Here is a 461,373-nt window from a genome sequence, read left to right as displayed (position 1 = left end):
AAGGCGGCGACAAAGATGCAAAAGCCGAACTGGCTGCGCTGGAAAAATGTCTGCCACAGCTTTCCGAAGCGGGCATGCTGCGTGCGCTGGACCTGACTGAGGAAGACAAAGCGGCCATCCGTTACCTGAGCTTCCTGACGCTGAAACCAACCATGTATATCGCTAACGTCAACGAAGACGGTTTCGAGAACAACCCGTACCTCGACATCGTGCGTAAAATTGCCGAAGCCGAAGGCTCCGTCGTCGTGGCCGTCTGTGCCGCTGTAGAATCTGACATCGCAGAGCTTGACGACGCCGACCGCGAAGAGTTCATGCAAGAACTTGGCTTAGAAGAGCCGGGCCTGAACCGCGTGATCCGCGCCGGTTACGAGCTGCTGAATCTGCAAACTTACTTCACCGCTGGCGTGAAAGAAGTCCGCGCCTGGACTATCCCTGTCGGCGCAACTGCGCCACAAGCAGCAGGTAAAATCCACACCGATTTCGAAAAAGGCTTCATCCGCGCACAAACCATCGCGTTCGAAGACTTCATCACCTACAAAGGTGAACAAGGCGCGAAAGAAGCCGGCAAAATGCGTTCAGAAGGCAAAGAGTACGTTGTGAAAGATGGCGACGTGATGAACTTCCTGTTTAACGTCTAAATAGCTTCTGTTGTCTCATGAGGTTTCAGCAAGCCTCATGAAGACTGACAAACACTATAAAATCCACGCAGTTGCGTGGATTTTTCATTTCATAATGTCTTAACTCGTCTCATAAAAGCGCAGTCATAAATGAGTACATAGATGAGTGCAATATTCTTCCATCTTCATTTCAAGTGAGTACAACAACGATATAATAAATAAACAAGGCCCCGTTATGCTCACCGATACGCAATGCCGCACTGCCAAGCCGAAAGAAAAACTCTATCGGCTCAATGATTTCAATGGTCTCTACCTCGAAGTGAAACCTAATGGCAAAAAAGCATGGCGCTATCGGTTTAAACTCAACGGTAAATCCAGCATGTTTGCGCTAGGTGAGTACCCGACGGTCAAACTTGCCGAAGCTCGCGAAAAATGCGAGCAAGCGCGAAAGCAGGTCGCGGATGGAGTTAGCCCAACACAAGCTCGTCAGTTAGATAAGATTCGCAAGGTCAATGATGCATCCAACACCTTTGAGCTAATCGCCAAAGAGTGGTTGCAGATGAAAGACTGGGCCGAAATCACCAAAACGCGGCGACTGGATATGCTTGAACGAGTGGTTTTCCCCGCAATCGGTAAGCTCCCGGTCAGAGAGATCACCCCACACCACATTCTTAAAATTCTTCAGGAAACTGCTAAACGAGGAGCACCGACAGTTGCCGCTGAAGCCCGTCGAACCATTTCATCAGTTTTCGAGTTGGCAGTAGCGACACTTAGAGCTGATAGTGATCCTGTCTGGCCCGTGCGCAAAGCTCTTCCGGCCAATAAGACACAGCACAAACAAGCACTGAATCCTCAGCAAATCGGAAAGTTATTAAGCTGTTTTGACAATAGTCGTGGCTCGTATCAGGTTAACTATTGCATGTGGCTTATGTGGTGGACATTGTCGCGTCCTGCAGAAGCCACCGAAGCAGAATGGACAGAATTCGATCTTGATAACGCCCTATGGACTATTCCGGCAGCGCGAATGAAAGCTCGCAGAGAACATGCGATTCCCCTACCCACTCAAGCTGTAAAAATGCTAAGAACACTCCATGGATTAACCGGACATCGGCAGCATCTATTTCCGGGGCGGGATAACCCACGCGGCCCTATGACATCACACTCTCTGCGCCAGCTTCTCAAAAGCCTTGGCTGGAGCGGTACCTATAGTCCACATGCGACCAGAACCACAGGTAGCACGCGTTTAAACGAGATGGGATATCGGCCTGATGCTATAGAGGCTCAACTTGCGCACGCTGATACCAACAATGTTCGCCGCACGTACAACCATGCGACTTATCTCGATGAGCGGAAAGTGATGATGCAGGAATGGGCGGATAAGATTGATGGGTGGGTACGCACTCACATTAGTGTTGATGCTTCGTAAACAATGATGCATTGGTGTGTTTATGCTGATAAATAAAGATTATTTAGATAAAATTAATAAAACCTACGCTTTAACCTACACTTACATAACCAGTTGATTTATTTGTTGTTAATACCCTGCTGTACTTTAGCTGATTAGTACGTGAAGTTTACAAAAAAACGTATAGTGACACCAATGGTGTATGTACAGATAAAATTCTAAACTACTTTATCCACTCGGCAAGAACAGCCTCAAGCTTCGCCAACGCCTGAATATGCTTATCTTTTGGTATGCGCCCGATATTTTGCAACTTCCACTTAACCGCTGGTAAATGCTGAATCTGATCTTCAGGAGCCAGACTCCATTCCGGTTGACCACTTTTGAAAGATATCAAAAAATCATAATCCCGCTGCGTGAATTGTGCTTTGAGAGCAGTAACCATTAAGTTGGGTATCGCATTGAGTTCTTCAAGAGAGACCGCATCGAATGTCATTCCATTAAATTCATTTGCGTATGGCAGAGAAATATCTTTCCAATGAGGATCTAAAATTTCTGATAACGGGCGCTTATGTCCCAATAGATAGGTGATGAAACCATTAAATATCTGGCGATCAATACCCTGCGTTTCAAGCAGCATTTTGACGTCATAAAAATCACGGGGATGTTGCCTATCCAGCGCAGCACAAAGCTTTCCACCATAGAGATCGGCAAGCGATACAACCTGAATAGCAGCGAAACCGAACTCATCTTCTACAGCTTCAACAACATCACGTTCTTCTGGGGGATACAGCGTACCTCGCGCAACAGGCGAAACTTCTATCTTTATCTGTGCCTCCTGAGAAGAAACAATAATGCGCATTTCATCAGGATTATTCGTTTGTAGTACCGCCGAAATGCCAGCCTGTTGTTGCAGTATTTCAGCAATACGCGTCAAAGCAGCCCGAACATTTGGCAATGCCTCATCTCTGCTTTCCAGCAGAATATAAGCCAAATCGATATCAACCGATAGACGTGGAAAATCACGGACAAATAAGTTTATTGCCGTCCCACCTTTTAGCCCAAAGCATCGCTCTGATGCCACAACAGGTAATGCACTAAGCAGCAACGCAACTTGCCGATAATAAGGTGATTGCTTATCCATGTGAGATCCCTTTGCTAACAAAACTCTCTGGAACAGTGATCTGATATTTTTGATCCAGCTTGCCACCAGATACGATCTGTCGTTTCCCGGCCCCCAAATCAATGCTGGTTTTATCTATTCGCTTAACCCATGCATGAGCATAGTGATCGGCCAGAAACAGGTAAAGGCGGTTAGTTTTCACTGCTCGACTGGATTGCAACAACACTTCGACTTTACGTGGACTCAGATTTACCAACCCCTGAAACAGCTCCGCAGCGTGCTCAAATGAAAGCGAACCAGGCACTGCATTAGCAATCTCGTAAGCAGCTAATTCCGGTACACTCGCTCTCAACCGCTCTCCCTTAATTTCTACCTCTGTCAGATACTTTTCGTCATGCATATTGAGCTTCTGATTAGAAAGTAAAAGCCAATCCACATTGGGAAATTCTTTGAACCACTTTGGAAATGAAACTTTATCTTCTACGCAAAGCCAAATTGCCTGACGCGTTAAGTGAAGATAATGAGAGCGTCCCTGCCAGGTCAGGCTAGTAAGCCCCGCCAGATGCACAGAAATCCCCAACTGATTTTGCAAGCATAAGACGGCATCGCTCCACTGAGGTTCACGCCCACTCCGCACGTATACACCGGCACGTAATTTTTGTAACCAGTCACTATGCATATACTTATTGGCTAAAGAAGGGCTAATACCATTTTTTGTCAGCCAGGACTGTAGTACCAAGGAACCCGGCGCAGTGTTCTGCAAAAGCCAGTTTAGTTTTGATGACATAGATTCACCCTTGGTTTAACAAAACAATAAATAGTAAACTATTGAGTGTGTAAGATGTCAATAGTGAGAGACATCCGTCCAATTACACTAAGGGATATGACTGAGCAGGTACTGGCCAAGGGATCCAAAAAGTGGCTAAACTGCCAGACGAAGATATGCAAACTTCTCACGCAGAGTTTTAAGCGAGGCTTTGATTGTATCCGGTGACTGGCCTGTTGCAATTGCTGTTGAAGTCACAACGGAATGAACAATCATTTCACGAGAGGGTCTGGTATAAAAGCACTCCCGCTTTTCTCACATAACGCATTCTAAGCTCCCACCGATATAGACATTTGACATAGCCACAATTTAAGCCAGGACTGTTGCTAACAGTTTTATGTTCGGCTGGCGATATTCAAGGCTTATTGATCATCAAACTCAACGAATCACTTTCTACTCTGTTGATAGCGACTAAGGTCAATCACATTACCCTGGGCACTATCAGGGTCAATAATACCAGCTTCATTACGCAGTGGATCAGTTGCTGACATCCCGGCTAAGCGCATATCCCATTGATCTTGTTCTACGTGCTTTATCCGTGCCATTGCATCATTAATACACTGCGGGGTAAAGCGCAGATACTCCGTCAGCCAGAATTGAATCATCTTTTCATTTGCCCGTAAACCGTATTTCTCACCCTTCCGAGTACGCCAGGTTTGATTAAGTCTGATATCAAAATCTACTGCGGTTTCCTCATCGGGTGGGAAGCAACCTGTATTATGGTAAACGTCACCGTATTCCACCGCAGCCTGGCTGATATGGGCCATAACACTGGCGTCGGTACGCTGATAAAAACGAATATTTTTATGCTGGGAAAAGTAGCGTCCGATCCCTTGTTCCATTTCTGCCGTATCAAACAGTGAATAGTCTTGCCCCTGCCATTCCAGGCTATTCATCAGACGATCTTGCAGACGGCTAAAGAAATCCTGCATATCACCGTTCCTGACCTGATGGATCACATGGCAATAGCGGGTGTTATATTCCATCGCAATCAGGCAGGTTGAGCGCCCAAACTTGACAGCATGTACTACCCACTGAAAGCAGAGCCCTTGCCCTTGTTGCTCTTGTGTTTCAGCCAGACTTTGTGATGTCGCCGGTTCAAAAAATCCCTCATCAATGCCTTTTTTGAATCCCTTGTACAAATGCTCTGCCGCCAGACGCGAACAGTTGATTGTTATCATCTATCAAAGTCCTTCCATGTCATCAACTAAGGAAAGTAATCGCATCAGCTATTACCTTTACCACGTTTAACGGGTTTATTTTTTAAACGTTCTTGTTTAATTCTTACTAACAACGCTTCAGCGCTGTTCCCTCCGTTGATCAAATCTGGGTTTTCAGCACGCCACTGTGCCGTTAGTTCACCACGAAACGCTTTAGCCAAAATCGACTGGGTCAGGTTGTTGACTCGCAGTAAAGCGCTTTGCACCTGTTTTTCGATGGTATCAGCATAGGTGAAGAGTTGTTCGACACGGCGGACAATTTCAAGGATTTCTATTTCTGAAGGTAGCCCAATGGGAAGTACGTTCAACGCTCCTTGAGTTAATTTCGCTCGACCTGTTGTACCAGTTAACCACGGAATAACATCGTAATACATTAAGGTGTAACACAAAAAATCATTTGCTTCCTTCGTTTGAGCACTCAATACATGAGCATGATTATTAACCCAACATTTGCCACTATGGACTGACCCCACCCCGGTAGACGATCCTGCCCTATAGTTGGACTGACCCCACCCCGGTAGACGATCCTGCCCTATAGTTGGAGCATAGGAGGAACGTATGGGAACACCACGATTTACACCTGAATTTAAGGAAGAAGCCGTCCGTCAGATAACGGAGCGCGGCTATTCCGTAGCTGAAGTTTCTGATCGGCTGGGCGTTTCTGCACACAGTCTCTACAAGTGGTTACGGGCGATTAAACCCGATAACAGCGAGCAGCATGCCCGTGATTTACTGGAAGCAAAAAGTGAGATCCTGAAGCTTAGAGCGCAGCTAAAGCGCACTGAAGAAGAACGGGATATTCTGAAAAAGGCCGCGCGGTACTTTGCAAGGGAGCCCGACTGAAGTACCGCTTTATCAATGAACACCGCTCTGTATGGGGTGTCATGACGATGTGTCGGGTACTGTGTGTCGCCCGGGCCGGGTTCTATGCGTGGCTGCATAACCCGGTCTCTGCGCGGGATAAAGATAATCAGCGCCTGCTGGCTCTCATCCGTGACTCTTATTCACTGAGCGGGGGCGTGTACGGCTATCGCCGGGTTCATGGCGATCTGAATGAAATCGGGGAGCCATGCGGTAAAAACCGGGTTAGCCGTATTATGCAGTTGAACCGGATCAAAGCCGTGCGCGGCTATAAAGCGCCACGTCGTATCGCTGGCAGACCTTCAGTCGTTGCCCCGAATCGCGTGCAGCGGCAGTTTACCGTCGTGCGGGCCAATCAGGTTTGGGTCACCGATATTACCTATATTCGTACCTGGCAGGGCTGGCTTTATCTGGCGGTGGTTATAGATTTGTTCGCACGTAACGTAGTGGACTGGTCGATGAAACCGACACTCTCACGTGAGCTGGCGCTGGATGCGCTGATGATGGCCGTCTGGCGGCGAAAACCGGAAGGCGAAGTCATTGTGCATTCGGATCAGGGCAGTCAGTACGGCAGTGACGACTGGCAGCGCTTCTGCCGGGCCAATAACCTGGCCCCGAGTATGAGCCGGCGTGGCAACTGCTGGGATAATGCGGTGGCCGAATCGTTCTTCAGTTCGCTGAAAAAAGAGCGTATCAGAAAACGTATCTATAAAACCCGGGATCTGGCCCGGGCGGATATCTTCGATTACATTGAAGTCTTCTATAACCGGTCCCGGCGCCACAGTCATCTCGGTGGCGTCAGTCCGGAGGCCTTTGAACAGGCCTCGTCGTGAGGACAGGATTTGTCTACTGATGTGGGGTCAGTCCATCCCACTCCTCCTGGCCCTTTAGCTCAGTGCAGATGTCGCCTACAAATAACTCGAAAATATCATCTGAAAATGTGATATCGGATATTGCCCACCATACAGTGTCAACAGCGGCGCTTTTGACATCGCTATTTCCTTTTGCAGGCCGGTAATTAATGCTTTACGTTCTTCCTCAGTTTCAGGGCGGTTTGGGCGTCTTTCCTTTGACATCTGCTTGTCATCCTGTTGTGGTATCAACACTTTTTCACGACATCATATAAGGAATGATAAGATCCCACAATTTTTGTCAGGCCATAAATTGTGACCCGGCACATAATGCGATACAAAAAAAGGCCACATTCACCTATGTGCTGACATAACATCACGGCACGTATTGAGTGTCTGTGTTTTCCCAGGTAACCCTACGGGCTGGTTGCGTTTGAATGTGTGGCGGTACATATCAGGTAAATGGCCCCGGCGACACAGTCATCTCGGCGATATTAGTCCAAAAAGGATAAACAGGGTTGTGGAAGCTAGCCTTAGATGAAAGCATAAGTCAAAGTGAGTACGTTAATGAGTATAAAAACAAAACAGAAATACAAATACATTATTTATCAAAGCATTAAACAATAACTCACAACTCAACGTCTAAGTTTCGATTCAGCTCGCACAGAGCTGAATGCTCTCTAAAAATCCACGCCACGGCGTGGATTTTTGTTTTAACAGCCCTTGTGAAAGTCGCACTCTGCCCCCTCTTTCATTTCTCGTTCTGCCCGGTTACGGGATATATTGGTTCACTATCGTAAAATTTTCTCTTTGTAACAGGTAACATCGTCATGGCACTGATCCCAAAAAACTACCAGCGTCTGGAAAGCGGCTATCGTGAGAAAGCGCTAAAAATCTATCCATGGGTATGCGGACGCTGCACGCGGGAGTTTGTGTATTCAAACCTGCGCGAACTCACGGTTCACCATATCGACCACGACCATACCAATAACCCGGAAGATGGCAGTAACTGGGAGCTATTGTGTCTGTATTGCCATGACCATGAACACTCCAAATACACAGAGGCTGACCAGTACGGCACCCGCGTTGTGGCAGGAGAGGACGCGCAAGATGATGTTGAAGCAGCCACCTATAACCCCTTTGCGGATTTAAAGTCGTTGCTGAATAAGAAGAAGTAAGTGCAGAAATTGAAATGCAACGTCGGTGATGTTGCATTTCAGAATACTATGCGTTTTTGCCCCTTTACGTCGCAGCCTCAGGGCTCAAATTCACAAAACCTCCCCCCAAAGATCATGCGATCATTCCCCGCTGTTGAGAAAAATGATCCCAAAAAGACAAGCGCACCGCTTCACACTTAATCCTTCAGGAAAACAAGATGACGACCTTAAACGAAAGACTGGCATGGCGCTACGCGACCAAAAAATTCGATGCAACGAAAACCCTGTCTGCTGAAAAACTCGAACGTATCGTAGAGGCTGTGCGTCTGGCACCCACGTCGAGCGGGCTCCAGCCATTCGAACTCTTTGTGGTAACCAATCCTGATGTCCGCGCAAAAATCAGAACGGTGTCCTGGGATCAGGCGCAGGTAACCGACTGTTCTCACCTGCTGGTCTTTGCCGCATGGGACGACATCACCGCAGACCGCGTTAATATGATGTTTGATCTGACTAACGACGTGCGGGGTTTTAAAAACGAAGGATGGGAAAACTATCGTCAGATGCTGTTGGGCATCGTCGCCGATCGCGGAACCGAAGCAAATTATCAGGCCGCTGCCCGTCAGGCGTATATCGGCCTTGGCGCTGCGCTGATCGCAGCAGCGTTTGAAGAAGTGGATGCAACGCCGATGGAAGGTTTTGATCCGGCGGCGGTTGATGAAATTCTCGATCTGAAATCAAAGAACTTACGCAGCGTCGTGATGCTCCCGCTGGGTTATCGTGCCACCGAAGGTGACTGGCTGGTAAATCTGAAGAAAGTGCGCCGCAGCCGCGAAAACTTTGTGACTGAAATTAAATAAACCGGGTTTCTTGTCGGTAATCAAAAATAATGATGACACCTTATCCAAAAGATAAGGTGTCAAGCTAACTATATTATTGCTGTGTTTTTATGCAGTGCGGAAATCAATGGATTGCCCTGCGGCAAAGGCCTGTTGTACTGCTTCAGCACCTCTTGTCCCATTATAATTAAAATCAAACTCTAAACCCGTTGCAGCACGTCGGGTAATCGTGAGTGTAATACCGCTTGCGATCATATATGCAAATCCAACGGCTATGGCTGTTGCAATTGTGATAGTGCCCGTTATGAGAATATTTTCCTCTCCATCGCCCTCAGTCAGCGACAGTTGTTTTTTAATTTTAATACCCGTAGAGGTTGCATATTTATCAGTTCTTAAAACTGAGGGCGTGCCTGAAGGAAGCTGGCCGCTGTACATTGCCACAAGCATTGATTGCGCCGTGGCAAGTTCCATATTTGTTTTTACGAGATTACTCAACAAAGTTGAGTCACCGTTTGATGTTGCATTTGTATTACCGGGCTCAACTAACCATTGACCATTGGTTTTAAGAGTAACCGTACATTCATTATTACCGTCAAAACTGTCACCGGTAATATTTGCTGCTTTTGATGAAATCGCTGTTATATCTGCCAGCTTGTTTGATTCGAAATTACCGGTAGCAACATAGAACTGGACTTTAGGTTGAATACGATATGTTTGTTCCGGATCGGGAGACCATGTCACGCCCATAAATCCACTTTCTGACATCACACCAAAAGTCAGGCTGCTAAACCATTTTTGCAAAGGCTCCTGACTTTTATCAAAATCATTAGTCCAGACATCTACTTCCTTATTACCCGGCGCAGGTTCATCGGATGCTACATACAGTGATGGGCCTTTATTGGCGGGATAATAGTCGGCATGCCATGCTGTCGCTAAATCAGTGTTTTTCTTAATGCTGGACTGGATTAACGTATTCAGAGCCACCGCTTTATTGGAAGCTCCGGCCTGAACAACATACTGTAAAGGGATTGAAAACGAGTCATCCTGACCATGTTGATGCTGAGAAACTGTAAGATTAGCACTGGAGTTCGCATAAACATCAGCAGATATCTGTGATTCGGGAAAGTTTAAAAAGCACCAGAAAGTTTTATCTGCTGACTGGAGGTTTTTTAAGTGAATAGTATAGGTAGTAGGCATAATTAATACTCCTGAAATTAGAAGGATAAATGTCATAACATCAGATAAATTAATGTTTAACTGTCTAACTCATTACATGAAGCATTATTTCGACTGCGAAGATAAACCTACTCTACTTTAACATTACTAATCAAATTATTTTTTTTCGGCGACATAAATCATTCTTAGCAAAGAAATTCATTTAATATCATGAGTTTAATTTAAACACTCAATTTTCAATATGTAAGAATAAATTTACTATGATAATGATTTAGATCGTTTTTTTTCATAAAAATAAAAATTAAAAATAAATTAAATCATTAGGAAAAATCCCATAAATGACTGTTCATTTACTTTCCGTTTATCTTTTGAAGTGAGATTTTGGTGATCCCGGCAGGCAGGCAGGCCTGAACTGAAATCTATCCTGCCAGCTTCCGGCCTTCTTCCTCCACCGTGTGTCCCTCGCCTGCTTTCACGATATATAGTTCTCCCGCCCTGACGGTGAGAAGGTCAATCGGCAAACCTAATTTTAAATTCCGCGTTAAACCACCCCGCCCCTTTGCGCCTTTGCCAAAACCTCCTCCAGCTCACTCTTCGTCAGCCGCACGCAATAACTCGGCATTGCTCGCTGGAAGCGCCAGCCTTCAGAAAGTACCCCGACGTCCACGGCGTCAAAACCAAACGCATCGTAAAGACTGATGATAATGTTTTTGGTTGCCTCATCGTCTCCGGCCAGCGGCAAGGCGCGGCGTGCGGGGTATCCGGCGGGCAGGCCATCGCTTTCTAGATCGGTCATCTGAATGGCGTTAAACGCTTTAGTGATTGTCGATTGCGGCAGAAAACTCGCCAGATACTCACTGGTAGTGGTTGTCTGCTGATCGAGTTCCGCCACCTGCCCGTCACGTTCGGGGTAATAGTTCACGGCGTCAATGACCGCTTTTCCGGCCAGTTCGACCACCGGCAACTGCCCGATGGCGGTCAGCGGAACGGCGATGACTACAATGTCACCGAAGCTAGCGGCCTCCGTGGCGGTGCCTGTCTCACAGCCAATCATCGGCTTGAGGCTGAACAGTGTCTGCGGCCCGCGGGAATTACTCAGCATGACCTGATGCCCGGCCCTGATCGCCAGTTTCGCGACTGCGCGCCCTACAAATCCCGCACCAATAATGCCTATTTTCATGATTCTCACCTTTCAATTGTCTGTCAGAAGGTTAAGAATAATTCGACACCCAGTGTTGATAAATACTCATCATCAATACAGACAAACAACAAACAGGAGCGAATCGTGGATCGTCTCACCAGCATGAACGTCTTCGTCAGAGCCGCCGAACTGGGGTCCTTTGCCGCAGCGGCGGAGGCATTACGCATATCCCCGCAGATGGTAGCGAAGCATATCGCCCGGCTGGAATCGCGACTGGGCACGTCTCTGCTGAACCGTACCACCCGCCGCCAGCATCTGACGGACATCGGCAGCAGCTATTATGAACGTTGCAAAATAGTGCTCGCGGAGGCCGAGGCGGCCGAGGCCATCGCGCTGGAAATGAAAGCCACGCCGTCCGGCATCATCCGCGTCAATGCGCCCGTGACCTTTGGCGCCTCCATGCTGGCGCCGTTCATAACCCAGTATCTGGATAACTATCCCGGCACGCAGGTGGAGCTGACGCTAAGCGATCGGATGGTCGATCCTGTCGAGGAAGGCTATGAAGTAATATTGCGCATCGGTGAATTGCACGACAGTCCGCTGATTGCGTATCCCCTGCGGCCTTATCGTCTGATTGCCTGCGCCTCGCCCGAGTATCTTGCTCAGAACGGCACCCCGGTTACGCCCGCCTGTCTGACGCTGCACGCCTGTCTGGTTTATGGGATCTGGTCGCCGCAGTCGCCCTGCCGCTGGCTGTTCTCAAAAGAGGGGAAAACGCAGGAAGTCCGCCCCGAAGGGCGTTTTCGGGCAAATGACTGGCGGGCACTTTTACACGCGGCGGTCAAAGGTTATGGCGTAACGCTAGGGCCGGAAGACGTATTGCGCGACGAAATCCGCGCCGGGCGTTTGGTGCAAATACTGCCCGATTACGAATGTCCCTCGAAGCCAATGCACGTCCTCACGGCGGCAGGTTTACGGCAGACAGTAAAAATACGGAGCTTTATCAAAGCGGTGACAGACACTTTTGGCTAATCTTTGAAAACGCAGATCGCGTCCGGCCGACGTGGTTTTACGCGCTTATCCTGCTCACACATGCCAATAATAAAGAGGCTGGAAATGACACGTTTTCTGAATAATCGTCCACATTTTTCTCTCCGTCACGGAATTCTGCTCGCGCTGAGCGCCGCCTTTTCCCTGAGCGCGCACGCCGGCAACACGCCGCCCGATGGTTATCAGCTGGAAAAAGTGGTGATCCTCAGTCGCCACGGCGTGCGAGCGCCCACCAAAATGACGCAAACCATGCGCGACGTGACGCCAAACGTCTGGCCGGAATGGCCGGTCAAACTCGGTTATATCACGCCACGGGGCGAGCATCTGGTCAGCCTGATGGGCGGGTTTTATCGACAGACGGTTCAGCAGGAAGGTCTTCTCGCATCGGGAGATTGCCCTGCGCCCGGCGTGGTATATGTCTGGGCCGACGTCGATCAGCGCACGCTCAAAACCGGCGAAGCCTTTCTTAACGGGTTTGCTCCGCAATGCGGTTTGACTATTCATCATCAGCAAAACGTTAAAAAAGAAGATCCGCTGTTTCACCCGGTGAAAGCAGGCGTCTGCCAGATGGATAAAAAGCAGGTACAGCAAGCGGTTGAGAAACAGGCCGGAACCGCAATGGATAACCTGAATCCACGCTATCTCCCTTCCCTGCAACGCATGAGTGCCGTTCTGAACTTCCCGAAATCGGCCTGGTGTGAGCAACACAGCGCTGATAAAACCTGCGATTTTGCGCAGTCGATGCCGTCGAAATTGTCCATTAAAGATAATGGTAACAAAGTCGCGCTGGAAGGTGCTGTCGGGCTGTCTTCGACGCTGGCAGAAATCTTCCTGCTCGAACACGCTGAAGGAATGCCGCAACCCGCCTGGGGTAATATTCATTCAGAGGAGGAATGGGTATCGTTGCTCAAACTGCACAATGCGCAGTTTGATTTGCTGTCGCGCACGCCCTACATCGCCAGCCACAACGGGACACCGCTGCTGCAAACCATCGCCAGCGCGCTCGATCCGAAGGCCGCGAAAGGCACGCTGCCGGGCATTTCCCCTGACAATAAACTCCTGTTTATTGCCGGGCATGACACTAATATCGCCAACATCTCCGGCATGTTGGGCATGTCCTGGACACTGCCCGGCCAGCCCGACAATACCCCTCCTGGTGGTGGACTGGTGTTTGAACGCTGGTCGGATAAAACCGGGAAAAAGTTTGTCAGCGTGAAGATGATGTATCAGACGCTGGCGCAGCTGCGGGAACAGACGCCGCTGTCACTGAAGACACCGGCGGGAATAGTACAGATGAAAATACCGGGATGCAGTGACCAGACCGCCAAAGGCTATTGTCCGCTGGCGACGTTCACCCGGCTGGTGGATGAAAGTGTGGTGAATGCCTGTGAATTAAAGGACTAAAAGCGTCGGGATCAAGGCGCAGTCACCTGCGCCTTCTCAATCACTCACAGGTCAATAAACCAGAAATAAAGCGGGTGCCGGGCACGCCCCAGCGGTAGGTTTTGTTGCTGCTCTGGGCGTTAACAAAATGCCCTTGTATAAATATATTTTCCCCGAAGGTTTTGCGAAATTTACTGGTGATACCGGACACAGTAATGCATTCAGAAATGTACTGCATAATATAATTCCGTTCACCAAATCAGTGCGGACTAATAAAATTCTCACCACTTCGGTGCGTTATTTAAAATAGCCGACTCTGATTGTTTCTTTTTTGAACGCAATCGATTACCTGTGCGCAACGCAATGAAAAAAGCTGATGAGTTTTGTGAGGTTGCTGTTATAGTTCGCGCTTAAAAAACCACTCACATCATTTGGATCCTCCATGACGTCAAATATATTGCATTTTTTACTTAGCCTTATAATGATATTCGGCATTGGCTGGTTGATTAGCTACAACAAACGCGGCGTTAAACTGCGCTACGTCGTGCAAATTTTGGTGATCGAAATCGTACTGGCCTGGGTTCTGCTTTACAGCCAGGCAGGCGTCTACCTGATCTCCGGCCTCTCCGGCGTATTCACCAATCTGATGAGCTACGCACGCGTCGGTACCGACTTCGTGTTTGGCGGTCTGGTAAATGATAACCAGTTCAGCTTCTTCTTATTCGTATTATGTCCAATCATCTTTATTTCTGCGCTGATTGGTATTCTCCAGCACCTGCGTATTTTGCCATTAATGATTAAAGGGATCGGTTATCTCTTATCTAAAATTAACGGAATGCCGCGACTGGAATCCTTTAATGCCGTGAGTTCTTTATTGGTCGGGCAATCTGAAAACTTTATCGCGATTAAAGATATTGTTCCGCACCTGAATGAACGCCGCATGTATACATTATCCGCAACCGCAATCTCCACCGTTTCCATGTCGATTGTGGGTTCTTACATGACCCTGCTGGAACCGCGTTATGTGATGCTCTCGCTTATTCTGAATATGCTTTCTACCTTTGCCGTATTGCAGGTGGTAAACCCGTATTCCGACGAAGCGGATAATGAAATGCCTAAGCTTACTGTACCGAAACACAGCTTCGTAGAAATGCTGGGTGAGTACATCATGGCCGGCTTCAAAATGGCGATGATCGTGGCGGCGATGCTGGTCGGCTTCAACGCCCTGCTGGCGATGATCAATGCTATCTTTATGGGCGGTTTTGGTAAAAGCTTCCAGGACATCATCGGCTACCTGTTCTACCCGATCGCCTGGTTAACCGGCATCGTCAGCCATGATTCCCTGACCGCAGGCAGCATCATGGGCACCAAAATTGTCGCTAATGAGTTCGTGGCGATGTTGCAGATGAAAGATTTGATCGCACATCTGGAACCGCGCACCGTGGCAATTCTGTCTGTCTTCCTGGTGTCTTTCGCCAACATTTCTACCGTCGGAATTATCGCCGGTGCGGTGAAGAGTATCGAAGAAGTTCAGGGAAACATGGTTGCCCGTGCCGCCTTCCGCCTGCTGGTCGGCGCAACGCTGGTCAGCCTGCTCTCCGCGTCCATCGTGGGTCTGGTTTACCGTTAATCCGCAACCGTTAGCGATCTGAACGACTGACAACGTCCGCCCACTGTGGCGGACGTTTTTGTTTGTACGGCAGCAAAAAAAATCCACGCCTGAGCGTGGATTTTTATTTCAATCGGAAGTCTTAAGACCTCAGCGTTTAGCCAATGCTGCCGCGTTACGCCCTGCCAGAATACCGAAAATGATGATATCGGCGACGGCGTTACCACCGATGCGGTTGGCTCCGTGGATACCGCCGGCCACTTCACCTGCCGCCCATGCACCGGTGATCGGCTGTTTCTGCGCATCCAGTACGGCGGTGTCGGTATTGATCACCACGCCACCCATGGTGTGATGCACGCCCGGTGCAATGCGAATGGCAAAGAACGGCCCCTGATTAAGCGGGTGACGCAGCGCAGTCGTACGACCGAAGTCTTCGTCCTTCTTCTCCACCACAAACAGGTTATAGCGCTCCAGCGTCTCGGTCAGCGCAACCGGGTTCATGTTCAGCTTCACTGCCAGCTCTTCCGGCGTCGGGGCGCTGAGCACAAAACCTTTGGCGATATATTCGTCCGCCGCTTTGTTGTTGGCACGCACTTGCTCATCGAAAATCACCCATGCACTTTTCTCCGGCAGTGCGATGATCTCGGCGGAGACTTTGTCACGGGTCTCCATCTCATTGTAGAAACGCTTACCCGCCTGACTCACCAGAATCGCCCCGCCGCCGCGTATGGATTCAGAAATCAGGTAGGAAGTCGTCTGCTCAACGGTCGGGTGGATCTGGATTTCGCCCATATCAACGGTATCCGCACCGATTTTTTGCAGCATGGCGATACCGCTACCGGTCGCCCCCTTGTGGTTGGTGGTGACGAAGCCATCCAGCTCAGGGCGGTATTTCACCACCATCTCGCGGTTGGCACTGAAACCCCCGGTGGCGACGATGACACTTTTGGCATTCAGAATGCGGCTGTCGTTGTATTCATCGACCACTTTCACACCGGTGACCGCACCATTCTCATACAAAATTTCGGCAACGGAGGTCTCGAGCAGCACTTCGATATCGCGTTTGTTGATGTTTTTCACCAGGCCGCTAATCAGGAAGCCGCCCACCGCCGAGCGATCTTCCGGGCGATGCGTGCGATCGATGCTCATCCCGCCAGTGATAGTGATGTCGTTCAGTTCGATGTCTTTCGCCGCCAGCCATTCGATGGCCTCAGGGGCCAGTTCGACAAACTCACGCAGCAATTGCGGGTTGTTTTTGAACTTGCCGCCTTTCAATGTTTCTTCGTAGAACAGCTCTTTGCTGTCTTCGATACCTTTGATTTTCTGGAAACGAGTCTCTGCCGCATTCATCCCCACCGAAGCTTTAATGGTGTTGCCGCCAATGGTCGGCATTTTCTCGATGATGACGACATGAGCACCTTCGTCATGCGCCTGAATCGCCGCTGCCAGCCCCGCGCCGCCGCTGCCGACGATCACCACGTCGTAATTTTGCGGTGCCTGCGGATTACCGCCTTCCTCGATGACGTGCTCTTTACTCGAGGTGGTCAGCGCGCGTGAAACCGCTTTCTTCAGCGCCTCACTCTGCGTGGTCGCGCCGGTGATGGCATCGACATGCGGGCTGTTGGCGACCAGAATGCGCGAACGCAGCTGTTCAAAGGTGGTGGTGAAATCGACATCCAGCGTGTCGTCTTTCACCAAAGAAATATCGGTGATACGGTCGGTATCGAGCGTCACGCTAATTTTCAGCTTCAGCGCTTCGGCTTCGACTTTTTCCTGATACACCCCGGCTTTGTATTTACGGCCGGTGGTGCTGGTGTCGCGGATCATGGCGTCCACCAGTGAGAAACGCCACAGTGGTTCCGGAATGTTCAGTTCTTCGCGCTTGTTGCTGTCGATGAACAGTTCCAGATGATCGTTATTAATGATGCGATCGGCCCAGTCCGGATAAGCGATGCACGCTTTACCCACCGCCACCAGATCAAAACCGTACTCCAGTGCTTTCTCCGCATCGGCTTTATTCACCACACCACCGACGCCAATCACCGGCACTTTTGCCAGGGTCTCAGAGCGCATCGCACGGAATTTGGTGATAAGCGGCGTCGGGTCAGTGGTATCGACAATAGAAGGACGCAACAGCTGCCCGACGGAGAAATGCACGTAGTCCAGCCCGCGCGCGGCGAGTTTCTCCAGCAGGTACATGGTGTCATCAAAGCGAATGCCTGGCACTTCAAGCTCTTCCGGCGAGAAGCGGTATCCGATAATGAAATGGTCGTCGGCGAAGCGATCCGCCATTTTGTGGGTGATCTCGAGGACTTCCATCGGGAAGGTCGTGCGCTTCTCACGGTCGCCGCCCCATTTATCGGTACGCTGGTTGGAGTTCGGCGAATAGAACTGTTGAATAAGGTAAGTGTTTGCGCCGTGAATTTCGACACCGTCAAATCCGGCTTTGATAGCACGGTTCACCGCATCACCAAATTTGGTGATCATTACGTCGACTTCTTCGCCGCTCAGCTCTTTCGGCGTGGTTGCGCCTTCACGAGGTGCCGCCAGCGCACTGGGTGCAACCGGCGTTCTGCCGCCAATCAGCTCCGGCTCGACCATACGCCCGCCGTGATAGATCTGCAAAACCGCTTTCGAACCTTTGGATTTAATGGCATCGGCGATTTTTTTCAGGCCGGGAATTTTGTTGTCGCTGTCGATGGCAATCGCGCCGGGAAATGCCGGGCCCATGCGATCAATGAAACAACACTCAACGATGATTGTTCCAATGCTGCCAGCACGGTCGCGGTAATACTCCACCAGTTCACTGGTCACCGTACCGTCGTAGAAGCCGGTACAGGTGGTCATCGGTGCCATCAGCAGGCGGTTTTTCAGCACCGCGCCGTTGGGCAAGGTAAGAGGATTAAGAACCGGGGTGAGCTTATTCATTGTGATCGACTCCAAAATGTAAACGCTTTGATTTTTTTCGTGGGCGAATGACTTACCGCTAAATTAAGTTATCCGGTGCAGGTGATAAATTTAAAATGCTTTCTTTTATAGAAGAGACAGTGTCGTTATAAACATCTGATGGACTGGAGTTGTTTAATTACTCAGCATTGACGCAAATATCCCTCCAATTGTTAACCATGAGTTGACAAAAATCAACTTTTGATTAACATGGGAATTCATCCGAACAAAATCAGCAGGTTATACCCTCAGTTTGTCTTTACCAGAAATTTACTCTACATTTCATAAAGCAGGCTTTTTGGTCAAAAATATAACCACACACAAAGTAATGTTAATGTCATAAATGGGAATGAAACTGGGGAAGGATAATATCCCCTGTGGTATACGATCCTTATCTTTCAGTAATACGTCAGCCTGTCCACAAGAGAAATTAATATATTTCAGATGCCATCGTGAAATATTACCGCAGCAGTTCAATACAAAAAGTTCCAGATAACGTCAACATAAAGATCCGGGCGTAAAGCTCATTTTTAATAACGGGCAGAAAAAACTATGAAACCCACATCCGCTTTGAATGATCCCGCGAAGGCCGCTCCAGCCTCTGCGGGACTAAAGAAACGTTTGATCATGCTGTTCCTTCCGGTGCTGGTGGCGGTGATTTTGCTGCTGACACCGGTGCCATCAGGGCTTAATCCTTACGCGTGGCACTTCTTTGCCATCTTCGTCGGAGTCATTGTCGGTCTGATTTTCGAGCCGTTACCAGGTGCTGTGATCGGCCTGACTGGCGTGGTGGTCATCGCCCTGTTCAGCCAGTGGCTGTTGTTCAGTCCGGCCGAAGTCGCCGACCCGAAATTTAAAATGGCCGGTGAGGCATTTAAATGGGCAGTCAGCGGATTTGGTAACTCAACGGTGTGGCTGATTTTCGGCGCATTTATGTTCGCGGCCGGTTATGACAAAACACAGTTTGGCCGCCGGCTGGCGCTGATTCTGGTGAAATACCTTGGCCGCCGTAGTCTGACGCTCGGCTACGCCATCACCTTCGCCGATCTGCTGCTCGCGCCTTTCACCCCTTCCAACACCGCACGAAGCGGCGGGACCATCTACCCGATTATCGCCAACCTGCCGCCGCTGTACGGTTCAAAGCCTAACGACCCGAGCGCGCGGAAAATCGGTTCTTATCTGATGTGGGTGGCGATCACTGCGGCCTGTATCACCAGCTCGATGTTCCTCTCGGCGCTGGCACCGAATCTGCTCGCACTGGCGCTGGTTAAAAGCATCACCGGTTTTGAAATCTCCTGGGGCATGTGGTTCCTCGCCTTCCTGCCGCTCGGCGTATTGCTGATCCTCACTATGCCGTTGCTGGCCTACTGGTTCTATCCGCCAGAAGTGAAGATCAACGATGAAGTGCCGCGCTGGGCCAAAAGTGAGCTGGAAAAGCTGGGCAAGCTGTCGCGTAACGAAATCCTGCTGCTGATCTTCGTCTGTTCAGCGCTGCTGATGTGGATTTTTGCCGCCGCGTGGATCGAACCGGCACTGGCCGCGTTGCTGGTCGTCGTACTGATGTTATGGACCGGCGTACTGAACTGGAACGACATTGTCAGCAACAAACCGGCCTGGAACACTTTCGCGTGGTTTGCCACGCTGGTTGCGCTGGCAGACGGTCTGGCACGCGTCGGCTTTATCGCCTGGCTGGGTAAGGAAGGTGGGCAACTGCTGGATGGATTCGATCCGCAAGTCGCCGCAGTGATGTTGCTGATTGCCTTCTTCCTGCTGCACTATTTATTCGCCAGTACCACCGCGCACACTACCGCCCTGTTACCGGCGATGCTGACTATCGCAGCAGCCATTCCGGGCATCAACATGCCGGTTTACTGCCTGATGATGGTGACCTCGCTGGGCGTGATGGGCATCATCACCCCGTACGGTACCGGCCCTAGTCCGATTTACTACGGCAGCGGCTATCTTCCAACCAAAGACTACTGGCGTCTTGGCACCATCTTCGGTGCCATCTTCCTCGGCGGCATGATGCTTATCGCCTACCCGTGGATGGTCATGATGTTCTGATCCAGAGCACAGCCTGTCAGAAACGAAAATCCACGCGAAAGCGTGGATTTTTTTATGCTGCGCTTACGCCATCATCTCACACCGGCCATCTTTCCATCGGGTAAAGCGCCAGGCGGATATTAAACAGATGGAATAACGGAGCGAACAGTTGCATATCGCCGCGACAGAGTTTTTCCAGTTCGATAAGCGACCGGTTTAATTCTGCTAATAACGCTGACGGCGGGCCGATATAAATATTTTTCAGCCGTGACTTCAGATAAGTATTAATTTCATACATCAGACTGTCGGCCTCAAAGGCGTGGCTGCGCAAAATATCCTGATGGCGGGCGTAAAAATCGTAGCAATTTACTCCCAGCCAAATCTCAGTAATTAAGTTACCGCCCAGTGCGACGTTGGGGATAGGATCAATTTTATTGCGCGGCAGAATAATATTCACTTTATCCAGCATACTGGCAACGTATTGCTGGCGCGACAGCAGCGAGGACGCATTGATTTTAACCTCGTTGGTGAATTGCAGCAGTTCTTTGATGCCCTTACGCAGGGCACGTTTGGCAGTCCACGATGGACGTTTATTGCGAATTAACGCCGTGGTCAGCAGCGCAATCACAATCCCGACAATCGTCGAAATCGCCGCATTCACAATCACCAGCAGATCAGGTTTGAAATCATGGCTCATACCGATAAAGCCGGGGATCTGCGTGGCGATAATCAGCCCGATAAAGTTGGTGGAGGGTCTGGCAATTACCAGCCCCAGCGCCAACAAACCGGGCGCGAGGCAGATCACCAGGGCTTCAAACGTCTCGGCCATCGGGATAAATACTGCCGCGTAGATAAAGCTGATGACGATGGCAATCAGCACGCCTTTTAAAAAGACGTGTATCGAGGAGATCGGGCTGTCGAGGGAGGCAAAAAACGAACAGATGACGGCCGCCATCATCGGTGCAGATGCACCATCGCGCCAGCCGGTGCCTATCCAGAATACGCAGCCGACCATGGTCGCGACAAAGGCGCTGAAAGCCGAAAGCAGGATCATCCCTTCATCTTTATGACGCCTGAACAGCTTCAGCTTGCCAGATTTTTTGTCATTACTCACCTGACTGACTCTTTCACTCACCCCGAAATAGGATTCTGCGATCTGGATGAAATTCTGCAAACGTTCCAGCAGGCCGATCAGCAGCAACCCTTCTTCGGCGCTCATGTCACCACGATCATACAGCGTTTTGATGCGCACCTGCGAGACGCGGATCTCCGCCTGAATCGCCTGCGCATTGCCGCTCTGCTCAGGGCTGTTAAGCCACAGCAAAAACTGACTGAAGGTCTCTGACACAAAATCCGGGAACGCGATGCCCTGTTCAGCCAGCAGGCTGAGGCGTTTCTCGATGGCCGTCAGTGTCGGGATAAGATACGACAGATGCTGATACTGCGCTGACACCAGACGGATCAGTCTGCGCGCGGAATCCCCTTCAAACACGCAGTGGGTGATCAGCGCTTCGACATTTACCGGATAATTCGCCATCTGCACCAGAATGTGTTCGCGCTCCGGGGACGGTTCTTTGCCCTGTACGGTCAGCAGCTCGTTGCAGAGTTTTTTCGCACCGCCGTACCAGTTGCTGACGCTGTTCTCCAGCAGATTACGCATCTTCACCGGGAACACCAGCATGTGGATCAGCGTACTGCACAGGATCGCCACCGTGATTTCTTCGACGCGGGAAATCACCGTATAAGTGATGGACAGTGGCGTATCCACATCCGCGAAACCCATAATCGCCGCGCTGTATCCCGCCAGCATAAACACGTAGCCCTTAGGGGTACGGTCATGCAACGAAAGATACAAACAGAACGCCACCCATAGCGACACGCTGAAGCTGAACAATATCGGGTCAGTGACGGTAAACGGATAGACCAGGAAAATAAACAGTCCACCCAGCACGGTACCAAGAAAGCGGTACGTTGCTTTGGAAAGTGTTGACGCAGAATAGAGCTGTGAGATGACATACACCGACACCATCGACCACGCCGGTTTATCGAGATTGAGTTCAAGTGCGATATATAAAGCTAAAAATGCCGCAATACAGGTTTTAACAGAGAACAAAACAGCATTTTTGGTTAACCATTTCATTGTAAAATCAACAGCTCAGCGGGTGTTAAACCGCTATTTTAACCTGTGCCGGAAAGACTGCATTGTGCCAGAGTGTAACAAAGCACCCATCATCAAAAGCCAAAAGAAAACGGCCTCCCTTTGGGAAGGCCGTTGCACACTGCATAACCGGTAAGATAAGCATTACCCGCGCCGAAGGGAGTCGGTGTGCAATTGGGCTCCGGCTTTTTCCCTGAGGATTTGCATGGCCTGAGCATAGGTCTTGTCACCCCGAAATAGTCCGGCGGTACCCAGAAAGCAGGACGTTATCATCGTCATCTCCCAGTCCGGTGATACGCGTGAGTTATTGCAGGCGGTTGAAATAGCCAAAAAGAACCGCGCCAAAGTGATTTGTATCACCAACGATAATGTCTCGCCGCTGTCGCAGTGCGCCGATTTGTCGATCTTCAGCCCGGCGATGAGCTGCCCGCTTTTAGGGCAAAATGCCGTGGCGCGCATCGTTCAGCTCAACCTGCTGGACACCCTGTTTATTGCGATCCTTTTGCTGGATTATCAGGGTAATAGCGAGAAGTTGCAGCGCGGGATACAGGTCGTGGGGCCGCTGCATACACGGCGGGGATAGACACAAAAAATCCACGACGGAGCGTGGATTTTTGTTTTATAGAAATGGGTTCTTAATTTAGAACGGTCTTACCACCGCCAGCACCAAGATCACTACCACGGCGGCGACAATAATTCCGGAGGCCTTACGCAGAATGGCAAAATCTTTGGTCGGCTGGCCGGTGGCGCGGCGGCGAAGTTCGCCGGAAAGCATGCCGTGAATGGCGGAAAGCAGCACCACGACGACCATTTTGATCAACAGCCACGCGTGCGGGAATTTGCCGTAGCTGATAATCATCCAGATCCCCGCGATCCACAGCAAGATCATCGCCGGGCTGGTGACGCAACGGTTCCATTTGCGGACATAATCGAGCAATGCGGAACGGCTGGACTCAGGAGCAGCGGATTGTCCACTGACCACAAAAACCATCGCCATCCCCATCATCCCCCCAATCCACAACACCCCGGCAATAACGTGTAAAGCATTTAGCCACTCATGAAGCATGATTTACTCCTTCTCAAAGTTAACGACATACTGCTCTGCCTGACAGCGTCAACCTGCTGTCCCGAAAGGGCTTTTACCGGATTATGTCTCTTTCCCACAGTAAAGGCACGGTTAACCCACCTCGCCGCCCTCTTTCATAATTTTTTATGAGTAGGTAGACTGGTATACCTACAAGTAATTTCAACAGGAAGAACACCGCCATGTCATTACCCGAATCCCCGACGGAAAGCGCACGCGATCGTCTGCTCGGCGCGGCCAGAGTGTTGTTTTATAACGATGGCATCGCCGCAACGGGCATCGATGCCATTGTGAAAAGAGCCGGCGTGGCCAAGAAAAGCCTCTATAACAATTTTGAATCGAAAGCCGAACTGGTGGCGACATACCTTGAGATCCGCCACGACGAATGGCTGGCGCTGTATGCCAGCCGTGTGCAACAGGCCTCGACGCCCAAAGAAGGCGTGATGGCGGTGTTTCTTGCCTACGAAGACCATGCAGAATTTGCCTATGAACGTGGTTTTCGCGGGTGCGGATTGCTCAACGCCGCGGCGGAACTGCCAGCCGGTGCACCGGGCAGAGTCGCAGTGCGCGGGCATAAAGAACAGGTTGAATCGATCCTGACAACTCACCTTCTCGCCATGACGGGCGCTGACGAAGCAAAGGCGCGGTGGATGGCACGTCACTTTTCCTTCCTGCTGGAAGGAGCGATGTCCCGCGCCGGACTGGAAGGCAACGGCGAATGCGTCCGGCAGGCGATGGCGATGGCCGCAGACATGATGGAGGCGTTCGAAGGATGAATCAGCGGGACAGCATGTCAGGCATGGGCGGCGTACTGATCGCCGCATTATTGTGGGGAACCACGGGCACGGCGGCAACATTTGCACCTGAGGTCAGCCCGGTTGCCATCGGCGCGGTGGCAATGGGCATCGGCGGATTGTTACAGGCGCTGATCGCTTTGCGTGGCATTATCAGAAGCCGCGTCACTCTGCGCCAGAACGGCGGCATGTTGCTGACCGGGGCGCTGGCGGTGGGCGTCTATCCACTGGCGTTTTACGCCTCCATGCACCTCGCGGGCGTGACGGTCGGCACGGTCATATCCATCGGATCCGCCCCATTGCTTTCGGCGCTGATCGAATATTGTCTCGACGGACAACGGCTCACACGTCGCTGGATGACCGGCGCGGCGGTGGGTGTCATCGGCATGGTGCTGCTGTGTCTGGCGGAAAGCACCAACCACACCTCAACCGCTCAGCAATCGGATGTCATCTTCGGCATCGCCCTCGGCCTGCTCGCCGGTCTGACGTATGCCCTCTATTCCTGGGCGGCACGTCGTCTGATGCAGCGCCGCATTCCCTCGCGCACGGCGATGGGCGCCACCTTCGGTCTCGGCGGGATCCTGCTGATGCCGGTACTTTTTGCCACCGGCGCGCCGCTGCTGGCATCTATAAATAACGCCGCCGTCGGCATTTATATGGCGCTGATCCCGATGTTTATCGGCTACGTCTGTTACGGCTACGGGCTGGCGCGTATTCCCGCCAGCCTCGCCACCACCATTACCCTGCTCGAACCCGCCGTCGCGGCGGTACTCGCTGTGTTGATCGTCGGCGAAAGGCTGCCGGTGATGGGCTGGGTCGGCATCGGGCTGATTTTGGGATGCCTGATCGTAATTACTGCGCCAGCGAAGCGCGCCAGCACGGCTCGCACAGAAGATGAAATAGCTTAAGTATTTTCACCGACCGCTTCATTTTTTCCGGTGATGCTGATGCGTCTCGCCCTGCGCTTCGAGGATTTCACCGTCACAATTAAAATGCCTGACGAAATAATTAACAACCCTGCCGCCAGCGTTAACGTCAGATGTTCACCGAGGAAAACCACCGACATCAGCAGGCCGATAACCGGTACACCCAACATCGCGGTGGACATACTGGTGCTCGACAGCCACATGCTGGCAGCGTTCACCGCCACAAAGCAAAATGCGGTGGCGAACGGTCCCATGAATAGCAGCGTTTCGATTAACGACACCGAACCGTCGCCGTCATATGGACCTTCGACAACGCGGGCCATTACGATAAGCGGCACGCTGGCCAGCAACATCTGCCAGGGTGCCAGCTGATAGGCGCTGCACACACCTTTGTGATAACGCAGGTGAAAAATACACATTGCCCAGGTGAACGATGCAGTCAGCAGCATCAGGTTGGCCAGCACCAGCGCATGATCGCTCCAGTTAAATGTGAAGGGATTGAATAAAACCACGACGCCTGCGCCACCGAGCAGCGTACCGGTCAGCTGGCGACGTGAAAGTTTTTCTCTGAAAAACAGTACGGCAATCGGCGTCACCCACAGCGGTGTGGTGTATGCCAGTACCGCCGAACGACCAGCCGGGACTTCGGTCATCGCCATCGCGCCGAGCACGGTAAACGTCATCATCTGCAACAATCCGACGCTCACTACCAGCGGCCAGTCTTTACGCGGTGGGAAGCGTAGCTTACCGGTCAGCGCCTGAAGCGCGAACAGGCAAAGCCCGCCGGTGGCAAATCGTAGTGAAGAAAGCCAGATCGGCGAGACGTGCGAAAGTCCTGATTTCATCACCGGCCAGTTTGCGCCCCAGACGACGATCGCCCCAATCAGCAGCAAAATGCCCTTCAGTTTCACGCTTTTTTGGTCCTGCGCCGAAGCCGTCAAAAATTTCCCCTCAGTTCCCACAATCGTTTCTCCACTGCGAAATGTTATGTGGTAATTTTATCTGGATAAATCGGGGTAATTTCTCCCATTAGATTCCTGATAACGTTTTTTATGAGTGATTTTATCTTCAAAAATAAATATTTAAGGATAATTTATCCCAATGAAAAAACTCGACAGGACCGACGTCGCCATTCTTAACTCTATGCAGGAGAATTCGCGGATCACCAACGCTGACCTTGCGCGATCCGTTAACCTCTCCCCGACGCCGTGTTTCAACCGGGTTAAAGCCATGGAAGAACTGGGCGTGATCCGCAAGCAGGTCACGTTGTTAGAGCCCGCAGTGCTGGGACTGCACGTGAACGTGTTTATTCAGGTCAGTCTGGAGAAACAGGTTGAGGATGCGCTGAGCGTGTTTGAAAAAGCGATCGGCGACCGCCCCGAAGTGATGGAATGTTACCTGATGACCGGCGATGCGGATTATCTTCTGCGGGTGCTGGTACCGGATATCCGCGCACTGGAACATTTTATTTTGGACCATCTGACTAAGATCCGCGGCGTCTCAAATATCCGTTCCAGCTTTGCTCTCAAGCAGGTGCGTTACAAAACCGCACTGCCGCTGCCGGCAGAGGGGATAGCGCTGAGCAAAAAATAGCGCGCGCTATGGCAGCTGGCTCAGCCACTGGCTGCGGTACTGCGAGGGGGATCGTGCCGTACTTTTACGAAACACACGACAGAAATAGTTGCTGTCGACAAATCCGCAATGCGTTGCGACTTCTTTAATTTTCAGCTCATAACCTTTGAGCAGCAATTTCGCGCGTTCAAGACGCACGTGATTGAGATACTCGCTAAAGCCGATATCGCCGGACTTTCTGAATAAATGAGAGAGATAATTAGGCGTGATGTGAAATCGCTTCGCGACGTTTTCACGCGTCAGCGGCAGGGAGGCGTTTTCGTCGATGTACCGTTTCACCACCTCAAACAGCGCGCCGCTGCGGGTCAGCACCTGCGCGCGGTTGGACAACTGTTCCAGACAATGGCTAAGCAAACCGGCCATCACGCAGCGGGCGGTTTGCTGATCTTCTGCAATTGAGACAACTTCATTCATTGCCTGAAGCAAAAATGACCCGACGCGCGGGCCAAGGCGCGGCACGCTCTGTTTGTCGGTGCCGGTGAACGCTTTTCCATCCCAGAATTGCAGGCTGAAACCCAGTTTTTCCTTACTAAAAAGAATGCTCAGCAACACTGCAGGTTTATCCCAGACGGTCAGATTCCACTTCCCGCCCGGAATATAAATAGCATCGCCCTGCCTCAGCAGCCCTTTATCCGCCGTGACGTTGCGGTCATGCACTTCGCCTTCGACGACAAATTCGATGCGCGGAAAACTCACCACGCAGGCCAGCTCCGGCGGCGGTTGTGAGTTATCCGGAAACCGGATAGCCAGCGACCCGCTGCCTAAAACCGAGCGGAAAAGTGTCTCTATCACGTCTGTCAGCATCGTGGCCTCCGGAGATTTTTGTTTACCATAACATACCCGTAACAACATCGATGTTATGCAGGATCCGGAGTCTGTGACCGCGCGCAAATTGCGAAAATAAAAAAGCCCGGCCGTCGGGCCAGGCTTCACAGTAAATGGAATTCAGAGCACGTCGAGCAGCCATTTTTGCGCTGGTGTCAGGCGGCTGGCGGTTTCAGGCTTCAGCCATTTGCGCTGATCCTGCTGCTGCACATCCTCGCGGTCGATATACAAACTGTGCAGCACGCGTCGACGGGTCCCCGCTTTATTATTGGTGCCGCCATGCCAGGCGTGCGCGTTGTAAATCATTACACTGCCCGCAGGCGCTTCGAACACCACCTCATCGGGATGTGGCAAACCGCAGTCGGCCAGCACGTCCTCCGGCAGCTCCGGGCGGTGATGCGTACCGGGAATAATGCGCGGCGCTCCGTTAGCGGCGCTCAAATCGTCAATCGCTATAATGGCGTTCACCAGATGCACCTTAGGGAAATCCGGCCGTGGTTTTTTCCAGTCGGCATGAAGGGGCTGATGCCCGCCGTGGTGCAATGCTTCCCGGCCATTCAGGCTGGAGACTTTGAACGCTCCCTCAAAGATATGGCGGCACACGGAAAGGATCAGCGGATGCGCCCACGCTTTTTCCCACACCGTTCCCTTGTTGATCATGTTTGCGATACGGGTCGCAGTGGCTTCCTGATGATGTTCCACCGCCAGATTATCGCCCTCTTTTTCAACCAGCGAATCAAACGCGGCGCGCATATCTTCCAGCCAGTCTTTGTCGATAACATCATGAATAACCACATAACCTCTTGTCTCAAGCTCATCCAGCTGTGCCGGTGACAACGTCTGATTTGCGCCCAGCGCATTGAGATACTGTTCGGATGTCATGTTCATTTTTTGCCTCGTCAGTTAACGTTTCCGTAACATTAAAGTACGAGGAATTTTGTAGGAATAAACGATGAAAATCCTACGGAGATCTGGATAAATGTGGGATCAGGAGGGAAATGTGATGGGGGCGTGCGGCGCAAAATCGCGCCATCTCATCATTTTAAAGTAAGACACTGAGTGGGTTTGCTTCGAAGGAGGCAGGAAGAGTGGTTGCTTTTAAATAAACATACATAAAATGCCCATCGCTAAATGGGCATTTAGTCGTGCGTTAATTCTGGAATAAAGAATTACTTTTTCTTATAAACATCGGCGGTGCCGTGGATTTTATTATTGGTATTACCCGATGTTAATACGAATACGTCGCCGCCTTTTTTATCGGCTTTTTTAGAGAGATCTTCTATAGCACCGGATTGCGACGTTTTGTTGGATGTCGTGACGGAACCCACTTTTGTATACTGAGATTCCACTTTCTCAAAATCGACTTTTTTCAGCAGTTGAGCAGAAAAAGCGCTGGAAGAGATAAACGCCGTCAAAGCCACAGCCAGCAAAGCATGATGTTTTTTCATTTAAGCCTCTGATTAAATTTTACCCAGTAAAAATATCGAATGTCGGCTAACCCTACGCCTGTTTATAATAACCCTGTTAAGCAATAAACTCGCCGATAAACAACGGGTTCTCACTCCCACTAAGTAGTAGATGACGGAATGAATAATTACAAGGCAAAACTAAAAATTTAAAAACTCACTCATAAGAAAAACTGTTTATTGCTGCATACTGAAATAAAACCACACCAGTGATGTCCCATAAAATGGTGAGGCGCCTGGCGTTTTTAATATCTTATTGTTCACTAATAAAGGGGCGCATGCTTTGCGCCATGAAATTTTCTCGTTTATTTCTCACATCTGGGATTGAGCTGTTGTGATTTTTAATCACTGATGTAAGCAAGTCATATTCCGGTTGGTTTGCTATCCCCCTCCCGGCCGCCTCTGCACCTCCCCCTATCTCATTTCCCGCACTTGAATAGCTACTATTGTTCTTTTACATCCCCCCTCCCTGACTTCAATAATCCTTGTTAACAGAGTGTGTCAAAAAAAGGGATAACGATGGGATACCGTTTAAGTTTGCTGGAAAAAAGTCCGCTAGACGATCACGAAGATGCCGCCGGGGCGCTGCGGCGAACGCTGGAACTGGCGCAGAAAGCTGAACGTTGGGGCTATCACCGCTTCTGGCTGGCAGAGCATCACAACACTGACAAACTGGCGATCTCGTCTCCCGAGATAGTCATCGCGTGGATCCTCGCGCACACCCAGCGGCTGAGAGTCGGTTCGGGGGGAGTGATGTTGCAACATTACAGCCCGTTCAAAGTCGCCGAGAATTTCAATCAGCTGGCCTCGCTCGCGCCGGGACGCGTTGATCTTGGTATTGGTAAAGCGCCGGGCGGTTTACCGCTTTCCACTAACGCGCTGCAATACGCGGTGGATCCGGCTCGTAAAGGGGATTTTGCAGAACAACTGCGCCAGCTGGATGACTGGCTTTCCGTGCCGGTTCGCGGCAAGGGTGATGACCGGCTTTCAGCCACGCCGCAACCGCCGCAGACGGCTTCGCGCTTTCTGTTAGGTGCCAGCGAGCAAAGCGCACGTCTGGCGGCGAGCCTCGGCTGGAGCTTTGTTTTTGCCGCGCATCTCAATGCCGATGAGCGAGATATCTCCCGCGCCCTTTCCGCGTATTCCCACGACAGCAACGGAAAACGTGCTCTGCTCGCGGTGCCGGTGATCGTCGCCGAAACCGCCGCCAAAGCCGCGAGTCTGGTGGACAACAGCCAGCGATATCGCGTGACCGGCAGCGACGGCCAGAGCGTTAACGTCGGCAGTCTGGAACAGGCCGAGTTATACACCCGCCAGTCGAAAGCCGCTTCCCATGAGATTGAAGAGCGTAAGTCCGCCGTGCTGCATGGCACCGGTGAGGATGTTCATCGTCAGCTGGAAGCCCTTCAGGCGCAGTACGGCATCGAAGAATTTGTGATTGATACGCCGCTGGCGCAGCCCCAGGCGCGCCTGCGGTCACTGGAGTTATTAGCCACCACCAGCGTTGCGCTGGCCTGAGGAGCTGAAGATGAGCCATCGTATTCGTCTTGCCAATGAGTCTGACGCTGCCGCCCTGCACAGCCTGCTGCAAAAGGCTTATGCGCCGCTGCTTGAGCACAATATTCATTTCACCATCACCCGCGCCAGCGTTGAAGACGTGCGCGAAGTGATCCGCAGCGAAACCACCTATGTACTGGAAACTGACGCCGGGCTGACTGCCACGCTGACCACCCGTTTTCAGTGGACACCGGCAAAAAACCATCTGGCGCCCTGGCCTTTCGTCCACTGGTTTGCCGTCGCCGAACATGCCAAAGGGCAAGGCTATGGCCGCGAAATCATACGCTACGTGGAAGAGACGTTTTTGCGCGATACGCTGAAATCTCCGGCCGTGTATCTGGCGACGGCGATCAATCACCCGTGGCTGACCGATCTCTATCAGCGTCGCGGCTACGAGCCGTTCCACACCGCAACCAATCCGCTGGGCGTCGAGCTGGTGTATCTGCGAAAAATACTCGATCAGCAGGCGTTCGACGTGCAGGAAAATAAACCGGCGGTTCGCTCACTCAATGAATTACGTGCGCTGGCATAGCGCCGAAAATCAATTATCAATAAGGAAAAACGATGAGCCACAAACAATACATTCGTCTGGGTGCAATTATTCAGGGTGCATCAGGAAATATGTCTGCATGGCGACACCCTGACGCCGTGGCCGACGCCAGTATAAATATTCAGTTCTGTCAGCAGTTAGCGCAAAAAGCCGAACAGGCAAAATTTGATTTCTTATTTGTTGCCGATGGGCTGTTTATTACTGAGAAATCCATCCCACATTTTCTCAACCGTTTCGAACCGATCACCCTGCTGTCGGCGCTGTCGTTAGTCACCCAAAAAATCGGACTGGTGGCGACACTTTCCACCTCCTACAGCGAACCGTTCACCGTTGCGCGCCAGTTCGCCAGCCTTGATCACCTGAGCGGCGGTCGCGCGGGCTGGAACGTGGTGACCTCTCCGCTGGAAGGCTCCGCCAAAAACTTCTCGCGCGATAAACATCCTGAACACGACGAGCGTTACCGCATCGCCAGCGAATACGTCAGCGTGGTCAAAGGTCTGTGGGATTCATGGGAGAAAGATGCATTCGTGCGTAACAAAGCCAGCGGCGAGTTTTTTGCGGCGGACAAGTTACATACCCTCAATCATCACGGAAAATATTTCTCAGTGCAGGGTCCGCTGAACGTCGGGCGCTCACCGCAGGGGCGCCCGGTGGTATTCCAGGCTGGCGCATCCGATCAGGGCAAAACGTTTGCCGCCGAAGCCGCTGACGCGATTTATACCCGTCAGGAAACCCCTGAACTGGCGCGTGAGTTCCGCGATGATGTCCGCCGTCAGCTGGTAGAAAATGGCCGCGATGCCGACGATATTCGCGTGTTTCAGGGTATCAGCGTGATTATTGGTGACACCGTCACGCAGGCCGAGCACAAGTATCAGGAAACGGCGCAACTGGTGACGCTCAAAAGCGCGCTGGACTACCTTGGCCGTTACTTTGAGCATTACGATTTCAGCCAGCATGATCCGGACGCGCCGTTCCCGGACATCGGCGATCTTGGTCAAAACAGTTTCCGCAGCACCACCGATGAAATCAAACGCAACGCCCGTGAACACGGGCTGACGCTGCGTCAGGCCGCGCTGGAAGCCGCCACGCCGCGCCCGACGTTCTTCGGCACTCCCGATGATATCGCCGACGGGCTGGAACACTGGTTTAGCTCGGGGGCAACGGACGGGTTTATTGTCCGCGGCGGGACGCCCACGGCGTTTGATGATTTCGTAGAAACGGTGATACCGATATTGCAGGCGCGGGGGCTTTATCGTACGGAATATGAAGGGGACACATTGCGGGAGAATCTGGGGTTAAAGGAGCCGGAGAATCAGTTTGTTTCTGTGCCGAACGCGGCACGAACGTATTCAAAGCAGATTGAGAAAATTTCGGTTTCTCAAGAACCGTGATCACGTAACGCCTGCGCCGAAACCGCCAAAGAGGGAGGAAAGCGCCTCCCTCTTTGATCTCCCACGCTTTTTTCAAACACGCGCTATCGCGAAAACGATGGCCGTGTTCTGTGACTCCCGCCTGTGGCGCAAAACCCTGCCGCTGCGCGGTTCCTTCTCTCGGTCTTCGAGCCTATGGTCTCGAAGCCGCTCCGTTCAGCAGGATTTTTTAATCGCGCCATCTAACCATTTTTAAAAACAGAAAAGAGTCATCTTTAGTTTTTAGTTGTCCCTTTTCTTTTCTCATCCTGAGCGGGTGAAGTTGTGACCTTAAAAGCTCTGGCCGCGTTCAAAAATCACGCCGAAGGGAGAGGTGGAAAACCGCGCGTTTTTTTGCGCGGGTTGTAACCCGACCGGAGGGCACCGCGCAGCGGCGGGATTTTGCGGCAATAGCGGAAGTACCTGAAACAGAGCCCGTCTGCATGGCACGTGTTTTAAAGAGCCCGGGATTCTTAAGGGCGGCGGCGATAAGCCGCCCTTAAGGCCGGTTTGGGCGGCAGCCCAAGGTCTTGAACTTGAAATTGAAGTTGCAGATGGACGCCGCACATTACAGCATCCCTCTGCAATAAATCACAACGGCCTCTTACCCAGACCAAGATTCCCCCTAAAATCCCCGTCTCCATACTCCGTATCAATCAGACCCCTTTTGCGCAACTCCGGCAATAACCCGTTTATCAGTAAATCTTCCTGGTCCGGTTGCCCCAGACCGTGCAGTGAAATTACATCCAGCACGCCCGCGCGGTAGCGCTCTTCAATGGCGTCGGCCAGCGTCTCCGGTGTTCCGGCGGTGAACCAGTGGCCGGTCTCCTGAGCCTGAATGATTAACTCCCGCAGCGTCAGCCCCTGCAGGGCAAAACGCTTGAAGATTTCCGCGCGCCCGCGTCGCCTGTTAACCTGCCCGATGTCAGGCAGCAAACGCAGCGGGATCGGCTGATCGAGAGCGAAATCACGCAGGTCTATCTCTCCGCCCAGCATGTCAGCGACTTTGAGACGCCCCTGCTCATAATCGATCCGCTCGTGCTTTTCGAAGAGACGCCGCGCCACGTCCGACGGGCTTTCTCCAATGATCGAATGGAATGAGTTCATAATAAGCGGCCGGTTTTCACGGCGGCCAAAAGCATCGGCGTGATGATGCACGCGTTCGACAAAGCTTTTCGCATCACTGAGCGTCGGCTGCGAGGTGTAAATCACTTCGGCCAGTCTCGCGCCCAGCTTCAGCCCTTCTTCGGACTGCCCGGCCTGAAACTGCACCGGACGGTGCTGCGGCGGTGGCGGAACATTCAGCGGCCCCTGCACGCGAAAGAAATCGCCGTGATGATGAACCGGATGCAGCTTGCGCGGATCGATAGTAACCGAGCCGCTTTTATTGCGGCGTACCGCATCCGGCTGGTTGGCGTCAAATAAAGCGTTGATGACCTCGATGAATTCTGTCGCGCGGGCGTAGCGCACTTGCGGTGCGGGTAAGGTGATTTCACCAAAGTTCTCTTCGCCTACAGAGGACGTGACTGCGTTCCAGCCCGCGCGGCCACCGCTGACGTGATCGAGCGTGCCGATCAACCTCGCAAGATTATACGGGTGCTGAAAAGTGGTGGAGACCGTGGCAATCAGTCCGATATGCGAGGTGACCTGACTCAGCGCCGCGAGTGTGATGAGCGGATCCTGACTGCCAGTCGAGCCGGCAAGTCCATCCGGATCGGCCTGTAATAAATCGGCAGTGAACAGCCCGGTTATCTTCTCTTTTTCAGCGATTTTAGCCAGGGCAATGGCGCGGGTAATTCCGGTCTGGCGGCCTTCATCGTTGGAGGCGTACACCACGCTCCCTGCCCCGACCAGCGTTTTCAGGCGACTGCGAGAGGTAATAGTCAATGGATCTCCTTAAATTTAAGCTGCATTTGAAGAACAACGTCTGCGTTAAAAATAGAGATCAGGCGTATTTAAGCCACGAAGAAAAAAGCATTTCGTTTCTCTAAAAAGGAATAAGCGCGGGGGGAATAATTGCCTAAGTCATTTATTTTCGCTGGTAAGCAAATATTGTGATTTTACAAGCTGGCAACGCGCCTTTAATAATCATTACGGGAATCGCTATTCCCTATAACAGGACAGTGGGTTTTATTCGTTTTTATATTCGAAAATTTTATGGGTTATTACCTTAATGGGAAAAATATGAAAGTCTCCGTCGCCTCTCTTTCTGCTTTAACGCTGTTAATTATTTCTTCCAGCCAGTCGCTTTACGCCGCTGAACAACCACAGTCCGGCGGAACGCTCACCTGGGGCGTGGAAACCGAACCCAATACGCTTAACCCGCAGCTTAATGGCCAGTCGAAAGCCGAACTTATCCTGCGCGTCGCCTACGAATCTCTGTTAGCGCGCAAGCCTGACGGCAGCTATATCCCGTGGCTGGCGACCGGATATTCCGTCTCCGAAGAGGGCAAAACCTATACGTTCACCCTGCGCGATGACGTGAAATTTTCCAACGGAGAGAAGCTCAACGCTGACGCCGTGGCGGAAAACTTCCGTCATGCGCAGGATCCGGCGTATTGCGCAGGCTCCAGCATCTGCGCACTGGCGGGTCGTATTGAGAGCGTCGCGACGCCCGATGAGCACACCGTCAGCATTACTCTGAAGCAGGTTTACAGCCCATTCCTCTCCTTCGCTGCTGGTCTGAAGTTGATTTCGCCGTCGTCCTGGACCTCGCCGCAGCTAAAATCAGGCGGTACGGATCTCGCCGGTACCGGCCCGTTCATTCTTAAACGCTACGAAAAAGGCCAGCAGATTGAATATGTACGCAATCCCGATTATCACTGGGCGTCGGCCAATGCCAGACATCAGGGCCCGGCGTATCTTGAAGGCGTGACCTACCGCTTCCTGCCGGAATCCTCGGTGCGCACCGGCGCGCTGCTTTCCGGTCAGGTGGATGTCATTGAAGGCGTATCCGGCAACGACGCCGGTGAATTCAAAGACAACGCCGACTTTTCCTATCAGCATGCCCTGAACACCGGTACGCCCTACTCGCTGTTTCTTAACGTGAAATATGGCCCGACGCAGGAACTGAAAGTCCGACAGGCGATTTTACAGGGGCTGGATATTTCGCCAATCCTGCAATCAATTTATCGCGGTGAACGCACCCGCGTCTGGGGCATTACTTCACCGGTTGATCCGCTGTATGACGCCAGTCTGGTGAATAAATACGGCAACAATCCGACGCTCGCCAACCAGCTGCTGGATGAGTCGGGCTGGAAAACCAAAGGCGCGGACGGCATCCGCACTAAAGACGGCAAGCCGCTGTCCATCGAAATTATTCAGGCGCAGGCCACGGTGCGCGACCAGCGCGATGTCCTGTTGCAGGCCTTGCAGGCGCAGGCGCGGCAGCGGCTGGGCATCGATTTAAAAATCCGATACGTCGATTCCGGCACGTATACCGAAGTGCGTAAAACCGGTGAATTCGGCTCGATCGCCAACTCCAATACCGACACTGACGGCATCGATATCGAAAACCATTACCTGCCGGTCAACGCCGGAGGGGCTATCAACTACAGCCGCACCGATGCGCCTGAAATCATTCCGCTGCTTAAAGGCGCGTCGCAAACGCTGGATAACACCGAACGGAAAACCTTCTACGGCCAGTTGCAGCACTTCGCTATTTTGCAGCAGGCGCTGGCCATTCCCCTGTATGAGCCCGAAGACCAGATCGCGGCAGCGTCTTACGTTCACGGCGTCGGCTTCCGTCCGTTTAAACAGATGCCGGAAAACGCCTACGACGTCTGGCTGAGCAAGCACTAAAGGAGTTATTCCATGACGGTTGAAAGTACGTTTGGTTCACCACGGCTGCCTGACACTGCGCCGTCATGGCGATGGCGGATCCTCCGGCGGCTGCTGAGCGGCGCGCTGGTGCTATGGGCAGCGGTGACGCTGTCCTTTATCAGCGTGTACCTCGCACCGGGGGATATCGTCAGTTTGCTGATGGGCGAACAGGTACAAACTCCTGCGATTGAAGCGGCAATCCGCGCCGAATGGGGACTGGATCAGCCGCTGTACATGCAATATCTGCACTATTTATGGCGCGTGCTGCACGGTGATTTTGGCCGTTCGTACATGCTCAATACCGACGTCAGTTCACTGGTGCTTTCCCAACTGTGGCCGACGCTCAAACTTACCGGTCTGGCGCTGGTGGTAAGCCTGATTTTTGCCGTGCTGATGGCGGTGACCACCGTGCATCGCCGCTGGGGGCAGCGGATCGCCGGTTCTGTCGAGCTGGTTCTGGCTTCAACGCCCTCTTTCTGGCTGGGGATCGTCCTGCTGTTTATCTTCAGCTTTACCCTGCGCTGGTTCCCGGTGGCGGGCGACCGCAGCTTTTCCTCGCTGGTGCTGCCGGCGTTATCGCTGGGTTTATCACAGGGCGCGGTAGTGTCTCAGGTGCTGCGACGCGGGCTGGAAGATGCACTTGATGAACCCTTTGTGCTGACGCTGCGCGCCTGGGGACTGGGCAACGCCACCATCCGTTTACGCCATGCCCTGCGCCACGCCGCACTGCCTGCGGTCACGCTCACCGGCTGGCTTATCGGCGGATTGCTCAGCGGCGCGGTGATAACCGAACAGGTCTTTGGTCGCCCCGGTCTGGGTAAAATCACCGTCGATGCGGTGCTGGGCAAAGATTTGCCGGTAGTGCTGGCGGTGGCTATTTTTTCCGCACTGGTGTACGTGGTACTGAGTACGCTGGTGGATATCCTTTATTTATTCATCGACCCGCGCCTGCGTGATACCAGCGGGGAGGAAAAATCATGAGCCAGACAGTCGCCGCATTGCGGTTTACACGCCGTTATTCCACCGGTTATGTGCTGGCGGTGTTGTTTCTCTTTCTGGTAGTACTGGCGGTGATTTTCCCCGCGTGGCTCACCCATTATGATCCGCTGAATGCCGATCCGGTCAACGCGCAGCTGCCGCCTTCCGCTGAACACTGGCTGGGCACCGACCAGCTGGGGCGCGACGTGCTGGCGCGCATTATTTACGGCAGTCGCTATTCGCTGCTGATAAGCCTCGCGGCAATGGCGGTGGCGGTGAGCATCGGCAGCCTGCTCGGTTTGCTGGCCGGTCTGCTGAAAGGGCCGCTGGATGAACTGATCAGCCGCGCGGTAGACGTCGTCTCCGCCTTCCCCGACCTGCTGCTGGCGTTAATGCTGATCGCTTTTACCGGCCCCGGCACCACCAATCTGATATTTGCGCTCGGTGTCGCTTCGGTGCCGCGTTTTACCCGCGTGGTGCGGGCGCAGACCTTTGTAGTGATGTCGTCAGGTTATGTTGAACAGGCGCGCACATTTGGCCTCAAACGCCACGTTCTGGTCTGGCGTCACGTACTGCCTCACGCGATTGCCCACGTTCCGGCGCTGGCGACGCTCGGCTTAGGCACTGCGATTATCGGGACCGCCGGGCTGAGTTTTCTCGGCATGGGACCCCAGCCGCCGACCGCGGAATGGGGGCTGATGCTGGCCGAAGGACGTAATTATCTGCGCAATGCCTGGTGGATTGGCGTCTGGCCGGGCGTGGCGATCACCCTGACCGTCATTTCGGTGAACACGCTGGGCCGTTATTGGCAGGCCACTTTTGAAGGGAAACAACCATGAACGGCGAACTTTTTATCGATATCCGCAATCTCTCGATCTTTTTCCCTTCGCCGGATGGCGAAAAAGCGGCGGTCAGCGGCCTGAATCTGCAACTAAAACGAGGAGAATCCCTCGCCTTTGTCGGCGAATCCGGCTCTGGAAAAACCGTCACCGCGCGCAGTTTGTTAGGTTTACAGGATGCCAAAGCGCGCATCACCGCTGACCGGTTTGTGATCGGCGGGCAAAACATGCTGGGTGCCAGCCAGCGCCGCTGGCGCAAAATTCGCGGCAGTCAAATTGGCTACGTGTTGCAGGACGCGCTGGTGTCACTCGATCCGCTGCGCCAGATTGGCCAGCAGCTGCGCGACGCACTGACCGCCAGCCGCACCGCCGACTTGCGTAAATTGAATGCACAGACCCTCGCGTTGCTCAAATCCGTCGGCATTCCCGATGCGCAAAACCGGCTGAGCACCTATCCGCATCAGCTCTCCGGCGGGCTGCGTCAGCGCGTGCTGATCGCCACCGCGCTGGCCGGGGATCCTGGTTTGCTGATTGCCGATGAACCCACCACGGCGCTGGACATGACCGTGCAGAAACAGATTCTGGATCTGCTGCAACAGCGGCGAGACAAAGGCGAAAGCCTGCTGCTGATAAGCCACGATTTGTCGGTTGTCGGGCAACTGGCCGACCGGATACTGGTGATGCATCAGGGCAAGGTGGTCGAGGAAGGCACCGGCGAAAAACTGCTGAACGCGCCGGACCATCCTTACACCCAACAGCTGCTGGCCGCGGTACCCAGCCCCGCAACACGCGGCCTGCGCCTCTCCGGCCAGCGCGGCATTCCGCTGCCCGCTAAGAATATTTCACCCGATGTGCCGGTGCTGGAGGCAACGAATTTATATAAACAGTACGCGGGTAAAACGGTAGTGAATAACGTCAGCCTGCGCCTTGCGGCGGGAGAAACGCTGGGGATCGTCGGCGAGTCTGGTTCGGGCAAAACTACGGTCGCGCGCATGGTACTCGGGCTTACCGAGCCCGGTTCCGGCACTATTAACATTCAGGGGCGACGCTGGAGCCAGACGCCGGAATCCGAGCGGCGGCTGCAACGCAAAGGCATCCAGCTGATTGCGCAGGATCCGCTGAGTTCCTTCGATCCGCGCTATAACGTGGAGAAAATCATTGGGGAGAGTCTGGACAGCGTCGGTATTTTTGGCGATGAACGCCAGAAACGCATACTTCAGCTGCTGGAGGAAGTGCAGCTCGGCGCGGGTTTCCTGCGGCGTTATCCGCGCGATTTATCCGGCGGGCAGCGTCAGCGCGTGGCCATCGCCCGCGCCTTTGCCCCCAATCCGGCGCTTTTAGTGGCCGATGAGCCGGTCAGCGCGCTGGATGTCTCCATTCAGGCACAGGTGCTGGATTTACTGGCCGAGATGCAGGCGGAGCACCGTACCGCCCTGCTGTTTATCTCACACGATTTAGGCGTGGTGCATCACCTGGCCGATCGCGTCGTGGTGATGAAAGACGGCAGCGTGGTAGAACACGGGCAGGTCGATGATGTTTTCCACCGGCCCGCCCATCCCTGGACGCAGCAGTTGATCAACTCGCTGCCGGTGATTGGTTCAGCGCGCAGCCTGACGGCGGCGCTTTAGCCCTTTTCCCGCTACATACGCCAGCGAGGCGCACAGCAGGTAGTACATCAGCCCGACAAACAGGAAAATTTCTGCCGGGTAAATTTGCACCCGGTTATTCACCTGTCCGGCAACAGTGGTCAGCTCCGGCACGTTAACGATAAACGCCAATGAGGTGTCTTTGATCAGCGCGATAAACAACCCCAGATACGACGGCAGCAGATTCGGCCAGGCCTGCGGCAGAAGGATGTTAATCAGTACACTGATTTTGCCAAGCCCCGATGCAATGCCGGCTTCGGTTTGCCCGGCGGGTAAGGATTCAAGCCCCGAAAGCGTGGTGTGCATTACCGCCGCCGAGGTAAACCAGGCCAGCGCGATAATCACCGTCAGCGGACCAGGGATCGAACCCCCGAACACCACGGGCAGCAGGAAGTACAGCCAGAAAATAACGAAAATCAGCGGGATGCCGCGAATAAACGATGCCCAGACAAACAGCACTTTGCGCGTCCAGCCGCCGAAGCGCCATGCCAGCGCGGCCATCGCGACCCCCAGCAGCAGCGCCAGTACGCCCGCCGAAACGGCCATGATAAGCGTCAGTAATACGCCGCCCGGTTCGCCGTCCGCCAGCCTTCCCCACAGCATGTAAGTGAAGTTATCCTGCAAAACCGACCAGTCAAATTCCATCTTTCGGTGTCTCCGTTAAAATGCCCTGCCGCCGCCGCTGTGGCCGTTTCGGACCCAAAAACGTTATCAGCGCGCCGAGGATCAGGCCAAGTGCCAGATACAGCAGCGTGCCTGCCGCAAATCCTTCGAATGCATGGGCGTTATAGCTTTCTATCTGGCTGACCTGATACGTCAGTTCGGCAAAACCAATGCCGGTCGCCAGCGAGGAGAGTTTCATCAGATTGAGGTACTGGCCGGTGATCGGCTGCCATGCGTTGGTCAGCGCCTGCGGAAGCAGGATGGACTGCAACAGCGTCCAGCGGCTGAAGCCCTGTGAGACTGCCGCCTCCGTCTGGCCTTTCGGCACCGAGTTCAGCCCGGCCTGCACTTCTTCTACCAGAAATGCGGCGGTAAACAGCGCCAGCCCCCAGGCCGCACACAAAAATTCCGGCGTCAGCCATGCGATATTGCCGGGAAACACCGCCCACGGATGGTTATCACCGATGTAAAACCGCCAGCTTTGCGGCAGTGCGCCGTAGGCCGCGAAATACCAGAACAACAGCTGCACCAGCAGCGGCGTATTGCGAAAGATTGAGACAAATACCGCAACAGCACCGTGCGCGACGCGGGAGTTGCCCAGCCGCATCGCCAGCAGCAATACCACCAGTAACGTGGCCAGCACGCTGCCGATAATACTGACGTAAAGCGTGGTCAGAAAACCGGAGATAATCCACTGCAACGGCTGCCCGGTGAGGACGCCTGCCCAGTCCGGATGCCAGATCATGACGTCGCCTCTTTTTCCGGATGGAGCGGGAACAGCACCTTTTGCAGGAACCGCTGCGCACGCGGATGCTGTGGCCGCAGGAAGAACTCTTCCGGCGCGGCCTGCTCGAGAATTTCGCCGCCGTCCATAAAAATCACCCGGTCGGCGATTTCGCGGGCAAAGCTCATTTCGTGCGTCACCACAATCATCGTAATGCCGCTTTTCGCCAGCTCCTGCATCACCAACAGCACTTCGCCGATCATTTCCGGGTCGAGCGCCGAAGTGGGTTCATCAAACAAAATGATGTTCGGGTCGGTCACCAGCGCCCTGGCGATCGCCACGCGCTGCTGCTGCCCGCCGGAAAGCTGCTCGGGATAATGCAGCGCTTTATCGCGCAGGCCGACGCGGGTCAGCAGCGCCAGCGCCTTTTCGCGCGCCTCGCTTTTCTTCCAGCCGTGAACTTTGGTCAGCGCCAGACTGACGTTGTCCTGCGCGGTGAGGTGGGCGTAAAGGTTGAACTGCTGGAACACGAAGCCGATGTGCGTGCGCAACTGGCGCAGTGCCGCGCCGCTGAGGCTGCGCGTCGGCTGATTGTCGATGAGGATTTCCCCGCTGCTGACGGTTTCCAGCTGATTGATGAGGCGGATCAGCGTCGATTTTCCCGAGCCGGAAGGCCCGCAGACCGCCACCACTTCCCCGCTCGCGACCCGTAAATCGACATTGCGGATCACCTCATGATGACCAAAGGCTTTGCTGACCTGCCGGAATTCCACCGCGACGGTTTTATCAGGCGATGGATGTGAAAAAACCGCAGACGCCGCTGCGGTTGATAAAGTATCTTGTTGCATGTACCTGCCCTGAGTCAGTGACGCTTATTTCGCTTCAATCTTGAACAGACGCGGCTGCGGAGACTTGGTCTGCGGGCCAAACCAGACGTTATAAATGCTCACCGCCTGCCCGTTTTTCTCCAGATTCAGCAACTCGTCATTCACCACTTTCAGCAGGCTGGTTTCACCTTTTTTCACGCCAACGCCGATCTCTTCCTTACTCAGCAATTCAGGTAAAACTTTGTATTTAGCTTTGTCCGGCGCGCCGTCGAGCAAGCCAGCCAGAATAGTGCTGTCCTGAGTGATGGCCTGTACGTTACCGTTTCGCAACGCCGACAGCGCCAGCGGGATATCGTCATACGACAGCACGCGCGACTGCGGGAAGCGGTTATGTAATTCCTGCTCGCCGGTGGTGCCTTTCACCGCGCCAATACGCGCCGTGGCGTAAGCATCCAGCTTATCCGGTGAACCGGCTGGCACCAGGAACTGCTGACCGGTAACGAAGTAAGGAATGGAGAAATCGACCACTTTCGCGCGTTCCGGCGTGATGGTGATATCTGCAACAATCAGATCCGCTTTACCGGACTGCAACAGCGGAATACGGTTGGCCGGATTGGTCGGCACCAGCTGAAGTTTCACGCCCAGCGTTTTCGCCAGGGCTTTAGCAAAATCGACGTCATAACCGACGATGTCGTGAGTTTTGGCATCCACAGAACCAAACGGCGGATTGGAATCGAAAGTCGCCACTTTGACTACACCGGCTTTTTTAATATCAGCCAGTTGATCGGCATGGGCAGCAAAGGTGGTGACGCTGGTAATCGCCAGAAAAAGACCGGCGGAAAGCGTGCTTTTTTTGAAGTTTAAAACGGCCATAGTTTTTCCTTATAAGTAGTCTTAAGAGGGCTTGCGCCCTAAATATGCAGCCTGATGGTAAATAGCGTTTTTCTTTTGTGGTTCAGAGAATTGCATAAGGGGGCGAGCGGCTGCTACGAATATAAAAGTATAAATATGTGTGGAATCGATATAAGGGAAAGTGATGGGTAAATGGGTGGGCTGACGCCCAAACTAGCCTTAAGGTCAAGGTCAAGGTCGTGGGCGCCGGCCCACACCGGGCTAAGGGCCGTAAACGCGCCCCTTAGCAATCCTGCGTTTTTTAAAACAAGCGCTATCGCTGGAATGTTGGACGTGTTCTTTCGCTTTTATGGGTGGCGCAAAACCCTGCCGCTGCGCGGTTCCCTCACTCGGTGCCGGAGCCATAAGTCTCCGGCCCGCTCCGTTCGGCAGGATTTTTTGATCGCGCCATATCAGCATTTTTAAAGACTAAACCGCAACTCGCAGCGTTAACATCGGATGTAACTCACTGCAACAACTCAATTTTCTTTGGAAAACATCTCGCAATTCAGGCATTAGGGTGTTGGTTTACGTTTTTGTTTTACGCTATAGTTGCGCCGCTGCGGCAAAATCCGCAGCCGGGTTTCGCAGCCTGGAAAAGCTATAAGGACTCACTTGGTGTAACGCACTAAGTGACAATGTCTGCGCACACCTGTTGCTTACGCAGTTTAAAAACTGTACTGGCAACATCAATGGTGGCTCAGGCAGGGCAGCCTTCGGGCTGGCCGGTGTCCTTGTAGGCCGGTACTGCGAACCTTGTCTGAGCTACCACCCAAAGAGTTTCGCAGCTCCCGTGGTAGTCCCTACTACTACAAGGAATTATCTATGAAACTTTCACATAGCCCTACTTTTCTGCCGTTCCTCACGCCTGTTTATTCATCAACAGGAGGGATAAGCCATGATTAATCAAGACTGGCATCCCGCCGATATCATTGCAGCATTGCGTAAGAAAGGCACCACGCTGGCGGCGGTATCGCGCGCAGCGGGCTTAAGCTCCTCGACGCTTTCCAACGCCCTTTCCCGCCCCTGGCCGAAAGGTGAAATGCTGATCGGTAAGGCGATTGGTTTACCGCCGTCTGCTATCTGGCCGAGCCGATATTATGACGAGCGGACAAAGATGTTTGTGGAAAAAACCCTGCGAGCACCGAATAAGAAAGCCGGGGTTTTGGTTTAGCATTGTCTGCTGTAGCCACCCCCGACACCATCCTTCGCAGGGTTTTACCCAATAAGCAGAAGTCATAGCGGGCGCCCACTGTTCCAGCGATTGGGCGTGTTTGAAAAAACGGGGAGTTCAAGGAGGGAGAGGCTTTCTCCCTCTTTGTCAATTTCTACTCATGATGCCGCCTGCCGTTGAACCCCCGGTTGTTTCATGCCAGTTCGTCACCTTTTCATCCGTAAAATATATTCACTAATAATATGATTAAATTTTTATTAATAAGTCTGAGTGGTTGCCAATACTGGGTTCAGGGTGTGGGATTGCGATTACACTCTTTTTAAGCAACGCAAGCGGTGTATAATAACGGGGGGTTTTTGTTACACACGATAAAAAAATCCTGGAAATGAAATAATTACATCACCAGATTTCATGTCGAAAATCCAATAACATTAAGTTAACAGTGAGAACAAATGGAAACGGAAAGCCTCTATTTTAGCGCGTCTGATGCAAGCAAGTTAAAGAAAGCGATGGAACATTATCAAACCGATATTGAGGCCCATATTTCTCAGGGCAGGCAATACGCAAATGTGGATTTTGAAGCACAACTCATCAAAATATTAATATTTTCACTAAATACTAATCGTCCAGGAGTTAATGCCGAATATATCGAAGGCTTCGACCGTCTGTTCAGTAAAATTGAGCAGGCAGGCCCCGTTAATCAGCATAGGCGTATTATTCTAAAAGGCCAGGGTTTACATTTTGGCGCGATGAATGTGTTTACAGATGAAAATAACCGGAAATCTGTTATTTACCTTGATAGTGTTGGCGAAAATAGTGGCGTTGCAGCCATGAATATGTTCAGGATTGCTTCAAGATATCGTCAAGATGATCATATCAAGGTTATGCTGGTCCCTATGGGGATTCAGACCTCAATGGAAGATTGTATGATCTATAGTCTGCATTTTGTCTCGCGGATGTTTAAACATCGGGACCGGTTTGAGAGCTTACATGCAAAATTATTTAAAGATGATGTTTTGAATAAATTCCTTAACGAGAATTTCTATTCTTTAAAAAACACAACGCGCTCAACCCAATATATACCTGCGCAATTTTTCAAACATATTGGATCCCGAACATTACTGCGAGAACTCATTGGGCCTGATGGATTTGATAAACCCGCCCATGACGCATTAATAGCCAGACAACAAACCAAAGTGGTAACGGGTGAGATGATGGGAAAGAACGGATACAAGGAAGGAAAATATGTAAACTCAATAGGTTTTAAAAGAAAGAAAATCGTCGATATTGCCTGCGAACTTGTGCGTAATCTGCCCCAATAATTTCGTTCTGAAATTCTGTTCAGGCTGGTACACCAGAAACATCGCAGGCCAGCATAATCCCGGCCTGCTTTTTAAACCTCACCCTTACGCTAAATCCGCGCCGTTGCTCGCAATCACCTTTTTGTACCAACAGAAAGATTTCTTTCTCTTTCTTTCCAGCGTGCCATTTCCGCTGTCGTCACGATCGACATACACAAAGCCGTAGCGTTTGCTCATTTCTCCGGTAGAGGCAGAAACCAGATCGATGCAGCCCCACGAGGTGTAGCCGATGACCGGAATACCGTCGGTGATGGCTTCGCCCATGGCGTGGATGTGTTCGCGCAGGTAACTGATGCGGTAATCGTCGAGGATTTCGCCCTGCGCGTTAATCTCATCTTTCGCGCCGAGGCCGTTTTCCACCAGGAACAGCGGTTTCTGATAGCGGTCGTACATCATATTCATGGTAATGCGCAACCCTAACGGGTCGATCCCCCAGCCCCATTCACTGGCTTCGATGTGAGGGTTTTTCAACGATTTAACAATGTTTGCCGCGCTGCTGTTATTGTCGTTCATGTCCGCCGAAGCGCAGCGGGAGGCATAATAGCTGAAGGATACAAAATCGACGGTATTTTTAAGGATCTGGTCGTCGCCCTCGTCTTTGGCAATGACGATGCCTTTCTCGGCGAAAACGCGTTTTGTATAAGACGGGTATGCGCCGCGCGCCTGTACGTCAATGAAAAACAGATTCTCGCGGTCCTTTTGCAGCGCAGCCCAGACATCTTCCGGTTTGCAGGTGCGCGGATAGAAATTACCGCCCGCCAGCATGCAGCCGACCTGATTATCAGGGTTCACCTCATGGGCGATTTTGGTGGCCAGTGCGCTGGCGACAAGCTCGTGATGCGCGGCCTGATATTTGACCTGCTCCTGGTCCTCACCCTCTTCGAACACCAGCCCCGCGCCGGAGAACGGGCTGTGTAACAGGATATTGATTTCATTGAACGTCAGCCAGTACTTCACTAATCCGTCGAAGGCTTCAAAGCAGGTTCGCGCGTAGCGGGCAAAAAACTCAACCATTTTGCGGTTGCGCCATGAACCGTATTCAACTACCAGATGCATCGGTACGTCGAAATGGCACAACGTCACCAGCGGCTCGATGCCGTATTTTTGGCATTCAGCAAAAACGTCGCGGTAAAACGCGATACCCTCAGCGTTTGGGGTCAGCTCGTCACCGTTCGGATACAGGCGGCTCCAGGCAATCGAGGTTCTGAATACGGTGAAACCCATTTCGGCCATCAGCGCGATGTCTTCTTTATAACGATGATAAAAATCAATGGCCTGATGACTCGGGTAGAACTCGTCTTCTTTGAGCTGAAAACGCTTCTCCTGCCCGGTTTTCACCGCCAGACGGTGCGCGCCGTGCGGGATCATATCCACCGTTGTCAGGCCCTTTCCGCCTTCAAAACTGGCACCTTCGGCCTGATTTGCGGCAATCGCGCCGCCCCATAAGAAACCGTCAGGAAATGGTGATGCTGCCATGAGAAAGTCCTCTTCTGTCTTCAATGTGTTTTTACTGCACTTTGCGCAGCGGCAAAGGGTGCGGAAATCTCGGCATCTTCTGCCTTGTCTTCTTTCGAGTGCGGTGTTTCGACCGGAATATCTTCAAAGCCCAGCAGCAGCGTGGTGAAGAAGGAAATCACGATCGCCAGAATCATTACGCCAAACACCCAGACGATGCTCATTGGATTAGACGGGTCGAAGAACTGGACGCTGGTAAACAGCCCCGGAGACGCCATCGAATGGCTGGCAAGGCCGCCCAGCCCGGCGACGCCGCCGCAGATAAATCCGCTGATGAGACAGGCGATCAGCGGGCGTTTAAGGCGCAGTGCGACACCGTACAGCGCTGGTTCTGAAATCCCGGCAATAATCGCCGAAGCGGCTGCGGCCAGCGCGGTCTGTCGCAGTTCCGGGTTTTTGGTGCGCCACGCCACCGCGAGCGAGGAACCGCCGAGCGACAGGTTCGCACCAATTTCCGACGGCATCACCATTCCTTCTTTGCCGGTTTCAGCGATGGTCTGAATGATGGTTGGCGTAAATACGCGGTGCATGCCGGTCATCACCAGCAGCGGCCATGCCGCGCCCATGATGGCGACCGAGAGCCAGCCGAGATAGCTGTGAACGGTGTACACCACCGCCGAAATTCCGGTGCCGATCCAGATTCCCAGCGGGCCGATAATCACAATCGCGATCGGTGCGGCAATCAGCATGATCAGCATCGGTTTGAGGAAGTTTTTAGTCACAACTGGCGTTATGCGGTCAACCCACTTTTCAATGTATGACAACAGCCACGTCATACACAGCGCAGGGATCACGGTGTAGGTATATTTCACTGCTGTGATAGAAATTCCGATGAACTCTACTTTTTGACCCTGAGCAGCTTTGGCCATCAGATCGATAAATGCCGGATGCAGCAGTACCCCGGCAATGGCAATCGCCAGCGACATGTTGGTTTTAAATTTTACCGCCGCCGAAGCCGCGACCATCACCGGCAGGAAGAAGAACGCGCCGTCGCCAATGGTGTTGAGGATCACCAGCGTCGATGCGCCCTTCTCAAAGACGCCGGTCATATCAAGGATCATCGCCAGCAGTTTGACCATTGAGCCGCCGATGATGGCAGGGATCAGCGGCGACATGGTGCCGATCAGCGCGTCGAGAATGCCTGCGCCGATGCGTCGTAGCGTGAGTTTGCTTTTAACCGGCGCGCCGCCTGCACCAGAGAGCCCTTCCGGCAGTAACTTAAGGACTTCGGCGTAGGCGTGGGACACGTTGTTGCCGACGATCACCTGACACTGTTGCTCATTGCGCACCACACCCATCACACCACTGATGGCTTTGAGTTTTTCGCCGTCAACCAGGGAGGCATCGTTGAGAACAAAACGCAGACGCGTCATGCAGTGCGTAACCGCCGCGACGTTCTCTGCGCCGCCGATAGCACGGATAATCGACTGCGACATTGCTGCAAAATTCTTAGACATGAGGGTAACTCTCTCAGATTCATAGGGTTATGAACGATGCTGTATGCGAAAAATCGGTATGAACGCGCTTCTTAGTGTGTTTCTGAAACAATAGGTAACCGGTTACATACGAGAATGTGCAGATCTGATGGCGACTTCAACAGAAAGTGACAACCCTGTTTCATTTTTGTGATGACGATCTCCATGAGAAGGCTTTGCGCGGTGAAATCCGCGAAAATACGCAGAAATGTGTAGAATGACGGATCATTTTTTTCTTTCAGGTGTGCCTGATGTCGACAATGCAGGAAGTGGCGTCCAGAGCAGGCGTCTCTAAAGCCACGGTGTCCCGCGTACTTTCCGGGAAAGGCTATGTGAGCCAGGAAACGAAGGATCAGGTGTTCAGGGCTATTGAAGAAACCGGCTATCGCCCGAATTTACTGGCGCGTAATCTGGCAACCAGTAAATCCATGTGCATCGGGCTGGTGGTCACCAATACACTTTACAACGGCAATTATTTCAGTGAGTTAATCTCACAGGCGGCGAAAAAACTGGATGCCAACGGGCGTCAGCTGATCCTGGTGGATGGCAAAAACAGCGCCGCCGAAGAGCAGGAAGCTATCGAGTTTTTGCATGATTTACGCTGTGATGGGATCATTATTTATCCGCGCTTTTTATCGGTCGATGAAATGGATTTGATCATCGATAAATATAAAAAACCGGTGATGGTGGTGAACCGTAAACTGAGAAAACATCAGAGCCACTGTATATATTGCGATCATAAAGGCTCGAGTTATCAGGCAACGCAGGCACTGATTGCACGCGGCCATCACGATATTGCGTTTATAACCGGCTCGATGGATTCCCCGACGGCTATTGAACGCCTGTCTGGCTACAAAGATGCGTTAATCGCCGCCGGTCTGCCGGTACGGGAATCACTGATTGTGCAGGGGAAATGGTCACCGGCCAGCGGCGCAGCAGCCGTCAGCGCACTGCTTGCCGGAGATCACCCGTTCAGCGCCATCGTTGCCAGTAATGATGAAATGGCGATCGGCGCGATGAAGCAACTCAGCGACGCCGGAATTAAAGTGCCTGATGCAGTTTCGGTGATCGGGTTTGATAATATTCCGACCGCGCCGTTTTTAATTCCCGCGCTTTCCAGCGTAAAAGATCCGGTGAGTGATATGGTCAGTGAAGTGATTAATCAGATTATTTCGATGCTCGATGGCGGGTATTTATCAGAAAAAAATCAGTTTACCTCAGATCTTATTTTGCGGGATTCGGTGGCTGACGGCCCCTTTATTCCCACGATATAAACCGCCCTGACCCGGTCAAAGTACTGCCAGAAAAAAAGTACTGCCAGAATAAATAGCCGCACACCGTTGCGGCTTTGTCATTTCTGGCCGCCAGTCACCCTCTCTCCTCTGCGGTAAATCCTTAAGCTTTTTGTGCCATCGCATTAAAGCTCCTGAAGCGGCTGCCGATAACCATTACGCCTATTTAAACCCAAAAGTGGAATTTCACTTAAGGCCGTTATTTTTGCTATAAACGCTTAATTTTAAGTATCTTAGAGGCATAATTTGACGAACTAAGAATTATCTTATGCTAACGTCTCACCACACATCACAGCAAAAATGCGTCGGGAACAGACGCACTATTTAGCCGGACTCTAATTTGGGAGGATCCCGCACAGAGGCGGCCAGCTAGCAGGCAAATTAAAATGAACGAAGATTCTGACGTACTGTATCGGTTGCTGGTTCAACGCGTTGAAGATTACGCAATTTATATGCTGAAACCCGATGGCACCGTGGCGAACTGGAATGCCGGTGCGCAGCGAGCCAAAGGTTATGCGCCTGAGGAAGTGGTCGGGAAACATTTCTCCTGTTTTTACACTGAAGAAGATAAAAAAAACGGCTGGCCACAGCACGGGCTGGAAACGGCACGCGAAACCGGCCGTTATGAATCCGAGGGCTGGCGCCAGCGCAAAGACGGCTCGCGTTTTTGGGCACACGTCATCATCGAAGCGCTGCGCGAAGCCGGAGAAATCATCGGGTTTGCCAAGATAACCCGTGACGTTACCGAACGTCGTGAAAACGAACAGGCGCTGATGTACGCCAAAGATCTGGCCGAATCGAACAGTGAACAGCTCTCCGCCCTCACACAGTTTCTTAATACCGTGATCGCCAATATTCCTTCGTCGGTGATCGTCGAAAATGCCGTGTCGCGGGAAATTCTGCTGGTGAATCGTCAGGCTGAGCGTCTGCTGGGGATTTCGCGCGAAGACATGCTCGGTAAGCGCCCGCAGGACTGCATGGGCGTCGGCCTGAGTTCGTTTATCAATAAACAGTCGGACGAATGTCTGCGCGCCGAAGGTGTACATAAAAGCGAACAGCAGCTACTGACCGCCATCGGTGACCGCACGCTGCAAACCACCAGTTCGGTGATCCGCGGCCACGATCCGCAGACCAGTTACGTAATGATGATCGCCGATGACGTGACCGACCAGCACGCGGCGCACGCGCGCATCCACCACATGGCGCATCACGATAATCTGACCAGCCTGCCCAACCGTATTCTGTTCAGCCAGCGTCTGAGCGAAGCCTTGCAGACTGACAGCTACAACCACACGCACACCGCCACGCTGTGTCTGGATCTCGACAACTTCAAAAACGTTAACGATGCACTCGGCCATCAGGTCGGCGACGAATTGCTGCGCGCGATAGCCAAACGTCTGCGCATGACGCTGCGCGATGACGACACGCTCGCGCGCATTGGCGGCGATGAGTTCGCCGTGGTGCTGCCGGGGCTGAAAGATATCGCCGCCGCGCATCAGATCTCAAAACGTCTGATTGAGTCCGTGCGTCCGCCGGTGATAGTCGACGGCCATTCGCTGTCAGTTGGCCTGAGCATTGGTATCGCGCTGGCGGATTCCCCGGACAATACGCCGGATCAGCTGTTGCGCTGCGCGGACATGGCGCTGTACGAAGCCAAACGTAACGGCCGCAACCGCTATGAAGATTTTCGCATTGAGATGGACGCCGCCGCGCGCAAACGTCGTCTGGTTGAACTGGATTTACGCGATGCGATCACCTGTAATCAGCTGCGCCTCTATTATCAGCCGATCACCGATGCCAAACATGATGCGGTCATTGGCTACGAAGCGCTGATGCGCTGGCACCATCCGAAAAACGGCCTGGTCATGCCGATCGATTTTATTCCGATTGCCGAAGAAACGGGGCTGATCCACAGTCTGGGATCGTTCGCGCTGCATGAAGCCTGCCGCGAAGCGACCACCTGGGCGGGAAACCAGACCGTTGCGGTGAACCTTTCGCCGATCCAGTTCAAAAACAGCGGGCTGGTGTCCGTGGTCGAATCTGCATTGGCCTCTTCAGGGCTTGCGCCGGAAAGACTGGAAGTGGAAATCACCGAATCGGTATTACTCGATAACACGCTGGGCAATGTCGGCACGCTGCGCAAACTCAAAGCGCTGGGCATCCGCATCGCGCTGGATGATTTCGGCACCGGCTACTCGTCTCTGAGTTATTTGCGTTCGTTCCCGTTCGATAAAATCAAAATTGACCGGTCGTTTATCAATGACATGCAGGACAGCCCGGAAGCGCTGGCGATTATCCGCGCCATCACCGGTATGAGCCGTAGTCTGGCTATTCAGACCACCGCCGAAGGCGTGGAAACCGACGAGCAGTTCCGGCGTCTGAAAGAAGAAGGATGTTCATTGTTTCAGGGGTATTTTTTTGGACGGCCTCAGCCCTCAGAATCCCGCCTGCTGGGCTTTACACCTGTCTGATGCTAGCCAGTAGACCAGAAATCGGTAAGACCTGATCGGGAAATAAAGAGGTGTTTTGCGCTTTAATTCAGGCGATTAGCTTTTCTTAAATCGCGTAAAGCCCCCTGATAAAACGAAAGAAGCCCGCTTAACGGTTTACGCTAAGCGGGCTTTCAACTTTCAAAACCGCTATTACATCATTGGCAAGTTCAGCCCGTTGCGCTCTGCGCACGCTGCCGCCTGTTCATAGCCGGCATCGGCATGACGCATTACGCCGGTCGCCGGATCGTTCCACAATACGCGCGCCAGACGCGCATCCGCCTCCCTGCTACCGTCTGCCACAATCACCATCCCCGCATGTTGCGAGAAACCCATGCCAACGCCGCCGCCGTGATGCAGGCTGACCCAGGTCGCGCCTCCCGCAGTATTGAGCAAAGCGTTAAGCAGCGGCCAGTCGGAAACCGCATCGGAGCCATCTTTCATTGCTTCGGTTTCGCGGTTCGGCGAAGCAACCGAGCCGGTGTCCAGATGGTCTCGGCCAATCACTACCGGCGCTTTCAGTTCGCCGTTGCGCACCATTTCGTTGAACGCCAGCCCGGCGATATGTCGCTCACCCAGACCAAGCCAGCAGATACGCGCCGGTAATCCCTGAAACGCGATGCGCTCGCGCGCCATGTCCAGCCAGTTGATCAGATTGGCATTATCGGGGAACAGCTCTTTTAATTTAGCGTCGGTTTTGTAGATATCTTGCGGATCGCCGGAAAGTGCCACCCAGCGGAAGGGGCCTTTGCCTTCGCAGAATAGCGGACGAATATACGCCGGAACAAAACCAGGGAAGTCAAAGGCGTTGGCCACGCCTTCATCTTTCGCCACCTGCCGGATATTGTTGCCGTAATCGACGGTCGGGATGCCCATCGCGTGGAAATCAAGCATCGCCAGTACGTGTTTCGCCATCGAGGCTTTGGCCGCTTTGATAACCGATTGCGGGTCAGACTGACGCGCCGCCTGCCATTTTTCTAAGCTCCAGCCTTCTGGCAGATAACCATTCAGCGGATCGTGTGCAGATGTCTGGTCGGTGACGATATCCGGGCGCAGGCCGCCTTCTTTGGCGCGCGCCACCAGCTGCGGCATCAGCTCGGCCGCATTGCCCAGCAGGCCAACAGAAATCGCTTTCTTTTCGGCGCAGGCTTTCTCGATCAGCGCCAGCGCTTCATCAATGCTATGCGCTTTATAATCGAGGTAGCGGGTGCGGATGCGAAAATCAATGCGCGATTCCTGACACTCAATCGCCAGCACGCAGGCACCGGCCAGCACACCGGCCAGCGGCTGCGCCCCGCCCATGCCGCCCAGACCGGCGGTCAAAATCCATTTGCCGCGCAGGTCGCTGTTGTAATGCTGACGCCCCGCTTCAGCGAAGGTTTCGTAAGTGCCCTGAACAATGCCCTGCGCCCCGATGTAGATCCACGAACCGGCGGTCATCTGGCCGTACATCATCAGCCCGGCTTTATCCAGCTGATGGAAATGCTCCCAGTTTGCCCAATGCGGCACGAGATTAGAGTTGGCGATCAGCACCCGTGGCGCGTCGGTATGCGTGCGAAATATGCCGACCGGTTTGCCGGACTGCACCAGCAGCGTTTCGTCTTCGCGCAGTCCGCGCAGGCTTGAAAGAATGGCTTCAAACGCGGGCCAGTTGCGCGCCGCTTTGCCTATTCCGCCGTACACCACCAGATCGTCCGGGCGCTCGGCGACGTCCGGATCGAGATTGTTTTGCAGCATGCGGTACGCCGCTTCTATAAGCCAGTTCTGGCAACTGAGTTCTGTGCCGTGCGGGGCACGAACAACGCGGGCAACGGCGGTTTTTTGTGGAGCGTTCATTTTCGGTTCCTTTATCGGTTCAGGAGAATCAGGCAAAACTCGGCAACAGCGCTTCAACCGCCGCCGGCCAGCGTTCGCGGGTGGCCCACAGACGCATCATTTCAACGTCGGGGGCCATCAGGCGGTCATGTTCAAGGAACGGCACATCAGCGCGGATGGCTTTCAGCTCATCTTCCAATACGGGTGAACTTTGCAGCGGACGATGGAAATCAATGCCCTGTGCGGCGGCCATCGCTTCAATCCCCACCACGACGCTGGTGTTAAAGCACATGTCACCGAGACGACGCGCGGCGTAGGTCGCCATCGAGACGTGATCTTCCTGATTGGCGGAGGTCGGCAGGCTGTCGACGCTGCCAGGATGTGCGAGGGATTTGTTTTCAGAAGCCAGCGCGGCAGCGGTCACCTGCGCTATCATAAAGCCGGAATTTACGCCACCATCGTTGACCAGGAACGGCGGCAAGCCGGAAAGCCCGGTATCGAGCAGCAACGCCATGCGGCGCTCTGAAATTGCGCCAATTTCAGCAATCGCCAGCGCGAGAATATCCGCGGCAAACGCCACCGGCTCGGCGTGAAAATTACCGCCGGAAATCACATCGCCGTTTTCGGCGAAGACCAGCGGGTTATCGGATGCCGCATTGGCTTCGATGCGTAAAACACGGGCGGCGTGATGAAGATTATCCAGACACGCACCCATCACCTGAGGTACGCAGCGGATGGAATAGGGATCCTGCACGCGACCGCAGTTGGAATGCGACGTGACAATGTCACTGCCAGCGAGCAAATCGGACACCGCCGCCGCTACCGCGATTTGCCCCAGCTGACCGCGCGCCTGATGAATACGCGGATCCAGCGGTTTCACCGATCCTTTGATAGCCTCCAGCGACAGCGCACCCGCCACCAGACCGGCGGCAAAAACGCGTTCCGCTTCAAACAGCCCGGATAACGCCAGTGACGTCGACACCTGCGTGCCGTTAAGCAGCGCCAGCCCTTCTTTCGGCCCCAGCTCAAACGGCGGCAGCCCGACGGTTTTCAGCCCCTCGACCGCCGACACTTTCTTACCCTGAACCGTTACCTGACCTTCACCGATAAGCATCAGGGAAAGATGCGCCAGCGGCGCTAAATCTCCGGACGCGCCCACGGATCCTTTCTCAGGAATGCACGGGTAAACACCGGCGTTGAACAAAGCGATCAATGCGTCGATTACCTCAATACGAATACCGGAATGCCCGCGCGACAGGCTCAGCACTTTGGTCGCCATCACCAGACGTACCACGTTATCCGCCAGATCCTTGCCAATGCCGACGCTGTGCGACAGCACCAGATTGCGCTGCAATTCCGCCAGCCTTTCCGCCGGAATGCGCGTTTGCGCCAGCTTGCCGAAACCGGTATTTATGCCGTAAACCACCTTGCCGGATCCCACGATACGCGTCACTGTTTCCTGCGAAGCCTGGACGTCCGCCCGCGCCTCCTCTGCCAGCTCAAGGCGGACGTTACCCTGATAAATCTGGCGTAACGTCGGTAAATCAACCTGACCCGGTTGCAGATGGCAAAGGATCAATTCTGGAGATGAAGAAGCCATAATCTATTCCTGTATAGACAAGTTAAGCTAAACGTAAACCCGACGCAGAACGCAGTCTGTCGGGCTGTCTTACGCAACGAATGTAAGTGACGATTAATCCGTAATAATTGACGCCCACAGCAGCAGTCCGTCTGGGTGTTTTGTGCTGACGGTGACCGGATTTATCCGGGCATTTCCCGTCCAGTAAAAGCCATCGCCCTGTCCGATTTGCATACCGTCCGGTAATTGCCAGTGGCCGCTCAGGATATAAATCACGCCGCCATGTTGCGGGGAAATTGTGAGTGTTTCGCGGGCGGCGATCACCTTCGCACGACAGGTTTCACGACGGGTCATGATGTTAAAATCGGTGGTTACGCTGCCCAGCAACCGGGCACTGACCGCCTGTTCGCCGTGAAAAGAAAAAGGCTCACCGGCGCGGTTCAGGGAATGGTCGATGTCCGGCGCCGCCAGCAGATGGACGCCTTCACCGCTGAGTAAGGTTATCGAACGGTCAATGCCGGGAAAAATGGAAAACGGACCGTCCTGTGCGATGGTCGCAATGCTGGCGCGCCAGTCGAAATCCGCATTTCCTGCCGGAACACGGATGATTTCGCGGGTTTCGCCACCGCCGTTGCGCCAGGGGCTGACCGGCAGCCCCAAAAAGCTGAATGGCTGCCAGCCGGTCATGCCGCACGCTCCGCCAGCTGGTTCAGTACCTTGAGGAAAGCTGCCGCTGCGGTCTGCTGCTGTTCATGCTGACCTTCGACAATGCGCGCGATACCGCCGACATAGACATCGCGGATTTGCCCGCTGTTACCGGCAAACAACCAGCGGTTAAGAATTTCGGTATTTTTGGCCGCCGCCAGATAGGGATCGCTGCCGTCGAGCACCAGCCAGTCGGCACGATAGCCCATGGCCAGCTTGCCGATCGCCGCACCGCATGCCTGCGCGCCGCCTTGTAAAGCGTGGGAATAGAGCACATCACCGACGGAATGCTGATGCGGCAACGTCAGGCGGTTACGGCGCTGATCGCGCAGACGCTGGCCATACTCAAACCAGCGAAGTTCTTCCACCACATTTAGCGACACGTGGCTGTCGGAGCCAATCCCCCAGCGGCCATTGTGACCAAGGTATTCCACACCGGGGAAAATACCGTCCCCTAAGTTAGCTTCGGTCGTCGGACATAATCCAGCCACCGCACCACTTTTCGCCATACTGGCTAATTCAAAACGGTCGGCGTGCGTAGCGTGGATCAGGCACCAGCGGGGATCAATATCCAGGTTATCATACAGCCAGCTGATTGGCCGCTGGCCGCTCCAGCCGAGGCAATCGTTCACCTCTTTTTGCTGTTCGGCAATGTGAATATGCACCGGGAAATTTTTGTCGCCCGCTGTCAGCACCTCGCGCATTTGCGTGAGCGTCACGGCGCGCAGCGAGTGGAAACACAGACCGGCATTTTGCAATGGCTTGCCGCCAATCTGCTGGCGGATGACATCCTGCTGTTGCAGATAGCTGTCCACGTTCTGAATAAAACGTTTTTGCCCGTCCTGTGCGGGTTGCGCGCCAAATCCGGCGTAGCTGTACAGCACCGGCAGCAGCGTCAGGCCAATGCCCGCCTGCTCTGCCGCCCCGCTCAGTTGCGCTGTCATTTCGCCGCGATCGGCATACGGCTGCCCGCTGATATCGTTGTGCAGATAATGGAATTCGGCGACCTGCGTATAACCCCCCTTGAGCATTTCGATGTACAGCTGACGGGCGATGACGCCAGTTTGCTCAGGTGTCAGACGCTGCACCATGCGATACATCAGATCGCGCCACGTCCAGAAACTGTCCTGCGGATCCCCGGCGACTTCTGCAAGCCCGGCCATCACCCGCTGGAAGGCGTGCGAATGCAGATTCGGCATCCCTGGCACCACCGGCCCGGAAAGCGTGATGCAGCCTTGCGGGTCGCTGCCCGGTGTCACCGCCGTCAGCATTCCGGTGGCGTCAACCTCCAGACGAACATCCTGCGCCCAGCCATCGGCAAGTAAAGCGCGTGAAGCAAAATAAGCAGCCATGACATCGTTCCTGAATCAACATGGGGAAACATAAATGCAATTATTGATAAACAACTGCTACTGTTTTAATCAACTTGTCTATACATATACATATGCCTGATTGCGCTGTAAACTTGCAACACGAATTTTTTTGATTTTTGTTTTCGCCGTCCCCTTTTCGTTTGCCTGCCCGTGGTGGACACTACGGGGCTGAGAACAGAAAACAATTCAGCAAGATCAATGAGCGAGGTACGAGACATGTCGGAGCCGACACCACTTTTTCATTCTGGTGCAGCGCAACAGGGAGTGTCCCAACAGACATTGTCCGAACTGGCGGCCGCAATGAGCGATACCCCCGCCCCTATCTATCAGCGCGTAAAACAGGCGATCGTCAGCCAGATCCGCGCGGGCGTATGGAAGCCACATCAGCGTGTGCCTTCCGAGAGCGAGCTGACCAACGAGCTGGGCGTCAGCCGCATGACTATCAACCGCGCGCTGCGGGAGCTGACCAGCGAAGGTTTTCTGATCCGCATGCAGGGTGTCGGCACCTTCGTGGCCGAAGCCAAGGCCTATACGCCGATGCTGGAAGTCCACAACATCGCCGATGAAATTGCCGCACGCGGCCACCAGCACGACAGCAAAATTCTGCTGTGCGAAGCCAGACTGGCAGATGCCGCACAGGCGCAGCAGATGGAAATCCCCCTCGGGCAAATCCTGTTTTATTCACAAATTGTGCATTACGAAAATCATGTGCCGGTACAGATCGAAGAGCGTTTTGTGAATCCGGAAATGGCCCCGGATTATCTGCAAGAAGTGCTGAACAAGCAGTCGCCATACACCTATCTGATGACCATCGCGCCATTGACTGCCGGGGAGCATCGTGTGGAAGCCGTCAGCGCCAGCGACGAGCAGCGGGAGCTGCTACAACTGAGCGAGCACGAGCCTTGTCTGCTGATCCACCGCCGCACCTGGAGCGGCAGCCGCGTTGTCACCTCGGCGCGGCTTATCTACGCCGGTTCTCGTTATCAGCTGTTCGGACGCTTCACCAGTCACGGTTGAGAGGCTTTTCACTTGCCGGTTTTCGGGTTATGCGCTAGGTTGACTTTAGTTGTCTATACAAGATCAACCTTGCCCGGAGCCTGACATGTCCTTAACGCTGTCCCCTCACTTCTCATCTGAACCCTCTTCACAATGTGACAGCGTCTGGCGTGGTGCCACGCTGATTACCATGCAGGACGGGAAATACAACCTGATCGAAAACGGCGCAATCGCCGTCAGCGGTGGCCGCATCCTGTGGCTCGGCCCTGACGCTGAGTGCCCGGACTACCCGAATGCTATCGAACATGAATTCGACGGCGGGATCATCACGCCGGGGCTGGTCGACTGCCATACGCATCTGGTGTTTGGCGGCGACCGCAGTGCCGAGTTTGAACAGCGGCTGAATGGCGTAAGTTATGCCCAGATTGCCGCCGCGGGCGGCGGGATTTTATCGACGGTCAACGCCACCCGCGTTGCCACTGAGGATGAACTGCTCGCACAGGCGTTGTTCCGCCTGCAACCGCTGCTGGCAGAAGGCGTAACCTGCGTGGAGATTAAATCAGGCTATGGTCTGAGCGTGGAAAGCGAAATTAAAATGCTGCGGGTGATCCGCAGGCTTGGTCATATGCTGCCGGTCGAGGTGAAATCCACCTGCCTTGCTGCACATGCACTGCCCCCTGAGTTTAAAGACCGGCCTGATGATTACATTCAGCTAATTTGCGACACCCTGCTGCCGGCGGTTGCGCAGGAAAATCTTGCCGATGCCGTGGACGCGTTTTGCGAACATCTGGCGTTCTCACCGCAACAGGTTGAGCGCGTGTTCAATGCCGCAAAATCCCTCGACCTGCCGGTAAAACTTCACGCCGAACAACTCTCTTCCCTGCACGGCAGCGCGCTGGCTGCAAGCTATCACGCGCTGTCTGCCGATCATCTGGAATACGCCACCGAAGACGATGCCAAAGCCATGGCCGCCAGTGGCACCGTCGCGGTGTTACTGCCGGGCGCCTATTACCTGCTGCGCGAAACGCAGTGTCCGCCGGTGGAACATTTCCGCACTTACGGCGTGCCTATGGCGCTGGCCAGCGATGCCAATCCGGGGACATCTCCGGCACTTTCCCTGCGCTTAATGCTGAATATGGGTTGCACGCTGTTTCGTCTGACGCCGGAAGAAGCGCTGGCCGGAGTGACCTGTCACGGCGCACGGGCGCTGGGTTTGCAGGATTCTCACGGTACCCTGGAAGCGGGCAAGGTCGCCGATTTTATTCACTGGCCGCTGTCGCGTCCGGCTGAACTGGTTTACTGGCTGGGCGGACAGTTGCCCTGCACCGTTGTATTTCGTGGTCATCTCCGTGGAGAAGTTCGTTTATGAGCCTTTCAGTTAATCCTGCTATTGCCAAGCCCTTACATTTCATCAGGGGATCCGCCCCGCTGCTGATCAGCATTCCGCACGCCGGGACGCACCTGACGCCGGAAGTCGCCAGCGGGCTGACCGATGCCGCGCTGCCGCTCTCTGACACCGACTGGCATATTCCACAGCTGTATGATTTTGCCCGCACGCTCGGAGCCAGCATTCTGGTCGGGCAATATTCACGGTTCGTGATTGATCTCAACCGTCCGGCGGACGATACCCCGCTCTACACCACCGCCACCACCGGTCTGTTCCCGGATACGTTATTTGATGGCCGCCCGACGTTTAAAGCCGGGATGGAGCCGACCGTGGCGCAGCGTCAGCAGTATCTGGCGCAAATCTGGCAGCCGTATCACCAGACCATTGCGTCAGAACTGGCGAGGATGAAACAGGAATTCGGCTACGCGCTGCTGTTTGATGCACATTCTATTGCCTCACAAATCCCGCGTCTGTTCGATGGCAAACTGCCGGATCTCAATATTGGCACCAACGGCGGCGCGAGCTGTTCGCCACAATTAAGCGCTGTAGTCGAAAGCGTTTGTCTGCAACAGTCGCGCTTTAGTCATGTGCTTAACGGGCGTTTCAAAGGCGGTTATATCACCCGCGAATATGGCCAGCCGGATATCCATCAGCACGCAGTTCAGCTGGAGCTGGCGCAGGTAAATTACATGGAAGAAATCGAGCCATTCGCCTATAACGAAGATAAAGCCCGTGAACTGCAAGGCGTCCTGAAACCGCTGCTGGAAGGCATACTGGCGTGGGGCGAACAGCACTATAAGAAATAAAACAGTAATACGTTGGTTCGGTGCAGGTTCCCCGCCTGCACCGCCAAATCCCTACCTTCATAAACCTGTCATTTCTTCGTCACACTCTCTCTTTAGGCTCAGCAGCACCAATAAGTCCCAAAGAGGATAGTACCGTCATGAACATTCCAGCTTTTAAAGGCGGGAATGCGCCACCGCGCATTGCTTCACCACCCGCTATCGCCCTCCATCAGGTGTCCTATTTTTTCGGCAGCACACCGGTACTCAATCACGTCAATCTCACGGTGCCCAAAGGCACGATCCTCGCCCTGCTCGGCCCCTCAGGCTGCGGCAAAAGTACGTTGCTAAAAATGCTCGCAGGCTTACTGCAACCTGCATCCGGGCAGTTAAGCTTCGACGGCGAAATTGTTGCCAGCGGCACATTCAGCCTGCCGCCGGAACGACGTAATCTCGGCATGGCTTTTCAGGACTACGCGCTGTGGCCGCACATGAGCGTGCGGCAGAACGTCGCATTTCCACTGCAAATGCGCGGAGTTCGCGGCGCACTTCAGCAGGAAAAAGTGATGGCGGCGCTCGATCGCGTCGGGCTGGCAGATTTCGTCTCGCGCCGCCCTGGCGAGCTTTCCGGTGGCCAGCAACAACGTGTGGCGCTTGCGCGGGCGATTGTCGCTGAGCCACGCATTCTGCTGTTTGACGAACCGCTTTCCAATCTTGACCGCGATCTGCGCGAAAGTTTGTGCGAAGAGATGGCGACGCTGCTGCGCCAGCTCGGCACCACGGCGGTGTACGTCACCCACGACCGGCACGAAGCTCGCGCGCTGGCGCACTGTATTGCGCGCATGGACAAGGGCGCAATCGCCAGTATTGACCTGAATGATGCTTCCGTTGTTTCCCCTTTTGTTGCTTAACCTCTGATGGAATTGACCCAATGACTCGTACACTTTTATCCAGAACCAAAACAGGCGTAATGACCGCAATGACTCTTTCTCTCGCAATGGCAGCGGGCAGCGCACAGGCGCTGACGCTTTACACCGCCGGGCCGGGTTCGCTGGCCAAGAAACTGGCGGCGGGCTATGAAAAACAGACTGGCGTAAAGGTCGATGTATTTCAGGCGACTACCGGCAAAGTGATGGCCCGTCTGGAAGCCGAACAGGCCAACCCTCGTGCCGACGTGCTGATTTCGGCGTCATGGGATACCGCAACCGACCTCGAACAGCGCGGCTGGCTACTGCAATATCAAAGTCCAAATGCGGCGCAGGTTCCGGCGCAGTTCAAAACGCCGTATTACGTGGCGCAGGGCATTTCCGCACTGGGGATTGTGTGGAATACCAAAAGCGGGACGTCCGAGCCGAAAGACTGGGGCGACCTGACCAAACCCGAGTTTAAAGATAAAGTCACCACGCCGGATCCCTCCCTGTCCGGCGCCTCGCTGGATTTGCTGATCGGGTTGCAGAATGCTCATGCACAGCAGGCGTGGAAATTGTTTGATGACCTGAAAGCCAACGGCATGATCATCGCCGGGCCGAACGCACAGGCGCTGACGCCGGTGTTACAGGGCGCGAAAGCGGCGGTATTTGGCGCGGTGGATTACGTCTCTTACGCCAGCATGCAGGACGGCGAATCCGTCAAAGTGATTTTCCCGCAGAGCGGCACCGTGATCGCCCCGCGTCCGATGATGATCCTCAAATCCAGCCAGCAGCAAAAAGAGGCCAAAGCCTTTATCGATTACGCGCTGTCGCCGGAAGGCCAGCAACTGGTAGCGCAAGCATGGCTGATGCCTGCACGTTCCGATATCGACGCCAAACGTCCGCTGTTTAAATCTTTGAAGTTACTCCCGGAAGATCCGAAGGCGTCGGCCTCACGCAAAGACGTTCTCGATCGTTTCGCCAAACTCTTCACCCAGCCATAACCGCCCGCCGGGCTGCGCCACAACCTGTTGCGCAGCCTGTTCTGAGAACTAAATCATGAATAAGAATGCTTTTCTGCCGGGCGTGACCGGCCTTGCGCTGCTGTTGCTGGTTGCCGTACCGGTCAGCTTTGTCGTGTTACAGGCTATTTTTCCGCATCTGGATACCAGCAGCTATTCTGCGCCGTTCAGCGCCTTCTTCCGCGTATTCGCCGAACCGCAAATGCTGGCGCTAATCGCAACGACGTTAAAAGTCGGGCTGGGCGTGGCGGTATGCAGCGCTTTTATCGGTATACCGCTCGGCGCACTGCGCGGCTTATTCCGGCTGCCGGGCGCGGCGCTGTGGGATGTACTGTTTCTGGTACCGTTTTTGTTGCCGCCGTACATCGCCGCGCTGTCGTGGATGCTGGCGTTGCAGACCAACGGTTATGTGCAGCAGTTACTGCCATGGCTGCATCTCAATAATTTTCTGTTTTCACTGCCCGGCATGATTGCAGTGATGACGCTGAACATTTTTCCGGTGGTCTATTTCGCGGTTTCACGCAGCATGGCCGCCAGCGGAAGCCGGCTTGCGGATGTCGCACGGATCCACGGCGCGGGCGCATTTCAGGCCTTTGTCCGCATTACTCTGCCAATGGCCTTACCGGCGATGGCGTCGAGTTTGCTGCTGGCATTCACGCTGTCGATTGAGGAATACGGCGTGCCCGGCGCGCTGGGCTCACGCAGCGGTATTCTGATGCTGACGACCGGCATCGAGCAGCGGCTGGCGGACTGGCCAATCGATTTACCGGGGGCGGCGGTGCTGTCGCTGGTGCTGGTGGCGATGGCCTTATGTGCCTACAGCGTGCAGCGCGCGGTGCTGGCGGGGAAAAACGTCGAGAGCATGACCGGCAAACCGGCGGACGTAACACCAAAACCACTGTCCGGCTGGACTTTTCCGGTGCTGGCGCTGTTTTCACTGGTGGCACTGATTGCCGTCGCGCTGCCTCTGGCATCTATGCTGGCAACGGCATTTTCCGGCACGTTATCCGGCGGGCTTTCACTCTCAAATCTCACCCTGCGGCACTTCGCGACGCTGTTTGCCGTCCACGGCGATGCGCTTGGTGCGCTTTCTACCAGCCTCAGTCTGGCATCAGGGACAGCGCTGATTGCTGGCGCAACCGGATTTTTGGCGTCATGGCTGGTGGTAGTGAGGAGAATTCGCGGCGCGGCAGTGATCGACGGGCTTTCACTGCTGCCCGCGGCATTGCCGGGAATTGTGGTGGGGGTCGGGCTAATTCTGGCGTGGAACCGTAGCTTCTGGCCGGTCACGCCCTATAACACCTGGGGGATTTTGCTGCTGGCCTATTGCTGCCTGTTGCTGCCGTATCCGGTGCGCTACGTCAGTGCGGCGCTGAAACAGATTGGCGGCAATCTGGATGCCGCCGCCCGCGTTCACGGCGCGACGGCGGCGCAGACATTGCGACTCATCCTTTTGCCACTGGTGTTGCCGAGTTTGCTGGCATCCATGATGATGGTCTTTGCCGTCGCGTCGCGGGAACTGGTCACCTCCCTGCTGCTGTCTCCGGCAGGTGTACAGACAGTGTCAGTATTTGTCTGGCGACAGTTCGAACAGGGTTCCGTGGGTGATGGCATGGCGATGGCGTCGGTCGCAGTATTGCTGAGCCTGACGCTCATGTTAGCAGCGTTCAGGCTTTCGCAACGGCGGGTTTGAATTAGCTTTCGCGCTGCGGTTCTGCGTGTGGCCGGTCACCTGCCGGGATCAGTAAACCGGCAGCGACGGCCAGCACGGAAATCACCGCCGACACCACAAACACCCAGTGCAGCGAAGCCGCCACGCTGTTGGTCAGTGCGCTGAGCTGATCAGAACCCATCGCGCTGCGGGTGGCTTTTTCCATCAGTTGCTGCACCGGATCGGCAATTTCAGGCAAACGGTATTGCAGATTGAGATTGAGCGTCGCGCCGAGCAGCGCGGTGCCGATGGCAGAACCCAGCATCCGCGTAAATAACGTGGATGCTGTGGCGATTCCGCGGATCGCAGGGCCGACACTGTTTTGCACTGAGACGATAAAAGTGGTGTTACACAGCCCCATTCCCGCACCAATCGAAAATGCTGCCAGACGCGCAATCCACAGGCCAGACGTCGTTGAAAGCAACAGTAAAGCCAGACTGCCGCCCACCAGCAAAATTCCGCCAATCACTGCCGTGGCACGATAAGACGTCGCCTGCATCAGACGGCTGCTGAGCATACTCGCCAGCGGCCAGCCGATGGACATCAGCGCCAGCGTGGTACCCGCCTCTAGCGGCGTGCCGCCGAGCACGCCCTGCACGTAGGTCGGCAAAAATGCGCTGATCCCCATCATGGTCGCGCCGATAATCAGGCCGCCGATATTCCCGGCGATGATCACCTTACTTTGCCACAACTCCAGCGGGAACAGCGGCTCGGGCGTCCGTCGTTCCTGCCGAATCAGCAACAGCCCGCTGCACACCGCCAGCGCAATCAGCCCCAGCGCCCAGTAACCGAGCACTTCGGCCTGTAACAGCGCCAGCAACAGTGCGGCTACGGAGAGCGTCAGATAACCGGTTCCCGCCAGATCCAGCTGATGTTGTTTGCGCTGTCCGTCGGGCGGCAGGTATTTGATCAGAATGCCCATCGCCACCAGACCGATCGGCACGTTAACCCAGAACACTACTGCCCAGTGAAAATGCGAAACAATAAACGCGCCCATCAGCGGGCCGACGATCGCCGAAACGCCCCACACGCTTGACAGATATCCCTGCGCCCTGGCCCGTTCCTGCGGGCCGTAGACGTTGGCGATAAGCGTGGTGGCAATCGGTGTAATCGCCCCGGCCCCCAGCCCTTGCAAGGCGCGAAAACCGATCATCCAGCCGAGCGATGGCGCAAATCCACACAGCACCGAGCCAATCAGAAACAGTGTGGTGCCGATGAAAAACATCTTCCGGCAACCGTACAAATCCGCCAGCCTGCCATACACCGGCACGGTAATCGCCTGCGTCAGCAGATAGACCGCAAACACCCAGCCAAGCAGCGAGAAACCGCCGAGATCGCCAATGATAGTCGGCATCGCGGTGGCAACAATCGTCACTTCCACGGCGGCCATAAACATCGACAACATGCAGGCGATGAGGATCAGTGGGCGATGAGCATTTTTAACGACGGGGGTATGTTCAGATGAGTTCGTAACGGCCATGTTCTCTTTTTTCTTCAGATTGATGCGCTAAAGCTAATCCTGAATTATAGCCAAAAAAAACGGCTCCGGGTGAAGAAGCCGGAGCCGTTTAATCAGTGTAGAAGGTTGCGCCGCCGCCCGTCAGGCTTTGGTCAGCGTTTTCAAATTAAAACTGGAGAGATCGATAAACTTCGCCATGTCACGACTCTCTGCGCGTGGCAGATAGGGAATTTCACCGAGCAGTGGCGCGGAAATATTCGCGGTAAGCGCATCGATAGTCTCCTGATAATGAGCAAGGCAAGGATTAATTCGGTTCGCTACCCAACCCAGCAAAGGTAATCCATCGGCAATAATAGCCTGCGCGGTTAATAACGCATGGCTGACACAACCTTCCTGAATACCCACAACCAGTACAACCGGCATATTTTGCAGACGTACCCAGTCTGAATATAAAAGATGCGGAGTAATCAAGGTTCTCCAGCCATCACATCCTTCGACAACCACCGAATCAGCCTCTTCACGCATAAAATTGAGGCCGTTGGTCATTATTTCAAACACATTCTCAGGTATTTCACTCGCATAAATATCTTCATCGGTTAATGCCAGAGGCGTTATTTTCTTAAAAGGATAAGCAATAGAAGATGACTGCTGGAGAGTTACCGCATCTTTATTTCGAACCCCGTCGGCCAACTCCTGGCTGCCAGTTGCAATAGGTTTATAGCCCAGAACGCAGCGATCCTGCGCGGCTAAGGCCTGAAGCAAGGCACGTGTGACAATGGTTTTACCTACACGGGCATCCGTACCCGTGACGAAAAAGTGCGTTAACATGGAATTCAGGCTCCGGGATCTCTCCGTCTTATTGAAAGATAATCTCCGGAAAAACATCGCCAGAGACAAAGTAACGACGGAAAGTCTAGGCGATGCGAGATGCGAGCGATTTGCGTTAGCGCAATGTTTTGTTGACCAGCGCGAGAAAGCTTATTCGGATTTATTTTAAATCAGTCTTTAACGTTATAAAAAACTTAGCCTTGTAAGAGTTTTATCAGCAATGATCCGCTGTAAAGCGCGTCTTTAACTAATGCCGCACCGGGCATAGTCCCCTGATTATAAAATTGCGTGGATTCGAGTTTGATATTTTCGCTATATGCCGGAAGAGATTGTTGTTGAATACACGACATTATCGCCGGATGCAGAATATCTTGCGATAAATTAAGCGGTGAGCCGATCAGCACTTTTTCAGGATTAAACAGATTGACCATGATCGCCAACATCCGTCCGACACTCTGCCCCACGCCAACGATGACGTCTCGCGCCAGCTGGTCGCCACGGTTGGCGGCGTCGCACACCGCTTCAATCGTCAGCGACACGCCATGTAATAAGCTCGCAGGTGCCGGGACAGCCAGGCGCTGACGCACCAGTTCCAGAATGCTGTCGGTGCTGGCGACGGTTTCGAGACAGCCGTGATTCCCGCAGTAACAGCGTTTGCCGTAAGGATCGACTTGCGTATGGCCGATTTCCACCACACTGCTGCTGCCAGCATGGAGAACGCGTCCGCTGGTTATAACGCCCGCGCCAACGTTGTGATCGATAACAATCTGCACCACGTTTTTGCAACCGCGCGAGGCGCCGTAGAGGGCTTCCGCCAGCGTCCACGCGCTGATGTCATGCTGCACGAACACCGGCAAACCCGTGTGTGCGCAAAGGGTATCGCCAAGCGGCATATCGAACACATCGTGATAAAACGGCATGCGGTGAACGATGCCGCGCCGTGCGTCGATCATGCCCGGCAGGGTAATGGCGATGGCGGTAAGGCGTTCGAGTTTGCGCTGATGACGGATAAAGAACAGATCGATTTCTGTGATTATACGCTGCATCAGTGACTGAGGAGCCTGTTCCGGCAGCGGCAACACTTCTTCTACCACCAGCTTACTGCTCAGATCGCGTAACCCCAGCGTGATTGAACCGGGGCTGATGCGGGCAGAAAGATAGTGCCAGGCCTGGGTGTCGAGCGCTAATCCGATGGCCGGACGCCCGCGGCTGCCGGGATCCTGAAACTCCGTTTCGAGCACCAGGTGTGCCTGAATCAGTTCACGGACAATTTTAGTAATACTGGCAGGTGCCAGCTGGGCTTTTTTGGAAAGCTCTATGCGCGAAATGGGACCAAACTGATCGATCAGGCGATACACAGCACCGACGTTAGTTTGTTTGATTTGATCAATATGGCCGGGCTGCCCATCGGGGATCACTCAAGGAACTCCTGTTATTTTCGCGCTTCAAAATAAAGATTAGAGGCTATGGTGGGGTTTTTGCCATATGTCGTCAACTATTTGATTCGTTATGTGATTTGGTGCACACATTGCGCCAAAACACGTTCGGAATTGACTGGAAATCCAGCAGCTTTTGTCTTATATCAAACGCCGTCCTCTTCCATCATCAGTTCCATAAACGCTTTAGTCGCTGCCGTTATCGGCCGTTCGCTATGATTCACCAGCCAGAGTTCGGTGATGCCCTGCATTTCCCCGAAGCGTAAATACCTTACGCCATCGACCTGAATGCGCAGATAGGACGCCGGTAAAATCGACACCCCCAGTCCCGCGGCCACCAGCCCGATAATAGTCAGCGGCTCGCCCACTTCCTGCGTGATATACGGTGTGATCCCCTGCGCTTTGAGCTGTATGAGAATATCGTCGTACAGCGAAGTGCCGACGTCTTTGGAGAAAAACACGAACGGCTGATCGGCCATATGCTGGAACGTCAGTTCACCGGCAGGCAAATTATTCAGCGGATTGTCTTTATGCACCACGGCAATCAGCGGCTCAGACCATATCAGCTGATGAGCCAGCTGTGGTGGCAGGTCGCCGTTGCGCATAATCCCAAGATCCAGTTTGCCTTCCAGCAGCGGGTCGATCTGCTGCTTGCTGTTGAGCTGTTCGATGCGGATATTCACGTCGGGATAGGTCAGCCGGAAACGGTGGAGAGTACGGGAGACACGGCGTAAAAACGGCGCCGAGGAGGTCAGTCCGAGTGTCAGATTTCCGGACTCACCGCGATGTATCCGCGCTGCCTGCTCTGACGCTTCTTCCACCCGCTGCAAAATTTGCCGCGCTTCGTGCAGAAATGCCACGCCCGCCTGCGTCAGGCGCACCGTCCGGTTACTGCGATAAAACAGCGCCGCGCCGACGTGGGCTTCCAGCGCCTGTATTTGCTGGCTAAGCGGCGGCTGGGAGATATGCAGCCGCTCCGCCGCCCTCCCGAAATGCAGCTCGTCAGCGACGGCGATAAAATAACGCAAATGACGCAGTTCAATGTGGCTCATGGCGCAGGTCTGGCTCCGATTGATATTTTAAACATATCGTTTTAACGAAATTAATATATTAGACAATATAAAGCCCACTGTTAAAATTTTCATACATTTTCAAATAGTTTTTATTATCACCCTCGTTAAGGATTTACAGTGAAAACCACCCAGCGGAATGCCGCTGCACTATCCAGGGCTCCCTTCGACAAACGTCTGGTTAACGACGATGAGTTAAATCCTGACACTGCCGTCGCCCGCACGAATCCAAAATCGCCCTTTATCAAACGTGGTACACCGCAGTTTATCCGGGTGACACTTGCCCTGTTTTCTGCCGGGCTGGCGACGTTTGCATTGCTGTACTGCGTGCAGCCGATCCTGCCGGTGTTGTCCCATGATTTCGGCGTGTCTCCCGCGACCAGCAGCCTCTCGCTGTCGCTATCTACCGGTTTGATGGCCATAGGCCTGCTGTTTACCGGGCCGGTTTCGGATGCGGTCGGGCGCAAATCGGTGATGGTGGTCGCCCTGCTTCTCGCGGCGGGATGTACGCTGGTCTGTTCCTTTATGCAAAGCTGGGACGCCATTCTTATCATGCGTGCCCTGATTGGCCTTTCACTCAGCGGCGTGGCAGCGGTGGCGATGACCTATCTCAGCGAAGAAATTCACCCGAGCGTGGTGGCTTTCTCGATGGGGTTATACATCAGCGGTAACTCGATTGGCGGCATGAGCGGGCGTCTGGTCAGCGGCGTACTGACCGATTTCTTCTCATGGCGCATCGCAATTGCGGTGGTCGGCATCTTTGCGCTGGCGGCGGCCATCATGTTCTGGCGCATCCTTCCACCTTCCAGACACTTTCGCGCCAGCTCGCTGAAACCGCGCAAGTTGCTCATCAACTTTAAACTGCACTGGCGCGACAGCGGCCTGCCTTTGCTGTTCGTCGAAGGTTTTCTGCTGATGGGCAGCTTCGTGACGATGTTTAATTACATCGGCTATCGTCTGCTCGGCACGCCGTACAACATGAGTCAGGCCATCGTCGGGATTTTGTCAGTGGTGTATCTGATGGGCACCTACAGTTCGCCGAAAGCGGGCGTGCTGACCGGCGTCTATGGTCGTGGCCCGGTACTGATCGGCGCAATCGCCATCATGCTGGCCGGTATTCTGCTCACCGCGTTCTCGCCGGTATGGCTGATTTTCATTGGGATGATCCTGGTCACCGGCGGGTTCTTCGCCGCCCACTCCGTCGCCAGCGGCTGGATCGGCAGGCGCGCACGCCGTGCGAAAGGACAAGCCTCCTCACTGTATCTGTTCTGTTATTACGCGGGATCGAGTGTGGCGGGTACGCTGGGCGGATTCTTCTGGCATGCGTACGGATGGAGTGGAATCACAGCGTTTATTAGTTTAATGCTGGTGGTGGGTGTAGGCGTAGGGGTTAAGTTGATGAGGCTGGCGGAGGCACGCGTTGTTTGAGTGCGATGGCCGCGTTCAAAAATCACGCCGCAGGGAGTGGTAGGAAACCGCACGTGTTTTAGAGAGCCAGGGATTCTTAAGGGGGGCGGCGATATGCCCCCCTTAAGGCCGGTTTGGGTGGCAACCCAAGATCTTGAGCTTGAAGTTCAAGATCAAGTTGAAAATGAAGTCGATTTAAACGCCGCCTATTTGCAGCGGCCTCTGCAAAAAATCAATTTTCCCCTTGCTTCACCAGCCGTTTCTGACTCCCCCCCTCAAACACCTGCACCCTCCCGGTATCAATCTTAATCCACACCCGATCACCCGGTGCGGCCCCCGATCTCACCATGCTGTAAACACTCAGCTTTTCACCCCCCAGCGTGCCGTGGATAAGCTCACTCAGCCCGGTCGGCTCAATCAGGGTCACATCCAGAGGCAGCGCGCCCGGCGCGTCCGGTGTGCAGAGCACAATCGCCTCGGGGCGGACGCCGTAGATTACTTTCGCGCCGCTTTGCAGGCCGGTGATGGTCGGATCCACCGGCAGTGTCAGGGTGGGATGAATACGCAGTTGCGGGGCGGAATCGCCCATCTCGATCGTACCCTCGATGAAATTCATCGAGGGTGAACCGATAAAACTGGCGACGAACTTGTTGGCGGGCGTGTCGTAAAGCTCAAGCGGCGTGCCGACTTGTTGGATCAGGCCGTGGTTGAGTACCACGATACGATCGGCGAGCGTCATGGCTTCGACCTGATCGTGGGTCACGTAAACAATCGTGTTGCGCATTCTCTGATGCAGACTTTTGATTTCGATGCGCATCTGGCCGCGCAACTGTGCGTCCAGGTTGGAGAGCGGTTCGTCGAACAGGAACACCTGTGGTTCACGCACGATCGCCCTGCCCATTGCCACGCGCTGACGCTGCCCGCCGGAAAGCTCTTTGGGGCGGCGATGCAACAACGCCGTCAGGCCGAGAATGTCGGCGGCTTTATTCACGGCGGCGTCGATTTCAGCTTTCGGCCGCTTTTGCACTTCCAGGCTGAACCCCATATTGCGCGCCACCGTCATGTGCGGATAGAGCGCATAACTCTGGAAAACCATCGAGATATCCCGGTCTTTCGGCGCAACCTGATTCATCAGCCGCGTGCCGATGTGGATGTCCCCCGCCGTCGCCAGTTCCAGTCCGGCGATGGTGCGCAATAAGGTGGATTTGCCGCACCCCGACGGGCCGACCAGCACCACGAACTCGCCGTCTTTGATGGTCAGGTTGATGTGCCGCAGCACTTCGACATTGTCGTAACGTTTTTGAAGATCGGAAATCGTAATCTGAGCCATATAATTATCCTTTTACCGCACCGGCAGTCAGCCCCTGAACCAGGTAACGCTGAATGAACGCAAAGAAGAGACAGGCAGGGATCAGCGCCAGCACTGCCGCCGCCATCATGTCGCCCCAGGAAACTGCAAACTTAGACACAAAACTCAGCAGGCCCACCGGGAAGGTCATCACGTCGTTTTTGTTGATTAACATCAGCGAGAACAACAGTTCGCTCCACGCCGCAGTAAACACAAACCCCAGCGTGGCCGCCATGCCCGGCAAGGTCAGCGGGATGATGACTTTACGTAACGCCATGAAACGGCTACACCCTTCCAGCATCGCTGACTCTTCCAAATCTTTCGGAATACTGTCGAAAAACGACTGCATCAGAAAGGTCGCAAAAGGTACGTTGAAGGCGGTGTAAATCAGAATTAAACCCAACAGGCTGTTGGTCAGTCCCAGCGGTGCCATCACTTTGTAAATCGGCGCGAGGATCATCACCAGCGGGAACATCTGGGTGAAAAGCAAAAGCGCAGCCATTACCGTTTTACCTTTAAAGCTGAAGCGGGAAAACGCAAAACCGGCCCCGGCGGCAATCACCGTCGTCAAAAATGCCGTGCCGAATGAAACAATCAGGCTGTTGAAGAAATAGAGCGGAAACTGGCTTTCGGTAAACACGCGCTGAAAATGCACCAGCGTCATCTCGCCCGGCCACATCTTCACACCTTCGCTGTAGAGTAATTTGTCCGGCGTGATAGAGATTTTGATCAGCCAGTAAATCGGGAACAGTGAGAAAATCAGATAAAGCAGGATCCCCAGCCGATGACCGCCTTTGCGCAGCCAGAGATTTAATGACAATACACTCATGTGGCTCTCCTTTATTTCAATAACTGATGGCGGATGCGCAGAAGAACCAGCGCGTAAAGCGTCATCAGCACCAGCAGGAAGACCGCCATCGCCGAGGCATAGCCAAAGTCGAGTTTGCGGTAAGCGGTAGTGAAAATGAAACTCGAGAGAATCGATGTCGAATTCGCCGGACCGCCGTCGGTCATCACCACTATCAGGTCGGCGAAATTGGCGATCCAGATGGTGCGCAGCATCACTGTAATCGCAATCATCGGTGCCAAAAACGGCAGCGTGACTTTACGGAACTGCTGCCAGCCGGACGCACCGTCCATCGCCGCCGCTTCGTACAAATCTTTGGGGATCGACTGCAACGCCGCCAGCAAAGTGATGGCAAAAAACGGAATGCCAAACCAGACGTTAGCCACCACCGGCCCGTACAGCGCCAGCTGTGGGTCAGAGAGAATATTGTACGGCTCGGAAATGATGTGCAGATCGGTCAGCCAGTATGGCAAGACGCCGATCACCGGATTGAGCAACCACGCCCAGGTGAGTCCGGAAAGAAACGCCGGTACTGCCCACGGCAGGAACACCAGCGCCTGCACCCAGCCGCGCCCGGCAAACTCGCGGTTAAGCAGCAACGCCAGCCCAAGCCCCAGCGCGAACTGCAAGACTAAAGACGTCAGCGTCCAGTTGAAGGTGTGACGCAGCGCGGCATAGAAATGCCGGTCGTCAAACAGGGTGCGAAAATTATCCAGCCCGACCCAGCCGGTGTCGGACGGGTTAAGCAGCTGAATATTCTGGAACGCATACGAAATGCCGATCGCCATCGGAACAAAAATAAACAGCGCGATCAGCACCAGCGTCGGGCTGAGGTACACCCAGGGTTCCAGCAGCGCCCGCAAACGGGGAAAGCGCGGCGCGGCAGCGGTGTCTGGTGGTGAAACTTCCAACATCATGACGCGTCTCCAACAAAGGGAAATTTGCGCTCCGGCAGCAGTTGCCGGAGCCGGTGAACCTTACTTCTGCGCGGCGAGCCACGCTTTCTGTTCTTTGGTCAGGTACTTCGCCCAGTCTTTCACCATGCTTTCGGTGTCGTTCTGACCAAGCAGCGTTTCCTGCGAACTGTCTTTGACGATCACCGAGTTAAAATAGCCCCAACCTTTGAAGTGCGTCGGCATGGTCAGCGGGATGTAATCCGGGCTGTTCAGCTCAGCAAACCAGCCAGCAAACTGTGGTGCGTGATAGTAGGCGTCCTGCTCCGCGCCTTTATAAATCGGCAACGTGCCCACAAATTTCGACCACGTCAGGTTATTTTCTTTGTTACTCAGAAACGAAATCAGATCCCAGCCCTGATCTTGATTTTTGCTTTGTTTGAACATCGACCAGCCGGTGTAACCAATGGTCGGATAGGCTTTTCCGTTCGGCCCAAGTGGCATCGGTGCGACCGAGAAATCGTCAGGGTTCATGCTGTTTTTGATGGCGATTAACGCATCCGGATCCTGATCGAGCATCGCGCACTTGCCGGAGTAGAAGCTGGAGACGATTTCATTGAAACCCCAGTTAACGCTGTCTTTCGGCGCATAGCCTTTCTGATACATATCCACCAGGAACTGCGCGCCTTTAATGGCACCCGGCTGCGTCAGGGTGCTGTTGCCCTCTTTGTCGAAGAACTCCGGCGAGCCGTTCATCGCCGCCATAAACATCATCCACGCATTTGTGCCACCTACGCCGCCGCGCATGCAATAGCCGCTGATGCCGTTGCCAAGGGCGCTGATCTTCTTCGCATCGGCCATAAACTCATCCATCGTTTTCGGCGGTGCGGTAAGCCCCGCCTGCTGGAAGAGTTTTTTATTCCAGAACATCGCCCGCAGGTAGAAACCATAAGGGATCATGGTTGCCGTCCCGCCGGAAGAGCGCGCCATGGTCAGCGTTTTGTCGGTCAGGTCTGGCGTGCCACTCCAGCTTTTCAGGCGAGGTTCAAGGTCCGCCAACATGCCGTTACTGGCGTACAGCCCCTGCCAGGTGTCGGGCATTTCGACCACGTCCGGATATTGTCCGCTCTGAATCATGGTACCGAGCTTTTCAAACGCCTGCCCCCACGGCAGCGATACCACTTCAATCTCAACGTCCGGGTGTTGCGCTTTGTAAGCGGTGAGCATTTTTTGCAGCATTTCGGTTCGCGCCGGGCTGGTGATCACTTCCACCAGCGTCAGTTTGGTCGCGGCAAAGCTGGCACAGGAAAAGAGGCTGATACTGAGAGTCAGCAGGCTGAGCACATGACGTTTCGGGTGTCGCATAATCTTGATTCTCCACGGAGCAAAGGGTCGGATCACAGGAACAATCTTTGAGACAAATCTTCAGGAACAGGCGCTTTCGATGGCGTTTTTCAAATCGCGCCACAAATCCTCAGTATCTTCCAGACCGATGGAAATGCGGACAAGCCGCGGCGATACGCCGAAATCAATCGCCGAATTGAATTCACCCGCCTGATTCAGCACAGAGATTGCGGGCATCACCAGACTTTCAAAACCACCCCAGCTGACGCCCATGCGGAATAATTTCAGCGCGTTGCAGAACGTCGGAATGTCGATACCCTCGCTGAGTTCGAAAGAAAAAAGACCGCTGTAACCGGTCAGGCTTGAGGTCGGCTGCGGATCTAAACCGGGATGATTGACCTGCGTAATGCGCGAATAGCCTTGCAGGCGGTGCGCCAGCTGGAGTGCGCTTTCATGATGCTGACGCATTCGCAGCGGTAAGGTACGCAGGCCGCGCAGCAGCAGCCAGGCTTCGTTGGCAGACAGCTTTCCGCCTAAAAACGGGCTGATATAACGGCTGATGGCACTGATACGTTCGGCACTGGAAATCACCAGTCCGGCCACCACGTCGCTGTGCCCGCTGATGTATTTGGACGCGGAGTGGATAACCAGATCGATACCCGCCGCCAGCGGTTTCTGGAAAATCGGCGACGCCCAGCTGTTATCGATCATCGTTACTACGCCGTATTTTTTTGCTAATCCGGCGATCGCCCGCAGATTCTGTTCGCCCATCACCCAGCTGTTCGGGCTTTCGAGATACAACAGCTTCGCGCCCTGCATCGCGTCTTCCAGAACCGCCAGCGAGCTGCCGTCGACGAACTGAGACTCAATCTGAAAACGGGTGCAAAACCCGCGCAGAAAACGGTAGGTGTCCGGGTAAACGTGATTCACGCACACCACTTTATCGCCGGGACCGGCCACGCTGAGAATAGCGTTACTGATCGCCGCCATTCCGCTGCCAAAGGCCAGACAGGCCTCGCCGCCTTCCAGCTGCGCAACCTTCTTCTGCAATTCCACCACCGTCGGATTATCAACACGGGAATAGAGTGCATGGTCGCTGTCGCCGCGAAAACGGGCGATCATGCTGTCATAATCGGTGAAACTGAAGAGTGACGACTGGTAAATCGGCGGCGAGATCGCCCCGCGATCGTGGCGCGCGTCGTGAACTAAACGGGTACTTTCCGACAACTCATCGTGCTGGCTTTCATCATCTTGCTGCATTGATCACTTCCTTCATGTCGCGTTCAGTTATGTTCAGGATGTCGTTGCTCAGTCGTCGCGCGGTTTCAGGTTCCCGCCGCGCGATGGCTTCAAATAGGGTTCGGTGCAGTGGAAATGAATCGCTGAATAACGCCTGTTCCGGCGGCGATTCAAAAAAAGCATGCAACAGGTCGTAGATACCGCCGACCATTTGCAACAGCAGCGGATTGTGCGCGGCGGTATAAATGGCTGCGTGAAACTGCCAGTCCTCAGCGCCGGCAGAACCGACGCTCAGATGAACTTTTTCCATCACATCCAGCTTGTGTTCGATAAACAGTAAATCGCTTTCTGTCGCGCGCACTGCCGCCAGCGCCGAGGCTTCGCATTCGATGATCCGCCGCACCTCCAGCGCGTGCAGCATGGTGGCGGAATCGTTTTTAAAGCGCAGCGACAGGAAGCTGTCGTTGGCGGTGACCTCCGATTGCAGGAATGTCCCGCTGCCCTTTTTACGCACGATAATCCCCAGCGCCTCCCAGCGTTTCAGCGCCTCGCGCACGGTGTTGCGGCTCACTGCCAGCCCTTCGGCCAGCACGCGCTCCGGCGGTAATTTCTCCCCCACGCGGGTACCGGACTGCGCCACATAACGGGTCAGCGCATCCAGCACCAGCGTGTCACTTTGCTGTGGCGCAATCGGGTGCAATAAATTCAGTTCGCCGTGCATCTGTGTCTCCGCGCCTTCGCCAAAATTGGCCCAACAACTCAACCTGTGGACCACTTTGCAATTTATCTGCCACTTTTACGTTCTAATTTTAACCACATGATTTAATGTAATATTGTGTGTTTTACATCCAGACCGGACGCGAAGGGAAAGATCGCCGTGGTGCAATTTGCAGGCGAAATGGACAGTAAACGTGCAGACATTGTTCCGGCGTGGCGTCATGCTGCATTGTCATAGCCGCCCAAATTGGCCTTAAGGTCAACACCGTGGGCGTCGGCCCACACCGACTTGGGGGGCGGCCTATCGCCGCCGCCCCCCAAGACCCCCCGGGCTCTTTTAAACACGCGCTATCGCTAAAACGATGGACGTGTTCTATGACTCCAGCATGTGGCGCAAAACCCTGCCGCTGCGCGGTCCCTTCTCTCGGTCCTGAAGCCTCTGGTCTTCAGGCCGCTCCGTTCAGCAGGATTTTTTAACCGCGCCATCTCACCATTTTTTAAAAAACAAAAAACAAAAAACAACATTTGCACAACGTATTTGGTTATTTTGAAATGATCCGAACCGGTGAAGTTGTGACCTAAAAAGCTTTGGCCGCGTTCAAAAATCACGCCGTAGGGAGAGGTGGAAAACCGCGCGTTTTTTGGCGCGGGTTGTAACCCGACCGGAGGGCACCGCGCAGCGGCGGGATTTTGCGGCAATCACAGAAATACCTGAAACATAGCCGGGATGCATGGCACATGTTTTAAAGAGCCCGGGATTCTCAAGGGGGGTGGCGATAGACCCCCCTTGAGGCCAGTTTGGGCGGCAGCCCAAGGTCTTGACCTTAAAGCCAGCTTGGGCGGCCTCGCATCACATTTCCCACATCCCCTCCCCATTTCAACCCCAATCATTGATGAACGTCATAACACGCACCGCATTAATTGTTCACAGTGCCCGCCTTTGTCCAAATTTAACCTCAGGGGAGTCAACATATGTGGGAATTGCTGATCGGGCTGGTGGTCGCCGTATTTGTCGGGCGATATATCATTAAAGGATATTCGCCAACTGGCGTACTGATGGTCGGCGGGCTGTTGCTGTTGGTGATAAGCGCGCTGATGGGCCACAGCGTACTGCCTGAAGGGGCGAAGAGCACCGGCTGGAACACCACGGATATTGTCGAGTACGTCAAAATTCTGCTGATGAGCCGAGGTGGCGATCTCGGAATGATGATCATGATGCTGTGCGGTTTCGCGGCTTACATGACACACATCGGTGCGAACGACGTGGTGGTCAGGCTGGCATCCCGCCCCCTGAAGATGATCAACTCGCCGTATATCCTGATGGTCGCCGCCTATATTCTGGCGTGCCTGATGTCACTGGCTGTCTCCTCGGCGACCGGCCTTGGCGTTTTGCTGATGGCGACACTGTTCCCTATCATGGTCAACGTCGGCATCAGCCGGGGAGCAGCAGCGGCGATTTGTGCATCGCCTGCGGCCATCATTCTCTCCCCAACCTCCGGCGATGTGGTGCTGGCGGCACAAGCGGCGAATATGCCGCTGGTAGATTTCGCGTTTAAGGTCACCTTGCCCATTTCAATTGCCGCCATTGTGGCCATGGCAGTCGCCCACTTCTTCTGGCAGCGTTATCTGGATAAGCGCGATACCGCTGAACTGGTGGGAGCTGTGGATTCTAATCAAAATGACGTCGTGGAAACCAACGCGCCCGCGTTTTACGCCATTCTTCCCTTCACCCCCATCATCGGTGTGCTGATATTCGACGGAAAATGGGGACCGAATCTGCATATCATCACCATTCTGGTCATCTGTATGCTGCTCACCGCGCTGATTGAAACCGTGCGCAACCGCAGCGGGAAAATCGTATTCGCCGGGCTGGACGTTGCCTATCGCGGTATGGCGGATGCCTTCGCCAATGTAGTCATGCTGCTGGTCGCGGCGGGCGTATTCGCGCAAGGTCTGAGCACTGTCGGTTTCATCAGCAGCCTGATAGGACTGGCGCAAAACTTCGGTTCCGGCAGCATAATCATGATGCTGGTTCTGGTGGTGATCACCGTGCTGGCCGCCATGACCACCGGCTCCGGTAACGCCTCTTTTTATGCTTTCGTCGAACTTATACCGAAACTGGCGGCGAAAATGGGCATTAACCCGGAGTATCTGGTGATACCGATGCTTCAGGCGTCTAACCTCGGACGCACTATCTCCCCGGTCTCCGGCGTGATCGTCGCCGTCGCCGGTATGGCAAAAATCTCCCCGTTTGAAGTCGTCAAACGCACTTCCGTTCCGGTTCTGGTTGGCCTCATTGTGGTGATCGTCGCGACGGAAATTCTGGTGCCTGTGCATTAACCAGCCATTCATTGCAAATCCCCTTCAGAAATGAAGGGGATATTGATCACATAAATACGATAACGAGAAATTATCTCTCAGGTTAAGCTACTGCGCCTTGAAGGTGGGGAAAAAATCCCTGTGTTGTCCGGGTGGAAAAACCCGCGTAATAAAGGTTTTTTATGTCGAATATTCCGGGCTACAAACGTATTGGCGGGTGGTTACTGGCCCCGATGGCGTATCTGATTGTGACGCTGATGAGCGTAGTATTAATGCTGGCGCTGTTTTCTATGGCATTATTTATGCCGGAATCGCGGGATTATTTACTGACCAATTCGCAGGCATTTACTCTGCAGTGGTATTTCTCCGTGGTGACCACATTAGCAATGGGGTTATTTACCGTCGCTGTTCTGTGGCAATTCTGCAAGCGCGCCAAAGCCTTGCCGAAGATGTATATTATCTGGTTACTGTGTACGGTGCTGCTGGCGGTAAAAGCCTTTGCATTCTCACCGGTTACCGATGATCTGGCTGTGCGTAACTTATTGTTACCTTTATTAGCCGCTGCGGTATTTGTGCCTTATTTCAAGCGCTCACTGCGGGTGAAAGAAACCTTCACGGAATAACCCTGAAGTTTTAATGTTTATTATGTCCGGGCTATTGTCATGACCTCATATTTATTACTGTTTGTCGGCACCATGCTGGTGAATAACTTCGTTCTGGTGAAGTTTCTTGGCCTGTGCCCGTTTATGGGCGTTTCCAAGAAGCTCGAATCGGCTATTGGCATGGGACTGGCGACGACGTTCGTCATCACCCTGTCAAATATTTGCTCGTGGATGGTTAATACCTTCATCCTGATGCCGCTGGAGCTGGTCTATCTGCGCACGATGGCGTTCATTCTGGTCATCGCCGTGGTGGTGCAGTTCACTGAAATGGTGGTTCGCAAAACCAGCCCATCACTGTATCGCCTGCTCGGTATCTTTCTGCCGCTCATCACCACTAACTGTGCCGTGCTCGGCGTGGCGCTGCTGAACATTAACCAGCAGTTTAGCTTTATGGAATCGGCGCTGTACGGTTTCGCCGCGTCACTAGGCTTTTCACTGGTGATGGTGCTGTTCGCCGCTATTCGTGAGCGTCTGGTTGTCGCCGATGTCCCTGCGCCGTTCAAAGGATCGTCCATTGCGCTGGTCACCGCCGGTCTGATGTCGCTGGCCTTTATGGGCTTCACCGGTCTGGTGAAATTCTGATGTTTGAATTATGGGTAGCGATTGCCGCGCTGACCGCACTGGCACTGGTTTTTGGCCTGCTGCTGGGCTATGCATCACGTCGTTTTGCCGTTGAAGGCAACCCGGTTGTCGATCAGATTGACGATATCCTGCCGCAAAGCCAGTGCGCACAATGCGGCTATCCCGGCTGTAAGCCTTACGCCGAAGCCGTCGCCAATGGCGACAGCATCAATAAATGCGTGCCGGGTGGCGAAGCGGTAATGCTGAAACTTGCCACGCTCCTGAATGTCGAGCCGCAGCCGATGGGCGAAGACGCCGCCGCTGCCGCGCCCGTACGCCGCGTGGCCTACATCGATGAGAGCAACTGCATCGGTTGCACCAAGTGCATTCAGGCCTGTCCGGTCGATGCCATCGTGGGTGCCACCCGCGCCGTTCATACCGTTGTCACGGATCTATGTACCGGCTGTGATCTGTGCGTCGCGCCGTGCCCGACCGACTGCATCGAAATGCTGCCGATCAAAACCACCACCGCAAACTGGAAGTGGGATATGCAATCCATTCCGGTTCAGGTCATCCATGCGGAGTAACATGTTTAATCTGTTTGCCGCGCTCAAAAAAGACAAAGTCTGGGACTTCGACGGCGGGATACATCCGCCGGAAATGAAGACTCAGTCGAGCCACGTTCCGCTGCGCAACGTACCGCTGCCTGAGCGCTTTATCATTCCTCTCCAGCAACACCTTGGCCCCGAGGGCGAGCTGTGCGTGCAGGCGGGCGACCGCGTACTGAAAGGTCAGCCGCTGACCACAGGCCGTGGCCGTACGGTGCCGGTGCATTCGCCGACCTCAGGCGTGATCACCGCTATCGAGCCGCACATCACCGCGCACCCTTCCGGGCTGAAAGAGCTTTGCGTGCTGATCGACGCCGACGGCCAGGACACCTGGTGCGAACGCGAATTTATCGCCGACTACCGCAAGCTTTCTGCCGATGAGCTGAATCAGCGCATCAGCCAGGCCGGTATTGCCGGTCTCGGCGGCGCGGGTTTCCCGACCGCCAGTAAACTCTCAGGCGGCCTGAACTCAACCCGCACGCTTATCCTCAACGCCGCCGAGTGCGAACCTTATATCACCGCCGATGACCGGCTGATGCAGGAACATGCGGATCAGATCCTTGAGGGCACGCGCATTCTGTGCCATATGCTGCACCCTGAACGCGTGCTTATTGGCATCGAAGACAATAAGCCGGAAGCTATTACTGCATTTAAAGCCGCCATCAAAGTTAACGCGGAGCATGATCTGGCCGCTGGCGTACGCTTCGAACTGCGTGTGGTGCCGACCAAATATCCATCCGGCGGTGCCAAACAGCTGACCAAAATTCTGACCGGCCTCGAAGTGCCGAAAGGTCATCACTCGTCGTCTATCGGCGTCCTGATGCAAAACGTCGGCACGGTGTATGCCATCAAACGCGCGATTATCGACGGCGAACCGCTGATCGAACGCGTGGTGACGCTGACCGGCGAAGCGATGGCGAAACCGGGCAACGTCTGGGCGCGTCTCGGCACTCCGGTGGCGCACCTGATGAAGGAAGGTGCATTGCAGCCGCAGGGCGACAAAAAGATGGTGATCATGGGCGGGCCTTTGATGGGCTTCACCCTGCCGTCGCTTAACGTGCCAGTGGTTAAAATTTCCAACTGCCTGCTGGCACCGTCTGAATCTGAACTCGGTCAGCCTGAGCCGGAAGAAGCCTGTATCCGTTGCAGCCTGTGCGCCGACGCGTGCCCGGCCGGTTTGCTGCCTCAGCAACTTTACTGGTTCAGTAAAGGTCAGGAACACGAGAAAGCCCGCAACCATAATTTGTTCGACTGTATCGAATGTGGCGCCTGCGCCTATGTCTGCCCGAGCAACATTCCGCTGGTGCAATATTACCGGCAGGAAAAGGCCGAAATCCGCGCCATCGACACTGAAACTGCCCGTGCGACTGAAGCCAAAGCCCGCTTCGAAGCCAAACAGGCGCGTATGGAACGCGAGAAATTAGCGCGTGAAGAGAAACATCAGAAAGCCGCCGTGAAGCTCGATGAAACACCGGTGGAAGATGCGCCGGTCGCTGACGTGGCGACAGAATCCGCCGATGCCGATCCGCGTAAAGCCGCACTGGCTGCGGCCATTGCCCGCGCGAAAGCCAAAAAGGCCGCCGCTGAGCAGGAAATTCCGGTGGCCTCTGAACCCGTACCTGAAACTGCCCCGACCGCCGGTGACGATCGTAAAGCCGCCGTCGCCGCGGCTATTGCCAGGATGAAAGCTAAAAAAGCCGGAACCGGCGTGGTGGTGGAAGCAACGGACAGCGAGTTGCATATCGCCCCGCCTGAAGAGGCCGCAGATGAACGCAAAGCTGCCGTGGCCGCCGCTATCGCCCGTGAGAAAGCCAAAAAAGCTGCTGCCGTCCAGCCTGCCCGTGAAGAAGCCGCCGTGGCAGATTCAGTGACAACGTCACCGAAAGAGCCTTCCGCTGACGATAAACGTAAAGCCGCTGTCGCCGCGGCCATTGCTCGTGCGAAGGCCAAAAAAGCTGCCGCGCTGGAATCCGCCGCTGACGAAGGCTCAGAACAAAAAGAACCACCACAACAAGAAAGCGATCCACGCAAAGCCGCCGTCGCCGCTGCGATCGCCCGAGTTAAGGCCCGTAAAGCCGCTCAGACCATGTCGAACGAGGAATAAATGGCCTTCAGGATCGCAAGTTCACCTTTTACGCATAACCGCCAGAATACCAGCACCATCATGATGATGGTGATTCTGGCGTGCATTCCCGGCCTGCTCGCTCAGGTCTGGTTCTTCGGATACGGTACGCTGGTTCAGCTCGCGCTGGCGATCACCATTGCGCTGCTGGCGGAAGGCGCAGTATTACAGCTGCGCAAACAACCGGTAAAAAAACGTCTTGGCGATAACAGCGCCCTGCTGACTGCGGTTCTGCTGGGTCTCAGCCTGCCGCCGCTTGGCCCCTGGTGGATGGTGGTGCTCGGTACTATTTTCGCCATTATCATCGCCAAACAGCTGTACGGCGGTCTGGGTCAAAATCCGTTTAACCCGGCAATGGTCGGTTACGTCGTGCTGCTGATTTCCTTCCCGGTGCAGATGACCACCTGGCTGCCGCCGGATGCGTTGCAGCATCATCACGTCGGGTTTATCGACACCCTGCTGACTATTTTTACCGGTCATAACAGTCAGGATCTAACCGCTTATCAGCTGAATATGAACGTCGATGGCGTGACGCAGGCGACGCCGCTGGATGCATTTAAAACCGGTTTACGTTCCGGACATTCTGCCGATCAGATCCTCGCCACCCCGCTGTTTGGCGGCGTGCTGGCCGGTCTCGGCTGGCAATGGATTAATCTCGGATTTCTGGCCGGTGGCCTGTTCCTGATGTGGCGTAAAATCATCAGCTGGCACATTCCGGTGGCGATGCTCGGCATGCTGACGTTTTGCGCCGCTATCGCCTGGGGTCTGGCACCGGAAAGCTACTCGTCACCGCTGGTGGGCCTGTTCTCAGGTGCAACGATGCTGGGTGCTTTCTTTATCGCAACCGATCCGGTCACTGCCTCGACCACGCCGAAAGGTCGTCTGATATTCGGTGCATTGATTGGGTTACTGATCTGGTTGATCCGCACTTACGGCGGTTATCCCGATGGCGTGGCATTTGCCGTTCTGCTGGCGAATATTACCGTGCCACTGATTGATCACTACACGCAGCCGCGCGTTTACGGGCATCGCTGAGGAAGAATTATGTTAGCTACCATGCGACGCCACGGCCTGATTCTGGCTTTCTTTGGCGCACTGATGACAGGGATGACCGCCATCGTCAACCTGCTGACCAAGCCGACGATCGAGCATCAGGCCCAGCTACAGCAAAAGACACTGTTCGATCAGGTCATTCCTGCCAGCATATATGATAACAACCTGCAGGATGAATGTTACAACGTCACTGATGAATCACTCGGCACAGCGACACCGCACCGGATGTATCTGGCCCGCAAAGCAGGTCAGCCGGTCGCCGCCGTGGTGGAAACCACTGCGCCGGATGGTTACTCCGGGGCGATACAATTACTGGTTGCTGCGGATTTTAACGGCAAAGTTTATGGTTCGCGCGTGCTGGAACAGCATGAAACGCCGGGACTGGGTGACAAAATTGAAGTGCGTATTTCCGACTGGATCAAGCATTTCGCCAATCAGACTGTCAATGGCGTAAACGATCCGCGCTGGGCAGTGAAGAAAGACGGCGGTATGTTTGATCAGTTCACCGGTGCGACTATTACCCCGCGCGCCGTGGTGCGCTCCGTAAAACGAACTGCGTTATTTATCGGGACGGTACCGTCTCAGCTTTCCCACCTCACCCCTTGTGGAGCCCGTGATGAGTGAAGCCAAAAAGATAATCGTTCAGGGTCTGTGGACCAATAATTCCTCGCTGGTGCAGCTGCTGGGGCTTTGTCCGCTGCTGGCCGTCACCTCCACCGCGACCAATGCTTTAGGGCTTGGGCTGGCGACCACGCTGGTGCTGACCTGCACCAACGGCATGATTTCAGCTTTTCGTAAGTGGATCCCGGATGAAATCCGTATTCCGATTTACGTACTGATTATCGCTTCGGTAGTGAGTACCGTCGAAATGCTGATCAATGCCTACGCATTCGGACTTTATCAGGCGCTGGGGATCTTCATTCCACTGATTGTGACTAACTGTATTGTGGTGGGACGGGCGGAAGCCTGCGCAGCGAACAGCCCGGTGCATCTGGCGGCGCTCGACGGCGCGATGACCGGCCTCGGTGCGACCTGTGCGATGTTCGTACTCGGCTCCTTGCGTGAAATTCTCGGCAGCGGCGTGTTGTTCAACGGCGCGGATCTGCTACTCGGCCCGTGGGCAAAAGTCCTGCGTATCGAAGTGATTCATCTGGATAATCCTTTCCTGCTGGCGATGCTGCCACCGGGCGCTTTTATTGGCCTCGGCCTGCTGCTGGCAGGCAAATACCTGATCGATCAGCGCATGAAAGCGCGTAAAGCCGTGCAGCATGTCGCTGTCGAAGAAACATTGCCAAAAGGAAGTGTGCATGAATAAGGAAAAGCGCGTCGCGATCCTCAGCCGTTTGCGGGATAACAACCCGCATCCCACCACTGAACTGGTGTACACCACCCCGTTCGAGCTGCTGATTTCGGTGCTACTTTCCGCGCAGGCCACGGACGTCAGCGTCAATAAAGCGACCGCAAGGCTCTATCCGGTTGCCAACACGCCAGCCTCCATTCTGGCGCTCGGCGTTGACGGCGTGAAGGAGTACATCAAGACCATCGGCCTCTTCAACTCCAAAGCCGAGAACGTGATCAAAACCTGCCGCATTTTGCTGGAAAAGCACAACGGTGAAGTCCCGGAAGACAGAGCCGCACTGGAAGCCCTGCCGGGTGTAGGCCGCAAAACCGCCAATGTGGTGCTCAACACCGCCTTCGGCTGGCCGACAATCGCCGTCGACACGCACATATACCGTGTCTGCAACCGGACGAAGTTCGCGCCAGGGAAGACCGTTGAAGACGTTGAAGAGAAATTGCTGAAAGTCGTCCCGAAGGAATTCATGCTCGATTGCCATCACTGGCTGATCTTGCATGGGCGATATACCTGTATTGCGCGTAAACCGCGGTGCGGGAGCTGTTTGATCGAGGATTTGTGTGAGAGTAAAGAGAAAGTCTACGCGGAGTAGTTGCAGAGGTCGCTGCTGAAATAGCTTAAAATTTGACCGAGACAGTTTCGGTTTCTCAACTGCAGTGATCATTTTACCCGCTGCGCCTAAACCGCCCAAAGGAGGGAAGTGCTTTCCCTCCCTTGGATCCCTCCCCGCTTTTTCAAACACGCTTTCGCGGGAACGATGGACGTGTTCTGTGACTCCCGCATGTGGCGCAAAACCCTGCCGCTACGCGGTTCCCTCTCTCGGTCTTCGAGCCTATGGTCTCGAAGCCGCTCCGTTCGGCAGGATTTTTTAATCGCGCCATCTCACCCTTTTAAAAAACAAGAAAAGAAAATTGGCAAAACGTATTTGGTTTTTAGAAATGATCCAAGTGGGCGAAGTTGTGACCTAAAAGTGTCTGGCCGCGTTCAAAAATCACGCCGTAGGGAGAGGTGGAAAACCGCGCGGCTTTTTGCGCGGGTTGTAACCCGACCGGAGGGCACCGCGCAGCGGCGGGATTTTGCGGCAATAGAAGGAGTTTCTGGAACAGAGCCGGGATGCATGGCACGTGTTTTAAAGAGCCCGGGATTCTTAAGGGCGGCGGCGATAAGCCGCCCTTAAGGCCAGTGTGGGTGGCAACCCACGGTTTTGATTGTGGGTGGCAACCCACGGTTTTGACTTATACAGTTTTGACTTTGAAGTTGAATTTAAAAGCCGCCCCTTGCATCGGCCCATGCAAAATCAAATAAACGATTTAGCCTGCTTCAGCACCACATCACATGCTTTGGTTTTGACTTTCTCTTTCACCTGCGTCAACCCGCTGCCCAGGTTATTCAGATCCACACTTTGATCTTTACCTGTTTTCAGCAAACCGCCCAGCCCCTGCTGATAATCCTGGCTTTCCGCGCCGGAGGCGGTCTGGATACCCAGTTTGCTCAGCAGCTGGTCTTTCACATTCTCGGTGCTGGCTTTTGAAAGTACATTGTTTTTCACACAGTACTGCAACACACCCGCCACGTTGTTGGCGCTGGTGGAAGTCAGTGCACTGTCTCCGCCGCTAAGCAGTGAAGTCAGCGACGAAGTGGTGCCCGTGCTGTTGGTGTTTTTGCCCGCGCCGTTCAGCCCTTCGTTGGCTGCCTGCTGAAGTTGCCCGAGCAGATTGTTCGACGCCTGTGCGCTGCCAGCCAGTAAAATGCCGCTCGCCGCCACTGCTAAAATCACCGTTTTTAATGTCTTCATTTTCGTTCCATCCATTTCACTTAAGTCATAACGCAAAGCTTGAGCCCAAACATTCATTACATCAATAGGATTTCATGAGATAAATTCGCACTCAACCGTGTTCGATTATTTCTCAATGGGCTGTTGCGCTAACCATAGGCCGGCTGCGGTGAAGAAATGTTGCGCCAGAGGTGTCGAGCGCCCTGCTTCGGCGACCACCAGCGCGGCATGGCGGCTCATTGGCGTAATATCCAGAGGACAACGCTTTAGCGCCGGATTCATTTCGTCAATCAGATGCCCGCGCGGCACCAGCGCACAGCCGATGCCGACAAATACGCCCTGCATCAGCTGAAATATCGAGGTACTTTCCAGACGCGGATGCAGCGCCAGCCCGGCCTGACGGAAGAAATTATCCAGATAGCGCCGGAAATAGCGGCTCGGTTCGGACAGGCACAGCGGCAACGCGGCAGCCTGTTCGGCGGTGATCAGACTGAGGTTTTGCAACTCCGGAAAGTGATCCGGGTGATAGACCACGTCAACGCCGCCGTCATCGAGCGGAACCAGCTGGAAGCGCAGTTCATTGAGGGTAGAGAATTCAAAGAACCCGATGCCGACATCCACCGAATGGCTACTCAGCGCTTCGATCAGCTGATCGGCACTGACTTCCGACACCCGATAATCCAGCCCCGGATGCACCAGACTCACCGCTTTAATAAGCTTTGCCAGCGAGACGCTGCACTGCGGCATCACGCCGATACGTAACGTGCCACTCATGCCCTGCTTGAGCGATTCTACTTCCAGCTTCAGCCCCTCATACACCGCCACGATTTCCCGCGCCCAGCTCAGCACCCGCAGCCCTTCGGCGGTGAAACCTTCAAAGTTATTCCCGCGGTTAATCAGGTTCAGCCCGAGTTCTTTCTCGAGATTTTTTAAGCGCATCGACAGCGTCGGCTGACTGACAAAACTGGCTTCCGCCGCCCTGCCAAAATGCCGCTCGCGTTCGAGATTACACAGATAAATGAGCTGTTTGATGTCCAAAGTTTTTTATTTCATTGAGTTAGGTGAATAATCTGGAATGCAGTGCGAGGGAATGTCTATTCAGCAGCCGTTTCCAAATAATGCATAACGCATGATATCGCACATTGAAGACATTTGTTTTTGCAGATAACTCAGAAACCGTGCCGCAGAACACATTCAACCAATTTATAGTAAGCGCCATATTTATAAGTAGATGCTATGAAAAAGGTGTTGTTTGCGGTGTTAATCACCGTGAGTGCGGCCAGTCAGGCGGAAAGGCACGGCTGGTTTGAATCAGTCCCATGATGCATAACTTAAATAAAATGGCGTTTTAAGTATCTATCTGCGCTCATCGGCCTAGTCTGGGGTCAGCGTTAAAATATTTAACGCAAATATGTTCTGATGTTTTTGCGTATGCAAACCGGCCAGTGAGCCGGTTTTTTAATGCGCTTTTAATCGCACTGAATTCCTATGTGAAGTAAATTCCGCGCAGCAAAAAAGGGGCCGCAGCCCCTTGTTTCTTTTGGCTTTCACTGACTCAGTTTTTGGCCTGTTTGGTCGCAAAACCTTTGTTCAGCTTGCGCCAGTACACCAGCCAGGTGATCAGCGCACAGACCACGTAAAACACCAGGAAGACTTTCATCGCGCCAGCCGGTGAGCCGGTCATCGCCAGAGAGGTCCCGAAGGCTTTAGGGATGAAGAACCCGCCGATAGCACCAATGGAAGAGATGAAACCAAGCGCCGCAGCGGTGTCGGTCACGGCTTCGCGCAGAGCATCGTCGTCAGTCGCACCGCGGGCTTTCGCCTGATCGGTGGTCAGTTTACGGAATATCACGGCAATCATCTGGTAAGTGGAACCACTTCCCAGACCGGCCGTCAGGAAAAGCACCATGAACACTGCGAAAAAGGCCGGGAAGTTGCCGCCCACACCGTTGACCGGCAAAGTCAGGAACAGCAGACCGGCGAAAATCGCCATCAGAATGTAGTTAACCAGCGTGACGCGGATCCCGCCAAGACGATCCGACAACATCCCCCCCGCAGAACGCGCCAGTGCGCCGAAGAACGGGCCGAAGAAGGCGTACTGCATGATGTTGATATCAGGGAACTGGGTTTTGGTCAGCATCGCGAAACCCGCAGAGAAGCCGATAAACGAGCCGAACGTCGCCAGATACAGCACGCTCATGATCCACAGGTGACCGCGTTTGAGTACCGGTAATTGCTGGCGGATCGACGCTTTAGAAGACGCCAAATCGTTCATCCCAAACCAGGCAGCAATCGTACCTATCACCAGGAACGGCACCCAGATCCACGCGGCGTTTTGCAGCCAGATATCTGAGCCATTGGCCAGCGTTTGTGTATCGCTGAACGCGGCAAAAACGCCAAGGGAAATCACCAGAGGAGCAACCAGCTGCATCACGCTAACGCCCAGATTACCCAGACCACCGTTGATACCCAACGCGCCGCCCTGTTTCGCTTTCGGGAAGAAGAAGCTGATGTTAGACATGCTGGAAGCAAAGTTTGCGCCGCCGAAGCCGCACAACAACGCGATGATCAGAAATGTATTGTATGACGTGGTGGTATCTTGCACCGCAAAGCCCAGCCATGCACAAGGCAGAACCAGGAACAGGGTGCTGAGCGCCGTCCAGCGGCGTCCGCCAAACAGCGGGATCATAAAGGAATAAGGCACGCGCAGCAGTGCACCAGAAACGGACGGGATCGCAGTCAGCATGAACAGCTGATCGGTGGTGAAGTTAAAGCCGACTTTGTTCAGGTTGACGGAAACCAGGCTGAACAGCATCCAGACGCAGAAACCCAGTAACAGACACGGCACGGAGATCCATAAATTTCGGCTGGCGACTTTATGGCCGGTCTTTTCCCAAAATGCCGGGTCTTCCGGACGCCAGTCCTGCAACAGGCGGGACGGTTTTTTCGTCGGTGAAACGGATGTGTGTGACATAAGAACCTCGAGTTAACGCGCGTTATTGTTGTAATGGTTGAGTTATGTCGCACACACTAGGTAGAGCACCGCTTAGGGATGTTGATGCAAATCAACGCAACGGCAGGTGGAAAAAGGCGTTAAAATCAGCATGGATCCTTTGTGAGTATCGGGCTGTTTTCTAAAAAAATGTCATAATTCATTAAGTTGATGTCTTAATTCCTCTCATTCCGTCCCGGTCATCACGCCAGAGGAAATAAAGGAGTAATCACAAAGGGGTATAGGGAAAGTCATCCGGATCATAAAAAATGCCTCCATTACAGAGCGCTTAGATCAGCACTAAGCGGTATATAACCAATTACTTAACGCTTTTCATAGCCACCGGAAACCCGACCCATGCTTAAACGCGCCCTGCCTTCTCTGTCGCTGGTCAGCCAAATCACTTTGCTGATGTTGCTGCTCGGCCTGTTGGGCATTGGTGGTATGAGCATGGCGGCGTGGATGGCGGGGAGTATCGAAGGCAACGCGCACGCCATTAATAAGGCCGGTTCGCTGCGTATGCAAAGTTACCGGTTGCTGTCGGAAGTCCCGCTCAGCGCGAAAAACACTGCGTACATTCGCCAGATGGAAGTCGATCAGAACAGCGCCGATCTGTTGCAGGCTGTCGAACGCGAAAACCTGCAACCGCAGTTTCTGGCGCTGCGCAATTATTGGCAAACCACACTGCGGGATCAACTGCTGGCAGCGAAGCATCCACAGGATGTTTCCGCCAACGTCGCGGTATTCGTCGGCCAGCTTGACGTGCTGGTCGCCACCCTCGAACACAAAACCGAATACCATTTACAACAGATTTCACTGATCCAGCGCGCGCTGGTGGCCGTCACCCTGTTGCTGCTCGCTGTTACCATCTGGTTCCTGCGGCGCCATCTGCTGACGCCGTGGCGCAGCCTGTTATCTCAGGCCAGCGCCATCACCGCCGGAGATTTCAGCCATCGCTATCAGCGCAAACGCGTGGCGAACGGTGATGCGCATAACGAGATGGATATTCTTGGCGATTCGCTCAACAGCATGTCTCTGGCACTGGCGGAAATGGTGGATAATCTGGCGCAGCGCGTCGCGGAGAAAACCGCCGATCTGCAACAGAAAAATCAGATGCTGGATTATCTGTACCGCGTCAGCCGACAGTTACACACCAGCGAACCGCTGGAAGTTCGGATGCAGCCGGTGCTGAAAGAGTTGCAGTCTTTAACACCGTTAAGCGGGGTTCAGTTGCGACAGTACGAGAACAACAGCGCCGAAGTTTTTAACGAATTTAGCAATGTATCGCCGCGCCAGCCGGTCAGCCCGAAAGTCGGGGAACATGCCGATGACTACGGAGAATCGCTGAGCTGGAGCCTGCGCGATGAGCGAGAGAACTACGGCGTGCTGCTGGCGCAGTTGCCACCGGGACAGCATCTGGATGACGATCAACAACAGCTGGTGGCCACTCTGCTCGAACAGCTGACCAGTACCCTGATGCTGGCACGTCAGGCTGAACATCAGCAGCAACTGATGCTGATGGAAGAACGCTCGGCGATCGCCCGCGAGCTGCACGATTCGCTGGCGCAGTCGCTTTCCTGCCTGAAAATTCAGGTCGCCTGTTTGCAGATGCACGCCGAATCGTTTTCCGAAGACGACAAAAATCTGTTACAGCAAATGCGTGATGAGCTGAGTACCGCCTACCGCCAGTTGCGCGAACTGCTGACCACTTTCCGCCTGACGCTCAACACGCCTGGCCTGCGCGCCGCACTGCAACATACTGTGGATGAATTCTCGCGCCGTATGGGACTGCCGGTGGGATTCGATTATCAAATCCCGCCACGTTCGGTGCCCGCTAATCAGGGCATTCATCTGCTGCACATCGCCCGCGAGGCGCTGAACAATGCGCACAAGCACGCTAAAGCGACACAAGTTTCCCTTTCCCTGCACTGCGACGACGGTGAGATCACCATGCGCATTTGCGACAACGGTCAGGGCATTGTTCAAAACGCCGAACGGCAAAATCACTATGGCCTGATCATCATGCAGGATCGTGCCAGTACCCTGCACGGCAGTTGCCGGTTTGACCGGCGCCCGGACGGCGGCACCGAAGTTGTGGTGCGTTTCCGCCCTGAAGCCTTGCCTATTAATCCCCAGGAGCAAGTATGAACGACATCACCCCTTCCACCATTTTGCTGATTGACGATCATCCTATGCTGCGTAACGGCGTCAAACAGCTGATAGCACTCGATACCAGCCTGCAAGTGATCGGCGAAGCCAGTAACGGTGAACAAGGCGTCGAGCTGGCGAAACAGCTCGATCCCGACCTGATCTTGCTTGATCTGAACATGCCCGGTATGAACGGACTGGATACGCTGGATAAAATGCGCCAGACCTCGCTTTCCGGCCGCGTGGTGGTGTTCAGCGTGTCGAATCATGAAGATGACGTGGTAACGGCGCTCAAGCGCGGTGCCGACGGCTATTTGCTCAAAGACATGGAGCCTGAAGATTTGCTGACCGCGTTGCACAACGCCGCCGCCGGTAAGATGGTGCTGAGCGAAGCCCTGACGCCAGTGCTGGCAGCCAGCCTGCGCGAAAGCCGTCCTAGCGGCGACCGTGATATTCAGTCACTGACGCCGCGCGAGCGTGACATCATCAAGCTTATCGCCGAAGGCCTGCCGAACAAGATGATCGCCCGCCGTCTGAACATCACTGAGAGCACGGTAAAAGTGCACGTTAAACATCTTCTGAAAAAGATGAAACTTAAATCCCGTGTCGAAGCAGCGGTGTGGGTATTACAAAGTAACGTGCTGTAAGCCTTTGCTTTACGCCGGGGCACAGCCATTGCGCCCCGCTGCGTGCGCGGTGTGGCGTTTTGTGCAATCTAAATCGAAATCATTACTATTCCGCTTCAATATTCGCTACTCTACCCTCATGATTTATAGCGCCGAATCCCATTCGACACCGACAATGCAAAGACTCCTCGACAGTTTCCGCGATACACCCGTCAGTTGGGTGGCGGACACCTTCAAACCGCTGACACCGCTGGTGACCAACGCAGTGCCGATGTCGCACCTGACCACGGCCGAAGGCTGTGCCAGCGTGCTCAAACGTTATCTGGACGCCAACTCTGCCGACGCTGGGCAATGCGATAAACGCCGTGCGCGGATCTCGATGTGGTCCCAGTGGTATTTCGCTACCCTGTTGCCGAGCTGGGTGATCGTTTCTCTGCGCCACGGCTGGCAGTTGCCCATCGCCGCTCAAAATGTCTATCTGTGTATGCAGGAAGAAGGCTTGCCCGCACAGATTTATCTCGATGGTGAGGGCGAAGCGCTGATCTCCGCCGAGCCAATGGCGCGGTTTGATGTGATGATAGAGCAGCATTTGCGCCCGGTATGTGAAGCGCTGGCAGAATTCTCCGGTCTCAAGCCGGGTATTTACTGGAGCAACGCGGCGATCCGCGTCGGATGGGGCGTGAAGCAGGCGGAGCTGGCGAACGCGGATATCACCGACGGCGTGGCGCTGATGGAATCTCGTGAGCTGCGCTATGGCGGCAAAAATCCGCTGTTCCAGCCACTGCGCCCGGAAAACCCCGCCGATCCTGACAGCCCGCAATACCGCAAACAGTGCTGTCTGCGCTACGATCTGGCAGATCACGCGATGTGCCCTTCCTGTCCGTTATTGCTAGCAGAACGCAAATCCGGCAAAAGACGCAAAACAATGGCGGAGTAATCTCTAAATCCGCCAAAGGCTTACAAAACCTGACTAAGCTTAGCGTTAAAAATCATTGGATCTTAACCGCAGATAATTATAAGAATTAGGTTATATAGCCCCCAAGATAATTCGAGCAGCCAACGCACCTGCAACTTGAAGTATGACGGGGGAGACCAACGAGGTATTCATCATGACTATGAAGAAGTCCGTTCTCAACTCGCTGGCCTCAGACGTGCTTGGCACGCTGTCGCAACCCGTTAACCGCGTATGGAATATGTTAACTGGCACTCAGCAGCCGCTCAGAGCAAGGATTGTTCACCGTTATGCCGTTCCGTCTTCGCGCACCATCAGCGTGGCGGAGGGATTCTTCGGGTTTATCCCGGTTGAATCATATGAAAACGAGCGTTTCATTTTGGAAGTCGCCTACGCCGACAAGCAGTATCAGGTTGAAGTGCCACGCGCTTATTACCAGAAAAGCAACATTGGCGACGGGATCGACATCCACACGCTCTGACACGCTTTACTCCCCTTCTATTCCACTGACAGGCGATGCTTCCGGGCATCGCCTGTTTTGTTTCGCCCCCGTATTCCTCTTTAAATTCTGTTCAACTCCACAGATTTCGCTTTTATTTTGTTCAATACATGAAAATCATTGACATAATGGTCACCTGAATTTAGAAAATTATTTACATCCCCTTTTCTGCTCATGACCTGAGGTTATTGATGACCAGCCACACTTCCGCTGCTGTAGCCAGCGCCAGCCAGTCCCGTCGGGCACTTGTCGCCGGATCCGTCGGCAACTTTATCGAATGGTACGAATTCGGTGTGTACGGCTATCTGGCGACGCTTATCGCCGGTAACTTCTTCACGCTGGAAGGTCAGAGCGGCCTGACCGGCTTGCTGCTTACCTATGCCTCTTTCGCGCTGGCGTTTTTCTGCCGCCCGATTGGCGCGATTATTTTTGGCCGCATCGGCGACCGCATTGGCCGCAAACCGACTCTGATTGCAGTCGTCCTCCTGATGACCGTTGCCACTGCCATTATTGGCCTGCTGCCAACTTATGCGCAGATTGGCGTCGCAGCACCGTTGTTACTGACGCTGATGCGTATGTTTCAGGGGCTGTTCGCCGGGGGAGAATTTGGCGGTGCGGTCTCGCTGATGACCGAGTTTGCGCCGAAGGGCAAACGCGGGATCTACGGCGCATGGCAGTCGTTCACCGTGTCATTAGGTTTACTGACCGGTGTCGGGCTGGTGGCGATTCTGGTACAGACGCTGCCGGACGCGCAGATGAAAGACTGGGGCTGGCGTATTCCATTCCTGCTGGCCCTGCCAATGGGGTTGGTGGCGCTGTGGCTGCGGCTGAAACTCGATGAGACGCCGAGCTTTGTGGCGAGTAAAACGCCGCAAGTTAAAGCACAAAAAACGGCTGCCGAGAAAGCCTCTGCCGTAGCGACCGCCAAAGCCATCGCGCTGGGGATTGGCCGCATGATGGGCTGGTCAGCGGGCGGTTACACCTTCCTCGTCGTGATGCCTTCTTATCTACAAACCTCGCTGCACGCCACGTTCTTACAGGCGCTAGTCGCGACGGTATTAGCGAACGTCGGTTTTGCGATAGCGATCCTCCCTTCCGGCTGGCTGAGCGATAAAATTGGTCGTAAAAAGGTGATGATAGCAGCGGTGCTGGCGGTGATTATCCTCAGCTTCCCGCTGCTGCACCTGTTACAGAACCCTGACAGCAGCCTGCTGGCAAAAGGTATTGCGGTACTGATCGCCGGGGCAACTATCGGCATGATTGCAGGGCCCGGCCCGGCGATGCTGGCGGAAATGTTCCCGACCCGCGTGCGTTACACCGGCCTCGGTTTATCCTATTCGCTGTCGAACGCGGTGTTCTCCGGCTGTGCGGGCTTGATCATCACCGGTCTTATTAAAGAAACCGGCAATCTTGATATTCCGGCGTATTACGTAGTCGCGACCTGTATCGTCAGCCTGTTTGCGCTGATGACGCTGCGCAAAGATGACCATCTGCGCGAACTGGAAAAATAAACAATGAGCGTGATGAATTTGCAGTCGCGTTTAGCCGCGTTACAGGGCAGTTTTTCGCAGGCAGAACAGCGGGTGATCACCCTTATCCTCAGCGATCCGCCGGGCGTCGCCCGGCTCAGCGTCACCGAACTGGCAAAGCGTGCCGCGACCAGCACCGCCACGGTGGTGCGCGCCAGCCGACGGTTAGGGTTTGAAGGCTATCCCGCGCTGCGGCTGGCGTTAGCCGCCGAACTGCCACACAACGCCCCGGCTGCCGAACCGCTGGTGGCCGATATCGGCGAGGGTGATACACCGAAACAGATCCTGCAAAAATTGCTGGCGTTTGAAGTGGAAGGTGCCAGCGCCACCGCACAGCTGTTGAGCGGAGAAGCGCTGGAACAGGCGGTGAGCGTGCTGACACAGGCACGGCGCATCGATGTTTATGGTGCAGGCGCGTCGGCCCTGGTCGCCCAGGATTTTTGCCAGAAACTGCGCCGCATCGGTGTTATCGCCCAGACTTACGGCAGCACCGACGAAAGTCTGGTCAGCGCCTGCCAGCTTTCCACCGCGGACGTCGCGCTGGCGATTTCCCACTCGGGTGAAACCACCGGCGTTCTCGATGCGCTTATTCAGGCAAAATCCGCCGGTGCCAAAACGCTGGCCATCACCGCCGGTGGCCGCTCTCCTCTCGCCCGCAAGGCCGACGTTGTTCTGCTGACCAGCGGGCGCGAACTGGGTTTCCGCGCCGCTGCCATGGCCAGCCGCACCAGCCAGTTGCTGATCATCGACTGCCTGTATATCGGCATTGCCCAGCGTTTACCGGGCGCGCGCGATGCCCTGCGTAAAACCCACGACGCCGTCCGCCAGCGTCGCCGCTGAATTTGTAACGTTCCCCAATACGCCTTCTATACTTTTTAAAACACTGTGTTTTCTGAGGGCATCTATGTTTACCCACCGGTTGGTATTTCCTGCCAGCGTCCTGCGCGGTCGTGGAGCGATTAAACATCTGGGCGCGATGTGCGGACGTCTGGGGCAACGCGCCATGCTGGTCGGCGGCAAACGCGCGATTGCCAGCGTCGAGGCAAAAGTCGCCGATCAGCTGGAGCAGCAGATGGTCAGCTATCTCGGCAGCGAAGTGTTTAACGGCGAATGTTGTCAGGAGGAGATCAACCGGCTGGCAGATATTTTCCGCACGCAGGGCGTGGAAGTGATTATCGCCACCGGCGGCGGCAAAGCCATCGACGCCACCAAAGCGGCTGGCGTTGCCTGCAATATCCCCGTTGTTACGTTACCGAGCATTGCGGGTACCTGTTCTGCCGTCACGTCACTGACGTTTCGTTATCATCAGGACGGCCAGTTCCGCGATATGTTCCCGCTCCCCTGCGGCCCGGCAGCTGTTGTCATTGATGCCGATCTGCTTGCTACCGCCCCGCTGCCCTGGCTTTCGGCCGGGATCGGCGACACGCTGGCGAAGTGGTACGAATACCGCGCCATCAGCGATATTAACCAGCTCACCGGCCTGGCGGGCGTTGCCCGTACCAACAGCGAACTCTGTTACACCCTCATCGAACACTTCGCCGCCGACGCCTGTTTCGCGGTGCAGGAAGGCAAAGCGAACAACGCGCTCGAACAGGTCCTCGACGCAATTTTCCTCTATGCCGGACTCACTTCTGTTATGAGCAACGGCGCACACACCGGTGCGGCACATGCCTTATATGAAGGCTTCACCGCCTGCGCCAAAACCCGCCACGTCCCGCACGGTCTGCTGGTCGGATATGGGAATTTATGCCTGCTGGCACTGGAAGGTCGCAGCGACGAAGAGTTACTGACCGCCATCGCACTCGCGCAGGCGAGCGCCGTCCCGACGCAACTGTCTCAGCTTGCTGAGGGGATCACCGAGGGAGATCTGGCGGTGATTATTGACCGGAGCCTGAGCACCCCGGATATGGGGAATATGCCGGGGGAGATAGGATTTGGCGAAATTCGGTGCGCAATAGATAGGGTTGAACACTTATCCTTGCTTGAGCCGAAGCAATAGCGGCTTTTAAATTCAAAAATCAAATTCAAGACCGTGGGCGTCGGCCCACACCGACTTGGGGGGCGGCCTATCGCCGCCACCCCCCAAGACCCCCCGGGCTCTTTTATACATGCGCTATCGCTATAACGATGGACGTGTTCTGTAGCTCCCGCGTGTGGCGCAAAATCTTGCCGCTTCGCGGTTCCCTCTCTCGGTCTTCGAGCCACAGGTCTCGAAGCCGCTCCGTTCGGCAGGATTTTTGATCGCGCCATCTCACCATTTTTAAAACAGAAACAAGTCGTCTTTGATTTTTAGTTGTCCCTTTTCTTCTCTCATCCTGAGCGGGTGAAGTTGTGACCTAAAAAGCTCTGGCCGCTTTCAAAAAGCACGCCGGAGGGAGAGGTGGAAACCCGCGCGGTTTTTTTTGCGCGGGTTGTAACCCGACCGGAGGGCACCGCGCAGCGGCGGGATTTTGCGGCAATAGGAGGAGTTTCTGAAACAGAGCCGGGACGCATGGCACGTGTTTTAAAAAACGCGGGAGTCCAGAGGGCGCGCGTTTACGCGTCCTCTGGGCCAGTTTGGGCGGCGAGCCCAAGGTCTTGACGTTGAAGTTGACGTTAAAAGCGCCCTGGCAGCGGCCCCTGACTGTTATATATCATCATCACCAAACTGTATCTGTTATACAACCCTTCCCCATGTTTCAATCTCCTCCCCTGAAAAACTCCCTATTATGAATAAATTTTAACCACCCTGGTTCTGCCACCTATGATTGGTTAAAGGGCTCACCTGCAAAAAAAGAGGTTTTATGTTTGGTCTGGATGCCTTTGAGCTGGCACGCATACAGTTCGCCTTTACCGTTTCCTTCCACATTATATTTCCGGCTATCACTATCGGGCTGGCCAGTTTTCTGGCTGTACTCGAGGGGATGTGGCTGAAAACCAAAAAAGAGGAATATCGCGACCTTTACCACTTTTGGTCGAAAATTTTTGCCGTGAACTTCGGGATGGGCGTGGTTTCCGGGCTGGTGATGGCTTATCAGTTCGGAACTAACTGGAGCTTTTTCTCCTCGTTCGCGGGCAGTATCACCGGTCCGTTGCTGACCTATGAAGTGCTCACCGCCTTCTTCCTCGAAGCGGGTTTCCTCGGCGTGATGCTGTTCGGCTGGAACCGCGTCGGTCCCGGGCTACACTTCTTCGCGACCTGTATGGTGGCGCTCGGCACACTGATGTCCACGTTCTGGATCCTCGCGTCGAACAGCTGGATGCACACGCCGCAAGGGTATGAAATCGTCAACAATCAGGTTATCCCGGTCGACTGGTTTAAAGTGATTTTCAATCCGTCATTCCCCTACCGGCTGCTGCACATGACCACTGCTGCGTTCCTGTCTTCAGCGTTCTTTGTCGGCGCCTCTGCCGCCTGGCATTTGCTGAAAGGCCGCAACACGCCAGCAATGCGCACCATGTTGTCGATGGCGATGTGGATGGCGCTGATTGTCTCGCCGATCCAGGCATTTCTGGGCGACGCGCACGGACTTAACACCCTGAAATATCAGCCTGCCAAAATCGCCGCAATCGAAGGCCACTGGGAGAATAAAGACAGCGAACCGACGCCGTTGATCCTATTTGGTTATCCGGATATGAACCGCGAGGAAACCCGTTATTCCGTGGAGATCCCTTATCTCGGCAGCCTTATCCTGACGCACAGTCTGTCACAGCAAATCCCGGCGCTGAAATCCTTCCCGAAAGAAGATCGCCCGAACTCCACTATCATTTTCTACACCTTCCGCATCATGGCCGGACTGGGAATGCTGATGATCGTGCTCGGGCTGTGGAGCCTTTATCTGCGCTGGCGCGGCAATCTGTATGAGAACAAAGCCTTCCTGCGCTTCGCTTTATGGATGGGGCCTTCAGGGCTGATCGCTTTGCTGGCAGGCTGGTTCACCACCGAAATCGGGCGGCAGCCGTGGGTGGTGTACGGTCTGCTGCGCACCAAAGATGCCGTTTCGAATCACGGGGCAATGCAGATGAGCATCAGCCTGCTGCTGTTCGTGGTGATTTACTCGTCGGTGTTCGGCGTGGGGTATGTGTACATGATGAAGCTTATCCGCAAAGGCCCGCAGGCGCATGAAGGACAAAGCAGCGAACACGGCGGGCCTGGGCAGCATCGCACTCCGGCACGTCCGCTGTCGGCCATCAAAGAATCGCTCGACGACGAAGGTAAAGGAGTCTGATATGGGTATCGATCTTCCGCTGATTTGGTTTTTGATCATCGTCTTTGGCGTGATGATGTACGTGGTCATGGATGGTTTCGACCTCGGGATCGGCCTGCTGTTTCCGCTGGTCAAAGCAGAACATGAGCGTGACGTGATGATGAACACCGTCGCGCCTGTCTGGGACGGCAACGAAACCTGGCTGGTGCTCGGCGGTGCGGGGCTGTTCGGTGCATTTCCGCTGGCCTATTCGGTCATTCTGGATGCGCTGGCGATCCCGCTGACGCTGATGCTGTTCGGGCTTATCTTTCGCGGCGTGGCGTTTGAGTTCCGCTTTAAGGCCAGCGCGGAGAAGCGTCACGTGTGGGATAAGTCGTTTATCGGCGGCTCGGTGCTGGCGACCTTCTGTCAGGGCGTGGTGCTGGGTGCGGTAATCAGCGGTATTCCGGTGGTGAACCGCGCTTACGCGGGCGGCGCGCTGGACTGGCTGACGCCGTTTAATCTGTTCTGCGGATTGGGTCTGGTGGTGGCTTACGCCCTGCTCGGCTGCACCTGGCTGATTATGAAAACCGAAGGCGCATTGCAGGAAAACATGCACAGCCGCGTTAAACCGCTGCTGTTCACCCTGCTGGCGGTGCTGGCGATCATTAGCATCTGGACGCCGCTCACTCACGGCGACATCGCCGCCCGCTGGTTCACGCGGCCAAACCTGTTCTGGTTCCTGCCCGTACCGGTGCTGGTGGTGCTGGTTTCAGTGTGGATGCTGCGGGCAGTAAACCGCCAGGCGCATCATACGCCGTTCCTGCTGACGCTGGCGCTGGTCTTCCTCGGCTATACCGGCCTTGGGATCAGCATCTGGCCGAACATCATTCCGCCGTCGATTTCCATCTGGGAAGCCGCGTCGCCGCCACAGAGTCAGGGTTTTATGCTGGTCGGCGCGCTGTTTATCATCCCTATCATTCTGGTCTACACCTTCTGGAGCTACTACGTATTCCGGGGAAAGGTGACGCCGGAACAGGGCTATCACTGATAAGCGCGAGGTGAATAATGAGAAAACTGATCCGAGAAATGGACGATGATACCGTCATCAAACAACCTTTCTGGAAACGCATCGGCTGGATGGCGATGATCTGGCTGGGCAGCGTGCTGGCGCTGTTTGCCGTTGCCTCCGTCTTTAAGCTGCTGATGGCGGCGGCGGGCATGCGAACACACTGACTGAGCAATGAAAAATTGCACGCAATTTCATGACGTCCGCCCGTCATCGTTCTGACGGGCCGGTTATTTTAGAGAAATTTAAAAGAACTCAGAGCAGTACGTTATCCAGCCGGTCATCGTCAATGCCGTCAGGCTCGAGATGCGCGGTGACATCGGCGAATTTAAACAGTTTACCGACTGCCATTTCAGCCGCGTCACCAATTTCATGGCCGATATCTACCGTCAGGTTACCGTCCACTTCGAGATGGAATTCGACAAATACGCGGTCGCCGCCGTTGCGTGTGCGGATGTCATGCACGCCGCGCACACCTTCAACGCTCAGTACCGCCGCTTTCACCCGCTTGCGATCCACGATATCCAGCTCCCGGTCCAGCAACTGTTTAAGCGCATCCGCCGCCATGCCGCGGGCGTTCCAGATCATATAGAAGGAAATCAGCAATGCGCCGATGGAATCCGAACGAGTCCAGCCGAGATGACGCTCGAGGATCAGCGCCACCAGCACCGCGATGTTCACCGCCACATCTGTCACGTAGTGCGCACGGTCAGCGGCGATAGCCGTCGAACCAGTGCGTTTCACGACATAAGTTTGCATCAGTACCAGACCGGTAGCGGCAATCGAGCTGCCGATAATGACCCAGATACCTAAACCGAGCTGCGCCAGCGGTTGCGGGTTAATGATGCGGCCGATTGATTCGCCACCAAGTACCAGCCCCGCTGCGCCCAGCAGCAGTGCCTGTACAAACGCCGCTACGGCCTCAGCCTTACCGTGACCATAACGGTGCCCCTTATCCGCCGGGCGCAGCGCATAGCGCACGCCAATCAGTGTGACCATCGACGCCAGCACGTCCACCAGCCCATCAGCCGCCGAAGTGAGTAGTGCGATCGAGCCGGTCGCCGCCCAGGCCCAGACTTTCACGCAGACCAGAATCAGCGCCACGCACAGCGACACCAGCGACGCAATACGCGTCAGACCCTTATAAGAAGGTGCAGGACGGCTCATAGTTTGCCCCACAAAAGTACAGCAGTTTGGGAAGTCATCACGGGAAGTTCCTGAAGCAGAAAATCAACTTTATTTGAAAAATACAAATACCAGCTCAGCATTATACATCCTTTTGCTGTTTTCGGAGCTTCCCTATGGTTTGGATCTTCGTGCCCTCACTAAGGTTTGTTGACCTATATTTACTTGCATTTACATCAATACAATCTAGGTTAAAACAAGATTTCCATGTTCCGGTCAGCCCCGCCGATAATCAGAAGAGCATTATGACAAACGATAACCAGCCACAACCTTCCGCGTCGGATGACGCAAACAGTGAATATGATTCCAGTCAGATCAAATCGGGAGAAGGACACAGCAAAAATCCCGGGAATGAAAAAGACCCTAAAGACAGCGATGAGGCCGATGCTAAAGGCAAAGGTCCCGGTAAAAAACCGCTGATTATTCTGGGGGTTGTCGTCGTGATTATGTTGGTGGTCGCGCTGGTCTGGTGGCTGATGACCAAAGATCAGGTCAATACCGATGACGCCTTTATCGAAGGAGATGCCGTCACTATCGCACCGAAAATTGCCGGTTATGTGACCAGCCTGTCGGTAAAAGATAACCAGTTCGTCAAAAAAGGCGATTTGCTGGTGGAGATTGACCCGCGTGACGCCACCGCGCAACGCGATCAGGCACAGGCTCAGCTCGGACTGGCCGTCGCGCAGCTGCATCAGGCGCAGGTGCAGTTTGATCTGGCAAAAGTGCAATATCCCGCACAGCTTGCGCAGGCTAAAGCTCAGCAAACCCGCGCCGAAGCCAGTCTGATGAATGCCACCGCCGATTTCCGCCGTCAGCGCGGTGTCGATCCGCGTGCCACCACGCAACAGAATATCGATTCTTCTAACGCGCAGGTGCGTTCTGCCGCTGCGGATTTAGAGAATGCAAAAGCGCAGGTGCAGGTTGCCGCGCAGGTTCAGCTGCAAATCCGCCAGGCCGAAACCAACGTTGAAGCCCGTCAGCAACAGGTTGAGCAGGCGAAAGCTCAGCTGGAAAGCGCCACGCTGAATCTGTCTTATGCCCAGGTGCGTGCACCGTTTGACGGCTACGTCACCAAGCGTAATGTGCAGCTCGGCACGCTGGTGCAGGCCGGTTCGTCACTTTTCTCGGTCGTTTCTAAAGATATCTGGGTGGCGGCTAACTTTAAAGAATCTCAGCTTGAGCGCATGCGTCCGGGCAACAAAGTCGAAATCACCGTGGATGCTTATCCCGATATCAAATTGCAAGGCCACGTTGACAGCGTTCAGCAAGGTACCGGCTCACGTTTCTCGGCCTTCCCGGCGGAAAACGCCACCGGTAACTACGTGAAAATCGTTCAGCGTGTACCGGTCAAAATCGTCATCGACAGTGGTCTGGATCCGAAACAGCCTCTGCCACTCGGCCTGTCTGTTGATCCGACGGTGACCGTCGAATGACCGAAGATCGCAGTTACTGGAAACCCAAGGCCAATCCCTGGGCAGTTGCTGCCGTTGTCACCATCGCGGTGTTCATGGAAATTCTGGACACCACGATAGTCAACGTGGCGCTGCCGCACGTCGCCGGTTCGCTCTCTTCCAGCTATGACGAATCGACGTGGGTGCTGACTTCCTACTTAGTCGCCAACGGCATTGTATTGCCGATTTCCGCATTCCTCAGCCGCGTGATGGGGCGTAAAACTTATTTCCTGATCTGTATCGGGATGTTTACCGTTTGCTCATTCCTGTGCGGGATCGCCACCGAACTGTGGCAGATGATTTTATTCCGCATTTTGCAGGGCTTCTTCGGCGGCGGTTTGCAGCCCATCCAGCAATCGGTTCTGCTTGATTACTTCAAACCTGCCGATCGCGGTAAGGCGTTTGGCCTCTCTTCGATTGCCATCATCGTGGCACCGGTGGTCGGCCCGACGCTCGGCGGTTACATCACCGACCACTTCAGCTGGCGCTGGGTGTTTTTGATCAACATTCCGGTAGGGATTATCGCCCTGCTGGCGATTTATCAGCTGCTCGAAGATCCGCCATGGGAACGTAAGGCCAAAGGCAAACTGAGCATCGATTACATCGGTATCGGGCTGATTGCGCTGGGGCTGGGTTGTTTGCAGGTGATGATGGACCGCGGCGAGGACGACGACTGGTTCAAATCCGGCTTTATTGTCACTTTCGCTGTACTGGCGGCGACCGGGATTGTCGGGGCAATTTACTGGCTGCTGTACGCCAAAAAGCCCGTGGTCGATCTGCGCTGTCTGAAGGATAAAAACTTTGCTGTAGCAGGATTGCTGATGGCCGGTATGGCGATGATTCTCTATGGCAGCTCGGTGGTGATCCCGCAGCTGGCGCAGCAACAGCTCGGCTATACCGCGACGCTTTCTGGGCTGGTGATGTCGCCAGGCGCGATACTGATTGTGCTGTCGATCCCGCTGGTATTGAAACTGATGCCGATTGTGCAGACGCGTTACATCATCGCCTTCGGTTTCTTCCTGCTGGCCGCGTCGTTTGTCTATTCGGCAAGACTGACACCAAACGTCGATTTCGAAACGCTGGTGCTGTTCCGTAGCGCGCAGTCAATCGGTCTTGGGTTCCTGTTTGTGCCGCTGACCACTATCGCGTTTATCACCATTCCGCAGCGGATGAACGCTGATGCCGCCGCGCTGTTCACCATGTTCCGTAACGTCGCCGGATCGATTGGCATTTCGCTGGCGACCGCCGGAGTGACCGAGCGAACGCAGGCGCACAGCGCGCATATGGTGCACAACATGTCGCCGCTCAATGAACAGTTTAATCAGGCCGTGACCAAAAGCGCCGCCGCTATTCGCGATTTCGCCCATGTGCTGGGTGACCCGATGCAGCTTGCTACCGCGCGGATGTATCAGGAGATGGTGTCGCAGTCGCGCATTCTGGCCTACATCGATGTGTTCGGTTATTGCGCCATCGTCGCCGTTATTTTGATCCCATTTTGTTTCCTGCTTTCGCCAGTTAAGAGCGAAGGTAATGCCGGAGCACACTAAGTTGAATACGACCCGGAAGTTAGAGAAGACCCGATTTTTTACGCTGTCATTGATGGCGATCGCCCTCACCGCCTGCTCCGTTGGCCCGGATTATCAGAAACCGCAGACCGCGACGCCGGGGGCATTTAACGATTTGAGCAAGCCGAAAGACGCCGACGGCGCGTCTGTGGCGCTGCCTTCCGAGCCGAACCCGCTGTGGTGGAAAGCCTTTAACGATCCGCAACTCGACAGCCTGGTGACCCGCGCAATTGCCGGGAATATCTCATTGCAGCAGGCGGTGTTACGCATCGCCGGTGCGCGCGAACAGGTGACGCAAGCCAAAGGCGCGTGGTTGCCTTCGGTACAGGGCAACGCCAAAGTCACCCGGCAGCAGCTCGGCCTGAAAGGTATTCTCGAATCGAGCGGTGCTTCTTCACAGCTAAACGATCTCAGCCCCGAAGCCTCGGGCGCTATCGACACCGCGACGCGGCCGGTGGATTTGTATCAGGGAAGCTTCGATGCCAGCTGGGAGCTGGACTTGTTCGGCGGCACCCGTCGCCAGGTCGAAGCGGCCAATGCGCAGACCCAGTCTTCAATCGAGCAGCGTAACGATGCGCTGGTCTCGCTGGAGGCCGAAGTTGCCCGTGCTTACCTGCAACTGCGCGGTGCACAAAGTATTACCGCGTCGATTCAAACACAGATCGATGTCGCGCAGCAGACGCTGGATCTGACACAAAACCGTCAGCAAAACGGTCTTTCGCCACAGCTCGATGTGGAAAACGCCCGTGCTCAGTTAGGTTCGCTGCGCGCCCAGCTGCCGCAGTATCAGGCACAGGAGCGTCAGGCGATGAACGGTCTGGCGGTATTACTCGGCCAGACGCCGGGCTCGCTGGATGGCGAACTTATCGCGCCGAAACCGATGCCCACCCTGCCCGCTGCCGTACCGGTTGGCGTGCCCTCACAGCTGGCGCGCCGTCGCCCGGACGTGCGCAAAGCCGAAGCCGATCTGCACGCTGCCACAGCGAATATCGGCGTCTCGGTCGCACAGCTCTTCCCGAGCATTTCACTCACCGGCCAGTTCGGGATGCGTAACACCGACGCCAGCTATCTCGATAACTGGAGCAGCCATTTCTACTCCGTGGGGCCATCAGTCACCGTACCGATCTTCCAGGGCGGACGTCTGATTTCCAGCGTGCATCTCTCCCGCGCGCAGCAGGCCAACGCCGCCCTGAACTATCGTCAGACGGTGCTGACCGCTTTGCAGGACGTGGATAACGCGCTGGTCAGCTACCGTACCGATCAGGATCAGGTCAGCGGCTTAGACCAGACTACCGAAGCCTTGCAGACGGCATTTGATCTGGCGAGTGACAGCTACCGTCAGGGGCTTTCGACCTTCATCAACGTGCTCGATGCCCAGCGCCAGCTGGCGCAGGCGCATCAGCAGTCCGCCGAAGCGAAAGTGAAAACCAGCACCGATCTGGTCTCACTGTACAAAGCACTGGGCGGCGGCTGGGAGCCGTATCAGAACGTGGATTTACCGACTTATACTGTATTTGGCCCGGCGGCGACGCCGGACGTAAAAGTGCAGACGACGTCGGGCGTGACACCGTAACGGTTTAATGTGATGAGATGAAATCTGAGGGCGTAACCGGGGCAGGAAGATTAAAATTCTGCCTCATACGCGCTATTTCGTTCAGCGGCGTCAGCCCGAAAAGACGTTTAAATTCGCGGCTGAACTGCGACACACTTTCATACCCTACCTGTGCGCTGGCCGCTGACGCGGTTAGCTCATGGCGCAACATCAGCAATCTGGCCTGATGCAAACGAGTGGATTTGAGATACTGTATCGGCGAAGTCTGAGTCACCGTTTTGAAATGAGCGTGAAACGTTGGCACACTCATTCCCGCCTCTTTTGCCAGCCCCTCTACATCAAGATGCGAATTAAATTGCGCATGCATTTTACGCAACGCTTTCGCCACTTTGCCGAATTGCCCCTGCATCGTCAGCGCACTGCGCAAGGTTTTCCCTTGCGGCCCGGTCAGAACCCGGTAATAGACTTCCCGCATCATCGCCGGTCCCAAAATCGCGGCATCTGCGGGTGAAGACATCACCTGCAAAAATCTCAACACGGAGCTGCGCATCGCCTCGTCCATCGGGCTGGAAACCATACTGCGTGGCGATTCAACTTCCGGCATCCCCTGCGCGTCCAGTTGTAATAGCAGGTCAGCCGCCACGCGAAAATCCAGCCGCATGTAAATCGCCAGCATCGGCTCCGCAGCGCTGGCATCGGTTTCCATGGTAAACGGCACGGGCACAGAAACCATCAGATAATGCTGTGCGTCATACAAATAGACATCATTGCCCATAAAACCGCGCTTACTGCCTTGCAGTACAATTACAATGCCCGGCTCGTAAAGCACCGGTGTGCGCAACAGAGGACGGTCAGACCGCAGGAAGCGCACATCCGGCAGTACCGTCAGATTGTAGCCCTCATGCGGTGTCAGCTGGTCCAGAAGCGCTGTCATACGCGTGGTGATGGTCATGTGCTGTTTGCCTGATGGATAAACCGGGAGGTGGGTGAAGTGTGACACTGTATTCTGTCCCAGTACAGATGACGCATAGGATTAGGCAAACATCTCAGAAGAACCGGTCTGGGGATTTGTCTTCTCACACTCTATTCTTGAACTCCCGCTAAAGAGGAGTAAATCATGAACCCGTCAAAATTTTTATTTATCACCGGTGTCAGCAGCGGTTTTGGCCGCGCGCTGGCAGAAGAAGCGCTGAAAGCAGGGCACCGCGTCGCAGGCACCGTGCGCAATCAGCAGGCGAAACAGGAATTTGATGCACTGGTTCCTGGCCGAAGCACCGGCTGGATCCTGGATGTCACCGATTTCGACGCGATCGCCCCGCTGGCAGAAGTCGTCGAACGCGAAAGCGGCCCGGTCGATGTGCTGGTGAACAACGCCGGTTACGGCCACGAAGGCATCATGGAAGAGTCGCCGCTGAGTGAAGTACTGCATCAGTTCGACGTTAACGTGTTTGGGGCAGTCGCTGTCATCAAAGCTTTTCTGCCCGCGTTCCGCGCACGTCGCGCCGGTCATATTCTGAATGTAACGTCGATGGGCGGCTTTATCACCATGCCGGGTATCAGTTATTACTGCGGCAGTAAATTCGCTTTGCAGGGTATTTCCGAAACCCTGACCAAAGAACTCAAACCGTTCAACATTGCAGTGACCGCCATCCAGCCTGGATCGTTTCGCACTGACTGGGCGGGACGTTCTATGGTGCGCTCGCCTCGCAGTATCAGTGATTACGATCCGCTTTTCGGGCCGATCCGCGAAACACGTGAGAAACGCAGCGGTCATCAACCCGGCGACCCGCAAAAGGCAGCCCGTGCGATCCTGCGGCTTATCGACAGTCCTGCTCCTCCCGCATCCTTGTTGCTCGGCAGTGACGCCGTCATGTTTGTCCGCGAGAAGCTACAACAGATGAGTGCCGATATCGACGCCTGGGAAGAAATTAGCCGCTCGACCGATGGGTGAAATACTCTTTTAAGATTCCCGATCAGCGCATTTTTGCCAGACTGCGCTATTCTGTTCAGACTCTGAAAATCCTGCCATCAGCGGGATTTTTTCCTGAATAACAATCGGGTGAAATAATGAACGACATTGCAACAGAAGAGAAAAAGCCCAGCTGTGATTCAGTGATCAACAGCGTTGCCTATCGCGACGGTAAGCGGTTGCAAGATGTGACCGTTGAGGACATCAGCGAAGTGCTGAAAGAGCCGGACACCTTTGTCTGGCTTGGGCTTTGGCAGCCGGAAGACAGTTACATGCGCAGCATTCAGGAGGAATTCGGCCTGCATGACCTGGCGATTGAAGATGCGCTGACCGCCCATCAGCGGCCGAAAATCGAGCAGTACGGCGAATCGCTGTTTATCGTCGCGCACACCGCGCAGAAGGTGAAAGAAACCATCGAGTACGGCGAAACGCACATGTTCCTCGGTAAAAACTTCCTGATCACTATCCGCCACGGCGCATCGTCGAGCTATTTGCAGGTGCGAAATCACGCCGAAGAACGCCCGGACATGCTGGCGAAAGGTCCGGCTTATGCGTTGTACTGCATTCTGGACTCCATCGTCGATAACTATCTGGAAATCCTGCATCAGTACACCGAGCAGTTCGATGCCATTGAAAAGCTGATGTTCCAAAATACCTTTAACCAGCAGGCAGTGCAGCAGGTGTACCGTCTGCGTCGTGATTTGCTCTCACTGCGCAATTCCGCGGTGCCGATGGAAGATATCTGTAATCAGCTCAGCCATCATTACGAAGAGCTGGTGCCGAAAGGCCTGCGTGCTTATATCCGCGATGTACAGGATCACGCTAATCAGGTGATTAAAACCACTGACGACATGCGCGAAATGCTTTCCAACGCCATGCACGTGAATCTGGCGCTGGTGTCGGTGCATCAGAACGAAGTGGTGCAGCGACTGGCGGGCTGGGGGGCCATTCTGGCAATCCCGACCGTGGTCTTCAGTCTGTACGGCATGAACTTTAAAAACATGCCGGAACTGGATGACTGGTGGGGGTATCCGGTGACGCTCGGTGTGACTTTTGTCGGCTGCGTGTGGTTGTACTGGAAATTGAAAAAATCCGGCTGGCTATAAATAATCATCGAATAACATTCACAAGCGAATAACATATTCATCTGTTATTCGCTGTCTTTAATTTTCCTGACAATTTAAACCCGTCTTTATTATATTTCCGCTTCCCAGCCTCCCTTCATTCCTTATATACTCATCGGCATCTTTCACGACGGAAAATAATTCAGCCATGTCAGTCCGCTTCGCGATTTCACAGTTTATGCATTCACTGCGCTTGCCCGGCAAGCGGGTCAGTGCGTTGCTGTTCGCATTATGCTGGCTGATGCTGAACGCCCAACTGGCACTCGCCAGCCATCAGTGCGACATGCGTCCGCCGGTGGAAAACACTCAAATGCAGCACAATGAATTCATGCAAATGCCTGATACGCCAGAGCACATGCAGAGCCAGTCGATATTGTGTGAGAAGCATTGCGTACCGGAAAGAACCCAGTCAGACAGTGGTGCTATACCGCTGCTGGCATTACCGGTCGCACAAACCTTAACCCTGACTACCGTGGATGCGCGCGCCGCCGTCACCACCGCAGACTGGGTTGCACCGCCTGTCACCGCCCCTCCTGCTGAAGTCCGGTTCTGCCGATTTAGAGAATAGATCCCGCTGTTACGGATGTTTTTCTGCATCCGACATTAAATGAAATTTAGTTGCCAAAATAATGGCCATTCATTTCCTATAACAGCTGGAGTATTTCCCATGCGTGCTTTATTTAAAATATTCTTTAAAACAATTCCGATCGGCTTGTTCTTTATTTCCTCTTATTCCTTTGCCGATGCCACGCCAATGTCTCATGACCACATGACGATGCAAGACATCCAGACATTTGAATCTGAAGGGGTGATTACCCAATGGCAGAACGATCGCGTCGGTATTTCTCATCACGCCATTCCTGCACTCAAATGGCCAGCGATGACCATGAATTTTCGTTTGCCTGCGGAAATCGCCGCCCACTCCCTGGCCGCTGGTACGCCGGTGGCGTTCACCTTTGTCAAAACTGAGTCCGCTTATCAGTTACAGACTCTGACGCCGCTGACACGCTGACCGGGAGATCCACCATGTTGATTTTACCGCGTCACCCCTGGGTGACGTGGCAATGGCTGCTGGCTTTTATGCCGGTTGGCGCCTTTGCCACACCCGTTTCCCTGCCGCAGGCACTGGTCGCCGCGCAGGATTATTCCGCCGAACTTTCCGCCAGCCGCCATCAGATCAACGCACTGGATAACCGCGCCGATTCGGCGATGCAGTTGCCGGATCCGAAGCTGAAATTTGGTATCGAAAACCTGCCGGTCGGCGGCAACAACGACCGCCGCTTTACCCGTGAAGGCATGACCATGCAACGCATCGGCATCATGCAGGATTACGTCAGCAGCAGTAAGCGCGAGCGTAAAGCTGATACGTTACGTGCCGAATCACGGCAGGTGGCGGCGTCGACACAAAGTATCCGCGCCCGTCTGCAAAGGGACGCCGCGCTGGCCTGGATGGAACTGGCGATCGGCGAACAGAGCATCACGCAAATCCAAAAGCTGGTGGATGAAAGTCAGCGACAGATTGGCGTGCAGCGCGGCGGGGTCAGCAGCGGCAGCGCCCTGCCTGCCTCGGTGCTCGACGCTCGCCTGACACTCATCGGTATGCAGGACAAACTCACCCAGGCGCAACGCGATGTTCAGCTGGCCCGTACCCGCCTGAGCCAGCTGACAGGCATTGATCAACCTGAAATCAACGGCGCTGTTCCGCCGGTCGGCACACTGCCGACGGAAGTACCGCGGGCGGACAGCGTCGATCAGCATCCGGAAATTATTCAGGCACGGCGCGAAGCGGAAGTCGCGCAGTCAAAGTCCTCAGAATCGGCGATTGCCGCACTGCCGGACGTCGGCGTTGAAGTCTATTACGCGCATCGTGCCGACGACTACGACGATATGGCGGGCGTGATGGTTACCGTCGATTTACCGCTGTTTACCGCCTCGCGGCAGGACAAAGATCATGCTGCCGATCAATCGATGGCGATGGAAAGCAATGACCGACTCGCGCAACTGGTGCGGGATCATCAGGCGCAGCTGACCACGCTTATTGCACAATATCAGGCCGCCAGCACCCTGTGGCAACGGCAAAAAAACGACGTTGTGCCACTACAACAACAGCGCATCAGCGTGATTCAGGCGCAGTACCGCGCCGGAAAAAGCAGCCTGAATGAGGTCCTCGATGCGCGCCGCAGCCTGCTCGACAGCCAGCTGGCGGTACGCAATGCCGAACTGGACGTCGCCCGCTATTGGGTGGCCCTGCGCTACCTCGCGCCACAGGAGAATTACTGATGACATCTGCTAAAACTTACAGCCTGCTGGCCGTGGCCGTGATAGCGGCCCTCGCCGCCGGTTATCTGCTCGGGCGGCACAGCCAGCCCGCTGCAACACACACCGCCGCAGTTCCTGCCGAACGCCAGGTGCTGTACTGGTATGACCCGATGACGCCGGATCAACGTTTCGATAAACCCGGTAAATCACCGTTTATGGATATGGATCTGATGCCGCGTTACGCCGATGAAGTGACGGACGACGGCGGCGTGACGGTCAGCGCCCGTCAGCAGCAAAATCTGGGAATGCGCAGTGAAACCGTGCAGCGCCGGGTGATCTCCGCGCCGCTGAACGTTTACGGTACGGTTACAGCTGACGAGCGCAGCCTGCGCACCGTCGCCGCCCGCGCCAGCGGTCTGGTGGAGAAACTGTACGTCGCCGCCAGTCAGCAGCAGGTGAAGAAAGGTCAGAAACTGGCAACGCTATGGATCCCCGACTGGACCGCCGCGCAGCAGGAATATCTGGCGGTACGCCAGCTCGGCGATCACGCCCTGAGCACGGCCGCCCGCCAGCGGCTGGCATTGCAGTTTATGCCAGAAGACGTACTTAAACGCCTGGATCGCACTGGCCTGCCGCAAACGCGTATCGACATTACCGCGCCGGAAGACGGTTATCTCAGTTTGCTGAGCGTGCGTGAAGGCGCGCAGGTCACTGCCACCCAGCCGTTGTTTGAGCTGACCAGCCTGAAACAGGTGTGGATCGTGATGGATTATCCGCCATCGGCGGCGTCTCAGATTCACGCAGGTAGTGTGGTGACCGCCCGTTCTGACAGCCAGCCGGGGGAAATCTTCCATGGCGCGGTCAGCGAACTGCTGCCGGGTGTCGATGCAGTCAGCCGCACGCTGAAAGCCCGCGTGGTGATGGACAATCCGCAGCAAAAACTGCGCCCCGGTATGTATCTCAATCTGACGCTGGCCGCTGACCAACAGGCGCCGGTACTGGCTTTCCCACAGGAAGCGCTGATCCAGACCGGCAGCCGAAACACGGTGCTGCTCGACGACGGCAACGGGCATTTCACGCCGCAGGAAATCACGACCGGCGCGACGCGCGACGGCTGGACGCAGGTGCTTTCCGGCCTCAAAGAAGGTCAGCGGGTAGTCATTTCCGGGCAGTTCCTGATTGATTCCGAAGCCAGCCTGCGCAGCGCGCTGCCCGCCGCGTCCGCCTCTGAGTCAACGGGCCCTGAGCACAACACCCCTGCGCACGGAGGCCACTTATGATTGCTTTCGTGATCCGCTGGTCGCTGCGCAACCGGCTGCTGGTCTTACTGGCCGCACTGATGATGGCCGTCTGGGGCATCTGGTCATTGCAAAAAGCGCCGCTCGACGCCCTGCCGGACTTATCCGACGTGCAGGTCATTGTGCGCGTCAGCTACCCCGGTAAAGCACCGCAAATTATCGAAGATCAGGTGACCTATCCGCTCACCACCACGCTGCTTTCCGTGCCGGGCGCCAAAACGGTGCGCGGCTTTTCAATGTTCGGCGATGCCTACGTTTACGTGCTTTTCGACGACGGCACCGATCCGTACTGGGCGCGCTCGCGGGTGCTGGAATACCTCAGCCAGGTGCAGTCCACACTGCCGCCCGGTGCCAAGGCCTCCCTTGGACCAGATGCCACCGGCGTTGGCTGGATTTACGAATATGCGTTAGTGGATAAAACCGGTAAGCACAGCCTGGAACAGCTGCGCGCGTTGCAAGACTGGACGCTGCGTTATGACCTGAAAACCGTACCCAATGTGTCAGAAGTTGCCAGCATCGGCGGTATGGTGCGCCAGTATCAGGTGGTCGCCGATCCGCAGCGGATGCGGGCCCGTGGTGTGACGCATCAGCAACTGGTGACCGCGTTGCAAAGCGCTAATCAGGAAAGCAGCGGCTCGCTGCTGGAGATGGGCGAAGCCGAATATATGGTGCGCACCTCCGGCTATCTGAAAAGTCTGGAGGATTTCAACAACGTGGTGGTGACGGCCAACAGCGGTATTCCGGTGCTGCTCTCCGACGTCGCCACCGTGCGCACCGGCCCGGAACTGCGACGCGGCGTGGCTGAACTGAACGGTGAAGGCGAAGTCGCCGGGGGCGTGATTGTGATGCGCTCGGGCAAGAACGCGCTGGAAACGCTGAAAGCGGTAAAATTGCGGTTGAACGCACTGGCGCGCACGCTCCCCGCCGGGGTGGAAATCGTCCCGGTATACGACCGTCAGCCGCTGATTGAAAGCGCAATCGTGACATTGTCACATAAATTGCTCGAAGAATTCGCGGTGGTCGCCGTGGTCTGCGCGCTGTTCCTGTTCCACTTCCGCTCGGCGCTGGTGGCGATCATCACCCTGCCGCTCGGCATTCTCGGTGCATTTATCGTCATGCATTATCAGGGCGTCAGCGCCAATATTATGTCACTGGGGGGCATTGCGATTGCCATCGGTGCGATGGTCGATGCGGCGATTGTGATGATCGAGAATATGCACAAAGTGCTCGAACAATGGCGGCACGACCATCCGGGACAAAAACCGACGTCTGCCGATTACTGGCAGGTGTCGGAGCGCGCAGCCGTGGAAGTCGGTCCGGCGCTATTTTGCAGTTTGCTTATCATCACTCTGTCGTTTATTCCGGTGTTTTCGCTCGAAGCGCAGGAAGGACGGATGTTCTCACCGCTGGCATTCACTAAGACCTACGCGATGGCAGTTTCCGCCGGACTGGGGATCACGCTGGTGCCGGTGCTGATGGGCTATTTCATTCGCGGGAAGATCCCTGATGAAAGCGCCAGTCCGATTAACCGCTGGCTGATTGCAGCCTATCAGCCGGTGCTGTCCGCTGTGCTGAAACGCCCGAAAACCACACTGGTATTCAGCGGCCTCTTTCTGCTGGTCTCGCTATACCCGCTGGCAAAACTCGGCAGCGAATTTATGCCCGCGCTCGACGAAGGCGATTTATTGTATATGCCCTCCACGCTGCCGGGTATTTCCGCCCGCGAAGCCGCGCGGCTGTTGCAGCAAACCGATCGCCTGATCAAAACCATACCCGAAGTCGCCAGCGTATTTGGCAAAGCCGGTCGCGCCGACAGCGCCACCGACCCTGCGCCGCTGACCATGATTGAAACCACTATCCGTTTCAAACCGCGCAACCAGTGGCGGCCCGGCATGACGCCGGACAAAATCATCACCGAGCTGGATAACGCGGTGAAGCTGCCTGGCATCGCTAACGTCTGGGTGCCGCCGATCCGCAACCGGCTGGATATGCTGGCGACCGGCATCAAAAGCCCGGTCGGCATCAAGGTGAATGGCAATAACATCGCGCAGATTGAGGCCGTTGCGCAGCAGATCGAACACATCGTCAAAACCGTGCCGGGCGTAACCTCCGCGCTGGCTGAGCGCCTTGAAGGCGGGCGCTATGTCGATATTGATATCAACCGCAGGGAGGCCGCACGTTACGGTGTCACGGTCGCCGAGCTGCAATCGCTGGTTTCTACGCTGGTAGGGGGTGAAAATATCGGAGAAACATTGGAAGGCCGCGAGCGGTATCCGGTTAATCTCCGGTATCCGCGAGAATTACGCGACAACGTACAAGCGCTGCGAGATTTACCGGTGCTGACCGCCTCTGGCGCACAGGTGCCGCTCTCGGCGCTGGCGACGATAAAGGTCACCGACGGTCCGCCGATGCTCAAAAGCGAAAACGCCCGTTTGTCGGACTGGATTTACGTCGATTTGCGTGGCCGGGATTTAAAATCCGCCGTTGAAGAGATGCAGATGGCGGTCAGTCAGCAGGTGAAGTTGCCGGAGGGCGTGACGGTGAGCTGGTCGGGGCAATTTGAGTATCTGGAGCGCGCGACGGCTAAGCTGAAAATCGTTCTGCCATTTACGCTGGCGATCATTTTCGTGCTGTTGTACGTCACCTTCAGCAACGTGCGTGATGCGCTGCTGATCATGGCGACGTTGCCCTTCGCACTGACCGGCGGCGTCTGGCTGCTGTATCTGCTCAGCTACAATCTTTCGGTCGCGGCCGCAGTGGGCTTTATCGCACTGGCTGGCGTGGCAGCAGAATTCGGGGTAATTATGGTGCTGTATCTGAATCAGGCCGTGCAGCGTCAGCTCACAGGCAAAACTGAACTGACAGAGGCTGAACTGTGCGACGCCATTCACCACGGAGCGGTGCTGCGTGTAAGGCCGAAAGCCATGACGGTAGCCACCATTATGGCGGGTTTATTACCTATCATGTGGGGCGGCGGAACAGGTTCGGAAGTGATGCAACGCATCGCCGCACCGATGATCGGGGGGATGCTCAGTGCGCCATTATTGTCGATGCTGGTGATACCGGCGGTGTATTTGTTGATGCACAGGCGACGAGGGGGAGCCGGCGGGCGGGGATAAATCAACGTCTAGACATTGGGGTTGCCATCCAAACTGGCTTTAAGGTCAAGTCCGTGGGCGTCGGCCCGCACCGGCTTTAAGGTCAAGACCTTGGGCTGCCGCCCAAACCGGCCTTAAGAGGCGCCTATCGCCGCGCCTCTTAAGAATCTCCGGCTCTTTAAAACACGTGCCATGCATCCCGGCTCTGTTTCAGCGACTCCTGCTATTGCCGCAAAATCCCGCCGCTGCGCGGTGCCCTCGGTGCGGGTTACAACCCGCGCAAACAGACGCGCGGTTTTCCACCTCTTCCTCAGCGTGATTTTTGAACGCGGCCACAGGCTTTTTAGGTCACAACTTTACCTGCTCGGATCATTTCAAAAAAACGTCTTAAAATTACTCAGGTTTTTCTTCTAAAAATGGTGAGGTGGCGCGATCAAAAAATCCTGCTGAACGGAGCGGCTTCGAGACCTATGGCTCGAAGACCGAGAGAAGGCACCGCGCAGCGGCAGGGTTTTGCGCCACACGCTGGAGCCAAAGAACATGTCCGTCGTGCCAGCGACAGCGCGTGTTTGAAAACGCGGGGAGGGATCCAAGGGAGGGAAAGCACTTCCCTCCCTTGGTCGGTTTCGGCGCGAAAGGGCATGTGAGCACGACAGTTGAGAAACCGAAACTTACTCGATCAGCATTTAATGCCTGTTTGAGCGGCACCCCAGGGTTTTGAATTTAAACTACGATTCCTCCGCCGCTGCGGTAACCCGCGCTATCGGCTGCTCCAACACCATAGTCTGCGTCTGACTCAGACTGATCTCCGCTGCCCGCAGCATCTTCAAAATTTCATACAACAAATCACTGCGCGTTCCACCCACCATACGCGGGCTGTTCACGTAGCCGGTGACACTCAGCACAATGCCGGTCGGGCCCAGTTCTTTAAAACTCACGGACGGCGGCGGGTTTTCCAAAATGGATTCGTGCAGGTTGTAGGCGTCCAGCAACAACGTGCGCACCTGTTCAGGATCGATGTCCAGCGGGAAAGTCAGCACGATAGTCGCCACACCCTGCGCATTCCCCATAGTGGCGTTACGCACGTTCTGCGAAATAAGCTGTGAGTTAGGCACGATGACCGTGGATTTATCACTGAGCTGTATTTCGGTGGCACGGACGTTGATACGACGAATATCCCCTTCCACACCGCTGATGCTGATCAAATCGCCCACTTTCACCGGACGCTCGGTCAGCAGGATCAGACCGGAGATGAAGTTTTTCACAATCTCCTGCAAACCAAAACCAATACCGACCGACAAGGCACTGACGATCCAGGCAAGCTTGTTCCATTCGATGCCGAGCGAAGACAGCGTCAGCATGATGATCAGCACGTAACCGACGTTGGTGAACAACGTGACCAGCGAGGCGCGCATCCCGCGATCCATCATGGTTTTTGGCAGGAAATCATTATCCAGCCAGCGTTTGGCGGAACGCAGCACATACCAGCCTACCACCAGACACAACACGGCATTCACGGCGTGCGCCGGGATAATGTTCAGGCTTTCGAGGCCCTTACCGCCCCACATGTCGACGATTTTGCTCAGCAACTCCAGCGGCGTGGTGGTCCCGAAAGTACCGTTGAGCAACGCGACGGCGGCCATCAGCAGCAATGCTGTTTTACCTATCGCCGAGAACAGCGTGGCTGCCAGCGACAGATGGCGATCGTTCACGCTCAGCGTGCTTTTGAGGATTTTACCGCTGTGCGTGGTGTCAGAAAATACGCTTTCACATAAGTCCACCCAGAAGTGGATCAGCAGATACAGGCTGCTGACCACCAGACCTATCCACAGCAGTTCGAAGGTCACGAAACGCGCCAGAGGAATATAACCAATCAGCAACGCGATAAGAATGACGAACGCCGTAAGGCTTATCAAAAGATGGATGAGCCCGGCTATCGTTGAACGCGCTTCCGTCTGCTCGCCGTCGGCGCGCATTTTGCGGCGCATCCGGTTAACGCGTACCGGTGCAATCAGGCAGTTTAGCGCCACCAGCAGCGCGGCTAAGCCATTGCCAAACAGAGTGGCCGGGATGCTCGCACCCACCAGATTGTTCAGCTGTTCAATTATGCCGAACAGGAAGATAAAGGTTGCCAGCAGGATCGGGAATGAGCCCAGCGTTTTTGCCAGCGGGTCGGCAATGCCAGGCAAACGCCATGACGGATGACTGTTCGACAGTAACGCGATACCCAAACCTGCGATCACTGCGGAAAAATAGGTCAGTTCGACCAGTTGCTCGGCAAATTCATTCACCCACTGTGAAGTGTCCGGCAGACGCGTGAAGATGTAACAAAGCAGCTGCACGCTGACGCCCAGCGTAAAGGTGGTGCTCAGCGTGGTAAAACAGGCGAGGAAGCTGCGGCGAAAGCGCCCGTGCGGCAACCAGCGCGGGAGGATCCAGTTCATCGGACGATCCAGCGTTTTGCGCCCGAACAGGCCAATCACCAGCGCCAGCAACAGATAAATTCCGGTACCCACGCGCCAGTCTTCGCTCCATGCCTGCGTCCACGCATCATGGACCTGCGAACCGAAATCATCGAAGCGCGCGGCATCGTCATCATTAGGGGTGATAAGCGGCGACCAGAAATTACCGCCGAGAATGCTGCCGGTGTTAAGCGCGATCTGGGTTTTCAGCGCATCACGGCGCATGCCGGAAATCTGCGATGAAAGGTTCCGCGCACCAGTAGCAATACCTTTGGTTTGTTCGATCTGCGTGGTCAGGAGCGTTTTGCTATTGTTGAGCTTGTTACGCTGGCTGACCACCTGAGGGGTTTCGGTGAGCGTGCCCGCTGCAGGTGCCGGGCCGAGCACATCCAGCTGCGCCTGCACCTCTTCAAGCTGCGGCGCCAGCGCCACGGCCAGTTTATCGGCGTCTTCGGCAAGCTTCTGTGCGCCGTCGTTCAGGCCGGTGAATTTCTTGTCGGTTTTGGCGGCTGAAACCTGCTGTTTCAACTGATCCAGACGTTTTTGCAGTGCCGGCAACGCCGTGCTGGCGTTGACTTTGACCGGCTGTGCCGCCGCCGATTGCCCGGTAGCTTCATCAGCGTGACTCAGCGCGGGTGTCATCATCAGACATGACAACAATGCCAGTAACAGCGGCATTCTTAACAATTTTTGCATAGAAAAAGGGTTCCGGATGTTCGGGGAATTATTGTTTTTGACTCTGGGGCTAAGAATACCTGTTCTTAGTCGGAAAAGTAGTAGGGATTGTCTGTTTGTCAGCATTGGAAATTAAGCGGACAGCACGCGGGCGCGCACTGTCCGCGCGGATCAGTTCGGTTTACCTAGCATCTGGCGCAGGATCGCCGCCGAATCCGCTGGCTGAAGCGCCAGAATGCCGGAGTACAGGCTGATGGAAATCTCGCACACTTTTTCGCGATCAACGTCCGGCTTGGTCAAATCGCTGAACATCTGCAACTGATCGCCGTACATGTTTCCCAGCGCCTGACGCACCGGTGCCATCATCAGGATGACTTTTTCCGTACTCACCGCGGCAGGAAATTCGTTCTGATCCGGGCCGGTCGCCAGCAGTAAATCATTCATGGTGCTGAGATCTTTGCTAAACAGCGCCGGTGGCAGCACTTCTGCCGTATTTACCCCGCCGCTGACCTGCGGATAAAGAAACTTAAAGCAGGTGCCGTCTTTGCGTGCCAGCAGCGTTTGCATCTCTTCGAGATTAACCTGCATGGCAGCATTCACGGCGGCATCCGGCGCATGAACAATACGTTTTGAAAGCAGTTCGGATACCATCGGCTTGACCGTATCAATAGCTTCCTGCTGCGGTTTGCCGTCTCTTTTCATCTTCAGAATATTGCTGCGGATCTGCGCGTACAGCGCCGGTTCCTGCGCCTTGATGGTGCCATAGAGCGGCAGTTGTGCAAGCGCCTGATCAATTTTCTGCTCTTCGCTTTCCCCCATGACGCGCGGTTTTATCACCCCGCTCCACAGGATATTGCCGCCGATGATGAGCACTAAAAACAAGATGATGCCGGGCACGCGGCCAATTTTGCCTTTTTTATGTAAAAGGCTGATCAACGACCCCAGTACCACACCGCTGATGCCCCACACCATCACTTCATTCCAGTTCATGACTTTTCCTTTATCTTGAAAAACAGCACTTAAAGACCTATCTGTGCGACTGCATCACGGCTGGCATCAGCGCGATCCTGCCCATGCAGCTCTTTGAGTTTACCCTGTCGCATTTCCAGCAGACGGTCGGCGTGTTCAAAATAGTGATCATCGTGGCTGATTGCCAGCACGGTTTTGCCCATGTCACGCAGCTGCGGTAAAAGTTCGCGGTAGAACGTACGGCGGAACTGCGGGTCCTGATCCGCAGCCCATTCATCGAGCAGCAGGAAATCACGCCCTTCCGCGGCTGCCAGCAGCAGCGCGACACGTTTACGCTGCCCGGCGGAGAGTTGCAGATTGGTCACTTCATTGCCGCTGAACTGGAGTTTTTCCTTCATTTTCAGGCGTTGCAACCAGTCTTCCACCAGCAACGGATCCGGCGTCTGCCCATGCGGACCCATCAGCTGGCCGAACAGATGAAAATCAGTGAACACCGCCGAGAAAATTTGGCGATATTGCTCTGCGTTCTGCGCTGTCACCGGCACACCGTCGAGCAGGATTTGCCCGGAGCGCGGCTGATACAGGCCGGTCAGTAGCATCGCCATGGTCGATTTGCCACTGCCATTACCTCCGATCAGAAATACCAATTCACCACGGGTAATAGTCAGATTAAGCGGGCCGACGCCAAAACCGGCACCTTCTTCTTTGCCTTCATAACTGAAGACCAGATCGCGTAGTTCGAGGGATTGCCAGCGCGCAGGCGCTACCGGCGGCGTGAAGGCTTCATCGTATTCCGCCAGCTTAAGGGCTTTGAGTTTGCCGAACGCCACCTGGGCACTGAGCAGCGTCGGCAATGCGCCCACCGCCTGTAACATCGGCGTGCGCAGAAACAGCAGCGTCAGCGAATAGGTTGCAGCAACGTCGGTATTCGACCAGCCAAGGGTATTAGCCATGAAGAAGACCAGGCCGATCGCACCGAGCATCATGATATTCGACCAGTTCACGGCGCTCAGGTGGAAGGTATCGGCGCGAATAATGTGGTGCCGATATTCTTCGGCGTCTTTACGATACACATCATCAAACAGATGGCGCGCACGTTCTCGGTTCAGCGCCAGTTCTTTGCGCCCTTCGATCACTTTCTGATAATCAGTCTGCAATTTATCTTCTGCGTCACGCACTTTTGCCAGATGACTATAGACGTGCGAGACCAGTTTGAAGCCGCCGACAATGGTGATTACCAGCCAGACGACGGTCACCAGCAACATTTCCGGCGACAGCCACGCGAGATAGGCAGCACAACCGAGGGTAAGAATAATCCCCTGCACCAGTTCCGGCAGGCGTACGAACGCCAGCGTGATATTACGGATATCGCTGCCGAGGCTGGCAAGCAGCTGCGCATTGCCAATTTGCTCGATGCGTTCAATATCAGTATCTAAAATACGTTTAATAAACTGTCCGCGCAGGCGGTAAATGAAGTGGTGACCCAGGATGGTCAGCGCCAGCTGTGAGCCGAGCGTGACGGCCATCAGCAGCAGAAGTAATCCGAGAAACTGCGGTAACACCATCAAAGAGGCGTTCGTGGTTTCAATCAGTTTGAGATTGATAAAAGCGATCAGGCCGATGCCCAGCACGGCGCTGAGCAGGCTTAGCAGCATGACGCCCAAAAAAGGCCAGCGATACTGCTTAAAAACGACGCGTAACAACTCCATGAAATGCTCTCATTATGAATACCGAAAACTGATTGCAGGCAGTTTAATGAGACCTTGTGTCATATCAAGAATAATTCTCATTTTATCAACTTATTGCCACATCGGGAAAAAAAGCTGACAGCCCGCTTTTCGCTTCCTACACTGTGGCAATGGATAAAGAACAAGAACTTCGCCGAAGTAAACGTAACGCACTGGGGCTGCTGCTGATTGCTGCGGCCCTGTTTGTCATCACCCTTTTTTTGCCACAGAACTTTTGGGTGTCAGGGCTGAAAGCCATTTCCGAAGCGGCGATGGTCGGCGCAATGGCTGACTGGTTTGCCGTCGTGGCGCTGTTTCGCCGCGTACCGGTGCCGTTTGTTTCCACCCATACTGCGATAATCCCCAAAAATAAAGACAAAATCGCCGACAATCTGGCGGTCTTCGTGCAGGAGAAATTCCTCGCGCCCGCGACGCTCATTAACCTGATCCGCCAGCATGATCCGGCGCAGATGCTCACCGACTGGCTGAATGCGCCGGACAACGCGCAACGTTTCGCCAAATATGCGGTGAAGATGATCCGTGGTTTTCTGGATGTCACCGACGATCAACGGATCGCGCAGCTTATTCGCCGCGCGCTGTATCGCGTGATCGACAAAATTGATCTCTCGGCCTCCATCGCCACGTTGCTCGAAAGCCTGACCAAAAATGGTCGTCATCAGGAACTGCTGGATCAGGCAATGGATCAGCTGGAGGTTTTACTGGCCAAAGACAGCACGCGAGCGTTTATCTCCGCGCAGATCGTCGGCTGGATGAAGCGCGAACATCCGCTCACCGCCAAACTGCTGCCGACCGACTGGCTGGGGCGCAACGGCGCTGATATGGTTTCTAACGCAGTCAATTCGGTGCTCGACGATATGGGCAATGACAAAACCCACGCCTTCCGTAAAGGGTTTGACCGCTCGGTGCAGAGCTTTATCTGGAAACTGCAAAACGATCCGGCGACTGCGCAGAAAGCCGAGGAAATCAAACAGTATCTGAAGGATGACGAGAAACTGAACGCCTACGTGCTGCAACTGTGGGGCGATATGCGCAACTGGCTGAAAGAAGATTTAGAAAGCGAGGATTCGCAGGTGTTCGCCAAAGTCACCGAATCCGGCCAGTGGCTGGGTAATGCGCTGGCGCAGGATGAAAAACTGCGGGCATCGCTGAATCTGCAAATGGAAACTATCGCCGGAAAAGTCGCGCCGGACTTCGCCGCATTCCTCACCCGCCACATCAGCGATACAGTGAAAGGCTGGGATCCGCGCGATATGTCACGTCAGATAGAGCTAAACATCGGCAAGGATTTACAGTTTATTCGCATTAACGGCACGCTGGTCGGCGCGTTTATCGGGCTGGTGTTGTATCTGCTCTCGCAGCTGCCGGTGGCATTGCCGTGGGTGTTGGGACGGTTTTAAGCATTGATACGGAATGTGAAAACGGGCAGATCGTAAAAACGCCGTGAAATCATTCCTGATGGCTCGAACCGCGCCATCCATGGCGCGGACACTTTACTCTTCTGCCAGTTTTCACCTGCATGGTTGGGATTTTTGAACGTTCCTAAAACCTACTTCACAGACTTGCTGAACGCATCCACCGCCAGAATTGCATTAGCGACGTCTTCCGCTGAGAGATTGTGATTGAGGTTACCCAACGTATCGCCTTCGCCGCCCGCCAGCGCGCCGACTTTCACCAGATTGGCGAAAGATTCGTTTTCCAGATGCATTTCTTTCAGCGTGGTCGGCATTTTGATCGCGCGATAGAAACGCACATACTTCGCAATTTCTTCGTCCGGGCGCTGTTCGAGCACCATCTGTGTCAGCGTGCCATAAGCGACTTTTTCACCGTGCGTCAGATGGTGAATATCACCGGAAATCGCCGTAAAACCGTTGTGGATTGCGTGCGCGCCTGCCAGACCGGCGTTTTCAAAACCGAGACCGGACAGCAGCGTGTTGGCTTCCACGACCGCTTCTACCGCAGGCGTCACCAGCTTTTGTTCGACGGCGGTATAGGCGCTGTAGCCGTAGGTCAGCAGCGTTTTCTCACAGGCTTCGGCAATCGCCATACCTGCAATGGTCGGATCGCCGCCTACCATTGAATGTGAATGGGAGCGCAATACCGCCTGCGCTTCAACAAAGGTGGCGAGACCGTCGGCAATACCGGAAGCGAACAAACGTACTGGCGCCTGCGCGCAGACGTGAGTATCGACCAGCACCAGATCCGGGTTTTTATTGTAGAAACGGTAGGATTCGAACACACCTTCATCGGTGTAAATCACCGAGAGCGCGCTGCATGGCGCATCGGTAGAGGCAACGGTCGGGACGATCACCACGTTCTGCTTGAGTTCGTCGGCAATAGCTTTCGCGCTATCGAGGGTTTTACCACCACCGAGGCCAACTACTACTTGTGTACCGGCATCACGCGCAATGCCTGCCAGTCGGGTAATTTCGCTGGCAGAGGCTTCACCGTTAAAGCGCTCGTAATGGAATTCGACCTGCGCTTTTTTCAGCGACGCCTCGACGCGCTCGCCGATAATTCCCCAGACCACGTCATCAGCAATCAGGAAAGATTTGCCGCCAAGCGCCGGTAAATAGTCCCCTAACTCATCCAGCACACCGCTTCCCTGAACATATTTTCCTGGCGAAGAGAAGATAAATTTACTCATGATAAAAACCTCTTTTCGTAGACAATGTTGATGTGAATGACTCCTTTGAGGGTAACGCAGTCAGCCGCTTTCGCCCACCCTTTTAATTCACAATAACAGCATGACTCGCAAAGAAATTTTATCTTTTATCAGGATGATATTAGCCGCCGCAAAGATAGCTGCGTGATGAATTAATCACCCAAAATAACTATTCTGCATCGCAACGAATACAATCTTCCGTGTTAGGTTTCAGCTATCAAATTCATAAACACCACCCACTTTCACTTATCAATCTTTGCCGTAGAATGCACTTCATTGGCAGCACGTCGTAAGCAAGGGTAAGTCGTTTTGAGTCAGCCAGCTTGCTGTTAGCCACACCTTTATTAACTTTTGAGATGAATGAGGAACAGCATGTATAACTTTCAACGTTACAACGCCAAAGAACTGGCCCTGGCCTATATGAGCAGCAAACCACACGATTTCTCGCCACACGAATTCTTGCAACAGTTGAAAGAAGTCGAAAAATCTTTCGACGCGGCGCTGAGAAATCCTCAGCAACAACCGCAACCAGGCATGCTGGTTAAGGCGTTCTGATTGCCGTCTTCGCCTTAGTCAACGCACTGCTCTTGTTTTACCCCATGCAGATCCTGTGTCCGGTTCATCTGCAAAACAAGAAAGTAGAAAAGCAAAAGCCTCGAATCAATCGAGGCTTTTGCTTTTGGTGAGGTTTGATAGCAGCTTATCTCATGGTGCGATCGTCGATATACTTCCTGTTCTCCGGCGCTGGCGGGAAGTACTGATACAGCCAGGTTTCAGACAACGCGGTCTGGCCGGAGCGCAGGAACATGCGCAACTCAACCGGCGCAACAGAATCGCTGTCAGGATACCAGTCAAACAGGATCCGGTAACCGTCGAACGGCTGCACGTACAGAATTTCGATATTCTGGATTTTGCCGTGAGAGACGTTGATCACCGGCTCAATTCCTTTGTCCGCAAAGGCTTTCAGTTCGCCACCCACAAAATCGATTGCAAAACGACGCGCCCAGACCGCCGGATAGTTTTCACCCGGTGCCCAGCCTTCCGGGAACCCGCCCATACCGGTCCGGGTTGCCAGTACGTTCGCTAGCGGGCTGCGGTGCGGCGGCGTGCCACTCCAGAACAGTTTATAGCTGAAGCTGAACTCGGCTCCGGCTTTAACCGGTTTTTCCGGCTGCCAGAAGCACACGACGTTATCCAGCGTTTCGCCGGTGGTCGGGATTTCCATCAGGTTGACCGCACCTTTCCCCCAGTCACCTACCGGCTCGACCCACAGGCTTGGCCGCTTGTTGTACCAGCCAATCACGTCCTGATAGTTATTGAACTCGTGGTCAAGTTGCAGCAACCCGAACCCTTTCGGGCTGTTATCAGCGAAGGCGTTAAATTGCAGACGCTTCGGGTTATTCAACGGACGACAAATCCACTCGCCGTTGCCGGTCCACATTTGCAGACGGTCTGAGTCGTGGATTTGAGGATGAATGGTGTCGCAGCGCCCGCGCTCGCTGGTGCCGCAGCTGAACATGCTGGTCATCGGCGAGATGCCCAGCTGTTTGATGTCTTCACGAGCATGAAGGTGGTTTTCGATTTCCATCACCACGCGGGTCGGTTCGCAATGAATCACGAACTGATAGGCACCGGTAATACTCGGGCCATCCAGCAGCGCATAGACAGTGAACGTTGTGTCGCCCGGTTTGGGCGTATCGAACCAGAACGCGGTGAAATCCGGGAACTCTTCAGGCTGATCGGTAAAGGTATCCACCGCCACGCCGCGCGCGGAAAGACCGTACTGATAGGTATCATCCACCGCGCGGAAATAACTGGCCCCCAGGAAAGACACAACATCGCGACGCGTCAGTTCCGGCGCTTTATTGACCTTGAAACCGGCGAACCCGAGGTTGGAGAATCCTTCCAGCTGTTTGGTATCGACGCCAGCGTCGTGGTAGTTAAACAGTTCAGGGCGAAAATGGATTTCGCGCGACAGATGCTTAACCGGATCGACGGAATACATGCGCACACGGCGTTTGAAGCCCATACCGACGTGGAACAGCTCGACGTCCAGTTGCCGGTCCTGAAGGCCGTTCCACAGCGAATGGGCGTGATCATACTGAATGGCGTTGTAGGCCTGCGGCGTCAGTTCGGCAAGCGTTTTAGGTAAAGGAAGCGGTGCACCGCCGTAAGGTTTGTCTGCTAAGTCCTTCGCCATCTTTTGCAGGGCGTTGAAATCAAATGGCAGTTCGCCACCGTCAGCCACATTCGCCTCTGCCGCCTCAGCGGAACGGGTGAACAGTGTGGACATAGCTGGCACACCGCACCAGGCGGCGAATGCCATTGAAGCTTGAATAAATGCTCTTCGTTCCATGCCAGAATCGTTTCCTGTACTGGGCAAAAAATCTGGGGACATCGCCTCAGGGCGCCGCCCCCGCGGTGTTCAAAAATTTCGACCCTAAGGCTATCGTAAAATTCACATGCCGAGTATAAGAAATTGAATGCATTCAGCTAATATTTTGCTTGTAAAAGTAAGCACATCACACACCGCCAACCCCCGTGTGTCAGGGGCTCAGCGTATTTTCAGAAATGCTGGTTTAAAGCATCTAACGTGCGATATTTTTGTGTGTGGAACATGGGTGTTTTAGGAGCATTCTGTTGTGTGACATGACTTATTCGCAATTTGATTCAGATAGCACCTTCATACCGTGAAAATCCGTTGTGACCCAATTAACTTTGCGCCACAGGCGGTTTCCATCCCTTCAATAGCGACGGCTACGCCAATGAATGAAATCTGCGGCGTTCCCTCCTTGATGGGAAAAGTCCCTTTGCACATCGGGCAGGCAACCTGATGCCCGACGCCTGCCACGGGAATGTCCAAACATGTTACCTGCTCAAACCCCTCTAAAACTGTTCCACCGTGGGTGGTTTTATCACCTTTTAGGATTACGGCTAAATAGGGCATAGAATCGTCCTGACTGTATTAAAGACATGATGTGGTTATTCACTGTCACCGTGATACTCCTCCCATATTTCATATCGATTTACCGGCAATGAAAAAACGTAATCTTGCTAACTCCGCCCCCTGTTTGGCGCACACTGTTTAAAATGTTATAAATTTGTAAACGTGAATTGAGAAACAGTCATCCGCACTCAGGAGTTCCAGCATGTCCAGTGAGATCATCCGGGAAAAGACCCGCGAACTTTACGCACAGCTGACTGGTGTTGAATCACTGCCCGCTGCATTTTCTGTTGCCGGCGAAGGAAGTCTGCCGGCTTACTATCCGGTGACGCCGCTTATCGCCGCTTCGGTTGGGGTGGCGGCGCAGGCATTGTCTCATTTGTTGTATCTGCGCCACGGCCGCGTGGATGCTGTGACCGTAGACCGGCGGCTGGCATCTCTCTGGTGTAAGAGCAGCCTGAAACCTGAGGGCTGGGCACTTCCTCCGGCCTGGGACAGTCTGGCGGGCGATTACGCCACCGCCGACGGATGGATCCGTTTGCATACCAACGCACCCGCGCATCGAAAAGTTGTCGAAACGCTGCTTGGTAAGGCGAACAACCGCGAAGAACTGGTGCCACGGGTTGTCCGGTGGAAGAAAGCAGAACTGGAACAGGCGGTAGTGCAGGCTGGAGGTTGTGCCGCACAGATGTTCAGCGTCGGTGACTGGCAGCAACATATGCAGGGGAAATCTCTCGAAAATGAGCCACTGTTTCAGCGTTCACTTTCCGCGCCTGCCACTGCGCCACTGTGGGCGTTAGAACGTGAACGTCCGCTGGCGGGTGTACGCATTCTGGATCTCACCCGAATTATCGCCGGTCCGGTCGCCACGCGTTTTCTGGCAGGACTGGGCGCGGATGTTCTGCGCATCGATCCTTTCGGCTGGGACGAACTAAGTCAGGAAGCGGATGTCGCGCTGGGTAAACACTGCGCCAGGCTGAATTTGCATAATCCGCAGGACAGACATCGCTTCGAAGCATTGCTGCGTGAGGCCGACGTGATCGTTCACGGGTATCGCGCCGGAGCTTTGCATAAACTGGGCTATGGCAGCGAGCAGCGACGTGCACTGTCACCGGGGCTGGTCGATGTTTGTCTGAACGCGTACGGCTGGAACGGCCCGTGGCGCGAACGTCGCGGATTCGACAGTCTGGTACAAATGAGCTGCGGGATCGCAGATTTCGGTATGCAGCAATCGGGCAATGATAAACCGGTGCCACTGCCCGTACAGGCGCTGGATCATGTCACGGGATATCTGATGGCGGCGGCAGTGATACAGGGGTTATCGCAGCGCATCGAAACGCATCAGGGCAGTGAATCGCGGTTATCTCTGGCGCGTACGGCACTGGAACTGACGGCGTTCAATGTGGATGATGCTGCGCAGCAACCGGTGATTGACGCAGCATTTAAAGATGACTTTTCACCGCAACCGGAACACACCATTTGGGGAGCAGGCTGGCGGCTGCTTCCCCCCGTGTCGCTCACCGAAACCTTTTGGCGCTGGAGCCTGCCCGCTTCCCCGCTCGGCTCTTCTCCCGCAAGCTGGCAGACAAGGTGAGAATATGTCAATTTGCCGCCGCGTCGTTATCGGGTAAGTTAATGAATTGTGTCTGACGTTTATTATTCATCTGATAATCAATGGAATTTTATGCACCCACTGCTTAAGCAAGATTTGGAAACTTTGCCTGAGATCCTCCGTCAGGCCTGTGATACTGCCGTTGCTTTCCTGGAAACATTGCCGGAGCGCTCCACCTGCCCGCCCGCCAGTGAACAACAGCTGAAGTTTGGTGATGACCGGTTGCCTGAAACCGGTATTGGCGCACAGGCAGCACTCAGCCAGTTCTGGCAGCAGTATGCCAGCGGAATGTCCGCCAGCGCCGGGCCGCGCTATTTTGGTTTTGTTACCGGTGGCGGCACACCGGCTTCGCTGGCCGCCGACTGGCTGGTCAGCACCGTCGATCAGAATACCCAGCTGAATTTTGATACGGTTTCACCGGCCATTGAGCTGGCGACCATTGCACAGCTTAAACAGCTGTTCGGTCTGCCGAAATCGCTGTGTGGCACTTTTGTCAGTGGTGCGACCATGGCAAACTTTGTGAGCATGGCGATTGCCCGCCAGTGGCTGGGCGAACAGCGCGGCGTGGATGTGGCGCAGCACGGGCTGGCGGCGCTTGGTGCGGTTCGCGTACTTTCGGCGGCGGCGCATTCGAGCAGCGTGAAAGCGATGAGCATGCTCGGATTAGGCCGCGATGCGCTGGTGAGTGTCGCGACCCTGCCGGGCAGCGAGGCAATCGACCCTGTGGCGCTGGAACAGGCGCTGGCGGCAGCCCCCTCTGTGCCGACCATCGTGCTTGCGAGCGCGGGAACGGTGAATACCGTCGCGTTTGATGATCTATCTGCGCTGCTCAGTCTGCGTGAAAAGTACGGATTCTGGCTACATGTGGATGCCGCATTTGGCGGCGTGGCAGCGGCTTCAGCCCGCTATGCACCGCTCCTGGCGGGGTGGGAAGAGGCAGATTCCATCACGGTGGATGCACATAAATGGCTGAACGTGCCGTATGACAGCGCGGTGCAGTTCACTCAACAGCGGCATCTGGCGTTGCAGGTTCAGGTGTTCCAGAATCATTCTGCCTACCTTGAGCCACCGAGCGTGCGCCCGGACAATTATCTGCATCTGACGCCGGAAAACTCACGGCGGTTTCGCGCCCTGCCGGTATGGATGGCGCTGAAAGCCTATGGTCGTGATGGTCTGGCTGAGGTGGTCGAGCGTAATGTGGCGTTGGCGAAATTGCTGGCGGAACAGCTGGTGCAGACGCCGGGTTTTACCCTGCTCGCGCCGGTAAATCTTAATGTGGTGTGCTTTGCGCTGGCATCCGGTGACGGAACGCCTCACGCGCTGGCGCAACGGAACCGCTTTATGCAACGGCTGGATAACGCCGGTGTGGTGCGCTGCACCCCGACGTCGCTTAACGGCAAGGCAGGAATGCGTGCCGCGCTGGTCAACTGGATGACCACCGAAGCCGACATTCATCTCGCGCTCGACTCAATGAAATCCTGTCTCGCTGAGATCTAACTCCGCTCACTGCAACAAAGAAAATGCCGCCTTGCGATATTGCAGCGGCGTTTTTCCTATCATCTTTTTGAAACGGGTGATGAAGTAAGGCGCGTCGGCAAATCCGCATTGCAGCCCGATACTTTCCACCGACCGGTCCGTTGAACGCAGCAGTTCGCAGGCGCGTTTCACCCGGCGTGTGGCGAGATAATCCTGAATTGACCCGCCCGTTTCCTGTCCGAACACGCGCGATATATAGCTTTCTGAAAGCCCCACCGCCGCCGATAAATCGGCCATCGCAAACTTCTGCACGTAATTTTCTTCTATCCACTGCATTACTTTTGACGCCGTCGTGCGGCTGATGGTTTTTGGTATGTCCTCCTGCGCAGGCATAAACGCCATCAGCTGTAATACCAGCATGGCGATCTCTTCCCACTGATGTGTCTGTTGTTCAGAAAGCTGATTGAACTGTTCAAGGATAATTTCAATGTGCGGCGCGAATTCACTAAGGTCAAAAATGTGTGCGGTACGATCCGCATCCCATAAACGTGCAAATCGGGCGCGGCGCTGCGGGAAAGACTGCAGGCAGCCGTCGAGCAGCTGGTGATCGAGATGAATAGTGGTGCGCTCGTAGGCATTATTGCTGCCCGCGTCGACAAATACTTTGTGCAGCTTGAACGGCGGAAACACAAACATCCTGCCCGGCCTTAGCGTGTATTGTTGATTATCGACGATCACGATGCCGTATCCCCGGCTGACGAACAGTAATTCCAGACACTGATGCCAGTGGAAATAATTGGCGCTGCCACGGTTCATCCGGTTAAAAGAAACCTGACGTTCATTAAGGGCAATACGTTCCAGATAATCTGATACCGGCATTCGTTCTTTCCTTTCATCAACATTACGGATGACAACAAAACACAATTTTCGGTCTGCTTTTTATAATTTAAGCCGTTTTACCGCCAAATCTTCCATAGCAATTTCAAAATTCGCATGATTCTGTGAACCCCGTAACAATCAGCATCTCCCATTTCTCTATATTTCATTCGCGACAAAGAGAATTGAAATAATATTTCAAATTATAAAAACCTTATTTACCGGTCCCCTGACACCTCACCGGGAGAGCTTTTATGACGCAAAATAAAGTGAATACTGATAATCCGCTGCGTACTCGCGATGACGTGCAACAGCTGTTGAATGACATGCTCTCAGCGGTTACGCCTTATACCCAAAAAGGCGAAAGTGGCATCGATCTGGGTAATTCCACCACTCACTACGGCAAAGAGATTGCCAAAATGGAAGCGCTGTCGCGCATGTTGTGGGGTATTTTCCCGCTGCTGGCCGGCGGCGGTGAATGCACCGATCTGCCCTTTTATCTTGATGCTATCCGCAACGGTACTAACCCGGAACATCCACAGTACTGGGGAAAAATCCGCGATTTTGATCAGCGCTGTGTAGAAATGGCGGCATTTGGCGTCGGGCTGGCGCTGCTGGATAAGCGTCTGTTGCAGCACTTTACGCCGCAGGAACAGAAAAACCTGGCGGGCTGGCTGAATCAGGGGCGCGATGCGGTGATCCCCAACAACAACTGGAACTTCTTCCCGATCATGGTGCAGATGGGCTTTAAGAAGGCCGGTTTGCCGTGGGACAGCGACGCCGTTGCCGCCCGCTTTGACCTGATGGAAGCCTATTATCTGGGCGATGGCTGGTATTCCGACGGCCCCGGCAGGCCGCGCGACTATTATATCTCGATGGCATTCCACTATTACGGCTTGCTGTACGCACAAAATATGGCAGATGTGGATGCCTCACGTTGTTACAGGCTGCGCCAGCGCGCTAAGCAGTTTGCACAAGACTTTATCACCCTGTTCTCCGCCGACGGCGCGGCCGTGCCGTTTGGCCGCAGCCTGACCTATCGCTTTGCCGAAGCGGCTTTCTGGAGTGCGGCGGCATACAGCCAGCTGGAGGTATTTACACCTGGCATTATCAAAGGGTTGATCCTGCGCCATCTGCGCCACTGGCTGAAACAGCCAATATTCGATCGCGACGGCGTGCTGAGTATTGGCTATCACACGCCGAATCTGGTGATGGCTGAAGACTATAACGCTCCGGGCTCGCCTTACTGGGCGTGCAAACTGTTCCTGATCCTTGCACTGCCGCAGGACGATGCATTTTGGAAAGCAGAGGAAGCGCCACTGCCAGCACTTCCACGTACCCACTGCATTGCCCACGCGAATCAGATTCTGATGCGCGACGGTGAAAGCCAGCACGTGGTGATGCTTACCTCCGGGCAGATGGAGCTGAATAACTTCGTCAACACCGAGGCCAAATACACCAAATTCGCCTATTCCAGCCAGTTCGGTTTCACGCTAGATCGCGGCCGTTACGGGCTGAATCACGCCGGGTGCGATTCGATGCTGATGCTGTCCGAAGGTGACGGGTATTTTCGCGGACGTCGCGATTGTGTGGAAACGCGGATTACCGAATCATTCATTTATTCCCGCTGGCTGCCGTGGCAGGACGTCTCAGTGCGCACCTGGCTGGTTCCCTGCGGCGACTGGCACCTGCGCATTCATCATCTGGAAAACCAGCGTCCGCTCGATACCGCCGAGGGGGGCTTTGCGGTAATCCAGGATCCGACAGCCAAAGTAGACATTTCTGCGGATCAGCAGGCGATTACACTGACCGCACGCAACGGTATCAGCCGGATTGCCAGCGCAGATAACACAACAATGCGCGAGGCTGCCACGGTAGTGACGCCACCTAACAGCAGCATTATGTTCGCCGAAACCGCCGTCATTCCGCTGCTCAAAAGCTCTTATTCCGCCGGTTCACACTGGCTGATAAGCGCGGTGTGCGCGTCGGCCAGTCAGGATATGACTTCCCTTGCCGTACCGGAAATCACCCGCGAGGGCGATCGGTTGCACTGGCAATATCAGGGACAGAACGGGCTGGTTTCTCTGGTCTGACATTCTTCAGTAAATAACGGCAGGTCACGTTTCAGGAGTCACTATGAAAGCCATAAAAACAGCCAGTAAATCGGCTTACTATAAAATGAGTAGCTTTATATTCCTGTACTTCTTCACATGGTCTTCCAGCTTCGGGCTTTACGCCCTGTGGCTTGGGCAAAAAGCCGGGCTGGACAGCATGAGCATTGGTACCGTTTTTGCCATCAACGGTGTTTTTGCGGTGATCATGAAGCCGGTGTATGGCTACATTATGGACAAGATCGGCATGAGCAAATCCCTGCTCTATTTTGTCGTGCTGGTATCCGCACTGATGGCGCCGTTCTTTATCTTTGTTTATCAGCCGCTGCTTGAAAGCCATCTGATGACTGGCATTATCGTTGGCGCGCTGTATCTCAGCCTTGGCTGGTACGCCGGTGTCGCCGCGTCGGAATCCTACGCCGACCGCTTCAGCCGCCTGTATCACATGGAGTTCGGACAAGTACGCATGTGGGGATCGCTCGGCTGGGCGCTGGCTGCATCGTTCTCTGGCCTGCTGTTTAACCTTTCTCCGGCGTGGAACTTCGGCCTGAGCAGTGCCACGTCGCTCGTCATGCTCGGCGTGCTGCTGTCGCTCAAAATCGGCAATGAAGAGCTGAAAAACAATGACGTGATCGCACAACAGAAAATCGTGTTCAGCGATGTGATCCTGCTGCTGAAAAACCGCAAATTCTGGATGTTCTCGCTGTACGTTGCTGGTGTCGCATGGATGATGTTTGTGGCCGAACAGCAATTTTCACGCTATTTCGTCACCTTTTTTGAGACCAAAGAGCAAGGTAACGCGTGGTATGGCTATCTGAGCACCGTGCAGTCCGGTTTCGAATTCCTGATGATGATGGCGATCCCGTTCCTGGTGAACTATTTCGGCGCCAAGAAAGGTCTGCTGATGGTCGGCGCGGTGGTGGGTATTCGCCTGATTGCCTCCGGACTGACCAATGACCCGCTGCTCATCTCCATTATCAAACCCTTTTACGGGCTGGAGATTTCACTGCTGTTGATTTCAGTCTTCAAATATATCGCCGAACATTTCAGCAAGCGCGTCAACGCCACCATGTATCTGCTGGGCTATCAGGCAATGATTTACGTCGGTTCGATTGTGATCGCCCCGCCTGCCGGTTACCTGTACCAGCGCATCGGGTTTGAGCACACCTATCTGATTATGGGCGGCATCGCACTGTTCTTCACGCTGGTTTCAGCCTTTACGTTATCCGCCTGTCAAAGCCGCCGCAACGGTATACCTGCAGTCACTGAAAAACCAAAAGACCTTAACGAACTGACACCTGCCAAACACTGAAGTATTGAATTTCTGAATGAAAAAAAAGGGAGAGAATATGACGATGAACATCGTGACAGAGAATTTGTTGCCGGTTGAACTGAATCAGCCAGACCGGATCGCTTTTGCCGAAAAAATGCAGCGAGCGCGCCGGACGGTGCTGAGCAAAATTTCACGCAACCTGAAAAAATTCGGTGATAAGTTCCCGGCGGAAAACTGTGAAAACGGCCATTACAAACTGACTGAAAACGTCGAGTGGACCACCAGCTTCTGGACCGGTCAGCTGTGGCTGGCGTGGGAGATGACTGGGGACGATCGCTACCGTCATGCGGCGGAGAAGCAAGTGACTTCGTTTGGCAATCGCATTGCCAACCGCATTGATACCGCGACGCACGATCTGGGTTTTCTGTACAGCTTGTCCTGCGTCAGTGCTTACAAGCTGACCGGCAATCGTCAGGCGCGCGGCTTTGCGCTGCTGGCCGCTGAAGCCCTGATGGAACGCTTCAACACCAAAGCCAAAATCATTCAGGCATGGGGCGATTTACAAGATCCGGAACAGGCCGGGCGTATGATTATCGACTGCAACATGAACCTGCCCCTGCTGTACTGGGCGAGTGAGCAAACCGGAGAATCCCGCTTCGCCGACGCCGCGCGCGCGCATGCCGAACAGGCAGCGAAATATATCGTTCGCCCGGACGCCTCGACGTACCACACGTATTACATGGACACCGTGACCGGTGAACCGCGTTTCGGCAATACGCATCAGGGATACGCAGATGACTCCTGCTGGTCGCGCGGCCAGGCGTGGGGGATCTACGGATTCCTGCTCAGTTATCGCTACACTGGCGATGAAGATCAGGTCGAACTATCGCGGCGCCTGGCGCATTACTTCCTCAATCGTTTACCCGAAGATGACGTGTGCCACTGGGATTTAGCCCTGCTCGGGACAGATGCCGTGCGTGACAGCTCCGCGGCGGCGATTGCAGTCTGCGGGTTGCTGGATTTGGCTACCACCCTGCCCGCCACTGATGATAAGCGCGCCTGTTATGAAGAAATGGCGTTGCGCATCATGGATTCCCTGACTGACAATTACCTTGCACACGACGAGGAAGATTGTGACGGATTGCTTAAACATTCGGTGTATCACATGGCCAGCGGCAAGGGTGTAGATGAATGCTGCAGCTGGGGCGACTATTTTTACGTTGAAGCCCTGGTACGCCTGACGCAATGCTGGCAGTCGTACTGGTAACTTTTGTGGACGCGGTGGCCGTCATCGCGTCCCGTTAACTTGACGTTTACAATGCGTGAATTGTTTTGAAGCATTTTGCGCCTTTTCATATGCGTACTAAGTATTCCCACACGTTATAATCACGTATCTGTTGATAAGTATTTCTGCTATGTCCTTACATCCTTTAGGATTAGTCTTAATTTCCCCGTATTTTTGTTCAGTGACATAATAAATCCTGACATAAACCAAATTAATCAAATTAGCTAACTGCCTTTAAACGCTAAAAAAAACTTTGAAACTGCGTGTTTTTCATGCGAAAAAGAGAGCCAGCACATTTTGTGTGCTTTTAAGATTTCTTACGTTCGAATCCAATCATTACGCCGAACAAGGACGTCCTGTGAGGACTCACTATGCAAACGATAATCTTAGATCCCTGCCGTTTTACCCGCATTGGGTTGCAACAATTTCTGGCCGATGACCAGGATATCAGTTACGTCAGCCACTTCGACCAGTTACATCAAAGTTGCAGTAAGCTGAATCCGTCAGTGGTGTTTATTAATGAAGATTGCATGCAACCCCATGCGGACAGTAAATCTCGACTGCGAGCGCTGATTACTGAATATTCCGACACACTATTTTTTATTTTTATGTCCAGCACACGTATTCATTTTGAAGAATACGTTTTTGTTCGCAAGAACGTGATTATCACCTCGAAATCTATTAAGGCTGAAACCCTCAACCAATTGCTGAATCACCGGCGACTGCCGCAGGCGCAAAACCCTGCCAGCAGCGGCGTGCTGGATATCCGCCCCGTCATGCTCAGTCGTTCAGAATCAGCAATGCTGCGAATGTGGATGTCAGGTGATGGCACCATTGAAATTTCGGACAAGCTGCAAATAAAAACTAAAACGGTGTCTTCATATAAGGGAAATATAAAACGGAAAATTAAATCACCTAACAAACACATTATTTATCATGTCGTTCGTTTATGTGATCAACTCACCGACGGTATTTATGTCAGATAATCCTCCCCTTACCCTGGTATTACCGCAGGCTATGCATTTGCATAGCCTGTAGAAGGCTACATAAAGTTGCGAAATGCGATCTCCGTCGCAAATATAAACTCAATCTCCGCGCTGGTTTGCCGATGTCCTTATATGGCGTGTTTTCGTCACGACAGGACTTGCCCGCAGGCAGACCCTATATCGCTGTCACTCACCGACTTTCTACCGCCGGTGAACAGGATTAACAGAGCGGAATAAAATGGATACTCCTTTAAATTTAAATACCAGAACCTCTTTTATCAGCAATATTCGCCTCATCACTCTGATCAGCCAGATTTTGGTGGGGATCCTGTTCCTGTTTGCCGTTTCCATCGGCACCTCCAGCTACTTTCTCAAACAAAGTAACGCGGCGTTATCCAATGCCACGCAGGAACTGCAAATCCGTCTGGCGCTGTCGAACAGTTCCAATCACCTGCGCACAGCACGTTTGCTATTGATTCAGGCGGCTGCGGCCGCGCGCGTTGGCGATCAAGATGTCTTCAAAAAAAATCTGACCGACGCCGCCAGTCGTCTGAAACAATCGCAGGCGGCATTTGATACTTACCTCAACCGTCCGGGCAAAAATGCTACCGATCTGGCGCTCGATGAACCGTTGAAAAAATCTTACGTCGCGTACATGACGCAGGGTATGGAGCCTATGATGGCTTCCGCTTTGCAGGCGCATTTTGAAGAAGTGATTTCTCAGGAAGCAGAAACTGTACGCGAGCTGGATCTGGCCAACAATATTCCGCTGCTGGCTGCGATTGCTTACCGCACCGAAACCGCCAATAAAATTAACGATAAAGCACAGCGTAACGCCACGCTGGGTTATGCCCTGATGGGCGGCGCCTTCCTTCTGGCACTGGTACTGACGTTCATCACCTATCTGGTGATGCGAAAAGTAATTATCAATCCGCTGAACCGTCTGGTAGTGCGTATCCAAAAGATTGCCGAAGGCGATCTGACACAACCCACGCAAAACAACGGGCGCAATGAAATCGGCGTGCTGAGCAGCAACGTTGATCACATGCAACACTCGCTGGCCAGCACCGTAATGACCGTGCGCGAAGGCGCGGTGTCTATCTATCAGGGTTCAACCGAAATTGCCTCCGGCAATACCGATCTCTCCTCGCGCACCGAGCAGCAGGCCGCCGCGCTGGAAGAAACCGCAGCCAGCATGGAGCAGCTCACCGCTACCGTGAAACAGAACTCCGAGAACGCTCATCACGCCAGTAAACTGGCCGCAGCAGCATCGAGTAAAGCGCAGAAAGGCGGAGAAATCGTCGCCAACGTGGTCAGCACCATGGATAATATTTCTCGCAGCTCGACCAAAATTGCTGAAATCACCAACGTGATCAACAGTATTGCCTTCCAGACCAACATTCTTGCGCTGAATGCTGCAGTAGAGGCGGCGCGCGCCGGTGAGCAAGGTCGTGGATTTGCGGTGGTCGCCAGTGAAGTGCGTAATCTGGCACAACGCAGCGCACAGGCCGCCAAAGAGATCGAATCATTGATCGAAGAATCGGTCGATTTTGTAGGCGAAGGCAGCATTCTGGTGGGCGATGCGGGCACCACAATGTCTGAAATTGTGACGGCGGTTAGCCACGTTACCGACATCATGGGCGAAATCGCCTCGGCATCCGATGAGCAAAGCCGTGGGATCAGTCAGGTTAGCCTGGCGGTTTCAGAAATGGATGGCGTCACACAGCAGAACGCCTCGCTGGTGCAGGAAGCCTCGGCCGCGGCGGCGTCTTTGGAAGAACAGGCTGCGCGCCTGACGCAGGCGGTAGCGGTATTTAAGATTGATGCTGCACAGCGTCCATCAGTGCAACGTGCCCCCGCTGCACGCGCCCTGCCTGGCACGACGTTGCAACGTTCGGGCAAAGGATCAAACGCAGAGCAGAACTGGGAAACGTTTTAAATCCTGACTAAACTGGGTTTTACTTAATTTCAGACAAAAACACCGGCAGCGAAAGCGCCGGTGTTTTTTATGTGAGTGACGAGAAAGGCGAGGCTTAGGCTTCGCTGTCCCGTGGCACAACGAAGGTACCGTCTTTGGTATCGCCTTCATTGAAGAACCAGATACCTGCCGGATAATCTTCCAGCGCGACCAGATACATCACGCCTTCATAAAACTCTTCTACAGCAAGTACTTTACCTTCGCGACGCGGCCCGCCGTCTGTTTTTACTGTGACAAGATCATTAACTTTCATCAGGTTATCCCATGGTTTTCAATTATCATTATTGTAGTACAGACTGCCGGAGAAAAGCACGGCGGAGGTGAATACGGGTGAAAAACCCTACGATAACGCAGCGGAACTGATTTTCAATTTCTTGACGATTTAGCGCCAGAATCCTGACTGTTATTTCTTTTATAATTCCAGCGTGCTCACCCCCGAGGGAGTACGTAATGAATGTCATAAGAAACATTTTTGCCCGCCACGTTGCGGGCATTTTTTTGCTCGTTGCACAAATGACAGACGTAAAAAAACCCGCATGAGCGGGTTTTTGTCATCTTGCTTTATCACTGAAACAGTGAGGGAGCAAAATTAGATAGCGGTAACGTTAGCCGCAGACGGACCTTTAGCACCGTTCTCGATAGTGAACTGTACGTTCTGGCCTTCAGCCAGGGTCTTGAAACCTTGATCCTGGATAGCGGAGAAGTGTACGAACACATCTTTGCTGCCGTCAGCAGGAGTGATGAAGCCAAAGCCTTTAGACTCGTTAAACCACTTAACCTGACCTTTCATCATTGACATAAGAATTACCTTTTAAAAATAAATTTCGCCACCATGGGCATGTTATAGCCGGATTTCAGTCGTTACTTATGGAGGCACTAAGAAGGAAATTCGTCAGAGCAGGGTTATCATGGATAACGCTTTAAATTGGAACAACTTTACTCAGGATGTCGTGCATAAATAGGTCTGTACCACAGGCCGAGACGTATTTACTCATGACTGCCATTTAATAGCAACTCTTTTTAACGCAATGTCGAGGGAAAGCCGAAAAATAGTGTTTTTATGAACCAGTCAGTACAATCATTGAACAGTTATAGGTCTATTTATCAACAGGTTGGGATCTATCTGCTTCAAGAACCGCGCCACAATGCGCGCAAAATTTTGCATCAGATTCGTGACCAGAATGCAGACAAATCTGACAAGAACGGGCCGCCCGTCCCTTTTCCAACTCTTGTGACATATAAGCTGTCAGAATGCCGGTTGGTACCGCAATGATGGAATAGCCCAACAGAATGAGGATGGAAGCCAGTATTCTGCCAGTCGCCGTATGCGGCGTGATATCACCGTAGCCCACCGTAGTTAGCGTGACCACCGCCCAGTACACCGACGCGCCCAGCGAGGTGAATCCGTCCTTACCCTCTTCTACCGCGAACATCAGCCCGCCGAACAGGCACAAAATGATCGCCACAAAGCCAAAGAAGATGCTCAGCTTGCGCCGTGCGCGCATCAGGCTGCGCCAGAGGATGCCCGCATCATTCATGTAGCGCAGGAGTTTCAACACCCGCAGTACGCGCAGGACCCGCAACAACCGCACGAGGACAACCAGATTGGTGGCACCGGCCAGTGACGGCATCAGCCATAAGATGTACATCGGTAAAATAGTGCAGAGATCGATAATGCCGAAGAAACTCACCGGATAGTGGGTTTTACGCGGCGAGCAGAACACACGCAGCACGTACTCCACGGTGAACAGCGCAGTGAAGCCGAGCTCAAGCAGACCGAAGCGCCAGAGAATGTCCGGCGTATTGGGGAACAGATCGCTCGCACTGGATTCGAAAAACAACACGACGACGCTCAGTAATGACACCGCTATCCAGAATGTTTCCATCCTGCGTCCGCTACGGGTGCGTTGTTCAAACAAAAGGGCATAATATCGGCGGCGGGTTGCCGCGAAAAAGCGATAGTCCTGAGTCATAACACGCGCCAGCAAAGAATAATAGGAGAAGAATAAACGCTTTTCCCTCGCTCGCCTATCGCCTGTTCTCACCCTTTCGACCAAAAAAAACGCCGGTCACTCAAGGTGATCGGCGTTTATTATCGTCTGTCTGGTGACAGTTTTTCTTTCACTAACGCAAAAAGTACGCGGTTAGTCCATCAATTCAGAAACGGCGTTACGCACATACGCGGTGATTTGCGCGACGTCTTCGGCATTGGCACTTCCCCCGCCAATAGAACGCACGGTGTTTTCCAGATGACCGATATCCTGTTCAACTTTCTTCGCAATTTGCACTTTCACGATGGTATCGACGGACGAGATAAAGGCGCGCATCACGGCTTTCAGCGCAAAAATCTCACCGAAAGAGTCGTATGCCGGTTTCTCAGCCACCCTCGAACTTGGCTCTGCAGCCCGTGGAGGCAGGCTTTTCAGGCTGTCCACATGTTCAATCATCAGATCCATATCTCTGATGAGTTCATCAAAACTCTTAGCCACTGGTTTTCCTTCGCCCTGCGAAAGGCAGCAGGATACCACTGCCGTTACAAGCCGAGAAGCCACAGAAAGAAGTTATGCTTAAATTTCGTCACAATGCGCCTGCCGGTGAGAATTGCTCTGCGAGCTGGCAGGCGCATTAAGTCGTTATTTAACCTGAATCAGGTGATTACGCGTTTTTCAATGAAGCCATGTCGACAACAAAGCGGTATTTCACGTCGCTTTTGAGCATACGTTCGTAGGCGCCGTTGATGTCCTGCATGTCGATCATCTCCACGTCACAGGTGATGCCGTGTTCAGCACAGAAATCCAGCATTTCCTGAGTTTCTGCGATACCGCCAATCAGGGAACCGGCCACGGTTTTGCGGCCCATCACCAGTTTACCGCTGTGCAGCGCAGGTTCGATGGGTTCGATCAGGCCGACCAGAATGTGGGTACCGTCGCGTTTCAGGGTATCCAGATACGGGTTGAGATCATGCGCGTTTGGCACGGTGTCGAGGATGAAGTCGAAGTGGCTTTTCACGGCCGCCATCTGCTCTTCATCGGTAGACAACACGACATGGTCAGCACCCAGACGGTACGCTTCCTGCTCTTTACCTTTTGAGCGAGTGAACAATGTCACATCAGCACCCAGCGCTTTAGCGAATTTCAGACCCATGTGGCCGAGACCGCCCAGACCGACAACCGCCACTTTATGGCCTTTGCCGACTTTCCAATGTTTCAGCGGAGAGAAGGTGGTGATACCGGCACACAGCAGCGGTGCGGCGGATTTGATATCCAGTTTTTCGGAAACATGCAGAACGAATTTTTCTGCTACCACGATTTGTTCAGAATAACCGCCGTAGGTCATCATGTTGTCATGACGATCGTAGCTGTTATAAGTCATGGTTGCGCCTTCTTCACAATACTGTTCCAGGCTTTCTGCGCAGGATTCACAGTGCTGACAAGAATCGACCATACAACCAACACCGACAAACTCGCCGACTTTAAAGTTGCTGACTTTCGCACCGACCTGCTTCACGCGGCCGATGATTTCGTGTCCCGGCACCATCGGATAGATACTTTGGTGCCATTCATTGCGCGCCTGGTGGATATCTGAATGGCACACGCCGCAGTACAGAATATCGATCACAACGTCGGTATCACGCGGGTCACGGCGAACAAAATTATGAGGCGCAAGAGGCGCATCCGCTGAAAGTGCAGCGAAACCACGAACGTTAAGAGTCATTTATTTCTCCTGAAGGGCTGACGGAATACTTGCACACTGCAAAAGGCAGGCACCGCAGAAGTATGACGCGTTCAGGGGAAGAACAAATATAACGATCCTCGCCATTACTTGCCTGAATCTGTTTTTTTCCAGAGTTTTAAATCAGGAGAATCTGATAGCCAGACGGTGACGCCGCCTTCTGGCAGCGCCACTTTTGAGAAGAAATACGCAAAGGGTCAGATCAAACCGGCGTCCTTTAGTTCGCTTTTCAGGTAAGCATAATAGATAGGTGCCGCGACAACGCCCGGTATGCCAAACGCCGCTTCGAACACCACCATCGCCAGCAATACTTCCCAGGATTTTGCCTTGATGCGGCTGCCCACGATGCGGGCGTTGAGGAAGTATTCCACTTTGTGAATGATGATCAAATAACCCAGCACCAGCGCACCGACCCACAGCGACAGCGAAAGCCCGACGATGAAAATCAGCGTATTGGAAATCAGGTTACCCACCACCGGCAGCAAACCGCAGACAAAGGTCAGCGCGACCAGGGTTTTAGCCAGCGGCAGATGAATGCCAAAGAGCGGCAGAATGCCAAACAGGAACACCCCCGACAAAACGGTGTTAATCAGCGAAATCTGGAACTGTGCGAACACCACGTTACGGAATGCAGCACTGAGTAAGTTCACGCGATCCAGTAACTCTTTTTTCAGCGGTGCATGGTGTTCGCCTTTAGTATGTCGCTGAAGCGAAATAATCGCCCCCAGAATCATACCGATCAGCATAGTGACAAATACGTGTGCTGCATTTTTGCCGAACGTCTGAATCATCACAATGTGCTCACGCAGCCATTGCAGGAAGGTGCGCTGCAACTCCTCGATGTTGGCGGGTAAATAGTGCAAAAGCACCGGCGATAACCGGCTCTGCGCATCGGTCAGCAACCGCGATACCATGGCGTTAAACGCTACCGGATTTTTCATGTCTTCCATCAGGAAATCCGCAATACCTGCGACAAAAATGATCAGACAACTGACTACCACGGTGCTGATAAACGCCACGACGACCCAGCGTGCTCGTTCGCCGCTGATGATTTTCTGAAAATGTGGCGTCAGCGCATTCACCAGCTCATACACCACAAAACCGGCGATAAAACACGCCAGTAAATGAAGAGGAAGAATCAATAACAACCCGCCCATCACAATCAACAAACTGAGCCAGCGAATGTGATTCGATCTCATAATTTGCATTGCCTGCATCCTTAAACCAACGTATCCCGGGCCTGGCCCTCAATGTGGCAGTTATCATAGCACCGAACTTTACGGCACAACGGCGTACGTTCGGAAACGGTTAAGAAAATTTTGACACCGCGGTGAGGTCTTCTATCATCCAGGGTAATGCGATGGATAAAGAAAATCTTAAAACCGGGTGAATATAATGTCTGAATTAATTCGTGAGAAACTGTCCCTGCCGAAAGGGCATGACCGGCTGTTACTGCATTCCTGCTGTGCACCCTGTTCGGGAGAAGTGATGGAGGCTATTCAGGCATCCGGGATTGAATACACGATATTCTTCTACAATCCGAATATTCATCCGCAAAAAGAATATGTGCTGCGTAAAGAAGAAAATATGCGGTTTGCCGAACAACATGGCATACCTTTTATTGATGCGGATTACGATACTGATAATTGGTTTGAACGCGCACGCGGAATGGAAAATGAGCCGGAGCGAGGGATCCGCTGCACCATGTGTTTTGATATGCGTTTCGAGCGCACCGCGCTTTATGCATGGGAACATGGTTTCAGTGCTATTTCCAGTTCACTGGGTATTTCGCGCTGGAAAGATATGCAGCAGATTAATGGCTGTGGTAATCGTGCCGCTGCGCCCTATCCTGGCATGGTGTACTGGGATTACAACTGGCGTAAAAAAGGCGGTGCGGCGCGGATGGTCGAGATCAGCAAGCGCGAACGCTTTTACCAGCAGGAATACTGCGGCTGCGTTTATTCTCTTCGCGACAGTAATTTGCATCGCAAAGCGCAAGGGCGAGATCTGATTAAGCTCGGCGTGAAATATTACGGCGATGAAGACGACGAATAGTCTTATTGCGCATAACGCTCCTCTTGCTCTTTTTTTAATTAATCCGGCGCTGCGCCGGGTTAATTATCCTGATAATAGTTCATTCCTCCCGTCAATTTCACTGCCAGATAATTCACAGCCAGCTGACTATTTTGTCCGATAACAAAACAGCCAGTGTGCAGAATAATTTTTTGTTACCGGCTGTCTGGCGATCCTGCTGGCGGTAATTGCCGGTACCGGCAAACTGGGTAAAGGTAAAACCGACAGCGAACAACCAGAAATGTTTGCACTGGCGCTGACGCTCGATTATGCCCGCAGCATGAAGCATGAATCGTTGTGTGAGCTGATTAAAGAAACGGCGCTGCGCTGGCATCTTGATGACAGGCATTGTCAGGCGTGGGAACCGGGGGGCGATGAGTTTCTGTCACCGTCGCTGATGGAAGCGGAGCTGATGCGCCGCGTGCTGCCGGGGGAGGAGTTTGTTATGTGGTTCGGGCGTTTCCTGCCGGATCTGGCACAGGGTCAGCCCGCAACGCTGTTCACGCCCGCCACCGTCACCGACCGCAGCGATGGCAAAATTGGTCATCTGGACGGGCTGAACCTCAGCCGCGCCTGGTGTCAGCGTGCTCTGGCCTCAGCGTTACCAGAAAATGACCCGCGCGCAGCACTCTTACGTCAGACCGCAGAGGCTCATTTACACAGCGCGCTGGATCATCTTGACAGCGATTACATGGGCGAACACTGGCTGGCGACCTTCGCCCTGCTGGCGCTGGAAGCCTGAGCACCGGCGCGGGGCATATTTCGGGTCAACCGCGAATAATGCCCCGCGTCGATCGTGTAAAGAAATCATTGAACTGGCGCAGTATCGGATATTCCATGCTGAGCCGTTCAATCTCCAGTTTCACCACCTCTACCGGCTCCTGCTGGTGATACAGCAAATCATACAAATGGCGGATTATCCGCTGCTCGTCGGCATTTGCGCCAGCAAACCCCTGCGCATTTTCATTAATTCCCTGCGGAACCGCGCGGTTGCCGTTCGCCAGCACATAGGGCGGAACGTCCTGCACTACGCAGGTGTTGTCCAGCAGGCGCGAACCGGTGCCGACAATGCAAAACTGATGCACTGCGCACAACGAGCCAAGCTGTGAATAATCCCCCAGCGTGACGTGACCGGCCAGACCGCTGTGATCGCCCATCGTGGTGTGATCCCCCACCTGACAGTCATGCCCGATGTGCACCCCTGCCTGAAAGATATTTTGATTGCCGATACGCGTGACGCTGCCGCCCTGCGCTGTGCCACGGTGCAACGTTGAGTGGCGGCCAATGTCATTTCCATCACCCATTACGAGGCGAGCCGGTTCACCGTCATACTTTAAATCCTGACTGATTTCGCCGACTGACGATCCCATGCCAATTCGGTTCTCACGACCGATACTGGTATCGCCATTAATGACGACGTGCGAGGCAATGACGGTGCCTTCTCCGATCCGCACACCGGCAGAGATAAAGCAGAAAGGCCCGACAACGACATGCGGACCGATAATGACACCAGGTTCAATGATACTGCTGGCCGCAATTGTGGCCGAAGATGAAATCAACGCAAAATCCTTCTGACAACCGCTCTGCGTGCAAAAGCCGAACGCCGTAAACGTCAGTGGTAAATTAAACCGAATCTGGATTAACCAGCGGGAAGATCAGAATGAGTCGGGAGGTGCACTCAGAAAGCTATAAACAGGTCGATTACTTTTTGCGCAACTCTCCTGCTATGCCGCCCAGCATAAGGGTTTAGAGGCGTAAACCCAGCCAACTATATTTTATTTATTTTCTGAACCTTTCTTAAAAATGAGAGCTGTGAACAATTTATGACATTTAGTTTAAGGCTTTCTTAAGCTAGCAATATTATGATTCCGCACAATTCATTTATGTGCGTTATGGTTTCGGGCCGTTAACGCCAGCACCCTTCAGCTTTTTGGGAGTTTTCATTGCGCTATTTATTTCCGAAGATCAGCTACTTCCGGCTGACTTTGCTGCTTAGTTTGTATTTTACGTTTATCGTTAACCTGCCAATTTTGTTACATTTTTACCGTATCCTGCATGCGCTGCCCGCTTACAATCTGGCGTTTGCACTGACCATTCCCGTGGTGCTTTTTTTCGCCCTGAACTTTGTGTTCACCCCTTTCAGTTTCCGTCCGTTGCTTAAACCATTCTTCATTATTATTTTACCGGTCAGCGCGCTCGCCAGCTTCGCAATGATGACCTATCAGGTGGTTTTCGATCGCGGGATGATTGAAAATATTCTGGAGACGCAGTCGGCGGAAGCAACCTCCTATCTCAATATGCGGGTAGTGCTGTGGTTTCTACTCACAGGCGTATTACCTGCACTCCTGCTGTTGTTCACCCCAGTCAGCTATGGCAAAACCCCTCTTCGACGACTCGGTGTACGCCTGGTGTCAATGATCGTGTCACTGGCGATCGTCGCTTCCATTGCGGGGGTGTTCTATAAAGATTACGCCTCGGTCGGGCGCAACAACCGCACCCTGAATCTGGAAATCGTGCCGACCAACTATCTCTACAGCGCGTTCCAGTATATGAATCACCGCTATTTCACCAAGAAGATGCCGTTCCAGAGCATCGGTAACGATGCAAAACTTGTGCAGAAATCGGGTGAAAAACCGAATCTGGTGTTCCTGGTGATCGGCGAAACTGCCCGCGCGCAGAATCAGTCTTCAAACGGTTACGCTAAGCCGACCAACGAATACACGCAGGCTATGCCGGACGTGGTGTTCTTCAACCACATGACCTCCTGCGGTACTGCCACGGCGATTTCGGTTCCCTGTATGTTTTCCAATATGAAACGCACCAACTATGATGCCAACCGCGCGCGTAACAGCGAAGGTCTGCTGGATATCCTGCATAAAGCCGGCGTGTCAGTGTTCTGGAAAGACAATGACGAAGGGTGCAAAGGCGTCTGCGACCGTGTGCCAAACGTCATCATCGACACCAAAAAAGACGGTAAATATTGCGATGGTGATACCTGCTACGACATGGCGCTGCTGCAAAATATCGACGATGACATCAAGCCCGACGGTAAAAATACGCTGATCGGCCTGCATTTAATTGGCAGCCACGGTCCGACCTACTCAAAACGCTATCCGCCGGAATTTCGTAAATTCACCCCGGACTGCCCGCGCAGTGACATCGAAAACTGTACACAAGAACAGCTGGTGAATACCTACGACAATACCCTTTACTACACGGATTACGTGGTATCGCAGGTGATTGAAAAGGCAAAGCAGTATCAGGATAAGTATAATGTGGCGGTGATTTATCTTTCAGACCACGGGGAATCGCTGGGCGAAAATGGCCTTTATTTGCACGGCACGCCGTACAGCGTCGCCCCGGCGCAGCAGACGCACGTGCCGATGCTGTTCTGGCTGTCCGACGGTTATGCAAAGGCACAGGGGATCGATATGTCTTGCCTGAAAGCCAATGCGGCGAAAAATGATGTGTCGCAGGATAACCTGTTCCATACCGTTCTGAGCGCGATGAACGTGCAAACCAGAGAACGCGACCCGCAGCTGGATATCCTCGCGGCCTGCAAAAAACCGTAAGATGAACAATGGCTGCCCTGAAATTCAGGGCAGCATTTCACACTCCGCCAGAATACACTGCGAAAGCGTCCCGATCGTCTGATCAAAGTTTTGCGATTCTTTATCCATCACCATGTACAGCGCCGTTTGCCGCACCGTTCGTGCTGCCAGCATCAGGCGGCTGAGCACGCCACTCTCCAGTACTTTCTCGACACTTCCCAGCGGCAGCCAGCCGTATCCCACGCCGACCGAAATTGCTTCTATCGCTGCGGCCACCGTAGTAAATGTCCAGTTTGCCGCCTGCCCGGTTGCCCGATTCTCCGTGGGCTGCGAACGCCGGTCAGCCACCGAGATTAACGGGAAGCGCGCCAGATCTTCGGCGGAAAGTGGCGCGGGCAGCTGTAACAGCGGGTGATCGCTTTTCGCCACCGGCACGAAATCTACATCCAGAAGAAACCGCCCGTGAATGGCATTTTCCGCAGCCAGCGTAGTGATGTACAAATCCGCCGATCGCTCATTTAATTGCTCAATACTTTCGCCCCGCAGAATTTCCGTCAGGTGCACCTGCGTGTCCGGAAACTCCTGCTGAAAGGCTTTCAGCGCCCGGAATAAGCGATCTTTCGGGAACACGCTGTCGACAACCAGACTCAGCTCAGTGCGCACGCCTCCCCGCAGCCCGGCGGCGCGATGTTCCAGTTGCAAAAACGCAGAGATAAGCGGCGACGCCTGCGCCAGCAAGGCGCGCCCTTGTTCGGTCAGCAAGGCTTTGCGTCCGTTGATTTCCAGCAATGGCAGCCCGAGGCGCTCCTGCAATCCACTCAACGCGTAACTCACCGACGACTGACTTCGATTAAGCACCGTCGCCGCCTGCGCAAAACTCCCCTGCTCAATCACGGTTTGCAGCACAACCCATTGTTCCAGCGTAGTTCTTGGCAGCGCCATATTCTTATCCTTATCTGAAGCCGTTGGCTCTGTGCATAATACATCTATTTATCCGATTGCTTTTATCGTATATCAGCGTTTTTTTATCAAAAATTTGCGGCGTATTATTCTCCCATCGAAACGAAACGTTTCATCCCGAACACATTAAGGAGAATCACCATGAGCAACTTTGATAAACATGACCTGAGCGGTTTCGTTGGAAAACATGTGATTTATACCTACGACAACGGCTGGAACTATGAAATCTATGTGAAAAACGCCGAAACGCTGGATTACCGCATTCACAGCGGTCTGGTGGGTAATCGTTGGGTAAAAGACCAGAAAGCTTACATTGTCCGCGTGGCCTCTGATGTGTATAAAATCTCATGGACTGAGCCGACCGGGACTGACGTCAGCCTGATTGTGAATCTGGGCGATAACGTTTTCCACGGCACCATCTTCTTCCCGCGTTGGGTAATGAACAATCCGGAAAAAACTGTCTGTTTCCAGAACGACCATATTCCGCTGATGAATGCTTATCGGGATGCCGGACCAGCCTATCCGACCGAAGTGATCGACGAATTCGCCACCATCACCTTCGTCCGTGACTGCGGTGCGGATAACGACTCGGTGATCGCCTGCGCAGCCAGCGAGTTACCGGCTAACTTCCCGGATAACCTGCGTTAATCGCTGTTACGGTAAATTGCAGACAAAATAAACCGCAGCCCTTACAAGCTGCGGTTTTTACATTGTGGCAGAAATCAGTTTGCTAATGTTTTCAACAGTGCGGCGTTAAATTTCTCCGGCTCTTCCATCTGTGGCGCATGGCCAAGCCCTTTAAATTCAATTAATTTCGCATGTGGGATCAACTTCGCGGCTTGTTTGCCCAGCACGTTATAGTGACCGATTTTGGCTTTCACTGCCGCCGGAGCAATGTCACTGCCGATGGCCGTGGTATCGGCTGTGCCGATCATCAGCGTAGTTGGCACGCGCAGATTTTTAAATTCGTAAAACACCGGCTGAGTGAAGATCATGTCGTAAATAAGCGCTGAGTTCCACGCCACCAGTTTATGCCCCGGCCCGTTGTTCAGCCCCGCCAGCATATCTACCCAACGGTCATATTCCGGTTTCCATTTATTTACGTAGTAGGTTTTCAGCTCGTATTGCCTGATGCTCTCCGCCGAGGTTTTCAGCTCGCGGTCATACCACTGATCGACGGTGCGGTACGGCACACCTTTGGCTTTCCAGTCTTCCAGACCTATAGGATTCACCATTACCAGTTTTGAGACTTCCGCCGGGAACATCAGACTGTAGCGCGTCGCTAACATCCCGCCGGTCGAATGCCCGACAATCACAGCTTTGGTGATCTTCAGGCTTTTAAGCAGTTCATGGGTATTGATCGCCAGCTGCTGGAAGCTGTACTGATAATGGCCGGGCTTGGTGGATGAGCAGAACCCCACCTGATCGGGCGCAATTACCCGATAACCTTTCCCCGCCAGCGCCGAAATGGTATCGCCCCAGGTGGCGGCGCAGAAGTTTTTACCGTGCATCAGCACCACCGTCTGACCGTTCTTGCGCCCGACCGGCGAGACGTCCAGATAGCCCATCTGAAGCGGTGCACCCTGCGAGGTAAAAGAGAACTGTTTTAGCGAAAACGGGTAATCAAAACCCTGCAACTGCGGCCCGTAGGATGGCGCATCGGCGGCCAGCGCAGAGCCGCTCGCACAAAGAGATAAAGCAGCGGCACACAAAAGCAGTTTAAAGCGGGGAAGCATGGGATCGTCCTGATGTTGTTGTCTGACAGGCGGCGTAAAGGCTTATGCTACAAACTTTAGGCTTCCCTGCAAAATGAAACCGCACAAACTGATTTTTCGGTTTGGGCCTCAGGTACATAACGAAAAAATTTCCCGCTCGATCTCATCACCTGTCCAGCAGTTTCGCCCCATTATGCGTTATATTAAAGACAGTCAACCTTCACAAATTCTTAACGGTGGATACTCCTTTGGCCCTCTCCGTACCCTGGCAATACCGCCCGCGATTCAGACTTTGTCTGTCGATACTGGCTTTTCTGGCGGTCGCCGCACTGGGCACGTTAGCCATTTCGTGGCAGACCTCGCAGGGCCTGCGTAAGGATACCGCCGCCAGCCTGGCACAATCCGTACGCCTGGTGGACATGACACTCAACAATGCAACCGAAGCTGCCAATGCCGTTCGTTCACTCGTCGGCACGCCCTGCACCGAAGACACTATTCAGGCATTACGCTGGCAGGTCGCCAGAGTACCGAACGTGCGCACCGTTAACCTCTATCGTGGCGATACCATTTACTGTACCTCCCTGTTTGGCCATAACATTGATTACGTCTCAACTGGCGACTACGCCGGCGGGCAACTGCTGTTGATGAGCGGCAATGCCGTCACGCCGGATCATCCGCTAATCGCCTATCGCCGCGACGTTGATGGTAACGGTGTTCTGATTGGCGTCGATGGTTATTTCCTGCATAACATCCTCAACCTGCTCAGCACCCATACCTATCTGGTGCTGAAAGTCGGCGATCAGTGGATGGATAATCAGGGCAAAATTCATCGTGAAGAAGGCTGGCCGGAAGGCGAGCGCATGATGCTGGCGTCAAAACAATACCCTTATGAGATGCGGCTGGTGATCCGTAAAAGCGATCACTGGCGCTATATCTTTGATTATGCCACCGCCAGTCTGGTGCTCTTCCCGCTGGTCGGGGTGTTTGTCGCTTTTATGATCTACCAGTTGCTTGGCCGGTTTGCGACACCGGTGACGGCGCTGAGAGCGGCGATGGAGAAGAAGCAGTTTATTCCGTACCTGCAACCGGTGGTGGACGGCACTCACCATCAGATTACCGGCTGCGAAGTGCTGATGCGCTGGCAGCATCCGCAGTCCGGATTGATCCCGCCTTATCAGTTTATTCCCCTGGCCGAGGAAAGCGGCCTGATTGTTCCGATGACCCGTGCAATGATGGAACAGGTTCGTGAACAGTTTGGCCCGCTGGCCGCCGGCTTACCGAAAGGTTTCCATTTCGGCTTCAACATCTGCGCCAGCCATTTTAAAGATCTGACGCTGGTGGAAGATTGCAAAGCTTTCATCGACGCCTTCAAAGTTAATCCGGTTAAACTGGTGCTCGAGCTCACCGAACGTGAGCTGATCGAACAAACGGAGACGACGCAAAGCCTGTTCAACGGGCTGCGCCGGATGGGCGTGCTGATTGCGCTGGATGACTTCGGCACCGGCCATTCCAGTCTGGCGTATTTGCAAAAATTCCACATTGATATCTTAAAAATCGACCAAAGTTTCATTGGCCGCATCGGCACCGACGCGCTGGCCGGGCATATTGTCGACAACGTGATCGACCTGGCGAAGCGACTGCAAATGGTCATTGTCGCCGAAGGGGTCGAGACGCAGGCGCAGGTCGATTACCTGACGCCGTACCAGATCGAATTCCTGCAAGGATACTTTTTCGGCAAGCCGGTAGCGGCCAATGATTTTGTCGAAAAGTGGTTAAAGGAATAACGTGAGCTATGTCTTATTAGATGACTGCACATTTTGCTTAAAATCAGCGTATGTGTAACATCCACTCAGAACCCGTGCAGCACGACGCTAACTTATTGAAGTTACTTGTTTTGGAGTAACATTTTAGCCTCAGGCACTGACAGTTTACGTAATCACTTTGCGAGCAAAATGATGATTAAGTGGCCGTGGAAAGCAAATGAGCTGAAAATCGAGAAATCAGATGCATGGAACGATGCGCTGAATATCCCGCTGTTGTCCTCGCTGAACGAAGAAGAGCAACAACGCCTGATCCAAATCGCCAGCCAACTGCTGCAACATAAAAGGCTGGTGCCGTTGCAGGGCGTCGTGCTGACCGAACAGATGCAGGCACGCATCGCACTGCTGTTCGCCCTGCCGGTAATGGAACTGGGCGCGGCATGGCTCGATGGCTTTCATGAAATCCTGCTCTATCCTTCCCCTTTCGTGGTTGATACGCCGTGGCAGGACGAGAACGGGCTGATCCACGCCGGTATGCAAATCCATGCCGGACAGAGCTGGGATCAGGGTCCTATCGTGCTGAACTGGCAAGATATCGAAGATTCGTTCGATAACTCCGGCTTTAATCTCATCATTCATGAAGCTGCGCACAAGCTGGATATGCGCAACGGTGGCGAAGTCACCGGTATTCCGCCGATCGCGCTGCGGGAAATAGTTGCCTGGGAGCACGATTTGCAGGCCGCGATGCAGAACCTGCAAGATGAGATAGACACCGTCGGCGAAGAAGCTGCCAGCATGGACGCCTACGCCGCCACCGATGCCGCCGAGTGTTTTGCGGTGCTTTCCGAATACTTCTTTAGTGCGCCAGAATTGCTCTCCGACCGTTTTCCGCTGGTATACGGCCATTTCACACGTTTTTATCAACAAGACCCGCTGGCACGGCAACGTCGCGGACAACGCTGCGATTGTTAATCGGGCCAGAGAAGACATATTTTCAGGCTCAAAATGGTGATTTTCAGCCGTATTGATTAGATGCTGAGCAGTCAGAGTATTTTATCGAATTTAGCGTTGACACCCAGGCGTCCGCTGGATATTATGCGCCCCGTTCACACGATTCCTCTGTAGTTCAGTCGGTAGAACGGCGGACTGTTAATCCGTATGTCACTGGTTCGAGTCCAGTCAGAGGAGCCAAATTAGAAAATCCCGCTTAAGGAAACTTAAGCGGGATTTTTGCTATTGGTGGTAATAGATTGCCGTAGCTAGGGGCGTCATGCGGCAAAATCTCTGCCCGCAAAACCGATGCCTAAGGGCATCCAGGCACTCTGTAAATCTCAGAAATGACCTGCATCGTTGCGTCTTCGATCGTTCCTTCATTACGGCATAAAACCCAGCCATAATTTGCATTTTCTCGCTCGAATGCCTCGGTACAAGCGACATGTTCTTCCAGCTTTTGAATCACAGTACTGCTTAGCCCGCGCGTTCGGGACGCGGCCCTCGCCCAAGAAATATCAGGTGCAGTAACAACCCCGACATGCAGGTCTGGCCTTCGCACGTTTCGTGCAATATTAAGTTGTAAAATCTCTGCAAATGGGACCATCCGGCGAAACGCGGCGTCCGATGGATACCAGCGATCCATCAAGATAATGCTGTCCGGTGGCTGTTTAGTCAGCACATGCTGTGAAATCCATGCCCGGCTATCAGCCAGGCGCTCACAAACCTCCCACTCCAACTCCCGTACGGGATTTCTGGCAAGCCTATTAACGAGGGCCATTGTTTCCCTCCTAAAGGGATCACTTTTTTTCTCGCAAAGTCGGATCACCTTTTTATTGTCGGCCCTTAGTACTTTCGTAATGGCCTCCAGCAGTGTGGTTTTGCCGACGCCCTTGGGCCCGTCCAGAGAAATAAACAAGGGACGACTCATTCTTGAAATGACGTGTAATAGAGGGTTTTTATAAAGCTCAAATCTGGCAAAAGCATCTTACTTCCTTCGAATGAACAGCTGCCCCCTCTTCGTTCGTCGGAGCGAGATTTTGATGTTTTTTACGGGTATTACGGCTGCTATACGACCAAATTTAACGGGATGCTGCATGATCAACCTCATGGTTGTTAATCAATAGCATAGCGATGGGCGGTGCCGTAGCTAAGCGACTGGACGGTGCCAGATGATTCATAAAAGTATGATATTTTCTTTATAAATGGAATTGAAACTTTTAAGTTCAGTGACAAATACTCACACGCTAACTTTCTGTTGTGATATTAACGTCCGCTTCTGGCACACCGCAGAAAAACACGCGCCGATGAAGGTCTGCTGAGACCGAGAATCACATGATTATTGCCGCTGTTCTTTCGAGTCAGTAGGCACTCCACGTTCGCTGACCCTTCCGATCTTTTCCCGCGGCACATTGACGAAACGTCCCTGAAGGTTAAGACAGTGCCCTTTATTTTACCCAGCCTGTCAGCGCAGCTCCCGATTCTGACTGTACTAATGCAACCAACCAATCGTATAATTTAATACCGCGAGAGTAACAGGGCGGGATTCTCTATTTTTCGGCAACTTAAGTAAAATTAAATAATAATAAATCTGTTTTTTATAAAATTAAATCTCGGCCTCAGATAATAATCACATAATACCTAAGGGAATTAAATGAAGTTACTTCAAAGTTTGCTTTTTATACTGTCCGTTGCGATAACCGGTCAGGCCAATGCCGCCACCACCACGCTGACTGATGTACTGGGAAATAAAATAACCTTAGATACGCCGGTGAAAAGAGCGGTATTAGGTTTCTATTTTGAAGATTATATGGCGGTGGGTGGTGAACAGGCGTTTGATCATATTGTCGGCATTTCGCGGGAAGCCTGGCATGGCAAAGTGCCGGCCAACTGGGATATGTATATTAAACACCGCCCTTCCATTGCCGACATTCCGGATATTGGTGAGATCGACCTGCACAACGTGTCGCTGGAAAAGTTAATCAGCCTTAAGCCAGATGTGGTCATTTTAGCCAGCTGGCAGTACGCGGCGTTGAAGTATGAAGTCACGCAGCTTCAGAGTTTGCATATTCCGGTTGTCGTGCTCGATTACAATGATCAGACGGTAGAAAACCATGTGAAATCCACGGAAATAATCGGGGTATTAACCGGTCAGACTGACCGCGCCAATGATCTGGCCCGGCTTTATAAAAATAACATCACGCTGATTGAAGACAGGATCAGACAGGCAAATCTGCCTAAGCCAAAAGTCTACATTGAGTTTGGTAATAAAGGTCCAGCGGAGTATTCCTTCACCTATGGCGAAAATATGTGGGGTGTGATGCTACGTCTTGCGGGCGGTGAAAATATAGCAGCACCTTTTGTTAAACAGTGGGGCGAAATTAATCCTGAGCAGTTGCTGGTCGCCAGACCGGATGTGATTTTTATTTCCGGCAGGGAGAACAATAAGGTTGATACGGCACTAGAAATGGGTATCGGCGTCAAAGAAGCCGCAGCAAGAGCTAAACTCAACGGGTTTACTCACCGTGACGGCTGGGATTCATTACCGGCAATTCAGAATGGTAAACTCTACGGCGTTTATCAGGGCGCATCTCGTACGCTGGTCGATTTCACAATGGTACAGTTTATCGCTAAATCTCTTTATCCTGATTTATTTAAGGATATTGATCCGGTGAAAAACTATCACGATTATTACCAAAAATATCTGCCAGTTATGCCGGTGGGCACCTTTGCGTTATCGGCCAGCGGCGGTCAACACTAATTGTTGATCATTGTCGTTAAAAGAAGCCCGGATTATTTCCTGATGCTTGTCAGTTAAGCTTTTGACGGTAGCCGTAACGCGGAGCGTTGCGGCTTCTTTCTACCGCCCTTAGTTCTAATTACAGCGAAGCTTTGCCTTCAAGCGCAGTAAGTATTGCGGCTTCTATTTTCTCCGGGGTAGAGATCGGTGCAAATCGCCGGAGCGGTTTGCCATCTCGTCCGATCAGAAACTTAGTGAAGTTCCATTTGATCCGCCCGCCCAGTACGCCGGGTAATTCATCCTTCAGGTAACGAAAAACCGGGTGTGTTGCTGCGCCGTTGACCTCCACTTTCTCGAACATCGGGAAACTCACACCGTAGTTGATGTGACAGGTCTGCGCGATTTCCTCGGCACCACCGGGTTCCTGCTTACCGAACTGGTTGCAGGGGAAACCAAGCACCATCAGACCCTGCGCGGCGTACTTCCTGTAGAGCGCTTCAAGCCCTGCGTATTGTGGCGTGAACCCACAATGGCTGGCGGTATTAACCACCAGAACCAGCTTGCCCGCGTAGTCGGCCATAGAGATGTGTTGGCCACGCAGGCTGATGGCATTAAGTTGATGAAAGGTGGTCATCTCGAAATCCTCAGAGCAGAATCAGTTCGACGTCGACATTACCACGCAGACTGATAAACCTTGATCCTATCATCCCTTATCAGGCGCTGAAATTGAATTCGATCTCGTCATCGGCTATCGCCATCTGTCTCCATCAGCACAGGCCTTCGTGCTTTCTGCAAAAGAAAAGCATTAGAAAAGCCCGCTTGAGGAAACTCAAGCGGGCTTTGACGTTTGCTGTGTCACGGTTAAGACTGAGCAACAATTTTCAGAGATCGAAACGGTCCAGATTCATCACTTTGTTCCATGACGCGACAAAGTCTTTCACAAATTTCTCTTTGGCATCACCGCTGGCATAAACCTCTGCGCTGGCGCGCAGAACAGCGTTGGAACCGAAGACCAGATCGGCACGCGTCGCGGTGAATTTTACTTCGCCGCTGGCGCGGTCGCGCCCTTCAAACCGTTCGCCAGACTCGTCGGTGGCCTTCCATTCGGTGCGCATATCCAGCAGGTTCACGAAGAAGTCAGTATTGAGTTCTCCCACAATATCTGTGAAAACGCCTTGCTGGCCGCCGTCGAAGTTTGTTCCCAGTGAGCGTAACCCTCCCACCAGCACCGTTAATTCCGGCGCGGTAAGCGTCAGTTGCTGTGCTTTGTCGATCAGGAGATTCTCCGTTGAGGTTCGGCCGTAAACGCCACGGTAGTTACGGAAACCATCCGCACGCGGTTTTAGCAGTTCGAACGATTCAATATCAGTCTGATCCTGACGGGCATCCACGCGCCCTGCCGTGAACGGCACCTCAATCTCCACGTTGACGGCTTTCGCGGCCTTCTCAACACCGACCACACCCGCCAGCACAATCACGTCCGCCAGCGAGGCTTTTGCGAATGACTGCTGAATAGCTTCCAGCGTCGGCAACACACGGGCTGCGGTAGCGTTAACGTCCCAGCTTCTTTGCGGTTGCAGCGCCAGACGCGCACCGTTGGCACCTCCGCGTTTGTCACCGCCGCGGAAAGTGGACGCCGAAGCCCATGCCACAGACGTCAGCTCACTGACAGAAAGACCGGACGCCGCAATTTTTTCTTTCAGCTGGGCGATATCGGCAACCGTCGGGTGATACACAGGAACCGGCAGCGGATCCTGCCAGATTAAGTCTTCTTTTGGCACTTCCGGCCCGATGTAACGCGCTTTCGGCCCCATATCCCTGTGAGTCAGTTTGTACCAGGCGCGCGCGAAGGCTTCGTTGAAGGCCTGAGGATCGCTGTGGAAACGACGGGAGATTTTTTCAAATTCAGGATCGAAACGCAGAGTCAGATCGGTGACCAGCATGGTCGGTTTGCGTTTTTTATTCGGATCAAAAGGGTCTGGAATGATATCCGGTGCGTTGGTGGCCTCGAACTGAATTGCACCAGCCGGGCTGCGGGTCTGTACCCACTCGTATTTGAACAGGTTTTCGAAGAAGTAATTGCTCCACTGTGTTGGCGTCTGCGACCAGATAACTTCCAGACCGGAGGTGATGGCGTCCGCGCCGACGCCGGTGCCGTGGCTGCTTGCCCAGCCGAGCCCCTGCGATTCAATCGGTGCGGTTTCCGGATCAACGCCGACATGGCTGGCCTCGCCTGCGCCGTGGGTTTTACCGAGCGTATGTCCACCGGCGATAAGCGCGACAATCTCTTCATCGTTCATGCCCATATTACCGAAAGTGGCACGGATAGCCGGTGCGGCAGAGGCCGGATCGCCACTGTGGTTCGGGCCTTCCGGGTTGACGTAAATCAGCCCCATCTCAGTTGCGCCCAGCGGTGATTTTGCCAGTTCTTCGGGGTGACGATGTGCAAGCCATTCGGTTTCGTCGCCCCAGTTGATGTCCAGATCCGGTTCCCAGACGTCTTCGCGACCGGCACCAAACCCAAAAGTACGGAAGCCAGAATTTTCGAGCGCGACGTTACCCGCAAGAATGTAGAGATCGGCCCACGAAATTTTTTGACCGTATTTTTGCTTTACCGGCCATAACAGACGACGAGCTTTATCGAGGCTGACGTTGTCTGGCCAGGAGTTGAGGGGTGCGAAGCGCTGCTGACCACGCCCCGAGCCACCGCGACCGTCAACCGAACGGTAGGTGCCGGCGCTGTGCCATGCCATGCGGATAAAAAGACCGATGTAGCTGCCCCAGTCGGCGGGCCACCAGGGTTGGGATTCAGTCAGCAGACCTTTGAGGTCAGCTTTGAGTGCGGAGTAATCTAATTTAGCGAATTCTTTACGATAATCGAAGGTGTCGCCCAGCGGGTTTGAGCGGGATGAGTGCTGGTTTAGCAGGTCAACTCTGAGCTGATTAGGCCACCAGTCGCGGTTACTTGTACCGCCACCGGAGGCTTTATTCGAGTTTCCTGTATGAAAAGGACATTTGCTGACATCGGCTTCTCTGTCTGCTTCTACAATCGGCTTTGCGTCTTTCGCTTCTTCATCAATAGAACTGCTCATGCTCACACTCCTTTTTTATAGTCTCATTGCTACTCTATACGCGGATTAACGACAGTCACATCTGAATCACCCTATGTATTTGATAGTCCTTCCCTTCAGATTTTTGCACGATTCTTGCGGGTTTTATCATCAAAAATTTTTCTTGCTGATTATAGAATAGCCAGTTCATCTCAGCGGATTATCTGTCAGCGTCGCAAAATAAGAAAAGCCCGCTTACGTTGCCATAAGCGGGCTTTCGGTTCCGATGATATTCAGCGCATTACTCGCGCCAGCCCATGGCCGGTGCCACATGCCTGAGAATTGACTCAATGACGTGCACGTTGTAATCAACACCCAGCTGGTTGGGCACAGTCAGCAGTAAAGTGTCCGCCTCGGCAATGGCTTCATCCTGTTTGAGTTGTTTGATCAACGTCTGCGGATCGGCGGCATAACTGCGTCCAAAAATGGCGCGTGTTTTCTCATCAATAAAACCGACTTTATCACTGTCGTTGCTGCTGGCGCCAAAATACGCGCGGTCGCGGTCGTCCATCAACGCAAAAATACTGCGGCTGACAGAAACGCGTGGCGTACGCTGATGACCCGCTTCTGCCCACGCAGCACGGTAGGCGCGGATCTGCTGCGCCTGCTGGATATGGAACGGTTCGCCAGTTTCATCATCTTTAAGCGTCGAGCTTTGCAGGTTCATACCGAGTTTGGCCGCCCATACTGCGGTGGCGTTCGAGCTGGCGCCCCACCAGATGCGCTCGCGCAAACCTTCTGAATAAGGCTCAGGACGCAGGAGTCCAAGCGGGTTTGGAAACATCGGCTGAGGGTTTGGTTTAGCAAATCCTTCACCACGAAGTACATCAAGCAACACTTCGGTATGGCGCCGCGCCATATCGGCCTCAGTTTCCCCTTCTGCCGGCTGATATCCAAAATACCGCCAGCCATCAATCACTTGTTCTGGCGATCCACGGCTGATCCCAAGCTGTAAGCGACCGCCGGAGATCAGATCTGCTGCGCTGGCATTTTCTGCCATATACAGCGGGTTTTCATAACGCATGTCGATAACACCGGTACCTATCTCAATATTGCGAGTTTTCGCACCAATAGCTGCGAGCAAGGCAAACGGAGAGCTCAGTTGGCGGGCAAAATGATGCACTCTGAAATAAGCGCCGTCGGCACCGAGTTCTTCAGCCGCCACAGCAAGATCAATCGATTGCAGCAGAGCATCTGATGCAGACCGCGTGCCTGACTGGGGAGACGGCGTCCAGTGACCGAATGATAAGAATCCAATTTTTTTCATAGCGTCATTATCCTCAAACCTCGTGTGACCATGAGCGGATTAACCAGACGACTGGTGCAGAAAATCGCGCGTTGATAGGGTCACTTTACGTCGGGAAGAGATGAGAATAAATATCAATTGTTTAACATAAGGATTCAGTTTATTTGATGAACAATAATTTTTCTGAATTCTTAAACAGTTGAATCCAGCTGTTTGCCATTTGATGCTGATGTAAAAATCGTTGCCAGAAGCATGACGAGTCATAAGAATGCCCCCCCGAAAGATTGCTCTATTTTTCAGCAACTGAACAGCGGGCTGTCGATAGTGACTATTTATAAATCAATAATATCACGCGTTAATTTAGATAAGGGTTTATTTAGCAAATCCTCTTCCTTACCGGTAGTATTAAACAACAATAGATCAACTTCTTCATCAGACCAAGGGCGCTCAAAAATAGTGGTTAAATGCTGCCGGTAGCTTTCATTTCGCAATTTTTGTTTATCGAGAAGTTCAGCGACAAATCCCGCATGGTTACTGTAAATATGCCTCAAATTAAAAAAATCATGTTGGTGTAAGTCACTATGCCCAGATACTAAACTGATAGTAACCTCTGAACCGCCATAAAAATCTTCTGGTCGGTTAATAACATGAGCAAATACTTTATCCTGATTGCCTTTGCCACTATAAGGATAATTGAAGGGGAACATATGATCTCGTTTGATTACCATATTACAGTGCGCGCAGGAAGGAACAAAATTAGCTAATGTAAGAGAAAATAATGGGAATTTTTTTTGGGAATAGATATGATCCAATTGTGCGATACTTACACTCTTGCTTGACTGCCTGCTGATTTTATATTTATCGACCCACTGACGATTACAGTAAGGACAAACATTAACATTCATTTTATCAAGCAAATTAAATCTTAGTGTTTCACTGATAAAACTATACTTAAAAAAAATATTTATTTCATCATTGATAAGTTTAAAATCTTTAGCGATTCTATCATACCACGAGTAATATATACTTTCATTGTTAGCAGCGATAGAAGGAATGGCAAACTTTATAACAGCATTAAAATCATTTATTACAGCATTCCTTATTGAATTAAGATAAGTCATTGCACTCATTGGAGTGCCATTATGATCAGTGTGTGACTTATGGTATTCCATTTTATTTAAAAAATCGTAATATACTTTACCATGCATGAGATATTTTTTAATAGCCCTGTACTCGGCCAAAAACTCGACACTTGAAGTGTCAGCAAAATGCGAGGGAGAGAAAGGGTCAACTAATATCCAATCAATAAATTCTTTCGAAATATTTAATTTCTTTGCAGTAAATAAACTATTAGCTGGGAAGTTAATCCAGTCAGTCCGACTGACGGTTTTCTTTTGAACTTTACCACCCACCTCATTAAGATAGAATTTAACAAACTTTTTATTCTGCAAGAGACTGTTTTTAATCCTTATCATTTTCGAGTTCCTGTTTCAGCTGCATTACTTTCGCCTCCAGGATAAGAAGTTCTTTCTGCTTATCACTCTTTGATTCCGGCCTGCTGGCAAACATTTGCAATAATTTATTTTTCACAAATCGATCATCAACAAGATTGATTGTCCGATAAATATTCTTGAGGTCTTCAGGTTTAATGTGTTGGGGATTGTTTAAAAACTTTATAACAGGCTCAAGTTTCTTGCTGGCAAATTCACCAATAGTCGTGCTCAAAAAAAAACTATCATTAATGATATCATGAATATTACTTGCAAAACCAAAAGATGAGGGGACAGTATGTAAAAACTCCTGTTCATCCCTGACTATTTTAATAATTTTCTCTTTAGGCAAGTCGCTGATAATATAGGGAGCGTGGGTGGTCATAATTACCTGGAATGACTCTGCAGGTTCAAACTCACTATCGTTACTGAGCTCTTCTAATATTTCCAGCAATATGCATAAGAATTTACGACTCCATTCTGGATGTAAATGAAGATCAATTTCATCCAGAAGCAGAATAAACTTATCAAATCCTAACTTAATATTTTTTTCAACCGCACAACATATAGCGGAAAGTTTATTAATAATGGCACTTTCACCGTCACTCTTATACGGAAACCTGACGTCCACTACATTTCTGATTGCTTCATTTTCTAGTTCTAAAAGAATACTGTAAATATTCGGATCGATTTTACTGAGTTGACTGACTAAAGTAAATTCATAACCATTAGTGCTAAAGTCTTTATCATCCAGTGACTCTAAATATTTTACAATTTTATCCCAATTAATATGAATTGATGTCCCATAAATTTCTGACGTTATACTTATTACCTTTTTCAATTTTTTAAGTAAGCGTGCTTTCAATGCATCATAACCACCTTGACTACTTATCTTTTTGTTATGCCTGGTGAATTTAGCAGCATTTTTACTATCGATCATTTTATCAATCGAATCTGGCATCGTTACACTTACTGCTTCCAGTGCATATTCATTGATCAACATTTCTAGCAGATGAATAATAAATAGATTTTTATATCCTGTAATAAGAATTGGCCGTTTGGGGTATGGCATATCGGTGTTAATATTAGCAGTATAAAATCCATCAAGGTCGTTGTAAATTTCTATTAACTTATTATCATTGTAATTATTATTAGTAAATGAATTGGATATACGAAATACTAATGATTGATCACTTATTTTTTCATCAAGATCTTTGTATTTACGTATCAAATATTTGTAAACCCAGGCTTTACCTTGATAAAGGTACTCTCTTTTAAATGACTGAACCATATCTTCTTGCGAATCAGGGCGGCGCAATTTCATTTCAGGAAAGTGTAAAACGACTGTACGTCTTATTTCTTGATCTATATACCCACTATCGCTAAGTACAGTAGAGTATTTAAGCGCATTAATATCGGTTTGAAAAAAATAGTCTTTATCAGTGTAATAAGGCGATTCTTCTAACAGTGAGGAATCTTGCCCTTCAACAACGAAGGTATTGTCTGCCACATAATATACCGCAAACCATTTAGCTGACTGCAACTCGAACCGGCGGTCAACCTTCTTCAGACCCAGCAGCGATAGCATAGTAGATTTTCCACTGCCATTACGTCCAATAACCGCGTTTACATTGGTAATATATGTGCCAAAAAAGTTATCGGGTAACCGTTGCGGTCGCGCAGTGAACTTCAGCGATTTTAGTTGTTTATCATGCTCAACGACAAAACTGCCGTTAAAATCAAATGAAAGGTCGTATGTCTCTCCCCTGACCTTCTGGATGTAAAAATACAATAACTCCATATATCGTCCTTTCTTGCAAAAATAGCTAATGGCTAATTATTCTTACAGAACTGAAAATATCCAGCAGTATTTTCCAAATACTGAAGCCCGCGAAATGAAAAAGCTTCACTCGCAGGCCATATCAGCTAACTACCCTTCTACTTTTATGCGCTAACAAGCCTTTTCGCATCCAACGCTTTATGAATAGCCGCCTCCAGCTCATTGATTTCGAACTTGGCGACGTAACCATCGGCACCGACTTTACGCACGTGATCTTCGTTGGCGCTGCCGGAAAGGGAGGAGTGAATGATCACCGGAATATTCTTCAGGAACTCATCGCGTTTAATATTGAGCGTCAGAGTGAAGCCATCCATTTCCGGCATTTCCAGATCGGTGAGCACGAAGGAAATTTTATCGGAAATTGGACGCCCTTCGGCTTTGCACACTTCTGCCATTTTGCGGATTTTATTCCAGGCTTCCAGACCGGTGACGTGCATCTGCGCCGGAATTTCCATCATCGCCAGTCCTTTTTCCAGCATCTGACGCGCCACTTTCGAATCTTCCGCCACAATCGCTACGGCGCCCGGCTTCAGCTCGAACGCTCGGGTCTTTTGCTTATCGATCGCCACGTTGCCGGTAGAAGGCACGATATCGTAAAGGATCTGCTCGACGTCCAGCACCAGTGCCAGGCGGTTGCTGGACTTATCGTTGTCCAGACGCGCAATACTGGTGATATTGCGGCTCTTGACGCCGGATTCAGCCGCCAGCACCTGACTCCACTCAAGACGCACAATATCGTCAACCGATTCCACTGCAAACGCCTGTGTGCTACGCGCGTATTCGGTGACCAGCAGAATGTTCAGGCCGGTTTTCGGCACGCAGCCAACGACCGCCGGAAGATCAATCACTGGAATAATTTCGCCGCGAATATTCGCCATACCCAACATTGGGGATGCCATGCCTGCCGCTTTGGTCAGTGAAGGCATCGGCACGATTTCACGCAGTTTAAAAACGTTGATGCCAAACAGCTCAGACTGGTCTTCGTCAGGCGCAGACCCCAGACGGAACAGCAATAACTCAAACCGGTTTGATGACGTTAGATTGGTTCTCTCATCGATGTCTTTCTGAAAATTGTCCATACTTTCCCCATGCGTTTAATTATTTGTTATGCGACAGCAAAGCGATATGAGCCATTCGGAAAATAAGGGATCAGATTCTCTATTATCTCGTTCTGTATTTATCGGTCAGTCGCGGGAAATTCTTTAGTGCAGAAGGAAAATTGAACGAAGGAGAAATCCCGGCACCGCAGGAGTGCCGGGAGAAGCTGGTTAACCGGTGATTTTCACCAGCGTTCTGCCCTGAATTTTATTGTTGAGGAAATCTGCCGCTACCGCAGGCGTTTGCTCAAGACTGATTTCCTTTGCGGCTTGCTGATAGAAGCTTTCCGGCAAGGTGTTCATCAGGCGCTCCCACACCGCCGCACGGCGCTCAGCGGGCACAGAAACGGAATCTACCCCCTGCAAACGCACGTTGCGCAGGATAAATGGCATGACGGTGGTCGGTAAGTTGAAGCCGCCCGCCAGACCGCAGGCTGCGACACAGCCGCCGTAATTGGTTTGCGCCAGCAACTTTGCCAGCACTTTATCGCCGACGGTATCTACCGCACCTGCCCAGACCTGTTTTTCCAGCGGACGCGTTTGCGCAAAATCATCACGCGAGAGAATTTCGCTGGCACCGAGTTTACGCAGGTAATCATGAGTTGATTCACGTCCAGTGACCGCCGCCACGTTATAACCGAGCGTATGGAGCAGCGCGATAGCCGTGCTGCCCACGCCGCCGCTCGCACCGGTCACAACGACGGTGCCGCTGTCCGGCATCACACCCGCCTCTTCCAGCGCCATCACACACAGCATGGCGGTGAAACCGGCCGTACCGATGATCATCGCATTACGCGCCGCCATGCCTTCCGGCAATGGCACCAGCCAGTCGCCTTTCACACACGCCTGTTCAGCCAGACCGCCCCAGTGTGTTTCGCCGACGCCCCAGCCGGTGAGGATTACTGACTGCCCGACCGAGAAGCGCGGATCATTGCTGCGGCTGACGTGGCCGACAAAATCAATACCCGGCACCATCGGGAACTGACGGATAATTTTGCCTTTGCCGGTGATCGCCAGCGCGTCTTTGTAGTTCAGACCCGACCAGCTGATATCCACCAGGACATCGCCTTTCCCCATATCAGGCAGTGCAATCTCTTTCACCTCAGCCAGCGTAGCTTTGTCGAGCTGTTCCAGAACCAGAGCTTTCATATGTTTTCCTTAAGCGTTCTAAGATTTCGAAGGGTTTTGCGAAACCTACGCCCAATTTTTTGACGAGGCAAGCCCCGACGTTCTTCCCTGCAAAGCAAAAAGCCCACTCGGTGTGACCGGAGCGGGCCGTTGAAAGTTTAGTATGTTGTAACTATTTCTCGTTCACTGTTTCCCGCTGCTTTTCCTGCACGCTGTAACGGTTCGCTTTGAACGGAATATCCAGCCGTTCGCGCAGGGTGTGTGCTTCTGAAGGATGCCAGTAGCCGCGCGCCGCCAGCACCGGCAGGACAAGGCGCGTGAAGTCGTCGAGCGCCTCGACCAGCACCGGTCCGCTGATGATAAAGCCACTTGCACCGCCCTCTTCCACCCAACGAATCAATGTATCGGCGACCTGTTCCGGCGTGCCGAAGAATTCACCCCGTGGCAGCGTGACCTGATATGCCACATCGCGCAGCGTGAGATTTTCCTCTCTGGCCTGCTTTTTGATGCTGTCAGTGGTTGAACGGAACGTGTTCTGGCCTAAATCGCCCAGCTCCGGGAACGGGCCGTCTGGCGGATACTGGCTAAAATCGTGATGATCGAAAAAGCGGCCAAGATACGCCAGCGCGTCATCAAGTGACAGCAGCGAGAGCAAATGCTGATATTTGGCTTCGGCTTCCGCTTCGGTTTTGCCGACAATCGGGCTGATGCCGGGGAAAATCCCCACCGGATGACGCCCGTTTGTCGCCACCTGCGCCTGCAATTTGGCCGAGTACTCTTTCGCTTCTTCCAGCGTGCGGGCGTTGGTGAATACCGCATCGGCAGATTTGCCCGCCAGCGCGATCCCGGCATCCGACGCGCCTGCCTGGAAAATCACCGGCTGCCCCTGCGGCGAGCGCTGAATGTTCAGCGGCCCTTCCACCGAGAAAAACTGCCCCTGATGATTAAGTTTATGCAGTTTGGCCGCATCGAAAAACACGCCGCTTTTACGGTCGCGCACAAAGGCGTCGTCTTCCCACGAATCCCACAATCCCTGCACCACGTTGATATATTCCTCAGCAATCTGATAGCGCAGCGCATGCTCAGGATGATCTTTACCGAAGTTTTTCGCCGACCCGGCCAGCGGCGACGTCACCACGTTCCAGCCCGCGCGCCCCTGACTGATGTTATCGATCGTCGCCAGTTGACGCGCGACAGTGAACGGATCACTGTAGGAGGTCGAAATCGTCCCGGCCAGCCCGATGCTGTGCGTTGCCGATGCCAGCGCCGACAGCAAGGCAATCGGTTCAAAACGGTTAAGGAAATGCGGCAGCGATTTTTCGTTGATGTGCAGGCCGTCGGCGACAAACAGGAAATCAAAACCGGCGGCTTCTGCGCGCAGCGCTAAATCACGGAAATACGGAAAATTAACGCTCGCATCGGCTGGCGCTTTTTCATGCCGCCATGAATTCATGTGGCCGCCTGCACCGTGCAACATCAGACCCAGTTTGATACTTTTCGAATGGCTCATGAGATCTCCTTACAGCTGGCCAGCCAGCAATTCAATGGACTTCAGACGCACGGCGGCCTCTGTCAGTGGGGTATGAAGGACAAATTCGTTGACGCAAAGACGGCGCTGAAAATCGCGCAGCTGTTCATGGATATCACCTGGCGTACCGTGCAACACGCTGAGTTGTTGCTGTTCGATGGTGAATTGCTTCGCACCCGCCTGCCGCACAAAGGCTTCCGCCTGTTCGCGGGTGCCGACCGTAACGTGTTTTTCGCCAATTGTGACGCGGAAATTATGCTGTCCGGCCACCCGTTCTGCGGCTTCTTCACGGGTCTGCGCAGCGAGCACCGCCAGGCTGACCAGTGCCTGCCCTTTTCCGGCGGAATATTCATGGAATGCCAGCACCGATTCAGTCATGACTTCCGCCGACGTATTGATGAAACCGGCGAACACAAAATTCCAGCCGAGCGAGGCAGCCAGACGGGCGCTCTCTTTACTGGCACCGAGCAGAAACCGCTGGGGCGCGACCGGCGGCTGCGGCAGCGCCCGTGCTTCCACACCGGCAAGATGGTCGTCGAGATGCGTCAGATAATGGGTCAGCTGCTGTAACTGTGCAGGAAAACCGGGCGCATTGTCTGCGCTGTGATATCCCCGCAGCGCCTTAGTGGAAAGCGGCAAACCGCCAGGCGCTTTACCGATACCGATATCCACGCGATCGGGTGCCAGCGCGGAGAGCAGATGGAAATTCTCCGCGACTTTATACGGGCTGTAATGTTGCAACATCACGCCGCCGGAACCGATACGCAGCGTTGACGTCCGGGCCAGCAGCCAGGCAATCAGTACTTCCGGCGAACTGCCCGCCAGCTTTTCGGTGTCATGATGTTCGGACACCCACAAACGGTGATACCCCAGTCTCTCTGCTGTCTGCGCAAATGTCAGCGTCGCCGCCAATGCCTGTGCGGCGCTCTGCCCGTCATTTATCGGGCTTTGATCTAATAAGCTCAGTCGGTAATTCACGTCGGGCATTCCTTTTTATCTGCTTATGTCGGTAACAATCACTCATCATGATAAAAAGAGTTCCACGAAGTCAGCGCAAAGCTAAATAATAAAATTACGTTTCTATAGTGAATATTTAGCTATGGGATTTATGCCTCTTTGGCGGATATAAATTATAGCCACAGGGTATTTAGTCAGACGGTAATTCATGACTAGGATGAAATGACTGCAATCTCTACCCATAAAAGGCTATTTATAATGAGCATTTCACTTGCCGATGAAATCCGCACCGGGGCGAACACCGCTTCCACTGCGTTAGAAAATCAACTCATCGCCCATCGCCGCGAATTACATCAACATCCTGAATTATCCAATCAGGAGTTCGTGACCACGCAAAAAATTACCGACTGGCTGAATGCCGCCGGGATCCGCATTTTAGATCTTGGCTTAAAAACTGGCGTAGTGGCTGAAATTGGCCCGGCGCACGGCCCGGTGGTGGCGCTGCGCGGCGACATCGACGCCCTGCCAATTGAAGAAACCTCCGGCGTGCCCTTTAGCTCACAGCAACCGGGCGTAATGCATGCCTGCGGCCACGATTTCCATACCTCGGTAATTCTTGGCGCAGCGTATTTACTCAAAGCCCGCGAGGACCAGTTGCAAGGTCGCGTCCGTTTGTTTTTTCAGCCTGCCGAAGAGCGTTTTGGCGGGGCATCGCAGCTGATTAAGGCCGGTGCGCTGGAAAACGTCGATGCCATTTTTGGCCTGCACAACGCGCCAGAACTGCCGGTCGGTACCTTTTCCACTAAAGGCGGCGCGTTCTACGCCAATGTTGATCGCTTCCAGATAACCATTACCGGCAAAGGCGCGCATGCCGCACATCCGGAAGAAGGCGTCGACAGTATCGTCACCGCCAGCCACATCGTGACCGCGCTGCAAACACTGGTCAGCCGTAATGTCGCCGCGCAGGAATCCGCGGTGGTCAGCGTGACCCGCATTGAAGGCGGCAACACCTGGAACGTCTTACCACAAAGCGTTGAGCTTGAAGGCACGGTGCGCACGCACAATGATGATATTCGCGAGCAAATTCCGGGTCGGATCCGCCAGCTGATTTCAGGCGTCGCCGGTGCGCTGGGCGCGAAAGCCGAGCTGCACTGGTTTGGCGGGCCACCGGCGGTGGTGAATACGCCACGCTGGGCGGAATTCAGCCTTCAGGCGGCAGCAGAATTTGGCTATAAAGCGGAAGTGGCCACCGCGCAGATGGGCGGCGAAGACTTTGCGTTTTACCTGCATCATGTCCCCGGCGCGTTCGTCAGCATCGGCTCAGCCAGCGAATTTGGCCTGCATCATCCGCAATTTAATCCGGACGAATCGGCTATTTTCCCGGCAGCGAATTACTTCCAGCAATTAGCGGAAAAAGCGCTGCAAGAATTAACACGCGAGTGATTTTAAGTGAGGTTCATGGCCGAAAGTCATTTAAATGGCCATGAACCTACTCCACAACCCCGCCTGGCCATGGACTGACCTACTGAGATGATTAAAATTCTCATCAGGTAAACAGTCTGTTACCTGATTTTAAGCAGAAAACCAAGTTAAAACGAGTTACTACGCCGAAGTGGCATCTTACTTCGAATCACGCGCCCTTCACTCCATTCATTGATAGGCCAATAAACAGGTCGTTCATTCATATGACTTGCTTTCGTACAAAAAGAAGCACGAATATATTTATAATACTCAACGGGGATTACCATTTGTAGATTATTAGCAAGCCCGCTTAAATCATTTAAGTTATCGCGAGAACTGATACCATTAATACTGGTATCCATAATATCCCAGACACAATTTTTCAGTTTAAAAAGTGAGACTGTTGAATATATCTTCAAAATAGTCGCACCACTTGGTGAGTTATTAAACTCCATTCGCTCTCTGGTTTTATCATCATATTTCATCAATTTAAGACAGTCTCGTTGTTTAGCCGCAGCCGAGAAAAAACGCACCAGGAACCCACTATCTCTTGCAACATACAACCCGGAACCTAAGGCAGCATAAGCATCACTCTCTTTTGGCCCTTGCGTGGTTAAACCTATCGCTGCGACTTCACTTGTACCATGATACCCCAGTAAAAACATACATCCTCCATAAATTAAAATTGAGTTACTCATTAATCCTTTTATTATGAAAAGTTAATAAATTTACATTCATCTAATAATGTTTTGAATGCCCACATCACCACCATGAATATTAACTCTTTCAAACGAAAAGATCATAACCCTCTAAGATTATCATGATTGCTATCATTAAATATCAGTTCAAAGCCAAAATTATAAATTCCATTTTCCTAATAGTCTTAAAATAAAATAATAAAACCCAAGTGCGATTACACTATAAAATCCCTGAGTACTTATGATTACTGCTGGTTACATAAACCGGACTTCGCCGTTGAACCATGATGTTCAGGTCGTCAGATTATTTCTCTGAAAGGCAACGCAAGTAGTTTCGCCCTCTTGCTTCCCTCCAATTGCTTTTTCTCAATTTGATTATTGAATTTTGTTGTTTTACATCTCCGTAACACTCGGCAATAGTGAAAACGTCACCTTAATGTCATAAACACATAATAAGAATGCAGGGTAAAAAATAATGATGATACGTAGCTTTAGTCTCACTGCCATTGCCACTTTGTTAAGTCTTTCTACACTGGCACATGCCGCACCGGGTATCGACCTTGTTGCTAATGAAACCCCGATCAATACGCCGAAAAGCCCTGAAGCCGTGGCGAAAATCCCGGCCAATTTTAAATTTGTCGAACCGGGCACGCTGACGGTGGCACTGGCCGTACTCGGCAGCGCCCCGCCGTTCGGCCTCTTTGCCCGCGATAACAAAACGGTGATCGGCAGCGAGGCTGATATCGCCCGTCTGGTGGCCGATGGACTGGGACTGAAGCTTAAAGTGGTACCGGCTTCGTGGGAAGACTGGCCGCTGGGTGTGACCTCCGGAAAATACGACGCGGCTATCTACAACATCACCGTAACCAAAGATCGCAAAACCAAATTCGATTTCGCCACCTACCGTGAAGACACGCTGGGCTTCTACGTGAAAACCGGCAGCAAAATCACCTCGATCAAGTCCGCGCCGGATATCGCTGGTAAACGCATCATCGTCGGCTCCGGCACCAATCAGGAGGCCGTACTGCTGGCGTGGGACAAAGAGAATCAGGCCAAAGGTCTGCCTGCGTTTAAACCGCAATACGTCACCGACGATGCCGCCGCCACGCTGGCTATCCAGTCAGGACGCGCAGACGCCACCTTCGGGCCGAACGTTACCGGTGCTTATAAAGCGCTGCTGACCGGCAAGACGCAGCTGGTCGGCACGGTGCCAGGCGGCTGGCCGAAAACCGCCAATATTGCCGTCACGCTGAAAAAAGGCAACGGCCTGGTGGATGCTGTGCAGGCATCGCTGAACAGCGCCATCGCCAGCGGCGCTTATTTACAGGTGCTGGATCGCTGGGGCGAAAGCGTTGAGAAAATCGACCATTCAGAAATCAACCCGCCGGGACTGGGCGACTGATCAGGAGACTGAAAGATGAGCGACGACGTTTTTATTCAGACCGTGCCAGAAGATCCGCTGATTGCGCCGATCATTGAAGGACTATTTGGTGAATATCGCGAGCGCTACGGTGATTTTTTTTCCAGCCAGCCACCGGAAGATGACAGCGTGTTTGCTGCACCCGATGGCACATTTATTGTTTTGCTAAGAAACGGAGCGCCCATAGCGATGGGCGCGTACAAACGTTACGACGAAGACACCGCCGAGTTCAAACGCATCTGGACGGATCGCAGGCTGCGCCGTCAGGGGCTGGCGCAGAAAGTCCTGCATGAACTGGAACGTCGTGCCGCCGCTTATGGTTACCGGCAGGTGTTTTTGACCACCGGATTCCGTCAGCCGGAAGCGGTCGGCCTGTATTTATCGCACGGTTATCAGCCGCAGTTCGACACCCGGCTCGATCCGGAAGTCTATTCCCGTGAACCCTACGACGGGCGCTTGCCCTTCAGAAAAGCGCTGACCGCTGACGTTCCCGTCACCTAGTTGCAGATCACACCAATAACAGGCAAAACGTATGAGCGAAAACACCTCCCCGACTGTCAATCATCCCCCGCTGAAAGTGGTGCCGGCTCGCTATCCGTGGCGGCTGGCCGGTGCGGTATTTTCGGTGTTCGTCCTGCTGGCGATTGTGCAATCTATCGCCACCAATCCCCGCTGGGAATGGGGCGTGTTTCGCCAGTGGTTTTTTGATCCCGTCATTTTGTCAGGGCTGGGCAAAACCCTTTTGCTCACCCTGCTCGGCACCCTGTTTGGCATTATCTTTGGCACCGCACTGGCGCTGGCCCGCCTCTCAAAATCTTACCTGCTGAATTCGCTGGCATGGGGCTATATCTGGCTGTTCCGCTCGCTGCCACTATTGCTGGTGCTGATCATCCTTTACAACTTTTCCTATCTGTACGACAACCTCTCGATCGGCATTCCGTTTACCTCGCTGTCGTTTTTCAGCACACCCACGGTGGATTTACTGGATCAGTTTTCCGTCGCGGTGCTCGGCCTTTCTCTGGTGCAATCGGCCTACACCGCTGAAATCATTCGGGGTGGGATTTTAGGCGTCGAGCACGGCCAGCATGAAGCCGCCGCCGCACTTGGCTTACCGGCGTATCGCCGCACATTTCGCATCATTTTACCGCAGGCGCTGCGTTCAATTCTGCCGACCGGTTTTAATGAAGTGATCAGCCTCGCGAAAGGCACGTCGATTGTGTATGTGCTGTCGATGCCGGAGCTGTTTTACACCGTGCAGGTAATTTACAACCGCACCCAGCAGGTCATACCGCTGCTGATGGTGGCGACGGTCTGGTATCTGCTGATCACCACCGTACTGTCGGTACTGCAATATTACGTCGAGCGTTATTTCTCACGCGGCACCGTACGTCAGGTTGCACCGACGCCGTTGCAGCGCCTGCGCCAGTGGCGTCTGGCCCGTTCTTAACGGCTCACTTTCTGGAGAATTATCATGTCCGAAGCCTTTGATCTGTTCGTTAACCGCCCGGCGGAAACTCCCGTTAAGCAGCTGTTCCCTCATAAATCTCATACTGCTACCGTCGGGCGCATCGAGATCAACAATCTCAGTAAATATTACGGCGCGCACAAGGCGCTGGATAACGTCAGCCTGAACATTGAGCCCGGTACGGTGACGGTGATCCTCGGCCCGTCCGGCTCAGGTAAATCGACCCTGCTGCGTACCATTAATCACCTTGAACGCGTGGACGAAGGGTTTATCCAGATCGACGGTGATTACATCGGTTATCGTCGTAAAGGCGACACGCTGTATGAGCTGAAAGAGCGCGCGATCCTCAAACAACGCACGCACGTCGGCTACGTGTTCCAGAATTTCAATCTGTTTCCGCACATGACCGTGCTGGACAACATCATCGAAGCGCCGGTTGTTCACGGTTATCTCAGCCGTAAACAGGCGATTGTCCGCGCCTATGAACTGCTCGACACGGTCGGACTGCGTGAAAAGGCCCATGCCTGGCCGCGACATCTTTCAGGCGGCCAGCAGCAACGCATTGCTATCGCCCGCGCACTTGCGCTCAATCCGAAAGTGATGCTGTTTGATGAACCGACCTCCGCGCTGGATCCTGAGCTGGTCGGTGAAGTACTGGACGTTATCAAGAAATTGGCGGAGTCCGGCGTAACGCTGGTGGTGGTCACGCATGAGATAGGCTTCGCGCGGCAGGTGGCGGATCAGGTTGTGTTTATGGTCGATGGCCGCGTGGTTGAAACAGGCGACGCCGCTCAGGTTCTCGACCGGCCAGTCCATGCAAGGACGAAGGCATTTTTACAGAAAGTGTTGTAAGCCTTACGCCACCGTCGCGACGAGGCTTTTCAGGTGCGCGATACGCTGTTTATCGGGGTTGATCAGGACATCGTTGTTGATGGCCAGCACCACGCCCTTGAGCAGTTCCGTGGTGTTGTAAATCTGAGAAAGGGATTTCAGTTCGTTAATATCATTGTGGATTTCGCGTCCTTTCAGCGAGAGACGTTTATTCGCCAGACCGGTCGCCAGCTCAGAAGTGAGAAGTTGCACGAGTTGCACTGCGGCCACCGGATGGGTCGACAGCATATGGATGTAATATTTCATCAGCAGCGGGATAAACTCCGGCGTCGCACCCAGTTTGGCGCTCGCCAGATTAAGGATATCGATCATATGTGCAGGCATACGGCTTTCCACAGCCTTACGCTGCGTTTCCAGCTGCTTCTTTACCGCCGGGACCGACTGAAACGGCAGCACCGCAACGCTGTCGCAGGTCTTACAAACTCCCACCACCACGTTCTTCACCAGGCCGCTACCGTCGCTGAAAGGCACATCGCGAAGCCTGAAGCTGACGGTCTGAAAAGACTGACAGACCTCGCACGCCGCCCGTTTCTCATCACCCACTTTGTAGATTTTCATAAGTTCCCTTTAATGATGAACGCTGATAAATACACTGGCCGGCTCATCGAAATACCATTTGATATACCAATGTAAACCTGCGCAGGTAACGGTAATTATATGTACATCAACACTGCTGTCGTAATGGTGAGGGCTCATGCGGTGATCGGCCCCACCTGCCCGCATAATCACAGTGATGACCTCCTGCACAGACACATCACCGGTACTTAATAAATTCTTAAGGTCCACATCGTGTCGGACAGCAAACTCAATGTTCCCCGCCCGTAAACACTCAATGACCCTGCCCTTAATGTCTTTAAACCCCACACGTACTCCAATGTACGCCAGTTGTCGTACAAAATCAACTGATTATTATTGCCTCACATCTGCAAAGACTGAGAACGAAAATACGCGCACAGAATAGGAGCATTCGTGTAGAAATGAATGATAAAAAATATATTTATCAATGTTCTGGAAGATAACGTGGAAATAGGAATGTAACGGAAGATGGACGTTGCATGAGTTGAACGGGCACCCGGTCTGTCAGCCGGGCACCTTGCATAAACTGACTTCCAGCGGGTTACTCAATAAACACTGGCCGCTTTTCACGTAAGGATTTCAGCCCTTCCCTCACCAGGATCAGCGCCATTTTTCCGTCATGTCCCGTGACTTGTGTTTCTGTATCATTACGGATGGCGTCGATGAATGCCTGAGCCTCACACACATAGGCTTCCTGATATAATTTCGTCCATGAAGGCATGGATTGCGTTTGAATGGTTTTATCTCGCGTGACCACCTCAACATTATTGCTGTTCTGGCGTCCGACTTTCACAATTCCGTGTGTGCCGAGGATTTCGGCGCGGGCATCATAGCCATACTGAACGTACTGGGCGCCGTCGATCATACCGATAATGCCGTTGGTAAATTGCATCATCACCGCGCAGGTATCGTAGTAATCAGGATATTGCTCTGCCTTCTCCGGCGAGCGAAAATTATGGCCAATGACGTGGATCATACTGACCTCGGCATTGGCGTACCATCTCAGGGTATCAAGATCGTGGCTGTTCACTTCCGCAACCGGGCCACCGCTTTTTGAAATATCAAACATCCACTCTTTTGGCTCGCTGGGGCCATGTGTCAAAGATTTAAGTAAAGTGACGTCGCCGACGGTCTTATTTTCAATCACTTCTTTGCCGAGTTTGAAATTTTCATCAAAGCGGCGCATGAAACCCAGCTGTAATTTTACGTTGTGTTCCCGGCAGGCTTCTATCATGTCGTTGCACTCTTCTTCCGTACCCGCCATCGGTTTTTCGCAGAATACGTGCTTACCGGCTTTCGCGGCGGCAACCACAATATCCCGGTGTAAATGTGTCGGCGTAACCACCACGATGGCGTCAATATTGTCGTTCTTTAACGCTTCGCGGTAATCCGTATATTGATATTCAACCTGAAGTTCTTTTTGTGCTTCAGCCAGGCTTTCAGCAAAAGGATCGCATATCGCAATTAATTTTGCGTGATGGACATTGCCGTTATAATTTCTGGCGTGGATCATCCCAGCGCGACCACATCCAATAAGACAAACGTTAATTGTTTTTTTCATTTCCAGCCTCAGCCACAAGATTGAATAGGTAACTTAATTGATATTATTAACGGGCCTGCCCGCTGGCAGGCCCGTTACATTCTATTTTGACGAACGAAGTTCATTAATGATTTTTATTCCGGCTGAACTGCCCAAACGTGTCGCACCGGCTTCAATCATCGCCAGGGCATCTTCCAGCGTGCGAATACCGCCAGCGGCCTTAACCTGCACGTGTTCCCCGGCGTGCTCTTTCATTAATTTAACATGTTCGACAGTGGCTCCGGCAGTACCAAAACCCGTTGAGGTTTTCACAAATGCTGGTTTCACTTGGGAGGCAATTTTTGCGACGTGAATAATCTCATCGTTGGTTAAATAGCAGGTTTCGAAGATGACTTTAGACACAATCCCGGCTTTATTGGCCACCGCGACCAGCGCTGCCATTTCCTCTTTTATATACGCGTAATCATGCTCTTTGACTTTGCCGACATTGAGTAAATAGTCGAACTCCTGAGCGCCATTATCCACGGCCTCCTGCGCTTCAAACACTTTGGCCGCGATGGTCGTTTGCCCGAGAGGGAAGCCTATCGCCGCCCCCGTCAGCACTGATGAGCCTTTCAGCATCCCGTAGCAGGTCGCCACCGGCCAGGAATTGATGGCGACAGAAGCAAAACCGTATTCTCTCGCCTCGTCACACAACTTTTGAAAATCGTCTTTTGTGGCATACGCATGAAGATTGGTGTGGTCAAAAAATGAGGCCAGTTTTTCAGCAGAGAATTTCATTTTATATTCCTTATTTAAGTCAGATATTTGGCTATTGCTTTCTTGGCAATGGATATAATCAATGCATTTACATTACTAAATTATTAAATCAGCCAGCCTCCTCCACTAACGTGGACAAATAATGGCCCAGCGTCTCGCTGGCTTCTTTTTCCTGTTCGCCATCACACCGCAAAGTAATTATTGAGCCGCACACAATGCCGAGTTTCATCAATGCCAACATACTTCTGCCATCGACATCTTTTTCATTGTTAACAAGCCTGACGGCACAGTTATATTTCTTTGCCATTTTTGAAAACATGGCGCAGGGACGACTGTGAAATCCCATCGGGTTAATAAAAATAATGTCTGTAGCTATCATAAAAAGTGATCCCTAACGTTTTAAATTAAACAGCCAGTGCGGATTTATAAAATTTGGCCCTGCGGTATAAGCCATAGATAATGCCGCCGGTTAGCCCTCCGCTGAGGATGGAAACGACCCACAGAACACCATGCGTGACTAATGGCAAAATAATCAATCCGCCGTGCGGCGCAGGAACCGCAACTTTGAAAACAAAGGTGAGCGTCGCACCAATCGAGGCGCTCAACATCAGTATCGGAATAACGCGCAGCGGGTCTTTCGCCGCAAAGGGGATGGCGCCCTCGGCGATAAACGTTGCACTGAGAATGAGATTGACCAGCCCCGCTGCCTGTTCTTCTTTTTCGAAATACTTTCTGAACAGGACAGTCGCAATGGCAATTACCAGCGGGGGAACCATGCTTGCCGTCATCACACCGGCCATAAATAAGGCGTTGCCCTGCTCAGCCAACAACATGGTTCCGGTGACATACGCGGCTTTATTGACAGGCCCACCGAGGTCAAATGCACTCATACAACCGATGACAATGCCCAGAATTAAAGGATTGGCATGTTCCAGTCCGGCCAGCCAAACCATCATGCCTTTATTTAACGCGGCAATTGTGGAACCGGCAGAAAGCATGAAGAACCCGACCACCAACACACCAATTAACGGCATCAGGAAGATTGATTTGAAGCCCTCCAGAGAGCGCGGGAACGAGCGCGTAACATGCAGCATCCACTTCATGAAATAACCGGCGAAAAACCCGGCGATGATCCCCCCCAGGAAACCGGCACCGATATCCATGGCGAGCAAGCCGCCGACAAATCCCGCGACGAATCCCGGCCGGTTCGAAATGGAGTAAGCAATGAAGGCGGTAAAAACCGGCACCATCAATGAGAATGACAGCTTGCCGAGTTTAAACAGGTTGGCCGCAATCGGGTTGTACTGCGCATTTGTCGGGTCGAATGAATAAATACCCCAGAAAAATGAGACCGCGATCAACACACCGCCTGCGACCACGAAGGGCAGCATATTGGAGACGCCATTCATCAGGGAGATATACAACGCCCGCCCAATACTTTCGCGTTCGGCCTTATCGGCGACGGACTTGTCTGTTTCTGGTGTTTCGCCTTGTAAATGATTATAGATATCTTCATGGCCCTCTATCGCTCTGGCCACCAGCTCATTGGCCTTTTTGACACCATGCCCGACCGAGGCGCGAATGACGGGCTTGCCGTGAAATCGCGCCATTTCTACTGCTTTATCGCAGGCCAGGATCACCATATCGGCCTGAGCAATCTCGTCTTCTGTCAGCGCATTCTCAATGCCCACGGCACCATTCGTTTCAACCCGTATCCTGGCCCCCGCTTTTTCAGCGGCCTTTTTTAACGCGGCTTCCGCCATAAATGTATGGGCAATACCCGTTGGACATCCGGTTACTGCGACAAAAAATTTTCCTTCGGTCGACATGACTCTGGCTCCTTGAGTGGCTGTTTCACCGGACTGGCATAGAGGGGGGATGCAGCGTATGTCCCCACAACCAGAGTTTTTCAGCCAGCACTTACTACTGTTTAGATTCTTTTATTGTCGTTTGCTATCGATATTGATTGCGGTTTTTTGCCAACGGTCCGCACTCTCATAAATTCCCGATGAAGAGGCGTAAATCCGTTATTCGACATAACTGCTCATAATATCAATCACCTGAACATCTGTTTCCGCCCCGGCAATACGGTCTCTGAAGTCATCCTCCATGATGGCACCCGCAAGTTTCATCAGTATTCTGATATGCTCATCGCCCGCGCTTTCTTCCGGTACTGCAATCATAAAAACGTTCTGAACCCAGTCATCTTCATCCGTATCCCATAAAATCGGTTTCACCAGCCGCGCAAAGGCCACCACTGGCACGGCAACCGCGTCGCTCTTGCCGTGAGGAATTGCATAGTCATATCCCACCGCCGTTGAGAACTCGGACTCTCTTTTTTTAATGGAATACATGAAGTTATCAAAACCACCGGGTTTCAGGCTGCCGGTGACCTCTACCTTTCTCCCCATCAGCTGTAAAGCCTGCTCTTTATCCTGAGCGTCAAGATGCAGCATCACGGTCTCCGTTGTAAAAATTCGCATACTCTCTTCACCTCATTGCTGATAATTATCACTTACTATCGATTTTAAGCCACTCAACACCAAAACGATAGTAAACAATTGACATCGGTAATTTCATGACTAAACTCACAAGAATTCACATTGAGCCGACGAATTATTCAAATTGAGTTGACCAATGACCACGTTCCACCATGCAACCAATGAGAGGGTGTTATGAAAGCCATTCAGTTACTTGCCAAAGGCGAACTCCGTTTAACAGAACTGCCAAAACCAGAAATTGCGCCAGATGAAGTGCTGCTGACCTGTAAAGTCGGGGCAATTTGCGGTACCGATTTACGGATGCTGGCAAACGGCCACCGCCAGTCACCGCAGGCGTTGACGCTGGGACACGAATTATCAGGCGTTATTGAGGAAGTCGGGGCGAATGTCAGTCATGAATGGCGGGTGGGTATGCGCGTTGCGGTGGCGCCTAATTATGGTTGTGGCATATGTGACAGTTGCATTAGCGGCAACACGCAAACCTGTAAAAACTTCCAGGCCTTAGGGATTCAGAAAAACGGCGCATTTGCAGGCCACGTGGTTATTCCTGCCCGCGCCGTCCAGCAGGGAAACATCGTCGAGCTTCCGGACCATGTTTCTTTCGAGGAAGGTGCGCTTATCGAACCCTTTTCCTGCGTCTATAACGCGTTCGAGCGCTGTCATACACGCGTGGGCGATACGGTACTGGTGATTGGCGCAGGACCCATTGGTCTGATGCATGCCCTGTTGCATAAGGCTGCCGGTGCAGGAAAAGTGCTGATCAGCGATATCAATCCTGAACGGCTGGCGCTGGCCTGTGATTTCGACCCTGATTTTGTGCCAGTGAACGGAACAGATACCCTGACCGACGTCATGCGGATCACCCATAATCGGGGATGTGATGTCGTGATTACCGCTGCCTCCATTGCTGAGATTCAGTCGCTGGCGTTGGAACTGACTGCGCTCAACGGACGCGTTCTGTTCTTTGGAGGTTTACCTCATGGTAAAGAGAGGGTCAGCCTGGATACTAATATTATCCATTACCGGCAGATTACTGTGACGGGGATGAGCGGTCAGAATTTACGACAATATCGCGAAAGCCTGAGAATGATTTCCAATGGACTGATTAATCTGAAACAAATCTTGACTCATAAGTACTCTCTTGAACAATATGACGAAGCTTTTAGCGCCGCCCGTTCAGGACAGGCGCTAAAAGTCGCCTTTGTTTTATAACCAACCCAATACTGAGACAAATCATGAACGGTCATTCGGAAGATAAGGTTTTTTCGCTGGAACGTCAGCAGGCGATTCTGGCGATTGTTGAGGAGAACAAAAAAGCCACTGTCGCTGAGTTATGTCAGTTGTTTAAGGTCTCTACCTCAACGATCCGCAATGATCTTCGTGAAATGGAAAAGCAGATGCTGGTGACGCGAACCCACGGCGGCGTGCTCATTCGCAGTAAAACCGGTCTGGAAATGATGTCTACAGAGAAAGAGGTCTGCAACCATGATGCCAAAGTCAGGGTTGCAGAGCTTGCTCTTGAGCAAATTGAAGACGGCGATACTCTGTTACTGGATACCGGTACCACCACGCTCGAGCTGGCGAAAATGCTGGGCGAACGTCAGCAACTGACAGTGATTACTAATGATTTGAAGATTGCGCTGACGCTGGAAGATTCCGCAGGCGTGATCAATCTGTTTTTTATTGGCGGTGCGGTGCGTAAACAGCTGCACTGCGTTATTCCGTTTAGTAACGATAACAGCCTGTCTGATTTGATCATCGATAAAGCCATTATGGGTACCAATGGTTTTACGTTGAAAAATGGCGCAACGACGCCGGATGTGCGCCAGGCGGCGTTCAAAAAGAAAATGATTGCCTGCTCTACCAGCGTCATTTTGTTGGCAGATTCAACGAAAATTGGCCGGGATGCCTTCGCCAAATTCGCCGATATTTCCGATATTCATATTTTTATCACCGACAGCATCAAAGATGACGTCCGCGCAGGACTCGAAGCGCAGGGAATGGAAGTTCGCGACGGATCGTCTTCAGACAAAACCAGCGGGTAAAGTCCGCACTCTTATTCCGATTTTAAGAGGTGAACGGCTCCCTTTCCGGGAGCCGTGGGTATAGATACTCGTAGAGTAATGAGGGTTGACTCCACACTCACGGATATATGCCTCTGAACACCGTCTTCTTCCTTCCCTGCGACATAATCCCTTCTAACGCCTCAACGCAGGCCAGATAGTGCGGCGTTTTTTTATGCGCCAGCACCGCTGCCTCATCCACATAGGCTTCATAGATAAAAAACCGCGTCGCCACGTCTGCGTCCTGCAACACGTCGAACCGCAGATTTCCGGGTTCTTGCACCGCCCCGAGATGATTAGCGTGAAATACAGCCAGAAACTCGGCAATCTTGTCCGGCTGGACATTAATTTCAACCAGTGTCACTTCCATGATTTACCCCTTTTCGCTCAGGAACAGTTCGTAGGCATGTGCCACGCTGGCGTTTTCATGCACCACGGCTTTCACCGCATGGAGCATCGCCACCGGCGACTCCGACTGGAAGATGTTACGTCCCATATCGACGCCCGATGCGCCCTGATCCAGCGCTTTAAAGCACATTTCCAGCGCCTCGCGTTCGGGCAGTTTTTTGCCACCGGCGATCACGATCGGCACCGGGCAGCCGGCGGCGATTCGTTCGAAACCTTCATCCACAAAATAAGTTTTGATGATGTTCGCGCCCATTTCGGCAGCGATGCGCGTGGCCAGCGAGAAATACCGCTGATCGCGCGCCATGTCTTTGCCGACACCGGTTACCGCCATGGTCGGCATGCCATAACGCATCCCCTGATCGACCAGCTGGATAATGTTTTTGATCGACTGGTGTTCATATTCGCTGCCGATATACACCTGCGCCGCCATCGCTGCGACGTTGAGGCGCAGCGCGTCTTCTATGGCGACTGCAACTGTTTCATTGGAAAGCTCAGTCAGGATTGAATTACCGCCCGACGCACGCATCACCACTGGTTTATTGACGGCCGCGGGCACCACGCTGCGCAGCACGCCACGAGTACACATCAGCACGTCAGTGTGCGCAAACAGCGGCGCAATGTTGATATCGATGCGTTCAAGGCCGGTGGTTGGCCCCTGGAAATAGCCGTGATCGAAGGCCAGCATCACCGTCCGGCCCGAGTCCGGATTGAAGATGCGCGCCAGACGCGACTGCATGCCCCAGTCAAGCTGGCCGCTGCCTTTGAGGAAAAATGCCCGGTTCTCCTGCGGCGTACCGATGCCGAAATTCTTGCCGTCTCTGATATCGTCCAAATCTGCCATTGTGCGTCTCCTTTATCGAAAACCGTTATCGTCAGAAATCGTATTTACCGATGTTGTCTTTGGTGAAGACCACGCGTTCCGGCAGCAGAACAATGCCGTTGCCTTTGGCCTCATACTGGTAGCCCTGCACGCTGTTCGGCACCACTTCCACCGTCCCGACGTCCGGTACATCCAGTTTGTCACCCACGTTCAGGTCGCCTTTTTTCAACAGCTGATCGGCGACGTAAACCGAAATTTTGCCCTGACTGACCACGTCCCACAGGCCGAACTGTTTGACCGTGCCACGCTCAACGTAGGGACGCATGACGTTCGGGGTACTGAACCCGACGATAGTCACGTCTTTACGTTTAAGGTTTTCTGCCGCCTGCGCCGCAGCCGGTAAGGCGTTGGCGTCGGGCGCAATAATCGCATCCAGATCGCCATAGGATTTCAGGATCCCTTCGGCGGTTTGCAGGGATTTAGTCGCGTCGTTATAGCCGTACTGCGTAGTGACAATTTCCCAGCCCGGATGCTCTTTGGCGATTTTGGCTTTCGCCTCTTTTACCCATTGATTCTGATCCGTCACCGTCGGGCTGGAATAGAAGAACGCGACTTTGGCTTTGTCTTTTTTCACCTGACTGGAAGTCATATCCACCAGCATCGAGCCGAGTTGCTGCGGCGTACCCTGATTGATGTAAATAGAGCGGCACTCCGGCTTGGTATCGGAATCCCAGGTCAGCACTTTCACGCCGCGCTGCATGGCGCGTTTGAGTGCCGGACAAAGGCCGTCCGGCGACACTGCTGCAACGATAATCGCGTTGTATCCCTGGTTGACGAAGTTATTGATCATCTGCACCTGACCGGACACGCTCGGTTCGGTCGGGCCGTCGTAGGTGACATCCACGCCCAGCGCTTTCCCCGCCGCCGTCGCCCCGTTGCCGCCGCTGGTGAAGTACCCGACGCCGACCAGTTTTGGAATAAAAGCGATGCGTTCAGCGGCCTGCGCACTCAGGCAAGCGAGGCTGACGGCACTGACGATAAGCATGGTTTTCAGCATTTTGGTTTTCATCTTGCACCCCGGTTCATTTGGATAATAAAGAAGGAGAAGACGCAGACCAGCGCTGGCGGTAACGCTGGAAAACACTGCGGATAAGACCCCGGTTAAGGCTGGCGGAGCGCCCTATCACCACCAGAATCAGCAGCGCACCGGACAGCGCGCTGGAGACCTGGCTGGAAACGCCGACCATCTGCAGGCCCTGTTGTAAGTAGCCGATCAGCAGCGTCGCCAGCGCCGTGCCGAGAATGGAACCCGAACCGCCGTAGATATTCGCGCCACCGAGCACCACGGCGGTGATCGCCGGCATCAGCAGCGCATTGCCGAGATCCGAACGCGCCGAGCCGAAATAAGAGGTCATCAGGATGGCCGCCACCGCCGATGCCAGCCCGGTCATGCCGTACAATGCACACACCGTCCGGCTAACCGGCAGCGCACCGTAGCGCGCCACGCGGGCATTCTGGCCGATGAGAAACACGTTGCGCCCGGTGCGACTGCGGTGCATCAGTAGCCAGAAAAACAGCGTGGCGGCGAGGAAAATCAGCAGCGGCATTGGCAGGCCGAGCACTATCTGACTGGCAAAATTAGTGAAAACGTCCGGGAAATTACCGATGCCTTCAAAGCCGGTCGCGCCCGCCAGCCCTGAGAGCAGTAAGGCGCTGCCGCCGAACAGGTACAGCGTGCCGAGCGTTATCACCAGCGGATTGACGCCGGTATACAGAATTAGCGCCGCGTTGAGTAAACCGCAGGCCGCGCCGAGCGCCAGCGTGAGGACAATCGCCAGTGCCAGCGGTACACCGGCCTGACACAACACGCCGAGCGCGATGGCGCACAGGCCGATGGTTGAGCCAAAGGAAATGTCGATACCGCCGCTGACAATCACCAGCGTCAGCGGCAGCGCCACAATGCCGATGGTGATGAAATCGCTGGTGCTGAACAGCAACGTATTAGCATCAAGCATCCGCGGATTCGCGAAGCCGAACAGCAGGATTTCCAGTATCAGTAACGCCAGCAGCGCCGCTTCCCAGCCATACTGTTGAAGGATTTTCATCACGCCACCCCGCCTTTTTTACCGGCGCTTAACCGGCGTGTGAGATGTTTTTGCTGTTCCGGTTTACGTTCAGCAGGCTTCTTCTGTTCGGGCTGACCAGAGGAAAGGAAACGGGCATATTTCTGGCGGCGAAGATTTTTCTGTAATGCCTGACGCAGCCTGCCGTCGAACACCAGCACGGCCAGCAAGACCAGTCCGGCGATGAAGTCGTTCCACCACGCAGGCAGGCGGAGCAGCACCAGTACGCTGTCGATTTGGGTGAGGAAATACGCGCCGAGCACCGCACCGAGGATCGAACCGGTCCCGCCAAGCAGACTGATCCCCCCCAGCACACAGGCGGCGATGGCTTTCATTTCCAGCCCGCTGCCAGTTTGATTTGGAACAAAACCGATTTGCGAGGCGAAAACTATACCAGCGATCGCCGCCATCATGCCGTTAATGCCGAACGCAAGAATGCGCACACGGTTAACCGCCACGCCGAGCTGCCGCGCGCCCTGCAAATTGTCGCCGACGGCGTAGAAGCTGCGGCCAAACGTGGTTCGGCTGAGCATCCAGAACATCGCGCTCAGCAGTACAATCACGCCCGACCCCAGCGCAGAAACGCCAAGGAATACTGGCTCAGACAACGATTTCAGCCCCGCAGGTAAACCTTCAATCCATTTGCCGCCGGTCATCAGCAGCATCAATCCGCGATATAACCCGAGCGTACCGAGCGTCGCGACTATCGCCGGAATACGCAGCCACGCGACCAGCACGCCGTTGAACAATCCGGCCAGCAGCCCGGTACCCAGCGTAATGACGCAGGCCAGCGCCAGATTCATGCCGCCGTTGAGCAATACCCCGAGCGTGACGGCGCACAGGCCGGTTATCGACCCCACCGACACATCAATATTGCGGGTCAGCATTACCAGCGTCGCGCCCATCGCCAGAAGCATCAGGATCTGCGCGCTGCCGAAAATCATGCTCAACGTCTGGAAGCTGAACGATTGCCTGTCCATAACGCCAAGCAGCGAAAACAGCGCGATAATTGCCATCAGCGCGGTCAGTTCACGATTGTTTTGTATCCGCTTTAGCATGAGGATCCTCCGGTGGCGGCGGTCTGGGGATGATTACCAAAAGCGATGTGCATGATGTTATTGACGTTGATCTCGCTGCCCTGCAATTCACCGCTCATCTCGCCCTGATGCATAACGAAAACACGATCCGCCAGCGCCTCAATTTCATCCAGATCGGAAGAAATGAGGATCACCGCGACGTTCTGTTCAACAACGTTGCGCATCAGCTGATAGATATCGGCGCGGGCGGAGACATCCACGCCGCGCGTCGGTTCGTCGACGATTAGCACCGCAGGCTGCGCTTCCAGACATTTGGCGATCAGCAGCTTTTGCTGATTGCCGCCGGACAACGTGCGGGCGGTTTGTGAACCGTCGCGGTACTTGATCCCGAGAGCGCGGTGATAGCGTTCGAGCACCGCCGCTTCGCGTTTGATGTTCAGCCACCAGCTCTGACGGTTAAACGTCAGCGAGGTGGTGTTCCAGCTCAGCGGCGCATCCAGGTACAGCCCAGACGCCTGCCGGTCTTCTGGCAGATACACCAGTCCCTTTTGCAGCCGCTGCAATGTATTCAGCCCGCTGATCTCCTGTTGCATCAAACGCATCAGACCGCTTTTTGCCTCGCGCAGGCCATACAGCGTTTCTGCCAGTTCGGTTCGCCCTGCCCCGACAACGCCTGCCAGCCCGACGATTTCCCCGGCGCGGGCGCTAAAAGAAATATCGATAAAGCCTTCGCCGGTGAGGTTTTCTACCTGTAAGACCGGTTCTTTGCCTCTGGTATTGCGCCGCGTGCCGGGTACATCCAGCCACATTTTTTGTTCTGCGGGCAGCGCCAGATCCTGCATATGCGGCGTGATGGCGCGGATCAGCGCGTCATTATCAAGTTCATCAAGTGTGCCGCTGAGCGCAATTTTGCCGTCGCGCATCACGCTGACCCTGTCGGCAATCGCGCGGATTTCAGGCAGCTTGTGTGAGATAAACACCACGCCAACGCCTTTTGCGGTGAGATGGCGAACCTGCGTAAACATACGGGCGGATTCGGCGGGCGTCAGGGAGGCGGTGGGTTCATCGAGGATCAGCAAACGGGCATCACGCATCAGCCCGCGCAGGATTTCCACCAGTTGCTGATCCGCCACTTCCAGCGTTCCGGCCAGCGCGCCGAGTGGCAGATTGCAGCCCAGCCCGGCCAGCGTTTCGGTCAGTTTTTTCTCGCTTGCCTGACGTGCGGGTAAACGGAAAAGAATGTTTTCGCGCACCGTCAGACTCGGAAAAAGCATCGGCTCCTGGGGCACCAGATAAATACCTGCCTGATGCGCTTTCGCCGGTGTCAGCGCCAGCAGCGGCGCACCGCCAAAGTGCATTTTGCCGCAGTCAGCCGTTTCGATACCGGCGATGATTTTCATCAGCGTCGACTTCCCCGCTCCGTTCCCACCCAGCAACGCGTGAACTTCACCGGCGTGCAAACTGAAACCGATATCCTTCAGTACCGCCACGCCGGAATAGCTTTTGCTTACGCCGCTGACCTGCAACAACAACGTAGAGGAAGTGGAGACGTGTTCTGGCTGCTGCATACAACACCCTCAGGCCGGATACATTAAATGAACAAATGTATTTATTGTTTAACAATGTTCATAAACCTAGTCTGCGATGAGCAGGAAAACTTATGCATCGATCACAGTTTGTTCAACTCATATACTCTGCGATATGATTAAGGCGGCAATCATTCAGAATTTGCCATACACATCACAGTTAACAACATTTCGTTAACGAACAATTGATCTACATTTTGATAAGTGTTCACTATGACTTCTGAGAACGGCAAGAAAACGAACCTGTCCGATTTGACTAACCATCTGGAATTCAGCATGGGTGAAGAGGAACTGCTGGCGCGCACCGCGTGGTTCTATTACCACGACGGCCTGACCCAGAATGAGATTGGTGAACGGCTCGGGCTGACGCGGCTGAAAGTATCGCGCCTGCTGGAGAAAGGCCGGCAGTCGGGTGTGATCCGCGTGCAAATTAACTCGCGTTTTGAGGGCTGTTTGTCGCTGGAAAATACTCTTCTGGAACGTTTTGGTTTACAGCAAATCCGCGTACTGCCGCAGCTGGCCGACGGTTCGCTGAGCGCACGTCTGGGCGTTGGCGCGGCGCATATGCTGATGACGTTGCTCAAACCTGAACAGCTGCTGGCGGTGGGTTTTGGTGAAACAGCAATGAGCACGCTGCAACATCTGAGCGGTTTCATCTCTTCTCAGCAGATCCGCATGGTGACGCTTTCCGGCGGCGTAGGCCCTTACATGACCGGCATCGGCCAGCTCGACGCGGCATGTGGTGTGAGCATTATTCCGGCGCCGCTGCGCGCGTCTTCAGCCAGCGTCGCGGCGATTTTTCGACAAGAGCGCAACGTCCACGACGTGATGCTCGCGGCCTGCGCAGCCGATATCGCAGTGGTCGGCATCGGCTCGCTGAATCAGAAACAGGAAGCGACCATTTTACGCTCCGGTTACATCAGCGAAGGTGAGCAGCTGCTGTTTGCCCGCAAAGGCGCGGTCGGTGACATTCTTGGATTCTTTATGCAGCGCAATGGCGAGCTGGCGGAAAACATGGCGATCCACGATGAGCTGATCGCCGTCGCGCCCGACGAGCTGGCCAGCATTCCAACCGTACTCGGCGTGGCGGGCGGCATCGAAAAAGCCGAAGCGATTGTCGCGGCGCTGAAAGGCAAACGCATTAATGCACTGGTTACTGAAGAGAGCACAGCAAGAGCCATGCTGGCGCTGCTCGGCTGACCCGCAGGGTTTCTGGGGGGTGGCGGTCAGGTAACAGGTGCCCGATAAACCGGCACGAGAGAAACTGGCGATGACCTCAACCCTGAACTCTGACGACGATCGTAGCTATTTAATGGCGCTGGACGCCGGCACCGGCAGCGTACGCGCGGTGATTTTCAATCTCGAAGGCGAGCAAATCGCCGCCGGACAGGCCGAGTGGATCCATCTGGCCGTGCCGGATGTGCCCGGTTCGATGGAATTCGATCTGCAAAAAAACTGGCAGCTGGCCTGTCAGTGCATCCGCCAGGCGCTGCACGACGCGCACCTTCCCGCCTCCGCCATCCGCGCCGTGGCCGCCTGTTCAATGCGCGAAGGCATCGTCCTGTATGATAAATCCGGTGAACCAATCTGGGCCTGTGCCAACGTCGATGCACGCGCCAGCCGTGAAGTGTCAGAATTGAAAGAAATCCACGATTCTCAGTTTGAGCGCGAAGTGTATGAATGCTCGGGCCAGACGCTGGCACTGAGCGCTATGCCGCGCCTGCTGTGGCTGGCGCACCATCGCCCGGACATTTACCGGCAGGCGGCGACGGTCACCATGATCAGCGACTGGCTGGCCTATAAGCTCAGCGGCGAGCTGGCGGTGGATCCCTCCAACGCAGGCACTACCGGCATGCTGGATCTCGCCACGCGCAACTGGCGGCCTGAGTTACTGGATATGGCCGGTCTGCGCGCCGACATGCTTTCACCGGTAGCCGAAACCGGCACGCGTCTCGGCTACGTGACGGCCAGCGCGGCAGAGGGCTGCGGGCTGAAAGCGGGAACACCGGTCGGCATGGGCGGCGGCGATGCCCAACTGGGTACCCTCGGCCTCGGCCTGGTGCGACCCGGCCAGACGGCGGTGCTCGGCGGCACGTTCTGGCAGCAAATCGTCAATCTGCCCGCGCCGATCACCGATCCCGAAATGAACATCCGTGTGAATCCTCACGTGATCCCCGGCATGGCGCAGGCTGAATCCATCAGTTTCTTCACCGGCCTGACCATGCGCTGGTTCCGCGATGCGTTCTGCACCGAAGAGAAAACCCTCGCCCAGCGGCTTGGCGTCGATACCTACAGCCTGCTGGAAGACATGGCCGCCCGTGTGCCGGTCGGTTCATGGGGCGTGACGCCGGTTTTCTCCGATGCGATGCATTTCAAAAACTGGTATCACGCCGCGCCCTCGTTCATCAATCTCTCCATCGACCCTGAAAAATGCAACAAACCGACGCTGTTCCGCGCGCTGGAAGAAAATGCCGCCATCGTCTCGGCCTGTAATCTGGACATGATCGCCAGCTTCTCCGGCGTGCGTGCCAAATCGCTGGTCTTTTCCGGCGGGGGTTCAAAAGGCAAGTTGTGGTGTCAGATTTTAAGTGACGTCACCGGCGTACCGGTCAACGTGCCGGTTGTGAAAGAAGCCACTGCGTTGGGCTGTGCGATTGCAGCAGGTGTCGCGGCAGGCGTCTATTCTTCCCTGGCGGAAACCGGCGAAGCGCTGGTGCGCTGGGAGCGGGAGTATCAGCCGGTGGCGGCAAACCATGAACTTTATCTTGCGCAGAAGGCGAACTGGCAGGCGGTGTACGCTGACCAGCTGGGGTTGGTGGACAGGCATCTGACGACGTCGATGTGGAAAGCACCGGGATTGTGATGCGGGCATCGGGTTTGATATTTGATAAGGGCTGACCGAGAAGATTTCGATTTCTCATGAACTGTGATCATATGGACTTTCGCATCGAAATCGAGCAAGCGGGCGCTGGGAGGGGGTATTACCTACGGTTCAATAATACAAACTCTTCATTACATAACTTATCTCTATGGCTTACATCCGTTGCATTTTAGTTTGCGCGATGCTTTCCAGTTCCTTGAAAACGCTATTTTTTTAATTTTATATCGGCGTATCGTCTCTCTCGCTGCGGCAAAATCTGCAGTCAGGATTTGCAACCTGTGAATATTGGTTAGTGCGTGGTTAAATGCCCATGTAGATCCCGCTGTTAATTTTCGGCGGGTCAGGCAGAGCAGCCTGTGGGCTGGCTGGTTTTGACCTATTCCCAGTATTGCAAACTCTGCCTGATCCGCCACCCGTGCGATTTGCAACGCACAGGGGACTAAACACTCATTGAATAGGAATTTAATATGAAAAATATAACTTCACTGACCGATGAGGGTTTGTTTGATAAAACCCCGCTGGAGATTGATGAGCTGACCGATCAATGTCGTGCGTTGAGTATCGCCATCACCGAGATAACGAACCCTGTCGCCAAAGAGATTCTGAATTTTATCCTCTGGGAGCGTCTCGACGTACTGAATGATGTGCTGACAATGTCAGCGAATGATAACGGGGAAGAGATTGAGTTAGCGATATGAGTCATTTGCCATATCTCCTCCCCCCTTCACAGCAGGAGCAAAACAAACCGGCTGAGCGCCTTTTTTATAAAATGGTGAGGGGTCGTAATTAAAAAATCCTGCGGAACGCAACGGCCTGAAGACCTGTGGCTTCAGGACCGAGTGAAGGCATCGCGCAGCGGCAGGGTTTTGCGCCACTCAGGCAGCGGCCCCGGCAAAACAATCATTTAATATTCGCCGCTACATCCATCGCGACTTTCCCTTTAATGGCTTTATTTTTCACTCTCCGCGACCACATCGCAGTCAGTATCGGGACTAATATCGAGGTGACGATAACCGATGTGGCGACCAGCGCCGTCGCTGCCGGAGCAACCGCTTTAAACTGTGGCACCATCTCGGCGATCAGCACAGGCGTAGCGACTGCGGCTCCGGCGGAACTGGAGGCCGCAATACCCGCAGTACCGTCGCCACCGCCGATGAATTTATCGGCCAGAATTAACGGAATACCGGTCAGGATAATCACAGAAACACCCAGCAACACACCCAGCAAGCCAGTTTGTGCGATAACCGTCAGATTGATGGTGTTGCCGAGTGCAAAGGCGAAGAACGGGATCAGCGTTTGTACTGCTTTGCTGAAGAATTCACGCAGTTCAGGATCGAGATTACCTAACCCAAAACCGATCAGGAATGGCAGCACCGCGCCGACAAAAACGTGCGGTTCGAAAGAGGCAATACCGGCAGTACCGAGAATAATCATGGTCATCAGCGGGCCGGACTCCAGAGACATCAGCACGAAAGCGCCCGCCTCTTCTTTGGTGCCATATTGCTGCATCACCGAGGCGTACAACCCGCCGTTAGTCATATCCATCGATGCGACCAACGCCAGGACGGAAAGCCCGGCGAAGAAGCCAAACTCGACGCCATTTTCCGGCATGAAGCGCGATGCCACCGCCGCCACAATCCATGCCACGGCGATTTTGGTCACCACCAGCGTGCCTGATTTACGCAGCACCGTTCCGGTCGCACTCAGTTTAATCGACGCTCCCATGCAGAAGAACCACACCGCCAGAATTGGCACGGTGCCGGTAATCAGGCCGTTGGTAAAGGAGCCGAAATATTTACCTGAGTCAGGTGCAAACGTATGACAAAGCGCACCGATGAAGAGAGGAACTAACATCATCCCGCCGGGAATTTTTTCTATCGCTCGTTTAATGTGCATAATTTCCACCTGAAGTAAAAGTAACGTATTACCGAATGCCGCTACGTTATCCATTCTCCAGGCTTATAAAAGTGACGCTAATCATAAAATGAAACGATGTTTCTATTTTTTAGATCGTGGGTTTTATTAATTTATCTCGTCAATAATTAATTTCAGCGCGAAATCACATTTTAAGATTATTAGTACGAAAATTCTTAACTCGCAGAAACAAAAAACCCGCAACAGTTGCCTGTGCGGGGGAATGTAAAAGGGAAACGCAGAAAGATCAGCTAAGCGTGGTCGTACCGAAAGCCTGACGCCAGTCGGCATCGAACTTGTCTACCGCAGACTGCACGGCAGGCGTGTTAAGCAACTGTTCGGCAACATCCACCGGCAAGGTGATCGACTGGCAGCCCGCCAGCAGACAATCCATCGCCTGACGCGGCGTTCTGAAACTCGCCGCCAGCACTTTTGACTGCGGCGTATGCAGGCTGAGCAGCGTCTGTAATTCTTTCACCATCGCAATGCCGTCGCCACCCTGAGCGTCCAGACGGTTCACGTACGGCGCAACATATTCCGCACCTGCCAGCGCCGACAATAAACCCTGACCTGCGCCATAAACGGCGGTACCGAGCGTTGGAATATTCATGCCTTTCAGCTTTTTAATCGCTGCCAAACCTTCGCTGGTCACCGGAATTTTTACCACCAGACCAGAAACCCGCTGCGACAACAGCAGCGCTTCGGCAACCATCTGTTCGGCATCGGACGCCATCACCTGAGCAAATAATTTTCCGGTCCCGCCCAGCGCATCACGCAGCGCAGGCAACACATCCCACAGCGATTTTCCCTCTTTCGCCACAATACTCGGATTGGTGGTCACACCCTGCAACGGCAGAATGCGTGAAAGACGTTTAACCGCAATGACATCGGCAGTATCGAGATACAACTCCATAACTTTCTCCTTGAAACCTGTGAGCGAATGCAAAGTCCGGAGATTGTACGCCAGCAAGCGCAAGGTTTGTTGATCACCATCAAAATCACTTTCGAATGAAAGGTAGTAGATTGTGAATGAAGAATTCAGCAGCAGGAGTGTCGGTATGATTTTCAACGTGCAGCGTTATTCCACCCATGACGGTCCGGGGATCCGCACAGTCGTGTTTCTCAAAGGCTGTTCGCTGAGCTGTACGTGGTGTCAGAACCCGGAAAGCCGCTCGGCTGAACCCGATGTGCTGTTCGATTCCCGCCTGTGCAGCGCCGGTTGCCAGCACTGCGCGCAGACATTTCCCCACGCGGTGACGATCGCCGACAGCGGCATTCAGATCCGCCGTGAAAACTTTCTCCAAAATGATTTATGTCAGTTTGAACAGGTCTGCCCTGCCGGTGCGCTGAGCGCGTGCGGCGATGAAACCGACATCGACGCCCTGATGAAGCAAATCCTGCGTGATAAACCTTTTTATCAGCGTACCGGCGGCGGCGTAACGCTCTCCGGCGGAGAACCTTTTATGCAGCCACAAACAGCGCTCACGCTGCTGCAACGTTGCCGTCAGGAAGGTTTACACACGGCGGTGGAAAGCTGCCTGCATGTGCCATGGAAATACATCGAACCTTCACTCGGCGCGCTGGATCTGCTGCTGGCGGATTTGAAACACGTCGCCGATGAACCTTTCAGACGCCTGACCGGTGGTTCGGCGAAACGGGTACTGGATAATTTCCGTCGGCTGGCCGCTGCCGGGCAAAAGCTTATCGTCCGCGTCCCGCTGATCCCCGATTTCAATGCCGACCGGGCATCTATCCGCCAGATTGTGGATTTTGCTGCGAATGAGACCGTCTGCGAGGCGATTCACTTTTTGCCGTATCACACCCTCGGTATCAACAAATATGTCCTGCTCGGACAACCCTATCTGGCCCCGCGCCAGCCGTTAAATGACCCCGATCTGCTGACGTTCGCCGAAGAATACGCCGCCGGTAAAGGGCTTTGTGCACAGTTAAGAGGATAACAAAATGACCAAACTGAATCTAAACACCCTTTCCGGCCGCATCCGTGCGCATAAAGAAGCGCTGATCCACATCGTCAAACCGCCGGTCTGTACCGAACGCGCACGGCATTACACGCAGATTTATCAGCAACACGCCAACAAACCGCTGGCCGTTCGTCGCGCGCTGGCACTGGCTGAACACCTGAGTCAGCGCACAATCTGGATCAAACACGATGAGCTGATCGTCGGCAATCAGGCCAGCGAAGTGCGCGCTGCACCGATTTTCCCTGAATACACCGTCGGCTGGATTGAGAGCGAAATCGATGCACTGGCCGACCGTCCGGGCGCGGGTTTTGCGGTCAGCGAAGCCAATAAAAAGATCCTCCACGAAATCTGCCCGTGGTGGCGCGGCCAGACGGTACAGGACCGCTGCTACGGCATGTTTACTGACGAACAGAAAGCGCTGCTCGACAGTGGCATCGTCAAAGCCGAAGGTAATATGACCTCCGGCGACGCCCATCTGGCGGTGAATTTCCCGCTGCTGCTCGAGCTGGGGCTGGACGGTTTGCGGCACAAAGTCGATGAACGCCGCAGCCGAATCAATCTGACCGACTGGGAAGATTTGCACAAAGAACAATTGCTGAAAGCCATCGATATTACGCTGGGAGCGGTGAGTGACCATGTGATGCGCTTTGCTGAACTGGCGCGGGATATGGCGGAGTCAGAAACGCGAGAAAGCCGTCGCACCGAACTGCTGACGATTGCCGCCAACTGCGACATCATTGCCCATCAGCCGCCCAAAAACTTCTGGCAGGCGTTGCAGCTTTGCTACTTCATCCAGCTTATTTTGCAGATCGAATCCAACGGTCATTCCGTGTCGTTTGGCCGTATGGATCAGTATCTTTATCCGTTCTACCGTCGCGACGTGGAGCTTGAGCAATCGCTGGGGCGCGATCAGGCGATCGAGCTGCTACAAAGCTGCTGGCTAAAACTGCTGGAAGTGAACAAGATCCGCTCCGGTACGCACTCGAAAGCGTCGGCGGGTAGCCCGCTGTATCAGAACGTCACTATCGGGGGCCAGATGCTGCATCACGGCGTGGCCGCCGATGCGGTGAATCCGCTTTCTTACGCCGTGCTGGAATCCTGCGGGCAGTTGCGTTCCACCCAGCCAAACCTGAGCGTTCGCTATCATGCCGGAATGAGCACCGATTTCCTTGACGCCTGCGTGCAGGTGATCCGCTGTGGTTTCGGAATGCCTGCGTTCAACAACGATGAAATCGTTATTCCTGAATTCATCAAGCTGGGGGTCGAAAAAGAAGATGCTTACGATTATGCCGCTATCGGCTGTATCGAAACGGCGGTCGGCGGCAAATGGGGTTACCGCTGCACCGGTATGAGTTTCATTAACTTCGCGCGCGTGATGCTGGCGGCGCTGGAACAGGGACGCGATGCGAAAAGTCAGTCCTGCTTCCTGCCTCAGGCACGCGGTTTATCGCAGAATAATTTCGAGAATTTCGAACAGGTCTTCACGCAGTGGGATGATCAAATCCGCTATTACACCCGCAAATCTATCGAAATTGAGTGCGTGGTCGATACAGTGCTTGAGGAAAACGCGCAAGATATTCTCTGCTCAGCGCTGGTGGATGATTGCATCGAACGCGGGAAAACCATTAAACAAGGCGGTGCGAAGTACGACTGGGTATCGGGATTGCAGGTCGGGATCGCCAATCTGGGCAACAGTCTGGCGGCGGTGAAAAAACTGGTGTTCGACCAGGGTGCAATTGGTCAGAAGGAGCTGGCGGATGCGCTGGCGTCTGATTACGCGGGGCTGGACGGAGAACGTCTGCGTCAGCGCCTGATCAACGGTGCCGAGAAATACGGAAACGATCATGATGAGGTCGATCAGCTGCTGGTGCGCGCCTATCAATGTTATATCGATGAGTTGTCCAATTATCATAATACCCGGTTCGGACGCGGCCCGATTGGGGGCACCTATTACGCGGGTACATCGTCGATTTCCGCCAACGTGCCGTTTGGGGCGGGCACAACGGCCACGCCGGACGGCAGAAAAGCGTACACTCCACTGGCAGAAGGTGCCAGTCCGGCGTCCGGCACCGACCATCTGGGGCCAACGGCGGTGTTTAACTCGCTGGGTAAATTGCCGACCGAAGCGATACTCGGTGGCGTACTGTTGAATCAGAAACTGAATCCGGCATCGCTGGAAAATGAAACTGACCGTCAGACGCTGATGCTGATGCTGCGGACATTCTTTGAAGAGCATCGCGGCTGGCATGTTCAGTACAACATCGTTTCCCGCGAGACGTTACTCAAAGCGCGGGAAGAGCCGCAAAACTACCGCGATCTGGTGGTACGGGTGGCGGGTTACTCTGCGTTCTTTACGGCTTTATCCCCTGAGGCTCAGGATGATATTATCGCCCGCACTGAACATACGCTTTAATGTTCGCATCAGACTTTAACTTTACCGGGGCGGCTGCGGCCGCCCGTATTTTCGGGCGATTATGAACGACAGACAGCAACTTATTTTGCAATGGGTGAACGATAAACAGCGGATCAGCGTCAGTGAGCTGTCGGAAATTTGTCAGGTATCGGAAGTGACAATCCGTCACGATCTCACTCAGCTGGAACAGCGTCACTATCTGCGCCGTGCGCACGGTTTTGCGGTTGCCATTCAGACCGACGATGTGGATACCCGCATGATGTCGAATTTCGCGCAGAAACAGAAACTGGCGAAATTCGCAGCGTCGCTTATTCGTGACGGCGAAACAGTCTTTTTCGAGAGCGGGAGCAGCATTGCCCTGCTGGCACAATATCTTTCTGATAAGAAAAACCTGACGGTGATCACCGTCAGCAGCTACGTGGCGTCATTACTGAAAAGTATGCCGTGCGACGTGGTCTTACTTGGTGGAATGTATCAGAAAACCAGCCAGACGGTGGTCGGGCCGCTGACCAAAATGTGCCTGCAACAAATGAACTTCAGCAAAGCCTTTGTGGGCATCGACGGGTTTACCGGTTCTACCGGATTCACCGGCCGGGATATGCTGCGGGCGGATATCGTCAATGCGGTGATCGCGAAAGGTGCTGAAAATATCGTGCTGACAGACTCGTCAAAATTCGGCCAAATAAACCTTAATCCGCTTGGGCCGGTGAGCGCGTTCAGTCGTGTGATTACGGATGACATGTTAGCAGGAGACTTTCAGCGGGAGCTTTCAGGCGCAGGCATTGAAGTCAGCCTTGTGGGCTGACTTTTCAAACTGTTACTGCGGGGTTTCCTGGCCATAGTAAGCATTCTTGCCATGCTTGCGCAGATAATGTTTATCCAAAAGCTGCGGTTGCATGTCAGGCAACTGCGGTGTCAGCTGGCGGGAGAAGATACCCATGTAGGCAATTTCTTCCAGCACCACGGCGTTGTGCACCGCATTATCCGCATCTTTCCCCCACGTAAACGGCCCGTGAGAATGCACCAGCACCGCCGGAACATCGGCTGGTGACAGGTGGCGTTCAGCAAAGGTTTTAACAATCACTTCACCGGTTTCCCATTCGTAGCGTCCGGCAATTTCCGCTTCGGTCATGAGACGCGTACAGGGAATATTGCCGTAGAAATAATCCGCATGTGTTGTGCCCCACGCCGGAATATCAAGGCCAGCCTGTGCCCATATTGTCGCGTGGCGCGAATGCGTATGCACAATGCCGCCCGCTTCGGGGAAATTCAGGTACAGAACACGGTGTGTATCAGTATCGGAAGACGGTTTTTTACTCCCCTCAACGACTTTGCCGGTTTCCAGTTCGACCACCACCATATCGTCTACGCCCATGTGCCCGTATTCCACGCCGGACGGCTTAATGACAATCAGCCCCTGCTGGCGGTCTACAGCACTGACGTTTCCCCAGGTAAAGGTCACCAGATTATGGCGAGGCAGTGCCAGATTGGCCTCTAATACCTGCTCTTTCAGTTGTTTTAGCATGATGATCCCCTCGTCTGTCGATGATCTATTGTCTGGGCGGCAGAGGGTGGCAGGTATGGGGGAATTCGCTAAAGAGTGCGTACAGATCTGCTGCAAACGCAAAAGTGCCCGTGCGGGCAGAAACGGTGTGAAAATGAATCCAGTCTTTAGTTTTTTGTGCTCCGCGAAAGCGGCCTGATGGTGAATTAAGATTATTCACCTAGTGAATGAATAGTAAATTCACTATTTTTATTCAACGGATGCAAAAGTGCGTCCGGATGATACAAATTATGAATAAAGGTTCGGAGCAGCTGAGAAATTTGTGAGTCGCGTGAAGGATCACAAGGTGAAATCCGGTGAAAACGCCGCAGGTTACCTATACTTATGAATGATGCTGAACGTTAATCCTTTGAGGAAGATAACTATGATGCTCGTAAATAAACGCGTTGCCAGTATTGCGCTGGTTCTGACTTTAGCAATGTCTGTTACCGCTTGTGGTAACTGGTCTAAACGTGACCGTAACACCGCCATTGGCGCCGGTGCCGGTGCACTGGGTGGTGCGGTTCTGACTGACGGCAGTACATTAGGCACCTTAGGCGGCGCAGCAGTCGGTGGTATTGTGGGTCATCAGGTTAGTAAATAAGTATTAGAAAAAATAAACAGAAAAGACGCTGCGCTTGTGAATAGCGCAGCATCTTGTTTCTTCACCCGCCAGCCAGCTTCACTTTCATGCCTTTCGCTTCGAGCAGTTGTTTGAGCAGATCGCGCTTATCGCCCTGGATCTCAATCACGCCCTCTTTGACCGAACCGCCGCAGCCGCATTTCTTTTTCAACTCCGCTGCCAGCTTTTCCAGCGCCGCATCATCCAGATCCACACCGGTAATCAGACACACGCCTTTGCCTTTACGGCCACTGGTCTGACGCTGAATGCGCACAATGCCGTCGCCTTTCGGGCGAACGATAGCGGCCTTCGGCTCATCTATTCTGCCGCTGTCCGTCGAATAGACTAAACGACTGTTGTTATCGTTGCTCATATACGCCTCTTCTTAACGCAGTGAATCGCGGATTTCACGCAGGGTCTGCGCCGGATCGGCCGACTGCGTGATCGGGCGACCAATCACCATGTAATCCACACCGGCGGCCAGCGCTTCCTGCGGCGTCATCACGCGGCGCTGATCGTCGGCCTTACTGCCTGCGGGGCGGATACCGGGAGTCACCAGCTGGAATGCGCTGCCGAGGGCAGATTTGAAGCGCGTCGCTTCCTGCGCGGAACACACTACACCATCCAGGCCGCAGTCGCGGGTCAGGCGCGCCAGACGCTCGGCGTAATCCGCCGGAGACAATGTAATACCTAAATCGGCCAGATCGCTGCTTTCCATGCTGGTCAGCACGGTGACGGCGATCAGCAGCGGTGCATCGTTACCAAAGGGCATCAGCGCCTCTTTCGCCGCCGTCATCATGCGCGCACCACCGCTGGCGTGCACATTCACCATCCACACACCGAGGTCAGCAGCGGCCGCTACAGCGCGCGCTGTGGTGTTAGGGATATCGTGGAATTTTAGATCCAGAAATACGTCGAAACCGCGCGACTGCAAATCTTTGACCATCTGCGGACCGAAGTGGGTAAACATTTCTTTGCCAATTTTCAGACGACAATCACGTGGATTGATTTTATCGGCGAATGCCAGCGCGGAGGATTTATCAGCGTAATCAAGTGCGACAACAATAGGTGAGGAATTTAAGTCGTTGTTGTTAATGTTATTTTCTGACTTCATATCTTCAGCCTCTTGTTAATTTTCAAATCAGGAAGGGAAAGCATAATTTCTGCCGCAAGCATTTTACATGGCAAGACGCCGAAATCACAGCCACACCTAATGTGACAGTTTTATTAAATTTTTGTTATACACTAGACGATGTCACAAGGCTGGCTTAGCTTGTTACTTTTACACGAAGGAAAGGCTGAAAAATGAGTGAGATAACGACCCTGACCGTAAAAATTTCGGTGGAATTGAAAGAGCTGATCAAAAATGCTGCCGCCGAAGCCGAACATTCATTAAGCGCCGAAGTGGCTGCCCGTCTGGAAGCGAGTTTTAATCCGGGCGCGCACAAAGGAAAAAAAGCCACCAAAGCGACTGAACATGACATCGATAATCAACATCTGGCGGAAGAGTCAGAACCTGCGCTGACCGCCAAAGAAATCAAGAAACTGCGTACGTTGATTAACGCGCGTAAAGCGAGCAGCAAGAAGAAATAATTGAGGCTTTTCCCCGACAGATTTTTTCTCTAAATAATTCGAGTTGCAGGCAGGCGTCAATTGAAGGAACCCGAAGAGCTTACTGAAGTAAGTGATTCGGGTTTCCGAAAGCAGCCAACGCTCCTGCAGGTTGAAGTATGACGGGAAAAGTTACTGGCCGTCCAATCCCCTGATAGGTTTGATCGTCGCCCAGCCACGACAAGACGGGCAATGCCAGTACAACGAATGCGCAGTGAAGCCGCATTTGTGGCAACGGTAACGCGGTTTAGTGCGGATCTGTTCGCCGACCATATCCCTCAGCAGCCCCAGACTTTCCTTCGCACGCCCTTCTTCCGCATCAGCCAGATGGTAATCCATCAGGTGATGGAACACGCGCATGGTCGGATGGCGCTGAAGCTGGCGGTTAATGTAATTCTGCGCAACTTCGCGGCCCTCTTCCTGGTGGATGATCTCCGCCAGCATCAGTTCAGCGGTCGCACCGGTATTCTCATCCACGCAGCGTTTGAGAAATTCCGCCCAGGCCAGCGTATCTTTCAGATTGAGATAGCACTCTTGCAGCATCGGCAGCGCTTCGCTGACAATTTCTTTATCCTGTTCCAGCACGCGCTGTAACGCATCGGCGGCTTTACGGTATTCACCCTGCGCCATCAGAATGCGACCCTGCATGATTGAGACGCGGGCACACAATTTATCTGCCGCAGCAGCTTTTTTCAGCAGGCTGGTCGCTTTATCGAAATCATCCGACACCATTGCCTGCAATGCCAGTTCGCACCAGAAATGCGCGATCTCTTTGCGGCGGTTTTCTTTGCCCAGTTTGACCAGACGTTCGGCCACGTCGATGGCGTTCTGCCAGTCGCTGGTCGCCTGGTGAATGATCAACAACTGTTCCAGCGCAAAAAGCTGGAAATCCTGCTCTTTCACCAGCTGATTAAACATGTCTTCGGCGCGGTCATAAAAACCGGCGGTCATGTAATCGCGCCCCAGTTGTTGCACGGCCAGCAGGCGTTGTTCGAAGGTCAGCGACGCGCTTTCCATCAATGACTGATGGATTCGAATCGCACGATCAACCTCGCCACGGGAGCGGAACAGATTACCCAGAGTCAGGTGCGCTTCGACCGTACTGCTGTCCTCTTTCAACATTTCGAGGAACAGGTCGACCGCTTTATCCTGCTGATTGGAAAGCAGGAAGTTAACCCCTGCCACGTATTCACGCGACAGCCGGTTGGCATTTTCCTGTTTGTCCTGCTGAGAACTTCTGCGCCCCATGTACCAGCCATAGGCGGCCGCAACGGGCAACAACAGAAACAGCAGCTCTAACATAAAGGGTTATTCCTTGCTGACATCATAAGATGCTGCAGGCGGCGTCACGACAGCCACGGGCTCGATTTGCAGTTCCAGACGTTTGATTTTTCGCTGAGCGCGGCCAAGAGACAGGCGTACGCGAAGATAGAACAAACCGCAGATGACCCACCCAAGAATGAAACCGGTCGCAAACAGCACGGCAAGCAGCGTAGAGACGCGATAGTCACCCTGCGCCAACAAATAGTTGAAGGTCACAGTCTGATCGTTATGGGCACCTAACGTGATAGAAATCACCACGATGACCAGTAAAAATAAAAAAATCAGCAGATATTTCACATTCATTCCTGTAATGCCGGGTGTACCGGATGAATTATGCCAAAAACTCTCGTCCCGACCTAATAAGTTAGCATTTCTGCACAAAGCTGGGAAACATTGCCGAGGGTTTAAAGAGTAACTGTCCGAAGATCGCACAACTTTTGCGATCGGTGAAGTGAACCGGTGAAAACGATATGTAAGAGATATGGGGACGTTGCGCCTGAAATCAAAGGGGAACCGGAAGATTCTCCTTTGATTCGGGTAAGTATCAGAATGCGAATAAGGGGATTATTCGCGTTCAGCGATCTCTTTATTTTCTTCTGGTGGCGGCGTCAACGGGCCGATGTAACGCTCTGTCAGCCAGCAGGCCAGCGTCACCAGGATCCAGCTGATCCCAACCGAGGCAATCAGGTCACGCGGCCAGTGCATTCCCAGCATCAGGCGGCTGCCCATCACCACGACTGACCACACCATCAGCGCAGTTACTGTCTTATAATGCTTACGGCGCCACAACAGCCCGATGCCCAGCAGTGCCCAGCTTGCGGCAAACATCGTATGTCCTGAAGGGAACGCGTATCCGGTATCATTCTGCCAGCTTTTATTCAGCCAGTGCGGGATCTGAACATTCTCACCGAGAATTTCTTTGACCTGCTTGCCGCGTGCCTTGCTCTTCATGGCATAGAACTCCTGGACATTCATCTGATGATCGGTACCGAGCCACGCCACATAGGGCCGCGGCTCCTGCACTTCCCCTTTAATGTAATCCTTGGCAAATTGTCCGATGAGCAGCGCCGCAGAAATGATCAGCACCAGTCCAATCGCTGCTTTGATACGAAAACGCAGACACCACAAAAACCACGCGCACAGAATAACCGTGGTGAGAATCCCCCAGGGCTGGCTGACTGTTTCGGTCACCCAGTATAGTGGGCGCAAAATCGCCGGATTGCCGCCGGGTGTCCATAACCAGCCACTGATCCACACCGCTGCGGGCATGATGAGCAAAAGAAGTGCCCCGAGGGCGGTGCGTTTGGCGATATCAAACATAGTCGTCCTTTCTGTTTTTTGTAAAATGCATAAAAGAGTGGGAGTGTAGCAATGTTGTAATTCCTTAACATTCCTTAAATCAGGGTTGTTGAGGTAACTGTTATAGTTCATAACTTATGAAGTAATCGTTCAAATATTCCCGCTAAAATGTGAGCCAAACTGTGGCAAAATGGTGCCCTGTTGTGATGGAAAGGCACCGATTCCCTATCCAGAGACCGCATCCGCACGTAGGATGCGCATCAATAAGTAAAATACTCACCGTAAATGAAGACTATTTGTGTTTTTTTTGGAGCGTAAAATGCAGCTGAAACGGGTGGCAGAAGCCAATCTGCCAACACCTTGGGGCGATTTCCTGATGGTGGGTTTTGAAGAATTGGCCACCGGGCACGACCACCTGGCGTTAGTTTTTGGTGACATTAGCGGTGAAACGCCCGTTCTGGCACGCGTTCATTCGGAATGCCTGACCGGCGATGCCCTGTTCAGCCTTCGCTGTGACTGCGGTTTCCAGCTCGAAGCGGCGCTCAACGACATCGCCGAAGAAGGCCGCGGCATTCTGATGTATCACCGTCAGGAAGGCCGTAACATCGGTCTGCTGAATAAAATCCGTGCTTACGCCTTGCAGGACAAAGGCTATGACACTGTCGAAGCGAATCATCAGCTCGGTTTTGCCGCCGATGAACGCGACTTCACGCTGTGTGCCGACATGTTCAAACTGCTCGGCGTCGATTCCGTTCGCCTGCTGACCAATAATCCGAAAAAAGTCGAAATTCTGACCGAAGCCGGGATCAACATCGTTGAGCGCGTCCCGCTGGTGGTTGGCCGTAATCCGGAAAACGAACGCTATCTTTCGACCAAGGCAGCCAAAATGGGCCACCTGCTGGATAACGATCTGCGCCACAAGTAATTCTGCTGTCGGGTAGTCTGACCGGCAAATATTAAGGGCACCTTATGAAGGTGCCCTTTTTTATGGTTAAAACGGGTTGTTTATACGATCACAGCATTTTGCGGATGACGTAATGCAAGATGCCGCCGTTCTGGAAGTAGGTCAGCTCGTTACCCGTATCAATACGACAACGCGCGTTGACCGTTTCTGCGTGTCCGTCGGCGAACACGATATGCACTGGCACATCCTGGCCCGGTTTCAGGGTTTGCAGCCCGCTCACACTAATCTGCTCGTCGCCGGTCAGTTTCAGCGTTTTACGCGTTACGCCCTGTGGAAATTCCAGGGGCAAAATCCCCATGCCGATGAGGTTTGAACGGTGGATGCGCTCGAAAGATTCGGCAATTACCACACGAACGCCCAGCAGGCGCGGTCCTTTCGCCGCCCAGTCACGGCTGGAACCAGAACCGTACTCTTTACCAGCGATCACGGCCGTAGGCACGCTTTCATGCTGATAGCGCATCGCAGCGTCGTAGATCGCCAGCTGATCCTGTGACGGGATGTGACGGGTATAACCGCCCTCCACGCCCGGCACCATTTCATTGCGGATACGAATATTAGCGAAGGTTCCGCGCATCATCACTTCATGGTTACCGCGTCGCGAACCGTAAGAGTTGAACGCTTTCGGTTCCACACCGTGATTTTTCAGATACAGCCCTGCCGGACTCTCAATTTTTATGTTACCGGCTGGTGAGATATGGTCGGTGGTTACCGAGTCCGCCAGAATCGCCAGAATGCGTGCGTCTTTAATGTCTTCCACCGCATCCGGCTCTGCCTTCATATCACTGAAGAATGGCGGATGGCGGATGTACGTGGAGTCTTCCTGCCAGGTATACGTCGGCGTACCTTCCACCTGAATTGCCTGCCAGCTGGCATCGCCGTTGAAAACTTCGGCATACTCTTTATGGAACATCTCAGTGGTCACCTGCCCGACCGCATTGGCAATTTCTGCCGCCGTAGGCCAGATATCTTTCAGATACACCGGTTTGCCATCGGGGTCTTCACCCAGCGGATCGGTGGTCAGATTGACATTCATATTCCCGGCCAGCGCGTAAGCCACCACCAGCGGCGGCGAGGCCAGCCAGTTGGTTTTGATCAGCGGATGGATACGCCCTTCAAAGTTACGGTTACCAGAAAGCACCGCACCCACGGTTAAATCACCGGATTTTATCGCCGATTCGATAGGTTCCGGCAACGGCCCTGAGTTACCGATACAGGTTGTACAGCCGTAACCGACCAGATTGAAACGCAGCTTTTCCAGATACGGCATCAGACCGGCAGCATTCAGATAATCGGTCACCACTTTCGAACCCGGTGCCAGTGACGTTTTCACCCAGGGTTTGCTGGTCAGCCCTTTCTCAGCGGCATTCTTAGCCAGCAGCCCGGCGGCCATCAGCACGCTTGGGTTGGACGTATTGGTACAGGACGTAATAGCAGCAATCACCACAGCACCGGTTTCCAGCGCGTAATGTTGACCATCGAGGGTGAAGCTCTCTTTATCCGTGTGACCCGGTTTGTTATTGCCAAGCTCCAGCTCCGTCGCGGCTTTGAACGCTTTAGGGACATCCGGCAGCGCCACCCTGTCCTGCGGGCGTTTCGGACCGGCAAGGCTTGGCACGACATCGCCCATGTCCAGCGCAAGCGTGCTGGTGAAGACGGGTTCGTCACCGGCGTTACGCCACAGGCCCTGCACCTGTGAATAGGCTTTTACCAGTTCGATCTGGTCGTCACTGCGGCCACTGAGTTTCATGTAGCTCAACGTCACGTCGTCTACCGGGAAGAAACCGCAGGTCGCGCCAAATTCCGGCGACATATTGGCAATAGTCGCGCGATCCGCGAGCGGAAGATCGGCCAGACCATCACCATAGAATTCAACAAATTTTCCCACCACACCGTGTTTTCGCAGCATCTGGGTGACGGTTAACACCAGATCGGTGGCCGTTATGCCTTCACGCAGTTTGCCAGTCAGGCGGAACCCGACTACGTCAGGGATCAACATCGATACCGGCTGACCGAGCATCGCCGCTTCGGCTTCGATACCGCCGCAGCCCCAGCCCAGAATGCCAAGGCCGTTGATCATAGTGGTGTGAGAATCAGTACCGACCAGCGTGTCGGGGTAAGCTACGGTTTTGCCGTTCTGTTCTTCATGCCAGACGGTCTGACCGAGATATTCAAGATTGACCTGATGACAAATACCCGTGCCAGGCGGCACAACGCGGAAACGGTTAAAGGCTTTCTGACCCCAGCGCAGAAACTGATAGCGCTCGTTATTACGCTCCATTTCCAGACGAACGTTTTCATCGAATGCGTCTTCATCGCCGAACTCATCAACGGTCACCGAGTGGTCGATAACCAGATCGACAGGCGACAGCGGATTGACTTGTTCGACATTCCCGCCAAGGCGTTTAACCGCCTGACGCATCGCTGCAAGATCCACCACGGCGGGTACCCCGGTGAAATCCTGCATCAGAACGCGCGCGGGACGATAGGCAATTTCACGATCGGCATGGCCGGTTTTTTGCCAGTTAACCAGTTCGTGCAAATCACTTTCCGTGACAGTGTCACCATCTACGTGACGCAGCAGGTTTTCGAGTAAGACCTTAAGGGATTTAGGCAGACGCTGAATATCACCCAGCGTGTTGGCGGCAAGAGGCAGACTGTAGTAGTGGAACTCCTTACCCTGGACTGCGAGCTTATCCAGACTTCTGTTACGAATATCGGACGACATAGCTTCTCCTTATGCTTCACAGCACCAGCTGAGTTAAGGACGAATAACCCGCTGGCTTATAAGTGCATATATAAAGATAACACATATTTTTGTTAACATTTTCATAACAGCTCAATCGGATCATCAGGCAAAAAAAATCCCGCGTCATCAGGCGATGTCGCGGGACTTTTTAGCAGCAAAAGCAGACCGGGAATTTATTTGGTCGGCAGCTTGATGTCTTTGAACATCTCTTCGATGTCTTCGTTCGAACGCAGCGCGATCGCGGTATCCACCACGTCACGCGTCAGGTGCGGTGCAAAACGCTGGATGAAATCGTACATGTAGCTGCGCAGGAAGGTGCTGCGACGAAAACCGATTTTAGTGGTGCTGTAGGTAAAGATATCGCGCGCATCCACAGTCACCAGATCCGGATCCTGAATTGGATCAACGGCCATACTGGCGATGACACCCACGCCCAGACCCAGGCGAACATAGGTTTTGATGACGTCGGCGTCAGTGGCGGTGAAGACAATTTTTGGTGTCAGGCCGGCACGGTTAAATGCAGTATCCAGCTCGGAACGACCGGTAAAACCGAAGGTATAAGTAACAATCGGGTACGCTGCCAGCTCTTCAATGGTGACCTTCTCTTTGCCTGCCAGTGGATGATCCGGCTGAACCACCACGGCGCGATTCCAGTGGTAGCACGGCAACATGATCAGATCATCGTAAAGATGCAGCGCCTCGGTGGCGATCGCGAAATCGGCATTTCCCTTGGACACGGCTTCGGCGATCTGGGTCGGTGAGCCCTGATGCATATGCAACGAAACGCGCGGATAACGCTCGATAAAGCCTTTGATCACGTTCGGTAGGGCGTAGCGTGCCTGGGTATGCGTTGTCGCCACATACAGCGATCCCTTGTCCGGATAAGTATGCTCACCAGCCACGGCCTTGATGGCATCGACTTTGGACAGCACTTCACGAGCAATACGGATGATCTCCTGCCCCGCAGGCGTCACCTGCGTCAGATGTTTGCCGCTGCGGGAAAAAATCTGGATCCCCAGCTCATCTTCCAGCATACGGACTTGTTTACTGATCCCTGGCTGCGACGTGTACAGGCCTTCTGCCGTCGAACTGACGTTCAGATTGTGATTAACAACCTCTACGATGTAGCGCAGTTGCTGCAATTTCATATCTCATACCACCCTGGTTTCAAACCCTGTCACCATCCCTGTTCGCACGCTGGCTGAACAGACTGGAAATGATTTTTTATTGAATGCCCGAAGTCTGTGAACGCGCCGTGTTATGCCACAGACGCATTAGCTTATTACTATTGTGAATAAAAATAAATTTTATATAACAATTATATCAAGAATTAACGCGTTGTATAGCCAGATAACATAAGGATTACAGCAGGAAGCATTGCCCTGAGAAGAGATGCGCCAAGAACCTTCCGATAATAGTTCTTAATGCAATAAAAAAACCAGCCCGGAGGACTGGTTTTTTACAATCAAATAACAAAGTTCTTTTATCTGAGTGACTCGATTTTATTTCTTACCTTCGACCCATTTGCCGTCTACAAAGAACGCGGTCCAGCCGGTAGCTTTACCGTCTTTTTCAGATGAGACGTATTGCTGCTTGGTTTTACGGCTGAAACGTACCATCGATTTATTGCCTTCCGGGTCAGCGACCGGCGCATCGGCCAGATAGCTCAGTTTTTCCGGCAGACGATCTTTAAAGCGCTTCAGTTCTTCCACCAGCGGCGCACGGGTTTCGCGCGATTTAGGGAAAGTATTGGCCGCCAGGAACACACCGGCAGCGCCATCACGCAGAACGAAGTAGGCGTCTGATTTCTCACACGGCAGCTCAGGCAGCGGAACCGGATCTTCTTTCGGCGGTGCAACGTCACCGTTTCGCAAAATTTTACGGGTATTTTTGCACTCGTCGTTGGTACAGCCCATGTACTTACCGAAACGTCCCATTTTCAGGTGCATTTCAGAACCACATTTCTCACACTCAACAATCGGGCCGTCGTAGCCTTTAATGCGGAACTCGCCCTGCTCGATTTCGTAGCCGTCACATTCCGGGTTATTACCGCAGACATGCAACTTGCGCTGGTTATCGATCAAGTAGCTGTCCATCGCCGTGCCACATTTGCCACAGCGACGTTTGGCACGCAGCGCGTTGGCTTCTGCTTCATCACCTTCCAGAATGTTGAGCACTTCAGCATCAGCGATCAGGTTGATGGTGGTTTTGCAGCGCTCTTTAGGGGGCAATGCGTAGCCTGAACAGCCAAGGAACACGCCGGTGCTGGCGGTGCGGATGCCCATCGGGCGGCCACAGGTCGGGCACTCAATGCTGGTAAGGATCATCTGATTCGGGCGCATACCGCCCTCTTCCGGATCCTTCTCGGCGGTTTCCAGTTGCTTGCTGAATTCGGTGAAGAACTCATCCAGCACGGCTTTCCACTCGGCTTTGTTGTTGGCGACCTGGTCCAGACCGTCTTCCATGCGTGCGGTGAAGTCGTAGTTCATCAGTTCGCGGAAGTTTTGCTCCAGACGATCTGTGACAATTTCACCCATTTTCTCGGCGTAGAAACGGCGGTTCTCAACATGAACATAACCACGATCCTGAATGGTCGAAATGATCGACGCATAAGTGGACGGACGGCCAATACCGCGTTTTTCCAGCTCTTTAACCAGTGACGCTTCGCTGAATCGCGCAGGCGGTTTGGTGAAGTGCTGTGTTGGCAGCAGCTGTTGCAGTTTGAGATCGGTACCGACTTCGATTGCAGGTAAAATGCGGTCTTCGTCGCCTTTACGCAGCGCTGGCATGACTTTCGTCCAACCATCGAAACGCAGAGTACGGCCTTTGGCGCGCAGCGAGTAATCGCCCGCTTTCACCGTCAGCGTAGAAGAATCGTACTGCGCCGGTGTCATCTGACAGGCCACAAACTGACGCCAGATCAGCTGGTACAGACGCTGCGCATCGGCTTCCATATCTTTCAGTTGCTCGGATACGACCGCCACGTCAGAAGGACGAATCGCTTCGTGCGCTTCCTGTGAATTTTCTTTGTTGCTGTATTGCAGCGGCGCTTTCGGCAGGTATTTATCACCGAAGTTCTCACCGATGTAACCTCGCACCATTTCCACGGCGTCCTGACTCAGGTTAGTGGAGTCGGTACGCATGTAGGTGATGTGACCCGCTTCGTACAAACGCTGCGCCATCATCATGGTTTTCTTCACGCCGAAGCTCAGACGCGTACTGGCGGCCTGTTGCAACGTGGAAGTAATAAAAGGTGCGCCCGGCTTGCTGCTGGTCGGTTTATCTTCGCGATCCACCACCGTATAGCGCGCTTTCTCAAGCAGCGACACCGCGGCGTGCGTTTGTTCTTTATTAACCGGTTTGAACGGTTTGTCGAGGTGATGCGTAACTTCCATTTGCAGGGCGGTATCTTTCTTTGCCAGCAAATCTGCATGCAGCTCCCAGTACTCTTCCGGTACGAACGCTTTGATTTCTTTTTCGCGTTCCACCACCAGACGCACTGCCACGGACTGAACGCGGCCGGCGGACAGGCCACGGGCAATTTTCTTCCACAGCAACGGGGATACCATGTAACCCACTACACGGTCCATAAAACGACGCGCTTGCTGGGCATTTACACGATCAATATTCAGTTCACCCGGTTCTTTAAAGGCGTTCTGGATAGCGTTTTTGGTAATTTCGTTAAACACCACGCGGCTGAAACGTTTGTCATCACCACCAATCACTTCCCGCAGATGCCAGGCTATCGCCTCTCCTTCGCGGTCAAGGTCGGTTGCGAGATAGATGTGGTCAGCTTTTTCGGCTAACGCTTTTAACTCAGCAACGACCTTTTCTTTGCCCGGTAGTATTTCGTACTGCGCTTCCCAGCCGTGGTAAGGATCGACGCCCATGCGATTAACCAGCGCGGTTTTCTCATCCTTTTTTACTTTTTTCTTTGGCTTTTCTTCGGTTGAGACGGCGGTTTTTTTAGCGGCGGACCCACTGGTCGGTAAATCGCGGATATGACCGACGCTGGACTTAACCACGTAGTCATTTCCTAAATATTTATTAATCGTTTTGGCTTTTGCCGGGGACTCAACTATTACGAGAGCTTTGCCCATAATTACCTTTACCTGAATGATTCTTCATCAGCTGAAGAAGTTTTTGTCTAGTTATGCCGCGGCACAATATCATGTCTTTTTTTATATTGCGGCAGTGAGTCAGAACGTCAACTTATTTCTTTCAAATGACGAATGAACTGACTTCCAGAGGTTCAAAACACTGATTCTGCAAGGGATTAACCAGACAGGGTTCAGCGGAATGTGCCCATTTTTGCGTCAAATAATGACCAAGCGTAAACAAAACATTCCACCTGAAGCCACAAAATCCCACACTCTACCTGATAAAAATCGCCACGCAACCTAATTAACACCTAATGCCCCATTTCGATAATGTGGTCAAATTTTTCACCCGATTGTTCGAAATGCAACCACATGTTTTAACCATTAACCCCAGCGGATTTGCGGTTTTATCACCGGCAGGATTACAATATCGTCAGAATTATAGTGGGGAGTAAATAACATGCACGAAAATACATCGGCAATTAGTCGCGAAGCTCTACTTATCGAAGCGAATAAGATTATCCGCGAGCATGAAGATTACATGCAAGGGATGATCGCCACAGAGGTTGAACAGAAAGGAAATGTGCTGGTTTTCCGTGGAGAATTCTTCATGGATGACGACGGTTTACCGACCCGAAAAACAACGGCTGTATTTAATATGTTTAAACATCTGGCACATCTGTTTTCAGAAAAATACCATCTCGAAAATTGAGATAAATACATCGCTACGACTATTCCGTATTACAGATAAATTAGCAGCATTAAAAAAGGGACTGTCGTCCCTTTTTCTTTCTTCATTTACCGTTTACAGCAGTGGTTTCTGACTACGCTGCAACCAGCGCAGGAAAAGACGATCAGCACTTTCTGCCGCGCTGCCGGTGAATCTGTCCATCATGCGTTTGCGACGCGCATAACGCACCGCAATCACCTCATGATTTTTCATTTCGGCGATCAACAAATCATCGCTGGTGCCGACAGCATCAATCAGTCCATTTTCACGCGCCTGCGTTCCGAACCAGTGCTCGCCGGTGGCCACCGCATCAATGTCCAATGACGGACGATTCTGATGCACGAACTCTTTGAACAACACGTGCGTTTCATTCAGATCTTCACGGAATTTTTCGCGCCCTTCCTCAGTGTTTTCACCCAGCAAAGTCAGCGTGCGTTTAAATTCACCCGCGGTGTGCAATTCAATGTCAATGTCGTTCTTTTTCAGCAAACGGTTGAAATTCGGGATCTGCGCGACTACGCCGATGGAACCAATAATAGCAAACGGTGCCGCGACAATACGATCAGCCACGCAGGCCATCATGTAACCGCCGCTGGCGGCCACTTTATCCACTGCGACGGTCAGGCGTATACCGCTCTGACGCAGACGTACCAGCTGCGACGCCGCCAGACCGTACCCGTGTACCACCCCTCCCGGACTTTCCAGGCGCAGCAGCACTTCGTCTTCCGGCGTGGCAACGGCCATCACCGCTGAGATCTCTTCGCGCAAAGATGTCACTTCATGGGCGTCCATACTGCCTTTAAAATCCAGCACATACAGGCATGGTTTGCTTTTAACCGTCCCTGTTTTCGCCTGCAATTTCTTTTGTTTGGCTTCTGCTTTGTCCTTTTTTTTCAGCTCTTTGCTACGCATTTTCTGCTCAGCCGGGTTCAGCCGCGCAGTACGCATCTCACGCTGCATCTCGCGATATTGCTCACCGAGATCGATCAGCTGTAATTCACCTTTGCTGTGAGATTTACGCTGACGAAGACCAATAACCAGCACCACCAATGCGCCGATGGCAATCACCACGGTAACAACTTTGGCTAAAAACAGCCCATAAAGAGAAAGTAAATCCACTAAAACCTGCCTATTGACTGTGGTAAGAAAGATGTGAACATTCTAGACAATCCGCGCATCCGCGTCTTGTTTGAATATGTCTTTGTCAGTCGGAGGTAAATACGGGTGCGTATTAGTTCCAATTTTGTTACAAAAGAGCTACCTGTTTTTGGGTTAATCATTGAAACTCATGTTCATTTCAGGCATATAACCGGTGATCACTTCTGAAACACCCCACATTTCCGCCGAAATGCCGGGCTGATGGTTGAGCGCAATCCCTCCCATTTCCGGCATTTTGTTTTATCGAGCCCGTGATGTGACGACGGCCATTTGCCGCCGCATCCCGATCCGTTTACGAGGACTGAACGTGCACTATCATCCGAAATCTGACCTACTCAATAACCGTATTATTTTGATCACTGGCGCAGGCGACGGCATCGGCCGCGAAGCTGCCCTCACTTATGCACGCTTTGGCGCGCAGGTGATTTTGCTCGGTCGCACCGAGAGCAAACTGGCAAGCGTGCAGCAGGAAATTGCGGCGCGAAATTTCCGCCCGGCTTTCATTTATAGTCTGGATTTACTGACCGCCAGCCAGCAGGATTGCCAGCGCGTTGCCGATCAGATTGGGCAATGGGTGCCGCACCTTGACGGCGTGCTGCACAATGCAGGATTACTCACCGAAATTACGCCGATGGCCGACATCAAATTGCAGGACTGGATGAACGTGATGCAGGTGAACGTCAATGCCACCTTCATGCTGACACAGGCGTTATTGCCGCTGTTGCTCAAATCAGCCAGTTCGTCGCTGGTGTTCACCACCTCAAGCGTAGGACGCGAAGGCCGCAGCGGCTGGGGTGCTTATGCAGTCTCGAAATTTGCCACCGAAGGCATGATGCAGGTGCTGGCAGAAGAGCATAAACACACCGGCCTGCGCGTTAACTGCATCAATCCCGGCGGCACGCGTACTGGCATGCGCGCCTCGGCCTTTCCTGATGAAAACAAAGATAAACTTAAAACACCGGCCGATATTATGCCGCTGTATTTGTACCTGATGGGTGACGACAGTCGTCGTAAAACCGGGATCAGTTTTGATGCTCAGCCCGGCCGCAAAGCCGGCCCTGCCGAATAATCTTACCCGATTTCTCAGAGACCACAGACGGAGCCGTTCATGACCGAAGATCGCCACAAGCAGCGCCAGCAAAAGCTGAAAGAACAGGTTGATGCGCGCATTGACGCTGCCAAAGAACAGCGCGGAATTTTGATTGTCTTCACCGGCAACGGTAAAGGCAAAACCACGGCAGCCTTTGGTACAGTGACCCGTGCAGTCGGCCATGGCATGCACGCGGCGGTGATTCAGTTCATTAAAGGCGAATGGCCGAACGGTGAAAAAAATTTGCTTGAACCACACGGCGTTGAATTTCAGGTGATGTCGACCGGTTTTACCTGGGAAACCCAGAATAAAGATACCGATACGCAAGCCTGTCAGGCCGTGTGGCAGCATGGCAAGCGCATGCTGGCCGATGCGTCGTTAGATCTCGTTGTGCTCGATGAACTGACGTACATGGTGAGTTTCGGCTATCTGGAATTGGAGGACGTAGTAGCCGCGCTAAAAGCACGTCCGGCACATCAGACAGTCATTATTACCGGCCGCGGCTGTCATCGCGATCTGCTGGAAATGGCGGACACCGTCAGCGAACTGCGTCCGGTGAAACATGCTTTTGACGCGGGGATCATGGCGCAGCAGGGAATCGACTGGTAATTCCTGTTTTCAGTCTTCATTTCCCGATTGATTCTAAAATTCAGACAAAAAAAACCGCAGTCATTGACTGCGGTTCATCAGCTCATTCGAAGCAGTATCGCTGTCTGGCGATTAGCCTCTTTTAGCCGGAGCGTTACGACGTGCAGGGGCAACCTGAGTATGGCGCTTAACGGCGCGACGGATCTGGTTGGCTTTCACACGGCGACGATCGCGTTCCACCGGCATTTTGCTGACGGTTTCTTCGTTCATTTCGACCAACGTACGCAGGTAGTTGATGTCCGGCAGATCCAGCTCTTTATAGCCGCCGCGAGGCAGGCCTTTTGGCAGATTCAGATCACCGTAACGGACGCGGATCAGACGGCTGACCTGAACGCCCACAGCTTCCCACAGACGACGCACTTCACGGTTACGGCCTTCAGTCAGGGTCACGTTGTACCACTGGTTCAGACCTTCTCCGCCCTGGAATTTGATCGAGCGGAACGCAGCCGGACCGTCTTCCAGCTGCACGCCGCGGCTCAGCTGTTTGATTTTTTCATCATCAATCTGGCCGAATACGCGCACGGCATATTCACGCTCAACTTCACGGCTTGGATGCATCAGGCGGTTTGCCAGTTCACCGTCGGTGGTGAAAAGCAGCAGGCCAGAGGTGTTAACGTCCAGACGACCTACGGCAATCCAGCGTGAACCACGCATTTTTGGCAAGCGGTCAAACACGGTCGGACGGCCTTCCGGATCACTGCGGGTACACAACTCACCTTCCGGCTTGTAGTAGGCCAGCACACGGCAGACGGTGTCCTGAGACTCCATCACAGACAGCACATGGCCATCGAGGCGGATTTTGGTACCGCCGGTGACTTCAACGCGGTCGCCCAGCGTGGAGATTTTACCGTCGACGCTGACGCGGCCCGCCTGGATCATCGCTTCAACTTCACGACGCGAACCATGGCCTGCACGTGCGAGTACTTTTTGCAGTTTCTCGCTTTGCCCTTCGGTGCTGTCCAGCGCGTTCTTCGGCTTCTGGTACTTCACTTCTTCGTCATCACCGGTTTCATCAAACAGGGTGTCGGCTTTAGGCCTGGTTACGCGTGGTTTTGCAGCACGAGGTTTTTCACCGCGAGGGTTCTCCGGACGCGTTTTACCGCGGCCTGGTTTTTCGATACGTGAATCGCCGCGACCGGCATCGGAACGCGGTTTGTCTGAACGCGGTTTATCACTGTTCGGTTTATCACCGCGTGGCTTGTCGCTATTGGGTTTATCACTACGTGGCTTGTCTGAACGTGGCTTTTCGCCACGCTTCTCAGCACGTGACAGTTCAGGACGGGCTTTCGCTGCACCGGAATTTCTGCCGCTTTTTGGCTTATCACCTGGTGAACGTGCCGGTTTGGATCTGTCGCTGGAATGTTTCTGGGAATTATACTTCTCGCTCATTGAGCAGCCTCATTTGTCGCCTTCACAGGCGTCGGGGGGAGCGGCCAGCACGATGTTTACCATCGCCTGCCCGTCAAAATTCAGTTTGGGAGATAAGCGGACTGTCGCGGAAACTTTATTTCTGCACCGGGATTGCGCCACACATGCACAGATAAAACACATCGCCAGACAGCATTACTTATCAATACAATGACTTACAAAAAGTCAGCCCGCCATTATACACAATTATCAGCATTTTGTCTGTTACAAGCGCTTTGTGGGCTGATTATTTTTTATACAACATCAGGCGGACGCGCGTTTAGCGAAAGGGGGCCGGATCACCTGCGCCTTCACGTACCACCTCCGGTGTCGATTCGGTTAAATCAATAACCGTGGTCGGCTGCTGGCCGATAGAACCACCGTCAATCACCAGATCGACAAGTTTGCCCAGATGGTCTTTGATATCTTCCGGATCGGATTCAGCAAAATCATTGCCCGGCAGCATCAGCGTCGTAGACATCAGCGGTTCGCCCAACGCTTCCAGCAACGCAATCGCAATCGGGTTGGACGGCACACGCAGACCAATGGTTTTACGTTTTTCACTCATCAGGCGTCGCGGCACTTCTTTGGTCGCTTTCAGGATGAACGTGTAGTTGCCCGGCGTATTGTTTTTCATCAGGCGAAATGCACCGTTATCGACGTAGGCGTAGGTCGACAGCTCGGATAAATCACGGCACACCAGCGTGAAATTGTGGTTGCTGTCTAACTGACGGATGCGGCAAATGCGCTCCATTGCGTTTTTCTCTTCGAGACGACAGCCCAGCGCGTAACCGGAATCGGTCGGATAAACAATGACCTGACCTTTACGCAACAGCTCCACCGCCTGACTTATCAGACGCGGCTGCGGATTTTCGGGGTGGATGTAAAAATATTGACTCATGGTTCCCTCTCGCTCTTTATTCTTTCCGGTCAGGCATCAGACCGGTTCAATTTCAGGCTGTGTCATCGCAAGCGGCCAGTGTTGCCATACCGGTTCAACGCCTGCGGGAAGCCAAAGTTTGCGGCCAAGCTCAATCCACGAACAGGGCTGATGGAAATCAGATCCCTGCGAGGCCAGTAACTGATAATCGCGGGCATAGGCCGCCAGTTGCGCACGCTCATTGGGCGCCTGCTGGCACTGCGCGACTTCCATCGCATCACCGCCTTGCTCTGCAAAATACGCCAGTAAGCGTTTGAGCCACTTGGTGGACAGATCGTAACGCCCAGGATGGGCGACAACGGCCTGCCCGCCTGACTGATGAATCGCATCTATCGCTTGTTCTATTGTACACCACTGTGGCGGAACGTAGCCGGTCTTGCCTTTGGCAAGGAATTTCTTGAAGACCTGTGCGATGTTATCCGCTGCACCCACTTCCACCAGATAACGGGCAAAATGCGCACGCGTCACCGCGCCGCCCTGCGCCATACGCAGCGCGCCTTCCCAGGCACCTTCGATACGGGCTTTCGCCAGACGATGCCCCATTTCCTGCGCGCGTTGCTGACGCAAATCTACCTGCGTGCTAAGTAAACTCACCATCGCCGGATGCTGTGGATCAATGCCCAGACCGACGACGTGGATCTCGTGGTTTTCCCACAACGTGGAAATCTCAACGCCGTTGATGAGCACCAGCGGTAACTGCTTTTCGGCAATCGCCTGCGCCGCACGCGCCAGTCCTTCGGTGCTGTCGTGATCGGTGATCGCCAGTACGCCGACACGCATCTCAACCGCACGGGACACCAGCGCTTCAGGTGTTAAATAGCCGTCCGAGGCCGTGGTGTGGCTGTGGAGATCGTAAATCGTGAAGGCCGGGCTGAGGTTCTGGTCATCTGCTGAGGGTGTGGCTGTTGTTTGATCTGTCGTTGGTGAAGTCATCGTCACGTTGGGGATTTAACCTTTTCTGAATGCAGTTCATATCATAACGCGTTAGGACGGCTCACGTTAGGGCTATCTTCCCGCGACCTTCACATCGTGGTTACGCACTGAAACGGTGCGATAACATCTGTGCGCACTGTAGTTGTGAAATCAGGGTAAAAAGAGAGTTGACTTTACATCCATGAACTAGTTTACTAGTACGCAAGTTCACGAAGAGTTCGATTAAGAACGGCGTGACAAACCAATTCAGAAAGCTTAGGTTTTTAAATCGATAGTTTTCCAAAACTAATAAGAGTGTCTGATGATGAAAATTCAAATGATGGCGGTTCTCAGCTGGTGGCGTACTTCTCCTTGTCGGGCGGAGTAATCACGCATAGCTGTCATCAGACGCTGCAAGATTTCCGAAGCCCGCATAACGCGGGCTTTTTTATGGCCGTCTGTTTGAAGAACCTTTTTGAAAACGTCGAGAAAATTTAGGAAGCAAAATGACTCAACCAAAACCACGTTTAGAATTGCTGACCGCGCAGGGAAGTTATCGCGGTGATCCGACGGCCATTTTTCATCAGCTGTGTGGGGCACGCCCGGCCACGCTGCTGCTCGAATCCTCAGAAGTCACCAGTAAAGAAAACCTGAAGAGCCTGTTGATTGTAGACAGCGCCCTGCGCATTACCGCGCTGGGTTCACGGGTTTCATTACAAGCCCTGACGCCAAATGGCGCGTCTTTACTGCCGCTGATTGACGCGGCGCTGCCTGCTGAAATTCAAAATGATGTCCGTCCCAACGGTCGCGAGCTGACCTTCCCGTCCATTGACCAGATGCAGGACGAAGATGCGCGCCTGCGTTCGCGTTCCGTTTTCGACGCACTGCGCAGCATTCTGACCTCCGTCGAATCGCCAACGGAAGAACGTGAAGCGATGTTCCTCGGTGGGCTGTTTGCTTATGACCTGGTGGCCGGATTCGAAGATTTACCGAAACTGCACGCGGATCAGCGTTGCCCGGATTTCTGCTTTTATCTGGCAGAAACGCTGCTGGTGCTCGATCACCAGAACCGCACATGTCGTTTACAGGCCAGCCTGTTTACGCCATCGAATGATGAGAAACAGCGTCTGCACGCTCGTCTTGAACAACTGCAGCATCAGCTGCAACTGCCGCCACACGCTATTCCACATCAGAGCGTGCCGGAAATGCAACTGAGCGTGAACCAGAGTGATGAAGTGTTTGGCGCTGTGGTGGAGAAAATGAAAGTGGCGATCCGCGCCGGCGAAATTTTCCAGGTGGTTCCTTCACGCCGCTTCTCGCTGCCATGCCCTTCTCCGCTGGCGGCCTATGAAACGCTGAAAAATAATAACCCAAGCCCGTACATGTTCTTCATGCAAGATAATGATTTCACGTTGTTCGGCGCGTCACCGGAAAGCGCACTGAAATATGATGCCACCAACCGCCAGATCGAAATCTATCCAATTGCCGGCACCCGTCCGCGTGGCCGCCGCGCTGACGGTTCACTGGATTTGGATCTCGACAGCCGCATCGAGCTTGAAATGCGCACCGACCATAAAGAGCTGGCCGAGCATCTGATGCTGGTAGATTTAGCGCGTAACGATCTGGCGCGTATCTGCGAACCGGGCAGCCGTTACGTCGCTGACCTGACCAAAGTTGACCGTTACTCTTTCGTTATGCATCTGGTCTCCCGCGTTGTCGGTACGTTGCGCGGCGATCTCGATGTTCTTCACGCCTATCAGGCAGTGATGAATATGGGGACGCTGACCGGCGCACCGAAAGTCCGCGCCATGCAGCTGATTTCAGCGTCCGAGCAGACACGTCGTGGCAGTTACGGCGGCGCGGTCGGTTACTTCACTGCTCACGGTGATCTGGATACCTGCATTGTCATCCGCTCGGCGTATGTCGAAGACGGCATTGCCACCGTGCAGGCCGGCGGCGGCGTGGTTCTGGATTCTGTCCCACAGGCCGAGGCCGACGAAACTCGTAATAAAGCCCGTGCCGTGCTGCGCGCCATCGCCACCGCCCATAATGCGAAAGAGGTATTTTAAGATGGCCGACATTTTACTCATCGACAACGTCGACTCCTTTACATACAACCTCGTCGATCAGCTGCGCGCCAGCGGTCATAACGTGGTGATTTACCGCAATCAGATCCCGGCTGATGTCATTATCGATAAGCTCAGCCAGTTGGAAAAACCGGTGCTACTGCTCTCACCGGGACCGGGCACGCCGTCAGATGCAGGCTGCATGCCGGAGCTGCTAAAACGTTTGCGCGGCCAGTTACCGATTATCGGCATCTGTCTGGGTCATCAGGCGATAGTCGAAACCTATGGCGGGTTCGTTGGCCAGGCGGGGGAAATTCTGCACGGGAAAGCGTCTTCTATTACCCATGACAATGAAGGCATGTTTGCCGGAATGAACAACCCATTGCCGGTAGCGCGTTATCACTCGCTGGTCGGCAGCCAGATCCCGGACGGGCTGACGGTCAACGCCCGCTTCGGCGACATGGTGATGGCAGTGCGTCATGACAAAGATCGCGTCTGCGGCTTCCAGTTCCATCCGGAATCCATTTTAACCTCACAAGGTGCGCGTCTGCTTGAACAGACACTGGCCTGGGCTTTGGCGTAAGGAGAACGGACATGAACACGCAAACTATCCCCGGCATTCTCGAGAATCTGTATCGCGCCCAAACGATGACTCAGGAAGAAAGCCAGCAGTTATTTACCGCCATTGTGAATGGCGAACTGGAGCCCGCTCAGTTAGCCGCCGCCTTAATCAGTATGAAAGTGCGCGGCGAGCAACCGGCTGAAATTGCCGGTGCAGCCAAAGCGTTACTGGCCCACGCTGAGCCGTTTCCACGTCCGGATTATCAGTTCGCTGACATTGTCGGCACCGGCGGCGACGGCACCAACAGCATCAATATTTCTACCGCCAGCGCGTTTGTCGCGGCAGCCTGCGGAGCGCGTGTGGCGAAACACGGCAACCGCAGCGTCTCCAGCCGTTCGGGTTCTTCCGATTTGCTGGCAGCATTTGGTATTCGTCTGGATATGCCTGCGGAAGGATCCCGAGCAGCCCTTGACGATTTGAACGTCTGTTTTCTGTTCGCACCGCAGTATCACACCGGTTTTCGCCACGCGATGCCAGTGCGTAAGGCGCTAAAAACCCGCACGTTATTTAACGTGCTTGGTCCGCTGATCAACCCGGCACGTCCGCCACTGGCGCTGATCGGCGTTTACAGCCCGGAACTGGTGCTGCCGATTGCGGAAACCTTACGGGCGCTGGGTTATGAGCGTGCGGCAGTGGTTCACGGCGGCGGAATGGACGAAGTGGCGATCCACGCGCCAACGCAGGTGGCCGAACTGAAAGACGGCAAAATCACCACTTATGAAGTGACGCCGCAGGATTTCGGACTGGACAATTACCCCATCGAATCACTGCTGGGCAGCGAACCGGAAGAAAACCGTGACATTCTGGCACGCTTATTACAAGGTAAAGGTGATCCGGCCCATGAAGCCGCGGTAGCCGTCAATGTGGCGATGTTACTGCGCCTTTTCGGTCAGGAAGATTTAAAACAAAACGCACAACAGGCATTGGCCGCCATGCGCAGCGGTGAACCCTACCAGCGCGTGTTGGCATTGGCAGCAAGAGGATAAGTGATGCAGCAGGAAACCGTGCTCCACAAGATTGTCCGCGACAAAGAAATTTGGGTCGCGGCACGTAAAGAACAACAACCGCTGGCCAGCTTCCAAAACGAAATCACTCAGAGCCAGCGCAGTTTCTACCATGCCCTGCAAGGCGCCCGAACCGCCTTCATTCTGGAGTGCAAAAAAGCGTCTCCGTCGAAAGGCACGATCCGCGATAACTTTGATCCGGTAGAAATTGCCAGCGTTTACAAAGACTATGCGTCAGCCATCTCCGTTCTAACCGACGAGAAATATTTCCAGGGCAGTTTTGATTTTCTGCCGCTGGTCAGCAAGACGGTCACACAGCCGGTACTGTGCAAAGACTTCATCATCGACCCGTATCAGATCCATCTGGCCCGTTTTTATCAGGCCGATGCCATCTTGCTGATGCTGTCGGTGCTCAACGATGAACAATACGTTCAGCTGGCAGCCGTGGCGCACAGCCTGAATATGGGCGTGCTGACCGAAGCCAGTAATGAGGAAGAACTGGATCGGGCCGTGCAGCTGAAGGCCAAAGTGGTCGGCATCAATAACCGCGACCTGCGTGATTTGTCGATTGACTTAGACCGTACCCGCCAGCTCGCGCCGCGCGTCCCGCACGGAGTGACGGTGATCAGCGAATCAGGCATAAATACTTACGGCCAGATCCGTGAGCTCAGCCGCTTCGCTAATGGTTTCCTGATAGGCAGTGCGCTGATGTCCGAGGATGATTTGTCCAGCGCAGTGAAGCGCGTACTTCTGGGTGATAACAAAGTCTGCGGCCTGACCCGTGCAGAAGATGCTAAAACGGCTAAAGAGGCCGGTGCGATTTATGGCGGACTGATTTTTGTGGAAGCGTCTCCGCGCTTTGTGACACGGGTTAAGGCTAAAGAAATTCAGAATGGCGCACCGCTGAAATATGTCGGCGTGTTCCGTGACCAGCCAGTTGCAGACGTCGCAGAAACCGCGCACGCCCTGAAGCTGACTGCTGTACAGCTGCACGGTGATGAAGATCAGGTATATATCGACACGCTGCGCGAAGCCCTGCCATCGGGCGCGCAAATCTGGAAAGCGCTGAGCGTGAAAGACACTGTTCCGGCGCGTGACTTCAATCATGTGGATCGCTACGTGCTCGATAACGGCAAAGGCGGCACCGGTCATCGTTTCGACTGGAGCACGCTGGAAGGTCAGGATCTCAGTAACGTTCTGCTCGCCGGAGGTCTGGGTGCAGACAACTGCGTGCAGGCGGCACAACTCGGTTGCGCAGGGCTGGATTTCAACTCCGGTGTTGAAAGCGAACCGGGCATTAAAGATGCCGGTAAAATTACCGCCGTATTCCAGACATTGCGGGCGTACTAACGCCTTCGTGATGACGCAAAAATTGACAGACAGGACGCAATAACATGACTTTACTTAATCCCTACTTCGGCGAATTTGGCGGCCAGTACGTCCCGCAAATTCTGATGCCTGCGCTGGCACAGCTGGAAGAGGCTTTTGTCAGCGCCCAGCGCGACCCGGAGTTTCAGGCTGAATTCATTGACCTACTGAAAAACTACGCAGGCCGCCCGACGGCGCTGACGCTGTGCAAAAACCTGACCGCCGGCACCAAAACTAAACTGTACCTGAAACGTGAAGATCTGCTGCACGGTGGCGCGCATAAAACCAATCAGGTGCTCGGTCAGGCTTTACTGGCAAAACGCATGGGTAAAACCGAAATCATTGCCGAAACCGGTGCCGGTCAGCACGGCGTAGCCTCAGCCCTTGCCTGCGCCCTCCTCGGCCTGAAATGTCGCATCTATATGGGTGCAAAAGACATCGAGCGCCAGTCACCCAACGTATTCCGTATGCGTCTGATGGGTGCTGAAGTTATTCCGGTCCACAGCGGTTCTTCCACGCTCAAAGATGCCTGTAACGAGGCACTTCGCGACTGGTCTGGTAGCTATGAAACCGCTCACTACATGTTGGGCACAGCGGCAGGTCCGCATCCTTATCCGACTATCGTGCGTGAATTCCAGCGCATGATTGGCGAAGAAACCAAAGTGCAGATGCAGGAACGCGAAGGTTGTCTGCCGGATGCGGTGATTGCCTGCGTCGGTGGCGGTTCCAATGCAATCGGCATGTTTGCCGATTTCATCGACGACACCAGCGTCAAGTTGATCGGCGTTGAACCGGGCGGTCTGGGGATCGAAACCGGCCAACACGGCGCGCCGCTGAAACATGGTCACGTCGGCATTTACTTCGGTATGAAAGCACCGATGATGCAGACATCCGAAGGCCAGATCGAAGAATCTTATTCCATCTCAGCCGGTCTGGATTTCCCGTCGGTGGGCCCGCAGCACGCCTATCTCAACAGTATTGGCCGTGCGGAATATGTCTCGATTACCGATGACGAAGCGCTTGAAGCCTTTAAAGAACTATCTCGCCACGAAGGGATTATTCCGGCACTGGAATCTTCCCACGCGCTGGCCTATGCGCTGAAAATGATTAAGGAAACGCCGGAGAAAGAACAAATTCTGGTGGTGAACCTTTCTGGCCGCGGCGACAAAGATATTTTTACCGTACATGACATCCTGACTGCCCGGGGAGAAATTTAATGGAACGTTATCAGCAATTATTTAAGCGCCTGGAAAGCAAGAAAGAAGGCGCGTTTGTTCCTTTCGTTACGTTGGGCGACCCGGGTGTTGAGCTGTCCCTGTCAATTATTGATACGCTGATCGAAGCCGGTGCTGACGCGCTTGAGCTGGGCATTCCGTTCTCTGATCCGCTGGCTGATGGCCCGGTCATTCAGAACGCTAACCTGCGCGCGTTTGCTGCCGGTGTTTCTCCTACGCAGTGCTTCAACATGCTGGCGCGCATTCGTGAAAAACACCCGGACATTCCTATTGGTTTACTGATGTACGCCAATCTGGTGTTCCACAACGGTATCGAAACGTTCTATCAGCGCTGCGCTGAAGTGGGCGTCGATTCTGTGCTGGTTGCCGATGTCCCTTTTGAAGAGTCCGCGCCATTCCGCGCTGCTGCATTGCGTCATGGCATTGCGCCCATCTTCATCTGTCCACCAAATGCTTCAGACGATTTGCTGCGTGAGATTTCCTCTCATGGCCGAGGCTACACGTACCTGCTCTCCCGCGCCGGGGTAACCGGTACAGAGAAGCGCGCGCTGACGCCACTGAATCATCTGGTCGATAAACTGCGTGAATACCACGCTGCGCCGCCGTTGCAGGGCTTCGGGATCTCCGAACCTTCGCAGGTGAAAGAAACCCTGTCGGCGGGGGCTGCCGGAGCAATTTCAGGTTCTGCCACCGTGCGCATTATCGAAAACAATCTCCATCATCCTTCTGAAATGCTGGCTCAGCTTTCCCGTTTCGTCAGTGAAATGAAAGCCGCCACCCGCGCGTAAGTACCATAAACAGAACGTGAGACGTCAATATGCTCATGTTCTGTTTCTTTTTAATTTCTTACGATTTTTCTCCCTCCAAATATTTGTATAAAAGCCATCAATAAACCAAACTAAATTCACTCATCAAGCCTATGATTATTGGGACTCTAACCGCATTGCTTGCGTGAGTTACCATTTGGTTTTAACAGATCGTTTCTTTTGGTTTTATAACAAAGCATGGAGAGTTATTTATGAAGCTATTCAAAACATTGTCCGCATTCTGCATGGCAGCCGTCGTGGTAATGGCCGTTGCCGCCTGTGCGCCAACAAAAAAATCAGAAGGAACCGGCGGTTATATCGATGACACCGTCGTGACCACCAAAGTGAAATCAGCCCTGCTGGCGGATAAAACCATCGCTTCACGCGAAATCAGCGTCGAAACCTTTAAAGGTCGCGTCCAGCTGAGTGGCTTTGTGACATCAACCGCCGATGCTAACCGTGCGGTAGAAGTAACACGCGGCGTGGCCGGTGTTCGCTCCATTGAGAACGACATGCGCCTCAAGTAAGGGCTGTCGGTTGTAGAAATACGAAGAGGCGCCGGAGCGCCTCTTTTTTATGTCCGAACCAACAATCAGAAACGATAGCCGGCGCCAAACATAAAGACCCATGGATCGATCCGGGTGTTGATGTTTTGCTGCTCGCCACCGGCTTTGAATTTCACTTCAGTATCGATATCTATCCACCACACCGACATATTGATCAGCCAGTTGTCATCGAGGTTGTAATCAAGACCCGCCTGCGTAGCCACGCCCCAGGAATCTTTCACGCTCAGATCGGACAACCCGGCATCGCGGCCCGTCTGGTTGAAATTGGTATCGTAAAACGTAGTGTAGTTGATACCAACGCCAAGGTACGGACGCAGCTTGTCTTGCTTATCCCCAAAGTAGTACTGAGCCATTAATGACGGCGGCAGCTGTTTCACTTCGGCGATAGTCCCGGTACTTTGCAGACCGACTTTGTGCTGGAACGGCGTGGCCGCCAGCAGCTCCATCCCGATGTTATCGGTGAACATGTAGCCGAGGGTCATACCCATCTGCGTATTGTTATTAATATTAAACGAACCCAGTCCCAGAACATTGTCGGACCCTTCGGTTGGCCGGACGGTGGCGGTCCCTACGCGAAAAATCACATCCCCTGCCTGATGTGCACTCGCGACTGCCGGAAATGCCGCTGCCGCGACCAATGCCCAATATGCTGCTTTCATTATCCCCTTCCTTTGTGTGGGTTATTTATTTAACGCGCGAATGATACCTACTCTTGGGTATGGCTTGATCATTGCGGGATCACATCTTTAAAACAAATTTACGGAAAAAGCATCTTTCTCAATCCGATCTAAATCTATAAAAACAAAGGAATTGATCTACATCAAAAACGAGGGAATTTGTTTATTCTTCAAATGTCACGAATATCTGTTGCTTAAAAAAACGCCGCTGCGTACTTTGCTTATTCCTGTGTTTTTGGTCTGGTGCCGTTAAGGAGTCGGTCGCTTCCCAAAATGAGCGAAATAAACAACCCTTGCATGACCTGTGGCGCATGCTGTGCGTATTTCCGGGTATCTTTTTATTGGGCCGAATCTCAGGTCGCTGGCGGCGTCGTTCCGCAGGCACTGACGGAGCAAGTCACTCCCTTTTTAAGCTGTATGCAAGGCACTAACAGCAAATCATCACGCTGTGTTGCTCTTGAAGGAGAAGTTGGGAAGTCCGTATCCTGCTCCATTTACCTCAACCGCCCTTCACCCTGCCGCGAATTCGATCAGTCCGGTCTGGATGGTATAGGCAATACCGCCTGCGACCGCGCTCGCGCACATTACGGACTGCCGCCGCTGGAGGTGCATTTAGCAGTTCTCGATCTCAGTTAAGGAAAGCGCTCAGGCAGCGATTCATCACGCAAACCGACAGGAAGTCAGCGCAAACCTATCGGCAATCCCCATTTAAAGGTTACAATCACCGTCTTATTGATTTTTGCTTTTTGCCAAGGAGCGTTCATGCCTATCACGGCCAGTACGTTGTACCGTGACAGTTTCAATTTTATGCGTAATCAGTTAGGTAGCATTTTGCTGCTGGCCGTCCTGACCGCATTAATTACCGTCATCTTGAACCAGATTTTTATGCCGGGCAGCGACCAGCTGAGCCTGCTCAGCGCCGGTAGCGACGATTTACTGAGTAACACCGGCATGAGTATTCAGGAGCTGGTACAGAGCATGTCGCCGGATCAGCAGAAAGTGCTGCTGCAGGTATCTGCGGCCGCGACGTTCTCTGCGCTGATCGGCAATGTTCTGCTGGTGGGCGGGATGTTAGTTCTGCTGCAACAAGTTTCCGGCGGGATGCGCACCAGCGCCATCCGCGCACTCGGTGCCGCCGCGCCTGTCATGCCGCGTCTGTTCGGCCTGATGCTTCTGTGCACCCTGCTGGTTCAGCTTGGCCTGACCCTGTTCGTGGTGCCGGGCATCGTGCTGGCAGTCGCGACATGCCTGTCGCCGGTGTTGTGCGTGAACGAGAAGCTCGGCGTTTTCAAATCCATCAAAGTCAGCAGCAAGCTGGCCTTCGCCAATCTGCGCCTCGTTGTCCCGGCCATCATGTTCTGGCTGGCGGCGAAAATGGTACTGTTGCTGGTGGTGAGCCGCTTGTCGATGATGTCTCCAGACGTCGCCGCGGTGATTTTAAGCGCGCTGAGTAACCTGGTTTCCGCATTATTGCTGATTTATCTGTTCCGTCTTTACACAAAATTACGCGTGTAATATTGATCTGTTTTTTTAAAGGGCGCTCAGGCGCCCTTTTCTTTTGTCCGCGAAATGATTCCGGTATAGTCATCACATACATAAAACATGGAATGAAGTATGAAGCAGCTCCTCGATTTTCTTCCCCTGATTGTCTTTTTTGTGGTGTATAAGCTTTACGACATTTTTGTCGCATCGGGCGCGTTAATTGCCGCCACCGCACTGGCTCTGGTCATCACCTGGGTGATGTACCGCAAAATTGAAAAAATGACGCTGATCACCTTCGCGATGGTTGCCGTTTTCGGCACCCTGACGCTGGTTTTCCATAATGACGAATTCATTAAATGGAAAGTGACCGTGATTTACGTTCTGTTCTCCGGCGCATTGCTGATTAGCCAGCTGGTACTGAAAAAACCGCTGATCCAGCGCATGCTGGGTAAAGAGCTGACGCTGCCGGACCACGTATGGAATAAACTCAACGTTAGCTGGGCGATATTCTTCCTGGTGTGCGGTCTGGCGAATATCTATGTCGCGTTCTGGTTACCGCAAAATATCTGGGTTAACTTTAAAGTCTTCGGTCTGACCGCGCTGACGCTGGTATTTACCCTGCTGAGCGGCGTATATATTTACCGCCATATGCCGGATGAAGAAAAAAAATAAGCGATCTTTTGAACGGGCCTTTCTCTGAAAGGCCTTAATTTTTGAAGTCATTGAACTGTGTGAAGCAACTCTCTATGAACGAAAAACATAGCTTACCCAATGGTGAAATGGTGCTGCGCACGCTGGCAATGCCTGCGGATACCAATGCGAATGGCGATATCTTCGGCGGATGGTTAATGTCGCAGATGGATATGGGCGGTGCTATCCAGGCGAAGGAGATCGCCAAAGGTCGCGTAGTGACGGTTCGCGTGGATGGCATGACATTCCTCAAGCCGGTCGCCGTCGGTGACGTCGTATGCTGCTACGCACGCTGCATCCGCACCGGCAACAGCTCCATCACCATCAATGTAGAAGTCTGGGTCAAGAAAGTCTCTTCCGAGCCGATCGGACAGCGTTACAGAGCCACTGAAGCGGTCTTTACCTATGTCGCCGTGGATGAAGAAGGCAAATCACGCCAGCTTCCAGACGGGCGAAGTAATTTCAGTGTTGATTCTGAAGGTGTTTCGCAGGATTGATTTCTTGAAGTGATACATCAAAACGAAAAAGGTCGCCTGATGAGGGCGACCTTTTTTTATTGCAGAAACAGCGGGGATTATTCGACGGAAGAACCGCCTTCTACTTTGAACACCAGATTGACCACCAGATTACTGGCCGCTTTAGGTTCATAGCGCCACTTACGCATCGCCTGTTTTACTTCACGTTCAAACATGTTGCGCGGCTCTGCCGAGAGAATACGCACGTTCTCTACGCGACCGTCGCTGTCCACGTCAAACTGCACGCGGACGCGTCCATCAATGCGCAGCGCTAACGCGCGTGCCGGATAGAACGGTTTACCACGTTCAAGCGGACGCGGGCCGCTGGTGCTTTGCGTATTGCTTGACGCTGGCGGCTGGCTGACCGGTTTCGTCACCGGCTGATTACTGGTCACCGGAGCCGTCTGCACAGTTTGCGTTGGTTTTTCTACCGGACGCTCAACGGGTTTGACCTTCGGCTTCACCACCGGCTTTTTCACCGGTTTCGGTTTAGGTTTCGGTGGTTCAGGAATAACCACAGCCTCCGGCGGCGGTGGCGGCTCAGGTACCACTTCCGGTTCTGGCTCAGGTTCCGGTGGCGTCGGTTCCGCCTGAGGTGGCGGCGGCGGCGGCGCAAAGTCGGCAGGATTGACCATCGTCACGCTCATGACCTTCTGTTCCTGCACTGGCAATTTAAGTGCGTCACTGACCGTGACATACAGCACGGCGGCAATAACTACAGCATGTAAGCCGACGGAAAGCGCCACCGGCAAAGAAACCTTGCGAATAAACCTAAACTTTTTTAGCGGCATAATGATTCTTTTTCCCCGTGAAGCCGCAAGTTTAAATGTAAATAGCAATCATATTCAACACCGAGATGACAACTATTCTCAAATAACCTCTGACTTGATCCCGCGCAAAGCACTTTCTTCAGGCTTCAGGTTTAGCTATGGTAATTCTGCACATCATTCTGCCCGCGCCAAAACGCGACAGATTACTCATTAAAACCGTAAGAAAGGTGGCTCATGCTTTACGTTATTTATTCTGAAGATGTATCCGACTCACTGGAAAAACGTGCGGCTGCCCGCCCTGCGCATATTGAAAGACTTAAGAAATTGCAGGCTTTGGGTCGTGTGTTAATCGGTGGGCCGACGCCGGCAATCGACAGTGAAGATCCCGGTGCTGCGGGCATGACCGGTTCACTGCTGGTGGTAGAGTTTGAAACCCTGGAAGCCGCGAAATCCTGGGCGGATGCTGACCCGTATGTCGAGGCCGGTGTATATAAAGCCGTCACCGTAAAACCCTTTAAACGCGTCTTCTGAGACGTTATTGCGCCACAACCTGAACCGTCGTGGCGCAATAACCCCAAAGCCGTCACAATGCTTTCATGGCTTCTGTGTTAACATGTTTACCCCTGCCCATGAGGTAAGCACTATGTCATTCTTCGACGGATTGAAGTTTCTAACCAGTAAAACCACGAAGGTCACCTGTCCGGAATGCGGTTATGTTGCTGAACAGATCAGCACCAAAGTTCGCAAAAACTCCACGCTGGTCTGTAAGAAATGTGGCGCACTTTTTCAGCCTAAATCCCGCTAATCACGAACTCCATTCGTAATTCACGGCATACAATGACAGGCGTTGATGTTGTTGGTGGTGGATTTGACGAATACGGTAGATGTGACGATAGCGTCTCGACTGACCTTCCAGCCAGCGGCTTCTCCGGCGCTGAGTCTGGCGTAACATACGCCAGCGACCGACTTCATTTTTACTGCGTTTCATGCACCTGTGTCCCGTGGTGGCCGTCACTGTTCAATAATGAAAGAATAAGAACGGAAGAATTTAGCCGGGATATTATAGGCCGATGACGTTGTGATCCAAGTCTTGTTTGTCACCTTGTCTCCTGTAATCAGCTAACCTTGATATCAGCACCCTGAGGATTTTTGTCTGTCTTAAACAGATTCAGAGGTAGCTGATTGATTGGTGGGAAAAAGTTGGTTAAAAGAATCCCCCAAACACGTACACTTACGCCAATGGCTTGCGAACAGGATTTTTCGCCTTTATGACAACTTTCTATACGGTAATCAGCGGATTTCTGGTTTTTGGTTACTGGTTACTGATAGCCGGCGTGACTCTGCGCATTTTGATGAAACGCCGCGCGGTGCCTTCTGCCATGGCGTGGTTGCTGATCATTTATATCATTCCTCTGGTCGGCATCATCGCCTACCTGTCTTTCGGTGAGCTGCATTTAGGCAAGCGTCGTGCCGAACGTGCAAAAGCGATGTGGCCTTCTACGGCGCGCTGGCTGAATGACCTCAAAGATTGCCAGCGGATTTTTGCCACCGAAACCAGTGAAATTGCCGCCTCTTTATTCCAGCTCTGCGAACGCCGTCAGGGTATCGCGGGGGTTAAAGGCAACCAGCTTCAACTACTGACCACCAGCGATGATGTGCTTAAAGCGATGATGCGCGACATTGAACTCGCGCGCAGCAACATTGAGATGGTGTTTTACATCTGGCAACCCGGCGGGCTGGTCGATCAGGTCGCTGAATCGCTGATGGCGGCTTCACGACGTGGTATCCACTGCCGTCTGATGCTCGACTCAGCCGGCAGCGTGACTTTCTTTCGCAGCCCGTATCCGGCGATGATGCGCAATGCGGGTATCGAAGTGGTCGAAGCATTGCAGGTAAATTTGTTCCGCGTCTTCCTGCGCCGTATGGATTTGCGTCAACACCGTAAAGTCGTATTGATCGACAATTATGTCGCTTATACAGGCAGTATGAACATGGTTGATCCGCGCTTCTTTAAACAGGATGCGGGCGTTGGTCAGTGGGTTGACCTGATGGCGCGCATGGAAGGTCCGGTAGCGACCACCATGGGTATCGTTTATTCCTGCGACTGGGAAATCGAAACCGGTAAACGCATTCTGCCACCGGAGCCTGATACCAATCAGATGCCGTTTGAGCAGGAAAGCGGTCACACCATTCAGGTTATCGCGTCCGGTCCGGGTTTTCCGGAAGACATGATCCATCAGGCTTTGCTTACCGCCACGTATTCTGCACGTGAACAACTGGTGATGACCACGCCTTATCTGGTACCGAGCGACGATCTGCTCCATGCGATTTGTACCGCCGCACAGCGCGGTGTGGATGTCAGTATTATTCTGCCACTGAAAAATGACTCAATGATGGTGGGCTGGGCCAGCCGAGCATTCTTTAACGAGTTGCTGGAAGCCGGTGTAAAAATTTACCAGTTCGAAGACGGCCTGCTGCACACTAAAAGTATTCTGGTAGATGGTCAGCTGAGTCTGGTAGGGACAGTGAATCTGGATATGCGCAGTCTGTGGCTCAATTTTGAAATCACGCTGGTGATCGACGATGCCGGATTCGGTGCCGACCTGGGTCGCGTTCAGGAGGATTACATCGCGCGTTCCCACCTGCTGGACGTTGAGGCCTGGCTGAAACGTCCTTTCTGGCATCGTCTGGTTGAACGTTTGTTCTACTTTTTCAGCCCGCTGCTGTAAAAGCCGCCTTGAGCGTGGTGTAATACGCGCAGTACCGGCTTTGATAAAGCCTGAATACACTTATTTGTAAACGAGAATGCTATGGACCTGAATAATCGCCTGACCGAAGACGAAACCCTTGAGCAAGCCTACGATATCTTTCTGGAACTGGCCGGGGATAACCTGGATCCGGCGGATATCCTGATCTTCAACCTGCAATTTGAAGAACGCGGTGGCGCTGAGCTGTATGATCCGGCTGAAGACTGGGTAGAACATGTAGATTTCGATCTTAACCCTGATTTCTTTGCTGAAGTGGTCATTGGTCTGGCGGATGCGGAAGACATGCCGATCAACGATATTTTCGCCCGCGTTTTGCTGTGCCGCGAAAAAGATCACAAACTCTGCCATATCCTCTGGAAAGAGTAGCCTGAACACAGCGCGAAAAAAAACCTGCCAGCGGCAGGTTTTTTTATGCTTCAGCACTGCCGCAAATGGCTCAGAGCGGATCGACTTTCAGGCAGGAAACCGCGTGGCGGAAACTGCCTTCGAGCAGCGGACGGGTGATCGCACATTCTGGCCCGGCTATCGGACAACGAGTACGGAACACGCAGCCGGATGGCGGATTGATAGGCGAAGGTAACTCCCCTTCCAGCAACTGAATCACTTTGTTGCGCTCTTTATCCGGATCCGGCACCGGCACCGCAGACATCAGCGCACGGGTGTATGGATGCTGAGGATTGTTATACACCTCATCATACGTGCCCAGCTCGACTGCGTGACCGAGATACATCACCAGAACACGATCGGAGATGTGTTTTACCACCGCCAGATCGTGCGCGATGAAGATCAGTGACAAGCCCATTTCGCGCTGCAACTGTTGCAGCAGGTTCACCACCTGCGCCTGAATCGACACGTCCAGTGCAGAGACCGGTTCGTCACAGATAATCAGCTTTGGCTCAAGGATCAGCGCACGCGCGATACCGATACGCTGACACTGCCCCCCCGAGAATTCGTGCGGGTAACGGTTGATAAGGTTAGGCAACAGCCCGACCTTCAGCATCATTGCCTTCACTTTTTCTTTGACCTCTAAACGAGGCATATTCGGGTTATAAGTTTTCAGCGGTTCAGCGATGATTTCGCCGATGGTCATACGTGGGTTCAGGGACGCCAGCGGATCCTGGAAAATCATCTGGATATCGCTGCGGGTTTTACGCCACTCGTTATCTGACATATTCAGCAGGTCTTTACCCAGCCACGCCACGCGGCCATCAGTAGCTTTCACCAGACCGATCAACGCACGGGCAAAGGTGGATTTACCACAGCCGGATTCCCCTACCACGCCCAGCGTTTCGCCCTCGTAAAGACGCAATGTGACGCCGTCCACGGCTTTCAGCGTTTTAGACGGCTGCCAGAACCATTGTTTGCCATCTTTAATGTCGAAATGGACTTTAAGATCCGCCACTTCCAGCAGAACTTTTTTCTCTGGCGCGTGGGTGTTCATCGCGGCGCTGTCCATGATTGTATTGTCAGTCATACCAGTTCCTCCAGCGGCTTGTAGCAGGCACGCAAACGACCATCACCGAAACGCTCAAGCGGTGGCGCGGTGGCACAAATATCCATTGCGTGCGGACAACGCGGCTGGAACGGGCAGCCTTTTGGCAGACGCAGCAAGTTTGGCGGGTTACCCGGTATGGTCATCATTGCGCCACCTTCCGCATCCAGACGCGGAACGGCATTCAGCAGACCGATTGAGTATGGATGGCACGGCTCATAAAACACGTCGCGGGCACGGCCATATTCCATAGTACGGCCAGCGTACATCACCAGCACTTTGTCACAGATACCGGCAACAACGCCCAGATCGTGTGTGATCATGATGATCGCGGTATTGAACTCAGCTTTCAGTTCATTCAGCAGCGTCATGATCTGCGCCTGAACGGTCACGTCCAGTGCAGTGGTGGGTTCATCGGCGATCAACAGTTTCGGACGACACAGCAGCGCCATCGCGATCATCACACGCTGGCGCATACCACCGGAGAATTCGTGCGGGAACATTTTCATACGCTTGCGGGCTTCCGGCATTTTTACCGCGTCCAGCATACGTACAGATTCTTCGAAGGCTTCACGTTTGCTGAGGTGTTTATGCAACATCAGCACTTCCATCAACTGCTCACCAACGCGCATGTACGGGTTAAGTGAAGTCATTGGATCCTGGAAAATCATCGAAATCTGCTCCGCGCGCAGCTTGTTCAGCTCCTTTTGCGGCAGATTGAGGATTTCGCGCCCGTTGAATTTCGCTGAACCACCGATGCGGCCATTGCTGGCCAGCAGGCCCATCAGCGCAAACGCAGTCTGGGATTTACCGGAACCGGATTCACCCACGATACCTAAGGTTTCGCCGGCGCGCAGGTCGAAGTTCAAATCATTGACTGCGGTAACATCGCCGTCAGGCGTCTCGAAAGTGACGCGCAGGTCTTTCACGTCCAGCAACATCTCGCCTTTCAGGGCAGAAACCGGTGCCGCTTTAGCTTGAATTTGTTCAATGGTGCTCATGGTTGCACTCCTTAACGATCTTTCGGGTCGAGGGCATCACGCAGGCCATCGCCGATAAAATTGAAACAGAACAGAGTAACAACCAGGAAGCCTGCCGGGAACAGCAGTAACCAAGGTGAAACTTCCATCGAGTTGGCACCGTCACTTAACAACGCGCCCCAGCTGCTCAGCGGCTCCTGCGTACCCAGACCTAAGAAGCTCAGGAAGGATTCAAACAGGATCATGCTTGGCACCAGTAGTGATGCATAGACCACTACGACACCTAAAACGTTGGGAACAATGTGACGCAACACGATATTACGCGTACTTACTCCGCTGACTAACGCCGCTTCGATGAATTCTTTACGTTTCAGACTAAGAGTTTGGCCACGCACGATACGCGCCATATCCAGCCATGACACCATGCCGATCGCCACGAAAATCAACAGGATATTCTGCCCGAAGAAGGTAACCAGCAAGATAACGAAGAACATGAACGGGAAGGAGTTGAGGATTTCCAGCAAACGCATCATGGCGGAGTCAATCTTGCCACCCAGATAGCCAGACAACGATCCGTACAACGTACCGAGGATCACCGCCACCAGCGCAGCCGCGACACCCACCATCAGAGAGATACGTCCGCCGATCGCCACACGAACCAGCAAATCACGGCCTGAAGAATCCGTCCCGAAAAAGTGGTGCGACGCCATATCAGGCGCGGCCGACATCATATTCCAGTCGGTATCATCGTAGGCAAACTGCGATAAGAACGGAGCGAAAGCCACGAATAAGGCAATAAAGGCCAGGACAATCAGGCTGGTGACTGCAGCGCGGTTATGCATAAAGCGACGACGCGCGTCCTGCCACAAACTGCGGCCTTCAACTTCCAGTTTCTCGGTGAAGTTCTCGACAACGTCGCTGTTTTTTTTACTTAACATCATTGACGTACTCCGGCATTAATAACGGATTTTCGGGTCGATGACGGCGTAAAGCACGTCAACGATCGCATTGAATAAAATGGTCAATGCGCCCACTAAAATAGTCAGACTCAGTACCAGCGAGTAGTCACGGTTTAAAGCGCCGTTAACAAACAGCTGGCCGATGCCCGGCAATCCGAAAATGCTCTCGACCACCATCGAACCGGTGATAATCCCCACAAACGCAGGTCCCATGTAAGACAGGACAGGTAACAATGCAGGCTTGAGTGCATGGCGCAAAATAATGCGGTGCAACGGTAAGCCTTTCGCGCGCGCTGTGCGGATAAAGTTGGAGTGCAGGATTTCGATCATAGAACCACGCGTGATACGCGCAATGCTGGCGATATAAGCCAGTGAAAGTGCGACCATCGGCAGGATCATGTATTTGGCACCACCGCCGTTCCAGCCGCCGCCCGGCAACCATTTCAGGGTAATGGCAAAGATCAACACCAGTAACGGTGCGACGACGAAACTCGGGATAACTACCCCGGTCATCGCCACCCCCATCACGGTGTAATCCCATTTGGTGTTTTGATTCAGCGCGGCAATAACCCCGGCGCTCACACCAAAAACAATCGCCATGATAAATGCCGCCAGGCCTAATTTCGCCGAAACCGGGAAAGAAGCCGCGACCAGATCATTAACGGTGTAATCCTTATATTTGAACGACGGGCCGAAATCGCCTTTGGCCAGCTGTTCTAAATAATTGAAATATTGCTTATAGATTGGGTCATTGAGGTGGTATTTCGCCTCAATGTTCGCCATCACTTCTGGTGGAAGATTACGCTCACCCGTAAAAGGGCTGCCCGGTGCGAGACGCATCATAAAAAACGAAATGGTGATCAGAATGAATAGCGTCGGAATCGCTTCCAGACAGCGGCGTAAAATAAACTTTAACATTGCCCGTACCTGTTTCTAAGCCTGTCACTACAGCTTGATAGTTTTTGGCTTGGTCACGATAACCCGCGTGGGCGGGTTATCGTAGTGGCTCTTTGCTATGGCGCTCAATACCAGCGCCATAAGCATTACCTTCATCAAATAAAAACAGGGCAGCTCGGGGATGCCCTGTTTATTCACGTATTAGTGTTTGATGATGTAAAGATCTTTAACGTAGACGTTGTCCTGTGGATCTTTACCGGTGTAACCGCCAACGTATGGTTTCACCAGACGCGCGTTAACGTAGTAATAAACAGGGACAATCACAGAGTCTTTATCCAGCTGAGTTTCAGCTTTCTGATACAGACCTGCACGCTCATCGTCAGTTTTCGCTGTCAGAGTGTCCGCGATCGCTTTATCAAACGCAGCGCTCTTATAGTGAGAAGTGTTATTGCTGCTGTCAGACAGCATGGTGTTCAGGAAGGAAGACGGTTCGTTGTAATCAGAGCACCAGCCGGCGCGCGCTACATCGAAGTTGCCCTGATGACGGCTGTCCAGGAAGGTTTTCCATTCCTGATTAACCAGCTTCACGTCCACACCCAGGTTTTTCTTCCAGATAGCAGCTGCGGCAATCGCCAGTTTCTTATGCAGATCAGACGTGTTGTACAGCAGTTCGAAGGTCAGTGGTTTAGCCGGTGTGTAACCTGCTTCAGCCAGCAGTTTTTTCGCTTCGGTATTGCGCTGATCCTGAGTTTCTTTAAACCAGGCCGGAGGCGTCAGTTTCGCGCCGTCGGTGTAAGGAGGGGTGTAGCTGTACGCCGGCAGATCGCCCTGCGCTTTCACTTTGTTCACGATGATGTCGCGATCCAGACCCAGTTTCAGCGCTTCACGCACGCGTGAGTCAGTGAATGGTGCTTTCTGGTTGTTGATTTCGTAGTAGTAAGTACACAGGTACGGGTCAACGTGGACTTCGGTAGGGATTTCTTTTTTCAGTTTCTGGAAAAGTTCGATCGGCATGTTGTTATAAGTCATGTCGATTTCGCCGCTGCGGTAGCGGTTAACGTCTGTCACTTCAGAAGAAATTGGCAGGTAAGTGACCTGATTAATCACAGTTTTAGCGTTGTCCCAATAGGTCGGGCTACGTTCCAGCACGATACGTTCGTTGACAGTCCATGCCTTCAGTTTGTAGGCGCCGTTGCTGACATAGTTTTCTGGCTGAGTCCATTTGTCGCCAAATTTTTCAACAACGTTTTTGTTCACCGGCTTCATCGCGGTGTGGGACAGCATTTTAACAAAATAAGGGACCGGTTCGGTCAGGGTCACTTGCAGAGTGTGGTCATCAATCGCTTTCACACCCAGGGTATCAGGGCTTTTCTTACCGCTGATGATGTCATCGATGTTTTCGATGTGACCGTATTGCAGGTAGCTTTCATACGGAGAGGCTGTTTTTGGATCAGCCAGGCGCTGCCAGCTGAACACGAAATCTTGAGCAGTAACAGGGTCGCCGTTGGACCATTTTGCTTCCGGACGCAGGTGGAAAGTCCAGACTTTAAAATCTTTGTTTTCCCAGCTGGTAGCTACACCAGGAATGACGCTGCCGTTTTTGCTGTCGGTATTGACCAGGCCTTCCAGCAAATCACGGATAACGTTGGATTCCGGAACACCTTCCACTTTATGCGGATCGAGGGACTGTACTTCAGAACCGTTGTTACGCACCAGTTCTTGCTTGTCTGACAGCGTTAAGCCAGCAGGTACGTTAGCCGCAAAGGCGGTATTGATGGATATGGCGCCAACCGCAGCCATGATGCAGGCAGCCAGCAGATTTTTTTTTGTGATGTTGGTCATTGTCTTTCAACTCCAGTTTTTATTATGAACTTGCGCGCTCTGGCGCAAGATAAACCCTTTCCGGGTTAACGGATTTCAAAAGCAGGAACGAATTGCTCAGAAACTCCCCCATTTCGTCACCATTCACAGATGGTGTCCCCTCTTACTGCGTAAAGCCGTTGAAACGTCAGGCTGTTAAGCGCCGTGCGGTTTCAGAGATCGTTAAGGATGATCCCCTCCATTTGACTCACCCCGCCCACCGCCGGTATTGATTCCGGGGATAAACCAGGCCGTCGCATACTGTTATTCCTAATCCCACTCAATAAAACTTTTTGGCTTTCACCGGTGAAGCCGAAAGCCTCCCGTCGTCATCAAACGGCGGGAATCAAATAAGAAGAAGAACTGAAGATTTGTTTTGCTTAACGGGAAGATTCAACACAAGGCTATGTAATGCCAGCAACGCAAAGACCGTCTTCTTGAAAAGAGAAAGCGACTGAGGATAATTTTGCGTTACGTATTGCGACACTTCGCTCTCCAAAAACAAATGAAACTGCTTCAATCTTTCTGTGCCTTGCAAGATTCGTTCTCACTTAGAGCATGACTCTAAACAATTTTCCATTTGTGAAGACGTTTTGAAAATTATCAGAAGCCCGATACCGGCGCCAATTAATTTTGCAAATTTGTTACGCAATTCTCTTTTATACGTTGCAGACCTTTTGGGGGCCAGTAAGAACAACACTAACCAATCGTATATAAGCCACTGATTTTTATTAAAATCCAGCAAACTTTTAGATTCAAAAACGCATTGAAGTTTGCTCAATAACCCGGCTGACACAATCAGTTAACAATCTGCACATTTCAAGGATAATGCCCTGTTAACTGCTGTGTTAACACTAATAACATCTCGATACGGCCTGCACAAGCCTTACAGAATGATGTGGATAAATTAACGTCAAAACGGGCAGAAAAGGAGAGCATTAAGCAAAAAAATAGCTAAGTTTATTATAAGAAATGAAGACTTGGAGTGAAATGAAGTATGAGACGGGAGTTTACGCAACATTTGGGTGCAAACGCTCTTATTTACACCATTAGCTGCACTATATTAATGCATAGCGTTATAAGAGGAAGTAATAATTATCGCGGAAACACATCAGCGTTTACGCGATAATTTGTCTGCTTATTGATTAGAGAAGGCCGGGGAAAATAGCTTTTATCCCGGTGACAATAAACTCAATCCCCAGAGACATCAGCAACAACCCCATAATTCGGGTAATGACGTTGATGCCGGTTTGCCCCAATAAACGTACCAGCAAAGGTGCGGCACGGAACAAAAGCCAGCAACAGAAAGCGAAAAACATGATCGCCAGCGTCAGGCCAAGCAGGTTCTGCCAGCCGTTGTAGCGGGAGCTCCAGACGATTGTCGAGCTGATTGCCCCCGGGCCCGCCATCAGAGGTAAGGCTAAAGGAACAACACCAACGTTTTCACGGATCGCCGTTTCCGACTTCTCTTGTTTGTTCTGCTTATCTTCGCCGAGCTTACCGCTTATCATCGACATCGCAATGGTCACTACCAGTATGCCGCCGGCAATGCGAAATGAATCAATGGAGATCCCAAACAGATGAAGAATGGCATCTCCAAGAAATAAGGCCGTCGACAATATAATGGCCACAGACAGGTTAGCCGTCATATTGGTTTTATTTCGGCCAGCCGCTGCCTGATAACTGGTCATACTAATGAAGACCGGCAGGATCCCGACAGGGTTCACCAGTGCAAACAGCCCGACGAAAAATTTGATATAGCCTGAAAAATCTAATAAAGATTGGCTCACGCAGAACTCCGCACAAAATGCCAGTAGATGAAGGTCTTGATGGGGCGCTAATGTACTGGAATTGCAATGAAGGCGCCACGTCGTTTCATGGTATTTATCACCAGAATTTCAATTAAAAGCAGTGAATGACACTTTTGTTAAAAAAGTGTAATGTTAGTGCATTAAATGCCTGCTAGCTTGTAGACGATTTGAGGATTTTTGATAATTATTCTCAATTAACCCTAGCTGAAAGGTGTCAGCATCGGTGTTTAGTGATCCAGATCAAATTCCTTCTGCCTACAAATAGGTAAGCTTTGCGCATAGTCACTCACCGGTACTGGCGAACACGCTAACAAATAATCGTTCACGGGACGGTATCGAATGACAATTTATCTACTACAGGTGCTACACGACTGAAAGCTCTTTGAGCAAATAAAGAGACAGAGACAACACATTGAGAATATTAGTGTTAATTACTTTCTCACGGTGCGAGATAGCAAGGCTATACTCATCTCTGGCAGGTTATTTACTAAAAGAGTTTAACTTTATCAGGAGAGCATTATGGCTGTAACAAATGTCGCTGAACTGAACGCACTCGTTGCACGAGTCAAAAAAGCACAGCGTGAATATGCTAACTTCAGTCAAGAACAAGTAGATAAGATCTTCGCTGCCGCCGCCCTGGCTGCTGCCGATGCGCGAATTCTGCTGGCAAAACTTGCTGTTGAAGAATCCGGTATGGGTATTGTCGAAGACAAAGTGATCAAAAACCACTTCGCCTCCGAATATATCTACAACGCCTATAAAGATGAAAAAACCTGTGGCATCCTCGGTCAGGATGATACTTTTGGTACCATCACTATCGCAGAACCAATTGGCATCATCTGCGGCATCGTACCTACTACCAACCCAACGTCCACTGCGATTTTCAAAGCGCTGATTAGCCTGAAAACTCGTAACGGCATCATCTTCTCCCCACACCCACGTGCTAAAAATGCGACTAACAAAGCTGCAGATATCGTTCTGCAAGCCGCAATCGCTGCGGGTGCACCGAAAGACATTATCGGCTGGATTGATGAACCAAGTGTTGAACTGTCTAACCAATTAATGCATCACCCTGATATTAACCTGATTCTGGCGACCGGTGGTCCTGGTATGGTGAAAGCAGCCTACAGCTCAGGTAAACCAGCAATCGGCGTGGGCGCAGGTAACACCCCTGTTGTTGTTGACGAAACAGCTGATATCAAACGTGTTGTTGCTTCGGTTCTGATGTCAAAAACCTTCGATAACGGCGTAATCTGTGCGTCAGAACAATCCATCATTGTGGTTGATTCTGTCTACAACGCAGTACGTGAACGTTTCTCTTCCCATGGCGGCTATATGCTGCAGGGTAAAGAGCTGAAAGCAGTTTCCGATATCATCCTCAAAAATGGTGGCCTGAACGCAGCTATCGTAGGCCAGCCAGCAGCGAAAATCGCTGAAATGGCCGGCATCAAAGTACCGGCTCATACTAAAGTGTTAATCGGCGAAGTCAGCGTTGTTGATGAATCCGAACCGTTTGCACATGAAAAGCTGTCCCCTACCCTCGCGATGTACCGTGCTAAAGATTTTGAAGATGCGGTAGCAAAAGCAGAGAAACTGGTAGAAATGGGCGGCATCGGTCATACCTCTTGTCTGTATACAGACCAGGACAACCAACCAGAACGTGTTAACTATTTTGGCAACAAAATGAAGACTGCACGTATTCTGATCAACACCCCTGCTTCACAGGGTGGTATCGGTGACCTGTATAACTTCAAACTTGCCCCTTCTCTGACGCTGGGTTGCGGTTCATGGGGTGGTAACTCCATCTCTGAAAATGTCGGTCCTAAACACCTGATCAACAAGAAAACTGTAGCGAAGCGAGCAGAAAACATGTTGTGGCATAAACTTCCAAAATCTATCTACTTCCGTCGTGGCTCACTGCCAATCGCACTGGAAGAAGTGGCGACTGACGGAGCAAAACGCGCCTTCATCGTGACTGACCGTTACCTGTTCAACAACGGCTATGCAGACCAGATCACCAGCGTTCTGAAAGGCCACGGTATCGAAACAGAAGTGTTCTTCGAAGTAGAAGCTGATCCAACGCTGAGCATTGTGCGTAAAGGTGCTGAGCAGATGAACTCCTTCAAACCAGATGTAATCATTGCACTGGGTGGTGGTTCACCGATGGATGCTGCCAAAATCATGTGGGTGCTGTACGAACATCCAAACACTCAGTTCGAAGATTTGGCACTGCGCTTTATGGATATCCGTAAACGTATCTACAAATTCCCGAAAATGGGCGTGAAAGCGAAAATGATCGCCGTCACCACCACTTCCGGTACTGGTTCTGAAGTGACTCCATTTGCAGTTGTGACCGATGATGCAACGGGTCAGAAATATCCACTGGCTGACTATGCTCTGACTCCGGATATGGCTATCGTCGATGCCAACCTGGTCATGAACATGCCAAAATCACTCTGTGCGTTCGGTGGTCTGGATGCAGTAACTCACGCGCTGGAAGCTTACGTTTCAGTACTGGCGAATGAATACTCTGATGGTCAGGCGCTTCAGGCTCTGAAATTGCTGAAAGAAAACCTGCCAGCCAGCTACCACGAAGGGTCTAAAAACCCAGTGGCTCGCGAACGTGTTCACAATGCGGCAACTATCGCGGGTATCGCGTTTGCCAACGCCTTCCTGGGTGTCTGTCACTCCATGGCCCACAAACTGGGTTCAGAGTTCCACATTCCTCACGGTCTGGCCAATGCCATGCTGATTTCCAACGTTATCCGTTACAATGCTAACGATAACCCAACTAAACAAACTGCTTTCAGTCAGTATGACCGTCCACAGGCGCGTCGTCGTTACGCAGAAATCGCTGACCATTTAGGTCTGGGCGCTCCTGGTGACCGTACTGCACAGAAAATCCAGAAACTGTTAAACTGGTTGGACGAAATCAAAGCGGATTTGGGTATCCCAACCTCTATTCGTGAAGCAGGCGTTCAGGAAGCCGATTTCCTGGCTAAAGTAGACAAGCTGTCTGAAGATGCGTTTGATGACCAGTGTACCGGTGCTAACCCACGTTACCCACTGATTGCTGAACTGAAACAAATTCTGATGGATACCTTCTACGGTCGCGAATATAACGAAGACGTAGCTGATGAAGTTGCAGTTGCTGCACCAGCACCAAAAGCTGATAAGAAAACCAGCAAAAAATAACTTGCTGAGTTTTCGGTAAGCAAAAAACCCGCCAATTGGCGGGTTTTCTATTTGCGTCTCACAAAACTTTGAAGATTCTTACGCCAAAAATCTGAGTGTGATGCAACAGCGCATAGCGTTTTTCTGACCACTACGTTTCTTACTACGGCTTTATTGCGTCATTATCATCGATAGCAGCCATCGCTTCTTTGTAATGCTTACGACAGACCGACACATAGCTCTCGTCTCCGCCTATTACGACCTGAGCACCATCGTGCAGGGCGTGCCCTTTATCATCAAGTCTAAGGTTACGATTAGCTTTACGACCGCAGTGACAGATGGTTTTAAGCTCAACCAGTTTATCCGCCCACGCCAGCAGGTATTCACTGCCTTCAAAAAGCTCGCCACGGAAGTCCGTACGCAATCCATAACACAGGACAGGTACATCAAGGTCATCCACGACGTCTGTCAGCTGCGACACCTGCGCCTTGGTCAGGAACTGGCACTCATCAATCAGAACGCAGCTAAGACGCTGTGGGCCGCTCTCCTGAGCAATAAGAGTAAAGAGGTCAGTCTGATTATTATAAAGCTCTGCAGGCGACGACAGGCCGATACGAGAGCTGACTTTCCCGACACCAAACCGGTGATCCAACTCAGCGGTTAACACCAGCGTGCGCATGCCACGTTCTTGATAATTATATGAAGACTGCAACAGAGACGTAGACTTACCGGCATTCATAGCCGAGTAGTAAAAATAAAGCTGAGCCATGAAGCGGCGACCCCGTAACGTATTGGAAGGCGGAATTTTTCGGCTGAGATTGTACCACAAACACCTTCACGGATAACAATGTGTTACGGTTCTCAATATGAACCCGGAATAACCATTCCAGACATTTTGAAAATCACAGAAACTTACAATCAGAAATTATAATCCTCCGTGAGAGTAAGAGTTATCGTTACTGCTTATTACCTTACGGGACGGGCATTTATATGTAATTTTAGTGAAGAGATTGGTTTGTCTATACATTAAAGCACCGCTCGGCGGAGTCCTAAAAAGGCAGCAGTGATGCGGCTTATTGTGGTGTTAATGCCCTGCATGGCCTTATCCTTACAATTGACATTATAGTTAATGTTTTAATTGTCCGAGCGTGCAAAAGGTTATACATCCCGCAGTGCGATATGAGAATACACCTGCGGAATGTATTGAAAATAGGGTTATAACCCCCGCTAAATAGCGACTGCAGACTCAACTATATTTTAACAGCGTCATCATCATTTGCTTTAAATGCGTAAATTAGAGTCAGTAATACAAATTGTCTATTGCAGAACAGGGAAGAGCAATCTATTATTACACAAACGCCCCCCACCATATAATTGAGACTAGTATAATGAGCGAAGCATTAAAGATTCTGAACAACATCCGTACTCTGCGTGCGCAAGCAAGAGAATGCACTCTGGAAACTCTGGAAGAGATGCTGGAAAAATTAGAAGTTGTTGTTAACGAACGTCGCGAAGAAGATTCTCAGGCAGCTGCTGAAATTGAAGAACGCACGCGTAAACTGCAACAATACCGTGAAATGCTGATTGCTGACGGCATTGATCCTAACGAATTGCTGCAAACAATGGCTGCAACCAAATCTGCTGGTAAAGCTAAACGTGCTGCACGCCCTGCTAAATACAAATACATCGACGAAAACGGCGAAAACAAAACCTGGACCGGCCAGGGTCGTACTCCGGCTGTGATCAAGAAAGCAATCGAAGAGCAAGGCAAATCACTGGACGATTTCCTGCTGTAATTGCCCTTATTGACACAAGTATAAGTCATGATAAAACCCATCCATCGCGATGGGTTTTTTGTTTTGGTATTTCCATTGAACTTAACCGTCAACGTCCATAAATGGAAATTTGATTTATGGATAAACGACTATAAGATTTAACTGAATAATCAAAAACAAAAAAGGCTGCCTGAGCAGCCTTTGTTTACCACGCCAGTTTATACGTGGTAGAAATCTCGATACCAGTCCACGAAGTTTTGTACGCCCTGCTCGACTGTCGTTTCAGGCTTAAAGTTGATAGCCTCATAAAGCGGCTGTGTATCAGCACTGGTCTCATGCACGTCACCAGGCTGCATAGGCAGCAGGTTCTTGCTAGCTTCAATGCCCAGCGCCTTCTCAAGTGCACTGATGTAGGCCGTCAGTTTCACCGGGCTGTTATTACCTATATTATAAACACTGTAGGGTGCAGAACTGCTGGCTGGTGACCCATTTTCCACGGTCCAGTCCGGCTGAGGCTGCGGTATGACATCCTGTAAACGCACAATCGCTTCGGCTATATCATCAATATAGGTAAAGTCGCGACGCATTTCGCCGTGGTTATAAACATCAATACTCTGACCGGCGATCATTGCTTTGGTAAACTTAAACAGCGCCATATCAGGACGCCCCCACGGACCGTACACAGTAAAGAAACGCAATCCGGTGGTTGGCAGGCTATAAAGATGTGAATAAGTGTGAGCCATTAATTCATTGGCTTTTTTGGTCGCGGCATAAAGTGAAACTGGATGATCAACAGAATCATCCGTCGAGAAAGGTTGTTTCTTGTTCAGGCCATAAACTGAACTGGAAGACGCATAAAGCAAATGACCGACTTTATTATGACGGCACCCTTCCAGAACATTAACAAATCCTATGAGGTTAGAATCTGCATATGCCAAAGGATTTTCGATGGAATACCGGACACCGGCTTGCGCAGCCAAATGAATAACACGGTCAAAACGCTGCTCTGCAAACAAAGCGGCCATACCCTCGCGTTCGGCTAAATCCAGCTTAATGAACGAAAAGCCGTCTTTATTTTCGAGCTGCGCCAAACGCGCGAGTTTCAGATTGACGTCATAATAATCATTCAGATTATCAATTCCGACAACGGTATGACCTGCCGCCAGCAAACGTTGTGATACGTAAAAACCAATAAAACCCGCAGCGCCGGTAACCAGATATTTCATGAATACTCCTTACAGAACCGGATTGACTGATGCACCACGGCCAATACCGTAGTAAGTAAACCCGCGTTTTTCTAAACGTTCAGGATCGAATAAATTACGACCATCAAAGATGACCGGCTCTTTTAATGCATTTTTGATGACATCGAAATCTGGTGCGCGGAAATTCTGCCATTCGGTACAAATAATCAGCGCATCGGCGTTTTGCAATGCGGATTCTTTGGTACCCATCAGTTCGAGATCTTCACGATGACCGTAGATCCGCTGAGTTTCATTCATCGCTTCAGGATCATAGGCTTTGATTTTCGCACCTGCGGCCCAGAGTTGCTCCATTAATACGCGGCTGGAGGCTTCACGCATGTCATCTGTATTAGGTTTGAAAGAAAGGCCCCACAGCGCAAAGGTTTTGCCTTTGAGGTCTTCACCAAAATGACGCTGAATAAATGTCGGCAATTTATATTTTTGCTGATAATTCACCTGTTCAACGGCCTGTAATAATTTTGGCTGATAACCAATATGTTCTGCTGTACGGATCAGCGCCTGCACGTCTTTCGGGAAGCAAGAGCCGCCGTAGCCGCAGCCTGGATAGATAAAGTGATAACCGATACGGGAGTCTGAACCGATACCCTGACGCACTTTCTCAATATCTGCACCCAGCATTTCGGCCAGATTAGACATCTCATTCATAAAGCTGATTTTGGTGGCCAGCATACAGTTCGCCGCGTACTTGGTCAGCTCAGCGCTGCGGATATCCATCAGGATCATGCGGTCGTGATTACGGTTGAAAGGTTCGTACAGTTCACGGATAGGGTCGATGGCGTCAGGATTGTCGGTACCAATGACGATACGTTCCGGGCGCATACAGTCGGCGACAGCGGCACCTTCTTTGAGGAATTCAGGGTTTGAAACCACGTTGAAATCGATATCCACACCGCGCTTTTTCAGTACCTCGGTCATCACTGCACGGACTTTATCCGCAGTACCGACGGGAACGGTAGACTTATCAATCACCACTTTAGGTTCAGTCATATGTTCAGCGATGGTACGCGCCACGGCAGTCACATATTTCAGGTCTGCGGAGCCATCTTCATCCGGTGGCGTACCCACAGCAATAAACTGGACGGTTGCGTGCGCCACGCCTTCAGCCGCATCGGTGCTGAACAACAGACGCCCTGCTTCATAGTTCTGTTTGACTAATGGGGTTAAACCCGGTTCAAAAATGGGTATCTGACCATTTTTCAGATTTTCTACTTTTTTTGCATCCACATCGATGCACAGTACTTCATGCCCGACTTCAGCAAGAACCGCCGCCTGAACAAGTCCGACGTAACCGATACCAAAAACTGTTACTTTCATCAGCGAATTCCTATTATATATTTTTAAACATCATTTTTAGACTACGTGAAATTGAGACTTAAAATTCTGGGCGCATTATACCAGTTTCAAACGTAAGTGCCTCTGCAAAGGCATATTTTGCATAAGATAGGTCTTAGAATAATGTGATGAATTATGAAGACGAAAAGTCGTGCGTAGGAAATGCTCAATATTATTAAGGCATTATTCTACGCAATGAGAAATGTGCTCACTCAGTAGACAACATTAATCTCAGACGCCCACCCGATCCCCATACCTGACATTGCCACGCCTCGCAGCGCTGGCTTATCTGATTAGAATAGGTTGCGCCCGTCGTGCCCAGCGGCACACCGTTGCTAAGTTGAATGGTATTGGTGCCAGTATTGAGATTGGCATGCAGGCCTGCCGAAACCAGGATGAGATTTTTATGTTCGGCATGGTAGTACCCGAGTAAAAGTGGGAACTGGCCTTTGAGGTTTGCTTGTTTGAATAAATGATTCACCTGCTTAAGCAGTGTCGACATCTGCGGTAACCGCTGATGCTGGTCGCTCAAATGTTCACGCAGCAGGCTGTTAAAAATGGCACGCAGCAACAATGCTGCCAGTACGCCATTTTCATTAGCGCGGGTCACATCCAGGCAATAGAAACCCAAATCTTTCGATGATAATGCGGCAATATCCAGCACCAGTCCCGGATGATCCGTCGTCGTCAGCTGCCGGTAGTTAATGCGGCAATTGGCCAGCGTTTGCTGTACTGGTGGCTGTAATTCCTTAAGCAGCCTTTGCGCTTCATTCGGATTACGGCACAACGCTTCCCAGTCCTGAACCAGCGAACTTTCCTCCATCGCCTGAGAAGAAAACAGCTTCGGATACAGGCAGGTCAACAACGCGTCGCGTAACCGCTGTAGATCGTTTATTGGTTTAAGCAACACATCTTCGACACCAAGGCGCAGCATCGTCGCGACATCCGTCATTTTATCGGTGGCGGAAATCACCAGAACGGGGATTTTATTACCCTGCAGTCGCAAGTTTTCGACAAACTCGATACCGCCCATTTCGGGCATTGCTAAATCGCAGAGGATCAGATCAGGAGGAAAGTCTTCGATCAAGGATAAAGCCTGCAGGCCGTTTTCTGCTTCTGTGAAGGTGGCGCCGAGGGAACTCACATAGCCAGCGAGCACAGATCGGAAAACGGCTTCGTCTTCAACGATAAGAATGTGCTTGCTTGTAAGTGGTTTATCCATCACGGCCCCCAAATTTTCTTATTCTAATAGTGGCTCATAAAGCCTGTTTTTGCTTGTCAGAATTTTCAGATTCCGCTGGTACACACCCTAAGCCACTCAGAACTGTTTGTTTTTTATCAGGGGTAACAACTGTTCTCTTTGCTTTTCAACGGCGAGGCGACCCGCTTCAATAGCCTCCGCTGCGCGATGAAAATCGAGCGTCGAGATTTGCGGGCAATAAGGCTGGATAACCACATCCGGGGGATCGCCCGCCATACGATTACGCTTAAGCCGGTTCTCCAAAACCTGGATGGAGGTCGACATAATTTCCATGGCCGAAGGGCTGACATTTGGCTTACGGGCGTTCGGGCGGGTTAAGCGCTGGCGGATTCTGTCACGCCAGCTCAGGTCTTTCTCAGTAATGAGTGCTTCGCCGGTCGGCTGCACTGTTAGTAAATCCTGCTGCATCAGATGCGCGTCATGCTGAAGATCGACGGCTATCACAATATCTGCCCCTAACGCACGGGTCAGAGAGACAGGCACCGGATTCACCACCGCCCCGTCCACCAGCCAGTACCCGTTATGCCAGACCGGTGCCAGCAAGCCAGGCATACTACAGGAGGCGCGAATGGCCTCGTGCAAATCCCCTTTGGTCAGCCACAACTCACGGCCTGTACTCAGGTTTGTTGCCACGGCGCCGAATTTTTTCGAGCACTCTTCAATCTCGTTAATGCGGATAATCTGTCCGACGGCGTTAAATACGCGCTCACCGCGCAGCAATCCCCCGCGTTTCCAGGAGAAATCCATCAGACGCAGCACGTCCCAGTAACTGAACGAGCGCACCCAGCTTTCCATTGCCGGTAACCTGTTACTCACATAAGCCGCACCGACCAGCGCGCCGACTGAACATCCGGCGACCACATCCACCTCAATATCCATATCTTTAAGGGCATTAATCACGCCGATGTGTGCCCAACCTTTTGCTGCTCCCGAGCCAAGGGCCAGACCGATGGTGACTTTTCTGCTCATGTAAAACCTTAATGCTATCTGAAAATAAGAGTGAACCGGGAAGCGCGTTGCCACACGACGAGGATGTTAGGTAACATAACACTTTGATGCATTCAATAGCGCAACCTGCGTGCAACATACGCCAGACAGGCTGATTCCGGAGTTTACGTGTCCCTACTTTGCCCATGTGGCAGCAACGTTTTGTTCGACGAGTGCTGCCAGCCATACATTGCCGGAGATAAACCGGCACCGACGCCGTCTGCACTGATGCGGTCCCGCTACACCGCTTATACATTAAAAAATGCGAGTTATCTGATCGCCACCTGGCATCCTGATTGTCAACCCGGGCACTGGCGCGCCAGTTTGGAAGAAGGCTTTGCGACCACACACTGGCAGGGATTAAATGTCATTGGCCAGCAGGACGGTCGCGACCCGGATGAAGGATTCGTGGAATTCGCCGCACGTTTCACCGAAACCGGTCAGGAACAGGTTCATCTCATTCATGAACGCTCGCGATTTCTTCGTTTGAAAGATCGCTGGTACTATATAGACGGAATTAAACCGCAGACAGGCCGCAATGACGCCTGCCCGTGCGGATCGGGTAAAAAATATAAGAAGTGCTGCGGTAAATAATTTAATCGCATTGTTAATTTGTTATTACCAGTCTTGGACAGGATCCACACCCTCATGTCGCAACAGAACGTACAAACCAAGGTATTACGCACCATTTGCCCTGATGCAAAAGGTCTGATCGCCAAAATTACTAATATTTGCTACAAGCACGAACTGAATATCGTGCAAAACAATGAATTCGTGGATCACCGCACCGGACGCTTCTTTATGCGTACCGAACTGGAAGGGATCTTCAACGACACCACGCTGCTCGCCGATCTGGACAGCGCGCTGCCAGCCGGTTCCGTGCGTGAATTACACAGCACAGGCCGTCGTCGCATCGTCATTCTGGTGACCAAAGAGGCGCACTGCCTTGGCGATCTGCTGATGAAAGCCGCTTACGGTGGTTTGGATGTCGAAATCGACGCGGTCATCGGTAACCACGACACCCTGCAAACGCTGGTGGAACGCTTCGACATTCCGTTCCATCTGGTCAGCCACGAAGGTTTGACCCGCGAACAGCATGACAGTGCGATGATTGCGCAAATCGACCAGTACCAACCCGATTACGTGGTTCTGGCGAAGTACATGCGCGTTCTGACGCCGGGCTTCGTGCAGCATTACCCGCATCAGGTCATTAATATTCACCACTCATTCCTGCCGGCCTTTATCGGCGCACGTCCGTATCATCAGGCATACGAACGTGGTGTGAAGCTGATTGGTGCAACGGCGCACTACGTCAACGACAGTTTAGACGAAGGCCCGATCATCATGCAGGACGTGATTAACGTCGATCACACCTATACCGCTGAAGATATGATGCGTGCCGGTCGTGACGTCGAGAAAAACGTTCTTAGCCGTGCGCTGTACCGTGTACTGGCGCAGCGCGTGTTCGTTTATGGGAACCGTACAGTTATCCTGTAAAACGCTGTTCTGATGGTGCTTTTCGCGCAGAGAAGCACCGTTAAGAACAAAAAAACCGCAAACGAACTTTATTATCGCTTTCAGCGCTTTACACATTCGTTTCATTTGGTATTATGCGCCCCGTTCGCAGCGTTACCGCTGTAACGAGAAATCATCCATGTAGCGCATGATGATTTAAGGCCTGGAAGTATGTAGTAAATGCCACAAAAGTTGTGGTGGGGTTCCCGAGCGGCCAAAGGGAGCAGACTGTAAATCTGCCGTCATCGACTTCGAAGGTTCGAATCCTTCCCCCACCACCATCTTCCTGACGTCTCCTCTCCTTGCGACAAAATCAAAAATAAATTAGAGCACTGTTCGGGAAGGATGAAGAATCTTCGACCCGCAGGGCGAGGCCACAGGCCGAGTAATCCTTCCCCCACCACCCTCTTCCTGACTATCAAACCTGAACAAAATGTCCCACTGACACTTCCTGATACTGCCTGACTGGCGGTACAAAGCCGTTCTCACGCACCGGGCTTTTCAGCTCTTCGACCTGCATCTGACGCTTGAGCCTTCTGCGCGACGGATCAGGGACCGGCACTGAGGCCATCAGTTTGCGGGTATACGGATGCTGCGGATTATCGAATATCGCCGCCCGTGGGCCGATCTCCACAATTTCCCCCAGATACATCACCGCCACGCGATGACTCACGCGCTCAACCACCGCCATATCATGCGAAATAAACAGATAAGACAGATTCATACTTTCCTGTAAATCGAGCAGAAGATTCACCACCTGCGCTTTTACCGACACATCCAGCGCGGACACCGACTCATCAGCAACAATCACTTTCGGGTCGAGCGTCAGTGCGCGTGCGATGCAGATTCGCTGACGCTGACCACCAGAAAACTCATGTGGGAACCGGCGTAGCATGTCCGGCGACAACCCGACCTTTTGCAATAGCGACGCGGCTTTCTCTTTCGCATCACTTCGGTTATGCAGCTTGTGTTGCAGCATCGGCTCAATCAACGCATCGCCGATGCGCATACGCGGATTCAGGCTGGCGAACGGATCCTGAAATATCATCTGGATGCGCTGACGCATTTGCAAAATGTCGCGCTTACCCAAATTCATCACGTCAAACCCGTCGAAGTCAATTGCACCACTGTGCGGTTTCAGCAATCGCGTTACCGCGCGGCCAGTGGTGGATTTCCCGCAGCCGGACTCCCCGACTAGCGAGAGCGTTTCGCCCTGGAATAAATCAAAACTGATATTTTCCACTGCATGTACCGCCCCGACCTGACGGCTGAATACGCCGCCGTAGACCGGAAATCGGGCGCTGAGATTCTTCACCGAGAGCAACGGAGTCAGACCATTATCCACCGTCCCCGCCACTTCCGCTGGCGTACTGGCTTCACCGGTTTGCAAATTGATCTGCGGGAAACGCAGCGGCCATTCGCGCCCCTGCATTGATCCTAATTTAGGCACCGCCGCCAGCAGTGCGCGAGTGTAGGGGTGCTGCGGACGATGGAAAATATCTTCCGTCGCGCCACTCTCTACTGCTTCACCGCGATACATCACCAGCGTGCGGTCTGCAATTTCTGCCACCACACCCATATCATGGGTGATGAACAACACCGCCATCCCCTCTTCTTCCTGCAACGTTTTGATCAAATCCAGAATTTGGCCCTGAATGGTCACGTCCAGCGCCGTTGTCGGTTCGTCGGCAATCAGCAATTTGGGTTTCAGCGCCAGCGCCATGGCAATCATCACCCGCTGACGCATACCGCCGGAAAACTGGTGCGGATATTCATCGAAGCGAGCGCTGGCATTGGGAATACGCACTTTCTCCAGCAGCTTCAGCGTTTCTGCTCGCGCCTGGGCAGAAGACATCCCCCGGTGGCGTTTCAGGCTTTCCGCGATTTGTCTGCCGATACTGAACGTCGGGTTCAGCGAGGTCATCGGCTCCTGAAAAATCATTGCCATTTCATTACCGCGGATATCGCGCATGTGCTTATCGGAAAGCCCGGGTAAGCTGCGCTGATTTAGCAGGATTTCACCTTCAATTTTGCTGCTTTGCGCTTTCAGCAGGCGCATCACCGACAGCGACGTCACGCTTTTACCCGAACCGGATTCCCCGACGATTGCCAGCGTTTCGCCCGGATATACCTCAAACGACAGATCTCGCACAACCGGCAGCCAGTCATCCTCCCCACGAAATGACGTGGTGAGATGTTTTACGCTCAGCACGGGCAGACGGTTTTCCGGTTCGCTCATCTTATTTGCTCCTTGCCGACAGCTGCACTTGCGGTACATAGCTGAAGTCACGATCAAACGGGAAGGTTTTGCGCGCCTTGCGGTTGCGCGGCAGACGCTCGACGAACTGATCGACCACGCCGTTCGACAGCGCCATCAGATTCGGGCTGGCAATCGGAGCCAGCTCCGGTGAGAGATAGCCTGACTTCACCACCACAATATTGGCAGCATGCGGATCAAGCTGCAACACATTGAAATCGCTAATGTTGTGATACGGGCGGCGGCGAGCCGAAACCACTACGTCAATGCCGCCAGTGCGTAACACTGCCTGACGATCGGCAGCCGTCAGCGCGTCGAGCAGGAACACCACCTCAAATTCACCTTTCACCTGCGGACTGGAGTTGTCCAGCGACGCACCGAGCGTCAGCGTCAGTACTGAACCGACACCGGCATTAAAAGCCGCGTCCGTCGCCGGTGCATCGGTTATACCCGCTACAATCACATTTTCAGCGTACTGTTTGATAAGCTCTTCCAGCACATCCGCGCGATCACCGACGCCGCCGCCTGTCGGGTTGTCTCCTGAATCCGCCAGCACGACAGGCCGGGTTTCAGAGTGAATCGCTTTGCGCACGCAAGCTTCCACAGTATCGGTTTCGCAGCCGAAGACGAAGTCCTCACGCGCGTCCCAGTAAGCCTGCGCAAGTTGCGTCGCCTGCTGCCGGAGTACGGCGAGATCGGTGCCGGTCATGATCACCGCCGCCGTCGCACGGGGTTCATCAGCCCATACATAACCGACCATCAGCGAGCTGTCCCACACACCATCCACCTCATCCATTTCCGGCAGACGGGCATACAAACTTTTTGCCGGTTCATCTTCCGTACTGGTGCGCTCACCCGGCAGTACTACCGGCACCGGCACCCACAGCAGTGTCGGTTTCACGCCGGTTTGCAGATGTTTCACCAGCATTGCCACTGAGCGACGCATAGTTTCTTCCACATCGATATGCGGCGCCGTGCGGTAGGTGGAAAACATATCGATGGTATCAATGATCCGCTGAGACACATTGCCGTGCAGATCGTAGCTGACGCTGATCGGGCAATCCGGCCCGACGACTTTACGCGCGGCGGCGATCCAGTCCCCCTCCGCATCTTCCAGCCCTTCAACGTACATCGCGCCGTGCATCGCCAGATACAGGCCGTCGAACGGTTTTTGCGCCTCCAGGCCTGCGATCATTTCTGCTTTAAATTTATCGTACGTTGTGCGGGCAACGGGCCCTCCGGCAATCGCACGGGCGTGGATAGTCGGCAAAAACGTCGCCGGATAATCTTGTAGAAAATGAAAACGCGGCGAGGCCAGAAGCTGCCCGTCGCGCACTACCGTGAAATCTTTCTCTTCGTTCAGCACCGGGTTGTAGGTACTGCATTCAATATGGATACCGCTGACCGCTATACGCATAGTGATGATTCCTCAGACTGGCTTCAGACCGACAAGAAAGCGATGTGCAGCAATGCTTGCCGCCGCGCGCGCCCAGGTGTCGTCATTTAGGGTAAAAGTGCGAACCGGTGTTTTACCGGCATTACCCGGCAACACGTTGGCTTCGATGGACTGATGCACCACGGTGCCGAAGAGCCCGGAAAAATCAGCATCCTGATGGGCTATCAGGATCAAATCCGGGTCATTGATTTGAATAAGAAGTGAAACTGCCAGCCCCAGGGCCGCCCCGGCGCGATGCAAAATACGGATCGCCGCCGTCTGCCCCTGCATCGCCAGTTGTTCGAGCGCGCCAATGGTGGTCGCCTCCAGCCCTTCCGCTTTGGCCATTTCCGCGATGGCATTCAGCGAGGCCAGCGTATCCAGACAGCCGCGCTTACCGCAGCGGCACGGCGAACCATTGAACTCCAGCGTACAGTGGGCGATCTCCCCCGCACCGCCGTGCAAACCGCGATGCAGTTGTCCGGCGATAAAGTGCGCGCTGCCGATCCCAGCGCCCTGGCTGACCAGCGTAAAGCTACTCAGATCACGCGCCTGACCGAAACTCTTCTCGCTCACCGCCAGCGCTTTGGCATCATTTTCGATGGCCACGTCCATGCCGGTGGCCTGCGAAATCAGCTTCGCCAGTGGCACATCGCGCCAGCCAAGCAGCGCCGACTGCACGCAGGTTGACTGGTGTTCATCAATCAGGCCGGACAACGTCACGCCCAGCCCGACCAGTTTCTTCGCCGCTTCAGGATGCAGTTCGAGCAGCGCCGGTAGCGCAAGTGCGATATTTTCCGCCAGCCGGTGCGGATCAGAATCTGCTGCAAAAGAGACGCGCGAAAGGATCTCGCCGTGCAGGTTGATCAGCACCATTTGCGCCGGATTTTGCAGCAACGACACACCGGCAAACCACGCACCGTCCGGATGAACCACCAGTCGCACCGATGGCCGCCCCTGTCCGTTCCCCTGCACCGTTTCCGCCTCGTGCAAAAAACCGGTCTCGAGCATTTCGCGCACCACACCGCCGATCGCCGCTTTGCTCATCCCCACCCGTTGAGCCAGCTCCGTCCGGCTTAAACCACCAGACGCATTGATCGCACCTAAAATCTGACGTTGCAAGATTGTTAACATATTCGTTCAGGCGCTCTCAGTTTTCGCTCATCTGCATTGACATTAAACGGAAGAAATGGATATATCAATGCTAATTAGTTTACAAATTAAACTAAAGATCACAACATAAGTATTTCATATGAACTATTTGTTAAAAAATGTCATGTAATGGAAACGACGTTTTATTCACCAGACTGAGATCCCCAGAGCCACTTAATCCGATTTTCACGCAGAGGGCAGAACATGAAGAATACCCGTTACATCCGGCGTCCCGTGCAGTTATCGTTGCTGAGCAGCGCCCTTCTCGCCGCGTTTTCGCTGCCGGTTTTTGCCGCCACGCTGAACGTGATGCAAAACGAAGCGCCGCGTAGCATGGATCCGGGCAACCAGACCGCCACGTTTACCGGCACGGTATTGGATCCGATGTATGAAGGCTTGCTGCGCATGTCGCCGCAACTCAAACCGGAAGCAGCGCTGGCGACTTCATGGAGCAGCGATGAAAGCGGTCTGGTGTGGACATTCAAACTGCGCAGTGGCGTCACCTTTCACGACGGCACGCCGTTTAACGCCGACGCCGTGGTCGCCAACTTCGCCCGCCACCTCGACACCAAACGCGGTCTGGCGGCCAGCGGACGTCTGCGTACCTTCCTCGACAGCGTGACCAAAACTGATGACTCGACCGTCGTCTTCAAACTGAAAAAACCGTACCCCGCCTTCCTGAATTTACTCACCACCGGCGCGTGCCTGATGGTCAGTCCGGCTGCGGATAAAACCGGCACGCTCGACAGCAAAGCCGTCGGCACGGGCCCTTACAAAATGGTGCAGTACAAAACCGGCGAATTTGTACTGGAAGAGAAATATCCGGGCTACTGGGGCGACAAAGCCGCCGGACCGGATGACATCAAATGGACGTGGAGCGCCGAACCTTCGGTCATGAACATGGCGCTTCAGGCCGGTGAAACCGACGTTATCAATCCGGTGCCGCCGCAGTTTGCCAAGGTGCTGAAAAATAATCCGAAGTTTGCCCTGCACGAAAGTCCGGGAGCTTCCGTCTTCTGGGTGGCACTGAATGCTGATCTCAAACCACTTAACGATGTCCGCGTCCGTCAGGCGCTGAACTACGCAACAGACCGCGAGGGGCTGGTGCGCGCGATCATGTCCGGCTTTGCACAACCGGCGAACTCCCCTCTGGCGCCGGTCACCGCTGGCTATGACAAAACGCTGAACCCGTATCCGCTTGATCTGGCCAAAGCCAAAGCTTTACTGAAAGAAGCGGGCGTCGCGGACGGCTTTACGATGTCGATTGCCGTGCAGGGGCAGGACGCGCGCATCGGTCAGGTGCTGCAAAGTATGTGGGCGAAAATCGGCGTGAAACTTGACGTCCGTATCATGGAAAGCGGCGTGTGGACCAAGGCTGCATTCGCCGATCAGGCTGGCAAAAAGGCCGACAACACCGGCGCGGTGCTGGCCTCCTGGTCATCCGGCGCCAACGGTGCTGACCTCCAGCTGCGCCCGCTGTATTACAGCAAAAGCTTCGCCCCGGGCGGTGCCAATCTGGGCTTCTTCAGCGATCCGAAGCTGGATGAAATGTTAGACAAAGCCGCGTCGACGCTGGATGAAAATGCCCGCAACGCCATTTATGTTGAGGCGCAGAAAGAAATTAACCAGCAGGCGCCGCAGGTGTTGCTGTATTACCAGAATGATTTGTATGCCACCGGCACCAATATCTCGGGCGTCACCATGATCCCGGGCGGTCAGATTGTGGTGAAAGATGCGCAGAAAAAATAACAGCGTCATTTACAGTGGAATAGCACCATGAAAGCCTATCTTGCCAAAAAACTCATCGCCTTCCCGATCATTCTGATCGGGGTATCGATGCTGATTTTTGTGTCCATCCGCGCGCTGCCCGGTGACCCGGCGCGTCTGATGGCCGGGCCTGAAGCCACGCAGGAAGCGGTTGATGCGATGCGCGTGCGCCTCGGGCTGGACCAGCCAATAGTGACACAATACCTGCACTTTGCTGGTGACGTGCTGCACGGCAATCTGGGCGTCTCATTGCAGTCGCAGCAGCCGGTGACGCAGGAAATCGGCGAGCGCCTGCCGTACACCCTGATGCTTGCCGTGCTGGCCTATTTTCTGGCGGTGGCGGTGGGCGTCCCGGCAGGCATGATAGGCGCAGTATACCGTAACCGCTGGCCGGATTTTGGCGTAATGTTACTGGCGATTGCCGGTGCGTCCATCGCCAACTTCTGGCTGGGACTGATGGCGATGAACACTTTCTCAGTGAATCTCGGCTGGCTGCCGTTGCTCGGCGCGACGTCATGGAAAAGTTACATTCTGCCCTCGGTCACGCTGGCCGTATTACCGATGGCGGTAATGGCGCGCATGACGCGTTCGAGCATGCTCGACGTGTTGTCGGAAGATTATATCCGCACCGCGCGTGCCAAGGGATTATCTGCCACTACGGTTTATTGCAGCCACGCGTTTCGCAACGCGCTGATCCCGATTGTCACTATCATTGCGCTCAATTTTGGCAGCCTGATTGGCGGCGCGGTGGTCACCGAATCAGTCTTTAACTGGCCGGGTATTGGCCGCCTGCTGGTGGATTCCGTGCGCTATCGTGATTACCCGGTCATTCAGGGTGTCGCACTGGTGGCGGTCTGCGGCGTGGTGGTCATGAACCTGCTGGGTGAATTACTGATTGCCTTCCTGAATCCAAAAATAAGGTTCGATTAATGTCTGCCATTATCACGCAATTACCCCGTCGCAAACCGCGCACGCTGCGGTTGTTCCGCTGGTTCTGGCGTCATCCTGCGGTGACGCTCGGCGGCCTTATCGTCAGCCTGATCATGCTGGCAGGGCTCTTCGCGCCGCTGATAACCCGTCATGATCCTTATGCACAAGATCTTATCGACACCCTGCTCGCCCCGAATGCCAGCCACTGGTTCGGCACCGACGACTATGGCCGGGACATCTTCGCGCGCGTGATTTACGGCGCACGGATCTCGATTATCGAAGTGGTGCTCAGCGTCGGGCTGGCGATGATAGTCGGCATTCCGCTGGGTATAATTGCCGGCATGGCAGGACGATATACAGACATGATTATTATGTGGTTTATGGATATGCTGTTCGCCTTTCCGGGCATCGTGCTGGCCATTCTGGTGGTCAGCATCCTTGGCGGCGGACTGGTGAATCTGCTTATCGCCATTTCCTTGTTCGCCATTCCGGTTTATGCGCGCCTGAGCCGTAATCTGACGCTCGGTTTAAAGCAAATGGAATATGTCGAAGCCGCGCAGGCGCTGGGTTTATCGAACTATCGCATCATCGTGCATTACATTTTGCGCAACGCCATCGGCCCGATTATCGTGCAATCGACGCTGACCGCTGGCACCGTGATCCTCGCCGCTGCGAGTTTGTCTTTTCTCGGTCTGGGCGTGCAACCGCCCATGCCGGAATGGGGTACCATGATGAGCGATGGCCGAAACTTTCTCGGCATCAATATTTACCTTTCGCTGTTCCCCGGTCTGGCCATTATGCTGACCGTGCTTGGTTTTAACGTACTGGGCGACGGACTGCGAGATTTACTGGACACACGCTCATGAGCTCTGCGGTTTTTTGTGCCGATATCGGCGGTTCTTTTATTAAATTTGGCGTTTCACGGGTTTCAGGCGAGGTCGAGGAGTGCGGCAAAGTCCCGACACCCGTCGCCTCGTGGGATGAATTCGTTGCCGCCATGCAAAATCTGATCACGCTGTATGGCGCGGAGTTACCCGCCTCTACCCCGCTGGCGATTTCCACCGCCGGACTGGTTTCTCCGCAAACCGGTGAACTGCTGGCCACCAATATTCCGGCGTTCACCGGCCGCTCCCTGGCGAGGGATCTGAGTGCAGCGCTGAACCGTCCGGTTACCGCCGCCAACGACGCCGACTGTTTTGCACTGGCTGAAGCGTATGCCGGAAATGCGCAACATCAGCCTATCGTCGTCGCCATCATTCTTGGCACAGGCGTCGGTGGGGGTCTGGTGATTAACGGTCAGTTAGTCCGCGGCCACGGCGGCGTTACCGGCGAGTGGGGACACGGCGCCATCACCCGCACTGAACTCAATATTGAGGGTGAAACTTACCGCGTCCCGCGCCTGAAATGCGCCTGCGGTCAGACTGGTTGCCTCGATAAGCTCGGTGCTGCACGCGGCATAGAACGACTGCATCAGCATTTTCACCAGCGCGAAGCATCGAGTCTGGAGATCGTTACCGGCTGGCAGGCTGGCGACAGTGCATACGGGCTCACCGTACGCGCCTGGCTCGAGCTGGTCGCAGAGCCCCTGGCGCTGCTGGTGAATATTCTCGGCCCGTCACGGATTGTTGCTGGCGGGGGGCTGGCGTCGGCGTCGGAGCTTATCGCAGCATTAGATCTCGCGGTGCGCGAGCGGGTGTTGCACCGTTACGCGGCACCGCTGTTAGTTCCGGGTAAATTCCTCACGCAAGGCGGATTAGTAGGCGCATCGGTGATGGGCAGAATAGAAGGATAAATCCCTTCTGACATTCATCGTGAGCAGGCGCTCACGCGGGCCAGGGAGCAAATCAGCATGGTTTGTCCCTGCCTGAATCTGCGTTTGATTGATCAAATGATTCTTTAAGTATCCTCAACTCCCCCCGCATTGGTAAAACAGGTAGAATATCCAATACATCCGCCCGGTGCGACGCTCACTATCCCCGGACAAAGAAATTAATGCATAAGGATATATGTGGATATTGTCAGGACTGCACCTGTTTCATCATTGTTGGTACCACTGAAAATTATCTCCTCGGGTGCGGCATTGCCACCGCTGAAAATGACGTCGGCGGAGCTCGATATCCGTCTCGGCAAATCCGCCGGATATGTGGAACAGCGCTCGGGCGTTGAACACCGTTTCCACGGTGATGATCGCGCCTCGCAGGTTGTACTTGCGGTAGAAGCTATCACCGACGCGCTGCTGCGCGGCAATATCCCGGCAGATTCAGTCGATTTGCTAATTTTCGCCTCGGCCATTCCGGTGCAGGCGCTGCCATACAGCGCGGCGCACGTGCTGAAAGCGTCGCCACTGCGCGAGGGCATCAGCACCTTTGATATCAACGCCAGCTGCGTCAGCTTTATCTCGGCATTACAGGTCGCGGCGGGCTTACTCAATACCGGTGCATACCGGCGTATCGCCATTGTCAGTGCTGAACTTGCGTCGCGCGGTATTAACTGGGCGCATGAAGAATCCTCGATTATTCTCGGTGACGGCGCGGCGTGCGCTATCGTAGAAAAGGGAGACGGCCGCAGCGGCATTCTCTCCTGCCTGATGGAAACTTACCCCGCAGGAATTGACCTGTGCCACATTCGCGCAGGCGGCACTCGTCGCAATCCCCGTGCGGGGATCGATGACAATGATTTCTTATTCCACATGGACGGTAAACGCCTGTTCCGGCTGGCCGCTTCACTTATTGAAGGGTACTGGGCCAGATTGTTGAAGGCAGCAGAGTGCGAACAGGCTGATCTCGCCACTATTGTCCCGCATCAGGCCAGCCAGGTCTCGCTCGAGCACATGCGCCGTCGTCTGAAGGTGCCTGAAAACGTACTGGTCGACATCTACCGGCATCACGGAAATCAGGTGTCAGCTTCGATTCCTACCGCTTTGCATTACGCAATCACCCATGATCGCTTTATGCCGGGTAAACCGGTGGCGCTGGTGGGCACGGCGGCCGGATTAACCCTCGGCGGCATGGTGTTACTCCCATGAAAATTTTAGTGACGGGATCCACCAGCGGACTGGGACGCAATGCCGTTGAATGGTTACTGAGCCACGGGCATGAGGTGGTGGCCGCGGGCCGCGATCTCATGACCGGTAAAATACTGACCGGCGCAGGGGCGAATTTCCGCTTTGTCGATCTCGACCATGCTACGTCTGCAGAATTTATCTCAATGTTGCAGGGATGCGAGGCCGTCTGGCACTGCGCGGCAAAGTCTTCGCCGTGGGGTAATCCGGCGGCCTTTATGCGTACCAATGTGGATGTTACCGACCGGCTGGCGCTTGCCGCCGGACAAGCCGGTGTGCCGCGTTTTGTGCATATTTCCACCCCCGCCATCTATTTTGATTTTAAGCATCACGCCGATATCGACGAAAGCTATCGCGCCAAACGCTTCGCCAATCATTATGCCCGCAGTAAATTTCTCGCCGAAGGCTGCATCACGCAGCGCCAGCAGCAATTCCCTGCAACCCGCTTTACTGTTTTACGGCCACGCGGTTTATTCGGCGCTCATGACCGGGTGATCATTCCCCGCGTGCTTGGGCAAATCCGTCTGAACAAAGGTGTGCTTCGCCTGCCACGCGGTGGTGAAACGCTGCTGGATTTAACGTTTACGCTCAATGTGGTTGAAGCGATGTGGCAGGCAACGACACAAGAAAGCCTCCCTCTGGCGGCGGCCTACAACATTACCAATCAGCAGCCGGAGCAGCTCAAAGAGATGCTGCATCAGCTATTGCACGAAAAGCTGAATATCCGCTTTACCATTAAACCGGTGTCTTATCCGTTGCTTTACGGCGTGGCTGCAGGGATGGAGTTGCTGGCGAAAACGCGAGGCATTGAACCGCTACTGACCCGCTACAGCGTGGGTGCGGTTAATTTTGATATGACACTCAGCCAGACCCGTGCGATAAATGAACTGAATTATCAGCCGCTGTATTCCATGGAACAAGGCATCGCGCTGACGGCTCAGGCAATGCGGCAAAATAAGGGACTGCACCTTGGCTAAACTTACCGCTTTTGAAGTGGGCTACTGCCTGCACCCCGGCTGCATGGCGCTAAAAGGTGCCGGGTGGCGGGTATGTAAATTTCCTGCCCGTGCCTGGTTGTTAGAAGCCCAAGGTAAACGCTGGCTGTGGGATACCGGATATGCCGATCATTTCGAGCACTACACCAAAGGAATTCTCAGTCTGTACCGCGCCACTACGCCGGTGCATTTCGACTCTAAGGACGCCCTGTTCAGACAGTTGGCGAGTCAGGGGATTTTGCCCACCGATATCACCGCGCTGATTATCTCCCATTTCCACGGCGACCATATTGCCGGGCTGCGTGATTTCAGCGGTGTACCGTCGATAAGCAGCATGGACGGGTGGATCCGTTCACGTAAGCTGCGCGGTTTTGCCGCCCTGAGAAACGCCTTCGTACCGGGGTTAATCCCGGACGAGTTCGAAACCGGTTTACAGTGGATGGAAGCTTTCGAGGAAACTGCCCTGCCCGCTGAGCTCGCACCTTTTGAGCACGGCTACCGGCTTCCAGGCAGCGGCGATGAAATTATTCTGGTGCCTTTGCCAGGTCACGCCGCCGGACATATCGGCGCGTTTGTGCTCACTGATTCCGGCTGGGAACTGCTTGCCAGCGACGCCGCGTGGTCACCGAAAAGTTATGAAACCCTGCGCGGCCCGTCGCGCATGGCGCATCTGGTGATGGACAACAGCACAGCGTATTACCAGACGCTAAACCGCCTGCATCAGCTGCATCTCAGTGGCAACGTGAAGATCCACTTGTGTCACGAAGGCGATTTATGATCCCGCTGAAAACCCTCTGGCACTATCTGCGCACCCGCAGACTCAGGTTTCGCAGCCGCGAAGAGCTGCTCGCATGGCAACAAAAGAAACTGCGTCAGTTCGCCCGTAAAACACTCTCACGCAGCCCGTGGTTCTCAGTCTGCGTCACGCTGGAGTACAGTCAGTGGCCGCACATGGACAAAGCGCTGATGATGGCAAATTTTGATCAGATGAACACCGCGGGTCTGAAGAAAGACACCTTACTCGCTTGCGCGCAGCGGGCGGAACGTGACCGGCATTTTACGCCACAAATTGAAGGTTTTAGCGTCGGGCTCTCTTCAGGGACGTCCGGGCAGCGCGGAATTTTTGTCGTCAGCCCGCATGAACAGCAGGTATGGGCCGGTGGAATGCTGGCAAAAATGTTGCCACAGGGATTACGCCGTGGTGAGCGCGTCGCGATGTTTTTACGCGCGGATAATAATCTCTATCACAGCGTCAACAACCGCTGGCTGAGTCTGGAATTCTTCGATTTATTCTCCTCTTTTCATCCGCAAATCCTGCGGCTGGAAAAGTTCGCACCGACCATTATTGTCGCGCCGGCGCAGGTTTTGCGACAGTTAGCGCTGGCGGTACTGAATGAGGAACTGACGCTCAGTGTCAGCAAGGTCATCTCGGTCGCCGAAGTGTTAACGGCTCAGGATCGCCAGTTGCTGGAGCAGGTTTTCCCTCAGGTCGGTGAGGTGTATCAGGCCACCGAAGGCTTTCTTGCCGCCACCTGCGAGCGCGGAACGCTGCACCTGAACGAGGAATTTATCCACATTGAACCGGAGTGGATCGACGATAACCGTTTCGTACCGGTGATTACCGATTTTACCCGCCATACTCAACCTATCGTGCGTTATCGGCTGGATGATGTGCTGGTCAAACGCGGGCAGCCCTGCGGATGTGGTCGCGTGACCATGTCGCTAGAACGCATCGAGGGCCGCTGCGATGACGGGCTGGTCTTGCCCGGCACTGACGCAAAGCCACAGACTCTTTTTGCCGACGTTTGCAACCGGGTTATCGCCAATGCCCTGCCGCTGACCGCAGATTACCGGCTAACGCAGCGGGGCAGCGTCTCGCTGTTATTACAGGGAGAATGCAGCCAGGTCGAACTGGAAGATTGCAAAACGCAGCTGGAGCAGCATTTCCGTTTACAGGCCGTGGATGTTTCTCAACTACAATGGACACTACAGGCAGGCGATATTGCTGCGGATTTCATGCACAAAAAGCGCCGCATCATGCGCCTGAAGGACACTGCTCATGATTAACCGTTTGTGGCACATGCTGGTGGGCTGGGGCGCTGTCGGCGTGGTATATCAACTGACGGACGCCTTTCAGAAACCCGGTATAATGCTGGTGCCCTCCTACATTGACCGGGCGATCCCATTCAACCCGGCCGGTATCTGGCTGTATCTGTCGTTCTTTCTGATCATTCCCTTAGCCTATCTGACCTGCCCGGTCAACCGGCTGCGCTGGTTGCGTAATTCGATGATGGTCACCGCGCTGTTATCAGGCGTTGTATATATGTTCTGGCCGACGACGATGGCTTATCCTGCTTTGACGCAAAACACCCTCAGCGGGCGGCTGCTCACCCGGTTAGCGGACGTTGACTCAACCCAGAACTGTTTGCCCTCGCTGCATATGGCGCTGACGGTGCTGTCGGTTTGGGCGGTCAGCAGCAGTAACCGTTGGAAAACGGGTATTTACGTGTTGTGGTCTCTGGCTATCGCCTTCTCCATTTTGCAATTACGTCGTCATCTGTTTGTCGATTTGATCAGCGGCACCGCACTGGCGCTTGGCGTCGGCGCACTGCTGTGGCGGTTAAGGTTTGTCTCCCGTTCCGGTCAAAAGGAAAGCGCTCATGGTTGATTTAATCATTCCGATCGTTTTTATGCTGGCGGTCGTGCTGGGCGAAGCCTGCCTGTTGCAGTACCTGCGCAAAGAGCCGGTGAACTGGCGAGACGTCATGTTTAATCTCAACTCCGGGCATGTGATGCTGTGGTTGTTTCGCGGGCTGGAGATTTTCTCTTACGGACTGGTGGTCTCCCATTTCAGCCTGAACTGGGTGGGTAACTGGCCAGCGCCGCTGATGTGGATTTTCGCCCTTATGGCCTGGGATTTCGGCTTTTACTGGCTGCACCGGCTGCACCATAAATTTGGCCCGCTGTGGGCAGTTCACGTAGTGCATCATCAGGGCGAGCACTTTAACCTGTCGCTCGGCGTGCGCAATTCCTGGTATTCCTCACTGACCTCAATTCCGTTCTTTATGCTGCTGGCGATCGCCGGGGTCCCGCTGTCGGTCTTTATTACCGTGTCGCTGCTGCATTATTCTGTGCAGCTGTTTAACCACAACGCCCTGACCGGCAATCTCGGGTTCCTCGAAAAGATTTTTGTGACGCCTTCGCACCACCGCGTTCACCACGTGAATGACCGTTTTTATGCAGATAAAAACTGCGGTGGCACCTTTATTTTCTGGGACAAGATGTTCGGGACTTTCTGGCCGGGTCTGCCAGAGGAGGATTTCACCTACGGTTCCGGCAAACAGCCGCATCCGCAGAATCCCTTCTGGGCCAGCAATCAACCGTTCTTTCAGTATCTGAAATTGCCGTTCCGCTATCAGCCCAAACCGCCGCAATTCCGCTGCGCCACTGCCAGCCTGCTGACCGGCGGTATGCTGCTGTTCTCACTGGTTGTCGGCTACGTCTGGCAATATGGTTACGGCTATCACGACACCACATTGCCGCAGATTACGCTGTTCCTGTTACTGATGGCCGGAACGCTGGCACTGGGCGGTATCGCCGAAGGCCGCAAATGGGGTGTAACGGCGTGGCTGCTGATAACCGTAGCGCTCTCCGCAATTTTTCTGGTCGGCCTGCGCTGGCACGAAACGTTCTGGATCTGGCTGATGCCGTTCATCACTCTGCACGGCATCAGTCTGGCGCTTGGGTTCGGACGCCGTCAGGCGCAGGTGCCCGCCTGTGAGTAAATTACCCCCGATGCCGCTGTTTATGCCCGATGGCGAGCAGGCGTTTCACCGCGCGCTGAATATTCAGGCGCAGGCGTATCTGAAGGATCACGGCGACCACCGCTATGCTGACGGACTCAGTCTGGTGAAAGCCCTCGCACTGGCGTTGTGGTGCGTGGCAGGCTACATAATTTGCCTGACGCAGCACAGCGGCTGGGGTTTCTTCGGCGGATATCTGCTCTTCGTACTGATGGGAATGCTGCTGAACGTTAACGTCAATCACGATGCCTCACACAACGTTTTTTTACGCAGCACGCGCGCCAACCGTATCATCAGCCGTCTGGTCACGCTGCCGCTGGGTGTCGACCCGGATTACTGGCGGGTCCGCCACGTAGCGTTCCACCACCGCTACGCTAACGTCGAACATTACGATCTGGATACGCAGGAAAACGGTATCTTCCGCCAGAGCCCGTATCAGCAACATCGCCCGCACATGCGCTTTCAACATCTTTACTGGCCGCTGATCGCCGCACTGTCACTGCCTTACATTACGTGGATTTTTGACTGGTCGGACAGACTGGGCAAAACGCCATTAAAGCTGACTGATGCATTGCCCGGCAGACGCGGCTGGGTGATTTTCGCCGGATTTAAACTTCTGCATTTGTTACTGGTGCTGGTCGTGCCACTGTTCGTCGCCCATGCCCACGGCATCAGCTCGGGCGTGGTGATTGCCAGCTATCTGATAAGCCAGATGATCGCCTCCACCTTCGTGGTGTTTCTGCTGCTGGGGACACACTGGGCGCAGGCGGAATTTTATGAAGCACCCGCCGCAGGCAAAATGCCGCAGGGCTGGTATAAGCATAATTTCGCCACCGCCTGCGACTGGCACCCGACACCGCTGTGGCTGGAAAAATGGTTCGGCATGCTCAATCTGCATCTGACGCACCATTTATTTCCGGGCTGGCACCACCGGCATTATCCGGCGCTGGCGAAGATCATTGCCGCGCTTGCCGCCGAACACGGGCTGAATTATCGCTGTATCGGCTATCGCCAGTTGCTGCGCGAACAGCAGGATTTTCTGCGCAAAATGGGCAACGGTGACGATCTGCGGACTGCTCAGGGCACAAGCCCGTGGAGCCAAAAGTGACCGCGCCGACCTATCAGCAGCGTGACGATCTGGCGCTGCATCGCGACCTGACTAAAGCGGCCAATCAGTATCTGTTGCAACGTCACGACCACCGGTTTGCCGATAGCCTGATGATCGGCAAACTACTGTGCCTGGCAGCCCTGTGCGGACTGTTTTACGCCACGGCGCTGTTGAGCGGAAAACCCGTCATTTTTGCCTGCAGTTATTTCGCGTTTATTTTTACCGCCATGCTGCTGGCCATCAATGCCGTGCACGACGCCTCACACAATGCGTTTTTCCGTCGGGCCTGGGCGAACCGTGCGCTGAACTTTGTAATTTGTATTCCGCTGGGGCTGGACGCCGACTGCTGGCGGGTACGCCATGTGGAGTGCCATCACGCGCACCTGAATGTGCAGGGTTACGATCTGGATATCGAGGAAAACGGCGTGCTGCGCCAGACACCTTTTCAGCGTATTAAAAGTTTTATGCAGGCGCAGCAATATTACTGGCCGTTTGTCGCAGCGCTGACGTTTCCGTGCATCATCTGGTTTTTTGACTGGATCGACCGTGCAGGAAAAACCCGCGTGCAGCCTAAAATGCGCCATCAGGGCGTGCGCGGCTGGGGGTTGTTTCTCACCGCTAAAACGCTGCATCTGTTGCTGGCACTGGCGATCCCCTACTGGATTTTACGCCAGCAGGGGATCGGCGGCGACACGCTGTTGTGGTGTTATTTAGCCGGACAAATGCTCTCGTCGCTGATTTTTGTGGTGCTGATTTTAGGCTCGCACTGGGCGATGGGGACGTTCTATGAAGTCCCTAAAGACGGGCATTTCCAACACGGGCGCTATCGCCACGTTTTCGCCACCACCATCGACTGGGTGCCTTCTGTGCGCTGGCTGTCTTACTGGATGGGCGAACTCAACCGCCACCTGACCCACCACATTTTCCCCAACTGGAACCACCGGCATTATCCGGCGCTTTCGGCCATCATCGCCCAGGTGACGCAGCGCCACGGCGTGACCTATCACTGCGTTTCACTGCAAGAGATTTTGATTGCCCAGCAGCGATTCCTGCGGGCAATGGGGAAAGGAGAGACGGCGACAGGATTGATGGAGAAATCTACTGATAATTCACAATCACCTGATTGCTGAGAACGCGTAACGGTGGGTTCATCGCCCCTTTTCCAGGCACGAAATAAATAAACCGCATCGGCGAACTGGCCGCCTGGCCGTAAAAAGAACGGGTCTGACCGCTGTCAGCGTCAAGCGCCACGCAGCGGTTCATCGTGTTACACAACTTCACCTCAAGTCCCGCCGGGCGTGGCCCCATGAGTGCATATTTCCAGCTGACGGTTGTGATCGTCGCCGAATCACGCTGCCGAACAGGCGAGCCTTCACTCGCCGCCAGCGCTACCGATGACGCCATCACGCCACGGTTTTGCAGCGTGACGCCGCGCTGGCTGTCCGACCACGATCCGGACGCCGCCAGCACTTGTCCGCTGACGCACAGCAGCAGCCACAGCGCAGTTTTTTTCATCTTCTTATTCCCCGCCGATGGTCGCGGTCATGCGGATCTGGCGGCTGTCGCTCATTTCCAGATTCGACATCACCACAATCTGCGGCAACGAACGGCGCAGGAAACGTGACAACAGCGGACGCAGCGCATGATTCACCAGCAGAACTGGCGGCGCGCCGAGCATATCCTGACGCTGCAACGCAGCTTCGGACTGCGTCAGCAGACGATCGGCCAGACCCGGTTCGAGCCCGCCGCCGCTTTGCAAGGCCTGCAGCAACAGGCGCTCCAGCGCGGTATCCAGCCCGATCACTTGTACTTCGCCGGTACCGGGGAACCATTGCTGAGTGATCGCCCTGCCCAACGCCACACGCACGACCGAGGTCAGCTCATTGGGATCCGGCTGGGTCGGCGCGTATTCTGCCAGTGTTTCAATAATGGTACGCATATCGCGGATCGACACGCGTTCCGACAACAGGTTTTGCAGCACTTTGTGCATGTTAGTCAGCGAAATCACGCCCGGAATAAAGTCTTCGGTCAGTTTCGGCATTTCCTTACTGACGCGGTCCATCAGTTCCTGCGTTTCCTGGCGGCCAAACAGCTCGCGGGCGTGGAGGCTGATCAGGTGATTGAGGTGTGTTGCGACCACGGTACTGGCTTCCACCACGGTGAAGCCCTGAATTTGCGCCTGTTCACGCATTGCCGGTTCAATCCACACGGCAGCCAGACCAAAGGCCGGGTCAACCGTCGGTTCGCCCGGCAGTTCACCAATGGCGCTGCCCGGATTGATCGCCATCCAGCGACCAGGGTGCGCGGTGCCGGTGCCAATTTCGACGCCTTTCATCAGAATACGGTAGCCCGCAGGCGGCAGTTCGAGGTTATCGCGGATATGAATAACCGGAGGCAGATAGCCCATTTCCTGCGCAAATTTCTTACGGATACTGCGTATACGCCCCAGCAGCTCGCCGTTTTGCGCGAAATCCACCATCGGGATCAGCCGGTAACCCACTTCCATCCCCAGCGGATCTTCCAGCTGAACGTCCTGCCAGCTCGCTTCCACCAGTTGCTTGTTTTCGCCTTCGACCGGCGCGGCGGCTTTCACCACCGGTTCTTTTTGTTCCTGACCACGGATCCACCAGGCCAGCGCCAGCAGCGCGGTCGTGAACAACAGGAAGACCAGATTCGGCATTCCCGGCACCATGCCGAGCAAGCCGAGCACGCCGGCACTGAGCATCATGACGCGCGGATTGCGAAACAGCTGGGTGACCATCTGCTCGCCGACGTCCTGATTGGTGCCAACGCGGGTCACGATAACACCCGCTGCGGTGGAGATCACCAGCGCGGGGATCTGCGCGACCAGACCGTCACCGATAGTGAGCAAGGTGTAGCTTTCCGCCGCATGGCCGAAATCCATGTCATGTTGCAGAACGCCGACCAGCAGGCCGCCGACGACGTTAATAATCATGATCATCAGACCGGCAACGGCATCACCGCGGACGAACTTACTCGCACCATCCATCGAACCGTAGAAGTCGGCTTCCTGCGTCACGTCGCTGCGGCGCTGTTTGGCCTCGTCCTCGCCAATCAGACCGGCGTTAAGATCGGCGTCAATCGCCATCTGTTTGCCGGGCATCCCGTCGAGCACGAAACGCGCGCCCACTTCGGCGATACGCCCCGCACCCTTGGTGATAACCATAAAGTTGATCAGCACCAGGATGATAAAGACCACGATACCGATGGCGAAATTACCGCCGACCAGGAAGTGGCCGAAGGCTTCGATCACCCGCCCTGCAGCGGCGCCGCCGGTGTGGCCTTCCAGCAAGATCACACGGGTCGATGCCACGTTGAGCGACAGGCGCAGCAACGTGGAAAACAGCAGAATGGTCGGGAACGCCGCAAAATCCAGCGTCCGCTGGGTGAACATCGCCACCAGCAGCACCATGATGGACAGCGCGATATTAAAGGTAAACAGTAAGTCGAGCAGGAACGGCGGCAGCGGTAGCACCATCATCGACAGGATCATCAGGATCAGGATAGGGCCAGCCAGCACCTGCCATTGTCCGGACTTAAAGTTGGCGGGTAAACGCAGCATCGCGGCCAGATTAGCCATGGGTATCACTCTCTCCTGCAAAATCCAATGCTTCAGGCACCGGTAAATGTTGAGGTTTTTTAGGGATCAGTCCGCCTTCACGCTTCCAGCGTTTCAGCTGATAAACCCAGGCCAGAACTTCGGCGACCGCAGCATAAAGCGCGGCCGGGATTTGCTGACCAATGTCGCTGTGCCGGTATAACGCACGCGCCAGAGGCGGCGCTTCCAGCATCGGAATTTTGTGTTCGGCACCCAGTTCTTTAATGCGCAGCGCCACGTTGCCGGCACCTTTCGCCAGCACCCTGGGCGCACTCATTTTGTCTTCACTGTATTGCAGTGCCACGGCGTAGTGCGTCGGGTTGGTGACGATGACGTCGGCCTTCGGCACATCGGCCATCATGCGGCGTCGGGACATTGCACGTTGCTGCTGGCGGATACGCCCTTTGACGTGCGGATCACCTTCCTGACTTTTATGTTCATCGCGGATGTCCTGCTTGCTCATGCGGAGTTTTTTCAGATTGCTCCAGATTTGCCAGAACACATCGAACGCCACCATCGGCGTTAACCCGAAGACTACGATCAGCCCGCAAAAAACTATCATGTGCAGTGCTTCGGCGAGCGCCGGAATAGTCGGCTGGGCGATAAGCCGCAGCATCTCCGGCCATTTATGCCACAGGTACATTCCCGCCACGCTGCCGACCAGCGACGCTTTTAATATCGCCTTCAGCAGCTCCGCCAGCACCTGACCGGAAAACAGCCGCTTGAACCCGGCAATCGGATCCATGCGGCTGGCCTTAAATTCGAAAGATTTCGCGCTGAACATCAGCCCGCCGAGTAGCAGCGGCGCGGCGAGTGCGATCAAAATCAGTCCGCCAATCACCGGTATCAGCGCCATTACCGCGCGCCCGAGCAGCGAGGCCATTTGCTGCAACATCTGCCGGTCATTACCGATGACGTTGTGATCGAAATTTAGCCCCTGCGCAATCATTACGCCGAGCTGTCGTGACATGGATTCGCCGGACATCCACAGCAGCGTCAGGCCGCCGCCCAGCATCAACATAGAGGTCAGCTCGCGCGAACGCGGGATCTGACCTTCTTCACGGGCTTTTTCTAACCGGTGCGCCGTGGGGGCTTCACTTTTTTCGAGATCGCTTTCTTCAGCCACCGGCGTTTCCTGTCAGGGTTTACCCGGCTTTAAAAAGCAACGGGCACAATTTCACGCATAGCATGACAAAAGCGGCGAAGTCCTATTGATTGAAAAACGATATAAAGAGGTGGCTATTCAGTAGATGAATGTCGGAATTGAAATTGCGGATAGGGAAATACGCTCCATCAGGAAAGAGAGCGACACAAGGGTCGGGGCGTTTTCGTCGCAGGCAGTTTGGACTCGGACAGCGCACAGGAACCGGAGCGTACACGTAGTACGTGACGGTTCCGAGCACTGCCCGGGTTCAAAAATGGCAAGTAAGATAGCCCTTTAGAATCCCAGACTATCCAGCAGATCGTCGACCTGTTCCTGCGAGGCGACTACGCCGACGCCGTTAGTGTCGAGCTGCGGTCCGTTGAGCAGACTGTCGTTTTCACGTTTCGCTCTGGCCTGTTGCTCTGGAATGTTTTCCATCAGCACCATCAGCAGCTGATTTTCAATTTCCTGCACCACGGTCATCATGCGTTTGATCACCTGACCGGTCAGATCCTGAAAGTCCTGCGCCATCATGATTTCCATCAACTGCGCGTTGGTGAAACCAGTATGCTCTGGCACTTCTTTCAGGTAGCCGCGGGTGTCGGAGACCAGTTCACGCGCGTCAGACAGTTCGATCGGATTCTCAAACCATTCATCCCAGCGCTTATCGAGCTTTTTCGCGCCGGATTCCAGTTTGTTCTGAACCGGCTGTGCAGCTTCCACACAGTTGAGCGCACGTTCAGCCGCCTGTGCGGTCATGGTGACGACGTAATCGAGACGATCGCGTGCATCAGGAATCGCTTCAGCCGCCTGAGCAATGGCCTGATCCAGGCCAAGTTCACGCATACTGTCACGTAACATACGAGTCAGTTGCCCAATGCGGGCGATAATATCGCCCGCGGTTGCTGCATCATTTGCAGGCATTGGTATTTCTGCCATAAGTACTCCTACATGCCCAGTTTTTCGAAGATTTTGCCCAGCTTTTCTTCCAGCGTGGCGGCGGTAAATGGCTTCACGACATAACCACTGGCACCGGCCTGTGCTGCGGCCACAATGTTTTCTTTTTTAGCTTCGGCGGTGACCATCAGTACCGGCAGTTTTGCCAGTGCGGCATCGGCACGGATCGTTTTGAGTAAATCCAGACCGTCCATGTTAGGCATGTTCCAGTCGGATACCACGAAGTCAAAACCTCCGGCGCGCAGTTTGTTCAGCGCATCAACACCATCTTCCGCTTCTTCCACGTTCTGGAAGCCCAGCTCTTTCAGCAGGTTGCGAACAATACGACGCATGGTAGAGAAATCGTCTACTACCAGAAATCTCAGATTTGGATCGGCCATGTTTTATCTACTCCTAAGGTTTGCTACCCAGCGCAAGGCTGAAAAATTAAATACGTAATGCCTGACCGGCTGATATTTGTGCCAGCATTCGCTGACTGATTTGGCTGAGATCCACCACTTCGTTGACGCCACCGGTGGCGATAGCCTCACGAGGCATACCGAAAACCACACAACTGGCTTCATTTTGTGCCAGGGTATACGCCCCTGCGCGGTGCATCTCCAGCATGCCGGCGGCGCCGTCATTGCCCATTCCCGTCAGGATCACCCCGACGGCATTGCGTCCGGCGAACTGCGCCACCGAACGAAATAACACGTCAACCGACGGACGATGGCGGTTCACCGCCGGGCCGTCGTTCAACTTAACCTGATAGTTAGCGCCGCTGCGCGTCAGCTCCATATGCCTGTCACCCGGCGCGATGTACGCGTGACCCGGTAAAACGCGCTCGCCGTCTTCGGCCTCTTTCACCGTAATCTGGCACAGTTTGTTCAGACGTTCGGCAAAAGAGCGCGTGAACCCCGGCGGCATGTGCTGAGTAATCATCAGCGCCGGACAGGTTGGCGGCAGCGGCTGCAACACGTGGCGGATTGCCTCGGTGCCGCCGGTGGAAGAGCCAATCGCAATCAGCTTTTCACTACTGAGCAGCGGCGTATGGCTGAGCATGCGCGGCTGGTCAAGATTGACGCTTTTGTTCAGACGCGCTTTGGACGCGGTGCGGATTTTGTCGGCAATCATTTCGCTGTACGCCAGCATTCCTTCGCGGATGCCCAGCTGCGGTTTGGTGACGAAATCTATCGCCCCCAACTCCAGCGCGCGAAGCGTGATTTCCGAACCCTTACCGGTCAGCGATGACACCATCACCACCGGCATCGGGCGCAAGCGCATCAGTTTTTCCAGAAAATCCAGCCCGTCCATGCGCGGCATTTCGACATCCAGCGTCAGTACGTCCGGGTTAAATTTCTTGATAAGATCCCGCGCGACCAGCGGATCCGGCGCAGTGGCCACCATTTCCATGTCGGGATGGCTGTTAATGATTTCAGTCATCAGCTGACGCATTAACGCCGAGTCATCGACGCTCAATACTCTGATTTTATTCATTACCTCTCCTTGGCGAGGCCATAGACGGTCTGGCCGCGCAAATAAAATTCCCGGCTGATCTGGCTGAAGTTTTCGGAGTGTCCGGCGAACATCAGGCCACCCGGTTTAAGTAACGGAACAAATCGGCGTAAAATTTTCTCTTGTGTTTCTTTATCGAAATAAATCATCACATTACGGCAGAAAATCGCATCGAACGGACCGTTCAGTTGCCACTGGCTGGCCAGCAAGTTCAGCTGCTGGAATGCCACCATCTGCGTCAGTTCCGGACGGGCGCGCACCAGACCACTGTGCGGGCCGGTGCCCTTGAGGAAGAACTTCTGCAACTGCTGCGGACTGAGCGTGCGTAATTCTTCCTGGCGATACACGCCCGCCGTGGCTTTTTCCAGCACCTGAGTATCGATGTCGCTGGCCTGAATGCGGCAGTTAGCCATCCGCGGCCCCAGCGCTTCGCTCAGGGTCATGGCGATGGAGTACGGCTCTTCGCCCGTTGAGGCCGCCGTGCTCCAGACGCTGTAGTTATTCGGTCGCGAGCGCGCATGTTCCGCCAGAATCGGGAAATGGTGCGCTTCGCGGAAAAAGGCCGTCAGGTTGGTGGTTAGCGCATTAATAAACGCCTGCCACTCCGCGCTGCTGGTATCACTTTCCAGCATGGCCAGATAGCTGCCGAAATCGTTCAGCCCGAGGATCCGCAACCGCCGAACCAGGCGGTTGTAGACCATCTCCCGTTTGTGATCCGCCAGCACGATACCCGCGCGCTGGTAGATGAGTTCGCTTATCCGACGGAAATGGATATCTGACAGCGGTAACCGCTGGATCATCTGTGCCATGATCGAGGTGTTATCAGTACTCATTGGCGAGCCTGGTTGATTCATGGTGCAGCTCCAGTAACGAACAGGTGGTACTTCTAAACCTTTTTTGACGCTTCATTGCGGCCCGGTCTGTCAGAAGGTTTCCCAGTTATCCGCCGATCCCCCACGGGCGTTCGCAGGCAGTAACGCGGGTTGTGTCACCTGACGCGGCGTAAAACCGGAGACCTGACCGTTGCGCGGTTGCAATACGCCTTCGGCGGTCGCTAAGCGGAACACCGAGACCGCGCGGGTAAGATTCTCAGACTCGATTTCCAGCGCATGGGTGGAAGACGCCGCCTGCTGAACCAGCGTGGCGTTCTGCTGAGTTACCTGATCCATCTGCGTGACGGCAATCGAGACCTGCTCGATACCGCGACTCTGCTCGTCCGACGCCGAGGCGATTTCACCCATGATGTCGGTGACGCGGGTCACGGCGCGCACGATGTCATCCATCGTGTTACCGGCGGATTCCACCAGTGCCGACCCCTGACTGACGCGGCTGACGGATTCGTCGATCAGCGACTTAATCTCTTTTGCGGCCTGCGCGCTGCGCTGTGCCAGACTGCGCACCTCACCGGCGACCACGGCAAACCCGCGACCTTGTTCACCCGCACGCGCCGCTTCCACGGCAGCGTTGAGCGCCAGAATGTTGGTCTGGAACGCAATCCCGTCGATGACGCTGGTGATGGCACTGATTTTCTTCGAACTGCCTGCGATATCATTCATGGTTTTCACCACGTTGCCGGTCAGTTCGCCGCCCTTCCCGGCGGTGTTTGATGCATCGCGCGCCAGCTGCGTCGCCTGGCGGGCGTTTTCCGCATTCTGTTTCACGGTCGCGGTCAGTTGCTCCATGCTGGCAGCGGTTTCTTCCAGTGCGGAAGCCTGCTGTTCAGTCCGCGCAGATAAATCTGTGTTACCGGCAGCGATACCTTTCAGGCCAGAGAACATGGTGTCCGCGCCATGACGCACGGTGCGCACGGTGTTCGCCAGCGACTGTTGCATCTGTTGCAGACTTTCAAGCATCACTTTGATTTCGTAACGACCTTCAGCGGTTATCGGTGCTGAGATATCGCCCGAACCGATGCGGTCAAAATGCCCGCGCATGACGTTCAGTGGCGTGAACAGAATGCGACGGGTGATCACCAGCGCCAGCGCGGTTAACAACACCAGCAGAGCAATAATCACCGACGTATTGACCATCACATTCTGATAAGACGCGACCGTTTGCTGCTGCGCCTGCTGGAAACGTCCGCCGACATAATCGGTGTAACTACCGACGTCTTTCTGGAACTGATCCTGATATTTCTGTGCCGGGCCGTTAAGGAAGCCCTGCATGTCGCCCGCTGAGAGCATGTCGTTCAGCGATTGCAACATATCGTGCAGTTGCTGGTAGCTGGCTTTGTTCACCGCCGTCAGTTCCGCTGCTTTCTCGGTTCTGCGTGGTAGCGCCAAAAATGCCGCATAAGCGTCTTCGGCTTTTTTCAGGCTGGCTTTAGCATCGGTCATCAGCTGCGTGATGTTGTCCTGTGGCTGTTTCAGTGCCAGACGCGTTGCCGCACGGTTCAGGGTATTACGGGTTTGCAGCAGATAAGACCAGCTCTGGCTCAGCGCATCACGTTGCTGAGTCGTATTTGAAATCTGTTCGAAGTTTGTTTTATCCGTGTGGGCGGCGTACAGCGATAAACCGCTGTTAACCAGTTGCATCACAAAAAACACTAACAACAGTAAAAACATGCAGGTGGACACACGGATGTGCTTAAACATGGGTAGCCTCTTTATGTGCCGGCCCTGACCGGCACAGTATTTCTTATAATTATTGCGATATACGTGGCTTAAAAAGTTTCCCAGTTTTCAGTCAGATTGTTTTCAGAGGCGCCACCTGTACCGGCTTTAGAACCTGACAGGTTTGGCGTCAATAAAGGCAGTCTTGACGAAGACGAAGTTACCGGGCGCACGCTGTTTGTTACGGACTGACTCAGGGTAAACACCGCCACAGATTGCGTCAGCAGGCTCGCCTGCTCTTCCAGCGCCGCCGAGGCGGACGCGGATTCTTCAACCAGTGAGGCGTTCTGCTGCGTCACCCGATCCATTTCGGTAATCGCCTGCGCGACCTGCTCAATCCCACGGCTTTGTTCATCCGACGCCGAGGTGATTTCGCCCATGATGTCAGTGACGCGGGTCACCGCATTCACCATATCATTCATGGTTTCACCGGCACTTTCAGCCAGTACCGAGCCGGTATTAATACGACTGACGGAATCATCAATCAGCCCTTTAATTTCTTTTGCAGCCTGTGCGCTGCGCTGCGCCAGGCTGCGGACTTCACCGGCCACGACCGCAAATCCGCGTCCCTGCTCACCGGCACGTGCAGCTTCAACCGCGGCGTTCAGTGCCAGAATGTTGGTCTGGAAGGCAATGCCGTCGATCACACCGGTAATGTCGGTGATTTTCTTCGAGCTGCTGGCGATGTCGTTCATGGTTTCCACCACGTTCGCCACCACTTTGCCGCCTTTTAGCGCGGTTTCCGACGCGCTCAGTGCCAGCTGGCTGGCCTGACGGGCGTTTTCAGCGTTCTGTTTCACGGTGGCAGTCAGCTGCTCCATGCTGGCGGCAGTTTCTTCCAACGCCGACGCCTGTTCTTCCGTACGGGAAGAGAGATCGCTGTTACCGGCAGAGATTTCGCTCGCGCCGCTGTAAATCGCGTCTGCACCGTGGCGCACGCCGGAGACTGTACGAATCAGTTCTTCCTGCATGTACCTGAGACTATCGGCAAGCTGGCCGATTTCATTACGGCTTTTCACCACTATTTCGTGCGTCAGATCACCGGTCGCAATTTTGCGGATGGTAACGACGATATTTTTCAGCGGATGAATCAAAATGCGCTGCACGCCGACCCACGCGAGAATGATGATAATCGCCAATACAACCAGTACGGTGCCCAGCATCCACAACGCGTGGCTGAAGGAGTTTTCGCTGACTTTCACGGCGTTGTCATACAGATGGTCGTTTTGATCGATATAGGACACGAATGCTTTTTCGAAGTTATCCTGATACTTCTGCGTCGGCTGTTCGAAGAAATCGTTGATGCGCCCGAGACCAATCAGCTCAATCAGTTCTGCCAGGGCGTCATGCAGTACCAGATATTGTTTTTTAGCTTCCGCCGCTAACGCCGGGTTCTGGCTGGCATCCACCGGGATTTTTTGATAATTGGCAAAGTGCTGATCGGCGATTTTCAGATCTTTAGTCGCTGTATCGACAAGCTCTTTCACCGTTGCGCCGCTGCCCATCTGGTTCGCGTCGAGCATAAAACGAATGCCCGCGCGGTTTAGCGTGTTACGGGTTTGCAGCAAATAGATCCAGCTGGCGTTAAATTCCGCCTGCTGTAAACGGATCTGTTGAGATGTGGTGAAATTGTCTTTGTCCGTCTTCAGGGATTTAAAGAACAGGCCACCGGATACCACCTGTAAAGCACCGAAGACCACCAGTAAGATCACGATGCCCGTGACCACTTTCATACGGTTAAACATGTTGTACCTTTTTAAATGAGAATTATCTGGAAGGGTTATCGGCAGGATCGGGGGGAACTTTATGTGATGGGGATCGAAAAAATTTTGGGGAATGGGGATAAGGTCAAGCCCGTAGGCGTCGGCCTGCACGAAAGTCAAAACCGTAGGCGTCGGCCTGCACGAAAGTCAAAACCGTGGGCGTCGGCCTGCACGAAAGTCAAAACCGTGGGCGTCGGCCTGCACGAAAGTCAAAACCGTGGGCGTCGGCCTGCACGAAAGTCAAAACCGTGGGCGTCGGCCTGCACGAAAGTCAAAACCGTGGGCGTCGGCCCACACCGACCAGAGACCCGCTATCGCGCGGGCCTCTGGACTCCACGCTCTTTTCACTGCGCGCTGTCGCTGGAACGACGGACGTGTTCTGGTACAACGGCGTGTGGCGCAAAATCCTGCCGCTGCGCGGTTCCTTCTCTCGGTCCTGAAGCCTCTGGTCTTCAGGCCGCTCCGTTCAGCAGGATTTTTGAGCGCGCCATGGGGGGTTTTTAGGGCGAAAGAGGGTTGTGCCCTTCTTTTTAATCGCGGCGATAATATCTGCCTGATGCCAGTCTTGTTTCATGCTGCATCCTCGCTGGTCGTATACAGCGAACTGCGCAGCATCTCGAAACGCTCCCAGAGAATAAACGCGAGGATCTCTTTTATCTTTTTGTCATGCAGCGTCATCAGGGCGTAATTCAGCGCCATGCACTGATCGCATAGCTCAGAAGGTTCGAGTTCTGTGTAATCGAACAGGCCGTCGTCGGCGGGCATTTCGGGATTCTTACGATGCTCAGGAACCGGCTGCATCAGCGCCGCTTCAAGGTTTTCCAGCTGATGCTGCATCATCAGCGAAAGAGTGTTCTGCGCCCCGCTGTTCTGCGGATTGATCATCGCATTCGCGATTAAACGGCAGCTGTCAGTGATTGACCATGAATCTGGAGTATCTGAAGTCTGGGTAATATCCATTTGCGTGAAGCCCTAAGTTGTGTGCAAACGCGTTACCTCATAAGTTCCTACACTTAGGCGGTAACTCAGACGGGGGTAGGAATATCGGTTACCCTTCCGACCAACCCGAAGGTTGCCCCGCCTAAGTTACCAAACAATATACTGAATTTATGCTGGTAATACAGTGCAATGGCACTCACATACATAAGTGCAACCAGGGGTTCAGGTTCCTACGCCCGGCTGCGGATTTTGCCGCAGCAAGCAAACTCTAACTGAATAGACACACAGTTAAAATGGATAAATAACGAGAGTGCGATATTGCTTCCAGGGAACTTTTTATCGTTTGCAGCCAGTTACATAGGACACGGTTTTATTGGGTTGGGAGACTGCTTGTGCGGCAGTGAACTCAATAACGAACCTTCGTTGTGATGGGTCGTATAATCGTGCTAGTAAAAAAGGCCGCCCGAAGGCGACCTCTGTTTACTTATGATGCTGTGAATATAACAGCACATTCCGTTTCGGTTTTTAGAGGGTGATTGGCGGCAAACCAACAAGACCTTGCACAGCACTAAGCAAAGTACCTTGCTTAGTGCTTTCCTGTTGAAGCTTAATTGCTATCTCAGTGCTTACACCAAATGCTTCAGCCAATACAGTCGTATTAAAACCAGGGTACGGTCGCCCCCGAACTTAATCCATATGCCCCAAATTCCCCGTCCACCGGCACGCTACTCTCCTCCCCCATGCGGATAAACAACCGAAACGTCTCTCCGCTCGACAGGCTTTTTACGTGAATAAAAGGCAACGACGTCACCTGCGATTTACTGTCGGGGATCCGCTCAAGCGCCTCTTCTTCCGTCAGCCAGCCTTTTTTCACTGAGCGTCTGCGCAACCTCTGGGCATTGCTTTTCACCTGCACGCGGCTGAAACAGCGGTATTTCACGCCGAAAGGCACATCGCGGATGACACTGACCTCAATGTGATCTTGTAAGCCTTTCAGCCACGGGATCTGCCCGAACGCCGCCAGTGTTTCCGCACGGCTGTGCAGACGAATGATGTCCCCCGGCCTCATTGCGTAATGCGGAAAACTCACTCCAATTTTCCCGGCTGCGTAACGCCCCAGTGCACGGTGGAGTTTGGCGAACAGCGCGGCCATCAGCAACTCAGCACCAAACTCAAGGTCAGGCAGCACGCGGATTTCCTGATAACTTTCCATGAGCTCCCCTATTCGCCTTTCTCACCAAACACGCCGCCACGGATCAGAATCGCCATCACGTAGTGCTGCTGTTCAACGTCAGGTTTTTTGTCTTTCGTCACCCAATTATCCAGCAGGGTATAGAAATCCATTTTCTGTTTTGGCTGACGGCAGGCCTTCCCTTTGCTGGTCACAGAACCATAAGGCTCGACGGCAATCGGGCCCAGTTCCAGTTCGCTGGCTTGCGGATACCAGTCGTCAATAGTGCGCAGGGCATTGCCGATTTTCTGTGAATGCAGCGCAGCAACGCCATCGACCTGATACAGAATCTTGCTTTTCTTGCTGTCGCGGCTGTTGTCCAGCACCAGCTCCTGTGAAGGAAAAACTTCCTGCCCTGCGCCCAGCTGAACGAAGGCTTCGACGGTGAACAACGCCGAACCGGTTCCCGCTAAACCCTGCTCAATCGCTGCTGCCAGTTGCGCAATATCGCCCTGCATGGCACCGAAACTGCGCAGGCTGAACGCCGAGGCATCGAACACCCAGCAATGTTTATCATGCGTCACTTTTACGCAGATGTTTTCAGCCCCGACGCGGTTACGCCACAGGAAACGCCCGTTCGCCAGATTCCCGGCATAACGCGCCGCCAGCGTGCCAAAACCGTGTTCTGCGCGATAACCGTCAATGACCGCCGCCAGTGCGGCCTGGTAATCCTGATCGTTACACGCCGACGGTGAGGAGAGATTCCCCAGCACGCGCAGGGTGAACTGCAGTTTCAGCGTATCGGCGAAAAACGGCAGTGCGGCAACGTCTACGCGTTGCAAATTTGGCTTTTGGATTTCAGCATCGAGCTTCGCCGGGTCGGTGGACATGGCATTCTTCATGCGATTGGAAATAGTACCGCGTACGGCTTTTTCTTTAATTTCCAGCGGCTGGAAGAGAGCGCTGATATCACGCTCATTCCAGTTACCTGCAAACATTTGTGCATCGGAGTTCGACAACTTGCGTTCAAAAGCCAGAACGGAGGCGGTTTTTACGGGAGTGTTAGCCATTGTGCTTTCCTTGTTTCAATGATTAAAAGTCTGCGTGTTCTTGGTCAGTCAAATCGGCTTCACGCAAAGGTTTGGCGTGGCTGCAAATGTAATTTTCACTACTATGCGGATAGCGCCAGAACAGCTGATGAATATCCGTCACGCGGTGCGGGCTTCGCCATTCACCAACGCCATAAGCCGCCTCAGCAAAACGAAAAGGCTGCGTCGGGTCGCGGGTTTTCGCCACGTCGCCGGGCGCATATAGCGGGGAAATCGCCGTATAGCCGACCATCAGCGGCACCAGATATCCCTTCGCCGGTTTCGGCTGGTATTGCCAGTCAGCCGCACCGTCTTCCAGCCGTTCTGCCCGGTAGGTGATCGCGGCGAAATCCAGCCAGGCGTCGAGCATCTCGGCTTGCGGATCCTGCGCCTGCCGCTCGGCAAAACGCTGCGTCAGCAGTTCGGAGCGATCCACCAGCGCGAAACCCGGCAGCGCGCGGTACATTTCGCTGCGTGTGAAATTTTCCCGCTCAGAAAGGCTTTCGGGCAGCGCCATCACCCGCACCGGTTTCATCAAAATCACCGTACCGCCCGCCAGCCGCTGTGTGACGCACAGCGATTGCAGAACTTGCGCCAGCTCGTTCGCCCCAGCGTCACCGTGGGGAATGCTGCCCTGACATTCGATAAACAACGTGACCGTCATATGCATCCGCCCTTCTTCATTGAAGGGCGCGGTTTTGGCCTCTTTCGTCAGCGGATTACGAGTCTGTGCGAAATAATGATCGCCACGCTCATTCGCCTGATGCGCCTGAATATGATGCTGATGGCACACCACGCCGCAGCCGGTAAAGGTCAGGCCGTGGCTTTTCTGCACTTTGCGCGACAGCGCATGGGTAAAACCAAGAAAATGGGTGATCGCCGGAAATCCGTAGGTCAGACCGGAGATCGCATTCGCGTTCTCGACCTGCAGGTGAGGCAAAACAATCAACGTGCTCATTGCCATTTCTCCTGCTGCACCGAATCGAATTCGCGTAAGCGCCTGCGCATCAGCACCGACCATTCAAGGAATTCCGCCGCGCCCATATTCAGTTTGTCGTCTTTATTCAGTCGGCTGTTCAGCCAGTGGGCGAAATCCTCAGCGACGTCGGAAATCCAGTCGCCGCGCTCGCGTTGCAATTTGAAATCCGCATCGGTTTTCTGCCGCAAAGGATCCAGCCACAGTTGCTGTGAAAGTTTAAGGGCGCAGCTTTCATCCGCACTCCAGCCCTGCTGCTCCGTCAGATCCAGAATTTCCGCGGCATAGCTGAACACCATGCCGATGAGTTCATCGACGTATTCGGCGCGGTTCTGACGAATTTCACCTGAATTTCCCTTCCCGAAAACACCGTGCAGATAGCGGCGCATCTCAGCCACCACGCGGGTCAGCCTTGGAGAAATAACGGTGAAGACAGATTTTGTCGTGGAAGGCGGCTTAAGTGATTGCTGCCACTGAGGCGGCGCACAGCGCAGAAGATGATTTTTGCCACCGCGCAGACTGTTCAGATAGGAAATGTTTTGTGGTTTGGTTCCACCGACATTCTGCACGGCGATGTCTGGAAAAAAACGCACGTCTGCCGGATGCCAGAGCCTCTCGCGTCGTGCTTTTCGCGCCGCGACCGATTCCTCGCTAAAACGTGAATGGCTGATGCGCTGATGCAACACGTGCGCCAGCGAAGAGGAATACAACGGGCTAAGCAGGTGATAATCACCGGCGTCTGACAGGGGAAAATAAAGCTGTTTGGCGAGCTGATGCGTCGAGAGAGTTTTGTCCGACAGCGCCTGCATAAAGCCATGAACCCACTGCTCAAGCTGGGTATCGTTTTCTGCGAGAGCGGCCAGCGCTGAGTGATCGCCTCGTTTGAGGCAATTCAGTAAAGAATCCCCTTCGTGTTCTGTTTGCAACAGCTTCGCGACATCTAAGACTGCCGAGTTCCCGACAGCATCGACGGCGGGTGAATGCAGTGTGGCGGTGGAAAGGTAAGCCGGGTCGGCCACTTTCACCGTGCTGTAGATACTGCTGCCTTTGGCATCACCGTGAAAATATTTCACCGCGTGCGTGACCAGACTAATTTGCCCCGCGCGCGCGGCAGCATCGGTCAGCCAGGTACGGATGTCGTATTTCTTTTCCAGATGGCGACGCTGCTGCAACAACTGTACTTCCAGGGCAACGCTATCCTCATCACGCGTTGCTGCCAGCCGCTTTTCTGTTTCTTTATCGAAAGCTTCCAATTTGAGTTGCTGACGGCTTTCGATGAACCGAAAAATAAATTTTTTTAATGATTCCGTTTCCACTTAAGACTCCTTATCCAAGGTGGTGGCATGCTTCTACTACAATTCCTACCTAGGAGGTCCAGCATTATCTAGCAGCACGCTAATGCAACACCTTCCCCCTTCTGCCCTGCTCGGGTAAAGCAAAAGAAAAATGAAAACAAGACCCAGCAAAAGTAGAATTTTGTGTCTGCGCATTGGAATACCCTCATTAATTTTGAGGTTATATTATACTTAAGATTTCCTTATGCAACCTATCAAAGCTAAGCTTATCGAAAAAATGTTTGGTTTCTTTCTTCTAAATGATTACCCTAGTTTTCTGCCGCACTGGCAGCTTAGAAATATCAAAGCTACAAGCTGTTTTGGCTTAACCTTAACTACCGCACAGGTAGCGGCGCACTCAATCGAGTGCGCCAAACACCCCTAGCACTTCATGCCAGCGCCACAGTTTGTTCTCATCTTCCGGTAAACAGATTTCGCCAAAGGTTTTACTGATCCGCGCCAGCTCCCAACCCAAATGATCGGCAAGTTGCTGGTAAATGCTGCTGTAATCCATTGCCATCCACGGGCTGACGCCGCTGGCGTACTCCTGATTAATCCGTTTGAACCCGCTGCTGTCTTTCCAGCCTTCAGCACCGTCGTCCGACTGACGAAAAAGGGGCGCATCGCCCTCTTCTTCCAGCCACAGGTAATATTGCCTGTCCGGTGACGACTGGCGGAACGGCGTGCGTCGTTGCAGCTCACCGCACCAGCTTGCATCGTCACGCCACCAGCGTGCGGCATAGTTCTCACCACAAGGCGGCCGCCCAAGCAGCTCCGGCCACAGGCGCCCGTGCTCCATATCCACAAAATTGTTCTTTGCCTCAGGCAATAAACGCTCCTGAATGCGGGGAATAGCCGTGAGGATTTCGTAATCTTCAGCTGGGAGTAAATCGAATAAGTCATGGCTGCTAAACAGGTTAGCGCTGTTTTCTGCGCCGGGTTTGCAATAGGCGGGGACGATATTTTTCAGCGCCTTAACGTTCTTATGCAGGATATGCACGTTCGGCGATTTTGGCGTTATTTGCCGGTGACGCTGTACCCGTCCCGCCAGCTGGATAAGTGACCGCATGGAACTCGGTTCAGCAATCGCCCAGTCGTAGTCATGATCGCGCCCAATCTCTGCAACAGATGTCGCCAGCACCACGAAGATATGATGTGTTTCCGGCTGCTGTTCAATGGCTTGTCGGATTTCATCCACCTGCCAGATATTCTCTTCTTTATAACGGGTCAGCGTGGCGTCCAGCCGGTTCTCAATATGCGCCCGCATCGCCAGCGGATGCTGGCTGTGATATACGCAATAATGCAGACAAGTATCACCAGAGGATTCGGTTATAAACAGGCGCTGAGCAACGGCAACCAGCGGATTAATATTCGCCATGCGAACAATCCCGACTGATAACGTTTTGCCGTCACGTGCCTGATGATGCTGTTGATGCAATTCCAGCAGCGACTGATGGATACGCCGTGAAACGGCATCCAGAACATGGGGTTCACGGGGACTCTCAGGCGTGACCGCCACCAGCATCGCCCTTCGCAACGTCTGCGCGCGCTGCAATAGTGCAACGCGCTTGTCGACAAATTCACGATGCTGAACGCCAAACGCTTTACCATTTGGATGCTGTCCTGACATGACATTATGCTCATCAAACCATGCACAGCAGACATTGAGGGGTAATCCCGGCTGCCCGTTGGCCAGCTGATATTCCCGTCGGCCTTCGGCGTAGGCGCTAAATAATGCCTGCACCAGCGCGGGGGCAAGCGTCGCCGAGGAAAGCACCACTTTCGCCCCCAATAAACCCGCCCAGTTCACCAACCGGCACAGCGCGGGAAGATCATTCATATCAAAATCGTCAGGTTCATCGAGCACCAGATCGGAGGTCAGCAGCCGCAGCATCGGGGCAATCTGATGGCCGCTGCGCAGGCTTTCGCAGGCGGGCATCAGATGGTCAATCGTGGTGACCAGCACCGGCGCGCTGATCAGTTTCAGCAGAGTATCTTTCCCTTTCAACCACTGACCCAGTCGGCCGGAATGGAGCGTTCCCTCGTAGCGCACGTAAAGATGTTCCGCAAAAAGTGCATCCGATGACTGACTGCCGTTATCCGTTGTCTGACTGTTGTCCTGATTTAACTGATGCAGATCCTGCACCGCCTGTGAACCAATGAGCACCGCCAGATCGTCTTTATCCAGATGGAGTTTTTCACCCAGCGCATCGCCGGTTTGTAATGTCAGCGTGCGCAGGCCGAGTGCAACCGAAAACCGGCAGCCTCGTGTGTCATCCGCCAGGCCGTACATAATCCGCGCATTGGCCAGCGTCTTGCCACAGCCGGTTGAGGCCATATTGACGCCGAAAAATCCGTGCTGCTGCGATGGTTCGCGCAAACCGCAGGCGAGATCGTAAGCGCTATCCTGCCAGCGATATTTTTGCTCTGTCGCCCGTTTCTTAAAACCTTTGTGGCGGGCAATCGCCGGAAGCGTCTCGCGTAACGCTGGCAAGCTGCACGCCAGCAAATATGCATTCTGGCTGACACCGATATTATGCTCGTCGAGATGTTGTTTGGGTTTGCCGGTTTTTTTATCCGTATTCGCGAAGGTGGAAAATGTTGGATCCTGCCAGCCTTTTGTCGCGCCCAGTGAAGAATAGAGATGATCGGAAAGCATCAGAACCAGTCGCGCCATGTGGCTGGTGAAACGTTGCTCGAGAATTGCAGGGGGAGAATTGAGTAAAGGAAGCTGCAATGCGCGTGTCGCAAACTTTTGTGCTTTGCTGCGCCACGTCGCGCTCTGCATGGGCGTTCCGTGCGGGAACTGCCAGACCGCACGCCGTTCCTTCACCGTCCACGGTAAATCCATGTTGACTGAATTCCAGCAAGGCGCGAACTGATATTTTTGCCAGTTCTGAATATCTGCCAGCTGCGGAGGATTGGCATAGCGGTCATCTGACCGCGGATAGACCGGCAACCGGTGATGCGAAACGATCAGCCAGGCGACTACGCGCGCGACAGGCGGCAAACTTTCCAGAGGACTGGAATAACTGTCTCCAGCCTTATTACACGCCAGATTATGAAGGATGGCTTTATCATGCTCCGCCGAAACATGTTGCAAAGAATTCAGCCATTGCAGGTCTGATTGTTTACCCACAAAGGATTGAAACAGTCTGACAGAAACCCATTCATGCCGGTAAGGCTCAAAACCTTTCCCCTTCCCTTTTAATTTATCCTGAAATAACTGATTCGCTTTGCCAAAGTCGTGAAATAATCCTGCAATAGCAGCAAGCAAAGCAATGGTTTGAGTGGCGTGGAAGGGGGATTCGGCGTTGGATTTGAGAATATCCCGCTGCGTGGTGTGCGTCGGTACCGAACCTTTTTCATTAAACCTACGAATATTTCCGACAATCCAGATAACTTCCGTCTGATTATTTGATTTAATCCAATGACAGGCGACGGCGGTATTTCTGCGCGCTGTTTTCTTAAGTATTCGGCGTAAGGTATTTAACCCTTCCATTGTCATCGCAGTTTGCCAGGTGCGCTCGCCTTTACGTTCGGCAAACTGATCGATGATACGGCGAGTTTCAATCAGCGCTTTTTTATTACATTCAGATACGAATAATAGATTCATAGTGACTGACTTATTTTTTGAGCAACCTGCTGGACGGTTTCAATCATGATGTCCAGGGCATCCGCACGCTGAAAATTAATCAGACAACGTTGCCTGAACTCCTGCTCATCTTCACCCTTCATTGCGGCGATAAATGCTTGCGGAAGAACTAATGCATCTTTGATTAAATCGGCGACATCAAAAACCAGCCCACCGCGACGCGTTTTTCCGTGCATGACAGCCAGACCATGCGGCAACCCGATCACCCAGACCGCTGTTGCGGCTAATCCGTATGCCAGATAATTGCCGTGATCCAGAAAGCGGTTTGCCAGGTCAAGTCCGCCACCACGTTTAGCGCGGGTAAAATCGCCATAACTTACCGCTGTGGCCGCCAGTCTGTACAAGCTCTTCGTTAACACCGCTTCCTGCGCCATCAGTTCGGTAATATTCTTACAGCCTGAAAGGTTCTGCTCAAAACGCTGTAAAACGGTATCAACGCTGCCTTCTTCCAACACAAAACAGGTCTCACGCCCCATCGTTACGCCTGACCAATGTTTACGAATTTGTTCACTGCGAACTTTTTGAAACGCCACTGCTGCCGCCAGCCTTTTGTGCTCGTCAAACCAAAAGCTGACCCAGTGCTGTAGATATTCAGTGGGTCGATATTCACTTTGCGACGTCAGCCAAGAAACATTCACTTCGACTTCATTAGCAGAATACAGCGGCGTTCCACCACCGCCGCAGAAGCCAATCAATACGCCAGCCCGCGCAAACTCCCGCATCGCGGCTTGCGTCACCGACGTCCCGGTCCCGAGCATGACTACCGTCGTATTCGCTATCGGGATATTCCAGTAAAGCGAGTGTTTGCCTTCTTCGGTCACATATTCCACGCGACCGCCGTTTACCAGCACGCGGCAATATTGCAGATAGTAAATATTTGAACGTTTTGAATGCAGGATAGTTTTGAGTTCACTGGGGGTTAATCCTTCAGCCATTTAAGAGTCCTTTCCTTTCACATTCCAAAATAATGAAATATAAAATAAACCCATGAACTTAAATATCAACCAGATAATTAATTGAATTTTTGGATATTTTAGCGAGAAACATTGCGGGCGTGTATTTATTGCTTCGTTTTAAATGAACAAATTATTCATTTATCTAAAATGGATATATCACTTAACTTTGGACGTTGTTTTATTAGCTGCCTGTCCGGCAGTGAACGGCATATTCTTCATCCGGTAACCTCTCGTAGTTTTCTAAGCTGCCTGTCCGGCAGTGAACATCGACTTTGCTGACAAGCTTGATGGTCTTATTTTTCTAAGCTGCCTGTCCGGCAGTGAACCCATCCGGTGAAAGCTGGCCGGCGTCGCGCATTTTCTAAGCTGCCTGTCCGGCAGTGAACCGGTGCGCCGGACATGTAGGCTTTCCTTTCCCTTTCTAAGCTGCCTGTCCGGCAGTGAACGATGTGAACAGCGCCAATATGTCGAGCTGTCATTTCTAAGCTGCCTGTCCGGCAGTGAACATCAGATTGGAGGTAACCAGCGCGTGATGATCTTTCTAAGCTGCCTGTCCGGCAGTGAACGGATCTGATGATCAAAATCTACAGCACCCGATTTTCTAAGCTGCCTGTCCGGCAGTGAACTAAACGTCGAGGGCTGTACCCGCTGCGCTGACTTTCTAAGCTGCCTGTCCGGCAGTGAACGCACAGCATCATCAAAGGCATCAAAGGCATCAAAGAGCGTATTTCTAAGCTGCCTGTCCGGCAGTGAACTTTCAGGACTTGGTTGTAATCATGTATTTAGCTTTCTAAGCTGCCTGTCCGGCAGTGAACCGATAGCGCATTTGTAGTTGTGGCAGACTTTTTTTCTAAGCTGCCTGTACGGCAGTGGGGTTAAAAGCGACTTATAATCATTTAAATCAATTAGTTAACACTCATTTTGCGCGTGAAATTAATGCCTTTGAATGTTAAATAAATCCCTTTTACTTCAGATAGTTGAGAATGGTTTTGGGGAAAGGGTTTTGCCTGTCGGTTGAGGAGACTCAATACGTATATTCGGTATTGAGCCTTTTTCTTGAAGAATGCACGTCAATACACATACGTGTTATTTCAATGAGTTATGCTTTTGGTTTGGGCAATGCTCTGCACTAAGATGCACCTGCATGAAAATGCTATGCCCCATACATGCCCCACAGTTTCAAATGCACGGCGTATCATCGAACACATCATTCCTGGCATCGTAGATGATATGCGTCACCACCCCCTCGATCACCAGCTCGTCATCTGTGAATGCTTCGCCGAACTCAATGAAAACGTTCTTGTCGATCAGTGACTCCAGCCCACGGCGCAGGATTGTCACCAGACGCCACACATCCATCTCACCGTTGATTTGCGCCAGCAGCAGATTACCGTCGACCGGTTTGATTGCCGGGTCTATCAGCAGCATCGTGCCGGAGTTGATGTGCTTTCCATGGTACCGCTCGGCGATGTACAGGCGAGAAGCGGGGCCGGTACAATTGCAGACTTTATTCAGGTCGATACGTGATTCAACGTAATCGCTTGCAGGTGATGGAAATCCCATAGTTCCTCCTTACTTTACGTAGCCCATGTTTTTCAGAAAATAGCGCTTACTCTCGCCCTCTTGCTCCGAGTAGTCCCGGAAGAATCCCTGGTAGTGCGTTATCCATTCATTAGCTTCACGCAGTGACCAGAAATGATTTACCTTCGCTAACTCTGCGACGAATCGTTCCGTTGTGACTATCTGGCCCTTCTTCGGATCTAATGTGATGCTGTTGATGAAAGCACCTTTTATGTCGGAATATTTGGGCATAAGCACCTCACAAAATACTGTTTATACATACAGTATAATCATGTGAGTCATGGGCTGGAAAGCCCGATCAGCGACAATTTTCTTATGCCGCTGATCGGGAAGGGAAGATATTTATGTGGTGTGTTCTGGCTCGGCAATGATTGGCTCTTCAATTACCACAGCATGCATTTCCATACGAACGTCGATCCATGAATTTGCAGGTACATCTATTGGCAGGCCTTGAATCAGGTCAATATCGCCGGTTTCTTCATTCAGTTTGTATCGCTTTTTGAAAAGCTTGATAGTCAGTGTACCGTCCTCTGCCTCTTCCCCTTCGACAATACCAAGCTCTCCGTTACCAGCTGGATCCGCAGGTGCTTTCAAATGCCAACTGTCTTTAGCAAAACCAAGACTGCCAGTTAGCTTATAAATACCGACATCAACGCGTTCGATTCTAATTCCCCTTGCTTCGTGGTTGGCGACGCCGTCACCGCACCACTCAAACGTATCCTCATCGATATCCGGACGTGTGCTTTTTCCTTTTGAAAACACGATTCGAGCAACAGGTGAAGCGGCTGAAAGTACCCCGCCTGAGCCCTTGGTCGTGTTCGTAGTCGTGTAAACTTCGCAAATCTGTCCGTTATATTGTGCCGTGGTTGAAACGATTCTCAGGAACATTTTCGGCGCAGAAGCTATGATTGTCGGGATAATTACCTGATAACCGGTATTTGCATCGAAGGGCACCTGCAATACTGATGAATTGTTGCCGATACCACCTAAAACGGCTTGAGCGTTATAAAGTCCGCCTGGCTTAATCCCATCCAAGGTAACTGAAACAGGTGTATTGGTTCCCACGCCAAAAGAACCAACGGTAGTGACTCTTCCTGCAGTGGCATCATTCAGACTTGTTTGCTTGACTAACCCTAAATTAGTTTGTGCTCCCGCTTGCGTTGTTGCTCCCGTCCCCCCCTGAACAATCGGAACCGCGCCTGAAACTTTTGTGGCCATGTTGTCGGAGAGGTACTTCCACGATGGCCCTGTATAAGTTGAGCCGTCGGGAAGAGTAACAGTGATGTTACCCGTGCCACTGTAAATCTGCTGCCAGTTGGCCTTATCCAAATTCAAGCCACGGATAGCCTTCGCCACATCGGCGGCAACCTGCGCGGTTATGCCGACGAGGGTAGCATTCGGCACCGCAGTCCATGCGTTCCCGGTAGCGGTTGGTCCGCCATATGGGATGATTAACGTTAGGGACGTTGCAGATGCTATAGCTTTGACGCCCAGGTTATACGTCACACCGCCGACAATAACGACGATAAAGTCGTTTACTTTTAAGTCGGTGGTAAAGGCGGTACCGGTACCCGTCACGGTTGCAGAGTTATTGGTTAATGCGATGGTTCCTGCCGACATGTTTTGCTCCAGGCATAAAAAAACCCGCCGAAGCGGGTTCATATTGATTATTAAGTTCAGTCCAGGCGATATGAAACATCAAGCCTGACGTCTTTACGGGGGTTATTTGCGGCAAACTGCCAGTTGGATACGTCCTGCTTTATGGACTTTTCAAAGTAATTTTTTGGCTCTGCATTTATTACTCTGATATTTCTCGTCCTTCCCTCTTCATTGATATCATAAAGAACGCTCACATCTCCTGATACACGGAGTTCACCTGCTCGGAACGGATACGTAACTTTATGGTTACCTGAAGTACATCCAGAAAGTATTAATGCAAATAAAATAAATAGTATGCTTTTCATCGGGCTCCCTTTTTTCTATATATAAAACCCGGTGCAGTGTTTTTTCAAATCGAAAATGCGATCTTTGCGACAAATATAACTAATTAAATGTTGGGAATGATTGCATATGGGATCCTCAAGCCATAATTTTTCAATGTATCGGCCCACGTTCTTTGGTTCTGCCTTGGCCAGAATGCGCTCAATACGCCGCCGGAGAACGAAAACATCAGGCCTGAATATCCCGATGTTCCACCATCGCCTCCGAGGTTAGAGGGTGCGGCGCTGGCGAGTAGATAAGTTCCTGACCCGATATTTTGAGAGTAAACAGAGTTATCCAAATCGAAACCAGCCGGGATATCGTAAAAACCCAACACCCTCGGAATTTTTGCTGCCGTGACAGCAGACCACACCAAAGCGCCAGCTGCATTAAAGACATCGAGATAACCACTGGTTGTACCGACATCCACGCCGGTTCGCGCCATCGTTCCGGAATTGGCTGTCCCGTAAGGCTGTCCTCCGTTGAACATCATCTTCGCGCCATTGTTAAATTTGAACCAAAGCAGGTTGGCATCAGCCGGGTAAGGGTTGCTTACGTATCCCATATCCGTTCCGTTTCCGATTGGGGTGCTGATATTGTAAAAACCTGCATCAGTTACCGCACCATAGGCTTTACTGTCCCTCAGATAAGTGCCGGTGAAATCAGAGCTCACAACCAAAGCTCCGGCGGTGTTATACGTCTCGAATCCACTCATAGAAATCCATACAGATAGACAGTTAGCGTGACGGCAACAGAAAGTGAAGTAGTCAGAAGATAGGTATTGAAACCTCCGTCTACCGCCCTGCACGCATAAAGGTTTGATGGATATGCGGCATTTGACGTTGCCACGATCACGGCAAAACTTCCCGCTGCCGTCATACCAGAAACCGAGGTCGCGATAACTGGATTTGAAGCGATAGGCGAGGTGATATTCGCCGTCCCGAGAAGCCTGCAATTATAATCACCGATGTCTGCAACTAAATTGCCTGCAGCGTCCCAGCATTGAATTCCTTGTGGCATAAAGTCCTCCTTACCAAAGTCCCATGCGGACACGGAGAGTATTATTAGCATCAAAAATCTGAATGATATTATTGGTGATCACCATCCGTCCGGTGCCGGACGAGCCGTTAATATAAAACGTCCCAGATTTATTTAACTGCCAACCTGACGTATTAACTACGTAGTTATTCGACTGAATGAAGTTACCTATCTTCGCGTTCGTTATCGTTCCGTCCTGGATGAATGCGTCACTGATAAACACCTGCCCATTGATTACCGCAAACGGTGAATACTGCGTCGTGCCGGAGCCACTCATTAAAACAAACTGGTTCGCGTTAAAGCCAACACGAGTAACCACCGGCTGTCCGGCTTGCGCCAGAACCGCGATCGACATTCCGGCGTTGTACATCACGCCTCCGATCCGCACACCTGTTTTCAGTGTGTAAATGGCTGAGGCTCCGCTGGCATCAACAACCGCCGTCAGCTTATCTTCGAGTGCCGCCGTCACGTCCCCGATTTGAGCCTGCACTTGTGTACTTAAATCAGCCAATCCCTGATCGACTTCAGCAATGGTGGTTTTAACCGTCAGAATGTCAGCGCGCACCTCCCCGTTCTGAGCGAACTGGTGATCTACGGTCGAGTTGAGGTTTAAGGCATTCTGAAGGATGGCGTCGATGTTGGTTTCAATGTCACCCGTCAGCCGGTCTCCGTCAGCAGAACTAAGGAAATCATCCGCGATATCGCCGAGGTAATCGTCGGCATTATCGTTAACCATGCCTCTGACCCACTCGGTATACCCTGACTCATTCCCGGTCTTATCCACCAACTGAGCGCGGTACCAGAATAACTGACCTGCCCTTAATCCCAGCTGCGTATAAATTGCCTGTGGATATGGGACATCAGACAGTAATAGCGGGTTCGACTGATCGGAGTTCGGTGTGTACTGGATCTCTGTTTTCAGCGTGTCAGAGGTATTTTCTGAGAAGCCCCAGTTCAGCTGAATCCCCCAGTTGATACCAGTGGCCGTGAAGCCAACCGGCTTCGGCGGGTTCCCCTCTTTTCCGGTAAGTGTAACTTCAACTGAATAACCCCAGCCGCTGGATATTTCTGCCGCATTGATAGCACGCACGCGCACAAGATAGCGGCCAGCGTAAATGCCAGGCACTTCAAACGACGTGGTAGAACTGCGCGGTACGTTTACCCAGTTGCCGTCATTACGGCGCCACTGTGCCTCATAGGCGATAGCGTTAGCCGTCGTATCCCACGTAGCCCGCATGGTCTGAACACTGATCCCTTGGTTGACCACGGAATAGGACCCGATCTGAATGTTGGCAGGTGCCGACTGGCTGCCCGGCGGGATAACACTGATCGGACGTTCGTCAATAATGGCGCCGGTATCGATGCGCGCATATTTATCCGGGTCGTGATAAGACGCTGAAATAGTGAATGTGTTGTCGTTATTGTCGGCGACGCTGAACACACGGTATTGCTGCGCATACAGCTCGTCAGACTCTACAACCCAGACGCTTTCAGCTTCTGGCGTTTCGCCATAGGCAGCCGTCACTGTGACAATCTTCCCGGATACTGACTGAATCGTGCGTGACTGAGCTGCACCGGATGGAAGGTTTAAAATCAGCCGGCCACCGGCGGCGGCATCAGGAACACGGTCCAAGGTGATGGCGCGTCCATTCACCGAACTTATGCGGCCACCGGTCACTTTTCCAGACAGCATTTCATCCGCAACCGCAATGATGTAACCCGGCTGTGGGATCATGCCATCCAGACCGACCGAGAAAGTAATCACGCGGTCCTTATTATTGGTCAGAATACCCCAGCGCCCTTTCCTGTTTGCCTCAGACTGGCGGGTACAGCCGATCGCCGTCAGCTCTAACTGATTGAAGCCGTAGCGCGTAACCAGATCCTGTTCAAAGACAGGTTCCATTGCGTCAGCGTAGGCATTGTCCGGATCAGACCATGACACCAGAGCCGTCGTATACCGTGTCTTGGTGGTGCTGCTTGAGTAACTGAACTGACCATCGATGACGTTTGCACGGGTGTAGCTGTAATCGATGTCGCGGGGCATGTCTGCCAGGGCAACGATCTGATTTCCGCCCCAGTAGGTCATGCCACGAAAGATGGCCGCGAAATCCCGAAGAACCGTATAGGCATCATTCCGGCTTTGCACGTAAACATTGCAGACATAACGCGGCTCTGTGCCGCTGCCGCCCTTCCCGTCAGGAACCTGCTGATCACAATACTGCGAGACCTGGTACAGCTCCCATTTATCGATGTTAGCCGCGGTGAGCCGGTTACCCAGACCAAAGCGATCCGTCACCACCACATCATAGAAAATCCACGCTGGGTTATCGGACCATGCCCATTTAAAAGCCCCCGCCCATGTCCCGCTGTACGTACGCGTTATCGGGTCATAGTTATCAGGTACGCGAATGACGCGCCCCTGCGGTTCGCATGAAATCTGCGGGATAGAACCGTTGAACTGGCTGGAATCAAATTCGATGTACAGCAGCGCTGTGTTCGGATAACGCAGTTTGGCGTCAATGACTTCTGTATAACTCTGGATCGTCATTGCGTCGCCAATTTTGGCGCTGTTAGCATCAGTGGTAATTTTACGCAGGCGAATAGTCCACGTTGAACCAGCCTGCGGTAAATCAATACGGTGGCTGCGCTCATATCCCGATGTGGTTTTACCGGTAACCGCTGTGTTGATTACTGTCTGAAACGCGCCGCCGTCGGTCTGCATTTCAATGGTGTAATTAATCGAGTACCCAACCAGATCCCCATCATCTTCTTGTTTGAAGAGTGACGGCCATTTCAGCCTCAGGCGAATAGCGGAAAGTTGGGTATTTGTGAAAGTGTGCGTCCAGGCGACTGTGCTTTTAACCTCAGTACCTACGCTGATTTCGTTTTCGGTCCCCGGCAATCCCTGTATGTAGGATTGCGCCTGCGTCCCGGCGCGGAACTCCCACGCCACCCCGCTGAAATTGATCGAACCGTCGCTGTTTAGAAGCGGCGTCCCGTCCAGAAAAATGGATTGGCCTGTGAGGCCACCGCCGAATTCCCCTTCCCCCAGAGCAATAAGCAGTTTTGCTTTAGCGATAGACTGGAGGTCATCTGGCTGTTCTACAGGCGTGCGTGAAGAAGAACTGCCGCCCTTGCGGCCTTTTATTTTGGTTGCGGTTGCCATATTGCGCCCATAAAAAAAGCCGCACAACGGCGGCTAATGATGGATACCTGATCAAATATCAGGGTGTTTTGTAAGGATAATGTGAATTACGCTCAAGGATCAGCCCGGCCATGTTTAGAGCATGACCGTCATTCACTGGAGGGATGGCTGATTAACTCGGTAAGAGAAATCGAAGGTAACGATGGATAAAACAGAGCGTCATAACTTCACTAAATTCCCATATCGCAGTCAGATAAGAGAAAATGGAGATATAAACAATGGCGGGTTTGATTTAGTTCAATACCCTGAAAAAATCCATGATATTCATGAAATTAATGAATACCCATGGTTCAGGGATTTTATAACTAGTATTAACAAGAAAGACGGCTTATTTATGACTTTTGGCTGTGCCATAGGTCACGATGAGCCATTTCTACATGGTTATATAGACTTATCATGTCGCCATAATGTCTCAGAAAGAATCAAAAAAGAGATTGATAATCTTGACGTCAATTTTTATGAGTATCTTTCTCAGGCCATTCCGGATGGGGAAACCCGCCAGCAGGCCACTCAATATATTCAGAGCATTCTCCTCTGGCTTTCGTCGCCTCTCGAAATCTATGGTGAATCATATTCAAAAGTGAACCTGACTTTTCGTGCGCGACAGGAGGACGGTCTGAAATGGGCATTTGATCACCTTTCATATTTCTTGACTGAATATTTTCCAAAAAATGAAATTTTATAGTTAGGTGTGGTCAGGGCAGTCATTCAAAAACTTGACTGCTCTCACTGCTGGTCTTCGACATAAATGCCGGCTGAAATAATCGCTCCACCGATCCGGCGTTTTCCGTAAAGAAGCGGAACAGGGTATCCTTGAGCTGCTGTATTCGTGACACCACCGAAAGCATAAGAGGCCTGGTTATCGGCATCCTGTTTGCTGGCGAGACCCGCTGTCTGCGGAGAGAGCATTTGAATAATTCCTCCAGCAGCCATAGCAACACCGGAAGCGGCCAAGTAATATTGCTGCGTCACGACACCAACCACCACAAGGACTGCGCCAAGGATTGTTTGCAAGAGGCCAGCTCTTTTACTCCCCATAATTACCGGGACAATTCGAATAACCTCTCCAGTCACGGGATAGCCAATATCATCTACCCCTAAATTCTTCTTACCGCGAAAGACAGCATATGTAAGACCCCGCCGCTTGCTTGTAATCATAAATTTTCCAAAACCGTCTATCGTAGCTGCTAATGCTCGAGTTGATTCATGGACGGTACGTATCAGTCTGTGATGGGTTTTGCCAAAAGTTTTACCAAGCACACCGCCTAGTTCAATCTGACTCATTACTTCTTCCATAATTCCTCCAATGAAAAAACCCGCCATAAGGCGGGTTGATTGTTAAAACGCTGTTGGATAAAGACCAAAATCTCCGTTAGTGCCATATCCTATTCGATAAGTCAGGGGATTTTCTTTTGTGACTGTTCCCGTAACCTCTACCATGCCGCCACCACATACTCCTTTAGGCCAGGCACTGAAAACATGATTGCCCAAGGTCGGGTAAATTACGACCTTCTCAGCCGTGTCCAGATCAGCAATTTCTTTTCCGTCAATATATACGCGAGTAAGACAAGCGCTGCCTGAAAAACCAGAGTCTCGCTTAATTGTTACCATGCCATTATTTTGCGTCTTGGATATTAGAAACTCTGAATTAAGCACCCTTACATCGGGTACATTTTTTGCCTGACTGGTTGACACTGGCTTAGTTGCGCAACCAGCCAGCCCGAGCACCAGCACTGCTAAAAGTATTTTTTTCATCATCATCCCTCTGAGTTAATGGAAGAATGATAGCAGCACCACTCAGCAAGGCAACGCGCCTACATCAGATCTTTGTGCCTGACAATTTTCATTGTCCGTTCCTGCCAGTACCCACCGTAAGGCACGCGCTGACTGAGCATCCCGTGCATGTGATGAAGAAGCATATTGCCCTCGAGCAAGATACCGGCATGATTCCACTTATTGGATTGCACCTGCATTATTAACATATCACCGGGTATAGGCGGCCCGCTGACTTCACGGAACCCGCATTCATACCAGCAGTCCTGATAAAAATTATCCGGATAATCATTCTCCCACCATGGGTAATCTACGCGGTAATCGGTCAGTTCAATGCCGTGGGTTTGCCTGTAATAGCTCATCACCAGCCCCCAGCAGTCGGTGTGGCCAAGCACGAACGGGCGCTCGAGTAACGGCAAGTCGCCGCGGGGCTGGATAGTGCGAAAATCCCCCTCCGGCCAGTTCACGATGTGCCAGGGTAATTCTGTTCCGTCGCACTGCGCCTTATCCAGCTCGCTCGGCTGGGTTGTTGCATCGGGGTGGCTGTGAACAATGGCAATAACCGTTCCCCAGTCCTCAGCCTCAGCATAACCAATTGGGTCAAGGTGAAAATCTTCACTCGGATTGGCTGCCAGATTGGTACAGGGGAAGTAACGCTCTACCCGGCTTTTCTGCGCTACCACGCCACAACATTCGTGCGGGTAGCTCTGCCGGGCATGTTCAAAAATATCCTGCAGGGTTTTATCGCGCATAGTCAGCTCTTAATCAGAGAGGTGCCAGGGAATCCGCCGAACGGCAATTCGTTGTTTGCTCCGAAGCGGAGTTTGCAGCCAGTGTTGAGCGTGCCGTTGCATACATCGAGAGAAGGATCGCTTACCGGATTACCGTGCTTATCGAAATATTTGGTACCGGCATAATCACAGCCATCACCTGATCGGTATTTCCCACGGATGCACCAGGTGCAAAGTGAATGAAGCTGCCGAGTGGGGATCATCAGCCCCTGTAAATCCATCGGGCTACTCAGCGTGAACTCAACTGAGATATTAGTTTCCATGCTTTTGCTGTCAATGTAGAAAACCTGCAGCTTTTCCTGCGTGGCGTCCGCCGTCGCATTCCCACCAGCAAAGTTTCGTGCATCGAGATATTGCGCCAGCGTATCGTGAATCGTCACCACTGCCTGAAGCATGTCGTCGTATGCAAGGCAAAGCGCCGTGATTGAGCCGTCGAGGTTAGCTACTGTCAGTTTTGGTTGCGCGCCACTGCCGCTGGTGGATGCCTCAATGCCTTCAATCTGAACCGGCCAGGCGGAGTATTCATTGCCCTGCCACCAGATAGATTTCGCAGGAAGCTTCGACTCATCATAGGTCGGAACACCCCCTACATATTCAATGCTGGTGATGTAGCGGGTACCCCAAGGTTTGCTTGCCGCTGGTAATGCAACAAAACTCGCAGAACCGAACGAGAGGTTCGCTGTTTCTCCGTTTGAGTAAGTTATTTTGATTCCTGAAGCACCATTGGCAGGAATATTTGCAGTTGCTGCAGGACGGTTTGCTACAGAAGTTAGAGTGGGCATGTAACTTGAGGGTCTATCAGATAATTCAATTTGCGCTCCCCACAACTCTATACCGCTTGTTCCATCACCGGCCCACGCTGCATTTCTAGCGCTGGTTAATGTAGGGACTAACCCGAAAGCGAGTAATTTACTGGCTGAAGCATTGCCAGTTACGGGGACAACAGCTGAGCAATAATACCACCCACCACCAATAGGGAATATAGTCACATCTAACCCACTGGGGTTGTAAGTCGTGCCATTGGTTAAATCAAAATTTATGAAGGCTCCGCTAATACCTGTCGCGCCTGCTGACCAAGTAAATTGCAGATAATTGTATCCCGATGACTTAGCAAACACTGACAGAGCATATTTCTCACCCTGAGAAACTGCTCCCTGAATGCTTTGATTTTTAGATCTTGATGATGACCCACTACTAAGGGGAACCATCTTCGAACTAGTTAAAGAGCCATCTGGGGCCACACCTCCATAAGTTATATTAACGCTCGTTCCTGTCCAGACTGCATTATTTAGAGCTGAACTTTGTAGCAGCCTGTTTGATGAGGCTGGCTCTGGTTCAGTCCTCCCAACCGCCCCCGAAAATTCAAGCGGCCATTGGTTCGCCGCGGCCTGGTATATTTTACCATCCTGCCCGAGGTAACTTACCGCGCCAGCACGCGTGTAAGTAACACGGCGATCCAGTGTCGCATTATCCAAACGAATCGCGCTGACCGGGTTCGCTGCCTCAATTTCTGCTTCGGTGTAAGGCAGATTGTAATTGTGAAATCTGAGGACATCACCAGTCCCAAAAGCGGTGCCATCCACTTCAAAAAGCCGGACGGTGTCTCCCGGCTCGAGTTTCTGATAATCGCTGTTAATGCTCATGGTTTAAACGCCTGTTCGAAAGTAGCATCAAGGGTGTATTTCCCCGCCCCGAGCGCCGTTGGCTTGTACGTGTCACATCGAAACATCGCCAGCGGCTCGAGCGGAGGTTTCCAAAGGAACGCCTTTGTTCCCTGATGAGCATCCAGAAACGCTTTAATCGCCCCGATGTAACTCTCATTGCCAGTAAAGCTCAGCGTCCACTTTTGACTTTTGGGGTTTAAACCATCCCCTGCAACCTGGGTGTATCCGTCGCCGAACTGCGCTTTCCGCGTGCGAAAGGTTGTGTCGGCTTCGGCGTTTAAACGCGGGCACCACGTGAATGTTTGAATAGCCATTGATCACCTGTTTTTCATTGCGTTCCAGATGTCGCCGCCGGGGCGCAGATCCTTCATCTTGTTCTGCTGATACAGCTGGTTTACATAGTTGGCGATCTGCGTGCCGAACTGCTCCCAGCCACCGGATGATTCAGTGCTGGCGTTGCCGTTGCTGTCGATTGTGATGTAGACCTGCGGTGCGCTATTGCCTCCAGCCCCGGAAGCGCCAGCAACGAGCGCCCTGACACCCAGTGACCCGTCGGCTGCGCGAGTCAGCGGCATGATCGCTTCAGGTCCTGCCTCACCAAACACACCGGCACCTTTCGCAAAGGCGAACATGGTGGGTGAGTTGTATACCCCGTTACTGAAAGAGCTCAGGGATGGAGAGTCGTAAACGCCGCCTTTCGCATTGAACGAGAGATCGCTGTAAGAACCTGAGGAAAATGCATTTGAGGAGGATGCCGCGGCACCGCCGCCAAAGTAACTGGCTGCGCCACCGGCAATCGTACCCAAAAGGCCGCCCCACGCTGAACCGCCACTGCTTCCGCCCATCAGGCTCACAGCCGCCATCTGGAGCGCTACTTTCTCAATGATCTGCAGAACAGAAACACCCCATGACTTCCAGCTGACCTTGTTGCCCTCTAACATGGAGGTAACGTTGGTGAATGCGCTGTCCATCGTAGTTTTTACGCCGTCGGAAACCGTGCTGGAAACATTACTGACTTCTTCCAGCCAGTTGCTATAACCTAGTGAAGCACCGGATAGCCAGTCAGCCTCGGAAGCTGCGATTGCCTTATATTTCACGTCCAAGGCATCCAATGCTGATTTTTGCGCTGCGACGGCCTGTGAATTATCTTTTCCACCTGCCTTGTCAAAAACACGATTTATCTGTTGAGTTTCATCAAACCGAGAACGCTGACGGTCGCTAAGTCCTGCCGTCTCTGTCATGAGGGCGGTTTCGTCGCGGTACTTTCTGGCGGCGTCAGTGAGGTCTTTCAGCGCGTCGGCCTGCTCACGCTGCTTTCTAACCGTTTCATCCGCTTTCTGATTCCACTTCGCCAGTTCTTCAGACGACTCACGGATCGCTTTGATTTGCGCTTCCGTCCATTTGGTACCTGTCTGGTGGGACGCAGCATAAAGTTCGGACGCCTTTTCACCCTCAGTCGCTCTGACCCTTTGCACCTCAATAGCCACACTCAGATCGGCCATCTTCCGGGTGTACTGCTCAGCCTGCGCCGCGGCTTCCCGCTCGGCTTTGTTCTGCTCTTTGGTTGCGGCACTCGCGCCTTTTTTGGCGTCCGATAACCGCTGGGTATTGTTGTATTCGTCCTCCAAGGCTTTGGTGTACTGGATGGAGTACGTGGCATTTTCAGCGCCAGTTTTCCCCATTTTCTCCAGATCAAACTGCGCCTGCTTGCGGACTTTCGACAGACCGGTCAGACCTGCGAGCTCCGCCTGCTGCTGCCTTTGCTGTAGGCTCTGCTGATCCTTGGTTGATACGTCCGCCTGCGGCACGCGCATCGGCGAATTGACCAGACCGGCGCGGGACTGCAACAACGTGTTACCCAGTGAGAGAAGGCGGTTAAATTCAGTGTGCTGGCCGTTCATCATCAACAGGGACTGATAAGCGGTATTTTGCTCGGCGGCCTGCTGCCGGATCAGCGCAACGCGGCGGTGTTCCAGCCCCTCTAAAACCGTCTGAATCTCGAGAGACTTACCCTGCATTTCCGATAAGCGTTCCTGCTCAACGGTCAGTGAGGAGGTGGCTTCTCCGAGGGACTTCGTCGCACTGTCGATGCTGGTCAGGTGATTGACCATGAACCCGCCGACGGTAGGCCCCGGATTCGCCAAAATTTGCTGATAGCCGCTGATTTCAACTTTCAGCTTACGTACTCTTTCAGCCTGTTCAGCAACCAGCCGGTTTTGTTCATCAAACGCGCTTTTCGTTCTTTGAACGTTATCATCCGTTTCCGGCAGCGCCATTGAACTGGTTTTCTGCCGGATCAAATCTATGGCTTTGCCGTACTCCTGCGCTTCGCGGCGGGCCTGCTCATTTTGCTGAGAGGTATAAAGCCACGCGGCACCGATCCCCAAAACCACGCCCGGTATGCCGCCGACAGCGCCCAGAAGGCCACTCCCAATACGGGAACCCAACGACGCGACGGAATTGAGACGGGTTTGCGCCGCCTCACGGGCTGCCATGTTTCTGGTTAACTGCGCCTGCGCGGCCGCCAGCCTTTTCTCAGCTGCCGTTTGCTGGTCCGCGCTGACTGCGGCGGCTTTCGCCTGCTGAGCGCGATAAACCGCAGCGCGGGCGCGGGCAGTTGAAATCTGCGTGCCGCGAACCTGTGCAGCAGCCAGAGCAACCTCAGCCCGCTGCGCCGCGATCATTTGCGTGGTGGCTGTACCGACGCCTGACGCCATGTTGCCAAAGAAGCGCGCCGCGCCAATACCCACCAGAACGCCGAGAGTAGAGGCGACCTGATCCATGTTGTTGGCGAGACCGTCCAGCAGACCGCTCAGTGAAGCAGTGACGCCGGTTGCCTGATTCTGCGCACCAACCCATGCCTGAAAGGCGTTTTCAACTTTCGTTACTGACCCGCTGACAGACGCCGGGAGGCTGGCAAACTCACCGCGCAATGTGCCGAGCTGGCTGATGAGCGCAGGCACCACTTTGTCGATCGTGAGCTGGCCCTGATCGGCCATTGCCTTTAAATCTTTTCGGGCTACGCCCATGCCCGCCGCCAGCGCGCGGATCACACGGTCGCCTGATTCGTTCACGGCGTTGAACTCTTCGCCGCGCAGAACGCCCTGCGCTAACGCCTGGCTGAACTGTGTAATGACAGAGCTGCTTTCTTCCGCACTTGCCCCGGACAACTTTAACCCGGTCGAAACTGACTCGGTGATTTTCAAAACGTCCTGCGAGGAATACCCGAATTCGCGCATAGAGGCAGCGGAACGGGCAAACAGGCTGGCGTTATCCCCAAAGGCAGTGCCTGTCACCTGGCTAATCGCCATCAGCGCTTTTTGGTTATTGCTGAAATCTTCTGTCGATTGAGATGCCTGTTTTAAACGGGCATTAACCTGATTCCATTCGTCAGCAAGATTGATCAGGTGGCCAGTGGCGAATGCACCGGCGAAAATACCCGCCATATCTTTGGCAGTGTCGCTGATGCCCGATAACTGGCCGTTGAGGTCGGCGATTGCGCGCTGGCTTTGACGCGATGCGGACTCTGCCCTGCGGCTTCCCTGCTCCATCGTTCTGTAATAGTTTTCACCCATACGCGAGGCGCGGGCTATTTCACTTTGAAACGACGTGGAATTAGCAGAGATTTTAATAATTAGTTCGCGCAGCGTTGCCATTTTTCACCCATAAAAAAACCCGCCGGAGCGGGTGTTAATCTGCAAGCTTGCCGAGGAATCCTTCGAGGCCGTTTTCTTCTGTTTCCACTTCGGCCTCATTCCACTGAAGCAGGGCATCATTAAGACTGACCTTACCGCCCTGAGCGTTGAATAGGGCGGCGGTGATTTGTGCGGCATGCAGATCGGCGCGCCGGTCCCCGATCGGACTGATGCGGTCAAACTCCATCCACAACTTCAGCTCACTGGCGGGAAGTGTATTTTTCAGCTCATGCAACGTGCGCCCGAGGCGGAGCGCCAGCGTCATTAAGAAGAAGGTGCCGGGCTCTCTGACTTTTTTTCAGCGGCTTCCGCCGTGGTGCTAAGTTCCAGCGCCTGCTTAAGCAAACGGGAATGCACCGGACCGTAAATCTTTTCGACCTGCGCCCGATCTTCCTCTTTGAAGACTGGCTGGTCGTTCTCGTCTAACAGCACATCGATAAAGAGAATGACGTCGGCCTGCATGTTGCGGTGAACTGTCTGCGCCGGTGTCATTTTTACCGGCTCCTGGCCTTCCGGCAGTTCGGGACTGATGACCTGTTGCCATTCAATCCATCCATTAGAAGAGGGCTCGCGGATCGTCACGGCTGCATCGCCCCATTCTGGAACGGTCACAACTTTCTTACGAAAACCCGACAGCGGCGCCAGCGCCAGCGTGCGTAGTGATACGGCTGATTTAACTTTGCTCATTAATTTCCCCGGTAAGTTTCAGGTAATAAAAAAGCGGCCGAAGCCGCTTAGGTTGTTGCCGGACGGATACGCTCAGGCTTGCCCTTGATGCGCAGCGTGTAAGACGCGGTGACCACTCCGGACGTCGATGCACTCCATGAGTTCTGGCGAACTTCGCAGAGATAAGCAAAACCGTTGCCTGACGGGAAAACGACTTTAATCGCGCGGATCTCGTCGTTGTCGTATGCCGTTTGCAGCGCTTCCTGTGCGGCTTCACTGCCAGCCCAGTTACGGGAGAGTGTCATTTCAGCCGGTGCAGCCAGACCGTTCGTCTGTTCCTGTTCGGTAGAACATAGAGTGGTCACGTCAATGTCGGACTTCTGTCCGCCGGTATAGCTGATTTCCTTCGTCGCGCATTGGGCATCAATCCAAGTACCGCCAACGGGATTTGGTGTGGTCGCCGGACCGTCAGAAATGCTGACGGTGGTTCCCTGCGTTTTTTCGTACTTACTGACCATGTGATGATCTCCAGACATAAAAAAACCGCCCGGAGGCGGCTGATTAGGGTGAGTGAAACTATTCCCAGATTTGAACTTCGATCGTCGCCCGGTATAAGCCGGTGTCAGATTCGTAACCTTTGGTACCCATGAGGGAGGTTGGCATTAAAGGCTTGAGCGCTTCTTTGGCCTGAGCCCGGATAGCCGTTGCCTCGTCGATCGTTGTGGCATAAACGTCAATCTGGACGGAGTTCGACGACGCCCCGGACTGCCCGCACATAACGTCGTCCTCATTATCTGACGGCAGGCTGAACACCAGCCACGGCGCAACGGTGCCCTGTGGCGCGACATAGGGAAAAACTTTGCCGTTGCACAGCCCGCCGATCAGAGGGTAAATATCGGCTTCGGTCATTTTGACAATACCTCATCAATGGCCTTGTTCAGCTCATCAAACCCGGCCTGTGCCGCCAATTCCTGATTGGTATCGTAGGCAGGGCGAACGAAAGGATTCGCGGGCATCTTTGATGTGCCCAGCTCGATGAAGCGCCAGTAAAAGGCGTTATTACGGCTGGCACCCTTGGTGGTGTTATCGCTGTTCGTTCCGTTGGGATTGGTACCGCGAATATGAACACCGGCCACCGCTTCGCCGGGTCCTGACTTACGGCTCACCACGACAATGTTGCGTGCCAGCTTCCCGGTGCGTTTCGGCGCGCTTTCTTCTACAGCGTCACGGATCACTTCAGCGCCAGCCCGCGCGGCCTGATTGAGTACCTTTTTGGTTTCAGCTTTGCTCAGGACGGCCAAATCTTCCGCCAAGTTAAGAAGATCGCTAAAATCCAGATTGGCTCCGATCATTGCTTTATCCCCTTCTCACAAAGAATCTCAAGACGCGTGCCATTTTCGCCGCTGAGCACTGATTTCACATCGTAAACTTCATTGCTGCCGGTAGGTGGAATATGAACAATCCGCCAGGCGGCCGTCGGCACCGCATCAGGATATTTCCTGATCCAAATGCGCGTGGTGGTACCAGCTACTTCAGCGCCTGAATCCAACAATTCCCGGCCTGAGATATCAGATATATCCGCACGCACGGATTTAACATCAACCCAGCCGGTACTGGGCTGACCTGACGGCAAACGCCCTTCTCCGGGCATTTGCAGCATAACGCGATTCCGCATTCTCCCCGCTTTCATAGGCCGTATATCCGATAGGGTTGAAGAAGCGCTACGACAGCAAAATCAAAGGTACTCGTGATATTGCCCACGTTTACTGCTTCGCGGTTCTCATACCAATGCGCAATGAGAAGAAGCATGGCTGTTTCAATATCCTCCCCATAAAGCAAGGCGTCAGGGTCCAGTAAATATGCTGGATCAGCTTCTTCGTAATACATTTTGCGGCGGGTATAGTTCTCGACATATCGGACAGCAGCCTTAATGCGAACATCGAACCAATCATCATCTTCAGTGAATTCCTGCTCAATATTGCAGTGATGCTTTGCCTTATCGATTGTCAGCATAATTCCGCCCTATTTTTTCTTTGTTTTTGGCTCTGGCTCTGGCTCTGGCTCTGGCTCTGGCTCTGGCTCTGGCTCTGGCTCTGGCTCTGGCTCTGGCTCTGGCTCTGGCTCTGGCTCTGGCTCTGGCTCTGGCTCTGGCTCTGGCAGGTTATTTGCTTCGCCACCCGGCACCAAGCCAGATAACGAAAGATTTACCTGCACTTCAACTGCATACCCCTTCGCGACCAGTTCACGCCCATGCTGTTCATTGGTTTCAAAGGTTTCCTGCTCTACCACAACGTTGCTGTTGTGATAAATCGGCTTAATTGCGATTAATTTCATTGTTATCACCACAAATAAAAGCGGCCATGCGGCCGCTTATGAGATGAAAGCAGATTAGGTGGTTGGGCCACCTGAGAAGGAACCATAAATGAACGCTTCCGGGCGCTTAACTGCCAGCGCCAGACGCTCTTCGCAACGGATCGAAATCATGTTCTTTTCGAAATCGTCGGTGTTCTCGGTGCTGATCACCACGTTGGCGTCTTCACGGTCGAACAACTGAGCGGCGGCATTAAAGGCACCTGTCAGGAATTTACCCTGGAAGGCGGCAGTTTCTGTGGCCACGACCGGCAAGCCCCACAACGTAGGACCCGTAAGAGCTGAAGGATTCGCCAGAATGTAGCGGCCCAGCGTGTCTTTCGTCAGTTCGATCTTCGCCCAGTCGATGAAGTGCAGGACATGGCCTGATGCTGGGAAACGCGCCAGTTGTGCCTGCAACATGGCCAGACGCAGATCATCGATGCCGTTCTGCTGATCTACCGAGAATGCCGGGTCGAACGTAGAGGCTTGAGGCACGATGCCGTGAAGGTGTGCGCCGGTACCGTCGCCGAAGAGAATTTCCTGCTCTTCAACATATTTCAGGCCGTAGCGCATTTCTGCGTCCACCGTTGATTGCAGCTGAGCAAAGTCATCGAGGATCTGTTTCGATGCTTTGAACATGTGAGCAATGGTGGTGACTGGGGTGATTTTGGTGGCGAATTCAATGCCGCTGTAAGGTTTGGTTGTCCCTTCCGCAACAACCTTCGCCGCGTTGGTGAAACCGGTCTGCTGTACCCAGAAAATCGCCGGTGCGCCGGTGCGACCAGGAGCAATCAAATCGCGGATGAACAAACGCTGTTTTGGTGATGTATCAATGCCAGGCAGGCGCTGAGGTTCGACGACCCCGTTGGCAACGTCTGTGGAAATAAGCGCTGCATTCACGGGAATGTTTACACGTTTGCCGCCTTCAACGCTCGCCGCGAAATTCTTGAGTGCTTCGGAACTGATCACCACTTTGCCCACGGTCTCCACAACCTTCGCAGCATTGTTCATAGGCATACTGGCAACATGCTGCTCCAGCTCACCCATCGCGGCTTTAATTGTTTTGTTCGCTTCGGTCAGCGCATTGAACTCGCTTGCAATTTTATCAACCGCCTCTTTGGTCTGAGCAGAAAGCTGACCTGAGTTTTTTGCTTCTTTCAAAGCATCCTCGGCCTTCTGACTGAAGGTGCCAGAGACTTCTTCGAGTTTCGCGGATACTTTTTTCAGTAATTCATTAACGTCTGACATGGTGATTCCTTATTTGCCGAACGCGGCCAGCGCGTCTTCAAGTTGTTTGATGTTTTCAGGGTTGGGATTGTCGGTAGCGCTCGGCTTACCTTGGTGATTGTCAGTAGCGCCCGGCGTACTGGCAGATAAAGATTTGAGAAGTTTTCTGCGCTCTGAGCGCGGTGTATTGGCCTTGGCCAGCAGCGCATCGAGTTTTCGCAGCGCTGCTGCAGGGCTTTCGTCCCCATCGGAAATTTCATCCGCGGACAGAAGCCGGTCAGCAAAACCTTTCTCGACCGCATCGTTGCCGCCGATGTACGTTTCGTTGTCCATCATTGCTGAGACGGTTTCGGCATCAAGCCCGCTGCGCGCGGAATAAATATCCTGCATTGCCCGGTCGAAGGGCTCCATGTCCTGAGCTGCACGCGCGAGGTCAAGCCTGTTTCCTACCGCGACGACCCAGCAATTGTGGATCATGAGAAACGCGCCGCGCCCGATCTGCACCTCGTCACCGGCCATGGCGATAATCGATGCGGCAGAAGCGGCGATGCCCAGCACCTTTACGGTGACTTTGCCGCTGTATTCTCGCAACTGGTTATAGATTGCCAGCCCTTCGAACATGTCACCGCCCGGCGAGTTGATGCTCACCGTGACGTCTTCCCCGTTCATTGAGTGAAGAGCGCCAGCAATTCGGTTAGCGGTAACACCCTCCCCCCAGTAATCAGAACCAATGACATCGAAAATAGAGATCGTGTTGTCGTTGTTGTTGGCAGCCTTAATGCCACCGTCCCAGCGATCCAAAGCTGCCGGTGATAGCTCACTGGTGACTTTCGCGCACGGGCGCCCCTCCGGCGCTGCCGGAAGATTCTTTAATGACATGGGTTGGCTCCTAAGCCGCCTTTTTCAGCGGGGAATGTTCGAAAGAAATATCGGGGAACAGTTGGTTATGGAGCTCGAGCAGTGCGTTCGCTCTGGCTGCCTGGTTGTTTTGGCGTAAATCTTCAAGTGCGGTGAGGTTCAGCTGCACGGTGTAAATGTCGCCGCCCGGGATCGGAGGCAGATTTTCCAGCCGGCGGACGTCGTTGCGGCTCATCCAGCCATTCTGCAAGGCCGTGGTGTAATAAGCCGCGCGCCCGGCGCTGTCAGCGCGAAGTAAACCTTCCACAGAGAATTCGGCAAAATAATCTTCATCATTACCCAGTAGGCAGCGCCCTATCTCCTGCTCGATATTGACCAAAAGCGGGCGCAGCGTGTTAGTCAGGAATAAAAGGTTCATGCCTTCAACGCTGGATGCCCAGCTGCTTTGCTTGGTCATATGCCCGACCATAAACGGTGGGATCCGGAACCAGCGGCAGATTTCTTCAATACTGAAGGAACGGCTCTCCAGCATCTGCGCCGCCTCGGGGTTCATCGTTACCCCCTGATAGGTCATGTCGCCTTCAAGCACCATGACCTTACCGGCATTCTTTGAACCTACAAACGTGTTCAAGTTTTGCTTTAAACGCGCTCTCTGTTCTGGGTTTATATCGCTCTTAGCGCTGATGAACCCTGAGTTCTGTATGCCGTTTTCAAAGATTTTCGCGGCAGATTCTTCAACCGCCATGGCCGAACCAATAACATCCCGCCCGGCCATCATCGGCATCATGCCGCAGACACCGTCCAGGCCGAACCCGCGAATGTGCATCATGTTTTTCACGGGGATATCACGCTTACCGTTTTTATCGGTATAGGTGTACTGCAGCTGCCCGTTATCGAGGCGCTTAACGACCATGTTTTGAGGAAGAAGCGGGTTAAGACCAACAACCTTTTGCCCGATCATCAGCTTTTCGATGAAGGCATTACCCCGCATACAGATACTGGCCACCAGCATCAGCATGAATCTGGACGGTGTCATTTCTCCATTGGGCTGTTTACAGAGCACTTTATAGGCCGGGTGATCGGTGGCCAGAGCGCGCGAACCGTCCTTTTCCCGCTTATAGACTTTCAGTGGCAACGTTGAGACTGATTCGCTCAGCAGCCGCGCGCAGGCCCAGACAGCTGACAGCATGATCGCCTTATCGACGGTCACCGTTTTACCGCTGCTGCTGGTACCCATCCACTCCTGCCAAAACGTGCCGGTAGTCAAACTGATAGGTACACCGAGCCAATTTAAAAGGGCGCTTTTTACACGCCCCGGTTGTTTTTTGGATTTCATCAGACACCTATCATTATCGGATCTTCGTAGAAGTCGGTTAAGTCCTGCTTATCATCACCGCCGTTGACGAGTAACCGGCTTTTGGCGGTGAACAGCGCCACCGGCCCATCGATTTTATTTTCCGGCGTTGATTTATTCGGGAACACGTTGTCATTTTTGTCTGGCTTAACAGTGACGTTTGACATCATCCACGTCATCACGGGGTTGCCGTCGTGGTGGATCTTGCTGCCGTAGACGTCGGCCTGAACTGACTTCATGGATTCAGACAGGTTTTTTACCGTCTGGGCAACTTCGACCAGCGGTAATCCCTCTTCGGCCAGCGCCAGGCTAAACTGGGTTGCGCTCCACGGGTCGAAGGCTATTTCTTTCAGGCTTTCACCTTTCACCCAGGCTTCAACCTCGGCTTTGATATAGCCGTGATCGATAACGTCACCATCGGTTAAATCCAGATATCCGGCATCCGCCCATTTCCGGTAGAGCTCAGAAATATGCTTCGGCGCGGTTTCCAGTCGCCCTTCAGGGAGCCAGAATTTCGATTTGGTGTGGGTGTGACCATTCGGTGCAAGCCACGTTTTAACCGCAGCGCAAATGTCTATCTTGTTGGCTAAGTCGATGCCAACCCAAAGCGGCCAGTTGACCAGTTCGTCATCCGGGGCAATGTCGCCACACTTATTCCAGCGGTCCATGTCCATCCAGGCACTTTCCGCCGTCACCCAGATATTGAGGTGCTTGGTGAAAAAGTTCGGACGCGCGGCGATCTGTTCTTTCGCTTTTTTCGCCAGGCGACGCATGTCGTCCCAGCGCTTACAGATACCCAGCCCCGGATTTGCCTTCGGCCAGTTCTTTTCATCGAACGGGTCGTCGTCTTCATCCAGCGTGTAAATCATCGCGAAGTATGTGTCGTCCTCTACCACACCGCGCAACACCTTTATGGCGTAATCGCGCTGTTCAAAACAAATGCCTTCTTTGTTGGAGCCTGCCGTGGTGATTGCGAAAAGCAGCGATTGCAGACGCGCGCCAGTCGCCGTTTCCAGTACGTCCCAAACGTCACGGGTTCGGTGAGCGTGAAGCTCATCGACAATGCCGCAGTGAATATTCAGGCCGTCGAGATTATTCGCGTCGCTGGAAAGCGGCTCAAACTTGGAGGCGGAGCGCTCCTGGTGAATGTTGAGTTTTACATGACCGAACAAACGGCCCAGCGAGCGGGGCGCTTTTTTGATCATGTTTTTGGCATCGTCAAAAACGATACGCGCCTGGTCGCGCGTCGTGGCCGCCGAATAAACCTCCGCGCCCCCCTCGCCGTCCGCACCGGTCATGTACAGGCCGATGCCGGAGGACAACGTAGACTTAGCGTTTTTGCGCGCCACCTCGTCATATGCGGTTCTGAAACGGCGCACCAGTATGGTGTCTCCGTCCTCATCAAGCATTTGCTCGCCGGTCATCTCGTCGATAAGCGGGATCACGAAGCCAAACAGGTTAATCAGGATAAAGACGTGCCATGCCATAAGCTTTATCGGCTTACCGGCCAGCGCGCCTTTGACGTGGGGAACAAAATCATAAAAGTCGAGAACGTGTTGGGCGCGATCCTCGTTAAAGTAGATGCCGCGCTCCGGCCCATGCTCTAAATCGTTAAGGAATCGTCGGCACGCAAGGCGTACCAGTTCGCCAGCAACAATCTCGCCAGCCAGCACGCGCTCTGCGTACTGAATACCTTCCGAAACGGTTGCCATTCATCATTTGCGCTTTTTCAAAAATTCTTCGAGTGGGTCGGCTTCCCCTGCACCATCGCTGCTTACCTTGCTGCGTGAAGCCGGTGTCATGCCGAATTCTGCCATCATGCCGCGTAGGCGTTTCCAGGCATCTGCCATCATTCCAACCCGCGGATGAGCTTTAATCAGAGTGTCGCCTGTCATCGTCTTTGTTTTGTAGGTCTCCCCCTCCTCATCCAGAATGTCTCGGTGACTTCTCCATTCCACATAAGCACCGATCAACAATTCAAGTGCCATTCCATCGAGATGTGTGACCACGTTGGAACCATCCAGCTCTTCACCGATCCGCTTGAACCAATACTTCTCTTGCTTATTGAAATGCTTCGGAACTGGGGGTACCCCTGACGGAGGTTTTGGCTCTGACTTGTTTATTGCACGTTTTGAAGGGTTCCCCTTGATCAAACGCAGATTCGTTGGGGTTCTCGGTGGTCCAGACATGATAGAAAACTCCTATTAATCGCGATTGGGGATCCCCATGAAAAAGGTTTCCAACCTGCGGGCGCGTAACAAAAACTTAGGCGGCGGTTCGGCAGAGCCTGGGCTCTGAACTTTTTGCACGCCCCTCCCCAGCAAATGAGAATTGATATCATCCGAGCCGGTCGCGCCCAGTTTTCTTTCGGTGGCACGGCCAGCATAGGCTCTCAAGGTTGGCTGGGTCATCTGTCCCGCCTTTTGCCTTTGCAAGAATGTGGTCGACTGTTGTCGCAGGTACTGGCTTGCCCTGCCGCTTATGCTCCTGACATAGATGTTTATCTCTCGCAAGGATGAGAGGGCGAAGCTTGTCCCAGCTGGCACCATACCCGCGCTCCTGTCTGGTCTTACCCTGCTGATGGCTCTCCCATCCGGTATTGATGTGCTCAGGGCAGTAGCCAGAACGCTCAATGGTAGTGTGACGACACCCATGCTTGCGGCATGCGCGTGGTATGCGAGGTGGCATAGCTTCTCACTTGTGTCTGAACCAGCTGGCGCCGGTGCGCTCGAATCGTTTGAACACCGTGTTCACCTGCTGCCCGTGCTGCAGCCGGTAGCGGAAGAACGTCAGAGCCGTATAGTTGAACAAGCCCATGTCGCTATCACCGACGGTCACCGCCTTGCGGTAATGCACATCGCTCACGTTGTCCGCCCAGTAACGCAGCATCTTCGTGATGAAAGCGATCACCACGTCGCGGTTGCCACCCAGCAGGCCAGCATTCAGCAGCGTGTGGTTCGCATTGCTGCGCATGAATGATTGAAGGAAAGCAGCCGGGTGATGGTTGCGCATCCACGGACAGTCAACCTTCTCCGGCTCGTCACCGGTGTAGAGATAAGCGCCCATGCTGTCGAATGGATTGTTGAGCATCTCCACGTCGGTACCATCGACACAAAAAACCCGACGCGTGGTCGGGTTCCGGTGGAGGTATTGAAGGATGCTTACCCATCGTTGCCAGTAAGGTGAAAGGTTGGTCTCAACCCTGATGTGATGCACTGTGTCGCTGTCTGCAACATCGAAGCAGTCATGTAGGATCACCAGCTTCTGACCGCGCATTGAGTCAATCAGCGGTCGCAGTTCTTCATAGTCAGGCTTCCACACTTCACCGCGCTGTGGATCAGGTTGCCCAGTGAAGTAGGTGGTAATGATCACGTCTTCACCTGTTGCCGGTTTGTATGGCACGAACCGGTCACTGTCTCGGTTCGCTTCATAGATTGGCCGGTTGCGGGTGATCATCACTGAACGGTCAGGACCGGCAACCGTGGACTGAACCAGCTGATGCTCGTCAGCTGACCAGAACAGGCCAGCGCTGTTCGTCACGTCGCTATAACGAAATGACGTCAGGCCAGTGTTATAAATTCGCTCGGACAGGTTTGGGTGCTCCCAGCCCCACTTACCGAACACCGGATCCATACCGCCGACAACATCGAGACAGATGCGCTTGAAGTACAGCATGCAGCCGCGCGCGTGTGACCAGGCGGTGATCTCGCTGTCCTGATAAATCTTGATGGTGTCGTTAAGTTTGGTGCCGGTTGCAAAGTCCTGAAAGATGTACATCAGGTGCGGCTCATGGCTGTCGACGTATGACTGATGCCAGTCTTGAACCAGCGGGTAAGTGTCGTCGTCAAACAGGAAGATATGATCGCAACCTTCCAGCAGCTCGAAGCATTTATTCTTTGCCGCGGCGATGCCCACGTTCCGCGCGAAACGAAAGGTTGCCTCTGGTACCGGCTTATCACTCGCATCATCAACAACGACGATTTCAGCGCCAGCAGGTGCCAGACGTTTTATTTCCGCCAGCGTCTTACTGAACACGTCATAGCGGTTGTGTGTGGTGATCCCGATACCAATCTTTGTCATGTTAAATGCGCCGTGTAATCGCAGGGATTCGGCTTCCCGAATCGGTAAAGATGAAACAGGTAGACGCCGCGCGCTATTGCCAGCTGACCGCCAGCGGCCCGCACAGCAGCGCAGAACTGTTTGTCGAAATAGATGGAACGCTGCTGAAACTTGATTTTCTGCCAGAGAGAAACGCGAAATAGCATCAGCATCCCGGCAACCACTTCTGGCGCTGGCAGTTCCACCAGTTCGCCCCAGTGACGGCTTTCAAGCTCCTCGGCGATCTGCAGGTGAACTCGAATATCCGGTTCATTGCTGAGTTGACCGCCATGTGTCTGGTATGGCGATCGGAGCCGGTTTGTCATGCATCCAATCACATTGAACTCAGGATCAGCGCCAGCAATGTCAGCGATTTGTTTCTGCTGCTGAGGCGTGAGGAACATCGTGTCAGCGTCACGAATACACACCCAGGCATCAGGCGGAAGTCTGGATATTGAATTGTTGATACCACCGCCGATATCACCGGCTTTGAATGGTGTTAAATAAAAAACATCAGTCACACATCCTCCAGACATAAAAAAACCGCCCGGAGGCGGCTAATCTTATTTGGATAACATTTTCCCAAGTATGTAACCGTCAATCTCTTCGATTTTAAGTCGCAATAGACCACCTTCTATGCTTTGAATCTGACCGCCACCCGTATACATAGAGACATCTTTTAAATGCAAAAAAGTAATTTCTAATTGAGATATAGCTTCCTCAGGATCTTTGTAAAGATCCTCGTAGGCCTCAATTCGATAATCGAAATGCTGCTTTAACATCTCCCCAACAGAGTCCTTTTTGCAGGATGAGTATTTCTCTGCAGACTTTTTATAAAACTCACTTCCAGAAATAAGCTCTCCTGAAAATAAGTTTCCTTTGACAAATATGGTTAAAATTACACCAACATTTTCGATGTTAGCGATGTGAGTGAAAAAACATAAATCAACATCACGCAACTTGTTGGCGTTAACTTCTGGTAGTAAATCTTCAGAATCTGACATTTTCATTCTCTTCAAGCTTTAGGAAGTTACACATTATATTTGGTAGCATACTTAGTGAAGAGGTAATTATACCTTTGCCAGTTTCTTTCCAGAGTGAGCATTATCACAGGCACTCAGTGAATGCCTGCTGTAATGCCCAGACTACCGACGGTAAAGAAGCCCGCCTGGTTGCAGCCCTTTCTTAATCTGTACTTCCACGATTTCATTCACCAACTTCTTCAGCAGATCTTCTTTACTCAGTTCACCATCAGTCTCGACAGCGATGGTTATTGCGGCAGGGAATCCCCCAAATGGCAGCGGCTCTGAACCAGCAAATCTTTTCTTACAGTCAGCCAGCGTTCTGCTGTCTACATCCAAATATGGGCCGACTGAGACTGATACGTCTTCCACACTGCCGGTGCAAACATACTCAACTGTCAGCAGCTGAGTTATGTCTGTCTCTTTGATAGTGATCGGTAAGACAAATGGGGAAAGCGTTTTTCCCTTTATATCTCCTTCCGCAAGAAGCTGATCGCCATGCTTAATTCGGTAACTCAACGTTGCTCCGCTGTAATCACCGTTTTTAAAGGTATACAGATACTTAAAGCTTAATTGGATTTTGTTAGTCATATAGCTGCACCTATTGGATTTTGCATCGCTTCTGGGCTTCAACTGCAAAGCCCTGAAGGTATTGGATCACTTTGTCGTCTTTGATGGCGCTGGCTCGGAGATCGAGAACAACCCGTCCACCAGCGCCAGAGAGTTCGACTTGTGCTGCATCGCCCACGCCGCCGGTTCCGGTAGTGCTGTTCCCGACGAGCTCGCAGGTGGCAAGGTTTGCTGCCGCGATCCGCACCCGGCGAGTACCAGCAGCGACATCAGCGCGCAGCCTGTCATTTTTGGCCTGTTCATCGGCTAATTCCTTCGTGTGTTTGGCATCGAGTGCGGCCAGCGCGGTTTGTGCTGCTTCGGTGCGCTTCTTCTGGTTGGTCAGGTCAATCACAGCCTGAACACTGATTTTCTTCAGCTCTGCGATGTGGGTCGCTTTCAGCTTTGACACGTCGGCTTCCCAGCGCAGCCCTTCAATCCACCAGGTCAGCGCAGCGCCAGCCACGAAAGCCAGCACAATTGATAAATTGTTATTCATCCAGTCCCCAGCACGCCAGTTCGCTTTCCTGATCACGCCTGATGACCTGACCAGCGCAGTTGTTCGCCCGAATTCGGCAATCTTTCCCACCGTCCCAGATCCAGCGTTTTATCTCTGCGCAAGCACCAAGACGGTCACCGGCGTTAATTTTTCGGTAGAACGTTGAAGGGAAGCATTTGCTCGGCCCGATGTTCCAAGGGCAGAACGAGGCGATCCCTACCTTCTGGGGAGGAGTAAGCGGAACGTGAATGTTTTTATCAACCCACGCCAGCGCTTTGGACTGCTCAGCTTTGTCGATAGCATCGCACTGTGACCGCGTTAGCTTCATGCCTTTAAGTACAGGCTTTCCATTCACATACGTCACGCCGCCGCAGATTGTCCAGATGCCGCCTTGATCAGGGTAGGCAATGAGGCTTGTGCCTTCTTTATCATCCTGAAATTGACCCATCAGAGCCGGGGCCGAGGCGCCAGCAGCAATCAGCGCCAGCATTGCTGCACTGAGTTTTGTCTTAAGTTTTGCCAAATCAGACCTCGTTTGTTTTCTGTGCGAGATCATTCACCAGCTGAACCGTTGCTGATGGGTTTTTGGCATCAACCTTATCGGCGATTTCTTGGAGTATCCGGGTGCGCTTCATCTGTTCGCGACGATTCAGGAAATACGTCAAAGCAGTAAAGAGCGCCCCGATCAGCACGCCAGCGATAAAGCCCCAATCCTGAAGGGATAAGCTTGCAAAGAAGGCCGTAATTCCAGCACCACCGTATGTAGCGTTACTGTATTTTTCGTCCATTTTCATAGTCTCCCCCTCCGGTTTGCCGGTTGGGTGCGCAGTCGAAATATAAGAAGGGATTAGCGGCTCAGTCACTTTGCGAAAATCATATAGTTGGCTGATTGACTGGCCGCTAAAACGAGAAAAAGCCGCCGATTTGGCAGCTTTTGTAAAACTGTTTTGAGTATGAGCTATTATTAATTCACTGCTTTTACGAGGAAAGAAAGATGACATCGGTTGCAAGCTTTACTGGCGCTTCAATATTCGTTCTCATCGGAATAGTTATTATTTTCATCTTGTTTCGAAATCACAAGAGCAAGAGTAATGGCAAGTTGCTGACCCCAAGCAACTGTCTTTTATTTGCTCTCACAGTGGCGTCGTTTGTTATAGCAACAATTTTCATAAGCTCTTCAATATCGTTATGAAGTCACTAAAAAGGCCGCATAATGGCGACCTTTTGTACAATTTATATGTAACTGATTTCATAGGGAAAGTATATATAATTACATCCCTTTTATAGTAACTCTTTGAGCTACTTTGGGGGGAATAATGACTTCCATATTTTTTGCATTTGGCCAGAAGATTCGAAATTCATCTTGCCAAGCATCCAAATTGGATTTCAGAAAGTGGCCTCTTTCATGGGTAGCTGTATACGTACACTCTCCCATTTGGCCTTCTATCTCTATCTGCTCATCCAGAATTGCTTTGAGTGATTCAACGTCTAATATTTTAACACAGGCGGATTTTCTTAATTTTCTTGCTATCAGATTGCTTCTCGAGTTGGCCAAACAAAGTACTAGACCATCCTCATACTTTCTTTTTATATGGGCCCCCTCGGTTAAAAAAGGCTTCCCATTGACAGTGTTATCTCCGGTGATTGTCACGTCACAATCCCCTTCAATCACAATTAATGGTTTTAAAACATTAACATCATGTGTGGATGAATCTATCAGGTTTTCATCAGGAGTGAATATTGAATGTCTCTCGGAGCGTTTGTAAGTACTACTCTGAAATAATGGTACTTTCCCCCCATCTAGCCATGCATGCGACCAAGAATACTGTGTCAGGTAGAGATATTTTTCCATTCGTGTTCCCCCTTAATAACTCTAAGAAGGAATAATGAAAGAAATATCTGAAATTGCAATAAAAAACCCCGCCGAAGCGGGATTTTAAAATTGTCTAAGCTTTGTGACTACGTAACCGACCTTATCAGATTACAAGACTTTTTGCGTAGCGCACTAGAATTATTTTAAGCGACTTTCGCCACCCTGATTTTCTGAGTGTAAGCGTCCATCTCCAGCACCGCGCCGGTCATTGCGAGACACCCATCAACGAAGCCTTCCGCTACCTGCAGCTGTTGGCGGATCAGGCCTTCACTCACTTTGTACATCTTCGCTATTTTCCGTTTGGACAGACCCATGCGGTAATGCAGCATAATGAGCGTTACCTCTTCCGGTTTACGGGCGGCAGCCAGGCGGCCCACGGCGGCATCCACAATCAGACCATCATTATCACAGCAGGATTCGATCTTGCTGGATTCGGCGGGCAGCAGGCCTTTAAATCCTGCCGCAATCGGTGACCAGTCAACGCCTGAATTATCTTTCGCCCAAACGCCGTAACGAGCCAGTACCAGTTGAATATCACGCATTATTCTCTCCACACTTATTTTGCTTTGCCGGTAGCGATAACACCCATCGCCAGCGCGCGGTCTAATGTCGTCAGTAACAGGTGTTCCTGTGTACCGTGTTCGTTTTCCCAATCCGGGGTATTCGCATGAAGTGAGTCGTGACACCGTCTGCACAGCGGGATCACGAACAGGTCATGCGCTTTTGTCGCCATTCCACCAAATCCGTTGCCGGTGATGTGGTGCGGATCATCAGACCCGTTACCACAGGCACAGCATGGCTGCCGCTTTACCCACTGGGTGTATTTCGTGTTCTCGTATCGGCGGCGCTTCGGGCGTAGCAAGAATGACTCCGGCGTCTCCGGATCGATTGCCAGCGCCAGCACAGGTTTGATGTTGCTCACCAGCGCCTCACGCGGTTCTTTCTCATAAGGGTTGGTGTCGGATTCTTTCATCTGGGTACCCGGCGCACGGTATTTCACGCCCAGAGCCTCGCAAATAATTTCCTCCGGCAACTGCAGCGCCAACCCCTTACTCGTTGCCCACCAGCACAATTCCGGCAAAGTCAAGCGGTGGCCGTCAGGTAGGCGTGATCGGGCACGAATAGCTTCAGTCACGAATTCAGTTACGTTCGCCAGCGCAGCGGCGTCAAGTTTGGCGGATTCTTTGTCGCGGTATTCATTGTCGTGAGACCAGCACAGGGACACCATGCCGCGCGCCCGGCGCACCTGCACCAGCTCATGATGATGATATTGGCCGCCGAAGTCGGTGCACTGACAGCCGCGGTGACGCTTAACCCAAAGCTTCAGCGCATCCCAGCCACCGGCCAGACCAATCACGCGCTCTGACGAAAGAAAGGCCGCCAGACGCGGATCACGCGATAACGGCTGAGCCTCTACCGGTACCAGACCGTCGGGCGCGCCGCGCAGTTCTGCTGGCTCGTCGGTGATCAGCATACGTTTACCGCTAAAGTGCTGCAGCATGTCGCCCGGCGGCCGCAACAGCACGATCCCCAGTTCCCAATGGGGGTATGGTTTCAGTAATGCTCTCACGCCGCGTTCTCCTGTCGCAGATGGTCAGCCCACATTCCACCAACCCATTTAACGCCCTTAGGAGTAAAACGCGCCTGGCTGAAATTGTGATTGCTGGTCAGGCTGGTGCCTGTCTTAACCTCAAACCGGCCGGAATCGAGATGCTGGGCAAATGGTGCCAGCGTGCCACCCAACAGATACATGATTTTCTTGTCCAGCAAAAACAGCCGGAAATCCGTTTCTTTTGCCTGAAGTAATTTGCAGACCTGACGAAAGCCCATTGAACCTCGTGCAGCAACATACCGATCCACAAATTCAACCTTCGGTGCGGCCTGCGCCAGCTGCGATTCCAAAACCTGCTTTTGTTCAGCAAGGTCAGCAGCCAGCCTCAGAGCCTCCGGAAGTGATTGTGGTATTTGTGGTGCTTTCCCTTCCTCCAATTCGAGCCAACGATCGATAACTCTTTTCCGTAATATCACGCTGTATCCAGATACCAGCGTTAAGCACAAGTCGCGGGGCAGGTGATAAAGGGGATAAGTCCGTCCACGGTCATCCCGGTAATCTCCCGAAAACTCGGGAGATTGAATATTGAGCTGTTCCAGCATTGAACGAATGTCAGCCATAACGTGATCGTGCCGTTTATCACACAGACCAGCGATTTCGAGACTGCTCATTGCAGTGAAGCCCGGATCATTTTTAACGTTGGTTAATGCGCTCATGAAACCTCCTCAAAATCACTGATAGTTATTTCGGCCTTACCGCCTTTGGTCACCGGTACCCATTCGACCGTCATTCTTTTTACCTGGCTATCGTCTGTCCACACTCCCGCATGCGTCAGGCTGTCAAACAGCGCCTTCTGGAAGTTATCCAGATCCCGGCGCGCTCGAGTTGGCGGGAACAGGACGACATGCACATCGAGTTCAGCAGTTAGCGGCTGCGGCTTACGCTTCAACTGCTCATACACGGCGGCAATCGCGTTTGACCGGTATACCCGCCCGCGGGCGCTGATCAGCATGCCTTTGCTGGTGGCGCGCCAGTAACCGTTAACACTCGGCGGGAATGGCAGGATCAGTTGCATCATGAATTCTCCGCGTCTGTGTAGGTGTCACGGGTGACGGCGGCGACTGGAATACCGGCGGCTATACTCCTGTTGGCGATTTCCATGCTGATTTTTGCCAGTTTTCCTTCGGCGTTTTTAATACGGTTTCGGGTGTTGAGCTCTTCACGTTTCAGCTTTTCAAGACCATCACGATGATCAACGACTTCCCGCCGCAGGGATTTGAGTTCCCAGTCGATCTTCTGCTCGCCTTCGGCGCGTGCATTAATCCAGTCGAATGCATCCACGACGGCACCGCAGCGCCTACATGTGAGCTGACGGAGGTGCTCATCAACTAAAACATTCACATGGCCGCACCGATAAGGCGCATGCTCTGGCTTATCCGCTTTAACGAGGTTGAGCATTTCTTTGATGTCGGCGTTTGACTCAAAGCGCTTGGTGAAAGCCAGCACGTTTTCACTGTCGTCTTTCGGTTCATCAATCACAATTCACCTCCCCTGCTTTGAGCAGGCTATTCAGCACGGCATCGGCATGATCAAGCGCACTATCGTGATCCGACGGGCAAAGCTCGCCAGTAGGTGATGCAGCCTTGAGATAGCTGCGATAGGCATCAAGCCAGATTTTCTGGAGTTCGTTCACGCTGCCACCTCCTGCAGATAATCAGCGCCAGCAGTGATCAACGCTTCACGCGAAACTGTGGTGAACTGCCCGCGCGGTTTGATGAATGGCCGCCAGATAACCAACAGACTGCCCTTGCTGTTACCGTTCTTGCCCGGTTTACCGGTCCCTGCGTTGATAAAGGACAGGCGGCCATCGGTGATAAAGCGGATTTCGTCGGCGGTGGCCAGCGCCAGCGAGAACCAACCGGTTGAAGTATCGGCTGGCAGAAGCATCACTACCGGCTGGTGCTGGGCACGGCACTGCTCGGCTGCCTTCTCAACCCACGGGGTGATCGCGCTGTATGGAGGGTTACACCAGATGGCGCCGTAACTTTCCCACTCAGCGGCCAGCGCATCATCAGCTTCAGTCAGGTACCGGGCGCAGAGCGCGTTCTGGTGGTCGGCGGCGGCGTCCAGATAGAAACCAAACTCCAGATCAAGCGCAGTGAAGACTTCAACCGGCGTCTGCCCGCGGTCTTTGTGCTCGGTTGGTGTAGTGCTTGCGAATTCAGATGTCATGCCTGTCCCCTTCCCTGACGTACTGCCCACAAATTACGTTCAAACTCAGCACTGATTTCAGCTAGGGTTTTCACTGCCTCGGATGCCGCGACGAGTCGATATTTACGCGGCGATTTTTCGGTCATGGTGATTGTGATTTCTGGGCGGCGGCGCAGCGCGTTGAGGGCGCCATGAACTGCCGTAGGGTGCGGAGTCGAACCGGTGTTAGCCACGATAACGGCCTCGATTTCAGCGGCGGTGCGCGGGGTGTTGTCGCTCTCCAGCACCTCAAGAACTAATTCTGGGTATGATTTCATGCTGCTTTCACTCCCTGCTGGCGCTGGGCGCACTCTTTCCAAATCTTGGCCCACGTAGTGATGGCGAAGTCACTGCGCATGCTGCGGACGCTGGCTTTGCTAGCCTCTGTGCACACCAGTTTTTCCAACTCGCTCGGGGCCTTGGTTGCTGCTACACCGCTGATGAACCGGCGGTATGACGCGTCGCGTTCGGCGGTATCAACTGCAACTTCACCGTCAACGGCCCACTTTCCATTCACACAGACCGGGCGGCCACTCTTCGCCCATTTGGTCGCGCTGAGCAGGTAGCCTTCGAATTTGGCTGGCTGGAACAAGGTTGCCGGGCGCAAATACTCGGCCATCTTCGGAGAGTCGCCCCAGTGAACCTGCTTGTATTCGATAACCAGCTGCAGTTCTTCCAGAGTGTGACCTTCTCGCAGACGGGCACGCATGTTTTCCAGCGAGCTGTTGGCGGGCTGGTAACGTGAGCCGGTGATTTGGTTCAGGTGTTTCAGTGCCTGTTTAGCCTGATCAGTAATTTCAACCTCGGCGTCGGTCTGCGCAGCAGGCTGACAAAGGGTTTTTATATCTGATGGATCTTGTTTTGAATTTACTAACGGATCCCCTCCAGATTCTGGACGGTCAAAACCGCTTTTATTCACGTTTTCTGGACGTTCAGAATCTGAATATTCAGAATTGGAACGTTCAGAATCTGAATGTTCAGAAACTGGACTATCAGAATAGAAACCCGCAGCGGCTTCGCGGAGCTTCTTCACGTTCAGGTAATACAGGTTGGTCTTGTTCCGATTACCCTTGCGGCGTTCTTCGCGGGACAACCAGCCATCTTTCTGCAACTGAGTGATAGCCGTAATGACCGTACTGCGGCCAGCACCGATCTGGCGGGATATCGTCTCAATGCCCGGATAGCACGTGCCTTCATCGCTGGAGAAATCAGCCAGACGCAGCATTACCAGCAATTGGGTACCTTTCACGCCAGCCTGAGCCAGCCCGTCCCAGACGTATGCGGATAACTTAACGCTCATAAGACCCTCGTGAATTTTCGCCGGAATTGTTCAGTTGGCTGCGCGCATTCATGCGGATAACCGGCGCGCATGAAGATGACGCGATCTCCCGCTCGGTCGAAGCCCACGACGTGTACCACAACGCCCCGCCAATCCTTGTAACGCCGGTCCAGCTTTTGGATTTCTTCAGACATGCGCTCACCTTCCGGCTGTTTTCACAGACGTAACCTACCCACCAAGCGGCGAACTGGTAGTTGCACGGGATCCAGCGGTTGCCTATCATCACTTCGTACGAAAGAGAGCCAGCGGTACCGCCAGTTGCAACACAGCGGATTTGCGGAACTCCGGCTTTTATGAGTAAACTGTTCATGCGTTAATTACTCCACACTGTTTAGTTGATGCGACCGACGCCCCGAGCTGCACACTTGGGGCGTCAACCTTTTCATGCAAAGCCACTACTGACTTCACATACTCATCGCGGGCAGCTAAATGCTTACGATGAAGCGCCATAATTTCTGCCTTCTCGCTTTCATCAATTACCCCGTCGTCTGCTATCGAAATATTTATTTGCTGATCTACCTTCCCGCTCTTAGCTGCAACCTTTACCCCCTTGATGAACAGATCAACGTGGTCCAGTTCTTCACGATTTGGAATTGCAACGAAAAAGCCGCTGCGGCGCTGAGCGAAATAGTCCGCCAGGTGATTGGTGCCGCTGATGTCTTCCATCGCTTCCAGCTCAACCACTTCAAAGAAGCGACAGCCGTTCTTTTCGTACAGGTTGTTATTGAACTGCGTTTCAGTCATGCCCAAAGCGCCAGCTATTGCAGAACGACCTCCGGGGAATGCTTTGCACATCGCTTTTACTGTTGATTTCAGGTCTACCATTTCGATTTTCCTTCGGTAGTTATGCTTGGGGCTGGGTTGAGGTAATATTTTCAGCAACGACAGAACTACCCAAAGAGGCAAAGATTTCATCTACTGAAATCTCACCCATAGTTGCTTTTACAATCGCTGGTATGTAATGAGCCCGAATGCCACCGCCGAAAAGCCACTTGCTTACAGCAGACTGGTCAACGCCCACTCGACGAGCCAACTCTGATTGCGAACCGGCAATGTTGATTGCCTTCTGAATAACGTCGTTCATGTTCCATTCCTTAAGGCATAATGAAGCATAAATATGACTTGGGTAATAGAAAAAGTCAATGACCTAGGTGATTTGACTGGTGATGACGTAAGGAATATTTTTCAGGCATGAAAAAACTATCTGAACGACTTAACCACGCGATGACTGAGCTGGGCATTAGCTCTCAAACCGAGCTGGCTCGGCGTTCTGGTGTCCAACAATCGATTATTTCTAAAATACTTTCTGGGAAAAATGAGACATCGAAGTTCTCTGGGAGACTGGCTGCGGCATTGGGGATTAGTGCTGATTGGCTGATAAACGGTGTTGGCTCAATGCAAGGCTCGGATCGAGCGGAGCTGAAGAAAATCGACGTTTCTATGCAGGTAGATGTATGGGACGAGAATGGGCAAACCGGTGATGCAGTGCTATGGATGGAGCAACTTCCTAAACATTTCCGAGCCTACATCATGAAAAAGAATTCAGGGGTTGCTGAAGCGCCAGCTGGGGCGATTGTTGTTGTTGATCCAACAGCAAAGCCTGGTAACGGGGAACTAATTGTTACTAAAATTCATAATGAGATTTCAACCTATCGATTTCTTGAAGGCGGCAACGGCCTTGGTTTTTTAGAGGTTGACGACACTCGAATTCCATTATCAGAGATCACTGACCCGTCCTGCATTCTCGGCGTTGCAGAACAAATATTTGTCCGCAAATTGCGCAAATAAACAATCTCCTCATCATCAACCAGGGTATGGTCATAGCCGCCTTGGTTATTTTTCTTAAGTAAAATCCCCATCCCAAACCCACCCTGTTTGATCTTCATTCGTAAATCACATTTTTCATCTCATGTGCCGAACTACTGTATATTTATATAGTAAAACACCTCATGCGCACTTGGTAACGTTTTTTTTAAAAATATTCACCCCCTCACTTATTACCTATGTAATAAATATTTTCTATGACTTATTGACACTACTTATTACTCAGGTCATAGTTATCCCATCAGCAGCACAACGATAAGAGCACTGGTTGTTGAGCGTCTCACTAACAATCAACCTTCTGAACCACAGAATCAGTGCTCTTAACGTTGTGGTGAATGCGCAGGCTGATGCGCAAGGGGACGTGGCTGACTCCTGAGGATGGCTCAAGCGAATAAGCAAGCTGGATGCCACCGAACAAGTGCCTTATGCCGGAGATAGTTCAGTACCGGCCACCGCAACCGCGAGTTGATCCAGCGCGTTATCTGGTCAGTGACCTGCCTGCACTCTCATGGCAGTGACAGCTAGGAAAGACCAGCACGCAACAGGCAAGGGTGTTCACTCTCATGGGAGCATTCAACTCGAACGAGTGTTCTTGAGCGCCCTTTCCGTTGTGGCTCTTAGCATCCTGGTGATGGTCGGGTTCCCTACCCGATTGCTGGTTCGACTCCAGCCGCCACACGCCTAATCACTCTGGAAAAGTGGTAATTGCTGTGTGTAGTTGTCTTTCGGCGGTGGCATGACTCTTCAACCTACCCAAGGGGGAGCGAAGATAATGTTCTGATCATGACCACCGCCAATTTTTTCGCAGACATAGACAAGGGTTCGCTGGCCCCACCAGCACACCCAGTGCGCAACCGGTGGCCCTTTTCTATGTGTGTGAGTAATTTCCTGCGGTGTGCGCCGCGATAACGAGGGCATGAAAATGGCTGAAAGTCGTATGACCAACGTCCCGGAGTTTCTCTCCGAACTGGACGCCGGTATTTTCGAAAACAAAATCGCCGCTGCGCTGAATGCCGCTGCTTTGGGCGTTCTCAACAACGGCGGTAAAGGCAAAGTGACCATCGAGATTGATGTTTCCCGCATCAGTAATTCGATGGAAGAAAAACGCGTAATGCTGGCTCACAAACTGAAGTTCTCAGCACCAACGCCGCGCGGGAAAACTTCGGAAGAAGACACCACCGAAACCCCGATGTACGTCGGCAAAGGCGGCAAGTTGTCCATCATGCAGGAAGACCAAGGCCAGCTGTTCACAATGGCGGGTACTGCTGACGGCAAACTCCGCGACGCGCGATAACCATCGCATTAAACCTTCTGAAAAAGGAAATAGTTATGTCTCAAGTTTTAGACGCATCAGCAATCAAAGAAGTCCGCGACATGTCTTTTTCGACGCTGCTGGAAGAGCGTCTTTCCTCCGCTGATTGCCCCGCTGTAGCTCTGCCAGAGTCAGTGCGCATTCATTCTCTCGAAAGCCTGCAGGATGGCCGCTTTCGCTTCCGCGGGAAAATGGGAACCGCCAGCATTCAAGACTTCTGCCGCTACTGTAAGCAGTATGCAGGTGCAGGCGTGCGCAGTTTCATCAACGCCGACAACATGGCAGCGGTGACAGTATTCAACCTCGGCACACTGGATATGCCAGGGCACGCCGATAACACCGCTGTACTGAATCTGAAACGCACTGCCCCATTCCAAGCTTTGCTGAATATCAACGGTGCCAAAAACTCACAGAAAGATCTGGCCGAGTGGCTGGAAGACTGGTCTGAATTCCTGATTGCTTTCACCGCTGACGGCGAAGTGCTGGACATCAAGAAAGCGATCGGCGGCGTTCGTAAGATCACCATCGAAGCATCCAGCTCGGCGGATCATGAAGACAGTGATTTCGGTGCCAAACGTTCAGTAATGGAAAGCGTGGAAGCGAAAAGCAAAGAAGCCATGCCAGCGGCTTTTGAATTTAAGTGCGTGCCGTATGAAGGTCTGGGTGATCGCCGCTTCCGCCTTCGCTACAGCGTCTTGACCGGCGGCAATGTTCCGGTGCTGGTTCTGCGCATTGTCCAGCTGGAAACCGAAGAAGAGCATATGGCGACCGAGTTCCGCGAGTTGCTCGAAACCAACTTCACCGACGTAGAAGTTGAAACCTTCATCGGTGAATTCAAAGCCTGATAGCGCGGCCTTAAATACTCCGACCCACTGGGGCATTTAGTGAATCGTTATTACTGAAATTAAATTGCCATCACTGGCAAGGGATTCGTTCACGCCGAAATCAGCATAGGGGTTATTTCATGAAAACTGATATCGCCTTTTTTATGGCTCTCGGCGTGGTTATGGCAATCACTTATTTGGGAATGCAGATATGAAAGAGCGCCCTATTTTATTCAACGCTGAGATGGTTAATGCCATTCTCAGCGGTCGCAAGACGCAGACACGCCGGGTTATCAAACTCCCGCTTCGTGATGTGAACATGGGTTGTGAGCTGGCTGGTAATGAATTAGCCGGAGAGGTTGCAGCCGGTGATTACAGAAACTGCCCACTTGGTCAGCCAGGCGATCAGCTCTGGGTGCGTGAGGCATTCTCTACAGGGTTATGCACAAAAACCACTATGGCGTACAAAGCAACACATAAGGCTGAGGATTTGGAGGAAGGTTGGCTGGAAAAAATAAAATGGCGCCCATCCATTCACATGCCGCGCTGGGCATCACGCATCAACCTGCTGATCACCGGCGTTCGCGTTGAGCGCCTGAATGATATCAGTCAGGAAGACGCTAAATCCGAAGGTTGCTGTTATGGCCGTGGTGGTGGCGTTCCGGATCTGGCTGTATCCCCAGCTGACCATTTCCCTACTTTGTGGGAATCCATCTACGGCATTAAAAGCTGGGCCGCTAATCCGTGGGTCTGGGTGATCGAATTCGAACGTGTAGCGCCAGCAGGGGAACAGTCATGACAGAGGCAATTAAACAAAGCATCGCCAGCGGCGATAAATTGACGCCTGAAACTTTCGCTGATTTCGTCCAGCGCCTGAAATATCACTGTGCGGGTGAAGGGGTTAGCGACCATTGCACTGCTGATGCAATTTTCATTGTTGAGAGAAAACGTCTGATCACCGGCATCGACCTGGATTACGCGCCAGAAAAAGTTATTTGCCTCGATGACCACCAGTGGTTCTCCCCAAAAGAGTATTGGGAAGACTGCGACCGCGCGCAAAAAGCAGTACTGAATAAGGCGGCGCAGGCTTGGTGCGAAACAAAGTTCCTGCACGCGGACGAAGACGACCAGTGGTATGTGCTGGGCGAGCTGGAAGACCACACGCTTACCGGTTACAGCGAAGAATGGGAATACGTTAACAGCCATTTCACTCGCGAAGGTGCAGAGGCTTTCATTAAGCGCAAAAAGCACGACTATCCCAAAGGGCTGCGGATTTATGTGGACGCGAATATCTACTGCTGGGAGTTCAATGCCATCAAAGAAGCGCTGATGAATGGCCGCCTGGTATTGAAGGAGGCTGTATGACTGAAATAAATAAACCAAAAGTCAGAACTACAACCAGTGCCGTGGTAACCCTCACTATCGAAATTAGTAATGTCGGAAGTTGGGGGCCTGATTGTCAGATAGACCAGGTTTATCGTCAGGCGCGCGAGGCTGCGCGCATGCGGATATCTAAGGCATTTAATGGTGACCGCCACATTGCGATTGTTGGCGTTCCAAATATCCGGTGCATTACCACCGATATGGACGTGAAATCATGACTGACAAAACTGATATTGCAGCACTGACTCGTCCTGTTCGTGACCGGTATGATTGGTCAAATGCGGTATGGCGGGATTGCGACCAATGCGGGAAGCAGCACACAGGCACAGTTACATCAGAAGACGGCTCTCAAATCTGCGCTCACTGCGCTGATCAACTTTATTGGTCAGCATGGCAAGTTTTGGCAGAGCGGGCCCTCGACAAGCTCGAAGCAGAGCGCCAGCAGCGAGAGGAACTTGGTAAGAATATAGCCAATTTAGAAATCCGATTGCGCTTTACAGAAGAGACGTTGATTGCATCCAGCGACCTTTTGTCGGCGGCTGAGAAAAAGCGTGATGATCTGAAATCTGCCCACGGCAACATGGTTAGCCGATGCGCATTACTGCGCCAGCGAACTGACTTACCTGTTGATAGGGTCCCCGCCTACAACGCACTGGTTAAAGCCCAGGAAGAAATCGCAGCGATGAAAGCCCAGCTGGTGAATCCCGTGGTGCTTCCAGCCGGTTACTCCACCCGCAACGGACATCCATTCCACGAAGGTGAGCGAAACGTCATGATCCCGAATAAACACGGCGACTGGCTTTCCCGTTTCGATGTTGAACATGCAATTCATGTTGCTGGTTTTAAAGTTGAGTGCGGGGAAACCCACCAGCAAAAGCCGATCATCAGCAAAGAAAAGCTCTGTGACTGGTTAGAAGATAATTTTGATATCGATGATAGCCAGCGCGACGCATTCGCTAATTGTTTTGCTCATCACTGCAACTGCATCGTCAAAAAGGAAGATTAAAAATGAATAATTTAACCAACGAACGTCTGAAGGAAATTATCGCGCATCGCTCCCCTTCTCTGCGCTGGGGAGAAGCTGAAGCAATGGCAAGCGAACTTTTGGTTTTGCGACCGGGTGAAGCGCCAGCCGTTACGCCTGACTCTGCTCCATCATTTATTTTGGATTTAATGGCCCAGATCCGCGCCGCAAAATCACCAGAGGAAGTCCGCGCCATTAAAGCAAAGGTCTGCGCCGCTGATCTGGATGTTGCTGTGGACACGTTCGACAAGGCAATCGATAAGCTTTCAAATCTGTAAGCCAGTGTGCAGCCGGCTATAACTAAACGTGTGGAGTAATAGTATGGGCCAATTAGTTTCTTTAGCGGAATGGGCAGCAGGACCAAATGGCTTCAAAGAACCTCCCTGTAAAGCCACCCTTCACCGTATTGCGAAAACGCGGCAAACATATCCCCCAGCCGTGAAGCAAGGTCGCCGATGGGTTGTTGATGAGGAAGCCAGGTTTGTTGGTATGGTTGAACGGGTCGAAATATCGAACCATCTTCCGGCCAGCGCCCGCACTTTAGTGGAGAAAGCACTTAATGGCAGCAAGACCCCGTAAATACAACATTTCAACACCGAACTTGTATTGCAAACTGGATAAGCGAAACAACAAAACGTACTGGCAATATCGTCACCCAATTACGGGGGAGTTTATTGGCTTTGGTACGGATTCAGATGCCGCGCATGCAGCGGCACTTGAAATGAATCGCATTACTGCTGAGCAATTAACTTCTCAATCTTTTGCCCTGATAGATATTGCGAAACAAAAAGCCGAACCCAATGCTCAGAACATGCGCTTAAAGCAATGGGTGAAAGAATACAAAGCCATCCTTGACCGACGTGTGCAGCGAAAAGAGCTGGCATCATCTACTGCCAGAGGGCGCAAAGCATGTGCTGAACTTCTCTCAGCCCGTTCTCAAAACACATTGCTCAATGAGTTCGGCGCACGTGAGATGGCTGCATTGATAAACGAATATGTCGATGCAAATAAAACAAGAATGGCGCAGGTCATGCGAGCCGCTTGGATTGATATGTTTAAGGAAGCACAGTTTGCCGGAGAGGTTCCTCCTGGATTCAATCCGGCACTGGCCACCCGTAAACCGCTGGATGAAGTCTCCAGACAGCGACTCACGCTCGAGAACTGGTGGGCGATCTATCACGAAGCAGAACGTAGGTCACCGTACATCTGCAATGCAATGCTGCTCGCTGTTGTTACCGGCCAGCGGCGTGGCGACATAGTAAAAATGAAATTCGCTGATATCTGGGATGACATGCTTCATGTGGTCCAGGGAAAAGGTAAAGGAAAAATCCGGATAGCGATCCCCCTCTCGTTGCGATGTGACGCCATCAACATGAGTGTTCGTGATGTGATTAACAAATGTCGCGACCGCGTGTTGAGTAAACATCTTGTCCATAACACAACAGTCATCGGCGGTTCTGCGCTGGGTTCACCTGTGGCTGAAGGATCATTAACACAGCGATTTGCCGAAGCCCGGGATTGCGCGAAAATTAAAATTGAAAAGGGTAAAACATCGCCGACATTTCACGAACAACGCTCTCTTTCTGAACGCTTGTATAAAGCTCAGGGGATCAACACTCAGGAATTGCTTGGACATAGTTCAGCGAAAATGACTGAGCTCTATCATGACGAGCGCAAAGAAAAGTGGATCGTCATCGCCGTTTAATTATCAGTCGGTTTTGGGGAAGAGTTTTGGAGGGTTTTTGGAGATGAAATTTATTTAAATAAAAACAGCGAGTTATTGCATTCGTGTGCTGCCTGTACGGCAGTGAACTGTTCGAAATTGAGGGTATAACGCTGAACGGTAAAAGATTATCCCTGTTTGGGATAAAAAACCCTCTTTTTTTGCCAGTCAATTACTCCCTTTAAAATCAGGTGGTTAGATTTCACGATATAAAAAGGGTTTTGACAGAGGAGTCGTCTGTAATACCCCCACCCAGCCTCCCCCTTTGTACATTAAAGACACAAATGACTTTTTTAAAAAAGGGGGAGATGGCGCGATTAAAAAATCTTGCTGAACGGAGCGGCCTGAAGACCAGAGGCTTCAGGACCGAGAGAAGGAACCGCGCAGCGGCAAGATTTTGCGCCACGCACTGCGGTTGCAGAACATGGCCGTCGTGCCTGCGACAGCGTGCAGTGAAAAGAGCGTGGAGTCCAGAGGCCCGCGCGATAGCGGGTCTCTGGTCGGTGTGGGCCGACGCCCACGACCTTGATCTTGACCCTGGCCCTGGCCCTGGCCTTAGCCTTAGAGCTAAACCTGACTTAGATCTTACTCACAGAATCAATCAACGCCATTTCTTCACTGCTCAGTAACTTCTCAATATCCACCAAAATCAACATCCTGTCCCCAAGTGAACCCAACCCGGTCAGGTACTCGGTCGACATGGTCACCGCAAACTCCGGCGCAGGGCGGATCTGATCTTGCGTCAACGACAACACGTCTGAAACGCCGTCAACCACAATCCCGACCACGCGGTTTTCGAAGTTGAGGACTATAACGACGGTGTTTTCATTGTAAATCACGTTTTCCTGCGCGAACTTCACACGCAAATCGAGAATTGGTACGATCACGCCGCGCAGGTTGGTGACGCCTTTAATGAATGCCGGCGTATTCGCAATGCGGGTTACCTGATCGTAACCACGGATTTCCTGCACTTTAAGGATATCGATTCCGTATTCTTCATCGCCCAGGGTAAAGATCAGGAATTCCTGTCCTACCGTTTCGCCCGCAATTTTTGCCACAGTTGCAAGTCCTGCCATGTTATTCACCCTTAAATCAGCCTGAGTTTTTACGTCCGATGGCCGTCACCTGACGGGCCAGCCACCGGAAGTTTTGTGTTAATCACATCACGCGGCAGATGCGCCCGTCGCACGTTTGTCGCGGTTCAGCGCCTGCAATGCCGACACGTCCACAATCAGCGCCACGCTGCCGTCGCCCAAAATGGTGGCGGCGGAAATACCCGGCACTTTGCGATAGTTGCTTTCCAGATTCTTCACCACCACCTGATGCTGACCAATCAGCTGATCGACAAGTAAAGCGTAGCGGCGCCCTGCACTTTGCAGGATAACCACGATGCCCTGCGTGGCTTCGGTCTTCGCGGCTTCAACGTCAAACACGTTGTACAGCTCGACCAGCGGCAGATATTCGCCACGCACTTGCAGAACGCGCTCCCCACCGGCCAGCGGGTGTAAATCTTCTGCCAGCGGTTGCAACGATTCCATCACCGCATTCAGTGGCAGAATGAAGACTTCTTTACCGACTTTGACTGACATGCCATCGAGGATAGCCAGCGTCAGCGGCAACAGAATGCGGATCGTGGTGCCTTTGCCCTGCTGAGAATGGATTTCGACGTGACCGCCCATTTCCTGAATGTTTCGCTTCACCACGTCCATGCCCACACCACGGCCTGACACGTCGGTGACTTTCTCCGCCGTCGAGAAACCCGGTGCAAAAATCAACATGCCAACATCTTCGTCGCTCATGCTTTCACTGACGTTCATGCCCTGCGACAGCGCTTTCGCGATAATACGTTCGCGGTTCAGGCCAGCTCCGTCATCAACCACTTCGATGCAGATATTGCCGCCCTGATGTTCCGCTGACAGCGTCAGGTTACCGGTCGGCGGTTTGCCGTTGGCAATACGCACGTCCGGGGTCTCAACGCCGTGGTCGAGGCTGTTACGCACCAGGTGTGTCAGCGGATCGATAATGCGTTCGATAAGACTTTTATCCAGTTCGGTGGAACTGCCGAGCAGGGTGAGCTCGATTTGCTTATTCAGCTTGCTTGCCAGATCACGCACCAGACGCGGGAAGCGGCTGAAAACGTATTCCATCGGCATCATACGAATCGACATCACCGATTCTTGCAGGTCGCGGGCGTTACGCTCCAGCTGCCCCATACTGTTGAGCAGATCGCTGTGCGCCACCGGGTCCAGCAGATCGGAGCGCTGTGCCAGCATCGACTGAGTGATTACCAGCTCGCCGACCAGATTGATCAACTGATCGACCTTTTCAACCGCAACACGGATGCTGGTTGATTCCGGCGCTTTAGGCGCACGGGGTTTCGGCGGTTCGCTGTCAGGCACCGCGGTCAAGACCGGTGCCGGACGCGGTGCTGCTGGTGCAACAGGCGGGGCAACAACGGGCTCAGCGGCAGCCGGAGCCGTCGCCTGCGTGAAGCTGATTTGTTCCGGTTCGAGCACGAAACACAGTACCGCGATAATATCGTCCTCGGTAACCGTAGTAATCAGCGTAGCTTCCACGCTGTCTTCGGTTTGCACCGGATCGACGATTTCACCCAGATTGCCCAGTTCTTCGAGCATCACCGGGACTTCCTGCGGCTTAAGGCCGGACAGGCGCACGCGCATCCCGCCTTTGCCTGCGACAGGTGCCGCCGGGGCAGTTGCCGTTTGTGCAGGTTCATCGGTAACAACGTGAAGATCGGCAACCGGTTCACGCGCTTGCTGCGCGTCGAGCGCCAGTTGTCTCAGGGCGGCACAGATGTATTCGAAACTGTCTGCATCGGGATCCCGCGAAGATTTATAGGCGTCCAGTTGCTCCTGCATAATATCTTTCGTTTCCAAAAACAGGTTGATAATGTCGGTGCTCAGGCTCATTTCTGCGCGTCGCGCACCGTCGAGCAGGTTTTCCAGTAAATGGGTGGTTTCCTGCAGAACCGTAAAACCAAAGGTCGCTGCTCCACCTTTAATTGAGTGCGCCGCGCGGAAAATCGCGTTGAGCTGCTCAACATCGGGCGCATCGGGATCAAGCAACAACAGATGTTGCTCCATGTCCGCCAGCAGCTCGTCGGCTTCATCAAAAAACGTCTGATAAAAATCAGTTATATCCATGCTCACGTGATCACCTCTGCTGTGAATCGCGGCTTGTTGATGTGGTCGCAGGTGCCGTGCCTGCCGCGACAGCCGGAGCTGCCGTCGCAGGTTGAGCGTCTGCCGATGGTGCGGCTGGCGCCTGCGTCTCAATCCTGGTTGTGGTTACTGTGGTTACCGCTGGTGCTGATTCTGATGAAACTGTTGGCGCTGAAGGTTCGGGGGCAGCAGCGGCAGGTGCCGGACTCATCGTCGGTGCCACGGACGGCGCAGACTGAGCTTGCGGAACCTCACTTTGTGTTGCCTGAACTTTCGGAGCCAGCGCAGGCGCGGTACTGCGGCCTGGGACTTGTCTTTGCAGCTCGCCCGCGTCACTGATAGTGATCGCTTCGCCCTCGCTGTTTTCCCGTTCAATAGCTTCCTCAGCATGTTTGTTGAGGACCAAAATACTGATACGACGATTTATCGCGTCGCCTGCCGGATGATTTTTGAGCTGCATGGTCGAACCCATGCCCATCACCCGCAATACTTTTCCTTCACTCAGCCCGCCGATGATCATTTCACGACGTGAGGCATTGGCGCGGTCCGTCGATAATTCCCAGTTGCTGTAGCCGCGTTCGCCCTGCGCATAGGGCATATCATCGGTATGCCCGGCCAGGCTAATTTTGTTGGGGAAGTCGTCCAGAACAGGGCCAATCGCGCGCAAAATATCGCGCATGTACGGCTCAACGATGGCGCTGCCCAGCTGGAACATCGGGCGGTTCTTACTGTCGATGATCTGAATGCGTAACCCCTGTTCGGTCAGGTTAATCATCAGATGCGGGCGCAGTCCTTTTAAGCGCGGATCCGAGGCCAGCATCTCTTCCAGTTTTTCCTGCAACTTCTTCAGATCGCCGGTTTCACGAATTTCGCGGGCATCGCCCTGCGACTGGATCATCTTATGCACTTCACCATCCTGCACGGTCGGGTCTTCCCCGCCGCCCGGGATCGGGCTGGTCGCATCGCTGCTGCGCGGGCCGCCGGTAATAGCCACCGCCAGTGGCGTACGGAAGTATTCGGCAATCTGCACCAATTCTTTAGGGCTGGAGATCGAAATCAGCCACATCACCAGGAAGAAGGCCATCATCGCTGTCATAAAGTCAGCGTAAGCAATCTTCCACGAACCGCCGTGATGCCCGCCGCCGTGCTTACTCTTTTTCTTGCGTACTACAACGATGGGATGGCTTTGATGCTTCATACGTTTTCTTCTTCAGCTTGTTTCTGTGGTGATTTAACCTGACGAACGTGTTCCTCCAGTTCGATAAACGAAGGGCGTTCTGTGGTGTAGAGCGTCTTACGGCCAAACTCGACGGCGATTTGTGGTGCATATCCGTTGAGGCTCGACAACAAAGTCACTTTGATGCACTGCATCATTTTGGTATTTTCAGCACTCTTCTGGCGCAACAGACTGGCGAGCGGAGACACGAAACCGTACGCCAGCAGGATGCCAAGGAAGGTCCCGACCATCGCATGTGCGATCAGTGCACCGAGCTCTGCCGCCGGACGATCTGCTGCGGCCAGGGTGTGGACGATCCCCATCACCGCCGCGACGATACCGAACGCCGGGAGTGAATCGCCCACCAGCGCCAGGCTGTTGGCTGGCACTTCACTTTCATGTTCGTGGGCTTCGATCTCTTCATCCATCAGCGCTTCAATCTCAAACGCATTCATATTGCCGCTGACCATCAGACGTAAGTAGTCAGTCAGATATTCCACTAAATGTTTATCGGCAAGGATGCGCGGATAATTAGCGAAAATGTCGCTTTCAGCAGGATTGTCGATGTCATTTTCCAGCGACAGCATCCCCTGTTGGCGCGACTTAGCTAACAGGCGGTAGAGCAAGGCCATTAAATCCATGTACAACGCTTTGTTGTATTTGGACGCGCGGAACAACTGAGGCATCGCGCGCATGGTGGATTTAATCGCTTTACCGTTGTTACCGACGAAGAAGGCACCGATCCCGGCACCGCCGATGATCAGTAATTCTGCTGGTTGATATAACGCGCCCAGTTCCCCGCCGACGAGCATGAAACCGCCAAACACTGAGCCCAGCACCACGATGTAACCTAATATCACTAGCACGATGAATCCTTAATTCGATGTGGTTTTAGGGCGAGGGAAAGCGCACGCCGTGAGCCTGCCGAAATCGATGCAACACAAAACAATTGCATAAACGGTGCCAGACAAAGGCAAAGAGATGAGGGGGAAAATAGGGAGCGGTGTTACCACCGCCCGGGCATTCTTACTGCGACCCTGACATCTCAGACTGCGCGCTTGACCTTTTCGTCCAGCTCTTGAGATGTTATATCGGCAACCTGCGGGGAAAGTTTACGTTTTTTTACTGCGCGGGATGGGGGCTGGCAAAGACTGCAAACAAACCCGTGACGGGGCTGGTGTGCATGGGTAATAAATGAACCGTCACAGCAGTTGCAGGCGGAAAGCTGCAACATGCCGCTGTCGACAAATCGTACCAGCGTCCAGGCGCGGGTCAGCGCTAAAATCGGCGCTTCACCTGGCTGCTCAGGACACTGTTCGAGATATAAGCGATATGCGCTGATCACCGCTTCGACGCCATTACAATGCCCGCTCTTCATCAGGAAAGAGTAAGCGTTGTAAAACATCGATGAGTGAATATTTTGTTCCCAGGTCATGAACCAGTCCGTTGAAAACGGCAACATGCCCTTGGGTGGCGGGCTGCCACGTAATTCTTTATAAAGTTTTATCAGGCGGCCACGGCTTAACTGCGTTTCGCTTTCCAGCATCTGCAATCTCGCGCCCAGTGAAATCAACTCCATGGCGAGCTGAATATCACGTGCTTCCTGAACAATGCTTTTTTCCGCCGGTTTTACTGGCGTGTCTTTGATTAGCATGTTGCGCCCTTAATAGACATGACTACGCCCTTTTCTTCATGGCGCCGCTGTCTCTCGCCGCCAGACCTTTAAGCAGGTGGCTCGACAACAGGATACCGGTATGGATTTGTTGCAAATCGTCAACGCGGGATTCCTGAGTCAGGCGTTCAATGGTCTTGCTGTCATCAAAGCGGAACTGGCAAAGTAGCTGATTCGTTTCAGCCAATTTCACCATCTGTGGCAACGTGAGTTGACCTAAAGCATCTGCCATCACGTCATCTATCCCTAACCGGAACATCGCGGAGGCTTTTTCGTCGTTGATCAAACGCTGTGCCAAAAGTAAATATGACAGGTTGATATCATATATGTGCTTAAGCAATTCGGACATGCTGTTCTACCCCATTACCGATGCCACTTTTTTAATGTGGCTGATTGATAGACATATTCCATGCAGCAAGAGTTTTACCCGCTTGTCAGGGAGTATTTTTTCACTATCAAAACAATTAGATCATTGGCTGATTAATAAATCTCACGACGTAAAAATGGATTTATCCCGCGGTATTTACTTCACCGCCAATACAAGGTTGTTCCTGATGTAAACTAAATTAAGTGTGACAATTGCAATGCTAAGTAATCTTCAAACATATCAGTTTTGGTGTACTGGCAGGGTCCGTTGCTGTGATGGCGTCTCGTTCAGTGAAACGCTTTTACATACATTATTAGGAATAATCTTACTACGACGCAACTCTACCCCTCTTTCCTTTATACATACAATCTAACTGTTCACGAATTTTGAATAAAGTGTGACGGGCATCACATTATTGAAATTTATTTTATCCTAAAAAGCGCACTTTATCGTAAAAATTTGCGCAGTTTTAACGCAAAAGTAAAAAAGCATCTAAAAACCCGCCTCCAGACTGCTTTTTTGAGGGGTTTTGAGATCATTTTGTACAAAGACCACTTAAAGCCAAATGATAAGAACAATCCTAATTTAAAAATAGATTGCACAGTGAAATGTACTGGTAATTTCTGATAGCGCGATCATTGTGATAAATGTGCGTAACCCAGTCAGTATCAGGGATGTGGGCGATTTGCGTTAAGGAATTTTGGTTAAAAATGATACGAAAGGTTTTGAAAACGTGAAGAACTACACGATTTAAAAAGTAAAAAGACAATGAGTGTAAGAAAATATGTTAGGGGTACAGATGGTCATCCGGTGAGCAGACCAGATTGATAAGCAGATGTGATGTTACGCGGGCAATATGCCGCCAACAGGTATCGGCAAACTTCACAATAACTTTAGTGATTAGACTTAAAAAAGTGGTTTATACCGGGCAATCACAAATAAAAAGAGGGCAATTAGGATTTTTATTACCCACACAGCAGACTTATCGTCTTTTTATGAGTAAAAAACGCAGAAAGAACATCTCTGACTACCCCATCAGCGCAGTGAGTTAATCAACCAGCAAAATAAAGGGTTATTGAGGCGGTTTTTTAATAAAGAAAGTGATGTTAACTCTGATGAAGTGATTATGGAGGAGGAAGACTTTCATTCAAAAGCTGTCAGTTCATTAGCCAATGAGTAATTCTGGTTGAATGAACCTGCCGCTAATTCCGGCAGGTCATAACTTAATATTATTACTCGCAGAGTAATGGTAGCCGCATCGCTTAGAAAGGCATCGTCCGCGGATCAGGGTATTGATATTCGAAACCCAGCTCTTTGCAGATGCGCTCGCCGTCCACCGTTTTGCCTTTCGATGCTGAAGCTTCTTCAGCAAACGTCGGCGCCTCAAGGCCCATCTGACGCGCCAGCGCCGGATAGAATTCGGATTTGGTCGGATGATGCGGTGCGCAGAGGTTATAGGTGTGGCCGCCTTTTGGCAGACTCAACAATAACGTTATCGCCGCGATCACATCATCCTGATGCACCAGGTTTACGCCATTTTGTCCGCCCTTCACGTCCGTCTTACCGGCCATGAAACGTCCCGGATGGCGATCGCCCCCCACCAGCCCGGCCAAACGCAAGACATCCACCGAGGTGTGCGGCAGGCTGTGTAACCAGTTTTCCAGCTCTTTAAGTACTTTGCCACTTGAGGTGACAGGCTCGAGCGTTGACCCTTCACGCACTGTGCCTTCTCTTTCACCATAGACCGACGTCGAGCTGGTAAAGATGATGCGCGGAACGTTATGCGCCAGCGCACTGTCGGTCAGCAGCTGTACCGCCTGAAGATAGAGTTCGCTGCCTTCGACAGTTCTGCGCGCCGGTAAAGTAATAATCAGAGCATCGACGTTCAGCAGCTTATCCAGATCTTCTGCTTCGCATTCCATATGAGGGGTAAACACTAACGGATAGCAGTCGATGCCCACCATTCTTGCGGCGTCCACGCCATCGGGGGTGGTTTTACTGCCCACCACGTCGTAGCCTCTTGCCGCCAGCGCCATCGCCAGAGGCATTCCCAGCCAGCCTAACCCTATAATCGAAACCTTCTTCATATCTCACTCCCTTTGCTCTGTGACCGATGGTCGCCGGGCGCCATCTGCCGATCTCTTAATCTCTACTCTTTATACTAGCCCTTCCGTCCTTATAGATGCGTAAGCTTTTCTTCGGGACTGTTAACAGATCATTCATTTTATCGATGAAAGAGGCATTGCCGATAAGAAAAACTCATCATCGGAAAAAAAGGTTGCGCACAAGCCGCCCGATAGTTTAGTTTTGTTGGCAACCGAATTTGATTTGTGTGGCGAATGTTTTTAGTGAAAACATCGCGGCACTAAATGAACTTAACGAGATACGAAAATGACAAACGTTCTGATTAACCACCATCATCACCATCACCCTGACTAGTCTTGCAGGCGATTGGTGCTGGAAGACTGTCTAGATCTTCCAGTGGAGCAGAACGCAGAGAAAGCCCCCGGAAGATTGCTTCCGGGGGCTTTTTTTTTGTCCCAACGAATTGAAGTAAAAGCATTTGTACAAAAACTCTGCACACAACATTTACGATATTAAAACTGAAAATAAAGAAATTGAGGTCATCATGCTGGATAAAACACGTTTACGGATAGCAATGCAAAAATCAGGTCGCCTGAGCGACGAGTCACGCGAACTGCTGGCGCGCTGCGGGATTAAAATCAATCTGCAGGAACAACGCCTGATCGCCTTCGCAGAAAACATGCCGATCGACATTTTGCGTGTCCGTGATGATGATATTCCGGGGCTGGTCATGGATGGCGTGGTCGATCTGGGTATCATCGGTGAGAACGTGCTGGAAGAAGAGTTGCTGGCCCGGCGCGCCCAGGGTGAAGACCCGCGTTACTTCACTCTGCGTCGTCTGGATTTCGGCGGTTGCCGTCTGTCATTAGCCACCCCGCTCGATGCTGAATACACCGGCCCGCAAAGTTTGCAAAATTCCCGTATCGCCACGTCTTATCCTCACCTGCTCAAGCAATATCTCGACAAACAGGGCGTCGATTTCAAATCCTGTTTGCTAAACGGTTCCGTTGAAGTCGCGCCACGCGCCGGTCTTTCTGATGCGATTTGCGACCTGGTCTCCACTGGCGCAACGCTGGAAGCTAACGGTCTGCGCGAAGTTGAAGTAATTTACCGCTCAAAAGCCTGCCTTATCCAACGCGATGGCGAGATGCCGGAAGCCAAACAGCAATTGATCGACAAAATGATGACCCGTATTCAGGGCGTGATTCAGGCGCGCGAATCCAAATACATTATGTTGCACGCGCCAAGTGAGCGTCTGGACGAGATCGTTGCCCTGCTGCCGGGCGCTGAACGTCCGACCATTTTGCCGCTGGCTGGCGATCAGCAGCGCGTGGCGATGCACATGGTCAGCAGCGAAACGCTGTTCTGGGAAACCATGGAGAAACTGAAAGCGCTGGGTGCCAGCTCCATTTTGGTTCTGCCAATCGAAAAAATGATGGAGTAATGCCATGCAGCCAAACGCGTTCACTACCCCGATTGACTGGCAGCAATGCGACGAACAACAGCGTCGCGACCTGCTGACCCGTCCGGCGATTTCGGCATCCGACCGTATTACCGAATCTGTCAGCGAAATCCTGCGCCGCGTGCGCAGCGAAGGCGACAGTGCGTTGCGCGAGTTTTGCGCCCGCTTTGATAAGACTGAAGTGCAAGACCTGCGCGTGACCGCGGCACAAATCGAGGCAGCATCAGCGCGTTTAGGTGATGACGTGAAGCAGGCGATGGCACACGCCGTTCGCAACATTAATACGTTCCACCAGGCCCAAAAGCTGGCGGTGGTGGATATCGAGACTCAGCCAGGCGTTCGTTGCCAGCAGCTGACCCGCCCTATCCAGTCGGTCGGTTTGTATATTCCGGGCGGTTCTGCGCCGCTGGTATCAACCGTATTAATGTTAGCGACCCCGGCGCGTATCGCCGGGTGCCAAAAGGTCGTGCTGTGTTCACCGCCGCCGATTGCTGATGAAATTCTGTATGCCGCGCAGCTGTGCGGCGTGGAAGAGGTCTATCAGCTGGGCGGCGCGCAGGCGATTGCCGCGCTGGCGTTCGGCACTGAAAGTGTTCCGCGTGTGGCGAAAATCTTCGGGCCGGGTAATGCCTATGTGACTGAAGCAAAACGTCAGGTGAGCCAGAGTCTGGACGGTGCGGCGATCGACATGCCTGCCGGTCCGTCCGAAGTACTGGTGATCGCTGACAGCGGCGCGACACCGGACTTCGTGGCCTCTGATTTGCTGTCTCAGGCAGAACATGGTCCGGATTCGCAGGTCATTTTACTGACGCCGGACATAAAGATGGCGCAGGCCGTCGGCGAAGCGGTTGAGCGCCAGCTGCAAACACTGTCCCGCAGCGAAATTGCCCGTCAGGCGCTGGCCAGCAGCCGTCTTATCGTGGCAAAAGATATCGCTCAGTGTATTGAAATCAGCAATGCCTACGGCCCTGAGCACCTGATCCTGCAAACCCGCGAGCCGGAACAACTGGTGGACAGCATCACCAGCGCCGGTTCAGTGTTCCTTGGCGACTGGTCACCAGAATCTGCGGGCGATTACGCCTCCGGCACCAACCACGTTTTACCGACTTATGGTTACACCGCCACGTGTTCCAGCCTCGGTCTGGCGGATTTTCAGAAACGTATGACCGTTCAGCAGTTAACGCCAGAAGGTTTACTGGGCCTCGCAACGACCATCGAAACGCTGGCGCAAGCAGAGCAGCTGACTGCTCACAAAAATGCCGTGACACTGCGCGTGACCGCGCTGAAGGAGCAGGGATTATGAGCGATGAAAACACACTGAGCATTCAGGCTCTGGCGCGCCAGAACGTACGCGAGCTGACACCTTATCAGTCTGCTCGTCGTCTGGGGGGTAACGGCGATGTATGGCTGAACGCCAACGAATACGCTATTGCGCCACAGTTTGAACTTACCGCGCAGACGTTCAACCGCTATCCCGAATGTCAGCCCGCGCGGGTCATTAATCGTTACGCTGCCTACGCCGGTGTTGATCCTGAGCAAGTGCTGGTCAGCCGTGGCGCAGACGAAGGCATCGAACTGTTGATCCGTGCTTTCTGCGAGCCAGACAAAGACGCTATCCTTTATTGCCCTCCAACCTACGGTATGTACAGCGTCAGCGCGGAGACCATGGGTGTTGAAGCCCGCACCGTCGCCGCAAAAGCCGACTGGTCGCTGGATCTCCCGGCCATCGAAGCCGCGCTGGACGGCGTGAAGCTGGTGTATGTGTGCAGCCCGAACAATCCGACCGGGAATCTCATCGATCCGGCAGAGCTTCGCGCTGTGTTAGAGATGACCCGTGGCCGCGCCATCGTGGCCATCGATGAAGCCTATATTGAATTCTGCCCGCAGGCGACGGTCACCGGCTGGTTGCAGGAATATCCGCATCTGGCGGTGCTGCGCACGTTGTCAAAAGCGTTCGCGCTGGCTGGCCTGCGTTGCGGATTCACTATCGCCAATAGCGAACTGATTGCCTTATTAATGAAAGTGATCGCACCTTATCCGTTATCCACGCCGGTCGCGGACATCGCGGCACAGGCGCTGGCCCCGGAAAATCTGGCGATTATGCGTCAGCGTGTGGTTGAAGTGAGTGAAAACCGCACCTGGCTGATGGCTGAATTGAACAAATGCGACTGCGTGGAACAGGTTTTCCAAAGCGAAACCAACTATGTGCTCGCACGTTTTACCGCCTCAAGCGCCGTATTTAAAAATCTCTGGGATCAGGGCATTATCCTTCGTGATCAGAACAAGCAACCGGGGCTTTCCGGCTGTTTACGTATTACCATCGGTACCCGGCAGGAACTTCAGCGGGTCATTGACGCTCTGCAACCGTTACCCGGCGCCAACGCCCCCCTTATTCAACAGAATAGCCCCCGCAAGGAGCACATGTGAGCCAGAGTCCTATATTGCAGAAAACGCTTTTCATCGACCGCGACGGTACCCTGATTTCAGAACCGCCGGAAGATTTTCAGGTCGATCGTCTGGATAAACTGGCACTGGAGCCGGGCGTGATCCCTGCCCTGCTGTCGCTGCAAAATGCGGGTTTTAAACTGGTGATGATTACCAATCAGGACGGTCTTGGCACCGACAGTTTCCCGCAGGAAACCTTCGATCCGCCGCACAACCTGATGATGCAGATCCTGACCTCTCAAGGCATCGTGTTTGACGAAGTGCTGATCTGTCCACATCTGCCCGCCGATCATTGCGACTGTCGTAAGCCGAAAACCAAACTGGTGCAGGGTTATCTGGAAAGCGGCCTGCTCGATACCGCCAACAGTTATGTCATCGGCGATCGTGATACCGATATCCAGCTGGCCGCCAATATGGGCATCACCGGTCTGCGTTACCAGCGCGATACCCTGAACTGGGCGGCGATTGCCGATCAGCTCACCAAACGCGACCGTCACGCTAAAGTGAATCGCGTCACCCGCGAAACGGCGATCGATGTGGATGTCTGGCTCGATCGCGAAGGCGAGAGCAAAATCCGCACCGGCGTAGGTTTCTTCGACCATATGCTGGATCAGATCGCCACTCACGGCGGCTTTAGAATGAACATCGAAGTGAAGGGCGACTTGTATATTGACGATCACCACACCGTCGAAGATACCGCGCTGGCGCTGGGCGAGGCGCTGAACAAAGCGCTGGGTGACAAACGCGGCATCGGCCGCTTCGGCTTTGTTCTGCCGATGGATGAGTGTCTGGCACGCTGCGCGCTGGATATCTCCGGGCGTCCGCATCTGGAATACAAAGCCGAGTTTAACTACCAGCGCGTCGGGGATCTGAGCACCGAGATGGTCGAACACTTCTTCCGTTCTCTGTCTTACGCAATGGCCTGTACCCTGCACCTGCGCACCAAAGGTAAGAACGATCACCACCGTGTAGAAAGTCTGTTTAAGGCGTTTGGCCGCACGTTGCGCCAGGCGATCCGCGTTGATGGCAACACCCTGCCGAGCTCTAAAGGAGTGCTGTGATGAATGTCGTTATCCTTGATACCGGCTGCGCCAACCTCTCTTCCGTGAAGTATGCGGTTCAGCGTCTGGGCTACGAGCCGACGGTGAGCCGTGAAGCGGAAATCGTGTTGCAGGCCGATAAGCTTTTTTTACCGGGCGTAGGCACCGCACAGGCAGCGATGGAACAGCTGGAGCAACGCGAACTGATAGAGCTGATTAAAGCCTGTACTCAGCCAGTACTCGGCATCTGTCTGGGTATGCAACTGCTGGCATCATCGAGTGAAGAGAACGGCGGTATTGATACGCTGGGCATCATCGAGACGCCGGTGATTAGGATGCAGGATCATGGTCTGCCATTACCGCATATGGGCTGGAATCAGGTTATCGCCAACGCCGACAGCCATTTATTCCGCGGCATTGATGAAAATGCTTACTTCTATTTCGTCCACGGATTTGCCATGCCGGTATGCAAAAACACCGTTGCCCAAACCCTTTACGGCGAGCCGTTCAGCGCCGCCGTACAAAAAGACAACTTCTTCGGCGTGCAGTTTCATCCCGAACGCTCCGGTGCCGCGGGCGCGCAGTTGCTGAAAAACTTTCTGGAGATGTAAACAGCATGATTATTCCCGCTTTGGATTTGATCGAGGGCAGCGTGGTGCGTTTGCATCAGGGCGATTACGGTCAGCAGCGTGACTATGGTAACGATCCGCTGCCGCGTTTGCAGGATTACCAGCAGCAGGGCGCGCAGGTTTTACATCTGGTGGATTTGACCGGTGCGAAAGATCCGGCAGCACGCCAGATCCCTTTGCTGAAAAAGTTATTAGCCGGAGTTTCCGTGCCGGTTCAGGTTGGTGGCGGCATCCGCAATGAGCAGGACGTCGAAGCCTTATTAAACGCTGGCGCGACTCGCGTGGTGGTGGGTTCAACGGCGGTCAAAGATCCGGCAACCGTACAAGGCTGGTTTAACCGGTTCGGCGCGGATGCACTGGTACTGGCGCTGGACGTGCGTATTGACGCGAACGGCACGAAAAATGTCGCCATCAGCGGCTGGCAGGAAAACTCCAATGCCACGCTCGAACAGATCGTCGAACAATACTTGCCGTTTGGCCTTAAACACGTGCTGTGCACGGATATTTCCCGCGACGGTACACTTACCGGTTCTAACGTTGAGCTTTATCGCGAAGTGACTGCGCGCTATCCGCAAGTGGCATTTCAGGCTTCCGGCGGTATCGGTTCTCTGGACGACATCGCGCAACTGCGAGACAGCGGCGTCGAAGGCGTAATCGTCGGGCGAGCCTTACTTGACGGCAAATTTAATGTGACGGAGGCAATCTCATGCTGGCAAAACGGATAATCCCCTGCCTTGATGTGAAAGACGGTCAGGTAGTGAAAGGCGTGCAGTTCCGCAATCACGAAATCATCGGCGACATCGTGCCATTAGCTCAGCGTTACGCGCAGGAAGGCGCAGACGAACTGGTGTTCTACGATATCACCGCCTCCAGCGATGGGCGCGTAGTGGATAAAAGCTGGGTGTCACGCGTGGCGGAAGTCATCGACATTCCTTTTTGTGTGGCAGGTGGCATTAAAACGCTGGAAGACGCGGGGCGCATTTTGCAGTTCGGCGCTGATAAGATTTCTATCAACTCCCCTGCGTTGGCCGATCCGACGCTGATCAGCCGTCTTGCCGACAGATATGGTGTACAGTGCATCGTCGTGGGTATTGATACCTGGCACGACGCTGCGACCGGTACCTATCAGGTACATCAGTTCACCGGCGACGAAGCGCGCACCAAAATCACCACCTGGCAGACCATCGACTGGGTGAAGGAAGTGCAGGAACGCGGCGCCGGTGAGATTGTGCTGAACATGATGAATCAGGACGGCGTGCGTAACGGCTACGATCTTGATCAACTGAAGATGATCCGCGAAGTGTGTCACGTCCCCCTGATCGCCTCCGGCGGTGCAGGCACTATGCCGCACTTCCTGGAAGCATTCACAGAAGCACGCGTCGATGGCGCACTGGCAGCCTCGGTGTTCCACAAACAAATTATTAATATCGGCGAGCTGAAAAGCTACCTGGCCGAAAATGGCGTGGAGATCCGCTTGTGAGTACTCAAGAATCAAAAACCAGTCTTCTGACCGGTGAACAAATCAGCCAGCTCGACTGGGTGAAAGTCGATAACCTGATGCCAGCGATTATCCAGCATGCTGTATCCGGCGAAGTTCTGATGCTCGGATATATGAACCAGGAAGCGCTAAACGTCACACAATCTTCTGGCAAAGTGACCTTCTGGTCCCGCACCAAAGAACGCTTGTGGACCAAAGGCGAAACGTCAGAAAACTATCTGAACGTGGTCAGCATCACCCCGGATTGCGATAACGATACGTTACTGGTGCTTGCACATCCTGTTGGCCCAACCTGCCATAAAGGTAACAACAGCTGTTTCCACCCTGCCGAAACCGACTGGGCCTTCCTGTATCAGCTCGAAGAACTGCTCGCGTCGCGCAAAACGGCCGATCCTGATAGCTCTTACACAGCGAAACTCTATGCCAGCGGCACCAAGCGTATTGCGCAGAAAGTCGGAGAAGAAGGCGTTGAAGTTGCGCTGGCGGCTACCGTCAACGATCGCTTTGAACTGAAGAATGAAGCCTCAGATTTGGTATATCATCTGCTGGTACTGCTGCAGGATCAGGATCTCAACCTGAGCGCAGTGATTGAGAATCTGCGTCAGCGTCATAAGAAGTAACGCTAAACGAAAGATATAAAAAAGCCGCCTTTGCGAAAGCATTGGCGGCTTTTTAATTTCCCGGACTGGACTAATTAATCAATGGGAATAATTTTTGATGGCGTTACGGCCTAATACCACAGCCGACCCCAGAATTAAGCCGATCAGGGTCGCCAGTACTAAGATAACACCCTTCTTCGGACTGTCGCGGTGGATTGGCAGATTAGGTTTCATCACATAACGCAATGAATACGTTGAATCAGGTTTAGACTTCAATGCACTGATCGCTAAGAGTGTCTGGCGAGCATTGTAGTAAGCCTCATCCAGAGGTAATGGACGTGTAGCTTCATTCTTGATAATGGAAGTAAGTGCATCACTCCCCAGAACAAATAACGTATCTTCTGACAACGTCTCTGCCTGCTGTACAACCGTATTTTTAATATTAGATTGTTGTGCAACGACTAAAGCCTGATTGAGAATTTCCAAACGCTTATTTTTTTTCTCCTGAGCAACTTTTTCCTTAGTTGCTAAATCCTCTTTCAGATCCTCGATTTTGGAGTTAATACTAATTTGTAAGTCGTTATCCAGTTCGGTTACAGAACGCGTATTAATCTGCTGGATGTAGGTAGTGAGCGTTTTTTGTGCTTCACCTGCAGTTACGGCGGTATAACTAATTTTAAGCGGCACGGGCTGATCTTTTACGGCAGGAGCAATAGTCAACTTTTCCGGATTAGCCTGATTAGCGAGTTGCTCAGACAAAGCCGAAATAGCGGAGTTAAAACGTCCAAAAAACCGCTGCTGAACATCAACAACCGTTGGCGCATTAGCGGGATTCTGGCTGTAAAGAACGCTCATCGCATTGTTATAGTTAGCGATTTGCCCTGAGTCGGGATAGGTCACTATCGCCTCAGAAGTCCATTTTTCTTTGGCAACAAAGATATAAATAATTGCGATGATAATAGCGATTATGGCAAAAGATAAAACCAGCCATTTCCCACGCCATAACTGTACAACGAGATCCATTAAATCAATTTCATCAGATGATTTATTGAGCTGATTTTTAGCCATACTATTATTGTTTTGATTCATAATTGCCCTAGAAATTTCCACTTACTTACATTCAATTTATGTATGCATTATAAACAAGTTAGAGATAAAAACTCATCCGCAATGTGGGTTTTTTATGAGATTAGCCCGAAAAATGAAACTAATTAAACAGATTTTTGGAAAGTAGTAACTGCCAGTGCAGGTTTCCAAAACAAAGTTATGTCGAAAAAAAACGGCCCCGTAAAGGGCCGTCAGTTTTAATGATCAGTAAAAGAAGAACTTAATCCAACCATTCGGTGTGGAATACGCCTTCTTTATCAGTGCGTTTGTAAGTATGTGCACCGAAGTAATCACGCTGTGCCTGGATCAGGTTAGCTGGCAGAACCGCTGAACGGTAGCTGTCATAGTAGTTGATAGCAGCGGAGAAGGTTGGCGTAGGAATACCGTTCTGAACAGCATAAGACACCACGTCACGCAGCGCTTGCTGGTATTCATCAGCAATATTTTTGAAATACGGAGCCAGCAGTAGGTTAGCGATAGATGCGTTTTCCGCATAAGCATCGGTAATTTTCTGCAGGAACTGAGCGCGGATGATACAACCGGCACGGAAAATCTTCGCGATTTCGCCGTAGTTCAGATCCCAGTTGTTTTCGTCAGAGGACGCTTTCAACTGTGAGAAGCCCTGAGCATAAGAAACGATTTTGCCCAGATAAAGAGCGCGACGTACTTTCTCGATGAATTCTGCTTTATCGCCTTCGAAAGGTTTAACAGCTGGGCCAGAAAGCACCTTAGATGCTGCGACACGTTGATCTTTCAAAGAAGACAGGTAACGGGCAAAGACAGACTCAGTGATCAGCGTCAGTGGCTCGCCGAGATCCAGAGAGCTCTGGCTGGTCCATTTACCGGTACCTTTGTTCGCTGCTTCATCCAGAATCACATCTACCAGATATTTACCTTCTTCATCTTTCTTGGTGAAGATATCTTTGGTGATGTCGATCAGATAGCTGTTCAACTCGCCTTTGTTCCAATCTGCGAAGGTGGACGCCAGCTCTTCGTTGTTCAGGTTCAGAGACTGTTTGAGCAATGAATAGGCTTCAGCAATCAGCTGCATGTCACCGTATTCGATGCCATTGTGAACCATCTTAACGTAGTGACCTGCACCATCAGCTCCGATGTAAGCAACACAAGCATCGCCATCATCAGTACGGGCTGCGATTTTCTCAAGGATTGGAGCAACCAGAGCATACGCTTCTTTCTGTCCGCCAGGCATGATGGATGGACCTTTCAGTGCGCCCTCTTCACCGCCGGATACACCGGTACCGATGAAGTTAAAGCCCTGCTCGGACAGTTCGCGGTTACGGCGAATGGTATCTTTATAATAGGTATTGCCGCCATCGATGAGGATGTCGCCTTTATCCAGGTGCGGAGTCAAGGACGCGATGGTTTTGTCAGTTGCTTCACCGGCTTTCACCATCAGCAAGATACGACGCGGTTTTTCCAGCGAGTCAACAAACTCTTCGACGGTGTAGTGCGGAACCAAATTTTTACCTGGGTTTTCTGCGATGACTTCATCAGTCTTGTCGCCAGAACGGTTAAAAATGGAAACGGAATAACCACGGCTTTCAATGTTAAGCGCGAGGTTACGGCCCATGACCGCCATACCGACAACGCCGATCTGTTGTTTGGACATTAGCAACTCCTGTCTGTAATAGTTGAACGCTCAGTTTTTAGTCTAAACCCCTGTTTAAAGTAAGTTTATCTGCGCTGAGCTATACAAATGAACACAGGTATTGTACATGAGAATCACATAGGGTGAACCTATTGAAGTAAACACTTGCTATATTCTTGAATAGAATTTCTCCACAAATCAAACATTATGTAACAGTTAAAAATATGGTCGGCAAGAAATGAATACTAGGAAATAACTGTAAAATAAAGCTAGCTAAATATATTTCAAAACACCTAACTCGTAATCTTTAGAATGTTTTTTCGCCTAGTTTCACCGTCGTTAAACTAATGAGTGCAATAGAAATCAAGTATATCCCCATAGGTGTATATATAAAAGGATTTGTTATTGAAACACTCAAGCCAAAAATCAAAGAACATGCTATCTGCACTTTAATTAAATTATCCTTAGATAGAAGGTTTTCGTATATCACCTTCAAAAATGGGATAATTGAGATTATAACGCCAAGCATGCCTACTTTAAAGAATATTTCAAGTGGTACGACCTCGATTCTTCCCCGGCCGAAAATACTTGCCCCAAAACCTTCTCCAAAAATTACATTCCATATGCCAAGAGAATCATAAACAAATCTAAAATCGTTTAATCGTACAGAGTCTGAGTCAACGCCGCGATCTCCAACTATAATAAGCATTCCTAGCATAGCTATAACAATTAAGAATATTAATAAAATATTTTTCCTTAAGTTGTTAATTTTGAAACTAGCAATAGTTACTGCAAGCCCTGTAAACAAAAACACCCCTCTGGTTTCTGTTAAAAAGATGGCAACCATGCATAATGAGAAATAGAAATATTTTTTTTCACAAAAAAATAATATGGCACCGATGCCTATAAAGAAGAACGACTTGGCAAAGAAAGCACCACTGGGCCTGAAGAAAAACTCACCTGATGCCGACATAACATTATAAATTAAGTTAAAATCAAGATACCCACTTTTTAATAAGAGAACGTAACACAAATATGTAACTGAAGCTAAGATTGAAAATATTTTAACGAACTGTTGAAATTTCAACAACGAATAATTATTAAGTTCTTTGCTCATAAAACAAAAATAAGGAATGATGAGCATATATAGGAATGGTTGCAAATCGAAAAAAATGTCTTGGAGAGGATTTCCTCGCGCAAAACCTATCAAAATGCCAAGCATAGGTAATATAAACAACATGAGCACTAATATTACAACACTATATTTAGTTTTAGTTTGGAGAAATAACAAGTTCAGAAACAACACTATTATAGAAAGAAAAAATAAAATATACCTTAAAGGAGGTACACCTAAAGGGTCCAAAAGTCTTCCCCCGCCGCCGAATATAATTTCAAATGAAATTAAAAATATTAGTATCTTATTTAAATTTCTCATCAAAACCTACACATTTATTGATACGAAGAATTCGACATTGTATAAATATCAGTTTGCTAGCGAGTCAGAGTGAATTAGAAACTAACATCGTTTGGAAAAGTTAAAGAAGATTGAATATTAGTAACATCCCCAACACAATACGATCCCGGTTACGTCTTCGCAGCTGAATTATTCTAAGTAGTAAATTAAACCTATTTGAGAAGTTATTGTATTTAAGTTTAAGATAAATATCTTCGTTGTCAATGATAAATAATTTACATAGCTTCAAAATTTCATTTCTATACCAGCCTTCCCTGACAAGCTTAACACGCTTCAAACCAGCCTTTAAACTTGTATTTGCGCCTACTTGGTTATTAGAGTGCTGACGATATTGCATATACGCATTATTATCTATATACCAAGAAAACCCATTTACACGTGCAAATGCATACAATAACCAATCATGTAACTCGACACTCGGTGCAACAGTGTTTTCTAATAAGAAACTCTTAAAATCCACAGCAAGTTTGTTTTTAAATACGTATGTGCAACCAGGCCCAGCTGCTTCAAAAAGATAATCATATTCGACTTGGGGTTGAGCCTTATCTATGAGACATTTTTTCCCATCATCCCAAAAAGCGATAACGTTACTCGAATAGGCATCAATGTTTGGTTTTTTTAATATATCAACAGCATGTGATAATTTAAGCTTACACCATATATCATCTTGGTCTGAAAATGAAACATAACTGTATTTATCAATTTCCACATCAGAAACAAGTCTATAAAAATTTTTTCCGGCAGAACCAAATTTTTTTCCATAGGGCAGTATGAAAATGTTACTAATTCTGGAATATTTTTCCACTAAATAATCATATGAACCGTCACTCGATAAATCGACACTAATGTAAATATCAAGTTCAACATTCTGTTGTTCTAAAATTGATTGTAATTGCTCATCAATCCATTCACGCCCATTATACACTGCAAGTAAAACTGCAATTTTTTCCATTACTGTATTTCTCAAATTAGTATGAAGTGTATTTTAAAGTTTTTAAGAATTTGGCTTTTCACCCCGGACATTTAAAACCCCATCTCTGATGCCTGCTAAAAAAGAATATAAATATTCTTTTTTATTCTTTTGCTTAAAAATTAAAATAAAACTATGAATAAAACAAAACGAAATTTCCCGAATGGCAAGCAACTTAGGTACGTGTTTATAGCGGAAAAGGTGAAAAGCATTTCTGACCCTATAGTAACGCCGAGCGGGTGAGTGAACAGGCACACAAAAACCAAAAATGTTGAAAGATTTATCACCAATTGAGTGAATCATTTTCGCTTGGGGAATGATATGTACTAGTATGTTTTCGGAAAAACATCTTAGACACCACTCGGTATCTACATAGTCAATAAAAAGACCATCATCCATTAGGCCAACTTGTTCAAATACATCTGTTCTAACAATAGTTCCTGAAGAAATTACTATTGATGATGTAAACGGTTCAGTTTTACCCTCTGAGAAGATTTTAACTCTTGCCCCACTCTTTCTTACGTTAGTTATAGCGTATTCAAAGCCTTTTTTTTCATCGTAAAAAGTTGGCGCGCAAATCTTAAAGTCATTCTCTTGCATAGGTTTGAATAAGGTAGCAATAAACTGCTCATTTATATTACTATCCTGATCGAAAAATATTATTGTTTTATAGCCAGATTCAATGCAGAAATTAATCCCTACATTCTGAGCAGTTGCGATACCTCTGTTCCCACCTAACCAAATGTAATTAAATAATTGACTATTTAAAATTTTACTCATTACAGGACTATTATCTACAACGATAACATCACACATTTGACCAGCCAATTCAGTTGCTAAATTTAGAACAGGGTTAATATTTGGGTTGTACGTGACGATAATAGCGCAAATGTCATTAATTTTCTTATTCATGAGAAATCCTAGATCAATATATACACATTAATTCATCTTTGATTATAGTTAATGTTTATCTATTTTTAAAAATAGTTCTTACAAAGATTGCATCTAAACAGTCAGTACAAAGCGATTTTTTGGTTTTAAACTCGAAATAGTTATCCTTAAAAAAAACACCGAAAACTGAACGCGTTGCGTACTTAGCAGATGTATTATCATTAATCCTGCCATTATATACAGCATTCATGTATGATATAAATTCCTTAATGTTTTTATAAATGGGATCGTTTATTTCAAGAGCTTCTCTTTTGACTAGATTTTCTATTAAAAGATGTATTTGGACATAATGCGCCAATCTTTTATTGAATTTCTGACGACTAAAAAAACGTTTCAGCTTAACAGAAAAAGTAGTGTTAATTGCGCCAATTTGGTTATTGTTATGTTGTCTGTAAAGAATTAACTTTTCAGCGCATGAACTAAGGCAGTTTTTAATAACTGCATTTGCAGCTATCCAATGGTCATGAGGGATAGATTCTGGAAATGGTAATAATTCCATTAAAAAATTTCGCCGAATGGCAAGAGTTGCACCAGTTACGATATTGTTTATTATTATTTTTTCAAGATTGAACTCATCTAATTTTGAAGTATGGTTGACGTAATCCCACAATCCACCTAAAACTTCTTTCTTGTCATTAACAAGATAAGCGTCAGAAAAATTGACATTAACTTTATTGTTTGAAAAGTTGCACAGCATTAATTGCGCTTTATTTTCTTTCCAGATATCATCTTGGTCAGAAAAGAAAACGATATCGGATACAGTATATCCAACTAATTTTTCGAAGTTTTTTATGTACCCTAAATTACCTTGCCCACTTATAATTTCAATATTAACATTGCATAAACTCTTAAATTCCTCAAGAATTTTGATTGTATTATCTAGAGAACCATCATCCCTAATATAAATATTAGAAGGCTTTATTGTTTGATTGACGATACTTTCAAGCTGCTCAATAACATACTTCTCACCATTATAGGTGGCTATGATAACATCGTAGTTCACAAGTCCTTCCTATTTCGGCTAACACATTTATTCGAAATTATAAGTAGTAGCAAGAAATCAATCATCACTCTAATTGACCACGCATATGCAGCCCCGATTAAGCCATAAGCATGCACACAGAAGTATAATAAAACTAGATAGGGTAAAATTTCTAAACAATGTAGAAGTGCTGTCAACTTAGCTTTACCCAAAGACTGAATTGCAGTAAATGGAATTTGAGCTAATGAATTAAAGAAGAAACCTACAAGTAAAATGCTTAATATTGAAGATGAGTTGTTAGCATACTCTTGCCCCATCCACAGTAACAGTATCTTGTCCGAGAAGATCACTCCTAGTACAACAACAGGTAAACAACCAGCAATCATTAGTTTGAATGAAAATTTCAGTTGCGTATTAAAATCCTCATGACTTTTGATGTTACTTAATCTAGGAAATACAGCTCTAGATAACGCACCTGGCAATAAACCAAGTCTGCCTATAGCCTCGGAAGGTGCAGTATAAAACCCGACTACTTTTGCGCCAAGAATACTTGAAATAACAAATCTATCAAAATATACCATTATTGGACTTATGATATTACTAACTGTAATCCAACCACCGAAAAATATTAATCTTTTAAACGTAACTAGATGGAAAGAGAGTTTTGATCCAATTACTTCTTTTCTAACAATTATGAACGCAATAAGAAGTGAAATAACACGCCCTATGATTAATCCAATAATTGCGTTGACTAAGGTATTGTGATAAATAATAAGCAAAGCAGGCAAGCCAGCAATTATAGAACTTCCTATACTACGCTGTAAGTTTACAATTGGGAACTTTTCGTCGCCCTCCAGGATTGCCATCCAAAGTTGATTTAAAAGAAAAACAGGGATAGAAAAAACAAGAATTTTTAAAGCGGACTCAACTTCGGGGATATGAAGAGCTGAAACACTTAACAACTTTACAATATTCGGTATGAATATGTATAGTGCAATCATACCTGCTGAACTGAATATCATTATAAAAACAGTAGAAGTTGATATTATTTTTTTTCTTTCTTCGATATCATTCCTGTATAATGCAATCTCTCTGACTATAGCTCGAGTCAATCCAACATCGAATATGCCAGCATATCCTACAATCGCAATTGCTAAAGTGTAAATACCAAACAACTCAGGCCCTAACTGTCTAGCTAAATATCCTAAGGCAGGAATAGCTATTATAGTAGGAATTATATAACCAGATAAATTCCAAATGCTGTTCTTGATAAGACTCATTTTTCTTCCACACTAATTAAAAATCATTTTATAAAGCTAAAGTATCATCCTTTAAACTTTAGCTTTATTTGCATGAAAATAGTTAGCAATTAACGTCAGTTGAATAGTTCTGAATTTACCAAGGATTTTGCCATTTCATCTTTACCAGATAAAAGCGGCGCAGTACTGAGTGGCCATTCAATACCAATATCAGGATCATTCCACACAATTCCGCGATCATGCGTCGGAGAATAATAATTCGTTGTCTTATAAACGAACTCTGCGGTTTCACTCAATACCAGGAAGCCATGAGCAAAACCTTCTGGGATCCAAAGCTGACGTTTGTTCTCGGCAGAAAGATGAACACCAACCCATTGACCAAATGTAGGTGAACTTTTACGGATATCGACCGCAACATCAAACACTTCACCCACGACGCAGCGGACCAATTTAGCCTGCGCATAGGGCGGAAGTTGAAAGTGAAGTCCGCGAAGGACACCTTTAGTCGATTTGGAATGATTGTCTTGAATGAAGTTAACTTGGTAACCCACTGCATCTTCAAAAACTTTCTGATTAAAGCTTTCAAAGAAGAAGCCACGATCATCACCAAATACTTTGGGTTCTAAAATCAATACATCTGGGATTTCGGTTTTAATAATTTGCATGAGTTTTAATAACCTTTAATCATCTTCAACAAATACTTGCCATAATCATTTTTAATCAATGGTGCAGCCAATTTCTTAACCTGTTCTGCATCGATAAAACCTTTGCGGAAGGCGATCTCTTCAGGGCACGCAACTTTTAAACCCTGACGAAGCTCAATAGTCTGAATAAAATTACTCGCTTCGATCAAGCTCTGGTGCGTGCCGGTATCCAGCCATGCGTATCCACGTCCCATCATGGCAACCGACAGACGCCCTTCTTCGAGATATAATCTGTTGATGTCAGTGATCTCATACTCACCACGTGGTGATGGTTTTAACCCTTTTGCCATTTTGACAACACTGTTATCGTAGAAATAAAGGCCCGTAACAGCATAATTGCTTTTTGGTTCTAATGGCTTTTCTTCCAGAGAAATAGCTTTCCCTGCTTTATCAAATTCCACCACGCCGTAACGTTCCGGATCATGGACGTGATAGGCAAACACAGTGGCACCAGACTCTTTTGCTACAGCGGCCTCTAACTGTTTTTGCAAATCATGTCCGTAGAAAATGTTGTCACCGAGTACCAGTGCACAATCATCATCACCAATAAACTCTTCCCCAATAACAAAGGCCTGGGCCAGACCATCAGGACTTTCTTGAATTTTATATTGCAGATTCAATCCCCACTGGCTACCGTCACCCAGCAGTTGTTCAAAACGCGGTGTGTCCTGGGGTGTACTGATAATGAGGATATCGCGGATACCCGCCAGCATAAGTGTGCTGATCGGGTAATAGATCATCGGCTTATCATAAATAGGTAACAGTTGTTTGCTGACTGCCATAGTCACTGGGTACAGGCGGGTGCCTGATCCACCTGCGAGAATAATACCTTTACGTGTGGTCATTTTAAGCTCTCAATTTTGTCGCTGCCCTTTAACGGGCAATAATTATTAAACTAGTGACTATTACAGACCCGATGGTGTGAACAACTCGGCGAGCATACGTTTAACCCCGACATCCCAGCGTGGCAGCGTTAAACCAAAGGTCTGTTGAAACTTGCTATTATCAAGACGCGAATTATTTGGGCGTCGGGCGGGCGTAGGGTACGCGCTCGTTGCAACCGGATGAGTTTGCTTTAATGCGAGTTCATAGCCCGCACTCTGTGCTTCGGTAAAGACCACATTAGCATAATCAAACCAGGTCGTTATGCCCGAGGCAACAAGATGATACAGACCGGCGACTTCAGGCTTACGCATTGCGGTTGTTATAGCATGCGCGGTACAGTCGGCGAGAAGTTCAGCACCGGTTGGCGCACCAAACTGGTCATTGATAATTGAAAGCTCTTCCCGGTCTTTTGCAAGACGAAGCATGGTTTTTGCAAAGTTATTCCCTTTGCCAGCATATACCCAGCTTGTGCGAAAAATCAGGTGCTTAGGGCAATGCTTCTGAACAGCAATTTCACCGGCAAGCTTGGTTTCACCGTAGGTATTCAATGGTCCGGTTGCATCATCTTCTGACCAGGGCTTATCACCGTCACCTGGAAACACGTAATCTGTAGAATAATGGACTAACCATGCACCTATTAAGGCAGCTTCTTTGGCAATCGCCTCAACACTTGTCGCATTCAACAGTTGAGCGAAATCACGTTCTGATTCTGCTTTGTCAACCGCTGTATGTGCAGCTGCATTCACGATAACATCAGGTTTTATACGGCGAACGGTTTCAGCAATACCTTCTGGATTGCTGAAATCACCGCAATACTCTTTTGAATGAACATCAAGAGCAATCACGTTTCCTAAAGGAGCCAGAGCGCGCTGTAATTCCCAGCCAACCTGCCCTGTTTTGCCAAACAGAAGGATATCCATTATTTACGATCTCCGTAATTCTGCTCGACCCAAGATTTATAAGCACCACTTTTGATGTTATCAACCCACTTCTGATTATCTAAATACCATTGAACTGTCTTACGAATACCACTTTCAAACGTTTCGAGTGGTTTCCAGTTTAATTCCTGATTAATTTTATCAGCATCTATGGCATAACGACGATCATGTCCAGGGCGGTCGGCAACATAAGTGATTTGTTCACGATAGGAACTGTCTTTTGGAACGATTTCATCAAGCAAGTCGCAAATGGTCAGCACTACATCGAGATTTTTCTTCTCATTGTGTCCGCCGATATTGTAGGTCTCACCAATAACACCTTCGGTGACGACGGTATAAAGTGCGCGTGCATGATCCTCAACGTACAACCAGTCACGGATCTGATCGCCCTTACCGTAAATGGGCAGATTTTTACCTTCCAGAGCATTCAGGATAACTAAAGGTATGAGTTTTTCAGGAAAATGGAACGGACCATAATTGTTTGAACAGTTAGTCACAATGCATGGCAAACCATACGTACGCTGCCAGGCACGAACAAGGTGGTCGCTCGAGGCTTTAGATGCGGAGTAAGGACTACTTGGCGCGTAAGGCGTCTTTTCGGTGAACAGAGGCAATGCCTCCTGGCTTTGCCACTCATCAGGATGGGGCAAATCACCATAGACTTCATCTGTAGAAATATGATGAAAGCGGAAAACGTGTTTTCTTTCCTGAGTCAGCTGCGACCAATATGCACGAGTAGCTTCAAGCAGGGTATAAGTCCCTACGATGTTAGTCTCGATGAAATCAGCTGGACCGGTAATAGAACGATCAACGTGACTTTCTGCAGCGAGATGCATTACAGCATCAGGTTGATGTGTAGCAAAAATCTTATCAAGAGCAATTTTATCGCAAATATCTGCCTGAACAAAAGTATAGCGTTCGCTATCACATACCATATCTACCGATTCAAGATTCCCAGCGTATGTGAGTTTATCAACGTTGATAACGCTGTCATTGGTATTATTGATGATATGACGAACAACTGCAGAGCCTATAAAACCAGCGCCACCAGTAACTAAAATTTTCATTTTAAAGTCTCTCTTTAACAAATAATATCTTAAACTTCAAATAGGTAAACCATGGCTTAGCCATTATTTTTCTTTGAGCACACCGATTCTGGAAAGTTTATTAATGAACAATACGAAAGCCACAAAACAGAGAATAAACAAAACCAGAACCGCAAGCTGATTGTAATTTTTATAATCCGCAACAATACCTACTACCGAAAATGAAATAGCTATCGCTAATACTATTAGCAATGCAGTAGAATGCCTGAAACCGTACTTCAAAAGAATATGATGTAAATGCTCACGATCTGGTTTAAAAGGACTATCGCCCCTGCGGACTCTCGAAACCATCACGCGGATCATATCCATCAGTGGCACAGCGATGATCCATAGCGCCGTAACCGGATGCAATATCGCTGTAGTCCCCTGCGTTGCCAGAATAATTAACCAAATAACGGTAAATCCAATCAAAGTACTTCCGGCATCCCCCATGAAGACTTTAAATTTACGTCCCCATGGAATGCCTAAATTCAGCAGGATATAAGGGATACAGGCAATTGTCAGACAAATACACCACTGTGCCAGTTCAAAATTATCATGCAGTGAAAATGCCACACCTAATGAGGCAAAACTGACGCAAGATAAAGCACCAAGCAATCCGTCAATTCCATCTACCATATTAAAAGCATTAATTGCACACATAACGGCGAATATTGTCACTACATATCCTAAAATACCTAAGCCAACCGGGTATCCCAGGAAAATATCACCGAGTGAAGCAAGATGTAATCCACTAAACATCATGACTATGGCCACAAAAGCCTGCAAAGCTATACGGGGGGTAACAGGCAGATCGTAGCGGTCATCCAGGACGCCAACAAGTAATAGCAAGCTCGTACAAATAATGTAATAGCTAAAATTTGGGAACCAATCAGGCTGCAAGAAAAATAATACCCATATGGATAAGTATATTGAGACGCCCCCGACCAGAGGAATATGCCCGTTGTGATGTTTCCTCGCATTAGGTTTGTCTACCAACCCGACACGACGCGCAACTTTACGGGCAACAAATAATGAAGCTAACGCACTGAAAAATATTATAATATATTCTTGCATGACCGCACCATGTTCAATCGATTAATTTTTAAATTACTTCAAGCTTTATTAATAACGCTAACTAAGCGGCGAGTTTTAAGAATTTAGTATTTCAATCAATTTTTAAATTTATTATTTAGGCTCTCTACTCAATCTATCTGTATAGTTCTTTAGAAAATCCATATAATTCCAGAAAACCCATCCACTCTGGTGCCCGCGTACATCCGGAAATGGTTAAAAACCACGCTACCGCCCTTGGCTCACAAGCTACCAATGCACTTATCCTACATACCTTGTTGAAACAAACCTTAAACCATGTACAACACCAGGCAACTATCTCGATAAACCTGTCTCACAAAACTCAACTGGCAATTTTTAACCTAATTATGTTTCATAGCAACATGTAATCATCTTAAAAATCCGACTGCACTTTGATACTCATACGCCAATTACGATGGCAAGCGTTGACAATGTCCATACCCGGATTAGACAAAACTTGTGACAGCAGGATTTTATATTGATTATTCAATAGCATATATGAAACAACATCGTAGATAGCACCAAGCAATATCAGAGAGACGGCTGTATATCTTCACTACAATTATCTGGTAGGTGGCTTGATAACCCCAATCAAGAGTATGATTTTCGAACACATCGTCCTGCATGATAATTACCGATATAGCCTAGCTCAATACTCAACGAAACGCAGCCTTAATCCTGTCTTTTTGTCAGTAAATGTATGTTTTAACGACATTACTGCTTAGATAATGTACAAGGCATTTTTTGAATTCGATTTAAATGCAATAAACATAATTACTTATAACGTGTGTAACCCGTTATTTGTTATTCCTGAGCATAATTCGATATTTATCAGATTGCTCAGAGCAGTCATTTTAGCCAGGTGTATTAATTACATCCTAACTAATTTCAGTTATAAAAAAGCACCATCGAGATGGTGCTTTCCATACATATCGTAAGTGGTATTACTCGCCAGCAAACTCTTTCAGCCACGCTTTGAAAGCATCACCCTGCGAGTTATGGCGCACGCCATACTCAACGAAGGCTTTCATGTAACCCAGCTTGTCACCACAGTCGTGTGAACGGCCAGTCATGGTGAAGGCTTCAACAGTTTTCTTCTTCATTAACAGGGCAATAGCATCTGTCAACTGAATTTCGTTGCCTGCACCATAAGGAGTGATTGCCAGCAGTGGCCAGATGTCTTCGGAGAAGACATAGCGCCCTACTACCGCCAGGTTAGACGGTGCATCTTTACGCTCTGGTTTTTCAACAATTGCGGTCATTGGCGTACTTTTACCGGGCTCACCTTCTACACCGTTACAGTCAACAATGCCGTATTTAGACACGTCTTGTTCAGGTACTTCTTCAACCATAACCTGACTGTTACCTGTTTCTTTGAAACGGGTCAACATAGCCGCAAGGTTGTCCTTGCGAAGATCGCTGGTGGAATCATCCATCAGGACGTCTGGCAGAATGACTGCAAAAGGAGAGTTGCCGATCAATGGCTTAGCGCAAAGAACTGCGTGACCCAGACCTTTTGACTGCCCCTGACGCACGTTCATGATGGTCACACCCTTAGGACAGATGGACTGAACTTCTTCCAGCAGCTGGCGCTTCACGCGGGTTTCCAGCATGCTTTCCAGTTCGAACGAGGTGTCAAAGTGGTTTTCGATAGCATTTTTTGAAGAATGCGTAACCAGAATGATTTCTTTGATGCCCGCAGCAGCACATTCGTTAACGATGTACTGGATCAGAGGCTTATCGACGATTGGCAGCATTTCTTTCGGAATGGCTTTCGTCGCTGGCAACATGCGTGTGCCCAGACCGGCAACAGGGATAACAGCTTTTAACATTGTAAAGGATACTCCTTGAAACCTATTGTGTGTAAATCCAGTCGGTTAACGTGATAAATCACAGTGAATATCCAGACTGAAATTGAAAATACAAACTTATTGCCCAGCACGATATTTTTCTTTACCGAGTATAGTCCCTGTCGTTTAGTTTAGGGAAACCATACTGTGAACTTCAGAACATCAAATACATAGCCTGCCTATGTGATTACGATACCAGTAAGCAGCACCAAACGGTAAGCTAAAGACTCAAATTTAGGAATGTTGAACCTGTTCGACGATTTTATCATCACAAATTGCTGCTTTCCAAATCAGGTCGATGGCATCTATTTATGAAGTCTGCCTTACATAGCCTACGCAACTCAACTCAGGGTACCCCGCTGTTTTAGATTTGAATTTTCCACGTCTGACGCCCATTATTCAGCATGCGGCAACCGCCGTGTAACTAAAGGTGAAAAACGTAATATGGAATGGATCGCCGATCCGTCGATTTGGGCCGGGCTGGCTACCCTGGTAGTACTCGAAATTGTTCTGGGCATAGACAATCTTATTTTTATCGCCATTTTGGCGGAAAAACTTCCGCGTCAGCAACGTGATAAAGCGCGCGTAACCGGGCTTTTACTCGCCTTAGTGATGCGCTTATTGCTGCTCGCCTGTATTTCCTGGCTGGCTACGCTGACCCGGCCCCTGCTTACCCTGCTCGGACATGCGTTCAGTGCCAGAGATATGATCATGCTGACCGGCGGGGTATTTCTGCTCTTTAAAGCCACGATGGAGCTGAATGAGCGGCTTGAAGGAAAGGATGAAGAACAAACCCAGCAGCATCGGGGGGCTAAATTCTGGGCGGTCGTAGCACAAATTGTGGTTCTGGATGCAGTCTTTTCACTCGACTCTGTCATCACCGCCGTCGGGATGGTCGATCATTTAGCCGTCATGATGGTCGCGGTTTGTATCGCCATCGGGCTGATGTTGCTGGCAAGTCGCCCACTCACACGCTTTGTGAATGCGCATCCGACGATTGTAATTTTGTGTCTCAGCTTCCTGCTAATGATCGGCTTCAGTCTGGTCGCAGAGGCCTTTGGTTATGCGATCCCGAAAGGTTATTTGTACGCGGCCATTGGTTTCTCGGTGATTATCGAAGCACTGAACCAGCTGGCCCAGTTCAACCGCCGACGCTTTTTATCTTCACGCCGGTCATTGCGTGAACGTACCGCGGAAACGGTACTTCGCGTTCTTCGCGGTAAACATGAAGAAGCCGAGCTGGATGCACACTCCTCCAGCATGATTGCTGACAGTGCTAATGAAGAGGATGCGATTTTCAACCAGCAGGAACGTCACATGATCGAACGTGTTCTCGGGCTCGGGCAGCGCACCGTCAGCAGCGTCATGACCTCGCGGCATGATGTCGATAACCTTGAACTCAATGACCCGGTTGACGTGCTGACACAGCAGATCGCCAATAATCAGCACACCCGCATGCTGGTGACTGAAGACAGTTCGACTGACGAACCTTTGGGCGTGGTACACGTGGTAGACTTGCTGAAACAACAGCTACTGCAAAATGAGTTAGACCTTAAGGCACTGATCCGCCAACCGCTGATTTTTCCAGAGCAACTCTCCTTGCTGATGGCGCTTGAACAGTTCCGTCAGGCGAAAACACATTTTGCGTTTGTGGTCGATGAGTTCGGTTCGGTTGAAGGGATCGTGACGCTGACAGATGTCATGGAAACCATCGCCGGCAACCTGCCGGAGTCTGATGAAACACCGGATGCACGCCATGACATTCAGCAGTTAGAAGATGGCACCTGGATTGCTAACGGCTACATGCCGCTTGAGGACTTAGTGATGTACATCGCCCTGCCGGTAGATGAGAAACGTGAATATCACACACTGGCGGGGCTGTTGATGGAACATACGCAGAGCATCCCGCAAGTAGGTGCGCAAATTACTATCCACGATTATCTGTTCGAACCGCTGGAAGTCAGTAGTCACCGCATCCTGAAAGTGAAAATCACCCCACTTAAATCGGCATCGGATAACGATTACGAAGTCTGATTCTGATTTAAAAAAAAATGGGTGCCTGATTCAGGCACCCATTTTTATTCGTAAGACGCAGCTCAGGATTATTTATTCAGAAACTTCTGCACGTCTTCGCCTTCTTTACTGTCTTTACGTTTATCAATCCAGTTTTGAATCGCGCTGCGGGCGCTCTGTTCCAGCGTGCGTCTCAGCACCTGGTCAACTTGCAACTGATAACCCATCTGCGCCCAGGGACCATAAATGCGAAGCGGGATGTCGGTGGTTTTCAGCGTATTAATCAGATTGCTGTCACCTTTCCAGCCCCCTGTGACGCGGATCAGTAAGTTCATATCTACCTGCTGATCGGCCATGTCTATGCTGCCGTTCCCTTTCGCGGAAACCATTGGCGACTGACCTTCGAGATTATTTAGCGTCAGTGTGCCATCCGCCAGCTTGCCCTCGGCTTTTAGTGTATCTATCTGGCTGTAATGTTCATATTGCTCCAGCCCTTGCACTTTATCGCTGCTTCGCGAAACAGCCTGCTGGATAAGCTGCTGAATATTAATGCCATTCAGGTGAGCGTTATCCATGGAAAGTTGCCCTTCTCCCTGCCAGCGCCGTGCGAAATCAGCGGCGGAAAGCCCTTTGCCGTGAACATCCCCTTTCAGAGAGAAGCTACCAGTCAGGGCTTTCGGCAACCCATAGGCTGCCAGCACATCACCTAGCTCGATTTTGTTCACATCCGGCACCAGATGCACCTGAATCTGTTTGCCGGTCACGTCGATATCGCCTGGGAGTGAGAATTTTCCGCTGCCCATATTGCCGCTAAAGGTCGATAACGTAACCTTACCCTGCTGATTTTCTGCATTCAGCGCCAGATCTTGAACCTTCAGACCACGGTAAGTTAAATCGGCGACTTGCAAAGCCAGCCGGGCATTGAAAGCCTGCAAACTACTCAGACCATTCGGCTGATCGTCCACATCACGGGCAATCACCGGCGCGGATGTCACGGAGGACTCATTTTCCGTTGTTTGTTCATCGGTTTCAGGCTGCCAGCCGCTGAGCGCATCGAGGTCAAGTTTGTTAGCGGTTAAATCCAGCTGATAGTTGGTACTACCACTGAGAGTGGCCGAAGCGGTGCCAGAAATCTGATTATCGTTCGCGGTTAAATCCAGCTGGCTAAGTTTGACAGTGTCGGTATCGCGCTGGTAGCTGGCCTGCATTGCACCATTACCCTGAACGCCCTTAACCGGAATATCTGCGCCGTTCAACTGATAGGTAAACTTGCTGATATTCGCCGCAAAAGCCTGCGGATAGTGCTGCATATCCAGTTCAGCTTTCATGGTAAAAGCGAGATCGCGCTGATTGCGGTTTATGCGACTGGAAAGCTGGATAGTCGCCTGGCGATTGGCATTTTTGTCCATCTGCATATTGATATCACGGACATTGATGACATCATCGTCGCCGCGTTGCCAGATAAGGAGACTGTCGACAATGCTTAATTTATCGATATCAAATTTCCAGCCCGCCTCGAGGGTCGGCGTTACCGGCGCAACAGGCGTTGGAGAGGAAGGCGCGACAGGCGCGTCTGGCTGATTCTCTTCGCTATCTGGTGTAAGACGAACGACCGCATTTTTCAGTAAAACCTGTTTGACAGCGAGCTGATGAGAAAGCAGCGGCCAGAGTTTGACGTCCAGACGCATGTTTTCGGCGCTGACTACAGGCGTGTTAGCACCAGGAGCGGTCAGTGACGTTTGTCCGGCGATGATGCTCAACTGAGGCCAGACGTGCCAGCGCAGCGAGCCATTGATCTCCAGCTGGTAGCCGCTTTTCATCTCAACCCGTTCCACCATATATTGACGGAAGTCATTCGGGTTAATCAGAAACACCAGCGAAGTCATGCCGGCAATGATAACCACCAGTAAAATCACCAGTGTTGTCAGTAGTCTTCTCATGCCTTCCTCACGTTTTTATCCGGCCTGCAGATAAAAAAGCTGAATCAATCTTCATCAATACGGCTGGCAACCGCACTTTGCTGGTCGCGATATTTCGCATCCTGACGGCTGTTATAAGGACGCGCTGCCGGGCCAGATAACGGCTCGAAACTCAGTGCGCCTATCAGCATGCCAGGGCGAAGTGCCAGGGGCAGTTTGCCGGAATTATAAAACTCCAGCACGATGCGCCCCTGCCAGCCTGGATCGATGCGGTGCGCAGTCACGTGAACCATTAACCCCAGACGTGCCAGCGAAGAGCGCCCGTCCAGCCAGCCGACCAGATCATCGGGGATAGACACAGTCTCAAACGTCACGGCCAGCGCCAGCTCCCCCGGATGCAGGAAGAATGCTTCGCCTTCTGGCAAAACAATCTCATCACTCATCACTTTATCGAGAGAGGCGCTGACTTCGTCCTTCGGGCCACTCAGATCGATAAAACCCGCGTTATGCCCGAGAAATACGCGAAAGCCATTACCCAGACGCACATCTACTGTAGCACCGTTAATACGTTCAACGGGCGGACGCGGTGAAATGCCTAATTTGCCACTGTCCAGCCAGGCTTCTATATCTCGATCGCAAAGTCTCATCGTTTCTCCGGTTTGTTTTTCTACAGCATGGCGATTAATTGAAGAACTGGCTGATTTTTGCCTTGAGGATATCAATCGCAATCCGGTTCTTGCCGCCTCGCGGCACAATGATGTCTGCGTATTGTTTGGAAGGTTCGATAAATTGCAGGAACATTGGGCGGACGGTTTTCTGATACTGCGCCATCACGGAATCCATCGAACGGCCACGTTCGTTAACATCACGCTTCATGCGGCGCATCAGGCAGATATCAAGTGGCGTATCGACGAAAATAGAGAAGTTCATTTCCTGACGCAGACGCACGTCGGTCAGCAGCAAGATCCCTTCAAGAATGATGACTTTCTTCGGTTTTAGCGTCACCGTTTCAGCAAGCCGGGTGTGTTCAATAAAGCTGTAGCTCGGCAGTTCAATTGCCTGACCTGATTTCAGTGCCTGTAAATGCTGAAACAGTAAATTGTGATCCATCGCACTTGGATGGTCGTAGTTGGTTTTGACCCGCTCTTCCATGGTCATGTGGCTTTGGTCTTTATAGTAGCAATCTTCGGGGATCACCCCGATGTGCTCATCGCCTACCTGATCTCGAAGTTCACGGTATAACGTACTGGCGATAAGGCTTTTTCCCGAAGCAGATGCGCCAGCGATACCTACGATGACACACTGATGGAATTTGTCAGACATAAAATTAAAGACCTGATTTGGAAGTTGGAAGGCAAACACAGATATGTGCTTTGAACGCGGCAATTATAAGTTCAAGACACTGCCCGATGCCAGCGTTAAGGCTGTGTAATCGCTGACATCGGGCAATAAATCGCTGAGTTGAGAGATTAAACTGCGCGGAAAGCGATTTCTGTCGGAATCGCATCGCCTTTCCAGAACAGTTGTGATGCTACTTTTGACGCCAGTTCGCGATAAATCGTTGTAAATTCGCTCTCCGGATTCGAGACCACCGTCGGTTCGCCGCGGTCCAAATCTTCACGCAATGAGATATGTAACGGTAATTGCGCCAGCAGTTCGCAGCGATATTTCTCGGCCAGACGCTGTGCGCCGCCGGTGCCGAAAATTGGTTCGTGATGACCACAGTTGCTGCACACATGCATGCTCATGTTTTCAATAATGCCCAACACCGGCACATGCACTTTCTCAAACATGACGATCCCTTTCATGGCATCGAGCAACGCGATGTCCTGCGGCGTAGTCACAACGACAGCCCCGGTCACCGGAATATTTTGCGAGAGCGTCAGTTGAATGTCACCGGTGCCCGGCGGCAAATCGATTACCAGATAATCGAGATCCGGCCACAGCGTATCCTGCAACATCTGCATCAACGCCTTGCTGGCCATCGGCCCGCGCCAGACCATGGCATTTTCATCAGTGACCAGATAACCAATCGAGTTGGTCGCCAGACCATGGGCCATTATCGGTGACATGTGCACGCCATCCGGCGACGTCGGCCGTTCATCTTCAGTACCGAGCATATTCGGCACCGACGGTCCGTAAATATCGGCATCCAGGATACCGACTTTGCCTCCCTCGGCCGCCAGCGCAAGTGCCAGATTCACCGCAGTAGTCGATTTCCCGACACCGCCCTTGCCCGAACTGACCGCAAGAATATTGCGCACGCCCTTAATACCCGGCTGCTCATTCGCCCGTTTCATGGTGGCGATGTCGTGACGCAGGGTCCACTGGATTGCCGATGCGCCCGTTACACGCAGCAGCTCGCCGCTGGTTTCATCTTTCAATACTTCGAAACCGCTTTTCCAGGCGAAGGGCAGCGTCAGATCGATATGCAAAACCTCATCCATTAACACGCAGTGATGCAGTGCTTTAATGGCGTTGAGATCTTTTTGCAGAGTGGAATGGCGGAAGGTGGCCAGTACGCCGGTCACTAGTGCGCGCAGCCCCGCGGGGGTGGTCTGCTGTGGGGATTGAGATGTCATCCCGGCTCCTTGAAAAGGGTTATCAGACTATTTATTAAACGACTTATTCTTTAAATAGCATAACAGAAGGTTCATACAGAGATCCCCCGTTTGTTTACGCGGGGCGGCGCTTTCGGTTAACATCAATCCCCCTGATTTCAACAACAGAAAGCAAGCTCTTACTATGGCTCAAGTCGCGAAAAAAATTTTGGTAACCTGTGCACTTCCGTACGCCAACGGATCCATCCATCTCGGTCACATGCTCGAGCACATCCAGGCTGACGTCTGGGTTCGTTTCCAGCGAATGCGCGGCCACGAGGTGCACTTCATCTGTGCGGACGATGCGCACGGCACGCCGATCATGCTGAAAGCTCAGCAACTCGGTATCAAGCCGGAAGAGATGATTGCCGAAATGAGCCAGGAGCATCAGAAAGATTTCGCCGGTTTTGGTATCAGCTATGACAACTATCACTCCACGCACAGCGACGAAAACCGTGAGCTGTCCGAGTTGATTTATGGTCGTCTGAAAGAAAACGGCTTCATCAAGAACCGCACCATTTCTCAGTTGTACGATCCTGAGAAAGGCATGTTCCTGCCAGACCGTTTCGTCAAAGGCACGTGCCCGAAATGTAAATCACCGGACCAGTACGGTGATAACTGCGAAGTTTGCGGCGCAACCTACAGCCCGACTGAACTGATCGAGCCGAAATCTGTGGTGTCCGGCGCGACGCCTGTGATGCGTGATTCTGAACACTACTTCTTCGACCTCCCGGAGTTCAGCGCCATGTTGCAGGCTTGGACCCGTTCCGGTGCGTTGCAGGAGCAGGTCGCCAATAAAATGCAGGAGTGGTTCGAATCCGGTCTGCAACAGTGGGATATCTCCCGCGATGCACCTTACTTCGGTTTCGAAATTCCGGATGCGCCGGGCAAATTCTTCTACGTCTGGCTGGATGCGCCAATCGGCTACATGGGTTCATTTAAAAACCTGTGCGATCGTCGCAGCGATTTGAACTTCGACGAATTCTGGAAAAAAGATTCCACCACCGAGCTGTATCACTTCATCGGTAAAGACATTGTTTATTTCCACAGCCTGTTCTGGCCGGCGATGCTTGAGGGCAGTAATTTCCGTAAACCGACCAATCTGTTCGTTCACGGTTACGTCACGGTCAACGGCGCGAAGATGTCTAAATCGCGCGGCACGTTCATCAAGGCCAGCACCTATCTGAACCATCTGGACGCCGACTGCCTGCGTTATTATTACACCGCTAAACTGTCTTCCCGCATCGACGATATCGACCTGAATCTGGAAGATTTCGTGCAGCGCGTGAATGCCGATATTGTTAACAAAGTAGTGAATCTGGCGTCCCGTAATGCCGGTTTCATCGCCAAACGCTTTGATGGAAAACTGGCGGATAAGCTGGCGGACGAAGCGCTGTTCAAAACCTTCACCGATGCTGCTGAAAGCATTGCGCAGGCGTACGACAGTCGCGAATCCGGTCGTGCGATCCGTGAAATCATGGCGCTGGCCGATCTGGCTAACCGTTATGTGGACGAGCAGGCACCGTGGGTAGTTGCGAAACAGGAAGGCCGCGACGCAGACCTGCAGGCGATTTGCTCGATGGGCATCAACCTGTTCCGCGTGCTGATGACCTACCTCAAACCGGTTCTGCCATCGCTGGCCGAGCGGACAGAAGCATTCCTCAACACGGAGCTGAGCTGGGATTCCATTGCACAGCCGTTGCTGTCGCATCAGGTCAATCCGTTTAAAGCACTGTTTAACCGCATTGAGCTCGATAAAGTGGCTGCGATGGTCGATGCCTCGAAAGAAGATATTGCGGCAGCAAATGCGACCGTGGTGACCGGTCCACTGGCGGATGACCCGATTCAGGAAACCATTACTTTTGATGATTTCGCTAAAGTCGACATGCGTATCGCGCTGATTAAAAGTGCTGATTTCGTAGAAGGCTCTGACAAACTGCTGCGTCTGCAACTCGATTTGGGTGGCGAAACGCGACAGATTTTCTCCGGCATTCGCTCAGCGTATCCGGATCCGAAACTTCTGGAAGGCCGCCTGACCATCATGGTAGCAAACCTTGCGCCGCGTAAAATGCGCTTCGGTATCTCCGAGGGAATGGTAATGGCTGCGGGCCCTGGCGGAAAAGACATCTTCCTGCTCAGCCCGGATTCCGGCGCACAGCCGGGTATGCAGGTAAAGTAAAGCATTGATTTAGCAGAAAGCCCGATACATTTATCGGGCTTTTTTTTATGACTTTTCCGCAGAAAAAACGCAGAAAATACCCTATAAATTTCGGGTGTCAGGAAGGCGGCAAATGAGAAAGTCCCCGGGCGTTTACATCAGTAAGTGACCGGGGCGCACGAGCGCAGCCAACGCATCTGACGCACGAAAGATGACGGGTATTTTATTTTGGCCAGTTTGGCCAGATAGCCTTCGGATACTCCTTCTCAATATCTTCCCTTGCCAGCCCAATATCTTTCAGCTGATCGCCGGTTAATCCCTGCAATATCTTGCGGCTGACGCGGCGTTCATTCCAGCTGTACAGGACGGCATACACCTGTTTCATGAATCCTGCTTTTTCGACCGGCGTCTGTACGGTATGCAAAGGCGCAACAGTATCTGTTGCAGTAACTCTTTCACAAACAACGGTTTCACACCCTGCAAACTGACGTTCTTCAATGATATTTTTCATATTCTGCCCCTGTTAACGACCTGACAACAGGATCGGATAAACGGCCAAAACATTACAGATTCAGATTTTTAGTATTTCAACCATACAGATCTGGATTAGATGACAGATACAGGGTTAGATTGTATCCATCTGTACTGTTTTCTTTGCGCAGGGGTTGGAAAAAAGATAATGAACCGTTATGAAAATCTGGCAAACGTATTGAGTGACCGCATCGAACAGGGTTTGTACCCGGCCGGGATCCGCCTGCCGTCGGTGCGCGTGCTGAGCAGTGAACATGGCGTTAGCGTGAGTACGGTGCAGCAGGCTTACCGCGTGCTGGAAGAAAAACAGCTGGTGGAAGCTCGCCCAAAATCGGGTTATTTCGTGAAGGGTGCGCGGATACAGGCAGCCCTGCCCTCCGGCTGCCGCCCTGCGCAGCGCCCGGTAGAGATCTCCCAGTGGGATCAGGTACTGGATCTCATCACCTCACCGCACCGGCCGGGCGTCGTACAACTGGGTCGCGGCTCGCCGGACGTTACAGCGCCCACCCTCAAACCACTCAGCCGCCTGATGGGGCGTGCCGGTCAGCATCAGAATCTCAACGCATTTCATTACGACAGCATCTACGGTTCGGAAGATTTACGCGAACAGATCGCCCGCCTGCTGATCGACAGCGGCAGCCATATGGATGCCAGTAATATTCTGATTACCACCGGCTGTCACGAAGCGCTGTCGATTGCCATCCGGTCGGTGTGCGAGCACGGCGATATTGTGGCGGTTGATTCGCCGAGTTTTCACGGTGCGATGCAAACCCTGAAAGGCTTCGGCATGAAGGCGCTGGAAATTCCTACCGATCCGGTCACCGGCATCAGTCTGGAAGCGCTGGAAATGGCCCTGGAACAGTGGCCGATCAAAGCTATTCAGCTAACGCCAAACTGCAACAATCCGCTCGGCTACAATATGCCTGACGATCGCAAAAAAGCCCTGTTGCGTCTGGCACAGCGTTACGACATCGCGATCATTGAAGATGATGTCTATGGCGAACTGGCCTATCAGTATCCCCGCCCGGCCACCATTACCTCATTTGATGAGGACGGTCGCGTGCTGTTGTGCAGTTCATTTTCCAAAACACTGGCACCCGGTCTTCGCGTCGGCTGGATTGCGCCGGGACGTTACCACGACCGTGCGATCCATATGAAATACATCACGACTGGTGCATCAGCCACGCTGCCACAAATTGCTATTGCCGACTTCATCAAACAGGGGCACTACCTGGTACATTTGCGCCGTATGCGTAATCAGTACCAGCGCAACCTGTGCACTATGACTGACTGGGTGATGAAATATTTCCCTTGCGGTACACGTGTCAGCCGTCCTCAGGGTGGTTTTCTGCTTTGGATTGAACTTGATGAACGCGTCGATACACTGCGGTTAAATCGCCTGCTGGAAGAACATAACGTACAGATCGCTATCGGCTCGATATTCTCCGCGTCAGGAAAATACCGTAATTGCCTGCGAATGAATTACGCCCAGCCCCTGACCGCCAAAACCGAGCGCGCGGTGCAGCGTGTGGGAATATTAGCGTTACAGATGCTGGAAAGTTGCTAAACGTTATCCTGAGAGGTTTTTACCGTGCAGATAGAACCGTTACCGCCCCTGAACACCCTGGTGGCGTTTGAATGCGTGGCGCGTTATTGCAGCTTTTCCCGCGCCGCCGAAGAGCTGAATCTGACGCAAAGCGCCATTAGCCGCCAGGTTATCCAGCTGGAGGAGATGCTCGGCTGTAAACTTTTCCAGCGTGCTCAGCGCAAAACTACGCTGACGCCGCGTGGCGAAATTTATGCGCAACAGGTGCGTAAATTGCTCGGAGACATCTCGCAGTCTACCGCCGAAGTGATGGGCTGGAACGGTCTGCCACAGGTGACGCTGGCCTGCACCAGCGCAATGAGCGGTCTGTGGCTGTCGTCTCGGCTTTCCGCACTACGTCAGCTAATGCCAGAATTACAAATCCGCATGAAAATCTCCGACAGCTTTTCCGATCTGAAATCCTCAGAATTTGATCTGGCGATTTTCTACCTGCGCGAGCCCCCCGCTGGCTATCACGTCGAGGCACTGTTTGATGAAGTCTGTTATCCGATGTGCTCGCCGGAATTCCTCACCCGTCTTCCGCCGCAGGCCAGCGCGGCAGATTTATTAGAGCAAACGTTACTGATTCAGGATGACCCGCAGCGTGAGTGGACCGGCTGGCGGGACTGGTTTGCCTCGCAGGATATCGGCCACGTCTCACCCCGCCGCACCTGGCGGGCCAATAACTACCCGTTTCTGGTGCAGTCTGCGGTGCTGGGGGACGGTATTTTACTCGGCTGGGAAGGTCTGGTGCAGGATCATGTCAACAGCGGGCAACTGGTCGCCGCACATCCCGGCAAACTGACGGCTGCCGGAAAATGCTACATGCTCACGCCGCAGGACCGATTCCTTAAACCAGTGGTGCATAAGGTGATTAACTGGCTGAAAAAGCCGTGAAATAATACGGGTCGCGCCATGCAGCATAAAAGCAAGGCGCAAAAATAATAAAACTCTGATGTGTTAATTAAATATCCACCGGCGGTATTTTATTTTTCTCCAGATAACGGCGCTTTCTCGCAGAATTCATGCCAATTAATGTGAATAACAGCCAGCATGACTGAGAAATACAGGAGGCAAGATTAAAATCATGGCTTAAAGAATACAGCCCGAACACACCGCCGATAATATTAAGATATGCGTAACTGTTAGCATCAACCGCTAGTCTGCGCATTTGAACCAACGCATAAGCCAGAAGATAGCAAAACACGCCAATTAACCCGACCACCGTATGCAGTTCCACCGGCCCTTTCCCTTTACAAACGTTCATTACCCAGAAAAATAAAGCTTTTCAGGGTGTTCTGCCGCGCATTTTTCGCATACCCTCATGATAAATTCTCATGCAAGTAACGCAGAGTGTTTTGATATAAATCAGGCAGGCAAACCATTGCGCCCATTAGACACACCAGGGAAACTTCACTTGCACCTATAAAATTCAGCACGCCACCATGGAGAAATTAATGAAAGATCATAATTCCCCTTTGACGAAATTAATGCAGGATGCACAACTTAGCCGTCGCGGCTTTATTACCAGCGCTTCTGCTGTGGGTATTACCACTGCATGGGGATTATCGCCTTTCTCCGCGTTTGCAGCCGAACCTAAAAAAGGCGGTGTATTAAAACTGGGTATGTCAGGTGGAAATACCAGTGATACGCTTGACCCGACATTATTCAGCGACTGGGTGCCCTTAAATCAGGCATATATGCTGATGAACGGACTGATTGAAATTGACGAAAATAACCAGGTTACGCCGGAACTGTTCTCTAAGTGGGAAGCCAAACCGGGTGCGGCGGAGTGGATTTTTACCGTCCGTGAGGGTGTGACTTTCCACAATGGCAAGACGCTGGACGCCGATGACATTCTCTATTCCATCAACCTGCATCGTGGCGACAAATCCAAAAGCGCGATTAAAACTCAACTCGCTCCGATTACCGGCCTGACCAAACAGGGTGACAACCAAATTCTTGTCACCCTCGATGGTGGCAATGCCGACCTGCCCTATCTGCTGGCGGATTATCATCTGGTGGTGGTACCGAACGGGTTTACCGACTGGTCGCACCCGATTGGCACCGGCGGTTATATCTTCGACCAGTACGAGCCGGGCGTGCGCTCGCTGTTCAAACGAAATCCGAACTACTGGAAGCCGGATCGCGCCTTTGTCGACGCGGTAGAAGTGCTGGTGATCAACGATCCGACGGCGCGCACCAACGCCCTGATTTCCGGGCAGGTTCACGCCATCAACCGCGTCGATTTCAAAACCGTCGATTTTCTCAAGCGCAGCCCGGCGCTCAATATCATCCGTTCTGCCGGTGGCCAGCACTTTACCTTCCTGATGGATTGCAGCGTCCCGCCGTACAACAACAACGACGTGCGCATGGCGATAAAATACGGCATCGACCGGCAGAAAATTCTCGATACTGTGCTGCGCGGTTACGGCTCGCTGGGTAACGATCATCCGATCCCGAAAACAGACCGCTTCTTCAATCACAGTCTCGAGCAGCGGGTTTACGATCCTGAAAAATCAAAGTTCTACCTGAAAAAAGCCGGTCTGACCGACCTCAAAATCGAGCTGTCCTCCTCCGATGCCGCCTTTGCCGGAGCATTAGACGCCGCCGCTCTGTTCCAGGGACAGGCGCAAAAAGGCGGTATTCAGGTCAACATCAAACGCCAGCCCGCCGACAGTTACTGGGACGACGTGTGGATGAAAGCGCCATTCAGCATGGGCTACTGGGGTGGCCGCCCGACGGCGGATCAGATGTTCTCCACCGCCTATCAGTCCAGCGCAAAATGGAACGATACCCACTGGAAAGATGACAAGTTCGACGCCCTGCTCCTTCAGGCGCGTTCGCTGCTCGATGAAAGCAAACGCGCCGAAATCTACGGCGAACTGCAAAGTATCGTGCGTGACAACGGCGGCGCAATGATCCCACTGTTCGGTGATTACCTCGATGCGGCGAGCAAAAAAGTCGGCGGTATCAAACCGCACCCGATGTTTAACTTCATGGGTGGTCGTCTGGCCGAGCGCGTCTGGCTGGAGGCATGATGAAGAAGAGGATTTTACAGCGTGTGCTGTTGGGCATTATCACGCTGTGGCTGGTATCGGTGCTGATATTTATCGGCACCGAAATGTTGCCTGGTGACGTGGCAACGGCGATTCTGGGTCAGAGCGCCACACCTGAAACCGTGGCGGCGCTACGCCTGCAACTGGGGTTAGATGAACCGTCAGTGCTGCGTTATCTGCACTGGCTGGCGGGCATCATGCACGGTGATTTAGGACATTCGCTGGCCAACGGACGTCAGATAAGCGACGAACTGCTGCCGCGTCTGGGTAACACGCTGTTTCTGGCGGGTTATGCCGCGGTCATCGCCATTCCGCTGGCGGTGGGTTTAGGCATCGCCTCCGCTATCTGGCGTGGTTCGGTCTTTGACAGGCTGGCGAATACCCTGACGCTCATCAGCATTTCGGTACCGGAGTTTTTCGTCGGTTACATTCTGGTGATTGCCTTCGCCATCCGCCTGACGTGGTTCCCGAGTCTGGCGATGGTCGACAGTTCCTCCACCCTGGCAGACCGGCTGTATGTCTGCACCCTGCCGATGCTGACCCTGACGCTGGTGGTGCTGGCGCATATGTTGCGCATGACCCGCGCCTCGGTCACGGCGGTGATGTCCAGCCCGTATATAGAAAGTGCGGTGCTCAAAGGCATTCCGCGCTGGCGTATCGTGGTCTCACACGCCTTGCCCAACGCCCTCGCACCGATCATCAACGTGGTGGCATTCAACCTCGCCTATCTGGTGGTTGGCGTGATTCTGGTGGAAGTGGTGTTTGTCTATCCGGGTATCGGTCAGTACATGGTCGATGCAGTGACCAAGCGCGACCTGCCGGTAGTTCAGGCCTGTGGTCTGCTGTTCGGCGGCACCTATATCTTCCTCAACACCACTGCCGATTTACTGGCGATCTGGTGCAATCCGCGCCTGCGCCATGCGCGCTAAAAAGAGGGACATCATGAACCGTTATTTCATTAATATCCCGCTGTCGGCCTGGATTGGCATTGTGATTATTGCGGTGAATCTGCTGGCGGCGGTCTTTGCGCCGTGGCTTGCGCCGCACAGCGAAACGGAACAGGTGGGCGATATCTGGCTGCTGCCTTCCGCCGCCACGCCGTTTGGTACCGACAGCCTCGGGCGCGATATGCTTTCACGCATCCTGTTTGGCGCCCGTACCACCATTGCCATTGCGCTGACCATCACCTTCAGCTCCTTCATCATTGGCATCGTCACTGGCTTTACCGCTGCGATTTATGGCAAATGGGTGGACGTTGTGTTGTCGCGCGTCGTGGATACCGTGATGTCGATTCCGGTGCTGATTTTTGCACTGATCGTCCTTTCGGTGATGGGCACCTCAATTCCGGTGCTGGTGCTGACCATCGCCCTGCTGGATGCCACACGCGTTTTCCGTCTGGCACGGCTGGTGGCGCAGACGATTGTCTGTCAGGAATATGTTGAAGCGGCACGTCTGCGCGGTGAAGGTCTGCGCTGGGTGCTGTTCAAAGAGATCCTGCCCAACGCCCTGCCGCCGCTGCTGGCGGAGTTCGGGATGCGTTTCTGTTTTACCTTCCTGTTTATCGCAGGCTTAAGTTTCTTAGGTTTAGGCATCCAGCCGCCGTACGCCGACTGGGGCAGCATGGTGCGCGACAACGCACAGGCGATTAACTTCGGCCAGTTCGCCCCGTTGTATCCGGCGGCGGCGATTGCCTTGCTGACCATTGGCGTCAATCTGGTGGTTGACTGGCTGCTGGCTCGTAACAGCCTGCCGCATGGAGATGAAGCATGACCCGTACAATTTTGGAGATGCGCGGACTGCGCATCGAAACCCTCGACGGTTCGCCGCTGGTGCAGGATATTTCGCTGAAACTGGCCGCGGGCGAAGTGCTCGGGCTTATCGGCGAATCCGGCGCCGGTAAATCGACCATCGGACTGGCCGCGCTGGGCTATGCGCGCCAGGGCTGCCGCATTGCCGGTGGCGAAGTATTTCTCGACGGCACCGATATCGTTTCACAACCTTCCCATGTTAAACGTGAATGGCGCGGCCGCCGCGTGGCCTATGTCGCGCAAAGCGCCGCCGCGTCTTTTAACCCGGCGCTGACCATTGAAAAACAGGTCTGCGAAGGCCCGATTCGCCACGGTCTGATGAACAAAGAAGAAAGCCGCCAGTGGGCGGTTTCGCTGTTCCGCTCGCTCGATTTGCCGGATCCGGAGAACATCGGCAAACGCTATCCGCACCAGCTTTCCGGCGGGCAGTTGCAAAGGGCGATGGCCGCGATGGCGATGTCCTGCAAGCCTGATTTGCTGATCATGGACGAACCGACCACCGCACTGGACGTCACTACGCAAATTGAAGTGCTGGTGATGCTGCGCAAACTGGTGCGCGAGTTCAACACTGCCGCACTGTACATCACTCACGATCTGGCCGTAGTCGCCCAGCTCGCCGACCGTATTATGGTGCTGCGTCACGGGAAAGAAGTGGAAACCGGCGAGACACAAACCATTCTGGAAAATCCGCAGCAGGAATATACCCGCAGGCTGGTGGCCGAGCGTGAACCTGCTCTGTCGCCGCTGACAGAAGGCCACGCATCCTCCGGCCAGCCGCTGCTGACCATGCAGAAATTGAGCACCGGTTATAATGGTCAGCGCGTGGTGCATGACGTCAGTCTGCAACTGCCACGGGGCAAAACGCTGGCGATCATCGGCGAGTCAGGCAGCGGTAAAAGCACGCTGGCACGGGCCCTGGTCGGGTTGTTGCCGGATACCGAAGGCACGACGGACTTCGACGGCATGTCGCTGTCGCATAATTATCAGAAGCGCAACAAAGAGACGCTGCGCCGGATCCAGATGATTTATCAGCTTCCCGACGTGGCGCTGAATCCGCGCCAGACGCTGCTGGACATTATCGGCCGCCCGCTGACTTTCTATTTTGGCATGAATAAAAAACAGGCTCGTGAACGGGTGGAAGAACTGCTACGCCTGACTGAACTACCGGTGAAGCTTATTGACCGTCGCCCCGGCGAACTCTCAGGCGGCCAGAAGCAGCGCGTTTGTATCGCCCGCGCGCTGGCTGCGCAGCCGGAGCTGATTATCTGTGACGAAGCGACATCGGCGCTCGATCCGCTGGTCGCTGAAGAAGTGCTGAATCTGCTGCGCCGTTTGCAACAACAACTGGGGCTGTCTTACCTGTTCATCACCCACGATTTGGGCACGGTCAAACGCATCGCCCATCAGGTGGCAGTAATGTATCAGGGCAAAGTGGTCGCCAGCGGGGATACCGACGTGGTCTTTCGCGCACCAATGCACAGCTATACCGAAAAACTGCTGACCTCCGTACCGGAAATGCGCACCACCTGGCTGGACGACGTGCTCGCCCTGCGCAACGTTCCGCTTCCGGCGTCAGCCATTCCTTCGACAGGAGTCTTATGAGCACCAAACGCATCGTGACCGACTTTCCTCACGCCGTCACCGTGACCGAACATCTGTGGATCCCGCTTGGCGACGGCACGCGCCTTGCTGCCCGCCTGTGGCTGCCAGATGATGCCGAAAGCCAGCCAGTTCCGGCGATCCTCGAATACATTCCATACCGCAAACGTGACGGTACCCGCACCCGCGACGAACCGATGCACGGTTTCTTTGCCGGCAATGGCTACGCAGTACTGCGCGTAGACATGCGCGGCAGCGGCGAATCCGACGGCCTGCTGGCCGATGAATATCTGTTGCAGGAACAGGACGACGCACTGGAAGTGATCGACTGGATCACCAGGCAAAGCTGGTGCAGCGGCAATGTCGGCATGATGGGTAAATCCTGGGGCGGCTTTAACGGTTTGCAGGTCGCTGCTCGCCGCCCGGCTGCGCTGAAAGCCGTTATCACCGTCTGTTCCACTGACGACCGCTACGCCGACGACATCCACTACAAAGGCGGCTGTTTGCTCAACGATAATCTCTGGTGGGGCGGTATCATGCTGGCCTACCAGAGCCGTCCGGCGGACCCGGCGCTGGTGGGTGACAGCTGGCATAAAGACTGGATTAACCGCCTTGAAAATATGCCGTTCTTCCCTGCACTGTGGATGGAGCATCCGCTGCGCGACGCTTACTGGCAGCACGGTTCGGTGTGTGAAGACTGGTCGGCCATTCAGTGTCCGGTGATGGCGATCGGTGGCTGGGCGGATGCGTACAGTAATGCCGTGTTCCGTCTGATGGACAATTTACAGGTCCCACGCCGCGCCATCCTCGGCCCGTGGGCGCATATCTACCCGCAGGATGGCACGCCGGAACCGGCGATCGGTTTCTTACAGGAAGCGGTTCGCTGGTGGGATCACTGGCTGAAGGGCAAAGATAACGGCGCGATGGACGGCCCGATGATTCAGACCTGGTTGCAGGACAGCCAGCCAGCCTCGGCGATGCGGCCGGTGAGTCGCGGCGAGTGGGTCGGATTTGATGGCGGCACCGCCAGCAATGTGCATCACAGCCCGCGCTGGCTGACGCGCGGCCAGCTGAATACGCAGCCGGACGCCGATGCAGGCGTCATCAATATCTGTTCGCCGCAGAACCATGGCCTGATGGCCGGTGAGTGGATGGGAGCTGGCGTACCCGGCGAAATGCCGCCTGATCAGCGCGTTGATGATGGTATGGCCGAGTTTTTCGACGGCGAACCGCTGGCGGAACCGCTCACGATTTTCGGTTTTCCGCAGTTCACCGTTGAACTGAGCAGCGATAAACCCGCCGCGATGCTTTACGTTCGTCTTTCTGACGTCGCCCCCGACGGCTCGGTCAACCGCGTCACCCACGGCTGGCTGAACCTGACGCATCTTCAGGGTCATGATAAATCGGTCCCGCTGATCCCCGGTCAAAAGGTGAGAGTTCCTGTGCAACTGGACGGCATCGCCCACCGCTTTGCCGCCGGAAACCGGATGCGTATTTCGCTGGCCACCACTTTCTGGCCGATGATCTGGCCGATGGCGGAAGCCGCGACGCTCACCGTCGACTTGCACAGCGCGCAGCTTATTCTGCCGGTATGTGCTCAGCCGGTCAGTATCGCCGGGCCGATTTCTGAACCACAAAGCGCCGCCCCGACGCCGCAAACGCTGCTGTCACCAGGACGTGTTGATCGCAACATCAGCTATGATTTTCTCACCGACAGCTGGACCTGCGTCACCCACGGCGTCGGCGGCGTGTTCGGCGAAGGTGTCTATCGTTTCGATGATATTGACACCACGGTCGATCACAGCCTGCGCCGCGAACTGACGGTCAGCAACGGTGACCCGCTTTCTGCGCGCTACCTACTGACGCAAACCATGAAAATGGGCCGCGAAGGCTGGTGGATGGAAGCCGTCATCACACTGGAGATGCGCAGCGACCTGACGCATTTTATCGTCAGCGGAGACATGGTGGTGAGTTTGAATGGCGAGGAAGAGGTGAGCCGCTACTGGCATGAGAAAGTAAAGCGTTAAATGCCTCATCCGATCAAGCTTTAATCACTTCGCTAAGGAAGCATTTCGCTCCACGGAGGACTATCGCGTATAGTGCCTTCCGGCCTGCTGAGGCTCACATTGCAAAATCTTCCAAAGGAATTGGATATGAAAAAACTTGCCGGACTCCTGTTATGGGTGGCGTTCAGCGCCACCGCTTCACAACCTTCCGTTACACCGCAGAGCTTGCAGGCTTCAATAGATAAAATTGGGGCGGCGGATACCATTCGCGGCCTTGATGAAAAAGGGATTAATACCCTCAGTGAAGGCATCCTTAACGCCGACACGCAGTGGATCGCGTTAGTGCCTAAACTTGCGCCAGGACTGGAGGGGGGGAACGCCACAATAGTTGCGGAGGCACTGGCTAATGCGCTGCCTAAAAATGCCCCGGCTGTCATTGACGTTCTCTCAGCGAAGAAAAACGCTGATTTTCCAGGCCGCGACACCGTGTGTACCATGCCTTTCACTGGCAAAGATGATAACTGGCTTGCGCGCTATTACAAGCTGACCCACGCGGCTCTGAAAAAACTGGGTACAGCAGCAAAACCCTGCAACGACCAGTTGGAGCAGGCTATCAGCGGGCTTAAAAATTCTGCGACACAACAACAACACTCCCGTTTGAATCGTCAAAAACTGACGCCCGAACTTATTCTGCAAGCAGTTGATCGCGATGGCGTTGATGATGTTGTCAGTCAGCTTTCGGCTAAACAGCGTGCGAATGTAGGCGAGGCCATCGCGCAGGGTAAACGTGACTGGTTGCTGGTCGCCGATTCACTGGCAGAAAGCACCGATGCACCGATGCGCTCGATGATACTTACCGCATTAGCAAAAGCGTTATCGCAAAATCCGGGGGATGTACTGACCGTGGCGAAAGGCCATTTTGAAGCCGATATCTTGTGCGGCATGCCCTTCCCCGAAGCCAGTAAAAGTGAGCTGATGCAGTATTATCAGGTTACCCGCAACGCTTTGCTGAAAATTCGCAGGCGCGGCGAAGCCTGTCTGACAGTTCTCGACCAGGAGCAGAGTACCCTGGTGAACTCACCGGGCGATCGGTAAGATCCTTACGTAAACTGCGCCATCTTTTGTTATTAGATGGCGCAACACAAAAAAGAACAGCAGTAGATCAGCCCTCATCAGGCAATCACATCTCAGGAATGATCGCCGTAATGTCCCGGCTTTGCAGAATACGGCCATCCTGAGCTTGTAACTCGATTTTGCGCAGCGACTGACGGGTTTGGGTGTCGACCAGACGTGTGCAGGCTTCGCCTTCTTCGAACAGATATTCACTGCCCCACTGCCCCAGCGCCACCAGAATTGGCTGGAGCGCCAGACCTTTTTCAGTCAGCACATACTCCTGATACGCCGAGCCATCGGCAGCCGGTTCCACTTTCAAAATGCCTTCTGCCACCAGGGTTTTCAGCCGCGTGCTGAGGATATTTTTCGCCGCGCCGAGGCTGCGCTGAAATTCATTGAAACGCGCCATGCCGCGCATTGCGTCGCGGACAATCAGCAGCGTCCACCAGTCACCTATCAGATCCAGTGCCCGGGCGGTCGGGCAAGGCGTATTTTCCAGACGGGTACGTTTCAAGGGCACCTCCTGCTTAAACAATCTGGTTGCATTATAAAACCACTGATGCTAAAAATCATCTGGTTTCATTATTAAACCACTTACTTCATCCCCTTATTATTGAGGTTCTGCCCATGTCTCATTCAACTTCCGCTTCCTCCGTTGCTCTCATCACCGGTGCATCCAGCGGTATCGGTGCCACTTACGCCGACCGCCTGGCAAAACGCGGTTATGATTTGGTGCTGGTCGCGCGCGATGCCGCCCGTCTGGACTCTTTGGCGGAACGTCTGCAACAGGAAACCGGCGTTAGGGTCACTGTCCTGCCAGCCGATCTTACCCGCAGCGAAGATTTGAACCGCGTCGAAGATTTTATCCGCGCTAATCCACACATTTCTTTGTTGGTGAATAATGCGGGTGCCTCACTGCCGGGCGGATTTGAAAACAGCGACGCCGATGCTATTGAGAATTTGATTACCCTGAACGTCACCTCAGTTGCCCGCCTGTCCCGCGTGGCGTTCGAGGGTTTGCTGAAACATAAAGAAGGCGCGATCATCAACATCGCTTCCGTGATGGCACTGGCGCCTGAGTTGCAATCGGCAGTGTATTCCGCCACTAAAGCCTTTGTTCTGACCTTCAGCCAGACGCTGCAATTTGAGATGGCAGAGCGCGGTTTATACGTTCAGGCGGTGCTGCCTGCCGCGACGCGTACTGAAATCTGGGCGCGCTCAGGTAAGAATATCGACGAAGTACCGGGTGTAATGGAAGTCGGTGAGCTGGTGGATGCCGCGCTGCTGGGCTTTGACCGCAAAGAGAAAATCACCATCCCGCCGTTGCATGATGAAAAACAGTGGAATGATTTCGATGCCCTGCGCGGGGCGATGTTGCCGAACTTCCTGCAATCTCACGCTGCACCGCGTTACAAATCCTGACCGTCTCACATTGACCAGTAACAACAATTTGCTGGTCAACCGCTGTTCGCTTTGCAAATATAACAATACGTTAACTTTGTGAAGTGAATACGATGACCGAATTTGTAATTGCCGTACCCAAAACGCCTTCTCTGGCCGTTGAAGGCCAGAGTGCACGTTTTCCATTACGCCGCGTATACTGCGTGGGCCGCAACTATTCCGAGCACGCCCGCGAAATGGGGCACGACCCCGATCGCGAGCCGCCATTCTTCTTCTCCAAGCCTGCCGATGCCGTAGTTCCGGCCAGCGACAGCGTGCCGTATCCGCCCCTGACTGAAGATCTGCATTACGAAGTCGAGCTGGTGGTGGCTATCGCCAAAGGCGGTAAAGACATCGCCGTGGCCGATGCGCTGTCGCATATCTGGGGTTATACCGTAGGCGTTGACCTGACTCGTCGCGACCTGCAGGCGCAGGCCAAAAAAATGGGCCGTCCGTGGGATCTCGCCAAAGGGTTTGATGCCTCCGCACCCGCCAATCCGCTGCTGCCAGTCAGCCTGACTGGTCATCCGGCAACAGGGAAAATCTGGCTGGATGTGAATGGTGAGCAGCGTCAGCGCGGCGATTTAAGCGACCAAATCTGGCAAGTTGCGGACGTCATCAGTTATCTGTCACAGGCGGTTGAATTACAGCCCGGTGATTTGATTTACACCGGCACGCCTGCGGGCGTCGGTGCGGTGCAGCGCGGTGATGTGATCACCGGCGGCATCGAAGGCCTGAGCGATTTCAGCTTTACGCTGGCCTGACAGTCTTTCCGGGCGCCTGACTTCAGGCGTCCGTCTCGCCGATTTTCTTCTTCATATCCTCTTCGACCAGCGGGATCAGTTTTTCAAACGCGCACGCGCTGGCCGGATCAAACAGCGACAGCGTCTCAATCTGGCTGAGCAAAATCACCTTGCGGAAATTCAACACGTTCACCGGCTCCGACACCGGCGTAATGCCGTGATCGCGGTAGTAGCGGGCGTAGTTATGCTCAACGCGCAGCTCCAGCGTGTCTTTATCGCAATAACCGCTGACCATCGGGATCACCACCACGTTATCTGATGACGACGTTTCACATCGCGCAGTATGCACCATGCCGATGTAGACACGTCGCGACTGGAGCGTGATAAACACCATGTCGCCCTGCTCCATGCACTGATACAAAATCCCTTCGACGCCGTTGGCGCGTGTCAGTTGCTTGTACAGCTTCCTGCGCCCGGCGGTGTTAAGCCGTAACCCGGCTGACCAGGTGGTACGCACCAGACATAGCATCACAGAAACCGCCAGCATGATCACCACCGGTGCCTGAATACCGAGGAAGCTCCAGTTGATGAAATCACGGTGATAATGCACGTCCTGATGCAAATGCGGTAACGCGGGCAGCCAGTTGATCACCCCGGAAATGCCCCACAACGCCATGTACACCAGCGCAATAACCAGCACGCCCTGCAATACGAAAATGCAGCCGTAAAGTGCTACCAGAAAATAAACGTCCCAGCCGAAGGTGCGTTTGAGCTTGAAGCGCGATGAGATGTCGCGGGTGGTGTACCAGTACCCGCAGACCATTAACACCATAAAGACCGCCGTCGCCATTACAGCACGCTCATGCGTTTGACGTGACGGGCGAAGTCTTCCTGCATGTCCTCGTTGGCGGGATTTACCGAAGCGGTGCCATTTTCATCAATCAAAATACGCTCGCCCTCTTCCAGTGTATTTTCGATGTCGGCGGCGCTAAATAACCCAAGAAATCGCTCCGGGCTTGAAAAAATTTGTAGCAGGATCCTAAACATGCGGCCTCTTATCTTTGCAAAGACCTAAGACTAGCCAACTCAGAAAGAAATGGGGGGAAAGACCGGGCAGTTTCGGAATATTTACTTCTGTCAGAGCTGAAATCCGCGACATAAAAAAGGGCTGCCCTGACGGCAGCCCTTGTTCTTCTTCGCGATAATGCAAAAAGGATTACTTCACTTCAGCGCCGTCGTGATGGGCGTCTTCATGTGCAATCTGCGCTTCTTTGACTTCAGCGGCACGTTTACGCAGACCAATCCAACCCAACACCAGAAGAATGATCAGCACCGGAATGGTCGCGATAGTATACGTACCGTTCGGGTAGTCAAACGCCATCAGTACCAGCACGCTGGCCAGGAACGCCAGCGTCAGCCAGGAAGTAACGGGGGCCCACGGCATCTTGAAGGATACGTCTTTGGCACGGCCTTCTTTGATAGCAGTACGCAGTTTCATCTGGCAGACAATGATAAATGCCCATGAACTGAGGATGCCCAGGGATGCGACGTTCAGAACAATTTCAAATACCTGCGATGGCACATAGTAGTTCAGGACCACGCCGATGATGTAAATCCCGACGGTCACCAGAATACCCGCGTAAGGCACCTGCTGCGCACTCATCTTCGACATGAATTTCGGTGCAGATCCGCCCATCGACAGCGAACGCAGAATACGACCGGTGGAGTACAGGCCAGAGTTCAGGCTCGACAGGGCTGCAGTCAGTACCACGATGTTCATGATCGTTCCGATATACGGCACGCCAAGCTTACTGAAGAAGGTCACGAACGGACTCTGACCCGCCTGATAGGCATTCCACGGCAGCAACAGAACCAACAGCACCACGGATCCGACATAGAATAAGGCGATACGCCAGATCACGCTATTAATGGCTTTCGGCAGCACTTTCTCAGGATTTTTAGTTTCTCCCGCTGCGGTACCGACCAGCTCGATCGCCGCGAAGGCAAAGACCACGCCCTGCACAAGCACCAGCGCGGGTAACAGGCCGTGCGGGAATATCCCGCCATTATCGGTGATCAAATGCAAACCGGTGGTGTTGCCCGCCAGCTCTTTGCCGGTGCCGAGAAATACCACCCCTACCACCAGGAAAATGGCAATCGCCGCCACTTTAATCAGCGCAAACCAGAACTCCATTTCGGCGAACCACTTCACGCCGATCATATTCATGGTTGCGACAATCGCCAGCGCACCAAGCGCAAACATCCATTGCGGAACATCACCGAAGGTTCCCCAATAGTGCATATACAGAGCCACTGCGGTGATATCGACAATCCCGGTCATTGCCCAGTTGAGGAAGTACATCCAGCCGGCCACGTAAGAAGCTTTTTCGCCAAGGAACTCTCGCGCGTAGGAAACAAAGCTGCCGCTGGTCGGACGGTGTAATACCAGTTCGCCAAGTGCACGCAGGATGAAGAATGAGAAAATACCGCACACTGCGTAGACGATGGCCAGTGCCGGACCGGCCATCTGCAAGCGTGCGCCTGCACCGAGGAACAAGCCGGTGCCGATAGAGCCCCCGATAGCAATCATCTGAACCTGACGATTGCCCATACTTTTGTGATACCCGTCGTCGTGCGAATCCAACCAGCGTCTTTTGGCAGCGCGTTTTGCCTCTGCCGACTTTTTATGAGACTTCATTCGATCTTGTTCTCCAAAAAATGACCTTCGCCTGACGTCTGATGCTGCAAGCAACCGATTGCAAGCCTCGACGTTTACGTGGTTTAACCACTGTATTTTTTAAGCCGGAACTGTTTTCAAGTTATAACGGCGAAGGATGCTACCTTTTCTGACTAACCGAGGCAAAAAAAACGTAATTAAAAATTGTTATCACTCATATTTCGCAGGACGAATTTTGTGTTTCCGTGCGGTCAGGACGGCGCCTTTGGCCGGCTCTCTTTACGCACCCGCTCAATGTTGATTGACAGGTACATAACCTCTTCGGTAGTCAGTTCACGCTGATATTGCGCGGTCAGATATTCGCCGATTTTCTCCGCACAGGCCCACGCCTGCGGGTAGTTATCTTTCACCGCTACGTGCAGCGTCATATCATCGTCGGCCACCACAGTGCGGTTGAGCATCCGCTGGGCGAAGAATTTAAGATGGGTAACAAACCGCTGATAACTCAGCGCTTCTTCGTCATATTCCAGACGCAGCTGATATTTCACCAGATTGAGAATTTCCTGCATAACGCGGGTGATCTGCGCCACTTCCGGCATCTCGCCGTTAAGCTGAGCGTTGACCAGATGTAGCGCAATAAAGCCCGCCTCGTCGACCGGTAAACGCACGCCAAGACGGATGTCGATGATGTCCAGCGCCTCCAGCCCCAGCGCATATTCTTTCGGATAGAGGCGGCGGGTTTCCCACAGCAGCGCATTGCTGATTGGCACGCCAAGTTTCTGACGCTCGATGGCAAAATTGCAGTGATCGGTCAGCGCAATGTACAAATTCTCCTGCAATTTCCCCAGCCGACTGCGTGCCAGCGAAATAATGAGATCACAGGTGGTCATCACTTCCATCGGAATATGCGAAAGCAGTTCAGTCAGATGCGCGACCAGTTCGTCATTTTGTAAGGCGAAGATTTTCTCGATTTTACTGTCGTCGAGCTCATCTCCTGTTTTTTTCATAAACGCCAGCCCGCGGCCCATGACGACCTGCTCCCGCTGTTGCTCGTTTATGACAACCACCACATTATTATTGAGTATTTTGGCGATTCTCATGCTTATTCCCTGAAAAGAAAAACCCGACCGTCCGTGAGGAAGGTCAGGTTTAATCTGTTGTAGTCGTTCGTATCTGCCTGATAATTATAGCAGATTAGGTGTTTATCCTTGCAGTCAACACCTCAAAATCGTGATGACGATCGCTGCGGCCTGAGGTCAAATAAAACATCAGAAAGTGACGATCGCTTTCAGTCCTGTTACCCAGGCATCCTGAGTTTCGTTTACGCCTCCCGGACGGTGCCAGTACTGCAAATCCGGTTGCAGGATGAGCCATGAACGCACTTTGATCTGATAATACAAATCAGCGTTTACCGAATGCCCCGCCAGCGGTGTATACAGCGGATTGCCGTAATCATCCACCTGATAATAGTCGTTCAGGTTTTCCTGATTCTTACGGTAATGATCGCTCATTTTTATGTATGTCACACCCAAACCCAGCCAGTCGTCAGGGCGGGCATCAAACAGGCCGCGATAACGCATCGAAGCCGCCTGCGTATAATGAATGTAATTACTGCGCTGATCGCCAAGACCGAGGCTGTACGACACGCTCATGCCGCGGTTTGGATCGTCGCCTCGCGTGGTCACTTGTTGATTGAAACCTGTGTACATAAACCAGGTATCACTGTGCGTACGGTAGCCTTCTGGGTCCGTCGCGCCCACGCCCTGTGATTTCCCTTCCGAGAGATCCTGTTGCTTCGAGTTAGTATAAAGCAGCCCGAAATTATAAATCCCCGGCAGGCCGTTGACTTTGGTTTTCAGCTCCGCTTCCATCGGCAGCAGGATACCGCGCGCCCCTTTCAGCGAACCGCTCCATGCATATTTGCGTTCGGAGGCATCAGGGTTTTGCTCCATGATACCGGTTTTGAGCGTCAGCTCAGGCGTCAGTTTGTACTGGAAAGTGGTGCCCCAGTAATGTTTATTCCAGTTGAACCAGGTCATCGAGTTGGCCGATTTACCGCCACACTGGCTGAGTAACTGGAAATCGCAGGGAATTATCTGATCGAAATCCTGATTTTTGTTCATCATACCGATGCGCCAGTGCAGTTTACGGTCGTCAAAGCTGCGGCCAAAGGTCAGCCAGCCCAGACGGGTAATCGACTGGCCGCCCCAGCTTTCCTGCGCGATATCGTTAAAGCCGACGCGCGGATCCTGCGTCCGCTCAGAGGTCAGATTATCGTTATGGTTACGGTTAACGATATTCCCTTCAATAGCCGCATCAGGAATGCCGGTGTACATCTCCAGATCCTGAGTAAACGTCAGCGAAAACTGATCGATATACGCCAGCTTCTTATCATGGTTGTAGCCGCCACCGGCGTTGTAGGCCGATTCGCTGAGATAACCGAGCTGATAGTGAAAACCGTGGTTTTCCAGAATAGGGCGAATACCCAACATATCGCCAAGCATCCCCTCGCCCGGCGCTTCAAATCCCAACACAGTACCATTCCAGTTATTTTCTGCCAGCGCAGGACTGATAATTGAACCGAACAGACAAAGTGTCAGAGCGGCGCGCCTTAATACATGAATCTTATTAACTGGGCCGTGATTATGCGACGGATTGATTGTAGGTGCAGCAAAGGTCAAAAAGGGTTTCATCATTATATTCCCATCAAATTACTTATTTAAACGCGATAATATTTTTATTGGTTTTTATCAACTCACAGAAACAGACAGCCCTGCGATTTATTCGCATTATTATTGACTGACTGAACAGGCGGTCTGCGTTATTTCAGACCGCCAATTTTTCACTAAGACTGGATTATGATTTTAAGGCAGCACCGTTAGATTTAATGACATCGGTATACCAGAAGAAGCTTTTCTTACGGCGACGTTCCAGCGTACCGTTGCCCTCATCGTCACGGTCGACATAGATGTAGCCGTAGCGCTTAGAGAACTCTGCTTTCGATGCGCTGACCAGATCTATCGGCCCCCAGCTGGTGTAACCCATCACTTCAACGCCGTCTTCAATTGCTTCGCGAACCTGAACCAGATGGTCGTTGATGTACTGAATGCGGTAATCATCATTAATGCTGCCGTCAGCTTCGACTTTATCGCGGGCGCCCAGACCGTTCTCCACAATAAATAACGGTTTCTGATAACGATCATATAATTCATTCATTAAGAAGCGCAGACCTTCCGGGTCAATTTGCCAGCCCCATTCAGAACTTTTAAGATGCGGGTTCGGCACCATATTTAATATATTAGCGCGCGCCTTAATATTCTGCTCTTCGTCGGTTGTTACACAACCGGTCATGTAATAACTGAAAGAAATAAAGTCCACCGTTTCTTTCAGCGCCTGTTTATCTTCAGCAGTAATATTTATTTCCATTCCGCGATCTTTAAAGAAGCGCTGCATATAAGCGGGATACGCACCGCGCACCTGCACATCGCCAAAGAATAACCAGTCACGGTTTTGTTGCAGCGTTTCCATCATGTCAGCCGGTTTGCAGGTCAGCGGATAAAGCATCCCGCCAAGCAGCATATTACCGATTTTAGCGTCCGGTATTATCTCATGGCAGGCTTTCACCGCTTTGGCGCTGGCCACCAGCTGATGGTGGATCGCCTGATAGATTTCCTGTTTGCTGCTGTCTTCCGGCAAGCCGACACCGGTGAACGGTGCGTGCAGCGACATATTGATTTCATTGAAGGTCAGCCAGTATTTGACCTTGTCTTTATAGCGGCTGAACACTGTACGGGCATAATTTTCAAAGAACCCGATGGTATCGCGGCTGCCCCAGCCACCGTGCTTTTTCACCAGACCGTACGGCATTTCATAGTGGGAAAGCGTCACCAGTGGCGTAATACCGTATTTCGCCATTTCATCGAACAGGCGGTCATAGAACGCCAGACCGGCTTCGTTCGGCTGCATTTCATCGCCCTGCGGGAAAATTCGCGTCCAGGCAATCGATGTACGCAGAACCGTAAAGCCCATTTCGGCGAACAGCTTCATATCTTCCGGATAACGGTGATAAAAATCGATCGCCACGTCTTTGATACCAAAATCACCTTCAACACGTTCCTGTACCGGCCCGAAAACGCCCTGCGGTTGCAGATCTGACGTGGACAATCCTTTACCGTCGGTCAGGTATGCGCCTTCCACCTGATTGGCAGCCACTGCACCGCCCCATAAAAAACCGTTTGGGAATTGCTTGTTCATATGAACCTCCTGGCTCTGGTCGTTAACGTAATAAAGTTAATAAGGTTGTTTGCTCGCTGACGTCCTGCCCGACACCGGCAGGGATGACGTCGAGATAATCGTCGCTGTTGGTAATAAGCACCGGCGTCGTCAGGTCATAGCCTGCGTCGGTAATGCCCTGTATATCGAACTCAAGCAGTAAATCGCCCTGCTTAACCACCGCGTCCACCGCGACGTATGGCGTGAAGAATTTACCGTCGAGTTTCACCGTATCAATGCCTACGTGGATCAGGATTTCCGCGCCGTCCTCGGATTCAATTCCGATGGCATGATGCGTTTTAAATAGAGAGGCGATGGTACCGTTGACCGGCGAAACGACACGCCCAATGGTTGGCACGACTGCCACGCCTTTACCCAGCAAACCGCTGGCAAACGTCGGGTCTTTCACCTCTTCGAGCGCCACGCACGGGCCAGTCATCGGGCTGCCAATCAGCGTTTTGCCGCGCGGTGCCTGTAGCGATTCCGCTACCACTTTAGGATCGGCGGGCTGATCGGCCGCTTCTTCTTGCATGCCAAAGAAATAAGTTGCCAGTGCGGCAAAGAGCAGCGCAGCAACGGTGCCGACAATCGCGGCGGTCACGCTCTGGTCAAAGCCGGTTGGCGGAATCACCTGGGTAAAAGTGAATATACTGGCGAAACCAAAGGAGTAGGCGGTGGTCTGGAAATATCCGAGGATCGCCCCACCCAGTGCGCCGCCGACGCAGCCGAAGATAAACGGGCGACGACGCGGCAGGTTGATTCCGTACACCGCCGGTTCAGTGATACCGAAAATCCCGGCGCTGATAGCTGAACCCGCCAGCGCTTTGGTACGGGCGTCTTTAGCGCGAAGCATCACGCCGATGACCGCGCCCACCTGCCCCATCACCGCAGGCAGTAAAAGTGGCAGCATGGTGTCATGACCGAGAATACTGAAGTTGTTGATCATCAATGGCACCAGCCCCCAGTGCAGACCAAAGATGACACAGACTTGCCACAGCGCACCCATAAAGCCACCGGCCACCAGCGGACTGACGTGATAAACAAACTGATAGCCGTTCGCCAGTTGCTGGCTGGCCCACGTCGCGACAGGACCAATCGCCAGGAAGGTCAGCGGGACAATCACCATCAGACAGATCAGCGGGGTGATAAAATTACGTACTGCGCCGGGCAGGATTTTCATCGCCCGTTTTTCCAGCCAGCTGGAAGCCCACGCCGCAAGGATCACCGGGATAACCGATGAGGCATAGTTAATGAAGACCAGCGGAATACCGAAAAAATGCTCGTTATGTGCGCTGGCCTGCTGGGCATCAAATGCGGCTATCATCAGCGGATGTACCATCGCACCGCCGATCATCATCGTAACAAATGGATTACCGCCGAATTTTTTACCCGCAGTAAAACCAATTACTAATGGGAAGAAATAGAACATGGCGTCGCTGGCGGCAAACCAGACTTTGTACGTTCCGCTCTCCGGCACCAGCCAGCCACAGGCCAGCGACAGCGCCAGAAAACCTTTGAGAATACCCGATGCAGCCATGATGCCGATAAACGGGGTGAAGATGCCGGAGATGATATCAATCGCCCTGGCGAACAGGCTGCCCTTATCGCCTGAATCCTCGCCACCGTCTTCAGAAAGCGGGCTGCTTTTTACCAGCGCTTCGTATACTGCGCCAACATGATTGCCAATCACGACCTGAAACTGACCGCCGCTTTCCACCACCATGATCACGCCCGGATTTTTTTTCAGGCCTTCTGCATCGGCCTTATTCGTATCTTTCAGTTTGAAGCGTAAACGGGTTGCGCAATGGACAACGCTGTTAACGTTCTCTTTTCCGCCGACACCGCGGAGAATTTCTTCGGCTAAGGTTTTATATTCCATGGTGTTATCTCATCAAAGTAATGGCGTCGTGCACGACATTGCCGGTATTTTTAACGGGGCGGCCGGCCCCTGAATTCAGGCCAAAAAAAAACCTAAACGTCCGGTCTCTCCGCATTAGGCGAAGAGACAAGAAGTTTAGGTTTTGCCTGTCAGACAGTAACAATCCTGCTTTCTGACAATGATTCTCAGTCGAATCGTTAACAGAAACAAGCCGTAATAACGGGTAAAACATGAAAATGTGACCGGCTTCAGGTTTTGCGGGGAAGTGTGATGTGGCGCGATGTTTGACAGGTGCAGCGACAGACTCCAAACGTTAAATAGCTCATTTAACGTTACAAATTTAGTGAGCCGGATATCACGCCCTTGGTAACCGTTTACCCATTACGCTATAATTCATCGTCGCGGCAAAATCCGCGACCGGGATTCTCAACCTGAATGTTCACTGGCGACATGGAATGTGCACTCGCATTTCACGTCTGAGTCTGCGCACACCTATTGCCTGTACAAACAACAAGCAATATCTCAATGGTGGCTCAGGCGGGGCTGACTTAGGTCAGGCCGGTATCCAGTAGAACCGGTGTTGAGAACCCCGTCAGGGCTACCACCAGTGAGATTCTCAACTCCAGTGGTCGCCACAAAATTAATCTACTGGACAATGTGATATGAAAGATAAGCCAAGGCAGGCACTCCCCCCTCTCCTGTTTATTCTGCGCCCCTGCTCTGCGGAGGTGGCCGTATTATGATAAATACCAGAGAAGACTGGCATCCCGCCGATATCATCGCGGCAATCCGCAAGAAAGGTTCAACGTTGACGGCACTCTCCCGTGAGTCCGGACTGGGTTCTTCCACACTTTCTAACACCCTGTCACGACGATGGCCTAAAGGCGAAATGATCATCGCGCAAATGATTGGCGTTCCGGCCTGGGAAATCTGGCCAAGCCGTTACTACAATGCCAAGGGTGAGTTAGTTGTGCCGAAGTTACGTACCCCTAAAACGGAAGCGTAATCCGTGACGCGGTGGGAGCTTGTCTTTCACCGCAATTTGGCATGTCGTGCTAAATCCTTTGTTGTAAACCACAGAAAGCAAAACGGACGCAAAAGCGCCCGTTATGAATTCTATTGTCTGACGAAGGATTTTATTCTTCCGCGCGAGAAAGCCCAAAGTGCTTATACGCATGATTGGTCGCCATGCGGCCACGCGGCGTCCGCTGAATAAAGCCCTGCTGGATAAGGAAAGGTTCGATGACGTCTTCAATCGTTTCCCGTTCTTCACCAATTGCTGCTGCTAAGTTATCCAGACCCACAGGCCCGCCGGAAAATTTATCAATGATGGCCAGCAAAAGTTTGCGGTCCATATAATCGAAACCCTCCGCATCGACGTCAAGCATATCCAGCGCACCGTTAGCAACGTCACCGTTAATCGTCCCGTCGCCTTTTACTTCCGCGAAGTCGCGCACGCGGCGCAGCAGACGGTTGGCGATACGCGGCGTACCACGCGAACGGCGGGCTATCTGATGCGCGCCCTCATCCGACAGCTCCAGCCCCAAACACAGAGCGCTTCGCCCGACGATGTGCTGCAAATCCGCCACCTGATAGAACTCAAGACGCTGCACGATCCCGAAACGGTCACGCAACGGTGATGTCAGGGAACCGGCGCGGGTGGTAGCACCAATCAGGGTAAACGGGGGTAAATCGAGTTTGATGGAGCGCGCGGCAGGCCCTTCGCCGATCATGATATCCAGCTGATAGTCTTCCATCGCCGGATACAGAATCTCTTCGACCACCGGCGAGAGGCGGTGGATTTCATCGATGAACAGCACATCGTGCGGCTCAAGATTCGTCAGCATCGCCGCCAGATCGCCGGCTTTTTCCAACACCGGACCAGACGTGGTGCGCAGATTCACGCCCATCTCGTTGGCCACAATATTGGCGAGCGTGGTTTTACCTAGCCCCGGCGGTCCGAAAATCAGTAAGTGGTCGAGCGCATCTTTACGTTGCTTTGCCGCCTGAATAAAGATTTCCATCTGCGATCGGACGTGCGGCTGACCGACATACTCCGACAGCAGCTTCGGGCGAATCGCACGGTCAATGACTTCTTCTTCCGTAGTGAAGACTTCGGACGAAATCAGGCGGTCAGCTTCGATCATCTCTTACCTCACAGCGCAGCGCGCAGCGCCTCTCTAATCAACGTTTCGGATTCAGCACCCGGTTTGGCAACTTTGCTGATCATGCGGCTGGCTTCCGGTGGTTTGTAACCCAGAGAAATCAGGGCTGCAACGGCTTCGCCTTCGGCATCAGATTCTTTCGCTTTCGACGCCGATGCAGGTAACGTGATATCAGTATGATTGTTAAATAGATCACCGTTTAATCCTTTAAACCGGTCTTTCATCTCAACGACCAGGCGCTCTGCAGTTTTCTTACCCACACCTGGTAGCTTAATTAACGCGGTGATTTCTTCCTTTTCCACCGCACTGACAAACTGCTGCGCCGACATGCCTGATAAAATAGCCAGCGCCAACTTTGGTCCGACGCCGTTGACTTTAATCAGCTCGCGAAACAGCGCACGTTCCTGTTTATCATTGAATCCGTAAAGTAACTGCGCATCTTCGCGGACGATAAACTGCGTGAAGATGATAGCTTCCTGACCCAGATCCGGCAATTCGTAAAAACAGGTCATCGGCAGCTGCACTTCATAGCCTACACCGTTAGTTTCCAGCAGCACCAAAGGTGGCTGTTTTTCAAGAATGATGCCTCGTAGTCTGCCTATCACGTTCATTTTCCTTATCAGGTCAAAAACTGCGATGTTTATATCATAAAAAAGGCTGGATGGATATCCAGCCCAATGGACTTGCGGCGTCTATCGCATACGCCCGCGCGCCATCTGTAATTTGTCCGTACTCATGCGGATTGCGTTCTGGCTCATATGGCAATGCGTAATCGCAATCGCCAGCGCATCGGCGGCATCTGCCTGTGGATTGGCTGGCAGTTTCAGCAACGAACGCACCATATGCTGAACCTGCGATTTCTCGGCGGCGCCGGTGCCCACGACGGTCTGTTTGACCTGCCGCGCGGCATATTCAAACACCGGTAAATCCTGATTCACTGCGGCCACAATCGCCGCACCGCGCGCCTGGCCGAGTTTTAACGCGGAATCAGCGTTCTTCGCCATAAATACAGATTCGATGGCAAAAAAGTCAGGCTGGAACTGAGTAATGATTTCCGAAACACCGGCGTAAATCAGTTTCAGACGTCCAGGCATATCGTCCACCACAGTGCGAATACAACCGCTGCCGAGATAGCTCAGCTGACGCCCTGTCTGGCGGATAATGCCATAGCCGGTGATACGCGAACCGGGGTCGATCCCCAGAATAATAGCCATAGCCACTCAACGCCTTGTGTTGTCGTTTTTATAAGAAAGTGGGGAGAGTATAAACTGCTGCGGGATAACAGGATAGCCAGCCGGTGGAAACCACCGGCGGCACGGAGATTACAGGGTTTCTGCGATCTCGTCTGAGATTTCACCGTTGTGGTAAACCTCTTGTACATCGTCACAATCTTCCAGCATGTCGATCAGGCGCAACAGTTTAGGCGCAGTGTCTGCATCCATGTCGGCTTTGGTCGATGGGAGCATGGTGACTTCTGCGGAGTCGGCTTTAAAACCAGCCGCTTCCAGTGCGTCTTTCACTTCGCCCAGACTTTCCCAGGCCGTGAACACATCAATTGCACCATCGTCATAAGAGACGATGTCTTCTGCGCCCGCTTCCAGAGCGGCTTCCATCACTACATCTTCATCCAGGCCAGGGGCGAAAGAGATCACGCCTTTTTTGGAGAAGAGGTAAGAAACGGACCCGTCGGTGCCCAGATTACCACCGGTTTTGTTGAAGGCATGACGCACTTCAGCCACGGTGCGGTTGCGGTTGTCACTCAGGCATTCAACCATGACCGCAGAACCACCAGGACCATAACCTTCATAAATGATGGTTTCCATGTTGGTATCGTCATCGCCGCCCACGCCACGCGCAACGGCGCGGTTCAGGGTGTCGCGGGTCATGTTGTTAGACAGCGCTTTATCGATCGCTGCGCGCAGACGCGGGTTAGCCGCCGGATCGCCGCCACCGAGTTTTGCTGCCGTCACCAGTTCACGAATGATTTTGGTGAAAATTTTGCCACGCTTAGAATCTTGCGCCGCTTTGCGGTGCTTGGTGTTGGCCCACTTACTGTGACCTGCCATAACAAATCTCCAAAAAGTCTAAAGTCTTAACAGACCGAATAGTTTACAAATTCTTCAATCGCCTGCTGGTTGCTCGGGGATACCGTCAGCGCCGCCGCTGCCGTTTTGTCGAGCCACCGGTATGCATGATGTTCGGTAAGTTCCACATCACGCTCCTCGGGTAACGCCAGACAGAACCAGTGTTCTTTGTTGCGGGTCACGCCGGGAGCATAGCGATGGCGCAAATGCGCAAATATTTCAAAATCCACACAGCGATTGCAGTCTTGCAGAGTCAGGTTTTCACCTGCGATGTCGATACCGACCTCTTCCATGACTTCACGCTGTGTGGTGTCTTTCGGGGATTCCCCGTCCTCCAGACTGCCGGTGACCGACTGCCAGAAATTCGGGTCATCCTTTCGTTGTAGCATCAGCACCCTGCCGGTGTTTCTGGCGTAGATGACGCACAGTATCGACTCAGGACGCTTGTCGCTCATTAGTTATTCTCTGTATTTGTGTCTGGCGTCACTTCTTTTTTCGCCACTACCGCAATACCCAGCTCCAGCAGAGACGCCGGATTAGCAAAGCTTGGTGCTTCGGTCATCAGACAGGCCGCTGCGGTGGTTTTCGGGAAGGCAATGACGTCACGGATGTTATCGGTGCCGGTCAGCAACATCACCAGACGATCCAGACCAAAGGCCAAACCCGCATGTGGCGGCGTGCCGTATTTCAGGGCGTCGAGCAGGAAGCCGAATTTTTCGCGCTGTTCATGCTCATTAATGCCCAGAATGCTGAACACAGTCTGCTGCATTTCGCTGCGGTGAATACGCACGGAACCGCCGCCAACTTCGTAACCGTTAATCACCATGTCGTAGGCGTTGGCAATCGCGGAAACCGGGTTGGCTGCCAGCTCTTCAGCAGTCATCTCTTTCGGTGCAGTGAACGGATGGTGCATCGCGCTCAGACCGCCTTCGTCGGTGTCTTCAAACATTGGGAAATCGATCACCCACAGCGGTGCCCACACGTCGTCCTGAGTAATTTTCAGGTCACGGCCAACTTTCAGACGCAGCGCGCCGATGGCGTCAGTCACGATTTTCGCGCTGGCTGCACCGAAGAAGATCATATCGCCGTCTTGTGCGCCGGTGCGTTCGATCAGTGCAGACAGCAGTTCGGCGTTCAGGAACTTAGCGACCGGGCTCTGAATACCTTCCAGACCTTTAGCTACTTCGTTCACTTTGATATAAGCCAGACCTTTCGCGCCGTAGATTTCGATGAATTTCGCGTATTCGTCGATTTGTTTACGGCTCAGGGATGCCCCGCCTGGTACGCGCAACGCTGCCACACGGCCTTTCGGATCGTTAGCCGGATCGGCAAATACCTTGAACTCGATATCTTTCATCAGGTCTGCAACGTCAACCATTTCCATCGGGTTGCGCAGGTCCGGTTTGTCAGAGCCGAAACGACGCATCGCTTCCGCATAAGTCATGATCGGGAAGTCGCCCAGATCCACGCCTTTGATTTCCTGCCACAGTTCGCGCGCCAGTTTCTCCATCACTTCACGCACTTGCTCGGCGCTCATGAAAGAGGTTTCGACGTCGATCTGAGTAAATTCTGGCTGACGGTCAGCACGTAAATCTTCATCACGGAAGCATTTAACGACCTGATAATAACGGTCGAAACCGGACATCATCAGCAGCTGTTTGAACAGTTGCGGAGACTGCGGCAGCGCGTAGAACTTCCCTTTATGGACGCGGCTTGGCACCAGGTAATCGCGCGCGCCTTCCGGCGTGGCTTTCGTCAGCATCGGAGTTTCGATATCGAGGAAGTCATGGCTGTCCATGAAACGACGCACGAAGCTGGTGATTTTGGCGCGCGCTTTCAGGCGGTTGGCCATCTCAGGGCGACGCAGATCCAGATAACGGTATTTCAGACGTGCTTCTTCAGAGTTCACGTGGTTGGAATCGAGCGGCAGGGATTCTGAACGGTTGATGATGTTCAGGCCGCTTGCGAACACTTCCACTTCGCCGGTCGCCATGTCTTTATTGAACTGGCTTTCAGGGCGGGCACGGACGGTGCCGGTCAGCTGGATACAGAATTCATTGCGCAGCTCAGAGGCCAGTTTGTAGGCATCGGCCTGATCCGGGTCGAAGAAAACCTGCACGATGCCTTCGCGGTCACGCATATCGATGAAAATCAGACCACCCAAATCGCGTCGACGGTTAACCCAGCCACACAATGTCACTTCCTGGCCCACATTGGACGCATTCAGCTTTCCACAATATACAGTACGCATAACGGTATCCTTTTGATCCCACTACCCGGCCTCACGGCGCACAGGTACAGAAACGGTTATTCACTCTGGTCGCCCGCCCGCAAACGCCGCGGCGCGCGGAATAGGTTTGCTTATGTTCTAAATCTAAGCTTCTAAAAAAGGCGGCTATTATAAAGGAATTTCCTTCGCAGGATAAGTGCGAACACGTCAAGGCTGGCGCGGAAATTCACTCATGTTGCCTGCTACACATAATTTAACAAAATTATCCCCAAATTGACCCACGCGTTAGCATAGACTCGCGCATTCCCCTTTGTACACGCTGTTCATTATTCCTTTCGCTATTAACGAGATAACCGGGAGCTTAACGCCATGAAACTTGACCCTAAAACCACCGCACTGGTATTGATCGATTTACAGAAAGGGATCCTGCCGTTCGCGGGCGGTCCTCACACAGCGCAGCAGGTGCTGGATAACGCGACTGAACTGGCAAACCGCTTCCGTAAACTGGGAGCACCGGTCGTCATGGTTCGCGTGGGCTGGTCGGATTCCTTCGATGAAGCGCTGAAACAACCGGTTGATATCCCGGCTGCTGCCCCTGAAGGTGGTTTACCTGCCAGCTGGTGGGAATTCCCGGAACAACTGGCGGTGACCGACAAAGATTTACTGGTGGTGAAACGCCAGTGGGGCGCGTTCTACGGCACTGATCTGGATCTACAGCTGCGCCGCCGTGGCATTAAAAGCATCGTGCTGGCGGGTATCTCCACTAACATCGGCGTAGAGTCCACCGCGCGTAATGCCTGGGAACACGGCTACGAGCTGGTGATCGCCGAAGATGCGTGCAGCGCGCACAACAACGATCATCATCAGTCCAGCGTGCAGTTTATTTTTCCACGCATCAGCCGCGTCCGCTCCACCGCTGAAGTGCTTGCCGCTCTGCCGCAGTAGCGTTACCCTGCCTCAAGGCATTGTTTTTACTATCCAGACGCCGCCCGCAGAGGCGGCGTTTTCATAAGGAAGAACGGGAGAATACCGGCATGTATATTGGTTTACCGAAATGGCATCACAGCGCATGGGCACGCATCGGACTGCGCGATCTGGCGGATTATGCGCGGTATTTCAACTGTGTCGAAGGCAACACCACGTTTTATGCCCTGCCAAAACAGGACGTGGTGATGCGCTGGCGCGATATGACGCCGGAGACGTTTCGTTTTTGTTTCAAATTCCCCTCTGCCATCAGCCACAAAGCGGCGCTGACCAATTGTCAGGAAGAGGTTGATACCTTTTACCGTACCCTCGAACCGCTCGGTGAACGCATCGGACAACTGTGGTTGCAGCTTCCGGGCACCTTTGCGCCCCAGCATCTGGAGCGCTTATGGCAGTTCCTCGACGCACTGCCCGCCGGTTTTGATTACGGTGTTGAAGTGAGGCATAAGGAGTTTTTCGCCAAAGGCGATGCGGAAAGATGGCTGAATCAGGGTTTACACGAACGCGGCGTTAATCGCGCCATTCTCGACAGCCGCCCGGTGCACAGTTCAAACTCCATGACCGAAGCTGTGCTTGAAGCCAAACGCAAAAAGCCTGTTCTGCCGCTACATGCCTTAGCCACCGCGTCGCGCCCTATCGTCCGTTTCATCGGCGGCGATCAGCTGGAAGCAAACCGCCCCTTGTTCGCGCAGTGGATCAATAAACTTCAGGCGTGGGAGTCCGAGGGGCTTTCACCGTACTTATTCATCCACACGCCCGATTGCACCGATGCCCCTCAACAGGCTCGCAGTCTGTGGCAACAACTGCGCCAGCAGATACCGTCAGTTCAGCAAGAGCCCGACTGGCCGTTACAGGATACGTTGTTCTGAAAAATTCAGTTTTTCATGACGACAGGTTTTAGTCAGACCGTTATCATAGCCGGGCAGCGGAGAAGAAAAATATTCCGCCGGATTACCTGGAATAACCAAGGAAGTCATCATGATTAGCGCGTTATACGTCGTGCTTGCCGCCATACTATTGATCAAACTCTCTTTCGATGTCGTACGTTTGCGCATGGAGTACCGCATTGCCACTGGCGACGGCGGTTCCTACGAATTGCAGACCGCTATCCGTGTGCACGGTAACGCCGTCGAATATTTGCCCATCGGTTGCTTATTACTGCTGTTTATGGAAATGAACGGTGCTGCCGTATGGATGGTTCACGCGTGCGGTCTGTTACTGATTGTCGGGCGCTTATTCCACTATTATGGTCTGAAAAACCGCGAATTTACCTGGCGTCGCAACGGCATGGCCGCCACCTACATCTCGCTGGTGCTGATGGTGGTCGTCAATATTATCTACCTGCCGTGGTCACAGTTCCTCGCCTTCAACTGACTTCGGCCAATTTTTCCGGGCAGTTTGCAGTCAACACCGGTGCGCAGGTATCTGCCTGCGCCAGTATCTGCTAAAATCTGCCCTCACTTTTTACCTACACTCTTTTCTGGCCTGACTCACCACTATGGCAAACCACGATACGCTTTTTTCTGCACCAATAGATAAGCTCGGCGACTGGACGTTCGATGAACGCGTGGCCGAAGTTTTCCCCGATATGATCCAACGTTCCGTACCGGGTTATTCCAACATTATTTCTATGATTGGCATGCTCGCCGAACGCTTCGTTCAGCCGGATTCAAATGTCTACGATCTCGGTTGTTCGCTGGGTGCTGCCACGCTTTCTATGCGTCGCAATATCAAGGTACAGGGCTGCGAAATTATTGCTGTCGATAACTCCCCTGCCATGGTGGAACGCTGCCGTCGCCATATTGATGCCTTCCGCGCCGAAACGCCGGTAACAGTCATCGAATCCGATATTTTGGACATTGAGCTGAAAAATGCCTCAATGGTAGTGCTGAACTTCACACTGCAATTCCTTGAGCCTGACGATCGTCAGCGCCTGCTCAATCAGGTCTATCTGGGAATGCGGCCAGGTGCTGCGCTGGTGCTGTCGGAAAAATTCAGCTTCGAAGATAAAGACGTCGGTGAGCTGCTGTTCAATATGCATCATGATTTCAAGCGAGCGAACGGCTATAGCGAGCTGGAAATCAGTCAAAAACGCAGCATGCTGGAAAACGTAATGCTGACCGATTCGGTCGAAACTCATAAAACCCGCCTGCGTCAGGCCGGTTTCCAGCACACGGAAGTCTGGTTCCAGTGCTTTAACTTCGGCTCACTGATTGCGCTGAAAGCCGGAGAACCCGCATGATCGATTTTGGTGATTTTTACCGTGTCATCGCCAAAGGCCCGCTAAGTCCGTGGCTAAACACCCTGCCGTCTCAGCTGACTGCCTGGCAGAAAGAATCCCTGCATGGCAAATTCAAACTGTGGTTTAACTCAGTTGATCGCCTGCCACTGATTAAGCCGGAACGTCTGGATTTGTTGCACAGTGTCACCGCCAAAATGGAAACGCCGTTGCCCGCCGGTCAGCGCGAAGGGATCGAAAACCTGCTGCGCAATATGATGCCGTGGCGCAAAGGGCCGTTCTCGCTGTACGACGTGGAAATCAATACCGAATGGCGTTCTGACTGGAAATGGGATCGTGTTCTGCCACATATATCTCCCCTCACCGGGCGCACTATTTTGGACGTCGGCTGCGGCAGCGGGTATCACATGTGGCGCATGATTGGTGCGGGTGCGCATCTGGCGGTCGGTATCGATCCGATGCAGCTATTTCTTTGCCAGTTCGAAGCTGTACGTAAATTATTGGGTGGCGATCAGCGTGCGCATTTACTGCCGCTGGGCATCGAGCAGTTGCCTGAGTTGAACGCGTTCGACACCGTATTCTCTATGGGTGTCCTGTATCACCGCCGTTCGCCGCTGGATCACCTTTATCAGCTGAAAAGTCAGCTGGTGAGCGGTGGTGAACTGGTGCTGGAAACCTTAGTGGTTGAAGGCGACAGCCAGCAGGTGCTGGTGCCAGGCGACCGTTATGCGCAGATGGGTAATATCTACTTCATTCCTTCTGCCGACGCACTGAAAGACTGGCTTATCAAATGTGGCTTTGTGGATGTGCGCATCGCAGACGTCAGTGTCACCACGACAGATGAACAGCGACGCACTGACTGGATGACCAGCGAATCGTTAGCAGAATTCCTCGACCCGAACGATCCGACAAAAACAATCGAAGGCTACCCTGCACCCCGCCGCGCACTGCTTATCGCCCGCAAGCCGTAATTCTGCTTCCACTCCCGCCTTGCGGCGGGAGTTTTTTCTGTTATTTCCCTACACGTTCTGTAACACCATCAGCAACAACTTCAGTAAAAAGGGTCTAACCTTTTATTATTGCTATACGTTTGTTGTGAAAGAGATCGTCGTTTACGTTTTTGGGAGGAAATATGAAGTTCCCTAAAGGCAGTATCGTTAAACACAGATCCGGTGATATTAAAGGTACCGTTATGAGTGCGTTTGAATCAGAAAAGGGAAATGTGTCGTACTACGTGACGTGGGGAGACGGCACCAGCAGCATGCATCAGGAAAATGAGCTGCACTGGGCCAATATTGACGTCGCCATCCGCATTAAAAACTTTTATGAGAAGTAGCCTGATTGCCCGTAACACGACGTAAATGGCGATAACCCGCCGGATTAATTGCACTTTTTTGCCGTTAATACGATCGTGGCTACAGGCCTTTGTAAAGCTTCCGCTTTATGCGCTTTATTGATGGATTGATTACTGCTTTTTCGTGTATAAATTCGGCCAAACTTATTCATCAGCATCGCGATGCTTTCAGCTTCGCGGGGAAAATCATGCGCAGAAAGATCCGCTTCCTTTTAGACAGAGCCTTTATCGTTTTCGGCCTTTTTATTATGTGTCTGGTGGTTAAAGCCGGAATGTTTGGCGTAGCATTGCTGACCTGGGGTTAGTGCGGACGCTTGCCAGAATAGTGGCGTTAAAAAACTGCGCACAAAAAAAGCCCCGCCAACATGACGGATTGCCCAGCTTTTCAATAAAATATTTATCGTTCACATTCAACAAGTTAACACCATAACTGTATATTTATACTGTATATTATTGTCGATTATACAGACGTTTTAAGCTATTTTATTCTCCTCGGCACCCCCTGCAGCCCCCCTGAGGCAGTTTGAAATTGCCTATTACAGTATTGAGAAGAGAGTCAACGCTTCAGGTGAATTGCGTTACCGTTGCACTGTCGGCGTTAAAGAAGATGGAGCTTACCTTCATCGTGAGAGGAAGACCTTCACCAAGCAGAGTTTAGCTAAAGCATGGGGAGTCAATCTTGTTGCTGATATCGAGCAGAACGGTTTACCCCTATCCACCAAACCATCTGAAAAAATCCTTACCCTCGGCGAATTAATTCAGAAATACATGGATCACCCCCATGTAAAATTTCGACGTTCAAAACGAGAAACACTCAACCTGGTGCTCCGGTGACACATTTCTACAATCCCCTTAAATGAATTAACCACCAGTTCATACATCGACCACGCAGTGATGAGGCGAGCAACAGTTCAACCTTCTACCGCAGCGCATGACATCAATTATATTGGCAAGGCGCTTAGCTCAGCCAAACCACTTTTTGATATTTCTGTAGATTTCGATGCATATGTGACCGCAAGAGAAACCATGCGCCAGATGGGGATCATTGGTGCAGGTAATACTCGAAGCCGCCGGCCTACCGGTATTGAGCTGGATATGATCATTGAGCGATTGAAGGAAAAAACGCTCACTTCCTATTCAGGTGCACCCTTTGCCGACATTTTAATGTTCTCCGTGCTTTCTTGCATGAGAATAGGCGATGTTACACGCATTCAATGGTCTGATGTCGATAAGAAGAACAGAGCCGTTCTGGTTCGTGATAGAAAAGACCCTCGGAAAAAAGAAGGCAACCACATGGTTGTTCCTCTTCTTGGCCAAGCTTGGGAAATATTGGAAAGACAGCCTGAAAAAGACGAGTGCGTGTTCCCCTTCAAGGAACGCTCTCTGACTCAAACGTTTCGGCAGGTCACTAAAGAACTGGGTGTTGAAGACCTTCAATACCATGACCTCCGCCGAGAAGGCGCCAGCCGATTGTTTGAGGCTGGGTTTAGCCTGGAGGAGGTAGCACAAGTTACTGGACATAAGTCATTAGATATTCTGTGGAAGGTTTATCGCGAAATATACCCTCAGTCACTCCATGATAAATTTGAAACGCTTAAACTGAAGTCATCGGTTGATCAGTTGAAAATTTAATTACACTGTACATGCAACCAGTATAATTAAATGAGGTGATTTATGTTTGTTGAGCTGATTTACGACAAAAGGAATATGGCCGGTATACCGAATGCCAATGCGCTGATTCTGGCTGAACTGCCCAAACGTGTTCATGGCACCTTCCCTGATGCTGATGTGAAAGTGAAACCTATGGTGACGCTCAGCAGCATCAACACGGACGCCAGTAAGGCGCAGAAGGCTGTTCTGGCGGGAATAGTCGAAGAGATGTTTGATGATGCCGGTAACTGGCTCGGTGTGGAGTAAGGGGGATTTATGCACGTTGAATTGCTGATCGATAAAACTAAGCAGCTGCCCGCAGGCGCGGTCGAGGCCTTCAAAGCTGAGTTTGAGAAAAGGCTTGAAAGGAATTACCCAGGCGCCACGTTCAGCGTTCGCCGAGCTGGCAGTGATGGGATGTCGGTGATGGGCGGAACGACTCATGATAAAGAAGTGATTGATGTGATGCTGCAGGATACGTGGGAAAGCGCGGATGACTGGTTTCAGCCATAAAATTTTCCGCTAGTTGACTTAATCCCTGATATTTCAACAGTATTGGTGTTCTAACTCTTAAGGTCTATGATGATGTTAATAGCTTACCCCATTGTACTGATGGCTCGTTGTCGGTCAGTTGTGCGTTCGGCAGCATCTATACTGAATCATACAAAAAAGAGCTAACTAGTTGGTAATAAGGATTAACTTTGACCGAGCTGAAAACCCAATTATGGAATGATATGGGAATTATACCCCCCATTGACGAGTCAGAACCAACCAGTATTAATAGATCACCATACCAAATGAACATTGTACAGTTTGTTAGTACATTCGCATTCAGTCAACCGCGAAGAAATATTCTGAGAGGTTTTCTTAATTTCAGAAAAGCACTTGCTGATGTGGGATTAATTGATGGGTTCCAATGGGTTGACGGGAGCTTTACTGAAAATGTTGAAATGAATTTAAAAAGGCCACCAAACGATGTTGATGTGGTTACTTTTTTCAACCTTCAACTAGGCGATACAGATGAAATCGTTATGGCAAGAAATCAGCTCATCTTTGACCAAAGCTTTGTAAAACAAACTTTCTTTGTTGACTCTTACTTCGAAAGCCTCCAAGAGTCAGGAGCTTACCTTGTCTCAAAAACTGTATATTGGTACAGTATGTGGGCGCATAAGAGGGATCTATCCTGGAAAGGCTTTGTACAAATCCCATTGTCACCGCAACTTGATGCCTTTGCGTTGACTATACTTGATACAGCAGAAGCTGAGGAGGCTAACCATGAATCGTTCTGATTATGTTTTTGCTCTCAGTGAACGTGAGCAAGTTAGTAAGCTGTTGGATGCTATGCCTGCTGGTAAGTCTATCAGCAGAATTAGCCTTGAATCACGCCTAAAAAACATCGAGAAGATAATTTCTAAGGCTGATCCACGAGAAAATGAACCTACTAAAGCGATAATTACTTTTAAAGGTCCCCCAGTAATGGGAACTCATGGAATATCTGCATCATTTGGAACAAAAGCTATTTCCTTTTTTGATGAAGCCATCTCCTATGTAGCAAGCGCATTCATGGGTGCGTTGCCTTCAGCAGGTAAAGTACCTAATAGTGAAAACAACCATCTAATGATCACATCTACAGCGAAGGGATCATTCGGTTTTGTTTTGGAAGAATTCCGTCCTGACGCACCATTAGGGTTTGATGAGAAAACGCTGGTCGCAAAAGCCCTGGATAGAACTCAGAAAATTTTACAAGCCAGCCTAGATGATAATGATGAACTTCTATCTGAGGCTTTGGAAGATTTAGATAATCGAGCCCTTGAAAAAATAAGGTCTTTTATTAGTTATCTATCTGAAAACAAAACTGTTTTTTCTCTAAGAAATAATGACTTTACTTTGGTGTTTCGTGATCCAAGACAGCTTGAAACAGCTCATTTAAAACTTGGTAGTGAAAATGTTCACGAAGAAGAATTTGAGGCTAATGTTTACTTCTTAGGAACTTTACCTAACAAACGTCAGTGCGAATTCCTAATTGCTGGAGAGACTGAAATCAAATCAGCGAAAATACACAAATCAGTTGAAGATCCAGATGATATTAATAAACATTTAAGTACTATCGGTCATTGCCGTTTCGTAAAAAAAACAGTTGGTATAGGAAAGCCGCGTTACACTCTTATTTCCCAACCAACATGGACTAAATGATAAGAACCTCTAACCCGGCCACCGAGCCGGGTTTTTTGTGGTTAAAGTTTGACTCGTTTCCGATGAACCCCCTTCACTAACAAACATCTGAAAATTTCGATCCGCATTTTTTGTACTTTCTGCCGATTCTCACAAAGGCGTATTTTGTCAGCTCATTTTTCTTTATTAGGAAGGCTCATGAGCTGGAACAGGGACGCTGCAGTTTCACACATCAGGACGCACGCAAGCGGCGGATCATTAAGTCGTTGCGCTGAATATACGCGGCAAGCTATTGCCGCATGGTGGTGTTCAACTCGACAGAACGCCGAACGCGAAAGATTACGGCGGCTCGCTTGAGCGTGCCGGGTTTCGCGAGGTGCCGCCCGGATCTACCCTTCTTTCTGGCGATGTTGCGATTATTCAGCCGTATGCCGGTGGCAGTCCCAGTGGCCATATGGCTATGTACGATGGGACAACGTGGTATTCAGATTTCAGACAGCGGACGATGTATCCTGGCGGTGGTTACCGGGCTGCACACCCTGCTTATAAAATTTACAGGAAACAATAATGCGCATGCTCATTTTGCTGGCAATTGGACTGTTAACCGCGTGTAGTAGCCGCACGGATGATAACCAGCGGGCCATTAGCCAGGTCACGGGCTTCTATGAGTTTTATCTCACTGCATTCCTAAATGATCCAACGCCTGCGTATGATTCGCAAGAAATGCGCCGCTACGTAGCCGCTGACACATTAGAACGGCTGGCCATGATCCAAAAAATCCCCGAGCAGGGCATTTTAGGGGCTGATTATTTCACGTATACCCAAGATTATGACGCGGCGTGGATACCGGCGTTCAAGGCTGGCCCGGCGCATGATCTGATGGGCGGGAAAGTGGTTGATGTGTACCTTGGGATCGGTGGCGGCCGGCATGAACATTTAGAAGCGTATTTGCGGCAGGAGTCCGGGATATGGAAAATTTATCGCGTCCGAGATGTTAGCAGCAATTACGAGTCACCTATTTTCAGCGAAGGCCGGATCAAGCAGGGCTGGTAAAGAAAATTAATTAAACCGCCTTCTCTGGCGGTTTAGTTTTACTCAGATACATGGAATATCGTCAAATTCATCTGTCGTCGCATCGTTGATAATGAACGTCACAACGCCGAAAATTATCGTTTCTTCTCCCTCTAGATCACCGCCCTCGATCAATGTTGCCTCATCTGGCTGGTCGAGAGATTGCAGGCTCAGCGTGGGGCTGAACCGCATTCGCTTGATGCAATATTCGCCGCAAATATTTGCGACAACAATGCTGCCTTCGAGCGGCCGCCGGGCAGAATCGATCACCAGGATTGAATCTTTTTTGATTCCGGCGCGCCAGCTCGAGTTTTCGGAACGCATAAGGTGCTGACCAGGTTTGCTATACCATTTGCATATGATGTGGCCTAATGATCTTGGACACTGACTAAGGAATAGAGGTCACTCCACGGGTTTGAAGAGCTCCGATTGAGAACCTACCGGATATCGGGTAGTCCAGAAAGCTATTGGGGCGGTGTGAGGAGATGAATATGAATACTATGTTTTTACTAATGGCAGAATTTCAGACTGCAACGATCGCACTCTCTGATGTTGCAGAACGCTATTTAGGAATGAAACCATCAACAGCAGCAAATAAGGCAGCTCTCGGTCAGTTTCCTGTCCCTACCTTCCGCGCCAGCGACAGCCAGAAATCACCGAGAATGATCCATATTCAGGACTTGGCGGACCATCTCGACAAGCAACGAAAGAAAGGGAAAGACCTTTTTGAGAGCATGCAGAGCAAGGCGTGAACGGCCGGGGAAACCCGGCTTTTTTATGATTATTATTTGAGATTGTCAGCTTTATATAGAGTATTTTTGGATAACCCAGCACCCCACCGGCACCCCGTAACAACTTAAATTATTGTTTTAAATAAAAAAAGCCCCGCCAACATGACGGGGCCTGGTACTTGCGCAGGGCGACGCAATAAGGGTCGTGAGACCCGATAAAACTGTTGGCTAAATTAAAGCGGCTTAATTACGCCGAGCGGGATATTTCATCGTCGAACTGCAATGTACTTTTCATTGCTGCAACAATATCGCCGTCCACGCAATAACGACTGAATTCATCAAAATCTGTGTCAGAACTCATGGTGACACCCGCTTTCCGGTAGCGCATAGAGGATTTCACCTGACGCCCCGCCGAACTGTGCAATTCGGTCAGCCCGATATCCACAAACTTTTGCAGATTGGTAAGACGCACGCCCGCGCCCGCCATAATAATAGGACCACGCGTCAGCTGATTCAGTTCCCGCAGCATCGGTAATCCGACTTCAGCGTTCTGCTGCTGGCCAGAAGTCAGAATGCGCGCCACCCCCAACTGAGTCAACTGCTCCAGCGCAACCTTTGGATTAAGGCACATATCAAAGGCTCGATGGAACGTCACGGCCATCTCGCCACACAGCGCCATGACTTCCCACATACGCGGCATATCGATATGCCCTTCATCATCCAGCATCCCGACCACCACGCCGGGGAACCCCATATCGCGGATACAGGCGACGTCACTTTTCAGCACATCAAATTCACTCTGGCTATAGCAAAAGTCACCACCCCGCGGGCGAACAATCGGATGCACCGGGATCGTCACTTTTTCCCTTGCCAGTTTGAGGGTGCCATAGCTAGGCGTAATCCCTCCGTCGGCCTGACTCGCGCACAACTCGACGCGATCGGCACCGGCCTGCTCTGCCGTAAGCGCACAATCCACGCTGTAACAACACACTTCTAACTTAGTCATGTGATCTCTCCTGATAACGGCATTATGCTACAACACTTGTTTGTAACCGGCCATGTCGCTAGGCTCTTACAGATGAGCATCCCCGCCCAATTGCTTACTGCTTACTTAGGAAAACTAACTATGACACTCAATTTCGATTTATGGGTAGACCGCAGTCACAGCGATAGCGTTAAGTGGAATAAATACCATAATCAGGATGTCATTCCACTTTGGGTAGCAGATACCGACTTCACCGCCCCGCTTCAGGTCATTAAAGAATTACAACAACGCGTCGCTGAGGGCGTTTTTGGTTACGGTTTTCCGCCACCTGAACTGACTGAGTTAGTGGTTACACGCATGGCTGAACGCTACAACTGGCAGATCCAACCCGACTGGATTGTCTGGTTGCCCGGCCTGGTCTGTGGCCTGAATGTCGCCGTGCGTGCAAACGTCACACCGGAACAAACCAGTCTGATGCCCTTACCGATGTACCCGCCGTTTATTCAGGCGGCAGAATCTGAAGGGCGACAGTACAAAGCGATTGCGGTGAAACAACAGCAACAACGCTGGGTCGCCGAGCTGGCTTCTGCGCAAAGCCAGCTCGATGGCAGCGAAAGCCTGTTAATGTTGTGCAACCCTTATAATCCGGGTGGCACGGTTTACCGCCGCGAAGAGTTGCTGGAACAGCAGGCTTTTGCCAGACGCCATAATCTGGTGGTGTGCTCCGATGAAATCCATTGCGATCTGATTCTGGAGCCGGGCCTCAAACACATTCCTTTTGCGTCGCTCAATGAGGATGCAGAACAGCGTTCAATCACGCTCCTTGCGCCGTCAAAAACCTTTAATCTGGCCGGTCTGGGTGCATCCATGGCGATTATCCCCAATACGAAATTACGCCGTAAATTCCTCGAAACCAGCAAAGGCATCGTTCCGCACGTCAACATTCTGGCCTTCATCGCCGCAACCGCAGCCTATCGCGATGGCGACGAATGGCTGAGCGCCCAGCTCGATTATCTGCGTGATAATCGCGAACTGGTGACGCGCCGAATCAATGCCATGCCGGGCCTGAACATGGTTGCACCGGAAGGCACTTATCTGGGCTGGATCGATGCCAGTGCTCTGCCGGTCACAGACCCTTACCGCTTCTTTGTAGATGCCGGTGTGGGTTTTACATCAGGTGCGGAATTTGGCGAGCCAAAATTTGTGCGTATCAACTTCGGTTGCCAGCGCGCACTGCTGGAAAAAGCGCTGGATCGTATGGACGCCGCCCTTCAGGCTTTGTCAGAATAATTCTAATCCCTTTCGCTGGCGACGATCTCGCGCAGGCTGTGAGGGTGGAATTTGATAGTCACTGAACCGTCGGTGATCGCCAGCGTCGGGTTGGGCAGGCGTTCGTTCTCACCCTTTGGTGAACTTTGTTTGAGCTTAATACCTGGCATGATCAGCGCCTCATCGGCGATCAGCGCCAGTGCACGGGTATAAAGCTCTTCTTCTACGCCCGGCAACACAATCTCGATATGTTCCCAGCCTTCATGCGGATATCGCTTCTCACCCGGATATGGCAATTCCACCAAATCGATTTGCAGTGGCCCTACCGTCAGCGGTTCGTTAAGCGTGAACAAGTAAATCGGACGCCCGTTAATCTGGGTTTCATTCAATAACGAACCGCATTTTGCCAGCCCTGCACGCCAGCGATCCGCCGTGGTATTTTGATGACAACGCACGGAAATGTGATCGGCATGGAAATCACCCAAAGTGATCTGCAACTTCTCGGCGAAGGCCGTCAATACACTGACAAAACGCGGCAAATCGTCGACTAAATCCTGTAACTCAGGCACATGTTTCATAGCGGGCATCCTAACTCTTTTCAATTTGCAAATCTTCCGGGGCGGGTAATTTACACAGGCTTTCATTCGGTTGCCAGAGACATGCCGCAGAATCACGTTTTCCACCCTATGAAAGGCGCGGCGATACTGACTCCCTATGGCTAATATGATATAAACACGCATCATTTTCGGTTAATCCGAAACAGAACGGGCAGTTAAACAAAACATAAGGTAATCCGGTGAATATTCAGTCACTTCTTTCAGAAAAAGTCAGCCAGGCGCTGATCGCAGCAGGCGCATCTGCCGACAGCGAAGCGCAAGTCCGTCAGTCCGCCAAAGCACAGTTTGGCGACTATCAGGCTAATGGTGTTATGTCAGTGGCAAAAAAACTTGGTATGCCGCCACGACAACTGGCCGAGAAAGTGGTTGAACTGTTGGATCTGAGCGGCATTGCTAACAAAGTCGAGATCGCCGGGCCGGGTTTTATCAATATCTTCCTTGACCCTGCCTTTGTTGGTGCGCATGTCGACAGCGCGCTGACCGCGCCTAAACTGGGTATCACGCCTGTTGAGCCACAGACCATCGTCATCGACTATTCCGCGCCTAACGTGGCAAAAGAGATGCACGTCGGCCATATCCGCTCCACCATCATTGGTGATGCAGCGGTGCGTACCAACGAATTCCTCGGCCATAAAGTGATCCGTGCAAACCATGTGGGTGACTGGGGTACGCAGTTCGGCATGCTGATCGCGTATCTCGAAAAAGTGCAGAACGAAAACGCCGGTGACATGAATCTGGCTGACCTCGAAGAGTTCTATCGCGCCGCCAAGAAAAACTACGACGAAGATGAAGACTTCGCCCTGCGCGCCCGTGGTTACGTGGTGAAACTGCAAGGTGGCGATGAATACTGCCGTCAGATGTGGCGCAAACTGGTGGATGTCACCATGGCGCAGAACCAGCTGACCTATAACCGTCTGAACGTGACGCTGACCGAAGACGACGTGATGGGTGAAAGCCTGTACAACGACATGCTGCCGGGTATTGTGTCCGATTTACAGGCCAAAGGTCTGGCAGTCGACAGCGAAGGGGCTGTCGTCGTCTATCTGGATGAATATAAGAATAAAGATGGCGATCCTATGGGTGTCATCATTCGTAAAAAGGATGGCGGCTACCTTTACACCACCACCGATATCGCCTGCGCGAAATACCGCTACGAAACACTGGGCGCCGATCGCGTGTTGTATTACATCGACTCCCGTCAGCATCAGCACCTGATGCAGGCGTGGACCATCGCGCGTAAAGCAGGATATGTGCCGGATTCCGTGGCGCTCGAGCACCATATGTTTGGCATGATGCTGGGCAAAGACGGCAAGCCGTTCAAAACCCGTTCAGGCGGCACGGTGAAACTGTCCGATTTGCTGGATGAAGCCATTGATCGTGCACGTAAGCTCATCACTGAGAAAAACCCGGAACTGAAAGATGCCGAAGAGCTGGATAAGCTGGTGAACGCCGTCGGCATCGGCGCAATCAAATACGCCGATCTCTCGAAAAGCCGTACTACAGACTATATTTTCGACTGGGATAACATGTTGGCGTTCGAAGGCAACACTGCGCCTTACATGCAATATGCCTACACCCGCGTGGCATCTATCTTCAAACGTGCCGGCATCGACGTGAACAGTCTGACCCAACCGGTTGTGCTACGCGAAGAACGTGAGGCCGCGCTGGCGACCCGCCTGTTGCAGTTCGAAGAAGTGCTGACCGTTGTAGCCCGCGAAGGCACGCCACATACCATGTGTGCGTATCTTTACGACGTTGCTGGCCTGTTCTCAAGCTTCTACGAACATTGTCCAATCCTCAATGCAGAAGACGAAACCAGCCGTAACAGCCGCCTGAAGCTGGCTCTGTTAACACAGCGCACGCTGAAAACCGGTCTGGATACGCTGGGTATTGAAACCGTAGAACGTATGTAATCTGCATAAACTGAATTTTACAGACAGTAAAAAAGGGCGCTAAGCGCCCTTTTCTGTTTCTGTCATCTCAGCCAATTAATCCAGCCGCCGCGCAAACTCTTTCACGCGAAAACCTAACAAGCCGAGTACAGCAAAGTACGCCACCACGCCCGCTGCCACCACTGCCGCCAGACGTGCCAGACGATAAGCCATCCCGCCGACGTCCCAGGCCGGCATCAGCCACATCATGCCGATGAGTGCGGCAGACATTGCGATTACCGCTACAAACAGTTTTATCAGGAAGATTCTCCAGCCAGGCTGCGGCTGGAAGATATCCTGCTTACGCAGCTGCCAGTAAAGCAGGGAGGCGTTAAGGCAGGCTGCCAGACCGATAGACAGCGAAAGCCCGGCATGTTTCAGCGGCCCGATGAAGGCAAGGTTCATGACCTGGGTCATCAGCAGCGTAATCATAGCGATCTTGACCGGCGTTTTGATGTCCTGACGCGAATAGAAGCCCGGCGCCAGCACTTTGACCACAATAAGTCCCATCAGTCCGACTGAGTACGCCACCAGCGCACGCTGCGTCATCGACGCATCAAAGGCGCTGAATTTACCGTACTGGAACAGTGCGACGGTCAGCGGTTTCGCCAAAATGCCCAGTGCGACGGAGCTTGGCAGCGCCAGCAGGAAACACAGGCGCAGGCCCCAGTCCATCAGGCGGTTGTATTCAGCGTGATTTCCACTGGAGAAACTGCGCGCCAGCGATGGCAGCAAAATGGTGCCCAGCGCCACGCCAAGAACGCCGGACGGGAACTCCATCAGACGGTCGGCGTAATACATCCACGACACCGACCCTGAGACCAGAAACGAAGCAAAAATGGTGTTGATGATCAACGAAATCTGGCTCACTGAAACGCCCAGAATCGCCGGGCCCATCTGACGCATCACCCGCCACACACCGGCATCTTTCAAATTCAGACGCGGCAGCACCAGCATGCCAATCTTCTTCAGATGAGGAAGCTGATAACCCAGTTGCAGCACGCCACCGGCGACCACCGCCCAGGCCAGCGCAAGCACCGGCGGATGAAAATAAGGCGCGGCGAACAGTGCAAAACCAATCATGCTGACATTAAGAAACGTCGGTGCAAAAGCGGGGATCGAGAAACGGTTCCAGGTATTGAGGATCGCTCCGGCCAGCGAAGCCAATGAAATCAGCAAGATGTAAGGGAAGGTAATACGCAGCAGAGAACTGGTCAGCGCGAATTTATCCGGTGAATCGACAAAGCCGGGTGCAGTAATGTAAATCACCCACGGCGCGGCAAACATGCCAAGTAGGGTCACCACCGCCAGTACCAGCGTCAGTAAACCAGAAACATAGGCGATAAATGTCCGCGTGGCCTCTTCGCCCTGCTGGGTTTTATATTCGGCGAGGATAGGTACAAAGGCCTGAGAGAACGCGCCTTCGGCAAAAATTCTGCGCAGTAAATTGGGCAGTTTAAACGCAACAAAGAAGGCGTCAGTCACCATACCGGCACCAAAAACGCGGGCCACGATAGCGTCGCGCGCAAAGCCCAGTACACGTGAAAACATCGTCATGGAACTGACGGCTGCCAAAGATTTAAGTAGGTTCATGTCACTTTTCTTATTTGCCGATGGTATTTGTAAATCAACGCATTACTCATCAGAAGTCACCGGCATGGCTCGAAGATGCGCATAGTCTACGCATCCGCCATGCAATAGCCACCGGCAGTTGTTATATATTGTTACCAAACGACCCTGTTCGATTTTGTTGCTAACGCTTAATTTTCCAGCAATTTATCGATAAATGCCTGCGCATAAATCGCCTGCTCGCCGCTGGTTTCCGGTGCGGTGTTGTTGCTAACGCAATCAACAAAGTGTTCAATCGCGCCGACAAAACCGCGTTGTGTCAGCGTACTTTGCCACCCCGGTACCGGAGGCTGAGTCAGTACGTCCTGCTGCTCTTCGCGCCAGACGCGCATGTCATCGAGCTGATAGAACGCGCCATCGGTCACGGCCTGCACACTTTCACGGGACGTTCCGCCGCAACGGTGCATGGAGGTCGTTACCAGCGTTTCACCACACAGAAAATGGTGCTCGCCGTAGATCATCTGATTTGACTCGTTAACCTGAATCAGCCCGCTTTCAAGACTCGCATTGCCGCCCGCAAGCCATAGTGCGGTATCAACCACATGCAGATAATCATCCAGCAGAGTAAAACGCAGATCGTTCGGCCCGACGCTGTCGGTGCGGTGCTTGTCCATGCGTAATGATGCCGGATTTTGCATCTGCGCTTTGAGCTGACGATACAGGGGCGCGTAGCGGCGGTTGAAACCCACCATCAGCGCTTTACCGGCAATGTGCGCCTGCTCCACCAACTGTTCGGCCTGATCAAGTTCGGCCGCCAGCGGTTTATCGACGTAAACATGCACCCCCTGCGCCAGCAACTGGCCGACCACATCGAAATGGCTGGCAGTACTGCTGTGTACAAACACCGCGTCACACTGGCTGGCCAGTTCGTCGATACGCGAGAAACAGGCCATGCGATAGCTGTCACAAACGGCCTGTGCTTTTTGCTGATTCGGCGAAAATCCGCCGACCAGCGTCCACTTTTCGGCATGACTGAGTATGGGCAGATAGGCTTTTTGCGCGATGCCGCCCAGCCCGATAACGCCTAAACGAAGTTTACTCACGAGAGATTCCTTTTAATCAGCCAGATGTTGCACCAGGTTTTCCAGCCGCTGTTTAAGTTCAGCGACCTCAGCTTCCAGCGTTTCTACGCGCTCAGAAAGACCGGAATCTTCCTTAGCTGCGGTAAATGAAGGCTCTTCTGCCGCGCTGGCAACATTGCTCACTTCACCGCTGAACAGATGCATAAACCGGCTTTCACGTTTACCCGGTTCACGCGCCAGCCGCACGCAGAAAGGGCCGTCTTCGCGGACGGTCAACTTAGTCAGGGTTTGTTCAACTTCGGCGACATCGGAAAAATCATGCAAACGGTTGGTGCGGGTCCGGAGTTCACCCGGCGTTTGCGCGCCTCGCAGCAGCAGCGTGGTGACCACCGCCACTTCCTGTGGGGTGAATTTAAGATTACCGAATTCAGAATTACAGAAACGATGCTCGTACTTCATGGTACGCGAACCGCTGAGGGTGCGGATAATGTGCTTGCGCAGCAGCAAATCCAGCGTTTGCTGAACATCACTTTCGCTCAACTCCATCACGGGTTCGCGGTTGGTTTTCTGGTTGCAGGCAGTGGTTAATCCGTTGAGGGTCATCGGATATTGTTCTGGCGTCGTGAGCTGTTTTTCCAGCAAACAGCCCACCACACGGGCCTCCCGGGCACTGAGTTCATGTTTCATCTTGCTCTCCTTATCGGGACGGGGGTGTCCATTCTCGGCAGGTTAATGCAGTCAGTACGTGATCCTGCCATTTACCGTCGATCAGCAAATAGTCTTTCGCATACCCCTCACGCTCGAAACCGAGACGCTCCAGCAACTGGCCGCTGCGTTTATTGTGTGGCATGTAATTGGCCATAATACGGTGCATTTTTTGCTGACGTTGCATATAACGGATAAGCGACTGCAACGCCTCCTGCATAAGTCCCTGCCCCTGCCATTCCTGGCCCAGCGAATAACCGAGGAAACAGGCGTGGAATGAGCCGCGTAATACGTTGCTGAAATTCGCCACGCCCATCACGCGATTCTCATCAGGATCGAGCAAAATGAAATAATAAGCGCTGCCCTGTTTCTGCATTTCGGTAATTAAGCTCAGGCGTGCCTGCCATCCGGAGGGATAACAATGGCTTTCGTCCCTGACCGGCTCCCAGGGTTTCAGAAATGCCCGGTTCTCCGCATAGTACTCCGCCAGCCGGTGCGCATCGCGATCGTGTACCAGTCGCAACACCATCCGGTCAGTGGTAAGCCGTACCTTAGGCACAGCAGATTTATAGCCAAACATCCCTTCCCTCCACATCCCGCATGGGTCGATAAATAGAATTTATAGGAAACCATAAAACATGCCTAATTCTGCCAGTCAGAACGCGGCTTGACGATAAAAAAATATTATCTATAGCGCCCTATCTAAATGCATCTTTCCGGTTCAGACTGGAACGGTCTTTTCTCCTTTCTGTATCCGCCGGACAGGATACATATAATCGCTCATGGTGAAGCATGTCTCTGGTATCACAAGCTCGGAGCTTGGGTAAGTATTTTCTGTTATTAGACAACGCGCTGGTTATTTTAGGCTTTTTCGTGGTTTTTCCGTTGATCTCGATTCGATTTGTTGATCAGCTGGGATGGGCCGCGATGATCGTCGGTCTCGCGCTGGGTGTCAGGCAGTTAACGCAACAGGGATTAGGCATATTCGGCGGTGCTATCGCCGACCGCTTCGGTGCCAAGCCAATGATCATCACCGGCATGTTGTTACGCGCCGCCGGTTTCGCCACCATGGCGATGGCCGACCAGCCGTGGATTTTAATCGGCTCGTGCATTCTCTCCGGGCTTGGCGGCACGCTGTTCGACCCGCCGCGCACCGCGCTGGTCATCAAACTCACCCGCCCGCATGAGCGCAGCCGCTTTTTCTCCCTGATGATGATGCAGGATAGTGCCGGTGCGGTCATCGGCGCGCTGATCGGCAGCTGGCTTTTGCAATATGATTTCCATTACGTTTGCTGGGCCGGTGCGGCAATCTTTGTTCTGGCCGCAGCCTGCAACGCCTGGTTGTTGCCCGCTTACCGCATTTCAACTATGCGCACACCCATGCGCGAAGGCATGATGCGGGTCCTGCGTGATCGCCGCTTCCTGGCCTATGTACTGACGCTCACCGGCTACTACATGCTGACTGTGCAGGTAATGCTGATGCTGCCAATTGCGGTCAACGATGTCGCGGGCAGCCCGTCAGCGGTGAAATGGATGTATGCCATCGAGGCCGTGCTTTCGCTGACTCTGCTCTATCCGATTGCGCGCTGGAGCGAAACGCGTTTTCGCCTCGAGCAACGCCTGATGTTTGGCCTGCTTATCATGACGCTCAGCCTGCTGCCGGTCGGGCTGGTGACGTCAATCAACCCGCTGTTGTTGCTCATCGGTTTCTTCTATATCGGCTCAATCATCGCTGAACCGGCGCGTGAGACACTGAGCGCTTCGCTGGCCGACGCACGCGCCCGCGGCAGTTACATGGGTTTCAGCCGTCTTGGGCTGGCGCTCGGCGGCGTCATTGGTTATACCGGCGGCGGCTGGATGTATGACACCGGCCGTGCCCTCGAACTGCCTGAATTACCGTGGTTTTTACTCGGCGTTGTCGGCTTCATCACCCTCACCGGTTTGTACTGGCAATTTAATCTCCGCCGCATCGAACCGGCTATGCTCAGCGGGAATTAGTCTGCTTATTAAAACGGCGGTCACAGTATCGCCGTTTGATCTCGCTACCATCTATACCCATACTGGTTTTAACACGTCGATAAAATCCGAACCTACATCCGGCAATTTTCACGCACCCTACAGGTCAGCGCCGGCGAAAACAGGAGCTATGAGATATGAAACTTTACGTTTACGAACATTGCCCTTTTTGCGTTAAAGCACGCATGATTTTCGGTTTGAAGAACATTCCTGTTGAGATCAAAGTTCTGCTCAACGACGACGAGAAAACCCCGATTTCGATGGTGGGTAAAAAGATGGTGCCGATCCTGCAAAAACAGGATGGTAGTTTCATGCCGGAGAGTATGGATATCGTCAATTTCATCGATAAAAGTGACGGTAAACCGCTGCTGACCGGCGCGACCAACGCTGCCATTGCGACCTGGCTGCGCCACGTCTCTGAATATACCGGTCGCCTGTTACTGCCACGCTTTGCCGCTGCGCCGCTTGAAGAATTCGCCACGCCGGAAGCGCGAAAATATTTCTCCGATAAAAAGCAGGCCGCCAGCGGTGATTTTCAGGAACATCTGAAACATTCCGATGGGTTGGTGAAAAAAATCAGTCAGGATCTTCGCGCCCTCGACAAACTGATCGCCGAGCCCAACGCGGTGAACGGCGAACTGTCCGAGGATGATATTCATCTGTGGCCGCTGTTGCGTTCGCTTTCCATTGTTCAGGGCATTGACTGGCCGTCCCGCGTGCAGGCATACCGGGACAATATGGCGAAACAAACTCAGGTCAATCTTTTCACCGGTATCGCCCGCTAATCCTTTCTTACAGCCGGAAGTCCGCTTCCGGCTCATTTTGCTTTTCTTCTTCGCCCTCAGCACTTAGGCTAATCAGCGTTGTCTGATTGGAGCCATGACCTTTAGCGGTCATGCTGACAAAATAGTGTTCATGTAATGAGGGAAGAATGACAAAACAAATTCTGGGTGCCGCATTTTTGCTGTGCGCCACTTTGCTAACCGGCTGTAACCAGCTTACGCAATACACCATCAGCGAACAGCAGGTAAATGATTACCTGCAAAAGAACAATAAGTTCCAGAAGGAGCTCGGCGTGCCTGGGCTGGTAGATGCGAAAATCGTTCTGACCAACCTCAGCAGCCAGATTGGCCGCGCAGATCCGGGCGTTGTGACTCTGACCGGCGATGCCAGCGTAGATATCTCCTCACTGTTCGGTCCGCAGAAAGCCGATATGCACCTGACGCTGAAAGCCAATCCCTCGTTTGACCGCGAGAAAAGCGCCATTTTCCTCAAAGACATGCAGGTGGTGGATTACACCATCAAGCCTGAAAAAATGGACAGCGTGATGAAAGGCCTGATGCCGTATCTGAATAACTCACTGAAAACCTACTTTGACCAGCGTCCAGCCTATGTGTTGAACGCCGATCGCAGTAAAGGTGAAGCGATGGCCAAAAAACTGGCGAAGGGCATTGAAGTGAAACCGGGGCAACTGGTGATCCCGTTCACTGACTGATTTAGCCATACGCATGTCAATAAAAAACCCGGCGCATCTTCATGGCCGGGCTTTTTGCATTTCTGAGAGGACGATTTACTGATCGTCTTCCTCATCATCTTCCAGATCGTCTGGCAACTGTTCTTCCAGTTCGTCACGCATTGCCTGTAAGGCTTCGCGGCTGATTTCAGACAGCGTGCGGTAGAAACCACTGGTCGCGTGAGCTTCTACTTTGCCGAGAAACTTGCCACACCACGGGAAAAGGAACTCATCGAACAGCGTGATTTGCGCCGTAACTTCATCTTCCGTGGACTGATCTTCGAGCCATGAAGCAGCCAGCAGCATCGCGCCGAAATGGTCGGCAGGCCCGTCGCCCAGCGGCATTCCTCTCTGCTGAAGGAAAGCACGCACGTCCATTTCATTCGCGCCTTCAACATAATCACTGCGAAAAGGTGAAACAGCGCATTCGGAACCGACAAACAGATGATTAAATTCAGCGGCAAGCGTTTCCGGGTTAGCGCTTTCCTGCAAACGGATCAACAACGCGTTCTGCTCCAACGGCCAGTGCTCACGCAGCTTACCATCCTGAATCAGGCCAAAAAGCGGAACCAGTAACGGGTCCTGCGGCTGGCGGTAAAACAGCGTGCCGAGAACGCGACAAACAATTGAAAATTCATTCATAACAGTAACCTGATCAGACGATGGAAAGGGTTAGCCCCCTGCGAATTGGCGGCGACAATGTCACAGTTCGCTGAGTTCTGCAATTGGCGCGCGGCCACGCTTCTCGAGAAAATCGAGGAAACGGCGCGGACTGACGTTCAGAATGCGGTCTTCCGGGAAATCTACCTCCTGCAAGATGCGTTCGCAGTGCTCAAATCCACCCAACGAATAGGCGATATGAGAATCTGAACCCAGCGCCAGCCAGCCACCCGCCTCTTTGACTGCCAGCGCAATCGCGCGACAGTTCGGCTCACTGCCTTTACGCGAGTGAATAAACGACGAGTTATTCAACTCCAGCGCCACGTCATATTTCGCCGCGGCGGCAGCTACGGCCGGAATATCAATCGGATATTTCGGGTTGCCGGGATGGGAAATAATGTGAACGTCGCCGCCCGCCATCGTAGCAATCATCGCGGCGGTATGGGTTTCTTTATCAACTGGCTGCATCACCGGCTCATGGAAACCAGCAATGATCACGTCGATTTCATCGAGCATCGGGCCAGTGCAGTCAATATCGCCATTGATATTTTTGATGTTCGATTCGATTCCGCGCAGGATGCCAATGCCATTCACCAGACGCGGCCAGACCCGCATATTCATAAAATGCCAGTAGTGCGGCGCATCGGCCATATCCGGGCCATGGTCGGTGATGGCAAAGAGCCTGATGCCTTTTTCCGCTGCTTCATCAATGTAATCGTGCAGCGTGCTGTAAGCGTGCGTGCTGGCGACGGTGTGCATATGTAAATCGACCGGGTACGGCATGTACTCTCCTTGAGAAGTTTCCGCTGCGGCGCAATGACCACAGCTTTTATAATGTTAGCAGATGACTCAGTAACCTCGCTCAAGATCGACACGCCCTGCCGGTTCACGCCCCGCTTCCATCGCCAGAATATTTTTGACAATGCTGTCCATCGCTGCTTCCGGCAACGTATCGGCCGCCACGTGCGGCGTGATGCTTACGCGAGGGTGCGACCAGAAAGGATGCATGGCGGGTAACGGTTCTTCGACGAAGACATCAAGCTGCGCGGCAGCAATCTGCCCGCTGTCCAGCGCGCGCAGCAGATCCCCTTCCACCAGATGGCTGCCACGACCGAGGTTAATCAGGTATGCATTATGCGATAAGAATGTGAACAGTTGATGATTGAGCATGCCGGCAGTATGCGGCGTATTAGGCAACAGGTTGATCAGCACTTTGCAGCCGGTCGCGAACGCGGCTAACTGCTCATCACCGTAGAAACTTTGCACGCCATCCAAGGACTTGGCGCTGCGACTCCAGCTACGCACCAAAAATTGCATCCCCACCAGCGCCTCGGCTACCCGGCTGCCAAGTACGCCCGCACCGAGGATACCAATCGTGAAATCATTGCGCGAATGGGGTGTAAGCGGACGCCACTGTTTTTGCTGCTGGAAAAGCTGGTATTCATCCATGCGGCGGAAATAGCGCAACACGCTCGCCAGCGCATATTCCTGCATTTGCAGCGCCATGCCGGTGTCTTCGAGGCGGATCAGCGGAACGCCTGCGGGAAGCGTGCCGGGCTGACGCTGTTCCTGCGTAAGAATGGCATCGACGCCAGCCCCCAACGCAAAAATGCCTTTCAGCTCTTTACGCGGCGCCAGCATCGCGTGCGGCGGACGCCACACCAGCGCGTAATCAGCGGGTTGATGGTCGGCGGCATTCCAGGCGCGCACATTGGCCTGCGGCAATCTTTTTGTTATTCCGTCAATCCAGAGTTTTGCATCAAATGTAGGGTGGTAAAAAATTATGTTCATCTTTGTGACCTCCGTTGTCCTGATAGATTTCCCTGAATATCATCAGGATGCAACCCTGAGGCTGAAAAAAGAACAGGCCCCGAAATTCGGAGCCTGTAAGGTGAACCTTTGATACGTAAATAACTCAGGCAGCAACGGGCTCGCGGCTGATCATTTTGCGTAACAGCGGGATCAGCACCAGCAGCACCACACCGGTGGCAACAGACCCCCAGCCCAGCGCGTTGAACACCTGACTGTAACCCGGATTGGTCAGTACCGGCGTACTGCCGGCGTTCTGCGGCATCAGCCCGGAAATGTAACTCGCCAGCACCGAGGCCACGCCGGTGACCATCATCCAGCAACCCATCATCACGCCCTGATAGCGTGCCGGTGCCAGTTTACCGATCATCGCGTAACCGATCGGCGAAATCAGCAGTTCACCGATGCTTTGCAGCAGGTAGCTGATGGCAATCCACTTGAACGCCACCAGCCCGTCACCGCCCGCCAGATGAATGCCCAACGGCAGTACCAGCATTCCCAATCCCATACAGAACAGGGAGGCGGAGAACTGCGTCGGAATATCAATGTTCCAGCCGCGCTGACGCAGGTTTTTAAACCACAACGCCATCAGCGGGCCGCCGATGACAATCACCACGGTATTAATATTCTGGATCCACTGCGGCGCCACAGGGATACCGTAAACGTTCAGGTTGATATTGTGTTCGGAGAACAGCATCAGCCCCATCGGTGCCAGCTGATACAGCGTCCAGAATACCAGTGAGCCGAGCGCCAGCAACAGATAAGCTTTCATACGTCGGCGTTCGTCGGCATCACGATGACGGAACGTCACCATCGTCATCAGCGCGAAGATAATCACACCCAGCACCACGACGAAGTAGCTGCTGAACTCGGCGTGGGTCAGCAGCAGGCGGATAACCGGCACCAGCACGATCAGAATCGCGATACCGATGGCCATGCAGCGCAGCATCTGGCTGCGGCTGGCCTCTTTCAGGGGAGTGCTGATATCGGCCAGAATCGACCAGCGGGAAAGCGTCACGACGATCGCCGCCACGTTACCCAGCGTGGCGAACAGGAACAGCGCGCGGTAGTTTTCGCTGAGCTGGAAATACCCGGCGACGGCAAACCCGATAAAGAATCCGAGATTCATCCCGGCATAGTTCCACAGGAAGGCCGATTCCCGGCGATCATCATCCGGCGCAAAGCGTTGCGTCAGCATCATATTCAGACAGGTGACATTCAGCCCGCTGCCGGTAAGGAACATCGCCAGCCCCCAGTACAGTCCGGTGACGCCCTCCAGCGCAATCAGTGCGCAGCCAAAGACCTGCAATACCATTCCGAGTACGAACAAATTACGATTGCTGAGATAACGTCCGCCGAGATAGCCGCCGAACATATGCAGACCGTAGTTGAACGCGCCGAAGACGCCCATAATAGCGTTGGCGTTGTCTTCGCTAAAGCCGAGCTTTTTGGTGGCGTACAGCACCAGCGTGGAATACAGCACCGCAAAGCCGAGCGTCGCGAATGTCTGAACGAAGAATAACGTGCCCGCACCGGCGGGGATCGCCGTACGGTGATGCGACGTGGTCGCGTTATTTGGCTGACTCAAGAATGACCCCTGTCGTGATATGAGAAATAAACGCTGCTTCGTCTGGTGACTTTAACGGTTCTAATAGGAAGCAATTTTTCAAAGGGCACTGTTATACCTCCGCCAATGCTGTTTTTCACAACATATGTTGCTATTTGTGAGTAACCAAAAGTGTTTGCGGGTAAATTGCGCTTTTATGCAGTCTGGCTAATTATTTATTCATTGTGATTAGCTAAGCTAATAACTTTATGCAACTGTTTCTGTCTGCTCAGGCTTAAGGCATTATTTGTTCTGTAAATCATCAAATTGCTCTAAGTTTGGCTAATCGGCACGGATCCTGCAAAAGAGTGTTGACGATGGGCCCGCTTTTCCCTACATTAGCGCCGGTCAGCAGTACTGCGGTGCGGTTGATAGCTGGAGAGGTGTCTGAGTGGCTGAAGGAGCACGCCTGGAAAGTGTGTATATGAGCAATCGTATCGAGGGTTCGAACCCCTCTCTCTCCACCACATTATAAGTGAAAGGCCCGGATGAAAATCCGGGCCTTTTTCTTTTCTGTTTTTACTCCTCCTTAAGCGCGATAGCCTGCGTCAATACCGCCGCCCCGTTCATCCGCCCGTAACTCAACATATCAATCGCTGCGACAGGTCTGGTGCCCTGCGTTATTGTCTCCACGCGCGCTTTGAGATACGCCACCTGCGGCCCGAGCAAAATCACATCCGCCCTTTTGCATCATGCGTTCAGGCATATCGAAGTGGAAGAGATTGGCGAAAGGCTTAATGCCGCTGGCATTCATCTGGTTAAGCATATCGCGATAAAAAGCGATTTATGGCAATGACTGCCGGTTATTTTTATCAATTCCATTTTTGAACAGCGCCAGCATAGAATTAAACATCGATGAATAAAGACTTGATTTGTTGTTTAGTTTTTTCTGTGAGCTATTTCCAGTTTCATCTCTAAGCTGCTATTGAAATTCAGGCATCAGGCTTACTCTCTGTGAAATATTAAACCCGCGGCCAAATCATCAATTATCAATATACACGCAAGGTGATTTATACAATTGCAGGATAGTTAATGTCAGACATTCCCCGCCAGATAAAGGCTGAGCCCGCAGAAACTGCGCATTGTTTACTAATCCAACAGGCTGCGCAGTCTGTAAGCGACAGGCACAAAACGCCGAAATTCTGCTTGACCCTTTACGGCTGTCTCCCTATAGTAACGCCCCGTTGCACCGCTTGCGATGTAACAAACACGGTGAGGTGTCTGAGTGGCTGAAGGAGCACGCCTGGAAAGTGTGTATACGAGAAATCGTATCGAGGGTTCGAACCCCTCTCTCACCGCCAAATTAAAGAAAAAGGGTCCTGATGAAAATCAGGACCCTTTTTCTTTAATGCACTCCCCCTTTTCAAACATCAGCAAGCAGGCGGTGGTAACCCTGCTTGAGCATTTTCATAGTATGAGACCCATTTCCATATCAACCTTCATGCGACGATGCAGTCATCATCATCACTTTTCTTTCGTCATTATTGATAATAAAAGCCGCCCGATACTGTCCTGCAAGTTTAATTCTATACAGCCTATAACAATTTTTCTGATGAGTGAGTTTTAGATCCCAGCGCCTTCCATCAAAGTGCCGCGAGTCTGTCGGACAACAATTTGCCGCTGCTATTGCTGCTTTAAATTCGTTATATTTTCTGATGCTAGGCCCGTCAAGATCCAGTACAGACATATCACTCTCATCAACTGACCATCCTGGCAAATTTTCCGCCGCTGCCGATGGCATAAAATTTCTTGATTTGCTTTTAACACCTTTTGACGTTGAAGGCAGGTCAAAAGCTGAGGAAGAAGAAGAAGACTGCCATCTTTTTAAAGGTTTAAGTTGAACAGGTAATGTAACAGTTGGTGCAGAAACCGTTCGTTCATTAAAGGGTGGAATATAAGCAGGCAGCCTTGGTAAGGCATCGGTTTTACTGGGTACCACAGCTGCAAACATTTGATTTTGGATTTTTAATTTTAATTGTGTTTTTCGTTGTGATTTTTTTCTTCGAACTCTGACATGCTCGACTGGCTGGGCTGATGCAATAGGTAATCTCGCTATAGCACCCTGTGCCCAAAGTGGCCCTTCATTGTCAGAAAAATATTCACATTCACCTTCAGACGCAGTCTCATAAATATCATCTAATATTTTTTCATAGTTACAATTTTTTAGAGGCATAAATAATAATCCATTTATTTACATATAGTTAACACTAAACCGGGGAAGTAAGAATAAAACTCCATTATTCATTAAGCAATGCTAAAATATTTTCTTTGTGAAAAGCCGAACACAAAAAGCACCCCATGCCAAAAAGATGCCTTAATAAATATTAAAACATGGGGTTTATTATTTAATAAGATGAGTAATTAAATGCGTACCAACATCAGACCTGCCCGTAATCCCATCGCAACGTTTGGATTAGGGAACAACACCACCTCTTCTTCAGCGTCTACCCGATAGGTTTTGCCGTTTTCCCTGGCGATCACAAATCCTTTTTGATATGCGGTAAAATTGAGCGCATCGCCGGGAATGAACAGCTGGAAATCTTCTTTCGAGCGGATCACATCCTGTACTACGCGGTAATGGAGTAAGGGAGCCTCCGCTTTTCGGTCAGGCAACGGTTCGCCGCTGACCAGCGCTTCAAGCGCACGCCGCACGCCGCTGAACTGTGTGTGATCGTTACTGCCAAACGGTAAGGCTTTGCCCAGTTCGAGCGTACAGCTGTCGGCCTGAAATACTTCGCTGCTGAAATGGGTAAAGGTCCCGCCCGGCGAACGGTGATGCACCAGCGCATCCAGCCCGGCGGCATCAAGCCATGCGAGCATCCCTTTGCCTTGCGGGCGCGGCTGAAAAGGCAGCAGACCGAAACGCACGTGTTTAGAGCCGCGAATTGCGGTATGCAAATCATAATGGAACCGCTGCGTGGTACCGGCCGCCGTGGCGCTGCGGTAAAACAACGCCATCACCTGTTCAAGTTCCTGCACACGGCGGGTTTCATCATTCGGCCTGTAGCGGGCATGACGACCGCCGAACATGCGGTTCATATCGGCATCGACATACCGCTGGTTGATACGCATCGACGGCGGATTTCCCAGCAGAACCAACAGCCGGATATTCAGCATTAACTCACCCGACAGCAGTTTGCTGACCATCTGATTAAGCAGCTCGATCGGTGCAGTTTCATTGCCGTGAACACCGGCAGAAATGACCACCGCCGCTTCACAGGGCTGACGGGGTGACAGTTCGAGAATACCTTCGCCGCGCCACTGCCAGTCCAGCATTTCCGTTTGTCCGAAAGGCTGGGGGACAGGATCGCCGGAAAGCGTCATCGCCAGTAAATCAAACATGTTTCACTCCTTTGAAAACTCAGCGCTGGAACGGATAAATCGGGCCAAGACCGAGAATATTGGTCAGCTCGTCGAGTGCGGTGCGTACTTCGGTGAGCAGCTGCGGACAGGCCAGATCTTTCGCCTGCATACGGTCGCGATAGTGCTTATCCACCCAATTATTCAGGCTGATAAACTGCGTATCACTCATCAGTGAACCGACGTTCACTGCATTCAGTTCGTTACGGTTGAGCGCCACGCGCAGGCGCAGACACGCCGGGCCACCGCCGTTGCGCATACTTTCCCGCAGATCAAACACTTCAATCTGATTAACCGGGCCACCGCTTTCTACCAGTGCCGACAAATACGCCCATACGCCGACGTGCTGACGGGATTCTTCCGGTACCACCAGCAACATTTTACCGTCGGATTTGGTCAGCAACTGGCTGTTAAACAGATATGTCGCCACGGCGTCATCAAGCGATACTTTGGCCTGCGGCACTTCTATCGGCTGGAAATCCAGTCCAAGCGCCGCCATTTTGCGGTGTATTTCATCAAGCGCTGTGGATGAATTCACAAACGCCTGCTGATGATAGAACAGCACGTTGCCGTTGCTGACGGAAATGACGTCGTTGTGGAACACGCCGCTGTCGATGGCCTGCGGATTTTGTTGAATAAATACCGTGCGCTTCTCGTCGAGCTGGTGCAGACGCGCAACGGCATCGCTGGCTAAGCGGGTCTGACGTGCCGGATAGCGCACCGGCTCGTTCTCGCCGGTGACCAGCCCGTCGCGACCATACACAAACACCTGCACGCCGGGTTTATCGTATTCACCACACAACCGGTTATGGTTGGCGGCACCTTCATCGCCCAGTGCCCCCACCTGTGGCAGCGCGGAATGATGGGCGAAATATCGGTCTGCGTGAAACGTCGCGCGCAAGATAGCTGATGTGGTTTCGGCTTCGATGGCGCGATGGAATTTATTATTCAGATTGGCGACGGTGAAATGCACGCGCCCGTCCGCACTGTCGGCGGAAGGCGATACCGTGGCAGCATTCGCCACCCACATGGATGACGCTGAACTCAGCGACGACAACAAACGCGGCGAATACGCCTGCGCTTTAGCCAGCACTTCACGGTCGCTGCCGCCAAAACCCATCTGTCGCAATGTGCTAAGGTGCGGGCGTTCATGAGGTGGCAAAATGCCCTGCGCAAAACCCAGATCAGCCAGCGCTTTCATTTTCAGCAGGCCCTGCTTCGCTGCCAGACGCGGATTCGCCACCGCATTCTGGTTTTTGGTCGAGGCTTCGTTGCCAAACGACAGCCCCGCATAATGGTGCGTCGGCCCGACTAATCCGTCGAAATTTGCTTCACATCCAGACATGCCTGTCTCCTCAGGTTGTGCGGAAATCAATACCCGGCGACAGCGTCGCGGGGAGTTCCAGCTTGTCTGTTTCCAGCGAGGCCATCGGCCACGCGCAGTAATCAGCGGCGTAATAAGCGCTCGGACGATGGTTACCCGACGCGCCGATACCACCAAATGGCGCATTGCTCGAGGCTCCGGTCAGCGGTTTGTTCCAGTTCACAATGCCCGCCCGTGCTTCCAATAATAGCTGCTCAAACTGAACGCGCTCAGCCGATATCAGGCCAGTCGCCAACCCGAAGCGGGTCTGATTGGCCAGAGCGATGGCGCTGTCAAAGTCGCTGTAGCGATAAATACTCAGCAGCGGCCCGAAATATTCTTCGTCGGGAACGCCCGCCACGCCGGTCAGATCGATAATCCCCGGCGTCAACACGGTGTTAAGCGGATCCGGACGGGTCAGCAACAGCAAGGGTTTACCACCCAGCGCCAGCAGGCCGTCCTGCGCTTTAAGCATGTTGCGTGCCGCCGCGTCAGAAATCACGCCGCCCATAAACGGCTGCGGTTCATCGTTCCATCCGCCGGAGCGGATCTGCATGGTGACATCCACTAAACGCGCGATAAACGCATCCCCCGCCGCGCCCTCTTTGACCAGCAAACGGCGCGCGCAGGTACAGCGCTGCCCCGCAGAAATAAACGCCGACTGAATGGTCAGATTGACCGCAGCATCAATGTCTTCGACCGGCTCGACGATCAGTGCGTTATTCCCGCCCATCTCCAGCGCCAGAATTTTTTCCGGCTGACCTGCCAGCTGGCGATGCAGCTGATAGCCGGTGCCCGCACTGCCGGTGAACAGCAGGCCGTCGATATCGGCACAGGCCGCCAGCGCTTCGCCGGTTGTGCGTCCGCCCTGTACCAGATTTAGTACGCCTTCCGGCAAACCGGCCTGTTCCCACAGCTTGACAGTTTCTTCAGCCGTTTTCGGCGTCAGTTCGCTCGGTTTGAAAATAATCGTATTGCCCGCCAGCAGAGCCGGAACGATATGGCCGTTCGGCAGATGGCCGGGGAAGTTATACGGGCCGAAAACTGCCAGCACGCCATGCGGACGGTGGCGCAACACCGCTTCGCCATCGGGCATTGCGGTATGTTTTTCACCCGTGCGCTGCTGACAGGCTTCCAGTGAAATCGCCACTTTGCCAATCATCGCCTGAATCTCTGTCAGCGTTTCCCAGCGTGGCTTGCTGGTTTCCTGGCTAATGATTTCGGCCAGCCGGGTTTTATGCCCGGTGAGTAATTCTGCGAAGCGCGTAATGACTTCCGCGCGCTCGGCCACGGTTTTACGCGCCCAGGCAGGAAATGCCGTACGGGCGGCGAGGCAGGCCATATCGACATCTTCCGCATTGGCGCTGAGCGCGGACCACAGCAGTGTGTTATCCGCCGGATTGGTTTTGTTCAGCTGCGCGCCCTGTCCGCTACGCCACTGGCCCTGAATAAAGAGTGCGGGTTGCATCATGCGAGTGTTTCCTTTTTGAGAGATTGCGGAGCGGAATTGAGGTTCTTGCCGGGAAAGAGCGCCACGGCACGCAGATTGTCGCCTTCGCGCAGGCCAAGAATTTCAGCTTCGGCGGTGCTGAGCGTCAGGGATTCTGACGATTCCCCGCCGGTAATAAGTAACGCGCGAAAATTCTGGTACTGCTCGTTAGCCACCAGATACAGCGGCTCGTCCCCCTCTTCACTGTGTTCGGCAAGCCGAACCGGCATCAGGCGGCTCTCTTTGACGGCGCGCAGCTGATCGATTTCACCTTCCAGCGTCGGACCTGCGTCGAAAATATCTACATATCCTTGATAACTCAGACCTTCGGCTTCCAGCACCGCGCGCGCCGGTGCGGTTTGCGGATGCACTTCACCAATCACCGCCCGGGCGTCGGGGCTAAGCAGCTCGGTGTATAGCGGATGTTTAGGCATCAGTTCGGCAATAAAGGATTTTTGTCCCATGCCGGTCAGTCGGTCGGCTTCGGCGAATTCCATCCCAAAGAAATGCCGCCCGACGCTGTCCCAGAACGGGGAATGACCGGTGTCATCAGAAACACCGCGCATTTCGGCAATCACCTTGCGGGAGAAGTATTGGCGGAACGCCGCGAGAAACAGAAAACGGACTTTCGCCAGCAGCTGACCGTTTTTACCGTTGCGATAGTCGTTGTCGAGAAACAGCGTGCAAAGCTCGGTATAGCCGGTGTGATCGTTGCTCAGAAACAGCGTCGGCACTGGCTTATAAATGTTCAGGCTTTTGGACGCGTGCACCAGCGTGCCGAGGCGGAAGTTGTACCATGGCTCACTCAGACCGACCGCCACTTCGATAGCGCTGACGCCCACGACTTTTTGCTGCTCAGTGTCTTCGAGCACAAACAGATAACCCTGGTCGGCTTTCTCCAGACTGCCTTCCCAGGTCGCCACGGAACGTTCAATGCGCGCACGCAGATGCGTTTCATCCTTGGGCAAAGACGTTAAACCGATGCCGGTTTTGCCTGACAACTGCAGGATATCGGCGAGATCGCCGGGCCGCACAGGTCTAATCAACATCATAGTGCTTTACCTCATTCATACAGAGAAATCACACGCACAGGCGTGCAACAGCGCGTTCCAGCCGGTTCAGCCCTTCCTCGATATCGGCGCCCGGAATAATCAGCGATGGCGCGAAACGTAAAACATTTGGCCCGGCAATCAGGGCGATCAGCCCCTCTTCTGCCGCCAGCGTATTGAGCTGTTTCGCCTGATCTTTATAGCGCTCGCTCATCACCGCACCGAGTAACAGTCCCTGACCGCGTACCTGACTGAAGACGTGATAACGATCGTTGATGCGCTTAAGTCCGGCGATAAACCATTCATGACGCTTTTGCACGCCGGACAACACCTCTGCTGTGTTGATCATCTCAAACACTTTGCCCGCAACCGCGGTCGCCAGCGGGTTACCGCCATAAGTTGTGCCGTGGGTACCCGGCTGGAACAGCACGGCGTATTTGTCGGTGGTCAGCATCGCGCCTATCGGGAAACCACCGCCGAGCGCCTTGGCGCTGGTCAAAATATCCGGCACCACGCCGTAGTGCTGATAGGCATACAGCTCACCGGTGCGGCCCACGCCGGTCTGCACTTCATCAAAAATCAGCACGGCCTGATGCTTGTCGCACAACTCGCGCAGGCCTTGCAGGAATTCGGCGTCAGCGGGCACCACACCGCCCTCGCCCTGAATCGGTTCAACGATCACCGCGCAGGTACGGGAAGAGATATGGCTGGCCACTGCGTTCAGATCATTAAACGGCAGATGGGTTATGGCCGGTGGCAGCGGCGCGAAATCTTCAGAATATTTCGGCTGACCGCCTGCGGTGACGGTAAACAGCGTGCGACCATGGAAAGCGTTTTTGAAGGCGATGATTTCATTCTTTTCGCCACCCGCTTTATGACCATAGAGCCGCGCGAGTTTCAGCGCCGCTTCGTTGGCTTCCGCACCGGAGTTACAGAAAAACACTTTGTCGGCGAAGGTTGCGTCAATCAGCTGCTTTGCCAGACGCAGCACCGGTTCGTTGGTATAACCGTTTCCCAGATGCCAGACTTTGTCGGCCTGCTCATGCAGCGTTTTACGAATTTCAGGATGCGCATGTCCCAGCGCGTTCACCGCAATACCCCCCGCAAAATCCACGTAGTCTTTACCCGCCTGATCCCATAACCAGGAGCCTTCGCCACGCACCGGAATAAACGCGGCAGGGGCATATACCGGCACCATCCAGTCATCAAAGTTCTGGCGGCTGACGTTTTGCGGTTGCTGTTGGTGTTCCATATAAACCTCTTTAATGAATGCCAGTGACTGGCTGAATTCAGGGTGCACGTTTCCGCCCCCCATACAGGCGGAAATTTCGGTTATTAATTTGTTATCTAAAAGTTAATAATTAATTCACTCAGTCACATCATAGAGTGCAGGCATCGTGCCAGCAAAGGATAAAAGTGAATAAAACGGGCGAGGGATAGAAAAAACAATCACTTAAAAGCGGCCATTATTCAATTTAATTGCATAAATAATGAATAAACAAAAAAAATCCCCTTTCGCAGCAACGCGCGGCAGAGAATGAGTATGCAGCGAATTTTTTTATTCCGGCTGACAGGAATTGTGCAGGATTGTGATCCGGCGCGTATCCGCGCTATTCCTGCGAGGCGGAATGCCCGATAACAGTGCGTCAGTGCACTTTTGTGGCGCAATCATCTCCCGTGACCGCCTTCACACTCTGCGTAAATAAAAACCAGCCATGCCGGTTTTCACGTCTCCTCTGGCCCTCACCCGTCAAAAATGATGCATAAGTGTTAATTATTTGTTTAAATTTAGTATCATTGTTATCGGTAACGTCAACTCACCTTTACCCCTGCTGCACTTTTCATGGTTTTAAATAACTTAAAATTAACAATTAAAGTTACATAAATTAACATTTACGGATGCTAATCACATTTCATTCACGACTGCGCGAAAACGGCTTTCCCGTTAAGTTAATCTCTGAGTGTGGAATAAATAACCACCGCCCGTCCCCCTACACCAGAACAGAACATCATAAGAAAGGTACAGACATGAAATTTAACCTCGCATTAGTGAATGCATGTGTGGTTTCGGCATGCATGTTATTCACCACACCAACGTTCGCCGCCAAGCCCTACGACATCGCCGTGGTAGCAAAAGTGACCGGTATTCCCTGGTTCACCCGCATGGAAGTCGGCGTTAAAGACGCCGCGCAAAAACTTAATGTGAATGCCTATCAGGTGGGTGGTTCAACGCCCGATCCGGCTCAGCAAGTGAAAGTGATTGAAGATCTGATTGCCAAAAAAGTCGACGCCATTATCGTGGTGCCAAACGACGCCAAAGTGCTGGAACCTGTCCTGAAAAAAGCCCGCGAGCAAGGCATCGTCGTGTTGACTCATGAGTCACCGGACCAGCAGATCGGCCAGTGGGATGTTGAAACCATCGACAGCCAGAAATATGCCGAAGCCAATATGGATGAACTGGCAAAGGACATGGGCAGCAAAGGGGGTTATGCAATTTACGTCGGTTCACTGACCGTGCCATTGCACAACGCATGGGCTGATGCGGCCATCAAGTATCAGAAAGAAAAATATCCCGATATGCATGAAGTCACTTCCCGTTTGCCGGTGGCGGAAAATATCGACAAGTCCTACTCCACTACGCTCGATTTGATGAAAACTTATCCTGACCTGAAAGGGATCATCGGATTCGGTTCACTCGGCCCGATCGGTGCCGGTCAGGCGGTTCAGCAGAAACGTGCGAAAAATAAACTCGCCGTCGTCGGTATCGCCATGCCTGCACAGGCGGCCCCATATCTGATGCGCGGTGATATCAAGAAGGTTCTGCTGTGGGATCCAAAAGATGCCGGCTTCGCGCTGGTAAGCGTCGCCGATCAACTGTTGCAGGGTAAAGAAGTCACTAAAGACCTGAGCATCGAAGGATTGGGTAAAGCCGATGTCGATATGGATAAGCACGTCATCCGCTTTAATAAAATCCTGGAAGTGACGCCGGAAAATGCGAAATCACTCGGGTTCTAAAATAACGATAAAACTTTAATTTTTACCGGGAGTATTTTTATTCCCAACGCCATCACCAGGCAAATAGGAACAGATACGGCGTAGTGTGTGGTGCCGTATCTGCTTTTCTAAAAAAATTGCAAACCTATACCCTAAATAATTCGAGTTGCGGGAAGATGGCAAATAAGTGAATTCCGGTGAGCTTACACAAGTAGGTGATTCGGGTGAGCGAACGCCGCCAACGCCCCCACAGCGTAAAGTATGACGGGTATAAAGTAAGGATTATGTGATGAATGCGCTCACGCTCGCTGTGCCTGCTGAGGTTTTTATCAGCCTTGAAAATATCAGTAAAAAATTCCCCGGCGTTTTAGCGCTGGATAATGTCAGTCTGACGTTAAATAAAGGCGAAGTGCACTGTCTTGCCGGTCAGAATGGCTGCGGTAAAAGCACCATTATTAAAGTTATATCCGGTGTCTACCAGCCGGAAAAAGGCGCGAGTATTACGCTCGACGGAAAATTATTTCATACCTTAACGCCGCAACTTTCTTCTTATTACGGGATTCAGGTTATTTATCAGGATTTGTCTTTATTCCCTAATTTATCGGTCGCCGAAAATATTGCCATTCACCGCTATTTGCCGGGTGGCGATTTTTGGGTACACCGCGATGCCATGCGCAAAAAAGCGCTCGCCGCCATGCAACGGGTTGGCGTTTCTCTCGACCCTGATCGTAAAGTCGAAAAATTATCCATAGCCGATCGCCAACTGGTGGCCATTTGCCGCGCCATCGCTGCCGACGCCAGTCTGGTTATCATGGATGAACCTACCGCCTCACTGACCCGCACCGAAGTCAACGGCCTGCTGCGCGTGGTGAATGAGCTGAAGGCCGCGGGCATTTGTGTCGTTTTCGTCAGCCATCGTTTAGATGAAGTGATGGAAGTTGCCGACCGCATCAGCGTGATGCGCGATGGCAAACTGGTCGGCACCTATCCGGCCAGCAGTCTCGACAGCAACGAGCTGGCGTTCCTGATGACCGGACAGCGTTTCAGCTACAGCCATCTGCCGCATCGTGCGCCCGCAGAAGTTACGCCGCTGCTGGAAGTCAGCCATCTCAGCCGCAAAGGCCAGTATCAGGATATCTCGCTGTCACTGCGTCAGGGGGAAATCACCTCGATTATCGGCTTGCTCGGTTCCGGGCGTACCGAGCTGTGCCTGAGTCTGTTCGGCATGAGTAAGCCGGACAGTGGCGAAATTCGCGTCAATGGCAAAGTCGTGAAATTTCACAGCAACCGCGACGCCATCCGTCAGGGGATCGCTTATGTGTCGGAAGACCGTCTGACGCAGGGACTGATCATGGAACAATCCATTTATGACAACACGCTGGTGTCAATTTTCGGCAGGCTGCAAACCCGCACCGGCCTGATGGATCATCGTAAAGCCGCATCCGTGGTCAAAGATCTGATCCGCGACCTCAACATTAAAGTCTCCGACAGCGGGCTGCCGGTCAAAACGCTCTCCGGCGGTAACGCACAGCGTATCGCCATCGCTAAATGGGTCGCGACGCAGCCGCATATTTTGATCCTCGATTCGCCGACCGTCGGCGTGGATATCGCGAATAAAGAAGGCATCTACCGCATTGCGCGGGATCTGGCGGAATCCGGTATGGCGGTACTGATGATTTGCGATGAAATTCCCGAAGCCTATTACAACAGTCACCGCGTTCTGGTGATGCGTAAAGGCGAACTGGTCGCTGAGTTTGCACCGCATCAAAGCAGCGAAGCGCAGATTGCGGAGGCGATCAATGGATAACAAACACCTCTCGAAGTTGTTTTCACAACACGAATTCTGGCTGGGCTTGCTGGTACTGATTCTTGTCATCGGCCTGAGCGTCAGCACACAAGAATTTATGACGCTTGGCAACCTGACCGACGTCGCCACCAGCTACGCCATTCTCGGCATCCTGGCCTGCGGCCTGTTTGTGGTGCTGATCGCAGGCGGGATCGACATTTCCTTCCCTGCGGTCACCTCCATCGGGCAGTACGTAATGGCCAGCTATATCATTCATCACGGCGGCAGCTTCCCGCTGGCGTTTGCGATGTCGATGGGCACCGGTTTACTCCTGGGGCTGGTTAACGGTTTTCTGGTGTACTGGCTGCGCGTTCCGGCCATCATCATCACCATCGCCACGTTAAACCTGTTCTACGGGTTGCTGGTCTATCTCACCAACGGCACCTGGCTGTACGGATTCCCGGACTGGTTTATGAACGGCATCAGCTGGTTCAAATTCACCGCCGCCGACGGCTATGACTACGGGCTTACGCTGCCGCTGCTCAGCCTGCTGGGCGTGATCATCGCCACCGGCGTACTGATGAACCGCACCCGCGTGGGCCGCCAGATTTACGCGATGGGCAGCAACCGCGACGCCGCCTCGCGCCTTGGCCTGAACATTCTGCGCCTGCATTTTTACGTTTACGGCTTTATGGGATTACTGGCGGGGATCGCCGCCGTGGTTCAGGCGCAGATAACCCAGTCCGTCGCGCCGAATTCCCTGCTCGGCTACGAGCTGACCGTACTGGCGGCCGTGGTATTGGGCGGTACCAGTATGACCGGCGGTCGTGGTTCGCTGACCGGCACCATTCTTGGCGTCATGCTGCTGGCGTTTTTGCAAAATGGTCTGACGCTGCTGAGCATTTCGTCTTACTGGCATCAGGTTTTCAGCGGCGTGATCATTCTGATCAGCATCAGCAGCACCGCGTGGAATGAAAAACGCAAACTGGCGAAGGGGATGTGACATGAGCACCTTAAACCGATTTTTCCCCGGCGATCGTATTATCCGCCTGCAGTTATTGATCATCGTCGCCGTGGCCGTGCTGTTCTCCTTCACGCTGGGCGGCAGTTTTTACAGCGTGGGGAATTTCCAGTCGATCTCCTCACAGCTGCCGATTCTGGGCATGTTAGCGCTGGGCATGGGCATCACTATGCTCACCGGAGGGATCAACCTTTCTGTGATTGCCGGCGCGAACGCCTGTTCTCTGGCAATGGCCGCAATTATGGTCACCCACCCCGGCCAGCCGGAGTATTTTGCACTGGCCTTGCTGGCCGGACTGGCGATTGCGGGGGTGATTGGTGTGCTCAACGGTGCGCTGATCGCCTATATCGGCGTTTCGCCTATCCTCGCCACGCTCGGTACCATGACGCTGATCGCCGGACTGAACATTCTGCTCACCAATGGCGCAGTGATTTCCGGTTTTCCGCCGGCGATTCAGTATCTCAGTAACGGCAGCGTGCTCGGTATTCCGGTCGCCCTGCTGCTGTTTCTGCTGGTCGCGGTGCTGCTGTGGGTGTTACTCGAACACACCACGCTCGGGCGAAGCCTGTATCTGATGGGCTCCAACGAACAGGCCACGCGCTTTAGCGGCGTCAACACCCACAAAGTGACCATCGCAGTGTACGTTCTTTCCGCCCTGCTCGGCTGGGGCGCGGCGCTGCTAATGATGTCCAAATTTAACTCGGCGAAAGCGGGCTACGGCGACTCCTATCTGCTGGTGACCATCCTGGCGTCCGTGCTCGGCGGGATCAACCCCGACGGCGGATTCGGGCGGATCCTCGGGCTGGTGCTGGCGCTGATCGTCCTGCAAATGCTGGAAAGTGGCCTGAACCTGATGGGCGTCAGCAGTTACCTGACGATGGCACTCTGGGGCGGGGTCCTGATCCTGTTTATCGCCTTACAAAATCGACAATCTTAAGCTCACGCTTTTTACCGAAGGGAACGAACATGGCGAGTTATTTTATTGGAGTAGACGTAGGAACCGGCAGCGCCCGCGCGGGCGTCTTCGATATGACCGGCCGCATGGTCGGCCAGGCCAGCCGCGAGATTACGCTGTACCGCCCAAAAGCCGATTTCGTCGAGCAGTCTTCCGATGAGATCTGGCACTCCGTCTGCAACGCCGTCAAAGACGCGGTGAATCAGGCTGATATCAACCCGATTCAGGTCAAAGGCATCGGCTTCGACGCGACCTGTTCGCTGGTGGTGCTGGATAAAGAAGGCAAACCGCTGACCGTCAGCCCGTCCGGGCGCAGCGAGCAAAACATCATTGTGTGGATGGATCACCGCGCCATCACGCAGGCTGAACGCATTAACGCCACCGGCCATCGCGTGCTGGAATTTGTCGGTGGGATTATTTCGCCGGAGATGCAAACACCAAAACTCTTGTGGCTGAAACAGCATATGCCGACGACGTGGAATAACGTCGGGCATCTGTTCGACTTGCCGGATTTCCTGACGTGGCGCGCGACGCAGAGCACTACCCGCTCGCTGTGCTCCACGGTGTGTAAATGGACCTACATCGGGCACGAAGACCGCTGGGATCCGAGCTATTTCCGCCAGATCGGGCTGGAAGATTTGCTGGAAAACAACTCGGCGAAAATCGGCAGCGAAGTGAAAACCATGGGCGAACCCCTCGGCCACGGGCTGACGCAGCGCGCCGCCGCGGAAATGGGGCTGATGGCTGGTACGGCGGTCAGCGTCTCGATTATCGATGCTCACGCTGGCAGTCTCGGCATTCTCGGCGCCAGCGGAGCTTCCGGTGAGTCAGCAGATTTCGACAACCGTATTGCGCTGATCGGCGGCACCTCAACGGCGCACATGGCGATGTCGCGCAGCGCCCGCTACATCGGCGGGATATGGGGGCCGTATTTCTCCGCCATCCTGCCCGACTACTGGTTAAACGAAGGCGGCCAGTCCACAACCGGGGCGCTGATCGACCACGTGATTCAGTCGCATCCGTGTTATCAGGACCTGCTTAAACAGGGAAAAGACAGCGGCAAAACCATTTACGAAGTGCTCAACGGCATTCTGCGCAAAATGGCCGGTGAACCGGAGGACATCGCCTTCCTCACCAAAGACATTCATATGCTTCCCTACTTCCACGGCAACCGCTCACCGCGTGCCAATCCGACGCTCACCGGCACGCTGACCGGGCTGAAGCTATCGCGCACGCCGGAGGACATGGCGCTGCATTATCTGGCGACCATTCAGGCGCTGGCGCTCGGCACCCGTCATATTATAGAAACCATGAATCAGAGCGGTTACCGCATTGATACCATGATGGCCAGCGGCGGCGGCACTAAAAATCCGGTGTTTGTGCAGGAGCACTCCAATGCTACCGGTTGCGCGATGTTACTGCCGGAAGAGAGCGAAGCGATGCTGCTTGGCAGCGCCATGATGGGCACCGTTGCAGCGGGTGCGTACGATTCCCTGCCGGAAGCGATGGCTGCCATGAGCCGTATCGGCAAAACCGTTACGCCGCAGACCAACAAAATCAAAGAATATTACGACCGTAAATACCGCGTATTCCATGAGATGTACCACGACAGCATGAAGTACCGCCGCCTGATGCAGGGGGAGACCGAATGAATATAGAACAGAAAATGCGTGCGGATCAGGAGTTTTTGCAGGCGTGTCAGGGCTGGCAGACCTACAGCCAGGAGCTGCTGGCGCTGCAAAACAATCTTGATGCCGATACGTGGCAACAGCTGCTGACGCTTGTCACCGGCTGCAAGGGCAAAATCGCTGTTACCGGCGTGGGCACTTCGGGCATTGCGGCGCGAAAAATCGCGCACATGCTGGCGTGCGTTGAGCAGCCAGCGGTCTATCTTAGCGCCACCGATGCCGCACACGGCGATTTGGGTTTTCTGCGCAGCGATGATCTGATGGTACTGATTTCGCGCGGCGGTAACTCCGAAGAGCTGACGCGTCTGTTGCCGACGCTCAAAGCCAAAGGCGTGGCTGTCGTCAGTGTCACCGAGAATCTGGATTCCGCCATCGCCCGCGCCGCGACGCTGGTGGTAAAAACGCACATTCAGCGGGAAATCGATCCGTTAAATATGCTGGCTACCACCTCCATCGTGCTGGTGCTGGCGGTGTTCGACGCGCTGTGCGGTAACATCATGCGCCGTAACGGATTCGATGAGCAGCGCCTGCTGAAAGTCCATCCGGGGGGAAATGTCGGGAAAACATTACGGGAGAAGGATGTGTGATTACTCCCTGATCTGCTCCCTTACCAGCGCCGCCAGCACCGAAATAGCGCGGGCGGTATGCGGGCCCCATTCGAAAGAAGTATTGATGCGGATGCAGTGGCGGAAACGTTCGTCGGCGGAAAACATGGTGCCCGGCGCGATGCTGACGCCTTTCGCCAGCGCCAGCGGGTAAATGTGCGCGGCATCGACGTTTTCGCCCAAATCCAGCCACAGAAAATAGCCGCCTTTAGGCTGGCTAACGGAAACCTGGGCGGGGAATTCTTTGATGATCGCGTGGTGCATAGCCATCTGCCGTTGTTCGAGAACGCGGCGCAGGCGACGCAGATGAGTGTCGTAACCGCCCTGCTGCAAATAATCCGCCAACGCCAGCTGAACCGGGACGCTGGCGGACAGGGTGCTCATCAGCTGTAATCGCTGGATGCGCTCTGCGTAAGCGCCCGCCGCCACCCATCCGACGCGAAAACCCGGTGCCAGACATTTAGAAAATGAAGAACAGTGCAGAATTTCGCGGCGATAGGACGACGCTTTAAGCGGCACGGCGCGTTCACTGCCGAAATAGAGTTCGCTGTAGACGTCGTCTTCTATAATAGCCACCTGATGCGCCTGCAAAATCTCCACCAGCCGCACTTTGTTCTCCGGCGGCAACGTACAGCCCAGCGGGTTCTGAAAGCTGGACATTAGCCAGCAGGCTTTGATCGGGTAAGTCTCCAGCGCTTTCTCCAGCGCATCTGGGTCCATACCAAAACGCACATCCGTCGGGATCGCCACGGCTTTCAGTTTGCGCCGCTCAATGGCCTGCAAGACGCCGTAAAAGGCCGGAGATTCAATCGCCACCCAATCTCCCGGCTCGGTCACCATCTGCAAACTCAGCCCAAGCGATTCCATTGCGCCAGACGTAATCACTATCTCATCGGGCGCAACTTCTATTCCGTTCTGCGCGTAACGCTGTGCAATGCTGCGGCGCAACTCTTCGTTACCCGGCGGTAAATTGGCGGTCGCGCTGTGCGGTGACATGCGGCGGACGGCACTTGCAAGCGAACGTGCCAGACGCGGCTGCGGGAACAACGTCGGATCGGGAAACGCCGACCCGAGCGGCACGACAGCCGGATCCTGTCCGGCCTTGAGGATATCGAAAATCGCGTCGTTGACGTCTATCTGTTCGGCGGCGTGCAGCCGCTCATCCGGCTGATGACGTACCGGGCGCTGCAATCCTGCCGCGACGTAATAGCCGGATTGCGGTCTGGCGACGATCACGCCCTGACTTTCGAGCAGCTGGTAAGCCTGTAACACCGTCATCAGGCTCAGACCGGATTGTTTGCAGGTATCGCGCAGAGAAGGCAGCCTGTCGCCGGGCAGCCAGACCTGCATCTCGATTTGTTTGCGCAGTGTGCGCGCCAGTGTAGCGTAGCGGGATTCAGTCATCGTCCGGGTCACTGTTACAGATAGTGTTAATGGAATGAAAACTATTATGCCTGCTTTAGCGCCATCACCGCTAAGTAAACCCGCAGTAAACTACTGGCATTCTTTACACGCGAGCTATAGCGGTGAAACATTCAGCATGTTAATGTGTGAACTCACTGCATTACTCGGATTTATCTGACCCGTCATTCACGTCTGTTCGCCTAACCTTACGCTTTCTAAACATTTTCTCCATGATTGATGGAAAAATGACTCTTCGCCTTTCACTCTTTTACATCACCATCGTATTACTATTCATTGGATTGAGTAGACTTGCTTTCGTCGAAACAAAACGGGCGACGTGCCTGAATCTCCAATGAGGAATTTAATTATGCGCAAACTTACCGCAATGATTGTGGCTTCAACTCTGGCTCTGAGCTCTGCTTCTTTCGCGTTTGCTGCTGAGACAACTGCAACACCAGCGCCTGACGCACCGGCCGCGACACACGGCAAAATGCTGCATCATAAAGGCCCGCAGCATATGAACCCGTTCGCAGGCCTGAACCTGACTGAGCAGCAAAAAACTCAGATGAAAGACATTATGAAAGACAGCGGCGCACGCCCTGATCGCGCCGCGATGAAAGCGCAGATGGATCAGATGCACAGCCTGGTAGCTTCCGACAGCTTCGACGAAGCGAAAGTGAAATCGCAGATTGATACCATCACTAAAGCGCAGTCCGACCGTATGCTTGATCGTGCCCGTGCTGAAAACAAAATGTACAACCTGCTGACGCCAGAGCAGAAAAAACAGTTCAACGAGAACTATCAAAAACGTGCTGAGAAAATGGAACAGATGCGTGACCACAAACCGGGTCAGCCAAAACCAGCCGCAGCTGAATAAGTTTTGATTCTGTAATCCAGACGTTTCAACCGCAGACCGGCCTTCCCAGGCCGGTTTTTTTTTGCCTGATACCCTCAGGCGTCTTCGCCGTGACGGGTGATCATCACCCGCAAATAATCCAGCACCCCCGCCGCAGGCTCCGAAAGCGATACCGCCTCAGATAACACCGCGCCTACGTCCATATACGTCATACTGTCCTCCACCGTTCGCCGCATGACCCGCAATCCTTCCAGCGACCACGGGCGATAAACCAGATCCGACAAAATAGTCACTCCACGCCCCTTGGCCACCAGACTACGCACCGTTTCGAATGACGTAGTGGTAAACGTTACCTGAGGCTGGCCACCGTGTGAAAGCCAGTGCTCACGAATAACGTCAGGATATTCGTCCGTATCGAGCAACAGAAAAGGTAAGTGAGCGATATCCGCCAGATGAATAACCGGTTTACTGAGTAACGGATGCCCCTGCGCAATCCACAGTCTACGCGGCGAGCGAATGAACGTTTCGATTTTCAGGTCGTTTTCACGGATAATATTTGAGGTCAGCAGCAGGCTAAAGTCGGTTTCCTGCTGCCTTAATGACGCAATAAGCTTTGCCGGATTGGCCTCGATAAAATTGAGGGTCATCAGCGGAAAATGTTGTTCCACCTCGGTAATGATGGCAGGCAATAAATACGCTGACAGGGTTTTTGCCAACCCGATATTCACGGTGCCTTGTGCCAACTGAGGCTGATAAAGCAGATCGTCAATAGCGAGCTGGCTGTCATTAATAATTTTCCGTGCATGATGCAGAAAACGCTCTCCGGCGGCCGTCAGCGTGACACCTTTCGCATGGCGCACAAACAGCGCGTTGTTTACCGCGTCTTCAAGATTGCGCATCGCGACCGTCATCGATGACTGCGAGATATTACATCTCGATGCCGCCTTCGATATCTGTTGCGTCTGTGCTAATGCAATGAAAAATTCCAGTTGCCGCAGAGTGAATTTCATAGTTTAAAACGATACCTTCTGATGAAAACTTTGAATTAGATTTGTCAGACCCGCCGTCTTACCATTTTAGCCCACTTAATCCGCCTGATATTGATCCTAGTATGCATAAAAGCGATACCAGCACAGGCACAACTTTTGGTAAAATCTATGCCTTATTTATTTTTGACGCTCGCCGCCTGTTTCTGGGGAGGCAACTATGTGGTCGGCCATTTTCTGGTGACACAAGCCGACCCGATGATGCTCTCCGAAGCCCGGTGGATGCTCACCGCCCTGCTGTTGCTGGCACTCTATTTCCCGCAGGTGAAAAAACAGTGGCCCGAAATGAAGAAAGCAAAAGGGACCATCCTGTTTCTGGCACTGTGCGGGCAGGTATTATTTCCCGTGACGCTCTATATTGGCCTGCAATATACGTCGTCATTAAATGCGGCTATTTATTTATCCACCACACCTGCTCTGGTGCTGTTGATTAATAAGTTTATTTTCAAAGAGCGGATTTCATCCCGCAATATTACCGGTGTGGTTTTAAGCTCTTTGGGTGTGGTCTGGCTGGTGATGCAAGGTGATTTGTTACATGTGGAAACCCTGAAAAATCTCAACCGTGGCGATGTCTGGACAATGGGATCCGCCGTCAGTTGGGCGCTCTACTGCGCATTCCTGCGCACCAAACCCAAAAACGTCGGAGGAAATGCCTTTGTTGCCGTCAGTGCAGCGCTTGGCGCGCTGATTCTGCTGCCGGTGCTGGCTTTCAGTTCTGTGGCCAGTCTGCATCAGCAACTTCACGTTTATCTCAACCGCAGTTTTCTGGCCGGTTTATCTTATCTGGTGATTTTTCCGTCCTGGCTTTCCTACCTGCTCTGGAATAAAGGTATTCAGGTGATTGGTGCCACACGAGGGGAAATTTATTCCCATCTGATCCCGCTGAGCGGCGGCGCACTGAGTATCCTGTTCCTGAATATCCCTCTGCATGCCTTTCATCTGGTCAGCACGCTGCTGATTGCAGCGGGGATTGCACTTTGTTCCGGCAAAACACGGGAAAAGGTCGTACAAAAAACACAGTTCACCCGCGCAGAGTGACCTGAGCCTGCAACTTTACTGTCATCAGACCCGCTGTCTCTTCACAAAGCGTCAACCGCATCACATTTTCATCTTTAACTTCAAACTTTTCTGTTCAAAAACATTATTTTCATCCAGTAATTTAACAAAGTCGTAACGTGCAAATCTGCCGACGACCCTTACCTCCCTGCATCACACTCTCGTAAAAAAAAGTGGCCTGCCCTGCGCAGGACCACTCACAAGGAGTTGTTATCATGAAAAGCGTCAAGTCCGGGATAACCTGGCTGGTGGTGGCGTTAATCGGAGCCTTTGCTTTTTGCATGCTGGCTTTAAGCCGTGGCGAACACGTCAACGCCCTCTGGCTGGTGGTGGCCGCCATCGCCTGCTACAGCATTGCCTACCGTTTTTACAGCCTGTTTATTGCTGAAAAAGTCTTCGAGCTCGATGACAAACGTATGACACCTGCTGAACGCCACAATGACGGGCTGGATTACGTGCCGACTAATAAATGGGTGCTGTTCGGCCACCACTTTGCGGCGATTGCCGGTGCCGGACCGCTGGTCGGACCGATACTCGCTGCGCAGATGGGATTCCTGCCGGGTACGATCTGGATTTTGGTCGGCGTGATGCTGGCAGGCGCGGTGCAGGATTTCCTGATCCTGTTCATTTCCACCCGCCGCGACGGACGCTCACTGGGTGAAATGGCCAAGCAGGAACTGGGCAATTTTGCCGGCGTGGTCACCATGCTCGGCGCGCTGGGCGTGATGATTATCATTCTGTCGGCACTGGCGCTGGTGGTAGTGAAAGCACTGGCTGACAGCCCCTGGGGTCTGTTCACCATCGCCGCGACCATTCCAATCGCGCTCTTTATGGGCGTTTACATGCGTTTTCTGCGTCCGGGGAAAATCGCCGAAGTCTCGGTGATTGGCTTCGTGCTGATGATGCTGGCGATTATCTACGGCGGCAACGTTGCAGCAGATCCTTACTGGGGGCCGTTCTTTACGCTCCACGGCACAACGCTGACCTGGGTGCTGGTGATTTACGGCTTTATCGCTTCGGTTTTGCCGGTCTGGTTGTTGCTGGCACCGCGCGATTATCTCTCAACCTTCCTGAAAATTGGCGTCATTGCCGGGCTGGCGGTGGGGATCGTCTTTGCCATGCCGGAAATGAAAATGCCCGCGGTGTCGCGCTTTATTGACGGCAGCGGTCCGGTCTTCTCCGGTAGTCTGTTCCCGTTCCTGTTTATCACTATCGCCTGCGGCTCCATCTCCGGTTTCCATGCGCTGGTTTCCAGCGGTACCACGCCGAAGCTGATTGAACGTGAAAGCCACATCCGCTTCATCGGTTACGGCGCAATGCTGATGGAATCTTTCGTCGCCATCATGGCGCTGATTTGCGCATCAGTTATCGACCCGGGCGTTTACTTTGCGATGAACTCGCCGGCGGCGCTGATTGGCACCACTGTGGAAAGTGCGTCGCAAGTGATTAACGGCTGGGGATTTGTGATCACACCTGACATTCTGACGCAAATCGCCAAAGACGTCGGCGAGCAGTCGATTCTGTCCCGCGCCGGTGGCGCACCGACCTTCGCCGTCGGTATGGCGCACATCATCACTGAGGTGTTTAACAGCCGCGCGATGATGGCGTTCTGGTACCACTTCGCCATCTTGTTCGAAGCGCTGTTCATCCTGACCGCCGTCGATGCCGGGACCCGTGCCTGCCGCTTTATGGTGCAGGATTTGGTGGGCGTCGCTGTGCCGTCTCTCGCCAACAACCGCTCATGGCTCGGTACCTTTGCCGGAACCACCGTGGCGGTCGCGGGCTGGGGGTTCTTCGTTTATCAGGGCGTAGTCGACCCGCTGGGTGGCATCAACACACTGTGGCCACTGTTCGGTATCGGTAACCAGATGCTGGCCTCGATGGCGCTGATCCTGGGCACCGTAGTGCTGTTCAAAATGAAGAAACAGCGTTATGCATGGGTGACGATTTTGCCGACCGTCTGGCTGTTCATCACCTCGATGACCGCGGGCTGGCAGAAGATATTCCACGAGAAACCGTCGATTGGTTTCCTGGCACAGGCGAAGAAATTCTCGGCGGGGATCGACACAGGGGAAATCATTAAACCGGCCAAAACGCTGGCAGATATGCATACCATCGTGCTGAACAATCAAATCAATGCCGTGCTGTGCGGATTCTTTATGCTGGTGGCCGTGACGATGCTGGTGTCGTCGTTCTTCGTCATCCGCCGCGCGTTGAATTCTGCCACGCCGACGGTGCATGAAACCGCCGTGGTTAACCGTCGCGAAGGCCGTCCGGTTCGTGAGGTGCGCCATGTCTGATTCACGCGCTCTGTTTAAAACGCCACGGTTTGCAACGCTGCACATCATCCGCTGTCAGCCGTTGTTTATCATCGAACCTAAGCCGCATAGCGTTGCTGACTGGCTGAAGCTGGCTGTCCGGCGCACCGCACAGAGTTTCCGACTGATGGTCGGCGTGCAGGATTACCAGAATTACGTGCAACATATGAAGGTGCGGCATCCGGATACCGAGCCGATGACCGAGCGGGAATTTCACCGGCGGTGTCTGGAAGCGAGATTCCCGAGCGAAGGCGGCAAGATGGGAAAATGCCCGTGTTAATGCCTGAGTGACCCGTCCCTTTCTCTGCCCGTCTCAAAAGACGGGCAGAGAGTATTGACCCGCAAACAAAAAAACCACTACGACTATGCGTCTGAAATTCCTCAACTATTATTTACATCAATTCTTTACAGTGTGCTTTTTATAACAAGTGCGCTGCGCCATAAGTCCCTCAGATAAGAGATAAACACGCCTGCCGCCCTGCCAGCACCTGTCTAAATTCTCACTTTCTGCCTGCTACCTGACTAAAAACACTCACGCCAAAATGTGTTGTGTTGTGATTATCGCCCCGCATTCTCTGGTGATATTTTAACCGCATCTACATTATTCTTACTTCTGAGGAAAACGTCATGATTGGTGCAGCACATGCCAGAGATATCGTTACGATGGAGCACGGTATCGTCTTTGCGGTAATAGGAATGTCAGCATGGGGCGGGATTGTCCGCTACATCATGCTGAGGCAGAAGAAGCCGTTTATGGAAGAGATCGAGGCTTGCCTGATGCAAATAATTGTCTCCTGTTTCAGCGGCATGATATTGAGTATTTTTGTTCTTTCACGTAATGCCAACGATGACCGCTTGCTGGTCATCGCCGGTCTGGGAGGAGTTTTTGCCGGGCCAATTATCACGTTGCTAGGTAAGAAAATCGCAACGATGATTGAGACATTCGCGCCCTCACCTAAAGAACCGGAAAGCCAAAAGACTTCTGAATAATTTCTCCCCCGGCGAAACCGCTCTCCGGGGGATTTTTTTGTCCTTTTTTCCGCCCTGCTGACCTACCCACCCCCTCTGTTTTCTCCTCCTGAGTGCCTGCCTGAAGGCGTCTTTGCACCGCTCCAGGTGCCGTCATCCTTGCCTGTCCACGCAAAAAAAAACGGGACACCCTAAGTGTCCCGCTTCGTGCTTTCAATATCATGAGGCCGAAACCTCAGGGATATTGCATCTTACTGTCAGAGTAATTTCCACTGCGACCATTCACCGGTAAATTCTGGATCCCCCGGCTCGTTATCCTGAGTCCAGTAGTTTGCCACATAGTCTTTCCCTTTATGACTGACTTTATCGCCAGTGTTATACACCTTAGAGGCATCCCACTCAGCGTATTTGCCTGCCGGAGTCGGTTCTGGATCAGGGGTAGGTTCTGGATCCGGAGTCGGCTCTGGATCTGGCGTCGGTTCCGGTTCCGGAGTTGGTTCCGGTTCAGGAGTCGGCTCTGGATCTGGCGTTGGCGTCGGGTCAATCACTTCTTCACCAAACACCACCAGCGTGTACTGCTTAGCAACGGAAGATGCAGCCTTGGAATCCGTGACGGTCAGAGAGAACAAGAACTCTGCACGGCTGACAACGGTCGGCGCGATAAACGTAATGGTGGATGTGGTAGTGCTGCTTGGAGAAATTCCTGCCGGAACGCTCCATTTGTAAGTCAGCGCATCGTTGTCAGCATCGCTTGAGGCGGCACCGCTCAGACGCACTTTCGAGCCACTGATAACCTGCAACTGGATATCGGCAACCGGCTTAGTATTGGCCGCAGGTTTATCATCATCCGGCACTTCGCCACCGATATTCACGCCGTCGAAGTAGAACGGTGCCATATCGATAACCTGGTTGGTGACGGTGCAGCCCAGACCTTCACGTGCGGCATTGACCAGCACGCCGTTGTCCTGATCGATAGTCCAGGTAAACAATGCGCCGAGGCCTTTTTTCGCCACGTATTGCCCTTTCGCGCGCACACTGCGTGGCGTATCAAGAGACATGAACAGCTTGGTGTCTTTGTTGTAAAGGTAATCAGCATCGGCTACCTGGTCGGTGTAAACGCTGAAGCCGTTACGGCCTTTCTGATTTTCCAGATCAAGATAGTTATTGATCAGGTCATACCATTCGCTGCAACCACTTTCGAATGTCCCGCTGGTTTCCGCATTCGCCGTTGGGGTATATGTCCCTTTCAGCGGAGAGAAACTTTCCAGTACCGCGTTCTGACCGTTACGTGAATACCCCGCATAACCCACGTTGATGCGATCAGCCGGGAAGCCTTTCGCCAGCAGATAATCGACGATAGTGTCTACACCCCAACCACCTTCTACCAGTGCGTGCAAATTGGTGTGGTGATCCAGTTGTTCTGCCCATGGCGTGCCGTAGAAGTCATAAGTCATGACGTTGATGCTGTACAGACCGTTTTTCAGCAGTGTTGAAACGTCGGATTTTTCCAGAATCGCCACTACGGCGGAACTGGCGATACTGATTTTGACGTCAGTACGCTTAATCGCTTTCAGCTCTTTGGTGATTTCAGCCAGCAACAGCGCGTAGTTTGCACCATCGGTATCGCTATAGGCATTGTTGTTACCGGCATTGCCCGGATATTCCCAGTCGATATCCACTTCAGAGAACATCGGGAAGCGGGTGAACAGTTTCGCTACGCCCTTCGCAAAGGTGCTGCGGCCAGCGGCGGTTTGAGACATGTTGTGGAAGCCACTACTCATGGTCCAGCCACCAATACTCATTGAGAGTGCCAGCGTATGGCCCAGCGTTTTGGCTTTCGCCTGTAAATCGCGCAGACCGCCAACGATACCTTTTACCGTCGCCTGCGTGGCGGAATTCACATCCATTTCTACCCAGCCAGAATCTTTCAGACCCACGTTATTGCTGGTCTGGAAATCACCCCACGGGTCAAGGAAAGTCGGTTCGTTGACAGATTTATTCAGGTTGCTTGCTGCGCGGGCAATCACATCGGCTTTCTCGCCGGTGGTATCGCCGACAATGCCCAGGAAGCCCAAAATGATTTTGTCATACGCCGTCGGGCTGACGTTGGCGAGATCGTAACCGCGACCGCGGTTAGCAGGTGTGTCATCACCATCGGTCTCGCGACTGTCGTACTGTGACCAGTCGGTGTAGTAACCAAAGACTTTCGGTTTGTTGGTGGTGTCATACTTATTGTAGACCGGCTTAGCGACGCGGGCTGAAGTATAGCTGTATTTCACTGTATCTTTAGACGCATCAAACCCGTCTGCTTTATAAGATTTGTCAGTCAGGGAATCAGTTTGAATCAATTTACTGGTTGTCATAATAGTTTCCTGAATAAAAGTTAGGGGTCTAACAGCTTCGTGCTGTTGGGTCTATAATTGGAGAGGATGGTATTTCTCTCAAATCATCCTTCAGCAAAAATATTTATGACGGTAATGATGTGATGTAAATGAACATCAGTTGTAATTCTGATAGTTCTGTAAATGGCAAAGAGGGTGAACGAACGGTGATTTTGTCGATTAAAACACCAGCATAGAGTGGAAGACATCCTGAGCCGACAGCAACAATTTCGTGACACTAATGATGTTAACAAAATTATAAACTCATCTTGAATTATTCTTTTTTTATTATTTACAATTCACTGACAACTCAAAAAGCTTTTTAGATTTACTCAAGATGGTCATAAAATTTCATAACAGATCACAACTTATCTAAAATTAGTCATATTACTCTCATTGATCATGGTGAATTTTAAAAAACCAGATACGATAAATCCTATCGAAAATTGGATTTATGATAAGTTCTGTCACCGACCCGGAGAGAGTTGAAAGATGAGTGTTTATCTTATTAATGGTCAATATGTATTTAATGAAGGAACGAAAGAACTCAAAACATTAAATAATGGTATGAATATTAAACTCACGACAATGAGATCTCGTTGCCTTAGTTTCATTATTGAGCATGCAAAAGATGAAGTGATAGAGAAATCAGCGATATCCTATGCCTTGTGGGGCGCCAGAAGTACGTTTACCAGTGATGCCAGCCTGACCCAGACGTTATATTTAATTCGTCGTGATCTCAAATCACTCGGGCTGGATGAACTATTTATCACCGTGCCTAAATCAGGAATTCGGGTAAATACGTCAGTAAGTATCGATGTTATTCAGGAAAAGATCCCTAAACGCAAACTATCTTTTAAGCCATTGTTATTAATCATGCTCGCTTCACTGGTTTTAATTGGTATTGGTGCGTATCTTGCTTTGAAACTATAACTATTCCGAGGGCCTTACCATGAGTAATCCTGTGATTGATGTAATACTGGATAATGAAGGTGGTTATGTAAATCATCCAGACGACCCGGGCGGTGCAACCCATTGGGGGATCACTGAGAAAACCGCACGGGATTCTGGCTATACCGGAGATATGGAACAGTTAACCCGAGATCAGGCTTATGCCATTCTTGAGAAAAATTACTGGTATCAGCCCGGTTTCGATAAAGTGTATGCATTATCTCCAGCGCTGGCGCTCGAACTATGTGATACGGGAACCAATATGGGCCCTTCCGTAGGCATTAAGTGGCTACAACGCTGGCTCAACGCCTACAATCAACAAGGCCTATATTATCCTGACATCAACGTAGATGGAAAAATAGGGCCGATGACGCTGGATGCGTTATCAAATTTCCTGAAAGTGAGAGGCCCGGAAGGCGATGCCGTACTGGTCACTTCACTCAATTGCAGTCAGGGACAGCGTTATCTGGATCTGGCGGAAAATAAAGCCAGTAATGAATCTTTTATCTATGGCTGGATGAAAGGTCGTGTTCATTTAAGCAACACCTAAACATAAGAAAAATTTATACTACTCGCCGGAGTCGCAGATTTAACTTGTGATGTAAACATCATTTCCCCTGCTAATAATTAATTTAGCAGGGTTATCAATTCATAGCGATTCATAGCAATACTCTGATATTTTAAAATTTTTTTACTTTATTTGTAGCGTCACAATGCGAATGATGCGGGCTCCTTATCTGTGTTACGGAGAAAAGTAATGAATTACGAAAAAGTAAACGAATTTGATTATAATCTGATCAAGATAATGAATGAAGTGATTATCTCAGGCAGTCTTTCACGGGCTGCGGAAAAACTGGAACTGTCGATTTCTGCAGTGAGTCTTTCAATTAATAAGCTGCAACGTTACATAGGCGTCGAGCTTTTTATACGCACGGCTCAGGGGATGAAACCCACACAAACTGCATTGGATATTCATGAGTCTTTTTCATACGCCATGTGCATTATTGATGATGTGGTGCACAAGGCCAAAAATCAGGAAAAAACAGTGTCATCTGTCAGAGTCATGTGTTCCGATTTGATCGAAAGTTTTTATTTTCAACGCCTGCATCAACAAAATGATTTACAGGGAACGCTGTTCGCGTTCACCAATGCGACTCTGTTTAATCATGATGAGTGTGTAAGAAACCTTCTGCAATCGGGCAATGATATTGTTCTGAGCAACTTCCCGCTACATCACAACAGTATTACCTCGGTGGAAATTGACTCGGTCGATGATTTCGTCGTTGTGTGCAGCGACAGCTGTTTACTGGCTTCACAGAAAATCTTTACGCTGTCGCATTATTATACTTTACCTCATGCCGTATATTGTCATAGTGAAGGTCAGGCTAAGAAACTGATATCAGTTAATAACCAGAATATTAAAAATGAAAAAGCTAACATGCGCAAAGTGGTATACAACTCTTCCTCGCTCAATGGCATCATCGCCGCCATCGAACGCAGTGAAATGATCGCGATATTCCCGGCTAAAGTGGCTGAGTATTTTATTGAACAGCGGCATAGCAAACTCGTGAAGTTTACCTTGCCCGACGACATTCATCATGAAACATTGAAAACCTACGCAAACTTTTTTACCCGAACCATCAAAATTCGGGGCGTCAATCAAATCATCTCTTCACTCAAAACCGTAGAAATTTACCAATGATAATAAATTATTTAATTAACGACACAGCAAAACATCCCACGTAATTTGTGATGAAAGATGTTTATATTTTATTAGTTAAACAATCAGGTTAACGTGAAAATTGTGGATGTCCCCGGTAAAGCATAACCGGTCACACCTGTGCCGGACCCGACGCCCGCCCCGGATCCAACGCCAGCATCAGCGGACACCCACGTCGCGCCAGTCGCCAGGCTGATCGGGCCAATTGGTGATGTGGAAAGTCAGGCAAACGGCACCACGTTTGAGGTTACTGACCGCGACAGTATCAGTTTTGTTGCCCCGACGGTGAAAGTGAAAACGCAGTATTCCTGCAAACTGACCGTCTCTGACGGCAGGGAAAACAATGTGGCTTCTTATCAGCTGACCGGGATGTCGCAGCTGTAACCATTGCCGGATACCGGCTCGGGAAAACCTATACGAATAATAAGGATGTACAGAAAATCGAGTACGGTGGTGAAAGCGTTGTGTGGAAAGGCAAGGAGTATCTGGCTAACTATTGGACCCAGAACAATGAACCCGGTAACCCGGACTTCACTGGGAGTGGTCGCAATGGAAGGAAATAAAAGCCTGTAAGTAGTCTTGGTTATTACGGTCACTCCTGACCGGGGAAAATCAAATGGGCGATCGGTGATCGCCCATTTTTTCGTGTTCAGCTCGCCGCCAACAAGGGTTCCAGCACCGGTACCGTTTGCACCGAAACCAGCCCCAACAGGATTTTCTTCACCGCCATCGCTTCCTGAGACAGCGCCAGCGTTTCTGATACGCATAGGGATAACGGCACCTGAATCGCCGGACTGCTGATGCACGACATCCAGGCTTTCGCCGGGCCAGTCATTGCACGCGCGGCGGATTCCGGCAGAATAGTGGCGCCCAGACCACTGGCCACCGCGGCGGTGAGTGTCGCTGAGGATTCGATTTCACCAATTACGTTGGCACTCAGACGGCGTATCGCCATCGCATCATCCACCAGACGACGCATCACATTATAAGAACGGGGCATGAACAGATTCAGCTTGGCCACATCGCTCAGATCAACATATTTTCCCGGATTCGGTACGGCGTACGTGCCGACAAGATAAAGATCTTCTTTCATCAGCGGCTGGCTGCGCAGCCCGATTTCGGGGGGCGCACCGTACAACACAGCCATGTCCATGCGGCCATCAAGTACCAGTTCGCCCAGCGCCGTGCCAAAGTTTTCATTGAGATATAACAAAATGCCCGGATGCTGCTCGCGGACGGCTTGCAGCAAGGGCAACGCCAGTTGCGAGGCGGCTGTTCCCGGCGCTAGACCGACGGACACCTGCCCGCTCAGCGACTGCCCTGCGCTGCTCACCGCGCAATGCGCCTGCTCGCACTGGCGCAATATCGCCTGCGCGTGTGAATAAAGAATATTGCCGGCTTCGGTAGGCGTCACGCCGCGCTTGGTGCGAATCAGCAATTGTTGCTGCAACTCACCTTCCAGCGTCGCCAGTTGCTGGCTCAGTGCCGGTTGGGCGATATGCAGAACCTCAGCGGCCTGCGTCAGGCTGCCGATATCGACGATTTTCACGAAGTACTTTAAACGTCTGAGATTCATCTCTGCCTCCATCTTGCGGGGTTAAGGGTACCCTGAACTGAATTTTTATACGCAAAGCGTATTTATTAGCAGGTCTGATAAAAGCAAGATCTGCGCCAGTCTCGGGATAGCCGATGAAAAACCCTGCATGACCGCGCCAATGCCGCAGAACATAAGAGAAAACTATCGAAGGATGTCCGCAGATAAGCCCCTGCACAGAGCAAACAAAAGAGGGAGGCCTCTGTATTTTCATGTCTGCTGCACCAACATAATGCATTCTTATGGGTCAGCCTTATCAATTAGCAGGGTTAATAACCTCTGGTGAATGAAGGGCTCTGCTCCGTCCTCCCATGCTTAAAAACCACCTTTTTGACTCTATTCTCAACAACTTGACCAAAGTATCAGCAAACGCACACATTTATGCAGTTTCCCCTTTGACATGCTCAGGGGCAGTCGCTATTATTCGCCCCGTTCCAACGATTCCTCTGTAGTTCAGTCGGTAGAAC

The 461,373-nt window shown here is 52.5% G+C and carries 421 protein-coding genes, 5 tRNA genes, 1 other RNA gene, 13 pseudogenes, 1 CRISPR repeat array and 2 other annotated features (2 of these 443 running past the window's edge); of the genes and pseudogenes, 201 read left to right on the top strand and 239 right to left on the bottom strand.

Annotated features, from left to right (window positions below; all coding sequences use genetic code 11):
- Both ychF and GE278_10305 read left to right on the top strand, forming a co-directional pair.
- On the top strand, positions 1–638 hold the 3' portion of the coding sequence (ychF, locus tag GE278_10310) for a redox-regulated ATPase YchF (GenBank protein QLK61127.1). 454 nt of this gene lie to the left of the window's left edge; only the last 638 of its 1,092 coding nucleotides appear in the window; the start codon falls outside the window, past its left edge; its stop codon occupies positions 636–638.
- Positions 639–852: 214 nt separating this feature from the next.
- Complete coding sequence (locus GE278_10305; GenBank protein ID QLK61126.1) at positions 853–2,043, top strand: tyrosine-type recombinase/integrase; 1,191 nt, start codon at positions 853–855, stop codon at positions 2,041–2,043.
- Positions 2,044–2,245: 202 nt separating this feature from the next.
- On the opposite strand, the gene GE278_10300 is transcribed toward GE278_10305, so the two are convergent.
- From GE278_10300 to GE278_10285, 4 genes are all read right to left on the bottom strand, one after another.
- The gene (locus GE278_10300; protein QLK61125.1) at positions 2,246–3,163 is read right to left on the bottom strand and encodes a nucleotidyl transferase AbiEii/AbiGii toxin family protein; all 918 of its coding nucleotides are present in this window, start codon (positions 3,161–3,163) and stop codon (positions 2,246–2,248) included.
- Positions 3,156–3,929 (bottom strand): hypothetical protein, encoded by a 774-nt coding sequence (locus GE278_10295; GenBank protein ID QLK61124.1) that lies wholly within the window; start codon positions 3,927–3,929, stop codon positions 3,156–3,158. Before GE278_10295 ends, GE278_10300 begins: the two co-directional genes overlap by 8 nt.
- Before the next feature lie 425 nt (positions 3,930–4,354).
- Positions 4,355–5,149 carry a hypothetical protein gene (locus GE278_10290; protein QLK61123.1) on the bottom strand — a complete coding sequence of 265 codons (795 nt, stop codon included), beginning with the start codon at positions 5,147–5,149 and terminating at the stop codon, positions 4,355–4,357.
- A gap of 44 nt (positions 5,150–5,193) precedes the next feature.
- The gene (locus tag GE278_10285) at positions 5,194–5,610 is read right to left on the bottom strand and encodes a hypothetical protein (GenBank protein QLK61122.1); all 417 of its coding nucleotides are present in this window, start codon (positions 5,608–5,610) and stop codon (positions 5,194–5,196) included.
- A gap of 136 nt (positions 5,611–5,746) precedes the next feature.
- Between GE278_10285 and GE278_10280 the strand changes: the two genes are divergently transcribed.
- The 4 genes from GE278_10280 (at position 5,747) to GE278_10265 (ending at position 8,914) form a co-directional block, all read left to right on the top strand.
- The gene (locus GE278_10280) at positions 5,747–6,031 is read left to right on the top strand and encodes an IS3 family transposase (protein QLK61121.1); all 285 of its coding nucleotides are present in this window, start codon (positions 5,747–5,749) and stop codon (positions 6,029–6,031) included.
- Positions 6,028–6,882 (top strand): IS3 family transposase, encoded by an 855-nt coding sequence (locus GE278_10275; protein QLK61120.1) that lies wholly within the window; start codon positions 6,028–6,030, stop codon positions 6,880–6,882. The genes GE278_10280 and GE278_10275 overlap by 4 nt, the downstream gene beginning before the upstream one ends.
- Before the next feature lie 848 nt (positions 6,883–7,730).
- Positions 7,731–8,078: an HNH nuclease family protein gene (locus GE278_10270; protein QLK61119.1), complete on the top strand. Its 348-nt coding sequence runs from the start codon at positions 7,731–7,733 to the stop codon at positions 8,076–8,078.
- Between the two features lie 197 nt (positions 8,079–8,275).
- Positions 8,276–8,914 carry an NAD(P)H-dependent oxidoreductase gene (locus tag GE278_10265; protein ID QLK61118.1) on the top strand — a complete coding sequence of 213 codons (639 nt, stop codon included), beginning with the start codon at positions 8,276–8,278 and terminating at the stop codon, positions 8,912–8,914.
- A gap of 87 nt (positions 8,915–9,001) precedes the next feature.
- On the opposite strand, the gene GE278_10260 is transcribed toward GE278_10265, so the two are convergent.
- Positions 9,002–10,090, bottom strand: a complete 1,089-nt coding sequence (locus GE278_10260) for a hypothetical protein (protein ID QLK61117.1) — start codon at positions 10,088–10,090, stop codon at positions 9,002–9,004.
- A 520-nt stretch (positions 10,091–10,610) separates the two neighbouring features.
- Positions 10,611–11,249 (bottom strand): NADP oxidoreductase, encoded by a 639-nt coding sequence (locus GE278_10255; GenBank protein QLK61116.1) that lies wholly within the window; start codon positions 11,247–11,249, stop codon positions 10,611–10,613.
- A 105-nt stretch (positions 11,250–11,354) separates the two neighbouring features.
- Between GE278_10255 and GE278_10250 the strand changes: the two genes are divergently transcribed.
- The 3 genes from GE278_10250 to GE278_10240 all read left to right on the top strand — a co-directional run bounded on the left by GE278_10250 (position 11,355) and on the right by GE278_10240 (position 15,273).
- Entirely contained in the window at positions 11,355–12,242 is an 888-nt protein-coding gene (locus GE278_10250) for a LysR family transcriptional regulator (GenBank protein QLK61115.1), read from the top strand.
- Between the two features lie 84 nt (positions 12,243–12,326).
- On the top strand, positions 12,327–13,664 hold the full coding sequence (locus GE278_10245; protein QLK61114.1) for an AppA family phytase/histidine-type acid phosphatase: 1,338 nt from the start codon (positions 12,327–12,329) through the stop codon (positions 13,662–13,664).
- A 421-nt stretch (positions 13,665–14,085) separates the two neighbouring features.
- Positions 14,086–15,273 carry a NupC/NupG family nucleoside CNT transporter gene (locus tag GE278_10240; GenBank protein QLK61113.1) on the top strand — a complete coding sequence of 396 codons (1,188 nt, stop codon included), beginning with the start codon at positions 14,086–14,088 and terminating at the stop codon, positions 15,271–15,273.
- 129 nt (positions 15,274–15,402) lie between these two features.
- On the opposite strand, the gene GE278_10235 is transcribed toward GE278_10240, so the two are convergent.
- Positions 15,403–18,180: a flavocytochrome c gene (locus GE278_10235; protein ID QLK61112.1), complete on the bottom strand. Its 2,778-nt coding sequence runs from the start codon at positions 18,178–18,180 to the stop codon at positions 15,403–15,405.
- Positions 18,181–18,750: 570 nt separating this feature from the next.
- Here GE278_10235 and GE278_10230 point away from each other — a divergent pair.
- Positions 18,751–20,262 carry a DASS family sodium-coupled anion symporter gene (locus GE278_10230; GenBank protein QLK61111.1) on the top strand — a complete coding sequence of 504 codons (1,512 nt, stop codon included), beginning with the start codon at positions 18,751–18,753 and terminating at the stop codon, positions 20,260–20,262.
- A 76-nt stretch (positions 20,263–20,338) separates the two neighbouring features.
- Here the strand turns inward: GE278_10230 and GE278_10225 are convergent, their stop codons facing one another.
- Positions 20,339–22,381 (bottom strand): FUSC family protein, encoded by a 2,043-nt coding sequence (locus tag GE278_10225; protein ID QLK61110.1) that lies wholly within the window; start codon positions 22,379–22,381, stop codon positions 20,339–20,341.
- 241 nt (positions 22,382–22,622) lie between these two features.
- Between GE278_10225 and GE278_10220 the strand changes: the two genes are divergently transcribed.
- Entirely contained in the window at positions 22,623–22,982 is a 360-nt protein-coding gene (locus GE278_10220) for an SIS domain-containing protein (GenBank protein QLK61109.1), read from the top strand.
- A 57-nt stretch (positions 22,983–23,039) separates the two neighbouring features.
- Here the strand turns inward: GE278_10220 and GE278_10215 are convergent, their stop codons facing one another.
- Positions 23,040–23,465, bottom strand: coding sequence for a hypothetical protein (locus tag GE278_10215; protein ID QLK61108.1), 426 nt, complete (start codon positions 23,463–23,465; stop codon positions 23,040–23,042).
- A gap of 200 nt (positions 23,466–23,665) precedes the next feature.
- On the opposite strand from GE278_10215, the gene GE278_10210 reads away from it, so the two are divergent.
- Positions 23,666–24,259: a TetR family transcriptional regulator gene (locus GE278_10210; GenBank protein ID QLK61107.1), complete on the top strand. Its 594-nt coding sequence runs from the start codon at positions 23,666–23,668 to the stop codon at positions 24,257–24,259.
- 14 nt (positions 24,260–24,273) lie between these two features.
- Positions 24,274–25,185: an EamA family transporter gene (locus GE278_10205; GenBank protein QLK63263.1), complete on the top strand. Its 912-nt coding sequence runs from the start codon at positions 24,274–24,276 to the stop codon at positions 25,183–25,185.
- Here GE278_10205 and GE278_10200 read toward each other — a convergent pair.
- Positions 25,182–26,102: pseudogene (locus tag GE278_10200) on the bottom strand (EamA family transporter). The gene GE278_10205 and the pseudogene GE278_10200 sit on opposite strands and share 4 nt — an antisense overlap.
- Positions 26,103–26,304: 202 nt before the next feature.
- Between GE278_10200 and GE278_10195 the strand changes: the two are divergent.
- Positions 26,305–26,796: a winged helix-turn-helix transcriptional regulator gene (locus GE278_10195; GenBank protein QLK61106.1), complete on the top strand. Its 492-nt coding sequence runs from the start codon at positions 26,305–26,307 to the stop codon at positions 26,794–26,796.
- A 6-nt stretch (positions 26,797–26,802) separates the two neighbouring features.
- Here GE278_10195 and GE278_10190 read toward each other — a convergent pair whose 3' ends face one another.
- The 3 genes from GE278_10190 to GE278_10180 form a co-directional block, all read right to left on the bottom strand.
- On the bottom strand, positions 26,803–27,639 hold the full coding sequence (locus tag GE278_10190; protein QLK61105.1) for a helix-turn-helix domain-containing protein: 837 nt from the start codon (positions 27,637–27,639) through the stop codon (positions 26,803–26,805).
- 141 nt (positions 27,640–27,780) lie between these two features.
- Positions 27,781–28,548 carry a phytanoyl-CoA dioxygenase gene (locus GE278_10185; protein QLK61104.1) on the bottom strand — a complete coding sequence of 256 codons (768 nt, stop codon included), beginning with the start codon at positions 28,546–28,548 and terminating at the stop codon, positions 27,781–27,783.
- A gap of 281 nt (positions 28,549–28,829) precedes the next feature.
- Positions 28,830–29,108: a DUF1471 domain-containing protein gene (locus tag GE278_10180; protein ID QLK61103.1), complete on the bottom strand. Its 279-nt coding sequence runs from the start codon at positions 29,106–29,108 to the stop codon at positions 28,830–28,832.
- A gap of 537 nt (positions 29,109–29,645) precedes the next feature.
- Here GE278_10180 and GE278_10175 point away from each other — a divergent pair.
- The 3 genes from GE278_10175 to GE278_10165 are packed head-to-tail and all read left to right on the top strand — an operon-like array spanning position 29,646 to position 32,624.
- The gene (locus tag GE278_10175; GenBank protein QLK61102.1) at positions 29,646–30,644 is read left to right on the top strand and encodes an MsnO8 family LLM class oxidoreductase; all 999 of its coding nucleotides are present in this window, start codon (positions 29,646–29,648) and stop codon (positions 30,642–30,644) included.
- Between the two features lie 10 nt (positions 30,645–30,654).
- Positions 30,655–31,215: a GNAT family N-acetyltransferase gene (locus tag GE278_10170; GenBank protein ID QLK61101.1), complete on the top strand. Its 561-nt coding sequence runs from the start codon at positions 30,655–30,657 to the stop codon at positions 31,213–31,215.
- A 32-nt stretch (positions 31,216–31,247) separates the two neighbouring features.
- Positions 31,248–32,624, top strand: a complete 1,377-nt coding sequence (locus tag GE278_10165) for an NtaA/DmoA family FMN-dependent monooxygenase (GenBank protein QLK61100.1) — start codon at positions 31,248–31,250, stop codon at positions 32,622–32,624.
- A 609-nt stretch (positions 32,625–33,233) separates the two neighbouring features.
- On the opposite strand, the gene GE278_10160 is transcribed toward GE278_10165, so the two are convergent.
- Positions 33,234–34,529: an NtaA/DmoA family FMN-dependent monooxygenase gene (locus GE278_10160; protein ID QLK61099.1), complete on the bottom strand. Its 1,296-nt coding sequence runs from the start codon at positions 34,527–34,529 to the stop codon at positions 33,234–33,236.
- Between the two features lie 297 nt (positions 34,530–34,826).
- Here GE278_10160 and GE278_10155 point away from each other — a divergent pair, with 297 nt between their 5' ends.
- The 4 genes from GE278_10155 to GE278_10140 are packed head-to-tail and all read left to right on the top strand — an operon-like array spanning position 34,827 to position 39,909.
- On the top strand, positions 34,827–36,443 hold the full coding sequence (locus GE278_10155; protein ID QLK61098.1) for an ABC transporter substrate-binding protein: 1,617 nt from the start codon (positions 34,827–34,829) through the stop codon (positions 36,441–36,443).
- A gap of 12 nt (positions 36,444–36,455) precedes the next feature.
- Entirely contained in the window at positions 36,456–37,445 is a 990-nt protein-coding gene (locus GE278_10150; GenBank protein ID QLK61097.1) for an ABC transporter permease subunit, read from the top strand.
- The gene (locus GE278_10145; protein ID QLK61096.1) at positions 37,442–38,281 is read left to right on the top strand and encodes an ABC transporter permease subunit; all 840 of its coding nucleotides are present in this window, start codon (positions 37,442–37,444) and stop codon (positions 38,279–38,281) included. The genes GE278_10150 and GE278_10145 overlap by 4 nt, the downstream gene beginning before the upstream one ends.
- Positions 38,278–39,909 (top strand): dipeptide ABC transporter ATP-binding protein, encoded by a 1,632-nt coding sequence (locus GE278_10140; GenBank protein ID QLK61095.1) that lies wholly within the window; start codon positions 38,278–38,280, stop codon positions 39,907–39,909. The genes GE278_10145 and GE278_10140 overlap by 4 nt, the downstream gene beginning before the upstream one ends.
- Here GE278_10140 and GE278_10135 read toward each other — a convergent pair.
- The 4 genes from GE278_10135 to GE278_10120 are packed head-to-tail and all read right to left on the bottom strand — an operon-like array spanning position 39,880 to position 43,014.
- Complete coding sequence (locus GE278_10135; protein ID QLK61094.1) at positions 39,880–40,572, bottom strand: ABC transporter permease subunit; 693 nt, start codon at positions 40,570–40,572, stop codon at positions 39,880–39,882. The two genes, GE278_10140 and GE278_10135, sit on opposite strands and share 30 nt — an antisense overlap.
- The gene (locus GE278_10130) at positions 40,562–41,335 is read right to left on the bottom strand and encodes an ABC transporter permease subunit (protein ID QLK61093.1); all 774 of its coding nucleotides are present in this window, start codon (positions 41,333–41,335) and stop codon (positions 40,562–40,564) included. Before GE278_10130 ends, GE278_10135 begins: the two co-directional genes overlap by 11 nt.
- Positions 41,332–42,162, bottom strand: coding sequence for an ATP-binding cassette domain-containing protein (locus tag GE278_10125; GenBank protein QLK61092.1), 831 nt, complete (start codon positions 42,160–42,162; stop codon positions 41,332–41,334). Before GE278_10125 ends, GE278_10130 begins: the two co-directional genes overlap by 4 nt.
- A gap of 24 nt (positions 42,163–42,186) precedes the next feature.
- A complete protein-coding gene (locus GE278_10120; protein QLK61091.1) occupies positions 42,187–43,014 on the bottom strand; it encodes a transporter substrate-binding domain-containing protein in 828 nt (275 codons plus the stop codon).
- A gap of 656 nt (positions 43,015–43,670) precedes the next feature.
- On the opposite strand from GE278_10120, the gene GE278_10115 reads away from it, so the two are divergent.
- The 3 genes from GE278_10115 (at position 43,671) to GE278_10105 (ending at position 45,528) form a co-directional block, all read left to right on the top strand.
- Positions 43,671–43,772: a hypothetical protein gene (locus tag GE278_10115; protein ID QLK61090.1), complete on the top strand. Its 102-nt coding sequence runs from the start codon at positions 43,671–43,673 to the stop codon at positions 43,770–43,772.
- 158 nt (positions 43,773–43,930) lie between these two features.
- Entirely contained in the window at positions 43,931–44,206 is a 276-nt protein-coding gene (locus GE278_10110; GenBank protein ID QLK61089.1) for a transcriptional regulator, read from the top strand.
- A 452-nt stretch (positions 44,207–44,658) separates the two neighbouring features.
- Positions 44,659–45,528, top strand: coding sequence for a hypothetical protein (locus GE278_10105; GenBank protein ID QLK61088.1), 870 nt, complete (start codon positions 44,659–44,661; stop codon positions 45,526–45,528).
- 84 nt (positions 45,529–45,612) lie between these two features.
- Here the strand turns inward: GE278_10105 and ascB (GE278_10100) are convergent, their stop codons facing one another.
- Both ascB (GE278_10100) and ascF read right to left on the bottom strand, forming a co-directional pair.
- Positions 45,613–47,043, bottom strand: coding sequence for a 6-phospho-beta-glucosidase (ascB, locus tag GE278_10100; GenBank protein QLK61087.1), 1,431 nt, complete (start codon positions 47,041–47,043; stop codon positions 45,613–45,615).
- A 20-nt stretch (positions 47,044–47,063) separates the two neighbouring features.
- Entirely contained in the window at positions 47,064–48,539 is a 1,476-nt protein-coding gene (gene ascF, locus GE278_10095) for a PTS cellobiose/arbutin/salicin transporter subunit IIBC (protein QLK61086.1), read from the bottom strand.
- 269 nt (positions 48,540–48,808) lie between these two features.
- On the opposite strand from ascF, the gene GE278_10090 reads away from it, so the two are divergent.
- A complete protein-coding gene (locus GE278_10090) occupies positions 48,809–49,831 on the top strand; it encodes a substrate-binding domain-containing protein (GenBank protein ID QLK61085.1) in 1,023 nt (340 codons plus the stop codon).
- 404 nt (positions 49,832–50,235) lie between these two features.
- The gene (locus GE278_10085; protein ID QLK61084.1) at positions 50,236–52,320 is read left to right on the top strand and encodes an EAL domain-containing protein; all 2,085 of its coding nucleotides are present in this window, start codon (positions 50,236–50,238) and stop codon (positions 52,318–52,320) included.
- A 171-nt stretch (positions 52,321–52,491) separates the two neighbouring features.
- Here the strand turns inward: GE278_10085 and GE278_10080 are convergent, their stop codons facing one another.
- The 4 genes from GE278_10080 to GE278_10065 form a co-directional block, all read right to left on the bottom strand.
- On the bottom strand, positions 52,492–54,174 hold the full coding sequence (locus GE278_10080; protein ID QLK61083.1) for a urocanate hydratase: 1,683 nt from the start codon (positions 54,172–54,174) through the stop codon (positions 52,492–52,494).
- 28 nt (positions 54,175–54,202) lie between these two features.
- Positions 54,203–55,753: a histidine ammonia-lyase gene (gene hutH / locus GE278_10075; protein QLK61082.1), complete on the bottom strand. Its 1,551-nt coding sequence runs from the start codon at positions 55,751–55,753 to the stop codon at positions 54,203–54,205.
- A gap of 93 nt (positions 55,754–55,846) precedes the next feature.
- Positions 55,847–56,419: a HutD family protein gene (locus GE278_10070; GenBank protein ID QLK61081.1), complete on the bottom strand. Its 573-nt coding sequence runs from the start codon at positions 56,417–56,419 to the stop codon at positions 55,847–55,849.
- On the bottom strand, positions 56,416–57,789 hold the full coding sequence (locus tag GE278_10065) for a formimidoylglutamate deiminase (GenBank protein QLK61080.1): 1,374 nt from the start codon (positions 57,787–57,789) through the stop codon (positions 56,416–56,418). Before GE278_10065 ends, GE278_10070 begins: the two co-directional genes overlap by 4 nt.
- A gap of 237 nt (positions 57,790–58,026) precedes the next feature.
- Between GE278_10065 and hutC the strand changes: the two genes are divergently transcribed.
- The 6 genes from hutC (at position 58,027) to GE278_10035 (ending at position 64,598) form a co-directional block, all read left to right on the top strand.
- The gene (gene hutC, locus GE278_10060; protein QLK63262.1) at positions 58,027–58,827 is read left to right on the top strand and encodes a histidine utilization repressor; all 801 of its coding nucleotides are present in this window, start codon (positions 58,027–58,029) and stop codon (positions 58,825–58,827) included.
- An 85-nt stretch (positions 58,828–58,912) separates the two neighbouring features.
- Positions 58,913–60,175: an imidazolonepropionase gene (locus GE278_10055; GenBank protein ID QLK61079.1), complete on the top strand. Its 1,263-nt coding sequence runs from the start codon at positions 58,913–58,915 to the stop codon at positions 60,173–60,175.
- Positions 60,172–60,999, top strand: coding sequence for an N-formylglutamate deformylase (gene hutG, locus GE278_10050; GenBank protein QLK61078.1), 828 nt, complete (start codon positions 60,172–60,174; stop codon positions 60,997–60,999). Before GE278_10055 ends, hutG begins: the two co-directional genes overlap by 4 nt.
- 137 nt (positions 61,000–61,136) lie before the next feature.
- Positions 61,137–61,886: an ATP-binding cassette domain-containing protein gene (locus tag GE278_10045; GenBank protein ID QLK61077.1), complete on the top strand. Its 750-nt coding sequence runs from the start codon at positions 61,137–61,139 to the stop codon at positions 61,884–61,886.
- Positions 61,887–61,906: 20 nt separating this feature from the next.
- Positions 61,907–62,887: an extracellular solute-binding protein gene (locus GE278_10040; GenBank protein ID QLK61076.1), complete on the top strand. Its 981-nt coding sequence runs from the start codon at positions 61,907–61,909 to the stop codon at positions 62,885–62,887.
- 55 nt (positions 62,888–62,942) lie between these two features.
- On the top strand, positions 62,943–64,598 hold the full coding sequence (locus GE278_10035; protein QLK61075.1) for an ABC transporter permease subunit: 1,656 nt from the start codon (positions 62,943–62,945) through the stop codon (positions 64,596–64,598).
- A gap of 1 nt (position 64,599) precedes the next feature.
- Here GE278_10035 and GE278_10030 read toward each other — a convergent pair whose 3' ends face one another.
- From GE278_10030 to GE278_10015, 4 genes are all read right to left on the bottom strand, one after another.
- Positions 64,600–66,096 carry an MFS transporter gene (locus tag GE278_10030; protein ID QLK61074.1) on the bottom strand — a complete coding sequence of 499 codons (1,497 nt, stop codon included), beginning with the start codon at positions 66,094–66,096 and terminating at the stop codon, positions 64,600–64,602.
- Between the two features lie 120 nt (positions 66,097–66,216).
- Positions 66,217–66,903 (bottom strand): ATP-dependent dethiobiotin synthetase BioD, encoded by a 687-nt coding sequence (gene bioD, locus GE278_10025; protein ID QLK61073.1) that lies wholly within the window; start codon positions 66,901–66,903, stop codon positions 66,217–66,219.
- A 194-nt stretch (positions 66,904–67,097) separates the two neighbouring features.
- Positions 67,098–68,321 (bottom strand): ROK family protein, encoded by a 1,224-nt coding sequence (locus GE278_10020; GenBank protein QLK61072.1) that lies wholly within the window; start codon positions 68,319–68,321, stop codon positions 67,098–67,100.
- A gap of 164 nt (positions 68,322–68,485) precedes the next feature.
- Positions 68,486–69,391: a LysR family transcriptional regulator gene (locus GE278_10015; protein ID QLK61071.1), complete on the bottom strand. Its 906-nt coding sequence runs from the start codon at positions 69,389–69,391 to the stop codon at positions 68,486–68,488.
- A gap of 138 nt (positions 69,392–69,529) precedes the next feature.
- On the opposite strand from GE278_10015, the gene GE278_10010 reads away from it, so the two are divergent.
- Positions 69,530–70,837 carry an MFS transporter gene (locus GE278_10010; protein QLK61070.1) on the top strand — a complete coding sequence of 436 codons (1,308 nt, stop codon included), beginning with the start codon at positions 69,530–69,532 and terminating at the stop codon, positions 70,835–70,837.
- A 211-nt stretch (positions 70,838–71,048) separates the two neighbouring features.
- Here GE278_10010 and ugpC read toward each other — a convergent pair whose 3' ends face one another.
- From ugpC to GE278_09980, 6 genes are read right to left on the bottom strand one after another with little or no spacing between them, the layout of a single operon-like run.
- Positions 71,049–72,146 (bottom strand): sn-glycerol-3-phosphate ABC transporter ATP-binding protein UgpC, encoded by a 1,098-nt coding sequence (gene ugpC, locus GE278_10005; GenBank protein ID QLK61069.1) that lies wholly within the window; start codon positions 72,144–72,146, stop codon positions 71,049–71,051.
- Between the two features lie 4 nt (positions 72,147–72,150).
- Entirely contained in the window at positions 72,151–72,993 is an 843-nt protein-coding gene (locus tag GE278_10000) for an ABC transporter permease subunit (protein ID QLK61068.1), read from the bottom strand.
- A gap of 11 nt (positions 72,994–73,004) precedes the next feature.
- Positions 73,005–73,928, bottom strand: a complete 924-nt coding sequence (locus GE278_09995) for an ABC transporter permease subunit (protein ID QLK61067.1) — start codon at positions 73,926–73,928, stop codon at positions 73,005–73,007.
- A 60-nt stretch (positions 73,929–73,988) separates the two neighbouring features.
- Entirely contained in the window at positions 73,989–75,269 is a 1,281-nt protein-coding gene (locus GE278_09990; GenBank protein QLK61066.1) for an extracellular solute-binding protein, read from the bottom strand.
- Between the two features lie 60 nt (positions 75,270–75,329).
- Positions 75,330–76,508 (bottom strand): hypothetical protein, encoded by a 1,179-nt coding sequence (locus GE278_09985; protein QLK61065.1) that lies wholly within the window; start codon positions 76,506–76,508, stop codon positions 75,330–75,332.
- The gene (locus GE278_09980) at positions 76,495–77,208 is read right to left on the bottom strand and encodes an FCD domain-containing protein (protein ID QLK61064.1); all 714 of its coding nucleotides are present in this window, start codon (positions 77,206–77,208) and stop codon (positions 76,495–76,497) included. The genes GE278_09985 and GE278_09980 overlap by 14 nt, the downstream gene beginning before the upstream one ends.
- A 968-nt stretch (positions 77,209–78,176) precedes the next feature.
- Between GE278_09980 and dcuC the strand changes: the two genes are divergently transcribed.
- The 9 genes from dcuC to nth all read left to right on the top strand — a co-directional run bounded on the left by dcuC (position 78,177) and on the right by nth (position 86,475).
- Positions 78,177–79,544 (top strand): anaerobic C4-dicarboxylate transporter DcuC, encoded by a 1,368-nt coding sequence (dcuC, locus tag GE278_09975; GenBank protein ID QLK61063.1) that lies wholly within the window; start codon positions 78,177–78,179, stop codon positions 79,542–79,544.
- Positions 79,545–79,705: 161 nt separating this feature from the next.
- On the top strand, positions 79,706–80,146 hold the full coding sequence (locus tag GE278_09970) for a DUF2569 family protein (GenBank protein QLK61062.1): 441 nt from the start codon (positions 79,706–79,708) through the stop codon (positions 80,144–80,146).
- 39 nt (positions 80,147–80,185) lie between these two features.
- A complete protein-coding gene (rsxA, locus tag GE278_09965) occupies positions 80,186–80,767 on the top strand; it encodes an electron transport complex subunit RsxA (protein ID QLK61061.1) in 582 nt (193 codons plus the stop codon).
- Positions 80,767–81,333: an electron transport complex subunit RsxB gene (gene rsxB, locus GE278_09960; protein QLK61060.1), complete on the top strand. Its 567-nt coding sequence runs from the start codon at positions 80,767–80,769 to the stop codon at positions 81,331–81,333. The genes rsxA and rsxB overlap by 1 nt, the downstream gene beginning before the upstream one ends.
- A gap of 1 nt (position 81,334) precedes the next feature.
- Entirely contained in the window at positions 81,335–83,458 is a 2,124-nt protein-coding gene (gene rsxC, locus GE278_09955) for an electron transport complex subunit RsxC (GenBank protein ID QLK61059.1), read from the top strand.
- The gene (gene rsxD, locus GE278_09950) at positions 83,459–84,511 is read left to right on the top strand and encodes an electron transport complex subunit RsxD (protein ID QLK61058.1); all 1,053 of its coding nucleotides are present in this window, start codon (positions 83,459–83,461) and stop codon (positions 84,509–84,511) included.
- Positions 84,512–84,520: 9 nt separating this feature from the next.
- A complete protein-coding gene (gene rsxG, locus GE278_09945; GenBank protein ID QLK61057.1) occupies positions 84,521–85,153 on the top strand; it encodes an electron transport complex subunit RsxG in 633 nt (210 codons plus the stop codon).
- Positions 85,146–85,844 (top strand): RnfABCDGE type electron transport complex subunit E, encoded by a 699-nt coding sequence (locus GE278_09940; protein ID QLK61056.1) that lies wholly within the window; start codon positions 85,146–85,148, stop codon positions 85,842–85,844. Before rsxG ends, GE278_09940 begins: the two co-directional genes overlap by 8 nt.
- Positions 85,837–86,475, top strand: coding sequence for an endonuclease III (gene nth, locus GE278_09935; GenBank protein ID QLK61055.1), 639 nt, complete (start codon positions 85,837–85,839; stop codon positions 86,473–86,475). The genes GE278_09940 and nth overlap by 8 nt, the downstream gene beginning before the upstream one ends.
- Before the next feature lie 705 nt (positions 86,476–87,180).
- Here the strand turns inward: nth and GE278_09930 are convergent.
- From GE278_09930 to GE278_09920, 3 genes are all read right to left on the bottom strand, one after another.
- Positions 87,181–87,678 (bottom strand): DUF2501 domain-containing protein, encoded by a 498-nt coding sequence (locus GE278_09930; protein ID QLK61054.1) that lies wholly within the window; start codon positions 87,676–87,678, stop codon positions 87,181–87,183.
- A 105-nt stretch (positions 87,679–87,783) separates the two neighbouring features.
- A complete protein-coding gene (locus GE278_09925; protein QLK61053.1) occupies positions 87,784–88,695 on the bottom strand; it encodes a LysR family transcriptional regulator in 912 nt (303 codons plus the stop codon).
- Positions 88,696–89,212: 517 nt separating this feature from the next.
- Positions 89,213–90,631: a NarK family nitrate/nitrite MFS transporter gene (locus tag GE278_09920; protein ID QLK61052.1), complete on the bottom strand. Its 1,419-nt coding sequence runs from the start codon at positions 90,629–90,631 to the stop codon at positions 89,213–89,215.
- A 375-nt stretch (positions 90,632–91,006) separates the two neighbouring features.
- Here GE278_09920 and narX point away from each other — a divergent pair, with 375 nt between their 5' ends.
- From narX to GE278_09870, 10 genes are all read left to right on the top strand, one after another.
- Positions 91,007–92,797, top strand: coding sequence for a nitrate/nitrite two-component system sensor histidine kinase NarX (narX, locus tag GE278_09915; GenBank protein QLK61051.1), 1,791 nt, complete (start codon positions 91,007–91,009; stop codon positions 92,795–92,797).
- Positions 92,794–93,444: a two-component system response regulator NarL gene (gene narL, locus GE278_09910; GenBank protein ID QLK61050.1), complete on the top strand. Its 651-nt coding sequence runs from the start codon at positions 92,794–92,796 to the stop codon at positions 93,442–93,444. Before narX ends, narL begins: the two co-directional genes overlap by 4 nt.
- A gap of 154 nt (positions 93,445–93,598) precedes the next feature.
- On the top strand, positions 93,599–94,360 hold the full coding sequence (gene fhuF / locus GE278_09905; protein ID QLK63261.1) for a siderophore-iron reductase FhuF: 762 nt from the start codon (positions 93,599–93,601) through the stop codon (positions 94,358–94,360).
- Positions 94,361–94,532: 172 nt separating this feature from the next.
- The gene (locus GE278_09900; protein ID QLK61049.1) at positions 94,533–94,856 is read left to right on the top strand and encodes a hypothetical protein; all 324 of its coding nucleotides are present in this window, start codon (positions 94,533–94,535) and stop codon (positions 94,854–94,856) included.
- A 209-nt stretch (positions 94,857–95,065) separates the two neighbouring features.
- Complete coding sequence (locus GE278_09895; GenBank protein ID QLK61048.1) at positions 95,066–96,385, top strand: MFS transporter; 1,320 nt, start codon at positions 95,066–95,068, stop codon at positions 96,383–96,385.
- 3 nt (positions 96,386–96,388) lie between these two features.
- A complete protein-coding gene (locus tag GE278_09890) occupies positions 96,389–97,243 on the top strand; it encodes an SIS domain-containing protein (protein QLK61047.1) in 855 nt (284 codons plus the stop codon).
- Between the two features lie 64 nt (positions 97,244–97,307).
- Positions 97,308–98,402 (top strand): iron-containing alcohol dehydrogenase, encoded by a 1,095-nt coding sequence (locus GE278_09885; GenBank protein QLK61046.1) that lies wholly within the window; start codon positions 97,308–97,310, stop codon positions 98,400–98,402.
- Between the two features lie 784 nt (positions 98,403–99,186).
- Complete coding sequence (locus tag GE278_09880) at positions 99,187–100,611, top strand: cytochrome ubiquinol oxidase subunit I (protein ID QLK61045.1); 1,425 nt, start codon at positions 99,187–99,189, stop codon at positions 100,609–100,611.
- Position 100,612: 1 nt separating this feature from the next.
- The gene (gene cydB, locus GE278_09875; GenBank protein QLK61044.1) at positions 100,613–101,620 is read left to right on the top strand and encodes a cytochrome d ubiquinol oxidase subunit II; all 1,008 of its coding nucleotides are present in this window, start codon (positions 100,613–100,615) and stop codon (positions 101,618–101,620) included.
- A 17-nt stretch (positions 101,621–101,637) separates the two neighbouring features.
- Positions 101,638–101,805 (top strand): DUF2474 family protein, encoded by a 168-nt coding sequence (locus GE278_09870; protein QLK61043.1) that lies wholly within the window; start codon positions 101,638–101,640, stop codon positions 101,803–101,805.
- Positions 101,806–101,893: 88 nt separating this feature from the next.
- On the opposite strand, the gene GE278_09865 is transcribed toward GE278_09870, so the two are convergent.
- Positions 101,894–102,805, bottom strand: a complete 912-nt coding sequence (locus GE278_09865) for a cation diffusion facilitator family transporter (GenBank protein ID QLK61042.1) — start codon at positions 102,803–102,805, stop codon at positions 101,894–101,896.
- A 263-nt stretch (positions 102,806–103,068) separates the two neighbouring features.
- Here GE278_09865 and GE278_09860 point away from each other — a divergent pair, with 263 nt between their 5' ends.
- Genes GE278_09860 through GE278_09850 form a run of 3 tightly spaced genes read left to right on the top strand, consistent with a single transcriptional unit; the run spans position 103,069 to position 107,412 of the window.
- Positions 103,069–104,256 (top strand): biotin/lipoyl-binding protein, encoded by a 1,188-nt coding sequence (locus GE278_09860; protein ID QLK61041.1) that lies wholly within the window; start codon positions 103,069–103,071, stop codon positions 104,254–104,256.
- Positions 104,253–105,821: a DHA2 family efflux MFS transporter permease subunit gene (locus GE278_09855; GenBank protein QLK61040.1), complete on the top strand. Its 1,569-nt coding sequence runs from the start codon at positions 104,253–104,255 to the stop codon at positions 105,819–105,821. The genes GE278_09860 and GE278_09855 overlap by 4 nt, the downstream gene beginning before the upstream one ends.
- Positions 105,805–107,412 carry an efflux transporter outer membrane subunit gene (locus tag GE278_09850; GenBank protein ID QLK61039.1) on the top strand — a complete coding sequence of 536 codons (1,608 nt, stop codon included), beginning with the start codon at positions 105,805–105,807 and terminating at the stop codon, positions 107,410–107,412. The genes GE278_09855 and GE278_09850 overlap by 17 nt, the downstream gene beginning before the upstream one ends.
- A gap of 4 nt (positions 107,413–107,416) precedes the next feature.
- Here GE278_09850 and GE278_09845 read toward each other — a convergent pair whose 3' ends face one another.
- A complete protein-coding gene (locus tag GE278_09845; GenBank protein ID QLK61038.1) occupies positions 107,417–108,343 on the bottom strand; it encodes a helix-turn-helix domain-containing protein in 927 nt (308 codons plus the stop codon).
- A gap of 165 nt (positions 108,344–108,508) precedes the next feature.
- Between GE278_09845 and GE278_09840 the strand changes: the two genes are divergently transcribed.
- From GE278_09840 to GE278_09810, 7 genes are all read left to right on the top strand, one after another.
- Positions 108,509–109,342: an SDR family NAD(P)-dependent oxidoreductase gene (locus tag GE278_09840; protein ID QLK61037.1), complete on the top strand. Its 834-nt coding sequence runs from the start codon at positions 108,509–108,511 to the stop codon at positions 109,340–109,342.
- 116 nt (positions 109,343–109,458) lie between these two features.
- Entirely contained in the window at positions 109,459–110,466 is a 1,008-nt protein-coding gene (corA, locus tag GE278_09835; protein ID QLK61036.1) for a magnesium/cobalt transporter CorA, read from the top strand.
- Positions 110,467–110,632: 166 nt separating this feature from the next.
- The gene (locus GE278_09830; GenBank protein ID QLK61035.1) at positions 110,633–111,052 is read left to right on the top strand and encodes a hypothetical protein; all 420 of its coding nucleotides are present in this window, start codon (positions 110,633–110,635) and stop codon (positions 111,050–111,052) included.
- A 99-nt stretch (positions 111,053–111,151) separates the two neighbouring features.
- Positions 111,152–111,496, top strand: coding sequence for a hypothetical protein (locus GE278_09825; GenBank protein QLK61034.1), 345 nt, complete (start codon positions 111,152–111,154; stop codon positions 111,494–111,496).
- A 14-nt stretch (positions 111,497–111,510) separates the two neighbouring features.
- On the top strand, positions 111,511–112,764 hold the full coding sequence (locus tag GE278_09820; protein ID QLK61033.1) for a heavy metal RND transporter: 1,254 nt from the start codon (positions 111,511–111,513) through the stop codon (positions 112,762–112,764).
- Positions 112,764–114,023, top strand: coding sequence for an efflux RND transporter periplasmic adaptor subunit (locus tag GE278_09815; GenBank protein ID QLK61032.1), 1,260 nt, complete (start codon positions 112,764–112,766; stop codon positions 114,021–114,023). Before GE278_09820 ends, GE278_09815 begins: the two co-directional genes overlap by 1 nt.
- The gene (locus GE278_09810; GenBank protein QLK61031.1) at positions 114,020–117,160 is read left to right on the top strand and encodes a CusA/CzcA family heavy metal efflux RND transporter; all 3,141 of its coding nucleotides are present in this window, start codon (positions 114,020–114,022) and stop codon (positions 117,158–117,160) included. The genes GE278_09815 and GE278_09810 overlap by 4 nt, the downstream gene beginning before the upstream one ends.
- Before the next feature lie 707 nt (positions 117,161–117,867).
- Here the strand turns inward: GE278_09810 and GE278_09805 are convergent.
- The 3 genes from GE278_09805 to GE278_09795 all read right to left on the bottom strand — a co-directional run bounded on the left by GE278_09805 (position 117,868) and on the right by GE278_09795 (position 122,954).
- Complete coding sequence (locus GE278_09805) at positions 117,868–120,297, bottom strand: DUF3772 domain-containing protein (protein QLK61030.1); 2,430 nt, start codon at positions 120,295–120,297, stop codon at positions 117,868–117,870.
- 150 nt (positions 120,298–120,447) lie between these two features.
- Entirely contained in the window at positions 120,448–121,266 is an 819-nt protein-coding gene (locus GE278_09800; protein ID QLK61029.1) for a hypothetical protein, read from the bottom strand.
- 29 nt (positions 121,267–121,295) lie between these two features.
- Entirely contained in the window at positions 121,296–122,954 is a 1,659-nt protein-coding gene (locus tag GE278_09795; GenBank protein QLK61028.1) for a multidrug ABC transporter permease/ATP-binding protein, read from the bottom strand.
- 149 nt (positions 122,955–123,103) lie between these two features.
- Between GE278_09795 and GE278_09790 the strand changes: the two genes are divergently transcribed.
- On the top strand, positions 123,104–124,390 hold the full coding sequence (locus GE278_09790; protein QLK61027.1) for a DUF445 family protein: 1,287 nt from the start codon (positions 123,104–123,106) through the stop codon (positions 124,388–124,390).
- 149 nt (positions 124,391–124,539) lie between these two features.
- Here GE278_09790 and GE278_09785 read toward each other — a convergent pair whose 3' ends face one another.
- On the bottom strand, positions 124,540–125,637 hold the full coding sequence (locus GE278_09785) for an iron-containing alcohol dehydrogenase (GenBank protein QLK61026.1): 1,098 nt from the start codon (positions 125,635–125,637) through the stop codon (positions 124,540–124,542).
- 390 nt (positions 125,638–126,027) lie between these two features.
- On the opposite strand from GE278_09785, the gene GE278_09780 reads away from it, so the two are divergent.
- Positions 126,028–126,210, top strand: a complete 183-nt coding sequence (locus GE278_09780) for a hypothetical protein (GenBank protein ID QLK61025.1) — start codon at positions 126,028–126,030, stop codon at positions 126,208–126,210.
- Positions 126,211–126,355: 145 nt separating this feature from the next.
- Here GE278_09780 and mdoD read toward each other — a convergent pair whose 3' ends face one another.
- Entirely contained in the window at positions 126,356–128,011 is a 1,656-nt protein-coding gene (gene mdoD / locus GE278_09775; GenBank protein QLK61024.1) for a glucan biosynthesis protein D, read from the bottom strand.
- A 327-nt stretch (positions 128,012–128,338) separates the two neighbouring features.
- Positions 128,339–128,602, bottom strand: coding sequence for a PAAR domain-containing protein (locus tag GE278_09770; GenBank protein ID QLK61023.1), 264 nt, complete (start codon positions 128,600–128,602; stop codon positions 128,339–128,341).
- Between the two features lie 202 nt (positions 128,603–128,804).
- Here GE278_09770 and GE278_09765 point away from each other — a divergent pair, with 202 nt between their 5' ends.
- Together GE278_09765 and GE278_09760 are read left to right on the top strand one after the other, a co-directional pair.
- Entirely contained in the window at positions 128,805–130,193 is a 1,389-nt protein-coding gene (locus GE278_09765; protein QLK61022.1) for an acyl-CoA transferase, read from the top strand.
- Positions 130,194–130,283: 90 nt separating this feature from the next.
- Positions 130,284–131,708, top strand: a complete 1,425-nt coding sequence (locus GE278_09760) for an aspartate aminotransferase family protein (protein ID QLK61021.1) — start codon at positions 130,284–130,286, stop codon at positions 131,706–131,708.
- A gap of 6 nt (positions 131,709–131,714) precedes the next feature.
- Here the strand turns inward: GE278_09760 and GE278_09755 are convergent, their stop codons facing one another.
- A complete protein-coding gene (locus GE278_09755) occupies positions 131,715–132,566 on the bottom strand; it encodes a helix-turn-helix domain-containing protein (GenBank protein QLK61020.1) in 852 nt (283 codons plus the stop codon).
- Positions 132,567–132,817: 251 nt separating this feature from the next.
- On the opposite strand from GE278_09755, the gene GE278_09750 reads away from it, so the two are divergent.
- From GE278_09750 to GE278_09730, 5 genes are all read left to right on the top strand, one after another.
- Positions 132,818–134,656 (top strand): DUF2264 domain-containing protein, encoded by a 1,839-nt coding sequence (locus tag GE278_09750; protein QLK61019.1) that lies wholly within the window; start codon positions 132,818–132,820, stop codon positions 134,654–134,656.
- A 43-nt stretch (positions 134,657–134,699) separates the two neighbouring features.
- Positions 134,700–135,986, top strand: a complete 1,287-nt coding sequence (locus GE278_09745; protein ID QLK61018.1) for an MFS transporter — start codon at positions 134,700–134,702, stop codon at positions 135,984–135,986.
- Between the two features lie 37 nt (positions 135,987–136,023).
- Entirely contained in the window at positions 136,024–137,214 is a 1,191-nt protein-coding gene (locus GE278_09740; protein ID QLK61017.1) for a glucuronyl hydrolase, read from the top strand.
- 389 nt (positions 137,215–137,603) lie between these two features.
- Positions 137,604–138,218 (top strand): transcriptional regulator RcsA, encoded by a 615-nt coding sequence (gene rcsA, locus GE278_09735; GenBank protein QLK61016.1) that lies wholly within the window; start codon positions 137,604–137,606, stop codon positions 138,216–138,218.
- A gap of 238 nt (positions 138,219–138,456) precedes the next feature.
- Positions 138,457–140,157 carry a HAMP domain-containing protein gene (locus GE278_09730; GenBank protein QLK61015.1) on the top strand — a complete coding sequence of 567 codons (1,701 nt, stop codon included), beginning with the start codon at positions 138,457–138,459 and terminating at the stop codon, positions 140,155–140,157.
- A 94-nt stretch (positions 140,158–140,251) separates the two neighbouring features.
- Here GE278_09730 and dsrB read toward each other — a convergent pair whose 3' ends face one another.
- From dsrB to GE278_09700, 6 genes are all read right to left on the bottom strand, one after another.
- A complete protein-coding gene (dsrB, locus tag GE278_09725) occupies positions 140,252–140,449 on the bottom strand; it encodes a protein DsrB (protein ID QLK61014.1) in 198 nt (65 codons plus the stop codon).
- Between the two features lie 336 nt (positions 140,450–140,785).
- Positions 140,786–140,995, bottom strand: a complete 210-nt coding sequence (gene cspE, locus GE278_09720) for a transcription antiterminator/RNA stability regulator CspE (protein QLK61013.1) — start codon at positions 140,993–140,995, stop codon at positions 140,786–140,788.
- A gap of 298 nt (positions 140,996–141,293) precedes the next feature.
- A complete protein-coding gene (locus GE278_09715; protein QLK61012.1) occupies positions 141,294–142,169 on the bottom strand; it encodes a transporter in 876 nt (291 codons plus the stop codon).
- A 171-nt stretch (positions 142,170–142,340) separates the two neighbouring features.
- Complete coding sequence (locus GE278_09710; GenBank protein ID QLK61011.1) at positions 142,341–142,685, bottom strand: hypothetical protein; 345 nt, start codon at positions 142,683–142,685, stop codon at positions 142,341–142,343.
- Positions 142,686–142,851: 166 nt separating this feature from the next.
- The gene (locus GE278_09705; GenBank protein QLK61010.1) at positions 142,852–143,910 is read right to left on the bottom strand and encodes an alcohol dehydrogenase catalytic domain-containing protein; all 1,059 of its coding nucleotides are present in this window, start codon (positions 143,908–143,910) and stop codon (positions 142,852–142,854) included.
- Between the two features lie 215 nt (positions 143,911–144,125).
- Entirely contained in the window at positions 144,126–145,136 is a 1,011-nt protein-coding gene (locus tag GE278_09700; GenBank protein ID QLK61009.1) for an AI-2E family transporter, read from the bottom strand.
- A 187-nt stretch (positions 145,137–145,323) separates the two neighbouring features.
- Here GE278_09700 and GE278_09695 point away from each other — a divergent pair, with 187 nt between their 5' ends.
- Positions 145,324–145,983, top strand: a complete 660-nt coding sequence (locus GE278_09695) for a hypothetical protein (GenBank protein ID QLK61008.1) — start codon at positions 145,324–145,326, stop codon at positions 145,981–145,983.
- Between the two features lie 262 nt (positions 145,984–146,245).
- Positions 146,246–146,743, top strand: a pseudogene (locus GE278_09690) (DUF2891 family protein).
- A gap of 25 nt (positions 146,744–146,768) precedes the next feature.
- Here GE278_09690 and lpxA read toward each other — a convergent pair.
- Positions 146,769–147,560, bottom strand: coding sequence for an acyl-ACP--UDP-N-acetylglucosamine O-acyltransferase (lpxA, locus tag GE278_09685; GenBank protein QLK61007.1), 792 nt, complete (start codon positions 147,558–147,560; stop codon positions 146,769–146,771).
- Between the two features lie 384 nt (positions 147,561–147,944).
- Between lpxA and GE278_09680 the strand changes: the two genes are divergently transcribed.
- Entirely contained in the window at positions 147,945–149,573 is a 1,629-nt protein-coding gene (locus GE278_09680) for a phosphoethanolamine--lipid A transferase (GenBank protein ID QLK61006.1), read from the top strand.
- A gap of 24 nt (positions 149,574–149,597) precedes the next feature.
- Here the strand turns inward: GE278_09680 and GE278_09675 are convergent, their stop codons facing one another.
- On the bottom strand, positions 149,598–150,494 hold the full coding sequence (locus GE278_09675) for a LysR family transcriptional regulator (GenBank protein QLK61005.1): 897 nt from the start codon (positions 150,492–150,494) through the stop codon (positions 149,598–149,600).
- Between the two features lie 159 nt (positions 150,495–150,653).
- Between GE278_09675 and GE278_09670 the strand changes: the two genes are divergently transcribed.
- Positions 150,654–151,160: a phenolic acid decarboxylase gene (locus GE278_09670; GenBank protein QLK61004.1), complete on the top strand. Its 507-nt coding sequence runs from the start codon at positions 150,654–150,656 to the stop codon at positions 151,158–151,160.
- 74 nt (positions 151,161–151,234) lie between these two features.
- Here GE278_09670 and GE278_09665 read toward each other — a convergent pair whose 3' ends face one another.
- Complete coding sequence (locus GE278_09665; protein ID QLK61003.1) at positions 151,235–152,248, bottom strand: alpha/beta fold hydrolase; 1,014 nt, start codon at positions 152,246–152,248, stop codon at positions 151,235–151,237.
- A 227-nt stretch (positions 152,249–152,475) separates the two neighbouring features.
- On the opposite strand from GE278_09665, the gene GE278_09660 reads away from it, so the two are divergent.
- The 3 genes from GE278_09660 (at position 152,476) to GE278_09650 (ending at position 155,178) form a co-directional block, all read left to right on the top strand.
- Positions 152,476–154,011 (top strand): EAL domain-containing protein, encoded by a 1,536-nt coding sequence (locus tag GE278_09660; GenBank protein ID QLK61002.1) that lies wholly within the window; start codon positions 152,476–152,478, stop codon positions 154,009–154,011.
- Positions 154,012–154,182: 171 nt separating this feature from the next.
- A complete protein-coding gene (mtfA, locus tag GE278_09655; GenBank protein QLK63260.1) occupies positions 154,183–154,959 on the top strand; it encodes a DgsA anti-repressor MtfA in 777 nt (258 codons plus the stop codon).
- Positions 154,960–155,102: 143 nt separating this feature from the next.
- Positions 155,103–155,178, top strand: a tRNA-Asn gene (locus tag GE278_09650).
- 112 nt (positions 155,179–155,290) lie between these two features.
- Here GE278_09650 and GE278_09645 read toward each other — a convergent pair.
- Both GE278_09645 and GE278_09640 read right to left on the bottom strand, forming a co-directional pair.
- The gene (locus GE278_09645) at positions 155,291–155,908 is read right to left on the bottom strand and encodes a thymidylate kinase (protein QLK61001.1); all 618 of its coding nucleotides are present in this window, start codon (positions 155,906–155,908) and stop codon (positions 155,291–155,293) included.
- A gap of 102 nt (positions 155,909–156,010) precedes the next feature.
- Positions 156,011–156,076: pseudogene (locus tag GE278_09640) on the bottom strand (VOC family protein).
- Between the two features lie 555 nt (positions 156,077–156,631).
- On the opposite strand from GE278_09640, the gene GE278_09635 reads away from it, so the two are divergent.
- Entirely contained in the window at positions 156,632–157,738 is a 1,107-nt protein-coding gene (locus tag GE278_09635; protein QLK61000.1) for an ABC transporter substrate-binding protein, read from the top strand.
- A gap of 118 nt (positions 157,739–157,856) precedes the next feature.
- Here GE278_09635 and GE278_09630 read toward each other — a convergent pair whose 3' ends face one another.
- A complete protein-coding gene (locus GE278_09630; GenBank protein QLK60999.1) occupies positions 157,857–158,351 on the bottom strand; it encodes a glutathione peroxidase in 495 nt (164 codons plus the stop codon).
- A 64-nt stretch (positions 158,352–158,415) separates the two neighbouring features.
- On the opposite strand from GE278_09630, the pseudogene GE278_09625 reads away from it, so the two are divergent.
- Positions 158,416–158,526: pseudogene (locus tag GE278_09625) on the top strand (LysR family transcriptional regulator).
- Between the two features lie 72 nt (positions 158,527–158,598).
- On the opposite strand, the gene katG reads toward GE278_09625, so the two are convergent.
- The 8 genes from katG to GE278_09585 all read right to left on the bottom strand — a co-directional run bounded on the left by katG (position 158,599) and on the right by GE278_09585 (position 170,134).
- The gene (gene katG / locus GE278_09620; GenBank protein QLK63259.1) at positions 158,599–160,767 is read right to left on the bottom strand and encodes a catalase/peroxidase HPI; all 2,169 of its coding nucleotides are present in this window, start codon (positions 160,765–160,767) and stop codon (positions 158,599–158,601) included.
- A 301-nt stretch (positions 160,768–161,068) separates the two neighbouring features.
- Positions 161,069–162,094 carry an LLM class flavin-dependent oxidoreductase gene (locus tag GE278_09615; protein QLK60998.1) on the bottom strand — a complete coding sequence of 342 codons (1,026 nt, stop codon included), beginning with the start codon at positions 162,092–162,094 and terminating at the stop codon, positions 161,069–161,071.
- A gap of 311 nt (positions 162,095–162,405) precedes the next feature.
- Positions 162,406–163,548 (bottom strand): hypothetical protein, encoded by a 1,143-nt coding sequence (locus tag GE278_09610; protein QLK60997.1) that lies wholly within the window; start codon positions 163,546–163,548, stop codon positions 162,406–162,408.
- The gene (locus GE278_09605) at positions 163,535–165,364 is read right to left on the bottom strand and encodes an AAA family ATPase (protein QLK60996.1); all 1,830 of its coding nucleotides are present in this window, start codon (positions 165,362–165,364) and stop codon (positions 163,535–163,537) included. Before GE278_09605 ends, GE278_09610 begins: the two co-directional genes overlap by 14 nt.
- Before the next feature lie 143 nt (positions 165,365–165,507).
- Positions 165,508–166,482 carry a response regulator gene (locus tag GE278_09600; protein QLK60995.1) on the bottom strand — a complete coding sequence of 325 codons (975 nt, stop codon included), beginning with the start codon at positions 166,480–166,482 and terminating at the stop codon, positions 165,508–165,510.
- Positions 166,483–166,671: 189 nt separating this feature from the next.
- Positions 166,672–167,649, bottom strand: a complete 978-nt coding sequence (locus tag GE278_09595; protein ID QLK60994.1) for an acryloyl-CoA reductase — start codon at positions 167,647–167,649, stop codon at positions 166,672–166,674.
- A 151-nt stretch (positions 167,650–167,800) separates the two neighbouring features.
- Positions 167,801–169,138 carry an NtaA/DmoA family FMN-dependent monooxygenase gene (locus GE278_09590; GenBank protein ID QLK60993.1) on the bottom strand — a complete coding sequence of 446 codons (1,338 nt, stop codon included), beginning with the start codon at positions 169,136–169,138 and terminating at the stop codon, positions 167,801–167,803.
- Between the two features lie 9 nt (positions 169,139–169,147).
- Positions 169,148–170,134, bottom strand: coding sequence for an MsnO8 family LLM class oxidoreductase (locus GE278_09585; GenBank protein QLK60992.1), 987 nt, complete (start codon positions 170,132–170,134; stop codon positions 169,148–169,150).
- 237 nt (positions 170,135–170,371) lie between these two features.
- Here GE278_09585 and GE278_09580 point away from each other — a divergent pair, with 237 nt between their 5' ends.
- Positions 170,372–171,556: an amidohydrolase gene (locus tag GE278_09580; GenBank protein ID QLK60991.1), complete on the top strand. Its 1,185-nt coding sequence runs from the start codon at positions 170,372–170,374 to the stop codon at positions 171,554–171,556.
- 146 nt (positions 171,557–171,702) lie between these two features.
- Here GE278_09580 and GE278_09575 read toward each other — a convergent pair whose 3' ends face one another.
- Positions 171,703–172,272: a hypothetical protein gene (locus GE278_09575; protein ID QLK60990.1), complete on the bottom strand. Its 570-nt coding sequence runs from the start codon at positions 172,270–172,272 to the stop codon at positions 171,703–171,705.
- A 475-nt stretch (positions 172,273–172,747) separates the two neighbouring features.
- Here GE278_09575 and GE278_09570 point away from each other — a divergent pair, with 475 nt between their 5' ends.
- The 4 genes from GE278_09570 (at position 172,748) to GE278_09555 (ending at position 176,009) form a co-directional block, all read left to right on the top strand.
- The gene (locus GE278_09570; protein QLK60989.1) at positions 172,748–173,674 is read left to right on the top strand and encodes a transporter substrate-binding domain-containing protein; all 927 of its coding nucleotides are present in this window, start codon (positions 172,748–172,750) and stop codon (positions 173,672–173,674) included.
- A 15-nt stretch (positions 173,675–173,689) separates the two neighbouring features.
- Entirely contained in the window at positions 173,690–174,193 is a 504-nt protein-coding gene (locus tag GE278_09565; protein ID QLK60988.1) for a GNAT family N-acetyltransferase, read from the top strand.
- Between the two features lie 31 nt (positions 174,194–174,224).
- Positions 174,225–175,139 carry an ABC transporter permease subunit gene (locus GE278_09560; protein ID QLK60987.1) on the top strand — a complete coding sequence of 305 codons (915 nt, stop codon included), beginning with the start codon at positions 174,225–174,227 and terminating at the stop codon, positions 175,137–175,139.
- Positions 175,140–175,259: 120 nt separating this feature from the next.
- Positions 175,260–176,009, top strand: a complete 750-nt coding sequence (locus GE278_09555) for an ATP-binding cassette domain-containing protein (GenBank protein ID QLK63258.1) — start codon at positions 175,260–175,262, stop codon at positions 176,007–176,009.
- Between the two features lie 3 nt (positions 176,010–176,012).
- On the opposite strand, the gene GE278_09550 is transcribed toward GE278_09555, so the two are convergent.
- The 7 genes from GE278_09550 to GE278_09520 all read right to left on the bottom strand — a co-directional run bounded on the left by GE278_09550 (position 176,013) and on the right by GE278_09520 (position 181,406).
- Positions 176,013–176,606, bottom strand: coding sequence for a hypothetical protein (locus tag GE278_09550; GenBank protein QLK60986.1), 594 nt, complete (start codon positions 176,604–176,606; stop codon positions 176,013–176,015).
- Positions 176,607–176,615: 9 nt separating this feature from the next.
- Entirely contained in the window at positions 176,616–176,912 is a 297-nt protein-coding gene (locus GE278_09545; protein QLK60985.1) for a hypothetical protein, read from the bottom strand.
- Positions 176,913–177,165: 253 nt separating this feature from the next.
- A complete protein-coding gene (locus GE278_09540) occupies positions 177,166–178,185 on the bottom strand; it encodes an oxidoreductase (GenBank protein ID QLK60984.1) in 1,020 nt (339 codons plus the stop codon).
- Positions 178,186–178,266: 81 nt separating this feature from the next.
- Positions 178,267–178,944: a deoxyribose-phosphate aldolase gene (gene deoC, locus GE278_09535; protein ID QLK60983.1), complete on the bottom strand. Its 678-nt coding sequence runs from the start codon at positions 178,942–178,944 to the stop codon at positions 178,267–178,269.
- An 88-nt stretch (positions 178,945–179,032) separates the two neighbouring features.
- Positions 179,033–179,302, bottom strand: coding sequence for an HPr family phosphocarrier protein (locus GE278_09530; protein ID QLK60982.1), 270 nt, complete (start codon positions 179,300–179,302; stop codon positions 179,033–179,035).
- Between the two features lie 25 nt (positions 179,303–179,327).
- Positions 179,328–180,752, bottom strand: a complete 1,425-nt coding sequence (locus GE278_09525) for a PTS fructose transporter subunit IIC (protein ID QLK60981.1) — start codon at positions 180,750–180,752, stop codon at positions 179,328–179,330.
- Positions 180,753–180,950: 198 nt separating this feature from the next.
- Positions 180,951–181,406, bottom strand: a complete 456-nt coding sequence (locus GE278_09520; protein QLK60980.1) for a hypothetical protein — start codon at positions 181,404–181,406, stop codon at positions 180,951–180,953.
- Between the two features lie 192 nt (positions 181,407–181,598).
- Here GE278_09520 and GE278_09515 point away from each other — a divergent pair, with 192 nt between their 5' ends.
- Together GE278_09515 and GE278_09510 are read left to right on the top strand one after the other, a co-directional pair.
- The gene (locus GE278_09515; protein ID QLK60979.1) at positions 181,599–182,636 is read left to right on the top strand and encodes an alcohol dehydrogenase catalytic domain-containing protein; all 1,038 of its coding nucleotides are present in this window, start codon (positions 181,599–181,601) and stop codon (positions 182,634–182,636) included.
- A 23-nt stretch (positions 182,637–182,659) separates the two neighbouring features.
- Positions 182,660–183,469 (top strand): DeoR family transcriptional regulator, encoded by an 810-nt coding sequence (locus tag GE278_09510; GenBank protein QLK60978.1) that lies wholly within the window; start codon positions 182,660–182,662, stop codon positions 183,467–183,469.
- A gap of 97 nt (positions 183,470–183,566) precedes the next feature.
- On the opposite strand, the gene lsrG is transcribed toward GE278_09510, so the two are convergent.
- From lsrG to lsrA, 6 genes are read right to left on the bottom strand one after another with little or no spacing between them, the layout of a single operon-like run.
- A complete protein-coding gene (lsrG, locus tag GE278_09505) occupies positions 183,567–183,857 on the bottom strand; it encodes a (4S)-4-hydroxy-5-phosphonooxypentane-2,3-dione isomerase (protein QLK60977.1) in 291 nt (96 codons plus the stop codon).
- Between the two features lie 3 nt (positions 183,858–183,860).
- Positions 183,861–184,736 (bottom strand): 3-hydroxy-5-phosphonooxypentane-2,4-dione thiolase, encoded by an 876-nt coding sequence (gene lsrF / locus GE278_09500; GenBank protein QLK60976.1) that lies wholly within the window; start codon positions 184,734–184,736, stop codon positions 183,861–183,863.
- A 31-nt stretch (positions 184,737–184,767) separates the two neighbouring features.
- Entirely contained in the window at positions 184,768–185,784 is a 1,017-nt protein-coding gene (lsrB, locus tag GE278_09495; GenBank protein QLK60975.1) for an autoinducer 2 ABC transporter substrate-binding protein LsrB, read from the bottom strand.
- Positions 185,785–185,797: 13 nt separating this feature from the next.
- Positions 185,798–186,820 (bottom strand): autoinducer 2 ABC transporter permease LsrD, encoded by a 1,023-nt coding sequence (lsrD, locus tag GE278_09490; GenBank protein QLK60974.1) that lies wholly within the window; start codon positions 186,818–186,820, stop codon positions 185,798–185,800.
- Positions 186,820–187,896, bottom strand: a complete 1,077-nt coding sequence (lsrC, locus tag GE278_09485) for an autoinducer 2 ABC transporter permease LsrC (protein QLK60973.1) — start codon at positions 187,894–187,896, stop codon at positions 186,820–186,822. Before lsrC ends, lsrD begins: the two co-directional genes overlap by 1 nt.
- Complete coding sequence (gene lsrA, locus GE278_09480) at positions 187,890–189,443, bottom strand: autoinducer 2 ABC transporter ATP-binding protein LsrA (GenBank protein QLK60972.1); 1,554 nt, start codon at positions 189,441–189,443, stop codon at positions 187,890–187,892. The genes lsrC and lsrA overlap by 7 nt, the downstream gene beginning before the upstream one ends.
- Before the next feature lie 231 nt (positions 189,444–189,674).
- Between lsrA and lsrR the strand changes: the two genes are divergently transcribed.
- The 3 genes from lsrR (at position 189,675) to GE278_09465 (ending at position 193,040) form a co-directional block, all read left to right on the top strand.
- Positions 189,675–190,661 carry a transcriptional regulator LsrR gene (gene lsrR / locus GE278_09475; protein ID QLK60971.1) on the top strand — a complete coding sequence of 329 codons (987 nt, stop codon included), beginning with the start codon at positions 189,675–189,677 and terminating at the stop codon, positions 190,659–190,661.
- Between the two features lie 112 nt (positions 190,662–190,773).
- Positions 190,774–192,324 carry an autoinducer-2 kinase gene (gene lsrK / locus GE278_09470; GenBank protein QLK63257.1) on the top strand — a complete coding sequence of 517 codons (1,551 nt, stop codon included), beginning with the start codon at positions 190,774–190,776 and terminating at the stop codon, positions 192,322–192,324.
- Positions 192,325–192,809: 485 nt separating this feature from the next.
- The gene (locus GE278_09465) at positions 192,810–193,040 is read left to right on the top strand and encodes a hypothetical protein (GenBank protein ID QLK60970.1); all 231 of its coding nucleotides are present in this window, start codon (positions 192,810–192,812) and stop codon (positions 193,038–193,040) included.
- A 202-nt stretch (positions 193,041–193,242) separates the two neighbouring features.
- Here the strand turns inward: GE278_09465 and kdgT are convergent, their stop codons facing one another.
- Together kdgT and fsa are read right to left on the bottom strand one after the other, a co-directional pair.
- Positions 193,243–194,238: a 2-keto-3-deoxygluconate transporter gene (gene kdgT, locus GE278_09460; protein ID QLK60969.1), complete on the bottom strand. Its 996-nt coding sequence runs from the start codon at positions 194,236–194,238 to the stop codon at positions 193,243–193,245.
- Positions 194,239–194,503: 265 nt separating this feature from the next.
- On the bottom strand, positions 194,504–195,169 hold the full coding sequence (gene fsa / locus GE278_09455) for a fructose-6-phosphate aldolase (GenBank protein QLK60968.1): 666 nt from the start codon (positions 195,167–195,169) through the stop codon (positions 194,504–194,506).
- Between the two features lie 145 nt (positions 195,170–195,314).
- Here fsa and GE278_09450 point away from each other — a divergent pair, with 145 nt between their 5' ends.
- The 3 genes from GE278_09450 (at position 195,315) to GE278_09440 (ending at position 199,456) form a co-directional block, all read left to right on the top strand.
- A complete protein-coding gene (locus tag GE278_09450) occupies positions 195,315–196,214 on the top strand; it encodes a glycyl-radical enzyme activating protein (GenBank protein ID QLK60967.1) in 900 nt (299 codons plus the stop codon).
- Positions 196,215–196,218: 4 nt separating this feature from the next.
- Positions 196,219–198,651 (top strand): formate C-acetyltransferase/glycerol dehydratase family glycyl radical enzyme, encoded by a 2,433-nt coding sequence (locus tag GE278_09445; protein ID QLK60966.1) that lies wholly within the window; start codon positions 196,219–196,221, stop codon positions 198,649–198,651.
- Between the two features lie 61 nt (positions 198,652–198,712).
- Positions 198,713–199,456, top strand: coding sequence for a DeoR family transcriptional regulator (locus GE278_09440; protein ID QLK60965.1), 744 nt, complete (start codon positions 198,713–198,715; stop codon positions 199,454–199,456).
- Between the two features lie 12 nt (positions 199,457–199,468).
- On the opposite strand, the gene araD is transcribed toward GE278_09440, so the two are convergent.
- On the bottom strand, positions 199,469–200,176 hold the full coding sequence (araD, locus tag GE278_09435; protein ID QLK60964.1) for an L-ribulose-5-phosphate 4-epimerase: 708 nt from the start codon (positions 200,174–200,176) through the stop codon (positions 199,469–199,471).
- A gap of 403 nt (positions 200,177–200,579) precedes the next feature.
- Between araD and osmB the strand changes: the two genes are divergently transcribed.
- The gene (gene osmB / locus GE278_09430) at positions 200,580–200,798 is read left to right on the top strand and encodes an osmotically-inducible lipoprotein OsmB (GenBank protein QLK60963.1); all 219 of its coding nucleotides are present in this window, start codon (positions 200,580–200,582) and stop codon (positions 200,796–200,798) included.
- A 61-nt stretch (positions 200,799–200,859) separates the two neighbouring features.
- On the opposite strand, the gene yciH is transcribed toward osmB, so the two are convergent.
- Entirely contained in the window at positions 200,860–201,189 is a 330-nt protein-coding gene (gene yciH / locus GE278_09425) for a stress response translation initiation inhibitor YciH (protein ID QLK60962.1), read from the bottom strand.
- A 12-nt stretch (positions 201,190–201,201) separates the two neighbouring features.
- Positions 201,202–201,930: an orotidine-5'-phosphate decarboxylase gene (gene pyrF, locus GE278_09420; protein ID QLK60961.1), complete on the bottom strand. Its 729-nt coding sequence runs from the start codon at positions 201,928–201,930 to the stop codon at positions 201,202–201,204.
- A gap of 191 nt (positions 201,931–202,121) precedes the next feature.
- Here pyrF and GE278_09415 point away from each other — a divergent pair, with 191 nt between their 5' ends.
- Entirely contained in the window at positions 202,122–202,409 is a 288-nt protein-coding gene (locus GE278_09415) for a hypothetical protein (GenBank protein ID QLK60960.1), read from the top strand.
- 150 nt (positions 202,410–202,559) lie between these two features.
- On the opposite strand, the gene lapB is transcribed toward GE278_09415, so the two are convergent.
- From lapB to pgpB, 3 genes are all read right to left on the bottom strand, one after another.
- Positions 202,560–203,729: a lipopolysaccharide assembly protein LapB gene (gene lapB / locus GE278_09410; GenBank protein ID QLK60959.1), complete on the bottom strand. Its 1,170-nt coding sequence runs from the start codon at positions 203,727–203,729 to the stop codon at positions 202,560–202,562.
- A 6-nt stretch (positions 203,730–203,735) separates the two neighbouring features.
- On the bottom strand, positions 203,736–204,047 hold the full coding sequence (locus GE278_09405; protein QLK63256.1) for a DUF1049 domain-containing protein: 312 nt from the start codon (positions 204,045–204,047) through the stop codon (positions 203,736–203,738).
- A gap of 267 nt (positions 204,048–204,314) precedes the next feature.
- Positions 204,315–205,070: a phosphatidylglycerophosphatase B gene (gene pgpB / locus GE278_09400; protein QLK60958.1), complete on the bottom strand. Its 756-nt coding sequence runs from the start codon at positions 205,068–205,070 to the stop codon at positions 204,315–204,317.
- A 298-nt stretch (positions 205,071–205,368) separates the two neighbouring features.
- Between pgpB and ribA the strand changes: the two genes are divergently transcribed.
- Positions 205,369–205,974 (top strand): GTP cyclohydrolase II, encoded by a 606-nt coding sequence (gene ribA / locus GE278_09395; protein ID QLK60957.1) that lies wholly within the window; start codon positions 205,369–205,371, stop codon positions 205,972–205,974.
- An 88-nt stretch (positions 205,975–206,062) separates the two neighbouring features.
- Here ribA and acnA read toward each other — a convergent pair whose 3' ends face one another.
- From acnA to topA, 3 genes are all read right to left on the bottom strand, one after another.
- Positions 206,063–208,738: an aconitate hydratase AcnA gene (acnA, locus tag GE278_09390; protein QLK60956.1), complete on the bottom strand. Its 2,676-nt coding sequence runs from the start codon at positions 208,736–208,738 to the stop codon at positions 206,063–206,065.
- Between the two features lie 194 nt (positions 208,739–208,932).
- Complete coding sequence (gene cysB, locus GE278_09385) at positions 208,933–209,907, bottom strand: HTH-type transcriptional regulator CysB (protein QLK60955.1); 975 nt, start codon at positions 209,905–209,907, stop codon at positions 208,933–208,935.
- 354 nt (positions 209,908–210,261) lie between these two features.
- A complete protein-coding gene (gene topA, locus GE278_09380) occupies positions 210,262–212,859 on the bottom strand; it encodes a type I DNA topoisomerase (GenBank protein ID QLK60954.1) in 2,598 nt (865 codons plus the stop codon).
- Positions 212,860–213,319: 460 nt separating this feature from the next.
- Here topA and GE278_09375 point away from each other — a divergent pair, with 460 nt between their 5' ends.
- Positions 213,320–213,571, top strand: a complete 252-nt coding sequence (locus tag GE278_09375; GenBank protein ID QLK60953.1) for a DUF2498 family protein — start codon at positions 213,320–213,322, stop codon at positions 213,569–213,571.
- Positions 213,572–213,664: 93 nt separating this feature from the next.
- Here GE278_09375 and sohB read toward each other — a convergent pair whose 3' ends face one another.
- On the bottom strand, positions 213,665–214,708 hold the full coding sequence (gene sohB / locus GE278_09370) for a protease SohB (protein ID QLK60952.1): 1,044 nt from the start codon (positions 214,706–214,708) through the stop codon (positions 213,665–213,667).
- A 346-nt stretch (positions 214,709–215,054) separates the two neighbouring features.
- Between sohB and GE278_09365 the strand changes: the two genes are divergently transcribed.
- Positions 215,055–215,816: a YciK family oxidoreductase gene (locus tag GE278_09365; GenBank protein ID QLK60951.1), complete on the top strand. Its 762-nt coding sequence runs from the start codon at positions 215,055–215,057 to the stop codon at positions 215,814–215,816.
- A gap of 39 nt (positions 215,817–215,855) precedes the next feature.
- Positions 215,856–216,446 carry a cob(I)yrinic acid a,c-diamide adenosyltransferase gene (cobO, locus tag GE278_09360; GenBank protein QLK60950.1) on the top strand — a complete coding sequence of 197 codons (591 nt, stop codon included), beginning with the start codon at positions 215,856–215,858 and terminating at the stop codon, positions 216,444–216,446.
- A 111-nt stretch (positions 216,447–216,557) separates the two neighbouring features.
- Here cobO and rluB read toward each other — a convergent pair whose 3' ends face one another.
- The 3 genes from rluB to GE278_09345 all read right to left on the bottom strand — a co-directional run bounded on the left by rluB (position 216,558) and on the right by GE278_09345 (position 219,765).
- Positions 216,558–217,874, bottom strand: coding sequence for a 23S rRNA pseudouridine(2605) synthase RluB (gene rluB / locus GE278_09355; GenBank protein ID QLK60949.1), 1,317 nt, complete (start codon positions 217,872–217,874; stop codon positions 216,558–216,560).
- A 298-nt stretch (positions 217,875–218,172) separates the two neighbouring features.
- A complete protein-coding gene (locus GE278_09350) occupies positions 218,173–218,793 on the bottom strand; it encodes a threonylcarbamoyl-AMP synthase (protein ID QLK60948.1) in 621 nt (206 codons plus the stop codon).
- Positions 218,794–218,829: 36 nt separating this feature from the next.
- Positions 218,830–219,765, bottom strand: coding sequence for a PHP domain-containing protein (locus tag GE278_09345; protein QLK63255.1), 936 nt, complete (start codon positions 219,763–219,765; stop codon positions 218,830–218,832).
- A 294-nt stretch (positions 219,766–220,059) separates the two neighbouring features.
- On the opposite strand from GE278_09345, the gene GE278_09340 reads away from it, so the two are divergent.
- The 8 genes from GE278_09340 to GE278_09305 all read left to right on the top strand — a co-directional run bounded on the left by GE278_09340 (position 220,060) and on the right by GE278_09305 (position 227,372).
- On the top strand, positions 220,060–220,242 hold the full coding sequence (locus tag GE278_09340; protein ID QLK60947.1) for a hypothetical protein: 183 nt from the start codon (positions 220,060–220,062) through the stop codon (positions 220,240–220,242).
- Positions 220,094–220,196: a sequence feature (Trp leader region), on the top strand. It overlaps the preceding gene by 103 nt.
- Positions 220,243–220,250: 8 nt before the next feature.
- Positions 220,251–221,813 carry an anthranilate synthase component 1 gene (locus tag GE278_09335; protein QLK60946.1) on the top strand — a complete coding sequence of 521 codons (1,563 nt, stop codon included), beginning with the start codon at positions 220,251–220,253 and terminating at the stop codon, positions 221,811–221,813.
- Between the two features lies 1 nt (position 221,814).
- Positions 221,815–222,393: an anthranilate synthase component II gene (locus tag GE278_09330; protein ID QLK60945.1), complete on the top strand. Its 579-nt coding sequence runs from the start codon at positions 221,815–221,817 to the stop codon at positions 222,391–222,393.
- A gap of 26 nt (positions 222,394–222,419) precedes the next feature.
- Entirely contained in the window at positions 222,420–223,418 is a 999-nt protein-coding gene (gene trpD, locus GE278_09325; protein ID QLK63254.1) for an anthranilate phosphoribosyltransferase, read from the top strand.
- Positions 223,419–223,421: 3 nt separating this feature from the next.
- On the top strand, positions 223,422–224,786 hold the full coding sequence (gene trpCF / locus GE278_09320) for a bifunctional indole-3-glycerol-phosphate synthase TrpC/phosphoribosylanthranilate isomerase TrpF (GenBank protein QLK60944.1): 1,365 nt from the start codon (positions 223,422–223,424) through the stop codon (positions 224,784–224,786).
- A 44-nt stretch (positions 224,787–224,830) separates the two neighbouring features.
- Positions 224,831–226,021, top strand: coding sequence for a tryptophan synthase subunit beta (trpB, locus tag GE278_09315; GenBank protein QLK60943.1), 1,191 nt, complete (start codon positions 224,831–224,833; stop codon positions 226,019–226,021).
- Positions 226,021–226,827: a tryptophan synthase subunit alpha gene (gene trpA, locus GE278_09310; protein QLK60942.1), complete on the top strand. Its 807-nt coding sequence runs from the start codon at positions 226,021–226,023 to the stop codon at positions 226,825–226,827. The genes trpB and trpA overlap by 1 nt, the downstream gene beginning before the upstream one ends.
- Positions 226,828–227,057: 230 nt before the next feature.
- The gene (locus GE278_09305) at positions 227,058–227,372 is read left to right on the top strand and encodes a BON domain-containing protein (protein QLK60941.1); all 315 of its coding nucleotides are present in this window, start codon (positions 227,058–227,060) and stop codon (positions 227,370–227,372) included.
- A 65-nt stretch (positions 227,373–227,437) separates the two neighbouring features.
- Here GE278_09305 and ompW read toward each other — a convergent pair whose 3' ends face one another.
- Entirely contained in the window at positions 227,438–228,070 is a 633-nt protein-coding gene (gene ompW / locus GE278_09300; protein QLK60940.1) for an outer membrane protein OmpW, read from the bottom strand.
- Positions 228,071–228,361: 291 nt separating this feature from the next.
- Here ompW and GE278_09295 point away from each other — a divergent pair, with 291 nt between their 5' ends.
- The 4 genes from GE278_09295 (at position 228,362) to yciA (ending at position 230,757) form a co-directional block, all read left to right on the top strand.
- Positions 228,362–228,724, top strand: a complete 363-nt coding sequence (locus GE278_09295) for a YkgJ family cysteine cluster protein (protein ID QLK60939.1) — start codon at positions 228,362–228,364, stop codon at positions 228,722–228,724.
- A gap of 126 nt (positions 228,725–228,850) precedes the next feature.
- Positions 228,851–229,603: a UPF0259 family protein gene (locus GE278_09290; protein ID QLK60938.1), complete on the top strand. Its 753-nt coding sequence runs from the start codon at positions 228,851–228,853 to the stop codon at positions 229,601–229,603.
- Between the two features lie 99 nt (positions 229,604–229,702).
- Positions 229,703–230,242, top strand: coding sequence for a septation protein A (locus GE278_09285; protein QLK60937.1), 540 nt, complete (start codon positions 229,703–229,705; stop codon positions 230,240–230,242).
- A gap of 74 nt (positions 230,243–230,316) precedes the next feature.
- Positions 230,317–230,757, top strand: coding sequence for an acyl-CoA thioester hydrolase YciA (gene yciA, locus GE278_09280; protein QLK60936.1), 441 nt, complete (start codon positions 230,317–230,319; stop codon positions 230,755–230,757).
- 77 nt (positions 230,758–230,834) lie between these two features.
- On the opposite strand, the gene GE278_09275 is transcribed toward yciA, so the two are convergent.
- On the bottom strand, positions 230,835–231,566 hold the full coding sequence (locus tag GE278_09275; GenBank protein QLK60935.1) for a TonB family protein: 732 nt from the start codon (positions 231,564–231,566) through the stop codon (positions 230,835–230,837).
- A 213-nt stretch (positions 231,567–231,779) separates the two neighbouring features.
- On the opposite strand from GE278_09275, the gene GE278_09270 reads away from it, so the two are divergent.
- On the top strand, positions 231,780–232,076 hold the full coding sequence (locus tag GE278_09270) for a YciI family protein (GenBank protein ID QLK60934.1): 297 nt from the start codon (positions 231,780–231,782) through the stop codon (positions 232,074–232,076).
- A gap of 274 nt (positions 232,077–232,350) precedes the next feature.
- On the opposite strand, the gene GE278_09265 is transcribed toward GE278_09270, so the two are convergent.
- A complete protein-coding gene (locus GE278_09265; GenBank protein ID QLK60933.1) occupies positions 232,351–232,533 on the bottom strand; it encodes a YciY family protein in 183 nt (60 codons plus the stop codon).
- A 280-nt stretch (positions 232,534–232,813) separates the two neighbouring features.
- Between GE278_09265 and cls the strand changes: the two genes are divergently transcribed.
- Together cls and GE278_09255 are read left to right on the top strand one after the other, a co-directional pair.
- A complete protein-coding gene (cls, locus tag GE278_09260; protein ID QLK60932.1) occupies positions 232,814–234,274 on the top strand; it encodes a cardiolipin synthase in 1,461 nt (486 codons plus the stop codon).
- Positions 234,275–234,355: 81 nt separating this feature from the next.
- On the top strand, positions 234,356–234,679 hold the full coding sequence (locus tag GE278_09255; GenBank protein QLK60931.1) for a DUF440 family protein: 324 nt from the start codon (positions 234,356–234,358) through the stop codon (positions 234,677–234,679).
- Between the two features lie 70 nt (positions 234,680–234,749).
- On the opposite strand, the gene oppF is transcribed toward GE278_09255, so the two are convergent.
- The 6 genes from oppF to GE278_09225 all read right to left on the bottom strand — a co-directional run bounded on the left by oppF (position 234,750) and on the right by GE278_09225 (position 242,291).
- Complete coding sequence (oppF, locus tag GE278_09250; GenBank protein ID QLK63253.1) at positions 234,750–235,754, bottom strand: murein tripeptide/oligopeptide ABC transporter ATP binding protein OppF; 1,005 nt, start codon at positions 235,752–235,754, stop codon at positions 234,750–234,752.
- A gap of 29 nt (positions 235,755–235,783) precedes the next feature.
- A complete protein-coding gene (oppD, locus tag GE278_09245; protein ID QLK60930.1) occupies positions 235,784–236,806 on the bottom strand; it encodes an oligopeptide ABC transporter ATP-binding protein OppD in 1,023 nt (340 codons plus the stop codon).
- Positions 236,807–236,817: 11 nt separating this feature from the next.
- The gene (oppC, locus tag GE278_09240) at positions 236,818–237,726 is read right to left on the bottom strand and encodes an oligopeptide ABC transporter permease OppC (GenBank protein QLK60929.1); all 909 of its coding nucleotides are present in this window, start codon (positions 237,724–237,726) and stop codon (positions 236,818–236,820) included.
- A 15-nt stretch (positions 237,727–237,741) separates the two neighbouring features.
- Positions 237,742–238,662 carry an oligopeptide ABC transporter permease OppB gene (oppB, locus tag GE278_09235; protein QLK60928.1) on the bottom strand — a complete coding sequence of 307 codons (921 nt, stop codon included), beginning with the start codon at positions 238,660–238,662 and terminating at the stop codon, positions 237,742–237,744.
- A 180-nt stretch (positions 238,663–238,842) separates the two neighbouring features.
- The gene (gene oppA, locus GE278_09230) at positions 238,843–240,483 is read right to left on the bottom strand and encodes an oligopeptide ABC transporter substrate-binding protein OppA (protein QLK60927.1); all 1,641 of its coding nucleotides are present in this window, start codon (positions 240,481–240,483) and stop codon (positions 238,843–238,845) included.
- 1,163 nt (positions 240,484–241,646) lie between these two features.
- Positions 241,647–242,291 (bottom strand): YchE family NAAT transporter, encoded by a 645-nt coding sequence (locus GE278_09225; GenBank protein ID QLK60926.1) that lies wholly within the window; start codon positions 242,289–242,291, stop codon positions 241,647–241,649.
- Positions 242,292–242,831: 540 nt separating this feature from the next.
- Between GE278_09225 and adhE the strand changes: the two genes are divergently transcribed.
- A complete protein-coding gene (gene adhE / locus GE278_09220; GenBank protein ID QLK60925.1) occupies positions 242,832–245,507 on the top strand; it encodes a bifunctional acetaldehyde-CoA/alcohol dehydrogenase in 2,676 nt (891 codons plus the stop codon).
- A gap of 142 nt (positions 245,508–245,649) precedes the next feature.
- Here adhE and GE278_09215 read toward each other — a convergent pair whose 3' ends face one another.
- The gene (locus tag GE278_09215) at positions 245,650–246,255 is read right to left on the bottom strand and encodes a thymidine kinase (GenBank protein QLK60924.1); all 606 of its coding nucleotides are present in this window, start codon (positions 246,253–246,255) and stop codon (positions 245,650–245,652) included.
- 619 nt (positions 246,256–246,874) lie between these two features.
- Here GE278_09215 and GE278_09210 point away from each other — a divergent pair.
- On the top strand, positions 246,875–247,282 hold the full coding sequence (locus tag GE278_09210) for a DNA-binding transcriptional regulator H-NS (protein QLK60923.1): 408 nt from the start codon (positions 246,875–246,877) through the stop codon (positions 247,280–247,282).
- A gap of 197 nt (positions 247,283–247,479) precedes the next feature.
- Here the strand turns inward: GE278_09210 and GE278_09205 are convergent, their stop codons facing one another.
- From GE278_09205 to rssA, 4 genes are all read right to left on the bottom strand, one after another.
- Positions 247,480–248,487 carry an NAD-dependent epimerase/dehydratase family protein gene (locus tag GE278_09205; GenBank protein ID QLK60922.1) on the bottom strand — a complete coding sequence of 336 codons (1,008 nt, stop codon included), beginning with the start codon at positions 248,485–248,487 and terminating at the stop codon, positions 247,480–247,482.
- Between the two features lie 9 nt (positions 248,488–248,496).
- Complete coding sequence (locus tag GE278_09200) at positions 248,497–249,840, bottom strand: nucleotide sugar dehydrogenase (protein ID QLK60921.1); 1,344 nt, start codon at positions 249,838–249,840, stop codon at positions 248,497–248,499.
- A gap of 226 nt (positions 249,841–250,066) precedes the next feature.
- Positions 250,067–251,080: a two-component system response regulator RssB gene (gene rssB / locus GE278_09195; GenBank protein ID QLK60920.1), complete on the bottom strand. Its 1,014-nt coding sequence runs from the start codon at positions 251,078–251,080 to the stop codon at positions 250,067–250,069.
- A gap of 96 nt (positions 251,081–251,176) precedes the next feature.
- Positions 251,177–252,088 (bottom strand): patatin-like phospholipase RssA, encoded by a 912-nt coding sequence (rssA, locus tag GE278_09190; protein ID QLK60919.1) that lies wholly within the window; start codon positions 252,086–252,088, stop codon positions 251,177–251,179.
- Between the two features lie 147 nt (positions 252,089–252,235).
- Here rssA and GE278_09185 point away from each other — a divergent pair, with 147 nt between their 5' ends.
- From GE278_09185 to GE278_09170, 4 genes are all read left to right on the top strand, one after another.
- A complete protein-coding gene (locus tag GE278_09185; GenBank protein ID QLK60918.1) occupies positions 252,236–252,700 on the top strand; it encodes a YchJ family protein in 465 nt (154 codons plus the stop codon).
- A gap of 54 nt (positions 252,701–252,754) precedes the next feature.
- Positions 252,755–253,603: a formyltetrahydrofolate deformylase gene (gene purU, locus GE278_09180; GenBank protein ID QLK60917.1), complete on the top strand. Its 849-nt coding sequence runs from the start codon at positions 252,755–252,757 to the stop codon at positions 253,601–253,603.
- A 214-nt stretch (positions 253,604–253,817) separates the two neighbouring features.
- Positions 253,818–253,902, top strand: a tRNA-Tyr gene (locus tag GE278_09175).
- Positions 253,903–253,945: 43 nt separating this feature from the next.
- Positions 253,946–254,027, top strand: a non-coding RNA gene (locus GE278_09170) — RtT sRNA.
- Between the two features lie 12 nt (positions 254,028–254,039).
- Here GE278_09170 and GE278_09165 read toward each other — a convergent pair.
- Genes GE278_09165 through GE278_09155 form a run of 3 tightly spaced genes read right to left on the bottom strand, consistent with a single transcriptional unit; the run spans position 254,040 to position 258,447 of the window.
- On the bottom strand, positions 254,040–255,860 hold the full coding sequence (locus GE278_09165; protein QLK60916.1) for a dipeptide ABC transporter ATP-binding protein: 1,821 nt from the start codon (positions 255,858–255,860) through the stop codon (positions 254,040–254,042).
- Between the two features lies 1 nt (position 255,861).
- On the bottom strand, positions 255,862–257,295 hold the full coding sequence (locus tag GE278_09160; GenBank protein QLK60915.1) for a microcystin degradation protein MlrC: 1,434 nt from the start codon (positions 257,293–257,295) through the stop codon (positions 255,862–255,864).
- A 12-nt stretch (positions 257,296–257,307) separates the two neighbouring features.
- The gene (locus tag GE278_09155) at positions 257,308–258,447 is read right to left on the bottom strand and encodes an ROK family protein (protein QLK60914.1); all 1,140 of its coding nucleotides are present in this window, start codon (positions 258,445–258,447) and stop codon (positions 257,308–257,310) included.
- A gap of 222 nt (positions 258,448–258,669) precedes the next feature.
- On the opposite strand from GE278_09155, the gene GE278_09150 reads away from it, so the two are divergent.
- From GE278_09150 to GE278_09095, 12 genes are all read left to right on the top strand, one after another.
- Positions 258,670–260,214, top strand: a complete 1,545-nt coding sequence (locus GE278_09150; protein ID QLK60913.1) for a glycosyl transferase — start codon at positions 258,670–258,672, stop codon at positions 260,212–260,214.
- A gap of 27 nt (positions 260,215–260,241) precedes the next feature.
- A complete protein-coding gene (locus GE278_09145) occupies positions 260,242–261,162 on the top strand; it encodes an ABC transporter permease subunit (protein QLK60912.1) in 921 nt (306 codons plus the stop codon).
- Positions 261,162–262,028, top strand: coding sequence for an ABC transporter permease subunit (locus GE278_09140; GenBank protein ID QLK60911.1), 867 nt, complete (start codon positions 261,162–261,164; stop codon positions 262,026–262,028). Before GE278_09145 ends, GE278_09140 begins: the two co-directional genes overlap by 1 nt.
- Positions 262,025–262,954 carry an ROK family protein gene (locus GE278_09135; GenBank protein ID QLK60910.1) on the top strand — a complete coding sequence of 310 codons (930 nt, stop codon included), beginning with the start codon at positions 262,025–262,027 and terminating at the stop codon, positions 262,952–262,954. The genes GE278_09140 and GE278_09135 overlap by 4 nt, the downstream gene beginning before the upstream one ends.
- A 303-nt stretch (positions 262,955–263,257) precedes the next feature.
- On the top strand, positions 263,258–264,187 hold the full coding sequence (locus GE278_09130; protein QLK63252.1) for a ketoacyl-ACP synthase III: 930 nt from the start codon (positions 263,258–263,260) through the stop codon (positions 264,185–264,187).
- Positions 264,184–265,200 carry an NAD-dependent epimerase/dehydratase family protein gene (locus tag GE278_09125; GenBank protein QLK60909.1) on the top strand — a complete coding sequence of 339 codons (1,017 nt, stop codon included), beginning with the start codon at positions 264,184–264,186 and terminating at the stop codon, positions 265,198–265,200. Before GE278_09130 ends, GE278_09125 begins: the two co-directional genes overlap by 4 nt.
- Positions 265,193–265,996 (top strand): MBL fold metallo-hydrolase, encoded by an 804-nt coding sequence (locus GE278_09120; protein QLK60908.1) that lies wholly within the window; start codon positions 265,193–265,195, stop codon positions 265,994–265,996. Before GE278_09125 ends, GE278_09120 begins: the two co-directional genes overlap by 8 nt.
- On the top strand, positions 265,993–267,285 hold the full coding sequence (locus GE278_09115; GenBank protein ID QLK60907.1) for a CoF synthetase: 1,293 nt from the start codon (positions 265,993–265,995) through the stop codon (positions 267,283–267,285). The genes GE278_09120 and GE278_09115 overlap by 4 nt, the downstream gene beginning before the upstream one ends.
- Entirely contained in the window at positions 267,278–267,886 is a 609-nt protein-coding gene (locus tag GE278_09110; protein ID QLK60906.1) for an inositol phosphorylceramide synthase, read from the top strand. Before GE278_09115 ends, GE278_09110 begins: the two co-directional genes overlap by 8 nt.
- Entirely contained in the window at positions 267,879–269,003 is a 1,125-nt protein-coding gene (locus GE278_09105; GenBank protein QLK60905.1) for a fatty acid hydroxylase, read from the top strand. The genes GE278_09110 and GE278_09105 overlap by 8 nt, the downstream gene beginning before the upstream one ends.
- A gap of 10 nt (positions 269,004–269,013) precedes the next feature.
- Positions 269,014–270,129 (top strand): acyl-CoA desaturase, encoded by a 1,116-nt coding sequence (locus GE278_09100; GenBank protein QLK63251.1) that lies wholly within the window; start codon positions 269,014–269,016, stop codon positions 270,127–270,129.
- The gene (locus tag GE278_09095) at positions 270,114–271,259 is read left to right on the top strand and encodes an acyl-CoA desaturase (protein ID QLK60904.1); all 1,146 of its coding nucleotides are present in this window, start codon (positions 270,114–270,116) and stop codon (positions 271,257–271,259) included. Before GE278_09100 ends, GE278_09095 begins: the two co-directional genes overlap by 16 nt.
- Here the strand turns inward: GE278_09095 and GE278_09090 are convergent.
- The 24 genes and pseudogenes from GE278_09090 to GE278_08975 all read right to left on the bottom strand — a co-directional run bounded on the left by GE278_09090 (position 271,228) and on the right by GE278_08975 (position 299,602).
- Positions 271,228–271,644, bottom strand: coding sequence for a flagellar protein FlhE (locus tag GE278_09090; protein QLK60903.1), 417 nt, complete (start codon positions 271,642–271,644; stop codon positions 271,228–271,230). The two genes, GE278_09095 and GE278_09090, sit on opposite strands and share 32 nt — an antisense overlap.
- Positions 271,645–271,648: 4 nt before the next feature.
- Positions 271,649–273,730 (bottom strand): flagellar biosynthesis protein FlhA, encoded by a 2,082-nt coding sequence (gene flhA / locus GE278_09085; protein ID QLK60902.1) that lies wholly within the window; start codon positions 273,728–273,730, stop codon positions 271,649–271,651.
- The gene (flhB, locus tag GE278_09080) at positions 273,723–274,874 is read right to left on the bottom strand and encodes a flagellar type III secretion system protein FlhB (protein QLK60901.1); all 1,152 of its coding nucleotides are present in this window, start codon (positions 274,872–274,874) and stop codon (positions 273,723–273,725) included. The genes flhA and flhB overlap by 8 nt, the downstream gene beginning before the upstream one ends.
- A 312-nt stretch (positions 274,875–275,186) precedes the next feature.
- The gene (gene cheZ / locus GE278_09075; GenBank protein ID QLK60900.1) at positions 275,187–275,831 is read right to left on the bottom strand and encodes a protein phosphatase CheZ; all 645 of its coding nucleotides are present in this window, start codon (positions 275,829–275,831) and stop codon (positions 275,187–275,189) included.
- Between the two features lie 8 nt (positions 275,832–275,839).
- Positions 275,840–276,229 carry a chemotaxis protein CheY gene (gene cheY / locus GE278_09070; protein QLK60899.1) on the bottom strand — a complete coding sequence of 130 codons (390 nt, stop codon included), beginning with the start codon at positions 276,227–276,229 and terminating at the stop codon, positions 275,840–275,842.
- Positions 276,230–276,275: 46 nt separating this feature from the next.
- A complete protein-coding gene (gene cheB / locus GE278_09065; GenBank protein ID QLK60898.1) occupies positions 276,276–277,325 on the bottom strand; it encodes a chemotaxis-specific protein-glutamate methyltransferase CheB in 1,050 nt (349 codons plus the stop codon).
- Entirely contained in the window at positions 277,325–278,197 is an 873-nt protein-coding gene (cheR, locus tag GE278_09060; GenBank protein ID QLK60897.1) for a protein-glutamate O-methyltransferase CheR, read from the bottom strand. The genes cheB and cheR overlap by 1 nt, the downstream gene beginning before the upstream one ends.
- Before the next feature lie 69 nt (positions 278,198–278,266).
- Entirely contained in the window at positions 278,267–279,937 is a 1,671-nt protein-coding gene (locus GE278_09055) for a HAMP domain-containing protein (GenBank protein QLK60896.1), read from the bottom strand.
- Between the two features lie 68 nt (positions 279,938–280,005).
- Positions 280,006–281,700, bottom strand: coding sequence for a HAMP domain-containing protein (locus tag GE278_09050; protein QLK60895.1), 1,695 nt, complete (start codon positions 281,698–281,700; stop codon positions 280,006–280,008).
- 484 nt (positions 281,701–282,184) lie between these two features.
- Positions 282,185–282,292, bottom strand: coding sequence for a hypothetical protein (locus GE278_09045; protein ID QLK60894.1), 108 nt, complete (start codon positions 282,290–282,292; stop codon positions 282,185–282,187).
- Positions 282,289–282,678, bottom strand: coding sequence for a hypothetical protein (locus tag GE278_09040; protein ID QLK60893.1), 390 nt, complete (start codon positions 282,676–282,678; stop codon positions 282,289–282,291). The genes GE278_09045 and GE278_09040 overlap by 4 nt, the downstream gene beginning before the upstream one ends.
- A 637-nt stretch (positions 282,679–283,315) precedes the next feature.
- A complete protein-coding gene (cas6f, locus tag GE278_09035) occupies positions 283,316–283,870 on the bottom strand; it encodes a type I-F CRISPR-associated endoribonuclease Cas6/Csy4 (protein QLK60892.1) in 555 nt (184 codons plus the stop codon).
- 8 nt (positions 283,871–283,878) lie between these two features.
- Positions 283,879–284,898 carry a type I-F CRISPR-associated protein Csy3 gene (gene csy3 / locus GE278_09030; protein QLK60891.1) on the bottom strand — a complete coding sequence of 340 codons (1,020 nt, stop codon included), beginning with the start codon at positions 284,896–284,898 and terminating at the stop codon, positions 283,879–283,881.
- Positions 284,899–284,920: 22 nt separating this feature from the next.
- Positions 284,921–285,874, bottom strand: a complete 954-nt coding sequence (csy2, locus tag GE278_09025) for a type I-F CRISPR-associated protein Csy2 (GenBank protein ID QLK60890.1) — start codon at positions 285,872–285,874, stop codon at positions 284,921–284,923.
- Positions 285,871–287,208, bottom strand: a complete 1,338-nt coding sequence (csy1, locus tag GE278_09020; GenBank protein ID QLK60889.1) for a type I-F CRISPR-associated protein Csy1 — start codon at positions 287,206–287,208, stop codon at positions 285,871–285,873. The genes csy2 and csy1 overlap by 4 nt, the downstream gene beginning before the upstream one ends.
- A gap of 376 nt (positions 287,209–287,584) precedes the next feature.
- Positions 287,585–290,842 (bottom strand): type I-F CRISPR-associated helicase Cas3, encoded by a 3,258-nt coding sequence (cas3f, locus tag GE278_09015; protein ID QLK60888.1) that lies wholly within the window; start codon positions 290,840–290,842, stop codon positions 287,585–287,587.
- Positions 290,839–291,816: a type I-F CRISPR-associated endonuclease Cas1 gene (cas1f, locus tag GE278_09010; GenBank protein QLK60887.1), complete on the bottom strand. Its 978-nt coding sequence runs from the start codon at positions 291,814–291,816 to the stop codon at positions 290,839–290,841. The genes cas3f and cas1f overlap by 4 nt, the downstream gene beginning before the upstream one ends.
- Before the next feature lie 198 nt (positions 291,817–292,014).
- A CRISPR array of direct repeats spans positions 292,015–292,712; the repeat unit is 28 nt; unit sequence TTTCTAAGCTGCCTGTCCGGCAGTGAAC.
- A 304-nt stretch (positions 292,713–293,016) separates the two neighbouring features.
- Positions 293,017–293,400, bottom strand: coding sequence for a DNA polymerase V (locus tag GE278_09005; GenBank protein QLK60886.1), 384 nt, complete (start codon positions 293,398–293,400; stop codon positions 293,017–293,019).
- Positions 293,401–293,409: 9 nt separating this feature from the next.
- Positions 293,410–293,649, bottom strand: a complete 240-nt coding sequence (locus GE278_09000; protein QLK60885.1) for a hypothetical protein — start codon at positions 293,647–293,649, stop codon at positions 293,410–293,412.
- Positions 293,650–294,549: 900 nt separating this feature from the next.
- Positions 294,550–295,038: pseudogene (locus GE278_08995) on the bottom strand (hypothetical protein).
- Between the two features lie 56 nt (positions 295,039–295,094).
- Positions 295,095–295,382 (bottom strand): TonB family protein, encoded by a 288-nt coding sequence (locus GE278_08990; protein QLK60884.1) that lies wholly within the window; start codon positions 295,380–295,382, stop codon positions 295,095–295,097.
- A gap of 83 nt (positions 295,383–295,465) precedes the next feature.
- A complete protein-coding gene (locus tag GE278_08985) occupies positions 295,466–296,113 on the bottom strand; it encodes a hypothetical protein (GenBank protein ID QLK60883.1) in 648 nt (215 codons plus the stop codon).
- Positions 296,110–296,418: a hypothetical protein gene (locus tag GE278_08980; protein QLK60882.1), complete on the bottom strand. Its 309-nt coding sequence runs from the start codon at positions 296,416–296,418 to the stop codon at positions 296,110–296,112. The genes GE278_08985 and GE278_08980 overlap by 4 nt, the downstream gene beginning before the upstream one ends.
- 10 nt (positions 296,419–296,428) lie before the next feature.
- Complete coding sequence (locus GE278_08975; GenBank protein ID QLK60881.1) at positions 296,429–299,602, bottom strand: DUF1983 domain-containing protein; 3,174 nt, start codon at positions 299,600–299,602, stop codon at positions 296,429–296,431.
- 181 nt (positions 299,603–299,783) lie between these two features.
- Between GE278_08975 and GE278_08970 the strand changes: the two genes are divergently transcribed.
- Positions 299,784–300,326, top strand: a complete 543-nt coding sequence (locus GE278_08970) for a hypothetical protein (protein QLK60880.1) — start codon at positions 299,784–299,786, stop codon at positions 300,324–300,326.
- Between the two features lie 41 nt (positions 300,327–300,367).
- Here GE278_08970 and GE278_08965 read toward each other — a convergent pair whose 3' ends face one another.
- The 40 genes and pseudogenes from GE278_08965 to GE278_08770 form a co-directional block, all read right to left on the bottom strand.
- Positions 300,368–300,937, bottom strand: coding sequence for a tail assembly protein (locus GE278_08965; protein ID QLK60879.1), 570 nt, complete (start codon positions 300,935–300,937; stop codon positions 300,368–300,370).
- A 42-nt stretch (positions 300,938–300,979) separates the two neighbouring features.
- Positions 300,980–301,396 carry a hypothetical protein gene (locus GE278_08960; protein ID QLK60878.1) on the bottom strand — a complete coding sequence of 139 codons (417 nt, stop codon included), beginning with the start codon at positions 301,394–301,396 and terminating at the stop codon, positions 300,980–300,982.
- Positions 301,397–301,455: 59 nt separating this feature from the next.
- The gene (locus GE278_08955; protein ID QLK60877.1) at positions 301,456–302,166 is read right to left on the bottom strand and encodes a peptidase P60; all 711 of its coding nucleotides are present in this window, start codon (positions 302,164–302,166) and stop codon (positions 301,456–301,458) included.
- Between the two features lie 2 nt (positions 302,167–302,168).
- Positions 302,169–302,915, bottom strand: coding sequence for a phage minor tail protein L (locus GE278_08950; protein QLK63250.1), 747 nt, complete (start codon positions 302,913–302,915; stop codon positions 302,169–302,171).
- Between the two features lie 786 nt (positions 302,916–303,701).
- Positions 303,702–303,848 (bottom strand): annotated as a pseudogene (locus GE278_08945) (phage minor tail protein L).
- Complete coding sequence (locus GE278_08940) at positions 303,845–304,183, bottom strand: phage tail protein (GenBank protein ID QLK60876.1); 339 nt, start codon at positions 304,181–304,183, stop codon at positions 303,845–303,847. Before GE278_08940 ends, GE278_08945 begins: the two are co-directional and overlap by 4 nt.
- A 3-nt stretch (positions 304,184–304,186) precedes the next feature.
- Positions 304,187–307,525 carry a phage tail tape measure protein gene (locus GE278_08935; GenBank protein ID QLK60875.1) on the bottom strand — a complete coding sequence of 1,113 codons (3,339 nt, stop codon included), beginning with the start codon at positions 307,523–307,525 and terminating at the stop codon, positions 304,187–304,189.
- Positions 307,526–307,559: 34 nt separating this feature from the next.
- Positions 307,560–307,829, bottom strand: a complete 270-nt coding sequence (locus GE278_08930) for a DUF4035 domain-containing protein (protein ID QLK60874.1) — start codon at positions 307,827–307,829, stop codon at positions 307,560–307,562.
- The gene (locus tag GE278_08925) at positions 307,829–308,251 is read right to left on the bottom strand and encodes a phage tail protein (protein ID QLK60873.1); all 423 of its coding nucleotides are present in this window, start codon (positions 308,249–308,251) and stop codon (positions 307,829–307,831) included. Before GE278_08925 ends, GE278_08930 begins: the two co-directional genes overlap by 1 nt.
- A gap of 47 nt (positions 308,252–308,298) precedes the next feature.
- The gene (locus tag GE278_08920; GenBank protein ID QLK63249.1) at positions 308,299–308,748 is read right to left on the bottom strand and encodes a phage tail protein; all 450 of its coding nucleotides are present in this window, start codon (positions 308,746–308,748) and stop codon (positions 308,299–308,301) included.
- A 58-nt stretch (positions 308,749–308,806) separates the two neighbouring features.
- On the bottom strand, positions 308,807–309,139 hold the full coding sequence (locus tag GE278_08915; protein ID QLK60872.1) for a DUF3168 domain-containing protein: 333 nt from the start codon (positions 309,137–309,139) through the stop codon (positions 308,807–308,809).
- Positions 309,136–309,582: a hypothetical protein gene (locus GE278_08910; GenBank protein ID QLK60871.1), complete on the bottom strand. Its 447-nt coding sequence runs from the start codon at positions 309,580–309,582 to the stop codon at positions 309,136–309,138. The genes GE278_08915 and GE278_08910 overlap by 4 nt, the downstream gene beginning before the upstream one ends.
- The gene (locus GE278_08905) at positions 309,579–309,920 is read right to left on the bottom strand and encodes a phage head closure protein (protein ID QLK60870.1); all 342 of its coding nucleotides are present in this window, start codon (positions 309,918–309,920) and stop codon (positions 309,579–309,581) included. The genes GE278_08910 and GE278_08905 overlap by 4 nt, the downstream gene beginning before the upstream one ends.
- A complete protein-coding gene (locus GE278_08900) occupies positions 309,917–310,243 on the bottom strand; it encodes a phage gp6-like head-tail connector protein (GenBank protein QLK60869.1) in 327 nt (108 codons plus the stop codon). Before GE278_08900 ends, GE278_08905 begins: the two co-directional genes overlap by 4 nt.
- A 9-nt stretch (positions 310,244–310,252) precedes the next feature.
- Entirely contained in the window at positions 310,253–310,564 is a 312-nt protein-coding gene (locus GE278_08895) for a hypothetical protein (GenBank protein QLK60868.1), read from the bottom strand.
- Between the two features lie 54 nt (positions 310,565–310,618).
- Positions 310,619–311,830, bottom strand: coding sequence for a phage major capsid protein (locus GE278_08890; GenBank protein ID QLK60867.1), 1,212 nt, complete (start codon positions 311,828–311,830; stop codon positions 310,619–310,621).
- Positions 311,831–311,839: 9 nt separating this feature from the next.
- Positions 311,840–312,688 (bottom strand): Clp protease ClpP, encoded by an 849-nt coding sequence (locus GE278_08885; GenBank protein QLK60866.1) that lies wholly within the window; start codon positions 312,686–312,688, stop codon positions 311,840–311,842.
- Positions 312,689–312,698: 10 nt separating this feature from the next.
- Positions 312,699–314,003 carry a phage portal protein gene (locus GE278_08880; GenBank protein QLK60865.1) on the bottom strand — a complete coding sequence of 435 codons (1,305 nt, stop codon included), beginning with the start codon at positions 314,001–314,003 and terminating at the stop codon, positions 312,699–312,701.
- On the bottom strand, positions 314,003–315,733 hold the full coding sequence (locus GE278_08875; GenBank protein QLK60864.1) for a terminase large subunit: 1,731 nt from the start codon (positions 315,731–315,733) through the stop codon (positions 314,003–314,005). The genes GE278_08880 and GE278_08875 overlap by 1 nt, the downstream gene beginning before the upstream one ends.
- A 3-nt stretch (positions 315,734–315,736) precedes the next feature.
- A complete protein-coding gene (locus tag GE278_08870; GenBank protein QLK60863.1) occupies positions 315,737–316,210 on the bottom strand; it encodes a phage terminase small subunit P27 family in 474 nt (157 codons plus the stop codon).
- A gap of 148 nt (positions 316,211–316,358) precedes the next feature.
- A complete protein-coding gene (locus GE278_08865; GenBank protein QLK60862.1) occupies positions 316,359–316,709 on the bottom strand; it encodes an HNH endonuclease in 351 nt (116 codons plus the stop codon).
- Positions 316,710–316,715: 6 nt separating this feature from the next.
- Positions 316,716–318,101 carry a glycosyltransferase gene (locus GE278_08860; GenBank protein ID QLK60861.1) on the bottom strand — a complete coding sequence of 462 codons (1,386 nt, stop codon included), beginning with the start codon at positions 318,099–318,101 and terminating at the stop codon, positions 316,716–316,718.
- Positions 318,098–318,640 carry a hypothetical protein gene (locus tag GE278_08855; GenBank protein QLK60860.1) on the bottom strand — a complete coding sequence of 181 codons (543 nt, stop codon included), beginning with the start codon at positions 318,638–318,640 and terminating at the stop codon, positions 318,098–318,100. Before GE278_08855 ends, GE278_08860 begins: the two co-directional genes overlap by 4 nt.
- Before the next feature lie 42 nt (positions 318,641–318,682).
- Positions 318,683–319,123 carry a hypothetical protein gene (locus GE278_08850; GenBank protein ID QLK60859.1) on the bottom strand — a complete coding sequence of 147 codons (441 nt, stop codon included), beginning with the start codon at positions 319,121–319,123 and terminating at the stop codon, positions 318,683–318,685.
- A 141-nt stretch (positions 319,124–319,264) separates the two neighbouring features.
- Entirely contained in the window at positions 319,265–319,732 is a 468-nt protein-coding gene (locus GE278_08845) for a hypothetical protein (protein QLK60858.1), read from the bottom strand.
- A 10-nt stretch (positions 319,733–319,742) separates the two neighbouring features.
- Positions 319,743–320,231: a lysis protein gene (locus GE278_08840; GenBank protein QLK63248.1), complete on the bottom strand. Its 489-nt coding sequence runs from the start codon at positions 320,229–320,231 to the stop codon at positions 319,743–319,745.
- Positions 320,232–320,241: 10 nt separating this feature from the next.
- Positions 320,242–320,772, bottom strand: coding sequence for a glycoside hydrolase family protein (locus tag GE278_08835; protein ID QLK60857.1), 531 nt, complete (start codon positions 320,770–320,772; stop codon positions 320,242–320,244).
- 1 nt (position 320,773) lies between these two features.
- Positions 320,774–321,043, bottom strand: coding sequence for a hypothetical protein (locus GE278_08830; GenBank protein ID QLK60856.1), 270 nt, complete (start codon positions 321,041–321,043; stop codon positions 320,774–320,776).
- A gap of 476 nt (positions 321,044–321,519) precedes the next feature.
- Complete coding sequence (locus tag GE278_08825) at positions 321,520–322,101, bottom strand: hypothetical protein (protein QLK60855.1); 582 nt, start codon at positions 322,099–322,101, stop codon at positions 321,520–321,522.
- Positions 322,102–322,265: 164 nt separating this feature from the next.
- Positions 322,266–322,664, bottom strand: coding sequence for an antitermination protein Q (locus tag GE278_08820; protein QLK60854.1), 399 nt, complete (start codon positions 322,662–322,664; stop codon positions 322,266–322,268).
- A gap of 14 nt (positions 322,665–322,678) precedes the next feature.
- Positions 322,679–323,692, bottom strand: a complete 1,014-nt coding sequence (locus GE278_08815; GenBank protein ID QLK60853.1) for a DUF968 domain-containing protein — start codon at positions 323,690–323,692, stop codon at positions 322,679–322,681.
- Positions 323,689–324,390 (bottom strand): phage regulatory protein/antirepressor Ant, encoded by a 702-nt coding sequence (locus GE278_08810; GenBank protein QLK60852.1) that lies wholly within the window; start codon positions 324,388–324,390, stop codon positions 323,689–323,691. Before GE278_08810 ends, GE278_08815 begins: the two co-directional genes overlap by 4 nt.
- Positions 324,387–324,749 (bottom strand): RusA family crossover junction endodeoxyribonuclease, encoded by a 363-nt coding sequence (locus GE278_08805; GenBank protein QLK63247.1) that lies wholly within the window; start codon positions 324,747–324,749, stop codon positions 324,387–324,389. Before GE278_08805 ends, GE278_08810 begins: the two co-directional genes overlap by 4 nt.
- 110 nt (positions 324,750–324,859) lie before the next feature.
- A pseudogene (locus tag GE278_08800) lies at positions 324,860–325,216 on the bottom strand (hypothetical protein).
- A gap of 147 nt (positions 325,217–325,363) precedes the next feature.
- Positions 325,364–325,906, bottom strand: a complete 543-nt coding sequence (locus tag GE278_08795; GenBank protein QLK60851.1) for a phage N-6-adenine-methyltransferase — start codon at positions 325,904–325,906, stop codon at positions 325,364–325,366.
- Positions 325,903–326,202 carry a hypothetical protein gene (locus GE278_08790; protein QLK60850.1) on the bottom strand — a complete coding sequence of 100 codons (300 nt, stop codon included), beginning with the start codon at positions 326,200–326,202 and terminating at the stop codon, positions 325,903–325,905. The genes GE278_08795 and GE278_08790 overlap by 4 nt, the downstream gene beginning before the upstream one ends.
- Positions 326,199–327,224 carry a GntR family transcriptional regulator gene (locus tag GE278_08785; protein ID QLK60849.1) on the bottom strand — a complete coding sequence of 342 codons (1,026 nt, stop codon included), beginning with the start codon at positions 327,222–327,224 and terminating at the stop codon, positions 326,199–326,201. The genes GE278_08790 and GE278_08785 overlap by 4 nt, the downstream gene beginning before the upstream one ends.
- Complete coding sequence (locus GE278_08780; GenBank protein QLK63246.1) at positions 327,221–327,397, bottom strand: DUF4222 domain-containing protein; 177 nt, start codon at positions 327,395–327,397, stop codon at positions 327,221–327,223. The genes GE278_08785 and GE278_08780 overlap by 4 nt, the downstream gene beginning before the upstream one ends.
- A gap of 253 nt (positions 327,398–327,650) precedes the next feature.
- Positions 327,651–328,088 (bottom strand): annotated as a pseudogene (locus tag GE278_08775) (hypothetical protein).
- A gap of 19 nt (positions 328,089–328,107) precedes the next feature.
- A complete protein-coding gene (locus GE278_08770) occupies positions 328,108–328,347 on the bottom strand; it encodes a toxin-antitoxin system antitoxin (GenBank protein QLK60848.1) in 240 nt (79 codons plus the stop codon).
- 107 nt (positions 328,348–328,454) lie between these two features.
- Between GE278_08770 and GE278_08765 the strand changes: the two genes are divergently transcribed.
- The 10 genes from GE278_08765 (at position 328,455) to GE278_08720 (ending at position 335,335) form a co-directional block, all read left to right on the top strand.
- A complete protein-coding gene (locus tag GE278_08765) occupies positions 328,455–329,051 on the top strand; it encodes a helix-turn-helix domain-containing protein (protein QLK60847.1) in 597 nt (198 codons plus the stop codon).
- Between the two features lie 958 nt (positions 329,052–330,009).
- Complete coding sequence (locus tag GE278_08760; protein QLK60846.1) at positions 330,010–330,381, top strand: hypothetical protein; 372 nt, start codon at positions 330,010–330,012, stop codon at positions 330,379–330,381.
- Between the two features lie 35 nt (positions 330,382–330,416).
- Complete coding sequence (locus tag GE278_08755) at positions 330,417–331,244, top strand: DUF2303 family protein (protein QLK60845.1); 828 nt, start codon at positions 330,417–330,419, stop codon at positions 331,242–331,244.
- Positions 331,245–331,434: 190 nt separating this feature from the next.
- On the top strand, positions 331,435–332,022 hold the full coding sequence (locus tag GE278_08750; protein QLK60844.1) for a morphogenetic protein: 588 nt from the start codon (positions 331,435–331,437) through the stop codon (positions 332,020–332,022).
- Positions 332,019–332,588, top strand: coding sequence for a hypothetical protein (locus GE278_08745; protein QLK60843.1), 570 nt, complete (start codon positions 332,019–332,021; stop codon positions 332,586–332,588). The genes GE278_08750 and GE278_08745 overlap by 4 nt, the downstream gene beginning before the upstream one ends.
- Positions 332,585–332,824 carry a hypothetical protein gene (locus tag GE278_08740; GenBank protein QLK60842.1) on the top strand — a complete coding sequence of 80 codons (240 nt, stop codon included), beginning with the start codon at positions 332,585–332,587 and terminating at the stop codon, positions 332,822–332,824. Before GE278_08745 ends, GE278_08740 begins: the two co-directional genes overlap by 4 nt.
- A gap of 182 nt (positions 332,825–333,006) precedes the next feature.
- Positions 333,007–333,612 (top strand): hypothetical protein, encoded by a 606-nt coding sequence (locus GE278_08735; protein ID QLK60841.1) that lies wholly within the window; start codon positions 333,007–333,009, stop codon positions 333,610–333,612.
- Positions 333,613–333,614: 2 nt separating this feature from the next.
- Entirely contained in the window at positions 333,615–333,908 is a 294-nt protein-coding gene (locus tag GE278_08730) for a hypothetical protein (protein QLK60840.1), read from the top strand.
- Between the two features lie 43 nt (positions 333,909–333,951).
- Complete coding sequence (locus tag GE278_08725; protein QLK60839.1) at positions 333,952–334,209, top strand: hypothetical protein; 258 nt, start codon at positions 333,952–333,954, stop codon at positions 334,207–334,209.
- Entirely contained in the window at positions 334,190–335,335 is a 1,146-nt protein-coding gene (locus GE278_08720; protein ID QLK60838.1) for a tyrosine-type recombinase/integrase, read from the top strand. The genes GE278_08725 and GE278_08720 overlap by 20 nt, the downstream gene beginning before the upstream one ends.
- A 596-nt stretch (positions 335,336–335,931) precedes the next feature.
- Here the strand turns inward: GE278_08720 and cheW are convergent.
- From cheW to GE278_08685, 7 genes are all read right to left on the bottom strand, one after another.
- Positions 335,932–336,429: a chemotaxis protein CheW gene (gene cheW, locus GE278_08715; GenBank protein ID QLK60837.1), complete on the bottom strand. Its 498-nt coding sequence runs from the start codon at positions 336,427–336,429 to the stop codon at positions 335,932–335,934.
- 87 nt (positions 336,430–336,516) lie between these two features.
- A complete protein-coding gene (cheA, locus tag GE278_08710; protein QLK60836.1) occupies positions 336,517–338,523 on the bottom strand; it encodes a chemotaxis protein CheA in 2,007 nt (668 codons plus the stop codon).
- Positions 338,524–338,527: 4 nt separating this feature from the next.
- Positions 338,528–339,733, bottom strand: a complete 1,206-nt coding sequence (motB, locus tag GE278_08705; GenBank protein ID QLK60835.1) for a flagellar motor protein MotB — start codon at positions 339,731–339,733, stop codon at positions 338,528–338,530.
- Positions 339,730–340,617: a flagellar motor stator protein MotA gene (motA, locus tag GE278_08700; protein QLK60834.1), complete on the bottom strand. Its 888-nt coding sequence runs from the start codon at positions 340,615–340,617 to the stop codon at positions 339,730–339,732. The genes motB and motA overlap by 4 nt, the downstream gene beginning before the upstream one ends.
- A 179-nt stretch (positions 340,618–340,796) precedes the next feature.
- On the bottom strand, positions 340,797–341,405 hold the full coding sequence (flhC, locus tag GE278_08695) for a flagellar transcriptional regulator FlhC (GenBank protein ID QLK60833.1): 609 nt from the start codon (positions 341,403–341,405) through the stop codon (positions 340,797–340,799).
- 22 nt (positions 341,406–341,427) lie between these two features.
- Complete coding sequence (gene flhD / locus GE278_08690; GenBank protein QLK60832.1) at positions 341,428–341,772, bottom strand: flagellar transcriptional regulator FlhD; 345 nt, start codon at positions 341,770–341,772, stop codon at positions 341,428–341,430.
- 1,280 nt (positions 341,773–343,052) lie between these two features.
- On the bottom strand, positions 343,053–343,877 hold the full coding sequence (locus GE278_08685; GenBank protein QLK60831.1) for an SDR family NAD(P)-dependent oxidoreductase: 825 nt from the start codon (positions 343,875–343,877) through the stop codon (positions 343,053–343,055).
- Between the two features lie 327 nt (positions 343,878–344,204).
- Positions 344,205–344,326, top strand: a sequence feature (His leader region).
- Between the two features lie 93 nt (positions 344,327–344,419).
- Between GE278_08685 and hisG the strand changes: the two genes are divergently transcribed.
- The 8 genes from hisG to GE278_08645 are packed head-to-tail and all read left to right on the top strand — an operon-like array spanning position 344,420 to position 351,569.
- Positions 344,420–345,319, top strand: a complete 900-nt coding sequence (hisG, locus tag GE278_08680; protein ID QLK60830.1) for an ATP phosphoribosyltransferase — start codon at positions 344,420–344,422, stop codon at positions 345,317–345,319.
- Positions 345,320–345,323: 4 nt separating this feature from the next.
- Positions 345,324–346,640: a histidinol dehydrogenase gene (hisD, locus tag GE278_08675; GenBank protein ID QLK60829.1), complete on the top strand. Its 1,317-nt coding sequence runs from the start codon at positions 345,324–345,326 to the stop codon at positions 346,638–346,640.
- A complete protein-coding gene (hisC, locus tag GE278_08670) occupies positions 346,637–347,764 on the top strand; it encodes a histidinol-phosphate transaminase (GenBank protein QLK60828.1) in 1,128 nt (375 codons plus the stop codon). The genes hisD and hisC overlap by 4 nt, the downstream gene beginning before the upstream one ends.
- An 11-nt stretch (positions 347,765–347,775) precedes the next feature.
- A complete protein-coding gene (gene hisB, locus GE278_08665; GenBank protein ID QLK63245.1) occupies positions 347,776–348,843 on the top strand; it encodes a bifunctional histidinol-phosphatase/imidazoleglycerol-phosphate dehydratase HisB in 1,068 nt (355 codons plus the stop codon).
- Complete coding sequence (gene hisH / locus GE278_08660; GenBank protein QLK60827.1) at positions 348,843–349,433, top strand: imidazole glycerol phosphate synthase subunit HisH; 591 nt, start codon at positions 348,843–348,845, stop codon at positions 349,431–349,433. Before hisB ends, hisH begins: the two co-directional genes overlap by 1 nt.
- Before the next feature lie 5 nt (positions 349,434–349,438).
- Entirely contained in the window at positions 349,439–350,176 is a 738-nt protein-coding gene (gene hisA, locus GE278_08655) for a 1-(5-phosphoribosyl)-5-[(5-phosphoribosylamino)methylideneamino]imidazole-4-carboxamide isomerase (GenBank protein ID QLK60826.1), read from the top strand.
- Positions 350,158–350,931, top strand: a complete 774-nt coding sequence (hisF, locus tag GE278_08650) for an imidazole glycerol phosphate synthase subunit HisF (protein ID QLK60825.1) — start codon at positions 350,158–350,160, stop codon at positions 350,929–350,931. The genes hisA and hisF overlap by 19 nt, the downstream gene beginning before the upstream one ends.
- Entirely contained in the window at positions 350,928–351,569 is a 642-nt protein-coding gene (locus GE278_08645) for a bifunctional phosphoribosyl-AMP cyclohydrolase/phosphoribosyl-ATP diphosphatase HisIE (GenBank protein ID QLK60824.1), read from the top strand. Before hisF ends, GE278_08645 begins: the two co-directional genes overlap by 4 nt.
- 78 nt (positions 351,570–351,647) lie before the next feature.
- On the opposite strand, the gene wzzB is transcribed toward GE278_08645, so the two are convergent.
- The 13 genes from wzzB to galU form a co-directional block, all read right to left on the bottom strand.
- Positions 351,648–352,637 (bottom strand): LPS O-antigen chain length determinant protein WzzB, encoded by a 990-nt coding sequence (gene wzzB, locus GE278_08640; protein QLK60823.1) that lies wholly within the window; start codon positions 352,635–352,637, stop codon positions 351,648–351,650.
- A 238-nt stretch (positions 352,638–352,875) separates the two neighbouring features.
- Positions 352,876–354,285: an NADP-dependent phosphogluconate dehydrogenase gene (gene gndA / locus GE278_08635; protein QLK60822.1), complete on the bottom strand. Its 1,410-nt coding sequence runs from the start codon at positions 354,283–354,285 to the stop codon at positions 352,876–352,878.
- Positions 354,286–354,571: 286 nt separating this feature from the next.
- Positions 354,572–355,699: an oligosaccharide repeat unit polymerase gene (locus GE278_08630; GenBank protein QLK60821.1), complete on the bottom strand. Its 1,128-nt coding sequence runs from the start codon at positions 355,697–355,699 to the stop codon at positions 354,572–354,574.
- A gap of 100 nt (positions 355,700–355,799) precedes the next feature.
- Positions 355,800–356,690, bottom strand: coding sequence for a glycosyltransferase (locus GE278_08625; protein ID QLK60820.1), 891 nt, complete (start codon positions 356,688–356,690; stop codon positions 355,800–355,802).
- 42 nt (positions 356,691–356,732) lie between these two features.
- On the bottom strand, positions 356,733–357,620 hold the full coding sequence (locus tag GE278_08620; protein QLK60819.1) for a rhamnosyltransferase: 888 nt from the start codon (positions 357,618–357,620) through the stop codon (positions 356,733–356,735).
- Positions 357,621–357,675: 55 nt separating this feature from the next.
- Positions 357,676–358,662, bottom strand: coding sequence for a glycosyltransferase (locus tag GE278_08615; protein ID QLK60818.1), 987 nt, complete (start codon positions 358,660–358,662; stop codon positions 357,676–357,678).
- Positions 358,659–359,921 (bottom strand): oligosaccharide flippase family protein, encoded by a 1,263-nt coding sequence (locus tag GE278_08610; GenBank protein ID QLK60817.1) that lies wholly within the window; start codon positions 359,919–359,921, stop codon positions 358,659–358,661. Before GE278_08610 ends, GE278_08615 begins: the two co-directional genes overlap by 4 nt.
- Positions 359,922–360,016: 95 nt before the next feature.
- Positions 360,017–360,565, bottom strand: a complete 549-nt coding sequence (rfbC, locus tag GE278_08605) for a dTDP-4-dehydrorhamnose 3,5-epimerase (protein ID QLK60816.1) — start codon at positions 360,563–360,565, stop codon at positions 360,017–360,019.
- 5 nt (positions 360,566–360,570) lie between these two features.
- Complete coding sequence (rfbA, locus tag GE278_08600) at positions 360,571–361,449, bottom strand: glucose-1-phosphate thymidylyltransferase RfbA (GenBank protein QLK60815.1); 879 nt, start codon at positions 361,447–361,449, stop codon at positions 360,571–360,573.
- A gap of 60 nt (positions 361,450–361,509) precedes the next feature.
- Positions 361,510–362,409, bottom strand: coding sequence for a dTDP-4-dehydrorhamnose reductase (gene rfbD / locus GE278_08595; protein QLK60814.1), 900 nt, complete (start codon positions 362,407–362,409; stop codon positions 361,510–361,512).
- The gene (rfbB, locus tag GE278_08590) at positions 362,409–363,494 is read right to left on the bottom strand and encodes a dTDP-glucose 4,6-dehydratase (protein QLK60813.1); all 1,086 of its coding nucleotides are present in this window, start codon (positions 363,492–363,494) and stop codon (positions 362,409–362,411) included. Before rfbB ends, rfbD begins: the two co-directional genes overlap by 1 nt.
- Before the next feature lie 63 nt (positions 363,495–363,557).
- The gene (gene wecA, locus GE278_08585; GenBank protein ID QLK60812.1) at positions 363,558–364,589 is read right to left on the bottom strand and encodes a UDP-N-acetylglucosamine--undecaprenyl-phosphate N-acetylglucosaminephosphotransferase; all 1,032 of its coding nucleotides are present in this window, start codon (positions 364,587–364,589) and stop codon (positions 363,558–363,560) included.
- Positions 364,590–365,551: 962 nt separating this feature from the next.
- A complete protein-coding gene (gene galU / locus GE278_08580) occupies positions 365,552–366,439 on the bottom strand; it encodes a UTP--glucose-1-phosphate uridylyltransferase GalU (GenBank protein ID QLK60811.1) in 888 nt (295 codons plus the stop codon).
- A 462-nt stretch (positions 366,440–366,901) separates the two neighbouring features.
- Between galU and GE278_08575 the strand changes: the two genes are divergently transcribed.
- Positions 366,902–368,491: a CBS domain-containing protein gene (locus GE278_08575; protein QLK60810.1), complete on the top strand. Its 1,590-nt coding sequence runs from the start codon at positions 366,902–366,904 to the stop codon at positions 368,489–368,491.
- A 68-nt stretch (positions 368,492–368,559) separates the two neighbouring features.
- Here the strand turns inward: GE278_08575 and asmA are convergent, their stop codons facing one another.
- The 4 genes from asmA to apbC form a co-directional block, all read right to left on the bottom strand.
- On the bottom strand, positions 368,560–370,410 hold the full coding sequence (gene asmA / locus GE278_08570; protein ID QLK60809.1) for an outer membrane assembly protein AsmA: 1,851 nt from the start codon (positions 370,408–370,410) through the stop codon (positions 368,560–368,562).
- Positions 370,411–370,454: 44 nt separating this feature from the next.
- On the bottom strand, positions 370,455–371,036 hold the full coding sequence (locus GE278_08565) for a dCTP deaminase (protein QLK60808.1): 582 nt from the start codon (positions 371,034–371,036) through the stop codon (positions 370,455–370,457).
- A gap of 34 nt (positions 371,037–371,070) precedes the next feature.
- The gene (locus tag GE278_08560; GenBank protein ID QLK60807.1) at positions 371,071–371,712 is read right to left on the bottom strand and encodes a uridine kinase; all 642 of its coding nucleotides are present in this window, start codon (positions 371,710–371,712) and stop codon (positions 371,071–371,073) included.
- Positions 371,713–371,858: 146 nt separating this feature from the next.
- Positions 371,859–372,971, bottom strand: a complete 1,113-nt coding sequence (gene apbC, locus GE278_08555; GenBank protein ID QLK60806.1) for an iron-sulfur cluster carrier protein ApbC — start codon at positions 372,969–372,971, stop codon at positions 371,859–371,861.
- Positions 372,972–373,134: 163 nt separating this feature from the next.
- Between apbC and metG the strand changes: the two genes are divergently transcribed.
- On the top strand, positions 373,135–375,168 hold the full coding sequence (gene metG / locus GE278_08550; GenBank protein ID QLK60805.1) for a methionine--tRNA ligase: 2,034 nt from the start codon (positions 373,135–373,137) through the stop codon (positions 375,166–375,168).
- A 202-nt stretch (positions 375,169–375,370) separates the two neighbouring features.
- Here the strand turns inward: metG and GE278_08545 are convergent, their stop codons facing one another.
- Complete coding sequence (locus tag GE278_08545; GenBank protein QLK60804.1) at positions 375,371–375,658, bottom strand: DUF1127 domain-containing protein; 288 nt, start codon at positions 375,656–375,658, stop codon at positions 375,371–375,373.
- A gap of 168 nt (positions 375,659–375,826) precedes the next feature.
- Here GE278_08545 and GE278_08540 point away from each other — a divergent pair, with 168 nt between their 5' ends.
- Positions 375,827–377,245 carry an aminotransferase class I/II-fold pyridoxal phosphate-dependent enzyme gene (locus tag GE278_08540; GenBank protein QLK60803.1) on the top strand — a complete coding sequence of 473 codons (1,419 nt, stop codon included), beginning with the start codon at positions 375,827–375,829 and terminating at the stop codon, positions 377,243–377,245.
- Between the two features lie 24 nt (positions 377,246–377,269).
- Positions 377,270–378,160 (top strand): LysR family transcriptional regulator, encoded by an 891-nt coding sequence (locus GE278_08535; GenBank protein ID QLK60802.1) that lies wholly within the window; start codon positions 377,270–377,272, stop codon positions 378,158–378,160.
- Between the two features lie 67 nt (positions 378,161–378,227).
- Here the strand turns inward: GE278_08535 and GE278_08530 are convergent, their stop codons facing one another.
- A complete protein-coding gene (locus GE278_08530; GenBank protein ID QLK60801.1) occupies positions 378,228–378,503 on the bottom strand; it encodes a cyclic nucleotide-binding protein in 276 nt (91 codons plus the stop codon).
- Positions 378,504–378,720: 217 nt separating this feature from the next.
- Here GE278_08530 and GE278_08525 point away from each other — a divergent pair, with 217 nt between their 5' ends.
- From GE278_08525 to GE278_08500, 6 genes are all read left to right on the top strand, one after another.
- The gene (locus tag GE278_08525) at positions 378,721–380,304 is read left to right on the top strand and encodes a peptide ABC transporter substrate-binding protein (protein QLK60800.1); all 1,584 of its coding nucleotides are present in this window, start codon (positions 378,721–378,723) and stop codon (positions 380,302–380,304) included.
- Positions 380,304–381,251: an ABC transporter permease subunit gene (locus tag GE278_08520; protein QLK63244.1), complete on the top strand. Its 948-nt coding sequence runs from the start codon at positions 380,304–380,306 to the stop codon at positions 381,249–381,251. The genes GE278_08525 and GE278_08520 overlap by 1 nt, the downstream gene beginning before the upstream one ends.
- Before the next feature lie 13 nt (positions 381,252–381,264).
- Complete coding sequence (locus tag GE278_08515) at positions 381,265–382,092, top strand: ABC transporter permease subunit (protein ID QLK60799.1); 828 nt, start codon at positions 381,265–381,267, stop codon at positions 382,090–382,092.
- The gene (locus tag GE278_08510; protein ID QLK60798.1) at positions 382,089–383,732 is read left to right on the top strand and encodes a nickel ABC transporter ATP-binding protein NikE; all 1,644 of its coding nucleotides are present in this window, start codon (positions 382,089–382,091) and stop codon (positions 383,730–383,732) included. Before GE278_08515 ends, GE278_08510 begins: the two co-directional genes overlap by 4 nt.
- Positions 383,729–385,756 (top strand): CocE/NonD family hydrolase, encoded by a 2,028-nt coding sequence (locus GE278_08505; protein ID QLK60797.1) that lies wholly within the window; start codon positions 383,729–383,731, stop codon positions 385,754–385,756. Before GE278_08510 ends, GE278_08505 begins: the two co-directional genes overlap by 4 nt.
- A 126-nt stretch (positions 385,757–385,882) precedes the next feature.
- Complete coding sequence (locus tag GE278_08500) at positions 385,883–386,830, top strand: hypothetical protein (protein QLK60796.1); 948 nt, start codon at positions 385,883–385,885, stop codon at positions 386,828–386,830.
- Positions 386,831–386,915: 85 nt separating this feature from the next.
- Here GE278_08500 and GE278_08495 read toward each other — a convergent pair whose 3' ends face one another.
- Positions 386,916–387,362 carry a transcriptional regulator gene (locus GE278_08495; protein QLK60795.1) on the bottom strand — a complete coding sequence of 149 codons (447 nt, stop codon included), beginning with the start codon at positions 387,360–387,362 and terminating at the stop codon, positions 386,916–386,918.
- A 113-nt stretch (positions 387,363–387,475) separates the two neighbouring features.
- On the opposite strand from GE278_08495, the gene GE278_08490 reads away from it, so the two are divergent.
- A complete protein-coding gene (locus tag GE278_08490; GenBank protein QLK60794.1) occupies positions 387,476–388,270 on the top strand; it encodes an SDR family NAD(P)-dependent oxidoreductase in 795 nt (264 codons plus the stop codon).
- Positions 388,271–388,362: 92 nt separating this feature from the next.
- Positions 388,363–389,052, top strand: coding sequence for an FAA hydrolase family protein (locus tag GE278_08485; protein ID QLK60793.1), 690 nt, complete (start codon positions 388,363–388,365; stop codon positions 389,050–389,052).
- Between the two features lie 22 nt (positions 389,053–389,074).
- On the opposite strand, the gene GE278_08480 is transcribed toward GE278_08485, so the two are convergent.
- From GE278_08480 to bglF, 7 genes are all read right to left on the bottom strand, one after another.
- Positions 389,075–389,881 (bottom strand): hypothetical protein, encoded by an 807-nt coding sequence (locus GE278_08480; GenBank protein QLK60792.1) that lies wholly within the window; start codon positions 389,879–389,881, stop codon positions 389,075–389,077.
- Positions 389,881–390,078, bottom strand: a complete 198-nt coding sequence (locus tag GE278_08475) for a hypothetical protein (GenBank protein ID QLK60791.1) — start codon at positions 390,076–390,078, stop codon at positions 389,881–389,883. The genes GE278_08480 and GE278_08475 overlap by 1 nt, the downstream gene beginning before the upstream one ends.
- A gap of 169 nt (positions 390,079–390,247) precedes the next feature.
- Positions 390,248–391,729, bottom strand: coding sequence for an L-asparagine permease (gene ansP, locus GE278_08470; GenBank protein ID QLK60790.1), 1,482 nt, complete (start codon positions 391,727–391,729; stop codon positions 390,248–390,250).
- Between the two features lie 230 nt (positions 391,730–391,959).
- Positions 391,960–392,808 (bottom strand): transcriptional antiterminator BglG, encoded by an 849-nt coding sequence (gene bglG, locus GE278_08465; protein QLK60789.1) that lies wholly within the window; start codon positions 392,806–392,808, stop codon positions 391,960–391,962.
- A gap of 168 nt (positions 392,809–392,976) precedes the next feature.
- Positions 392,977–394,401, bottom strand: coding sequence for a carbohydrate porin (locus GE278_08460; GenBank protein QLK63243.1), 1,425 nt, complete (start codon positions 394,399–394,401; stop codon positions 392,977–392,979).
- Positions 394,402–394,564: 163 nt separating this feature from the next.
- The gene (gene ascB / locus GE278_08455) at positions 394,565–395,962 is read right to left on the bottom strand and encodes a 6-phospho-beta-glucosidase (GenBank protein QLK60788.1); all 1,398 of its coding nucleotides are present in this window, start codon (positions 395,960–395,962) and stop codon (positions 394,565–394,567) included.
- A 22-nt stretch (positions 395,963–395,984) separates the two neighbouring features.
- Positions 395,985–397,859 carry a PTS beta-glucoside transporter subunit IIABC gene (gene bglF / locus GE278_08450; GenBank protein ID QLK60787.1) on the bottom strand — a complete coding sequence of 625 codons (1,875 nt, stop codon included), beginning with the start codon at positions 397,857–397,859 and terminating at the stop codon, positions 395,985–395,987.
- Between the two features lie 739 nt (positions 397,860–398,598).
- Here bglF and GE278_08445 point away from each other — a divergent pair.
- A complete protein-coding gene (locus GE278_08445; protein QLK60786.1) occupies positions 398,599–398,865 on the top strand; it encodes a transcriptional regulator in 267 nt (88 codons plus the stop codon).
- A 130-nt stretch (positions 398,866–398,995) separates the two neighbouring features.
- Here GE278_08445 and ruvB read toward each other — a convergent pair whose 3' ends face one another.
- The 6 genes from ruvB to aspS form a co-directional block, all read right to left on the bottom strand.
- Positions 398,996–400,006, bottom strand: a complete 1,011-nt coding sequence (gene ruvB, locus GE278_08440) for a Holliday junction branch migration DNA helicase RuvB (protein ID QLK60785.1) — start codon at positions 400,004–400,006, stop codon at positions 398,996–398,998.
- A gap of 8 nt (positions 400,007–400,014) precedes the next feature.
- Positions 400,015–400,629 carry a Holliday junction branch migration protein RuvA gene (ruvA, locus tag GE278_08435; GenBank protein QLK60784.1) on the bottom strand — a complete coding sequence of 205 codons (615 nt, stop codon included), beginning with the start codon at positions 400,627–400,629 and terminating at the stop codon, positions 400,015–400,017.
- A gap of 87 nt (positions 400,630–400,716) precedes the next feature.
- The gene (gene ruvC, locus GE278_08430; GenBank protein QLK60783.1) at positions 400,717–401,238 is read right to left on the bottom strand and encodes a crossover junction endodeoxyribonuclease RuvC; all 522 of its coding nucleotides are present in this window, start codon (positions 401,236–401,238) and stop codon (positions 400,717–400,719) included.
- A gap of 108 nt (positions 401,239–401,346) precedes the next feature.
- The gene (locus tag GE278_08425) at positions 401,347–402,090 is read right to left on the bottom strand and encodes a YebC/PmpR family DNA-binding transcriptional regulator (GenBank protein ID QLK60782.1); all 744 of its coding nucleotides are present in this window, start codon (positions 402,088–402,090) and stop codon (positions 401,347–401,349) included.
- A 26-nt stretch (positions 402,091–402,116) separates the two neighbouring features.
- Positions 402,117–402,563 (bottom strand): dihydroneopterin triphosphate diphosphatase, encoded by a 447-nt coding sequence (nudB, locus tag GE278_08420; GenBank protein ID QLK60781.1) that lies wholly within the window; start codon positions 402,561–402,563, stop codon positions 402,117–402,119.
- Positions 402,563–404,359: an aspartate--tRNA ligase gene (gene aspS, locus GE278_08415; GenBank protein ID QLK60780.1), complete on the bottom strand. Its 1,797-nt coding sequence runs from the start codon at positions 404,357–404,359 to the stop codon at positions 402,563–402,565. The genes nudB and aspS overlap by 1 nt, the downstream gene beginning before the upstream one ends.
- A 348-nt stretch (positions 404,360–404,707) precedes the next feature.
- Here aspS and GE278_08410 point away from each other — a divergent pair, with 348 nt between their 5' ends.
- The 13 genes and pseudogenes from GE278_08410 (at position 404,708) to GE278_08350 (ending at position 413,790) form a co-directional block, all read left to right on the top strand.
- Entirely contained in the window at positions 404,708–405,283 is a 576-nt protein-coding gene (locus GE278_08410) for a hydrolase (protein ID QLK60779.1), read from the top strand.
- 89 nt (positions 405,284–405,372) lie between these two features.
- The gene (locus GE278_08405) at positions 405,373–406,191 is read left to right on the top strand and encodes a DUF72 domain-containing protein (GenBank protein ID QLK60778.1); all 819 of its coding nucleotides are present in this window, start codon (positions 405,373–405,375) and stop codon (positions 406,189–406,191) included.
- 109 nt (positions 406,192–406,300) lie between these two features.
- On the top strand, positions 406,301–406,696 hold the full coding sequence (locus tag GE278_08400) for a hypothetical protein (GenBank protein ID QLK60777.1): 396 nt from the start codon (positions 406,301–406,303) through the stop codon (positions 406,694–406,696).
- Positions 406,697–406,820: 124 nt separating this feature from the next.
- The gene (cmoA, locus tag GE278_08395; protein ID QLK60776.1) at positions 406,821–407,564 is read left to right on the top strand and encodes a carboxy-S-adenosyl-L-methionine synthase CmoA; all 744 of its coding nucleotides are present in this window, start codon (positions 406,821–406,823) and stop codon (positions 407,562–407,564) included.
- On the top strand, positions 407,561–408,532 hold the full coding sequence (gene cmoB / locus GE278_08390; GenBank protein ID QLK60775.1) for a tRNA 5-methoxyuridine(34)/uridine 5-oxyacetic acid(34) synthase CmoB: 972 nt from the start codon (positions 407,561–407,563) through the stop codon (positions 408,530–408,532). The genes cmoA and cmoB overlap by 4 nt, the downstream gene beginning before the upstream one ends.
- Before the next feature lie 161 nt (positions 408,533–408,693).
- On the top strand, positions 408,694–408,897 hold the full coding sequence (locus GE278_08385) for a hypothetical protein (GenBank protein QLK60774.1): 204 nt from the start codon (positions 408,694–408,696) through the stop codon (positions 408,895–408,897).
- A gap of 546 nt (positions 408,898–409,443) precedes the next feature.
- Positions 409,444–410,547: pseudogene (locus GE278_08380) on the top strand (tyrosine-type recombinase/integrase).
- A gap of 42 nt (positions 410,548–410,589) precedes the next feature.
- Entirely contained in the window at positions 410,590–410,832 is a 243-nt protein-coding gene (locus GE278_08375) for a DinI-like family protein (GenBank protein ID QLK60773.1), read from the top strand.
- A gap of 9 nt (positions 410,833–410,841) precedes the next feature.
- Positions 410,842–411,078: a DinI-like family protein gene (locus GE278_08370; GenBank protein QLK60772.1), complete on the top strand. Its 237-nt coding sequence runs from the start codon at positions 410,842–410,844 to the stop codon at positions 411,076–411,078.
- 221 nt (positions 411,079–411,299) lie between these two features.
- Positions 411,300–411,791: pseudogene (locus GE278_08365) on the top strand (hypothetical protein).
- A gap of 49 nt (positions 411,792–411,840) precedes the next feature.
- The gene (locus GE278_08360; protein ID QLK60771.1) at positions 411,841–412,758 is read left to right on the top strand and encodes a hypothetical protein; all 918 of its coding nucleotides are present in this window, start codon (positions 411,841–411,843) and stop codon (positions 412,756–412,758) included.
- 177 nt (positions 412,759–412,935) lie between these two features.
- Positions 412,936–413,305, top strand: a pseudogene (locus GE278_08355) (hypothetical protein).
- Positions 413,305–413,790 (top strand): DUF3828 domain-containing protein, encoded by a 486-nt coding sequence (locus GE278_08350; protein ID QLK60770.1) that lies wholly within the window; start codon positions 413,305–413,307, stop codon positions 413,788–413,790. Before GE278_08355 ends, GE278_08350 begins: the two are co-directional and overlap by 1 nt.
- A gap of 42 nt (positions 413,791–413,832) precedes the next feature.
- Here the strand turns inward: GE278_08350 and GE278_08345 are convergent, their stop codons facing one another.
- Positions 413,833–414,132: a DNA polymerase V gene (locus tag GE278_08345; GenBank protein QLK60769.1), complete on the bottom strand. Its 300-nt coding sequence runs from the start codon at positions 414,130–414,132 to the stop codon at positions 413,833–413,835.
- Between the two features lie 167 nt (positions 414,133–414,299).
- Between GE278_08345 and GE278_08340 the strand changes: the two genes are divergently transcribed.
- Positions 414,300–414,560, top strand: coding sequence for a pyocin activator protein PrtN (locus tag GE278_08340; GenBank protein ID QLK60768.1), 261 nt, complete (start codon positions 414,300–414,302; stop codon positions 414,558–414,560).
- Positions 414,561–414,786: 226 nt separating this feature from the next.
- Here GE278_08340 and GE278_08335 read toward each other — a convergent pair whose 3' ends face one another.
- Positions 414,787–415,545 carry a copper homeostasis protein CutC gene (locus GE278_08335; GenBank protein QLK60767.1) on the bottom strand — a complete coding sequence of 253 codons (759 nt, stop codon included), beginning with the start codon at positions 415,543–415,545 and terminating at the stop codon, positions 414,787–414,789.
- Between the two features lie 120 nt (positions 415,546–415,665).
- Between GE278_08335 and GE278_08330 the strand changes: the two genes are divergently transcribed.
- The gene (locus GE278_08330) at positions 415,666–416,814 is read left to right on the top strand and encodes a putative C-S lyase (GenBank protein ID QLK60766.1); all 1,149 of its coding nucleotides are present in this window, start codon (positions 415,666–415,668) and stop codon (positions 416,812–416,814) included.
- Positions 416,815–416,816: 2 nt separating this feature from the next.
- On the opposite strand, the gene GE278_08325 is transcribed toward GE278_08330, so the two are convergent.
- A complete protein-coding gene (locus GE278_08325; GenBank protein QLK60765.1) occupies positions 416,817–417,371 on the bottom strand; it encodes a VOC family protein in 555 nt (184 codons plus the stop codon).
- A gap of 218 nt (positions 417,372–417,589) precedes the next feature.
- Here GE278_08325 and argS point away from each other — a divergent pair, with 218 nt between their 5' ends.
- Positions 417,590–419,323, top strand: a complete 1,734-nt coding sequence (argS, locus tag GE278_08320) for an arginine--tRNA ligase (GenBank protein ID QLK60764.1) — start codon at positions 417,590–417,592, stop codon at positions 419,321–419,323.
- Between the two features lie 75 nt (positions 419,324–419,398).
- On the opposite strand, the gene murJ is transcribed toward argS, so the two are convergent.
- The 4 genes from murJ to rimJ form a co-directional block, all read right to left on the bottom strand.
- Positions 419,399–420,934, bottom strand: a complete 1,536-nt coding sequence (murJ, locus tag GE278_08315; GenBank protein ID QLK60763.1) for a murein biosynthesis integral membrane protein MurJ — start codon at positions 420,932–420,934, stop codon at positions 419,399–419,401.
- A gap of 167 nt (positions 420,935–421,101) precedes the next feature.
- Positions 421,102–422,013, bottom strand: a complete 912-nt coding sequence (locus GE278_08310) for a gfo/Idh/MocA family oxidoreductase (protein ID QLK60762.1) — start codon at positions 422,011–422,013, stop codon at positions 421,102–421,104.
- 12 nt (positions 422,014–422,025) lie between these two features.
- Positions 422,026–422,679 carry a DUF480 domain-containing protein gene (locus GE278_08305; GenBank protein QLK60761.1) on the bottom strand — a complete coding sequence of 218 codons (654 nt, stop codon included), beginning with the start codon at positions 422,677–422,679 and terminating at the stop codon, positions 422,026–422,028.
- 10 nt (positions 422,680–422,689) lie between these two features.
- Positions 422,690–423,277, bottom strand: coding sequence for a 30S ribosomal protein S5 alanine N-acetyltransferase (gene rimJ / locus GE278_08300; protein ID QLK60760.1), 588 nt, complete (start codon positions 423,275–423,277; stop codon positions 422,690–422,692).
- A gap of 212 nt (positions 423,278–423,489) precedes the next feature.
- On the opposite strand from rimJ, the gene mdtH reads away from it, so the two are divergent.
- The 3 genes from mdtH to GE278_08285 all read left to right on the top strand — a co-directional run bounded on the left by mdtH (position 423,490) and on the right by GE278_08285 (position 426,208).
- On the top strand, positions 423,490–424,695 hold the full coding sequence (gene mdtH, locus GE278_08295) for a multidrug efflux MFS transporter MdtH (protein ID QLK60759.1): 1,206 nt from the start codon (positions 423,490–423,492) through the stop codon (positions 424,693–424,695).
- Between the two features lie 155 nt (positions 424,696–424,850).
- Entirely contained in the window at positions 424,851–425,498 is a 648-nt protein-coding gene (gene grxB, locus GE278_08290) for a glutaredoxin 2 (protein ID QLK60758.1), read from the top strand.
- A gap of 146 nt (positions 425,499–425,644) precedes the next feature.
- Positions 425,645–426,208, top strand: coding sequence for a lipoprotein (locus GE278_08285; protein QLK60757.1), 564 nt, complete (start codon positions 425,645–425,647; stop codon positions 426,206–426,208).
- 75 nt (positions 426,209–426,283) lie between these two features.
- Here GE278_08285 and GE278_08280 read toward each other — a convergent pair whose 3' ends face one another.
- The 4 genes from GE278_08280 to GE278_08265 form a co-directional block, all read right to left on the bottom strand.
- A complete protein-coding gene (locus GE278_08280) occupies positions 426,284–426,868 on the bottom strand; it encodes a molecular chaperone (GenBank protein QLK60756.1) in 585 nt (194 codons plus the stop codon).
- Positions 426,869–426,928: 60 nt separating this feature from the next.
- A complete protein-coding gene (locus GE278_08275) occupies positions 426,929–427,669 on the bottom strand; it encodes a PHP domain-containing protein (protein QLK60755.1) in 741 nt (246 codons plus the stop codon).
- 66 nt (positions 427,670–427,735) lie between these two features.
- A complete protein-coding gene (ghrA, locus tag GE278_08270) occupies positions 427,736–428,677 on the bottom strand; it encodes a glyoxylate/hydroxypyruvate reductase GhrA (GenBank protein ID QLK60754.1) in 942 nt (313 codons plus the stop codon).
- A gap of 124 nt (positions 428,678–428,801) precedes the next feature.
- On the bottom strand, positions 428,802–430,283 hold the full coding sequence (locus GE278_08265; GenBank protein QLK60753.1) for an MFS transporter: 1,482 nt from the start codon (positions 430,281–430,283) through the stop codon (positions 428,802–428,804).
- Between the two features lie 395 nt (positions 430,284–430,678).
- Between GE278_08265 and GE278_08260 the strand changes: the two genes are divergently transcribed.
- Positions 430,679–430,768: transfer RNA gene (locus GE278_08260), tRNA-Ser, on the top strand.
- A 52-nt stretch (positions 430,769–430,820) separates the two neighbouring features.
- Here the strand turns inward: GE278_08260 and GE278_08255 are convergent.
- Both GE278_08255 and GE278_08250 read right to left on the bottom strand, forming a co-directional pair.
- Positions 430,821–430,976 (bottom strand): hypothetical protein, encoded by a 156-nt coding sequence (locus tag GE278_08255; GenBank protein QLK60752.1) that lies wholly within the window; start codon positions 430,974–430,976, stop codon positions 430,821–430,823.
- Positions 430,891–431,154 (bottom strand): annotated as a pseudogene (locus GE278_08250) (family 1 glycosylhydrolase). Before GE278_08250 ends, GE278_08255 begins: the two are co-directional and overlap by 86 nt.
- Before the next feature lie 358 nt (positions 431,155–431,512).
- On the opposite strand from GE278_08250, the gene GE278_08245 reads away from it, so the two are divergent.
- Positions 431,513–431,602 (top strand) — tRNA-Ser (locus tag GE278_08245).
- Positions 431,603–431,733: 131 nt separating this feature from the next.
- On the opposite strand, the gene GE278_08240 is transcribed toward GE278_08245, so the two are convergent.
- The 6 genes from GE278_08240 to astC all read right to left on the bottom strand — a co-directional run bounded on the left by GE278_08240 (position 431,734) and on the right by astC (position 438,814).
- Positions 431,734–432,474 (bottom strand): hypothetical protein, encoded by a 741-nt coding sequence (locus tag GE278_08240; protein QLK60751.1) that lies wholly within the window; start codon positions 432,472–432,474, stop codon positions 431,734–431,736.
- A gap of 188 nt (positions 432,475–432,662) precedes the next feature.
- Positions 432,663–433,643: a succinylglutamate desuccinylase gene (gene astE / locus GE278_08235; protein QLK60750.1), complete on the bottom strand. Its 981-nt coding sequence runs from the start codon at positions 433,641–433,643 to the stop codon at positions 432,663–432,665.
- 19 nt (positions 433,644–433,662) lie between these two features.
- Entirely contained in the window at positions 433,663–435,006 is a 1,344-nt protein-coding gene (gene astB / locus GE278_08230) for an N-succinylarginine dihydrolase (GenBank protein QLK60749.1), read from the bottom strand.
- 10 nt (positions 435,007–435,016) lie between these two features.
- Complete coding sequence (gene astD, locus GE278_08225; protein ID QLK60748.1) at positions 435,017–436,495, bottom strand: succinylglutamate-semialdehyde dehydrogenase; 1,479 nt, start codon at positions 436,493–436,495, stop codon at positions 435,017–435,019.
- On the bottom strand, positions 436,492–437,565 hold the full coding sequence (astA, locus tag GE278_08220) for an arginine N-succinyltransferase (protein QLK60747.1): 1,074 nt from the start codon (positions 437,563–437,565) through the stop codon (positions 436,492–436,494). The genes astD and astA overlap by 4 nt, the downstream gene beginning before the upstream one ends.
- Before the next feature lie 28 nt (positions 437,566–437,593).
- Positions 437,594–438,814 carry an acetylornithine/succinylornithine family transaminase gene (astC, locus tag GE278_08215; protein ID QLK63242.1) on the bottom strand — a complete coding sequence of 407 codons (1,221 nt, stop codon included), beginning with the start codon at positions 438,812–438,814 and terminating at the stop codon, positions 437,594–437,596.
- A gap of 776 nt (positions 438,815–439,590) precedes the next feature.
- On the opposite strand from astC, the gene GE278_08210 reads away from it, so the two are divergent.
- From GE278_08210 to GE278_08185, 6 genes are all read left to right on the top strand, one after another.
- Positions 439,591–440,577 (top strand): substrate-binding domain-containing protein, encoded by a 987-nt coding sequence (locus GE278_08210; GenBank protein ID QLK60746.1) that lies wholly within the window; start codon positions 439,591–439,593, stop codon positions 440,575–440,577.
- Positions 440,578–440,845: 268 nt separating this feature from the next.
- The gene (locus GE278_08205; protein QLK60745.1) at positions 440,846–442,363 is read left to right on the top strand and encodes an ATP-binding cassette domain-containing protein; all 1,518 of its coding nucleotides are present in this window, start codon (positions 440,846–440,848) and stop codon (positions 442,361–442,363) included.
- Positions 442,356–443,345 (top strand): ABC transporter permease, encoded by a 990-nt coding sequence (locus tag GE278_08200; protein QLK60744.1) that lies wholly within the window; start codon positions 442,356–442,358, stop codon positions 443,343–443,345. Before GE278_08205 ends, GE278_08200 begins: the two co-directional genes overlap by 8 nt.
- Position 443,346: 1 nt before the next feature.
- On the top strand, positions 443,347–444,300 hold the full coding sequence (locus tag GE278_08195) for an ABC transporter permease (protein QLK60743.1): 954 nt from the start codon (positions 443,347–443,349) through the stop codon (positions 444,298–444,300).
- Positions 444,301–444,329: 29 nt separating this feature from the next.
- The gene (locus GE278_08190; protein QLK60742.1) at positions 444,330–445,970 is read left to right on the top strand and encodes a ribulokinase; all 1,641 of its coding nucleotides are present in this window, start codon (positions 444,330–444,332) and stop codon (positions 445,968–445,970) included.
- A 14-nt stretch (positions 445,971–445,984) separates the two neighbouring features.
- Entirely contained in the window at positions 445,985–446,593 is a 609-nt protein-coding gene (locus GE278_08185; GenBank protein ID QLK63241.1) for an SIS domain-containing protein, read from the top strand.
- On the opposite strand, the gene GE278_08180 is transcribed toward GE278_08185, so the two are convergent.
- Positions 446,594–448,015, bottom strand: coding sequence for an aminotransferase class I/II-fold pyridoxal phosphate-dependent enzyme (locus GE278_08180; GenBank protein QLK60741.1), 1,422 nt, complete (start codon positions 448,013–448,015; stop codon positions 446,594–446,596).
- A 367-nt stretch (positions 448,016–448,382) separates the two neighbouring features.
- Between GE278_08180 and GE278_08175 the strand changes: the two genes are divergently transcribed.
- Positions 448,383–448,892 (top strand): ATP-independent periplasmic protein-refolding chaperone, encoded by a 510-nt coding sequence (locus tag GE278_08175; GenBank protein ID QLK60740.1) that lies wholly within the window; start codon positions 448,383–448,385, stop codon positions 448,890–448,892.
- A 74-nt stretch (positions 448,893–448,966) separates the two neighbouring features.
- On the opposite strand, the gene GE278_08170 is transcribed toward GE278_08175, so the two are convergent.
- Positions 448,967–449,881, bottom strand: a complete 915-nt coding sequence (locus GE278_08170) for a LysR family transcriptional regulator (GenBank protein ID QLK60739.1) — start codon at positions 449,879–449,881, stop codon at positions 448,967–448,969.
- Between the two features lie 147 nt (positions 449,882–450,028).
- Here GE278_08170 and GE278_08165 point away from each other — a divergent pair, with 147 nt between their 5' ends.
- From GE278_08165 to GE278_08150, 4 genes are all read left to right on the top strand, one after another.
- A complete protein-coding gene (locus GE278_08165; protein ID QLK60738.1) occupies positions 450,029–450,955 on the top strand; it encodes an EamA family transporter in 927 nt (308 codons plus the stop codon).
- 233 nt (positions 450,956–451,188) lie between these two features.
- Positions 451,189–453,273 (top strand): carbon starvation protein A, encoded by a 2,085-nt coding sequence (locus GE278_08160; GenBank protein QLK60737.1) that lies wholly within the window; start codon positions 451,189–451,191, stop codon positions 453,271–453,273.
- A complete protein-coding gene (locus GE278_08155) occupies positions 453,266–453,571 on the top strand; it encodes a putative selenoprotein (protein ID QLK60736.1) in 306 nt (101 codons plus the stop codon). The genes GE278_08160 and GE278_08155 overlap by 8 nt, the downstream gene beginning before the upstream one ends.
- 347 nt (positions 453,572–453,918) lie before the next feature.
- Positions 453,919–454,281 (top strand): hypothetical protein, encoded by a 363-nt coding sequence (locus GE278_08150; protein QLK60735.1) that lies wholly within the window; start codon positions 453,919–453,921, stop codon positions 454,279–454,281.
- Between the two features lie 236 nt (positions 454,282–454,517).
- Here the strand turns inward: GE278_08150 and GE278_08145 are convergent, their stop codons facing one another.
- Positions 454,518–456,623, bottom strand: a complete 2,106-nt coding sequence (locus tag GE278_08145; protein ID QLK60734.1) for a chitinase — start codon at positions 456,621–456,623, stop codon at positions 454,518–454,520.
- Positions 456,624–457,133: 510 nt separating this feature from the next.
- Between GE278_08145 and GE278_08140 the strand changes: the two genes are divergently transcribed.
- The 4 genes and pseudogenes from GE278_08140 to GE278_08125 all read left to right on the top strand — a co-directional run bounded on the left by GE278_08140 (position 457,134) and on the right by GE278_08125 (position 459,889).
- Positions 457,134–457,574 carry a transcriptional regulator gene (locus GE278_08140; protein QLK60733.1) on the top strand — a complete coding sequence of 147 codons (441 nt, stop codon included), beginning with the start codon at positions 457,134–457,136 and terminating at the stop codon, positions 457,572–457,574.
- A gap of 19 nt (positions 457,575–457,593) precedes the next feature.
- Complete coding sequence (locus tag GE278_08135; protein QLK60732.1) at positions 457,594–458,142, top strand: hypothetical protein; 549 nt, start codon at positions 457,594–457,596, stop codon at positions 458,140–458,142.
- 207 nt (positions 458,143–458,349) lie between these two features.
- A complete protein-coding gene (locus tag GE278_08130; GenBank protein ID QLK60731.1) occupies positions 458,350–459,294 on the top strand; it encodes a LysR family transcriptional regulator in 945 nt (314 codons plus the stop codon).
- Positions 459,295–459,387: 93 nt separating this feature from the next.
- Positions 459,388–459,889, top strand: a pseudogene (locus tag GE278_08125) (hypothetical protein).
- Positions 459,890–459,961: 72 nt separating this feature from the next.
- Here the strand turns inward: GE278_08125 and nac are convergent.
- Complete coding sequence (nac, locus tag GE278_08120; GenBank protein QLK60730.1) at positions 459,962–460,888, bottom strand: nitrogen assimilation transcriptional regulator; 927 nt, start codon at positions 460,886–460,888, stop codon at positions 459,962–459,964.
- A gap of 460 nt (positions 460,889–461,348) precedes the next feature.
- Between nac and GE278_08115 the strand changes: the two genes are divergently transcribed.
- Positions 461,349–461,373: transfer RNA gene (locus GE278_08115), tRNA-Asn, on the top strand; it runs 51 nt beyond the window's last position.

The organism is Enterobacteriaceae bacterium Kacie_13, from assembly GCA_013457415.1.
Lineage (GTDB): Bacteria > Pseudomonadota > Gammaproteobacteria > Enterobacterales > Enterobacteriaceae > Rahnella.
The sequence above is the reverse complement of the archived record's forward strand: the minus strand, read 5'-3'. Positions and strand labels throughout refer to the sequence as shown.

Excerpts from the sequence above, each read along its gene's own strand:
- GE278_10305 (QLK61126.1), top strand. The coding sequence starts at position 853 with ATGCTCACCGATACGCAATGCCGCACTGCCAAGCCGAAAGAAAAACTC.
- GE278_10300 (QLK61125.1), bottom strand. The coding sequence starts at position 3,163 with ATGGATAAGCAATCACCTTATTATCGGCAAGTTGCGTTGCTGCTTAGT.
- GE278_10295 (QLK61124.1), bottom strand. The coding sequence starts at position 3,929 with ATGTCATCAAAACTAAACTGGCTTTTGCAGAACACTGCGCCGGGTTCC.
- GE278_10290 (QLK61123.1), bottom strand. The coding sequence starts at position 5,149 with ATGATAACAATCAACTGTTCGCGTCTGGCGGCAGAGCATTTGTACAAG.
- GE278_10280 (QLK61121.1), top strand. The coding sequence starts at position 5,747 with ATGGGAACACCACGATTTACACCTGAATTTAAGGAAGAAGCCGTCCGT.
- GE278_10270 (QLK61119.1), top strand. The coding sequence starts at position 7,731 with ATGGCACTGATCCCAAAAAACTACCAGCGTCTGGAAAGCGGCTATCGT.
- GE278_10265 (QLK61118.1), top strand. The coding sequence starts at position 8,276 with ATGACGACCTTAAACGAAAGACTGGCATGGCGCTACGCGACCAAAAAA.
- GE278_10260 (QLK61117.1), bottom strand. The coding sequence starts at position 10,090 with ATGCCTACTACCTATACTATTCACTTAAAAAACCTCCAGTCAGCAGAT.
- GE278_10255 (QLK61116.1), bottom strand. The coding sequence starts at position 11,249 with ATGAAAATAGGCATTATTGGTGCGGGATTTGTAGGGCGCGCAGTCGCG.
- GE278_10245 (QLK61114.1), top strand. The coding sequence starts at position 12,327 with ATGACACGTTTTCTGAATAATCGTCCACATTTTTCTCTCCGTCACGGA.
- GE278_10240 (QLK61113.1), top strand. The coding sequence starts at position 14,086 with ATGACGTCAAATATATTGCATTTTTTACTTAGCCTTATAATGATATTC.
- GE278_10235 (QLK61112.1), bottom strand. The coding sequence starts at position 18,180 with ATGAATAAGCTCACCCCGGTTCTTAATCCTCTTACCTTGCCCAACGGC.
- GE278_10230 (QLK61111.1), top strand. The coding sequence starts at position 18,751 with ATGAAACCCACATCCGCTTTGAATGATCCCGCGAAGGCCGCTCCAGCC.
- GE278_10225 (QLK61110.1), bottom strand. The coding sequence starts at position 22,381 with ATGAAATGGTTAACCAAAAATGCTGTTTTGTTCTCTGTTAAAACCTGT.
- GE278_10215 (QLK61108.1), bottom strand. The coding sequence starts at position 23,465 with ATGCTTCATGAGTGGCTAAATGCTTTACACGTTATTGCCGGGGTGTTG.
- GE278_10210 (QLK61107.1), top strand. The coding sequence starts at position 23,666 with ATGTCATTACCCGAATCCCCGACGGAAAGCGCACGCGATCGTCTGCTC.
- GE278_10205 (QLK63263.1), top strand. The coding sequence starts at position 24,274 with ATGTCAGGCATGGGCGGCGTACTGATCGCCGCATTATTGTGGGGAACC.
- GE278_10195 (QLK61106.1), top strand. The coding sequence starts at position 26,305 with ATGAAAAAACTCGACAGGACCGACGTCGCCATTCTTAACTCTATGCAG.
- GE278_10190 (QLK61105.1), bottom strand. The coding sequence starts at position 27,639 with ATGCTGACAGACGTGATAGAGACACTTTTCCGCTCGGTTTTAGGCAGC.
- GE278_10185 (QLK61104.1), bottom strand. The coding sequence starts at position 28,548 with ATGAACATGACATCCGAACAGTATCTCAATGCGCTGGGCGCAAATCAG.
- GE278_10180 (QLK61103.1), bottom strand. The coding sequence starts at position 29,108 with ATGAAAAAACATCATGCTTTGCTGGCTGTGGCTTTGACGGCGTTTATC.
- GE278_10175 (QLK61102.1), top strand. The coding sequence starts at position 29,646 with ATGGGATACCGTTTAAGTTTGCTGGAAAAAAGTCCGCTAGACGATCAC.
- GE278_10170 (QLK61101.1), top strand. The coding sequence starts at position 30,655 with ATGAGCCATCGTATTCGTCTTGCCAATGAGTCTGACGCTGCCGCCCTG.
- GE278_10165 (QLK61100.1), top strand. The coding sequence starts at position 31,248 with ATGAGCCACAAACAATACATTCGTCTGGGTGCAATTATTCAGGGTGCA.
- GE278_10155 (QLK61098.1), top strand. The coding sequence starts at position 34,827 with ATGAAAGTCTCCGTCGCCTCTCTTTCTGCTTTAACGCTGTTAATTATT.
- GE278_10150 (QLK61097.1), top strand. The coding sequence starts at position 36,456 with ATGACGGTTGAAAGTACGTTTGGTTCACCACGGCTGCCTGACACTGCG.
- GE278_10145 (QLK61096.1), top strand. The coding sequence starts at position 37,442 with ATGAGCCAGACAGTCGCCGCATTGCGGTTTACACGCCGTTATTCCACC.
- GE278_10140 (QLK61095.1), top strand. The coding sequence starts at position 38,278 with ATGAACGGCGAACTTTTTATCGATATCCGCAATCTCTCGATCTTTTTC.
- GE278_10135 (QLK61094.1), bottom strand. The coding sequence starts at position 40,572 with ATGGAATTTGACTGGTCGGTTTTGCAGGATAACTTCACTTACATGCTG.
- GE278_10130 (QLK61093.1), bottom strand. The coding sequence starts at position 41,335 with ATGATCTGGCATCCGGACTGGGCAGGCGTCCTCACCGGGCAGCCGTTG.
- GE278_10125 (QLK61092.1), bottom strand. The coding sequence starts at position 42,162 with ATGCAACAAGATACTTTATCAACCGCAGCGGCGTCTGCGGTTTTTTCA.
- GE278_10120 (QLK61091.1), bottom strand. The coding sequence starts at position 43,014 with ATGGCCGTTTTAAACTTCAAAAAAAGCACGCTTTCCGCCGGTCTTTTT.
- GE278_10115 (QLK61090.1), top strand. The coding sequence starts at position 43,671 with ATGTCTGCGCACACCTGTTGCTTACGCAGTTTAAAAACTGTACTGGCA.
- GE278_10110 (QLK61089.1), top strand. The coding sequence starts at position 43,931 with ATGATTAATCAAGACTGGCATCCCGCCGATATCATTGCAGCATTGCGT.
- GE278_10105 (QLK61088.1), top strand. The coding sequence starts at position 44,659 with ATGGAAACGGAAAGCCTCTATTTTAGCGCGTCTGATGCAAGCAAGTTA.
- ascB (QLK61087.1), bottom strand. The coding sequence starts at position 47,043 with ATGGCAGCATCACCATTTCCTGACGGTTTCTTATGGGGCGGCGCGATT.
- ascF (QLK61086.1), bottom strand. The coding sequence starts at position 48,539 with ATGTCTAAGAATTTTGCAGCAATGTCGCAGTCGATTATCCGTGCTATC.
- GE278_10090 (QLK61085.1), top strand. The coding sequence starts at position 48,809 with ATGTCGACAATGCAGGAAGTGGCGTCCAGAGCAGGCGTCTCTAAAGCC.
- GE278_10085 (QLK61084.1), top strand. The coding sequence starts at position 50,236 with ATGAACGAAGATTCTGACGTACTGTATCGGTTGCTGGTTCAACGCGTT.
- GE278_10080 (QLK61083.1), bottom strand. The coding sequence starts at position 54,174 with ATGAACGCTCCACAAAAAACCGCCGTTGCCCGCGTTGTTCGTGCCCCG.
- hutH (QLK61082.1), bottom strand. The coding sequence starts at position 55,753 with ATGGCTTCTTCATCTCCAGAATTGATCCTTTGCCATCTGCAACCGGGT.
- GE278_10070 (QLK61081.1), bottom strand. The coding sequence starts at position 56,419 with ATGACCGGCTGGCAGCCATTCAGCTTTTTGGGGCTGCCGGTCAGCCCC.
- GE278_10065 (QLK61080.1), bottom strand. The coding sequence starts at position 57,789 with ATGGCTGCTTATTTTGCTTCACGCGCTTTACTTGCCGATGGCTGGGCG.
- hutC (QLK63262.1), top strand. The coding sequence starts at position 58,027 with ATGTCGGAGCCGACACCACTTTTTCATTCTGGTGCAGCGCAACAGGGA.
- GE278_10055 (QLK61079.1), top strand. The coding sequence starts at position 58,913 with ATGTCCTTAACGCTGTCCCCTCACTTCTCATCTGAACCCTCTTCACAA.
- hutG (QLK61078.1), top strand. The coding sequence starts at position 60,172 with ATGAGCCTTTCAGTTAATCCTGCTATTGCCAAGCCCTTACATTTCATC.
- GE278_10045 (QLK61077.1), top strand. The coding sequence starts at position 61,137 with ATGAACATTCCAGCTTTTAAAGGCGGGAATGCGCCACCGCGCATTGCT.
- GE278_10040 (QLK61076.1), top strand. The coding sequence starts at position 61,907 with ATGACTCGTACACTTTTATCCAGAACCAAAACAGGCGTAATGACCGCA.
- GE278_10035 (QLK61075.1), top strand. The coding sequence starts at position 62,943 with ATGAATAAGAATGCTTTTCTGCCGGGCGTGACCGGCCTTGCGCTGCTG.
- GE278_10030 (QLK61074.1), bottom strand. The coding sequence starts at position 66,096 with ATGGCCGTTACGAACTCATCTGAACATACCCCCGTCGTTAAAAATGCT.
- bioD (QLK61073.1), bottom strand. The coding sequence starts at position 66,903 with ATGTTAACGCACTTTTTCGTCACGGGTACGGATGCCCGTGTAGGTAAA.
- GE278_10015 (QLK61071.1), bottom strand. The coding sequence starts at position 69,391 with ATGAGCCACATTGAACTGCGTCATTTGCGTTATTTTATCGCCGTCGCT.
- ugpC (QLK61069.1), bottom strand. The coding sequence starts at position 72,146 with ATGGCTCAGATTACGATTTCCGATCTTCAAAAACGTTACGACAATGTC.
- GE278_10000 (QLK61068.1), bottom strand. The coding sequence starts at position 72,993 with ATGAGTGTATTGTCATTAAATCTCTGGCTGCGCAAAGGCGGTCATCGG.
- GE278_09995 (QLK61067.1), bottom strand. The coding sequence starts at position 73,928 with ATGATGTTGGAAGTTTCACCACCAGACACCGCTGCCGCGCCGCGCTTT.
- GE278_09990 (QLK61066.1), bottom strand. The coding sequence starts at position 75,269 with ATGCGACACCCGAAACGTCATGTGCTCAGCCTGCTGACTCTCAGTATC.
- GE278_09985 (QLK61065.1), bottom strand. The coding sequence starts at position 76,508 with ATGCAGCAAGATGATGAAAGCCAGCACGATGAGTTGTCGGAAAGTACC.
- GE278_09980 (QLK61064.1), bottom strand. The coding sequence starts at position 77,208 with ATGCACGGCGAACTGAATTTATTGCACCCGATTGCGCCACAGCAAAGT.
- dcuC (QLK61063.1), top strand. The coding sequence starts at position 78,177 with ATGTGGGAATTGCTGATCGGGCTGGTGGTCGCCGTATTTGTCGGGCGA.
- GE278_09970 (QLK61062.1), top strand. The coding sequence starts at position 79,706 with ATGTCGAATATTCCGGGCTACAAACGTATTGGCGGGTGGTTACTGGCC.
- rsxA (QLK61061.1), top strand. The coding sequence starts at position 80,186 with ATGACCTCATATTTATTACTGTTTGTCGGCACCATGCTGGTGAATAAC.
- rsxB (QLK61060.1), top strand. The coding sequence starts at position 80,767 with ATGTTTGAATTATGGGTAGCGATTGCCGCGCTGACCGCACTGGCACTG.
- rsxC (QLK61059.1), top strand. The coding sequence starts at position 81,335 with ATGTTTAATCTGTTTGCCGCGCTCAAAAAAGACAAAGTCTGGGACTTC.
- rsxD (QLK61058.1), top strand. The coding sequence starts at position 83,459 with ATGGCCTTCAGGATCGCAAGTTCACCTTTTACGCATAACCGCCAGAAT.
- rsxG (QLK61057.1), top strand. The coding sequence starts at position 84,521 with ATGTTAGCTACCATGCGACGCCACGGCCTGATTCTGGCTTTCTTTGGC.
- GE278_09940 (QLK61056.1), top strand. The coding sequence starts at position 85,146 with ATGAGTGAAGCCAAAAAGATAATCGTTCAGGGTCTGTGGACCAATAAT.
- nth (QLK61055.1), top strand. The coding sequence starts at position 85,837 with ATGAATAAGGAAAAGCGCGTCGCGATCCTCAGCCGTTTGCGGGATAAC.
- GE278_09930 (QLK61054.1), bottom strand. The coding sequence starts at position 87,678 with ATGAAGACATTAAAAACGGTGATTTTAGCAGTGGCGGCGAGCGGCATT.
- GE278_09920 (QLK61052.1), bottom strand. The coding sequence starts at position 90,631 with ATGTCACACACATCCGTTTCACCGACGAAAAAACCGTCCCGCCTGTTG.
- narX (QLK61051.1), top strand. The coding sequence starts at position 91,007 with ATGCTTAAACGCGCCCTGCCTTCTCTGTCGCTGGTCAGCCAAATCACT.
- narL (QLK61050.1), top strand. The coding sequence starts at position 92,794 with ATGAACGACATCACCCCTTCCACCATTTTGCTGATTGACGATCATCCT.
- fhuF (QLK63261.1), top strand. The coding sequence starts at position 93,599 with ATGCAAAGACTCCTCGACAGTTTCCGCGATACACCCGTCAGTTGGGTG.
- GE278_09900 (QLK61049.1), top strand. The coding sequence starts at position 94,533 with ATGACTATGAAGAAGTCCGTTCTCAACTCGCTGGCCTCAGACGTGCTT.
- GE278_09895 (QLK61048.1), top strand. The coding sequence starts at position 95,066 with ATGACCAGCCACACTTCCGCTGCTGTAGCCAGCGCCAGCCAGTCCCGT.
- GE278_09890 (QLK61047.1), top strand. The coding sequence starts at position 96,389 with ATGAGCGTGATGAATTTGCAGTCGCGTTTAGCCGCGTTACAGGGCAGT.
- GE278_09885 (QLK61046.1), top strand. The coding sequence starts at position 97,308 with ATGTTTACCCACCGGTTGGTATTTCCTGCCAGCGTCCTGCGCGGTCGT.
- GE278_09880 (QLK61045.1), top strand. The coding sequence starts at position 99,187 with ATGTTTGGTCTGGATGCCTTTGAGCTGGCACGCATACAGTTCGCCTTT.
- cydB (QLK61044.1), top strand. The coding sequence starts at position 100,613 with ATGGGTATCGATCTTCCGCTGATTTGGTTTTTGATCATCGTCTTTGGC.
- GE278_09870 (QLK61043.1), top strand. The coding sequence starts at position 101,638 with ATGAGAAAACTGATCCGAGAAATGGACGATGATACCGTCATCAAACAA.
- GE278_09865 (QLK61042.1), bottom strand. The coding sequence starts at position 102,805 with ATGAGCCGTCCTGCACCTTCTTATAAGGGTCTGACGCGTATTGCGTCG.
- GE278_09860 (QLK61041.1), top strand. The coding sequence starts at position 103,069 with ATGACAAACGATAACCAGCCACAACCTTCCGCGTCGGATGACGCAAAC.
- GE278_09855 (QLK61040.1), top strand. The coding sequence starts at position 104,253 with ATGACCGAAGATCGCAGTTACTGGAAACCCAAGGCCAATCCCTGGGCA.
- GE278_09850 (QLK61039.1), top strand. The coding sequence starts at position 105,805 with ATGCCGGAGCACACTAAGTTGAATACGACCCGGAAGTTAGAGAAGACC.
- GE278_09845 (QLK61038.1), bottom strand. The coding sequence starts at position 108,343 with ATGACCATCACCACGCGTATGACAGCGCTTCTGGACCAGCTGACACCG.
- GE278_09840 (QLK61037.1), top strand. The coding sequence starts at position 108,509 with ATGAACCCGTCAAAATTTTTATTTATCACCGGTGTCAGCAGCGGTTTT.
- corA (QLK61036.1), top strand. The coding sequence starts at position 109,459 with ATGAACGACATTGCAACAGAAGAGAAAAAGCCCAGCTGTGATTCAGTG.
- GE278_09830 (QLK61035.1), top strand. The coding sequence starts at position 110,633 with ATGTCAGTCCGCTTCGCGATTTCACAGTTTATGCATTCACTGCGCTTG.
- GE278_09825 (QLK61034.1), top strand. The coding sequence starts at position 111,152 with ATGCGTGCTTTATTTAAAATATTCTTTAAAACAATTCCGATCGGCTTG.
- GE278_09820 (QLK61033.1), top strand. The coding sequence starts at position 111,511 with ATGTTGATTTTACCGCGTCACCCCTGGGTGACGTGGCAATGGCTGCTG.
- GE278_09815 (QLK61032.1), top strand. The coding sequence starts at position 112,764 with ATGACATCTGCTAAAACTTACAGCCTGCTGGCCGTGGCCGTGATAGCG.
- GE278_09810 (QLK61031.1), top strand. The coding sequence starts at position 114,020 with ATGATTGCTTTCGTGATCCGCTGGTCGCTGCGCAACCGGCTGCTGGTC.
- GE278_09805 (QLK61030.1), bottom strand. The coding sequence starts at position 120,297 with ATGCAAAAATTGTTAAGAATGCCGCTGTTACTGGCATTGTTGTCATGT.
- GE278_09800 (QLK61029.1), bottom strand. The coding sequence starts at position 121,266 with ATGAACTGGAATGAAGTGATGGTGTGGGGCATCAGCGGTGTGGTACTG.
- GE278_09795 (QLK61028.1), bottom strand. The coding sequence starts at position 122,954 with ATGGAGTTGTTACGCGTCGTTTTTAAGCAGTATCGCTGGCCTTTTTTG.
- GE278_09790 (QLK61027.1), top strand. The coding sequence starts at position 123,104 with ATGGATAAAGAACAAGAACTTCGCCGAAGTAAACGTAACGCACTGGGG.
- GE278_09785 (QLK61026.1), bottom strand. The coding sequence starts at position 125,637 with ATGAGTAAATTTATCTTCTCTTCGCCAGGAAAATATGTTCAGGGAAGC.
- GE278_09780 (QLK61025.1), top strand. The coding sequence starts at position 126,028 with ATGTATAACTTTCAACGTTACAACGCCAAAGAACTGGCCCTGGCCTAT.
- mdoD (QLK61024.1), bottom strand. The coding sequence starts at position 128,011 with ATGGAACGAAGAGCATTTATTCAAGCTTCAATGGCATTCGCCGCCTGG.
- GE278_09770 (QLK61023.1), bottom strand. The coding sequence starts at position 128,602 with ATGCCCTATTTAGCCGTAATCCTAAAAGGTGATAAAACCACCCACGGT.
- GE278_09765 (QLK61022.1), top strand. The coding sequence starts at position 128,805 with ATGTCCAGTGAGATCATCCGGGAAAAGACCCGCGAACTTTACGCACAG.
- GE278_09760 (QLK61021.1), top strand. The coding sequence starts at position 130,284 with ATGCACCCACTGCTTAAGCAAGATTTGGAAACTTTGCCTGAGATCCTC.
- GE278_09755 (QLK61020.1), bottom strand. The coding sequence starts at position 132,566 with ATGCCGGTATCAGATTATCTGGAACGTATTGCCCTTAATGAACGTCAG.
- GE278_09750 (QLK61019.1), top strand. The coding sequence starts at position 132,818 with ATGACGCAAAATAAAGTGAATACTGATAATCCGCTGCGTACTCGCGAT.
- GE278_09745 (QLK61018.1), top strand. The coding sequence starts at position 134,700 with ATGAAAGCCATAAAAACAGCCAGTAAATCGGCTTACTATAAAATGAGT.
- GE278_09740 (QLK61017.1), top strand. The coding sequence starts at position 136,024 with ATGACGATGAACATCGTGACAGAGAATTTGTTGCCGGTTGAACTGAAT.
- rcsA (QLK61016.1), top strand. The coding sequence starts at position 137,604 with ATGCAAACGATAATCTTAGATCCCTGCCGTTTTACCCGCATTGGGTTG.
- GE278_09730 (QLK61015.1), top strand. The coding sequence starts at position 138,457 with ATGGATACTCCTTTAAATTTAAATACCAGAACCTCTTTTATCAGCAAT.
- dsrB (QLK61014.1), bottom strand. The coding sequence starts at position 140,449 with ATGAAAGTTAATGATCTTGTCACAGTAAAAACAGACGGCGGGCCGCGT.
- cspE (QLK61013.1), bottom strand. The coding sequence starts at position 140,995 with ATGTCAATGATGAAAGGTCAGGTTAAGTGGTTTAACGAGTCTAAAGGC.
- GE278_09715 (QLK61012.1), bottom strand. The coding sequence starts at position 142,169 with ATGACTCAGGACTATCGCTTTTTCGCGGCAACCCGCCGCCGATATTAT.
- GE278_09705 (QLK61010.1), bottom strand. The coding sequence starts at position 143,910 with ATGACTCTTAACGTTCGTGGTTTCGCTGCACTTTCAGCGGATGCGCCT.
- GE278_09700 (QLK61009.1), bottom strand. The coding sequence starts at position 145,136 with ATGCAAATTATGAGATCGAATCACATTCGCTGGCTCAGTTTGTTGATT.
- GE278_09695 (QLK61008.1), top strand. The coding sequence starts at position 145,324 with ATGTCTGAATTAATTCGTGAGAAACTGTCCCTGCCGAAAGGGCATGAC.
- GE278_09675 (QLK61005.1), bottom strand. The coding sequence starts at position 150,494 with ATGGCGCTGCCAAGAACTACGCTGGAACAATGGGTTGTGCTGCAAACC.
- GE278_09670 (QLK61004.1), top strand. The coding sequence starts at position 150,654 with ATGAGCAACTTTGATAAACATGACCTGAGCGGTTTCGTTGGAAAACAT.
- GE278_09665 (QLK61003.1), bottom strand. The coding sequence starts at position 152,248 with ATGCTTCCCCGCTTTAAACTGCTTTTGTGTGCCGCTGCTTTATCTCTT.
- mtfA (QLK63260.1), top strand. The coding sequence starts at position 154,183 with ATGATTAAGTGGCCGTGGAAAGCAAATGAGCTGAAAATCGAGAAATCA.
- GE278_09645 (QLK61001.1), bottom strand. The coding sequence starts at position 155,908 with ATGAGTCGTCCCTTGTTTATTTCTCTGGACGGGCCCAAGGGCGTCGGC.
- GE278_09635 (QLK61000.1), top strand. The coding sequence starts at position 156,632 with ATGAAGTTACTTCAAAGTTTGCTTTTTATACTGTCCGTTGCGATAACC.
- GE278_09630 (QLK60999.1), bottom strand. The coding sequence starts at position 158,351 with ATGACCACCTTTCATCAACTTAATGCCATCAGCCTGCGTGGCCAACAC.
- GE278_09615 (QLK60998.1), bottom strand. The coding sequence starts at position 162,094 with ATGAAAAAAATTGGATTCTTATCATTCGGTCACTGGACGCCGTCTCCC.
- GE278_09610 (QLK60997.1), bottom strand. The coding sequence starts at position 163,548 with ATGATAAGGATTAAAAACAGTCTCTTGCAGAATAAAAAGTTTGTTAAA.
- GE278_09605 (QLK60996.1), bottom strand. The coding sequence starts at position 165,364 with ATGGAGTTATTGTATTTTTACATCCAGAAGGTCAGGGGAGAGACATAC.
- GE278_09600 (QLK60995.1), bottom strand. The coding sequence starts at position 166,482 with ATGGACAATTTTCAGAAAGACATCGATGAGAGAACCAATCTAACGTCA.
- GE278_09595 (QLK60994.1), bottom strand. The coding sequence starts at position 167,649 with ATGAAAGCTCTGGTTCTGGAACAGCTCGACAAAGCTACGCTGGCTGAG.
- GE278_09590 (QLK60993.1), bottom strand. The coding sequence starts at position 169,138 with ATGAGCCATTCGAAAAGTATCAAACTGGGTCTGATGTTGCACGGTGCA.
- GE278_09580 (QLK60991.1), top strand. The coding sequence starts at position 170,372 with ATGAGCATTTCACTTGCCGATGAAATCCGCACCGGGGCGAACACCGCT.
- GE278_09575 (QLK60990.1), bottom strand. The coding sequence starts at position 172,272 with ATGAGTAACTCAATTTTAATTTATGGAGGATGTATGTTTTTACTGGGG.
- GE278_09570 (QLK60989.1), top strand. The coding sequence starts at position 172,748 with ATGATGATACGTAGCTTTAGTCTCACTGCCATTGCCACTTTGTTAAGT.
- GE278_09565 (QLK60988.1), top strand. The coding sequence starts at position 173,690 with ATGAGCGACGACGTTTTTATTCAGACCGTGCCAGAAGATCCGCTGATT.
- GE278_09560 (QLK60987.1), top strand. The coding sequence starts at position 174,225 with ATGAGCGAAAACACCTCCCCGACTGTCAATCATCCCCCGCTGAAAGTG.
- GE278_09550 (QLK60986.1), bottom strand. The coding sequence starts at position 176,606 with ATGAAAATCTACAAAGTGGGTGATGAGAAACGGGCGGCGTGCGAGGTC.
- GE278_09540 (QLK60984.1), bottom strand. The coding sequence starts at position 178,185 with ATGAAAAAAACAATTAACGTTTGTCTTATTGGATGTGGTCGCGCTGGG.
- deoC (QLK60983.1), bottom strand. The coding sequence starts at position 178,944 with ATGAAATTCTCTGCTGAAAAACTGGCCTCATTTTTTGACCACACCAAT.
- GE278_09530 (QLK60982.1), bottom strand. The coding sequence starts at position 179,302 with ATGATAGCTACAGACATTATTTTTATTAACCCGATGGGATTTCACAGT.
- GE278_09525 (QLK60981.1), bottom strand. The coding sequence starts at position 180,752 with ATGTCGACCGAAGGAAAATTTTTTGTCGCAGTAACCGGATGTCCAACG.
- GE278_09520 (QLK60980.1), bottom strand. The coding sequence starts at position 181,406 with ATGCGAATTTTTACAACGGAGACCGTGATGCTGCATCTTGACGCTCAG.
- GE278_09515 (QLK60979.1), top strand. The coding sequence starts at position 181,599 with ATGAAAGCCATTCAGTTACTTGCCAAAGGCGAACTCCGTTTAACAGAA.
- GE278_09510 (QLK60978.1), top strand. The coding sequence starts at position 182,660 with ATGAACGGTCATTCGGAAGATAAGGTTTTTTCGCTGGAACGTCAGCAG.
- lsrG (QLK60977.1), bottom strand. The coding sequence starts at position 183,857 with ATGGAAGTGACACTGGTTGAAATTAATGTCCAGCCGGACAAGATTGCC.
- lsrF (QLK60976.1), bottom strand. The coding sequence starts at position 184,736 with ATGGCAGATTTGGACGATATCAGAGACGGCAAGAATTTCGGCATCGGT.
- lsrB (QLK60975.1), bottom strand. The coding sequence starts at position 185,784 with ATGAAAACCAAAATGCTGAAAACCATGCTTATCGTCAGTGCCGTCAGC.
- lsrD (QLK60974.1), bottom strand. The coding sequence starts at position 186,820 with ATGAAAATCCTTCAACAGTATGGCTGGGAAGCGGCGCTGCTGGCGTTA.
- lsrC (QLK60973.1), bottom strand. The coding sequence starts at position 187,896 with ATGCTAAAGCGGATACAAAACAATCGTGAACTGACCGCGCTGATGGCA.
- lsrA (QLK60972.1), bottom strand. The coding sequence starts at position 189,443 with ATGCAGCAGCCAGAACACGTCTCCACTTCCTCTACGTTGTTGTTGCAG.
- lsrR (QLK60971.1), top strand. The coding sequence starts at position 189,675 with ATGACTTCTGAGAACGGCAAGAAAACGAACCTGTCCGATTTGACTAAC.
- lsrK (QLK63257.1), top strand. The coding sequence starts at position 190,774 with ATGGCGCTGGACGCCGGCACCGGCAGCGTACGCGCGGTGATTTTCAAT.
- GE278_09465 (QLK60970.1), top strand. The coding sequence starts at position 192,810 with ATGAAAAATATAACTTCACTGACCGATGAGGGTTTGTTTGATAAAACC.
- kdgT (QLK60969.1), bottom strand. The coding sequence starts at position 194,238 with ATGCACATTAAACGAGCGATAGAAAAAATTCCCGGCGGGATGATGTTA.
- fsa (QLK60968.1), bottom strand. The coding sequence starts at position 195,169 with ATGGAGTTGTATCTCGATACTGCCGATGTCATTGCGGTTAAACGTCTT.
- GE278_09450 (QLK60967.1), top strand. The coding sequence starts at position 195,315 with ATGATTTTCAACGTGCAGCGTTATTCCACCCATGACGGTCCGGGGATC.
- GE278_09445 (QLK60966.1), top strand. The coding sequence starts at position 196,219 with ATGACCAAACTGAATCTAAACACCCTTTCCGGCCGCATCCGTGCGCAT.
- GE278_09440 (QLK60965.1), top strand. The coding sequence starts at position 198,713 with ATGAACGACAGACAGCAACTTATTTTGCAATGGGTGAACGATAAACAG.
- araD (QLK60964.1), bottom strand. The coding sequence starts at position 200,176 with ATGCTAAAACAACTGAAAGAGCAGGTATTAGAGGCCAATCTGGCACTG.
- osmB (QLK60963.1), top strand. The coding sequence starts at position 200,580 with ATGATGCTCGTAAATAAACGCGTTGCCAGTATTGCGCTGGTTCTGACT.
- yciH (QLK60962.1), bottom strand. The coding sequence starts at position 201,189 with ATGAGCAACGATAACAACAGTCGTTTAGTCTATTCGACGGACAGCGGC.
- pyrF (QLK60961.1), bottom strand. The coding sequence starts at position 201,930 with ATGAAGTCAGAAAATAACATTAACAACAACGACTTAAATTCCTCACCT.
- GE278_09415 (QLK60960.1), top strand. The coding sequence starts at position 202,122 with ATGAGTGAGATAACGACCCTGACCGTAAAAATTTCGGTGGAATTGAAA.
- lapB (QLK60959.1), bottom strand. The coding sequence starts at position 203,729 with ATGTTAGAGCTGCTGTTTCTGTTGTTGCCCGTTGCGGCCGCCTATGGC.
- pgpB (QLK60958.1), bottom strand. The coding sequence starts at position 205,070 with ATGTTTGATATCGCCAAACGCACCGCCCTCGGGGCACTTCTTTTGCTC.
- ribA (QLK60957.1), top strand. The coding sequence starts at position 205,369 with ATGCAGCTGAAACGGGTGGCAGAAGCCAATCTGCCAACACCTTGGGGC.
- acnA (QLK60956.1), bottom strand. The coding sequence starts at position 208,738 with ATGTCGTCCGATATTCGTAACAGAAGTCTGGATAAGCTCGCAGTCCAG.
- cysB (QLK60955.1), bottom strand. The coding sequence starts at position 209,907 with ATGAAATTGCAGCAACTGCGCTACATCGTAGAGGTTGTTAATCACAAT.
- topA (QLK60954.1), bottom strand. The coding sequence starts at position 212,859 with ATGGGCAAAGCTCTCGTAATAGTTGAGTCCCCGGCAAAAGCCAAAACG.
- GE278_09375 (QLK60953.1), top strand. The coding sequence starts at position 213,320 with ATGCACGAAAATACATCGGCAATTAGTCGCGAAGCTCTACTTATCGAA.
- cobO (QLK60950.1), top strand. The coding sequence starts at position 215,856 with ATGACCGAAGATCGCCACAAGCAGCGCCAGCAAAAGCTGAAAGAACAG.
- rluB (QLK60949.1), bottom strand. The coding sequence starts at position 217,874 with ATGAGCGAGAAGTATAATTCCCAGAAACATTCCAGCGACAGATCCAAA.
- GE278_09350 (QLK60948.1), bottom strand. The coding sequence starts at position 218,793 with ATGAGTCAATATTTTTACATCCACCCCGAAAATCCGCAGCCGCGTCTG.
- GE278_09345 (QLK63255.1), bottom strand. The coding sequence starts at position 219,765 with ATGACTTCACCAACGACAGATCAAACAACAGCCACACCCTCAGCAGAT.
- GE278_09335 (QLK60946.1), top strand. The coding sequence starts at position 220,251 with ATGACTCAACCAAAACCACGTTTAGAATTGCTGACCGCGCAGGGAAGT.
- GE278_09330 (QLK60945.1), top strand. The coding sequence starts at position 221,815 with ATGGCCGACATTTTACTCATCGACAACGTCGACTCCTTTACATACAAC.
- trpCF (QLK60944.1), top strand. The coding sequence starts at position 223,422 with ATGCAGCAGGAAACCGTGCTCCACAAGATTGTCCGCGACAAAGAAATT.
- trpB (QLK60943.1), top strand. The coding sequence starts at position 224,831 with ATGACTTTACTTAATCCCTACTTCGGCGAATTTGGCGGCCAGTACGTC.
- trpA (QLK60942.1), top strand. The coding sequence starts at position 226,021 with ATGGAACGTTATCAGCAATTATTTAAGCGCCTGGAAAGCAAGAAAGAA.
- GE278_09305 (QLK60941.1), top strand. The coding sequence starts at position 227,058 with ATGAAGCTATTCAAAACATTGTCCGCATTCTGCATGGCAGCCGTCGTG.
- ompW (QLK60940.1), bottom strand. The coding sequence starts at position 228,070 with ATGAAAGCAGCATATTGGGCATTGGTCGCGGCAGCGGCATTTCCGGCA.
- GE278_09295 (QLK60939.1), top strand. The coding sequence starts at position 228,362 with ATGAGCGAAATAAACAACCCTTGCATGACCTGTGGCGCATGCTGTGCG.
- GE278_09290 (QLK60938.1), top strand. The coding sequence starts at position 228,851 with ATGCCTATCACGGCCAGTACGTTGTACCGTGACAGTTTCAATTTTATG.
- GE278_09285 (QLK60937.1), top strand. The coding sequence starts at position 229,703 with ATGAAGCAGCTCCTCGATTTTCTTCCCCTGATTGTCTTTTTTGTGGTG.
- yciA (QLK60936.1), top strand. The coding sequence starts at position 230,317 with ATGAACGAAAAACATAGCTTACCCAATGGTGAAATGGTGCTGCGCACG.
- GE278_09275 (QLK60935.1), bottom strand. The coding sequence starts at position 231,566 with ATGCCGCTAAAAAAGTTTAGGTTTATTCGCAAGGTTTCTTTGCCGGTG.
- GE278_09270 (QLK60934.1), top strand. The coding sequence starts at position 231,780 with ATGCTTTACGTTATTTATTCTGAAGATGTATCCGACTCACTGGAAAAA.
- GE278_09265 (QLK60933.1), bottom strand. The coding sequence starts at position 232,533 with ATGAAACGCAGTAAAAATGAAGTCGGTCGCTGGCGTATGTTACGCCAG.
- cls (QLK60932.1), top strand. The coding sequence starts at position 232,814 with ATGACAACTTTCTATACGGTAATCAGCGGATTTCTGGTTTTTGGTTAC.
- GE278_09255 (QLK60931.1), top strand. The coding sequence starts at position 234,356 with ATGGACCTGAATAATCGCCTGACCGAAGACGAAACCCTTGAGCAAGCC.
- oppF (QLK63253.1), bottom strand. The coding sequence starts at position 235,754 with ATGAACACCCACGCGCCAGAGAAAAAAGTTCTGCTGGAAGTGGCGGAT.
- oppD (QLK60930.1), bottom strand. The coding sequence starts at position 236,806 with ATGAGCACCATTGAACAAATTCAAGCTAAAGCGGCACCGGTTTCTGCC.
- oppC (QLK60929.1), bottom strand. The coding sequence starts at position 237,726 with ATGATGTTAAGTAAAAAAAACAGCGACGTTGTCGAGAACTTCACCGAG.
- oppB (QLK60928.1), bottom strand. The coding sequence starts at position 238,662 with ATGTTAAAGTTTATTTTACGCCGCTGTCTGGAAGCGATTCCGACGCTA.
- oppA (QLK60927.1), bottom strand. The coding sequence starts at position 240,483 with ATGACCAACATCACAAAAAAAAATCTGCTGGCTGCCTGCATCATGGCT.
- adhE (QLK60925.1), top strand. The coding sequence starts at position 242,832 with ATGGCTGTAACAAATGTCGCTGAACTGAACGCACTCGTTGCACGAGTC.
- GE278_09215 (QLK60924.1), bottom strand. The coding sequence starts at position 246,255 with ATGGCTCAGCTTTATTTTTACTACTCGGCTATGAATGCCGGTAAGTCT.
- GE278_09210 (QLK60923.1), top strand. The coding sequence starts at position 246,875 with ATGAGCGAAGCATTAAAGATTCTGAACAACATCCGTACTCTGCGTGCG.
- GE278_09205 (QLK60922.1), bottom strand. The coding sequence starts at position 248,487 with ATGAAATATCTGGTTACCGGCGCTGCGGGTTTTATTGGTTTTTACGTA.
- GE278_09200 (QLK60921.1), bottom strand. The coding sequence starts at position 249,840 with ATGAAAGTAACAGTTTTTGGTATCGGTTACGTCGGACTTGTTCAGGCG.
- rssB (QLK60920.1), bottom strand. The coding sequence starts at position 251,080 with ATGGATAAACCACTTACAAGCAAGCACATTCTTATCGTTGAAGACGAA.
- rssA (QLK60919.1), bottom strand. The coding sequence starts at position 252,088 with ATGAGCAGAAAAGTCACCATCGGTCTGGCCCTTGGCTCGGGAGCAGCA.
- purU (QLK60917.1), top strand. The coding sequence starts at position 252,755 with ATGTCGCAACAGAACGTACAAACCAAGGTATTACGCACCATTTGCCCT.
- GE278_09165 (QLK60916.1), bottom strand. The coding sequence starts at position 255,860 with ATGAGCGAACCGGAAAACCGTCTGCCCGTGCTGAGCGTAAAACATCTC.
- GE278_09160 (QLK60915.1), bottom strand. The coding sequence starts at position 257,295 with ATGCGTATAGCGGTCAGCGGTATCCATATTGAATGCAGTACCTACAAC.
- GE278_09155 (QLK60914.1), bottom strand. The coding sequence starts at position 258,447 with ATGTTAACAATCTTGCAACGTCAGATTTTAGGTGCGATCAATGCGTCT.
- GE278_09150 (QLK60913.1), top strand. The coding sequence starts at position 258,670 with ATGAAGAATACCCGTTACATCCGGCGTCCCGTGCAGTTATCGTTGCTG.
- GE278_09145 (QLK60912.1), top strand. The coding sequence starts at position 260,242 with ATGAAAGCCTATCTTGCCAAAAAACTCATCGCCTTCCCGATCATTCTG.
- GE278_09140 (QLK60911.1), top strand. The coding sequence starts at position 261,162 with ATGTCTGCCATTATCACGCAATTACCCCGTCGCAAACCGCGCACGCTG.
- GE278_09135 (QLK60910.1), top strand. The coding sequence starts at position 262,025 with ATGAGCTCTGCGGTTTTTTGTGCCGATATCGGCGGTTCTTTTATTAAA.
- GE278_09130 (QLK63252.1), top strand. The coding sequence starts at position 263,258 with ATGACGTCGGCGGAGCTCGATATCCGTCTCGGCAAATCCGCCGGATAT.
- GE278_09125 (QLK60909.1), top strand. The coding sequence starts at position 264,184 with ATGAAAATTTTAGTGACGGGATCCACCAGCGGACTGGGACGCAATGCC.
- GE278_09115 (QLK60907.1), top strand. The coding sequence starts at position 265,993 with ATGATCCCGCTGAAAACCCTCTGGCACTATCTGCGCACCCGCAGACTC.
- GE278_09110 (QLK60906.1), top strand. The coding sequence starts at position 267,278 with ATGATTAACCGTTTGTGGCACATGCTGGTGGGCTGGGGCGCTGTCGGC.
- GE278_09105 (QLK60905.1), top strand. The coding sequence starts at position 267,879 with ATGGTTGATTTAATCATTCCGATCGTTTTTATGCTGGCGGTCGTGCTG.
- GE278_09100 (QLK63251.1), top strand. The coding sequence starts at position 269,014 with ATGCCGCTGTTTATGCCCGATGGCGAGCAGGCGTTTCACCGCGCGCTG.
- GE278_09090 (QLK60903.1), bottom strand. The coding sequence starts at position 271,644 with ATGAAAAAAACTGCGCTGTGGCTGCTGCTGTGCGTCAGCGGACAAGTG.
- flhA (QLK60902.1), bottom strand. The coding sequence starts at position 273,730 with ATGGCTAATCTGGCCGCGATGCTGCGTTTACCCGCCAACTTTAAGTCC.
- cheZ (QLK60900.1), bottom strand. The coding sequence starts at position 275,831 with ATGGCAGAAATACCAATGCCTGCAAATGATGCAGCAACCGCGGGCGAT.
- cheY (QLK60899.1), bottom strand. The coding sequence starts at position 276,229 with ATGGCCGATCCAAATCTGAGATTTCTGGTAGTAGACGATTTCTCTACC.
- cheB (QLK60898.1), bottom strand. The coding sequence starts at position 277,325 with ATGAATAAAATCAGAGTATTGAGCGTCGATGACTCGGCGTTAATGCGT.
- cheR (QLK60897.1), bottom strand. The coding sequence starts at position 278,197 with ATGAATCAACCAGGCTCGCCAATGAGTACTGATAACACCTCGATCATG.
- GE278_09055 (QLK60896.1), bottom strand. The coding sequence starts at position 279,937 with ATGTTTAAGCACATCCGTGTGTCCACCTGCATGTTTTTACTGTTGTTA.
- GE278_09050 (QLK60895.1), bottom strand. The coding sequence starts at position 281,700 with ATGTTTAACCGTATGAAAGTGGTCACGGGCATCGTGATCTTACTGGTG.
- GE278_09045 (QLK60894.1), bottom strand. The coding sequence starts at position 282,292 with ATGAAACAAGACTGGCATCAGGCAGATATTATCGCCGCGATTAAAAAG.
- GE278_09040 (QLK60893.1), bottom strand. The coding sequence starts at position 282,678 with ATGGATATTACCCAGACTTCAGATACTCCAGATTCATGGTCAATCACT.
- cas6f (QLK60892.1), bottom strand. The coding sequence starts at position 283,870 with ATGGAAAGTTATCAGGAAATCCGCGTGCTGCCTGACCTTGAGTTTGGT.
- csy3 (QLK60891.1), bottom strand. The coding sequence starts at position 284,898 with ATGGCTAACACTCCCGTAAAAACCGCCTCCGTTCTGGCTTTTGAACGC.
- csy2 (QLK60890.1), bottom strand. The coding sequence starts at position 285,874 with ATGAGCACGTTGATTGTTTTGCCTCACCTGCAGGTCGAGAACGCGAAT.
- cas3f (QLK60888.1), bottom strand. The coding sequence starts at position 290,842 with ATGAATCTATTATTCGTATCTGAATGTAATAAAAAAGCGCTGATTGAA.
- cas1f (QLK60887.1), bottom strand. The coding sequence starts at position 291,816 with ATGGCTGAAGGATTAACCCCCAGTGAACTCAAAACTATCCTGCATTCA.
- GE278_09005 (QLK60886.1), bottom strand. The coding sequence starts at position 293,400 with ATGGGATTTCCATCACCTGCAAGCGATTACGTTGAATCACGTATCGAC.
- GE278_09000 (QLK60885.1), bottom strand. The coding sequence starts at position 293,649 with ATGCCCAAATATTCCGACATAAAAGGTGCTTTCATCAACAGCATCACA.
- GE278_08990 (QLK60884.1), bottom strand. The coding sequence starts at position 295,382 with ATGAAAAGCATACTATTTATTTTATTTGCATTAATACTTTCTGGATGT.
- GE278_08985 (QLK60883.1), bottom strand. The coding sequence starts at position 296,113 with ATGAGTGGATTCGAGACGTATAACACCGCCGGAGCTTTGGTTGTGAGC.
- GE278_08980 (QLK60882.1), bottom strand. The coding sequence starts at position 296,418 with ATGCCACAAGGAATTCAATGCTGGGACGCTGCAGGCAATTTAGTTGCA.
- GE278_08975 (QLK60881.1), bottom strand. The coding sequence starts at position 299,602 with ATGGCAACCGCAACCAAAATAAAAGGCCGCAAGGGCGGCAGTTCTTCT.
- GE278_08970 (QLK60880.1), top strand. The coding sequence starts at position 299,784 with ATGGATAAAACAGAGCGTCATAACTTCACTAAATTCCCATATCGCAGT.
- GE278_08965 (QLK60879.1), bottom strand. The coding sequence starts at position 300,937 with ATGGAAGAAGTAATGAGTCAGATTGAACTAGGCGGTGTGCTTGGTAAA.
- GE278_08960 (QLK60878.1), bottom strand. The coding sequence starts at position 301,396 with ATGAAAAAAATACTTTTAGCAGTGCTGGTGCTCGGGCTGGCTGGTTGC.
- GE278_08955 (QLK60877.1), bottom strand. The coding sequence starts at position 302,166 with ATGCGCGATAAAACCCTGCAGGATATTTTTGAACATGCCCGGCAGAGC.
- GE278_08940 (QLK60876.1), bottom strand. The coding sequence starts at position 304,183 with ATGGCTATTCAAACATTCACGTGGTGCCCGCGTTTAAACGCCGAAGCC.
- GE278_08935 (QLK60875.1), bottom strand. The coding sequence starts at position 307,525 with ATGGCAACGCTGCGCGAACTAATTATTAAAATCTCTGCTAATTCCACG.
- GE278_08930 (QLK60874.1), bottom strand. The coding sequence starts at position 307,829 with ATGACGCTGGCGCTCCGCCTCGGGCGCACGTTGCATGAGCTGAAAAAT.
- GE278_08925 (QLK60873.1), bottom strand. The coding sequence starts at position 308,251 with ATGAGCAAAGTTAAATCAGCCGTATCACTACGCACGCTGGCGCTGGCG.
- GE278_08920 (QLK63249.1), bottom strand. The coding sequence starts at position 308,748 with ATGGTCAGTAAGTACGAAAAAACGCAGGGAACCACCGTCAGCATTTCT.
- GE278_08915 (QLK60872.1), bottom strand. The coding sequence starts at position 309,139 with ATGACCGAAGCCGATATTTACCCTCTGATCGGCGGGCTGTGCAACGGC.
- GE278_08910 (QLK60871.1), bottom strand. The coding sequence starts at position 309,582 with ATGATCGGAGCCAATCTGGATTTTAGCGATCTTCTTAACTTGGCGGAA.
- GE278_08905 (QLK60870.1), bottom strand. The coding sequence starts at position 309,920 with ATGAAAGCGGGGAGAATGCGGAATCGCGTTATGCTGCAAATGCCCGGA.
- GE278_08900 (QLK60869.1), bottom strand. The coding sequence starts at position 310,243 with ATGCTGACAATCGATAAGGCAAAGCATCACTGCAATATTGAGCAGGAA.
- GE278_08895 (QLK60868.1), bottom strand. The coding sequence starts at position 310,564 with ATGAAATTAATCGCAATTAAGCCGATTTATCACAACAGCAACGTTGTG.
- GE278_08890 (QLK60867.1), bottom strand. The coding sequence starts at position 311,830 with ATGTCAGACGTTAATGAATTACTGAAAAAAGTATCCGCGAAACTCGAA.
- GE278_08885 (QLK60866.1), bottom strand. The coding sequence starts at position 312,688 with ATGTCATTAAAGAATCTTCCGGCAGCGCCGGAGGGGCGCCCGTGCGCG.
- GE278_08880 (QLK60865.1), bottom strand. The coding sequence starts at position 314,003 with ATGAAATCCAAAAAACAACCGGGGCGTGTAAAAAGCGCCCTTTTAAAT.
- GE278_08875 (QLK60864.1), bottom strand. The coding sequence starts at position 315,733 with ATGGCAACCGTTTCGGAAGGTATTCAGTACGCAGAGCGCGTGCTGGCT.
- GE278_08870 (QLK60863.1), bottom strand. The coding sequence starts at position 316,210 with ATGTCTGGACCACCGAGAACCCCAACGAATCTGCGTTTGATCAAGGGG.
- GE278_08865 (QLK60862.1), bottom strand. The coding sequence starts at position 316,709 with ATGCCACCTCGCATACCACGCGCATGCCGCAAGCATGGGTGTCGTCAC.
- GE278_08860 (QLK60861.1), bottom strand. The coding sequence starts at position 318,101 with ATGACAAAGATTGGTATCGGGATCACCACACACAACCGCTATGACGTG.
- GE278_08850 (QLK60859.1), bottom strand. The coding sequence starts at position 319,123 with ATGTCAGATTCTGAAGATTTACTACCAGAAGTTAACGCCAACAAGTTG.
- GE278_08845 (QLK60858.1), bottom strand. The coding sequence starts at position 319,732 with ATGACTAACAAAATCCAATTAAGCTTTAAGTATCTGTATACCTTTAAA.
- GE278_08830 (QLK60856.1), bottom strand. The coding sequence starts at position 321,043 with ATGAAAATGGACGAAAAATACAGTAACGCTACATACGGTGGTGCTGGA.
- GE278_08825 (QLK60855.1), bottom strand. The coding sequence starts at position 322,101 with ATGGAAAAATATCTCTACCTGACACAGTATTCTTGGTCGCATGCATGG.
- GE278_08820 (QLK60854.1), bottom strand. The coding sequence starts at position 322,664 with ATGCGTGATATTCAACTGGTACTGGCTCGTTACGGCGTTTGGGCGAAA.
- GE278_08810 (QLK60852.1), bottom strand. The coding sequence starts at position 324,390 with ATGAGCGCATTAACCAACGTTAAAAATGATCCGGGCTTCACTGCAATG.
- GE278_08805 (QLK63247.1), bottom strand. The coding sequence starts at position 324,749 with ATGCAACTGATCCTGCCATTCCCGCCGAGTGTTAACGGTTACTGGCGC.
- GE278_08795 (QLK60851.1), bottom strand. The coding sequence starts at position 325,906 with ATGACATCTGAATTCGCAAGCACTACACCAACCGAGCACAAAGACCGC.
- GE278_08790 (QLK60850.1), bottom strand. The coding sequence starts at position 326,202 with ATGAAATCATACCCAGAATTAGTTCTTGAGGTGCTGGAGAGCGACAAC.
- GE278_08785 (QLK60849.1), bottom strand. The coding sequence starts at position 327,224 with ATGAGCGTTAAGTTATCCGCATACGTCTGGGACGGGCTGGCTCAGGCT.
- GE278_08780 (QLK63246.1), bottom strand. The coding sequence starts at position 327,397 with ATGTCTGAAGAAATCCAAAAGCTGGACCGGCGTTACAAGGATTGGCGG.
- GE278_08770 (QLK60848.1), bottom strand. The coding sequence starts at position 328,347 with ATGAACGACGTTATTCAGAAGGCAATCAACATTGCCGGTTCGCAATCA.
- GE278_08765 (QLK60847.1), top strand. The coding sequence starts at position 328,455 with ATGAAAAAACTATCTGAACGACTTAACCACGCGATGACTGAGCTGGGC.
- GE278_08760 (QLK60846.1), top strand. The coding sequence starts at position 330,010 with ATGGCTGAAAGTCGTATGACCAACGTCCCGGAGTTTCTCTCCGAACTG.
- GE278_08755 (QLK60845.1), top strand. The coding sequence starts at position 330,417 with ATGTCTCAAGTTTTAGACGCATCAGCAATCAAAGAAGTCCGCGACATG.
- GE278_08750 (QLK60844.1), top strand. The coding sequence starts at position 331,435 with ATGAAAGAGCGCCCTATTTTATTCAACGCTGAGATGGTTAATGCCATT.
- GE278_08745 (QLK60843.1), top strand. The coding sequence starts at position 332,019 with ATGACAGAGGCAATTAAACAAAGCATCGCCAGCGGCGATAAATTGACG.
- GE278_08740 (QLK60842.1), top strand. The coding sequence starts at position 332,585 with ATGACTGAAATAAATAAACCAAAAGTCAGAACTACAACCAGTGCCGTG.
- GE278_08730 (QLK60840.1), top strand. The coding sequence starts at position 333,615 with ATGAATAATTTAACCAACGAACGTCTGAAGGAAATTATCGCGCATCGC.
- GE278_08725 (QLK60839.1), top strand. The coding sequence starts at position 333,952 with ATGGGCCAATTAGTTTCTTTAGCGGAATGGGCAGCAGGACCAAATGGC.
- GE278_08720 (QLK60838.1), top strand. The coding sequence starts at position 334,190 with ATGGCAGCAAGACCCCGTAAATACAACATTTCAACACCGAACTTGTAT.
- cheW (QLK60837.1), bottom strand. The coding sequence starts at position 336,429 with ATGGCAGGACTTGCAACTGTGGCAAAAATTGCGGGCGAAACGGTAGGA.
- motB (QLK60835.1), bottom strand. The coding sequence starts at position 339,733 with ATGAAGCATCAAAGCCATCCCATCGTTGTAGTACGCAAGAAAAAGAGT.
- flhC (QLK60833.1), bottom strand. The coding sequence starts at position 341,405 with ATGCTAATCAAAGACACGCCAGTAAAACCGGCGGAAAAAAGCATTGTT.
- flhD (QLK60832.1), bottom strand. The coding sequence starts at position 341,772 with ATGTCCGAATTGCTTAAGCACATATATGATATCAACCTGTCATATTTA.
- GE278_08685 (QLK60831.1), bottom strand. The coding sequence starts at position 343,877 with ATGAAGAAGGTTTCGATTATAGGGTTAGGCTGGCTGGGAATGCCTCTG.
- hisG (QLK60830.1), top strand. The coding sequence starts at position 344,420 with ATGCTGGATAAAACACGTTTACGGATAGCAATGCAAAAATCAGGTCGC.
- hisD (QLK60829.1), top strand. The coding sequence starts at position 345,324 with ATGCAGCCAAACGCGTTCACTACCCCGATTGACTGGCAGCAATGCGAC.
- hisC (QLK60828.1), top strand. The coding sequence starts at position 346,637 with ATGAGCGATGAAAACACACTGAGCATTCAGGCTCTGGCGCGCCAGAAC.
- hisH (QLK60827.1), top strand. The coding sequence starts at position 348,843 with ATGAATGTCGTTATCCTTGATACCGGCTGCGCCAACCTCTCTTCCGTG.
- hisA (QLK60826.1), top strand. The coding sequence starts at position 349,439 with ATGATTATTCCCGCTTTGGATTTGATCGAGGGCAGCGTGGTGCGTTTG.
- hisF (QLK60825.1), top strand. The coding sequence starts at position 350,158 with ATGCTGGCAAAACGGATAATCCCCTGCCTTGATGTGAAAGACGGTCAG.
- wzzB (QLK60823.1), bottom strand. The coding sequence starts at position 352,637 with ATGAATCAAAACAATAATAGTATGGCTAAAAATCAGCTCAATAAATCA.
- gndA (QLK60822.1), bottom strand. The coding sequence starts at position 354,285 with ATGTCCAAACAACAGATCGGCGTTGTCGGTATGGCGGTCATGGGCCGT.
- GE278_08630 (QLK60821.1), bottom strand. The coding sequence starts at position 355,699 with ATGAGAAATTTAAATAAGATACTAATATTTTTAATTTCATTTGAAATT.
- GE278_08625 (QLK60820.1), bottom strand. The coding sequence starts at position 356,690 with ATGGAAAAAATTGCAGTTTTACTTGCAGTGTATAATGGGCGTGAATGG.
- GE278_08620 (QLK60819.1), bottom strand. The coding sequence starts at position 357,620 with ATGAATAAGAAAATTAATGACATTTGCGCTATTATCGTCACGTACAAC.
- GE278_08610 (QLK60817.1), bottom strand. The coding sequence starts at position 359,921 with ATGAGTCTTATCAAGAACAGCATTTGGAATTTATCTGGTTATATAATT.
- rfbC (QLK60816.1), bottom strand. The coding sequence starts at position 360,565 with ATGCAAATTATTAAAACCGAAATCCCAGATGTATTGATTTTAGAACCC.
- rfbA (QLK60815.1), bottom strand. The coding sequence starts at position 361,449 with ATGACCACACGTAAAGGTATTATTCTCGCAGGTGGATCAGGCACCCGC.
- rfbD (QLK60814.1), bottom strand. The coding sequence starts at position 362,409 with ATGGATATCCTTCTGTTTGGCAAAACAGGGCAGGTTGGCTGGGAATTA.
- rfbB (QLK60813.1), bottom strand. The coding sequence starts at position 363,494 with ATGAAAATTTTAGTTACTGGTGGCGCTGGTTTTATAGGCTCTGCAGTT.
- wecA (QLK60812.1), bottom strand. The coding sequence starts at position 364,589 with ATGCAAGAATATATTATAATATTTTTCAGTGCGTTAGCTTCATTATTT.
- galU (QLK60811.1), bottom strand. The coding sequence starts at position 366,439 with ATGTTAAAAGCTGTTATCCCTGTTGCCGGTCTGGGCACACGCATGTTG.
- GE278_08575 (QLK60810.1), top strand. The coding sequence starts at position 366,902 with ATGGAATGGATCGCCGATCCGTCGATTTGGGCCGGGCTGGCTACCCTG.
- asmA (QLK60809.1), bottom strand. The coding sequence starts at position 370,410 with ATGAGAAGACTACTGACAACACTGGTGATTTTACTGGTGGTTATCATT.
- GE278_08565 (QLK60808.1), bottom strand. The coding sequence starts at position 371,036 with ATGAGACTTTGCGATCGAGATATAGAAGCCTGGCTGGACAGTGGCAAA.
- GE278_08560 (QLK60807.1), bottom strand. The coding sequence starts at position 371,712 with ATGTCTGACAAATTCCATCAGTGTGTCATCGTAGGTATCGCTGGCGCA.
- apbC (QLK60806.1), bottom strand. The coding sequence starts at position 372,971 with ATGACATCTCAATCCCCACAGCAGACCACCCCCGCGGGGCTGCGCGCA.
- metG (QLK60805.1), top strand. The coding sequence starts at position 373,135 with ATGGCTCAAGTCGCGAAAAAAATTTTGGTAACCTGTGCACTTCCGTAC.
- GE278_08545 (QLK60804.1), bottom strand. The coding sequence starts at position 375,658 with ATGAAAAATATCATTGAAGAACGTCAGTTTGCAGGGTGTGAAACCGTT.
- GE278_08540 (QLK60803.1), top strand. The coding sequence starts at position 375,827 with ATGAACCGTTATGAAAATCTGGCAAACGTATTGAGTGACCGCATCGAA.
- GE278_08525 (QLK60800.1), top strand. The coding sequence starts at position 378,721 with ATGAAAGATCATAATTCCCCTTTGACGAAATTAATGCAGGATGCACAA.
- GE278_08520 (QLK63244.1), top strand. The coding sequence starts at position 380,304 with ATGAAGAAGAGGATTTTACAGCGTGTGCTGTTGGGCATTATCACGCTG.
- GE278_08515 (QLK60799.1), top strand. The coding sequence starts at position 381,265 with ATGAACCGTTATTTCATTAATATCCCGCTGTCGGCCTGGATTGGCATT.
- GE278_08510 (QLK60798.1), top strand. The coding sequence starts at position 382,089 with ATGACCCGTACAATTTTGGAGATGCGCGGACTGCGCATCGAAACCCTC.
- GE278_08505 (QLK60797.1), top strand. The coding sequence starts at position 383,729 with ATGAGCACCAAACGCATCGTGACCGACTTTCCTCACGCCGTCACCGTG.
- GE278_08500 (QLK60796.1), top strand. The coding sequence starts at position 385,883 with ATGAAAAAACTTGCCGGACTCCTGTTATGGGTGGCGTTCAGCGCCACC.
- GE278_08490 (QLK60794.1), top strand. The coding sequence starts at position 387,476 with ATGTCTCATTCAACTTCCGCTTCCTCCGTTGCTCTCATCACCGGTGCA.
- GE278_08485 (QLK60793.1), top strand. The coding sequence starts at position 388,363 with ATGACCGAATTTGTAATTGCCGTACCCAAAACGCCTTCTCTGGCCGTT.
- GE278_08480 (QLK60792.1), bottom strand. The coding sequence starts at position 389,881 with ATGGCGACGGCGGTCTTTATGGTGTTAATGGTCTGCGGGTACTGGTAC.
- GE278_08475 (QLK60791.1), bottom strand. The coding sequence starts at position 390,078 with ATGTTTAGGATCCTGCTACAAATTTTTTCAAGCCCGGAGCGATTTCTT.
- ansP (QLK60790.1), bottom strand. The coding sequence starts at position 391,729 with ATGAAGTCTCATAAAAAGTCGGCAGAGGCAAAACGCGCTGCCAAAAGA.
- bglG (QLK60789.1), bottom strand. The coding sequence starts at position 392,808 with ATGAGAATCGCCAAAATACTCAATAATAATGTGGTGGTTGTCATAAAC.
- GE278_08460 (QLK63243.1), bottom strand. The coding sequence starts at position 394,401 with ATGAAACCCTTTTTGACCTTTGCTGCACCTACAATCAATCCGTCGCAT.
- ascB (QLK60788.1), bottom strand. The coding sequence starts at position 395,962 with ATGAACAAGCAATTCCCAAACGGTTTTTTATGGGGCGGTGCAGTGGCT.
- bglF (QLK60787.1), bottom strand. The coding sequence starts at position 397,859 with ATGGAATATAAAACCTTAGCCGAAGAAATTCTCCGCGGTGTCGGCGGA.
- GE278_08445 (QLK60786.1), top strand. The coding sequence starts at position 398,599 with ATGATAAATACCAGAGAAGACTGGCATCCCGCCGATATCATCGCGGCA.
- ruvB (QLK60785.1), bottom strand. The coding sequence starts at position 400,006 with ATGATCGAAGCTGACCGCCTGATTTCGTCCGAAGTCTTCACTACGGAA.
- ruvC (QLK60783.1), bottom strand. The coding sequence starts at position 401,238 with ATGGCTATTATTCTGGGGATCGACCCCGGTTCGCGTATCACCGGCTAT.
- GE278_08425 (QLK60782.1), bottom strand. The coding sequence starts at position 402,090 with ATGGCAGGTCACAGTAAGTGGGCCAACACCAAGCACCGCAAAGCGGCG.
- nudB (QLK60781.1), bottom strand. The coding sequence starts at position 402,563 with ATGAGCGACAAGCGTCCTGAGTCGATACTGTGCGTCATCTACGCCAGA.
- aspS (QLK60780.1), bottom strand. The coding sequence starts at position 404,359 with ATGCGTACTGTATATTGTGGAAAGCTGAATGCGTCCAATGTGGGCCAG.
- GE278_08410 (QLK60779.1), top strand. The coding sequence starts at position 404,708 with ATGAAACTTGACCCTAAAACCACCGCACTGGTATTGATCGATTTACAG.
- GE278_08405 (QLK60778.1), top strand. The coding sequence starts at position 405,373 with ATGTATATTGGTTTACCGAAATGGCATCACAGCGCATGGGCACGCATC.
- GE278_08400 (QLK60777.1), top strand. The coding sequence starts at position 406,301 with ATGATTAGCGCGTTATACGTCGTGCTTGCCGCCATACTATTGATCAAA.
- cmoA (QLK60776.1), top strand. The coding sequence starts at position 406,821 with ATGGCAAACCACGATACGCTTTTTTCTGCACCAATAGATAAGCTCGGC.
- cmoB (QLK60775.1), top strand. The coding sequence starts at position 407,561 with ATGATCGATTTTGGTGATTTTTACCGTGTCATCGCCAAAGGCCCGCTA.
- GE278_08385 (QLK60774.1), top strand. The coding sequence starts at position 408,694 with ATGAAGTTCCCTAAAGGCAGTATCGTTAAACACAGATCCGGTGATATT.
- GE278_08375 (QLK60773.1), top strand. The coding sequence starts at position 410,590 with ATGTTTGTTGAGCTGATTTACGACAAAAGGAATATGGCCGGTATACCG.
- GE278_08370 (QLK60772.1), top strand. The coding sequence starts at position 410,842 with ATGCACGTTGAATTGCTGATCGATAAAACTAAGCAGCTGCCCGCAGGC.
- GE278_08360 (QLK60771.1), top strand. The coding sequence starts at position 411,841 with ATGAATCGTTCTGATTATGTTTTTGCTCTCAGTGAACGTGAGCAAGTT.
- GE278_08350 (QLK60770.1), top strand. The coding sequence starts at position 413,305 with ATGCGCATGCTCATTTTGCTGGCAATTGGACTGTTAACCGCGTGTAGT.
- GE278_08345 (QLK60769.1), bottom strand. The coding sequence starts at position 414,132 with ATGCGTTCCGAAAACTCGAGCTGGCGCGCCGGAATCAAAAAAGATTCA.
- GE278_08340 (QLK60768.1), top strand. The coding sequence starts at position 414,300 with ATGAATACTATGTTTTTACTAATGGCAGAATTTCAGACTGCAACGATC.
- GE278_08335 (QLK60767.1), bottom strand. The coding sequence starts at position 415,545 with ATGACTAAGTTAGAAGTGTGTTGTTACAGCGTGGATTGTGCGCTTACG.
- GE278_08330 (QLK60766.1), top strand. The coding sequence starts at position 415,666 with ATGACACTCAATTTCGATTTATGGGTAGACCGCAGTCACAGCGATAGC.
- GE278_08325 (QLK60765.1), bottom strand. The coding sequence starts at position 417,371 with ATGAAACATGTGCCTGAGTTACAGGATTTAGTCGACGATTTGCCGCGT.
- murJ (QLK60763.1), bottom strand. The coding sequence starts at position 420,934 with ATGAACCTACTTAAATCTTTGGCAGCCGTCAGTTCCATGACGATGTTT.
- GE278_08305 (QLK60761.1), bottom strand. The coding sequence starts at position 422,679 with ATGAAACATGAACTCAGTGCCCGGGAGGCCCGTGTGGTGGGCTGTTTG.
- rimJ (QLK60760.1), bottom strand. The coding sequence starts at position 423,277 with ATGTTTGGCTATAAATCTGCTGTGCCTAAGGTACGGCTTACCACTGAC.
- mdtH (QLK60759.1), top strand. The coding sequence starts at position 423,490 with ATGTCTCTGGTATCACAAGCTCGGAGCTTGGGTAAGTATTTTCTGTTA.
- grxB (QLK60758.1), top strand. The coding sequence starts at position 424,851 with ATGAAACTTTACGTTTACGAACATTGCCCTTTTTGCGTTAAAGCACGC.
- GE278_08285 (QLK60757.1), top strand. The coding sequence starts at position 425,645 with ATGACAAAACAAATTCTGGGTGCCGCATTTTTGCTGTGCGCCACTTTG.
- GE278_08280 (QLK60756.1), bottom strand. The coding sequence starts at position 426,868 with ATGAATGAATTTTCAATTGTTTGTCGCGTTCTCGGCACGCTGTTTTAC.
- GE278_08275 (QLK60755.1), bottom strand. The coding sequence starts at position 427,669 with ATGCCGTACCCGGTCGATTTACATATGCACACCGTCGCCAGCACGCAC.
- ghrA (QLK60754.1), bottom strand. The coding sequence starts at position 428,677 with ATGAACATAATTTTTTACCACCCTACATTTGATGCAAAACTCTGGATT.
- GE278_08240 (QLK60751.1), bottom strand. The coding sequence starts at position 432,474 with ATGCCTCTAAAAAATTGTAACTATGAAAAAATATTAGATGATATTTAT.
- astE (QLK60750.1), bottom strand. The coding sequence starts at position 433,643 with ATGTTTGATTTACTGGCGATGACGCTTTCCGGCGATCCTGTCCCCCAG.
- astB (QLK60749.1), bottom strand. The coding sequence starts at position 435,006 with ATGTCTGGATGTGAAGCAAATTTCGACGGATTAGTCGGGCCGACGCAC.
- astD (QLK60748.1), bottom strand. The coding sequence starts at position 436,495 with ATGATGCAACCCGCACTCTTTATTCAGGGCCAGTGGCGTAGCGGACAG.
- astA (QLK60747.1), bottom strand. The coding sequence starts at position 437,565 with ATGATGTTGATTAGACCTGTGCGGCCCGGCGATCTCGCCGATATCCTG.
- astC (QLK63242.1), bottom strand. The coding sequence starts at position 438,814 with ATGGAACACCAACAGCAACCGCAAAACGTCAGCCGCCAGAACTTTGAT.
- GE278_08210 (QLK60746.1), top strand. The coding sequence starts at position 439,591 with ATGAAATTTAACCTCGCATTAGTGAATGCATGTGTGGTTTCGGCATGC.
- GE278_08205 (QLK60745.1), top strand. The coding sequence starts at position 440,846 with ATGAATGCGCTCACGCTCGCTGTGCCTGCTGAGGTTTTTATCAGCCTT.
- GE278_08200 (QLK60744.1), top strand. The coding sequence starts at position 442,356 with ATGGATAACAAACACCTCTCGAAGTTGTTTTCACAACACGAATTCTGG.
- GE278_08195 (QLK60743.1), top strand. The coding sequence starts at position 443,347 with ATGAGCACCTTAAACCGATTTTTCCCCGGCGATCGTATTATCCGCCTG.
- GE278_08190 (QLK60742.1), top strand. The coding sequence starts at position 444,330 with ATGGCGAGTTATTTTATTGGAGTAGACGTAGGAACCGGCAGCGCCCGC.
- GE278_08185 (QLK63241.1), top strand. The coding sequence starts at position 445,985 with ATGCGTGCGGATCAGGAGTTTTTGCAGGCGTGTCAGGGCTGGCAGACC.
- GE278_08180 (QLK60741.1), bottom strand. The coding sequence starts at position 448,015 with ATGACTGAATCCCGCTACGCTACACTGGCGCGCACACTGCGCAAACAA.
- GE278_08175 (QLK60740.1), top strand. The coding sequence starts at position 448,383 with ATGCGCAAACTTACCGCAATGATTGTGGCTTCAACTCTGGCTCTGAGC.
- GE278_08170 (QLK60739.1), bottom strand. The coding sequence starts at position 449,881 with ATGAAATTCACTCTGCGGCAACTGGAATTTTTCATTGCATTAGCACAG.
- GE278_08165 (QLK60738.1), top strand. The coding sequence starts at position 450,029 with ATGCCTTATTTATTTTTGACGCTCGCCGCCTGTTTCTGGGGAGGCAAC.
- GE278_08160 (QLK60737.1), top strand. The coding sequence starts at position 451,189 with ATGAAAAGCGTCAAGTCCGGGATAACCTGGCTGGTGGTGGCGTTAATC.
- GE278_08155 (QLK60736.1), top strand. The coding sequence starts at position 453,266 with ATGTCTGATTCACGCGCTCTGTTTAAAACGCCACGGTTTGCAACGCTG.
- GE278_08150 (QLK60735.1), top strand. The coding sequence starts at position 453,919 with ATGATTGGTGCAGCACATGCCAGAGATATCGTTACGATGGAGCACGGT.
- GE278_08145 (QLK60734.1), bottom strand. The coding sequence starts at position 456,623 with ATGACAACCAGTAAATTGATTCAAACTGATTCCCTGACTGACAAATCT.
- GE278_08140 (QLK60733.1), top strand. The coding sequence starts at position 457,134 with ATGAGTGTTTATCTTATTAATGGTCAATATGTATTTAATGAAGGAACG.
- GE278_08135 (QLK60732.1), top strand. The coding sequence starts at position 457,594 with ATGAGTAATCCTGTGATTGATGTAATACTGGATAATGAAGGTGGTTAT.
- GE278_08130 (QLK60731.1), top strand. The coding sequence starts at position 458,350 with ATGAATTACGAAAAAGTAAACGAATTTGATTATAATCTGATCAAGATA.
- nac (QLK60730.1), bottom strand. The coding sequence starts at position 460,888 with ATGAATCTCAGACGTTTAAAGTACTTCGTGAAAATCGTCGATATCGGC.